The organism is Ruegeria sp. YTSA105, from assembly GCF_059610225.1.
In genome coordinates this window covers 1-449,460 of sequence record NZ_JBXWNE010000001.1, presented here as the reverse complement: position 1 = coordinate 449,460, position 449,460 = coordinate 1, and the positions used below count along the sequence as shown (strand labels likewise).

The 449,460-nt window shown below is 56.4% G+C and carries 443 protein-coding genes, 7 tRNA genes, 1 other RNA gene, 1 pseudogene and 1 riboswitch (1 of these 453 only partly in view); of the genes and pseudogenes, 217 read left to right on the top strand and 235 right to left on the bottom strand.

The window, feature by feature from the left end; translation table 11 throughout:
• From AC2FH2_RS02260 to AC2FH2_RS02245, 4 genes are all read left to right on the top strand, one after another.
• Positions 1 to 1,805, top strand: partial view of an AMP-dependent synthetase/ligase gene (locus tag AC2FH2_RS02260; protein WP_271947081.1) — the 3' portion only. It extends 82 nt beyond the left edge of the window; 1,805 of the gene's 1,887 nt are visible here — the last part of the coding sequence; the start codon falls outside the window, past its left edge; its stop codon occupies positions 1,803 to 1,805.
• 29 nt (positions 1,806 to 1,834) lie between these two features.
• Positions 1,835 to 2,995: an ABC transporter substrate-binding protein gene (locus AC2FH2_RS02255; RefSeq protein ID WP_496822723.1), complete on the top strand. Its 1,161-nt coding sequence runs from the start codon at positions 1,835 to 1,837 to the stop codon at positions 2,993 to 2,995.
• Between the two features lie 144 nt (positions 2,996 to 3,139).
• Complete coding sequence (locus AC2FH2_RS02250) at positions 3,140 to 3,805, top strand: YrbL family protein (protein WP_496712479.1); 666 nt, start codon at positions 3,140 to 3,142, stop codon at positions 3,803 to 3,805.
• A gap of 153 nt (positions 3,806 to 3,958) precedes the next feature.
• Positions 3,959 to 5,047, top strand: a complete 1,089-nt coding sequence (locus AC2FH2_RS02245) for an SGNH/GDSL hydrolase family protein (protein ID WP_496822722.1) — start codon at positions 3,959 to 3,961, stop codon at positions 5,045 to 5,047.
• Positions 5,048 to 5,149: 102 nt separating this feature from the next.
• Here the strand turns inward: AC2FH2_RS02245 and rpsI are convergent, their stop codons facing one another.
• The 4 genes from rpsI to AC2FH2_RS02225 form a co-directional block, all read right to left on the bottom strand.
• The gene (gene rpsI / locus AC2FH2_RS02240; protein ID WP_271947073.1) at positions 5,150 to 5,635 is read right to left on the bottom strand and encodes a 30S ribosomal protein S9; all 486 of its coding nucleotides are present in this window, start codon (positions 5,633 to 5,635) and stop codon (positions 5,150 to 5,152) included.
• A 5-nt stretch (positions 5,636 to 5,640) separates the two neighbouring features.
• Positions 5,641 to 6,099: a 50S ribosomal protein L13 gene (gene rplM / locus AC2FH2_RS02235; protein WP_113790645.1), complete on the bottom strand. Its 459-nt coding sequence runs from the start codon at positions 6,097 to 6,099 to the stop codon at positions 5,641 to 5,643.
• Positions 6,100 to 6,246: 147 nt separating this feature from the next.
• A complete protein-coding gene (locus AC2FH2_RS02230) occupies positions 6,247 to 6,777 on the bottom strand; it encodes a GNAT family N-acetyltransferase (protein WP_496822720.1) in 531 nt (176 codons plus the stop codon).
• A gap of 11 nt (positions 6,778 to 6,788) precedes the next feature.
• Complete coding sequence (locus AC2FH2_RS02225) at positions 6,789 to 8,192, bottom strand: aminotransferase-like domain-containing protein (RefSeq protein WP_496822718.1); 1,404 nt, start codon at positions 8,190 to 8,192, stop codon at positions 6,789 to 6,791.
• 99 nt (positions 8,193 to 8,291) lie between these two features.
• Between AC2FH2_RS02225 and AC2FH2_RS02220 the strand changes: the two genes are divergently transcribed.
• Positions 8,292 to 8,519, top strand: a complete 228-nt coding sequence (locus AC2FH2_RS02220) for a DUF1127 domain-containing protein (RefSeq protein ID WP_142633870.1) — start codon at positions 8,292 to 8,294, stop codon at positions 8,517 to 8,519.
• 59 nt (positions 8,520 to 8,578) lie between these two features.
• Here the strand turns inward: AC2FH2_RS02220 and AC2FH2_RS02215 are convergent, their stop codons facing one another.
• Positions 8,579 to 9,022, bottom strand: coding sequence for a PaaI family thioesterase (locus AC2FH2_RS02215; RefSeq protein WP_496822717.1), 444 nt, complete (start codon positions 9,020 to 9,022; stop codon positions 8,579 to 8,581).
• A gap of 58 nt (positions 9,023 to 9,080) precedes the next feature.
• Here AC2FH2_RS02215 and AC2FH2_RS02210 point away from each other — a divergent pair, with 58 nt between their 5' ends.
• The 4 genes from AC2FH2_RS02210 to gluQRS all read left to right on the top strand — a co-directional run bounded on the left by AC2FH2_RS02210 (position 9,081) and on the right by gluQRS (position 13,013).
• Positions 9,081 to 9,866 carry an enoyl-CoA hydratase gene (locus AC2FH2_RS02210; RefSeq protein ID WP_496822715.1) on the top strand — a complete coding sequence of 262 codons (786 nt, stop codon included), beginning with the start codon at positions 9,081 to 9,083 and terminating at the stop codon, positions 9,864 to 9,866.
• 261 nt (positions 9,867 to 10,127) lie between these two features.
• Positions 10,128 to 11,468: a methylenetetrahydrofolate--tRNA-(uracil(54)-C(5))-methyltransferase (FADH(2)-oxidizing) TrmFO gene (trmFO, locus tag AC2FH2_RS02205; protein WP_496822713.1), complete on the top strand. Its 1,341-nt coding sequence runs from the start codon at positions 10,128 to 10,130 to the stop codon at positions 11,466 to 11,468.
• Positions 11,469 to 11,505: 37 nt separating this feature from the next.
• The gene (locus AC2FH2_RS02200) at positions 11,506 to 12,120 is read left to right on the top strand and encodes a class I SAM-dependent DNA methyltransferase (protein WP_496822711.1); all 615 of its coding nucleotides are present in this window, start codon (positions 11,506 to 11,508) and stop codon (positions 12,118 to 12,120) included.
• Positions 12,117 to 13,013, top strand: coding sequence for a tRNA glutamyl-Q(34) synthetase GluQRS (gluQRS, locus tag AC2FH2_RS02195; RefSeq protein ID WP_496822709.1), 897 nt, complete (start codon positions 12,117 to 12,119; stop codon positions 13,011 to 13,013). Before AC2FH2_RS02200 ends, gluQRS begins: the two co-directional genes overlap by 4 nt.
• 4 nt (positions 13,014 to 13,017) lie before the next feature.
• Here gluQRS and hisI read toward each other — a convergent pair whose 3' ends face one another.
• Complete coding sequence (gene hisI / locus AC2FH2_RS02190; protein WP_496822707.1) at positions 13,018 to 13,407, bottom strand: phosphoribosyl-AMP cyclohydrolase; 390 nt, start codon at positions 13,405 to 13,407, stop codon at positions 13,018 to 13,020.
• Positions 13,408 to 13,455: 48 nt separating this feature from the next.
• On the opposite strand from hisI, the gene AC2FH2_RS02185 reads away from it, so the two are divergent.
• Positions 13,456 to 13,908, top strand: coding sequence for an iron-sulfur cluster assembly scaffold protein (locus tag AC2FH2_RS02185; protein WP_142633884.1), 453 nt, complete (start codon positions 13,456 to 13,458; stop codon positions 13,906 to 13,908).
• Between the two features lie 60 nt (positions 13,909 to 13,968).
• Positions 13,969 to 14,607: a MarC family protein gene (locus AC2FH2_RS02180; RefSeq protein WP_496822705.1), complete on the top strand. Its 639-nt coding sequence runs from the start codon at positions 13,969 to 13,971 to the stop codon at positions 14,605 to 14,607.
• A 186-nt stretch (positions 14,608 to 14,793) separates the two neighbouring features.
• On the opposite strand, the gene AC2FH2_RS02175 is transcribed toward AC2FH2_RS02180, so the two are convergent.
• The 5 genes from AC2FH2_RS02175 to sciP all read right to left on the bottom strand — a co-directional run bounded on the left by AC2FH2_RS02175 (position 14,794) and on the right by sciP (position 20,459).
• Positions 14,794 to 15,078: a hypothetical protein gene (locus AC2FH2_RS02175; protein WP_142633888.1), complete on the bottom strand. Its 285-nt coding sequence runs from the start codon at positions 15,076 to 15,078 to the stop codon at positions 14,794 to 14,796.
• Complete coding sequence (gene recG / locus AC2FH2_RS02170; RefSeq protein ID WP_496822703.1) at positions 15,030 to 17,120, bottom strand: ATP-dependent DNA helicase RecG; 2,091 nt, start codon at positions 17,118 to 17,120, stop codon at positions 15,030 to 15,032. The genes AC2FH2_RS02175 and recG overlap by 49 nt, the downstream gene beginning before the upstream one ends.
• The gene (gene ligA, locus AC2FH2_RS02165; protein WP_496822701.1) at positions 17,117 to 19,243 is read right to left on the bottom strand and encodes an NAD-dependent DNA ligase LigA; all 2,127 of its coding nucleotides are present in this window, start codon (positions 19,241 to 19,243) and stop codon (positions 17,117 to 17,119) included. Before ligA ends, recG begins: the two co-directional genes overlap by 4 nt.
• A gap of 123 nt (positions 19,244 to 19,366) precedes the next feature.
• A complete protein-coding gene (gene ctrA, locus AC2FH2_RS02160) occupies positions 19,367 to 20,083 on the bottom strand; it encodes a response regulator transcription factor CtrA (protein WP_496691262.1) in 717 nt (238 codons plus the stop codon).
• Positions 20,084 to 20,165: 82 nt separating this feature from the next.
• Positions 20,166 to 20,459 (bottom strand): CtrA inhibitor SciP, encoded by a 294-nt coding sequence (gene sciP, locus AC2FH2_RS02155; RefSeq protein ID WP_281994636.1) that lies wholly within the window; start codon positions 20,457 to 20,459, stop codon positions 20,166 to 20,168.
• 129 nt (positions 20,460 to 20,588) lie between these two features.
• Here sciP and mnmA point away from each other — a divergent pair, with 129 nt between their 5' ends.
• Positions 20,589 to 21,734 carry a tRNA 2-thiouridine(34) synthase MnmA gene (mnmA, locus tag AC2FH2_RS02150; RefSeq protein ID WP_496700989.1) on the top strand — a complete coding sequence of 382 codons (1,146 nt, stop codon included), beginning with the start codon at positions 20,589 to 20,591 and terminating at the stop codon, positions 21,732 to 21,734.
• Here the strand turns inward: mnmA and AC2FH2_RS02145 are convergent.
• The 17 genes from AC2FH2_RS02145 to AC2FH2_RS02065 form a co-directional block, all read right to left on the bottom strand.
• The gene (locus AC2FH2_RS02145) at positions 21,731 to 22,312 is read right to left on the bottom strand and encodes a cadmium resistance transporter (RefSeq protein WP_496822699.1); all 582 of its coding nucleotides are present in this window, start codon (positions 22,310 to 22,312) and stop codon (positions 21,731 to 21,733) included. The genes mnmA and AC2FH2_RS02145 overlap by 4 nt on opposite strands.
• Entirely contained in the window at positions 22,312 to 23,469 is a 1,158-nt protein-coding gene (gene lpxB / locus AC2FH2_RS02140) for a lipid-A-disaccharide synthase (protein ID WP_496822697.1), read from the bottom strand. Before lpxB ends, AC2FH2_RS02145 begins: the two co-directional genes overlap by 1 nt.
• Complete coding sequence (locus AC2FH2_RS02135) at positions 23,469 to 24,263, bottom strand: LpxI family protein (protein WP_496822695.1); 795 nt, start codon at positions 24,261 to 24,263, stop codon at positions 23,469 to 23,471. The genes lpxB and AC2FH2_RS02135 overlap by 1 nt, the downstream gene beginning before the upstream one ends.
• A gap of 4 nt (positions 24,264 to 24,267) precedes the next feature.
• Positions 24,268 to 25,053, bottom strand: coding sequence for an acyl-ACP--UDP-N-acetylglucosamine O-acyltransferase (gene lpxA / locus AC2FH2_RS02130; RefSeq protein WP_271947043.1), 786 nt, complete (start codon positions 25,051 to 25,053; stop codon positions 24,268 to 24,270).
• A complete protein-coding gene (gene fabZ, locus AC2FH2_RS02125) occupies positions 25,050 to 25,523 on the bottom strand; it encodes a 3-hydroxyacyl-ACP dehydratase FabZ (RefSeq protein ID WP_142633907.1) in 474 nt (157 codons plus the stop codon). Before fabZ ends, lpxA begins: the two co-directional genes overlap by 4 nt.
• A gap of 72 nt (positions 25,524 to 25,595) precedes the next feature.
• The gene (locus AC2FH2_RS02120) at positions 25,596 to 26,180 is read right to left on the bottom strand and encodes an OmpH family outer membrane protein (RefSeq protein WP_142633909.1); all 585 of its coding nucleotides are present in this window, start codon (positions 26,178 to 26,180) and stop codon (positions 25,596 to 25,598) included.
• A gap of 6 nt (positions 26,181 to 26,186) precedes the next feature.
• Complete coding sequence (gene bamA / locus AC2FH2_RS02115; protein ID WP_281972129.1) at positions 26,187 to 28,547, bottom strand: outer membrane protein assembly factor BamA; 2,361 nt, start codon at positions 28,545 to 28,547, stop codon at positions 26,187 to 26,189.
• Positions 28,548 to 28,675: 128 nt separating this feature from the next.
• The gene (locus AC2FH2_RS02110; protein WP_271947040.1) at positions 28,676 to 28,804 is read right to left on the bottom strand and encodes a hypothetical protein; all 129 of its coding nucleotides are present in this window, start codon (positions 28,802 to 28,804) and stop codon (positions 28,676 to 28,678) included.
• Between the two features lie 92 nt (positions 28,805 to 28,896).
• Positions 28,897 to 30,249, bottom strand: coding sequence for an RIP metalloprotease RseP (gene rseP / locus AC2FH2_RS02105; protein ID WP_496822693.1), 1,353 nt, complete (start codon positions 30,247 to 30,249; stop codon positions 28,897 to 28,899).
• Between the two features lies 1 nt (position 30,250).
• Positions 30,251 to 31,426, bottom strand: a complete 1,176-nt coding sequence (dxr, locus tag AC2FH2_RS02100; protein WP_496822691.1) for a 1-deoxy-D-xylulose-5-phosphate reductoisomerase — start codon at positions 31,424 to 31,426, stop codon at positions 30,251 to 30,253.
• Positions 31,426 to 32,208, bottom strand: a complete 783-nt coding sequence (locus AC2FH2_RS02095; RefSeq protein WP_142633917.1) for a phosphatidate cytidylyltransferase — start codon at positions 32,206 to 32,208, stop codon at positions 31,426 to 31,428. The genes dxr and AC2FH2_RS02095 overlap by 1 nt, the downstream gene beginning before the upstream one ends.
• On the bottom strand, positions 32,205 to 32,936 hold the full coding sequence (gene uppS / locus AC2FH2_RS02090) for an undecaprenyl pyrophosphate synthase (protein ID WP_271947031.1): 732 nt from the start codon (positions 32,934 to 32,936) through the stop codon (positions 32,205 to 32,207). Before uppS ends, AC2FH2_RS02095 begins: the two co-directional genes overlap by 4 nt.
• Before the next feature lie 9 nt (positions 32,937 to 32,945).
• Positions 32,946 to 33,509 (bottom strand): ribosome recycling factor, encoded by a 564-nt coding sequence (gene frr / locus AC2FH2_RS02085; protein WP_142633921.1) that lies wholly within the window; start codon positions 33,507 to 33,509, stop codon positions 32,946 to 32,948.
• A gap of 186 nt (positions 33,510 to 33,695) precedes the next feature.
• Positions 33,696 to 34,691, bottom strand: a complete 996-nt coding sequence (gene acuI, locus AC2FH2_RS02080; protein WP_496822689.1) for an acryloyl-CoA reductase — start codon at positions 34,689 to 34,691, stop codon at positions 33,696 to 33,698.
• 85 nt (positions 34,692 to 34,776) lie between these two features.
• Positions 34,777 to 35,880 (bottom strand): dimethylsulfoniopropionate demethylase, encoded by a 1,104-nt coding sequence (locus tag AC2FH2_RS02075; RefSeq protein WP_496822687.1) that lies wholly within the window; start codon positions 35,878 to 35,880, stop codon positions 34,777 to 34,779.
• 140 nt (positions 35,881 to 36,020) lie between these two features.
• Positions 36,021 to 36,725, bottom strand: a complete 705-nt coding sequence (locus AC2FH2_RS02070) for a DUF1326 domain-containing protein (protein ID WP_142633927.1) — start codon at positions 36,723 to 36,725, stop codon at positions 36,021 to 36,023.
• Between the two features lie 4 nt (positions 36,726 to 36,729).
• Positions 36,730 to 37,521: a DUF2182 domain-containing protein gene (locus AC2FH2_RS02065; RefSeq protein WP_496822685.1), complete on the bottom strand. Its 792-nt coding sequence runs from the start codon at positions 37,519 to 37,521 to the stop codon at positions 36,730 to 36,732.
• 87 nt (positions 37,522 to 37,608) lie between these two features.
• On the opposite strand from AC2FH2_RS02065, the gene AC2FH2_RS02060 reads away from it, so the two are divergent.
• The 7 genes from AC2FH2_RS02060 to AC2FH2_RS02030 all read left to right on the top strand — a co-directional run bounded on the left by AC2FH2_RS02060 (position 37,609) and on the right by AC2FH2_RS02030 (position 42,349).
• Positions 37,609 to 38,343 (top strand): FadR/GntR family transcriptional regulator, encoded by a 735-nt coding sequence (locus AC2FH2_RS02060; protein WP_142633929.1) that lies wholly within the window; start codon positions 37,609 to 37,611, stop codon positions 38,341 to 38,343.
• A gap of 7 nt (positions 38,344 to 38,350) precedes the next feature.
• Complete coding sequence (locus tag AC2FH2_RS02055) at positions 38,351 to 38,713, top strand: DUF4345 family protein (RefSeq protein WP_496785168.1); 363 nt, start codon at positions 38,351 to 38,353, stop codon at positions 38,711 to 38,713.
• 37 nt (positions 38,714 to 38,750) lie between these two features.
• Positions 38,751 to 39,096, top strand: a transfer-messenger RNA (tmRNA) gene (gene ssrA / locus AC2FH2_RS02050).
• A gap of 100 nt (positions 39,097 to 39,196) precedes the next feature.
• A complete protein-coding gene (locus AC2FH2_RS02045; protein ID WP_142633933.1) occupies positions 39,197 to 39,628 on the top strand; it encodes an ester cyclase in 432 nt (143 codons plus the stop codon).
• Positions 39,629 to 39,757: 129 nt separating this feature from the next.
• The gene (locus AC2FH2_RS02040) at positions 39,758 to 40,561 is read left to right on the top strand and encodes a chromate resistance protein ChrB domain-containing protein (RefSeq protein ID WP_496790602.1); all 804 of its coding nucleotides are present in this window, start codon (positions 39,758 to 39,760) and stop codon (positions 40,559 to 40,561) included.
• Positions 40,558 to 41,814, top strand: a complete 1,257-nt coding sequence (chrA, locus tag AC2FH2_RS02035; RefSeq protein ID WP_496691274.1) for a chromate efflux transporter — start codon at positions 40,558 to 40,560, stop codon at positions 41,812 to 41,814. The genes AC2FH2_RS02040 and chrA overlap by 4 nt, the downstream gene beginning before the upstream one ends.
• A 76-nt stretch (positions 41,815 to 41,890) precedes the next feature.
• The gene (locus AC2FH2_RS02030; RefSeq protein ID WP_281972137.1) at positions 41,891 to 42,349 is read left to right on the top strand and encodes an SspB family protein; all 459 of its coding nucleotides are present in this window, start codon (positions 41,891 to 41,893) and stop codon (positions 42,347 to 42,349) included.
• A gap of 34 nt (positions 42,350 to 42,383) precedes the next feature.
• Here the strand turns inward: AC2FH2_RS02030 and AC2FH2_RS02025 are convergent, their stop codons facing one another.
• Positions 42,384 to 42,947, bottom strand: coding sequence for a hypothetical protein (locus tag AC2FH2_RS02025; protein ID WP_281972138.1), 564 nt, complete (start codon positions 42,945 to 42,947; stop codon positions 42,384 to 42,386).
• A 206-nt stretch (positions 42,948 to 43,153) separates the two neighbouring features.
• Here AC2FH2_RS02025 and fumC point away from each other — a divergent pair, with 206 nt between their 5' ends.
• The 4 genes from fumC (at position 43,154) to AC2FH2_RS02005 (ending at position 45,607) form a co-directional block, all read left to right on the top strand.
• Complete coding sequence (gene fumC, locus AC2FH2_RS02020; RefSeq protein ID WP_142633942.1) at positions 43,154 to 44,548, top strand: class II fumarate hydratase; 1,395 nt, start codon at positions 43,154 to 43,156, stop codon at positions 44,546 to 44,548.
• Entirely contained in the window at positions 44,548 to 44,724 is a 177-nt protein-coding gene (locus AC2FH2_RS02015; RefSeq protein WP_496822683.1) for a DUF4169 family protein, read from the top strand. Before fumC ends, AC2FH2_RS02015 begins: the two co-directional genes overlap by 1 nt.
• Positions 44,721 to 44,936, top strand: a complete 216-nt coding sequence (locus AC2FH2_RS02010; protein WP_142633946.1) for a ribbon-helix-helix domain-containing protein — start codon at positions 44,721 to 44,723, stop codon at positions 44,934 to 44,936. Before AC2FH2_RS02015 ends, AC2FH2_RS02010 begins: the two co-directional genes overlap by 4 nt.
• A 68-nt stretch (positions 44,937 to 45,004) precedes the next feature.
• Positions 45,005 to 45,607: a DNA-3-methyladenine glycosylase I gene (locus AC2FH2_RS02005; protein WP_496822681.1), complete on the top strand. Its 603-nt coding sequence runs from the start codon at positions 45,005 to 45,007 to the stop codon at positions 45,605 to 45,607.
• A gap of 6 nt (positions 45,608 to 45,613) precedes the next feature.
• Here AC2FH2_RS02005 and AC2FH2_RS02000 read toward each other — a convergent pair whose 3' ends face one another.
• The 4 genes from AC2FH2_RS02000 to AC2FH2_RS01985 all read right to left on the bottom strand — a co-directional run bounded on the left by AC2FH2_RS02000 (position 45,614) and on the right by AC2FH2_RS01985 (position 49,944).
• Positions 45,614 to 46,495, bottom strand: a complete 882-nt coding sequence (locus AC2FH2_RS02000) for a fructose bisphosphate aldolase (RefSeq protein WP_281972141.1) — start codon at positions 46,493 to 46,495, stop codon at positions 45,614 to 45,616.
• 72 nt (positions 46,496 to 46,567) lie between these two features.
• Positions 46,568 to 47,917, bottom strand: a complete 1,350-nt coding sequence (locus AC2FH2_RS01995; RefSeq protein WP_496822679.1) for a cytochrome P450 — start codon at positions 47,915 to 47,917, stop codon at positions 46,568 to 46,570.
• Positions 47,914 to 49,128 (bottom strand): hypothetical protein, encoded by a 1,215-nt coding sequence (locus tag AC2FH2_RS01990; protein WP_496822678.1) that lies wholly within the window; start codon positions 49,126 to 49,128, stop codon positions 47,914 to 47,916. The genes AC2FH2_RS01995 and AC2FH2_RS01990 overlap by 4 nt, the downstream gene beginning before the upstream one ends.
• Before the next feature lie 63 nt (positions 49,129 to 49,191).
• The gene (locus tag AC2FH2_RS01985) at positions 49,192 to 49,944 is read right to left on the bottom strand and encodes a cytochrome c biogenesis CcdA family protein (RefSeq protein ID WP_281994656.1); all 753 of its coding nucleotides are present in this window, start codon (positions 49,942 to 49,944) and stop codon (positions 49,192 to 49,194) included.
• A 105-nt stretch (positions 49,945 to 50,049) separates the two neighbouring features.
• Here AC2FH2_RS01985 and AC2FH2_RS01980 point away from each other — a divergent pair, with 105 nt between their 5' ends.
• The gene (locus AC2FH2_RS01980) at positions 50,050 to 50,283 is read left to right on the top strand and encodes a sulfurtransferase TusA family protein (protein WP_271946987.1); all 234 of its coding nucleotides are present in this window, start codon (positions 50,050 to 50,052) and stop codon (positions 50,281 to 50,283) included.
• A gap of 45 nt (positions 50,284 to 50,328) precedes the next feature.
• Here the strand turns inward: AC2FH2_RS01980 and AC2FH2_RS01975 are convergent, their stop codons facing one another.
• From AC2FH2_RS01975 to purC, 7 genes are all read right to left on the bottom strand, one after another.
• A complete protein-coding gene (locus AC2FH2_RS01975; protein WP_496822675.1) occupies positions 50,329 to 52,974 on the bottom strand; it encodes an Rne/Rng family ribonuclease in 2,646 nt (881 codons plus the stop codon).
• A gap of 506 nt (positions 52,975 to 53,480) precedes the next feature.
• Complete coding sequence (locus AC2FH2_RS01970; RefSeq protein ID WP_142633961.1) at positions 53,481 to 54,815, bottom strand: sigma-54-dependent transcriptional regulator; 1,335 nt, start codon at positions 54,813 to 54,815, stop codon at positions 53,481 to 53,483.
• A 12-nt stretch (positions 54,816 to 54,827) separates the two neighbouring features.
• Positions 54,828 to 56,606 (bottom strand): sensor histidine kinase, encoded by a 1,779-nt coding sequence (locus tag AC2FH2_RS01965; protein ID WP_496803657.1) that lies wholly within the window; start codon positions 56,604 to 56,606, stop codon positions 54,828 to 54,830.
• A 36-nt stretch (positions 56,607 to 56,642) separates the two neighbouring features.
• Complete coding sequence (gene purQ, locus AC2FH2_RS01960; RefSeq protein ID WP_271946978.1) at positions 56,643 to 57,311, bottom strand: phosphoribosylformylglycinamidine synthase subunit PurQ; 669 nt, start codon at positions 57,309 to 57,311, stop codon at positions 56,643 to 56,645.
• A 22-nt stretch (positions 57,312 to 57,333) separates the two neighbouring features.
• Entirely contained in the window at positions 57,334 to 57,564 is a 231-nt protein-coding gene (gene purS, locus AC2FH2_RS01955) for a phosphoribosylformylglycinamidine synthase subunit PurS (protein ID WP_142633967.1), read from the bottom strand.
• Positions 57,565 to 57,659: 95 nt separating this feature from the next.
• Positions 57,660 to 58,319: a MarC family protein gene (locus AC2FH2_RS01950; RefSeq protein ID WP_281994658.1), complete on the bottom strand. Its 660-nt coding sequence runs from the start codon at positions 58,317 to 58,319 to the stop codon at positions 57,660 to 57,662.
• 129 nt (positions 58,320 to 58,448) lie between these two features.
• On the bottom strand, positions 58,449 to 59,204 hold the full coding sequence (purC, locus tag AC2FH2_RS01945; protein ID WP_271946969.1) for a phosphoribosylaminoimidazolesuccinocarboxamide synthase: 756 nt from the start codon (positions 59,202 to 59,204) through the stop codon (positions 58,449 to 58,451).
• A 186-nt stretch (positions 59,205 to 59,390) separates the two neighbouring features.
• On the opposite strand from purC, the gene AC2FH2_RS01940 reads away from it, so the two are divergent.
• Positions 59,391 to 59,708, top strand: coding sequence for a DUF1476 domain-containing protein (locus AC2FH2_RS01940; protein ID WP_142633973.1), 318 nt, complete (start codon positions 59,391 to 59,393; stop codon positions 59,706 to 59,708).
• Positions 59,709 to 59,826: 118 nt separating this feature from the next.
• Complete coding sequence (gene bmt / locus AC2FH2_RS01935) at positions 59,827 to 60,840, top strand: betaine--homocysteine S-methyltransferase (RefSeq protein WP_271946964.1); 1,014 nt, start codon at positions 59,827 to 59,829, stop codon at positions 60,838 to 60,840.
• Positions 60,841 to 60,845: 5 nt separating this feature from the next.
• Here bmt and AC2FH2_RS01930 read toward each other — a convergent pair whose 3' ends face one another.
• The 10 genes from AC2FH2_RS01930 to AC2FH2_RS01885 all read right to left on the bottom strand — a co-directional run bounded on the left by AC2FH2_RS01930 (position 60,846) and on the right by AC2FH2_RS01885 (position 72,262).
• A complete protein-coding gene (locus AC2FH2_RS01930) occupies positions 60,846 to 61,622 on the bottom strand; it encodes an enoyl-CoA hydratase-related protein (protein WP_142633977.1) in 777 nt (258 codons plus the stop codon).
• Positions 61,623 to 61,693: 71 nt separating this feature from the next.
• Positions 61,694 to 62,152: a cytochrome c-type biogenesis protein gene (locus AC2FH2_RS01925; RefSeq protein WP_142633979.1), complete on the bottom strand. Its 459-nt coding sequence runs from the start codon at positions 62,150 to 62,152 to the stop codon at positions 61,694 to 61,696.
• Positions 62,149 to 64,113 carry a heme lyase CcmF/NrfE family subunit gene (locus AC2FH2_RS01920; protein WP_496693202.1) on the bottom strand — a complete coding sequence of 655 codons (1,965 nt, stop codon included), beginning with the start codon at positions 64,111 to 64,113 and terminating at the stop codon, positions 62,149 to 62,151. Before AC2FH2_RS01920 ends, AC2FH2_RS01925 begins: the two co-directional genes overlap by 4 nt.
• A gap of 75 nt (positions 64,114 to 64,188) precedes the next feature.
• A complete protein-coding gene (locus AC2FH2_RS01915; RefSeq protein WP_142633983.1) occupies positions 64,189 to 64,767 on the bottom strand; it encodes a holin family protein in 579 nt (192 codons plus the stop codon).
• On the bottom strand, positions 64,758 to 65,369 hold the full coding sequence (locus tag AC2FH2_RS01910) for a holin-associated N-acetylmuramidase (RefSeq protein ID WP_142633985.1): 612 nt from the start codon (positions 65,367 to 65,369) through the stop codon (positions 64,758 to 64,760). Before AC2FH2_RS01910 ends, AC2FH2_RS01915 begins: the two co-directional genes overlap by 10 nt.
• A gap of 121 nt (positions 65,370 to 65,490) precedes the next feature.
• Positions 65,491 to 65,937, bottom strand: coding sequence for a cytochrome c maturation protein CcmE (gene ccmE / locus AC2FH2_RS01905; protein WP_142633987.1), 447 nt, complete (start codon positions 65,935 to 65,937; stop codon positions 65,491 to 65,493).
• A gap of 7 nt (positions 65,938 to 65,944) precedes the next feature.
• Positions 65,945 to 66,973, bottom strand: coding sequence for an N-acetyl-gamma-glutamyl-phosphate reductase (gene argC / locus AC2FH2_RS01900; protein WP_271946947.1), 1,029 nt, complete (start codon positions 66,971 to 66,973; stop codon positions 65,945 to 65,947).
• A 94-nt stretch (positions 66,974 to 67,067) separates the two neighbouring features.
• Positions 67,068 to 67,877, bottom strand: a complete 810-nt coding sequence (murI, locus tag AC2FH2_RS01895; protein WP_271946944.1) for a glutamate racemase — start codon at positions 67,875 to 67,877, stop codon at positions 67,068 to 67,070.
• A gap of 8 nt (positions 67,878 to 67,885) precedes the next feature.
• Positions 67,886 to 68,764, bottom strand: a complete 879-nt coding sequence (locus AC2FH2_RS01890) for a lysophospholipid acyltransferase family protein (protein WP_271946941.1) — start codon at positions 68,762 to 68,764, stop codon at positions 67,886 to 67,888.
• A 78-nt stretch (positions 68,765 to 68,842) separates the two neighbouring features.
• On the bottom strand, positions 68,843 to 72,262 hold the full coding sequence (locus AC2FH2_RS01885; RefSeq protein ID WP_496822673.1) for an indolepyruvate ferredoxin oxidoreductase family protein: 3,420 nt from the start codon (positions 72,260 to 72,262) through the stop codon (positions 68,843 to 68,845).
• A gap of 169 nt (positions 72,263 to 72,431) precedes the next feature.
• Here AC2FH2_RS01885 and AC2FH2_RS01880 point away from each other — a divergent pair, with 169 nt between their 5' ends.
• The 6 genes from AC2FH2_RS01880 (at position 72,432) to grxD (ending at position 79,507) form a co-directional block, all read left to right on the top strand.
• Positions 72,432 to 73,337 carry a LysR family transcriptional regulator gene (locus AC2FH2_RS01880; protein WP_142633997.1) on the top strand — a complete coding sequence of 302 codons (906 nt, stop codon included), beginning with the start codon at positions 72,432 to 72,434 and terminating at the stop codon, positions 73,335 to 73,337.
• A 277-nt stretch (positions 73,338 to 73,614) separates the two neighbouring features.
• The gene (locus tag AC2FH2_RS01875) at positions 73,615 to 75,864 is read left to right on the top strand and encodes a mechanosensitive ion channel family protein (protein WP_496712550.1); all 2,250 of its coding nucleotides are present in this window, start codon (positions 73,615 to 73,617) and stop codon (positions 75,862 to 75,864) included.
• Positions 75,865 to 76,098: 234 nt separating this feature from the next.
• Positions 76,099 to 78,258, top strand: coding sequence for a phosphoribosylformylglycinamidine synthase subunit PurL (gene purL, locus AC2FH2_RS01870; RefSeq protein WP_496700435.1), 2,160 nt, complete (start codon positions 76,099 to 76,101; stop codon positions 78,256 to 78,258).
• A 134-nt stretch (positions 78,259 to 78,392) separates the two neighbouring features.
• The gene (locus tag AC2FH2_RS01865) at positions 78,393 to 78,629 is read left to right on the top strand and encodes a BolA/IbaG family iron-sulfur metabolism protein (RefSeq protein WP_142634001.1); all 237 of its coding nucleotides are present in this window, start codon (positions 78,393 to 78,395) and stop codon (positions 78,627 to 78,629) included.
• Positions 78,630 to 78,867: 238 nt separating this feature from the next.
• Positions 78,868 to 79,143 carry a hypothetical protein gene (locus AC2FH2_RS01860; RefSeq protein WP_496822671.1) on the top strand — a complete coding sequence of 92 codons (276 nt, stop codon included), beginning with the start codon at positions 78,868 to 78,870 and terminating at the stop codon, positions 79,141 to 79,143.
• 1 nt (position 79,144) lies between these two features.
• Complete coding sequence (grxD, locus tag AC2FH2_RS01855; RefSeq protein WP_281972151.1) at positions 79,145 to 79,507, top strand: Grx4 family monothiol glutaredoxin; 363 nt, start codon at positions 79,145 to 79,147, stop codon at positions 79,505 to 79,507.
• Here the strand turns inward: grxD and AC2FH2_RS01850 are convergent, their stop codons facing one another.
• The 3 genes from AC2FH2_RS01850 to AC2FH2_RS01840 are packed head-to-tail and all read right to left on the bottom strand — an operon-like array spanning position 79,508 to position 80,999.
• Positions 79,508 to 79,825 carry an MliC family protein gene (locus tag AC2FH2_RS01850; RefSeq protein ID WP_271946931.1) on the bottom strand — a complete coding sequence of 106 codons (318 nt, stop codon included), beginning with the start codon at positions 79,823 to 79,825 and terminating at the stop codon, positions 79,508 to 79,510.
• Positions 79,826 to 79,857: 32 nt separating this feature from the next.
• On the bottom strand, positions 79,858 to 80,253 hold the full coding sequence (locus AC2FH2_RS01845) for a cell division protein ZapA (RefSeq protein WP_281994664.1): 396 nt from the start codon (positions 80,251 to 80,253) through the stop codon (positions 79,858 to 79,860).
• Entirely contained in the window at positions 80,253 to 80,999 is a 747-nt protein-coding gene (locus AC2FH2_RS01840; RefSeq protein WP_496822669.1) for a hypothetical protein, read from the bottom strand. The genes AC2FH2_RS01845 and AC2FH2_RS01840 overlap by 1 nt, the downstream gene beginning before the upstream one ends.
• A gap of 236 nt (positions 81,000 to 81,235) precedes the next feature.
• Between AC2FH2_RS01840 and tkt the strand changes: the two genes are divergently transcribed.
• Positions 81,236 to 83,260 (top strand): transketolase, encoded by a 2,025-nt coding sequence (gene tkt, locus AC2FH2_RS01835; protein ID WP_496822668.1) that lies wholly within the window; start codon positions 81,236 to 81,238, stop codon positions 83,258 to 83,260.
• Between the two features lie 58 nt (positions 83,261 to 83,318).
• On the opposite strand, the gene AC2FH2_RS01830 is transcribed toward tkt, so the two are convergent.
• Positions 83,319 to 84,281, bottom strand: a complete 963-nt coding sequence (locus AC2FH2_RS01830; RefSeq protein WP_142634015.1) for a DUF808 domain-containing protein — start codon at positions 84,279 to 84,281, stop codon at positions 83,319 to 83,321.
• Positions 84,282 to 84,465: 184 nt separating this feature from the next.
• Between AC2FH2_RS01830 and gap (AC2FH2_RS01825) the strand changes: the two genes are divergently transcribed.
• From gap (AC2FH2_RS01825) to gap (AC2FH2_RS01815), 3 genes are all read left to right on the top strand, one after another.
• The gene (gene gap / locus AC2FH2_RS01825; protein WP_142634017.1) at positions 84,466 to 85,467 is read left to right on the top strand and encodes a type I glyceraldehyde-3-phosphate dehydrogenase; all 1,002 of its coding nucleotides are present in this window, start codon (positions 84,466 to 84,468) and stop codon (positions 85,465 to 85,467) included.
• A gap of 71 nt (positions 85,468 to 85,538) precedes the next feature.
• Positions 85,539 to 85,682 (top strand): hypothetical protein, encoded by a 144-nt coding sequence (locus AC2FH2_RS01820; RefSeq protein WP_496693210.1) that lies wholly within the window; start codon positions 85,539 to 85,541, stop codon positions 85,680 to 85,682.
• 82 nt (positions 85,683 to 85,764) lie between these two features.
• Complete coding sequence (gap, locus tag AC2FH2_RS01815) at positions 85,765 to 86,769, top strand: type I glyceraldehyde-3-phosphate dehydrogenase (RefSeq protein ID WP_496822667.1); 1,005 nt, start codon at positions 85,765 to 85,767, stop codon at positions 86,767 to 86,769.
• On the opposite strand, the gene coaD is transcribed toward gap (AC2FH2_RS01815), so the two are convergent.
• From coaD to AC2FH2_RS01800, 3 genes are all read right to left on the bottom strand, one after another.
• Positions 86,761 to 87,252, bottom strand: coding sequence for a pantetheine-phosphate adenylyltransferase (gene coaD, locus AC2FH2_RS01810; protein ID WP_142634021.1), 492 nt, complete (start codon positions 87,250 to 87,252; stop codon positions 86,761 to 86,763). The two genes, gap (AC2FH2_RS01815) and coaD, sit on opposite strands and share 9 nt — an antisense overlap.
• An 85-nt stretch (positions 87,253 to 87,337) precedes the next feature.
• Positions 87,338 to 87,775, bottom strand: a complete 438-nt coding sequence (locus AC2FH2_RS01805; RefSeq protein ID WP_142634023.1) for a CBS domain-containing protein — start codon at positions 87,773 to 87,775, stop codon at positions 87,338 to 87,340.
• Between the two features lie 60 nt (positions 87,776 to 87,835).
• Positions 87,836 to 88,738: a LysR family transcriptional regulator gene (locus AC2FH2_RS01800; protein WP_281972156.1), complete on the bottom strand. Its 903-nt coding sequence runs from the start codon at positions 88,736 to 88,738 to the stop codon at positions 87,836 to 87,838.
• 101 nt (positions 88,739 to 88,839) lie between these two features.
• Between AC2FH2_RS01800 and AC2FH2_RS01795 the strand changes: the two genes are divergently transcribed.
• Positions 88,840 to 90,339 carry a CoA-acylating methylmalonate-semialdehyde dehydrogenase gene (locus AC2FH2_RS01795; protein WP_496712563.1) on the top strand — a complete coding sequence of 500 codons (1,500 nt, stop codon included), beginning with the start codon at positions 88,840 to 88,842 and terminating at the stop codon, positions 90,337 to 90,339.
• Positions 90,340 to 90,540: 201 nt separating this feature from the next.
• Complete coding sequence (locus AC2FH2_RS01790; RefSeq protein WP_271946907.1) at positions 90,541 to 91,128, top strand: L,D-transpeptidase; 588 nt, start codon at positions 90,541 to 90,543, stop codon at positions 91,126 to 91,128.
• 55 nt (positions 91,129 to 91,183) lie between these two features.
• Here the strand turns inward: AC2FH2_RS01790 and AC2FH2_RS01785 are convergent, their stop codons facing one another.
• Complete coding sequence (locus tag AC2FH2_RS01785; RefSeq protein ID WP_142634031.1) at positions 91,184 to 91,660, bottom strand: fasciclin domain-containing protein; 477 nt, start codon at positions 91,658 to 91,660, stop codon at positions 91,184 to 91,186.
• A gap of 77 nt (positions 91,661 to 91,737) precedes the next feature.
• Positions 91,738 to 92,583, bottom strand: a complete 846-nt coding sequence (locus tag AC2FH2_RS01780) for a class I SAM-dependent methyltransferase (protein WP_496822666.1) — start codon at positions 92,581 to 92,583, stop codon at positions 91,738 to 91,740.
• Between the two features lie 144 nt (positions 92,584 to 92,727).
• Between AC2FH2_RS01780 and AC2FH2_RS01775 the strand changes: the two genes are divergently transcribed.
• The 7 genes from AC2FH2_RS01775 to AC2FH2_RS01745 all read left to right on the top strand — a co-directional run bounded on the left by AC2FH2_RS01775 (position 92,728) and on the right by AC2FH2_RS01745 (position 98,323).
• Positions 92,728 to 93,843 carry a carboxylate-amine ligase gene (locus AC2FH2_RS01775; protein WP_142634035.1) on the top strand — a complete coding sequence of 372 codons (1,116 nt, stop codon included), beginning with the start codon at positions 92,728 to 92,730 and terminating at the stop codon, positions 93,841 to 93,843.
• 128 nt (positions 93,844 to 93,971) lie between these two features.
• On the top strand, positions 93,972 to 95,114 hold the full coding sequence (locus AC2FH2_RS01770) for an acyl-CoA dehydrogenase family protein (protein ID WP_142634037.1): 1,143 nt from the start codon (positions 93,972 to 93,974) through the stop codon (positions 95,112 to 95,114).
• A gap of 7 nt (positions 95,115 to 95,121) precedes the next feature.
• Positions 95,122 to 96,162, top strand: a complete 1,041-nt coding sequence (locus tag AC2FH2_RS01765) for an enoyl-CoA hydratase/isomerase family protein (RefSeq protein WP_142634039.1) — start codon at positions 95,122 to 95,124, stop codon at positions 96,160 to 96,162.
• A 3-nt stretch (positions 96,163 to 96,165) separates the two neighbouring features.
• A complete protein-coding gene (gene mmsB / locus AC2FH2_RS01760) occupies positions 96,166 to 97,038 on the top strand; it encodes a 3-hydroxyisobutyrate dehydrogenase (protein WP_142634041.1) in 873 nt (290 codons plus the stop codon).
• A gap of 94 nt (positions 97,039 to 97,132) precedes the next feature.
• A complete protein-coding gene (locus AC2FH2_RS01755) occupies positions 97,133 to 97,531 on the top strand; it encodes a hypothetical protein (protein ID WP_142634043.1) in 399 nt (132 codons plus the stop codon).
• Between the two features lie 141 nt (positions 97,532 to 97,672).
• Positions 97,673 to 97,825 carry a hypothetical protein gene (locus tag AC2FH2_RS01750; RefSeq protein ID WP_281972162.1) on the top strand — a complete coding sequence of 51 codons (153 nt, stop codon included), beginning with the start codon at positions 97,673 to 97,675 and terminating at the stop codon, positions 97,823 to 97,825.
• Positions 97,826 to 98,323, top strand: a complete 498-nt coding sequence (locus AC2FH2_RS01745) for a site-2 protease family protein (protein WP_496822665.1) — start codon at positions 97,826 to 97,828, stop codon at positions 98,321 to 98,323.
• Positions 98,324 to 98,346: 23 nt separating this feature from the next.
• On the opposite strand, the gene uvrA is transcribed toward AC2FH2_RS01745, so the two are convergent.
• The 3 genes from uvrA to AC2FH2_RS01730 all read right to left on the bottom strand — a co-directional run bounded on the left by uvrA (position 98,347) and on the right by AC2FH2_RS01730 (position 101,571).
• Positions 98,347 to 101,205, bottom strand: coding sequence for an excinuclease ABC subunit UvrA (uvrA, locus tag AC2FH2_RS01740; RefSeq protein WP_496822664.1), 2,859 nt, complete (start codon positions 101,203 to 101,205; stop codon positions 98,347 to 98,349).
• Between the two features lie 168 nt (positions 101,206 to 101,373).
• Positions 101,374 to 101,450: transfer RNA gene (locus AC2FH2_RS01735), tRNA-Asp, on the bottom strand.
• Positions 101,451 to 101,494: 44 nt separating this feature from the next.
• A tRNA-Asp gene (locus tag AC2FH2_RS01730) sits at positions 101,495 to 101,571 on the bottom strand.
• A 562-nt stretch (positions 101,572 to 102,133) separates the two neighbouring features.
• Between AC2FH2_RS01730 and AC2FH2_RS01725 the strand changes: the two genes are divergently transcribed.
• On the top strand, positions 102,134 to 103,960 hold the full coding sequence (locus AC2FH2_RS01725; RefSeq protein ID WP_496822663.1) for a M10 family metallopeptidase C-terminal domain-containing protein: 1,827 nt from the start codon (positions 102,134 to 102,136) through the stop codon (positions 103,958 to 103,960).
• Positions 103,961 to 104,102: 142 nt separating this feature from the next.
• Positions 104,103 to 104,177: transfer RNA gene (locus AC2FH2_RS01720), tRNA-Val, on the top strand.
• Between the two features lie 112 nt (positions 104,178 to 104,289).
• Here AC2FH2_RS01720 and lon read toward each other — a convergent pair.
• Entirely contained in the window at positions 104,290 to 106,698 is a 2,409-nt protein-coding gene (gene lon, locus AC2FH2_RS01715; RefSeq protein WP_142634051.1) for an endopeptidase La, read from the bottom strand.
• Between the two features lie 498 nt (positions 106,699 to 107,196).
• Between lon and AC2FH2_RS01710 the strand changes: the two genes are divergently transcribed.
• On the top strand, positions 107,197 to 108,219 hold the full coding sequence (locus AC2FH2_RS01710) for a sugar-transfer associated ATP-grasp domain-containing protein (protein WP_496822661.1): 1,023 nt from the start codon (positions 107,197 to 107,199) through the stop codon (positions 108,217 to 108,219).
• 49 nt (positions 108,220 to 108,268) lie between these two features.
• Here the strand turns inward: AC2FH2_RS01710 and tgt are convergent, their stop codons facing one another.
• Together tgt and AC2FH2_RS01700 are read right to left on the bottom strand one after the other, a co-directional pair.
• Positions 108,269 to 109,399, bottom strand: coding sequence for a tRNA guanosine(34) transglycosylase Tgt (tgt, locus tag AC2FH2_RS01705; RefSeq protein WP_142634055.1), 1,131 nt, complete (start codon positions 109,397 to 109,399; stop codon positions 108,269 to 108,271).
• Positions 109,400 to 109,462: 63 nt separating this feature from the next.
• Positions 109,463 to 110,374: a nucleoside hydrolase gene (locus AC2FH2_RS01700; protein WP_496822660.1), complete on the bottom strand. Its 912-nt coding sequence runs from the start codon at positions 110,372 to 110,374 to the stop codon at positions 109,463 to 109,465.
• A 173-nt stretch (positions 110,375 to 110,547) separates the two neighbouring features.
• Here AC2FH2_RS01700 and AC2FH2_RS01695 point away from each other — a divergent pair, with 173 nt between their 5' ends.
• From AC2FH2_RS01695 to AC2FH2_RS01685, 3 genes are all read left to right on the top strand, one after another.
• Complete coding sequence (locus tag AC2FH2_RS01695; RefSeq protein ID WP_142634059.1) at positions 110,548 to 111,438, top strand: SPFH domain-containing protein; 891 nt, start codon at positions 110,548 to 110,550, stop codon at positions 111,436 to 111,438.
• The gene (locus tag AC2FH2_RS01690) at positions 111,438 to 111,716 is read left to right on the top strand and encodes an NfeD family protein (RefSeq protein ID WP_142634061.1); all 279 of its coding nucleotides are present in this window, start codon (positions 111,438 to 111,440) and stop codon (positions 111,714 to 111,716) included. Before AC2FH2_RS01695 ends, AC2FH2_RS01690 begins: the two co-directional genes overlap by 1 nt.
• Positions 111,717 to 111,813: 97 nt before the next feature.
• Positions 111,814 to 112,176, top strand: a complete 363-nt coding sequence (locus AC2FH2_RS01685; protein ID WP_142634063.1) for an SUF system Fe-S cluster assembly protein — start codon at positions 111,814 to 111,816, stop codon at positions 112,174 to 112,176.
• A gap of 22 nt (positions 112,177 to 112,198) precedes the next feature.
• Here AC2FH2_RS01685 and AC2FH2_RS01680 read toward each other — a convergent pair whose 3' ends face one another.
• Complete coding sequence (locus tag AC2FH2_RS01680; RefSeq protein WP_142634065.1) at positions 112,199 to 112,528, bottom strand: hypothetical protein; 330 nt, start codon at positions 112,526 to 112,528, stop codon at positions 112,199 to 112,201.
• A 200-nt stretch (positions 112,529 to 112,728) separates the two neighbouring features.
• Here AC2FH2_RS01680 and AC2FH2_RS01675 point away from each other — a divergent pair, with 200 nt between their 5' ends.
• Positions 112,729 to 113,094, top strand: a complete 366-nt coding sequence (locus tag AC2FH2_RS01675) for a HesB/IscA family protein (RefSeq protein ID WP_496822658.1) — start codon at positions 112,729 to 112,731, stop codon at positions 113,092 to 113,094.
• On the opposite strand, the gene AC2FH2_RS01670 is transcribed toward AC2FH2_RS01675, so the two are convergent.
• Positions 113,091 to 114,014, bottom strand: coding sequence for an isopenicillin N synthase family dioxygenase (locus AC2FH2_RS01670; RefSeq protein WP_496822657.1), 924 nt, complete (start codon positions 114,012 to 114,014; stop codon positions 113,091 to 113,093). The genes AC2FH2_RS01675 and AC2FH2_RS01670 overlap by 4 nt on opposite strands.
• 116 nt (positions 114,015 to 114,130) lie before the next feature.
• Between AC2FH2_RS01670 and tpiA the strand changes: the two genes are divergently transcribed.
• Positions 114,131 to 114,880, top strand: coding sequence for a triose-phosphate isomerase (tpiA, locus tag AC2FH2_RS01665; protein ID WP_496822655.1), 750 nt, complete (start codon positions 114,131 to 114,133; stop codon positions 114,878 to 114,880).
• On the opposite strand, the gene AC2FH2_RS01660 is transcribed toward tpiA, so the two are convergent.
• The 6 genes from AC2FH2_RS01660 to AC2FH2_RS01635 all read right to left on the bottom strand — a co-directional run bounded on the left by AC2FH2_RS01660 (position 114,881) and on the right by AC2FH2_RS01635 (position 121,840).
• Positions 114,881 to 115,192 (bottom strand): DMT family transporter, encoded by a 312-nt coding sequence (locus AC2FH2_RS01660; protein ID WP_142634071.1) that lies wholly within the window; start codon positions 115,190 to 115,192, stop codon positions 114,881 to 114,883.
• 157 nt (positions 115,193 to 115,349) lie between these two features.
• Positions 115,350 to 116,726 (bottom strand): TRAP transporter large permease, encoded by a 1,377-nt coding sequence (locus tag AC2FH2_RS01655; protein ID WP_282021297.1) that lies wholly within the window; start codon positions 116,724 to 116,726, stop codon positions 115,350 to 115,352.
• Positions 116,726 to 117,403, bottom strand: coding sequence for a TRAP transporter small permease (locus tag AC2FH2_RS01650; RefSeq protein ID WP_142634075.1), 678 nt, complete (start codon positions 117,401 to 117,403; stop codon positions 116,726 to 116,728). The genes AC2FH2_RS01655 and AC2FH2_RS01650 overlap by 1 nt, the downstream gene beginning before the upstream one ends.
• A gap of 113 nt (positions 117,404 to 117,516) precedes the next feature.
• The gene (locus AC2FH2_RS01645; protein WP_142634078.1) at positions 117,517 to 118,518 is read right to left on the bottom strand and encodes a DctP family TRAP transporter solute-binding subunit; all 1,002 of its coding nucleotides are present in this window, start codon (positions 118,516 to 118,518) and stop codon (positions 117,517 to 117,519) included.
• A gap of 362 nt (positions 118,519 to 118,880) precedes the next feature.
• A complete protein-coding gene (locus AC2FH2_RS01640; RefSeq protein WP_271946867.1) occupies positions 118,881 to 120,110 on the bottom strand; it encodes a sigma-54-dependent transcriptional regulator in 1,230 nt (409 codons plus the stop codon).
• Positions 120,107 to 121,840, bottom strand: coding sequence for a sensor histidine kinase (locus AC2FH2_RS01635; protein ID WP_496822653.1), 1,734 nt, complete (start codon positions 121,838 to 121,840; stop codon positions 120,107 to 120,109). The genes AC2FH2_RS01640 and AC2FH2_RS01635 overlap by 4 nt, the downstream gene beginning before the upstream one ends.
• A 47-nt stretch (positions 121,841 to 121,887) precedes the next feature.
• Here AC2FH2_RS01635 and AC2FH2_RS01630 point away from each other — a divergent pair, with 47 nt between their 5' ends.
• A complete protein-coding gene (locus AC2FH2_RS01630; RefSeq protein WP_496822652.1) occupies positions 121,888 to 123,069 on the top strand; it encodes a cytochrome P450 in 1,182 nt (393 codons plus the stop codon).
• A gap of 3 nt (positions 123,070 to 123,072) precedes the next feature.
• On the opposite strand, the gene AC2FH2_RS01625 is transcribed toward AC2FH2_RS01630, so the two are convergent.
• Positions 123,073 to 123,552, bottom strand: a complete 480-nt coding sequence (locus tag AC2FH2_RS01625) for an Lrp/AsnC family transcriptional regulator (protein WP_142634084.1) — start codon at positions 123,550 to 123,552, stop codon at positions 123,073 to 123,075.
• 142 nt (positions 123,553 to 123,694) lie between these two features.
• Here AC2FH2_RS01625 and cobA point away from each other — a divergent pair, with 142 nt between their 5' ends.
• The 7 genes from cobA to infC all read left to right on the top strand — a co-directional run bounded on the left by cobA (position 123,695) and on the right by infC (position 129,318).
• The gene (cobA, locus tag AC2FH2_RS01620; RefSeq protein WP_496822650.1) at positions 123,695 to 124,471 is read left to right on the top strand and encodes a uroporphyrinogen-III C-methyltransferase; all 777 of its coding nucleotides are present in this window, start codon (positions 123,695 to 123,697) and stop codon (positions 124,469 to 124,471) included.
• Positions 124,471 to 124,785 carry a DUF2849 domain-containing protein gene (locus tag AC2FH2_RS01615; RefSeq protein WP_142634089.1) on the top strand — a complete coding sequence of 105 codons (315 nt, stop codon included), beginning with the start codon at positions 124,471 to 124,473 and terminating at the stop codon, positions 124,783 to 124,785. The genes cobA and AC2FH2_RS01615 overlap by 1 nt, the downstream gene beginning before the upstream one ends.
• A 65-nt stretch (positions 124,786 to 124,850) precedes the next feature.
• Positions 124,851 to 126,515, top strand: a complete 1,665-nt coding sequence (locus AC2FH2_RS01610) for a nitrite/sulfite reductase (protein WP_496822648.1) — start codon at positions 124,851 to 124,853, stop codon at positions 126,513 to 126,515.
• Positions 126,505 to 127,266 (top strand): phosphoadenylyl-sulfate reductase, encoded by a 762-nt coding sequence (locus tag AC2FH2_RS01605; protein ID WP_496822646.1) that lies wholly within the window; start codon positions 126,505 to 126,507, stop codon positions 127,264 to 127,266. The genes AC2FH2_RS01610 and AC2FH2_RS01605 overlap by 11 nt, the downstream gene beginning before the upstream one ends.
• Positions 127,263 to 127,670: a DUF934 domain-containing protein gene (locus tag AC2FH2_RS01600; RefSeq protein WP_142634095.1), complete on the top strand. Its 408-nt coding sequence runs from the start codon at positions 127,263 to 127,265 to the stop codon at positions 127,668 to 127,670. The genes AC2FH2_RS01605 and AC2FH2_RS01600 overlap by 4 nt, the downstream gene beginning before the upstream one ends.
• A 109-nt stretch (positions 127,671 to 127,779) precedes the next feature.
• Complete coding sequence (locus AC2FH2_RS01595) at positions 127,780 to 128,613, top strand: ferredoxin--NADP reductase (protein ID WP_496688215.1); 834 nt, start codon at positions 127,780 to 127,782, stop codon at positions 128,611 to 128,613.
• A 123-nt stretch (positions 128,614 to 128,736) separates the two neighbouring features.
• Positions 128,737 to 129,318, top strand: a complete 582-nt coding sequence (infC, locus tag AC2FH2_RS01590; protein WP_246097134.1) for a translation initiation factor IF-3 — start codon at positions 128,737 to 128,739, stop codon at positions 129,316 to 129,318.
• A 48-nt stretch (positions 129,319 to 129,366) separates the two neighbouring features.
• Here infC and AC2FH2_RS01585 read toward each other — a convergent pair whose 3' ends face one another.
• The 3 genes from AC2FH2_RS01585 to AC2FH2_RS01575 form a co-directional block, all read right to left on the bottom strand.
• Positions 129,367 to 129,756 carry a hypothetical protein gene (locus tag AC2FH2_RS01585; RefSeq protein ID WP_496822644.1) on the bottom strand — a complete coding sequence of 130 codons (390 nt, stop codon included), beginning with the start codon at positions 129,754 to 129,756 and terminating at the stop codon, positions 129,367 to 129,369.
• A 73-nt stretch (positions 129,757 to 129,829) separates the two neighbouring features.
• A complete protein-coding gene (locus tag AC2FH2_RS01580) occupies positions 129,830 to 131,146 on the bottom strand; it encodes an aspartate aminotransferase family protein (RefSeq protein WP_496822643.1) in 1,317 nt (438 codons plus the stop codon).
• Positions 131,143 to 131,910, bottom strand: a complete 768-nt coding sequence (locus AC2FH2_RS01575) for a beta-keto acid cleavage family enzyme (protein WP_496749018.1) — start codon at positions 131,908 to 131,910, stop codon at positions 131,143 to 131,145. Before AC2FH2_RS01575 ends, AC2FH2_RS01580 begins: the two co-directional genes overlap by 4 nt.
• Before the next feature lie 83 nt (positions 131,911 to 131,993).
• Here AC2FH2_RS01575 and AC2FH2_RS01570 point away from each other — a divergent pair, with 83 nt between their 5' ends.
• Complete coding sequence (locus AC2FH2_RS01570) at positions 131,994 to 132,893, top strand: MurR/RpiR family transcriptional regulator (protein ID WP_496793489.1); 900 nt, start codon at positions 131,994 to 131,996, stop codon at positions 132,891 to 132,893.
• Between the two features lie 52 nt (positions 132,894 to 132,945).
• Here the strand turns inward: AC2FH2_RS01570 and AC2FH2_RS01565 are convergent, their stop codons facing one another.
• From AC2FH2_RS01565 to AC2FH2_RS01545, 5 genes are all read right to left on the bottom strand, one after another.
• Positions 132,946 to 133,737, bottom strand: coding sequence for an FAD binding domain-containing protein (locus AC2FH2_RS01565; protein WP_142634105.1), 792 nt, complete (start codon positions 133,735 to 133,737; stop codon positions 132,946 to 132,948).
• A 94-nt stretch (positions 133,738 to 133,831) separates the two neighbouring features.
• On the bottom strand, positions 133,832 to 136,192 hold the full coding sequence (locus AC2FH2_RS01560; protein ID WP_496822640.1) for a xanthine dehydrogenase family protein molybdopterin-binding subunit: 2,361 nt from the start codon (positions 136,190 to 136,192) through the stop codon (positions 133,832 to 133,834).
• 54 nt (positions 136,193 to 136,246) lie between these two features.
• Positions 136,247 to 136,732 carry a (2Fe-2S)-binding protein gene (locus AC2FH2_RS01555; RefSeq protein ID WP_142634109.1) on the bottom strand — a complete coding sequence of 162 codons (486 nt, stop codon included), beginning with the start codon at positions 136,730 to 136,732 and terminating at the stop codon, positions 136,247 to 136,249.
• Between the two features lie 147 nt (positions 136,733 to 136,879).
• A complete protein-coding gene (locus AC2FH2_RS01550) occupies positions 136,880 to 137,881 on the bottom strand; it encodes a molybdopterin-binding protein (protein WP_496822638.1) in 1,002 nt (333 codons plus the stop codon).
• Entirely contained in the window at positions 137,878 to 138,846 is a 969-nt protein-coding gene (locus AC2FH2_RS01545; RefSeq protein WP_496822636.1) for an XdhC family protein, read from the bottom strand. Before AC2FH2_RS01545 ends, AC2FH2_RS01550 begins: the two co-directional genes overlap by 4 nt.
• 225 nt (positions 138,847 to 139,071) lie before the next feature.
• Here AC2FH2_RS01545 and AC2FH2_RS01540 point away from each other — a divergent pair, with 225 nt between their 5' ends.
• Positions 139,072 to 139,572, top strand: coding sequence for a hypothetical protein (locus tag AC2FH2_RS01540; protein ID WP_246097135.1), 501 nt, complete (start codon positions 139,072 to 139,074; stop codon positions 139,570 to 139,572).
• Positions 139,573 to 139,575: 3 nt separating this feature from the next.
• Here the strand turns inward: AC2FH2_RS01540 and AC2FH2_RS01535 are convergent, their stop codons facing one another.
• Entirely contained in the window at positions 139,576 to 140,832 is a 1,257-nt protein-coding gene (locus tag AC2FH2_RS01535; RefSeq protein WP_496822635.1) for a vWA domain-containing protein, read from the bottom strand.
• Positions 140,832 to 141,740: an AAA family ATPase gene (locus AC2FH2_RS01530; protein ID WP_496822633.1), complete on the bottom strand. Its 909-nt coding sequence runs from the start codon at positions 141,738 to 141,740 to the stop codon at positions 140,832 to 140,834. The genes AC2FH2_RS01535 and AC2FH2_RS01530 overlap by 1 nt, the downstream gene beginning before the upstream one ends.
• A gap of 161 nt (positions 141,741 to 141,901) precedes the next feature.
• Here AC2FH2_RS01530 and pyrC point away from each other — a divergent pair, with 161 nt between their 5' ends.
• On the top strand, positions 141,902 to 142,939 hold the full coding sequence (gene pyrC / locus AC2FH2_RS01525) for a dihydroorotase (RefSeq protein ID WP_496822631.1): 1,038 nt from the start codon (positions 141,902 to 141,904) through the stop codon (positions 142,937 to 142,939).
• Here the strand turns inward: pyrC and AC2FH2_RS01520 are convergent.
• Both AC2FH2_RS01520 and AC2FH2_RS01515 read right to left on the bottom strand, forming a co-directional pair.
• Positions 142,936 to 144,231, bottom strand: a complete 1,296-nt coding sequence (locus AC2FH2_RS01520) for an MmgE/PrpD family protein (RefSeq protein ID WP_496822630.1) — start codon at positions 144,229 to 144,231, stop codon at positions 142,936 to 142,938. The genes pyrC and AC2FH2_RS01520 overlap by 4 nt on opposite strands.
• Before the next feature lie 38 nt (positions 144,232 to 144,269).
• Positions 144,270 to 144,716 (bottom strand): type II toxin-antitoxin system RatA family toxin, encoded by a 447-nt coding sequence (locus AC2FH2_RS01515; RefSeq protein WP_142634123.1) that lies wholly within the window; start codon positions 144,714 to 144,716, stop codon positions 144,270 to 144,272.
• A gap of 72 nt (positions 144,717 to 144,788) precedes the next feature.
• Between AC2FH2_RS01515 and hpt the strand changes: the two genes are divergently transcribed.
• Both hpt and AC2FH2_RS01505 read left to right on the top strand, forming a co-directional pair.
• Complete coding sequence (hpt, locus tag AC2FH2_RS01510; RefSeq protein WP_142634125.1) at positions 144,789 to 145,331, top strand: hypoxanthine phosphoribosyltransferase; 543 nt, start codon at positions 144,789 to 144,791, stop codon at positions 145,329 to 145,331.
• Positions 145,332 to 145,462: 131 nt separating this feature from the next.
• The gene (locus AC2FH2_RS01505) at positions 145,463 to 145,822 is read left to right on the top strand and encodes a hypothetical protein (RefSeq protein WP_281994695.1); all 360 of its coding nucleotides are present in this window, start codon (positions 145,463 to 145,465) and stop codon (positions 145,820 to 145,822) included.
• A 4-nt stretch (positions 145,823 to 145,826) separates the two neighbouring features.
• On the opposite strand, the gene AC2FH2_RS01500 is transcribed toward AC2FH2_RS01505, so the two are convergent.
• Together AC2FH2_RS01500 and lipA are read right to left on the bottom strand one after the other, a co-directional pair.
• A complete protein-coding gene (locus AC2FH2_RS01500; RefSeq protein WP_496822628.1) occupies positions 145,827 to 146,969 on the bottom strand; it encodes an amidohydrolase in 1,143 nt (380 codons plus the stop codon).
• A complete protein-coding gene (gene lipA, locus AC2FH2_RS01495) occupies positions 146,966 to 147,916 on the bottom strand; it encodes a lipoyl synthase (protein ID WP_142634131.1) in 951 nt (316 codons plus the stop codon). The genes AC2FH2_RS01500 and lipA overlap by 4 nt, the downstream gene beginning before the upstream one ends.
• Before the next feature lie 265 nt (positions 147,917 to 148,181).
• Between lipA and AC2FH2_RS01490 the strand changes: the two genes are divergently transcribed.
• Positions 148,182 to 148,730, top strand: coding sequence for a peroxiredoxin (locus AC2FH2_RS01490; protein ID WP_496687851.1), 549 nt, complete (start codon positions 148,182 to 148,184; stop codon positions 148,728 to 148,730).
• A gap of 46 nt (positions 148,731 to 148,776) precedes the next feature.
• Here AC2FH2_RS01490 and AC2FH2_RS01485 read toward each other — a convergent pair whose 3' ends face one another.
• The gene (locus AC2FH2_RS01485; RefSeq protein ID WP_142634135.1) at positions 148,777 to 149,697 is read right to left on the bottom strand and encodes a hydrogen peroxide-inducible genes activator; all 921 of its coding nucleotides are present in this window, start codon (positions 149,695 to 149,697) and stop codon (positions 148,777 to 148,779) included.
• 52 nt (positions 149,698 to 149,749) lie between these two features.
• Positions 149,750 to 150,856, bottom strand: a complete 1,107-nt coding sequence (locus AC2FH2_RS01480; RefSeq protein ID WP_496822626.1) for a DUF6456 domain-containing protein — start codon at positions 150,854 to 150,856, stop codon at positions 149,750 to 149,752.
• A gap of 241 nt (positions 150,857 to 151,097) precedes the next feature.
• On the opposite strand from AC2FH2_RS01480, the gene AC2FH2_RS01475 reads away from it, so the two are divergent.
• Positions 151,098 to 151,406, top strand: coding sequence for a DUF6477 family protein (locus AC2FH2_RS01475; protein ID WP_496822624.1), 309 nt, complete (start codon positions 151,098 to 151,100; stop codon positions 151,404 to 151,406).
• On the opposite strand, the gene AC2FH2_RS01470 is transcribed toward AC2FH2_RS01475, so the two are convergent.
• Positions 151,399 to 152,943 (bottom strand): trimethylamine methyltransferase family protein, encoded by a 1,545-nt coding sequence (locus tag AC2FH2_RS01470; RefSeq protein WP_142634141.1) that lies wholly within the window; start codon positions 152,941 to 152,943, stop codon positions 151,399 to 151,401. The genes AC2FH2_RS01475 and AC2FH2_RS01470 overlap by 8 nt on opposite strands.
• A 276-nt stretch (positions 152,944 to 153,219) precedes the next feature.
• On the opposite strand from AC2FH2_RS01470, the gene guaA reads away from it, so the two are divergent.
• The 8 genes from guaA to AC2FH2_RS01430 all read left to right on the top strand — a co-directional run bounded on the left by guaA (position 153,220) and on the right by AC2FH2_RS01430 (position 161,668).
• Positions 153,220 to 154,779: a glutamine-hydrolyzing GMP synthase gene (gene guaA / locus AC2FH2_RS01465; RefSeq protein ID WP_496822623.1), complete on the top strand. Its 1,560-nt coding sequence runs from the start codon at positions 153,220 to 153,222 to the stop codon at positions 154,777 to 154,779.
• Positions 154,780 to 154,875: 96 nt separating this feature from the next.
• Positions 154,876 to 155,775 (top strand): DMT family transporter, encoded by a 900-nt coding sequence (locus AC2FH2_RS01460; RefSeq protein WP_142634145.1) that lies wholly within the window; start codon positions 154,876 to 154,878, stop codon positions 155,773 to 155,775.
• Between the two features lie 125 nt (positions 155,776 to 155,900).
• Positions 155,901 to 157,025, top strand: a complete 1,125-nt coding sequence (locus AC2FH2_RS01455) for an OmpP1/FadL family transporter (protein ID WP_142634147.1) — start codon at positions 155,901 to 155,903, stop codon at positions 157,023 to 157,025.
• Between the two features lie 232 nt (positions 157,026 to 157,257).
• Positions 157,258 to 158,130 carry an ATPase gene (locus tag AC2FH2_RS01450; RefSeq protein ID WP_496712603.1) on the top strand — a complete coding sequence of 291 codons (873 nt, stop codon included), beginning with the start codon at positions 157,258 to 157,260 and terminating at the stop codon, positions 158,128 to 158,130.
• A gap of 39 nt (positions 158,131 to 158,169) precedes the next feature.
• Positions 158,170 to 159,087: a homoserine O-acetyltransferase MetA gene (metA, locus tag AC2FH2_RS01445; RefSeq protein WP_496677757.1), complete on the top strand. Its 918-nt coding sequence runs from the start codon at positions 158,170 to 158,172 to the stop codon at positions 159,085 to 159,087.
• Positions 159,071 to 160,030: an alpha/beta fold hydrolase gene (locus AC2FH2_RS01440; protein WP_496822762.1), complete on the top strand. Its 960-nt coding sequence runs from the start codon at positions 159,071 to 159,073 to the stop codon at positions 160,028 to 160,030. The genes metA and AC2FH2_RS01440 overlap by 17 nt, the downstream gene beginning before the upstream one ends.
• 49 nt (positions 160,031 to 160,079) lie before the next feature.
• Positions 160,080 to 160,949 (top strand): polyphosphate kinase 2, encoded by an 870-nt coding sequence (gene ppk2 / locus AC2FH2_RS01435; protein WP_496749036.1) that lies wholly within the window; start codon positions 160,080 to 160,082, stop codon positions 160,947 to 160,949.
• A gap of 104 nt (positions 160,950 to 161,053) precedes the next feature.
• Positions 161,054 to 161,668, top strand: coding sequence for a TetR/AcrR family transcriptional regulator (locus tag AC2FH2_RS01430; protein ID WP_142634158.1), 615 nt, complete (start codon positions 161,054 to 161,056; stop codon positions 161,666 to 161,668).
• 5 nt (positions 161,669 to 161,673) lie between these two features.
• Here AC2FH2_RS01430 and AC2FH2_RS01425 read toward each other — a convergent pair whose 3' ends face one another.
• From AC2FH2_RS01425 to AC2FH2_RS01415, 3 genes are all read right to left on the bottom strand, one after another.
• Entirely contained in the window at positions 161,674 to 162,732 is a 1,059-nt protein-coding gene (locus AC2FH2_RS01425) for an adenylate/guanylate cyclase domain-containing protein (RefSeq protein ID WP_271946800.1), read from the bottom strand.
• Positions 162,729 to 163,130: a group I truncated hemoglobin gene (locus tag AC2FH2_RS01420; protein ID WP_345741800.1), complete on the bottom strand. Its 402-nt coding sequence runs from the start codon at positions 163,128 to 163,130 to the stop codon at positions 162,729 to 162,731. Before AC2FH2_RS01420 ends, AC2FH2_RS01425 begins: the two co-directional genes overlap by 4 nt.
• Positions 163,131 to 163,224: 94 nt before the next feature.
• Positions 163,225 to 164,067 carry a glycosyltransferase family 25 protein gene (locus AC2FH2_RS01415; RefSeq protein ID WP_281972190.1) on the bottom strand — a complete coding sequence of 281 codons (843 nt, stop codon included), beginning with the start codon at positions 164,065 to 164,067 and terminating at the stop codon, positions 163,225 to 163,227.
• Between the two features lie 132 nt (positions 164,068 to 164,199).
• Here AC2FH2_RS01415 and speB point away from each other — a divergent pair, with 132 nt between their 5' ends.
• Positions 164,200 to 165,174, top strand: a complete 975-nt coding sequence (gene speB, locus AC2FH2_RS01410; RefSeq protein WP_281994703.1) for an agmatinase — start codon at positions 164,200 to 164,202, stop codon at positions 165,172 to 165,174.
• Between the two features lie 21 nt (positions 165,175 to 165,195).
• Here the strand turns inward: speB and AC2FH2_RS01405 are convergent, their stop codons facing one another.
• The 6 genes from AC2FH2_RS01405 to AC2FH2_RS01380 all read right to left on the bottom strand — a co-directional run bounded on the left by AC2FH2_RS01405 (position 165,196) and on the right by AC2FH2_RS01380 (position 173,041).
• Complete coding sequence (locus tag AC2FH2_RS01405; RefSeq protein WP_496790623.1) at positions 165,196 to 166,416, bottom strand: aminopeptidase P family protein; 1,221 nt, start codon at positions 166,414 to 166,416, stop codon at positions 165,196 to 165,198.
• Positions 166,417 to 166,577: 161 nt separating this feature from the next.
• A complete protein-coding gene (locus AC2FH2_RS01400; RefSeq protein WP_281994705.1) occupies positions 166,578 to 167,789 on the bottom strand; it encodes an ABC transporter permease in 1,212 nt (403 codons plus the stop codon).
• 5 nt (positions 167,790 to 167,794) lie between these two features.
• Positions 167,795 to 169,069 carry an ABC transporter permease gene (locus tag AC2FH2_RS01395; RefSeq protein ID WP_271946783.1) on the bottom strand — a complete coding sequence of 425 codons (1,275 nt, stop codon included), beginning with the start codon at positions 169,067 to 169,069 and terminating at the stop codon, positions 167,795 to 167,797.
• A 70-nt stretch (positions 169,070 to 169,139) separates the two neighbouring features.
• Entirely contained in the window at positions 169,140 to 170,228 is a 1,089-nt protein-coding gene (locus AC2FH2_RS01390) for an extracellular solute-binding protein (protein ID WP_142634172.1), read from the bottom strand.
• A gap of 101 nt (positions 170,229 to 170,329) precedes the next feature.
• Positions 170,330 to 171,421: an ABC transporter ATP-binding protein gene (locus AC2FH2_RS01385; RefSeq protein WP_496822620.1), complete on the bottom strand. Its 1,092-nt coding sequence runs from the start codon at positions 171,419 to 171,421 to the stop codon at positions 170,330 to 170,332.
• 576 nt (positions 171,422 to 171,997) lie between these two features.
• On the bottom strand, positions 171,998 to 173,041 hold the full coding sequence (locus AC2FH2_RS01380; protein WP_281972193.1) for a pyridoxal-phosphate dependent enzyme: 1,044 nt from the start codon (positions 173,039 to 173,041) through the stop codon (positions 171,998 to 172,000).
• An 86-nt stretch (positions 173,042 to 173,127) separates the two neighbouring features.
• Between AC2FH2_RS01380 and AC2FH2_RS01375 the strand changes: the two genes are divergently transcribed.
• From AC2FH2_RS01375 to argE, 3 genes and pseudogenes are all read left to right on the top strand, one after another.
• Positions 173,128 to 173,328 carry an aminopeptidase P family N-terminal domain-containing protein gene (locus AC2FH2_RS01375; protein ID WP_496822619.1) on the top strand — a complete coding sequence of 67 codons (201 nt, stop codon included), beginning with the start codon at positions 173,128 to 173,130 and terminating at the stop codon, positions 173,326 to 173,328.
• Between the two features lie 70 nt (positions 173,329 to 173,398).
• Positions 173,399 to 173,644, top strand: a pseudogene (locus AC2FH2_RS01370) (ectoine hydrolase DoeA); the annotation flags it as partial.
• On the top strand, positions 173,641 to 174,798 hold the full coding sequence (gene argE, locus AC2FH2_RS01365; RefSeq protein WP_496822618.1) for an acetylornithine deacetylase: 1,158 nt from the start codon (positions 173,641 to 173,643) through the stop codon (positions 174,796 to 174,798). The pseudogene AC2FH2_RS01370 and the gene argE, both read left to right, overlap by 4 nt.
• On the opposite strand, the gene AC2FH2_RS01360 is transcribed toward argE, so the two are convergent.
• From AC2FH2_RS01360 to AC2FH2_RS01335, 6 genes are read right to left on the bottom strand one after another with little or no spacing between them, the layout of a single operon-like run.
• On the bottom strand, positions 174,795 to 175,661 hold the full coding sequence (locus AC2FH2_RS01360) for an urea carboxylase-associated family protein (protein ID WP_496822617.1): 867 nt from the start codon (positions 175,659 to 175,661) through the stop codon (positions 174,795 to 174,797). The genes argE and AC2FH2_RS01360 overlap by 4 nt on opposite strands.
• Before the next feature lie 32 nt (positions 175,662 to 175,693).
• A complete protein-coding gene (locus AC2FH2_RS01355) occupies positions 175,694 to 177,172 on the bottom strand; it encodes an aldehyde dehydrogenase (protein ID WP_496822616.1) in 1,479 nt (492 codons plus the stop codon).
• A gap of 8 nt (positions 177,173 to 177,180) precedes the next feature.
• Entirely contained in the window at positions 177,181 to 178,215 is a 1,035-nt protein-coding gene (locus tag AC2FH2_RS01350; protein WP_496822615.1) for an LLM class flavin-dependent oxidoreductase, read from the bottom strand.
• Positions 178,216 to 178,227: 12 nt separating this feature from the next.
• On the bottom strand, positions 178,228 to 179,136 hold the full coding sequence (locus AC2FH2_RS01345; RefSeq protein WP_496822614.1) for a flavin reductase family protein: 909 nt from the start codon (positions 179,134 to 179,136) through the stop codon (positions 178,228 to 178,230).
• On the bottom strand, positions 179,133 to 179,912 hold the full coding sequence (locus tag AC2FH2_RS01340; protein ID WP_271946763.1) for an alpha/beta fold hydrolase: 780 nt from the start codon (positions 179,910 to 179,912) through the stop codon (positions 179,133 to 179,135). Before AC2FH2_RS01340 ends, AC2FH2_RS01345 begins: the two co-directional genes overlap by 4 nt.
• Complete coding sequence (locus tag AC2FH2_RS01335) at positions 179,884 to 180,483, bottom strand: amino acid synthesis family protein (RefSeq protein ID WP_496822612.1); 600 nt, start codon at positions 180,481 to 180,483, stop codon at positions 179,884 to 179,886. The genes AC2FH2_RS01340 and AC2FH2_RS01335 overlap by 29 nt, the downstream gene beginning before the upstream one ends.
• A gap of 108 nt (positions 180,484 to 180,591) precedes the next feature.
• On the opposite strand from AC2FH2_RS01335, the gene AC2FH2_RS01330 reads away from it, so the two are divergent.
• The 5 genes from AC2FH2_RS01330 to AC2FH2_RS01310 all read left to right on the top strand — a co-directional run bounded on the left by AC2FH2_RS01330 (position 180,592) and on the right by AC2FH2_RS01310 (position 186,573).
• Positions 180,592 to 181,440 (top strand): LysR family transcriptional regulator, encoded by an 849-nt coding sequence (locus AC2FH2_RS01330; RefSeq protein WP_281972198.1) that lies wholly within the window; start codon positions 180,592 to 180,594, stop codon positions 181,438 to 181,440.
• A gap of 85 nt (positions 181,441 to 181,525) precedes the next feature.
• On the top strand, positions 181,526 to 182,776 hold the full coding sequence (locus tag AC2FH2_RS01325) for a sarcosine oxidase subunit beta family protein (protein ID WP_496822610.1): 1,251 nt from the start codon (positions 181,526 to 181,528) through the stop codon (positions 182,774 to 182,776).
• A 14-nt stretch (positions 182,777 to 182,790) separates the two neighbouring features.
• Positions 182,791 to 183,078, top strand: coding sequence for a sarcosine oxidase subunit delta (locus AC2FH2_RS01320; protein WP_271946753.1), 288 nt, complete (start codon positions 182,791 to 182,793; stop codon positions 183,076 to 183,078).
• The gene (locus tag AC2FH2_RS01315) at positions 183,075 to 186,020 is read left to right on the top strand and encodes a sarcosine oxidase subunit alpha family protein (protein WP_496822608.1); all 2,946 of its coding nucleotides are present in this window, start codon (positions 183,075 to 183,077) and stop codon (positions 186,018 to 186,020) included. The genes AC2FH2_RS01320 and AC2FH2_RS01315 overlap by 4 nt, the downstream gene beginning before the upstream one ends.
• Positions 186,013 to 186,573 carry a sarcosine oxidase subunit gamma gene (locus tag AC2FH2_RS01310; protein WP_496822606.1) on the top strand — a complete coding sequence of 187 codons (561 nt, stop codon included), beginning with the start codon at positions 186,013 to 186,015 and terminating at the stop codon, positions 186,571 to 186,573. Before AC2FH2_RS01315 ends, AC2FH2_RS01310 begins: the two co-directional genes overlap by 8 nt.
• 7 nt (positions 186,574 to 186,580) lie before the next feature.
• Here AC2FH2_RS01310 and AC2FH2_RS01305 read toward each other — a convergent pair whose 3' ends face one another.
• Both AC2FH2_RS01305 and AC2FH2_RS01300 read right to left on the bottom strand, forming a co-directional pair.
• Positions 186,581 to 187,585 carry a GlxA family transcriptional regulator gene (locus AC2FH2_RS01305; protein ID WP_496700184.1) on the bottom strand — a complete coding sequence of 335 codons (1,005 nt, stop codon included), beginning with the start codon at positions 187,583 to 187,585 and terminating at the stop codon, positions 186,581 to 186,583.
• A 43-nt stretch (positions 187,586 to 187,628) separates the two neighbouring features.
• A complete protein-coding gene (locus tag AC2FH2_RS01300; protein WP_142634203.1) occupies positions 187,629 to 187,877 on the bottom strand; it encodes a hypothetical protein in 249 nt (82 codons plus the stop codon).
• 211 nt (positions 187,878 to 188,088) lie between these two features.
• On the opposite strand from AC2FH2_RS01300, the gene AC2FH2_RS01295 reads away from it, so the two are divergent.
• A complete protein-coding gene (locus AC2FH2_RS01295; protein ID WP_496822604.1) occupies positions 188,089 to 188,967 on the top strand; it encodes a LysR family transcriptional regulator in 879 nt (292 codons plus the stop codon).
• 3 nt (positions 188,968 to 188,970) lie between these two features.
• Here AC2FH2_RS01295 and AC2FH2_RS01290 read toward each other — a convergent pair whose 3' ends face one another.
• From AC2FH2_RS01290 to pyrH, 14 genes are all read right to left on the bottom strand, one after another.
• Entirely contained in the window at positions 188,971 to 189,648 is a 678-nt protein-coding gene (locus AC2FH2_RS01290; protein WP_281972203.1) for a YrbL family protein, read from the bottom strand.
• Positions 189,649 to 189,688: 40 nt separating this feature from the next.
• A complete protein-coding gene (locus tag AC2FH2_RS01285; protein ID WP_496822603.1) occupies positions 189,689 to 191,098 on the bottom strand; it encodes a hypothetical protein in 1,410 nt (469 codons plus the stop codon).
• Positions 191,095 to 191,844, bottom strand: a complete 750-nt coding sequence (locus AC2FH2_RS01280; protein WP_142634211.1) for a methyltransferase domain-containing protein — start codon at positions 191,842 to 191,844, stop codon at positions 191,095 to 191,097. Before AC2FH2_RS01280 ends, AC2FH2_RS01285 begins: the two co-directional genes overlap by 4 nt.
• Before the next feature lie 9 nt (positions 191,845 to 191,853).
• A complete protein-coding gene (locus tag AC2FH2_RS01275) occupies positions 191,854 to 192,240 on the bottom strand; it encodes a GtrA family protein (RefSeq protein WP_496695215.1) in 387 nt (128 codons plus the stop codon).
• Positions 192,237 to 193,196 carry a glycosyltransferase family 2 protein gene (locus AC2FH2_RS01270; protein WP_496822601.1) on the bottom strand — a complete coding sequence of 320 codons (960 nt, stop codon included), beginning with the start codon at positions 193,194 to 193,196 and terminating at the stop codon, positions 192,237 to 192,239. Before AC2FH2_RS01270 ends, AC2FH2_RS01275 begins: the two co-directional genes overlap by 4 nt.
• A gap of 363 nt (positions 193,197 to 193,559) precedes the next feature.
• Positions 193,560 to 193,649: transfer RNA gene (locus AC2FH2_RS01265), tRNA-Ser, on the bottom strand.
• Between the two features lie 88 nt (positions 193,650 to 193,737).
• A complete protein-coding gene (locus AC2FH2_RS01260; protein WP_282027444.1) occupies positions 193,738 to 196,164 on the bottom strand; it encodes a DUF3772 domain-containing protein in 2,427 nt (808 codons plus the stop codon).
• Complete coding sequence (locus AC2FH2_RS01255) at positions 196,164 to 197,198, bottom strand: cysteine synthase A (RefSeq protein ID WP_142634220.1); 1,035 nt, start codon at positions 197,196 to 197,198, stop codon at positions 196,164 to 196,166. Before AC2FH2_RS01255 ends, AC2FH2_RS01260 begins: the two co-directional genes overlap by 1 nt.
• 66 nt (positions 197,199 to 197,264) lie before the next feature.
• Positions 197,265 to 198,383, bottom strand: a complete 1,119-nt coding sequence (locus tag AC2FH2_RS01250) for an NUDIX domain-containing protein (protein ID WP_496822599.1) — start codon at positions 198,381 to 198,383, stop codon at positions 197,265 to 197,267.
• Between the two features lie 28 nt (positions 198,384 to 198,411).
• On the bottom strand, positions 198,412 to 198,852 hold the full coding sequence (locus tag AC2FH2_RS01245) for a TrgA family protein (RefSeq protein WP_142634225.1): 441 nt from the start codon (positions 198,850 to 198,852) through the stop codon (positions 198,412 to 198,414).
• 16 nt (positions 198,853 to 198,868) lie between these two features.
• Positions 198,869 to 200,077 carry a class I SAM-dependent methyltransferase gene (locus AC2FH2_RS01240; protein ID WP_496822597.1) on the bottom strand — a complete coding sequence of 403 codons (1,209 nt, stop codon included), beginning with the start codon at positions 200,075 to 200,077 and terminating at the stop codon, positions 198,869 to 198,871.
• A 69-nt stretch (positions 200,078 to 200,146) separates the two neighbouring features.
• The gene (locus AC2FH2_RS01235; RefSeq protein ID WP_496822595.1) at positions 200,147 to 201,571 is read right to left on the bottom strand and encodes a cryptochrome/photolyase family protein; all 1,425 of its coding nucleotides are present in this window, start codon (positions 201,569 to 201,571) and stop codon (positions 200,147 to 200,149) included.
• A 48-nt stretch (positions 201,572 to 201,619) separates the two neighbouring features.
• Positions 201,620 to 202,846: an aminotransferase class V-fold PLP-dependent enzyme gene (locus AC2FH2_RS01230; protein WP_496822593.1), complete on the bottom strand. Its 1,227-nt coding sequence runs from the start codon at positions 202,844 to 202,846 to the stop codon at positions 201,620 to 201,622.
• A gap of 250 nt (positions 202,847 to 203,096) precedes the next feature.
• On the bottom strand, positions 203,097 to 203,849 hold the full coding sequence (gene pyrH, locus AC2FH2_RS01225; RefSeq protein ID WP_142634233.1) for a UMP kinase: 753 nt from the start codon (positions 203,847 to 203,849) through the stop codon (positions 203,097 to 203,099).
• Between the two features lie 95 nt (positions 203,850 to 203,944).
• On the opposite strand from pyrH, the gene miaA reads away from it, so the two are divergent.
• From miaA to AC2FH2_RS01200, 5 genes are all read left to right on the top strand, one after another.
• Entirely contained in the window at positions 203,945 to 204,838 is an 894-nt protein-coding gene (gene miaA / locus AC2FH2_RS01220) for a tRNA (adenosine(37)-N6)-dimethylallyltransferase MiaA (protein WP_281994721.1), read from the top strand.
• A 320-nt stretch (positions 204,839 to 205,158) separates the two neighbouring features.
• Positions 205,159 to 206,829, top strand: a complete 1,671-nt coding sequence (locus AC2FH2_RS01215; protein WP_142634235.1) for an ABC transporter substrate-binding protein — start codon at positions 205,159 to 205,161, stop codon at positions 206,827 to 206,829.
• Between the two features lie 117 nt (positions 206,830 to 206,946).
• On the top strand, positions 206,947 to 207,993 hold the full coding sequence (locus AC2FH2_RS01210; protein WP_281972213.1) for an ABC transporter permease: 1,047 nt from the start codon (positions 206,947 to 206,949) through the stop codon (positions 207,991 to 207,993).
• A gap of 13 nt (positions 207,994 to 208,006) precedes the next feature.
• Positions 208,007 to 209,470, top strand: coding sequence for an ABC transporter permease (locus AC2FH2_RS01205; protein ID WP_496687735.1), 1,464 nt, complete (start codon positions 208,007 to 208,009; stop codon positions 209,468 to 209,470).
• A gap of 92 nt (positions 209,471 to 209,562) precedes the next feature.
• Entirely contained in the window at positions 209,563 to 211,650 is a 2,088-nt protein-coding gene (locus AC2FH2_RS01200; RefSeq protein ID WP_271946703.1) for a dipeptide ABC transporter ATP-binding protein, read from the top strand.
• Between the two features lie 141 nt (positions 211,651 to 211,791).
• Here the strand turns inward: AC2FH2_RS01200 and AC2FH2_RS01195 are convergent, their stop codons facing one another.
• Positions 211,792 to 212,370: a lytic transglycosylase domain-containing protein gene (locus AC2FH2_RS01195; protein ID WP_142634243.1), complete on the bottom strand. Its 579-nt coding sequence runs from the start codon at positions 212,368 to 212,370 to the stop codon at positions 211,792 to 211,794.
• A gap of 207 nt (positions 212,371 to 212,577) precedes the next feature.
• On the opposite strand from AC2FH2_RS01195, the gene ssb reads away from it, so the two are divergent.
• Positions 212,578 to 213,075: a single-stranded DNA-binding protein gene (ssb, locus tag AC2FH2_RS01190; protein WP_142634245.1), complete on the top strand. Its 498-nt coding sequence runs from the start codon at positions 212,578 to 212,580 to the stop codon at positions 213,073 to 213,075.
• Between the two features lie 18 nt (positions 213,076 to 213,093).
• Positions 213,094 to 214,164: a site-2 protease family protein gene (locus AC2FH2_RS01185; RefSeq protein WP_496700173.1), complete on the top strand. Its 1,071-nt coding sequence runs from the start codon at positions 213,094 to 213,096 to the stop codon at positions 214,162 to 214,164.
• Here AC2FH2_RS01185 and aroB read toward each other — a convergent pair whose 3' ends face one another.
• Together aroB and AC2FH2_RS01175 are read right to left on the bottom strand one after the other, a co-directional pair.
• A complete protein-coding gene (gene aroB / locus AC2FH2_RS01180; RefSeq protein ID WP_496822591.1) occupies positions 214,165 to 215,271 on the bottom strand; it encodes a 3-dehydroquinate synthase in 1,107 nt (368 codons plus the stop codon).
• Positions 215,272 to 215,859, bottom strand: a complete 588-nt coding sequence (locus AC2FH2_RS01175) for a shikimate kinase (protein ID WP_496822589.1) — start codon at positions 215,857 to 215,859, stop codon at positions 215,272 to 215,274. It lies immediately after the preceding gene.
• Between the two features lie 79 nt (positions 215,860 to 215,938).
• On the opposite strand from AC2FH2_RS01175, the gene AC2FH2_RS01170 reads away from it, so the two are divergent.
• From AC2FH2_RS01170 to AC2FH2_RS01125, 10 genes are all read left to right on the top strand, one after another.
• Positions 215,939 to 216,088, top strand: coding sequence for a hypothetical protein (locus AC2FH2_RS01170; protein WP_185956616.1), 150 nt, complete (start codon positions 215,939 to 215,941; stop codon positions 216,086 to 216,088).
• Entirely contained in the window at positions 216,078 to 217,601 is a 1,524-nt protein-coding gene (locus AC2FH2_RS01165; RefSeq protein WP_496822587.1) for a hypothetical protein, read from the top strand. Before AC2FH2_RS01170 ends, AC2FH2_RS01165 begins: the two co-directional genes overlap by 11 nt.
• Before the next feature lie 2 nt (positions 217,602 to 217,603).
• Entirely contained in the window at positions 217,604 to 218,557 is a 954-nt protein-coding gene (locus tag AC2FH2_RS01160; protein WP_281972218.1) for a site-specific tyrosine recombinase XerD, read from the top strand.
• Between the two features lie 63 nt (positions 218,558 to 218,620).
• A complete protein-coding gene (locus AC2FH2_RS01155) occupies positions 218,621 to 219,928 on the top strand; it encodes an HlyC/CorC family transporter (protein ID WP_142634257.1) in 1,308 nt (435 codons plus the stop codon).
• A 93-nt stretch (positions 219,929 to 220,021) separates the two neighbouring features.
• Positions 220,022 to 222,439: a GcvT family protein gene (locus AC2FH2_RS01150; protein WP_496822585.1), complete on the top strand. Its 2,418-nt coding sequence runs from the start codon at positions 220,022 to 220,024 to the stop codon at positions 222,437 to 222,439.
• A gap of 31 nt (positions 222,440 to 222,470) precedes the next feature.
• A complete protein-coding gene (locus AC2FH2_RS01145; protein WP_142634260.1) occupies positions 222,471 to 223,070 on the top strand; it encodes a nucleotidyltransferase family protein in 600 nt (199 codons plus the stop codon).
• Between the two features lie 753 nt (positions 223,071 to 223,823).
• Positions 223,824 to 225,260: a Do family serine endopeptidase gene (locus tag AC2FH2_RS01140; protein WP_496822583.1), complete on the top strand. Its 1,437-nt coding sequence runs from the start codon at positions 223,824 to 223,826 to the stop codon at positions 225,258 to 225,260.
• A gap of 183 nt (positions 225,261 to 225,443) precedes the next feature.
• Positions 225,444 to 226,124, top strand: coding sequence for a response regulator transcription factor (locus AC2FH2_RS01135; RefSeq protein WP_142634264.1), 681 nt, complete (start codon positions 225,444 to 225,446; stop codon positions 226,122 to 226,124).
• Positions 226,117 to 227,487 carry a sensor histidine kinase gene (locus AC2FH2_RS01130; RefSeq protein ID WP_282027448.1) on the top strand — a complete coding sequence of 457 codons (1,371 nt, stop codon included), beginning with the start codon at positions 226,117 to 226,119 and terminating at the stop codon, positions 227,485 to 227,487. Before AC2FH2_RS01135 ends, AC2FH2_RS01130 begins: the two co-directional genes overlap by 8 nt.
• A gap of 57 nt (positions 227,488 to 227,544) precedes the next feature.
• A complete protein-coding gene (locus AC2FH2_RS01125) occupies positions 227,545 to 227,892 on the top strand; it encodes a TfoX/Sxy family protein (protein WP_496687709.1) in 348 nt (115 codons plus the stop codon).
• 54 nt (positions 227,893 to 227,946) lie between these two features.
• Here AC2FH2_RS01125 and ndk read toward each other — a convergent pair whose 3' ends face one another.
• Both ndk and AC2FH2_RS01115 read right to left on the bottom strand, forming a co-directional pair.
• On the bottom strand, positions 227,947 to 228,369 hold the full coding sequence (gene ndk, locus AC2FH2_RS01120; protein ID WP_142634270.1) for a nucleoside-diphosphate kinase: 423 nt from the start codon (positions 228,367 to 228,369) through the stop codon (positions 227,947 to 227,949).
• Positions 228,370 to 228,485: 116 nt separating this feature from the next.
• Positions 228,486 to 229,688, bottom strand: a complete 1,203-nt coding sequence (locus tag AC2FH2_RS01115; RefSeq protein ID WP_271946668.1) for a multidrug effflux MFS transporter — start codon at positions 229,686 to 229,688, stop codon at positions 228,486 to 228,488.
• A gap of 106 nt (positions 229,689 to 229,794) precedes the next feature.
• Here AC2FH2_RS01115 and AC2FH2_RS01110 point away from each other — a divergent pair, with 106 nt between their 5' ends.
• From AC2FH2_RS01110 to AC2FH2_RS01080, 7 genes are all read left to right on the top strand, one after another.
• Entirely contained in the window at positions 229,795 to 231,648 is a 1,854-nt protein-coding gene (locus tag AC2FH2_RS01110) for an ABC-F family ATP-binding cassette domain-containing protein (RefSeq protein ID WP_142634272.1), read from the top strand.
• Entirely contained in the window at positions 231,645 to 232,265 is a 621-nt protein-coding gene (locus AC2FH2_RS01105) for a MarC family protein (protein ID WP_142634274.1), read from the top strand. The genes AC2FH2_RS01110 and AC2FH2_RS01105 overlap by 4 nt, the downstream gene beginning before the upstream one ends.
• 40 nt (positions 232,266 to 232,305) lie before the next feature.
• Positions 232,306 to 232,887, top strand: a complete 582-nt coding sequence (locus AC2FH2_RS01100) for a retropepsin-like aspartic protease family protein (RefSeq protein ID WP_142634277.1) — start codon at positions 232,306 to 232,308, stop codon at positions 232,885 to 232,887.
• Positions 232,888 to 232,935: 48 nt separating this feature from the next.
• Positions 232,936 to 233,562 (top strand): ImuA family protein, encoded by a 627-nt coding sequence (locus AC2FH2_RS01095; protein WP_142634279.1) that lies wholly within the window; start codon positions 232,936 to 232,938, stop codon positions 233,560 to 233,562.
• 61 nt (positions 233,563 to 233,623) lie between these two features.
• Positions 233,624 to 234,838, top strand: coding sequence for an MFS transporter (locus tag AC2FH2_RS01090; RefSeq protein ID WP_496822582.1), 1,215 nt, complete (start codon positions 233,624 to 233,626; stop codon positions 234,836 to 234,838).
• Positions 234,835 to 235,431: a YceI family protein gene (locus tag AC2FH2_RS01085; RefSeq protein WP_496822580.1), complete on the top strand. Its 597-nt coding sequence runs from the start codon at positions 234,835 to 234,837 to the stop codon at positions 235,429 to 235,431. Before AC2FH2_RS01090 ends, AC2FH2_RS01085 begins: the two co-directional genes overlap by 4 nt.
• Positions 235,432 to 235,501: 70 nt before the next feature.
• A complete protein-coding gene (locus AC2FH2_RS01080) occupies positions 235,502 to 236,725 on the top strand; it encodes an MFS transporter (protein ID WP_142634285.1) in 1,224 nt (407 codons plus the stop codon).
• A gap of 30 nt (positions 236,726 to 236,755) precedes the next feature.
• Here the strand turns inward: AC2FH2_RS01080 and AC2FH2_RS01075 are convergent, their stop codons facing one another.
• On the bottom strand, positions 236,756 to 238,426 hold the full coding sequence (locus tag AC2FH2_RS01075) for a flotillin family protein (RefSeq protein ID WP_496822578.1): 1,671 nt from the start codon (positions 238,424 to 238,426) through the stop codon (positions 236,756 to 236,758).
• Positions 238,427 to 238,460: 34 nt separating this feature from the next.
• Positions 238,461 to 239,216, bottom strand: coding sequence for an OB-fold-containig protein (locus AC2FH2_RS01070; protein WP_496693266.1), 756 nt, complete (start codon positions 239,214 to 239,216; stop codon positions 238,461 to 238,463).
• Between the two features lie 217 nt (positions 239,217 to 239,433).
• On the opposite strand from AC2FH2_RS01070, the gene metG reads away from it, so the two are divergent.
• The 3 genes from metG to AC2FH2_RS01055 all read left to right on the top strand — a co-directional run bounded on the left by metG (position 239,434) and on the right by AC2FH2_RS01055 (position 245,761).
• Positions 239,434 to 241,152 carry a methionine--tRNA ligase gene (metG, locus tag AC2FH2_RS01065; protein ID WP_281994733.1) on the top strand — a complete coding sequence of 573 codons (1,719 nt, stop codon included), beginning with the start codon at positions 239,434 to 239,436 and terminating at the stop codon, positions 241,150 to 241,152.
• Between the two features lie 289 nt (positions 241,153 to 241,441).
• Positions 241,442 to 242,620, top strand: coding sequence for an efflux RND transporter periplasmic adaptor subunit (locus AC2FH2_RS01060; RefSeq protein ID WP_281972227.1), 1,179 nt, complete (start codon positions 241,442 to 241,444; stop codon positions 242,618 to 242,620).
• A 3-nt stretch (positions 242,621 to 242,623) separates the two neighbouring features.
• Positions 242,624 to 245,761 carry an efflux RND transporter permease subunit gene (locus AC2FH2_RS01055; protein WP_496690692.1) on the top strand — a complete coding sequence of 1,046 codons (3,138 nt, stop codon included), beginning with the start codon at positions 242,624 to 242,626 and terminating at the stop codon, positions 245,759 to 245,761.
• Between the two features lie 37 nt (positions 245,762 to 245,798).
• On the opposite strand, the gene glpD is transcribed toward AC2FH2_RS01055, so the two are convergent.
• Positions 245,799 to 247,376 carry a glycerol-3-phosphate dehydrogenase gene (gene glpD / locus AC2FH2_RS01050; protein WP_271946636.1) on the bottom strand — a complete coding sequence of 526 codons (1,578 nt, stop codon included), beginning with the start codon at positions 247,374 to 247,376 and terminating at the stop codon, positions 245,799 to 245,801.
• A 203-nt stretch (positions 247,377 to 247,579) separates the two neighbouring features.
• On the opposite strand from glpD, the gene AC2FH2_RS01045 reads away from it, so the two are divergent.
• From AC2FH2_RS01045 to AC2FH2_RS01020, 6 genes are all read left to right on the top strand, one after another.
• Positions 247,580 to 248,362, top strand: coding sequence for a DeoR/GlpR family DNA-binding transcription regulator (locus tag AC2FH2_RS01045; protein WP_496822574.1), 783 nt, complete (start codon positions 247,580 to 247,582; stop codon positions 248,360 to 248,362).
• Positions 248,363 to 248,459: 97 nt separating this feature from the next.
• Positions 248,460 to 248,615 carry a DUF5993 family protein gene (locus AC2FH2_RS01040; protein WP_496822572.1) on the top strand — a complete coding sequence of 52 codons (156 nt, stop codon included), beginning with the start codon at positions 248,460 to 248,462 and terminating at the stop codon, positions 248,613 to 248,615.
• Positions 248,616 to 248,624: 9 nt separating this feature from the next.
• Positions 248,625 to 249,194 (top strand): disulfide bond formation protein B, encoded by a 570-nt coding sequence (locus tag AC2FH2_RS01035; RefSeq protein WP_142634301.1) that lies wholly within the window; start codon positions 248,625 to 248,627, stop codon positions 249,192 to 249,194.
• 34 nt (positions 249,195 to 249,228) lie between these two features.
• The gene (locus AC2FH2_RS01030; RefSeq protein ID WP_142634304.1) at positions 249,229 to 249,591 is read left to right on the top strand and encodes a DUF3302 domain-containing protein; all 363 of its coding nucleotides are present in this window, start codon (positions 249,229 to 249,231) and stop codon (positions 249,589 to 249,591) included.
• Positions 249,592 to 249,612: 21 nt separating this feature from the next.
• Entirely contained in the window at positions 249,613 to 250,758 is a 1,146-nt protein-coding gene (locus tag AC2FH2_RS01025; protein ID WP_281994737.1) for an HlyD family secretion protein, read from the top strand.
• Between the two features lie 11 nt (positions 250,759 to 250,769).
• Complete coding sequence (locus AC2FH2_RS01020) at positions 250,770 to 252,332, top strand: efflux transporter outer membrane subunit (RefSeq protein ID WP_271946619.1); 1,563 nt, start codon at positions 250,770 to 250,772, stop codon at positions 252,330 to 252,332.
• Between the two features lie 3 nt (positions 252,333 to 252,335).
• On the opposite strand, the gene mprF is transcribed toward AC2FH2_RS01020, so the two are convergent.
• Complete coding sequence (gene mprF / locus AC2FH2_RS01015; protein ID WP_496714421.1) at positions 252,336 to 254,945, bottom strand: bifunctional lysylphosphatidylglycerol flippase/synthetase MprF; 2,610 nt, start codon at positions 254,943 to 254,945, stop codon at positions 252,336 to 252,338.
• Between the two features lie 98 nt (positions 254,946 to 255,043).
• Positions 255,044 to 255,472: an Lrp/AsnC family transcriptional regulator gene (locus tag AC2FH2_RS01010; protein ID WP_142634311.1), complete on the bottom strand. Its 429-nt coding sequence runs from the start codon at positions 255,470 to 255,472 to the stop codon at positions 255,044 to 255,046.
• Positions 255,473 to 255,558: 86 nt separating this feature from the next.
• Here AC2FH2_RS01010 and rocF point away from each other — a divergent pair, with 86 nt between their 5' ends.
• The 3 genes from rocF to ocd are packed head-to-tail and all read left to right on the top strand — an operon-like array spanning position 255,559 to position 258,449.
• The gene (rocF, locus tag AC2FH2_RS01005) at positions 255,559 to 256,479 is read left to right on the top strand and encodes an arginase (RefSeq protein WP_496687679.1); all 921 of its coding nucleotides are present in this window, start codon (positions 255,559 to 255,561) and stop codon (positions 256,477 to 256,479) included.
• On the top strand, positions 256,479 to 257,399 hold the full coding sequence (gene ctlX, locus AC2FH2_RS01000; protein ID WP_271946611.1) for a citrulline utilization hydrolase CtlX: 921 nt from the start codon (positions 256,479 to 256,481) through the stop codon (positions 257,397 to 257,399). Before rocF ends, ctlX begins: the two co-directional genes overlap by 1 nt.
• Before the next feature lie 9 nt (positions 257,400 to 257,408).
• Positions 257,409 to 258,449, top strand: coding sequence for an ornithine cyclodeaminase (ocd, locus tag AC2FH2_RS00995; protein ID WP_496822569.1), 1,041 nt, complete (start codon positions 257,409 to 257,411; stop codon positions 258,447 to 258,449).
• Positions 258,450 to 258,516: 67 nt separating this feature from the next.
• Here ocd and AC2FH2_RS00990 read toward each other — a convergent pair whose 3' ends face one another.
• The 3 genes from AC2FH2_RS00990 to AC2FH2_RS00980 all read right to left on the bottom strand — a co-directional run bounded on the left by AC2FH2_RS00990 (position 258,517) and on the right by AC2FH2_RS00980 (position 261,635).
• Complete coding sequence (locus AC2FH2_RS00990; RefSeq protein WP_142634319.1) at positions 258,517 to 259,920, bottom strand: TRAP transporter large permease; 1,404 nt, start codon at positions 259,918 to 259,920, stop codon at positions 258,517 to 258,519.
• A gap of 3 nt (positions 259,921 to 259,923) precedes the next feature.
• Positions 259,924 to 260,553, bottom strand: coding sequence for a TRAP transporter small permease subunit (locus AC2FH2_RS00985; protein ID WP_142634321.1), 630 nt, complete (start codon positions 260,551 to 260,553; stop codon positions 259,924 to 259,926).
• Between the two features lie 65 nt (positions 260,554 to 260,618).
• Positions 260,619 to 261,635, bottom strand: a complete 1,017-nt coding sequence (locus tag AC2FH2_RS00980; RefSeq protein WP_496687677.1) for a C4-dicarboxylate TRAP transporter substrate-binding protein — start codon at positions 261,633 to 261,635, stop codon at positions 260,619 to 260,621.
• Positions 261,636 to 262,063: 428 nt separating this feature from the next.
• Between AC2FH2_RS00980 and acs the strand changes: the two genes are divergently transcribed.
• From acs to AC2FH2_RS00940, 8 genes are all read left to right on the top strand, one after another.
• Complete coding sequence (gene acs, locus AC2FH2_RS00975; protein ID WP_496822566.1) at positions 262,064 to 264,028, top strand: acetate--CoA ligase; 1,965 nt, start codon at positions 262,064 to 262,066, stop codon at positions 264,026 to 264,028.
• 7 nt (positions 264,029 to 264,035) lie between these two features.
• Complete coding sequence (locus AC2FH2_RS00970; protein ID WP_142634327.1) at positions 264,036 to 264,719, top strand: adenylate kinase; 684 nt, start codon at positions 264,036 to 264,038, stop codon at positions 264,717 to 264,719.
• Positions 264,720 to 264,903: 184 nt separating this feature from the next.
• Positions 264,904 to 265,188 (top strand): DUF4212 domain-containing protein, encoded by a 285-nt coding sequence (locus AC2FH2_RS00965; protein WP_142634329.1) that lies wholly within the window; start codon positions 264,904 to 264,906, stop codon positions 265,186 to 265,188.
• 6 nt (positions 265,189 to 265,194) lie between these two features.
• Positions 265,195 to 266,979 carry a sodium:solute symporter family protein gene (locus AC2FH2_RS00960; RefSeq protein ID WP_142634331.1) on the top strand — a complete coding sequence of 595 codons (1,785 nt, stop codon included), beginning with the start codon at positions 265,195 to 265,197 and terminating at the stop codon, positions 266,977 to 266,979.
• A gap of 111 nt (positions 266,980 to 267,090) precedes the next feature.
• Complete coding sequence (locus AC2FH2_RS00955; protein ID WP_496822565.1) at positions 267,091 to 268,914, top strand: DUF294 nucleotidyltransferase-like domain-containing protein; 1,824 nt, start codon at positions 267,091 to 267,093, stop codon at positions 268,912 to 268,914.
• Positions 268,915 to 268,940: 26 nt separating this feature from the next.
• Complete coding sequence (locus tag AC2FH2_RS00950) at positions 268,941 to 269,459, top strand: hypothetical protein (protein ID WP_142634335.1); 519 nt, start codon at positions 268,941 to 268,943, stop codon at positions 269,457 to 269,459.
• Position 269,460: 1 nt separating this feature from the next.
• On the top strand, positions 269,461 to 270,873 hold the full coding sequence (locus AC2FH2_RS00945) for a 3'-5' exonuclease (RefSeq protein ID WP_496822563.1): 1,413 nt from the start codon (positions 269,461 to 269,463) through the stop codon (positions 270,871 to 270,873).
• An 88-nt stretch (positions 270,874 to 270,961) separates the two neighbouring features.
• Entirely contained in the window at positions 270,962 to 271,462 is a 501-nt protein-coding gene (locus tag AC2FH2_RS00940) for a flavin reductase family protein (protein WP_496822562.1), read from the top strand.
• 3 nt (positions 271,463 to 271,465) lie between these two features.
• On the opposite strand, the gene AC2FH2_RS00935 is transcribed toward AC2FH2_RS00940, so the two are convergent.
• Genes AC2FH2_RS00935 through AC2FH2_RS00925 form a run of 3 tightly spaced genes read right to left on the bottom strand, consistent with a single transcriptional unit; the run spans position 271,466 to position 273,698 of the window.
• Positions 271,466 to 271,945, bottom strand: a complete 480-nt coding sequence (locus tag AC2FH2_RS00935; RefSeq protein WP_281994741.1) for a DUF6505 family protein — start codon at positions 271,943 to 271,945, stop codon at positions 271,466 to 271,468.
• Positions 271,945 to 272,640, bottom strand: coding sequence for a biotin/lipoate--protein ligase family protein (locus AC2FH2_RS00930; protein ID WP_496687669.1), 696 nt, complete (start codon positions 272,638 to 272,640; stop codon positions 271,945 to 271,947). Before AC2FH2_RS00930 ends, AC2FH2_RS00935 begins: the two co-directional genes overlap by 1 nt.
• Positions 272,637 to 273,698 (bottom strand): Mrp/NBP35 family ATP-binding protein, encoded by a 1,062-nt coding sequence (locus AC2FH2_RS00925; RefSeq protein ID WP_281972241.1) that lies wholly within the window; start codon positions 273,696 to 273,698, stop codon positions 272,637 to 272,639. The genes AC2FH2_RS00930 and AC2FH2_RS00925 overlap by 4 nt, the downstream gene beginning before the upstream one ends.
• Positions 273,699 to 273,808: 110 nt before the next feature.
• Here AC2FH2_RS00925 and AC2FH2_RS00920 point away from each other — a divergent pair, with 110 nt between their 5' ends.
• Positions 273,809 to 274,537: a c-type cytochrome gene (locus AC2FH2_RS00920; RefSeq protein WP_496728150.1), complete on the top strand. Its 729-nt coding sequence runs from the start codon at positions 273,809 to 273,811 to the stop codon at positions 274,535 to 274,537.
• On the opposite strand, the gene AC2FH2_RS00915 is transcribed toward AC2FH2_RS00920, so the two are convergent.
• A complete protein-coding gene (locus AC2FH2_RS00915) occupies positions 274,531 to 276,483 on the bottom strand; it encodes a 4Fe-4S binding protein (protein ID WP_496822561.1) in 1,953 nt (650 codons plus the stop codon). The genes AC2FH2_RS00920 and AC2FH2_RS00915 overlap by 7 nt on opposite strands.
• A 231-nt stretch (positions 276,484 to 276,714) precedes the next feature.
• Here AC2FH2_RS00915 and AC2FH2_RS00910 point away from each other — a divergent pair, with 231 nt between their 5' ends.
• From AC2FH2_RS00910 to AC2FH2_RS00865, 10 genes are all read left to right on the top strand, one after another.
• Positions 276,715 to 277,269, top strand: a complete 555-nt coding sequence (locus tag AC2FH2_RS00910; protein WP_142634353.1) for a DUF3305 domain-containing protein — start codon at positions 276,715 to 276,717, stop codon at positions 277,267 to 277,269.
• Complete coding sequence (locus AC2FH2_RS00905) at positions 277,266 to 277,847, top strand: DUF3306 domain-containing protein (RefSeq protein ID WP_281972243.1); 582 nt, start codon at positions 277,266 to 277,268, stop codon at positions 277,845 to 277,847. Before AC2FH2_RS00910 ends, AC2FH2_RS00905 begins: the two co-directional genes overlap by 4 nt.
• Positions 277,848 to 277,851: 4 nt before the next feature.
• Entirely contained in the window at positions 277,852 to 278,463 is a 612-nt protein-coding gene (locus AC2FH2_RS00900; RefSeq protein WP_281972244.1) for a TorD/DmsD family molecular chaperone, read from the top strand.
• 59 nt (positions 278,464 to 278,522) lie between these two features.
• A complete protein-coding gene (locus tag AC2FH2_RS00895; protein WP_142634359.1) occupies positions 278,523 to 278,711 on the top strand; it encodes a ubiquinol-cytochrome c reductase iron-sulfur subunit N-terminal domain-containing protein in 189 nt (62 codons plus the stop codon).
• Positions 278,712 to 278,818: 107 nt separating this feature from the next.
• Positions 278,819 to 281,713, top strand: a complete 2,895-nt coding sequence (locus AC2FH2_RS00890) for a formate dehydrogenase subunit alpha (RefSeq protein ID WP_496822558.1) — start codon at positions 278,819 to 278,821, stop codon at positions 281,711 to 281,713.
• Between the two features lie 11 nt (positions 281,714 to 281,724).
• Positions 281,725 to 282,318 (top strand): formate dehydrogenase FDH3 subunit beta, encoded by a 594-nt coding sequence (gene fdh3B / locus AC2FH2_RS00885; protein ID WP_085821701.1) that lies wholly within the window; start codon positions 281,725 to 281,727, stop codon positions 282,316 to 282,318.
• A 119-nt stretch (positions 282,319 to 282,437) separates the two neighbouring features.
• Positions 282,438 to 283,619: a formate dehydrogenase subunit gamma gene (locus AC2FH2_RS00880; RefSeq protein WP_281994745.1), complete on the top strand. Its 1,182-nt coding sequence runs from the start codon at positions 282,438 to 282,440 to the stop codon at positions 283,617 to 283,619.
• The gene (locus AC2FH2_RS00875; protein WP_496822557.1) at positions 283,620 to 284,882 is read left to right on the top strand and encodes a c-type cytochrome; all 1,263 of its coding nucleotides are present in this window, start codon (positions 283,620 to 283,622) and stop codon (positions 284,880 to 284,882) included.
• Between the two features lie 13 nt (positions 284,883 to 284,895).
• The gene (locus tag AC2FH2_RS00870) at positions 284,896 to 285,021 is read left to right on the top strand and encodes a hypothetical protein (protein WP_271946568.1); all 126 of its coding nucleotides are present in this window, start codon (positions 284,896 to 284,898) and stop codon (positions 285,019 to 285,021) included.
• The gene (locus AC2FH2_RS00865) at positions 285,022 to 285,894 is read left to right on the top strand and encodes a substrate-binding domain-containing protein (protein WP_496822556.1); all 873 of its coding nucleotides are present in this window, start codon (positions 285,022 to 285,024) and stop codon (positions 285,892 to 285,894) included.
• A gap of 2 nt (positions 285,895 to 285,896) precedes the next feature.
• Here the strand turns inward: AC2FH2_RS00865 and AC2FH2_RS00860 are convergent, their stop codons facing one another.
• The 9 genes from AC2FH2_RS00860 to AC2FH2_RS00820 form a co-directional block, all read right to left on the bottom strand.
• Entirely contained in the window at positions 285,897 to 286,712 is an 816-nt protein-coding gene (locus tag AC2FH2_RS00860) for an ABC transporter substrate-binding protein (protein ID WP_496700768.1), read from the bottom strand.
• An 18-nt stretch (positions 286,713 to 286,730) separates the two neighbouring features.
• Positions 286,731 to 287,465, bottom strand: coding sequence for an ATP-binding cassette domain-containing protein (locus AC2FH2_RS00855; RefSeq protein WP_142634372.1), 735 nt, complete (start codon positions 287,463 to 287,465; stop codon positions 286,731 to 286,733).
• Positions 287,458 to 288,171: an ABC transporter permease gene (locus AC2FH2_RS00850; protein ID WP_496713534.1), complete on the bottom strand. Its 714-nt coding sequence runs from the start codon at positions 288,169 to 288,171 to the stop codon at positions 287,458 to 287,460. Before AC2FH2_RS00850 ends, AC2FH2_RS00855 begins: the two co-directional genes overlap by 8 nt.
• A 153-nt stretch (positions 288,172 to 288,324) precedes the next feature.
• Positions 288,325 to 289,314 carry an ABC transporter substrate-binding protein gene (locus tag AC2FH2_RS00845; protein ID WP_496707862.1) on the bottom strand — a complete coding sequence of 330 codons (990 nt, stop codon included), beginning with the start codon at positions 289,312 to 289,314 and terminating at the stop codon, positions 288,325 to 288,327.
• A 60-nt stretch (positions 289,315 to 289,374) separates the two neighbouring features.
• Positions 289,375 to 290,220: an ABC transporter permease gene (locus tag AC2FH2_RS00840; RefSeq protein WP_496687640.1), complete on the bottom strand. Its 846-nt coding sequence runs from the start codon at positions 290,218 to 290,220 to the stop codon at positions 289,375 to 289,377.
• Positions 290,217 to 291,149: an ABC transporter permease gene (locus AC2FH2_RS00835; RefSeq protein ID WP_496687638.1), complete on the bottom strand. Its 933-nt coding sequence runs from the start codon at positions 291,147 to 291,149 to the stop codon at positions 290,217 to 290,219. The genes AC2FH2_RS00840 and AC2FH2_RS00835 overlap by 4 nt, the downstream gene beginning before the upstream one ends.
• Positions 291,142 to 291,936: an ABC transporter ATP-binding protein gene (locus AC2FH2_RS00830; RefSeq protein ID WP_281972254.1), complete on the bottom strand. Its 795-nt coding sequence runs from the start codon at positions 291,934 to 291,936 to the stop codon at positions 291,142 to 291,144. The genes AC2FH2_RS00835 and AC2FH2_RS00830 overlap by 8 nt, the downstream gene beginning before the upstream one ends.
• A gap of 54 nt (positions 291,937 to 291,990) precedes the next feature.
• Entirely contained in the window at positions 291,991 to 293,445 is a 1,455-nt protein-coding gene (gene hydA / locus AC2FH2_RS00825) for a dihydropyrimidinase (RefSeq protein WP_496687636.1), read from the bottom strand.
• Between the two features lie 92 nt (positions 293,446 to 293,537).
• Positions 293,538 to 294,788, bottom strand: a complete 1,251-nt coding sequence (locus AC2FH2_RS00820) for a Zn-dependent hydrolase (protein WP_496822552.1) — start codon at positions 294,786 to 294,788, stop codon at positions 293,538 to 293,540.
• A 169-nt stretch (positions 294,789 to 294,957) separates the two neighbouring features.
• Here AC2FH2_RS00820 and AC2FH2_RS00815 point away from each other — a divergent pair, with 169 nt between their 5' ends.
• Positions 294,958 to 295,566: a TetR family transcriptional regulator C-terminal domain-containing protein gene (locus AC2FH2_RS00815; RefSeq protein ID WP_142634388.1), complete on the top strand. Its 609-nt coding sequence runs from the start codon at positions 294,958 to 294,960 to the stop codon at positions 295,564 to 295,566.
• Positions 295,567 to 295,819: 253 nt separating this feature from the next.
• Here AC2FH2_RS00815 and preA read toward each other — a convergent pair whose 3' ends face one another.
• The 3 genes from preA to AC2FH2_RS00800 all read right to left on the bottom strand — a co-directional run bounded on the left by preA (position 295,820) and on the right by AC2FH2_RS00800 (position 299,294).
• Positions 295,820 to 297,124: an NAD-dependent dihydropyrimidine dehydrogenase subunit PreA gene (gene preA / locus AC2FH2_RS00810; protein WP_282021347.1), complete on the bottom strand. Its 1,305-nt coding sequence runs from the start codon at positions 297,122 to 297,124 to the stop codon at positions 295,820 to 295,822.
• Positions 297,125 to 297,169: 45 nt separating this feature from the next.
• On the bottom strand, positions 297,170 to 298,504 hold the full coding sequence (locus AC2FH2_RS00805; protein WP_281972258.1) for an NAD(P)-dependent oxidoreductase: 1,335 nt from the start codon (positions 298,502 to 298,504) through the stop codon (positions 297,170 to 297,172).
• A gap of 157 nt (positions 298,505 to 298,661) precedes the next feature.
• Entirely contained in the window at positions 298,662 to 299,294 is a 633-nt protein-coding gene (locus AC2FH2_RS00800; RefSeq protein WP_496687629.1) for a cupin domain-containing protein, read from the bottom strand.
• A gap of 171 nt (positions 299,295 to 299,465) precedes the next feature.
• Here AC2FH2_RS00800 and AC2FH2_RS00795 point away from each other — a divergent pair, with 171 nt between their 5' ends.
• From AC2FH2_RS00795 to AC2FH2_RS00785, 3 genes are all read left to right on the top strand, one after another.
• A complete protein-coding gene (locus tag AC2FH2_RS00795; RefSeq protein ID WP_496822551.1) occupies positions 299,466 to 300,461 on the top strand; it encodes a GT-B fold glycosyltransferase domain-containing protein in 996 nt (331 codons plus the stop codon).
• A 72-nt stretch (positions 300,462 to 300,533) separates the two neighbouring features.
• A complete protein-coding gene (locus tag AC2FH2_RS00790; protein WP_496822550.1) occupies positions 300,534 to 301,826 on the top strand; it encodes an O-acetylhomoserine aminocarboxypropyltransferase/cysteine synthase family protein in 1,293 nt (430 codons plus the stop codon).
• A gap of 3 nt (positions 301,827 to 301,829) precedes the next feature.
• Complete coding sequence (locus AC2FH2_RS00785) at positions 301,830 to 302,546, top strand: GNAT family N-acetyltransferase (protein ID WP_142634400.1); 717 nt, start codon at positions 301,830 to 301,832, stop codon at positions 302,544 to 302,546.
• On the opposite strand, the gene AC2FH2_RS00780 is transcribed toward AC2FH2_RS00785, so the two are convergent.
• Positions 302,543 to 303,238, bottom strand: coding sequence for an SIMPL domain-containing protein (locus AC2FH2_RS00780; protein WP_496822549.1), 696 nt, complete (start codon positions 303,236 to 303,238; stop codon positions 302,543 to 302,545). The genes AC2FH2_RS00785 and AC2FH2_RS00780 overlap by 4 nt on opposite strands.
• 164 nt (positions 303,239 to 303,402) lie before the next feature.
• Between AC2FH2_RS00780 and AC2FH2_RS00775 the strand changes: the two genes are divergently transcribed.
• Positions 303,403 to 305,280: a hypothetical protein gene (locus AC2FH2_RS00775; RefSeq protein WP_496822548.1), complete on the top strand. Its 1,878-nt coding sequence runs from the start codon at positions 303,403 to 303,405 to the stop codon at positions 305,278 to 305,280.
• A 43-nt stretch (positions 305,281 to 305,323) separates the two neighbouring features.
• Here the strand turns inward: AC2FH2_RS00775 and hppD are convergent, their stop codons facing one another.
• Positions 305,324 to 306,421 carry a 4-hydroxyphenylpyruvate dioxygenase gene (hppD, locus tag AC2FH2_RS00770; RefSeq protein ID WP_281994757.1) on the bottom strand — a complete coding sequence of 366 codons (1,098 nt, stop codon included), beginning with the start codon at positions 306,419 to 306,421 and terminating at the stop codon, positions 305,324 to 305,326.
• Between the two features lie 146 nt (positions 306,422 to 306,567).
• On the opposite strand from hppD, the gene AC2FH2_RS00765 reads away from it, so the two are divergent.
• Together AC2FH2_RS00765 and AC2FH2_RS00760 are read left to right on the top strand one after the other, a co-directional pair.
• Positions 306,568 to 307,023, top strand: a complete 456-nt coding sequence (locus AC2FH2_RS00765) for an Lrp/AsnC family transcriptional regulator (protein ID WP_142634408.1) — start codon at positions 306,568 to 306,570, stop codon at positions 307,021 to 307,023.
• Positions 307,024 to 307,042: 19 nt separating this feature from the next.
• On the top strand, positions 307,043 to 308,923 hold the full coding sequence (locus AC2FH2_RS00760; RefSeq protein WP_142634410.1) for a monovalent cation:proton antiporter-2 (CPA2) family protein: 1,881 nt from the start codon (positions 307,043 to 307,045) through the stop codon (positions 308,921 to 308,923).
• A 28-nt stretch (positions 308,924 to 308,951) separates the two neighbouring features.
• Here AC2FH2_RS00760 and cobT read toward each other — a convergent pair whose 3' ends face one another.
• Positions 308,952 to 309,965 (bottom strand): nicotinate-nucleotide--dimethylbenzimidazole phosphoribosyltransferase, encoded by a 1,014-nt coding sequence (cobT, locus tag AC2FH2_RS00755; protein WP_281972264.1) that lies wholly within the window; start codon positions 309,963 to 309,965, stop codon positions 308,952 to 308,954.
• Between the two features lie 79 nt (positions 309,966 to 310,044).
• On the opposite strand from cobT, the gene cobS reads away from it, so the two are divergent.
• Positions 310,045 to 310,809, top strand: coding sequence for an adenosylcobinamide-GDP ribazoletransferase (gene cobS, locus AC2FH2_RS00750; protein WP_281972265.1), 765 nt, complete (start codon positions 310,045 to 310,047; stop codon positions 310,807 to 310,809).
• 83 nt (positions 310,810 to 310,892) lie between these two features.
• Here cobS and AC2FH2_RS00745 read toward each other — a convergent pair whose 3' ends face one another.
• The 5 genes from AC2FH2_RS00745 to AC2FH2_RS00725 form a co-directional block, all read right to left on the bottom strand.
• Positions 310,893 to 311,411 carry a CarD family transcriptional regulator gene (locus AC2FH2_RS00745; protein WP_142634416.1) on the bottom strand — a complete coding sequence of 173 codons (519 nt, stop codon included), beginning with the start codon at positions 311,409 to 311,411 and terminating at the stop codon, positions 310,893 to 310,895.
• Between the two features lie 282 nt (positions 311,412 to 311,693).
• Positions 311,694 to 312,032: a ferredoxin FdxA gene (fdxA, locus tag AC2FH2_RS00740; protein ID WP_085821728.1), complete on the bottom strand. Its 339-nt coding sequence runs from the start codon at positions 312,030 to 312,032 to the stop codon at positions 311,694 to 311,696.
• Positions 312,033 to 312,098: 66 nt separating this feature from the next.
• Positions 312,099 to 312,464, bottom strand: a complete 366-nt coding sequence (locus AC2FH2_RS00735; RefSeq protein WP_271946509.1) for an RNA-binding S4 domain-containing protein — start codon at positions 312,462 to 312,464, stop codon at positions 312,099 to 312,101.
• A gap of 6 nt (positions 312,465 to 312,470) precedes the next feature.
• Positions 312,471 to 315,290 (bottom strand): helicase-related protein, encoded by a 2,820-nt coding sequence (locus AC2FH2_RS00730; RefSeq protein ID WP_496822547.1) that lies wholly within the window; start codon positions 315,288 to 315,290, stop codon positions 312,471 to 312,473.
• A gap of 22 nt (positions 315,291 to 315,312) precedes the next feature.
• Complete coding sequence (locus tag AC2FH2_RS00725; RefSeq protein WP_142634422.1) at positions 315,313 to 315,921, bottom strand: tetratricopeptide repeat protein; 609 nt, start codon at positions 315,919 to 315,921, stop codon at positions 315,313 to 315,315.
• A gap of 30 nt (positions 315,922 to 315,951) precedes the next feature.
• Between AC2FH2_RS00725 and AC2FH2_RS00720 the strand changes: the two genes are divergently transcribed.
• From AC2FH2_RS00720 to AC2FH2_RS00710, 3 genes are all read left to right on the top strand, one after another.
• Positions 315,952 to 316,242, top strand: a complete 291-nt coding sequence (locus AC2FH2_RS00720) for an SCP2 sterol-binding domain-containing protein (protein ID WP_142634424.1) — start codon at positions 315,952 to 315,954, stop codon at positions 316,240 to 316,242.
• Entirely contained in the window at positions 316,242 to 317,183 is a 942-nt protein-coding gene (locus AC2FH2_RS00715) for an alpha/beta fold hydrolase (protein ID WP_496822546.1), read from the top strand. Before AC2FH2_RS00720 ends, AC2FH2_RS00715 begins: the two co-directional genes overlap by 1 nt.
• 102 nt (positions 317,184 to 317,285) lie before the next feature.
• The gene (locus tag AC2FH2_RS00710; RefSeq protein ID WP_271946498.1) at positions 317,286 to 319,106 is read left to right on the top strand and encodes a M3 family oligoendopeptidase; all 1,821 of its coding nucleotides are present in this window, start codon (positions 317,286 to 317,288) and stop codon (positions 319,104 to 319,106) included.
• Positions 319,107 to 319,159: 53 nt separating this feature from the next.
• Here AC2FH2_RS00710 and AC2FH2_RS00705 read toward each other — a convergent pair whose 3' ends face one another.
• Positions 319,160 to 319,378: a GDCCVxC domain-containing (seleno)protein gene (locus AC2FH2_RS00705; RefSeq protein ID WP_271946496.1), complete on the bottom strand. Its 219-nt coding sequence runs from the start codon at positions 319,376 to 319,378 to the stop codon at positions 319,160 to 319,162.
• Positions 319,379 to 319,382: 4 nt separating this feature from the next.
• Entirely contained in the window at positions 319,383 to 319,706 is a 324-nt protein-coding gene (locus tag AC2FH2_RS00700) for a hypothetical protein (protein WP_271946493.1), read from the bottom strand.
• A gap of 89 nt (positions 319,707 to 319,795) precedes the next feature.
• On the opposite strand from AC2FH2_RS00700, the gene AC2FH2_RS00695 reads away from it, so the two are divergent.
• Positions 319,796 to 320,185 carry a MerR family transcriptional regulator gene (locus tag AC2FH2_RS00695; protein ID WP_271946491.1) on the top strand — a complete coding sequence of 130 codons (390 nt, stop codon included), beginning with the start codon at positions 319,796 to 319,798 and terminating at the stop codon, positions 320,183 to 320,185.
• Positions 320,186 to 320,218: 33 nt separating this feature from the next.
• Here AC2FH2_RS00695 and AC2FH2_RS00690 read toward each other — a convergent pair whose 3' ends face one another.
• The 4 genes from AC2FH2_RS00690 to AC2FH2_RS00675 form a co-directional block, all read right to left on the bottom strand.
• On the bottom strand, positions 320,219 to 320,488 hold the full coding sequence (locus tag AC2FH2_RS00690; RefSeq protein ID WP_271946490.1) for a DksA/TraR family C4-type zinc finger protein: 270 nt from the start codon (positions 320,486 to 320,488) through the stop codon (positions 320,219 to 320,221).
• Positions 320,489 to 320,547: 59 nt separating this feature from the next.
• Entirely contained in the window at positions 320,548 to 321,525 is a 978-nt protein-coding gene (locus AC2FH2_RS00685; protein WP_496713547.1) for a Gfo/Idh/MocA family protein, read from the bottom strand.
• A gap of 130 nt (positions 321,526 to 321,655) precedes the next feature.
• Positions 321,656 to 322,552, bottom strand: a complete 897-nt coding sequence (gene rpoH, locus AC2FH2_RS00680; RefSeq protein WP_142634432.1) for an RNA polymerase sigma factor RpoH — start codon at positions 322,550 to 322,552, stop codon at positions 321,656 to 321,658.
• Positions 322,553 to 322,697: 145 nt separating this feature from the next.
• Positions 322,698 to 323,732 carry an RluA family pseudouridine synthase gene (locus AC2FH2_RS00675; RefSeq protein WP_496822545.1) on the bottom strand — a complete coding sequence of 345 codons (1,035 nt, stop codon included), beginning with the start codon at positions 323,730 to 323,732 and terminating at the stop codon, positions 322,698 to 322,700.
• Here AC2FH2_RS00675 and AC2FH2_RS00670 point away from each other — a divergent pair.
• Positions 323,731 to 324,033 (top strand): DUF6476 family protein, encoded by a 303-nt coding sequence (locus AC2FH2_RS00670; protein WP_496687594.1) that lies wholly within the window; start codon positions 323,731 to 323,733, stop codon positions 324,031 to 324,033. The genes AC2FH2_RS00675 and AC2FH2_RS00670 overlap by 2 nt on opposite strands.
• 2 nt (positions 324,034 to 324,035) lie before the next feature.
• Here the strand turns inward: AC2FH2_RS00670 and AC2FH2_RS00665 are convergent, their stop codons facing one another.
• The 9 genes from AC2FH2_RS00665 to AC2FH2_RS00625 form a co-directional block, all read right to left on the bottom strand.
• Positions 324,036 to 324,998, bottom strand: coding sequence for a hypothetical protein (locus tag AC2FH2_RS00665; protein WP_496822544.1), 963 nt, complete (start codon positions 324,996 to 324,998; stop codon positions 324,036 to 324,038).
• Between the two features lie 47 nt (positions 324,999 to 325,045).
• Positions 325,046 to 326,044, bottom strand: coding sequence for a glycosyltransferase family 2 protein (locus tag AC2FH2_RS00660; protein ID WP_271946483.1), 999 nt, complete (start codon positions 326,042 to 326,044; stop codon positions 325,046 to 325,048).
• A gap of 106 nt (positions 326,045 to 326,150) precedes the next feature.
• Positions 326,151 to 328,169, bottom strand: coding sequence for a hypothetical protein (locus tag AC2FH2_RS00655; RefSeq protein WP_496822543.1), 2,019 nt, complete (start codon positions 328,167 to 328,169; stop codon positions 326,151 to 326,153).
• Entirely contained in the window at positions 328,166 to 329,101 is a 936-nt protein-coding gene (locus AC2FH2_RS00650) for a hypothetical protein (RefSeq protein ID WP_271946477.1), read from the bottom strand. Before AC2FH2_RS00650 ends, AC2FH2_RS00655 begins: the two co-directional genes overlap by 4 nt.
• 5 nt (positions 329,102 to 329,106) lie before the next feature.
• Positions 329,107 to 330,090, bottom strand: a complete 984-nt coding sequence (locus tag AC2FH2_RS00645) for a glycosyltransferase family 2 protein (RefSeq protein WP_271946474.1) — start codon at positions 330,088 to 330,090, stop codon at positions 329,107 to 329,109.
• A 266-nt stretch (positions 330,091 to 330,356) separates the two neighbouring features.
• Positions 330,357 to 331,139 carry a dimethylarginine dimethylaminohydrolase family protein gene (locus AC2FH2_RS00640; RefSeq protein WP_496822542.1) on the bottom strand — a complete coding sequence of 261 codons (783 nt, stop codon included), beginning with the start codon at positions 331,137 to 331,139 and terminating at the stop codon, positions 330,357 to 330,359.
• Positions 331,140 to 331,157: 18 nt separating this feature from the next.
• Positions 331,158 to 332,753, bottom strand: a complete 1,596-nt coding sequence (locus AC2FH2_RS00635; protein WP_496822541.1) for a 5-guanidino-2-oxopentanoate decarboxylase — start codon at positions 332,751 to 332,753, stop codon at positions 331,158 to 331,160.
• Complete coding sequence (locus AC2FH2_RS00630) at positions 332,750 to 333,937, bottom strand: pyridoxal phosphate-dependent aminotransferase (RefSeq protein WP_496822540.1); 1,188 nt, start codon at positions 333,935 to 333,937, stop codon at positions 332,750 to 332,752. The genes AC2FH2_RS00635 and AC2FH2_RS00630 overlap by 4 nt, the downstream gene beginning before the upstream one ends.
• Positions 333,934 to 334,584, bottom strand: coding sequence for a TetR/AcrR family transcriptional regulator (locus AC2FH2_RS00625; protein WP_142634456.1), 651 nt, complete (start codon positions 334,582 to 334,584; stop codon positions 333,934 to 333,936). Before AC2FH2_RS00625 ends, AC2FH2_RS00630 begins: the two co-directional genes overlap by 4 nt.
• Positions 334,585 to 334,680: 96 nt before the next feature.
• Here AC2FH2_RS00625 and AC2FH2_RS00620 point away from each other — a divergent pair, with 96 nt between their 5' ends.
• The 4 genes from AC2FH2_RS00620 to AC2FH2_RS00605 are packed head-to-tail and all read left to right on the top strand — an operon-like array spanning position 334,681 to position 337,793.
• Positions 334,681 to 335,457 (top strand): ABC transporter ATP-binding protein, encoded by a 777-nt coding sequence (locus AC2FH2_RS00620; protein WP_142634458.1) that lies wholly within the window; start codon positions 334,681 to 334,683, stop codon positions 335,455 to 335,457.
• 31 nt (positions 335,458 to 335,488) lie between these two features.
• Entirely contained in the window at positions 335,489 to 336,262 is a 774-nt protein-coding gene (locus AC2FH2_RS00615) for a transporter substrate-binding domain-containing protein (protein ID WP_271946456.1), read from the top strand.
• A 47-nt stretch (positions 336,263 to 336,309) separates the two neighbouring features.
• A complete protein-coding gene (locus AC2FH2_RS00610; protein ID WP_496822760.1) occupies positions 336,310 to 337,023 on the top strand; it encodes an ABC transporter permease in 714 nt (237 codons plus the stop codon).
• Positions 337,023 to 337,793 carry an ABC transporter permease gene (locus tag AC2FH2_RS00605; protein ID WP_425595839.1) on the top strand — a complete coding sequence of 257 codons (771 nt, stop codon included), beginning with the start codon at positions 337,023 to 337,025 and terminating at the stop codon, positions 337,791 to 337,793. Before AC2FH2_RS00610 ends, AC2FH2_RS00605 begins: the two co-directional genes overlap by 1 nt.
• A gap of 160 nt (positions 337,794 to 337,953) precedes the next feature.
• On the opposite strand, the gene AC2FH2_RS00600 is transcribed toward AC2FH2_RS00605, so the two are convergent.
• A tRNA-Leu gene (locus AC2FH2_RS00600) sits at positions 337,954 to 338,040 on the bottom strand.
• A 142-nt stretch (positions 338,041 to 338,182) separates the two neighbouring features.
• Between AC2FH2_RS00600 and AC2FH2_RS00595 the strand changes: the two genes are divergently transcribed.
• Both AC2FH2_RS00595 and lipB read left to right on the top strand, forming a co-directional pair.
• The gene (locus tag AC2FH2_RS00595) at positions 338,183 to 338,842 is read left to right on the top strand and encodes a DsbA family oxidoreductase (RefSeq protein ID WP_271946450.1); all 660 of its coding nucleotides are present in this window, start codon (positions 338,183 to 338,185) and stop codon (positions 338,840 to 338,842) included.
• Positions 338,843 to 338,880: 38 nt separating this feature from the next.
• Positions 338,881 to 339,540: a lipoyl(octanoyl) transferase LipB gene (lipB, locus tag AC2FH2_RS00590; RefSeq protein WP_496822539.1), complete on the top strand. Its 660-nt coding sequence runs from the start codon at positions 338,881 to 338,883 to the stop codon at positions 339,538 to 339,540.
• 292 nt (positions 339,541 to 339,832) lie between these two features.
• On the opposite strand, the gene AC2FH2_RS00585 is transcribed toward lipB, so the two are convergent.
• A complete protein-coding gene (locus AC2FH2_RS00585; RefSeq protein WP_271946444.1) occupies positions 339,833 to 340,759 on the bottom strand; it encodes a cation diffusion facilitator family transporter in 927 nt (308 codons plus the stop codon).
• Between the two features lie 81 nt (positions 340,760 to 340,840).
• Between AC2FH2_RS00585 and AC2FH2_RS00580 the strand changes: the two genes are divergently transcribed.
• Positions 340,841 to 341,254: a MerR family transcriptional regulator gene (locus AC2FH2_RS00580; RefSeq protein ID WP_281972282.1), complete on the top strand. Its 414-nt coding sequence runs from the start codon at positions 340,841 to 340,843 to the stop codon at positions 341,252 to 341,254.
• A 15-nt stretch (positions 341,255 to 341,269) separates the two neighbouring features.
• Here the strand turns inward: AC2FH2_RS00580 and AC2FH2_RS00575 are convergent, their stop codons facing one another.
• A complete protein-coding gene (locus AC2FH2_RS00575) occupies positions 341,270 to 341,689 on the bottom strand; it encodes an HIT family protein (protein WP_496822538.1) in 420 nt (139 codons plus the stop codon).
• Positions 341,690 to 341,770: 81 nt separating this feature from the next.
• Complete coding sequence (locus tag AC2FH2_RS00570) at positions 341,771 to 342,526, bottom strand: glutathione S-transferase family protein (protein ID WP_496822537.1); 756 nt, start codon at positions 342,524 to 342,526, stop codon at positions 341,771 to 341,773.
• Between the two features lie 188 nt (positions 342,527 to 342,714).
• Here AC2FH2_RS00570 and ctaD point away from each other — a divergent pair, with 188 nt between their 5' ends.
• From ctaD to AC2FH2_RS00555, 3 genes are all read left to right on the top strand, one after another.
• Positions 342,715 to 344,388, top strand: a complete 1,674-nt coding sequence (gene ctaD, locus AC2FH2_RS00565) for a cytochrome c oxidase subunit I (RefSeq protein ID WP_142634476.1) — start codon at positions 342,715 to 342,717, stop codon at positions 344,386 to 344,388.
• 139 nt (positions 344,389 to 344,527) lie between these two features.
• Entirely contained in the window at positions 344,528 to 345,127 is a 600-nt protein-coding gene (locus AC2FH2_RS00560) for a 2-hydroxychromene-2-carboxylate isomerase (RefSeq protein ID WP_142634478.1), read from the top strand.
• Positions 345,128 to 345,171: 44 nt separating this feature from the next.
• Positions 345,172 to 345,663 (top strand): DUF2244 domain-containing protein, encoded by a 492-nt coding sequence (locus AC2FH2_RS00555; protein WP_142634480.1) that lies wholly within the window; start codon positions 345,172 to 345,174, stop codon positions 345,661 to 345,663.
• 21 nt (positions 345,664 to 345,684) lie between these two features.
• Here the strand turns inward: AC2FH2_RS00555 and AC2FH2_RS00550 are convergent, their stop codons facing one another.
• A complete protein-coding gene (locus AC2FH2_RS00550; protein ID WP_142634482.1) occupies positions 345,685 to 346,164 on the bottom strand; it encodes a GatB/YqeY domain-containing protein in 480 nt (159 codons plus the stop codon).
• Positions 346,165 to 346,348: 184 nt separating this feature from the next.
• On the opposite strand from AC2FH2_RS00550, the gene carA reads away from it, so the two are divergent.
• Complete coding sequence (carA, locus tag AC2FH2_RS00545; RefSeq protein ID WP_496822536.1) at positions 346,349 to 347,515, top strand: glutamine-hydrolyzing carbamoyl-phosphate synthase small subunit; 1,167 nt, start codon at positions 346,349 to 346,351, stop codon at positions 347,513 to 347,515.
• A gap of 73 nt (positions 347,516 to 347,588) precedes the next feature.
• Entirely contained in the window at positions 347,589 to 349,460 is a 1,872-nt protein-coding gene (locus AC2FH2_RS00540; protein ID WP_496822535.1) for a glycosyltransferase, read from the top strand.
• Positions 349,461 to 349,463: 3 nt separating this feature from the next.
• Here the strand turns inward: AC2FH2_RS00540 and AC2FH2_RS00535 are convergent, their stop codons facing one another.
• Entirely contained in the window at positions 349,464 to 350,111 is a 648-nt protein-coding gene (locus AC2FH2_RS00535) for a GntR family transcriptional regulator (protein ID WP_142634488.1), read from the bottom strand.
• A 99-nt stretch (positions 350,112 to 350,210) separates the two neighbouring features.
• Here AC2FH2_RS00535 and AC2FH2_RS00530 point away from each other — a divergent pair, with 99 nt between their 5' ends.
• The 3 genes from AC2FH2_RS00530 (at position 350,211) to AC2FH2_RS00520 (ending at position 352,460) form a co-directional block, all read left to right on the top strand.
• On the top strand, positions 350,211 to 350,855 hold the full coding sequence (locus tag AC2FH2_RS00530) for a pyrimidine 5'-nucleotidase (protein WP_142634490.1): 645 nt from the start codon (positions 350,211 to 350,213) through the stop codon (positions 350,853 to 350,855).
• A gap of 85 nt (positions 350,856 to 350,940) precedes the next feature.
• The gene (locus AC2FH2_RS00525; RefSeq protein WP_271946430.1) at positions 350,941 to 351,189 is read left to right on the top strand and encodes a hypothetical protein; all 249 of its coding nucleotides are present in this window, start codon (positions 350,941 to 350,943) and stop codon (positions 351,187 to 351,189) included.
• Between the two features lie 74 nt (positions 351,190 to 351,263).
• Complete coding sequence (locus AC2FH2_RS00520; RefSeq protein ID WP_496822534.1) at positions 351,264 to 352,460, top strand: UbiH/UbiF family hydroxylase; 1,197 nt, start codon at positions 351,264 to 351,266, stop codon at positions 352,458 to 352,460.
• Positions 352,461 to 352,470: 10 nt separating this feature from the next.
• On the opposite strand, the gene AC2FH2_RS00515 is transcribed toward AC2FH2_RS00520, so the two are convergent.
• Positions 352,471 to 353,598 (bottom strand): aminotransferase class V-fold PLP-dependent enzyme, encoded by a 1,128-nt coding sequence (locus AC2FH2_RS00515; RefSeq protein ID WP_496822533.1) that lies wholly within the window; start codon positions 353,596 to 353,598, stop codon positions 352,471 to 352,473.
• 229 nt (positions 353,599 to 353,827) lie between these two features.
• Here AC2FH2_RS00515 and hutC point away from each other — a divergent pair, with 229 nt between their 5' ends.
• Positions 353,828 to 354,529, top strand: a complete 702-nt coding sequence (gene hutC / locus AC2FH2_RS00510) for a histidine utilization transcriptional repressor HutC (RefSeq protein WP_142634498.1) — start codon at positions 353,828 to 353,830, stop codon at positions 354,527 to 354,529.
• Positions 354,530 to 354,536: 7 nt separating this feature from the next.
• Here the strand turns inward: hutC and AC2FH2_RS00505 are convergent, their stop codons facing one another.
• A complete protein-coding gene (locus AC2FH2_RS00505) occupies positions 354,537 to 354,995 on the bottom strand; it encodes an Lrp/AsnC family transcriptional regulator (RefSeq protein WP_496822532.1) in 459 nt (152 codons plus the stop codon).
• The gene (locus AC2FH2_RS00500; RefSeq protein WP_271946422.1) at positions 354,992 to 355,447 is read right to left on the bottom strand and encodes an Lrp/AsnC family transcriptional regulator; all 456 of its coding nucleotides are present in this window, start codon (positions 355,445 to 355,447) and stop codon (positions 354,992 to 354,994) included. The genes AC2FH2_RS00505 and AC2FH2_RS00500 overlap by 4 nt, the downstream gene beginning before the upstream one ends.
• A 132-nt stretch (positions 355,448 to 355,579) precedes the next feature.
• Between AC2FH2_RS00500 and ilvC the strand changes: the two genes are divergently transcribed.
• Positions 355,580 to 356,602: a ketol-acid reductoisomerase gene (ilvC, locus tag AC2FH2_RS00495; protein ID WP_142634504.1), complete on the top strand. Its 1,023-nt coding sequence runs from the start codon at positions 355,580 to 355,582 to the stop codon at positions 356,600 to 356,602.
• Between the two features lie 40 nt (positions 356,603 to 356,642).
• Here ilvC and AC2FH2_RS00490 read toward each other — a convergent pair whose 3' ends face one another.
• Positions 356,643 to 356,987 (bottom strand): hypothetical protein, encoded by a 345-nt coding sequence (locus AC2FH2_RS00490; RefSeq protein ID WP_496693300.1) that lies wholly within the window; start codon positions 356,985 to 356,987, stop codon positions 356,643 to 356,645.
• A 77-nt stretch (positions 356,988 to 357,064) separates the two neighbouring features.
• Between AC2FH2_RS00490 and AC2FH2_RS00485 the strand changes: the two genes are divergently transcribed.
• Positions 357,065 to 357,973 carry a DMT family transporter gene (locus AC2FH2_RS00485; protein ID WP_496693301.1) on the top strand — a complete coding sequence of 303 codons (909 nt, stop codon included), beginning with the start codon at positions 357,065 to 357,067 and terminating at the stop codon, positions 357,971 to 357,973.
• On the opposite strand, the gene glmM is transcribed toward AC2FH2_RS00485, so the two are convergent.
• The 9 genes from glmM to AC2FH2_RS00440 all read right to left on the bottom strand — a co-directional run bounded on the left by glmM (position 357,970) and on the right by AC2FH2_RS00440 (position 370,245).
• Positions 357,970 to 359,313, bottom strand: coding sequence for a phosphoglucosamine mutase (gene glmM / locus AC2FH2_RS00480; RefSeq protein ID WP_142634511.1), 1,344 nt, complete (start codon positions 359,311 to 359,313; stop codon positions 357,970 to 357,972). The two genes, AC2FH2_RS00485 and glmM, sit on opposite strands and share 4 nt — an antisense overlap.
• A gap of 35 nt (positions 359,314 to 359,348) precedes the next feature.
• Positions 359,349 to 360,347, bottom strand: coding sequence for a dihydropteroate synthase (gene folP / locus AC2FH2_RS00475; RefSeq protein WP_496693302.1), 999 nt, complete (start codon positions 360,345 to 360,347; stop codon positions 359,349 to 359,351).
• On the bottom strand, positions 360,344 to 361,264 hold the full coding sequence (locus tag AC2FH2_RS00470; protein WP_496687550.1) for a dihydroneopterin aldolase: 921 nt from the start codon (positions 361,262 to 361,264) through the stop codon (positions 360,344 to 360,346). The genes folP and AC2FH2_RS00470 overlap by 4 nt, the downstream gene beginning before the upstream one ends.
• Positions 361,265 to 361,364: 100 nt before the next feature.
• Positions 361,365 to 362,693, bottom strand: coding sequence for a multicopper oxidase family protein (locus AC2FH2_RS00465; protein ID WP_496822531.1), 1,329 nt, complete (start codon positions 362,691 to 362,693; stop codon positions 361,365 to 361,367).
• 116 nt (positions 362,694 to 362,809) lie between these two features.
• The gene (locus AC2FH2_RS00460; protein ID WP_271946407.1) at positions 362,810 to 363,484 is read right to left on the bottom strand and encodes a cell wall hydrolase; all 675 of its coding nucleotides are present in this window, start codon (positions 363,482 to 363,484) and stop codon (positions 362,810 to 362,812) included.
• Between the two features lie 153 nt (positions 363,485 to 363,637).
• Positions 363,638 to 366,199, bottom strand: coding sequence for a putative PEP-binding protein (locus AC2FH2_RS00455; RefSeq protein ID WP_281972295.1), 2,562 nt, complete (start codon positions 366,197 to 366,199; stop codon positions 363,638 to 363,640).
• 36 nt (positions 366,200 to 366,235) lie between these two features.
• Positions 366,236 to 368,509 (bottom strand): glycine--tRNA ligase subunit beta, encoded by a 2,274-nt coding sequence (gene glyS / locus AC2FH2_RS00450; RefSeq protein ID WP_496822530.1) that lies wholly within the window; start codon positions 368,507 to 368,509, stop codon positions 366,236 to 366,238.
• 9 nt (positions 368,510 to 368,518) lie between these two features.
• Entirely contained in the window at positions 368,519 to 369,721 is a 1,203-nt protein-coding gene (gltS, locus tag AC2FH2_RS00445; RefSeq protein ID WP_496822529.1) for a sodium/glutamate symporter, read from the bottom strand.
• The gene (locus AC2FH2_RS00440; protein WP_271946400.1) at positions 369,718 to 370,245 is read right to left on the bottom strand and encodes a DUF6446 family protein; all 528 of its coding nucleotides are present in this window, start codon (positions 370,243 to 370,245) and stop codon (positions 369,718 to 369,720) included. Before AC2FH2_RS00440 ends, gltS begins: the two co-directional genes overlap by 4 nt.
• A gap of 92 nt (positions 370,246 to 370,337) precedes the next feature.
• On the opposite strand from AC2FH2_RS00440, the gene AC2FH2_RS00435 reads away from it, so the two are divergent.
• Positions 370,338 to 370,970 (top strand): MarC family protein, encoded by a 633-nt coding sequence (locus tag AC2FH2_RS00435; RefSeq protein WP_496822528.1) that lies wholly within the window; start codon positions 370,338 to 370,340, stop codon positions 370,968 to 370,970.
• Positions 370,971 to 370,978: 8 nt separating this feature from the next.
• On the opposite strand, the gene AC2FH2_RS00430 is transcribed toward AC2FH2_RS00435, so the two are convergent.
• Positions 370,979 to 371,908 carry a glycine--tRNA ligase subunit alpha gene (locus AC2FH2_RS00430; protein ID WP_142634529.1) on the bottom strand — a complete coding sequence of 310 codons (930 nt, stop codon included), beginning with the start codon at positions 371,906 to 371,908 and terminating at the stop codon, positions 370,979 to 370,981.
• Between the two features lie 204 nt (positions 371,909 to 372,112).
• On the opposite strand from AC2FH2_RS00430, the gene AC2FH2_RS00425 reads away from it, so the two are divergent.
• A complete protein-coding gene (locus AC2FH2_RS00425) occupies positions 372,113 to 373,849 on the top strand; it encodes a serine protease (RefSeq protein WP_496822527.1) in 1,737 nt (578 codons plus the stop codon).
• 45 nt (positions 373,850 to 373,894) lie between these two features.
• On the opposite strand, the gene AC2FH2_RS00420 is transcribed toward AC2FH2_RS00425, so the two are convergent.
• The 5 genes from AC2FH2_RS00420 to metZ form a co-directional block, all read right to left on the bottom strand.
• On the bottom strand, positions 373,895 to 375,478 hold the full coding sequence (locus AC2FH2_RS00420) for a thiamine pyrophosphate-binding protein (protein WP_496822526.1): 1,584 nt from the start codon (positions 375,476 to 375,478) through the stop codon (positions 373,895 to 373,897).
• Positions 375,478 to 376,926, bottom strand: a complete 1,449-nt coding sequence (locus AC2FH2_RS00415) for a TrkH family potassium uptake protein (protein ID WP_142634535.1) — start codon at positions 376,924 to 376,926, stop codon at positions 375,478 to 375,480. The genes AC2FH2_RS00420 and AC2FH2_RS00415 overlap by 1 nt, the downstream gene beginning before the upstream one ends.
• Positions 376,927 to 376,976: 50 nt before the next feature.
• On the bottom strand, positions 376,977 to 377,738 hold the full coding sequence (locus AC2FH2_RS00410; protein ID WP_496822525.1) for a hypothetical protein: 762 nt from the start codon (positions 377,736 to 377,738) through the stop codon (positions 376,977 to 376,979).
• 275 nt (positions 377,739 to 378,013) lie between these two features.
• Positions 378,014 to 379,117, bottom strand: coding sequence for a GTP cyclohydrolase FolE2 (folE2, locus tag AC2FH2_RS00405; protein WP_142634540.1), 1,104 nt, complete (start codon positions 379,115 to 379,117; stop codon positions 378,014 to 378,016).
• Between the two features lie 171 nt (positions 379,118 to 379,288).
• Positions 379,289 to 380,479 carry an O-succinylhomoserine sulfhydrylase gene (metZ, locus tag AC2FH2_RS00400; protein ID WP_496822524.1) on the bottom strand — a complete coding sequence of 397 codons (1,191 nt, stop codon included), beginning with the start codon at positions 380,477 to 380,479 and terminating at the stop codon, positions 379,289 to 379,291.
• 62 nt (positions 380,480 to 380,541) lie between these two features.
• Positions 380,542 to 380,619: riboswitch (SAM riboswitch) on the bottom strand.
• A 132-nt stretch (positions 380,620 to 380,751) separates the two neighbouring features.
• On the opposite strand from metZ, the gene AC2FH2_RS00395 reads away from it, so the two are divergent.
• From AC2FH2_RS00395 to AC2FH2_RS00375, 5 genes are all read left to right on the top strand, one after another.
• Entirely contained in the window at positions 380,752 to 381,441 is a 690-nt protein-coding gene (locus tag AC2FH2_RS00395; RefSeq protein ID WP_271946383.1) for a glutathione S-transferase N-terminal domain-containing protein, read from the top strand.
• A gap of 60 nt (positions 381,442 to 381,501) precedes the next feature.
• Positions 381,502 to 381,810: a hypothetical protein gene (locus tag AC2FH2_RS00390; protein WP_496713478.1), complete on the top strand. Its 309-nt coding sequence runs from the start codon at positions 381,502 to 381,504 to the stop codon at positions 381,808 to 381,810.
• A gap of 17 nt (positions 381,811 to 381,827) precedes the next feature.
• Positions 381,828 to 382,127: a GNAT family N-acetyltransferase gene (locus AC2FH2_RS00385; RefSeq protein ID WP_496713545.1), complete on the top strand. Its 300-nt coding sequence runs from the start codon at positions 381,828 to 381,830 to the stop codon at positions 382,125 to 382,127.
• A 136-nt stretch (positions 382,128 to 382,263) separates the two neighbouring features.
• Positions 382,264 to 382,587 carry a 2Fe-2S iron-sulfur cluster-binding protein gene (locus tag AC2FH2_RS00380; RefSeq protein ID WP_142634548.1) on the top strand — a complete coding sequence of 108 codons (324 nt, stop codon included), beginning with the start codon at positions 382,264 to 382,266 and terminating at the stop codon, positions 382,585 to 382,587.
• Positions 382,587 to 383,342, top strand: coding sequence for an FG-GAP repeat domain-containing protein (locus tag AC2FH2_RS00375; protein ID WP_496822523.1), 756 nt, complete (start codon positions 382,587 to 382,589; stop codon positions 383,340 to 383,342). The genes AC2FH2_RS00380 and AC2FH2_RS00375 overlap by 1 nt, the downstream gene beginning before the upstream one ends.
• Before the next feature lie 86 nt (positions 383,343 to 383,428).
• On the opposite strand, the gene purD is transcribed toward AC2FH2_RS00375, so the two are convergent.
• The gene (gene purD, locus AC2FH2_RS00370) at positions 383,429 to 384,691 is read right to left on the bottom strand and encodes a phosphoribosylamine--glycine ligase (protein WP_496687516.1); all 1,263 of its coding nucleotides are present in this window, start codon (positions 384,689 to 384,691) and stop codon (positions 383,429 to 383,431) included.
• Positions 384,692 to 384,766: 75 nt separating this feature from the next.
• Between purD and xseA the strand changes: the two genes are divergently transcribed.
• Positions 384,767 to 386,260 (top strand): exodeoxyribonuclease VII large subunit, encoded by a 1,494-nt coding sequence (xseA, locus tag AC2FH2_RS00365; RefSeq protein ID WP_496822522.1) that lies wholly within the window; start codon positions 384,767 to 384,769, stop codon positions 386,258 to 386,260.
• A 12-nt stretch (positions 386,261 to 386,272) separates the two neighbouring features.
• Here xseA and AC2FH2_RS00360 read toward each other — a convergent pair whose 3' ends face one another.
• Positions 386,273 to 386,668, bottom strand: a complete 396-nt coding sequence (locus AC2FH2_RS00360; RefSeq protein ID WP_496751363.1) for a hypothetical protein — start codon at positions 386,666 to 386,668, stop codon at positions 386,273 to 386,275.
• Positions 386,669 to 386,801: 133 nt separating this feature from the next.
• Between AC2FH2_RS00360 and AC2FH2_RS00355 the strand changes: the two genes are divergently transcribed.
• From AC2FH2_RS00355 to AC2FH2_RS00335, 5 genes are all read left to right on the top strand, one after another.
• A complete protein-coding gene (locus AC2FH2_RS00355) occupies positions 386,802 to 387,440 on the top strand; it encodes a lysoplasmalogenase family protein (protein WP_281972305.1) in 639 nt (212 codons plus the stop codon).
• A 58-nt stretch (positions 387,441 to 387,498) separates the two neighbouring features.
• Positions 387,499 to 388,611, top strand: a complete 1,113-nt coding sequence (gene ftsY / locus AC2FH2_RS00350) for a signal recognition particle-docking protein FtsY (protein ID WP_496822521.1) — start codon at positions 387,499 to 387,501, stop codon at positions 388,609 to 388,611.
• Between the two features lie 86 nt (positions 388,612 to 388,697).
• Complete coding sequence (locus AC2FH2_RS00345; protein WP_496790673.1) at positions 388,698 to 389,600, top strand: EamA family transporter; 903 nt, start codon at positions 388,698 to 388,700, stop codon at positions 389,598 to 389,600.
• A 17-nt stretch (positions 389,601 to 389,617) separates the two neighbouring features.
• Positions 389,618 to 390,223 carry an inner membrane-spanning protein YciB gene (locus tag AC2FH2_RS00340; protein ID WP_496822520.1) on the top strand — a complete coding sequence of 202 codons (606 nt, stop codon included), beginning with the start codon at positions 389,618 to 389,620 and terminating at the stop codon, positions 390,221 to 390,223.
• 142 nt (positions 390,224 to 390,365) lie between these two features.
• On the top strand, positions 390,366 to 391,034 hold the full coding sequence (locus AC2FH2_RS00335) for a Crp/Fnr family transcriptional regulator (protein WP_142634564.1): 669 nt from the start codon (positions 390,366 to 390,368) through the stop codon (positions 391,032 to 391,034).
• Positions 391,035 to 391,249: 215 nt separating this feature from the next.
• Here AC2FH2_RS00335 and AC2FH2_RS00330 read toward each other — a convergent pair whose 3' ends face one another.
• The 7 genes from AC2FH2_RS00330 to rpiA all read right to left on the bottom strand — a co-directional run bounded on the left by AC2FH2_RS00330 (position 391,250) and on the right by rpiA (position 397,932).
• Positions 391,250 to 392,740 (bottom strand): Do family serine endopeptidase, encoded by a 1,491-nt coding sequence (locus AC2FH2_RS00330; RefSeq protein WP_496822519.1) that lies wholly within the window; start codon positions 392,738 to 392,740, stop codon positions 391,250 to 391,252.
• Positions 392,741 to 392,870: 130 nt separating this feature from the next.
• Positions 392,871 to 393,065, bottom strand: coding sequence for a DUF2065 domain-containing protein (locus tag AC2FH2_RS00325; protein ID WP_142634568.1), 195 nt, complete (start codon positions 393,063 to 393,065; stop codon positions 392,871 to 392,873).
• The gene (gene hflC / locus AC2FH2_RS00320; protein WP_142634570.1) at positions 393,065 to 393,961 is read right to left on the bottom strand and encodes a protease modulator HflC; all 897 of its coding nucleotides are present in this window, start codon (positions 393,959 to 393,961) and stop codon (positions 393,065 to 393,067) included. Before hflC ends, AC2FH2_RS00325 begins: the two co-directional genes overlap by 1 nt.
• Positions 393,961 to 395,103 carry an FtsH protease activity modulator HflK gene (gene hflK / locus AC2FH2_RS00315; RefSeq protein ID WP_142634572.1) on the bottom strand — a complete coding sequence of 381 codons (1,143 nt, stop codon included), beginning with the start codon at positions 395,101 to 395,103 and terminating at the stop codon, positions 393,961 to 393,963. Before hflK ends, hflC begins: the two co-directional genes overlap by 1 nt.
• 72 nt (positions 395,104 to 395,175) lie before the next feature.
• Positions 395,176 to 396,534, bottom strand: a complete 1,359-nt coding sequence (gor, locus tag AC2FH2_RS00310; protein ID WP_496690776.1) for a glutathione-disulfide reductase — start codon at positions 396,532 to 396,534, stop codon at positions 395,176 to 395,178.
• Between the two features lie 45 nt (positions 396,535 to 396,579).
• Entirely contained in the window at positions 396,580 to 397,140 is a 561-nt protein-coding gene (locus AC2FH2_RS00305) for a hypothetical protein (protein ID WP_496822518.1), read from the bottom strand.
• A gap of 3 nt (positions 397,141 to 397,143) precedes the next feature.
• Positions 397,144 to 397,932 carry a ribose-5-phosphate isomerase RpiA gene (gene rpiA / locus AC2FH2_RS00300; RefSeq protein WP_271946345.1) on the bottom strand — a complete coding sequence of 263 codons (789 nt, stop codon included), beginning with the start codon at positions 397,930 to 397,932 and terminating at the stop codon, positions 397,144 to 397,146.
• A gap of 167 nt (positions 397,933 to 398,099) precedes the next feature.
• On the opposite strand from rpiA, the gene AC2FH2_RS00295 reads away from it, so the two are divergent.
• From AC2FH2_RS00295 to AC2FH2_RS00280, 4 genes are read left to right on the top strand one after another with little or no spacing between them, the layout of a single operon-like run.
• Entirely contained in the window at positions 398,100 to 398,801 is a 702-nt protein-coding gene (locus tag AC2FH2_RS00295; RefSeq protein ID WP_496822517.1) for a glutathione S-transferase family protein, read from the top strand.
• Between the two features lies 1 nt (position 398,802).
• Positions 398,803 to 400,176, top strand: a complete 1,374-nt coding sequence (locus AC2FH2_RS00290) for an L-serine ammonia-lyase (RefSeq protein WP_496822516.1) — start codon at positions 398,803 to 398,805, stop codon at positions 400,174 to 400,176.
• A 16-nt stretch (positions 400,177 to 400,192) separates the two neighbouring features.
• Complete coding sequence (locus tag AC2FH2_RS00285) at positions 400,193 to 400,612, top strand: GFA family protein (protein WP_496822515.1); 420 nt, start codon at positions 400,193 to 400,195, stop codon at positions 400,610 to 400,612.
• A gap of 42 nt (positions 400,613 to 400,654) precedes the next feature.
• Positions 400,655 to 401,569 (top strand): DMT family transporter, encoded by a 915-nt coding sequence (locus AC2FH2_RS00280; RefSeq protein ID WP_281972310.1) that lies wholly within the window; start codon positions 400,655 to 400,657, stop codon positions 401,567 to 401,569.
• Here AC2FH2_RS00280 and AC2FH2_RS00275 read toward each other — a convergent pair.
• Entirely contained in the window at positions 401,514 to 402,209 is a 696-nt protein-coding gene (locus AC2FH2_RS00275) for a thiamine diphosphokinase (protein WP_496822514.1), read from the bottom strand. The genes AC2FH2_RS00280 and AC2FH2_RS00275 overlap by 56 nt on opposite strands.
• Positions 402,210 to 402,343: 134 nt before the next feature.
• Here AC2FH2_RS00275 and AC2FH2_RS00270 point away from each other — a divergent pair, with 134 nt between their 5' ends.
• Complete coding sequence (locus tag AC2FH2_RS00270) at positions 402,344 to 403,939, top strand: hypothetical protein (RefSeq protein ID WP_281994807.1); 1,596 nt, start codon at positions 402,344 to 402,346, stop codon at positions 403,937 to 403,939.
• Between the two features lie 113 nt (positions 403,940 to 404,052).
• Here the strand turns inward: AC2FH2_RS00270 and AC2FH2_RS00265 are convergent, their stop codons facing one another.
• The 5 genes from AC2FH2_RS00265 to nthA all read right to left on the bottom strand — a co-directional run bounded on the left by AC2FH2_RS00265 (position 404,053) and on the right by nthA (position 407,426).
• Positions 404,053 to 404,295: a DUF2842 domain-containing protein gene (locus AC2FH2_RS00265; RefSeq protein ID WP_142634590.1), complete on the bottom strand. Its 243-nt coding sequence runs from the start codon at positions 404,293 to 404,295 to the stop codon at positions 404,053 to 404,055.
• On the bottom strand, positions 404,295 to 405,590 hold the full coding sequence (locus AC2FH2_RS00260; protein ID WP_142634592.1) for an adenylosuccinate synthase: 1,296 nt from the start codon (positions 405,588 to 405,590) through the stop codon (positions 404,295 to 404,297). The genes AC2FH2_RS00265 and AC2FH2_RS00260 overlap by 1 nt, the downstream gene beginning before the upstream one ends.
• Before the next feature lie 216 nt (positions 405,591 to 405,806).
• Positions 405,807 to 406,142, bottom strand: coding sequence for a nitrile hydratase accessory protein (locus AC2FH2_RS00255; protein WP_496822513.1), 336 nt, complete (start codon positions 406,140 to 406,142; stop codon positions 405,807 to 405,809).
• Positions 406,135 to 406,815, bottom strand: coding sequence for a nitrile hydratase subunit beta (gene nthB / locus AC2FH2_RS00250; RefSeq protein ID WP_496822512.1), 681 nt, complete (start codon positions 406,813 to 406,815; stop codon positions 406,135 to 406,137). The genes AC2FH2_RS00255 and nthB overlap by 8 nt, the downstream gene beginning before the upstream one ends.
• A complete protein-coding gene (gene nthA / locus AC2FH2_RS00245; RefSeq protein ID WP_496822511.1) occupies positions 406,812 to 407,426 on the bottom strand; it encodes a nitrile hydratase subunit alpha in 615 nt (204 codons plus the stop codon). Before nthA ends, nthB begins: the two co-directional genes overlap by 4 nt.
• 151 nt (positions 407,427 to 407,577) lie before the next feature.
• Between nthA and secG the strand changes: the two genes are divergently transcribed.
• The 10 genes from secG to AC2FH2_RS00195 all read left to right on the top strand — a co-directional run bounded on the left by secG (position 407,578) and on the right by AC2FH2_RS00195 (position 415,787).
• Positions 407,578 to 407,943, top strand: coding sequence for a preprotein translocase subunit SecG (gene secG / locus AC2FH2_RS00240; protein WP_142634600.1), 366 nt, complete (start codon positions 407,578 to 407,580; stop codon positions 407,941 to 407,943).
• Between the two features lie 161 nt (positions 407,944 to 408,104).
• Positions 408,105 to 409,748, top strand: coding sequence for a CTP synthase (gene pyrG / locus AC2FH2_RS00235; RefSeq protein WP_142634602.1), 1,644 nt, complete (start codon positions 408,105 to 408,107; stop codon positions 409,746 to 409,748).
• A 102-nt stretch (positions 409,749 to 409,850) separates the two neighbouring features.
• Positions 409,851 to 410,615 carry an isocitrate lyase/PEP mutase family protein gene (locus AC2FH2_RS00230; protein WP_496822510.1) on the top strand — a complete coding sequence of 255 codons (765 nt, stop codon included), beginning with the start codon at positions 409,851 to 409,853 and terminating at the stop codon, positions 410,613 to 410,615.
• Positions 410,616 to 410,718: 103 nt separating this feature from the next.
• Positions 410,719 to 411,168, top strand: a complete 450-nt coding sequence (locus tag AC2FH2_RS00225) for a tellurite resistance TerB family protein (RefSeq protein ID WP_142634606.1) — start codon at positions 410,719 to 410,721, stop codon at positions 411,166 to 411,168.
• A 20-nt stretch (positions 411,169 to 411,188) separates the two neighbouring features.
• Complete coding sequence (locus tag AC2FH2_RS00220) at positions 411,189 to 411,626, top strand: tellurite resistance TerB family protein (protein WP_142634608.1); 438 nt, start codon at positions 411,189 to 411,191, stop codon at positions 411,624 to 411,626.
• Between the two features lie 5 nt (positions 411,627 to 411,631).
• Positions 411,632 to 412,354, top strand: a complete 723-nt coding sequence (locus tag AC2FH2_RS00215) for a phosphate/phosphite/phosphonate ABC transporter substrate-binding protein (protein ID WP_496678203.1) — start codon at positions 411,632 to 411,634, stop codon at positions 412,352 to 412,354.
• Positions 412,355 to 412,500: 146 nt separating this feature from the next.
• A complete protein-coding gene (locus AC2FH2_RS00210) occupies positions 412,501 to 413,277 on the top strand; it encodes an ABC transporter ATP-binding protein (protein ID WP_271946306.1) in 777 nt (258 codons plus the stop codon).
• Between the two features lie 33 nt (positions 413,278 to 413,310).
• Entirely contained in the window at positions 413,311 to 414,024 is a 714-nt protein-coding gene (locus AC2FH2_RS00205; protein ID WP_271946303.1) for a transporter substrate-binding domain-containing protein, read from the top strand.
• A gap of 72 nt (positions 414,025 to 414,096) precedes the next feature.
• Complete coding sequence (locus AC2FH2_RS00200; RefSeq protein WP_142635158.1) at positions 414,097 to 414,984, top strand: ABC transporter permease; 888 nt, start codon at positions 414,097 to 414,099, stop codon at positions 414,982 to 414,984.
• Entirely contained in the window at positions 414,981 to 415,787 is an 807-nt protein-coding gene (locus tag AC2FH2_RS00195) for an ABC transporter permease (RefSeq protein ID WP_142634616.1), read from the top strand. The genes AC2FH2_RS00200 and AC2FH2_RS00195 overlap by 4 nt, the downstream gene beginning before the upstream one ends.
• Positions 415,788 to 415,936: 149 nt before the next feature.
• On the opposite strand, the gene AC2FH2_RS00190 is transcribed toward AC2FH2_RS00195, so the two are convergent.
• Both AC2FH2_RS00190 and AC2FH2_RS00185 read right to left on the bottom strand, forming a co-directional pair.
• A tRNA-His gene (locus tag AC2FH2_RS00190) sits at positions 415,937 to 416,013 on the bottom strand.
• Positions 416,014 to 416,060: 47 nt separating this feature from the next.
• Entirely contained in the window at positions 416,061 to 416,543 is a 483-nt protein-coding gene (locus tag AC2FH2_RS00185; RefSeq protein ID WP_142634618.1) for a GNAT family N-acetyltransferase, read from the bottom strand.
• 77 nt (positions 416,544 to 416,620) lie between these two features.
• On the opposite strand from AC2FH2_RS00185, the gene AC2FH2_RS00180 reads away from it, so the two are divergent.
• The gene (locus AC2FH2_RS00180) at positions 416,621 to 416,809 is read left to right on the top strand and encodes a DUF6324 family protein (RefSeq protein ID WP_142634620.1); all 189 of its coding nucleotides are present in this window, start codon (positions 416,621 to 416,623) and stop codon (positions 416,807 to 416,809) included.
• A 4-nt stretch (positions 416,810 to 416,813) separates the two neighbouring features.
• On the opposite strand, the gene AC2FH2_RS00175 is transcribed toward AC2FH2_RS00180, so the two are convergent.
• Positions 416,814 to 417,245 carry an MmcB family DNA repair protein gene (locus AC2FH2_RS00175; RefSeq protein ID WP_281972321.1) on the bottom strand — a complete coding sequence of 144 codons (432 nt, stop codon included), beginning with the start codon at positions 417,243 to 417,245 and terminating at the stop codon, positions 416,814 to 416,816.
• Between the two features lie 113 nt (positions 417,246 to 417,358).
• Between AC2FH2_RS00175 and AC2FH2_RS00170 the strand changes: the two genes are divergently transcribed.
• On the top strand, positions 417,359 to 417,679 hold the full coding sequence (locus tag AC2FH2_RS00170) for an ArsR/SmtB family transcription factor (RefSeq protein ID WP_271946295.1): 321 nt from the start codon (positions 417,359 to 417,361) through the stop codon (positions 417,677 to 417,679).
• The gene (locus tag AC2FH2_RS00165; protein WP_496713443.1) at positions 417,676 to 418,101 is read left to right on the top strand and encodes an SRPBCC family protein; all 426 of its coding nucleotides are present in this window, start codon (positions 417,676 to 417,678) and stop codon (positions 418,099 to 418,101) included. Before AC2FH2_RS00170 ends, AC2FH2_RS00165 begins: the two co-directional genes overlap by 4 nt.
• A gap of 275 nt (positions 418,102 to 418,376) precedes the next feature.
• Here the strand turns inward: AC2FH2_RS00165 and AC2FH2_RS00160 are convergent, their stop codons facing one another.
• Entirely contained in the window at positions 418,377 to 419,273 is an 897-nt protein-coding gene (locus AC2FH2_RS00160; RefSeq protein ID WP_496713441.1) for a LysR family transcriptional regulator, read from the bottom strand.
• Between the two features lie 90 nt (positions 419,274 to 419,363).
• Here AC2FH2_RS00160 and AC2FH2_RS00155 point away from each other — a divergent pair, with 90 nt between their 5' ends.
• A complete protein-coding gene (locus AC2FH2_RS00155; protein ID WP_496678226.1) occupies positions 419,364 to 420,191 on the top strand; it encodes a TauD/TfdA dioxygenase family protein in 828 nt (275 codons plus the stop codon).
• A 112-nt stretch (positions 420,192 to 420,303) separates the two neighbouring features.
• On the opposite strand, the gene AC2FH2_RS00150 is transcribed toward AC2FH2_RS00155, so the two are convergent.
• The 5 genes from AC2FH2_RS00150 to AC2FH2_RS00130 form a co-directional block, all read right to left on the bottom strand.
• Positions 420,304 to 420,609, bottom strand: a complete 306-nt coding sequence (locus AC2FH2_RS00150; protein WP_142634632.1) for a hypothetical protein — start codon at positions 420,607 to 420,609, stop codon at positions 420,304 to 420,306.
• 59 nt (positions 420,610 to 420,668) lie between these two features.
• Positions 420,669 to 421,151 carry a transcription antitermination factor NusB gene (gene nusB / locus AC2FH2_RS00145; RefSeq protein ID WP_142634634.1) on the bottom strand — a complete coding sequence of 161 codons (483 nt, stop codon included), beginning with the start codon at positions 421,149 to 421,151 and terminating at the stop codon, positions 420,669 to 420,671.
• Positions 421,148 to 421,699 carry a 6,7-dimethyl-8-ribityllumazine synthase gene (locus tag AC2FH2_RS00140; protein ID WP_496687468.1) on the bottom strand — a complete coding sequence of 184 codons (552 nt, stop codon included), beginning with the start codon at positions 421,697 to 421,699 and terminating at the stop codon, positions 421,148 to 421,150. The genes nusB and AC2FH2_RS00140 overlap by 4 nt, the downstream gene beginning before the upstream one ends.
• A gap of 2 nt (positions 421,700 to 421,701) precedes the next feature.
• The gene (gene ribB, locus AC2FH2_RS00135; RefSeq protein WP_496822509.1) at positions 421,702 to 422,823 is read right to left on the bottom strand and encodes a 3,4-dihydroxy-2-butanone-4-phosphate synthase; all 1,122 of its coding nucleotides are present in this window, start codon (positions 422,821 to 422,823) and stop codon (positions 421,702 to 421,704) included.
• A gap of 109 nt (positions 422,824 to 422,932) precedes the next feature.
• Positions 422,933 to 423,520 carry a riboflavin synthase gene (locus AC2FH2_RS00130; protein ID WP_142634640.1) on the bottom strand — a complete coding sequence of 196 codons (588 nt, stop codon included), beginning with the start codon at positions 423,518 to 423,520 and terminating at the stop codon, positions 422,933 to 422,935.
• A 138-nt stretch (positions 423,521 to 423,658) separates the two neighbouring features.
• Here AC2FH2_RS00130 and AC2FH2_RS00125 point away from each other — a divergent pair, with 138 nt between their 5' ends.
• The 3 genes from AC2FH2_RS00125 to AC2FH2_RS00115 all read left to right on the top strand — a co-directional run bounded on the left by AC2FH2_RS00125 (position 423,659) and on the right by AC2FH2_RS00115 (position 428,189).
• On the top strand, positions 423,659 to 424,957 hold the full coding sequence (locus tag AC2FH2_RS00125) for a capsule polysaccharide biogenesis protein (RefSeq protein ID WP_496822508.1): 1,299 nt from the start codon (positions 423,659 to 423,661) through the stop codon (positions 424,955 to 424,957).
• Positions 424,958 to 425,049: 92 nt separating this feature from the next.
• Complete coding sequence (locus AC2FH2_RS00120; protein WP_142634645.1) at positions 425,050 to 426,183, top strand: polysaccharide biosynthesis/export family protein; 1,134 nt, start codon at positions 425,050 to 425,052, stop codon at positions 426,181 to 426,183.
• Positions 426,183 to 428,189 (top strand): capsule polysaccharide biogenesis protein, encoded by a 2,007-nt coding sequence (locus AC2FH2_RS00115; RefSeq protein ID WP_496822507.1) that lies wholly within the window; start codon positions 426,183 to 426,185, stop codon positions 428,187 to 428,189. Before AC2FH2_RS00120 ends, AC2FH2_RS00115 begins: the two co-directional genes overlap by 1 nt.
• Here AC2FH2_RS00115 and ribD read toward each other — a convergent pair.
• From ribD to AC2FH2_RS00085, 6 genes are all read right to left on the bottom strand, one after another.
• Entirely contained in the window at positions 428,186 to 429,286 is a 1,101-nt protein-coding gene (ribD, locus tag AC2FH2_RS00110; protein WP_496822506.1) for a bifunctional diaminohydroxyphosphoribosylaminopyrimidine deaminase/5-amino-6-(5-phosphoribosylamino)uracil reductase RibD, read from the bottom strand. The two genes, AC2FH2_RS00115 and ribD, sit on opposite strands and share 4 nt — an antisense overlap.
• On the bottom strand, positions 429,283 to 429,753 hold the full coding sequence (nrdR, locus tag AC2FH2_RS00105; RefSeq protein WP_142634651.1) for a transcriptional regulator NrdR: 471 nt from the start codon (positions 429,751 to 429,753) through the stop codon (positions 429,283 to 429,285). Before nrdR ends, ribD begins: the two co-directional genes overlap by 4 nt.
• Before the next feature lie 120 nt (positions 429,754 to 429,873).
• Positions 429,874 to 430,287 carry a secondary thiamine-phosphate synthase enzyme YjbQ gene (locus AC2FH2_RS00100; protein ID WP_496822759.1) on the bottom strand — a complete coding sequence of 138 codons (414 nt, stop codon included), beginning with the start codon at positions 430,285 to 430,287 and terminating at the stop codon, positions 429,874 to 429,876.
• Positions 430,288 to 430,306: 19 nt separating this feature from the next.
• Complete coding sequence (locus AC2FH2_RS00095) at positions 430,307 to 430,705, bottom strand: hypothetical protein (RefSeq protein ID WP_142634653.1); 399 nt, start codon at positions 430,703 to 430,705, stop codon at positions 430,307 to 430,309.
• Positions 430,706 to 430,783: 78 nt separating this feature from the next.
• Complete coding sequence (locus tag AC2FH2_RS00090; protein WP_496822758.1) at positions 430,784 to 431,287, bottom strand: DUF4166 domain-containing protein; 504 nt, start codon at positions 431,285 to 431,287, stop codon at positions 430,784 to 430,786.
• Between the two features lie 41 nt (positions 431,288 to 431,328).
• Positions 431,329 to 431,793: a thiol-disulfide oxidoreductase DCC family protein gene (locus AC2FH2_RS00085; RefSeq protein WP_496700002.1), complete on the bottom strand. Its 465-nt coding sequence runs from the start codon at positions 431,791 to 431,793 to the stop codon at positions 431,329 to 431,331.
• Between the two features lie 305 nt (positions 431,794 to 432,098).
• Between AC2FH2_RS00085 and AC2FH2_RS00080 the strand changes: the two genes are divergently transcribed.
• Positions 432,099 to 433,076 (top strand): helix-turn-helix domain-containing protein, encoded by a 978-nt coding sequence (locus AC2FH2_RS00080; RefSeq protein WP_281994815.1) that lies wholly within the window; start codon positions 432,099 to 432,101, stop codon positions 433,074 to 433,076.
• 193 nt (positions 433,077 to 433,269) lie between these two features.
• Here the strand turns inward: AC2FH2_RS00080 and rpoD are convergent, their stop codons facing one another.
• From rpoD to AC2FH2_RS00060, 4 genes are all read right to left on the bottom strand, one after another.
• Complete coding sequence (gene rpoD, locus AC2FH2_RS00075) at positions 433,270 to 435,258, bottom strand: RNA polymerase sigma factor RpoD (RefSeq protein WP_271946269.1); 1,989 nt, start codon at positions 435,256 to 435,258, stop codon at positions 433,270 to 433,272.
• Positions 435,259 to 435,372: 114 nt separating this feature from the next.
• On the bottom strand, positions 435,373 to 437,322 hold the full coding sequence (gene dnaG / locus AC2FH2_RS00070) for a DNA primase (protein ID WP_496822505.1): 1,950 nt from the start codon (positions 437,320 to 437,322) through the stop codon (positions 435,373 to 435,375).
• An 80-nt stretch (positions 437,323 to 437,402) separates the two neighbouring features.
• A complete protein-coding gene (locus AC2FH2_RS00065) occupies positions 437,403 to 437,699 on the bottom strand; it encodes a hypothetical protein (RefSeq protein ID WP_142634663.1) in 297 nt (98 codons plus the stop codon).
• A 145-nt stretch (positions 437,700 to 437,844) separates the two neighbouring features.
• On the bottom strand, positions 437,845 to 439,275 hold the full coding sequence (locus AC2FH2_RS00060; RefSeq protein ID WP_271946263.1) for a Glu/Leu/Phe/Val family dehydrogenase: 1,431 nt from the start codon (positions 439,273 to 439,275) through the stop codon (positions 437,845 to 437,847).
• Between the two features lie 332 nt (positions 439,276 to 439,607).
• On the opposite strand from AC2FH2_RS00060, the gene AC2FH2_RS00055 reads away from it, so the two are divergent.
• From AC2FH2_RS00055 to AC2FH2_RS00045, 3 genes are read left to right on the top strand one after another with little or no spacing between them, the layout of a single operon-like run.
• Entirely contained in the window at positions 439,608 to 441,221 is a 1,614-nt protein-coding gene (locus tag AC2FH2_RS00055) for a TadE/TadG family type IV pilus assembly protein (protein ID WP_281994817.1), read from the top strand.
• Positions 441,218 to 441,751 carry a TadE/TadG family type IV pilus assembly protein gene (locus AC2FH2_RS00050; RefSeq protein ID WP_142634669.1) on the top strand — a complete coding sequence of 178 codons (534 nt, stop codon included), beginning with the start codon at positions 441,218 to 441,220 and terminating at the stop codon, positions 441,749 to 441,751. The genes AC2FH2_RS00055 and AC2FH2_RS00050 overlap by 4 nt, the downstream gene beginning before the upstream one ends.
• A 13-nt stretch (positions 441,752 to 441,764) precedes the next feature.
• Positions 441,765 to 442,436 (top strand): TadE/TadG family type IV pilus assembly protein, encoded by a 672-nt coding sequence (locus tag AC2FH2_RS00045; protein ID WP_496822504.1) that lies wholly within the window; start codon positions 441,765 to 441,767, stop codon positions 442,434 to 442,436.
• 67 nt (positions 442,437 to 442,503) lie between these two features.
• On the opposite strand, the gene AC2FH2_RS00040 is transcribed toward AC2FH2_RS00045, so the two are convergent.
• Positions 442,504 to 442,974, bottom strand: a complete 471-nt coding sequence (locus AC2FH2_RS00040; protein ID WP_281972336.1) for a hypothetical protein — start codon at positions 442,972 to 442,974, stop codon at positions 442,504 to 442,506.
• 159 nt (positions 442,975 to 443,133) lie between these two features.
• Here AC2FH2_RS00040 and AC2FH2_RS00035 point away from each other — a divergent pair, with 159 nt between their 5' ends.
• Complete coding sequence (locus AC2FH2_RS00035; RefSeq protein WP_281972337.1) at positions 443,134 to 444,045, top strand: pirin family protein; 912 nt, start codon at positions 443,134 to 443,136, stop codon at positions 444,043 to 444,045.
• Between the two features lie 7 nt (positions 444,046 to 444,052).
• Here AC2FH2_RS00035 and AC2FH2_RS00030 read toward each other — a convergent pair whose 3' ends face one another.
• Complete coding sequence (locus tag AC2FH2_RS00030) at positions 444,053 to 444,640, bottom strand: TetR/AcrR family transcriptional regulator (protein ID WP_281994819.1); 588 nt, start codon at positions 444,638 to 444,640, stop codon at positions 444,053 to 444,055.
• Between the two features lie 100 nt (positions 444,641 to 444,740).
• Between AC2FH2_RS00030 and AC2FH2_RS00025 the strand changes: the two genes are divergently transcribed.
• The 5 genes from AC2FH2_RS00025 (at position 444,741) to AC2FH2_RS00005 (ending at position 449,460) form a co-directional block, all read left to right on the top strand.
• Entirely contained in the window at positions 444,741 to 444,989 is a 249-nt protein-coding gene (locus AC2FH2_RS00025) for a hypothetical protein (RefSeq protein ID WP_142634680.1), read from the top strand.
• A gap of 124 nt (positions 444,990 to 445,113) precedes the next feature.
• Complete coding sequence (locus AC2FH2_RS00020) at positions 445,114 to 446,400, top strand: homoserine dehydrogenase (RefSeq protein WP_142634682.1); 1,287 nt, start codon at positions 445,114 to 445,116, stop codon at positions 446,398 to 446,400.
• Positions 446,401 to 446,469: 69 nt separating this feature from the next.
• Positions 446,470 to 447,453, top strand: coding sequence for a class II fructose-bisphosphatase (gene glpX / locus AC2FH2_RS00015; protein WP_496822503.1), 984 nt, complete (start codon positions 446,470 to 446,472; stop codon positions 447,451 to 447,453).
• A 91-nt stretch (positions 447,454 to 447,544) separates the two neighbouring features.
• Positions 447,545 to 449,287 carry a single-stranded-DNA-specific exonuclease RecJ gene (gene recJ / locus AC2FH2_RS00010; protein ID WP_282027477.1) on the top strand — a complete coding sequence of 581 codons (1,743 nt, stop codon included), beginning with the start codon at positions 447,545 to 447,547 and terminating at the stop codon, positions 449,285 to 449,287.
• A gap of 98 nt (positions 449,288 to 449,385) precedes the next feature.
• Positions 449,386 to 449,460: transfer RNA gene (locus AC2FH2_RS00005), tRNA-Glu, on the top strand.

The following is a 449,460-nucleotide window of genomic DNA, read 5'->3' as shown; positions in this document are numbered from 1 at the left end:
TAGATGAATGCACAACCATCGGGCAACTATTTCAAAAGCGTTGTGCCGATTTGGGCGCGCGTACGGCGCATCGTGAAAAGGATTTAGGTATCTGGAAATCCTATTCCTGGGCGGATTACTGGCAGCACGCGAAATGGATAGGCCTCGCCCTGCAAAAGCTCGGTTTGAAACGCGGTGAGGTCGTATCGATCCTGTCCGAGGACCGAAAAGAATGGGCTTGGTTCGATATGGGCATTCAGGGCGCCGGGGGGATCGCCTCGGGCATCTATACGACGGATTCGGCCGCGCAACTGAAATATCTGATCAATGACAGTGACAGCCGTTTTCTGGTGGTCGAAAATGAAGAACAGTTGGACAAGTTCCTTGAGGTCGAAGGTGATCTTTCCAATCTTTTGAAGGTTATCATCCTTGAGGATGAAGGTCTGCATGACCTGGACCATGACCGCTGCATGTTGATCGGCGATCTTTATGAGCTAGGTCAGCAAACCGAGCGTGAAGAGCCGAACCGCTTTGACGCCGAAATCGCGCTTGCATCCCCGCAGGATACCGCCCTTCTTGTCTATACGTCCGGCACGACCGGCATGCCAAAAGGCGCAATGCTGAGCCACGAGAACATCCTGGCCGCAATCGAAGCCGGCGCCCATTCCTTGCCCGCATTGGAAACAGATGAACAGCTGTGCTTTTTGCCGCTCTGCCACATCCTCGAGCGTGATGTTTCCATATATTTCCCGCTGGCAACGAAATCTGTCGTCAACTTTGCCGAAAGCCCCGAGACTGTTTTCGCAAATCTGCAAGAGGTTTCTCCTTCGACGTTTACGGCGGTCCCGCGTGTATGGGAAAAGATCTATTCTCAGGTTCAGATCATGGCCCAGGATGCAACCTCGACCGGGCGCGCGGCCTTTGGAATGGCGGTAAAGGCAGGTCTGGCACGTGCCGAATATATCCTGGCGGGCAAGCCGGTCCCGGCCAGTGTTGCCGCGCAGTACTGGCTTTGGGACCGTTTGGTTCTGCGTAACCTGCGCCGGATGCTGGGGTTGGACAATATGCGGCGCGGTGGAAGCGGCGCCGCTCCGATTTCGGCGGACTTGCTGAAATGGTACTGGGCCATTGGTGTACCTCTGGTCGAAGGTTTTGGTATGACCGAAACATCGGGCCTGGCGACATTGAATACACTTGGAAACAACAGGATCGGAACCATTGGAAAGGCTGTGCCGGTCAATGACGTCCGTATTTCCGAAGGCGGAGAGATTCAGCTTAAAGGGTTGAACATCTTTCAGGGTTACTGGCGAAACAACGCCAAAACAGCCGAGACTTTCACTGCCGATGGTTGGTTGCGTACTGGTGATATGGGCGAGATCGACCAAGACGGTTTCGTGACCATTACGGGTCGCCTCAAAGATCTTATCATCACGGCGGGCGGCAAAAATATAGCCCCGGCCGAGATTGAAAGCCGTCTCAAGTTCAGCCCCTTTATCTCGGACGCAGTTGTAATTGGCGATAAGCGCAAGTTCCTGACTGCACTAATCATGATTGATCAGGAAAACGTGGAGAAATTTGCGCAGGATCGAAAGGTTCCCTTCTCGAATTTCGCCTCTCTTTGTGCCTCCGCCGAGGTTCGGGACCAGATCAAAGACGAAGTTGGTGCCGCAAACAAGGATTTCGCACGGGTTGAGCAGATCAAGGATTTCCGCCTGATAGATGTTCTGCTGACGGCAGATGATGACGAACTGACGGCCACAATGAAGCTCAAGCGCAGCTTTGTGGAAAAGAAACACGAACATCTTATTGAAGACATGTACAATTAGACAAAACGTTATCCAAAGGGAGGATTATAATGAGGAATCTGATTAAACGGCTGTCCGCTGCCACAGTTTTGGCGGCTGTCGCGACACTCTCCAGCGCTCAGACACAGGGTGTTACGGATGATGAGATCGTAATTGGGTCGGTCAATGATCTGAGCGGTATCTTCGCCGCCGTTGGTGTCCCAGCCACCAAAGGCGCCAATGTGGTGTTCGACCGCGTAAACGCTGCAGGTGGTGTTCACGGTCGGACCATCCGTTTTGTGGTTGAGGATAATGGCTATCAGATGCCGCGCGCGATGCAGGGCTACAACAAGCTGCTGAACCGCGACAAGGTGTTCGCGATGTTGCAATCTCTGGGTACGCCGATGAACCTGGCCGGATTCAAACTGCTGGATCCCAAGGGCATTCCGAATGTCGCGCCTCTGACATCGTCGCAGAAAATGCTGCAAGACCCGGTGCGCAACAAATTCACGTCCTTTTCCACCTATTTCGATCAGGCGCGTGTCGGCGTGAACTATCTGGCCAGCGAATTCGGATCGCAAACAGTCTGCACCATGTATCTGCCCACCGATTTCGGCGAGGAGATTCTGGAAGGCAGCAAGGCGGGTGCCGAAGAGGCTGGGATCGGTTTTGGCACAGAAACCACCCACAAGCCCGATGAGACCGATTTCGTGGGCTCTCTGAGCAAGCTCAGAGATGAAGGCTGCGACATCGTCACCATGGCCCTTGGGGTTCGGCAGGCGATCACTGTGGTTGGCACCGCCAAAAAGATGGGTCTAACGGATATGAAATTCTTGGGAACATCAGCCAGCTTCCTGACCGTCGTTGCCCAGGTGCCGGGTGGCGTGACGGATGGTTTTTATGCCGCCGCCTCATGGCTGGACTTGTGGGCCCGCGCGGATCAACCGGCCCCTGCAGCCTTCATCGAAGAGTATAAGGCTGCAACAGGCGAAGACCCCGTTGGATTTGCGATGTTGGGCTATTCTGCGGCTGAAATGATGGTTAAGGCGCTGGACGCCGCCGGCCCCGATCTGACTCATGACAGTTTTATCGCTGCGATGGAGACACTCGACTACAACGACGAACTGGTTGGAAACCACATCTCGTTTTCGCCGGACGACCACCAAGGTGCCGATACGGTGTTTGTGAGCGTTGTTGAAAACGGTGCTTGGAAGCTGGTCCACGAAGAGTAACGACTGAAAAACAGAGTTTGATCAGCATTCAGGCGTTAGAAACCACGAGCCGTCCGTTCCAATACGGACGGCTTTTTCATTTTGTTTTGAGCTATCCACCTGCGGATAATTGGTTCCAATGCAAAACCGCTATAGTTAAGCCAAATGGAAAAAACTCGAATCGAAAATCTGTTGTCGTTGAAAGATCGTAAGATCATCGCGCAGGGTAATCGGCAATTTGTCTATCAACACCCTGATCTGCCGGACACTCTGCTGAAGATCCCGCAACCTCAGACGATAGATGACGAAGCTCATCTTGTGACGGATACCTGGTTTGATCGGATGTTTCGACGCTCGACGGCGTTCAAAGGATTTCTGCGCGAGTTTCACGAGTCGTTTGATCTTATGGTGCGTCACCAGAAATCCGCTGCCCCTATCCCCGTATGTGAGGTGCGAGGTGTGGTTCAGACGGACCTGGGTCTGGCGCTTATGTACGAGCGGATTTCCGAGCCTGACGGACAGCTATCGCCCAGCCTTATTGGCTTGGTCCAAAGCCGTCGCCTTAAGCCGCATCACTTGGATTCGTTGAACGCGCATTTTGATATTTTGGTCAAAGAGAACGTTTTGGTCAGTAACCAGAACCCCGGCAACATCGTCTATCAGACGCTGGCCGACAGCTCAGGACGATGGGTCTGGATAGACAGTTTCGGAAATAAGCAGGCGATCCCAGTTCGCAGGTGGTTCCCAAGCCTGAATAAACGAAAGATCGACCAGACTCGGCAGAAATTCCTTACTTTGGCTCAACAGGCTTTAGGACGTGAAACGGACTGACAAATCCGTGCTGGAGTGACTTTCTTTTCGTCTCACGCTTGACGTGTGCGGGCTGTTAATCTCAACATTCAGAAATGTGTTTTGTGCGTCCTCGTCATTACCACGAAAACGGGACCAATTCAGTAAATGGTATTCTAGGTAGTTAGATAAAAAATGCGGTCAAAAATTCTGAACTTTCTGATCATCGTGATGATCTCTGCAACGCTTCTTGCTGGTGTGGAGCTGGGCATCCGTTGGCTGTCACCACAAGGCGTTCTGACAACATATCTAGAGGGTGGTCCACTTGGATTGAAGGACCCGGTCGTCGGGCATACGAACAGGCCAAACACTGTCGTCGCCATCAATGCACCAGAGTTCACGGTCGAGTATAAAGTCGACGAAAACGGGTTTCGTGAAACGCGTTTTCCAGCCAATGCCGCAGACGATGGAAGCACCATCAAGATCCTGCTGCTGGGGGATTCATTTACCTTCGGCGCTTCAAACGAGCTGGGCGATATCTGGCCTGAACTTTTGGCCCAGAAATTCCTGGATGAAGGCATGTCTGTGCAGCTGATCAACGCAGGCGTGCCGGGATATAACACATCTCAACAGGCGCTGTATCTTGAGCGGTTAAGCGAAAAATATAACCCCGATATTGTGCTGGTGACCTTTCTTCCCAACGATATGTTTGCAAATGAGCCTATTCGGACCGTTGATGGCGTTGATGTCGCTTACAGCGATGTCAGCTCGGTTGTGGGGTCCGGGAATATCAAGAAATCCTCGCTGCACTCGGTCACGATGTTAAAGCGAATGCTGATGGCCAACGATCAGAGCTATACCCAACTGTACCTGATGACGCCGCGAAAGGCGTTTTTCACCACCCCGATGAGCGAGCTGTTTCAGGCCAAAGTCGAGACGACAAAGCAGGTGTTTACCCGCATGGCCACCTTCACACAGTCGCAGGGATCCGAGCTTGTGGTCGTGTCTGTCCCACAGTTGTTTCAGGTTCTCCAGGCAGCAAAAACATCTTCTGATCCCGAGGTTGATCCCGGCCTACCCGACCGCCTGATGGAGGGTGTGGTGGCCGAGCAAGGATTTCAGTGGCACGAAGCGTTGCCCTACCTCACCGAAGAATACAGCTCCACAGGTAAAGATCTGTATTTCAGATACGATGGTCATCTGAATGCCGACGGCAACAGGGTTCTGTCTGATTTCATGTTCCAGATTCTGGCCCCGCTGATCGAAACCAAAGCAGCTGGCTGAGTTCGAAAACAGATTCGGCAAACCAAATCCCAATCAACAAAAGAAAAACGGCCGCAACATTGTGCGGCCGTTTGAAACAGTCTTGAAGGTTCGTGCCAGCGATTAACGCTTGGAGAACTGGAACGAACGACGCGCTTTGCGCTTACCGTATTTCTTACGTTCCACAACGCGGCTGTCGCGGGTCAGGAAACCAGCGGCTTTCAGTGCGCCACGCAGCGACGGATCGTACAGTTGCAGCGCTTTCGAGACGCCGTGCTTGACCGCACCGGCCTGACCGGTCAGGCCACCGCCTTTGACGGTTGCAACAACGTCGAACTCACCTTCTACGCCGGCAACCTGAAACGGCTGGCGCAGGATCAGCTGCAGAACGGGGCGTGCAAAGTACACGTCCTGGTCTTTGCCGTTCACGGTGACCTTACCGGAACCCGGCTTGATCCAAACGCGGGCAACAGCGTCTTTACGCTTGCCGGTGGCATAGGCACGACCCAGTTCGTCGCGTACGGGTTCACGCACGATGACTTCTTCGGCCACAACTTCAACGCCTGCTACGGCGCTCAGCTCTTCGAGAGTATTGATCTGATCAGCCATGGTCATTAGCTCCGGGTGTTTTTCTTGTTCATGGATGCAACATCCAGAACTTCGGGCGCTTGCGCCTCATGGGGATGCTCGGCACCGGCATAAACACGCAGGTTGGTCATAACCTGACGCGATAGGCGGTTGCCCGGCAGCATGCGCTTGACCGCCTGGGTCACGACGCGCTCGGGGTATTTGCCCTCGAGGATCTGCTGCTTGGTGCGCGACTTGATGCCGCCCGGGTGGCCAGTGTGCCAGTAGAAGTTCTCTTCGCGCTTCTTGCCGGTCATCTGGATTTTGTCAGCGTTGATCACGATGACATTGTCGCCCATGTCCATGTTCGGGGTGAACGACGCTTTGTGCTTGCCACGCAGACGCATGGCGACGATCGAGGCAAGACGGCCCAGAACAACGCCCTCGGCGTCGATCAGGATCCATTTCTTGTCGATGTCTGCAGGTGTTGCAGAAAAGGTTTTCATGGCAGGATAGTCCTGTTTGATGTGAAAGACCGCCCCCATACGGAGCGGTCCGAATTCGATGGATGGGGTTTAAACCCACGCGAAAGGCGGGTCAATACACGCAAATCAGTTTTACCTTAGCAAAAACAATGTATTACAAAATAGGTATTATTTTACCCCATGTTTTTGCCAATCTTTTTCCGTCAATACCCAACGCATCCACTGCCCAGCCCCGGTACCAAGAACAAGTTGCCGGGTATCAACGTACCGCGCCCCAAGTTTCGCGGTCCCTTTTTGTGATCGCAAGTTGGTTGGGTCGATATGAAACCAGACCTCATCCAGTTCGCCGAACACCTGATTTACCATCAGCGATTTGATCGCCCGATTGCTGGCTCCGCCCCAGTGATCACGGGTGATAAAGCTGTATCCGATGCCGATGCCCCCGGGAACTTCGGGAGGCTCATAATAGCGAGAGCACCCGATGACCCGGCCTGTCGCCTCTTCGCGTACTGTCACTGACCCACCTGCGCTCAACAGAAAATCGAAATAAGGGGCGAAAACTTCTTTCTGATGGCGGGATTTGGCGGGATGCCCGGCCCAAATCAACGGATCGCTGGCTGCAAGGTGCAGGTCTTCGAAGTCACTTTCGAGCATAGGTGTGACGAAAAATCCCCTGCCCCGCATTTCCCGAATATCCATTAAGCGTCCCCTTACACCGAAATCTGTTCGGGTGGATTATCCAGCAGACGCCTGAGACGCTGCATTGCGTCCTCGAATTGATCCAACGATACATGCCCGTTCATGGCAATGCGCACCGCATTGGGCGCGCGCCCGTCACGCAAAGCAAACTCATCGGCAGACCGCAGTTGAATTCCCTCTCGCTCGGCTGCGCGGCTGAACGCAGCCGCTCGCCAACCGGAAGGCAAGTTCAGCCAGACAAAAGGTACATCTGAGGCCCAGTTCAGGTCGAACCCACCCAGGGCGTTTACGGCCACGCGCACATATTCCCCCATCCGGGTCCGGACATCTTTTGCGATTTGGCGCGTCCGCGGATCAGACAACATCAGCCGCGCCAGTTCGGCAAGCGGCTGAGCAAGGCCAAAATAGCCATATTCCGCTGAACGGCGCAGATCAACGCTGCGCTCGCGCGGCGCTATGGCAAACCCGACACGCAGTGCGGGCGTCAAAATCTTCGAGATCGACGACACATGCCATCCCCTTTCCGGCGCCAGGGCGCGATAGCTGGGCGCTCTTGCATCACCCATGCGGTAGCAGTCGTCCTCGATTATCTGGACGCCAAACCGCCGCGCGATTTCCACAACTTCTTTGCGGCGTTCCAGTGGTGTATGTGAGCCGGTCGGATTTTGAACCTCGGGTGAGACACATATGGCCTGCGCCGCCGACTGGCGAAGGACATGCTCCATAGCGTTGGGATCCACGCCCCATTTGTCCATCTTTACGCCAATGACCTCTGCACGCATCAACTCACCGGCGCGTCGGAACCCTGCGTATGACAGATCTTCGACCAGAACAATCGGCTTTGGTCCACGTAATATTGTCTGAAATACTAGGCAAAGACCGTTTTGTCCGCCGTGGGTCAGAACGATATCGTCCTGCGAAATTGGTCCCAATGGCAAATCGGAAAGCCAATCTACAACAGCCTGTCGCATAGGTTTATACGCATCGCGGGTTGGATAGTTCATAAACAGGCGTGGATCGGATTTTGCCACTTTCTTCATACATTCGCGGATCAGGGCCACCTGCCCCATATCGGCAAGCCTCGGGCTGAACAGGCTGACATTGGCTTCATATTTGTCATCTCTGAGATGAAGTTGCCGAGCCCAGACATCATCGAGCAGAGGCGCCTTGGGCGGGGCCACAAATGTACCACGTCCTACTTCGGCGCTGAGCAGACCTTCGTCTGTGAGTATCGTATAGGCGCGCGCAACGGTGCCCGGTGTGATTTGTAACCTATAGGCAAGTTCCCGCACCGGCGGCAGCTTTGTACCGACTTCCAAAAGATTGTTATCTATAGCTTTTCGAATTGTATCGGCGACCAGTGTATATTTTGGCCCTTTGGATTTAGGCAGTGACTCCGGCCAAATTGTATCCATTACAATTCTTCCTTTGATTGCAGCACAATTATGAATGTATCAAAGGTTCATACCGAACATATTACGTTTGTGTCAATACAATTTGAAAGGAACCCCAAGATGACACGCGCAATGCACAACCCCGCCCTGATAGCGCTTAACGACAGCCCCCGGCTGCCGCTGATTGCCGCACTGGCCGTGCGGTTTGCGGCGACGGTCACAAAATGGGAGCGGCAACGCCGCAGCCGAATTAACTTGTCCAATCTCGATGACAGGCTGCTGAAGGATGTGGGCCTGACTAATTATCAGGCCAGACGAGAGATCGAACGCCCTTTTTGGCAGGGCTAGGTAATCCCCAGTCCCTATATGGGACCTCTTCCTTGGCCGGGTTTATCCCGGCCATTTTTTCACCCAAAAGCTGCCGCAGCTGACCCCTCTGGTGGTAAAGAATAGGTCATCGTTGCGCGAGCGACGGGTTTGTCTGACCCTTCCGAAAATATTAGAACGTCACCTACGGCAAGGGTTTTTCCTAGCTTCAGCAAGGTGCAGTGCGCAATCAAATCTGCATTTCCATCCGGTTTGCGCATGAAGTCCATTGAACAACCGGTTGTCACGGCCAGAGACTGCTGGCCCCTGCGCGCCAGGATCAGTGCGTAAACGCTTACATCAGCTAATCCAAACATAGACGGTCCCGAGACGGTCCCACCGGGGCGCAAATGACGGTCGCCAACGGCAAGTCTCATGACGATGGACTCTTCGGTCAGATCCTGGACCGAATAATCCTGACTGACCTGGGGGAAGATTTGGCTCATATAATCCTCCAGTTCCTCCCGATTCATTGCCAATGACATACTTCCCCTCCTGGATTTGCCGACCTAGAGTTGGCCTCACATCAGATCGGAGGGCAAGATGGGAATTCTGGAACGAAATGACGCAGACGCCGTGGCTAGGCTTACAATGAATGCGCCAGACCGACTCAACGCCCTAAGTGACGAAATGCTGGCTGCGCTGCAGACTGAACTTGATACTCTGCGCGAAGACAGTTTCATCCGGGCGGTGATCCTTTCTGGTAAAGGCAAAGCTTTTTGTGCGGGTCATGATCTGAAACAGATGACAGCTGGGCGCCAATCTGAAGACGGCGGCAAAGCCTATTTCCAGGACCTATTCAATCGCTGTGCGAAAATGATGCTTTCGATTCAGTCGCTTCCGCAGCCGGTAATTGCCCAGGTGCACGGCATTGCTACGGCGGCCGGATGCCAGTTGGTTGCAACCTGCGATCTTGCTGTAGCTGCCGAAGGGACGCGGTTTGGCGTAAACGGTGTGAATATCGGGCTGTTCTGTTCGACTCCAATGGTTGCTCTTAGCCGAAACATTCCACGCAAACACGCCTTCGAGATGTTGACGACCGGAGATTTCATTCCGGCGTCACGAGCTGCTGAGCTGGGTCTTGTCAATCGCGTGGTGCCAGAAATGCTGTTGGAGCATGAGGCTGTTTCGCTGGCCGAGCAGCTTGCCTCAAAACTGGGATCTGCCGTGAAAGTCGGAAAACAGGCCTTCTACCGCCAGTTGGATATGCCATTGGATCAGGCCTATTCCTATACCGGCGAGGTAATGGCTCAGAATATGATGCATCGGGATACCGAAGAAGGAATATCTGCATTTATCGGAAAAAGAGATCCAAATTGGAGCCAATAAGGAATTTGTCATGCATATTTTTCCGCAATGTCGCCATTTTTGGACTTTTCAAATGGGCGTTACTGTGGCAATGCTGAGACGAGGCTAAGGCCTTGAACACTTTTTGGGTCGCCGTGGGCGGAAGGTCCCTCCGAGCTGGTTTCTCTCACTGGCGCAGACATTCCCGCATCGGCGACCCCAAAAATCCCTTGAAAACATGATTTCCCGTGCGCCATCGCTGCTGTGTTGCGTTGCGATCTTCTGTGCCCTATGTGGCAGCTTATGACACAGAAATTGCATATCGTGGGCGGCGGCATGGCCGGGTCCGAGGCTGCCTGGCAGGCGGCGGAAATGGGCGTCGAGGTCGTGATTCACGAAATGCGCCCAAAAGTCGGAACTTTTGCGCATCAGACCGGCAACTTGGCCGAGATGGTCTGCTCGAACTCATTCCGGTCGGATGATGACGAACAGAACGCCGTTGGACTGCTGCATTGGGAAATGCGCGAGGCCGAAGGGTTGATCTTGAAAACGGCAGATGCGCACCGACTGCCGGCCGGGGGCGCATTGGCTGTGGATCGCGGTCCGTTTGCGGAATCTGTGACGGCCAAGTTAAAGGCTCACCCCCTTGTCGAAATCACTGGCGAAGAAGTGACCGCCCTGCCCTCTGACGGCCAATGGATATTTGCCACCGGCCCTCTGACGTCTGCTGGATTGGGAGAAGCAATCCGCGCGGAAACCGGCGCCGAGTCGTTGGCGTTCTTTGATGCCATTGCACCAATCGTCTATGCAGACAGCATCGACATGAGCAAAGCTTGGATGCAATCTCGGTATGACAAGGGTGAGACCGAAGAAGAACGCACCGCTTACCTGAATTGTCCGATGGACCGAGAACAGTACGACGCCTTCATCGACGCCCTGCTGGCCGCGGACAAGACCGAGTTCCATGAAGGAGAGACCGCAGGCTATTTCGACGGTTGTCTTCCGATAGAGGTTATGTCCGAGCGCGGTCGTGAAACGTTGCGCCACGGACCGATGAAGCCGGTCGGCCTGACGAACCCGCATCAGCCCGAGGTAAAGCCTCACGCGGTGGTTCAACTGCGCCGGGATAACGCCCTGGGAACATTGTTCAATATCGTCGGTTTTCAGACCAAGATGAAATACGGAGCCCAAACCGATGTATTCCGCATGATTCCTGGGTTGGAGAATGCCAGTTTTGCGCGGCTGGGCGGTATTCATCGCAATACGTTCATCAATTCTCCGACATTGCTGGATTCCCAAATGCGGCTGAAATCAAAGCCCAATATCAGGTTCGCTGGTCAGATTACCGGTGTCGAAGGTTATGTGGAAAGCGCCGCGATGGGTCTTTTGGCCGGACGTCTGGCTGCTGCCGAGATGTTGGGCCGTACCGTTCCCGAAGTTCCGCAGGACAGTGCCATGGGCGCTTTGATCCACCACATCACTGGCGGTGCCGAGGCAAAGACATTCCAGCCAATGAACGTGAATTTCGGTCTGTTCCGTCCTGTCGATGGGTTAAAAGGCGGTCGGCGTGGCCGAAAAGACCGCTACAAGGCCTATACTGACCGGGCCAAGGAAGAATGGACCAAGTGGTTGGCGCATTGGTGACTGGACGGGTCCGGCCCCGACGTCCTAACATATCGGTATGAGCGATAAATTCCTAAAGGATGTCTATGGGCTGGATTCGCCTCAGGCGACCAAAGCACATTATCAAAAATGGGCCTCGTCTTATGATGATGAGGTTGGGTCAAACGGTTATGCGACCCCGGGACGTATCGCCCGGGCTCTCTGGTCGCAATTACCTGAAACGAAAACCCCAATTCTGGACTATGGCTGCGGTACCGGTCTGTCGGGTGTCGCACTGAACGCGGTAGGATTTGAGGTCATCGACGGAATAGACCCCACCCCCCAGATGTTAGAGGGCGCTCTTACAAAGGGGGTTTATCGCAACCTAACCAGTTTCGACATCACAGATCCCAACCCTCTGCAAGCTGGCGCATATAAAGTAATCACAGCGATCGGAGTCATCGGCGTCGGCGCCGCACCGCCAGAGACACTGGATATGCTCCTAAACGCATTGCCATCACACGGTCTTTTAGCTTTTTCTTATAATGATCATACGCTTGAAGATCACAGCTATACCGTTCGCCTAAGTGAGTGGCTGGATATGGGCGCAGCACGATTGCTGTTCCGGGAATATGGCCCGCACCTTCCGGGAATGGACATGAAGTCTGACGTTTATATTGTTGAAAAAGTGTGACTTTAGTAACCAGATTTGCACCATCACCTACAGGACCGCTGCATCTCGGCCACGCTTATTCGGCGATGTTGGCCCATGATTTTGCAAAGTCGAATAATGGGCTGTTTTTGCTGAGAATCGAGGACATCGACCGATCTCGCTCGCGCCCGGCATGGGAAACCCAGATTTACGATGATTTGCATTGGCTTGGCCTGTCTTGGCCTGAACCGGTGCTGTGCCAATCCACGCGAACCGCAATCTATGATGCCGCGCTAGACGATCTGTGGTCGCGGGGGCTGCTGTACCCGTGCAGCTGCAACCGAAAAGACATCGCCAACGCGGCCAGCGCTCCCCAGGAAGGAGCCCCACTTCTTGGTCCGGACGGGATTATCTATCCGGGGACGTGTCGCACACGTTGGAAACAACAGGGTTCATCGGGTAAACCACGCCCGCTTAGTATTCCGTTGCGATTGGATATGGCCGAAGCTTTGCAACAAACATCCAGCCTGTTTCAGATCGATAAAAACACTGCATGGTTTCAAGAGATTGGAGAAGGTCCAGGCGCTGAATCCGGCGGTGTCCGGTTCACACAGGCAGAGATGTTGGAAACGGTTGGGGATGTCGTTCTGTCGCGCCGGGATATGGGCACGTCGTATCACTTGTCGGTCGTTCTGGATGACGCTGCACAAAAAGTTACGCATGTGGTTCGCGGTCAGGATCTGTTCGAAGCCACACGTATCCACGTTCTGCTGCAGGCGTTGTTGAATTTGCCGACATCCATCTACCTGCATCATCGCCTGATACGCGATCAGGCCGGCAAACGGCTGGCTAAACGCGACGATGCGCGTGCCATTGCCAAGTTTCGCGACGAAGGGGCGACGCCCGAAGATATTCGGGCGATGGTCGGGCTTTGACCGATCAGGCCATGGGGGCCATGAGTTCGACCTCGTCCCCGTCTCTGACCGCTGTGTAAAAGCACGACCGACGGTTGGTGTGGCAGGCCGGACCGGTCTGGCGCACAAAGACAAGCAGGCAATCCCGGTCGCAATCCACGCGGAGATCAACCAATTCCTGCACATGGCCCGAGCTTTCGCCCTTGATCCAGATTGACTGGCGCGAGCGGGACCAATAGGTAACGCGTCTGGTTTCAAGCGTCTTTTCAATGGCGCTCTGGTTCATCCAGGCCATCATTAATACCTCGCCCGTATTTTCGTCCTGAGCGATGGCCGGAATCAGCCCGGCCTCGTTGAATTTCAAACTCGATGCATCGAACGCGACTGAGGAAGACATGACAAAAACCTTTTGCATCCCGGTGGATGGCCACTATGTATTGGGAACATTCAACGAGGGAAAGCCATGTCCGGCGAGAATGACCTGATAAAGCTATACTCTGGCCGAATTCTGGCCCTTGCTGCTGACATTCCACATCTAAGCCGGCTTGATGACGCTGACGCTACGGTGAAAAAACGCTCGCCCCTATGCGGGTCGACCATCACGGTTGATGTCAAAGTTCAGGATGGCAGAATTTCAGAGTTCGGTCAGGACGTGAAAGCCTGCGCTTTGGGACAGGCCTCCGCTTCGGTTGTTGGCGGGGCAATCGTCGGAACAACGCGTGCCCAGGTCGAAAAGGCGCGCGAGCAACTGTCCGCGATGCTGAAAAAGGATGGATCGGCACCCGAGGCCCCATTTGATGGGCTAGAGGTTTTGATGCCCGCACGGGAATATAAGAACCGCCATGCCTCGATCCTGCTGGTTCTTGATGCAACCGCAGAGGCGTTTGAACAGGCGGAACGTGCAAATTGCGCCTAAACATGGTTTTGACGGGCAAAACGTTATAGCCTTTCGGAATAAACGAAGGGAATTTCAGTTTTGAACGGTTTACTTGAGCATTTTGTCACGCTTTGGGTTGTTATTGATCCTATTGGAACAATCCCGGTCTTCATCGCTGTTACCGCAGGGCTTGGGGCCGCCGCACGCCGTAAGATGGCGCTTTTGGCCTCGCTTATAAGCGCCGGGATTCTATTGTTTTTCCTGGTCTTCGGGCAACTGCTGATCGAGGCACTGGATATCGGCCTGAACTCTTTTCAAGTCGCTGGCGGCATTATCCTTTTCCTGTTCGCGCTGACCATGATTTTTGGCGAGCCCAAACAGGAAGTCGAGCAGCGCGCTGCCGAGGACGACATCAAAGACGAACTCCACAAACACAACCCAGCGATCTTTCCTCTTGCCGTCCCCTCGCTTGCCTCACCAGGTGCGATGCTGGCCATCGTCATCTTGACCGATAACAACAGGTACAGTGTTGCTGATCAGGGGATCACGGCTTTGGTCATGCTGTCGGTTGTTGCGATTGCCTTTGTCCTGATGTTGCTGGCCGAGCCGATCATTCGGCTGATCGGCCATTCAGGCGCCGCCATCATCAGCCGTGTCATGGGGATGATCCTGGCATCGGTCGCAGTGAACTCGGTTCTGTCGGCGTTGTTGGAAATTATGAAAACCGGTCAGCTCTAAAAAAAACCGCCGCACCTTTCGGGCGGAAAGGGCGGCGGCAGGTAATGCGTTTCTCATGTGGGGTCCGGATATCCGCGCGGGGCCGAGGCATGGCCCTTCAAGGGTATTGGGACAGGCAGGTCACCCTTGATTGAAATGGGGATGACAAGCGCGGCGTGATCGGCATGAGATCGCAGGCAGAAAGACTTAATACGTTCCGGGAAGATGAAGTGCGACCATAAGTATGACCACCAGTGCAACCGCACCTGCTGCGTCCTGCAGCAGCGTCGACTGGGAACGATTTAGGGTGGTCTTGATCTGGGTCAGCATATGGGTTCCTCCGGTCAGGGTTTTAATCCTTTGTTGACCTTTTGTTCTCATATTTTGCTGTCTTGGTAAAGAACTTTTTGAGAACATTTGTGAACTAATGTTCCTGTTTTCGTCTAACCAACTGATATCAAACGGATTGCCTGATCCTGTTTCATCAGCCACAAAAGAACACGAGCCGCCTTGCCCCTTTGCGTTTCAAGTTTGGCGTCCACGCCCAGCAGAGCCCTTGCGTCAGACTGCGCAACTGCCATCAAACCGGCCTGCCTTTCCAAATCGGCGATACGGAACTTCGGCAGACCTGACTGCGCGGTACCGATCAGATCGCCCGCTCCGCGCATTTGCAGGTCTGTCTCAGAGATTTTGAACCCGTCTTCGGTTTCGCGCAGAACTTCCAGCCTTTTGCGCCCCCCTTCGCCGAGGGGCGGCTGATACATCAGCAGACATGTCGATTCTGCCTCGCCTCGCCCAACACGACCGCGAAGCTGATGCAGCTGCGCCAGGCCAAAAATCTCGGCCCTTTCGATAACCATGATCGAGGCATTTGGAACATTCACGCCAACCTCGATTACCGTGGTCGCCACCAGAACTTTGGTTTGCCCCTGCTGAAATGCCTTCATCGCTGCGTCTTTGTCGGCGGGCGGCATTTGGCCGTGAACCAGCCCCACTATCCCGTCCCCCAAAATGGCACGCAGCCTTTTGAACCGTTCCTCGGCAGCGGTCAGATCCGAGACTTCGGATTCATCGACAAGCGGGCAAACCCAGTAGCATTGGCGGCCCTCAGCAATAGCTTTTTGCAGATGCGAGACAACTTCTTGAATCCGTTCAGTGCTCACAACCGCTGTTTTGACAGGTTTTCGCCCCGGTGGCTTTTCATCAAGCACGGACACGTCCATGTCACCGTATTGAGTCAGGGCCAGACTGCGTGGGATCGGCGTTGCAGTCATGACCAGAACATCTGCTCCCTTGCCTTTTTCCGAAAGCTCCATGCGTTGACGGACCCCAAATCGGTGCTGTTCGTCGACGATTGCCAGCCGTAATTCCTGAAACGCGACATCGCTTTGAAATACGGCGTGAGTGCCCACCAGAATGTGAATATCCCCCCGTTGAAGCGCCAACAGCTTGGCACGCCGATCCGCCCCCTTGTCGCGACCGGTCAGGATTTCCAGAACCACGCCCGCCTCTTCGGCGAGGGGGCGCAACCCTTCCAGATGCTGCTGAGCGAGTATCTCGGTTGGGGCCATCATGACGCCCTGCCCGCCCGCCTCGACCGCGACCAGCAGTGCCATGAACGCAACCAGAGTCTTGCCGGACCCAACATCCCCCTGAAGCAATCTGTTCATGCGCGTATCGGAGGCCATATCCCCTGCGATCTCTTGAATTGCGCGCTGTTGGGCGTTGGTGGGCTTGTATGGCAGGTTCGACAACACACGGGATTGCAGCTTGCCCGTACCAGCGCTGGCGATCCCCTTGACCCTGCGCTCTCTTTGGCGGGCCAATGCCAAGGTCAGTTGATGCGCGAACAGCTCATCATAGGCCAAACGCTCATGCGCTGGAGAAAAAGACGCTACATCATCCGCACCCTGCGGATTATGCGCTGCTTGTACAGCGCTCAACCAGTCTGGCCAGTTCTCTTTTGCGACCTGCGCGGGATCAATCCATTCCGTCAATTCCGGCGCAAGTGTAACCGCGCTACGCGCGGCCTTGAAGGCAGTTTTCTGGGTCAGCCCCTGGGTCAAATGATAGACAGGCTCAAACTCAGGGATATCCTTTGCGTCCGCAGGCGGCAGCATGTGATCCGGGTGAACCATCTGAGCGATGCCGTCGAAAAGCTCGATCTTGCCAGAAATCACCATGCGCGCGCCCTGAGGGAGCACTTTTTGCAAGTAGTCGCCGCGGGCATGAAAGAACACCAACTGAAATTCAGTCTGGCTGTCTTCAACATGGACACGATAAGCACCGCCCTTGTTTCTAGGGGGGCGATGGATGCCAACGGTGACTTCTACGGTCAGCGTCGAGGGCAAATCGACGCCTTGAATGGTATCGCGCCTGCGCCGATCAATCACCGCATAAGGCAGCCCGAACAAGACGTCGCGCGGGGTCTCGACACCTGACTGCGCCAAGACCTGAGCCGTTTTCGGCCCCACGCCGTCAAGCGTTTCCAGCCGCGAAAACAGCGGGAACAGAGATTCGGGCCGACCACTCATTTGCCGTCGATCAGCTGCAACCAGCCATCTTCGTCGAGCGTCTCGATCCCAAGCTCAGCCGCCTTTTTCGCCTTTGATCCAGCGCCCGGTCCTGCAACCAAAAGATCGGTCTTTTTGCTCACTGACCCCGACACTTTAGCGCCCAGTGCCTCGGCACGTGCTTTGGCTTCGGCGCGGGTCATCTTTTCAAGCGTTCCCGTAAAAACCACTGTCTTTCCTGCAACAGGGCTGCCCGAGGTATCGGGCCGTTTCGCGTCTTGGACATCAAGCTGAGCCACAAGATCGTCGATGCTCTGCCGTTCGGCAGGTTGGGCGAAGGCTGAAACCAATGCGCGGGCCATAACCTCACCAACACCGTCAACGTTCAGCAGCTCATCCCATTCTGACCCGGTCTGACTATGCGCTATGGTAACCGCTTTTTCCAGCTCATCCCATGATCCGTAATGCGTTGCGATTAGGTTCGACGCTGCCTCGCCGACATGTCGAATGCCCAGTGCAAACAGCAACCGACCCAGTGGAATAACTCGTTTTTCATCAATCGCTTGCCACAGATTGGTGGCGCTCTGCGCCCCCCATCCCTTGCGATTAGCCAGCCTGTTCAGGTTTGCACTATCTCGTTGTTTCAGAGTAAAAATGTCAGCCGGGGTCCGAACTGGCAGATCGGGATCATCATAGAACATCTCAATCTGCTTTGCTCCAAACCCTTCGATATCAAACGCCTTGCGTGAGACGAAATGCTTCAATTTCTCAACGGCTTGCGCAGGGCAGATAACGCCGCCGGTACAGCGACGGACCGCGTCACCTTCCTCGCGGATCGCATCGCTGTGACATTCAGGGCATTTTTCCGGGAAGATAAACTTTTCGGCATCATCCGGGCGTTTCGAAATGTCGACATCGGCAACCTTCGGGATCACATCGCCGGCGCGATAAACCTGAACCCAGTCGCCGATCCGAATGTCTTTGCCTTCGCGTATCTCGCCGCCTTTTGCGTCTTTACCAGAAATGTAATCTTCGTTGTGCAACGTTGCGTTCGACACGACCACACCGCCGACAGTAACCGGGTGCAGCCTGGCCACCGGGCTCAGCGCGCCGGTGCGGCCAACCTGAATGTCGATCGCTTCAAGACGGGTCCAGGCAAGCTCGGCCGGAAATTTATGCGCAATTGCCCAACGTGGTGTGCTGGACCGGAACCCAAGCCGTGATTGCAGCGCAAGATCGTTTACCTTGTAGACCACACCATCAATGTCATATCCAAGCGTCGCGCGCTGCAGCTCGATGCTGCGATAGTGATCCAGAATCTGCATTGTATCCGCGCATAAACGGGTTAGCGGGTTGGTTGAAAATCCGAATTCCTTCAGGCGCTGTATGGCTTCGTATTGGGTGCTTGCCAGAGGCTCAGACAGCTCCCCCCAGGCATAAGCAAAAAACTTGAGGGGACGAGAACGGGTAATTGCGGAATCCAACTGACGAAGGGATCCTGCGGCAGCATTTCGCGGGTTGGCGAAGGATTTTTCGCCTTTCTTGGACTGGCTCTCATTTAGACGATCAAAGTCGTCGTGAGACATATAGACCTCGCCGCGAACCTCAAGGATGTCTGGTGCGCCGGTGATTACCTGTGGAATATCCGATATGGTTAGCGCATTTGCGGTAACATTTTCCCCGACTTCTCCGTCTCCCCGCGTGGCCGCCTGGACAAGCCTACCCCTCTCATACCGAAGCGAAAGGGAGAGACCGTCGATCTTGGGCTCAGCCGTATAGCTCAAACTCGTCTCGTCATCCAACCCTAGGTATTTTCGGACGGACCGATCGAAATCAGAGACGTCTTCGTCTTGAAAAGCGTTGCCCAAAGACAGCATGCGTACGGCATGTGAAATCTTGGAGAACCCATCGGCGGGGCGGGCACCAACGATATCCGATGGGCTGTCAGATCGCTTGAGTTGCGGAAATCGCGACTCGATTTCTGAGTTTCTGAGTTTCAGCGCATCATAGTCGGCATCAGAAATCTCGGGGGCGTCTTTCTGGTGATACAATGCGTTCGCATGATGTAAAAGCCCAGCCAGCCGCGCCAGTTCATTGCGTGCCTGATCTTCCGTCAGGTCTGATACAGAAATGGAATTGCTCATGCCCTCGCCCCGTCAACTGTTCTTGGAGTTCAGTGATAGGGCGAGGGCATGGCTAGGTCCAGACGTGCTGTTCAGTGAGCGAGGGTGTCGCCCCGGACCCTTGGCGACGTAAAACTTGCGCGCCTAGGCGCCAACCGCAATGCGAGGTTCGTCGACGCTGTTTTTCTGAGGATCTCGCAACACATATCCCCTGCCCCAGACGGTCTCGATATAATTTTCGCCGTCGGTGGCATTGCTAAGTTTTTTGCGCAATTTGCAGATAAAGACGTCAATGATTTTCAATTCGGGCTCATCCATTCCGCCATAGAGATGGTTAAGGAACATCTCTTTAGTCAGGGTTGTTCCCTTTCGAAGGCTCAGAAGTTCGAGCATTTGATATTCTTTGCCGGTCAGGTGAACGGCCTTGCCTTCCACTTCGACGGTTTTCGCATCCAGATTCACTGCAACGCGCCCGGTGTGGATTATGGATTGAGAATGCCCTTTTGAGCGGCGAATAATGGCGTGAATACGTGCAACCAATTCTTCTCTATGGAACGGTTTGGTCAGATAATCGTCAGCACCAAATCCGAAGCCTTTAATTTTACTTTCTGTATCGTCGGCCCCCGACAGGATCAGGATCGGCGTTTCCACCCGCGCAACCCGCAACTGGCGCAGCACTTCATGCCCGTTCATATCCGGAAGGTTGAGATCAAGGAGGATCAGGTCGTAATCGTAAAGTTTTGCCAGGTCGATCCCTTCTTCGCCTAAATCTGTCGCATATACGTTCAGATTGGCATGTGTCAGCATCAGTTCGATGCTTTTGGACGTGGTTGGATCATCCTCGACAAGAAGTATACGCATTTACTGCTCCAATTCAGCTCAATTTACCAATTAAAATCGAGCCTGCTCAAAAATGGTTAATCTGACGTTACCGTTGAATCATTTATTCACACTCTCCTTTAGGTTGTCGATATTTTTTTATCGTGGTGACCTTTAAAGCGTCGGTTCCGTGTTCTGCGACCGCAGAAACCCAGGAATTAAATTCTTCGTCGCTGAGGCCATATTGGTTTTTAGCTTCCGAAAGCGTAATCAATCCGTAAAGAACGCCACGGACTACAATCGCTTTACGGGATGCCACCCAGCGGGTTGTCTCTTTTGGCGGCAGATCAGCCCGGGATAAAACCGTTCCATCCGGCAGGGTTACCGACCTGGGCCCCTCTACTTTGTGCAAATACATCTTTCGGTCCTCTTCGTGCTGCGACAAAGCTGACACCATGCTACTTAATGTGTTGTGAAACCGCCCCTTGAGAGTATCTAGAATTTTCCTATATTCTGCCGGTCTTTCTTAACCCGTACTGGAACCGTCATGGCCCTCGACACCGAGACACCGCTGAACTCTCTTGGCTTTGCCAAGCCCCCGTCTGAAACGCGGGTGGTTGTTGCCATGTCCGGAGGCGTGGACAGCTCGGTCGTGGCCGCGCATTTGGCGGATCAGGGGTATGACGTCATCGGCGTCACCCTGCAGCTGTATGACCACGGTGCTGCGCTGGCCAAAAAGGGGGCCTGCTGTGCCGGTATCGACATTCACGATGCGCGCCGCGTGGCCGAGGAACGCGGGTTTCCGCATTACGTTCTGGATTATGAGAACATCTTCAAGGACGCCGTGATCGACGAATTCGCCGACAGCTATCTGGCCGGTGCGACGCCGGTTCCCTGCATTCGCTGTAACGAACGGGTGAAATTCAAGGACCTGCTGGAAACCGCCAAGGATCTTGAGGCTGATTGCATGGCCACCGGCCACTATATTCAGCGCAAGACAGGCCCCAACGGGCCGGAATTGCACAGCGCCGAGGATGCCAACCGCGATCAATCCTATTTCCTGTTCTCGACGACCCCGGAACAGCTGGATTTCCTGCGCTTTCCACTGGGCCACCTGCCCTCCAAGGACGCAACGCGCGAAATGGCTGCGCAATATGGGTTGGCTGTTGCCGACAAGCCCGACAGTCAGGACATCTGTTTCGTGCCCAACGGCAACTATGCCAGCGTAATCGAAAAGCTGCGCCCCGGCGCGGCGGAACCGGGTGAGATCGTTCATGCGGATGGTCGTGTGCTGGCCCAGCATAACGGGGTAATCCACTATACCATTGGTCAGCGCCGCGGGCTTGGTATCGGAGGCCTCAGCGATCCGCTTTACGTGGTGAAGCTGGATGTCGACAAGAAACAGGTTGTGGTTGGCCCCAAAGAAATGTTGGCCACCCGCACCATTCCGGTGCGTGAGATCAACTGGCTGGGCGATGAGCCGTTTACGTCACGCGATGAATGGCACGTCCTGGTCAAGGTTCGCTCGACCCGCCCCCCGCGTGAGGCCATCATCCGCCCGCTTTCGGACACCACGGCAGAGGTCGAGTTGCTGACCCCGGAAGAAGGTGTGTCGCCCGGTCAGGCCTGTGTTTTCTATGCGTCCGAAGGCAGCCGCATCTTTGGCGGCGGCTGGATTTGGCGCGGATACTAAACTGCGTCAGTCCACGAGTTGCTGAGAATATAAAGACCAGCGCAGATCATCACGTAAGGAACAAGCATCTCAAGCTTGCGCGCGATGCGACCACTGATGAGCGGAGATTTGGCGCCCAGCAGCGCCAGCGTGGCCAATCCTACCACGGCAAGCCCTGCGCCGAAGGCTCCGGCGATCCGAAAGCCTGGCGTTGAATCCGCCAATAACGGCGCCAGAACGGCCAAAGTGTCCATCGACAGGCTGGTAAACAGTAAGGTTGTCACCAAAATTGACGCTCCGGCTTCGAGATGCACCGGTGTATCGGCGCCCTGCCCGCGCCATTGGCGGATGGCGGCCAGACAGCCCAGTGTCAGCGGGATCATCCCCAGATACCCGGCCCAGCCCGGTATCACGCCCTCGATCCCCATGGCGAACAGCAAGGACGCCGAAATCACCAAGCCCTGTGCGAACAGAAAGCCAAAGACGGCCCGCTTGTCCCCTGACACCAAGATCAGCGCCACCAAGGCGGCAAGATTATCCAGATTGGTCAGTATCAATGCCAGAAAGGCCGAAAAACCAAAGAGGATGAACTCGGCCATCAGGACGGCATTCTGGCCAACACGGCCTTTGCAGCTCTGAAACCAGGGGCGTCGCCGCCACGGCCCAGGCGCTCCATTGTCAGATCCATCGCGTTGCGCTGCGCGTCAGGTTTCAGGGCGACCTCTCGTAGCGCTACGGCAATCTTGTCCGGCAGGCAGTCATCCAGCAGGCATTCCGGGATGGAACGCGTTTCCGAGACAAGATTGACCAATGTAACCGTGTCCAGATTGACCATACGTACTGCCAGTTTCTGGGTCAGCCAGCTGAGGCGGTAGGCAATCACCATGGGTGTTTCCTGGGCTGCAAGTTCAAGCGACACGGTACCCGATGCCGCCAGAGCAAGGTCCGCTGCGGCAAAGGCTGCGCGTTTCTGCTGAACCGCCTCTTCGGTCGGAACATTGCGCGGGTCGATCACGACGGGATTGCCTGGCCATGTCTGCAGGTGTTCGGTTACGGCCTCGACCATATGCGCAACCGCCGGAACAATAACCCGCGTACCCGGCCGGTCGGCTAGGAACTGCCCCAAGGCCTGACCGAATACAGGGGCCAGACGGTCAACCTCACCCTTGCGCGACCCCGGCAAGGCAAGAACCAGCGGAGCATCCCCAAGATCATAGGCGGCGCGAAACTCCTGGATATCGTGATCTGAGGCGATGGGTTCGCTTGCAACCGGATGGCCAACAAAATCGCATTCCATCCCGGCGCGTTCCATATAGGGCGGCTCAAACGGAAGCAACGCCAGCACATGGTCGATGACCCTGGCCATCTTATCCGCACGCCCCGGTCGCCAGGCCCAAACGCTGGGGGCCACATAGTGGACGGTTCGAATATCGCTTGCTGCTTTGACCAGCTTGGCAACGCGCAACGAGAAGTCCGGACTGTCGATGGTGATCAATACGTCAGGTTTGGTGTCCAGCACGGCCTGCGCTGTCTCAGATATCCGGCGCTTGAGGTGAAAGAATTTTGGCAATATCTCAATCAGGCCCATCACTGACAATTCGGACATCGGAAAGCGGCTGTTCAGACCCTGGGCCTGCATCAATGGTCCGCCTACCCCGTCGAATGTAACATCTGGGACAAGTGCACGTAGCCCTTCCATCAACGCGCCGCCCAATCGATCGCCCGAAGGTTCGCCGGCGACCAGAAACACCCGCATCAGTTGGTTCGCTCACGCACATAAAGGAACAAACCCAGGCGATCGCACTCAGCAATTACACGTTGTCGCTGCAATACAAGCACCCCGCCCTTTTCGATCACGATCCCGGACAAACCAGCTGCGACGGCGCTGGAAATGGTTTCAGGTCCAATAGCTGGCAGATCCGCGCGAAAGTCCTGATCGGGCTTTGGACCCTTGAAAAGCACCCCACCACCCGCATCAGGCCGTTGAGTCAGAGACTCGAGCATCCATGCGGTGCCAAAAATCCCTTCGATCGCCAAAGCCTGCCCTTTGGAAACTGCACAGGCCTGGCCGATATCAGCTGCCCCCATGGCACGCAGGATACCGGATGCCCGATCCGCATCTGCCCGATCCGCATCTGAGGGCTGTGCCTCTGTCAAACAACCAAGCGGAGGCAGCAGTTCAGGCGCAATCTCATGCGCGGCACGGACACTCAGGCCTGAGTTTTCGAATATCCCAATGACAGCCCGTAATGCGCCGTCATCGCCGGATTGAATCGCCTGCACCAAAATAGGCACCAACGGCATCGTCGCGGCATCAATGCGCGACGGGTCAACGGCGGGACGTTGAACCGCTCCGGCCATACAGATTTCAGTTACGCCACGGGTTTTGAGATCTGCGATGAATGATCCAAGCTGTTCAAGCGGGAAAACGATGTCGGCAGACAGAGTATCCGGGGCAAAGCCTTCCATCGCGCAGATCAAGGGCCGTTCAGCCAGACAGGAAACCAATTCGTCCGGCAACACACCTGTTCCCGCGATCAGTGCCAACATGATGTTACTTCCTCGGTGTCAGAAAGGACCGATCCGAATCGCCGGTTACGAAATTGACGATTTCGCGGACATATTCGCTTTCGGCATCTTCACCCAAGCGCTTGGCGCGGTCCATAAAAGTTCCGTCACCATCGGACAATTCGCGAAACGCTGCGCGTAAAGCTGAAATATCAGCTCGTGCGACACCGCGCCGTTTGAGGCCAACAAGATTCAGGCCGTCCAGCTCGCCGCGAGGCGCTTGAACAAGCCCATAGGGAATCACGTCGTTGGGCACCATCGTCAGCGCGCCGATAATCGCCCCGCGGCCCACACGAACCCATTGATGCAAACCCGAAATCCCGCCGACGATAACATCGTCTTCGATAATGCAATGTCCCGCGGCACCAGAATGGTTCACCATGATCACGCGATTGCCAATCTGAACGTCGTGAGCCACGTGAACACCAGCCATCAGCAAACAGTCATCGCCAATCCGGGTTACACCGCCACCGCCGTCTGTTCCAGAATTCACTGTTACATGTTCACGGATACGGTTTCGTTTGCCAATTTCCAGCCGCGTATCTTCACCGCCGAACTTAAGGTCTTGCGGGATTTCACCGATGACCGAAAAATTGAAGATTATGGTGTCTTCATCCACCTCGGTGTCACCAGTAACAACAACATGCGACTTCAGTTCTACCCGGTCTTTCAACCGCACCCTTGAACCAACAAAACAAAAAGGGCCGATGACACAGCCCTCTCCGATCTGAGCACCGTCTTCGATGATTGCGCTAGGGTGAATGCCACTCATGTTGTCTTTTCCATGTCCCAATCAACATAGGCTGAGAACTCAGCTTCGGCTGCGACCTCTCCATCAACCGTGGCCCTGCCAGAGAACTTGAAAATCTTGCCACCCTTCTTGCCGCGCACAGTTTCAACATGCATCTCGAGCACGTCACCGGGCACGACTTTGCGGCGGAACTTGCACTTGTCGATATTCATGAAATAGATCAACAAGTCGCTGTCGATGACATCCATCCCAACGCCAAGCATAACACCTGCGGTCTGCGCCATTGCTTCAACAATGGTCACACCAGGCATAATCGGTGTACCAGGAAAATGGCCCTGGAAATGCGGCTCGTTCATAGTGACGTTCTTGATGCCGACCGCTGACTGAAAGCCTGAAATCTCGACCACCTTGTCGACCAGCAGAAACGGATAGCGGTGCGGCAATATCCGTTGAATCAGCTGAATGTCGGCGCTTTTGGTGTCCGTGCTCATAGTTCTGATATCCTGTTCTGGATTTCTCTTTTCAATGTGGTTAGCAACACCGCGACCCGAGGGCAAGCAAACCTATTCGCCTGTACCTTCGTCAAGTGTTGTTCCATCACCAATGGCTGTATCAATTCGGGTGATGGCGGCATCTGTCACATCGGACAGATCCGAACTGAGAAACACGCTGGAGCGTTGAATAATGACAGAGGCGCCAGATTCGCGCAAAAGATCGATCAATACTGGGCGGGCGAGTTCAAAAAACATCTGTCGTGCATCTTCACTGCGACGCGCAAGGGCATCAAGCTTGGCGCGCTGCCCTTCTCGGTGGTTCTGAACCTTTCTGTCGAACGCCTCTGCGAGGGGACGAAATTCTTCAGCAGACAGAGAGGCGCGCTTTTCGGTGAGGTCCTTCTCCTCCGCGCTGAGCTCTGCAACGATCCGCTCGTTCTCGGCAGCCAGCAGAGCCCCTTCTGCTTCGATCTCACTGAGAATGCGACGTCCAAACGCCGAGTCAGAAAACAACCGTTCGCTGGAGATTGTTAGGACGCTGGCTTGTGTCACGCCAAGCTGCTGTCCGGTAACCGGTCCTGCCAGGGTTAAGGTCAGAAAAAGACACAGGGCCCGAATGGGGCCCTGCATATAGGTTCGAAGACTACCTCGCATCCGAGATCAGAACCTCGCCTGAATGGTCAGGTCGAAATTCTGTTCCTTGTCAAAGTCCTCTTTCTTGAGCGCTTGCGAAAAGTTAAAGCGCAGCGGTCCAAACGGTGTTTCCCATAGGACTGCAACACCCAGAACATGACGGATAGACCCATCCGCACCGACAATGTTGGCACCCGAAGTGTTTACATCGTCGATATTGTACAGGTTACCGAAATCATAGAACACGCCTCCGCGCAGGCCCAATTCTTCGGGCAGGCCCAGAGGAAAGTCCGATTCCAGACGCGCGACCCAATAGTAATTCCCGCCGATAGCGTCATCCTGACCATTTGACAGATCCCGTGGCCCCAAACCGGCTGGCTCGAACCCGCGGAATTTATTGGGGCCCAACACAAAGCGATCCAGCGTCCGGCTGAAATCGTTGCCGGTCCAGTGCATTGCACCCATTTCAAGCGATGCACGAAGAACGACTTCTTCACTCAGAACGCGTGTTTGGGCAATCCCGCGTGCGCTGGTTTTGTAGAACTTGTTGTCCCCACCCAGCCCAGCGGCATCCAGGCCAACCTCAAACAGAACACCGGCATTGGGGTTAAGCCCACCAAGGCGGCTGTCATATACATAGGACACACCCAGAGAACTTGTCGTGCGTTCACCCTGATCAATCTCAGAGGCGATGACCGCGCCGTTTGCCTCGTTGTCCTGCTGCTTCATCTCGCTGTTTTCCCAGGCATAGCGAACGCGCAACGAAGAAAGCTCTCCGATCGCATAGCTCAACTGAGGGTTAAAGAACACACGCTCGGTGTTATAGCTGGCAAAACTGGAGTCGGTCGACGCCAAACCCAGACCAAGATCAAAGCGAAGCTTGCGGCCCAAAAGATAGGGTTCGGTGAAATTCAGGGAGTACTCTTCTGAATCCTGTGCGGTCGAAATCGTAACCCCGACGGTCTGTCCACGGCCTAGGAAGTTTGACTCACTTAGGCCGATTGCAATGCCGAAACCGTCAGAGATCGAGTAGCTACCACCGAGGCTGAGCGAGCCTGTTGGCTGTTCTTCGACGTCGACATCCACGATCACTTGGCTGGGCGTCGAACCTTCGCGCGGTTCAACATCAGCGACGGCGAAATAGCCCAATGCCCGGATACGTTCAGCCGCCTGCCGGATTTCACGCGGGTTGAAAGGATCACCCTCGACGGTGTCGAATTGACGACGGATCACGCGGTCAAGCGTGGTGGTGTTGCCCTCGATGTCGATACGCTCGACAAAGATACGCGGTCCTTTGGTCAGAACGAATTCAACATCCAGCGTCAGATCACGTGCATTGCGCGTGACGCGCGGCTCAACCCGCAGAAAGTCCACCCCTTGCCGAATGCCCAAACGCTCTTGCCTGGCGATAGAGTTTTCGACCAGTGAAGGAGAATAGGTGACACCCGGCTTGACCTTGAGTGCGGCCTGATATTCGGCCGCATCCACACCGGGTATTTCGCTTACGGTGGTGATCTTGCCGAATGAGAATTTCTGACCTTCGGTTACATTCATCACCAGGAAAAACGCGTCGCGCTCACGTGTGAATTCAACATTGGCGCTGTTGACGCGGAAATCGACATAGCCACGCGACAAGTAGAAATCACGGATGACTTGTTTGTCGAACTCGATCCGGTCAGCGATAAAAGTATCGCCCCGCAGGAATGTACGCAGGAAATTGGCTTGCTTGGTTTCAAGCACACGGCGCAGACGCCGGTCGGAATAGGCCCGGTTGCCAACAAAGCTTACGCGCTCAACCTCGATCGTCGTACCTTCGGAGATTTCAAAAACGAGGTCTACCCGATTATCGCTGCGGCGGATGATTCTGGGGATGACGGTTGCTGCAACACGTCCTTGAGCCAAATAGATTTCGGCAATCATGTCTGCGTCAGCTTCAGCGACCTGAGGTGTAAAGACCCGGCGGGGCTGAGACGAAACGGCATTGAGCAACAGCTCATCCTTAAGCCTCTTGTTACCCTCGATGCTGATCTGGTTGATCGTAGGATATTCCTGAACTTTGATGACCAAAGTGCTGCCACGAGGGGTCAAATCGACTGTTTCAAAAACACCACTGTCAAGCAGCCGTTGGAAGGCATCGTTGAGTTGTCCAGCTGTCACCGTCTGCCCAGGTTCGATTCCCGAACGTGCAATGATTGTCGATGTCTCGATGCGCCTGTTCCCCTCAACTTCGAACGAGTTGATGGTGTAGCTTTGCGCCTGAGCAGCCTGCGGCAGTGACAGCAAACTAACTGTGGCAAATAAGAAAAAGAATGTTAGGGCCTGCCACAAAATCTTGTTTACCGGCTTTTGCCCCCCGCAGGATGTGCCTGCGCCTCGCCTGTCGGTCATATTTTTCTCTACCCAGAATTTTAAGACTTTAAAGCTGAGTAACGGGATTGTCTGGCCTTGTCAAAAGCCGAAAAACAGAAAGCGGCCCATTGGGCCGCTGTTCAGCAAATAAAAAGAAAGGAACAGAATCACATGGTGATCAGATAAGCGCATCCACCCATAGCCAACGCAGTCGCGCCGAAAAACAAGATCGAGTCCCAGTTCAGCGCAAGCAGGAAGCTAAAGCTGCGATATGATTTTTTGATAGCATTCGCCATGATCGCCTCTGACAGACAAAATTATGAAACGAACACATCCTATGAGGGAATTGGGGCGGAATTGCGACTAGATTGTGCAAGCTCCGCCCAAATCAACAGAACAGGTCATTTGAGACGGAAAACAGCATCAGAGCCAGAATGATTGACACTCCGATGCCCATCAAAATCCGCAGCGCTTTGTCGCTGGGTGGTTTCCCCGAGATGGCCTCATATGCGTAAAATACCAAGTGCCCTCCATCCAAAGCCGGAATCGGAAACAGGTTCAGCAAACCGACAGCAGTTGACAGAACGGCGATAAAGAAGATGAAGTTCTGCGCCCCCTGGCTGGCCATCGCACCCGAGGTTTCGGCGATTCCGATCGGGCCGGACATGTTGCAGGTGCTGATCGCTCCGGTCACCATGTGCCAGATACCTGAAAGAGACCCGTCAATGATACGCAATGTTTGTCGCACACCACCGCCGAGAGATGTCAGGAAGCCCGCCCTTTCGGTTGCAGGTTCTAGCATCATGCCGCCGACGATCCCGATCCTCCAATGCGTTACAAAACCACCATCAGACTGCGGCTCATCCGTGCGGCGTGGAGCCAGGGCAAACTCCAGTTCCGCTCCGTCACGCCAGACATTCAACAGCAGTGGCCGCCCATCAGAGCCTTCCACATGGTCCTTGAGCTGTTCAAAGGCATAAACCGGTTCGCCGTTAACCGCTGTTATGACATCCCCCTGTGCCAGGCTGATATCCATTGCTGCACTGCGCGGAACAACCTGTTGAATCAGGGGGGGGAACAGCCAAGGTGCGGAAACGTCTAATGTGTCACCGTCACGAAGAACTGTGTAATCAAGAACGGGGTCAACGGGCAAAGAGTCTACGAACTCGCTCCACGATCCTTCTTGTTCGAAATCTGGCAGGTCAATACCTGCAATCGCGAGGATTTCATCACCTTCACGCAGCTCTTGAATTGTCCCCGGCAGAGGATGCAGTGACCCAACGGTCAGAGGGTCTCTGGTTGCGCCTTGCGTAAAGAAAATTAGGGCAAAGACCAGTATCGACATTGCGAAATTAAAGATTGGCCCTGCCGCAACAGTTGCCGTCCTGGCCCAAAGTGGCGCGCCATGCATTGTGCGGCGCAGCTCCTCCGGGCTTTGCTCAGAAATTTCAGACATAGCCGCTTCGTCTTTGCCGGATGCGGCATTGGCGTCACCCAAAAACTTGACATACCCGCCGAATGGAAGCGCTGCGATCTGCCAGCGCGTTCCTCTTTTGTCGATACGGCTCCAGAGTACGGGACCGAAACCGATTGAGAACACTTCGGCGTAGATGCCGGACCAACGGCCAACGATGTAATGCCCGTATTCATGTACGGCTACGATGGCGGATAACGCGATCACAAAGGCGAATATGGTGTAAATCAAATTGCCGAACTGTGGGATCAGTGAGAGTACGTCCAATTTATTTTCCTGCTCGTTGCGCAACGACGTTATCGACCCATATACGTGCCAGATGGTCGGTTTGCAGCACGTTATCAAGGGTCATTGGGGCGTCAATATGGTTGTCTTGTGCATCGAAACGATCCAAGACGGCGGCCACGATGTCTGCCATATCAAGAAAACCAATGCGACCTGCAATGAAATGGTCGAGTGCACATTCTTTGGCTCCGTTGAAAACCGCTCCGGACAGCCCGCCCCGCTCCATGACGTCGCGCGCTAACCGCAAAGCCGGATATCGGTTTTCGTCTGGTTCCTGAAATCGCAACTGTCCCAGCTTTGCAAGGTTCAGCCTTTCGACCGGAAGGGTCTGACGTTTTGGCCAATTCAGGGCATATCCGATCGCGTGGCGCATATCTGGCGCGCCCATATGGGCCATAACCGCTCCATCGTTAAACCCGACCATCGCATGAACGATGGATTCCGGATGCACAATCACTTCGATCATATCCGGGGATATTCCGAAGAATTCGCGTGTTTCGATCACCTCGAGCGCCTTGTTAAACATCGAAGCGCTATCAATCGTGATCCGCTGCCCCATATTCCAGTTCGGGTGGCTCGATGCCTGCTCAACCGTGGCCGAGGCCAATTTGCTCAGTGGCCAATCCCGGAAGGCGCCGCCGCTGGCAGTGATGATGATACGCTCGACCGATGCCATATCTTCACCGACCAGAGCCTGAAAAACGGCAGAATGTTCGCTGTCCACCGGTAGCAATCGGGCATTGTGCTTTCGGGCAGTATCCAGAACCAAAGAACCCGCGCAGACAAGCGTTTCTTTATTCGCCAAAGCCAGCGTCGCGCCCTGTTCAAGCGCCGTCAGCCCTGGTTGCAACCCCGCAGCCCCAACGATGGCAGACATGACCCAGTCAGCCGGTCGCGCCGCAGCTTCGGCCAGAGCATTCGCCCCGGCGGCGACCTCGACATCAGAACCGGCCAAGGCCACTCGCAGGTCCTCAAGCCGGTCTGGATGGGCTGTAATCGCGATATCCGCCTTCAAACGTTTGGCGTCACGCGCAAGTTGTTCGATATTGGCTCCACCGGTCAGGGCGACAACATCATACGCTGATGGATTTCGGTCAATCAGATCTATCGTGTTTTGCCCGATAGAACCCGTCGCGCCAAAAACAGAGATTTTGCACATCACATGGCTCCGGGGGAAAAAATCAACCCCACAAGCAGAACGAACAGAGCGGCCCCCATCATCCCATCGAATCGATCAAGGAAGCCGCCATGGCCGGGAATCAGGTTCGAACTGTCCTTGACGCCGAATTTTCGTTTGGCCGCGCTTTCGACAATATCGCCGGCCTGGCTGGCCATTGACGCCAGAACCGAGATCACGATGAACCAAGTTCCGAAGCCGCCGTAAGCCGCAAAGGCTAAGCCAACAATGGCAGCCGCTACCCAGCCTCCTGCTGTTCCCGACCACGTCTTTTTCGGGCTGACTCGTGGCCAGAATTTTGGCCCACCCAATGCCTTTCCGACAAAATATCCGGCGACATCCGTAGCAACGACGACCGATATCAGCCAGACCATCCAGACAAACCCCATATTCGTCCGGATTGAGATAAAGCCCAGCCCCGCGGCCGCGATCCACAGCGCAAATAGGGTATAGATACCCCGGTACCGGCTGACCTGCCCTGCCCCGACCAGTGCCGGAGCAAGCAAGAAGGGAAGTTTATAGAGTGCCGGAAGATGGTAACTCAGCACCACCGCAAAACCGGTCAATATGGCAAGCTGGATCGCAACAGCTTTCCTGCCCGGGTCGATCATACGGACCAGTTCCCAGGTCATCAGCCCGCAAGCAATGGAAATGAAGGCTTCGAACCACAGACCGCCCAGCCAGACCTCGACAGCGCCAACGGCAACAAGGACTCCCGCCGACAATACGCGGGCAGTCAGGTCGGACCAGCGCCCGTCACTCATGCCGGTACAGCTCCGAACCGTCGGTCGCGGCTGCCATAGCTCCGGCACAGGCGCTCAAGCTCAGCCGCAGTGAAATCTGGCCAGAGCGTGTCGATGAATTCGTATTCCGAATAGGCGGATTGCCATAGCAGAAAATTGGAAATACGCGCCTCGCCGCTGGTTCGGATCACCAGATCAGGATCGGGAAGAACATGTGTGTCCAGATATTTCGGCAGCGTTTCTTCGTCTACATCATCAGGATGCAAGCGCCCGTCAGCGACATCCTGGGCCAAACGTTTGGTAGCCCGCGCGACTTCATCCCGACCGCCATAGTTCAACGCAATGGTAAGGTGAACCAGATCATTTCCCTCGGTCTCGGCCTCAAGCGTATCCATCAATTCGATCAGTTTGGCATCCAACCTGACCCTGTCACCGATGAAACGCACCCGAACACCCGAGTCTCGGAGCGTCCGGGTTTCCTTTATAATATAGCGCCGAAACAAGCTCATCAGACCGGCAACTTCGACCTGAGTGCGTTTCCAGTTCTCGGTCGAAAACGCAAAAACAGTCAGATATTTAATACCAAGCCTTGGGCAGGCCTCGACCACATCGCGCACACGTCTTGCCCCGGCGTGGTGGCCAAACAGGCGAGGTCGCCCGCGGGCCTGCGCCCAGCGACCATTGCCATCCATGATGATCGCGACATGCTGGGGCCCTCTTTCGGGCATGGTATGCGAGGAAGAGGGCATCACCCGGTCTCAGACCTGCATGATTTCTGCCTGCTTGGTCTCAAGCGCGGCATCTACTACCTTGATCATCTGGTCGGTTAGATCCTGCACTTCGCTTTCCCAGAACTTCTGGTCATCTTCGGACATACCGTCAGCCTTGGCCTTCTTGATCTGATCCATCCCGTCGCGGCGCACATTCCGGATCGAGACGCGTGCGTGTTCGGCATATTGCCCGGCGACTTTGCCCAACTCGCGACGGCGTTCTTCGTTCAGTTCCGGGATCGGTAGCATGATGATCGTTCCGTTGAGCTGAGGGTTGATGCCCAGCCCACTTTCACGGATCGCTTTTTCCACTTTGCCAACGAGCCCTTTATCCCAGACATTGACCGTTACCATACGCGGCTCGGGCACATTGACCGTTCCCACCTGGTTGATCGGCGTCATCGAACCATAGGCATCGACCATCACCGGCTCGAGCATCGAGGCCGAGGCGCGCCCGGTGCGCAGCGATGCAAATTCGGTTCTGAGGTTTGACATTGCGCCGTCCATGCGGCGTTTCAGGTCGTCTGTGTCCAGTTCGAAATCGTCAGACATTCTGCTCACTCCCCGTCTTCAGGTACTGTTTGCATGGCTCATAAGCCATTCAATTTGGGATGTATAGCAATGATGATCCGTATTTACGCCATTGACCAGAGGTGTTTGCCGGATTTTCCCGAACCTGCAGCCACAAAATTAACCGACCGCAAATCAATGCGGTCGGTCAGACATATTCATTCCGGATCAGGCGTTTACGTCTACGACAACACGACCTTTAACCTGACCTTGCAGGATATCCGCCCCTAATTGGGGCAGATCGCTCAGCTTTGCGGGGTGGATCATCGCCTCAAGCTTGTCCATCGGAAGGTCGGTTGCGATCCGCTGCCAAGCCCGCAGCCGATTTTCATAAGGCTGCATTACGCTGTCGATCCCCAAGAGGTTCACACCGCGTAAAAGGAACGGGATAACAGTTGCCGGAAGGCCCGCGCCGCCAGCCAACCCCACGGCCGAGACCGAGGCACCGTATTTCATCTGCCCCAGAACGCGTGCCAGCATTGCGCCGCCGACCGCGTCCACACAGCCAGACCATGCCTCGCTTTCCAGAGGGCGCTTAGTTGTCTCGTTCAGCTCATCGCGTGGCACAATGGTCGTGGCGCCCAAAGACTTCAGGTAATCGCTGGTTTCCGGTCGTCCGGTGACGGCTGCCACTTCGTATCCCAAATTGGCAAGAATCGCCGTCGCGACCGAGCCAACACCACCTGCTGCCCCTGTGACCAAAACCGGACCCTGCCCCGGTTTCAGCCCATGATCCTCAAGTGCCATAACCGCCAGCATCGCGGTGAACCCAGCGGTTCCGACGGCCATCGCCTGGCGGGCCTCCAACCCATCGGGCAGCGGAACCAACCAATCGGCACGGGCATTGGCTTTTTGTGAGTACCCACCCCAATGCGCCTCACCGACACGCCAACCGGTCAGGACCACTTTGTCACCCGGTTTATATCGCTCATCCGAAGACGACTCGACCGTCCCCGCATAGTCGATGCCAGGAACATGCGGATAGCTGCGTACCAGCCCCCCGCCTTTGGGCGACAGGCAAAGACCATCCTTATAATTTACCGTTGAATACTGAACCGCCACGGTAACCTCACCCTGCGGCAGATCCCCTTCCGAAAGCTGTTGAACCGAGGGGCTGGCCAGCCCGCTTTCCTCGTCTTTTTCCATCACCAGTGCGTTGAACATCAAAATGTCCTCCTGTTTTGGACGTCAGAGTACAGCCCCGACCCCGTGTAATATCCTGTTTCTCGACCCGATGCGGCGTTTTCGATCAGATCCAGAATTTTTCCCTTACAGTCGCCTCACGCATACCGTCGGGCGTTTCGACCTCTATCTTCGTGCCTTCGTCCCAATGGCTGAGCTTGAGCATCCCAATGGAAACATTGGTGTTGAAATCCGGAGACCAAGCGGCAGAAGTGATTTGACCGACCCGTTTCCCCTGAGCGTATACCGACCATGGAGCAACGCAGGCACCAACGCCCGGCCCAGCGATTTCAATCGGACGGATTTGCTGGATCGGCCCTTCTTTCGCGACCCGCAACAATGCGTCCCGGCCAATGCAGCCAATCGCCGTGTGTGTGTTACAGAACTTGCCCAGGCCACATTCATGTGGGGTGTTGTCGTCGGTCATATCGTTTCCGTAGGACAGCAACCCAGCCTCAATGCGTTCGATCAGGTTGGGACAACCTGCGCGTACGTTCAAATCCTCGCCCGCCGAAAACAGCGCATTCCACAGCGTCATTCCGATATCGCTGCCCTCGACATAAATCTCGAACCCGCCCTGCTTTGAATACCCTGACCTGGCGATGGCCAGATCGCGGCCCGCAAATTCGAACATGTCGAATTTGAAGAACCGGATATCTTTGACGCGCTCGCCGAATACGCGGGACATCAGCTCATCCGCCATCGGACCTTGTATGGCCAGGGGTGAGACGTCCGGCTCATCCACCAGAACATCCAATCGATAGCCGTTCGCTATCCCCTTGACCCACAACAACAAATCGCTGTCGGCGATGGAAATCCACCAGCGGTCCTCGGACAGTTTCACCGCAACCGGATCATTCAACATGCCACCGGTCTCATCAACGATAGGGACGTAATAGCATTGACCGGGCAACATGCCCCGCAAATCACGTGGCGTCAGCATTTGCATAAGGCGTGCCGCGTCGGGACCTCTGAGTTCGACCTGTCGCTCACACGAGACATCCCAGACCTGCACATGCTTTTTTAAGTGCCGGTAATCAGCCTCGACGCTGTCGAATACAGTTGGCAATAGCATCCGGTTATAAACCGTGAATGCCTTTACGCCTGCGGCTTCGACCCCTTCAGAAAAAGGTGTGCGCCGCAACCGGCGAGAGAAGGAAATATTGGCCACTTAAGCCTCCTCGGGCATAATGCCAGATCACAATTCGAAGCCTGCGGTCCCGTCAGAATCTGGTGCAACAGGCCGCGATGGCGTGTCTGGCGATTAAAAATTTGGATCACGTATTGCACGTAATCCTTTGTGATTTCGTATTATTTCGGCCCCTGCCAGTCGATTGGACAAATTTCTGCGGATTTTCCACCGAAATCCCAGACCCGACCGTAATCGCGGACCTTGGATTTGGTGCCGCGCGCCACGATAATGTCCGGTCCCATCCAGTATTTCGAGTTTGAGACCATCACCGGATGCTCAGGGTCTTTGCCCGCCAACATCTCGATTTCGCCCTGGATTTTCCGACCAATCATGATGCGGCGCTTGGTCCCGTCGCGTTCGATCTGAACCGGGGCACGTTCGGCCCCGATAATTTCGCTGACCAGCATGGTAAACAAGCCGGTCGTGCCCCCGGCCTGACCGCTGAATATCTGGAGCAACCCGTTATAGGCCTTACCGCTGGCCCGTTCGTCGACATAGGCGGCAACTTTCCACTGCCCCTCACCCATGCGACCCGGAATATCGACCAGAAGGCCAACATTGAGGCCCGACAGGTCCTCGCCCTCGAAATGGCCTTCATCGATGACAATCCCCATCCAGGCATGACAATGACCCTCGGTCGGAGGATGCGCGCCCAGCGATACGACACAGGGGCAGAACAGATCGCACGAGCAGTTAAGGATCAGCTCTCCCTTGATCGCCCAATTCGTCGGGCTCATCTCACGCCGCTTGGGGTTGGGCATGCGGCTGTCGATACGTTGGCTGATCGGCAGGCGATCTGCCTCTGGTTTTTTATTCTTAGCCAATAGCTTATCCTCCATAGATAAAGGGGTACACGAGCAAGGCACCGCCGCCCGCGATAAGAGCAAATCCCAGCGGTCGTGTAATCACGTGACCGATCTGGGGCAATTTTTCGAGAACCATGAAAAAGGTCGCCAGACCCATCCACAGCAGGCTCATGACGCCTCCCACAAAGCCGAGCGCCATAAAGCCCCAACAGCATCCAACGCAAAATGCGCCAAGTCCAAGCCCCATGCGAAATCCACCCGCGAACCCGGTTTTCCAGTGGCTAAGAAAGTAGGTCATCGGCGCATGGCAGACCCCATGGCACAGCTCTTTGGCGCGGGTGAACTGAAAGGCGCCGACGGCAATCATCAACCCGCCCGCAACAAACCCGGATTTCGCAACGCCCAGCATGTCTACAACACCACCAAACAGCAAAACCAACTGCACCCTGGTAATGAGCGCGGCAAACCCGACCCAGACCACGAAATAACCCACCAAGACACCAATCCAGCCGGACCGCGTCCCGTTTGCACTGCGGATCAGATCATCATAGCTGCGCAAAGTTGGGACAATGGTCGGCAACATCATTGCGGCCATCATGATGGCCCACATCCAAAACAGCGGGCCGAACTCTGCCATGGGCATGTACATGTCCATCCTGGGGTCCATGGCACGCATAGCCTGCCCCATCGCTCCGGGACGACCGATCCAGTCCAGATCCATGGCGCGGTTCATCACAAACATCATCCACCACGCCCACAGGATCAGAGCGTAGAATCCCAGCCAAAACCCATTACGTAGAACTGCGCGACTCACTTGTCCCTCCCGACTCAGTCCTTGCAATTCAAATGTCAGACTTTTAAATGTCAGACAAATGAAATTTTGCCTGCGGCCCTGCTCAAAATGAAAATCGACCCCAAGAAACCTGCTGATCTTTCGGTTCAGATCGCCCAATCAATCCGAGATGCGATCATATCGGGTCGGTTGATTGTAGATGAACGCCTGCCTTCTGAGGCGGAACTGTCCGACCAGTTTCAGGTGTCCCGACCAACCGTGCGCGAGGCCCTTAAACGCCTTGCGGCACAATCCCTGATCCGCACCCAACGTGGCGCGACCGGCGGCGCATTTGTCAACCGGCTGAGCTATCAGGATGCGTATTCCCAACAGATCACCACATCCACGTTGCTGCTGTCCATGAATGCGGTCAGTTTTGAAACGGCTTGCGAGGCTCGGTATTCGCTGGAACGCGCCTGCGCAACTTTGTCAGCCGAACGCAGGACGGCGGATCATCTGGCGACGATGCGTGCCGAGATATTTCGGCAGGCTCAACCCGGGCTGACAGACGAAGCCTTTTGCGCCTCGGATGTGACCTTTCACCGGGCATTGGTCGATGGGGCCGGCAATCCGGTGTTGTCCTATCAACTGGCCGGCGCCGTCGAGGCGATGCAGCCTTTGATGAACATGATCACGTTTACGGCGCGGTCCCGAGAAGAGATCATCGTATTGCACAACCAGATTGCCGATGCTTTGGATCGGCGGGACGCTGCTGCGGTAGATTCAGCACTGGTGGATCTCGAAGCTTATACCCGTAAGCTTGCCCTGGACGTCGCCAAACAGCGGCGCAAACCAACCGAATGAGGGTACAATGACGTCGATTTTGAATATTGCCGCGGCGGTTCTGACAATCGGTTTCGGCCTCTTTGGGTTTCTAGCACCCGCTTGGACCGCGGCCTCGCTGGACCTGGCGCCTACGAACAGCACCATGGGGTTAAGCGAAATGCGAGCTTCGGTCGGTGGACTTTTTGTTGTCACCGGAATTGCGGTCATTTGGCTGAACACTCCCATGGCCTATGCGATGTTGGGCGTTGTTTATGCCGGTGCAGCCTTGGGCCGGTTTGTTTCCGTCATTCTGGATCACCCCCCTTTGATCAAAGCGATGACATTTGGGGGAATCGAGCTGATATTGGCGCTGTGGCTGATCCTGGCAAACATTAACCGACCAAGCTAAGGCGTTATTATATAATCCGTCTTTTAGTTGAAGTATGGGGTTTGCTTTCCCCTTGTGGCTCACCTATATAAGGGATGTCCTTCGGGACTATGGACATAAACGCGCTCGTAATAAGCGGATCGGACCCGGGGGCGGTACCCGGCGGCTCCACCAACATCCTTCATTTGAGGATCGCGGGGCCGAAATAGGATCGACGAACGTCTAAAGGGGTTAGCTTTGTCTCGGCGGGGTGCCACCGTACCGGCCCAAACAGTACAATTGCAAATGACAATCGTGCTCCGGTTGCAGTTGCTGCGTAAGCAGTAGCAAGACCGAAACTTAAGCCCTTGCGCCTAGCAGCGTAAGGCGGGGTTCGCAGGTACCTGGCAACAGAAACCTGCATTTTCCCTTAAATGTCTGCTGTTTAACCCTGTCTGTGTTCACGTTCAGAGTTTGTTCACTCATTCGCGTCATGCTCGGCCCGTGAGGAAAAGGAGAGCTGGGATGTCACACGCAGATATACTCAGAGAATGGTATTCAGAGGTTTGGGAAAACGGAAATACCGATGCGATTGATCGGTATTTCGCGCCGGAAACGACAGCCGAAGGACTGATTCCGGAAATGCAGGTGGGGGCCGATGATTTTCGGGATCTGGTCATGGCGTTTCGCCACATTCTGGGCGATATCCATGTTGAGCTGCCCAAAATCATCGAAAATGGCGATTGGGTATCGGCGATATTGCAGGTCAGCACAACACGCGCCGATAACGGCGCACCACTGCAGGCCTCTGGCAGTATGATTGGCCGCATTAAAGAAGGTCGTATTGTCGAGGCGTATAACCAGTTTGACTTCATTTCCTTATTTGAACAGCTTGGTCAGTTTCCCAAGGACACCCTGCCCGTATGCATGACTGGTCAACGGCTGGACTGGGCCTAGGAAATGAGCTCGCAATCTTGACCCCGACTGGCTTGTCGCGGTAGCAAAGCCTATGGGGTAAGATTGCGAACGCCCCGTGAGGCGACAGCCCAAGTTTCGCATGTATCCGTCGATCACGGGAGACATGCCATGCCTGCGCCTAATGCTATAACATCGAAACAACTGTTACGTCTGATCGGAACGTCCCGGGCGCCTGTTCTAGTGGACATCTGCACTGACACCGATTTTGAACAGGACCCTTATCTGATACCGGGCTCGGTTCGTCATCCGGCGAAGGATCTGGATGGGCTGAAGGGGCTCATCGCTAACCGCCCCTGCATCATCATTTGCCAAAAGGGCAAAAAGCTGAGTCAGGCCGTTGTTTCCTGGCTGAGGAGTGAAGGCGTGGCCGCTGAGTATCTGGAAGGCGGCATGTATGCTTGGCGCGAGACGCCCGATGCACCGCGCATCCCATTTGCAGATATACCAGCGTCTCCTTCACTCTGGGTAACGCGCCATCGGCCTAAGATTGATCGCATCGCTTGCCCCTGGTTGATCCGCCGGTTCATCGACCCCAACGCACGTTTTCTGTTTGTTGCCCCATCCGAAGTGGCAAAGGTATCCGAAGTCTTTAACGCCACCCCGTTTGATGTTGAGGGCGTCCGCTGGAGCCATCGTGGGGATAACTGCACATTTGATGCTTTGGTAAAAGATTTCCAGCTTGCTACGCCCGCAATGAACAGGCTTGCGACAGTTGTCCGGGCCGCGGATACGAACAGGCATGATCTGGCGCCCGAAGCAGCCGGGCTTCTTGCGGTCTCGGTGGGGCTATCGCGCCTATATAAAGACGACCATCAGGCCATCGAGGCCGGGATGCATCTGTACGATGCCTTGTATCTCTGGGCCCGCGACGGGTTTGATGAGAAACATGATTGGCCGGCAGTCGAAAAATGACCACACCAACATTCCCTGAACTCATCCAAGTGTTCGGCCGCATTGGATTGCTGTCCTTCGGCGGCCCGGCAGCCCAGATATCATTGATGCATCAGGAACTCGTCGAAAGGCGTCCCTGGCTGGACGAAGAAACCTATCTTCGGGCTCTGTCGCTGTGCATGTTGCTGCCCGGCCCCGAGGCGATGCAGCTTGCAACCTATTCCGGCTGGCGTCTGCGCGGCGTCTCGGGCGGTATGATCGCAGGCAGCCTGTTTGTTCTGCCCGGTGCGATCATTATCTCAGCATTGGTGGCACTATACGCGGCCTATGGCGCGCTTCCTCTGGTGCAGGCCGCGTTTCTCGGCGTCAAAGCTACGGTGATCATCATCGTGCTACAGGCCCTGCGAAACCTGTCCCGCAAAGCGCTGTCGGACGTCTCACATCGTGCGATCTCGGGCCTCGCGTTTCTGGCAATCTTTCTGTTCGACCTCCCCTTCCCCGCGATCATCGCGGCGGCAGCCCTTTGGGGGTATCTGAGCTTCAACGGCGTCGCCGCCCGACCGGTCGACACCCCCACCCCGCGCCTAAGCGAAGTGCTGCGGAACGCGTCGATCTGGTTGGTTCTGTGGCTTGGCCCGTTGTGGCTGTTAAGTCTTTCTGGTCAGAAACTTCTCAGCGATCTTGGCTGGTTCTTTGCCCGCCTCGCAGTTGTGACATTTGGCGGGGCCTACGCTGTTCTAGCCTACATGACGCAGACCGTTGTGGATCAGTATAACTGGATATCCACAGATCAGATGATCGACGCGCTTGGTCTGGCGGAAACGACACCGGGGCCTTTGATTTTGGTAACACAATTTGTCGCTATGCTGACCGGTCAGATCTCGGGCGGATCGATGCTGGCCATCGCCGCAGGTATCGTTGCACTTTGGGCAACATTCGTTCCCTGCTTTCTGTGGATATTCCTCACAGCCCCCTATCTTGACCACATCGCTGCGCGGCCCCGGTTATCGGCGGCCCTGCAAGGTATTACCTCTGCTGTGGTTGGGGTGATTCTCAACCTATCCGTGTGGTTTGCCCTGAATGTGCTGTTTTCAGAACTGCCAAATAAAACCTTTGGACCAATCAGCCTGCCCTGGCCTGAATTGACCTCATTGGATGTGAAAGCTGCTGTGCTGACTGTCTTCGCCGGAGCGTTGATTTTTAAACTTAAATTCGGCATGGCGCTTACGCTAATGGTTATGCTAGCTGCTGGCACCGGCCTGTTTTTTCTCTGAACAGTCAGCGTGTAACCGGCCTTTCGTTTCCAAAGGAATCCCTTATGCTGAGGGAAGCCACTTTTGAGGATGACACATGTCGCAAGACATCGACTATGGGAACCTGATGCACACCGCCATGCGCGGGTTGATCAAGACGGTTCTGACCAGCGTTTCAGAAAATGGCCTGCCGGGTGCGCACCACTTTTTCATTACGTTTGATACCAGGTGTGACGGCGTGGAAATTGCCGACTGGCTGCATGATCGTTATCCGGAAGAGATGACTGTCGTGATGCAGCATTGGTTCGAAAATCTTGAGGTCGGCGAAAGCGGATTTGCCATCACGCTCAACTTTGGCGACGCGCCGGAACCTTTGTACATTCCCTATGCCTCGATCAAAACATTTGTCGACCCCTCTGTGGAATTTGGCCTGCGTTTTGAAAGCCCGGATGAAGAGGATGACTTTGATCCGATGGACGATGAGATAATCGAGGTCGAAGAAGAACCGCAACAGCATGACGCTGATGTCGTGTCGCTGGACAGCTTCAGAAAATAGTATATGCGCTGGAAAGCCTCGCGGTTCGCGGGGCTTACTCTTTCGTCAGGAACGTCTCTACGGAACGTGATTTGGTACCGTTGCGGAAACGGGAAAATGACAGGTTCAGACCGCCTTCTGCCAGCGTTCTGTCATATTGCTGCAGCTCATAGCCGCCATTTTCTGCTATGAACAACGAAAACACGGTCAAAGTTTGACCCTCAATCCGGCCCCAGACGAACGGTTCCCCCTGCATCGGGTCAAGCGGAACTTCATGGCCGAATACATTGCGCTTCATGGCCGCGGAAAAGATGTCCGATCTGTCCGAGGTCTGAAAATCAATCGAGAATGCCTGTTCCTTGACGCGGCCATTCAGTTTGTAAGTTGTCGTCTTCCAACTAACATTGAACCCGTTCTTCAATTCCTGGATTGACACACTCATATCACGAGGTGTTTCGGTCCCGTTTGCATCGACAACATTGGCAGACCCAACGTAGCTGCCAACAAAGGGCTCAATATCTGCCGCATGAAGCGGATTTACCGCCAAGGAGGCCCACAGAACGGTGGCAAAGGAATATATAATGAATTTCAGGCATGTGGTCGGGTGATTCAGACGCATTGCGGCCTCCGGCGTGCTCTGACTCTATAGTAGCTCACCCACCGGCGCGTACAATGGTGGTGATGGCGATTGCGACGAGAAAAATGACGCAGCTCTGCGCCTATACCTTTGTCAGGCATAAGTTTATGGTGCGCGCAACTGGCCGATTGCACCGCGACGCTGCTGACTGTAATTGGCATGCAATGGTATACATGACGGAGTGACCGATGTCTCAAACCCGCACCGAATCCGACAGCTTTGGCCCGTTGGAAGTTCCCGCAGACAAATATTGGGGTGCACAGACCCAGCGTTCGATTATGAACTTCCCGATCGGATGGGAAAAACAGCCTGTGGCCATCGTGCGGGCATTGGGTGTGATCAAAAAAGCCTGCGCCATGCAGAACAAGTCGACAGGGAAACTGGACGCGCGGATTGCGGATGCGGTGATTCAGGCCGCGGGTGAGGTTTTTGAAGGTAAGTTCGACGACAACTTTCCGCTGGTCGTCTGGCAAACAGGATCCGGCACCCAGTCGAACATGAACTCGAACGAGGTTATTGCGAACCGGGCTATCGAAATCCTGGGTGGTACAATCGGCACAAAAGACCCGGTTCATCCGAACGATCATTGCAACATGGGCCAGTCCTCGAACGACACGTTCCCGACGGCCATGCATATCGCCACAGGTATGAGCGTTCGGGACGTTCTGCTGCCGGGTCTGGAAAAGCTGGCCTCGGGGCTGGAGCAGAAGGCCGAAGAATTCAAAGACATCATCAAGATCGGCCGGACCCATACGCAGGATGCCACGCCGCTGACACTGGGTCAGGAATTTGGCGGCTACGCCCATCAAATTCGTCAAGGTATCGCACGGGTCAACGCCGCGATGCCGGGAATTTACGAGCTTGCCCAGGGCGGAACTGCTGTTGGTACTGGCCTGAACACTCAATCCGGGTGGAGCGAAGCGGTCGCTGCGAACATGGCAGATATCACCGGCCTGCCCTTTGTTACCGCTCCGAATAAGTTCGAGGCGCTGGCCGCCCATGATGCGATGGTTTTCCTATCGGGTGCTTTGGCGACCATTGCTGGCAGCTGCTATAAAATTGCAAATGATATCAGACTTTTGGGATCTGGACCGCGTTCCGGTCTGGGCGAATTGATCCTGCCTGAGAATGAGCCCGGATCGTCCATCATGCCAGGCAAGGTAAACCCAACACAAGCCGAAGCACTGACTCAGGTCGCAGCACATGTCATGGGCAACGATGCCGCCATAAAATTCGCCGGCAGCCAGGGGCATTTCGAACTGAACGTCTATAACCCTATGATGTCCTACAATCTTTTGCAGTCGATCCAGTTGCTTGGTGATGCTACAGACAGCTTTACCGAGCGGATGTTGCTAGGCATTCAGGCCAACGAACCACGCATCGAAAAGCTGATGAAGGAATCGCTGATGCTGGTCACCGCGCTGGCACCAACCATTGGGTACGACAACGCAACGACTGTTGCCAAGACCGCGCATAAAAACGGCACCACCCTCAAGGAAGAGGCCATCGCGCTTGGCTTTGTCGACGCCGAAACCTTTGACGCGGTTGTGCGCCCCGAACAAATGATTGGGCCCAAGGACTGATGGCAAAGCCGGTCAATCTGAACCGGTACAGAAAAGACAAGGCGCGGGCCGAGAAAAAGGCCCGCGCCAACCAGAACGCCGTGTCATTTGGGCGCAACAAAGCCGAGAAAGACGCAAGTAAAAAACATCTGGAAAAGTCGCGGCGCGACTTGGATGGGCACGAGATCGACAAATGAGTGGACGTCCCATCAAACGCTCATTGACGCTTAAAGGTCATCGAACCTCGGTATCTCTTGAGGACGAGTTTTGGAAATCCTTTCGTGCCATTGCAGCTGATAAAGATATGGCAATCAATGCTTTAGCTGCGGAAATTGATTTTAACCGTGACCCTGAGGTTGGATTGGCTTCGGCAATACGCGTTTATATTCTGAACTGGTATCGCGGCTGACTTTCCGTTCTTGATTTGGCCTCTGGAAAATGCCTATGCTCATACCAGAACAAAAAGGGAACTTAGTGATGAGCGAAACAGTTACCGGCCCAGACGGTCAACCGCGTTGTGCATGGTGTCAGTCTGCGCCAGAGTTTTTCGACTATCACGACAATGAATGGGGCTATCCGGTCAGCGACGATCAGCGTTTGTTTGAGAAGCTGTGCCTTGAAAGCTTTCAGTCCGGCCTCAGCTGGCGCACCATTCTTTCCAAACGCGAGAACTTTCGAAAAGTATTTAAACATTTTGATTACAACGCAATAGCGAAGTTTGATGAGGCAGATGTCACCCGTCTTTTGCTGGATGCAGGCATTGTCAGGCATCGCGGAAAGATCGAAGCAGTCATCAACAACGCCCGGCGTGCCCAGGAGCTGGTGGCAGCTGAGGGGTCGATTGCAGCTTATGTCTGGCGCTATGAGGCCAGTTCACCGCCAGCGCCGCAAACAGCCTCAACTTCGGCTGAATCTATTGCCATGTCCAAAGACCTTAAAAAGAGGGGATGGAAGTTTGTGGGCCCGACCACGGTTTTTGCATTCATGCAGGCCATGGGTCTTGTAAACGATCATGCGACCGAGTGTTCTATGCGGGAAAAAGCGGCGCAGATGCGCCGCGATTTCACTAAACCGAAATAGCGCAGCTTAGGCAGAGGCGCGAGAAATCTTATCGATATTGCTGCCGAGGGCCGTATTGAATTCGGCATCTGACTGCTTTTTCGACAGTCCTTCGGTCAGCGCACGAGAGAAAGACGCAATCATCTTGCTATTCTGCGCCAGCAGATCACAGGCTTGTTCGGTCGAATATCCGCCGGACAGGGCTACGACCCGCAAAACTCTGGGGTGGTCAGCCAGATCGTCATACAGATTAGCCTGGCTGGGGATGGTAAGCTTAAGCATGACATCCTGACCATCATCCAACTGATCTAGGTTCTGCAAGATTTCCGATTTTAGAATTGCTTCGGCTTCGGCTTTGGTGGTCGAGTTGATGTTCACCTCGGGCTCGACAATCGGAACTAACCCGGCGGCAACGACTTCACGCGCCACATCGAACTGCTGAGCTACAACGTTTGCGATGCCTTTGGCGTTGGCCTCATGGATCACGGAACGTTCCTTAGTGCCGAAAACGCCTTCGGCTTTAGCCAAAGTGTCGGCCAGACCGGGGATCGGTTTCATGACCTGAACGCCATCGGCCTCATCCTCGAGGCCCTTGTCGATCTTCAGAAACGGAACAATGCCTTTTACGTTCCAAAGAAAATCTGCGACTTTACGGCCATCAATCTCTTCGCCGAGCGTGCGTTCGAACAGGATCGCGCCGATGACTTTGTCGTTTGTGAAGCCATCCGCCAGAATGATACGCGCGCGCATCTTCTGGATTTCGCCGAACATCTCTGCGTCCGAGCCGTATTCTGACGCGTCTACCCCATAAAGCGCCAGCGCCTTGGGGGTCGAGCCGCCACTTTGGTCCAGTGCTGCAATAAAACCGGCACCGTTGGACATCTGCTCGCGCTGTTGTGTTTTGGACATATGACTTTCCCGTTCGAAATGATTCCGCGTTTTTCAACCGCATACAGCATGGAGCATGCCGATGGTAGTTTGTTAGCGCTCAACCAGGCGCAACCAAATTCCATCTTTGGATCTGACGGTCAGATGAGCCACCGGAACCGGCTCTGGCATGTCCGAGATTTCGAACCTGAACTTCCGCAGAAGTGACGACAGCAATAACGGACCTTCGACCATTGCAAAACCGGCACCGATGCAAATGCGCGACCCGGCCGAGAATGGGATGAAAGCCTCTCTGGGACAACTTTCCTCATTGCCCTTAGCCCAGCGGGACGGGTCGAACCCGTCGGGGTCTGCCCACAGACGTTCGTGCCGATGCAGGTGCCATGGGCTGATGACTATCTGCGAGCCTGGTTTAATCGCCCGGCCCCTGAAGTTTTCGCGGCATGTGGCCTCTCGCACCATCATCGGGACCGGAGGGTACAGGCGCAGCGTTTCGCGAAACACGTCGCGGCTGAGCTTCAACAGCGATACGGAGGTAAAATCGGATAGGTCCAGCCCTTGCGCCTCGGCCGCCAGCTTGTCCTGCCAATCCGGGTGGGTCGCCAAAAGGTACAACGCCCAAGCCAACGCAGAAGCGCTGGTCTCGTGGCCTGCCAGAAAGAAGATCGCCACCTGATCAACCATCTCCTGCGTGTCAAAACACTTGCCGGTCTTGGGATCAGCCGTTGTCATGATCTTTGTTGCCAGATCATGCGGCGCCTGCCCGGCCTCAATCATCCTCGCGCGTTGAGCGGTCATTTCGGTGATCAGCGTCCTGATTTCACGCGCGGTCTTGCGAGTTTTTCTGGAATGTAGCCGCGGCATCCATTTGGGCAGAGGCAGAAACGCCGCCAAATTCAACAGCGGTTGCTCTCTTTGATAGGTTCGGAATTTCTCAAAAACCTGAGACGCAACGCGGTCTTCAATCGGTACAGAAAAAAGCGTTCGAAAGATCACATCCGCGGCGACGTGACTGGTGACCTCTTCGCACTCGATGACAGAACCGGCCTGTCCGAGCAGACGCGCGACGCAGGCCTCTGCCGCCTGAACCATGGCCGGATAGGTATCTTTCAGGCGCCCGCCCTCAAACGCCGGGTCGATAACCCGGCGCTGGCGTTTCCAGTTTTCACCATTGGTCAGAAAGACCGAATTCCCCAGCAACGGCCGCAGACCCTCGCCAATACGGTCTGATTTCGGAAAATCATCGGGGCGTTTTTTCAGAACGGTTTCAACAAGTTCTGGTTGGTTCGTCAGATATGATCGAAAGAACGGCGTCTTAAACTCGGCCATCCATGCGCGGTACAATCGCTGCGGCTGTGCCGAGAGGATGTCCTTGCGAAACAACCTGAAATAGCGCCACAGCGAAACCCTGTCTGACCGTGATGTGGGCTTTGGCGGGGTCATGCTTGCACCGAAACATACTTGGATACAGATCGCACAATCCGGGATCCCGAAGGTTTGCGATCGGCGAACCGATGCCCAAGCGACAGAGGCCCGGCAGTCACGCGGAAATAATCGTACCTGTCCGGGTGATCAAAGGCGCAGAGATATTGGAAATGCAGTCTGAAAAACCGCCACCTCAGGGCGCGCCACCGTTCTGCTGACAGCGTTTGCGTAAACGCGGCAGATAACACCAAAGGCCAGCGCTGATCGGCATCCGCGACCCCGCTTACAGCGACAGGATCACACAGAGCGAATGCGCAGCCGTCCCCGGGTGCAGAAATGTCGACCCAAGCCAAGTCCTCGCGTTTCGAAAGAAACCTCAGGTCCGCGCGCAGATCGTATGCGTTGGGCAGGAACGAGACCATGGGAACCACCTGCCCCAATGTCAGAAAGGACAGCTCTGGCCCGTCTGTGCCCACCCGTCCGGATCGGATCAGATCGGCCAGAACCGTGACACCCAGATGAGCGCCGGAACTGTGGCCGACGATCAGAACCTCATCCGTCTCATCGGTAAGAGCTGCGGCAATCGCATTTGTGAACTCCGATAGGCGTCCGGCCAATTCAGGAGGCGTTTTTCCGCCTGAAGCCGCTGAATAGGCGTAATCGTGCATCAGGTAATAGACGAACAGCTTGTTGTCGATTTTCCGGAACCACAGCATCAGCACATAGGCAACACCAATAGACAGAACCAACGCCACCAAAGACAGGACCGGCGCAAGCAGAACTGTCAACCCGATGACCACAGCCATTGCGACCAAAAGCTGTGCGATCAGCATCACGATCGGATAAAGAGCGGCTATCACCGGTCCTTTGCGCAATCGCATCAGGCGCCATAACACTCCGGTCGAGATATAGATCCATGCCGTACGCAGCATCTGCAGATAGGTGGCCGCAATCGAGTTCGACATGCTGGAGCGTACGATGTCGGACCAGACCAGCACCTCGACATCTGTGTGAACTTCTGCCCCGTCCTGAACCGAATGGACGTGCCATCCATACAAGCCCTCTCCGGTTTTGGGCGAGACCGAGATTTCATACCCTGAAATAGCCGCCTGTCTTGCGCTTTCACTGCGGTAGAGCTCGCGATAGCGCCGTGGGGGGATCGGGTCATATCCGGGAATATAGAATACCCTACGCCGTTTAACCCGAGGTTGATTTGTCTGACTGCTCATGGTCTTACCTTCTGCGACGCAGGTTAGCGCAGCATTACAGCCAAAGTAAGTCAGATAAGAGGGTTACCCAAAGTTTGCCAGCGCCGGGAAGGCTTCCAACAGCCACCAACTGAACTCAGTGAACAGGCCGGTGATCAGCATGATACCAACAAACAGCAACAGGCCACCCATGATCCTCTCGATCAGTGCCATATGGGGCTTTATTCGGTTCATCACCGACATGGATCGGTTCAGGAACATCGCGGCGAGCAGGAAAGGTATGCCAAGACCCGCTGCATAGACGCCCAGCAACAATGTCCCACGTGCGACGGATGCCTCGGAGGCAGCCAACGACAGGATCGCACCCAGTTGCGGGCCGATACAGGGCGTCCAGCCAAAGGCGAAGGCCAGACCCAGAATATAGGCCCCAAAGACAGACCCGCCGCTGTCGCCGGCTTCGATCCGGGCCTCACGGTCAAGGAATGGGATGCGGAAGACGTTCAGGAAATGCAGGCCAAAAATGATGACCACCGCGCCTGAGATCTTGGCGAACAGCACTTGGTTCTGCAGCACGAACGCCCCAAACGCAGAGGCTGTGAAGCCAAGCAACAGAAACACCGTGGACAGCCCCATGACAAAGAACAGCGCCGAAAGTGTCGCTTTTCTGCGCGCGCGGACCTCATCCTGCATCTCGTTGATCGTGACGCCGCTCATATAGGCGAGATAGGGCGGCACAATCGGCAGCACGCAGGGCGATAAAAAGCTGATCAACCCACCGAGCAATGCGATGAACATGGCGGGCAACAGCCCTGCGTCAATGATATCAATTCCGAACATGTTTCAGCACATATGTCATGAAGTCGCCCGCGTCACGGGGCCATTCGGTCACATCCTCGTGGTTGCACGCTGGACACCGTCTGAAAGTGGAAATATCTCAGGTACATGTCAAACCAAACCGAGACACTGGACGCGTTGGGGCTGCTGTGCCCTCTGCCCGTCCTGAAGGCCCGTAAACGGCTCAAGTCAATGCCCGCGGGAGCGGTCTTGAAAGTGCTGGCGGATGATCCCGCTGCAGTCATTGATGTTCCACATTTCTGCATGGAAAGTGGACATCGCTTGCTGTCACAGGAAGAATCTGACGGGCATCAGGTCTACACCATCCAGAAGTCCGTTTGAGACCCGTCAAATAAAAAGGCGGGCTCTGAGGCCCGCCTTTTCAAGTTACTGGCCCAACGACCACCAACCGCGCCGTTTTGGCTTGGCAGGCTCCGATGGCGTTTCCGGTTCATCCGCAACCACTTCCAGCACAGGCTCTGTGACTTCTACTGTTGGTTCCTCAGTGGCTTCAACCGCAACAACCTCTTGAACAGGCTCTGCCGCTTCCGGCGTTTCTTCTGTCGGCACGGCAGTTTCCGAAACCGTTTCCTGTTTCGGTGCTGCTTCGGCTTCGACAGTTTCGATTTCTGCCGGAGCTTCCGTTTCAGCTTCGACCTTGGCCTCTGGTTCAGCTTCGACGACCTGTTCGGTTATCGTCTCGGCATCTTCGGCGTCCTTCTTCTTGCGACGCGGAGCCCGGCGGCGTTTAGGCTTGGCAGGCGCTTCTTCCTGCGTCTCTTCCACCGCTACTACGGCATCTGTTGCAGGTTCTTCCACAGCTTCCTCGGACGCTTCAGCTGTATCTTCATCAGCCTCTTGCCCGTTAGAATCCTGCCCCTCGGCACCACCATTGCCCTTCTTGCGACGACGCCGACGGCGCTTGCGCTTGGGTTTGGTTTCATCTTCAGCCTGCGGCGTTTCTTCTTCGACGGTCTCTTCTTCAGAGGCGTCGACCATTTCCATCAGCGTGGCATCAACCGATACAACCGGCGCACTGGCTTCGGGAACAATCCGGCTGGCGGTCTTGAACTTCTCCATCGAGAAATCAGGGCTTACCAGATGCACATCCCCTTCGATGCGAACCGACAGACCATAGCGCGCTTCAATCTGTGCGATATGCTCGCGCTTTTGGTTCATGAGGAAGTTGGCGATGCTGACCGGGCAGCGCACCAGCACCTCGCGTGAGCGACGGCGCGTGCCTTCTTCCTCGATCTGGCGCAGAATGCTCAGCGCCATGTTGTCATCCGAACGGATCAGGCCGGTGCCATGGCATGCCGGACAAGGCTGTGTCGTTGCCTCCAACATACCGGGACGCAGGCGCTGTCGGCTCATTTCCATCAAACCAAAACCAGATATACGACCAACCTGGATGCGCGCACGATCTGTTTTCAGCTTTTCTTTCAGGCGTTTTTCGACAGCGGCGTTGTTCTTCCGCTCGTCCATATCGATAAAGTCGATGACGATCAGACCGGCCAGATCACGCAGGCGCAACTGGCGAGCCACCTCTTCGGCGGCCTCAAGGTTGGTCTTCAGGGCCGTTTCCTCGATCGAACCTTCTTTGGTTGCCCGACCCGAGTTCACATCGACCGCGACAAGCGCTTCGGTTACGCCGATCACGATATAGCCACCCGATCTCAGCTGTACTGTCGGGTTGAACATCCCCGCCAGATAGCTTTCCACCTGATAGCGCGCGAACAATGGCAGCGCGTCTTCGTACCGCTGCACATTCTTGGCGTGCGACGGCATGATCATTTTCATGAAGTCCTTGGCGATGCGATATCCGCCTTCGCCTTCGACCAGAACCTCGTCGATGTCGCGATTATAGAGATCGCGGATCGACCGTTTGATCAGGTCGCCTTCTTCATAGATCTTCGCAGGCGCGATGGATTTCAACGTCAGCTCGCGGATCTGTTCCCACATACGTTGCAGATATTCGTAATCGCGCTTTATTTCGGATTTGGTGCGTTTCGCCCCGGCGGTCCGAATGATAAGACCCGCCCCTGTCGGGACGTCAATCTCAGCCGCAATTTCCTTAAGCTTTTTGCGATCAGGCGCGTTGGTAATCTTACGGCTGATGCCGCCGCCCCGCGCAGTGTTCGGCATCAAAACACAATATCGGCCAGCAAGTGACAAATAAGTGGTCAGAGCTGCACCTTTGTTGCCACGCTCTTCCTTGACGACCTGCACAAGCAGAACCTGGCGTACTTTGACGACTTCTTGAATCTTGTACCGGCGCGCGCGCGGTTTGCGCGGTGGACGGATGTCTTCGCTGTCATCTTCGTCGGCAACCGACTCAATGGTCTCGTCTTTTGCAGTGGCGTCCGTACGGGTGTTTTCTTCTTCGTCGTCGCCAGCCTCGTCAGGGGCGTCCTGATCAGCGCTAGCATCTGATTGGTCGACTTCTTCCGCAGGCGCGTCTTCAGTCTCTGCGGTTGCTTCTTCCGCCTCCGGTTCGTCCGTCGGCTCTTCTACCGGAGTTTCTGCCACATGATCGGCCGGAGATGTTCCTTCTTCTACAGAAGGATCATTGGCCTCATCGCTCTCATCCAGGTCAATCGTTTCCATGCCTGTGGGTTCGGACGAGACTTCGACCGATTCCACTGCATCATCCGATTTGATATCGGCAGCCTTGGCGCGCGAGCGCGAACGGCGTCTTTTGGGCTTGGTTTCCTCAGCCTCATCACGCGCACGCATTGCCTCGGCATAGGCGCGCTCTTCTTCCATCAGAGCTTCGCGATCAGCGACGGGAATCTGATAATAGTCGGGATGAATTTCCGAGAACGCCAGGAATCCGTGGCGATTTCCGCCATAGTCAACAAAAGCTGCCTGCAGCGAGGGTTCGACCCGTGTAACTTTTGCTAGATATATGTTGCCAGCAAGCTGACGTTTGTTTTCGGATTCAAAATCGAATTCCTCGACCTTGTTTCCGTCAACCACCACGACGCGGGTTTCTTCCGCGTGGGTGGCATCGATAAGCATTTTCTTAGCCATGTTTCCTTGGTGCACCGCGCCAAACGCGTTGTCCTAACCCGTCCAGGAGGATGGGTGCTTTTGGGGTGGTGTCTTGTCAGGGCGATTTCAGACGGCGCGCTGCAGGGTCTGGCACTGTGGCCCCCTGCCCGTACACTCAGTCGTTGCGCGCGCGTCATCGCGGTTCTTCTCCGACAGGCGCGAACGACCGCTGCCTGCCCATTTATTCCTTTCGCCCGCTTTTCTGCGGGCTCAGGCGTTCAATCACCCCGGTAAGGGGCACAATCGGTCTGCTTGGCCAGTGTGGGACGTGGTCTCCACCAGTGGCGTAGCAGCGAATCTCAAAGATCGGGACTTTTCGGCGTCAAATCCGCCCAGCCCGTCTGGTTACAATAAAAGCAGTCCTGTGGAAAAGACAATGGGCAAACTGCATTGAAGACCCCGACCACCGGTCGGGATCTCGTTATCCAGCTAAAAACATTACTTGGTATCACCCAAAGGGCCACAAAGGCATCGGCTCAAGCCCGTCACAGGTAATCGGAACGTTGCAGGCCATATTTGGCCATCTTCTCATTCAATGTCCGACGCGGCAGGCAAAGTTCATCCATAACCGAGGCAATCGACCCCTTATGTCGCCGCATGGTATTGTCGATCAGCATCCGCTCGAATGCCTCGACATATTCCTTGAGCGGCTTGCCTTCGGTCGTCATCACGGGCTGCATTTCTTCGTGATCAGACATCAACAGAGACGCGATCGTCCCCGATCCGCGACGGGATTGCAGCACGGCACGTTCCGCGATGTTTATCAGCTGCCGTACGTTTCCGGGCCACGGCGCTTGCAAAAGCTGAGCTGCCTCTTGCGCACTGACCTGAGGTGCATCGCAGCCGTATTCTTCAGCGAATTGCTCGCTCAGCCGTGTGAACAGGGTCAGAATGTCTTCACCGCGCTGACGCAGCGGCGGCATTGTGATCCGCAATGCTGCAAGCCTGTAGAACAGATCAGGGCGCAGAACGTCCTCGCTGGTTTTCCCAGCTTCCTGCAGGTTGGAAATTGCCACGATGCGGGTTTCGGCAGGTGTGCCCTGATCGTTCATGACACTCAGCAGTTTCGCCTGAAGCGTATCGCTGAGCGCCTCGACATCCTCCAGAACCAGAGTTCCACCCCGGGCTTCCTCAATCGCGGGCAACTGGCTGTCTTCTGGCATCATCGGGCCGAACAGACGCTTTCCCAAGGCCTCTTCTTCGAGAGCAGCACACGAAACCAGAACAAATTTTTTGCCTGCGCGACTGCCAACAGCGTGCAACGCATGTGCAACCAGGGTTTTCCCGGTGCCGGTTTCTCCGTCGATCAGAACATGACCGTCAGCCTGCCCCAGATCCAGAATATCCTCGCGCAGGCGCTCCATCACGGGGCTGGCACCGATGAGCTTGTTCATGATCTGAGTGCCACCAGACAGCTCGCGGCGCAGGGCCCGATTGTCCAGCGTCAACCGGCGGGCATTGCTGGCACGTTTGGCCAGTTCGGACATCCGATCCGGGTTAAACGGCTTTTCGAGGAAATCAAACGCACCCACGCGCATGGCCTCAACCGCCATTGGCACGTCACCGTGGCCGGTAATCATGATGACCGGCAAGGTGCTGTCCGCGCCCATCAGCTTTTTCAACAGCTGGATACCGTCCATACCAGGCATCTTGATGTCCGATATGACGATACCCGGATAATCCGGACCCAGAACTTTCAGTGCATCCTCGGCACTGGAAAAGGTTTCAGTGTCATATCCCGACAGTGCCAGCCATTGGCTGATCGACTGGCGCATGTCCTGTTCGTCATCAACAATGGCGATTTTCATGGCCTGTGCCATATTCATTCCTCGTTATTCAGCGGCCTCAAGGCCATCGCTTCCAAGTATCGGCAGTTGCATCTCAAACACCGCGCCACCGTGCTGGCTGTTGCGCGCGGTCAGCCGTCCCCCATGGTCGTTCACGATACCGGATGAGATGGCAAGCCCCAGACCGACTCCATCGCCGGGTTGTTTGGTCGTGTAGAACGGCTCAAACAGGTTTTCGATGTCTTCAATCCCATAGCCATTATCGCGTACAGTCAGCACCGCCTGGTCACCCGCGGCCAGTATGATTTCAACATCCGGTTCCGATACAGACTTGGTGGCGTCCAAGGCATTACGCAAGAGGTTCACCATAACCTGTTCGATCCGCATGCGGTCGCCCATGACTAGTACGGTTTCTTCCGGCAGTATCTGCGTAATCTTGACGTGCCTTTGACGCAGTTGCGGCTCCATCATGGAGAGGGACGAAGCGAGCGCTTCGCCAAGGTTAACTGGTGAAAACGCATCCGCACCCTTGCGGGCATAGGACTTGAGCTGGCGTGTTATTGCGCCCATCCGTTCAATCAGGCCGTCGATGCGGCCAAAGCTGGCCAGCGCCTCTTCGGGGCGGTTCCGTCGCAGCAGCAAACGCGCGCCGGCAAGATAGGTCTTCATTGCAGCCAAAGGTTGATTCAGCTCGTGGCTGACGGCCGCAGACATCTCGCCCAGGGCCGCGAGTTTCGAGCTTTGGGCCAGCGTCTGCTCGGCTACTTCCAGCGTCTTTTCAACCCGTTCCCTCTCAGCGATTTCCCGCTGTAGCCTTGCGTTCAATGCGCGAAGCTCTGCCGACTCGCGCTGGAACAAGGCCATTCTGAACGTGGCCCTACGGCTGAGCGCATAGAAGGCAAGCGCCAACAGAATCGCAAAACCCATGATTTCCAATGCAAGAACGCTGTTTACCTTCTCACGGATCGAGGCGTAGGTCGTGAACGAGGTCATGGTCCAGCCGCGGAATGGAATGCGTGTCTCCATGCGGATCACCGCCTCGCCCTGCAAATAGGCGTCGGGGGGCAGAGCCGTCCAATCGGTCGTGGCCCTGATAGCGCGCTGGATGGCACTTTGCGGCGGCTGCCGCAGCATGGCAGCCCCCTCTTCTACTCCGCGCCATTGCGGTTCAGTCGACAGAATAATGGTGCCCGTACTGTCAGCGACCAGAACAGCATCGGAGATCCCTGCCCAGGCGCGTTCGAATTTCTGCAGATCAACCTCGACAACGATGACACCAAGGATATCCGACGAGGCCTCCATCCGGCGCGAATAGATAAAGCTGTAACCACCGGATTCCTTTTCAATCACGGTGAAGATGGTCGAGTTTGACCGAATGGAATCTACAAAATACGGCGCGTTTCTGTGCGTCTCGCCCAACCGGCTGCGATCAGTTGCGGCAACAGATCGGCCATCCCGGTCTAAAAGCATCAAGGATGCGGCGCCTATCTCTTCGACAAAAGAAATAAGTCGCTGCGTGGACAGTGTAAAATCGCTGGATTGCAACGCCGAGATCAGCGTCGGATCCCGCGCTAGCAGCTGCGGCACAATCGCATTTCTGCGCAGCTCGCTCAGCAGGTTCCCGGAATACAGAGCAAGGCGCAGTTCGGCCCGGTTTCGCGTGGATTCAGTAAACCGATCCGTCAGCAGACTGTTGGTTATCCATATCGTCGCAACCGTTACCAACAAAAGCACCAGAACAGCCGCGCGCAAAGGCCAGCCAAGAGGCGCAGCGCGGAGCGGTTTGAACAGTGCAGACCAGGTAGAGCGTGTGTCGGAACTCATTCCCGAAAGTTACGCGGGCTAAGATGCAAGCTCAAGTCACGCAGGTGCGACGATGCCCGACAATGCGCGAAACAATGCCGTTCCATCGGTGCCACCATGCCCTTCGTCTGCCGCTCGTTCGGGATGCGGCATCATACCAAGAACACGGCGGTTTTCAGACAGAATGCCCGCAATGTCGCCAACCGAGCCGTTCGGATTCTCGGTATAGGTGAATGCGATCCGGTCGTGATCCCTGAGCGTGGACAATGTAGCCTCATCCGCGAAATAGTTTCCATCATGATGCGCAATCGGAATGCCGATCACATCGCCAGCGTTATAGCCTTGGGTAAAGGCGCTGTCGCTGGTTGCGACCTTCAGGCCTACGGTACGACAGATATATTTCAGGTTCGCATTGCGCAGCAGAGCGCCGGGCAGAATGCCCGTTTCGGTCAGGATCTGAAAACCGTTACAGATACCAACGGCGTATCCGCCACGCTCGGTGTGGTCGACCACGGCCTTGCAGATCGGGGATTGTGCGGCAATCGCTCCGCAACGCAGGTAGTCTCCATAAGAAAACCCGCCGGGGACACCAACAATGTCCACGCCCTTGGGCAGAGCAGCATCTTTATGCCAGACCATGTCTACCTGGAATCCGGCCTGTTCAAAGGCAACGGCAAGATCCCGATCACAGTTGGAACCGGGGAAAACGATGACAGCTGCGCGCATGGCTAGCCCTCCTGCAAGCGGTTCAGACCAGTTCGATCTCGTAGCGTTCGATGACCGTGTTAGCCAACAGTTTTTCGCACATCTCGGTGACGTCCGATTCCGTCGCACCCTCGGCGAGTTCAAGATCAATCACCTTGCCCTGACGGACGCCTTCGACCTGATCAAAACCCATGGCACCCAATGCGTGGCGCACCGCTTCACCCTGAGGGTCAAGTACCCCGGTTTTCAGCATCACATGCACACGTGCTTTCATTTACTGCAACTCCAGCTGAGGGCCGGTATTTGAGGCCCGTTCCGTTGTGCGCGGGGATAGCGCGACTGTCGGCGTTCGACAACCCTTGTCAGCACCTACTCGGAACCCTTTAGCGCGGGATAATGCGTATCTATTGCGTTGAAGGTCCCTGTCAGAACCATTTCAACCGCTACGGCAACCAAAATGATGGCCATAACACGGGTGATCACATTGATCATTGTCGGCCCAAAGAACCTGGAAATAGGGTCAGCGAATAACAATCCCAGCCCGACAATAGCGCAGGCAATCAAAACGGCCGCCCCCAAAGTTACTACCTCGGCGCCGTCGGGCAAACTATGCGCGAACACAATGGTTGTCGCGATAGTGCCGGGCCCAATCGTTAACGGGATAGCCAGGGGAACAACCGCAATGTTCTTCTTCTGCGCGCCATCTTTAACGGCTTTCTGATCGCTTTCTGACCGGTCAGACGCGTTCAGCATCGACATACCAACCCCAAGAATGATCAACCCACCAGCGATGCGAAAAGACGGAATGTCGATACCGAAAAGCGCCAGAATTTCTTCGCCGATCAGTACCGAAATCAGTGATACAATCACAACCGTGGCTGTCACAACCATTGCAACGCGTTTACGTTCTAGCGGGCTATACCCCTCGGTCATGCTGAGGAAAATCGGGATGCCGTATAGCGGGTTGAAAATCGCCAGCAGCGCAGCGAGGAACTTTAAAAATACTGCCTGATCAAATAGCTCGGCCATTTTTATTCACCCGATTACGCTTGTTCAACAAACAATGCCGGACAAGCTGCGGCCCTGTCAAATACCCGATCTCAAATAAAAACGCCGCCCAATATCGGCGGCGTTTTTGCGTTGTTCTTCGGCTTTCGATCAGTTGATCAGGGTCGGTTTGGACACATTGCTTTTCGGCAGAACGCCTAGGCGACGCGCAACTTCCGAGTAGGCGTCGGTCAGGCTGCCCAGGTCGCGGCGGAATACGTCCTTGTCTAGCTTCTGGCCGGTTTCGATATCCCAAAGACGGCAGCTGTCTGGGCTGATTTCATCCGCTATGATCAGGCGCTGGAAGTCACCTTCATAGACGCGACCGATTTCAATTTTGAAATCGACCAGACGAATGCCAACCGCCAGCATCACACCGCTCATGAAATCATTCACCCGCAATGCGAGGCTAAGAATGTCTTCCATGTCCTGCTGGCTGGCCCAGCCAAAGGCGGCGATATGTTCTTCGGTGACAAGAGGATCACCCAACGCGTCGTCCTTGTAGCAGTATTCCACTATCGGGCGCGGCAGCTGTGTCCCCTCGGCAATGCCAAGGCGTTTGGACATCGTGCCAGCCGCGAAATTGCGAACAATAACTTCAAGCGGTACGATTTCGCAGTTGCGGACCAACTGTTCGCGCATGTTCAGGCGACGGATGAAATGGGTCGGCACACCGATTTGATTCAACCCGTTCATGAAGTATTCGCTCAGGCGGTTGTTCAGCACACCTTTCCCGTCGATCACGTCCTTCTTTTCAGCGTTGAAGGCAGTGGCGTCATCCTTGAAATACTGCACGATTGTACCCGGTTCAGGGCCTTCATACAAAATCTTGGCCTTACCTTCGTAAATTTTCTTGCGACGCGCCATAAGCGACCTTTCCAGACTGTCGCGAGGGAAAAAGTTCCTTCGCCTTGGCGCTCTCTTAGTCCAACCCCCACCTTCCCGCAAGTTCCGAGGCCCGAGAGGCTTTGACGCAGCGCAAATACCTTGCGCCCGGATCGTCGTATCGTCATATCATTAAGGAAAGAACTACCAACCCAAGGGGTCCAACTGATGACTACGTTTGACGAGCGCGAAAACGCATTCGAAGCAAAATTCGCCCATGATGAAGAAATGCAGTTCAAAGCACAGGCGCGTTGCAACAAACTGCTTGGCCTTTGGGCGGCCGAAAAACTGGGCAAAACCGGTAATGAAGCCGATGAATATGCAAAATCCGTTGTGATTTCAGACCTGGAAGAAACTGGGCACGAGGATGTCGTGCGCAAAGTTTCCGGCGATCTCGGGGATCTGTCTTCGGATGACGATATCCGTGCAAAAATGGCCGAGTTTCTGGTCGAGGCCAAAGCACAGGTTCTCAACGAAACCAACTAAGGTCTCCCCGCAATATTCATGATCTTCATGAGATTTATGAATTTGATTTGACGCCCCGGTCATGAGACACGGGGCGTCTCGCATTTTTAGCGCGGCTCGCCAGTTTCGGAATATTCTTATGACAAATGCGCTCAGCAAACTTCTGGACTCCAACACGACTCTTTTGGCGGATGGAGCAACAGGTACAAACCTATTCAACATGGGCCTGCAGTCGGGCGACGCGCCCGAGCTTTGGAACGTCGATGCACCGGATAAAATCCGCGCGCTGTATCAGGGTTCGGTGGACGCAGGCAGCGACCTTTTCCTGACCAACACATTCGGCGGGACATCTGCGCGTCTCAAACTGCACGAGGCTCAGAACCGGGTCGCTGAACTGAACCGCGCAGGCGCAGAACTTGGCCGTGAGGTTGCTGACAAAGCCAACCGTCCGGTTATCGTCGCGGGATCGGTCGGACCAACCGGCGAGATCATGCAGCCTGTTGGCGCCCTGTCCCATGCCGATGCCGTGGAAATGTTCCACGAACAGGCGCAGGCATTGAAGGACGGTGGTGTCGATGTTCTTTGGGTCGAAACCATCAGCGCCCCAGAAGAGTTCAGGGCCGCGGCAGAAGCCTTTGCGCTGGTCGATATGCCTTGGTGTGGCACGATGAGCTTTGACACGGCTGGCCGCACCATGATGGGTGTCACATCCGCCGACTTTGCTCAGTTGGTTGAAACGCTCCCTAACCCGCCGGTTGCCTTTGGCGCAAATTGCGGGACTGGCGCGTCTGATATTCTGCGCACTGTCCTTGGATTTGTCGCACAAGGTACGGAACGACCGCTGATATCAAAAGGCAATGCCGGTATTCCGAAATATGTGGATGGACATATTCATTATGACGGCACGCCGGAACTGATGGGCCATTATGCGACCATGGCGCGAGAGGCTGGCGCAAGCATTATCGGCGGATGTTGCGGCACAATGCCCGAGCATCTGCGGCACATGAGAGCTGCGCTTGACGGTGCCCCGTCCGGTATACGCCCAACCCTTGATCAGATCACAGACGCGCTGGGCCCGTTCTCATCCGCAACTGACGGGACTGGCGAGTCCGCCCTTCCGGAACGGCGCGTGCGTAAACGCCGCCGCGCCTGACAACCTCAACGCCCTTCGAATTTCGGGGGGCGTTTTTGCATGAAGGCAACGACGCCTTCGGAAAAGTCTCGGCTGCGGCCACATTCACCTTGCAGATGCGCCTCTGCCTCGAGCTGTTGCGGCAGAGTGTTTTCATAGGTGCCGCGAATAGCCTTTTTGATGGCGCCAAACCCTGAGGTTGGACCTTTGGCCAGATACATGGCCCGCTTGCGCCAATGCGCTTCGAACTCCGCGTCGGGAACGGCTTCCCAGATCAGGCCCCAGTCGTCGGCCTGTCGAGCACTGATCTTATCGGCAAAAAGAGCAGCGCCCATGGCTTTGGCGAACCCCATCTGGCGCGGCATAAACCAGGTGCCTCCAGCGTCGGGCAACAGGCCGATACGGGCAAAAGCCTGCAGGAAATAAGCACTCTCCGTCGCGATCACGATATCCGCGCATAGCGCCAGATTGGCCCCTGCCCCCGCAGCAGCGCCATTTACTGCGGCGATTGTTGGAACCGGGCAATTATAGATTGCTTCAAGCATGGGCTCGTATTCGTCGCGCAGCGTGCGCTCAAGATCAATCTTCCCGGTGCTTGAGGCATCACCTAAATCCTGACCCGAGCAAAAAGCGTTTCCCTTACCGGTCAAAACAATCGCGCGGGCATGGGTGGCAGCGTGTTTCATCGCGTGCGTGACTTCGGCCCGCAACTGAGCGGTCATTGCGTTCAACTTCTCTGGGCGGTTCAGAGTTACCACTGCCAGATCATCCGCAATGTCCAACAGGATCGCTTCGTATTCCATCCACCCCTCCAAGGTTCGCTGCGCCTGCGACCCTGCCTCAATTTCCAATGAAGGAAAAGGTGAACCGAAGGTCAATCTTTGAGGATTTCGCGTAATCGTTCTTTCTCGGCGTCGCTAAGGAGGCCGTCACCTTCCCTTCGGTCCTGTTCCGCCGATCTTTTGCGTAAAAAGCTGAAACCAGTCGCCACAGCGATCAAAAGCATGATCGGACCGGCCAGCCACAAAAGGATGTTCGATCCTGACGTTGTTGGCCTTAGCAAAACATATTCGCCGTAGCGATCAACGATAAAGTCAATCGCCTGTCCATCTGTATCGCCGGCCACCAGGCGTTCGCGCAATAACAGGCGCAAGTCACGGGCCAATCCTGCATTGCTTTCGTCTATGCTTTCGTTGCGGCAAACCAGACAGCGCAAGCCGGAACTCAGATCCCGCGCCCTCTGTTCCAGGATCGGATCATCAAGCACCTCGTCAGGTTGGACAGCCATGCTTGGCGTTGCCAATAAAAGCAGTATCAGTAGAAACCGTTTCATTCCGCCGGAACCCCCTGCGTCGGCGTCTTGCGCGCGCCTGCCGCAACGCGAAAACGCCTGTCGCACAGGCTAAGAACGCCACCGAGCGCCATCAGTAGGCACCCGCCCCAAATCCAATTCGCTAAAGGCTTGATATAAGTCCGCACGACCCAGCCACCATTTGTCTGCTGATCTCCAATGACGACGTAAAGATCCCTGAGAAACCGATAGTCAATCGCAGCTTCAGTCGTTGGCATCCTTGAAACTGGGTAGTCGCGTTTTTCCGGATGCAGTGTTGCGATTGTTCGACCGGCCTGTTCGACCTTAACATCGGCTGTGGTTGAGAAATAGTTGGGCCCCTCGACATTCCGAACCTGTTCAAGTGTCAGGGTGAACTGGCCAACCTCGAAAGGCTGCCCCGTCTGCGCAACGCGGATATCCTCGACCTCCCATGCGGTCAGCCCGGCGATGGCAAAGATCGTAACCCCCAGTCCGGTATGGGCTGCAGCCTTGCCCCAATCGGCACCGGGCAGTCTGAACAGACGCTGCAGGTTGTTTTTTCTTCCAGTACGGCTCCAAAGGTCCACAATAGCGCCAAATGTGATCCAGGCCCCCAGAAACAGCCCCACGGGTCCCAATGCGCTGCGACCGGTCTGCATGACCCAAACGAGCAAGCCAAGCGCAACCGCCAGAAGAAATGCGAACCGCAACGAATGCGCCGCCTTGCCAAGCTTTCCACGTTTCCACGGAAGCATTGCACCAAGCGGTAATACAATCCCCAGCGCAACCATGAACGGTGTGAACGCCGCATTAAAGAACGGCGCGCCGACCGAGAGTTTGCGATCAAATGCCATCTCGGCCACCATCGGCCACAAGGTTCCGAAGAACACAACGAAACAGCTGACCGCCAATAGAATGTTGTTCAGCACCAGGGCGCTTTCGCGGCTGACCATACCAAACACGCCCTTGGCCTCCATCGCCTGCGCGCGTGCCGCATAAAGTGTCAACGCACCGCCAATGAAGACCACAAGAATGATCAGGATAAACACGCCGCGTTCAGGATCATTGGCAAAGGCATGTACGGAAGTCAAAAGCCCCGATCGCACAATGAACGTCCCGATCAGCGAAAAGCCAAAGGCGATGATTGCCAGAAGGATGGTCCAGCTCTTCAGCGCTTCACGCTTTTCTACCACGATAGCAGAATGCAACAGGGCTGCCGCCAATAGCCACGGCATGAAAGAAGCGTTTTCGACCGGATCCCAGAACCAGAACCCGCCCCAGCCCAGCTCGTAATAGGCCCACCAGGATCCAAGCGCGATCCCAATGGTCAGAAAAATCCATGCGGCCAGCGTCCAGGGACGCACCCACCTCCCCCAAGAGGCATCCACGCGCCCTTCGATCAGCGCGGCCACTGCAAAGCTGAATGCCATGCTCAGGCCGACATAGCCAAGATACAGAAACGGCGGGTGGAATGCCAAACCTGGATCTTGCAATAATGGGTTGAGATCGCGCCCATCGAACGGGGCGATAATCAGGCGGTCAAAGGGGTTCGAGGTGAGCAGGATAAAAGCGTAAAACGCCACCCCTACGGCCGCCTGAACCGCCAGCACGCGCGCTTTGAGCGTCGGAGGTAACCCTGCGCCAAAAAAAGCGGCCATGGCCCCGAAAACTGCGACGATCAGGACCCACAGTAACATTGACCCTTCGTGGTTGCCCCACGTGCCGCTGATTTTATACAGCATCGGTTTGGCGGAATGGCTGTTTTCAACCACTATCCGCAATGAGAAATCAGAGGTGGTAAAGGCCCAGACCAACGCCGCGAAAGAGAAGGCGACTAACAGAAACTGTGCAATAGCGGCGGTTTCTGCAAAGGACATCCAGCCAGTCCACCGTTTCGCCGCCCCTATCAGCGGAATGACCGTCTGAACGATGGCGACGAGAAAGGCGAGTATCAGCGCGAAGTGACCAAGTTCTGTAATCATGATCCCGCATATATTCCTGTTGAGGGACAATCACCAATCACTTTCGCCTCTGCCGGACGCACATAGTGTCGCGGGTCAGGCCGACCGACCCCGCCGCCAATCCTCGAGCGCAGGGTTGAAATCGGGTTTTAGGACCTCATCGGCCAAGCCTGCATCTGTCCCAGTATCAGCGACCCCAATCAAACGTTCCCGCATCTCTGCCAGTGTTTCGATGTTTTCCATAACTTTCGGAGTACGTGTCATCGTTGCCGAAATTTCTCGCTGCAGATCCTGCACTTTGGTCTGGTGTCTTGCGCCGAAATAGAACGAGACGACCACGCCCAACAACCACCACAAGGGCTCAGGCACCAGCGCAATCCCCTGCATCCGAGCGGCAAACCAAAGCGGATCGACCATAGCGGCGACAAACAGCCCCAATGTTCCCAAGGCCATGGCGGGGCGCGGCAGCCGGTTGAGCCCGTCCATAAAACGGTCAAATGCACCTTTTTGAACCCGCTCGAACTCAGTCCTATATTGTTCCAGTACTCCCTGTTGGCGCGTCAGGTCGCGTTTAGCGCCCTGCTCAGCATTTTCACGAAAGACTTCGGTTGTTTCACGCACGACATTCCGACCCTCGCCAAACAAGAACGCAAATATCCCCGAGATCAGCCCCATTCAGAAACCCTCCTTTGAAATTCTGCGTCGCTAAGATGATAGGTCGGTGACAGGAATTCCTCAGCGCGTCGTATCCAGCCACCTTTTGCCCCAGACCGGGACCGAGCATATTTGCGAGAGGCTGGACGCCGTTCCGCTATCCGGAAATAATAGTTTCTCCTGGCAACGCCATAGGCATCCCGCAGCGCGACAGGGTCCGGTTCAGTTGCAGCACTACAAGCCTGCGCCGTCTGCGGGCCTACAACGCCATCTACGACGACATGATACCCCATTTCACGCAGCAAATATTGCATAATTTTAACAGCTTGAACGCCTGAATTCACGTACATGTCGAAAACAGATGGCTGCAGAATGTTAGGCAGTAGGTGTAATCGCGGTTTTGAGAAATAGTGGCGGATAAAGATTTCAACGGCCTGCGACCGGCTCAGCCGCCTTACATCGGATACATCAACGTTCCCGTCCTGCGTCAGGTCCAGTTGCAATCTGCGCATGGTATGGATTGTTACGCCGAATTTTGTCGCTCCACCCGGATCGTCGGGGTCATCGACAAAACCACCTTCACGCGTAACTATCTGTTCCGCGATCTGCCGAACCGTCTGCATGTACTGTTCTCCAACTTGGGACAGACAGACGCTCGGACAATTCTGTTAATACAGCTAAAATAGAAAGGGCGCTGCATGTCGATCCACGCAACGCCCGAATTCCGATCTCAAAGCCTATGGCTCAGCTCTCGCCGGCCTCCTTGTAAATACCTTGTTCTTTCAACGCGTCCACAACCTCTTTTGGCATATAGGTCTCATCGTGTTTCGCAAGAATTTCTGAGGCTTCAAAGACTCCGTTTACGTAGCTTCCGGTACCAATCATACCCTGGTTTTCCGAGAACAAATCAGGCAAAACCCCAGTAAACGTGACCGGCACACTTTCGCCACCGTCCGTCACCACAAAACGCACGGTTTCCCCTTGCCCCCGCACGATCGAACCCTCTTCGACCAGACCACCGATCCGGAATACTTCAGTCGGTTTTGGCGGCTCTGCCATTACTTCACTGGGCGAGCGGAAGAAATTGATGCCGTCCTGCATAGCGTATCCGATCAACGCCGTAGACACTGCCAAAGCAACGATTGACAGAAGGATGATTTGAACGCGACGACGTTTCTTGAGCGTTTTCATTTGTTCCTCATGGGAAAAGTGGGGCCATCATCAGACCCGCAGTTTCAGCTTCACCTAACATCAGGTTAGCGTTCTGCAAGGCTTGGCCACTGCTACCTTTTGTCAGGTTATCCAGTGCTCCGATCACAATGGCGCGCCTCTCGATCCGGTCGCTGGCCACGCCGATATGGCAGAAATTTGAGCCGCGCACATGGTGGGTCGAGGGTGTTTCGCCAAATGGCAGCATCTGGATAAATGGTTCGCTTTCATAGGTTTTCACAAGCGCTTCATAAACGCTCGTGGGGTCACCTTTGACATATGTAGTCGCTAGGATACCCCGGTTTGCCGGAACTAGATGCGGAGTGAACTGAACTTGGACCGGGCGCCCTGCAAGGGCAGAAAATTCTTGATCGAATTCCCCCAAATGCCGATGAGTACCGCCAACAGCATATGCGTTATATCCTTCGCTAAGTTCGGCATGCAGCAGGTTTTCTTTCAGCGACCGCCCGGCACCAGACACCGCGCATTTGAGGTCCAGAATGATGTCATCCAGATCGATGACACCGGCCGAAATCAAGGGACGCAATACATATTGTCCGGTAGCGGCGTTGCAACCTGTTCCGGCAACCAAACGGGCCGTGCAAATTTGATCGCGATAAAACTCGGTCAGGCCGTAAACGGCCTCCTCCTGCTGCTCCAAAGCCGCATGAGGGTTGCCATACCATTTTTCATATTCCTCAGGGTCGCGTAGCCGGAAATCGGCGGACAGGTCGATGATTTTCAGGTCCTTCGGCAGATCGCGGATAACTTCCTGGCTGGTTTTATGTGGCAGCGCGCAAAAGCACAGGTCGATCCCTGAAAAGTCGATTTCTGAAATTTTGCAAAGAACCGGTAATTCCAGGTGCCGCAAATGTGGAAATACCTGCGCCATCGACTGTCCGGCTTTCCGTTCGGCAGAAAGTGCAGCGATTTCCATATTCGGATGCTCGGCGATCAACCGAACCAGTTCAGCGCCGGTATAACCCGAAGCGCCCAGAATTGCGATTTTGTGGGTCATCTTGGACCTCTTGAAACTCTATGCCACTGTTCATGCCCGCCACTGTGACGGTCATGGGATTACGGGTTCTTTCAGGCCGCGTCTTTGACCAAAGTCAGACAGCCTCGAAAGTTATTTGTCGTCGGAGGAACTGGGTGGCGCGATCACTGACAACACCTGGCTTACCAGTGGTCAGATAACCGCCCTTCGCCGCACCCTGCATGTTCGGATGCCGCTGCAAATAGTCTGCCAGACTTTCGGCAACCAGATCACCCTGGCTGAACACCTCAACGTCGGGTCCTAAGGCCTTCTGAAACGCCTCAGCCATCAAGGGATAGTGCGTACAGCCCAGAATTGCGGCCTGAGGCTCTGGCATCTTGCGTTTCAGGGCGTCCACATGGCTTCGAACCAGCGCTTCGGCCAGGATCATGTCGCCTTCCTCGATGGCATCAACGACCCCACCGCAGGCCTGCGCCTCAACATCTACGCCAATCGCACGAAAGGCCAACTCGCGTTGAAACGCGCGACTGGATACGGTGGCCGGGGTCGCAAACAAAGCGACGTGTTTGACCGCGACTTCACGCGGCGGGCTGTTGTCACCCCATTGCCGCTCAGTCAGCGCTTCGATCAATGGAACAAAAACGCCCAAGACGCGCTTGCCTTGAGGCACGCCCTCTTCCTGCATCCGCCGCAAAGCAGCAGCGCTGGCCGTATTGCAGGCCAGAATCACCAGATCACATCCCCGGTTCCAGAGGTCGTTCACCGCACCCCGGGTCAGCTCATAGATATTCTCTACATCACGCACCCCGTAAGGCGCATGTGCGCTGTCCGCGTAATACAGGAAATCAACGTCGGGAAGACGTTTCTGCGCGGCGTTCAGAACGGTCAGACCGCCCAAACCAGAATCAAAAATGCCTACTGCCATTTGCCCCTTTAGGCGCGATGCCGTTCCTCAAATTCATAGCCATAGTCATAAGACTTTAGTGGCTTTGGAGACAGCTCATACGTTGCTTTGCGCAAGAAATCCATCATCTTGCGCGTATCCTTGGCCAACGGGTCCAGAACGTCGCGGCCGATGGGCTCTCCGATCACCACCTGGACCGGGGTATCAACGCGTTTTTTGAATTCCTTGATTAGCAATCCCATGCGCAATGTATTGTGCAGATGGCTGGCGATCTGAAACAGGCGTGAGGTATGACCGTCAAAAAAGACCGGCACAACTGTCGCGTCTGATTTGGCAACCATCCGCGCTGTGAAGCCACGCCAGCCCGGGTCCATCGGGTACGAGAAAGGCTTTGCCCCTGTGCTGACGGTTCCGCCGGGAAATATGCCAATCGCACCGCCCTCGCCCAGATAGTTCAAAGCTTTCTTGCGGGTCTCGAGGTTCTGCTTCATCGCAGCTTTTGTATCGTCGAATGAAATCGGCAGAACGACCCGATTCAGATCCTCTGCCTTACGAAACACATGGTTGGCCAGAATGCGAAAATCCCCACGCGTACTGGACAACATGTGCCCCATCATCAACCCATCCAGAATTCCATATGGGTGATTGGCAATCAGAATCAGAGGGCCATCACGGGGAATATTAGACAATGACCCACCAACCACATCCAGAGACAAACCGTATCTCTCAACCATGACCGACCAGAAATCTCGCCCGTTGGCCACGTCTTTTTCGTACCCATCAGCACGCCTGATAAGGCGCAGGCGGCCTGTGGTGTTTTCCATAAGCTTGATGACCATCCGTCCGCTTTTGGTTTCGGCGGAATAGGCATAAGAAATGTCACGTGCAACATGGCGTCGCGAGGGCATGGAAATCTCCGGTTTTGTACCTGCATTTTAAATGCAAGTAACAATTTTGCCTAGCTGTCGTGACACGGTTGTGACGAATTACTCGGCGGCGGCCTGTAATTCAGGTCCTCCGTTCCGTATCGTGGTCAACAATTCCTCTCTGCGTTTGGCGGCGCTCGCCTCATTCGCCTTAAGGACGGGTCCAAAACCTTTGATATCCAAGGGCAACTTAGCGAGCGCAATTACGGCATCCTTTGTTTGGATGGAAATCAGCGGAGTGATCTCTTTGAGATCACGCTCATATTGCTTGATCAGCGCGCGCTCCATTCGACGTTCGACACTATAGCCAAAGATATCCAGCGGAGTACCTCGAAGAACTTTTAGCCGAGACATGAATTTCAGCGGCTTCAGCATCCATTCGCCGAAACTCCGTTTGCGGGGTCGGCCATCTGGTCCTTTGCCACCAAGCAGCGGCGGGGCAAGGTGGAAAGTCATTTTGAATTCGCCATCAAATTCGGCGGCGGCTTTCTCCCGACTGGACAGTAACAACCGGGCCACTTCGTATTCGTCCTTGTAAGACAACAGCTTATGATACCCTTTTGCGACTGCATCACGAATTTCTGCATCCTCAAACGAGTCAACGATTTTGCGGTAGCGTTTCGCCAAACGAGCGCTTTGATACTGGGTCAGATGATCGGTGCGGAACGCGATGACCTGCTCTGGTGATTTCGGGAGGTCGGAAAAACTTGGCCGTAGAATCTCATCGACTTTTTCCGGGTGTAAAACCGCCCAACGACCGATTTCAAAGGCTCTTTTGTTGCGCTCTACCGCCGTTCCGTTCAGATCAATGGCTGCAATCACCGCATCGAGGCTGACGGGTATCAGTCCGCGCTGCCATGCGGCCCCAAAAACCATCATGTTCGAATAGATTGAATCTCCCATCACTGCGCGCGCAAGCTCAGTGGCATCAAACAGGGAAACATCTTCTTTCAATCGTGCTTGCAGCGCCAGTTCCAGCCTCTCACCAGGAATCCTAAACTTAGTGTCGCGCGTGAAATCGCCGGTAACGGTTTCGTGGCTGTTGACCACCGCTCCGGTCTGACCCAAGCGTGTCAGGCCAAGTGTTTTGGCCCCGGCGGAAACAACCAAATCACCACCGATCAATGTGTCGGCTTCACCCGTTGCCACACGTATTGCACTGATATCATCTGGCCGGTTGGCTATACGGCAATGAATATGAACCGCACCGCCTTTCTGAGCCAAGCCTGCCATCTCCATCATTCCGGCGCCTTTGCCGTCAATCTGGGCCGCCTGTGCCAGAATCGCCCCGAGCGTGACAACTCCGGTCCCACCGATGCCGGTAATGACAACATTATGAGTGCCCATGATTTCAGGCAGCTCGGGCATCGGAAGATCGGGCAGATCAAGTTCGGTCGTCGCTTCTTTGCGAATCTTCGCGCCTTCCAGCGTTACAAAGGAGGGGCAGAACCCACTCAGACACGAAAAATCCTTGTTACAGCTCGATTGGTCAATCGCGCGCTTCCGGCCAAGTTCGGTTTCCTTGGGAACAATCGAAACACAGTTCGATTGGATGCCGCAGTCACCGCAGCCCTCACAGACATCCGTATTGATAAAGACCCTTTTGTCCGGGTCGGGAAAGGTTCCGCGTTTACGGCGACGGCGTTTCTCAGCGGCACAGGTCTGGACATAGACGATAACCGAGACGCCCTCATAGGTGCGGAATTTCTCTTGCACAGTCATCAGTTCGGCACGCTCAAAGCTCTCTACCCCTGCGGGTAAGGCTTTGAAGTTTACATCTTCTTTTTCGTCATAGACCAGCGCGACATGTGTGACGCCCATAGCCTTGACCTCGGCCGCGATCCTTTCGGCGGTCAGATCACCCTCATTGCCCTGCCCGCCCGTCATTGCGACTGCATCGTTGAACAGAATCTTGAAGGTGATGTTCGTACCCGCCGACAAAGCTGCCCGGATCGCCTGAACACCGGAATGGTTATAGGTGCCGTCTCCGAGGTTCTGGAACACATGATTGGTGGTCGAGAACGGCTCTTCCCCGATCCAGTTTGCCCCTTCGCCACCCATCTGAGTAAAGCCAAATGTGCTTCGATCCATCCACTGAACCATGTAATGGCATCCGATGCCTGCATAGGCCCGGCTTCCGTCTGGTACCTTGGTCGAACTGTTATGCGGGCATCCAGAACAGAAATACGGAAGGCGCGAGGCTATTTCCTCGGCATTGTCCGCCCGGCGCGCTTCGGTCAGCTTGGTCAAACCTGCGCGGACCCCGTCGGTATCGCGGCCTTCTTCAATCAGAATACCGCCCAGTTTTTCAGCGATCATGTTCGGATCAAGGGCACCGCGGGTGGGAAACAGCTCTTCCCGGTGCAGCGTCCCAGCACCGCCCTTGTACCAGCCATAGACTCGTCGACCACGGCGGTCGTCAAAGATCGCTTCTTTGACCTGAACCTCGATTAGCTTGCGTTTTTCTTCAACGATTACGATCAGGTCCAGACCCTCTGCCCAGTCGTGAAATCCGGCCATGTCCAGTGGGAACGTCTGTCCGACCTTATAGGTCGTGATGCCAAGGCGCTCGGCCTCGGCCTCATCAATATTCAACAAGGAAAGCGCGTGGGTAAGGTCCAGCCAGTTCTTGCCAGCGGCCACCAGACCTATCTTTGCGCCGGGTTTGCCCCAGACACGTTTGTCCATCCGGTTGGTCCGTGAAAACGTTTCAGCCGCAAAACGCTTGTAATCAATAATGCGCTCTTCCTGCAGATGAGGCGTATCGCCAAGCCGGATGTTCAGCCCTCCTTCGGGCATATCAAACTCGGGCACCACGACTTTCATGCGATCAGGGTTGCCATCAACGACCGAGGTCACCTCGATCGTGTCCTTCATGGTCTTGAGGCCGACCCAGACACCGGCGAACCGACTGAGCGCGAATCCGTAAACGCCGTAGTCGAGTATCTCCTGTACTCCGGCCGGGCTGACCACTGGCATGTACATATCAACCAGCGACCACTCGGACTGATGCAGCACGGTCGAGCTTTCGCCCGTGTGATCATCCCCCATGGCCATCAGAACGCCACCATGTGCCGCCGTCCCTGCCATATTGGCATGGCGCATCACGTCGCCTGACCGATCTACACCAGGTCCTTTTCCGTACCACAGACCAAAGACGCCATCGAACTTGCCGTCTCCCCTTAACCCGGCCTGCTGACTGCCCCAAAGCGCGGTTGCCGCAAGATCCTCGTTCAGACCGTATTGAAAAGTGACATCGCTTTCTGTCAGCTGTTTCTGCGCGCGCATCATCTGCTGGTCGACCGCTCCAAGAGGCGATCCGCGGTATCCCGTCACCAATCCCGCAGTGTTCAGACCCGATTTCGTGTCGCGCGCCTTTTGCATCAGCATAAGGCGCACAAGCGCCTGAGTGCCGTTCAATAGAACCGTGTTTTTGCTTAAGTCGAAACGGTCGTTCAAAGAAATTTGTGGCTTACTCATCAAACGCCTCCCCTCGTCAGATCAGTGTGCTTCATCTGCTTCCATATTAGGTCATAATAACTGACCTGCCTAGAGCTTATCCTCTGAAACGCAAGGATTTCGCCGTTTGAATGTGGAAGTTGTCACCTATTTCATATAGGCGTTCGGCAGGATAACGAAAGTTGCGGCGATGGATTGGGACAAGCTTAGGATATTTCACGCGGTTGCAGATGCGGGCAGCCTGACACATGCAGGCGATAAGCTGAACCTATCTCAATCGGCAGTCAGCAGACAAATTCGGGCATTGGAAGAGTCACTTGATTCGACGTTGTTCCATCGTCACGCCCGCGGTCTGATTCTGACCGAACAGGGTGAGCTGCTGTTCGACGCCACCTCGGCAATGTCCAAGCGACTGGACGCGGCAGCAGCGCGCATACGAGACAGCGAAGAAGAAGTCTTTGGTGTGCTGCGGGTCACAACCACATTTGGCTTTGGGACTCTATGGCTCGCTCCGAGGTTGCCAAAGCTGTATGAACAATACCCGGACCTAAATATCGACCTCATGCTTGAGGAACGCGTTCTTGACCTGCCAATGCGCGAGGCCGATGTCGCCATCCGTATGAAAGAGCCTAGCCAGGCTGATCTGGTGCGCAAGCGCCTGATGACAGTACAGATGCTGCTTTATGCTACCCCGGAATATCTAAAGGAAAGCGGTCAACCTGCCTCCCTCGAAGAAATCTCGAGCCATCGACTTATCTGTCAGACCCCCTCAGCCCCCCAAGTAGGGGCCAGTGCGGCAATGGTACGGCATCTGATGACCTATAACCCGGCGTCGTTGCTGACAGTGAACAACTATTTCGGTGTCTTGCAGGGCGTACTGCACAATCTGGGAATTGGCTTGCTGCCCGATTATGTCACGCATGATTTCCCGCATCTGCTGCCGGTACTTTCAGACATCGAAACGGCTGACGTTCCTGTTTATCTCGCCTACCCCGAAGAGTTACGCCATTCCAAACGCGTGGCAGCCTTCCGCGATTTTGTGCAGGACGAGATCATCGCGCAGCGTAAACACCTGAAGAAAATGGGGAAACTATAGCTATGCGTCAACGTCATAGCGGACATGACGGACTATCACACTGAAACGCCTTGATCGTTATCAAACTGATGCCTAAATGAGCACTCGAAGGCGGTGATGCTGTAACGCTCATCATCTTCATACCTCCCTGTTGGACTACGGCCGAGCTTAGTGCTCGGCCTTTTTTTTGGCCCTGACTTAATCGGTGACACCGAACAGCCGAAAATTGCTGGGAAATTTCCACCTCCGCGCCTATGATCCCGTAAAAGATCAAAAATTCGTGTTCGAGGGAAAATTCATGCACCATCCACTCCGCCTATTACTGGCGTTGATTTCCGCCATTCTTCTTGCGGTACCAGTACACGCACAAGACAGTGGGGCCGCGTCGTCTACGGTCACAATTCCAGAGGACCTGACGCCCGATCAGGTTGATGGCTTGGTGGCACGTATGTCCGACGATCAGGTTCGCGCCATTTTGCTGGAACGGCTCGATGCGGTTGCAGAAAAGCAGGCGGCAGCAAACGAAAACCATGAAGATCCGCTTACCGAAATCAGTGAAATCTGGGCCGAGATGGTTACCTCTTGGACGCAGGTTTTGACCACATTGCCAAATATCGTCGGCGCCCAGGTTGAGGCGTTCAGCAATTTCTCAGCGAAATTCGGATCTACCGGGGTGTTTGGCCTGTTTGGGTTGATCCTAGCAGTTCTGGTGGCCGGATACGCTGCTGAGAAATTGTTTGGGTTTCTCACCCGCAAATGGCACGAAGAGCCCGATGGGAATTCTGATGCCGATCTTTGGAGCGCGGTACGTTACTTGTTCCGCCGATTCTGCCGGGAAATCGCAGGACTTGTTGTGTTCTATGTTGTTATCCGGGCGATTGGACGGGGCTTGCTGACGACAGAACAGCTTACCTATGCCGCCCCATTCGTTTTCTACCTGATTTGGATTCCGCGTCTGGGCGCAGCCGCCTCACGCTTTGTGCTGGCGCCCAAAAAGCCACATTACCGGTTGGTCAACATAGACGATCATTGGGCCAAATATCTGCATCGCAACCTGATTGGCCTTCTTCTATTGATCGGCCTCACGCTCTTTATCGTACGGTTCAACTTGCTTAACGGTATCACCCCGGCCGATACGCGTATCGGTTTCTGGCTGAACGCTGGCATCCATATATACATTGGGATCATCGCTTGGACCGCGCGCGAAGGGTTGTCTCAGATGATGTTGGGCACGGATCCGGACCACACCAAATTCGATGAAAAGGTCGCTCATTACTATCCCTACTTCGCTATCGGCGTTTCGGTGGTGATATGGTTCCTGGTCGAATTCCTGATCGCACAGCGTGATCCCAGAACACTTGCCCTGCTTGGCAAAGGGCCACATTTCACGACGATGTTCTGGCTGCTGATCGCACCAGCGCTTGATACGCTGATCCGTGGCCTAGTGCGCCATCTTCAACCCCCAATGTTGGGCGACGGACCATTGGCCGAACGCGCCTATAAATCAGCCAAGCGCAGCTATATCCGGATTGGTCGCGTGCTGGCCGGCCTGTTTGTGGTCTTTATGATCGCGCGGGTCTGGCAGCTTGATCTTCGACATGTCGCCTCTGCCGGGATCGGAACCGACGTTGGCGGTACGGTAATCGAATTCCTGATGATCATCGCTGTCGGATACATCTTGAACGAGGTCGTCTCACTATGGATCAACCGTCGTCTTGCCAAGGAACAGACAACGGCAGAAGAGCTGGATGAAGAGGCCGGTGGCGAGGGTGGCGGCGCAGGCGGTTCACGTCTGGCGACGGTTCTTCCCTTGCTGCGGATCACGGCGCAAGTCACGATTGCGGTCATCTTCGGCCTGCTCGCATTGGGCGCGCTGGGCATCAACATCACCCCACTTCTGGCAGGTGCTGGTGTCCTTGGTCTTGCGATCGGTTTCGGCGCTCAGAAGCTGGTGGCAGATATCGTCGGCGGTGTCTTCTTCCTTATCGACGATGCGTTTCGCGTGGGTGAATATGTCGATGTCGGCGGCACCATGGGCACCGTCGAGAAAATCTCGATCCGTTCGATGCAGCTCCGCCATCACCGTGGGCCCGTTCACACGATCCCCTATGGCGAGATTCAAAAGCTGACCAATTTCAGCCGTGACTGGGTGATCATGAAGCTAAAGTTCACCGTGCCGTTTGACACTGATCCCAACAAGGTCAAGAAGATCTTCAAGAAGATCGGCGCCGAGATGATGGCGGACGAAACCCACAAAGAAGGCTTCTTGCAGCCCTTTAAATCGCAAGGTGTGTTCGACTTTGACGATGTTGGCATGATCATCCGCGGCAAGTTCATGGCCAAGCCGGGCAAGCAGTTCACGCTTCGCAAGGAAATCTTCAACCGGGTGAAGGCCGAGTTCAATGCCAATGGCATCGACTTTGCCCGCCGCGAAGTTCGCGTAGCAATTCCTGGTCTGGAAGAGGCCGAGAACCTTACCGAACAACAAAAAGCGGCTGTTGGGGCCGCTGCGGCGGACTCGATCAACAAGGGAGAAACCCCAGCTTAAAGACCAAATATAGATGCCACGCGGCTTTTGGGCCGTCTGGCAGGAAATACTATAGACGGAACCGGCCACTGGCGCGGTTCCGTTTCTTTTTCTGGGTACACAAAGCGCAGAAAAGCTCGAAATTGGCATATGCCGGTTACGTTATTCGACCCTGCGCTGACTTGGCCCTTCCCACAGACGCGCCCTTGCCCTACAAGGCCCGCAATCTCGGCCACCATGGATACAGGACAAACGATGCAAGAGCCCGCCATCACACCGGATCTGATTGCCGCGCACGGGTTGAAACCCGAAGAATACGAGATGATCCTGGAGATTATCGGGCGCGAGCCAACCTTTACCGAGTTGGGCATTTTCTCGGCCATGTGGAACGAGCATTGTTCCTACAAATCTTCTAAGAAATGGCTGCGCACCCTGCCCACCTCTGGACCCCAGGTGATCTGCGGACCGGGTGAAAATGCAGGTGTGGTCGATATCGGCGATGGTCAGGCCGTGGTCTTCAAGATGGAAAGCCACAACCATCCGTCTTACATCGAACCCTATCAAGGTGCGGCCACCGGTGTTGGAGGTATCCTGCGCGACGTTTTCACCATGGGTGCGCGCCCAATCGCCTCGATGAACGCGCTGTCTTTTGGTGAACCCGGCCACCACAAGACCCGTCAGCTGGTCAATGGCGTGGTCGAAGGTATCGGCGGCTATGGCAACTGTTTCGGCGTGCCTTGCGTTGGCGGCGAAGTGCGCTTTCACCCGGCCTATAATGGCAACTGCCTTGTGAATGCCTTCGCAGCCGGGCTGGCTGACAGTGACAAGATTTTCTACTCAGCCGCATCGGGCGTCGGCATGCCGGTTGTCTATCTTGGAGCCAAGACCGGACGCGACGGCGTGGGCGGAGCCACCATGGCCAGCGCCGAATTTGACGACACGATCGAGGAAAAGCGCCCCACCGTTCAGGTTGGCGACCCGTTCACCGAAAAACGCCTGATGGAAGCGACGCTGGAGCTGATGCAAACCGGCGCAGTGATCTCGATCCAAGATATGGGCGCGGCGGGCCTGACCTGTTCCGCAGTTGAGATGGGGGACAAAGGCGGTCTGGGCGTTCGGCTTGATCTGGAAAACGTCCCCCAGCGCGAAGAGAACATGACAGCCTATGAGATGATGCTGTCGGAATCCCAAGAACGCATGTTGATGGTTCTCAAACCCGAGCTTGAGGCCGAGGCTCGCGCCGTTTTCGATAAATGGGATCTGGATTTCGCCATCGTGGGTGAAACTGTCGCCGAAGATCGCTTTCTAATCATGCATAATGGTGAGGTCAAAGCCGATCTGGTTCTGTCCAAACTCTCCTCAACCGCGCCCGAATATGATCGCCCGTGGGAGCCTACACCGCAAGCAGAAGACCTAGCCGACGTGCCTCAGATCGACCCAATCGACGGACTGCGCGCCCTGCTCGCTTCGCCAAACTATGCGGGCAAGCAATGGGTTTACGAGCAGTATGACACCATGGTTATGGCTGATTCCGTGCGTACGCCTGGTCTGGGCGCCGGCATGGTTCGTGTACACGGCACCGACAAGGTTCTTGCTTTCACCAGTGACGTGACCCCACGCTATGTACGAGCCAACCCTGTAGAAGGCGGCAAGCAAGCTGTTGCCGAAGCCTACCGCAACCTGACCGCCGTCGGGGCATTGCCGCTGGCGACCACTGACAACCTGAATTTTGGCAACCCAGAAAAGCCCGAGATCATGGGCCAGTTCGTCGGCGCGATCCAAGGCATTGGTAAGGCCGTCGCAGCGTTGGATATGCCCATCGTGTCCGGCAACGTGTCGCTTTACAACGAAACCGACGGTCAAGCGATCCTGCCGACCCCGACAATCGGAGCGGTCGGCCTTCTGGCGCACACGGACGAGATCATAGGTAATGAGGTCCGCGACGGCCACGTGGCTCTGGTCATCGGCGATACGCAGGGGCATCTGGGCCAATCCGCCCTTCTGGCCGAAGTGTTCAACCGCGAAGATGGCGACGCGCCGCATGTCGATCTGGATGCCGAAAAGCGCAACGGAGAGTTCATCCGCGCAAACCGAGAGATGATCAAAGCCTGCACCGATCTTGGCGATGGTGGTCTGGCATTGGCGGCCTTCGAACTGGCCGAGGCAACCGGCGTCGGCATCACGCTTGACGACGCCTCGACCGAATTCCTGTTTGGCGAGGATCAGGCCCGTTATCTGGTCGCCTGCAACTTTGACCAGGCCGAAGCCCTGATGATTGCCGCAGGTCAGGCTGGCGTTCCACTGGTATCGGTCGGGCGGTTCACGGGCGACAGCGTCCGCATCGGCTCTTCTGAGGCCTTGCTTGATGAACTGACTGCCACTTTCCGCAACAGCTTCGCCGAAGCCGTCGCCTGATTTTGGGGCCTGCGCTTCTGAAAACCTGCACTTTGACAAGTGCAGGTTTTTGTCATTTCGGGGCGTTTATCTGACCCTTGCGCGCCCCGCCCCGGCGCACTACATCTTGGGAAAGACTTTCAGGAGAAACCTACATGCCGATGAGCGCCCACGAGATTGAGAACCTGCTGCGCGACGCGTTTCCCGATGCGGACATTCAGGTCGGCGGCAGCGACGGCGTACATATGTCGGCCATGGTTGTGGATGAGAGCTTTCGTGGCAAAAACCGGGTGCAACAGCAACGAGCAGTCTATGCAGCCCTCAAAGGTAAGATGGACGGCCCGGATGGCGACTTGCACGCGTTGGCGCTGACGACGAAAGTGCCTGAGTGAGCACGACTTTCTGGATTTACGGGATTTGCTCTTTGGTGACGCTGGTTGGGTGCATATTGGTTGTTCAATCAACTTCTTTACCCGGTACCAATAAGAAAGCTCGCGGAAGCGAACCCGGCCGAGGAGATCAACTAATAACTTATGGCGTGCATACGGGCGGCCCGGGCGGCGGATACACGGCTATGGCGAGGGTGACCCGATATCCGCAGCAATACGCAAAAGCCATGGCTCCAAAAAAATGAGTACATGGCTGGCTTGGATATCAGCAATCGCGGCTTTGATAGTTGCCGCCGCGCTGATCGAGGCCTATGTGAAGCGAAACAGAAAGCGTAAACTGGTCGACATGCGTCCAAACCCGAACAAAATCAGCAAGGTTGACGGCATCGAGAGATACGGGCTGAATCCGCTGGCCCTGGCGCAGGCCGAACACCGACGGCTGGAAAAGGAAGGATGGGTCGCCGCCCCATCACAGGATGAAACGACCGCCCCGGATGCGGATGACAAGGAAAAGTAACATGACCGACGTGAAAACCCAGATCGACGAGACCGTCAAAGCCAATGATGTGGTGCTATATATGAAAGGCACCAAGGAAATGCCGCAATGCGGATTCTCCTCGCGCGTGGCAGGCGTGTTGAACTACATGGGCGTAGAATTTGCTGACGTGAATGTACTGGCCGACGAAGGCTTGCGTCAGGGGATCAAGGACTATTCTGACTGGCCGACCGTTCCGCAACTCTATGTCAAAGGCGAGTTCGTAGGCGGATGCGACATCATCACCGAGATGACCCTGTCAGGTGAGCTGGACACCTTGTTTGATGACAACGGTGTCGGCTACAACAAGGAAGCCGCTGATAAAATCAGGGAAGCAAACGCCTGATCAGCGGCTGACGCAATTTCCCAATAAGACCTGCTCGCTGGCGGCATCTGCACCTGTCGCCAGAAAGCTCACCGTGGCGTCCCAGCCTTTGGAGCGCAGGATGTAAGTGCCAGTTGTTCCGTCGGATTCATAGCGAATACCAGAGCCGCTCTGAGCTTGGCGCAAAGTCACCAGCTTATTGTCGACCATCATGGCTGCCGCGCTGGATCCATCCTCGGCATTGAAATAGGCAACCTCAAGAGGCACGCCGTTATCACAAGTAAATGTGACGGGCAGAATATCGATCCCAGCCCAGGAAACCTGCGCTGACACAGACATGAAAGTTGCAATAGCAATAGTACGCATATTTATCATTTCGTTGACTTTTCTTCTATGAATGCCGCCATTGCCTCGGCCCGAGCAGCCAATTCTGCCAAGGTGTCGGTGACCGAAGGTGGAACCACGGCAACTTCAATTCTTTCCGGCTCGGGCTGTGGCATGCTGCGCAGGTTCCGAAGCTCGGCTTCGGCCTCCGCTAGCTTATTTTCCAGCGAGTTGATCTTGTCACCCGTGGCGGCGGCTTTGTCTGCCAACATCAATCCAGCCATCAAAAGCATCCGGGATTCAGGCATCCGACCGATCTGATCCGACAATACCTGCGCTTCATCATCCAGCAATTTAGCAGCAGCTTGCAGGAAAACCTCTTCGCCTTCCTGGCATGAAACCTCAAAGCCGCGCCCCCCGATTTGAATGGTCAATTCAGGCATTATTCCACCTCTCCTTCGGCCAGTTTCGCCTGAGACAGCAACGGTTCCAACCGGGCCAGCACGGCATGTGCTTCGGCCGCATCGGTGGCCTGCGCTGCGCGCGTTGCCTCAAGCTCGGCAGCTGTGGCACGATTCAACAGATCCGCATCGGTCATTCCGTCTTCTGCAGCTGCGCGCAGCTCTTCGACCGACATTCGTAGTTGTTCGTTGGCTTTGCGCATGCGCTGCAGATCATCATCCAGACGCGACATCGCCGAGCCATGGCTACTGCGTTCGGCGCGCAGCATTTCTAACTCAGCGCTGAGTTCCGCCACGCGTTCACTATCCGCCAATTCCGAACGAAGACGGGCATTTTCGGCTTTCAGTTCTTCGACAACATCCTGATCTTCCAATGCTGCCTTTGCGCTTGCCAACTCGGCCCGTGCGGCTTCGACCGAGGTAAGCTGTGCCCTGGCATCTTCGAGTTGCTCGCGCAGCGCTGCTCTTTCCTGACTATCAGACGGCGTATTGCGCAAGCCTTCGATTTCTAGGCGCATGGCATCGACTTCGGAATCGTGCCTTTCTTTTAATGATCTGAGACGCTCTTCAAGTTGAGCATTCGCAACCCTCTCATCATCCAGAGCTACACGCAGAGTGTCATCTTCTCCACTGTTGCCTGCGCCAACTTCCGCCATTGTCGCAATGCCGGATCCAATCCGATCCATCGCGGCCACAATACGGCGTTGTAGTTCTTCGATCTGGCTCATGCCCCTGCCACCTTTTTTATCAAGGTTCCTTTGTTTCGCGAGGTTATCCGAATCAACCTTGTTCGCGTCTTGGCCTAGTCTAACCCAATGGCATCGAAAATACCCACTGTTTGCTTTCAACGACTTGGGTCACATTCTTGATCCAGCAAAACCCTGCAGCACCCAGTTCTACTTGCACTTTGAGGGCTGAATGGTATTGAGCGGCCATCTGCCTGTAATCCAAAGGAACAACACCCGTGGACCTGACTGCGCTGCGCAATGCCAACCCCGAACACTGGGACAAAGCTGCGGCCATCCGCACATTGACCCTCGACGCCGTCGCCGCCGCCAATTCCGGCCATTCCGGTATGCCAATGGGCATGGCCGATGTCGCGACCGTACTGTTCGAAAAGCACCTGAAATTCGACGCCTCGGCCCCAAGCTGGCCCGACCGCGACCGGTTCATCCTGTCCGCCGGTCACGGCTCGATGCTGATCTATTCGCTGTTGTATCTCACTGGGAACGCTGACGTTACGCTGGAACAGATCAAGAATTTCCGTCAGCTGGGCGCAAAAACTGCAGGTCACCCCGAGAACTTCCTTGTCAACGGGATCGAAACAACAACCGGCCCGCTGGGTCAGGGGATCTCGAACGCCGTTGGTTTTGCCATGGCCGAGGAAATTCAGCGCGCTCATTACGGCAAGAAGATCGTAGATCACTATACCTATGTCATCGCGGGCGACGGCTGCCTTATGGAAGGCGTTAGCCAAGAGGCCATCACGCTGGCCGGCCGTCACGAGCTGGGTAAGCTGATCGTGTTCTGGGACAACAACAACATCACCATCGACGGCACGGTCGACATCGCTGACCGGACCGATCAGGTGAAACGTTTTGCCGCCTCGGGCTGGCAGGTCATCGAGATTGATGGTCATGATCCGCAGGCCATCGACGAGGCCATCACCAAGGCGAAATCGTCAAACAAGCCGACCATGATCGCCTGTGAAAGCCATATTGCTTTGGGTCACGCCGCGCAGGATACCTCGAAAGGCCACGGCGCCCTGACCGATCAGGAACAGCTGAAAGCGGCCAAAGAGGCCTATGCCGCCCCGCATGGCGCCTTCGAAATTCCGCCAAATGTCAAAACCGCCTGGGAAGCAATCGGTTCCCGCGGCGCGGCCGAGCGGTCTGCGTGGGAGGAGCGTTTCGGGCAAATCTCTGAACGCAAACAGGCCGAGTTCAACCGCTCTTATGCGTTCGAGGCACCCAAAAAACTGGCCGGTGCCATCCGCTCGTTCAAAAAGCAGATGTCGGAAGATCAGCCCAAGTTGGCCACCCGTGCCTCGTCCGAAAAAGTTCTGAACGTGGTCAATCCGATCATGCCGGAAACTATTGGCGGGTCTGCTGACTTGACCGGTTCGAACAACACGAAATCGGCCGATATGGGCGTGTTCCTGCCGGAAAACCGCAAGGGTCGGTACATCCATTACGGTATCCGCGAACACGGCATGGCCGCCGCGATGAACGGTATGGCGCTGCATGGCGGCATCCGTCCCTATGGCGGTACCTTCATGGCGTTCACCGACTATGCGCGGCCCTCGATGCGGCTTGCAGCGCTGATGAAGATACCCACGGTCTTTGTGATGACCCATGACTCGATCGGTCTGGGCGAAGACGGCCCGACCCACCAGCCGGTCGAGCATCTGGCAATCTCACGCGCGACACCGAATACCTATGTGTTCCGCCCGGCGGATGCCGTTGAAACAGCGGAATCCTGGGAACTGGCGCTGACCTTCAAGGACAGCCCTTCGGTCTTGTCTCTGACCCGCCAGGGCGTGCCGACCGTACGCAAGGATCACAAAACCAAAAACCTGACTGCACAAGGCGGCTATGTTCTAGCCGAAGCCGAAGGCAAGCGTCAGGCAATCCTGATCGCAACCGGTTCGGAAGTGTCGCTGGCGATGGAAGCCAAGGCGATGCTCGAGGCCGAGGGCATTGGCACGCGCGTCGTGTCGATGCCATGCATGGAACTGTTCGCCGAGCAGGATGAAGCGCATCGCAAGCGGGTTCTGCCCGGTGGAGCCGTCCGTGTCGGCATCGAGGCCGCCGTCCGCGCCGGAGGCTGGGACCGCTGGCTGCTGGGGGAACGCGGCCGTGACGCCAAGGCAGGCTTCATCGGCATGTCAGGCTTTGGCGCGTCTGCCCCCGCTGATGAACTGTACAAACATTTCGGCATCACTGCCGAGGCCACAGTTGCAAAGGTCAAGGAATTGCTGGAGCTGTAATTCCCAATTCCAAACATCAAGCGAAGGGCGGCCATGCGCCGCCCTTTTCGTTTTCTGACTAATGCGTTTCAGATTTCCGAGACAAAATCGGCGCGACCACTTTGGTTGCAATCGGGATCAGCACGAACCCCCAGGCCAGTCCGAAAATGCCATCCATCGTGGCTTTGGAAATCCACTCCACGGCACCTTCCCATTGCGCCGAAACCGCATGCCCGGCTGCATAGGCCATGTCATGGATCTGATGTCCCAACCAGCCAAAACCCAGAACCTCAAGCCCGTGAATGATGATCGAGCCGCCAACCCACAGCATCGCAGCTGTGCCGACAATCGACAGCACTTTCATGACAACCGGCATCGCCTTAACCAATCCACGCCCCAATCCGCGCCCGATCGGCGTTGGTGCGTTCCGCGCCAGGAAAAGGCCCACATCGTCCATCTTCACGATCAAGGCGACCGAGCCATAAACGGCCAGGGTCACACCTAGTCCAACAACGGCCAGCGTTGCCGCCTGCATCCAGATATTCGGTGCTTCGATGGCGGCAAGGGCGATTGTCATGATCTCGGCGGACAAGATGAAATCGGTTTTGATCGCCCCCTTGACCTTCTGCTCTTCCAGATGGCCCGGGTCTTTGACCTTCATATCTTCGTCTATAACGTGGCTGCCATGAGGGAAAAGCAGGTGAAATATCTTTTCTGCCCCTTCGAAGCACAAATAGGACCCGCCAAGCATCAACAAGGGCGTTATCAACCAGGGTGCAAAATTGGCCAGCAACAAGGCGACTGGCAACAGCAGGATAATCTTGTTGAAAATCGAGCCGCGCGCAATGCGCCAGATGATCGGCAATTCCCGCGCCGGGGCAAAGCCCTGCACATATTTCGGAGTAACTGCTGCATCGTCGATGATCACGCCCGCAGTCTTGGCCCCGGCCTTGCCGGCGGCAGCGACCACATCGTCCACCGACGCCGCAGCAACCTTCGCTATGCCAGCAACATCATCCAACAGTGCCAACAAACCACTCATGCGTGTTTCCTCTCATCTCACCTGTCGCCAGGGGACCCTACCCGATCCGACGGCTAGCGCAAGCGTTAGCGCAACCGGCGAAGGTTTGCGCTAACACGTTAAGAATATGTCACTTTTGCCCTTTTGAGAAAGCGTCTGTGCCGCTATATGCCCCGCAGAGCAAGCGCATTTTTGGAGACGTCAGATGACCATCAAGGTCGGCATCAATGGATTTGGCCGTATCGGCCGCTGCACCCTGTCGCATATTGCGGCATCGGCCCGCAACGACATCGAAGTGATTAAGGTCAACGCGACCGGCCCATTGGAAACCACCGCCCACCTGCTGAAATACGACAGCATCCACGGCCGCTTTCCCCGCGATGTTTCGATCGAAGGCAACACCATGGATTTGGGCCGCGGCCCAATGGAGGTGTTCTCGACTTACGATATGAACGAGCTTGATTGGGAAGGTTGTGACGTCGTTCTGGAATGCACCGGAAAATTCAACGATGGCCTGAAAGCCAAAACGCATCTGGAACGCGGTGCTCAGAAGGTTCTTTTGTCTGCGCCAGGTAAGAATGTTGATAAAACCATTGTCTATGGCGTGAACCACAACAGCCTGGTTACTGAAGATAGAATGGTTTCGAATGGCTCTTGCACCACGAACTGCCTTGCTCCGCTTGCCAAGGTGCTGGACGAAGGTATCGGGATCGAACACGGTATCATGACTACGATCCATGCCTATACCGGCGACCAGCCGACACTGGATCGCCGTCATAGTGACCTGTATCGCGCGCGCGCTGCGGCAATGTCCATGATCCCAACTTCAACAGGTGCAGCCAAAGCTCTGGGCGAAGTTCTGCCGAACCTGAAGGGTCGTTTGGACGGCTCGGCTATCCGTGTACCAACACCAAACGTTTCTGCTGTCGACCTGACTTTCCATGCGGCGCGTGACGTGACTGTCGAAGATGTTAATGCCATCGTTCGTGAAGCATCACGGGGATCAATGCAGCGCGTCGTGGGCTATGAGCCCGCGCCCCTGGTCTCGACCGATTTCAATCATACCGAAGAAAGCTCGATTTTCGCACCAGACCAGACACGGGTCGTTAACAACCGCATGGTTCGTGTTCTGGCTTGGTATGACAACGAATGGGCCTTCTCGGTCCGTATGGCAGACGTCGCCGTTGCCATGGGACGGCTTAACTAAAACGCCGTAGAAATGTTGTACCTTTACACCCGCTCAGTTTATCTGGGCGGGTGTTTTCATTCGGGGCCAACATGACCAATCAAATTGCTATCTGGCTTGGCCTTCTAATACTTGGCTGTCTGCTAGTCGATTACGCAATGTTCGGTTCTGAGAACCTGATCTTCCTGGGAAAGAAACTTTACACCTTCCTGGACTGGCTCGCCTTCTGGCGCTGACAGAGGTTTTTCTTGACTTTTTCCTTGATCTAGCTTTGTTAGCGCTAACTTTGCAATAACAGACACCCAGACGGAGCAGACCATGACACTCAAGTTGGCAATCAATGGATTTGGACGGATCGGGCGCGGTGTTTTGCGGGCCTTGATGGAATCTGGGCGGACCGACGTTCAGATCGTGGCCATAAACGATTTGGCCAAGCCCGAAATTAACGCGCATCTCTTTGAATTCGACAGTGTGCATGGACGTTATACAAAGCCCGTTTCCCTGACCGACGCCGGTTTGGATGTCGGTGCAGGCCCGATCCGCCTAACCAGCGAACGTGAGCCTGAGAAACTCGATTGGTCCGATATTGACGTTGTTCTCGAATGCACAGGCGTGTTCCGCACGCGCGAAGCCGCGGCGCGCCATTTTGACAACGGGGCCAAAAAAGTTTTGATTTCTGCTCCTGCCCGTGGGGATGGTGCGGTCAAAACCATCGTCTTCGGGGTAAATGACCATGAGCTGACCGTCGAGGATACGATCGTTTCGAACGCATCCTGCACGACCAACTGTTTGTCGCCCGTTGCTGCGGCGCTGGACGAGGGTTTGGGCATTGTCCACGGAAACATGACAACCGTTCATGCCTATACAGCCAGCCAACCAGTTCACGATACCGCCGGAAAAGACCCGTATCTGTCACGCGCGGCTGCGTTGTCGATGATTCCCACCACTACGGGGGCAGCCTCAGCCGTAGGTCTCGTATTGCCCCAGTTGGCAGGTAAATTGACTGGACAGGCAATCCGTGTTCCCACTCCGAACGTCTCGGTTGTGGATCTGGTGGCCGAAGTGTCGCGCCCAACAACCGAAGAAGAGGTCAACCAGTTGTTCATTGATGCCGCGGCCAATATTCCCAGTGTCCTGGCTGCGGAAAACCGCCCACTAGTGTCGATCGACTTCAATCACGACGCACACAGTTCGACCGTCTCTTTGGCTGAAACCAAGGTGACAGACGGCACGTTGGTCCGGGTGCTGGCCTGGTACGACAATGAATGGGGCTTTTCTAACCGGATGCTGGACACGGCGGCCGCGATGGGCGCGCTATCCTAGGCGCGCACGCAGCGCGTCATTTACGCGGGGCGTGACGAAATTCGACACGTCCCCGTTCAATCGCGCGATCTCTTTCACCAGTTTCGAAGCAATCGCCTGATGGCGGGCCTCAGCCATAAGGAACACCGTCTCGATCGAGTCGTCCAATGCGCGGTTCATACCGACCATCTGGAACTCATACTCGAAATCCGCAACAGCACGCAGGCCTCTGACAATGACCTGAGCACCTACGTCGCGGGCACAGTTGATAAGCAGGTTTTCAAAAGGATGGGCGACAATTTCAGTTCCGGTCTGTTCGGAAAGAAAGGAACATTCGGCTTCGATCATCTCGACCCGTTCTTCCAACGAAAATAACGGCCCCTTTTCCCGATTGATCGCCACCCCAATCACGAGCTTGTCAACCAGAGCAGCCGCGCGACGGATGATATCAATATGACCCAGGGTGATCGGATCAAATGTTCCGGGATACAATCCAACCCTCATTGCCGCCTCCTGCGCAACGAAATTTCTGCGCAAGCAAACATAACTTGGCTATGGGTGCAAGTAGTTGCGTCGCGTTTCTATGGGCTTAATGGCCCATGATCATGCCTTCCAATGCGTCTTTTTCCATTGCCAGTTCGGAAAGCTGTGCTTTGACAACGTCGCCTAGGGTAACAATGCCAACGAGGTTACCGTCCTCAACAACCGGCATATGGCGAAAGCGCCCTTCGGTCATCCGCGACATTATATCCTGGACAGTATCCTGTTGCGTCGCTGTCACCAGCTCGCGGGTCATATACGCGCTTACGGGTTTTGATAGGCATCCGCTGCCGCTTGCGGCCAGTTCGCGCACAATATCACGCTCTGATAAGATGCCTGATGCGGTCTTGCCGCCGTCTTCTGATACAACCACCGTTCCGATGCGCTTTTCCGCAAGGATTCCTGCAACCTCTGAAACTGTGCGCGAAGGAGCAACTGTCACCACGCCTCCGGTGGCTTTGGATTTCAGAATGGCCTGAACAAGCATTGACGTAACCTCCGAAATAACATCGTGTTTTCCAAAGCGTTGCCGGAATGAAATAGCCTGTCAAGGTGAAGCTTCAGCCTCAAGCCGCTCAACTTCATCGCGAATCCCTTGGGACAGGGCCTGCGCGAACCGATTCAGCCGCTCGTTTCGTTGGTCACCTTGATGTCGAACCAGATGAAAACTGCGTGTCAAACTCACTTGATCAACCAATATTTTCTTCAACTTCGGGTGAAATGGCAGTGTGAAATCATGCGCAATGCAGATCCCTGATCCCTGCGAAACCTGCCGCAGTTGGACAGAGACCGAATTCGAGGCCAGCGCGACACGGTCAACACCCAGATCGACCAGATAGTCCAGTTCGCGGTCGAATATCATATCAGGTATGTATCCGATCATACGATGCCCCCCTAACGTGCTGATGGAATGAACCGCAGGGTGATCGGCAAGGTATTCCTGCGTTGCGACAAGATGAAGTTTGTAATCGGTAATTTTCTGTACAAGCAGTTTTCCAGCGGTCGGTGCGCTGACGGTCACGGCCATATCGGCTTCACGGCGTGAAAGGTTGATGACGCGCGGCAAGGCCAGAATTTGTATGTCCAGATTGGGATTGGCGTCACAGATCTTGCCACACACCTGCGGCAACAAGTAGTTCGCACACCCGTCCGGTGCGCCGATCCGGATTTGCCCGCTCAACCTCTCAGATGGTTCTGCCATGGCGCCTGCTGCAGCTCGCATCGCCTCTTCGGCTTTTAGACCGTGGTCCATCAAACGCTCACCAGCTGAGGTCAGCACATATCCCTGCTGCGATTTGGTGAACAGCGGCGCATCCAGAGACGCTTCCAACCGCGCTACACGGCGTCCGACCGTAGCCGGGTCAATCCGAAGTAATCGTCCCGCCGCCGAAAGGCTTTCTTCGCGGGCTACGGCCAGAAAGACCCTCATATCATCCCAATTAGGTGTCACGCTTCACCTTTGCAATTTTGCAAAACACCTTTGGGACATTGCCTCTGTTCAAGCCATTTATGCAAGCCTATTCTGCGCGCAGACCTTCGGAGGAATTCGCAATGAACGAACTGTCCCATTTCATCAACGGTGAGAATGTCGCCGGCACGTCCGGCCGATATGATGACGTGTTCAACCCCGCTACCGGCGAGGTACAGTACAAATGCCCGATGGCAAGTGGTGCCGAGACCACAGCAGCCATTGCTAGCGCCGCAGCCGCACAACCGGCCTGGGGTGCAACGAACCCGCAAAAACGCGGGCGCGTGATGATGGCGATGGTTCACCTGATGAACCGCGACATGGACAAGCTGGCCGAAGCGCTGAGCCGCGAGCACGGCAAGACGATCCCTGACGCGAAAGGCGATCTGCAGCGCGGTCTAGAAGTGATCGAATACTGCATCGGTGCTCCGCAGATGTTGAAAGGCGAATTCACCGACAGTGCGGGCCCAGGCATCGACATGTATTCTATGCGCCAGCCTTTAGGGGTTGTGGCCTCGATCATGCCGTTCAACTTCCCAGCCATGATGCCTCTGTGGCATGTGGGCCCTGCCCTGGCCTGTGGCAACGCTGTTGTTCTGAAACCGTCCGAGCGCGATCCTTCAGTACCTTTGATGCTGGCGGAACTTTTCGTTGAGGCAGGTTTGCCCAAAGGTGTGTTCCAAGTGGTCAATGGCGACAAAGAGGCCGTGGACACCCTGTTGGACAGCGAGATCATTCAGGGCGTTTCCTTTGTGGGCTCGACCCCTATCGCGCAGTACATCTATTCGCGCGCCACGGCCAACGGCAAACGCGCGCAGTGTTTCGGCGGCGCCAAGAACCACATGATCGTCATGCCCGACGCCGATCTTGACCAGGCAGCAGATGCCCTGGTTGGCGCCGGTTTCGGCGCGGCTGGCGAACGCTGCATGGCCGTATCGGTTGCCGTCCCGGTCGGAGAGGATACCGCCGACGCGCTGATCGAAAAGCTTATTCCGCGTATCGAGAAACTGAAGGTCGGCCCCTATACTGCCGGCGATGATGTTGACATGGGACCGGTCGTGACCGGTGCTGCCAAAGAGCGCATTTTGGGACTGATCAGCTCGGGCGTTGAACAGGGTGCCAAACTGGTTGTCGATAATCGCGACTTTAGCCTGCAGGGCTATGAAGACGGCTTCTTCGTCGGCCCTCACCTGTTTGACCACGTGACGCCCGACATGGACATCTATAAGCAAGAGATCTTTGGTCCGGTTTTGTCGACCGTCCGCGCAGGATCGTACGAAGAAGCGATTGGCTTGGCTATGGACCACGAATACGGCAATGGCACGGCTATCTTCACCCGCGATGGAGATACCGCGCGTGACTTTGCCAGCCGGATCAATATCGGCATGGTCGGTATCAACGTTCCGATCCCGGTTCCGTTGGCCTATCACACCTTTGGCGGTTGGAAGAAATCCATGTTCGGTGACCTGAACCAGCATGGTGCGGATAGCTTCAAATTCTATACACGCACAAAAACGGTCACCGCGCGTTGGCCTTCAGGCATCAAAGAAGGCGGCGAGTTCAACTTCAAAGCCATGGACTGATCCAAACGAAAGCTGTGGATCCACAGAGCCCGGCCACCACAGGCCGGGCTTTTTCAATACACGGCCAAGTTTCGCTTGTGATGTTCGCTTCACAATAAATTCACTCAACACTCCCTAGGAAATCTGATCAGAAAAACATAAGTTACACGCAGTTTCGCGCGAGCAGTTCCTGAACCGGAGGCCAATTTGTCAGATCCACGCATGACCCGTCGCTCTGCATTGTTAGGTGCAGCGTCTCTGTTGATGACACCTGCACTGGTGCGCGCACAAAGCAGCGCCGATGCTTTCCCACTCGACGAAGAGGCGATCAGCACACAGCTAGCTGTGCGGCGGAATGTCTCCTCATTCTCGCACCAAAATTGGCAGGATCACTTCGATCAGTTAGGTGTCGGCTGCCTGCTGGCAGATATCACAAGCCGCGCTGTACACTATTGGGGGGCTGACGGGACGTACAAACTGTACCCCAGCTCAGTCCCTATGAGCGAAGAACTCACAAGGCGTGGTTATACCGAAGTAGTACGCAAGCGCGAAAACCCAAGCTGGACCCCGACCGCCTCAATGCGCGAGCGCGACCCGAACCTGCCCATCCGAATTGAAGGTGGCGAGTCCGGAAATCCGCTGGGTACGCGGGCGATGTATCTGGGCTGGCCAGCATATCTGGTGCACGGCACGCACGATACACGCAAGATTGGACGCCAAAGTTCTTCTGGATGTATTGGCCTTTATAATCAGCATGTTGAAGAGTTATATCCGCTGGTTCAGGTTGGCACCAAGGTCAGATTGGTCTGACAGAATGCCCCGGCCATAACGGCCGGGGTTTTTGCTTGATCACGGTGGTTGCCAATTATTCCGGCAGGATCACCGCATCGACGACGTGGATCACGCCATTGCTGGCCTCGATATCGGCCTGCACAACCTTGGCGCCATTCACTTTGACGCCGTTTTTACCATTCACACTCAGGCGATCACCCTGCACGGTCAGAACTTTGGTGCGCTTGCCAGCGATGTCCCCAGACATGACTTTGGCCGGAACCACATGGTAAGTCAGGATTGCGACCAGTTGGTCTTTGTTCTCGGGCAGTAGCAGCGTTTCCACCGTCCCTTCGGGCAGTGCGGCAAAGGCCTCATCCGTGGGGGCAAAAACCGTGAACGGACCGTCCCCTTTCAGCGTATCGACCAGACCCGCCGCTTGAACCGCTGCGACCAGTGTGGTGAATGATCCGGCAGATACGGCGGTATCCACGATATCGGCGGCCTTCGCTTGAACCGGCAAGGTAAGTGCGATTGCGGCGGCGGCGCTCAGGAAAGTACGGCGAAACATATTTGAGATCTCCTATCCAGTTTGTTATGGAAAGGGGTACGGGCGTTTCGCTGCGCCGGATCAATTTGGTCTCAGATTTATTTGACCTGAACCCAGATACTTTGCGCGCGCCCATCTTTCAAAAACGGCAGTGCCTCGACCGCATCCTGGCGATCCTGTTGCAAGAAGTATCCAGGCCAAAGCATTGAATATGCACTAGATTGCAACAATGCATGCAACATATATTGCTCGCCCCATCCCGGGCAGTCATAGAAGAACCGTTTGGGGTATTCGTAGGGTAGAAAAACATCGTGCACATGGATCACAACGCCTGGTTTTAAGGCCGGTATGATGCGACAGAACAGATGCGCGACATCATTGCTCATCCGGACAACATGGCTGGAATCGATGAACAGGATGTCACCCGCTTCAAGCTGTTCGAAGAGGGCTGGATCGACCTCTTCCAACCGTTTCTGTTCGAATTGATCGACTACATGCGCGATGTCCGCGCGCGGATAAGGATCAATCGCGGTGATTTGCGTCTGCAGCCCGCCATCCAATACAGCCTGCCGTGTCACGCGCGTTGAATTACCGCAGCCAACCTCAATCACCCGCTTGGGTTTGAAACGTCGGACCATAAGATACAACGCATCCGCATCTGGGCTGTCATAATACCCGTTGCCGATCCTATACCCGGTTTGATTGCGGGACGGATCTTTCAATGCAGCCAAAGCGGCGGCATGTTCACCATATTCGGCTACCAGCTGCGAGGTGTCGAAATCGGCCATTCCCGGTGACAACGAATAAGCCGAACGGGTCAGCCCGCCTGCCCTTTCGAACGCCTCCAGCCGGGAGCGCTCGTCCCGTTCCGTGACTTTGTCAATCAGCCTGACACCAAATCGGTCGAGAACGGCATTCAGCCGGGGGAATTTCCTGGGTTTCACACAATGGCTCCGGGGTTCTTCTGAACTTTAACCCGTTCCTTACCGTTGCTAGCCCGATGACCGCAAGGACTCTGCCGGTAAACACTTGGCAAAAAGCGTATTTCCGTATTCACTGTTTCGCATAAAGCTAGAAAGAGGGCCGCCATGCAGCAGGAATACACGCTGGGCATTGAGGAAGAGTATCTTCTGGTCGACCGCGACAGCCTTGAACTTGCCCAAGCACCCGCTGCCCTGATGGAAGCCTGCCAGGCCGATTTTCAGGGCCAGGTCAGCCCCGAGTTTCTGCAGTGCCAGATCGAGGTTGGCACCCGCCCCCATGCGACGATCCGCACGGCCCGAGAAGATTTGAAACGCCTGAGGGCGGGTGTGGCGGATCGGTCCGCCGAATACAATCTGGCCCCGATTGCTGTGTCCTGCCACCCCTTTGCGGACTGGAAGAAACAGCACCACACGCGCCGAGAGCGCTATGACGCCTTGCAGCATGCCCTGGGCGGTGTCGCGCGACGGATGCTGATCTGCGGGATGCACGTGCATGTCGGTGTTGAAGAACCGTCCTTGCGGGCCGACCTGATGCCGCAGCTTTCCTATTTCCTGCCGCATCTGTTGGCGCTGTCCACATCCTCGCCCTATTGGAACGGAGAGGATACCGGCCTGTCTTCCTATCGCCTGACCGTATTCGACAACCTGCCCCGCACCGGATTACCACCGGTTCTGGCCAGCTGGTCGGAATATGAACGTACGACAGGCATTCTGGTCGAACTTGGCGTGATCGAGGATACCTCGAAAATCTGGTGGGATTTGCGACCGTCTCATCGCTTTCCAACGCTCGAAACACGCATAATGGACGTGCAGCCTAGGTTGGAGCACACGTTGTCACTGGCTGCAATGGTACAGGCGCTGGTCCGAATGTTGTGCCGTCTGAAAGACCGCAACTTGCGTTGGCGGCAATATGACAGGTTCCTGATTGGTGAAAACCGGTGGCGGGCGCAGCGTTACGGTGTCGGCGAAGGCATGATTGATTTCGGGGATCGATCCATCAAGCCCATGCCGGAACTTATGGGTGAACTGATGGGTATGCTGGCCGAAGATGCCGAAGCACTGGGCACCATGACTGAACTTGCCCGGCTACAGCAAATCGCACAAAACGGCACATCTGCCACGCGGCAACGACGTGTTCACGCCGAAGCGACGGCCAAAGGTGCGGATGCAGGCAGGGCTGTGGTTCAGCATCTGATCGAAGAATTCCATCAGGATTTATGACCTGCCTCAAAGTATGATCTAATCGTTTTCGCAATATCCCTGTCAGGAATTGCTGGGCGTGCAAAATTTCTGTAAGAATCAGGAAATAAACACTCGTTCAATTCATCCGGCGACGTGGGAGGAAACCAATGGATTTTGCACCAACCGAAGAGCAAACTGCTATCTTCGATATGGCCTATGAGTTCGGGCAGGAGCATATCGCACCCTTCGCCCGGCAATGGGAGGCAGATGGCACTATTCCCAAAGACCTTTGGCCCCGTGTAGGGGAGCTTGGCTTTGGCGGTCTCTATGTGTCCGAAGATAGTGGCGGTTCCGGTCTTAGTAGGCTGGATGCGACGATGGTGTTCGAGGCCCTTTCGATGGCTTGCCCTTCAGTCGCGGCCTTCCTGACGATCCACAATATGTGCGCCAAGATGTTGGACACATTTGCCGCGGATGAGCTGAAATCGCGGATCATGCCGGATATTCTTAACCTGAACACAGTCCTCAGCTACTGCCTGACCGAACCCGGATCAGGCTCGGACGCAGCCGCGCTGAAAACTCGCGCCGAACGCACGAACGAAGGTTATACGCTGAACGGAACAAAAGCCTTCATCTCGGGCGGCGGATACTCAGATGCTTATGTCTGTATGGTGCGCACCGGACAGGATGGTCCCAAAGGGATTTCAACCCTGTATGTCGAAGATGGCACTCCAGGTCTTAGCTTTGGCGCGCTTGAACAAAAGATGGGCTGGAAAAGCCAACCAACGGCGCAGGTTCAGTTTGACGACTGCAAAGTTCCGGCGGGCAATCTGGTGGGTACAGAAGGTGACGGATTCAAATATGCGATGATGGGCCTGGATGGCGGTCGCTTGAATATTGCCTCATGTTCTTTGGGGGCGGCACAAGCAGGTCTGAACATGACGCTTCAGTATATGTCCGAGCGTCAGGCATTCGGGAAGTCGATTGATCAGTTTCAAGCGCTGCAGTTCAGGCTTGCGGATATGGAAATAGAATTGCAGGCGGCCCGGACGTTCTTGCGTCAGGCGGCCTGGAAACTGGACACGGGCGCACCGGACGCCACCAAGTTCTGTGCAATGGCCAAGAAATTCGTGACTGAAACCGGATCAAAAGTGGTCGACCAATGCCTGCAACTGCACGGCGGTTATGGGTATCTCGCCGATTACGGTATCGAAAAGCTTGTCCGCGACTTGCGCGTTCATCAAATTCTGGAAGGCACAAACGAGATCATGCGCGTCATTGTTTCTCGTCAGATGCTTGCCCAACGCTGAGACCCCGATGTCAGATATTGAAATTCACACTACCGGCCGCGCTGGACGCATCACTCTGACACGCCCCAAAGCTTTGAACGCGCTGAGTTATGACATGTGCATGGCGATAGATACGGCCATGCGCAACTGGCGCGAGGACGAGTCAGTTGACCTGATCATACTGGACGCCGTTGGCGATAAAGCATTTTGCGCCGGGGGAGATATCGCAGAGCTTTATGATACCGGGTGCAAAGGCGACTTTGCCTATGGGCAGACTTTCTGGCGCGATGAATACAGGCTGAATGCACTGATTTTCGAATACCCCAAGCCCGTGGTCAGTTTCCTACAAGGGTTTACTATGGGTGGCGGCGTCGGAATTGGGTGCCACGGAAGCCACCGCATAGTCGGTGAAACATCTCAGATTGCCCTGCCCGAGTGCTCTATCGGTTTGGTGCCGGATGTTGGTGGCTCTCTGATGCTCGCGCTGGCTCCGGGTCGACTGGGAGAATACTTGGGCACAACAGGTCACCGAATGGGCCCTGCGGACGCCATTTATGCGGGCTTTGCCGACCATTTTATCCCCATTGAAGAATGGCCCGGCCTGATCGAACTGCTCGAAGCTTCCGGGAACACAGACCTGTTGGTCGAGCATTCCCAGACGCCACCCACAGGTAACCTTGAAAAGGTTCAGGCGGAAATCGACGTGCTTTTCAATGGCGAGGGGTTGAACGACATCCTCAACGCGTTGCGCTTCTCCGAAACCCCGTTCTCTGACGCGGCGCAAAAGTTGATGGGCCGCAACTCTCCACTATCCGTGGCTTGTACCATTGAAATGATTCATCGACTTAAGGCGCTGGATCTGTCGATCCGAAAAGCCCTGGAGATGGAGTACCGCTTTACGGCGCGCGCCATGGAACACGGAGATTTTCTGGAAGGTATCCGCGCGCAGATCATAGACAAGGATCGCTCTCCAAATTGGCGTCACCATGGCAAACCTGTTCCCGCCGTGGATATTTCCGCAATGCTGCGGCCCCTGGGCAGCGTCGCCCTGACATTCGAGGAGGATTAAAGAATGAAAATCGGGTTTATCGGCCTTGGAAACATGGGCAATCCAATGGCAGTCAATCTTGCCAATGCCGGGCATGAAGTCGCTGGGTTTGATATGGCCGAGGTGTCGGTTTCCGGTGTTACTTTGACTGGGTCAGGGGCCGACGCTGCAAAAGACGCAGACATCGTCATCACCATGCTTCCGAATGGCCAGATACTTCGATCCGTCGCAAATGAGATCATTCCAGCGATGAATGAAGGGGCCGTCTGGGTCGATTGTTCGACAGTGGATGTCGACAGCGCTCGAGCTGTTGCCGATATGGCTTTGGCTGCGGGAGTTTTGACCGTCGACGCGCCCGTATCGGGCGGTATCGGAGGCGCCTCGGCTGGGACGCTGACATTCATGGCAGGTGGAAGCGCCGAGGCATTCGAAAAAGCCCGGCCCTTGTTCGACATCATGGGGCAAAAGGCAGTGCATTGCGGAGACGCGGGCGCGGGTCAGGCGGCCAAGATCTGCAACAACATGATTTTGGGCGTCACCATGATTGCAACCTGCGAGGCCTTCGCGCTGGCCGACAAATTGGGGCTGGACCGGCAGAAAATGTTCGACGTTGTCAGCACCTCCTCGGGCTATAGCTGGACGATGAACGCATACTGCCCTGCCCCAGGCATCGGCCCGCAAAGCCCGGCCGACAATGGTTATCAACCCGGCTTTGCCGCCGAACTGATGTTGAAAGACCTGCGCCTCAGTCAGCAGGCGGCGGAAAGCTCGGATGCCGACACCCCAATGGGGATGATGGCGACCGAACTGTATCAGCAATTCGTCGAAAGCGAAGATGGGCTGGGGCTGGACTTCTCGGCCATGCTTCCGCGATTTGAAAAGCGCGGTCGGAACTAGGATGCCCTTGGGCGGCTTCCTGCCCATAGGGTTGACCCCTTTCCTGCCGATGTCCATCTAATGGAGAGGTTCAGCATCGATTCTTGGGGCTACGATGACGCATAATTTGGTCAAAGCGCTTACTGTTCTTGCTCTGGTCGTGACCCCGGTGGCGGCCATGGCCGGTAACGGGAAGGGAAACGGCAAGAACAAGAATGACGATAAGGTCATCCGCATAGCGCCTCAGGGCGGTATTGTTGTAACTGGAAACGCCGGCCACTGCCCGCCGGGTCTGGCCAAGAAAAACGTACCCTGTGTCCCTCCGGGACAGGCCAAAAAGCTGTATAGAAATGGCGAGTTTATCAATGGCGACTATCGCTGGATTGATGATCCGTTTCGGTATGGCCTGAATAGGGGAAGCTATGTCCGCGCAGGCGACTACGTGTATCGTGTCGACCCGGATACACGCAAAGTTCTGAACCTGATCGGCGCGGTTGCAGACATCCTGAACTGACAATCGCGGCCTGAATTCAAGCGGGCGAAAACCAACCTCAGTCGATTTGAGAAAGTAAGCAGGCTCGGGCATTTTCCGGCCTGTTTTAGATTTTGACACGATCTAACATCATCATAAACCTCACTATTTCGAGGTTTTATTATGAATACTGAAAACGTGCTATTTGAGCTCCGCGGCCCATGGAACGTACCGATACATTTCAGCCAAAGCCTTATTTTTCTGGTTTTGATCGTTGTCGGAATTAACGCCGATCCGGTCAACCTGCCCTATGCGCTCGCCTTCGTGGCGATTTAGTTGATTTCGATTCTTCTGCACGAGTTGGGCCACGCATGGGGCTGTCTTGTGCAGGGCGTGCCCGTCAATCGAGTCGTCCTTTATGGGGGCGGCGGATTCTGCGAACATCGCCGGTCGACCTCGGCATATGAAGACGAATTGATTGTGGCTATGGGGTCGATTGTGAACCTGACCCTGTGGGCGGTCTGTTCATTGCTGGAACCGTTTTCCAACTCGCCTGAAATTGGCTGGGTTCTGATGGTGACGGCAGAGCTAAACCTGTGGCTGGCGCTGTTTAACATGCTGCCCCTGATGCCGCTTGATGGGGGGCGTCTGCTCTTCGCTTTGCTCACGCGCATTATGTCGGCGAACTCAGCCGCACGTGTTTCCGGGTTTATTGGGCTGGTTGGCGTTCTGCTGTGGATCCCGATGATGATCTTTGCCTATATCAGCTTCGGCTTCGTGTTTCTGTTCTTTCCGCCAATACTGCGCCACTGGCAGATGCTGCGATACGCCTGATACTGAAGTTGCCGCGGCGGAGGTTATTCCGCCGCGACCCGCTCGGGGTTCAGCAACTGTTTCAAATACCTGCCCGTATGGCTGCGTTCCACAGCAACAACATCTTCGGGCGTTCCCGTGGCGACAATCTCACCACCACCGTCACCGCCTTCGGGCCCGATATCAATGATGTGGTCGGCCGTTTTGACAACATCCAGATTGTGTTCGATCACAACAACCGTGTTACCCTGATCAACCAATTCATGCAGCACTTCCAACAGCTTGCGGACGTCTTCGAAATGAAGACCGGTCGTCGGCTCATCCAGAATGTAAAGCGTCCGACCAGTTGAGCGTTTGGAGAGTTCTTTTGACAGCTTCACCCGCTGCGCTTCACCGCCCGACAGTGTCGTCGCCTGTTGCCCGACCTTGATATACCCCAGACCGACCCGCGCCAGCGCGTCCATCTTATCGCGGATCGAGGGTACCGCCTTAAAGAAATCCTGTGCATCTTCCACTGTCATATCAAGGACATCCGCGATGGACTTGCCTTTGAATTTGATCTCAAGGGTTTCCCGATTGTACCGCGCGCCCTTGCAGGTTTCGCAGGTGACATAGACATCGGGCAGAAAGTGCATCTCGATCTTGATGACGCCGTCGCCCTGACAAGCCTCGCACCGACCGCCTTTGACGTTAAAGCTGAACCGGCCAGGCTTATACCCTCGCGCCTTGGACTCGGGCAGACCGGCGAACCAGTCACGGATCGGCGTGAACGCCCCGGTATACGTGGCCGGGTTCGAGCGTGGTGTACGCCCGATGGGCCGCTGGTCGATGTCGATCACCTTATCCAGATGCTCGAGCCCCTTGATCGTCTCGCATGGCGCAGGTGTCTGCCGCGCGCCATTCAGCCGCATCGAGGCTGTCTTGAACAGGGTTTCAATCGTCAGGGTCGATTTGCCACCGCCGGATACGCCGGTCACACAGACGAACTTGCCCAGAGGAAAATCAGCGGTCACTTTCTTCAGATTGTTCCCGGTGGCTTTGACCACAGTCACTTTCTTTTTGTTCCCCTTCCGCCGCTCGGACGGCACCGGGATTTCGCGGGTGCCTGACAGGTATTGGCCGGTGATCGAGGCTGCATCGGTCGCGATCTCGGACGGGGTACCATGGCTAACCACCTGCCCACCATGCACACCCGCACCCGGACCGATGTCAAAGACATAGTCGGCCTCGCGGATGGCTTCCTCGTCATGTTCTACGACGATGACCGTGTTCCCCTGATCCCTCAGGTTTTTGAGAGTACCCAGCAAGCGGTCATTGTCGCGCTGATGCAACCCGATCGAAGGTTCGTCCAGTACATACAACACCCCGGTCAGACCCGAACCGATCTGGCTGGCCAGACGGATACGCTGACTTTCCCCGCCCGAAAGCGTTCCACTTGAACGTGACAGCGTAAGGTATTCCAAACCAACGTTATTCAGGAACCCAAGCCGCTCACGAATCTCCTTGAGTATCACCCGCGCGATTTCATTTTTCTGAGCACTCAGATGGTTTGGTGCATCCTCAACCCACGCCAGCGCCTCGCGGATCGACATCTGCACAACCTGCCCGACATGCAATCCGGCGATCTTGACGGCCAGCGCCTCGGCCCGCAGTCGATAGCCTTCGCAACTGCCGCAGGACCGGTTGTTTTGATAGCGTTCGAATTCTTCGCGTATCCAGGCGCTGTCAGTCTCGCGATAGCGGCGCTCCATATTCGGGATAACGCCTTCGAAACTGCGGGTTACCTGATATACCCGGCCACCCTCGTCATAGCGGAACTGGATTTCTTCCTCACCCGACCCGCGCAGGAAAACCTGCTGCACCTTTTCGGGCAAATCTCTCCACGGCGTGTTTTTGTCGAACTCATAATGTCGCGCGATGGCTTCGATGGTCTGCAGAAAATACGGCGACTTACCCTTGCGCCACGGAGCCAACGCGCCGTCATACAGTTTCAATGTCTGATCCGGAACGACAAGGCGTTCATCAAAGAACAGCTCGACACCCAGCCCGTCGCAATCCTGACAGGCCCCAAAGGGTGCATTGAAGGAAAACAGGCGTGGTTCAATCTCGGGGATGGTGAAGCCACTGACAGGGCAGGCAAAATTCTCGCTGAACGTGATCCGTTCCGAGTCGCCTTCACGCGGTGCGGTTTCCAAAATCGCAATGCCATCGGCCAAATCAAGCGCCGTGCGCAAGCTGTCCGCCAACCGCGTTTCCATACCTTCGCGCACGACCAACCGGTCGACCACAACGTCGATGTCATGGCGGAATTTCTTGTCCAGTGTCGGCGGCTCGTCCAGCTCATGAAACGCGCCATCAACCTTGACGCGTTGAAACCCCTGCTTGCGCAGCTCCAGAAACTCTTTCTTATACTCGCCCTTTCGGTCCCGAACGATCGGGGCCAGGAGATACCCTCGCGTGCCCTCCTCCATCGTCATGATCCGGTCGACCATATCCTGCACCTGCTGGGCTTCGATCGGCTTGCCCGTGGCAGGGCTGAACGGTGTACCAGCGCGGGCAAACAGCAGGCGCAGATAGTCGTAAATCTCGGTCACGGTTCCCACGGTAGACCGTGGGTTCTTTGAGGTCGTCTTCTGTTCGATGGAAATAGCCGGAGATAGACCACTGATATGGTCCACATCTGGCTTTTCCATCATATCCAGAAATTGCCGGGCATAGGCCGACAGGCTTTCGACATACCGGCGCTGCCCTTCCGCATAGATCGTGTCAAAGGCAAGCGACGACTTGCCCGAGCCTGACAGACCAGTGATGACCACAAGCTGGTCACGCGGAATATCCACGTCAATGCCTTTGAGGTTATGTTCGCGCGCGCCGCGCACCTCGATATTCTTCAGCTCAGCCATGTTTGGCCCCCAACACATAAGTGTCCTAGAGATAAGCGAGCCACACTGAGTCTCCAACAGAAAAGTTAGAACAAAATGTGAACGAGAGAGATGTTGCCGCCACCTACTGACAACAAAACCAATAGAGTCACCCGGTAAACGGTATGATTTCTGAAAACTAGTGGAAAATGGCGCGGTTGACGGGGCTCGAACCCGCGACCCCCGGCGTGACAGGCCGGTACTCTAACCAGCTGAGCTACAACCGCGCATCTATTTCGTGGCCTTTACCCTGGACCAAGGATGGCAGCGATGGCGCGGTTGACGGGGCTCGAACCCGCGACCCCCGGCGTGACAGGCCGGTACTCTAACCAACTGAGCTACAACCGCCCGCTGCCCGTTCGTTGCTGAACGTTGGGGTGTATTATGGCCACGCCCGGACATCGTCAAGCGGCGAATTGAAGTTTTTTCTCAGAACGTAATTTTTGTTAGAGATGTTTTCTCGTCACACAACGAATGGCCAAATAGAAACCAGCCGATAATTCACGACCCGCTGCCTTTGACCAGACAAAAATATTCTGAAACCTTGAGCAGCACATCACCTGGCATGGGTCCGCTAGATCCAGATCTCAGGACAGCCCCCAAACTCTTCCCCAAGCTTATTCTGGCATAATCCCAAAGCGAACAGTCATATCAACTTGCTGGCAGAGAGTTACCCAAAGCTTACCGCGTTCTGCCTCATTTCAACCACAAATGGTCTGCAAGACGATTACAAACACCTCTGCCAAAAGAGACTTCATACGCTCGGTTGATCCTCGGGCCAAAACGTTGGAAATTTCTGATGCCAAAGGAAGAATTACCGATTCTAGAACCGGTCAATATATACGGCGCCAATTTTGTATTCCGGAAAAACCGGGAACAAACGGCGTGTTAGACAAGGAAGAAATTTAAGATGTCAGTTGCCAGCACAACTTCTCCGGGTGCAAATGTTACCGGCCATGTTTATGTAGACAGCCTGATTTGGGGCACGTCTTGGGACACCAGCGCCGGAGGCGTCAGTGCTCCGGGCACAATCACATACTCCTTCGATGATGGATCGTTAGGTCGCCGTGGCTTTGCCTCCTACATGAAGGAAGCAATCCGCAAAGCATTTGCAATTATCGAAACGATCATTCCGATCGAGTTCAACGAAGTCGGCTTTCTGACACCAGCAGGCGAGATTAATGACGTTAACATCACCTACGCTTTGCTGACCCAAAACGATCTTGGCGGACCCGGATCTCTTGGTGTCCATCAAGTTCCGGGTGACGACCCCCTGCTGCAGGATTCTGGCATCGACGCCCTGTTCGGCATCTTTGCCTATGATACGCCTCTGTTTAGCAAAGAGGCCTTACGCAAAGGCGGTGAAGGCTTCGCGACAATCATTCATGAGATTCTTCACGGCCTTGGTCTAGCCCACCCACATGATGAAGGCGGCAGCTCGACTATATTTCCGGGGGTTACGCAGCCCTTCGACGATTACGGGACAGATGGGCAGAACCAGGGTGTTTACACCATCATGTCCTACAACTCGGGCTATCCCGAAGTTGTTCCACTGAAGACATATAAGGCTGGCGGCACGGCCTCGCCCATGGCCCTTGATATAGCTGCGCTGCAGGCGATCTACGGAACGACGGACCACAACACCGACGACAACGTCTATAAAATCAAAGGCAAGAATGGCGCCGGAACATTCTGGACATCCATCTGGGATACAGATGGAATCGATACAATTTCGGCAAAGAGTGTTGATCGTAGCGTCAGGATCAACCTCAATGACGCGGATCTTGATGGCAGCGATGCAGGTGGCACTCCTTCCCATGCCAAAGGCGTAACCGGTGGATTTACGATCGCAAATGGGGTCGTCATTGAGAATGCGCAGGGCGGCAACAAGGGCGACATCATCGTCGGGAATGAAGTTGATAACCGGTTGGAAGGATTTGGCGGTAGCGATGTTATTTCTGCTGGCGAGGGTAATGACATTCTTCTTGGGGGTGGCGGCAATGACACCCTGACCGGAGGTCTTGGAAACGACGAACTGTACGGCCACAAGGGCACGGACAACTTTGTAGCCGAGGACAGCGACGGCGACGATATCATTGACGGCGGAGAGGGCCTGGATTGGTTGCGTTATATCGGCACAAGCGCCGTAACCGTTGATTTGTCTGACACCAATGCACAGGCAACCGGATACGGAACCGATACCATTACGGGTGTCGAAAACGTCGATGGGTCCGAGCAAAATGACGACATTACAGGTACGGACGGTCGAAACATCCTGCAGGGTAATGGAGGGTCTGACCGCCTGGACGGGGGCCTTGGCAAAGATACCCTGAATGGTGGCGGAGGCAGCGATACTTTGATCGGTGGTGCCGGAAGGGACACCATGACCGGCGGCGAAGGGGCCGATGAGTTTGTGTTCACGTCAACAACCGAAAGTTCGCGCAAAGCAAAATATGCCGACCGGATTACCGATTTCACTCAGGGTGAAGACAAGATCGACCTAAGTGCGATCGACGCAAGCACCGTAATTGACGGCGATGATTCATTTGTCTTCAACGGTACAACACCGGCCCAGACGTCGGACGAAGGCGAAATCTATTACGTCAAGAAAAACAACGCAGGCACCAAGAACGACTTCACACTTGTTCTTGTGGATACTGACGGCGACAAAAATCCTGAGATGGTTATCAAGATCTCTGGCTTGCACGATCTGACCCAGGACGATTTCATTCTTTGACATCAAAAAGTGAAAGGGCGGCCCCACAAGGCCGCCCGTTTATGGGCACCTCGACTGGGCATTTGCGGGGTAATCCCCGGGGCCCAAAAGGCGCAAAGACCTCTTGCGGCTTTGCTGAACTCCTTATAAGACCCCTGCTCACGGGTGATTAGCTCAGTGGTAGAGCGCTTCGTTCACATCGAAGATGTCAGGAGTTCAAATCTCTTATCACCCACCATTTCTCTACTCTGCGATCCGATATGCAAAGCCAGTAATTGGCTGACTATTTGGTCTGACCAAAGAAAAAGGGCGAGGTGCTAACCCCGCCCCTAATTGCCATATTCTGACCTTTAGTGCGCCCTGGCGGACGGGGACGTGTTCTCAGCCGTTTTGGCTGCAGCCGCGGCGGCCTCTTCTGCGGCTTCGTCCCATTCGACAGGTTCAGGATCCCGAACCAGAGCGTGTTTCAGAACTTCCGAAACATGCGTGACCGGGATGATTTTCAGCCCTTCCTTCACGTTGTCAGGAATTTCGGCCAGGTCTTTCTCATTCTCTTCAGGAATCAGAACAGTCTTGATCCCGCCGCGCAGAGCCGCCAGCAGCTTTTCCTTCAAACCACCGATGGGCATCGCATTGCCGCGCAGGGAAACCTCTCCTGTCATGGCAATATCCTTGTGCACCGGGATACCCGTCAGAACCGATACGATTGAGGTCACCATTGCCAAACCGGCCGAAGGACCATCCTTGGGCGTTGCCCCGTCCGGTACGTGGACGTGGATGTCCAGGTTGTCGAATTTGGGCGGCTTCACCCCGATCTTAGGTGAGATTGACCGCACATAAGATGAGGCTGCATCGATGGATTCCTTCATCACATCGCCCAGCTTACCCGTGGTCTTCATCCGCCCCTTACCGGGCAGTTTCAGCGCCTCGATATGCAGCAGATCGCCACCAACGGAGGTCCAGGCCAGACCGGTTACAACCCCAACCTGATCGTGCTGTTCAGCCAAACCATAGCGGAACTTGGGCACGCCCAAGAATTCATCCAGATTGTCCGGCGTCACCGTGACCGACTCCGCCTCTTTCTTGATGATCTTGGTCAGCGACTTCCGCGCCACCTTGGCGATTTCGCGTTCAAGGTTCCGCACGCCAGCTTCTCGGGTGTAGGTGCGGATAATCGATTGCAGCGCCTCATCGGATAGTTCGAACTCTTTGGCTTTCAGACCGTGGTTCTTGATCTGCTTACCGATCAGGTGCTGCTTGGCGATCTCGCTCTTTTCATCTTCGGTATAGCCCGCCAGAGGTATGATCTCCATCCGGTCGAGCAAAGGCCCGGGCATGTTATAGCTGTTGGAGGTGGTCAGGAACATCACGTTGGATAGGTCATATTCAACCTCAAGGTAGTGATCCATGAACGTGCTGTTCTGTTCCGGGTCCAACACTTCCAGCATGGCCGAGGCCGGATCGCCACGGAAATCCTGACCCATCTTGTCGATCTCGTCGAGCAGGATGAGCGGGTTTGTGGTCTTCGCCTTTTTCAGCGCCTGGATGATCTTACCAGGCATCGAACCGATATAGGTCCGACGGTGGCCACGGATCTCGGACTCGTCACGCACACCGCCCAGCGAGATGCGAATGAATTCGCGCCCCGTCGCACGTGCAACCGACTTACCAAGCGAGGTTTTACCCACACCCGGAGGGCCAACAAGGCACATAATCGGGCCCTTCAGCTTCTTCGACCGCTGCTGAACAGCCAGATATTCGACGATCCGTTCCTTGACCTTCTCAAGCCCATAGTGATCGTCATCCAGAATTTCCTGCGCGCGACCAAGATCTTTTTTAACGCGGGACTTGGTGCCCCAAGGCAGAGCCAAAATCCAGTCGAGGTAATTGCGCACGACTGTGGCCTCAGCCGACATCGGGCTCATATTGCGCAGCTTCTTCAGCTCACCTTCGGCCTTTTCACGCGCCTCTTTCGACAGCTTTGTTTCGGCGATTTTCTCTTCCAGCTCGGCCACTTCGTTCGAGCCGTCATCGCCATCGCCAAGTTCCTTCTGAATGGCCTTCATCTGCTCATTCAGATAATACTCACGCTGTGTCTTCTCCATCTGGGTTTTGACGCGGGTCTTGATCTTTTTCTCGACCTGCAGAACCGACATCTCGCCCTGCATCAGGCCATAGACCTTTTCAAGCCGTTCGCTGACCGACAGTGTTTCCAGCAGTTCCTGCTTTTGCTCGACCTCGATACCAAGATGCCCCGACACAAGGTCGGCCAGTTTGGCGGGCTCGGCGGTTTCACCAACAGCGGTCAAAGCCTCTTCGGGGATGTTCTTGCGGACTTTGGCATAGCGTTCGAACTCATCCGCGACGGTGCGAAGCAACGCTTGTGTAGTGGTCACATCACCCGGAATCTCGGTCAGATATTCTGCACGAGCCTCAAAAAACTCTTCGTTATCAAGGTATTCTGTAATCTGTACGCGCGCTTGCCCCTCGACCAGAACTTTCACGGTTCCATCTGGAAGCTTCAGCAGCTGCAGCACATTTGCCAGCACGCCCGAGCGATAGATTCCGTCGATTTCCGGATCGTCATCACCTGGATCAATCTGGCTAGACAGCAGAATTTGCTTATCGTCTTGCATCACTTCCTCAAGTGCGCGGACAGACCTTTCCCGACCCACGAACAAAGGCACGATCATGTGAGGAAAAACCACAATGTCGCGTAGCGGAAGTACTGGGTATGAGGAATTCAGGGGCTCTTGCATGCTCAATCCTTATCTTTGGCAAGACGGCACTGGTCCCTCATCTAGGCAACCCCCGGCCGTCTCCTGTCTGGAAGGTAAAGGTGGTGCGCCAAGCGTCCTATTTCAACCTTACCTGTAGTGGACCCAACAATGACCGGAAGGTTGCGCCTCCGCAAGACGATAACATGATCGGTCTCGTCAAATTCTCAATTTGACCCCGCTTGGTTTCTTCGGCGATTGCCTGCCTGGAAATTCAGAAACAAACAGCAAAAGTACAACACTATCTAACAGGCAGCTGCCCAAAGCCTGCCATCATTGCAAACAATATGATTGCATACCCCAACTTCTGATCGATTACTGTGAGTCGTAGAGATGACAAATCCAAAAAATACCAATGCTGCGGAATCCGACCATCAACGGTACTTATCTGCCCGCGACTCCGATCATGCGACTCTTTTAGCGCATGCCGCCAAAAGCTCTGGGCGATCTGTTATACAAGTCCAACGGAGCTTCAATCAAATGGCAAAGCCTCCCAGCCGTTTGAATATGGTCGAGTATGTGCGCAATGGCCTTCATCACGAAGACCGCTTTACCGACGCCGAACGCGCGGCATACATCTCCAATGATCTCCATTGGCCCATCGCCCACAAGTGTAACCATCATGGTTGGAACAGTGCCGCAGAAGACAAGATACTGGCTTCTACTTTGCTTGAAACAGCAGGTGTACCTGTCCCGGAAACCGTTGGCGTCATCGACCGTTCGAACCGACACTACCCCGGGGTTACGAAAATCAACACTCCTGAGGCGTTGCGCGATCTCGTTTGCAACCATCTGGAAGGTGGGCTTTTTGGAAAGATCGTCGAGGGGATGGTAAGCTTTGGGGCCTTTTTGATCGAGGATGCGGATCAATCCACTATCACTTGTGCAGGCCAACCGCCGATCACTTATGAGGCATTCCTAGACGAGTTCGTTGGGCAGAATTCATATGTCGTGCAACCTTTGCTCAAAAATCACTCTGCAATCCAAGACTACGCTTCAGCCCTTGCAACGGTGCGAATGGTTACGCTGGTAAGAGAAAACGACGTCTTTTGCCCAGTTGCCGTTATTAAAATTCCGCAGGGCCCCAATATTGCGGACGCCTTCTGGAGACCGGGGAACCTTGCTTGTTCGATCAATATCGAAACCGGTGTTATCGAAACCGTCGCGCGCCGCGCCAAGATGGAAACAGAATTCCTGGATGACCATCCTGACAACCCCGGTTTAATGGGCTTGAAACTGCCTTTTTGGGACGAATTGATCGAAATAAATGACCGTGCTGCAAGAACCTTTCAGCCAATTCGATATCAGTCGACCGACATCGCTATAGCCGAGTCTGGCCCGGTCGTTGTCGAGCTGAACTATGGCGGTGGCTTCGACCTGCCTCAATATGCAAGTGGCCGTGGGATGTTGACACCAGAAGTTCGTAGCTTTTTCGAAGGGTTTGGCTACGACCTTGATGCAAAACCACAAAAGAAGCGCTGGCTGTTCGGTAAACGCAGATAAAGCGCCCTCAATCTAGAGTCTTGTTAGGTTGACTGAAAAGGCGCTGAACCTAAATCTGTTCAATATCCCCTTGCGCGCGCTGCGCATGGAAGGTCGCCTGCCAGGCATCGAATGTACCAGCAGCAATGGCATCGCGCATACCCTGCATTATTTCCTGAAAATAGTGCAGATTATGCCAGGTCAGCAGCATGCCCGAGATCATCTCGTTCGAGCGGAACACATGGTGTAGATAGGCGCGAGAGTAGTTCGAACACGCCGGGCATGAGCAGGCCTCATCCAGCGGGCGCGGGTCATCTGCGTGGCGGGCATTCTTTATGTTGACCACGCCGTAACGAGTGAACACCTGTCCTGTGCGACCGGACCGTGAGGGTAAGACACAATCCATCATGTCGATCCCGCGGGCGACAGCTCCGACAATGTCGTCAGGCTTTCCAACGCCCATCAAATAGCGCGGTCTGTCGGCTGGCAGAAAGTCAGGAGCGTAGTCGAGGCAACCAAACATGGCCTCCTGACCTTCGCCCACGGCCAGACCGCCAACCGCGTAACCTTCGAATCCGATCGCTTTCAGCGCCTCGGCACTTTCTTCGCGTAGATCCTGTTCCAGCCCGCCTTGCATGATCCCAAACAACGCATGTCCAGGACGGTCGCCGAAAGCCTGTCGCGATCGATCGGCCCATCGCATCGACAGGCGCATTGATTCAGCAATTCGATCTCGATCTGCGGGTAGGGCTGGACATTCGTCAAAACACATCACGATGTCTGAACCCAGCAAGCGCTGTATCTCCATCGAGCGTTCCGGGGTCAGCTCGTGCTTGGACCCATCAACATGAGATTTGAAGGTCACGCCCTTTTCTGTCAGCTTGCGCAGACCAGCCAGGGACATGACCTGAAATCCACCAGAATCGGTCAGGATCGGGCGATCCCAGTTCATGAACTTGTGCAACCCACCCAAACGGTCAATGCGCTCGGCCGTAGGGCGCAGCATCAGGTGATAGGTGTTTCCCAACAGTATATCGGCACCGGTTGCACGAACACTTTCCGGCATCATCGCTTTGACCGTCGCAGCAGTCCCCACTGGCATGAACGCCGGGGTACGCACCTCGCCACGCGGCGTGTGGATCACTCCGGCGCGGGCCTTGCCGTCGGTGGCCTTCAGGTCAAATGAGAAACGGTCTGTCATTGGGCATCCTTGGGTCGCTAAACCGGGCAGGATTTGCCCGATCTGCTCAGCCATTGCAAGTTGTCAGGGTAAAGAGGCAACCTGCTGGGTAAACAGATCAACAACCCCTGCCCCGTCAACATCCCGACATACCAGCACAGCCGGTCGCGTTGAGACCGGACGCGTAGCGCCGGATTCCGTACCACCCACAATTACCTCAACCCCGGTTTCGACCATCTCGAACATCGTGCCATGGGTGCATGCGATCACAGCAGTCGAGTCATGCAGGCCGCAGCCCTCCAACCCGCCGATATCCTTGTAGAATTTTAGGTAAAATACCGAGATGTCACGCAGGAAAGCCCCCATATCGGGCGAGCGTTGGGCCAGACCGTCAAAATCCGCACTTTTGTACAGCGTTTTCAAGGTGACATCCAAACCAACCACAACGGTCGCCGGGGGTGCTGCAAACACTTCATTTGCGGCAAGGGCATCGTGATAGATGTTTGCTTCGGCATGTTCCGTGATGTTTCCTGGGCAGAAAACCGCCCCACCCATGATCACCAACTGTTTGATGTTCTGCGAAAACTCAGGGTCCAAACGCATCGCCGCAGCAATATTAGTCAAGGGGCCGATTGCACAAACCGTCAGCTCTCCCTTGTGGCGGCGCGCCATTTCCACCAGGAATTCCGTGGCATTCAAATCATGGTTCGCCCCGATTTCCGGGATATCGGTAATATCCCCAAAACCTTCGGGACCGTGAACATGTTCGGACGGTGCGTGGTGCCCTGTTCCCTGTGGGTAGGCCGCGCCTTGGGCCACGGGAATGTCCAACCCAAGTTTATCCACCAAAAACCGTGCATTGCGGCTGGATTGATGAACGTGGGTGTTGCCAAAAACGGTCGTGAGGCCGATCAAGTCAATCTCGGGGGCTGCAGCGGCATATGCAATGGCCATCGCATCGTCGATGCCGGGGTCTGTATCAATAATCAGTTTCATCCCAGCCCGATAGCGCAAACGCGAGGGGATGCAAAGCGGTCACAATAGCAAAAACTAACCAAAATCCATGGATCAGGGTTTTGAATCCAAGCACAATCCCTCCATACCAGAGTTGAAAATGGGCGATTCAACCCCCAAATGTATACTATCGTACACAATAAAAGAGGACAGATATGACCGAAGACCAAATCATTGGATTGCTTTCTTCGAACATAATTTACCTGCTCGCGGCGGCATTGATCGTCATCATCACGCTAAAAGGCATTAAAATCGTGCCGCAATCAGAAAAATATGTGGTCGAACGGTTCGGGCGCTTGCATTCGGTGCTTGGCCCTGGGATCAACTTTATCGTTCCTTTACTGGATGTTGCACGGCACAAGATATCCATTCTGGAACGCCAGCTTCCCAATGCAACGCAGGACGCAATCACCAAAGATAACGTTCTGGTCCAAATCGACACTTCGGTCTTTTACCGCATCCTAGAGCCGGAAAAGACAGTCTACCGCATCCGCGATGTAGATGGTGCTATCGCGACGACCGTTGCCGGAATCGTCCGGGCGGAAATCGGCAAGATGGACCTGGACGAAGTTCAGTCAAACCGTGCTCAACTGATCACTCAGATTCAAGGAAGCGTCGAAACCGCAGTGGATGACTGGGGGATCGAAGTGACGCGCGCCGAGATTTTGGACGTTAACCTCGATCAGGCGACCCGTGACGCGATGCTGCAACAGTTGAATGCTGAACGCGCGCGCCGCGCGCAGGTGACCGAGGCTGAGGGCAAGAAACGCTCTGTTGAGCTTCAGGCCGACGCCGAACTCTATGCGGCAGAACAAACGGCCAAAGCGCGCCGCATTCAAGCCGAAGCCGAAGCCTATGCAACCAGTGTTGTTGCCCAGGCGATTAAGGAAAACGGTATAGAAGCGGCTCAGTACCAGGTTGCATTGAAACAGGTTGAGGCATTGAACACGCTGGGCACCGGCAATGGCTCGCAGACTATCGTTGTACCTGCCAATGCGCTTGAAGCTTTCGGAAACGCCTTCAACATGCTGAAAGGACGTACATAATGGCTGATCCCTTTTGGTTAACATGGTGGCTATGGCTGGCTGGCGCGTTGGCTTTGGGCATCCTCGAAATAGTCCTACCTGGGTTTATCTTTCTGGGTTTCGCCATCGGGGCCGGGCTGACGGGTATTCTGCTGGCAATCCCTGGCATAGTACCGTCGCTGCCGATCCTGCTTATGATCTTTGCGACTTTGTCGCTGATTGCCTGGCTGATCCTGCGCCGCGTCTTTGCTCTGCCCCATGGCCAGGTGAAGAAGTTCAGACATGACATAAACGACTAAACTCTTATGGCACCCCTTAAGGGGGTGTCATTGTGCCTCTGGACGCTGCCCGAGGCTTTCCCTATATAATTCGTCAGGTAACAAACCCGAGGCACGAATGACTCACCCGAGCGAACAGTTTGAAGGCACACCTCTTATTGCCCCTTCAACGATTGAACACCCTCTTTATGAGCCGGTGGTCGACGCCTGCCGAACGGTTTATGACCCCGAAATCCCTGTAAACATCTATGATCTGGGTCTGATCTATACGATCGACATCACCCAGGAAAACGCGGTCAAGGTCATCATGACACTGACCGCGCCCGGCTGCCCGGTTGCCGGCGAAATGCCTGGGTGGATCGTCGAGGCAATCGAACCCGTGGCCGGCGTAAAAGAAGTCGACGTGGAACTGACCTGGGAGCCCCCCTGGGGCATGGAAATGATGTCAGACGAAGCGCGCCTGGAACTTGGATTTATGTAAGGCCAAGTGCGATGGCCTGCTGTTATTGAATTCCGCAGGTCGATTTGATTTCGTCCGACCTCTGGTTAAGCTTCTCTATGTAATCTCCTGATAACATAGTTAGTCTTTTCTTTTCGGTTCCAGTCACAAGGCCTAGAAGCGCCCCAGCAGGTGTAATGGCAATTACACTTTTGGCCTGCTCTTCCTCTGCATGTTTTCGTTCGGTTGCAATCGCGCGCAAATCACCTTCTGCCGTTGCACAGTTTACCGGATGTTGCTTTTCTTCTGCGATCGCCGTCTGAGCCAAAAACACAGACAGCATCAGAGAAGGAATTGTAAGAATATCTTTTTTTCTAAACCAAAGTCTTTTCATGCTATTCAGCCTCAAATATTTTCCAAAAGTGGATCATGGGTCAGGCTATGACGAGTGTAATTTGCAAAGCAAGCCTTGCTTACCGACTCAGGCAGATAATCTAACCCGACAGGAAAACTTAGGTAAGAAAACCTGCTATGTCTTGAGCCTGATGCCTCGGGGCACTACATTAGCAACAACGAACAACGACGGAGATCATGATGTTCGGCATCCCCGGCAAACAGGCCGTAACAATGACACCAAAGGCTGCAGAGCAGATTGCCCGCCTGATGACTTCGGGCGGTCATGCTGGTTTGCGTATTGGCGTCAAGAAAGGCGGCTGTGCCGGGATGGAATACACCATGGACTATGTCGACCAGCCTGACACCAATGATGAAGTGGTCGAGCAGGACGGCGCGCGGATCATGATCGCCCCGATGGCACAGATGTTCCTGTTTGGAACAGAGATCGACTATGAGGTCTCGTTACTTGAAGCTGGTTTCAAGTTCCGCAACCCGAATGTTGTAGATGCCTGCGGTTGCGGAGAATCCATCAAGTTCGACGAAAGCATTGCAACTCAGCCTTAAGACGCTGCCTGCAAGTGCACATAGGTCTCGTTGAACCGACGCGTCAAGTGCTCTCCTGCCTGGATGACATTCTCTGAATGTGGCGGGGCAACATTGGTGTCACAAGACGGGTTGAAGAACAAAGGAACCGACAGCCTTTCAGCAGATCCACCGATCACACGGTGCAGAGTTGCCTTGACCGCCCCTGCCGTCCAGAACTCCAGCATCTCCCCAAAATTGATAATGAATGTTCCGGGCTGCGCTTGGACCTGAGCCCAACTCTGGTCCGGCATCTGTACCTCTAACCCGGCTCGACCATCGGTGGCCAGCAGGGTCAGACAGCCATAATCAGTGTGCGCTCCGATACCGAAATCCTTTTCGCCTGCCCAGACTGGCCTTTGCGGGTAATAATTGCCGCGCAACAGGGCCATGGGCGTGTCGAAGGCAGTGTCAAAGCTGTTGGCATCCTTGCCCAATGCCACCGAAATGGCGCGCAACACCCGCATGGCAACCGAACAAGCGTCACCATAATAGGCCTCGATGATTGATCGAAACTCGGGCACAATCTCCGGCCATTGGTTCGGGGCATAAACCGAGAGGTTCTTGCCAAAGTACCTATTGGTCTCAGCTAGCTCGTATCCGCAATCGAACACCTCTTTGAAGTCAGGATTTGCAGCTGGATCTACCTGTTCCGAGCGCGAGGCGCCCCACCCACGGTTGGACCCGGTCACAGCCATATCAACACGCCGTTTCTCGGCCTCTGGCAGCCGGAAGAATGCGTGATATGCCGAGATGACCCGTTCCACCCGACAGGCGGAGATACCAGTATTGGACACGGTCAGAAACCCAACTTCACCGACGGCGCGGGTCAATTTGGCCAATTCCGCCGTGTCGCACCGATCCAGTTTTTCAAGATCAAGATGTTCGATCATATTGCTCATTCCTCATCGCGGCGGAAACTGCCGTTTTGCAACGGGCTCTGCAACCGGAATTGTCAGACCTGACTGGCAATGATATCCGGTCACCAGAAAACCGATTTATTTCAAGGGGACGCGATATGCGGCGCAAACTGGCGGCTGGAAACTGGAAGATGAATGGTAATGCTGCCGACTTGAGAGAGCTTCAGGCCCTTTCTCACATGCATGCTGCCCCGGCAGTTGATATTCTGATCTGCCCACCTGCCACCTTGATCCATCGGGCCAAAGAGAAGGTCCCGGGCGGAAACATCCAGATAGGCGGTCAGGATTGCCACGCGGCAAACTCGGGCGCGCATACAGGTGACATTAGCGCCCAGATGCTGGCCGACGCCGGAGCGTCAGCCGTCATTCTTGGCCATTCTGAACGCCGCGAAGACCATGGTGAACAGAATGAAGATGTTCGTGCTAAATCTATTGCCGCTATGTACGGTGGGCTAAAGGCGATCATCTGCGTCGGTGAAAGCCTGGAACAGCGCGAGGCCGCCAATACCCTGGATATAATCGGCGGTCAGATGTCTGGCTCGATCCCGGATCAGGCAACCGGTGAAAACCTGATTGTTGCCTACGAGCCGATCTGGGCCATCGGCACAGGGAAAGTGCCCACCCTGGATGAGATCGGACAGGTTCATGACTTTATCCGCGCGCGGCTGGAACGGCGCTTTGGCGAAGGCGTTGGGCGTTCGGTCCGGCTGCTTTATGGCGGCTCGGTAAAGCCATCAAACGCCGCCGAGATTTTCGCCGTATCGAACGTGGATGGCGCTCTGGTCGGCGGGGCGAGCCTGAAGGCTGACGATTTCTCGGGCATCGTTCAGGCTCTGGAACAAGCCTGATCAGGCCATTTTCATCGTCACCATCCCGGCTATGATCAAGACTGCCGCGCAGATGCGCGTGGCGGTCAGGGCTTCGCCCAGAAAAAGAATACCAAAGGTAAACGCGCCAACCGCTCCTATTCCCGTCCAGATGACATAGGCTGTTCCCAAAGGCAGCGTCCGCATGGCCAGTGCCAGCAATGTGAACGAACCAAGCATCGAAACCGCCATCAGGGCGGTCGGCCAGAACCGGGTGAACCCGGCAGATTGTTTCATCGCCACGGCCCAGACAATTTCAAGCAGGCCGGCAAACAACAGGATAATCCAGGGCATAGAAGAGACCTCTGATCAGTCCGGGTCGTCCCGGATACTGTCCCGTGATGGAGAGGTCGTCCTCTGCCCTTTTAGATAATCCCCTTGGCGCCCCGTTCAAGACGCAAAAACCGGGCAGAGATCCCCTGCCCGGTCTTATTCTCAGCGGCTGGACCCGCTAGTTTGTTATGATCTCCGGCCCCATGAAAGTGTTGGGCAGAAAGGTGGATATCCACGGGATATAGGTCACCATGATCAGGAAGACGAACAGGACCGCCAGGAATGGCAGGGCCGCCCGGACAACGCCCATCATCGGCATGCCCGCCACGCCCGAGGTCACGAACAGGTTCAAGCCGACCGGCGGGGTAATCATCCCGATCTCCATGTTCACAACCATGATGATGCCCAGGTGAATCGGGTCGATGCCTAGCTCGATTGCAATCGGGAACACCAGTGGTGCTACGATCACCAGCAGGCCCGAAGGCTCCATGAACTGGCCGCCGATTAGCAGGATCACATTGACCACGATCAGGAAAGTCACCGGCCCCAGACCTGCCGACAGCATGGCAGTTGCTATGTGCTGCGGAACCTGTTCATCGGTCAGTACATGTTTCAGGATCAAGGCGTTGGCGATAACGAACAGCAGGGTAACGGTCAGTTTCCCAGCTTCGAACAACGTCTGCTTGGTGTCGGGGTGAAAAATTGCCGTGATCAGCGCATAAGGCTTTCTGAGCAAAGAGATATTCTTTTCCTCACCCTCGGTGCTGAGGGGGCCCATGTCCTTGTAGACGAAGCTGGCAATCAAAAAGGCATAGACTGCGGCCACCGCAGCGGCCTCGGTCGGGGTAAAGATACCCCCATAGATGCCACCCAGAATGATCACGATCAGGAACAGACCCCAACCTGCTTCGCGTGCAGAGACTAAGATTTCGCCCCAGCCTTTCCATTCACCTTTGGGTAGGTTCTTGACCTTGGCCATCACATAGATGGTGATCATCAACATCAGCCCAGCCATCAGGCCGGGGATCACACCGGCGAGGAACATGCGGCCAACCGAAACTTCGACAGCAGCCGCATAGACCACCATCACGATCGACGGCGGGATCAAAATGCCCAGCGTCCCGGCGTTACAGATCACACCGGCGGCAAACTCCTTGGAATAACCAACCTGCCGCATCCCGGCGATCACAATCGAACCAATGGCCACCACCGTAGCCGGAGACGACCCCGACAGAGCCGCAAACAGCATACAGGCGAACACCCCCGCAATCGCCAGACCTCCGGGCAAGTGCCCCACGCAGGCAATCGAGAAACGGATGATGCGCCGGGCCACGCCGCCCGTGGTCATGAAGGACGAGGCGAGAATGAAGAAAGGGATCGCCAGCAGGGTAAAATGCCCTTCGAAAGCCTCAAACAAGGTACCTGCGACCGAGGCGAGCGAACTGTCGGAATAGATCAGCAGAAACAGGGTCGAACTGAGCCCCAGAGCCACCGCAATCGGTACACCGATCAACAGCAAACCTACGACCATCGAGAACAGAAGAATGACATCCATCAGTTGTGCTCTCCTTGCTGAGCGCGGACTTCTTCAATCTCGTCCTCGACTTCGTGACTGGCGACCATCCGATCGGCTTCTCCGCGCCAAATCTGTACCGCAACCTGCGCAAAGCGGATCACCAAAAGCAGCATCGACACGGGCAGAACCAGATACGGCACCACCTTGGGCAGTTTTTCATAGCCCTCGCCATAGTTGATCAGATCCTCAAGAAACCGCAGCGGGGCGACCATCGGAATGTCGTCGACCTCATAAAAGCTCTGACTGCGCGCATCGAAGTTGAACCCGGTAGGGAACCATCGCCCCGATGTGGGCGGCAGATCCGCGAACACGGCCCAATAGTCATATGCGCCTTTTAGCATCAGCAGAGAAAACACCAGACAGCAGGCTACTGCGATCAGAGCCAAAATCCGTCGAGGCGCCGGGCTGAGCATGTTCAGGATGGCGTCCACTCCCAGATGGGCGTGTTTCTTGACGGCATAAGACGCCCCAAGCAGCACCAACCAGCCGAAGGCGAATACCGTCAGCTCCAGTGCCCATAGGATATTGGAATTAAAGAAATACCTTGCGATCACATTGGCAAATGTCACAGCCGTCATCAGGCCCAGCAACGATGCGATCAAGGTTTCTTCGATATGGTCGACCAGCCCGCCTTGGCCGGATTGCGCACCAGACATCTATCTGTCCCCACATTTTTTTGAGATAAGTGCTGTTTGGGCGGGCCAAATCGGCCCACCCTGCCTGCGCGTCGAATACTCCCCAGTCCCCGGACGCGCGGCGTATACCAGGATCAGAACCCGGCGTTGATAGCCTGTGCGGCGTCGATCTTTTCTTGACCCACGTCACCGGCGAACTGTTCCCAAACAGGTTTCATGGCGTCGATCCAGGCCTGACGCTGTTCAGGGTTAAGTTCACGGATGATACCGCCCGCATTTGTGATCGAGACCTTGGCTTCCTCGTTCACCGAGAAGGATTCTTTGTTCCGCTGTTCTGTCACTTCGCCCAGAATGGTCAGGAACTGTTCGCGCACCGCAGGATCCAGGCTGTCCAGCCAGTCAACCGATGTCACGACCAGATAGTCGATGACACCGTGGTTGGTTTCAGTGATACCGTCCTGAACCTCAAAGAACTTCTTGCCGTAGATGTTGGACCAAGTGTTTTCCTGTCCGTCGACGACACCTTGCTGCAACGCGCCATAAACCTCTGAGAAAGCCATTTTCTGCGGGCTTCCGCCAATCGCCTCCATCTGCGCGACCAGCACGTCAGAGGATTGGACGCGGAATTTCAGGCCATTGGCATCCGACGGATCGACCAGCGGTTTGTTGGCCGACATCTGTTTCATGCCATTGTGCCAGAATGCCAGCCCCTGCAGGCCACGGCGCTGCATGCTGTCTTTCATCGCCTGACCGTCAGCCGAAGCCTGAAATGCGTCTACCGCGTCAATGTTCTTGAACATGAACGGCAGGTCGAACAGGCGGAATTGCTTGGTGAACTTCTCGAACTTGGACAATGACGGGGCCGCCAGTTGCACATCGCCCTGCAACATCGCCTCAAGGACTTTATCGTCGTTATAAAGCGTGGAGTTCGGGTAGACCTCCATGCACATCACGCCGTTCATCTCATCATTAACGCGCTGTTCCAGCAACGAGGCTGCAATACCCTTGGGATGTTTATCGGTATTGGTCACATGCGCGAATTTCACGACGATTTCGCCGTCTTCACAAGCGGCCATGCCTGCGGTTGCTGTTACGGTTAGAGCGACGGCCGTCGCTGCCGTTGTCAAAAATTTCATCAGTCGAGTTCTCCCAGATACTTCACTACGTCTCCGGACGCGCAGAAGCCGTCCCATGGCGGCGAGTGAACCGAATCGGGGTCAAGCCCTCAACTTATTGTGGGCTTGACTATCGGGTAGTATTTTTTCATTTATTTACTGAGTGTTACGCACTTCCTGTCTGGTATCCATTTGAGCCATTCGGGAACCCGTGCGAGAATCCGCACATATAAATGCCCCATTGTGTGGATTTCCGCACAAATAGCGATTCGCCGAACGCGAATCGTTTACCGGGATTTGGCTCTTCCCACGGTCCGCGTCAGCGGACTGCTACACCCAACAGCTTAACCGCATGACAATGCGGGAAAAGCTGGCAGGAGCTTTCACCTACGGTAGTCTTCCGGACGAATGTGATATCGCGCCAGTTTGTCGTAAAAGGTCTTGCGAGGCAGCTTTAGCGCCTTTGCGGCTTCTGATGCTTTGCCGTTATGCCGGCCAAGGGCAGCAATCAGCAGAGATCTTTCGACCCGTGCCATCTGCTCGCTCAACCCCAGTTCTGCGGCCTGCGAGACATCTTCGGGCATTCCCAGCACAAACCTCATTGCGGCTGACATCAGCGACCGTGCATTGCCCGGCCAGTCTCTGGTCATCAGCGATGCCAGATGGTCCGACGTGATTTCCGGTTCCTTTATCCCGGCCTGTTCGGCTGCCTGTGCTACATAGTGGCGGAAGATTACAGGTATATCCTCGGGGCGCTCGGCAAGCGACGGTATGCGAACGCGCATCACATCCAAACGATAGAACAAATCCGCAAGGAACCGTCCATCCGAAGACAATTCGGCCAGGTCAGTGGTCGTGCCCGCCAGAATTCGGGCGCCTACACCCTGTTCAACCATCTCCAGTGCTGCATATTGCGTGGCCTCGGGCATGGCCGAGATTTCGTCCAGAAAAAGGGAACCACCGGCTGCATCTTCGCAGACATGAACCAGATCGCTGGTCGACAAACCGGCGGATGGACGTTTGACAAATGGGCCCTGACTTTGCGGCGACATTAGGTGAACGACCTCGGCAACTTTGGACACGCCGCTGCCAGCCGGTCCGGTGACCAAAACTTCGGCCCCTGTCTGGGCTACTGTACGAACCCTTTCCCTCAGTTCTTCGGCCTTTGATGAGAGACCGAACAGCAGGCGTGCCGCTGGATCGCCGCGCTCAAGCTCGCTTTTCATCGCCCGTTGTTGCAGGACATGTTCTCGCGCCTCAGAGGCCTTGCCCAATACCTTTAACAGGTCAGCCGCAGCGCAGGGTTTTTCCAGAAAGTCGAACGCGCCCTGCCCCATGGCCTGCACTGCCATTGGTATGTCGCCTTCTCCAGTCAACAGGATGACAGGCAGATCAGCATCCATATCGCGGGTGTAGGTCAACAGGTGAAACCCGTCCCGACCAGGCATCCGGATATCCGATACGATCACACCGGCGAAATCGGCCCGGATATGATCCTTGGCCGCCACAAAGGACCCGGCTGTTACGGGTTCATAATCGGCAAGCTCCAGCGTCTGGGCCAGCGCCTCGCGCACTGCCGAGTCGTCATCGACCAAAAGCACTTTGCGGGTCATGCTGCCCCTACTTCGCTGAAATGTTCCAGTTCCACAGTGAATACCGCACCTGTCGGAGCGTTGGTGCCCCGAATGTTACCACCAAAACTCTGAACCAGACCATATGAGATCGACAGCCCCAGCCCCATACCCTCGGACGAACCGACGGCTTTGGTGGTGTAAAACGGCTCGAACAGCTTTTCCGAGTTTTCGATCCCCGGACCGGTGTCACTGACCGTGACCGTCAGGGTTTGGCCGCTGTTTATCGCGATCTTGATCATGCGTTGGTTTTGCTCACTCATCGCATCGGCGGCATTGTTAATCAGATTTACGAACACCTGTACCAATCTCACTTCGCCACCCCAAGCATAGATAGGGACATCTGGAGCCTGCCATTCCATACGAACGTTTTCCGAATTCAGCCGGGCCTCGGTCAATTCCAACGCCGTTTCTATTACCTGAACCAGATCAACTCTGCCCATGGGCTCGTTTTCATTGCGGGCAAAAGCCCTGAGGTTCTTGATAATTCGCGCCATTCGCGCGGCCAAATCGGAAATTCTGGTGAGGTTCTCGGCGGCTTTTGACTCGTCACCTCTGCTCAGAAAAGCCGTTCCGTTCTCGGCGAATTGGCGAATGGCCATCAGCGGCTGGTTCAACTCATGGCTGATGCCCGCCGACATCTGCCCGAGCGCACTCAACTTCCCGGCCTGTATAAGCTCTTCCTGCGCATGTTTCAGCGCGACCTCGGCCTCTTCCCGTTCATGAACCTCGCGCCGCAGGGCCGTGTTCGCGGCGGTAAGCGCATGGGTTCTGCGCGTCACGCGGCTTTCCAGCACCGCATTGGCCTCAGCAAGCGCGCGCCGGCGTTCGGTTGCCATGTACAAAAGCGCCCCGAAGGCCAGACAGATCGCAGCGACCGCCGCTGCTTGCAAATTCGCCAGACGGCGCGCCGGGGCCACATCCACCAGCACCTCTGCTGTCATGTCTATCACCGGTAGATCGAGCGTAAGGTGTAACGCACGCCGTGGCAGATACCGGCCCCAATTCAAGGTCCAAAGCTCGTGTCGTCCGATCAGATTCGACGAGAAATCAACCGCCTGCCCCTCGGGCGGCACCAGCCCCGGTTGACCTTCGGTCCGACGCCAGAACAACAGGTCGGATCGGTTCGAGATGAACACCACACCTTCCCCATCAATAAAGAAAATGGCCTCGGTACTGCCCCGCCAAGTCTGTTCGACATCTTGCACATCGGCTATAACCATCAATGCGCCTTCGACTATACCGGTGGGACCAAAGGCAGGGGCTGCATAGGAATAGGTTCGATCGCCGCTTGTGGACTCGACCCCGTGGGCACTGCCCATAGCACCCTGCATGGCGCGCCTGAATGCGGGATGGTCTGCCATCGTCAATTCAGGCACCGGGTGGGCGGCTGCAAGTACCCTGCCCAGACGGTCCAGATAGACAATGTTAACGGCGGCAGTTTTGTCTGCCACGTCCAGCAACACAGCCTGCGCGATGGCGCGATCACTCGGCGTGACAAGCGTTCGAACAGCCGGGTGGCTGGCCATCAAGACAGCCAGTTCCTGATAGACCTGCATTTGTGTGCTAAGGCGGTCGGCGGCCAATTCCAGATCGGCCTCAGCCTTATCGCTCAGCGGCGACAAAGCCTGACGAAAGCCGTATGACCACACTCCAACAGAGAGCAGCCCAACAGCAATCAGAAATGTCGAAATTAACCATACCCTTTGCATGACATTGGGTCTTGCATTCAACGCGCCTCATGGCAAGTGTGCCCGCCATGAAGACTTTGCATCAATCCCCTGTTGACCCGAATTTTGTCCAGAACCCTTATCCGTTTTATGATGCGGCCCGCGCGCATGGCGACCTTGTGTATTGGGCCGACTACCGGATGCACGCTGCTGTATCCCACCGGGCGGTTCAGGCCTTGCTGAAGGACCGTCGTTTCGGTCGCGAAGTACCGGCGGAAATGCAACGTCCAGGTCCTGCGCATCTAGCCCCCTGGTTGATGGTCGAATCTCATTCGTTGTTAGAAGCAGAGCCGCCGCGCCACACCCGGCTTCGACGCCTGGTCATGCGCGCCTTTACGTCACGTGCCATTGCGGCACTGGAACCATCAATTCGTGACCTCAGCCACAAGCTGATCGACGCCTTTCCCAAAGCGCCCTTCGATCTGCTAGGTACCTATTGCACGCACGTTCCGGTCGTCACGATCTGCCGCCTTCTAGGCGTTCCCGAAGAGATGTCTCCGGAGCTTTTGCGCTGGTCCCATGGCATGGTGGCGATGTATCAGGCCAGCCGCACACGCCAGACCGAGGATGCGGCGGCGGCCTCAGCAAAAGAGTTCACCGACTTTCTCTCGTCTTACGTCGAAAAGCGCCGGTCTGACCCTCAGGATGACCTGATTACCCGGTTGATCGCCGCTGAAGAAGATGGTGAAAAACTGTCGCGTGACGAGTTGGTTGCAACTTGCATTCTGTTGTTGAATGCTGGTCATGAGGCCACGGTTCATTCTCTGGGAAATGGGCTTAGGACCGTATTGCGACAAGGTGTAAAAGCCGATGCCTTTCAGCCTGAAACGATTGACGCCTCCGTCGAAGAAATCCTGCGCTTTGATCCCCCGCTGCATATGTTCACGCGCTATGCCTATGAAGAGATCGACCTGTTCGGGCACAGTTTTAAACGCGGTGACGAAGTCGCTTTGTTGCTTGGAGCCGCGAACCGTGATCCCCAAGTCTGGGCCGAACCTCATAAGTTCGATCCAACCCGCCCCATCCTGACCAACAGCAGCTTTGGCGCGGGTCTGCATTTCTGCGTCGGAGCACCGTTGGCCCGACTCGAAATGCGAGTAGCGCTGGCGGCACTGTTCGAACGCTGTCCCAACCTAGCGCTCAGCGCGGAACCGGAATATTCCAACAGCTACCATTTTCACGGGCTAAAGCGGTTGATGGTTCAGGTCTGACCGCTAGTTCTCGATCAGGGCATTCAGCGGCAGCATGGTCGTCGACTTGATCTCTTCCATCGACAGCAGAGCCGTCACATTGTGGACGCGCACCTCGGAAATCAGAGTCTGATAGAACACGTCATAGGCGCGCGCATTCTTCACCCGCACCTTGAGGATATAGTCGATATCCCCCGCCAGCCGGTGCGCCTCTTGCACTTCGGGGCGGTCCCGCAGGGCTTTGAGGAACTTTCGCTGCCAATCCGCCTCGTGTTCAGAGGTGCGGATCAGCACGAAGAACGTCGCTTCAAAACCAAGCGCCTCGGCATCCAATAATACCGTCTGCTGACCGATCACCCCGGCCCCTTTCAGCTTGCGGATGCGATTCCAGACAGGCGTCTTGGAACTGCCGACGCGGGCTGCTATTTCGTCCAGCGATTGGCTGGCGTCGCGCTGCAGCTCAACCAGAATTTTCCGATCCGTGTCATCAATCCGCACTGACATTCCAATTTCTTCCTCGTTTCGAAACTTTCGTATCGCCTGACCAACACAGCGAAACACTTGTTCTTATTTATGCGCACATATGGCGCAATACCGGGAATATTTCCTATATTGAGGGTCAAGTCAAACCAACCCGGACCGAAACATGCAAGTGACGCAAACATATCAGGACGCAGGCCATGTCGACTTTGTCGGCGCAGGCCCCGGTGATCCCGAATTGCTGACGCTCAAAGCTCTGCGCGCGTTCGAGTGCGCGGATGTGGTCCTGCATGACCGGCTGATCAGCGCCGAGGTGCTGACCCTAGCCGGGCAAACGGCCGTTCTGGTCGATGTTGGCAAAGCCGGGTTCGGCCCCTCGTGGAAACAGGAAGACATCGACGCGCTGCTGGTAGAGTACGCTCTGAAGGGTCTACGCGTTGTACGCCTGAAATCCGGTGACCCCACCGTATTTGGTCGTTTGGACGAAGAAATCGACGCCGTCGAAGCAGCTGGCATCTCGTGGCAGATTATCCCCGGCATCACCGCAGCCTCGGCCGCAGTTGCGGGCATCGGGCAAAGCCAGACGCGCCGCGGGCGCAATTCTTCGATCCGTTTCCTGACCGGGCACGACATGAAGGGGTTCGCCGATCACGATTGGAGCGCCCTGGCGCAGCCCGGTTCGGTGGCGGCGATCTATATGGGCAAAAAGTCTGCCCGGTTTATTCAGGGCCGCCTGATCATGCACGGCGCCGACCGAGCCACACCTGTGACGCTGATCGAAAACGCGTCGCGTCCCTATCAGCGCATATTGACCACGACGCTGGATCACATGTCCGCCGATCTGAGCGCCTCGGACATGGACGGCCCCACCCTTACTTTTTACGGCCTTGCCCCCCGCCAGGCAGCCAAGGCCCTGACTGAATTCAAAAAGGAGCACGCCTGATGGCCCGCGCTTTTACCCCCAAAGTGGTAACCGCCAACGATCTGTTGGAAGGTGACGTCATCTATCTGACCGAGGACGACCGCTGGTCACGTGAATTATCCGAGGCAGAGCTGATCACAGACGAAGCCCACGCACAGATCCGCCTTCTGGATGCCGAACGTCAGGCAGGCAAGATTGTCGGTGCCTATCTGGCGGATGCCATAGCTGGCGACGAAGGCCCAGAACCAACTCATTTTCGGGAAGACTTCCGCCGGACTGGTCCGTCCAACTATGCCCACGGCAAACAGGAAACTTCCCCGCAGCCCCGGGCCTGATCCCTGGCCCTCTCTCTCCCCTACATTGGCCCCAGGATCGGGGCTGCACTTAAGGACAGCTAATCATGTATCGCTACTCCGAGTTCGACACAGCATTTTTGGCAGAACGCAACAGACAGTTCCGCGCCCAGGTCGAGCGCCGCATTGACGGTTCGCTGACCGAGGATGAGTTCAAGCCGCTCCGCCTCATGAACGGCCTGTATCTGCAGCTGCACGCCTATATGCTGCGGGTCGCCATTCCTTACGGCACGCTGAACAGCGCGCAGATGCGCCAACTGGCCCTGCTGGCTGAAAAGTGGGACAAGGGCTATGGCCATTTTACCACCCGTCAGAACATCCAGTACAACTGGCCCAAGTTGCAGGACGTCCCGGATATGCTGGAGGCGCTGGCCGAGGTTGGCATGCACGCCATCCAGACCAGCGGCAACACCATCCGCAACGTGACCGCCGACCATTTCGCCGGTGCCGCCGCGGATGAGGTCGCCGACCCGCGCCCCTATGCCGAACTGCTGCGCCAATGGTCGACCGACCACCCGGAATTCCAGTTCATGCCGCGTAAATTCAAGATCGCCATCACCGGGTCCGAAAATGACCGCGCCGTTATCAAGGCGCATGACATCGGCCTGCAACTGGTCGAGCGTGACGGCGTACTGGGTGCTCGCGTCATCGTAGGCGGCGGTCTGGGCCGTACGCCCATGATAGGCAAGGAACTGTCTGACTTCGTCGCGTTTGACGACCTGCTGGCTTACCTAGAAGCCACTGTTTCGGTCTGGAATCAAATCGGCCGCCGCGACAACAAGTACAAGGCGCGCATCAAGATCACCGTGCATGAACACGGCATCGACGCCATCCGCGCCAAGGTGAACGAGCGTTTCCTGCAGGTCCGCCCGCAGTTCAAAGGCGCGGATATGAACCTGCTGGAAGAGATCAAGGGCCACTTTGCGGCGCCTAACTTCCGCGACGCCTCGGTTGCGTCGTTTGAAGGTGCGTACACCAATGATCCGGTCTTCCGCTCGTGGGTGGATACAAACATCGCGCCGCACAAGAATGCGGACCACGCGATTGTCACCATCTCGATCAAGAAACACGGCGCGACGCCGGGTGATGCAACGGCCGAGCAGATGCGCGTGATGGCCGATCTGGCCGAAGAGTTCGCCTATGACGAGCTGCGCATCAGCCATGAGCAGAACGTGATCCTGCCGCATGTCCACAAATCGGACCTGCCCGCGATCCACGCAAAGCTGAAGGAATACGAGCTGGCCACCGCCAATATCGGCCTGATCAGCGACATCATCGCCTGCCCCGGCATGGACTATTGCGCTCTGGCAACGGCGCGTTCGATCCCGGTTGCACAGGAAATCGCCACCCGGTTCGAAGACCTCAAACTGGAGCATGATATCGGCCACCTGAAGATCAAGATCTCGGGCTGCATCAACGCCTGTGGTCACCACCATGTCGGCCATATCGGCATTCTTGGTCTGGATCGTGCAGGCGTCGAAAACTACCAGATCACTCTGGGTGGTGACGGCACGGAAAACGCCGCAATCGGCGATCGTACGGGTCCAGGCTTTGCCTATGATGAGATCGTTCCGGCCGTTGAGCGCATCGTCGAAACCTATCTGGAGCAGCGTGAGGGTGCCGAAGAAACCTTCCTCGAGACCTATCGCCGTGTCGGAATGGCTCCGTTCAAGGCAGCCCTCTACCCCGAGGCGCGAGCGAATGCCGCTTGATCTGATCCAGACTGAACTGGGCCGGGATAGACGTGAACTGACCGAACGGGTCAGTGAGTTGAACGCCCGGTTCCGCCACCACAGTGCGCATGACGTGATGCACGGAGCAATGGAAGAGATCGATGATCTCGCTCTGGTCTCAAGTTTTGGTGCGGAATCGGTGGTGTTGCTGCATATGGCGGCCGTGGTCGACAAGATGATCCCGGTGCTGTTCATCGACACGCAGATGCTGTTCACCGAAACGCTGGAGTATCAGCAGGAGGTGAGCGAGCGGTTGGGGTTGCGAAACGTCAAGATCATCCGCGCGGATGACGAGGATGTTCAACGCGACGACCCCTATGGCGCGCTGCGTCTGCGGGACATGGATGCGTGCTGTAACCTGCGCAAGACCTTCCCGCTGCAACAGGCATTGTTGGGATATGATGGCTGGATCACCGGGCGCAAACGGTTTCAGGCAGGGTCCCGCGCCACGCTTGATTTCTTTGAGGTCGAGGACGGCACAGGCCGGATCAAGGTCAACCCGCTGGCCCATTGGGCGCCCGAAGATGTGCGCGCCTATATGGAAGAGAACAACTTGCCCAGGCACCCGCTGGTGGCCAAAGGATACCCTTCGATCGGCTGTGCGCCCTGTACTTCGCCGGTCAAACAGGGCGAAGACCCCCGCGCCGGACGCTGGCGCGATCAGAACAAGGAAGAATGCGGCATTCATTTTGTAGATGGCAAGATGATGCGCGCCGGAGAGAACACATGAACGTTATCGTAACCGATGAGGGGTTCGCCCCCGATGATTGGACTGATGGCTATGTCACGCTGGAAGACGCGGCCAATGATGTGGTCGCGCTGGATGTCAGCTCGGACACGGATCCCGATGAGCTTGCCGAACGGCTGGGCTGTGCCAAGATGGTGCGCATCGATTTCCCGTCCTTTGCGGATGGGCGCGGCTTTACCATCGCGCGGACCCTGCGCCTGAAAGGCTATACCGGTCGCTTGCGCGCCAAAGGCCATGTCTTGGCCGACCAGTATGCCATGGCGCGGCGCAGCGGCTTTGATGAGGTCGAGATTGAAGACACTCTGGCCGATCGCCAGCCCGAAGATCAGTGGGTGGCTCGCGCCAACTGGCAGGACAACAACTATCAGGCCCGCCTGCGCGGCTAAAACCGCCTTTCGCAGCCTCAAATAGGAACGTAGGGGCAAGAGCCCCCTTTTCCTGACTTGGATCAAAGATTAAACGGAGATGTCGGTTTACTCCACCGGCAGTGAAACGATGACAGAGATGAAACCCGTGACCGAAGCAACCGCCGTGAAGGCCCCCGTTCTGCCGGACGCCCAGACTGTGACAGACGTCAAGCATTGGACTGACAGCCTGTTCTCATTCAAAGTGTCGCGCCCCGCTTCCTTGCGGTTCCGCTCGGGCGAGTTTGTGATGATCGGCCTGCTGGGCGACAACGGCAAACCCCTGCTGCGCGCCTATTCCATCGCCTCGCCGTCCTGGGATGAAGAGCTTGAGTTCTATTCGATCAAGGTACAGGACGGCCCGCTGACTTCGAAACTTCAGCACATCAAACCAGGCGATCAGATCATCCTGCGGCCCAAGCCGGTTGGCACGCTGGTCCATGACGCCCTGCTGCCTGGTAAGCGCCTGTGGTTCTTTGCCACCGGCACCGGCTTTGCACCCTTCGCCTCTCTGCTGCGCGAACCACAGACCTATGAGGATTATGATGAGGTCATAATCACCCATACCTGCCGCGAAGTGGCCGAACTGGAATATGGTCGCCAACTGATTGAAGACATCCGTAAGGACGAAATGCTGGCTGAGCTGATGGGCGAAGGTTTTGCGGACAAGATTCGTTACTACCCGACCACCACACGCGAACAGAGCCCCAAAATGGGCCGCATTACCGAGCTGTTGAAAGACGGCACAGTATTTGCCGATCTGGGGATTGAGGGCGGCATCCAGCCGGATACGGACCGCGCGATGGTTTGCGGATCATTGGCTTTCAATCTGGATATCAAAAAAATCCTCGAGGATTTCGGACTGCGCGAAGGCGCAAATTCCGACCCCAAGGAATTCGTCATTGAAAAGGCCTTTGTTGGCTAATCCGGTTTGCCGGTCTGATATGCGACATCAGATCGGCAAAAACGCGGGAATATCATGGGAAATTCACGCTGGTGGTCACTTATGCCGCTTGAAACGTCCCGCAGCCCAGTCTAAATTCCGGGCTTGAAATTCTGCAATCATCAAAGGAATGAACCCATAGCTCGCAGACCTCACAACGCGCCGCCTCAGAGAGACACCGGCCCGCGCGTCAATGATAAGATCCGTGCCCCCGAAATTCGCCTTATCGGCGCCGAAGGTGAAAATGTCGGGGTGGTTCATCCCGCCAAAGCCATGCAACTCGCGGACGAAGCCGGCCTGGATCTGGTCGAGATTTCGCCGAATGCAAACCCTCCGGTTTGCAAAATCATGGACTTTGGTAAATTCAAATACGAAACGCAGAAACGCGAGGCCGAAGCGCGCAAAAAGCAAAAAGTCATTGAGGTGAAAGAGGTCAAGTTCCGGCCCAACACCGATACTCATGACTATGAAGTCAAAATGCGCAACGTGTTCAAATTCCTTGAAAACGGCGACAAGGTAAAAGTGACTCTGCGCTTCCGTGGTCGTGAGATGGCACACCAGAATCTGGGCCGTGAGCTGCTGGAACGTGTTGCCGTGGACACCAAGGAAATCGGTAAGGTCGAGAACATGCCCAAGATGGAAGGCCGTCAGATGATCATGATGATCGGCCCGCTGCCGCAGAAGTAAGCCCTGCGACAACTGCGTTATTCGAAACCCCCTCGGATTGAGGGGGTTTTATTTTGCGCTTCGGCTTTTGAACCAGACCCTTGCGTCATTCACATCAAATGCCAGTGAAAACAGGTCAATAACCAGTAGAAACACCAGAAATTTCGCATATCCAATCGCCAGTTCGGCTTCGCTTGCAAATACTGCAATCACGACGAAAACCATTGGCACCCAACATATTAGATGCGGAAATGCCATCGCTTTGCTCATCCCTCGTGTCGCCAGCATGATCGGAAGATTCAATGCCATCCCACCGATTGAGAGTGCTGCGATTAGAATACCATTTGGCTGATCCAGATACGCCAGAGGTGCCAGATTGGTCGGGATGAGCAGCACCACCAACCAGATCTGTACCCAAGCGGGCAAGTCCCGAAAACTCTTCCAGATGTCGACAATCATCATCGCTCCTTCAGGAATTGACCTTTTGTCGATACCCTATTGAGTAAAAAGAGAAAGTCAGATCAAAAGAGCGTCAGATCGCGGCTTTGAGTGCAACCCCCAGCTTATCAACCAATTCCTCAATCTGTGCGTCTTCGATAATGAAAGGCGGTGCCAACAGAATATGGTCGCCACTTCGACCATCGCGCGTGCCAGACATGGGGTAACAGATCAGACCAGCGTTCAATGCCGCCTTCTTGATCTTGCCCGCGAGACCAAGTGCGGGATCAAACGGTGTTTTTCCGGCCCGATCCGAGACCAGCTCGATACCGCGGAACAGCCCGCGGCCCCGAATATCGCCGACATTAGGGTGCTCGCTGAACGCAGTTTCCAGCGCAGATTGCAGTCTCTGTCCCATAAACTCGGCGCGCTGGGGCAGTTGTTGGCTCGTCAATTCCTTCAGCACCGCCAATGCCGCTGCAGTTGCCACCGGATGGCCGACATAGGTATGCCCGTGCTGGAAAAACCCTGACCCATTTTGGATTGCCTTATATATCCGGCTCGTACACAACATTGCGCCGATGGGTTGATAACCCGCCCCCAAACCCTTGGCGATGCACAGAATATCCGGGGCAATTCCATCGTGATCGCAGGCAAACAAATGCCCGGTGCGCCCCATTCCGCACATGACCTCATCCAGGATCAGCAAAACGCCATATTGATCACAGATTTCACGTATGCGCCTAAAATACCCTTCGACCGCCGGGACCGCCCCCAGCGTTGCCCCCACGACTGGCTCGGCCATAAACGCCATGACGGTTTCAGGGCCAAGACGCAAAATTTCGGCCTCCAACTCATCGGCCACCCGTTGACCATAGGCGTGGCTGCTCTCACCATCTTGCTTTTCGGCATATTCGTAGCAGGGCGCGATATGGGTCATTTCGATCAGCATCGGTGCGAATTGCGCACGGCGCCAGGCATTTCCCCCCGCTGACAAGGCCCCCAAAGTGTTTCCATGATAGCTTTGGCGGCGCGCGATGACGTGGCGGCGCTCGGGCTGACCGATCTCAAGAAAAAACTGCCGCGCCAGTTTGATGGCGGCCTCTGTTGCTTCGGACCCTCCGGATACGAAATAAACGCGATCCAAATCCCCGGGCGCATGATCAATCAGAAGGTCCGCAAGGGCTTCGGCAGGTTCGGACGTCATAAACCCGGTATGCGCAAAGGCGATCTTTTCAACCTGGCTTTGAACCGCCTCGATCACCGCCCGGTTTGAGTGGCCAAGACAGGACACAGCAGCATCACCGCAATCCAGATACCGCTTACCGTCAGCATCGATCAGATAGCAGCCTTCGCCGCCAACCGCGAGCGGCAGCTGAGATTTCGTATGGCGTGGGAAAACGTGGCTCATGATCTATCCTCTTTCAATCTGGCAACAAGGGCCGCGACTGAGGCGGCGTTATTTTCCCAAGTGTCTCCGTTCCGATCTGCGATGCTGTTTTCAAATCCGACCCGGACATCACCGCCCAAGGACGCCGCATGTACCAGACAGTCATGCTCTTGTTTTCCAAAGGCACAGATCATCCAGGGCGAATCCCCGTCCGGAAACGCATCCAGATCCGAGGGCTTTGATTCCTGATCAGTCCGATAGCGCCCCAGAACAAGCAAACGGTCGGATTGCTGTTCGCGCACAACACCACGCTTTTGCCACCGTGTTAATAGGGCCGCATCTTCAGCGTCGTAAAGAATATGCTGAACCCGCGTCCCCTGATCCGCGCAAAGACCATAGATCCGGTCAGCCAGATCGTTATCGCGCGCGATTTCGCGGACCGAGATCGACGCCCAAGCCGGTCTAACCTTCCTCAGACATTCGAACTGGCTGCTTACATCAAAAATCCCTGCCGCCTCGGTTGTGATCTGGATGTCCAGGGCCGGAACCCGCCGCCGAAGTTCAGCAAGTGTTTCCAGATACTGTCCCGCATCCAAAGAGTGACGGCCTTCTGTGTCCCGAATGTGCAGATGAAGACCGGCCGCACCGGCCTCATGGCATGCTCTGGCCGCTTCAAGAATTTGCACGGTTGTGACAGGCAGGGCTGGGTGATCTGCCGCACCTCGGCGCGCACCATTGGGCGCCGCCAGAATGTAGGGTTCGGATTTCGACCGATGCTGTGACATTCCCTGCCCCCGATTACCTGTTGCCGCATCTATGCAAGCGGCCTATGTTTTACACCTCCTTCTTTCATAACATATGTTTTTTCATGATAGAGACCCAACGCCAGCTGACAGATCACCTGAGGAAAAACATCGACCAGATGCCGCCCAGACTTCAGGCGGCAGCCAAATACATCATAGATCACCCCGCGGATTTTGGCCTCGACCCGATACGGGTAACTGCCGAGAAGATCGGTGTCAGTGCAAATGTCCTTGTCAGGCTTGCCCAGTATATGGGCTATGGTGGGTTTCAGGCCTTCCGCTCTCCGTTCCGTCAAAATCTGGCGACGGATAACGAAGAATTCCTTGGCCCTGCCTGGCAAACCCACATGCACGCTGAAGGAGCCCATGGTCAACTTCAAGCCAAGCTTGCCCGCAACGAACAGAATGTCGTTGTCAGGTCGCTGCGATTGATGAGGCCCGACACAGCGCATCTGGCCATTGAACATATACTCGGGTCCCGCCGATGCTTCGTAACAGCCACTCGTGCTAGTTACGCGCTGGCCTATTATTTCTCCTATAACGGGCGCATGGCGCACCCGGGCATTCAGTTGATCCCCCGCCACATTGGCTCGGCCACTGATGATCTGCTGGACGCGGATGACAAGGATTGCCTGCTGGCAATCACCGTAAGCCCCTATTCGGCCGAAACGATAAAATCCGTGAGGTACGCCCGGGAAAAAGGACTTCGGGTCATCCTGATATCGGATAGCGAAGTAATTGCGCCGGGCGTTGAACCGGATGTCGCCTTTACCGTCAGCACAAGGTCACAACATCACACCTCGAGCTTTACCGGTGTCATGGCTGTGTTGGAATGTCTCATCGGCCATTTATTTGACGCCGGTGGCAAAACAGCAGCGCACCGCGTTGAGGCCTATCAAAAGGCGCGCGAAGATACCGGGGCCTATTGGCAGCCAAACAAACTTCCGAAAATACGCCGAAAATAGAAAAAGCCCCGAGGGACACACCCCGGGGCTTTGCGACTAAAAGCCGGTTTACTTACATGCAGGCCAGCACAGCCCGCTTGGTCATCACACTGACCAGATGCGCGCGATACGCTTTGCTGCCATGAAGATCGCCGATCATGTTGGCCGGGTTGATGTTCAGCCCCATCAACGCGTCCGGTCGGAATTCAGTATTCAGCGCCTGTTCTGCTTCGGACCAGCGGAACACCCCATCCTCGCTGGCGCCCGTGACCGCCACACGCACACCGTCGGCGAACCGGGCCAGATAGACACCCACCAACGCAAAGCGCGAGGCTGGCTGCAAGAACTTCTGATAGCTCGCGGCCTGTGGCACCGGAAAGCGGATGGATGTGATGATCTCACCCTCATCCAGTGCGGTCGAGAACATGCCATCAAAAAACGCATCTGCTGCAATCTGACGGGCGTTGGTCACGATCGTGGCCCCGGATCCGAGCACACCCGCCGGGTAACAGGCCGCCGGATCGTTATTCGCAACCGAGCCGCCAATCGTGCCGCGGTTGCGCACCGCCGGATCACCGATCTGACCGGCCAATGCGGCCAGCGCCGGGTATGATCCCGCTGCCTCTTGAGCAACAACTGCATGCGGCGTTGCGCCACCAATAGAAACCGACCCGTCATCCCCAACACAGACGCCCTGCATTTCGGGAATTCCGCTGAGCGAGACGAGTGCCGATGGCGCCGCCAATCGTTGTTTCAGCGTCGGGATCAGGGTTTGCCCACCACCCAACGCCTGCGCATCCTCAGCCCCTAAAGCGGCAACCGCGTCGGCTATGGTCGAGGGTTTCTCAAATTCGAAATTGTACATTTCGTCTTCCTTTCCGAAAGGCGCTGATCTGCCCTTCATCTGGCTATAAACATCTCGGGGAGCGCGAGGGGTTGACCCCTCGCACCCCAACCTCTCACCCGTGCATCGCGGTCCAGACACGCGATGGACTCACCGGCATATCGATATGATCGATGGCTTTGCCGCCTGAATTCAACGCATCCAGCACCGCGTTGACCACCGCAGGTGGTGAACCGATTGCCCCGGCCTCACCACAGCCCTTCACACCCAACGGGTTATGCGTACATGGCGTCTGGCTCGAGTGATCCACCGCATAGAACGGCACATCATCGGCACGCGGCATGGCGTAATCCATAAAGGACGCGCTCAGCAGCTGACCGTTTTCGTCATAGGCACAGTTTTCAAGCAATGCCTGACCGATGCCCTGACCGATGCCGCCATGCACCTGACCATCCACGATCATCGGGTTGACGATATTGCCAAAGTCATCAGCGGCGGTGAAGGCTTCGATGGTGACCCGACCGGTTTCGGGGTCAACCTCGACCTCACAGGCATAGGCGCCAGCCGGGAAGGTAAAGTTGGCCGGGTCATAAAAGGCGGTCTCCTCCAGCCCGGGCTCGACCTCCAGCGGAAAGTTATGCGGCACATAGGCCGTCAGGGTGACATCACCCCAGGCCACCGACTTGTCGGTCCCTGCCACGCTGAACTGACCGTCCTTCAGCTCGATATCAGCCTCGGACGCCTCCAACAGATGCGCCGCGATCTTCTTGGCCTTGTCGATCACTTTCTCAGTTGCCTTTACCATCGCCGATCCACAGACCGCCAAAGACCGCGAGCCATAGGTGCCCATGCCAAACGGAATCTTCGACGTGTCGCCATGCACGATCTCGATCATCGACTCGTCGATACCGATCATGTCCGCCACAACCTGCGGGAAGGCCGTTTCATGCCCCTGCCCGTGGCTATGGGCACCTACCATGACGCTGATCGAACCGGTGGCATTCACCCGCACAGTCGCCGCATCATACAGACCCGCACGGGCCCCCAGCATACCAACGATGTTCGAGGGCGCGATGCCGCAAGCCTCGATATAGCAGTTGACGCCCAGACCCCGCAGCTTGCCCTTGGCCTCGCTTTCAGCGCGACGCGCGGCAAAGCCTGCCAGATCAGCAGCGGACTCAAGCTTGTCCATCGTCCCATTATAATCGCCTGTGTCATAGGTCAGCGCCACCGGTGTGTCATAGGGGAACTGGGTGATGAAGTTCTGCCGGCGCAGGGCGATCGGATCGACACCCAGTTCACGCGCTGCCTTGTCCACGACCCGCTCCAACTGGAACGTCGCCTCCGGACGGCCCGCGCCGCGATAGGCATCCACCGGGACCGTGTTGGTGAACATCGCCTTGACGTTAACCTGAATGAGCGGCGTCTTGTAGTTGCCCGCCATCAGCGTCCCGTGCAGCCATGTCGGTACCGAGCTGGAGAAGGTCGACAGATAAGCGCCCATATTTGCATAGGTGTTGGTGCGCAGACCGATAAAGTTATTGTCCGCATCCAGCGCCAGTTCGATCTGTCCGACATGGTCGCGCCCATGCGCGTCAGACATGAACGCCTCGGACCGGCTCGAGGTCCATTTGACCGGGCGGTTACAAGCCTTGGCGGCGAAGGTGCAGAACGCCTCTTCGGCATAGTGAAAGATCTTGGTGCCAAAGCCGCCACCCACATCCGGCGCGACCACGCGCACCTTGTGTTCGGGCAGACCCAGAACAAAGGCACACATCAACAGGCGGATCACATGCGGGTTCTGCGACGTGGTATAAAGCGTGTATTCTTCGGTGCCGCGGCTGTACTCGCCCACCGCCACACGCGGCTCCATCGGATTGGCAACCAGACGGTTGTTCACCAGATCCAGCGTGGTGACATGGGCCGCATTGGCAAAGACCTCATTGACCTTGGCATCATCGGTTTCGCCCAACTGCCAATCATAGCAGATGTTGTTCTTCAGATCGTCATGGACCAGCGTCGCGCCCTCTTGCGCGGCGGCCTTCATGTCGATCACGGCGGGCAGCTCCTCGATATCAAGCTCGATCGCCTCAGCCGCGTCGCGGGCCTGTTCCAGGCTATCGGCGACCACAGCAGCAATCGGATCGCCCACATGGCGCACTTTACCCTGTGCCAAAATGGGATGCGGAGGTTCCTGCATCGGTGCGCCGTGCTTGTCGGTCACTTCCCAGCCACAGGGCATGCCGCCCACGCCTTCGAAATCCTTGCCGGTAAACACTTTGACCACGCCCGACATGGCCTCGGCAGACGAGGTGTCGATACTGTTGATCCGGCCATGCGCGATGTCGGACCGCAGAAAATGCACATAGGCCTGGCCATGCACGTTGATATCGTCGGTGTAATTGCCTGCTCCGGTTAAAAAGCGCACGTCCTCGCGCCGTTTGGAACTGGCTCCGATGCCACTGTCTTTGGGCATTGCTTGTTCTCCTCCCTGAAAAAGAATTTTCGTCGAAAATTCTTTACGTCGGTATTACTCGGCAGCGATGCCGCTTACGTCCTGGCCCGATGCGGCCATGATCGCTTTGACAATGTTGTGATAGCCTGTGCAGCGGCACAGGTTGCCTTCCAGATACTTTCGAATCTCGGCTTCGCTCGGGCGCGGGTTCTCTTTGAGCAAGGCGGCGGCGCTCATCACCATGCCCGGCGTACAAAACCCGCATTGCAACCCGTGATGATCCTGAAACGCCTGCTGAATCACGTTCAAAGACCCATCCTCAGCGGCCTGGCCCTCAATCGTGGCGACCTCAGACCCGTCTGCTTCCAGCGCAAGCATGTTGCACGACTTCACCGCCGCGCCATTCACATGAACAACACACGCCCCACATTGCGCCGTGTCACATCCAACATGCGTTCCGGTCAGCGACAGATGATCACGTAAAAATCCAGACAACAACGTCCGACCCTCAACCTCTCCGCTAACAGACCTCCCGTTCACGGTCATGGTGACCTGTGTCATAAGTTCCTCCCATGTCATATTTTTCTCTGTCGAGTTAAACACGGGACTTATTGTTTGAGAACAAAAATTTCGCAGGGCGCCGTTTAGGACAGATCACAATGCCGAACAAAGCGGCCTGATCTGGGCCTTAAATTGATGTCAAACGCCTTACCGCTTGATAGATGCGCGTGGCTGTGGCCGGGTCGGGATTTCCTTGAGCAATCCACCGACCCCCATGCCTGCAATATGCGCCGCTGTCGTTTCAATCCCGCAAGCCACGCGCGACAAAACCCAATCCGCACCGTTCAGTGCGGGAGAACGCGCACACCCCGGCAAACCGATTACAGGTCTGGCGTCAAGTAGACCGGAGAACAACAGGTTGCCCGGATCTACCGGCATTCCAAACCGATCCACCTGACCGCCTGCAACACGAACAGCCTGCGGCGCGACATCATGTGCATCCGAAGTTGCTGAGCCCGTCAAGATCAGGACAATATCCCCTTTGACGTCCGTCAATGCAGCAGACAGCGCCTGAATCTCATGTGGCACCACCCGAATGTCATCCAAACCCATACCCAGGGCTTCGACTCGCCCTCGGATTGCGGCAATACCCTTGTCGTTCGAAACACCTCCGGGGATGTCTGTGACGATCAGGCCGGCACTGCGAAACACCGGGCCAGACAGGCGCACCGCCCCTTGTGCCAGCGCCGAGGCACGCGCCACATCTTCGCCGGGGACGGCATAAGAAATGACTTTGATCGTCGCCACCATCCCGCCTGATCCCATCTGTTGATATTGGGGTACTGTGGCCACGGTAATCATCGGGTTAACCAAGTTGAACGCTTCCAGCGCCTGTACGTCCAGAACAGCGACTCCGGGGCCTCTCGCCAAGAGGTTAACGCGCCCTGTGAACGGCTCGGTGACGCGCAATCCCACGGTTGTCGGGTCCGGGGCCAAAGCCTCTGCCAACATCCGGGCAGCGTCGTTTTCGTGACAATCACCGGATTCCAGTTGCGCAACAGTGACCGAGGTCAGCCCGGCGGCGGCCATTTCATCCAGATGAGTTTGCGTGAGCAAGAGGCCCTTACGCAGCTTTGTGTCTTGGGCTTTTACTGAATGCGCCAGAATTGCACCGGCGGCCTCGCGCAGAGGAACCGAGCCAAACTTCATGCTTTGCCCCGCAACACCGCAGTCATTTCGGCCAATATTGAAATCGCAATTTCCGCGGGATCGGCGGCGCCGATATCCAAGCCTACGGGACCGTGAATCTGTGAAATCTGCCTTTCAGTAAATCCGGCTTCTTTCATCCGGGTGACGCGTTTCGCATGCGTTCGATTAGACCCCAGCGCACCAATATAGAACACCCCGGCTCTCAGGGCGGCCTCTAACGCGGGATCATCCAGTTTTGGATCATGGGTCAGCAAGACAACAGCCGTTCGCGCATCCATTCCAAGCTTTGCAACGGCCTCATCCGGCCAATCCGTCAGCACGGTTTCCTCAGGGAATCTTGCGGCGGTTGCAAACGCATCTCGCGGATCCACAATCGCAGGGTCGTACCCCGCAATTCGCGCCATCGGGACCAGGGCCTGAGCAATATGAACGGCCCCGACCACTATCAACCGCAAGGGCGGATTGTGGACCGAAACAAATGTCTTCGCATCCTCTTCGAAACCGGACCGGTCCATGCGCATGCGTTCGGGATAACGATCGCGCTGCAACGCACGATGGCCGGATTCGATATTCACTTCATAAGCCACAGGCTCGCGCTGCGCGCGTGCAGCGACCAGATCGCGCAATATGCTTTCAGGAAGGACCGATCCAATAGGTTCGACCAGTACCCGAATTGTTCCGCCACAGGCCAGCCCGACCGCAAAAGCATCTTCGTCACTGACCCCGAATTCAAGTAGGCGCGCTTCACCCTCTTCGATCGCTTCCAACGCCTCGACGACAACCGCACCTTCGACACAACCACCCGATACCGACCCCTCAAAGCGGCCATCACCTGCTATCACAAGCTGAGCGCCAACACGTCTGGGGGCACTGCCCCAGGTCTGAACAACCGTAGCCAGCGCAACTGGCTTTCCCGTTTCATACCAATCCAGAGCAGTCTCGGGGCTGTTGTCGAATCTGTCCATATCGCCCTCCTGGCGTTTCCCGCACCAACATAGGCAGGTTTGGCAGGATGAAAAGTAAACCATCAGGCTAACTCATGGGCCTTGAAAGAAATTCCAAATGCTATGCAAAGCCCCGCGGGTTTCAGCCGAACATCCCAAGCATTGATTGCCAGCCCTCCCGATTCTGACCTAAACGCGGATCATGCGCAGCTGTGACGCAGATAATTTTCAAAAGGAGACAGAGACTTGAAACACATTATTACACTCGGATCGGTATTGGGAATGCTAGCGGCGACAGTGGCCAGCGCAGATACCTTCCTGCGCTATGGCGAAGTGGACGGATGGAAAATCTTCATCGATGAAGACAAGAAATCCTGCCTGATCGAAGCTGTTGATGACGCGGAAAACGTGGTTCAAATGGGTCTGACCGAAGACCGCGGCGTGGGATATGTTGGCGTATTCACCAAAGCTGAAACCAACATCAAGCGTGGCGAAACCGAGGCTGTGGCGATCCTGCTGGGCGAAAACCTGTATCTTGGAGAAGCCACCGGCATGAAGGGCAACATCACCAAAGGCTATTCGGGTGGCTATGTGCTGTCGGATGACCCCAAGTTTGCCGAAGACCTTGCCAAACAGAAAGTTATGGTTGTGTTCCCCGAAAAGGAATTTGCCTTCACCGTTGATCTGACCGGTACGTACAAAGCGATGGAAATGGCGCGTAAGTGCAACGAAGAACAGCTTGGTTGAGACCTACTTCGAAAGCGCGGCCATCAACCGCGCTTTCTCACCCATGTCATCCGGTTTTGAGATGACTTTGGCCAGATCTTCCAGCGACGCAATGGAATGACCGGCCCGAAAGCTGTCAACATGGGGAAGCATCGCCGCCACCCCCTGTGCTTTTGGCGCAAAGCCATCCCATCGCAACAAAGGGTTCAGCCAGATCAAACGGCGGGCTGACAGATGCAGGCGCTGGATTTCTTTTCCAAGCACCTCGGGTTCGCCCCGATCCAGACCATCCGTAATCAACAACACCACCGCACCCTGCCCCAGAACCCGACGCGACCAGTCACGGTTAAAAGCGTGCAGGCATTCCCCGATCCGCGTGCCACCCTCCCAATCTTGCGCCTCGGCCCCCGCCGCCGACAGGGCAGCATCCACATCGCGTTGGCGCAGGTGCCGAGTGATATTCGTCAACCTCGTGCCGAAGGTAAACGCATGAACCTTGGCCCACCCCGCGCCCTTGACGTTTGAAACCGCATGCAGGAAATGCAGGATGATACGAGAGTACTGGCTCATGGATCCTGAGATATCGCAGAGAACGACAAGGTTCGGCCACCGTTGTTTCGGCTTCAAATACGCGATGTCCCGCAGTTCACCACCCTGCCGCATGGATGCGCGCAGCGTGCGGGCGCGGTCGATCCGATGCCCAAAGTGGCTGGCTTGGCCTCGGCGCGACTCGATTGGTTTTACCGGCAATTTGAGCTGTGCCAGAATGCGCTTGGCCAAGGCAATTTCTTCGGTGCTCATTTGCTCAAAGTCTAGATTGCGCAACCGTTCTTCCGAGGACGCGGTCCGCGACGCATCTATCTCCAGCTCAGTTTCTTCCTCGATGTCAGAGCTTTCAGGCAAGTCCCGTTCGACGCCGTCCAGCAGAGCCTCGGCCGCGCGTTTCTCTGCAGCTTCGGCCTTACGCTCTTCCTGAACGCCGCGGATCGCGGGCAGCATCATGGACATCATGTGTTCCATGTAACGTGGGTCGCGCCAATACATGCGGAAAATCTGCGCAAATACTGCCCGATGCTCGGGTCGGGTCACGAAACAAGCGTGCAACGTCCAGTAAAAATCCCGCTTCTCCGAGAAACCCGCAGCATGAACCGCCCGGATCGCATCCACGACCCGCCCGGTGCCAATCGGCAGCCCTGCCTTGCGCAAAGCCCGCGCGAAATGAGTGATATTCTGCGCCAGTTTTGGGTTGTCGGGGATGTCGAGAGGGAGCTGTTCAGCCATCAGGCAGGTTCCAGCGACGCCTTGGCTTCATCCAAAATACGTTTCGCCTCGGACCCTTGCAGTTGCTGGATATCGTCCTGATATTTCAGGATCGCCCCCAGCGTGTCGCCGATCACTTCGGGGCTAAGGTTGATGACGTCCAGCGCCAGCAGGCATTTGGCCCAGTCGATGGTCTCGGCCACGCCTGGTTTCTTGAACAGATCCTCTGTGCGCAGGTGTTGGACAAAGGCGACGACCTCTCGGCTAAGCGCCTCTGCGACCTCGGGTGCGCGGGCGTTCAGAATTTCAATTTCACGGTCAAAATCCGGGTAATCGACCCAATGGTACAGGCAACGGCGTTTCAGGGCGTCATGCACTTCTCGCGTTCGGTTCGATGTAACGATAACAATCGGTGGCTCCGGCGCTTTGACAGTGCCCAATTCGGGAATGGTGACCTGAAAATCGCTGAGCGCTTCCAGCAGGAAGGCCTCGAACGGTTCATCCGTGCGGTCAAGTTCGTCAATCAACAGGACGGGAGCCCCGTTTTCATCCGGGCGCATGGCCTGCAGCAACGGACGCTCGATCAGGTAGTCGTCAGAAAACAATTCGGTCTGCAACGAACCCCGGTCAGCGCCGCCCGAGGCTTCGGCAGTTCGGATCGCCACCATTTGCGCCGGGAAATTCCATTCGTAAACCGCCGAGGATGCGTCCAACCCTTCATAACACTGCAGGCGGATCAGGCGACGGTTCAGACCAGCGGCCAGCGCTTTGGCAATCTCGGTTTTCCCGACACCTGCCTCACCCTCAAGAAATAGCGGGCGGCCCAGTTTAAGCGACAAAAACACCACTGTCGCCAAAGCCCGGCCGCAAACGTACCCTTGCGAGCCTAGCATCTGCTGCACGGCATCAATGGAATCTTGCTGCGTCATGGAACCCTCTTTCTTTCGTTGCTTAACAGGTCATGCAAGCGCGGGGGCGTCAAGGCCCCGGCCCCGCCACCCAGACGCCATCGCCGCAAATAGGTGAAGTTTTTGCACCAGATCCTCACGGTTTGGTTGGTCTTTGGCCGAGGCTGTGCTAGCGGATGCGCATGACTGATACCCTCACCATTCGCCGCCCCGATGACTGGCATCTGCATTTGCGCGATGGCGCCATGTTGCAGGCCGTTCTGCCCGAAACCGCACGCCATTTTGCCCGTGCGATCATAATGCCGAACCTCGTTCCGCCAGTTGTGCGCGGCGATCAGGCCGCCGCATATCGCGACCGCATTTTGGCCGTCCTACCCGAAGGCATGCCGTTCGAGCCGCTGATGACCTTGTACCTGACCGAAGACACCGACGCCGAGGATGTCGCCGCAGCCCATGCAAGTGGGCTGATCAAGGCCGTAAAGCTGTATCCCGCAGGCGCAACCACCAATTCCGCCTCGGGCGTGCGTGATTTCGACAAGGTCCGCCCGGTGCTTGAGAGAATGGCTGAGATCGGTCTGCCGATGTGTGTCCATGGTGAAGTCACCGATGCCGAGGTCGACATTTTCGACCGCGAAGAGGTTTTCATCGATACGATACTTGATCCACTGCGCCAGGCGACTCCTGGTTTGCGGGTGGTGATGGAACACATCACGACGGCTCAGGGTGCAAACTATGCGCAATCCGGTGGAGATGATCTGGCCGCAACAATCACGGCCCATCACCTGATCATCAACCGCAATCACATCCTGGTGGGCGGGATCAAACCGCATTACTACTGCCTGCCCGTGGCCAAGCGCGAGACCCATCGCCAGGCTTTGATGAGCGCCGCAACTTCTGGGATGTCTTGCTACTTCCTTGGCACCGACAGCGCGCCACACACAGATGCAAACAAGGAAATGGCCTGTGGCTGTGCGGGATGCTTCACCGCTACAAACACAATGTCCCTTGTGGCCGAGATGTTTGACAAAGCCAGTGCGCTGGACAAGCTGGAAGGGTTCACATCATTGAACGGACCTGCGTTTTATGGCCTGCCAGTTAATAAAGAAACCATCACCCTTACCAAGGGTGACCCCGTTGAATATCCCGACAAGATCGAAACTGACGACGGCCCGGTAACAGTATTCGAACCCGGGTTCCCCTTGCACTGGCGCGTCGTCTAACGCGCCAGCATTTTCGCCAGATCACGGGTGCGGCCACCGGTACGCAGCATCGACCAGATCGCGTCTGCGTCCTCGGCACCGATCAGCTTGGCCGCCTTGCTTCTGACTCGGTCTTCCCGGTCGGCCAATGTCATAGGGCCAAGCAAATCGTGGCTGGCCTGTTTTCGTGCCCCATCGCGGCGCAGCAAAGACAGATCCGCTTGAGTTTCAGACAGCGTCTCATCGGCTTCGACTGAAATCCGGTCCCGCAGCGATTGCAGGCGCCTATCCGCACATACCTTATCCGAAAAACTGTCTGGCAAGGCTGTGTCATATCCCAGCGCTTGCATAGCAATTACCGTCCGGTAGGAAAACTTGGCCCCCAACCCGGTGGTCGGAGAGGTTTGATTACACACTGTCATCCAACGTGGGTGGGTCTTGATCCTGATCTCGGCTACTTCGGGCTCTGCAATATCCAGGTCACGTGCGGCCTCTAATGCGGCGTGCAACCCATGACAGCAGGCATGAAACTTATGGCTTACATCTTTGAACAGCCACGTTTCTCCTATTCCATCGAGAGCAGCGGCCTGTTCGAACTGACCCATATGGGTTGCACCAAAACCATAGGGCCCCTCAAGCGCATCCGAGTTGGGATCAAACCCCTTGGACACCAACAGCGCAGCCTCAACCCCTGCAGCGGCAGCTAGCCCGGCATTATAGGGCTTCCCCATCGTGCCGAAATGAGCTTTCAGCCCTGCGGCGCGGGTGGCAGCCAGACCAAGAACCCGGCGCATCTTTTCCGTATCGAACCGCAGCACCCGACCAGCGGCGACCGCCGCACCAAAGGCACCTGACGTCGCGGTCTGATGGAACCCACCTTGGTAATGCGCGCGCCCCAGCCAAAGCCCTACGCGGATCGAAACCTCCATCCCGACAAGAGCGGCCTCAAGGACATCGACAAGAATCCGGTCGTCCCAATCACAAAGAGCAAAGGCCGCAGGCATAACCGCGACCGAAGGGTGCCCGATATGCGCAAAATGCGTGTCATCATAATCCAAAGCGTGGGAAATGGTTCCGTTAACCAAACCTGCTGCCCTGACGGGAGCCAGCCCCCCGCCAAACAGATGGGCCTGCGGGTTGCCTCCTTCATCCAGAACCAGTGCGCGCACAGTCTGAGATACGGGTTCGCTAACACCGACGCGGCCAACAGCTACCCAATCCAGCGCAGACAGAGAGGTTACGAGACGGGCCTCTGACGAAGTCGCAACAGCCCCCGAGGCAAAATCGGCCAATGCAGTGGTAAAATCAGTCATGAGGCGCAGTTTAGCAAGCGCCGGTTTCGGGTAAAGACTTAGCTGTACAATTCCTCTGCCCGGCCCTCGAACGCCCTCACGATCCTGTGCATCGCCTCATTGAAGACCACTCCGATGATACCCTGAAGAATGGCGTTCTTGAATTCAAAATCAACATGGAACGAAACGTTGCACCCGCCTTCTGCCGCGTCCTCGAAATGCCAGTCCGACTTCATGTATTTGAAGGGCCCATCCAGATATTCCGTGTCGATCCGGCGTTGTTCGGCAAACAGGGTAACCCGGCTGCCAAAGCGTTCACGGAACACTTTGAACGAAATGATCAGGTCCGCTTCCATCACCTGTGCCTCTCCTGCTGCATATGAGCGTCGGATACGTGCAGCCGCACACCAGGGCAAAAACTCGGGATACTTTGCTACATCGGCAACCAGATCGTACATCTGTTGCGCAGTGTAAGGCAGGTGTCGCGTTTCCGAATGTATAGGCATGGCGTCCGGTTTTTGCAGGTGACAATGGCGCGTCATGTCGTATGTTGCGCGCCAAAGATCAAGGGGGCAGCGATGAGCCAGCGCGGATATGTGATTGATGAGATGATCTCGGCAAAGGCCATTGCCGCCAGGATCGAAGAACTTTGCCGCGAAATCACTGCCGAATTCGACGGGACCGACAAGCTGGTCGTTGTCGGCCTGCTGCGTGGCAGCTTTGTCTTTATCGCCGATCTGGTGCGCGAATTGGACTTGCCCATCGAAGTGGATTTCCTTGAGGCGTCATCCTACGGGGATGCGATGGAAAGCAGCCGGGAAGTCCGCATTCTAAAAGACCTGCGCGGCGCTATTGAGGGTCGCGACGTTCTTGTGGTCGAGGATATCGTCGACACCGGGCACACGCTGAACCACGTTACTCATCTGCTGCAAAGCCGCGATCCTGGAAAACTTCGCTCGATCGCACTACTGGACAAGCCCAGCCGGCGCGAAGTCGATTTCCGTTCGGACTGGATCGGGTTTGAAATTCCTGATGAGTTTGTTGTGGGTTACGGGATCGACTACGCACAGCGCAATCGCAACTTGCCATTTATTGGTAAGGTTCGTTTTATCGAAGACTGAGAAGGGTAAAAATAGACCCAGATTCCAATAGTCAAAGTTGCTGCGCACATTTGCATTCACTTAATTGAATACCAGTGGACAACGCCCTCAACAACAGATTACCCTCCGATCATCTTGGGAGGATTCTGCTTATGAAAGTAATGTCTATTGGGCTTCTGGCGACTTGCGCAGTCGCCGCAACGGTTGGTCTTGCGGACGCAAAAGACAACAAGGGCAAAGGGAAAGGCCCAGACAAGTCGAAAATCGAAAAGTCGATAAAGACCAATAATGGCGTTGGTGTACCGCCCGGACAGATCAAGCGTTATACGCGAGGTCAGAAACTCCCTAACGATCTGAATTTTGATTATCTTGATGAACTGGACGGCTGGAAGTTGAAGCCCCTACCCGCCGGTCAGCGATATATCCGCGTGGATGACGAAATCCTGTCGATATCAGATGACACTAAGACAGTCATTGATGCCGTTGGAATAGTCAGCGATCTCGTAAACTGAAGTTTCAGCCATTAAGTGATCGAATTGCGGCAACAAATACGTCTACTCCTACCGGGATAAGTGCGTCTGGAAAATCATAGTCAGGGTTATGCAATTGCGGATGATCCTGCCCCGACCCCAGCCAGAACATGGCCGTTTTTGCGCCTTTCCCAAATTGCCCGAAATCTTCTGAGAATTTTTGCGGCGTCTCTGTTGAATGGAACGGTACTCCACGCTCGGCGCAGGCCATTGCGATGATGCTCACCGCGTCGCTGTGATTGACGCAGGCCTCGAAGACATCGTCATAGGTGATCTCAACCTCCAGACTGTCGGCGGATGCGGCGCGGCGCGCCAGTGCCTCGGCCTCGGTCATCAGCGTCCGCATCCGGGCATCTGAAACGGTGCGCAAGGTCACCCAGATCTCGGCCTTTCCCGGAGCCACGCCGAAAGTCGGCTCTCCCAAACGGGCATGCGTCACAGTTGTCAGCGCAAAATCGGCATCCAACGCGCCGCCTGCGCCTAAAATCGCCAGCTTCGAAACCAGTTCGGACATCGCCTCAGCCGGGGAAATCCCATCCTGAGGCGCAGCCGCATGGGACGTCTTGCCGGTCAGGATGATTTTCATCCCGCGCGAGGCGCAGTTAGCCGAACTCTGACACAACTCGACAGCGCCAAGTTCCAACCCCGGCAGGTTGTGCAGAGATAACACGTAGTCCGGCGCGATCTTCGCGAATTGAGGGTCCGCGCGAAAGGCGATGGCGCCCTGCCCGGTTTCTTCAGCCGGTTGAAAGATCAAAACCACCCGACCCTTTTGGGGTCGGTGACGCGCCAGGTCTTCCGCAACGCCAAGCACCATCGCCATGTGCCCATCATGGCCACACAGATGCCCTTTGCCCGGAACCTTCGACACATATAGGTGCGTACCAAGTTCTTGAATCGGCAGCCCATCCAATTCGCACCGGATACCAACGGTTGGCCCAGCCTGCCCACTGTCAAAAACCGCGGCAACGCCATGCCCTCCCAGTCCGGTAAGCACATGGTCCGCACCGAACCCCCGCAAAAGATCTGTTATGCGGGCAGCGGTCTCACGCTCGTGTCCGGATAGTTCGGGATATTGATGCAGGTCGTGGCGCAGGCGTGTCAGCCGCGCATGCGCTTCGGGTGTCACCCCTGTTCCAGCTTTTTCCGGCGTGCCTCACGCAGCCGGGCAAAATCGTCTCCGGCGTGATAAGACGACCGGGTCAAAGGTGTGGCCGATACCATCAGGAACCCTTTGCCATAGGCTGCCTTTTCATAGGATGCGAATTCTTCCGGCGTTACGAACCGATCGACTCCGTGGTGTTTGGGCGTGGGCTGCAGATACTGACCGATGGTCAGGAAATCAATTTCAGCGGCGCGCATATCATCCATGACCTGCCGGACCTGCTGACCATCCTCACCCAAACCGACCATGATCCCGGATTTGGTAAAGACCGACGGGTCCAGCTCTTTCACGCGCTGCAATAGACGCAAAGAGTGGAAATACCGCGCGCCCGGTCGCACTTCGGGATAGAGGCCAGGCACCGTTTCAAGATTATGGTTAAAGACGTCTGGCTTTGCCTCAACGACAACTTCTAGAACGGACGGATCGCATTTCAGAAAGTCGGGCGTCAGAATTTCGATCGTCGTACCCGGAGACCGGTGACGCACGGCGCGAATGGTCTGCGCAAAGTGCTCTGCCCCGCCATCTGCAAGGTCATCGCGGTCGACAGAGGTGATGACCACATGGTTCAACCCCAGCTTTTCAACTGCATGAGCAACGCGACCAGGTTCAAACGCATCCAGCGAATCCGGGCGACCGGTGGCGATGTTGCAAAAGGTACAGCCGCGGGTACAAATCTCGCCCATGATCATCATGGTCGCGTGGCCCTGGCTCCAACATTCACCGACATTGGGGCATCCGGCTTCTTCGCAGACCGTAACCAGATTGTTGTCACGCATGATCTTGCGCGTGTCGGCATAACCCTGACCACCGGGTGCTTTGACGCGAATCCAACTGGGCTTTTTCGGCTGCGAATTGTCGGGCCGATGAGCCTTTTCTGGGTGTCTTTGTTCGGGAATGTTCAGATCGCGCACGGCCTGTCTTTCTGACTTTGGGTCAATTCGGTTTACCCATAACATAAACTGACCTCTGCTATTACACCACCCATGCATAGCCGCTATGCATCAGGGTGAAAAACTTTGACGTCTCAGGGCCAAAATTCTAAATAATTTCCTATCATTAACTGCAACTTACGCGTTGTCAGGTAAATTCTGACGCACCTGGAACATCCGCCATTGAAGCGGATTTGGAATCCTTTTAAGTCCACGAAAACCGTACGTGATTCACAGGAGTTCGATCATGAAGTCTGGCACCAAACTGCCCGAAGTGACCTTTCACACCCGCGTCCGAGACGCTTCTGTCGAAGGACCAAACCCCTTCCGTTGGGAAGACAAGACCACGGCGGACTATTTCGCAGGAAAGCGCGTGATTCTGTTCTCACTGCCTGGCGCATTCACCCCGACATGTTCGACCTATCAGTTGCCCGGTTTTGAAAACGGCCACGCAGATTTCAAAGCCGCAGGTGTGGACGAGATCTATTGCATGTCCGTGAATGACAGCTTTGTCATGAACAAATGGGCACAGGATCAAGGCCTGAAAAACGTCAAGGTCATCCCTGATGGCTCAGGCGAATTCACACGTAAAATGGGCATGTTGGTCGACAAAGATAATCTAGGCTTTGGCATGCGGTCCTGGCGCTATGCGGCCATCATCAATGACGGCATCGTAGAAGCCTGGTTTGAAGAGCCCGGACTGATGGATAACTGCCCCGAGGACCCCTATGGCGTTTCTTCACCGGAAAACCTGATGAAACATCTAAACGAAGTCAAAGAGCCGGAACTGGCCTGAGTTCGTCCTCAACAGAAAAGCCCGCTTCAGGCGGGCTTTTTTGTGACTAGCGCGTTTGCGTGACAATGCTCTCGCCGACGGTGCGAATGGTATCCGCCAGGCTTTCGAACCAATCTTCCTGCGAGGTAGAAGATCGACGAACTAGCCCCACTGTCCTTGCCGGCTGCGGCGAGGCAAATCGCATCAACTCAAGACCCGGTACCGCGTCGGATTCGGAACGGGCGGCAAGCTCTGGCATGAGCGTCAATCCAAACCCTTCGGCAACCAAACGGGATAATGTCGCCAAAGACGAGGCACCCATGTTAATCAGACCGCTGCTGCGGTCCTGACCACAAACCTCCAGGGCCTGATCCGTCAGGCAGTGCCCATCATCCAGTAGCATAAGCTGTGCATTTTGAAGGTCCAAAGGGCGCAAACGCTCTGTATCGCTGGAAAAATTGCGCAACCGTGCCGAACTTCCGGCCAATAAGAACCGATCCTCGAACAAGGGAAATTCGAACAATTCGCTTCCCCCGGAGGGCAGCGCGACCACACCTGCGTCGATCTCACCAGCGCGCAGCATCGTCAACAGGCGCTCTGTCCGCGCTTCGCGTATCTGCACTCTCAAAGAAACATCGGCCGCCCTTAACCCCGCCAGAACACCTGGCAGAACATAGGGCGCAATCGTCGGGATTATTCCGATCGACAAAGACCGATGCCCGCTTGAGTGATCCTTGGCAAATTGGTCGAGCCTGTCCGAGGCACCAAGTATCTGACGCGCATATTCGAGCACATCCCGCCCCAAAGGGGTAAGCAATATGTCACGGGCCTTACGCTCGAACAGGGCACCACCGAGGGTCTCTTCTAACGCCTTGATCTGAACCGATAATGCCGGTTGCGAAACGTTACACATCTGCGCCGCCCGCCCAAAGTTGCGCTGCTGCGCAACGGCGTTAAAGTATAGGAGCTGTCGAAGGGTAAAGTTCATAACCCCTAGCTATCACTCCGCCCTGAAACCGCAACCAAAACCGATCAAAGCGTTATCCGATCATACGGCTTCGCTCTTCCTGATCCTGGTAGTGACGTTTCAGGCGCTGTAATGCGATACGCAAAACGATTTTGCCGGACCGCGCTGACCATCCCATTCGCTTTTCCGCCAATTCCAACCCCTCCAGATAGCAACAGCAGCGCAAAGCCACGTCGCTCAACCCCGGTCCAAGGTCAGACAATGCACGCTCTACGCGGTCGCGCGCTTCTGAAGAACCCCGGTTGCCAGTGTCGTCGCTTCCAAAACTTCCGCGCCCACCGGCAGTCAGGAAATGGTCCCAGTTCTGTGCAACCTGAGGTCCGATCTGAGCCAGTTCAAAATCCTCGCGCAGGCGCTCTCCTGCCCCGACAAGTGCTTCATCTAAAAACGGCTTTCCATCCCGATCCCGACGCCTTGCCAGGGCGATCAGCGGGCTTTCTGCGGCGCTATAGCGCATTCTTCTGGGACGTTCTGGATGGGCGCGGTTTGTCGTCGCGTGAGAGGGCGCCCCATGAAACGAAGCAGGCGCTTCTGCCATTCCATGTTCGTTGCGAGACCTTGCCTGGTTCTCGAAATCGGCCATTAATTGGCTCAGTGCCGTGCGGCCCGCGCTGGTAATCCGGTAGCGCGATATCCGGCCTGGGTTGTCGCAGGAAATCCAATCCTTCAACGCCAATGCCTGTGCAATCCTGCAATCAACCACTGCAGTCCTGGTCGCAGCGGCGTCGCCGGTATCGCGCACCACCACTGCTTTGTTCATTTCTTCAGCGACAGCCAGGACCGAACCGGTCTCACACAGTCTGCGCAGTACCCTTAGGGCCTCGTGGTTGAATTCCTCTTCTTTTTCGACGTGTGAATCATGACTGAAAGCTGAAACCGTGCGATCAGAAGCATCATTGACCGAAAAATGTTCTTCGGCCAACGACTGCAAAGCCGCATCCACCAATGGATCGTCACGACGCATCTCAATTCGGCGGATTTGTCTAAGAATGGTCGAAGCATGGCACCCCGCAGATCGCGCAATATCGCGGATCGACTGGCCGGTTTCTGTGTGGGCCAGGTATCGCTGTGCCCCCTCAGGTACCCAAGCCGGAATGGTGAAAGCCATGTTGTTTTCCATAGTTCTGTGCCCTCATCGACGAAACAATCTGTTCTCTATCGCCCCCGGTGACTTTGTTAACCAATTCTAACTAGAGTCGCTTTCGTTACTCGTTCGTTAACTGCCGGAGGTGATGACCAGATTTCATTCAAATTCATAAACACTCATGAAGCGAGAGTTCGGGGAGAACCCGATTAAGGCAACACCCGCTTAGGTTGTGTAACAAATTGGGCAACATCAATCAGACAAGTGGAGCCCAATGATGCAGGACCTGATGACCATGATTTCCGCCCTCCGCCGCCCCCGCCTATTGGCGCGGGCAGCCAAACACGGCGCACAGGACTATGATCGGGACCGCCACCTGCAACGCATACTTGGGTACGGATCGCTACCTGGGTCGGGTGCGGCGCTGATGCGTTTGATGGATATTGAGCGAGAAGTTAACGCGCAGAGGCTGGCAGAAGATGAAGGCTATTCGCTGGTCCGTCATTTGGACCTTCTGATCGCGCTATTGGGTGAGGCGCAGCTGTACAAGGCCAGCCGCGCCTCACAGTTTTCAGTTATCAGCTGAAAGCGTCCGGCATAGAGGCCTTTTTCTTTTCAACATATTCGGTCAAAGCGCTGTGAATTCCCGGGTCGAGTTCCGGTTGCTTGTAGTTGGCAATCAAATGCTCGACCCGTGATGAGGCCAGCTGCCGCGTATCGCGCGCGCCCTCGTCTTCCCAGGTTTCGTAAGGTTTGTAGTCCAGCAGGTCGGACTTCCAGAACGCCTCTTTGAAGTTTGCCTGCGTATGAGCACAACCCAGATAGTGGCCACCCGGGCCGACCTCGCGGATTGCGTCCATGGCCTGGGCGTTTTCGTCATAGGCCACACCCTTGGCCAGACCGTGCAGAACGCCAAGTTGATCTGCGTCCATGACGAACTTTTCAAAGTCCGCAACCAGGCCGCCTTCAAGCCAGCCGCAGGAATGCAGCATGAAGTTCACGCCCGCCATCAGCCCCATGTTCAGCGAGTTCGCGGTCTCATAAGCGGCCTGCGCATCGGGCAGTTTCGAGCCACAGAACGACCCGGCTGAGCGGAACGGCAGACCCAGACGCCGCGCCAGCTGTCCCGCGCCATAGGTAACCATTGACGCCTCGGGTGTGCCAAAGGTTGGCGCGCCTGAGTTCATGTCGATCGACGAAACGAAAGCACCAAAGATAGCAGGCGCTCCCGGGCGGATGATCTGACTGTACGCGACACCGGCCAAAACTTCGGCCAGAACCTGTGTCAATGTCCCCGCTATCGAAACCGGCGCCATCGCACCACCGACGATGAACGGCGAGATGATGCAGGCCTGATTATTCCTGGCGTAGACTTCCAGCGACCCCATCATCACATCGTCGAAGGTCATCGGCGAGTTGATGTTGGTCAGCGAAGTCATGACCGTGTTTTCCTGAACAAACTCTTTGCCGAACAGGATCTCACACATTTCCACCGAATCCTGAGCGCGGCTGGGATCGGTGACCGAGCCCATGAATGGCTTGTCCGATAAGGTCATATGCGCCATCAGCATGTCCAGGTGACGCTTGTTCACCGGAACGTCTGTGGGTTCGCACACAGTACCGCCCGAGTGGTGTAGCCACTTTGACATGTAAGCCAGTTTCACGAACTTGTTGAAATCGTCCATGGTCGCATAGCGACGGCCACCTTGCGCATCACGCACGAACGGAGGGCCATAGACCGGCGCCAGAACCAGATTGCGACCGCCGATGACCACGGACTTTTCCGGGTTTCTTGCGTGCTGCGTGAACTCGCTTGGCGCAGTTTTGATCAACTCGCGCGCAAGGCCGCGTGGGATGCGCACCCGTTCGCCATCCACATCGGCGCCCGCGTCTTTCCAACGTTCCAGCGCCGCAGGGTTGTCGACAAAATTGACGCCGACTTCGGCCAGAAGCGTTTCCGCATTTGTTTCGATGATCTGCAACGCTTCTTCGTTGAGAACCTCGAAATTCGGAATATTGCGTTCGATGTACTTTGCGGTCTCGATACGAACCGCTGTACGTTCGGCCCGGCGGGCAGCGCCACCGCCACCTCTCGCCCTGCGCCGGGTGTTTGCCTCTGTCATGAGAAAATCCCGTATCAGTTGTTGAATTTACATGTGTGTTACAGGAACCCGCCGCAATGGCAGTCGTGGATAACGGCGCTATAGGGGAAAAAGCGACAAAATGTCGGGGACAACCGCCACAAATGACCCAGCACATGTTTTTAAAGTCGCGCGGGTCTTCGTCATTCGTTTCGGGACCGTCCACCAGACTAGCGGGCCCTAACCGCGACCAACTGGCGTGTCTATACCACTTGAAATCCCTTGCGCTTATCATCTTCGCAACCTAGTAGCAGACCCATGACCCAAGACACCCATGACCGCCTTCTGATCATCGACTTCGGCAGCCAGGTAACGCAACTGATTGCGCGCCGCCTGCGTGAGCTGAATGTCTATTGTGAAATCCATCCTTATCAGAATGTTACGACGGACTTTGTTCGGAAAATGGCCCCAAAGGCCGTTATTTTCTCGGGCGGTCCCGATAGCGTGACACGAGAAGGGTCTCCGCGGGTCCCGCAGGAAATCTTTGACATTGGCGTTCCTATCCTTGGTATCTGCTATGGGCAGCAAGTGATGATGCACCAGTTGGGCGGCAAGGTTGAAAGCGGCCATGGCACCGCAGAGTTCGGCCGCGCCTTTGTGACCCCCAAAGGCCAACTGGATATTCTCGATGGCTGGTTCACCGACGGCGATGAACAGGTCTGGATGAGTCACGGCGACCATGTCAGTGCAATCGCGCCGGGGTTTCAGGTTTATGGCACCTCGCCCAACGCACCGTTTGCGATCACCGCAGACACGTCCCGCCATTTTTATGCAGTTCAGTTCCATCCCGAGGTGCACCACACACCAAAGGGCGCCAAGCTTTATGAGAATTTTGTAAAGCTCGCCGGGTTCAGCGGCGATTGGACCATGGGTGCCTATCGCGAGCAGATGATCGCGACAATCCGCGAACAAGTGGGCGATAAACAAGTGATCTGCGGTCTGTCCGGAGGTGTCGATAGTTCGGTCGCGGCGATCCTGATCCACGAGGCGATTGGCGACCAGCTGACCTGTGTGTTCGTTGATCACGGCCTGTTGCGCAAGAACGAGGCTGACGAAGTCGTCGGCATGTTCCGCGACAACTATAATATTCGGCTTATCCACGCGGATGAAAGCGATCTGTTCCTAGGTGAGCTTGAGGGGCAAAGCGACCCGGAAACCAAGCGCAAGATAATTGGCAAGCTGTTCATCGACGTGTTCCAGAAACATGCCGACACGATCGACGGGGCCGAATTCCTGGCCCAAGGTACCCTCTACCCTGATGTGATCGAATCCGTTTCGTTCTCGGGCGGGCCTTCGGTCACGATCAAAAGTCACCACAATGTTGGTGGTCTGCCAGAGAAAATGGGTCTGAAACTGGTCGAACCGTTGCGCGAACTGTTCAAGGACGAGGTCCGCGCATTGGGGCGCGAGCTGGGTCTGCCCCAAAGCTTTATCGGCCGCCACCCCTTCCCCGGCCCTGGTCTGGCAATCCGTTGCCCCGGAGAAATCACCCGCGAAAAACTAGATATCCTGCGCGAAGCCGATGCGATCTATATCGACCAGATTCGCAAACATGGGCTTTATGATGATATCTGGCAGGCCTTCGTGGCGATCCTGCCGGTTCGGACCGTCGGTGTCATGGGCGATGGCCGCACGTACGACTATGCCTGCGCCCTGCGGGCAGTTACCTCAGTCGACGGAATGACCGCCGACTATTACCCGTTCAGTCATGAATTCCTGGGCGAAACCGCCACCCGGATCATCAATGAGGTCAAAGGCATCAACCGATGCACCTATGACATCACGTCGAAGCCTCCGGGCACAATCGAGTGGGAATGAAAACAAGCCGGGCCAGCGCCCGGCTTTTTTGTTTCTGCGACACAAATATTTAGTTACCAATCAACATCGTAGAACTCCTAGTGCGCGGGCAACTCAATGGAAAGCAGCAAACCCCAAATCGGCAAAGCCGCGCTGTGGATGATCGGGGCGATCGCATCCTTTACGTCTATGGCCGTGGCCGGACGTGAGCTGAGCGTCACCCATGACACCTTTGAGATCATGTTTTATCGCAGCCTGGTCGGCATGTGCGTGGTCAGCCTTGTCCTGACGGTTACGGGAAAGTGGCATCAGGTATCGACCGAACGGATTGGCCTCCACGGGGTACGAAATACCCTGCATTTCACCGGTCAGAATCTCTGGTTCTACGCTGTTTCCGTGGCACCACTGGCACAGGTCTTTGCACTTGAGTTTACGCAACCGATCTGGGTGATCCTGCTGTCCCCGATGCTGCTGGCCGAACGGTTGACAGTCGTGCGGGTCCTTTCAGCACTTATCGGTTTTGCTGGTATCCTTATAGTCGCACGACCGGGGGCTGTTCCGTTAAGCGCAGGAATTGTCGCCGCCGCGATGTCGGCGGTGTTCTTCGCTTTGACTACAATTTCCACAAAAAAACTCACGCGTTCTGCAAGCATCGGGTGCATCATGTTCTGGCTTACCGTTATACAGGCTGGTCTTGGGCTGGCAGCCTCTGCGATCGACGGAGAACTTGCGTTACCAACGATGGCAACCGCGCCTTGGCTTTTGCTTGTAGGGCTTGCAGGCCTATTAGCGCATTTCTGCATTACGAATGCACTCTCAATCGCACCGGCTACGGTTGTGATCCCATTCGATTTTGCGCGCCTTCCTACAATCGCGATTGTCGGTATGCTTTTCTATCATGAGGCTCTCGATCAGTGGACGCTCGTGGGGGCTGCTGTCATTTTTGTGGGTATCTTCCTTAACGTTCAGTCGGAAAACCGTAACAGTTTAGCAACAGATTCTCGCAACACTCACTAAGGGTAACGTTCAGTCACCCGTTGACCAGCTATTGTAGAGAGAGTGAAATCCACCAGTAAGAATAACTCGGTTGTGCGCAGACACCACAAATTCGCGCAACTTAGCGACATAATTGGGAGGAATGGATGAAGAAGACGCTTCTGCAGGCGTGTGCTTTGTGCGTGGGCGCAACAAGCATTCAAGCCGGTGGTCTGGACCGTAGTGGACAAGGAATCAATATCATTTTCGAAGAGGGATCCGTGGTCCAACTTCGTCTTGGATATGCGTCACCCGACGTAAGCGGTGAACAAAATGGCGTAGAATCAGGTGATGTGTCGAATGCTTTCTTCTCACCGGGCCTGGCTTACAAACGTTCATTTACTGACAAACTGGACTTTGCGCTGATCTATGATGAACCATTCGGTGCGGATATTGGGTACTCCGCCGACTATCCCCTGTCGCAGAATCCAACTGCAGCGTTTGGAGGACGCAGCGGGATTCTGAGGGCCAGCGCTGATGTCGACTCCCTCACCGCATTGTTGCGCTACAAGCTTGACGGTGGCTTCAGCGCCATTGGCGGTATTCGCGCGCAACGTGCTAGCGCAAAAGTCGTTGTACCGGCAGCAGCCGGATACGAATTTGATGCGGATGCCGATACTGACTTTGGTTATCTCGTCGGGGTTGCCTGGGAAAAACCTGAAATCGCAGCTCGGGTTTCGCTGGTCTACAACTCCAAGATCACTCACGATCTGTCGTCGACCGAGTCGTTCAACGTAGTGCCGCCCGTCCCCGCCGGGTTGCAAACGATCGATGACACGACCAGGGTCGAGACACCGCAATCCATCAACCTGGATTTCCAGACCGGGGTTGCCCCAAAAACGCTGGTGTTCGGATCGATCCGCTGGGTTGACTGGCCTCAGACAGTAGTGGCACCTGCCGCCTATGTCGGGATCGTTGGGGACAACCTCGTCGACTTTGACGACGACACATTCACCTATACTCTTGGAATGGGATATCAGTTCTCAGAGGCTTTTTCTGGTGCGATATCTACATCTTACGAAAAGTCGAATGGTACCGAAGTATCAAACTTGGGGCCGACTGACGGTTTCTGGAGCATTGGCGTAGGCGGTACTTACACCGTGGAAAATGCTCAGATCTCGGGCGGTGTCCGTTATACGGACATTGGCGATGCGACAACCACCACGGGTGGTGAATTCAGCGGCAACTCTGCCTGGAGCGTCGGCCTTCAGTTGACCTACTCTCTGAACTGATCAGCGGCAAAACTGTTCACAAGGCTCCGCCCTCCGGCGGAGCCTTTTTTGCATAGATCCGCATGATCACGAATTGAGATGATGCGGTCCTGCGTGGCAAGGAACAGATATCTACTCCCATTCTGGCATAACGAAACCTGTGCCCAAGACTGTTGGTTCTAAACAACCGCGCACGCGCGATTGACGCCGCCTCCCACCCGTTTTAGCAAGGTCGGAAAAGGGATAGTGGACAATGATCTACAACTCGGCAAAAGACTGGCGGGAAGCCGCGCGCAAAAAGGTGCTGTTTTTTGGCATGTCAGGCCTGGGAAAGACCTATGTGTCCAACGTTCTGCGCGATTCCGGGGACTGGTTCCACTATTCGGTCGATTACCGGATCGGCACGCGATACATGGGCGAGTATATCATCGACAACGCCAAAGCCGAGGCCATGAAGGTCCCTTTCCTGCGTGACCTGCTGTTGTCTGATTCCATTTACATCGGATCAAATATCTCGTTCGAGAACTTGACCCCTGTCGCCGCCTATCTGGGAAAACCGGGCAACCCGGCACAGGGCGGCATGGAGCTGACAGAGTATAAACGCCGTCAGGAACAATTCCGTTTGGCAGAAATTCACGCTCTGCTGGATACCGAGTATTTCGTGGATCGGGCGCAGAGATTGTACCAATACCCGCATTTCATTTGCGATACTGGCGGTTCGATATGCGAATGGGTTGACCCCAATGATCCGCGGGATCAGGTCCTGACTGAGCTGTCGCGTCAAACGCTGATGATTTGGATCAAAGGTGACGACGACCACACGTCCGAGCTGATCAGGCGCTTTGACCGTGCGCCCAAGCCCATGTCTTATCAGCCCGAATTCCTGACACGTGTCTGGGACGAATATCTGACCCAACAAGGCTGTTCCGCCGAACAGGTCGATCCCAACGCATTCATTCGCTGGACCTATGCCAAAGCTCTTGCGCACCGGCAACCGAGATACAGGGCAATGGCCGACAACTGGGGTCTGACGATCGCTGCCAGCGACATGCACAGTATTCGCGACGACGGTGATTTCGATGAGTTGATCGAACGTGCACTTGAGACCCGGCCAAAGCGCGATTAACTACGGCACTTACACTCTTAAACCAAAGGCTTGCATCCGATGCCGATCAAGATTCCCTCTGACCTGCCCGCATATGACGTTCTCACCAATGAGGGCGTCATGGTCATGTCCGAGGATCAGGCAATGCGTCAGGATATTCGCCCCCTTCGGATCGGGTTGCTGAATCTGATGCCCAAGAAGATTCAGACCGAAAACCAGTTCGCTCGCCTCATCGGTGCAACCCCTCTGCAGATCGACCTGTCGCTGATCCGTATGACCGAACATCGGACCAAGAACACCGCAGCCGAGCATATGGCCGAGTTCTACCGCCCGTTTCAGGAGGTAAGGGACCAAAAATTTGACGGCCTGATCATCACCGGCGCCCCTATCGAACATCTTGAATTCGAGGATGTCACCTATTGGGAAGAGATCAGCGAAGTATTTGACTGGACCCAGACAAATGTCCATTCGACCTTTGGCGTGTGCTGGGGCGGAATGGCGATGATCAACCATTTCCATGGGGTGCGTAAGCATATGTTGGACGCCAAGGCTTTCGGATGTTTCCGGCACCGCAATCTGGCCCCCTCCTCACCGTTTCTGCGCGGGTTTTCCGATGATTGCGTCATCCCGGTCAGCCGGTGGACCGAGATGAAGCAGGCCGAAATCGACAACGCTACGGGCCTGACCACCTTGCTGGGTAGTGATGAGGCAGGCCCCTGCTTAGTCGAAGATAAGGACCATCGTGCGATTTATATCTTCAACCACTTTGAATATGACAGTGATACGCTCAAGCAGGAATATGATCGCGATATCGACAACGGCACACCGATAAACGTGCCGATGAACTACTATCCAGACGACGACCCCTCGCGCCGGCCTCAGAACAGATGGCGCAGCCATGCGCACCTGCTCTATGGCAACTGGATTAACGAAATCTATCAGACAACACCGTTCGATATGGATCAAATTGGTTCTTAAAACCATCATAGCTCTTGCCCTGCTGATTGCTGGCCTGGCCACCGCAACAACTTGGCGCGTGTCACGGAACGAAGCTGTTGCCGAGGCCAGTTTCCCACCCGAGGGTCAGCTGATCGACGTCGATGGAGTCAGCGTTCATGCCGAAGTCATGGGGCACGGGCCCGATGTCGTGCTGATCCACGGGTCCAGTGGCAACACTCGGGACATGACTTTTGCCCTCGCACCAATTCTGGCAGAAGATTTCCGTGTCATTGTTTTTGACCGGCCCGGACTGGGGTATTCCGACAGCTTCAATCCGGACGGAGAAACCCTTGAAGAACAAGCCGAAATCCTACGCCGTGCAGCTGTCAAGCTGGGCGCGGACAAACCCATTGTTGCAGGGCAAAGCTATGGCGGGTCGGTGTCGCTGGCCTGGGCGGTTACACAGCCCGAACACATCTCGGCGCTGGTGTTGATTGCCCCCGCCGCGATCCCTTGGGAAACGCCGCTGGATGGTTTCAACCGAATGGCCGCGACCAAGCCCGGAAACGCGCTTGTGCTGCCGTTGATCAACGCCTTTGTCCCCGATTGGTATGTCGAGCAGGCCCTAGACGGTGTCTTTTCCCCCCAAACTGCACCCGAAGGTTATGCCGAACATTTCGGCCCCGGGCTGACCATGCGCCCGGCTTCGATGCATGCCAACGCAATGCAACGCGCCAATCTGTTGGACGAAGTTCGTGCGCTGCAGCCGCGCTATAAGGATATTTCGGTCCCGACCGAGGTTGTGCATGGCACCGCCGACACAACGGTCGGGTTGGAATGGCATGCGGAACCCCTGATCGACCAAATCCCCGGCGCTGAACTGATCGAATTGCCGGGAATTGGCCATATGCCACAGATCGTGGCCGCACCCGAAGTAGCGGCCGCAATCATCCGGGCTGCTCAGCGGGCGGGTTTGCGTTAATTCCGAGGCTAATCCATAGTAAGATATGGATTTTATCGCGAGGTGACTCATGACACGAACTGGCAAAGGCACCATCGAGGAATATTACAAAAAACGTGCACCAGAAGAAGTCCGGAACGAGATCAAAGAGGCCGATAAGGATGACATTCTGAACCCTACATACCCCTATGACGAACGCATGAAGCGTAAGGCGTATGAGAAACAAATGCAGTCCCTGCAAATCGAGCTTGTGAAAATGCAGCTTTGGGTGAAGGAAACCGGCCAGCGTGTCGCTGTTATCTTCGAAGGCCGCGATGCCGCTGGAAAAGGCGGGACAATCAAGCGGTTCCGTGAGAACCTGAACCCGCGTGGGGCCCGGAATGTTGCGCTCAGCAAGCCATCGGATCAAGAGCGCAGCCAATGGTATTTTCAGCGCTATATCCCACATCTGCCCGCAGCCGGAGAAATCGTGTTCTTTGACCGCAGCTGGTATAACCGCGGCGTGGTGGAAAATGTGTTTGGGTTCTGCAACACAGAACAGCGTGAACGCTTCTTCCGACAGGTTCTGCCGTTAGAGACCGGCCTGTGTGACGATGGTATCCGCTTGTTCAAGTTCTGGTTGAACGTCGGACGGGCCGAGCAGTTGAACCGGTTTCTTGCGCGCGAAACGGACCCATTGAAACACTGGAAACTAAGCCCAATCGATATCGCTGGTTTGGACAAATGGGATGAATACTCTGCTTCGATTTCCGAAACCCTTACACGCAGTCACAGCGAAGCCTGCCCCTGGACCATAGTTCGTTCCGACGACAAGAAACGGGCAAGGCTGGCAGCAATCCAAACCGTGCTTCATGCGCTGGACTATGATGAAAAGGACAAAAATGCGATTGGCGATATCGACACCAAGATATGTGGCGGGCCAGATATCTGGGATGCCTGATCTTTCTTGCCGGCCAATATCATCACAAAGATTGGACGAATACGTGCTACCGGTTTATGTCTTAGTTCTTCGAGAATTGAACAAAAAAGGCGTCTGAATCAGGGATGACAAAACGCGGGTATCACCACGGCAACCTGAAACAGGCTCTGATCGACGCAGCTCTGTCCCTGATCGAGGAAAAGGGTCCGACCGGGTTCACCCTGTCAGAGGCTGCAAAAGCGGCAGGCGTCACGCCTGCAGCTGTTTATCGCCACTATCACGGGCGCGAGGACCTGATCGCCGAGGCGGCGCGTCAGGGGTTCGAGATGTTCGCCGATCTAATTCAATTCGCTTATGACAAAGGCCAGCCTTCGGCGCTGGCTGCATTCGAAGCAACCGGGCGCGCCTATCTGGCCTTTGCGCGCAAGAATCCTGGCCACTATATCGCGATGTTCGAAAGTGGGATTTCTGTCAACCGCACCCCAGAACTTGCCCTAGCTGCAAACCGGGCCAGAGATGTTCTGGAGAAAGCTGCAGCCGATCTCTCGCAACATATTCCGCCGGAAAAACGTCCGCCAGCTTCAATGTTCAGCGCACATATCTGGGCGCTGAGTCACGGTGTAGTCGAATTGTTTGCCCGTAACACCGGCGCCACCGCACCCTTCCCGCCCGAAGATCTTTTGGAAACGGGGATCGGTATATATCTACGGGGACTAGGGCTGGTGCCTCCGGACGAATAAGGCCGTCAGAACACCGGTTTCCGTTGCGGAATGCTGAGACCGGATGTGACATTAATCAGATCCATCTCACCCATGCCCTTGATGTCCACACGCCCGATATCAGAGACCTGAAACTCGTCAATCAGGGCGTATTTCATTTCTTCAGGCGCAACAATGTTCATTGGGTTTGCAAAGACTTGCAGCCGGGAAGCGATGTTCACGGCGGGTCCGAATACATCATAGACATATTTCTGAATACCAACCACAGATCCCACCGCTGGCCCCATACCCAGCCCCACACGTGCCTGCCACTTGTGCGGATGGCTTTCATTTCTCCGCTCAAGATAGCGAAGGAACCTGACCGCACAATGGGCAGCAGCAGTCGCATGATCTGGCGTAGCATCCGGCATGCCTGACACCGCAAGATAAGCATCGCCAATAGTCTTGATCCGCTCACATCCGAACTGTTCGACAATCCGGTCAAAGGCAGTAAAGATGTCATTCAACTCGCTTAGGGTAACCGTCGGGTCCGTCTTGGCGGCAAAATCCGTGAACCCCACAAAGTCCAGCATCACAACTGACACCTGATCGTAAAGCTGCGGCGTGACCACACCGAATGTCTTGAATTCTTCATAAACAGCGCGCGGCATCAGGTTCAGCAACAGCCTTTCAACCCGCTCTTTCTCACGCTCCAACTCGCGCGTGTTGCGTTCGACCATGGTCGAGTAGCTGTCAATCATGCTTTCAAGTTCGCGGATTTTGGTGATGTTCTGAAACTCGATGACCAGAACCTGTTCCGAAAGACCGTTTGCCAGAGAAACTGCCGTTGCGAAAACCAATGTCCTGCGTTTCGGCTTGATCTGCAATTCGACCGAGTATCTGAGCCCCGATTGCTTTACGTCTTCAAGTTCACGCGCATCAAGGTCAGGAAAAATATCCAACAATGTCTGTCCATTAGCCGGAGGGCCAAACCATTCCTGAAAAGGGCCGTTGCAGAATACGAATGTAAGATCTGACGCCCGAACCACTGCGACACCAACACCGATCGCGCGCAGCAGTTGTTCATTGATCGCAAGAATACTCATGCCGCATCGCGCGTAACAATAATTGCGCGTTTGGATTCGATCGCTCCCAAGGCAATCTTTACGTGCCGATCTTCCATTCCATGTAACGCCAGCGCTTCACCAAACAGATCTGCCATTTCGTCAAAATCTGCGTGCGAGATGTTCAGATTTCTGTGAACCGCTTCAATTCGATCATCGCTAAATGATGTCGGACCACCGATCAGAGACGATACGAACTTGGTCTGGTGATCAATCAGCCTTGGCATGTCGATATCTTCGAAATGGTCACCGATCTGATCAGACTCCAGTGCCATTTCGTAAAAAGTCATTACGATCCGACTGATCGTTTTGAAACCGCCATAATGCTCATAGATTGTCTGACCCACACCAACCCCAAACCGGAAAAACACCAACAACACTGGAAGTTTATATCAAATTGACAGTTTTGTTAACGCTTATCGAGAATTACTATTTTTGCTTGGTTGGAAAGACGTGATCAGCTCATGATCTAAACTAAACCCTCAGGTCTTCGGCACAGGGGATAAATCCGACATACCCCCCGCTTTCAAGCAATCGGGCTTCGCCTCTCTGGCGCCAATACAACTTGCGTTTCGCGGCCTGCAATTCGCGACGAATGCGAAACCACAGGGGTCCCTTATCCAGACCGCTATTGGTCTTTCTGTTTTGTGAACGTTCACTGACTTTCACGGAATCTTCAGCCTGATCTTGCTGTTTCGACCAGATCATTTGAACGCCGACTGCTGGAAAACACTGATACATTTGCCAATCCGGGCGGGGGATAGATACGAAATCATCCAGGTGATCCGAGTATTTCTCGGACCACATCAGCAATTTACGGCAGGCCGCCTGCGACAGGATATATGCGGCCGCGCTGGGTGCCATTTCCAGCATCGGGCGAACCGGTACGCCGGAAATCTGTAGTTCTGGCCCAAACCGCAGCACCCGGGGGGAATAGTCCAGCTTTAGGAAGTCGAACCCTGACCCTGCTTCGAGCAATCTGGCAATCACACCGCCAGCTTGGGTCGACATTTCGACATCGTCTTCAAAGATCGCAACAGCCTTCAGGTCTTGCTGAACGGCACGCTTCCAAACGGCGCGATGGCTTTCGAAACAAGCGACTTCACTTTGTTTCAGACCCCAGCGGCTGCCGGAACCGGCAACATAGCCGTGACCATCCAGTGCGCCTTCTTGTTGCGCGTCGGTCGCACTGAAACGCGCGGCCCCGATCAGCCCGGTATGGGCGAACTGCGCCTCCATAAAGTTGCGCCGCTCGGGTACCCGATCCAGATTGATATAGTAGACACCCGTTCCCGGTGGCAGTTCATGATGGCCCACGGCTGTTCCTTTATAATGGCTGCACCAGATACACTTCGCACAATCGGATAATCAAGCCCACAGCCCCCACCTATCGCAGCTTTGAATTCCTGTCTAAGCTGCCGTTGAACAGCAAGAAACGGGAAACTCGCCATGTCATCACATGGGTATAGCGGTGGGCGGCTTAATCTGCCTTTCGTCGGCATTTCGACCTTCGGCAAAGCGCCGTATGTCGAGGATTGGGACAATATCGACGCGGATGTCGCAGTCATGGGGGCGCCTTTCGACTTTGGCACTCAATGGAGGTCCGGCGCGCGCTTTGGGCCCCGTGCTGTACGCGAGGCCTCAACCCTGTTCAGCTTTGGCCATGCCGGGGCCTATGACCATGAGGATGACGCCACTTATCTGGATGGATCGGTGCGGATGGTCGATATTGGGGATGCCGATATTATCCACACCAAGACAGATGAGAGCCACGCCAATATTCAATACGGCGTCGAACGTATTCTGTCCGCAGGCGCCCTGCCCGTCACCATCGGCGGCGATCATTCGGTGAATATCCCCTGCATCAACGCCTTTGCCTCAGATTGCGCGCAGAACGGTCCGATCCATGTGGTCCAGATCGACGCGCATCTGGATTTCGTTGACGAGCGTCATGGCGTCACTGCTGGCCACGGCAATCCGATGCGGCGGGCGATTGAAAAGCCGTACGTCTCGGGCATGACCCAGCTAGGCATTCGAAACGTGTCATCAACCGCCAAGGAAGGGTATGAGGATGCCCGCGCTCGCGGCTCGGACATCTTGTCCGTACGACAGGTGCGCAAACTGGGCACCGAGGGCGTGGTTGAACGCATCCCCGAGGGCGCGCGGTATTACGTTACGATTGATATCGACGCGTTTTGCCCCTCAATCGCACCTGGTACGGGTACGCCCAGCCATGGCGGTTTTTTGTATTACGATGTGCTGGAAATTCTTCAGGGGCTGGCGAAACGCGGTGACGTGGTCGGGATCGACCTTGTTGAAGTCGCCCCAAGTTACGACCCAACCGAAAGCACGCAGATTCTGGCGGCACAGGTGCTGCTGAACTTTATCGGCTTCATCTTTCACGAACGGGGCAAGAAGGGCTGATCGCCCTTCCTGCCCATGTGATCAGGCGCTGATCGTGTTGTGTTCTGGCCCATAGGGGAAGCCGGTGATGTTCTCGGCACCGGCCTCTTCGACCACTAGAATGTCATGCTCACGATAGCCACCGGCACCGGGCTGTCCTTCAGGAATCCACAGCATCGGCTCGATGGACACGACCATGCCGGGTTCCAAAACCGTGTCGATATCCTCGCGCAGTTCAAGACCCGCTTCACGACCGTAGTAATGGCTGAGTATGCCGAAGGAATGGCCATAGCCAAAGGACCGGTATTGCAGCAGGCCTTCGTCGGCGAAGAAACGGTTGATCTCAGCCGTGATCCCCGAGCAGGTCGCGCCCGGTTTGATCAGGCTCAACCCCAACTCATGTGCGGCGACGTTTGCCTTCCAGATGCGCAGGCTATCGGCGTCGGGTTCGCCCAGAAACAAGGTGCGTTCCAGCGCAGTGTAATAGCCCGAGATCATCGGGAATGTGTTCAGCGACAGGATATCGCCCTTTTCCAGCGCCCGCTTGGTGACCGGGTTATGTGCGCCATCAGTGTTCAGGCCGGATTGAAACCAGACCCAGGTGTCGCGGTACTCGGCCTCTGGATAGGCACGAGCAATCTCGGCCTCCATCGCGTCACGGCCTGCCATGGCGATATCGATCTCGGTCGCGCCTTCGCGGATCGCCGCGTGAATGGCTGCGCCGCCCACATCTGCAGTGTGTGCGCCGCCTTTGATCAGCGCGATCTCTTCAGCTGACTTGACCATACGTGCGGCCATCGTGTCAGGTGCAATATCCACCAATTCCGGCCCGCCCAGCATATCCAGCGCGGTGTCGCGCATTGCCAGGGTCATGTGATCGCCTTCGATCCCGACCCGACCGGCTGATCCAATCAGATCAGCCACCGCGCGCCAGTAATTGTTCCGCTTCCAGTCGGTATAGATCACGTTGTCTTCAACCGAGCGACGCCAAGGCTGGCCGGCGTCGATATTGGCCGACACGGTGGTGCATTTGTCCTGAGTGACAACGCAACCGTAGGGACGCCCGAACGAGCAATACAAGAAGCCTGAGTAATAGGCGATGTTTTGCATGGAAGTCAGCAGAACTGCTGGAATATCGCGGGCGGCCATCGTGGCGCGCAAGCTGGCCAGACGGCGTGCATATTCTGCCTTACTAAAGGGCAAAGGCGCCTTGTCACCGTTGTGGCAGGTAAAGAATTCGGGGCGATTGTTTAGATCATTCATCTTGGTCTCTCCTCGATGCCGGACAGGCAAAGCCCGGCCACAAGTCCCGGCGTTCAGGACAAGCGGCCTCGGGAACCGAGAGCCATGCACCCGCCTAGATGTCACGACGCCATCGTGACCGGGGTGCATGGTGAAATCGCTAAATCACCTTGTGAGTCGCGTCAAGCAGGACTGAGTCCCCGCATGCGTTCAGACCGCCTCCGCAGCAGTTCTACCGTGGTCAACAGCGCAATCGAGATCACCACAAGGATGGTCGCTACTGCCAGAATGGTCGGGCTGATCTGTTCGCGCAGGCCGGTGAACATCTGCCATGGAAGTGTCTTCTGGCTGGCAGAGCCAACGAACAGCACAACAACCACCTCATCGAACGAGGTAATAAAGGCGAAGAGGCCGCCCGAGATCACGCCCGGCAGGATCAGGGGCATCTGAATCTTGAAAAACGTCCGCACCGGGCCCGCGCCCATATTCGCCGCCGCCCGCGTCAGAGAGCGATCAAAGCCCACCAGCGTCGCAGTCACGGTGATGATGACGAAGGGGATGCCCAGAACGGCGTGGGCAAGGACAACTTTCACATAGCCCACGAAGTTCTTGTTCATGCCCAGCGTGCCTTCCATGAAGCGACCGATATCGCTGTAGAAGAAGAACATGCCGGTGGCCGAGATGATCAACGGCACGATCATCGGCGAGATCAGGACGCCCATGATGACGCGGCGGCCGGGTACGTGGCTCTGGCTGAGGCCGATGGCCGCCAACGTGCCCAGCGAGACCGAGATGATCGTCGCAATCGGCGCGATGATCAGCGAGTTCTTGAAGCTGCGCTGCCATTCATTGTTGGTGAAGAAATCGCGGTAATGCTTCAGCGAATACCCTTCGGGGTCCAGACTCAGCATCTCAGGGGTGAAGGTAAAGAAGTCCTGCGCGTTGAACGACAGCGGCAGAACCACAAGGATCGGGGTGATCAGGAACACGAAGATCGCACCGCAGATAACCCGGAACAGATAGTGATAGAATACCTGTTTTGGCGTCAGATAGCTGAGCAGTTTACGGCGATACCGGCCTTCATAGAGCCAATAGATAAAGAAGATAAAAAACCAACCGCCCAACAGGCCCAGAATGCCACCCATCGGACCTGACAACAGGAAACCGATGATGCCGAAACCCAGGATATTGATCCAGCGCGCCAGTTTTTCGTTCTTCAGAACGTTGATGTAGACCCAGGCCAGCGCGGCGATCAGAGCTGCGCCACCCAGAATGCCCAAAAGGATCGAGCCGTTGCCCGCGCCGACAAAGACGCCGGCGAAGGCACCCGCCAAGGCGACACTGGGCAGAACCATGGAGAGCGGTTTGCGGGATATCGGTGTAAGTGCAGCCATGTCGATTATCCCAACTTCACATTATCAATGCCCACGATCTTGTCGTAGACCCAGTAGAGCAGCATGACGACACCCAGCAGGATTGTACCCAAGGCCGCAGCCAGCCCCCAGTTCAGCGAGGACGAGATGTGATAGGCAATCCGGTTCGAGATGAAGACACCTTTTGTGCCGCCAACGATTTCAGGCGTGATGTAGTAACCGATCGACAGAATGAACACGAGGATCGAGCCCGCTCCGATACCCGGAATGGATTGTGGGAAGTAGATACGCCAGAAGGTCGTCCAGTTGGTCGCGCCCATGGATTTCGCCGCGCGCGTGTAAGTCACCGGGATCGTCTGCATCACTGAATACATCGGCAGGATCATGAACGGCAGCAGGATATGCGTCATCGCAATGATCGTGCCGATCTGGTTATTGATAATCACCAGTCGTGCATCATCGGCCACAAGTCCAAGCCAGACCAATGTTTCATTAATCACGCCCTGCTGTTGCAACATCACTTTCCACGCCGAGGTCCGCACCAGAAGTGAGGTCCAGAAAGGCAAGAGAACGAGGATCATCAGCAGGTTCGACACCCGCATCGGCAGGGTCGCCAGCAGGTAGCTAACCGGATAGGCCAACAAGATGCAGGACACCGTAATCACCAGCGACATGAACAATGTGCGGCCAAACAGCTTGATCAGAATCTGCTTGTCTTCAGGCTGCGACTGCGCGCCTTCGGGCGTGCGGCGCATATCGACCGCGTTCAGGAAATAACCATTGGTAACCGTTGGCGAATGGGTCTTGATCACTGCCCATGTCTTAGGATCGCCCCAGCCCTCGTGAATCTCTATGATCTGTTCCTTGAACGGTCCATCGGTTTCAGGGTCAAGCTTGCCCATTTTCCGGCCAGAGCGGCGGAACAAAGAAGACATGCCAGTCTCTTCGTAGTTCAGACGCGAGCCAAGGCGGGTGTGGGTTTTGCTATCAACGGCAACGACCATGTCGCGAACAAATGCGTCGTATACTGCTTCGTCCGGAAGCTCACCGCTTTGGGCGTCCCAGCTTTGCAGGGCTTCCACAGTAAGCGGGAGGGTCTCTGAAACCATGCTGTTTTCAACCGAGCGGAACAGCATTGAAGCAATCGGCACGATAAAGGAAAACATGACAAATAGCAGAAGCGGAGCGACGAGCATCAATGCTCGTAATTTCTGCCGCCGCAGTGAACGTGCCAGCGATTGCTTGAGCGGCGTTCCGTCCGCTGCCAGCATCGGCCCCGCATTTTGGCTTGCGTCTGTCATTTGTGCCCCTTGACTCTGCTTGGGTCTGGGGGCGGCGCACCGCCCCCGACTGTTTCATGAAATCAAACGATTATTTCGCAAGCCAAGCCTGGAATTTCGCTTCGATGTCATCGCGGTAATCCGCCCAGAACTCGTAGTTATACAGGAACGTGTTCTTGGCGTTTTCCGGATCGGTCGGCATGTGCGGCGCCATGTCGATGCCAAGCTCGGCATGCTGACCAACCAGCGGAGCCGAAGAGGCACGGGCCGGACCGTACGAGATGTACTTAGCCTGATCCGCCAGACGCTGCGTGTCCGTTGCGAACATGATGTAGTCCAGCGCACGCTGCTGACGCTCTTCGCTCAGACCGGCGGGGATGATCCAGCCGTCCAGGTCAAAGATCTGCGCGTCCCACAGCATGGCAACGGGCTGCTTCTGCTCTTCGATCACGCTGAACAGACGGCCGTTATAGGTCGAGCCCATGATGATCTCGCCATCGGCCAGAAGCTGCGGCGTGTCGGCACCCGCGGACCACCAGACGACGTTGTCCTTGATGGTTCCCAGTTTCGCCAACGCCTGATCCTGACCTTCTGGGGTCGCCAGAACGTCATAAACGTCATCTTTGGCGACGCCATCACAGATCAGCGCCCATTCCATGTTGTTAATGGCGCGCTTTTCCAGTGAACGCTTGCCCGGATAGGCTTCCAGATCAAATACGGCGCAGACATCAGTCGGAGGTGTGTCACCTACCAGGTCTGTACGATAGCCGAATGTAGTCGAATACACGATCTGCGGGATAAAGCACTCGCTGACCAGCAGGTCACCGAAATCATCGGCAGCCGAAGTGCCGTCGGGCGCCGGGGCCAGCATGGTGTCGGGGTCGATCTCCATCGCCAGACCTTCGTCACACAAACGAATTGCGTCCGCAGCAACAACATCCACTACGTCCCAGGTGATGTTGCCCGCTTCGTTCATCGCGCGCAGCTTGGCAACCGCTTCGGCCGAGCTGTCATCGTTAAGGATAGTGATGCCGCTCTTTTCAGAATAGGGCTCGTGATACGCCTTCAGCTGTGACTTGGAATAGGCGCCGCCCCACGAGACAATCGTCATCTCCTCGGCCATGGCGCCTCCGGCCACGGCAACAATGGCGCTTGCCATCAAAGTGGTTTTAACTTTCATTGTTAACTCCCTGTTATACCCGTAAATTTCTGAACAGACCGGATCACGGGGCAACCCGGCCGCCATTTACCCCCCAGCGATCCACCAGGGGACGTTCTTCATCAGGCGTCAAGTGCCCGGCAATCATGGGCCAACCAACCGATTTCAACTTCCTGGCCGGGCGACAACCGAACCGCATCGGGAGCGTTTCGGGTCTTAATGATAAAGTCTTCATTGCCCGCCACAGATAGGCGAAACCGGAAGACATCACCCATATAGATGAATTCTTTGACAGTCGCCTTTAGCGTATGCGCATCGGCATGCAGGCGATCTTTGTTGAATTCGACCCGCTCGGGACGGATTGAAACCTTGGTCCGTTCACCGGCTGCAGTGACATTGACCGGTTTGGCGTCAATTTCTGATCCATCATCCAGTGCAACCACGCACGAGTCGCCGTCGATTGACTTAACAACGCCTTCCAAGGTGTTGTTTTCACCAATGAACTGGGCAACAAAGCTATTTTCGGGCTCTTCATAGAGCAGATCCGGCGGCGCAAGCTGCTGGATGCGTCCGTCGTCGAACACGGCCACGCGATCCGACATCGTCAGCGCCTCTGTCTGGTCGTGGGTCACGTAAACTGTCGTAATCCCCAGCTCATGCGCCAGACGGGTAATCTCGAACTGCATATGTTCGCGCAATTGCTTGTCCAGCGCGCCCAGCGGTTCGTCCATCAAAACTAGCTCAGGCTCGAACACCAAAGCACGGGCCAAGGCGATCCGCTGCTGCTGACCGCCGGACAGTTGCGCCGGACGGCGGCTGCCAAAGGCGCCCATCTGGACCATATCCAGCGCACGCTTCACTTTTTCTTCCCGATCGCTTTTGCCAATGTTGCGCACTTCAAGCGGGAACGAAAGGTTTTCAGCCACAGTCATATGCGGGAACAATGCATAGTTTTGGAACACCATGCCAATCCCGCGCTTATGTGGTGGAATGTTGTTGATCGGGCGTCCGTCCAACATGATTTCGCCATGAGTAGCGGTTTCAAATCCGGCCAACATCATTAGGCAAGTTGTCTTGCCTGACCCCGAGGGGCCGAGCATAGTTAGAAACTCACCTTTTGGCATCGAGAGATTAAGGTCTTTTACGACGAGTATCTCGCCGTCATAAGATTTTTGAACACGCTGAAATTCGACGAACGCTGCGTCATTTGACATTACCAACTTGGCTCCCCTGTGCGGTCTTTGCTTGCCCGGTTCATCCGGATCTCAAAGACCAGTCCACCCTATTTAAGGACATGGGGGACCAACCACGCAACCATAAATGTGACAGCTAGGCGACAAAGAATCCTGTAATTCACTTCAGCTCAACTGATATTTCGATATCTCGTCCGCAACGCAAGGCCTTGAATGGCGTAATTAACTTGCTTCATTCGCCTCTATTTAACTTCCCAATCAACAACATAAATCTAATTATTTAAATGAGTTATAATTGCTATTTAAACCGCCGCATCTCCCAGCCCAGACCTCGACATCGATACTGAGTTGCTGAGAGATTCGCATGTCGAAATTCCTTGACCGATTGGAAAACGCCAAAATTATCTGGTGCAATCCAATCTAGAAACCGCGCTTTGGGGGGCTATTAATCTCATTTTGATAGGGCAGAGGTACGGATTTGCGAACCCCGCGTTTTCAGGCGCAATCGGATTCTGCCTTTGGGGGCAGTTGCACCCTCTTAACTTGCCGCTTCCTGCGCTTATTCCAGGGCAGGATTCAGATGCTTCTTGGCCTTCTTCAATCCGGTACTTCGGATAAAATGCACAGAACTTGGGCATCGCTTCCAATGTTCAGGGCCTCGCAGACATCTGCATTCATCGCTGCTGCGACGCCGGCCCCGCCCGAAGCAGTTGTCGCCAACCCAGCCTCTGCCATGGCCGGTAAATACCGCACCACGTCGTCATCCGAGAGCGTCAGAAAACAGTCTGCATCCCGCGCCAGACCATTCAGCGCGATCAGCGAGGGTTCTTTACAGTCCAGCCGCCCCATGATGCTGTCAGGCCCATCCGCAAAGACGCAGGTACCTGCTTCGATACTGGCTTGCAACGCAGGGGCCGCTTCGGGTTCCACGACAATGATTTTGGGTCCATCACCCCAGGCATGGCGCGCATAAGCTGCAACCGACCCAGCCAGCCCACCTACCCCGGCCTGCAAAATGATATGCGTGGGCGCATTTGGGCATTGGCGCACCGCTTCTGCAGCCATCTGCAGATATCCCTCCATCAGGGTGTGCGGCAGCTCGTAATACCCGTCCCACGAACTGTCAGATAGCAATGTCCAACCGTTATCCTGCGCCGCTTTGCCAGCAGCCTCCATACTGGCGGCATAATCCGTACCTTGACGAACGACCCTGGCTTTTTGCGCACGAAGGCGTTCCGCGAAACTTTCAGGTACGGTTTCGGCGATATAGACCACTGCATCAGCCCCAAATATCCGTGCACCTGCTGCTACACTCATCCCGTGGTTACCCGCGCTAGCGGTGACATAGGTTTTCCCGCGTAAAGTAGACTCATCCGGTGTCTGCGCCAGATCAGCAGCGTGACGGGCGATGACATAGGCAGCCCCCAAAGCCTTGAATGACCCGAGGTTCATGCGCCCACGCTCATCTTTGACCCATAGATCGGCGACATTGGCCAAATCCTTGGCTTCAACCAGATTGGTTTCCGCTGCTGCAGGGCAAACTGTTAACAAATCAGCTACGCGAGCCGCGTTTATCGAAGGAAATGGAGCATTAGGAATCAATTTTTCCTTGCCGCGGTGTGGGTTTGAACTGAGTTTCAACAGTATTTCCTTCCTGAGTTGTCCATTGACGTGATCGGATTCGTAAAGTTCTGTCAACACGTCTCTAATCACGACACGAGGATCCGATGAGCCAAGTGAATCCGGCATTCATGCGGGGGGAATTTGACCGTCGGCTGTCCAAAACACGAAAAGCCATGACCGAGGTCGGGCTGGACGCGCTGTTCTTCGAAGATCCTTCGAACATGACGTGGCTAACCGGATACGAGGGGTGGTCGTTCTACGTCCATCAAGGCGTTTTGGTCTTTCATGACGCAGACCCGATCTAGTGGGGACGCAATCAGGATACTAATGGGGAACGACGTACAGTGTGGATGCCTGATTGTCAGATACGTCCACATTAAAAGCCGCGCGTGCTGCGGCTATCCAGTAGGTCTGAGCTATCTCCCGGACTGGGGTGAGCGCACTGTATCTCTGCGTCCCGAGGATGAGACAATCCTGGAACCTGGCAAGACGTTTCACTTTATGCCTGGCCTCTGGTTGAATGACTGGGGGCTAGAGATCACCGTGTCGATCCTGATCACCGATACCGGTCCTGCCGAATGTTTCTGTAACCGCCCAAGAAAGCCGTTTGTAAAGCCATGACCCTGCAAAGAACCCAAGATATCCTCGCCGATCTGATCGCGTTTGAAACGGTATCTGTAGACAGCAATCTTCAGATCATCAGCTATCTAAGGCACAGGTTGCAGGCCTTGGGTGCACGCTGCATCGAAACCCGAAATGATACTGGCACCAAGGCCAATGTATTTGCTTCCTTAGGCCCAGACATTCCCGGCGGCATCTTGTTATCCGGCCACACGGATGTGGTTCCCGTCGCGGATCAGAACTGGACATCAGACCCGTTTTTGATGACCGAGAAAGATGGCAGACTTTACGGACGTGGCACCTGTGACATGAAGGGCTTCATCGCCGCCGCACTTGCACTTGCCGAAACGCTGGATGCCAGAAAACTGACCCAACCGCTGCACTTTGCCTTCACCTATGATGAAGAAACCGGATGTTTGGGCGCGCAGAACATGGTGAACGATCTTTCCGAACGAGGAATAGTGCCGGATATCGCAATAATCGGAGAGCCCACCGAAATGTGCCTGATCGAAGGGCATAAGGGGTGCTATGAATACACGACACGATTTGTCGGGCTCGAAGGACACAGCTCGGCCCCGGATGATGGGGTTAATGCGGCGGAATACGCGGCACGCTATGTAGGAAAACTTCTGGAACTGCGCCAGATATTGAAATCCCGCGCGCCAACAAACAGCCCCTTCGAGCCACCCTGGACCACTATAAACGTGGGGTTCTTCAATAGCGGCATCGCCCATAACGTCATTGCCAGCAAAGCCGATGTCGGTTGGGAAATGCGCCCGGTTCAGGCCAGCGATGCGGATTTCGTCAAGCAAACCCTGTCTGACTATGTGACCCACAGCCTGCTGCCCGAAATGCAGGCCGTCCATAGTGAAGCCAGCATCACGCAGGATATCACGGCCGAGGTTGCAGGCCTTGAGCCAATGGAAGAAAACGCCGCCCGCAAACTGGTTGCCCAGCTGACCGGGGCGAACGGAACAGGTGTTGTGTCATTCGCCACTGAAGCTGGCCTGTTTCAGCAGCTTGGCACCCATGCAATTGTCTGCGGTCCCGGCTCGATCACACAGGCCCATAAAGCGGATGAGTACGTCGAGATCGAACAGCTCGACCTATGCTGTCGGATGCTGGACCGGCTTGGGCAACGCCTGACCTCTTAACCTGCCCCATGGGTGCGATCATAAGCAGATCGCTTGGGCTGAATATGCGCGTTTCGGATGTCTTCACCGGGGTCATAGACTTCCATAACCAATGGATAACAGGCGGCTGCGTCCGAGGAATGCTCGGACGAGCAATCGCCCCCGGGACAAGCTGAAAGGCCGACGATCAGGTCTATCTCGGCGTAGAATTCCAGGTAATCACCCGGACGCACCGGGCTTGCCTTCATGAAGTATTGGCCTGTGTCCTGCGTAAATCCGGTGCACATGAAGACGTTCAACACGTCGTGGACGTGCATTTCGGCCTCATGCAGCGGCAGGTCACAATGGCTGGCCAATGCCCGTGTCAGGTTGGAATGGCAGCAATAATGGTAGTCATCGCCAGACAGCAATCGCCCGGTATAGGGGTCACAGCGAGTCCCGATCACGTCATGCACGGATCCGCCGTATGAATCGAACCCATACCAATCCAGAGTATCCGTGACGATGGTCGCCATGGGTCGCATATTTGGAAAACTTGACCACATCCGATCCCCGGTCGACAGATGCGTGCCATGCAGCGCGCGGGTTTTGCCGGAATAGAACCGTTCGGTCAGGTCATGCTTGTTCCACATGTTCAGATCACCGACCTGCGCGCCATCGACCGACACCACCCGAATAAAGGCCCCCGCGGGCACTTCAATACAGGCCGCATCACGCGGGGCTGCTATGACTTCTGCGGTTTTCACCGCGCGCTGCCTCAGGTCAGTCAACGCAGCCAGATCAGGTTGCGGTATCGTTTCGGGCGGATAGCAAATGACCGGAGGGATCTCCTTCCGGTCATTTGCGTCTGCCGGAGGTTCAAAATTCGGATGTTTCAACTTCATGACCGCGCTCCGATATCTGTCTGACAACAGACCTAGCGCATCACAAACGGGTTCGCCATCGGCTCTTGCGAGGTGCTGATCCAGGTGGTCTTGGTCCGGGTGTAATCCAGGATCGCCTCAACCCCGGCTTCACGACCATACCCTGATTGATTGAACCCGCCAAACGGCGCGATAGGAGAGATCGCGCGATAGGTATTAACCCAACAAATCCCGGACTTGATCCGCTTGGACACCCGATGCGCCCGCGCCAGGTTCTGCGTAAACACACCTGAACCCAGCCCAAAGACTGTGCTGTTGGCTAACGCGATGGCCTCTTCTTCGGTATCGAATGGCAGCAGAGACATGACCGGGCCAAACATCTCAACTTTCAACGTCTCGGTCTCGGGCGATATGCACTCGACCAGGGTTGGGTTCATGTAATTGCCGGGCCGATCCGCAGGTTGCCCGCCGAAATGGACCACGGCCCCCTGCTCCGCTGACTTGGCCAGGGTCTCTTCGATCTTGTTCACTTGCGCCATGGTACATAGCGGTCCGACATGGGTACCGGCCTCCAGCGGGTCACCCAGAACGATTGCACCCGCCTTTTCTTTGATGCGGCCGATCAGATCTTGCAGAACGGATCGCTGCACAAGTCCGCGCGTGCCCGCAACGCAACTTTGCCCCGACGCGCCAAAGTTTCCGGCGATCAGGCCATTTGCGGCCCCATCCAGATCCGCGTCTTCAAAAACAAGTATCGGCGATTTGCCACCAAGCTCCAGCGAGGTGACGGCGAAGTTTTCGGCGGAATTCCTGACCACATGGCGCGCTGTCTCGGGGCCACCGGTAAAGGCGATGCGATCCAGATCGGGATGGCGGGTTAGTGGAATTGCACAGTTTTCCGCATCCCCGGTGATGACCGAGACAACGCCCGCGGGGAATCCGGCCTGTTCAATCAAACGCGCGAACTCCAGCATCGGGGCCGGCGCAATTTCGGATGCCTTCAGCACGACGGTACACCCAGCCGCAAGCGCCGGGCCCAACTTAGTCGCTGTCAGGAACATTTGTGCATTCCAGGGCACAATAGCCGCGACAACACCAATGGGTTCGCGCGTGGTAAACACATGCATATCCTGCTTGTCGATGGGCAGAACCGTCCCTTCAACCTTATCCGCAAGCCCTGCGAAATAGCGGTAATAATCCGCGACATACCCAGTTTGCGCCGAGGTTTCTGCCAGCAGTTTACCGCTGTCTGTTGTCTCAAATTCCCCAAGCCGTGCAGCGTTTTCGGCAACCAGGTCAGCCAGCCGATAAAGAAGCTTGCCGCGCGCGGTGGCCGTCATGTCGCGCCATTGCGGATCATCAAGCGCACGTTTGGCGGCGGCGACTGCCCTGTCGACATCCTCAGGTGCCGCACAGGAAAACGTAGCCCACCCCTGCCCAGTTGCGGGATTTGCAGATGTCATGACCTGAGACGTCGCCCCCTCAGACCAGGCGCCATCAATGAAAAGCTGAAAATGCGGTAGATTTCCCATAGTGTTCCTCACTGAAAGGCTGGCATGACATCGTCGATGAACCGCGCCAGAGAGGCACGTTTTCGCTCGTTCGTCATCCCGCTGTCGACCCAGAACGAAAACTCATCATAGCCCAAATCTTCATAACGTTTGATCCGGTCGATAACCTGCTGCGCTGTACCAACCGTCAGGTCGCGCGCCAGCTTATCACTTGTGTACATCTGGTTGGCATCCATCTCGTCCGGGGTGATCCGTTGGATCAACCCTTGCTCGACCGGGCGTTTGTTCATGAACCAGGCACCGAAATAGTTGTAATACCGGCGCAATTCCTGAACGCCTTGCGCAACATCGTCTGTGTCCTTGCCAACATATGTATGATGCAACAGCATGATTTTGGGGCGCGGTCCGGTATGGCTGTCGCAGGCTGCATTGAAGCGGTCCATCAGCGTTTCAATCTCTTCCATGCCCTGCCACAGGGGGGTGACCTGGATGTTAAACCCGTTGTGGACACCGAATTCATGACTATTGGGGTCCCGCGCCGCGATCCAGATCGGCGGACCGTCTTTCTGAAACGGTTTCGGCGCAGATGTGGTTGCCGGGAAGGAATAAAACTCACCCTCATGCGCACAATCGCCCTGCCAGATCTGCGGAAGCAAAGGGGTTGTTTCCCGCATCCGTTGGCCCGCTTCCCAGGCATCCATCCCCGGCATCAGGCGCTCATACTCATAAGAATATGCGCCGCGTGCGATCCCCAGTTCGATCCGGCCTTTGGTAATCTGATCTGCCGCGGCGGCCTCTCCGGCCAATTTGATCGGATGCCAGAACGGGGCGACTACCGTACCCGTCCCCAGCCGTACATTCCGGGTGTGATGGGCCAGATCGACTAGCGAGATAAAGGGGTTGGGCGCGATGGTGAACTCCATCCCGTGATGCTCACCCGTCCAGACGGCGCGCATCCCGCCCTCGTCCGCCATTTTCACAAGGCTGACGAATTCGTCATACAGAACGTCATGCGGCTGATCTGGCGACAAACGTTCCATATGGGCAAACAGGGAAAATTCCATTGACCTGCTCCTTTATCGTAAGCTGTGAATGTCGCCTTGCGAGGCGTCACCAAGGTAGAGAGAGAAATCCCCCTCTTTGGCTTCCATCGCATAGCGGGTCATCATGTGGCGGACACCGCCGGACACGTATTTCAGGTTCGGAAGGTCATCCGTTCTGATCCATTCGGCGCCCTCAAGCGGCGTTGGTCGGGAACAGCTGGCCAGAAAATAGGTGTAATGCTGCTTTGTTTCCGCATCGTCGAATGAGGAATAGACCTGTTCGACCTCGACCTTCAGTCCACGTTCTGACAAGCCCTGGGTCAATCGGTTTCGCTGCCCACCCCGCTCGACCCCGGAGATTTGAACGGGACGATAGGCACCATTGCTCTGCTCCAGCAAAACATTGTCATCTTTGCGGATGATCGCGCCGCATATCGTCGGTACCATGGCGTCGATTTCACGTTCGAGCCCCAGGCTGAAATACGACCCTCCGACATATCCAAGACCCTGCCCGACCGAGTGCGAGAACTCTGCCACCTCACCGATCAATAAGGTATGATCACCGGCGGGAAGGACCTGATGGGTCTTGCAGCAAAACTGCGCCAGCGCCCCGTCGATTAGGGGTAGATCAAAAAGGCCATTGCTGTGCGCGACCTTTGCAAACCGGTCCCCGTTATACCCAGCGAAAGTGTTCGATATCTCTTGCTGTCCATCTGCAAGCACATTCACCGCAAACCGGGTGCAGTTGGCGAAAATTTCGTGGCTGGACAGAAACTTCCCCGGACACACCAGCAGCAATGGCGGGTCAAGTGACACAGACGAAAACGAGTTTGCGGTGAACCCGACCGGCGCACCGTGCTCGTCCCGTGCCGTCACCACTGTCACCCCGGTCATAAAGCTGCCAAAGGCGTCACGCAAAGCTCGGGGGTCCATACTTGTCATGGCTGGCACCCCCCCACAAATTCCAACAGCTGTGCGTTTACTTCGGCGGGATGAGTCATCGGCAACATATGTGCGGCACCTGCGATGATTGACGCTTGTCCCGAGGGAACCAAACGCGCCATGTCCCGAGACATTTCAGGCGTCGAATTCGGCTCATCCGCGCCGGTCATGAACAAGGCGGGACAAGCGATACGGGCCAGTTCATCATCGGAAGGACCGTCCGTTTCGGCAAAAGCGGTATACGCGGATTTGTAGGCCGCCGGATCAACCTCAGTTAGCCAGCGCCTGCAGGCCTGTCGCTCGGCGGACGAGGCTTCGCCAAACCAACGTTGCAACGTGACCGTGGGATCATTTGGCCCCGATACCTCCAAGGCCGAGGCACGTGCGACGACGGCCTTGTGCGCGGCAACCGGACGCCGATGGATCGCATTCAATGCCGCAACGCCAAGAACGCTATCTGGCACATCCGCCGCCAGTCGGAGCGCTATCAGGGCGCCCATTGAATGTCCGATCAAGACAGCGGGCTCTGTCAGCACGGACGCCGTGCGGTGCACGTAGGCCTCCAAGCCAGTCGGATGATCAAAGCTCGACTGACCATGTCCTGGCATATCCGGGCACAAGACACGATACCCCGCGGCGACCAGGGCGTCGATCTGCGCGCCCCACGCCTCGGCCCGCAGGCCAACCCCGTGCAGCAGAATAACCAGCGGCCCTTGGCCCTGATCAATCACCGCCAGGGTGCTGAGTTCAGACCGAGGCCGGGTTGTCCACGTCATGGCCCAAATCCTTGAGGTCCTGATAACGGTCGCCGATCCGATGATGAGGACGGCCCGAGGTTGCGCCACCCAGCACGACCACAATTTCATCCGCGCGCGGTGCGTCGGGGATTGCAAACTGCAGCGTCAGATAATGCGATCTACGCCCGGCATCATTCTTGTCCATCATGGGCACCATGATCGGAGTGTTCGCCGGACCGCGGGTATTGGTGAAGGACAGATAGGACTTGGCCCCAACCGCTTGACGATAGTAATTCCCGAAATGCAGCGTGTGGATCAGGCCCGAGGCATGTTCGACCTCGCCATCCAGCCCAACAACCGCCGCTTTGCCATAGGCTTCGATCATCTCGCCGCCACCTGCAAGCGTGACCATCCGGTCAGTCAACATTTGCCCCAGCACAGGCCCATAGGCCAGAATTTCCGGTCTCAGATCCTCGACATACCGGCCAGCCCAGGGGTTCGACACAACCACCGCAACGGCAAACATGCGCCACGGGCGTTCCGCTGCCCGAAACCCTTCAACCAGAACCTCTTCGTCGAAAGTCACTATTTTTCTGATATTTGGCTGCACTGCCCTCTCCCCAAATCTGCTTGAGGAAATATCACCGTTAGAAACATCTTTTGACAAACGAAAGAACTTGAGCCTTAGGTGTTAACAATACTAATAGGTCAGTTACCGATGGCAAAAACACTCCCTCCTCTAACATGGTTTCGGTCGTTCGAAGCGGCCGCGCGGCGGCTCAGTTCGACCGCGGCGGCAGATGAGATCGGGTTGACGCAATCTGCAGTCAGCCAACAAATCAAAGCCTTGGAAACCCGGCTGGGCGTTGTCCTGTTCCACCGCCATGCGCGCGGCCTGTCTTTGACCGATGAAGGGCGGAAGCTGCTGCCACAGGTCGAGGCAGCCTTGGATATGTTGCACTCCGCAGCCTCACCCTATTTGGCCGAAGAAAAAGCTCGCCATATCACGGTGGCAGCCTCTATCAGCATCATCGAATGGGTCATCTCGCCGGCATTACCCGAATTTCAGGCCCAGCACCCGGAAACCTCACTCCGATTTGTCAGCACGATCTGGCCTGACGAATACGCAGCATCGCGCGCCGATATTGAGGTACGCTTTGGTTCAGAAAAACAAGTCGGGAAAAATGCGAAACCGTTGAATCCCAATCGCCTTGTCCCGGTGGTGTCGCCGAATCTAAGCGGCAATTGGCTTGAACTGCCCCTGATCGAATCCGTTGGCACATCGGACAGTTGGGCGTCATGGGGTGAAATCACCGGCCAGAAACTGCGCAAGCCATCATATTTTGTGGATTCCTATGGCCTCGCCCTGCAACTTGCCGTTTCAGGCAGCGGTGTTGCGCTGGTGAATTCTATCATCGCAGAGCAAGCCCTGAAATCGGGCAAAGTCCGCCTTGCCAGCAAAGATTCCGCACCCGCCTGTGAGGGCTATTTTTTATCCGTCCTTCGCAACTCAGCCGAGGTATCGGATTTCACCGATTGGTTTTCCGGCCTTATTTCTTGTGCCTGAGGGTCTGATTCAGACACACCCATGTCGCATATGGGGATATCGCTGCGCTCGAAAATAATGAAGTTTGGAAGAAAAGGTCCGATTCATGAGATATTCCGGCTTTCGAGTTATCAAAGAGGCGCTAACCGGCCACAAAGGGTGGAAACCGGTCTGGCGTGAACCTGAACCTAAGGCCCATTACGACATCATCGTAATCGGTGGCGGCGGGCATGGTCTGGCAACCGCGCATTACCTTTCCAAAATCTACGGCCAACGAAATGTTGCCGTAATCGAGAAAGGCTGGATCGGTGGCGGAAATGTGGGCCGGAACACCACGATCATTCGCTCGAACTACCTGCTGGATGGGAATGAGCCGTTCTATGAGTTCTCGCTGAAGCTGTGGGAAGGGCTCGAGCAGGACTTGAACTATAACGCAATGGTCAGTCAGCGCGGTATCGTCAATCTGTTCCATACAGACGGTCAGCGTGACGCCTATACGCGACGTGGCAATGCGATGATCCTGAACGGGGCCGATGCCGAATTGCTGGACGCAGATCAGGTGCGGCGCGAACACCCTTATCTGAATTTCGACGACGCTCGCTTTCCGATCAAGGGCGGCCTTGTTCAACGGCGTGGAGGCACCGTGCGCCATGATGCGGTGGCCTGGGGCTATGCCCGGTCAGCCGACCTGCATGGCGTCGATATTATCCAGAACTGTGAAGTTACCGGGCTGCGGATCGAAGATGGCAAATGTCTTGGGGTCGAAACAACCAAAGGCTTTATCGGCGCGACCAAGGTTGGGTGCGCAGTTGCGGGCAGTTCGGGGCGCGTTATGGGGATGGCCGGACTGCGCCTGCCTATCGAAAGCCACGTTCTGCAAGCCTTTGTATCTGAGGGGCTAAAGCCTGTCCTGCCCAGTGTCATCACCTATGGCGCGGGGCATTTTTATGTCAGTCAGTCCGACAAGGGCGGGCTGGTGTTCGGTGGCGATCTTGACGGCTATAACACCTATGCCCAACGCGGCAACTTGCCCGTGGTCGAGGATGTTTGCGAAGGTGGCATGGCATTGATGCCGATGATCGGACGCGCCAGGTTGCTGCGGATGTGGGGCGGCGTGATGGATATGTCGATGGATGGCTCACCGATCATTGACCAAACGCCGGTCGAGGGCCTCTATTTCAACGGGGGCTGGTGCTATGGCGGGTTCAAGGCCACTCCGGCTTCGGGCTATTGCTTTGCGCATCTGCTTGCAAAAGACGAACCGCACCCTGTCGCAACGGCCTATCGGTTGGACCGGTTCCGCACCGGCCGGATGATCGACGAAAAAGGCGCGGGCAATCAGCCCAACCTGCATTAAAGGGGACACCAGACATGATAATCAACCACCCCCTTCTTGGGCCTCGTGATGCATCAGAATTCACCTATCTGGGTGACGCCGCGCTGATTGATCGCCCCGATTGGCAGGCGGAAAATGCCGTCGAGGCCTTTCACGACTATGCCTATCTGCGCGACAACCCGGCAGGCGAACACCGAGAGCTTTGGTACCACGAAACAGGTGACCGATCCTGGCTGGTCGTCACGCGCAACACGCTCACCCACGAGATTTCAAAGGTGGAACTGGCCCGCGATGTGGCCCGCGAACGGGGGCGCTCCAAATGACGCAGGTGAACCGGCTGAACGGCGGACAGATTGACCGCAACACCACGCTGAACTTCCGCTTTGACGGGCGCAGCTATACTGCGCATCCCGGCGACACGCTGGCCTCGGCCCTGTTGGCCAATGATGTGCGTCTGATCGGGCGGTCTTTCAAATACCACCGCCCGCGCGGGCTTCTGACCGCCGGATCCGAAGAGCCCAACGGCCTGGTCGAACTACGCTCGGGTGCCCGCAAAGAGCCCAATACCCGCGCAACAACCATCGAGATGTTCGAGGGGCTTGAGGCGCGATCACAGAACCGCTGGCCCAGCCTGAAATTCGACGCGCTGGCCGTGAATGACATGTTTTCCAACTTCCTGTCTGCGGGTTTCTACTACAAGACTTTCATGTGGCCTGCAGCCTTCTGGGAAAAGCTGTACGAGCCTACAATCCGTCGCGCAGCCGGGCTTGGATCGCTTTCGATGCAAGAGGACCCGGACGAATACGACAAGGGCTTTCGCCATTGCGATCTGCTGATCATCGGTGCCGGACCAGCCGGGCTTATGGCCGCTTTGACCGCTGGTCGTGCGGGCTCGGACGTCATTCTGGCGGATGAGGATTTCGCCCTGGGCGGTCGCCTGAACAGCGAAACACTCACCATAGACGATGCTGCGGCGTCTGACTGGGCGGCGCAGGCTGTGGCCGAGCTGTCCGCGCTTCCCAATGTGCGCCTGATGCCGCGCACCACGGTGATCGGCGCGTTTGACCACGGAATTTATGGCGCGGTCGAGCGTACGGGCGATCATCTGCCCAGCCTGCCCGCAGGCAAACCCCGGCAAATCCTCTGGCGTATCTATACCCAAAAGGCGCTGCTGTGCGCAGGCGCGACCGAGCGGCCAATCGCATTCGAGAACAATGATCGCCCCGGCATCATGACAGCCAGCGCCCTGCGGACCTATGCCAACCGGTTTGGAGCAGCGGCATCGCAGCGCGTCGCCGTCTTTACCAACAATGATGACGGTCACCGCACCGCAGCTGATCTGCACGCCAAAGGTGTTAAAATCACCGCAGTGATCGATGTACGCAAGGACGCACCTATCAGCCACGATTACGAAGTTCTGCAAGGCGCGCAGGTCACAAATACCAAAGGCCGCCTGGGGCTGAGCTTTGTCGAAGTCGCCCTGCCCGATGGCTCAACCCGGACATTGGAATGCGGTGCCTTGGGCGTCTCGGGCGGTTGGAACCCCAACGTCCACATGACCTGCCACCAGCGCGGCCGCCCCGCATGGGATGAGACGCTGGCCGCCTTTGTTCCCGGCGCGGACCTGCCGGTAGGCATGTCCGTTGCCGGCGCGGCAAACGGCGATATGTCTACCCACGGTGCGTTGCGCTCTGGCGCCGAGGCCGCAATCGTCGCTTTGGACCTGACCAACGCCAAACCCGATCTGCCCGAGGCCGAGGACGCACCCATCGCGCAGACCCCATTCTGGTACGTTCAGGGCTGCAAACGCGCATGGCTGGACCAGCAGAACGATGTGACGGTCAAGGATGTCCGTCTCAGCTATCAGGAGGGCTTCCGTTCGGTCGAGCATCTGAAACGCTATACCACGCTGGGCATGGCCACGGACCAAGGCAAGACCTCGAATATCGGCGGGCTGGCGATTATGGCCGAGCTGGCCGGTAAGTCGATCCCCGAGACCGGTACCACCATCTTCCGCCCGCCCTATACCCCCGTCCCGATTGCTACTTTCGCAGGCCGGATGAAGGGCAAAGAGTTCCACCCTACCCGCCTGACGCCCTCACATCACTGGGCCGAAGAACGCGGCGCGGTGTTTGTCGAGGTTGGCAACTGGCTGCGCGCGCAGTGGTTCCCCCTGCCCGGCGAGACCCATTGGCGCGAGAGCGTGGACCGTGAAGTGCGTCAGACGCGTGCCTCGGTCGGGGTGTGCGACTGCACGACATTGGGCAAAATCGACGTGCAGGGTACCGATGCGGCAGCGTTCCTGAACCGGGTCTATGCCAATGGTTTCGCCAAGCTTGCGGTCGGCAAAACCCGCTATGGCCTGATGCTGCGCGAAGATGGCATGGCGATGGATGATGGCACAGCGGCAAGGCTGGCCGAGGATCATTTCGTCGTCACTACCACGACCGCAAATGCCGTAGTCGTCTATCGCCACATGGAATTCGTGCGCCAGTGCCTGTGCCCGGACATGGATGTGCAGCTGATATCCACCACAGAAGGATGGGCGCAATATGCAGTTGCCGGGCCCAATTCCCGTAAGCTGCTGCGAAAAATCATCGACCCGGAATTCGACATCTCGAATGAGGCCTTTCCCTTTATGGCCTGTGGAACCATCACCGTGTGCGGCGGCCTTCGGGCGCGGCTGTTCCGGATTTCCTTTTCAGGCGAGCTGGCATTCGAAATCGCGGTTCCCTCTCGCTATGGCGACGCATTGATGCGCAGGCTGATGGCCGAGGGCGAAGAGTTCGACGTTGTCCCATATGGCACCGAAGCACTGGGCGTCATGCGGGTCGAAAAAGGCCATGCTGCAGGCAGCGAGTTGAACGGCACCACAACCGCCCTGAACCTGGGAATGGGCCGCATGGTGTCCAAAAAGAAGGACAGCATCGGATCAACCCTGTCGGAACGCGAGGCACTGAACCAACCGGATGCACTGATGCTGGTGGGGATCAAACCGTTGGAGCCTGAAAACAAGGTAACCGCCGGTGGCCACCTGATGAAGAACGATGGCCCGGTCGATGCGGCCCATGATCAGGGCTATGTCACCTCAGCCGTCTACTCACCCATTCTGAACAGTAGCATTGGGCTGGGATTGTTGAAAAACGGCGGCGACAGGCTGGGCGAAAAAATGCGCCTTGTCTCTCCGCTGACGGACCTGACGGTCGAGGTGGAAATTGTCTCGGCCCATTTCGTTGACCCGGAAGGAGAACGTCTGCGTGGATAATCTGGTTGCGATAACCGCCCTCGGCGCGGCTGACCCTCGGGTAGACACGGTTGGGCCTGTCACCTGTTCCGAGATACCGGACGTGGCGTTGGCATCAGTCGCGGCGCGGCTCGGTCAGGAAACAGCGGCCAAAGCCGCATTGAAGAAACTAATTGGCGCTGAGGCACCAAAGGTCCAGAGGTTTGAAGGAACCGCAATCACCGCCTTTTGGGCGGGGCCAGAGCAATGGATGGTTGAAGCACCGCATGACACGCACGAGGACCTTGCTACGCAAGTAAAATCTGCCATTGGGTCTGCGGCCTCTGTCACTGAACAGACCGATGCCTGGGTGCGTTTCGACTTGGCTGGTGCGAACATTCAAGCAGTGCTGGAGCTTTTGTGCCAGTTGGATCTGCGCATATTGACTAAGGGAACGGCGGCGCGCAGCTCGATCCACCATATTGGCTGTTTCGTGCTGTGTCGTAGTTCGGATCACTACAGCCTGTACGGTCCGCGCTCATCCGCCAAATCTCTGCACCATGCGATCCTGACGGCGATGCGATCGGCGCTTTAGTCAGCGCCTAGACCGAGGGCAAAGGGGCGTTATCCTCAACCCGGAAACGGTTGATGCGGCGCCTGTCCTCGCTGGGGCTCAGGCCAAAAGCCGACCGGTAATGCGTCACCAAGGGCGCGACAGATCCATAGCCGACAGCGGCCGCGATCTGGGAAATGGGGTCTTTGGTATAAACCACCATCTGCCGCGCCGCCTTCATCCGCATTGCGCGGTAATAATGGCTGGGGCTGTGTCCGGTTGCCTGTTTGAATGCCCGCTCGATCTGACGGGGCGTGACGCCCATTTGTTTCGCAACTTCGGCAATCGAGATCGCTTGACCTATATTGGCGGCAAACATTTCAACGCTGCGTGAAACAAGCGGTGGAAGGCGGTCTCCCGTTCTCGGCGCTGTCGCATTGGGCACCTGCTGACGCACTGCCGCACCGCGCATCATCGGATGTTGAAACCAGCACGCAACCTCATGCGCAATGTCACCGCCCAAGCGATCGTGAACCAAATGCAGTGCCAGGTCGAACCCTGCCGCTGCACCGGCGGCGGTATAGCGCGTCACGGTGCGCACGATCACTTCGCTCCGGGCGTCCATATCGGGAAACTCGGCCTCAAATGCCGCCTCATAGCACCAGTGGACCGAGACCGGCTGACCTGCCATTGCACCGGATCGCACAAGGGGGAATACGCCACCGCTGATCCCGCCCAGAACTGTTCCGTGCCTCCCAAGACCACGCAGCAAGGCATTGCCGCTAACAGCGTTGCCAAAGACCGAAGACGGGCTGCTAAGCAGGAATAAAATGTCGATATTCCTGCAATCCGCCAACGCGCGATCTGCTTCGAACCCAACCCCTGCGCTTGACTGAACCTTTTGGCCACGTTCAGAAACCAGCGACCATCTAAACGCTTGATGACCTGCGATTTCATTGGCCGCCCGCAGGGGTTCAATCACCGATGTCAAACAAGCCATCGGAAATCCATCAAACAGCAGAAAGCCGATATCGATTCTGTCCTGATCCGTCATAGATCCGTCCTAACAAGTTCCTGGCGGCAACCCTACACCAAGTTTAGGCCCAACGGATCAGTCCAATAATGGCAGAGGTCGCATAGAACGCCTGCAACAGCAAAAACGTCCAGCGCCGATCAATCAATGCCCATGCGGCAAACAGCGCCGAGGACACCAACAGTAGGGAGAATCCAAGAATCTCAGCGCCAATATTCGAAGCAATCAGCAAGGCATAAGCCATAGCCAGAACCGATCCGGTGATCTCAAACAGTGTTGTCAGGCGGCGGTTAGCTGTTCTGTCTTCCGTCATCAGTTACACTTTCCTTTGCCGAAAGAAGAAGACAGCGTCAGCAGACCAGATTTGCATGCCGACTGATGTTCGAAGTCTGTGATATCCTCCGGGTACAGATTGTTCATTTCGAAGCTCCGCGTACATTGTGTTCGCGATACCTAATCTGACATTTGCCTTTGCCGCAAATGAATGATTATCATTCAATGATCAAAATCTGTCATGGGAAATCATGAACGAACGTTTGGAAATAGACGCCTTGCGCGCGCTGCTCGCAATCGCAGCCTATGGTGGTGTGACCCGTGCGGCCCGACATCTGGCGCTTTCGCAATCGGCAGTCAGCCATAAGATCGGCCGTTTAGAGCGCGCACTGAATTGCAAACTGCTGACTCGCCGCAAAGGTGCCCCCCTGTTCACCGAAGACGGGCTGCGTCTTTGTGAATACGCCCGTCGAATTACCACTCTGCATGACGAAGCGGTGGCCTCACTTGGTAACAGGCCGCTCACCGGCCACTTGCGGCTTGGCATGACCGAGGATGCGACAACCAGCGGGATCGCCCAAATTCTTGGACGTTTCACGCGGCTGTACCCCGATGTTCGCGTACGAACCCGCACTGGTCAAAGCCTGAATGTTCAGGATTGGTTGAAGGCCGGTGAATTAGACTTGGCGGTGATTCAGATATTTCGCAACGACGTGCAGCCCGAAGATCTGATCCTGTTTCAGGATTCCCTTCATTGGGTCAAATCACCCGACTATCGTCTGAATCTGTCAGAACCGGTTCCGTTTCTGTCCTTTGACACACAGTGTTTCTACCGAAGGTGGGGAATGGAAGACAGTCAGCAGCAGGACCACCGTTTTGACAATATCCTGGAATGTCCAAGTGCAGCAGGAATCCAGTCGGCTGTTCGATCTGGGCTGGGCATAGCGCTATTGAACGGGATGCACATTACACCTGACATGGAAGTCATCAACGATGTCTTTCCTACCCCTCCAGAGCTTGCCTATGTCGCACGGGTTCAGATGAACAACCGCAACGCCGTGACAAAAGCCCTGATTGCGGAGATAGCAAAAGAAGTCGAACGCGCGTTTCCCCTGCGCGTAGCAGTTTAGTGGTCAGGTCTTCATTAAACCAAAGCCACTCGACATCCTCTGTCGCCGGCGGTCGATTGACTTGCGAAACGCTGTTTCGCTGACCAGTGACAGCGGAAAAAGAACCCTCTCGCCAACGCCGTCAATCACGGTCAGCTTGCCGCTTCTTTCCTGCGCACGAACGATGTTTTCGAACCCCATGTCACCCACAATGATCCGGCCGCTTTCGAGATCGTCAAACAGTTCCATCAATTCAGCATGAAGACGTTCACGTCCGGCGTGATCCTTGGCCAGCGCGACGCGTTCCGAATGCAGGGTTGGCGCAAGATCTCCGTCCGGGCCGGTCAGTTTTTCCACCACTATCGCCGGGCCCGCTGATGTTGGCGCATATCCCATGAATTGCGCCAACCTTTCGATCTCAGGGCATCCACGGTTGAGCGCCGCCAGATATTCGTTTGCTTCGCGGTTCCATTGGCGCAGATTGCCATAGCGCCATTCGGCATAACGCGGCAGAAAATGGCTACGCACAGGTTCGTCCACCCGCACTTTCAGCAGCGCCCCTTCGACCTCGGGGTGCTGATAAATCAGGTAGTTGCGACTTTTTCGCAGGGGTTTGTGGTCGCTCAGGTCAATCATGTCCGGGTGTTCCAACAGGGGTTGGGGTCTGTGTCCTTGAATGCCGGACAGCCCAAGTGGGCGCATTCATAGAATTTTCTCAAACCTGTTACAACTCACCTTTTGATCAGGGCCCCAGATTGGGACGCGGCAAAAGGATAAAGGCCTGGTCACCAGTTGATGCGACAACAGGCGTCGAGACCCAGTCGCCTGGATCGAACGGAGGTGTAATCCCATCGCATCTATCGGGCTGCTTCCAGCACATGATGATCTCGGCCCCGGTCAGATAGTTTAACCGCAACCGCAGCCCCCGTTCGAATTGAACTCTGGCGTCTGCCGCGCCATTCACGCCAAGAAAATGCCCATATATATATACGGTTTCGACCTGTTCAGGCAGGCTTTGCGCCAATGCGCGCGTTGCTTTTTGCCAAGGCGGGATGAACATAAACGATGTTTTGCCAATGAGCATCAAATTGATCATCAACACGCACATCAACAAGACACGCGAAACACTTAACCATCTTTTTGAAGACTGCAGAAACTGAACCCCACACGTGGTGAGCACGACTCCAAACAAGATCCAAAGCCAGTTCAATGCCCGAACAGGGACCTGCACCCCCGACATAATCGCCTTGAGGATAAGCGGTGCCAGACCAGCAAGTGCAGCCATCAGGATCGCGACGGCAAACAGCCGTCTTCGGGTAAACAGGAACCCCCAGGCACCTGCAAATAGGGCCAAGAGCATCAACCCATAGCTGATTGTCCCTCCGCCCATTGTATAGATGATGGATCGGAGGAATACTTTGACCTTGGTAAGGTTCAGCATCAGGTCATCGACCGAATTGACTTCGTTCGGCCCACGCCATTCAGCAACCGGAATACCGAATATGCCATGGTAGAAGTAGTTCAGGGTGTAAACACACAGCAGCGCCAGAACCAGGCTGACAAAGAAAATGATCAACGTAACAGCGACGTTTGTATAGGTTTTTGGTGCCTTGTTTGACAGTAGGATCAGTGTCAGCAACAGGAACGGATAGGTCGTGTAGGCCATGAAGGATAAGGGCACTGCCAGAACCACCAGGGCCAGCGACACACGATGCGGAAGAAACAGAACTGCCAGGCTGTACAAGGTGATAACCCAGATCCCCGGCAGCAACGTGTTGAACCAGTATGAAATCAGGAATGCTGGAACCGAAAACGCAATGAATAGCGCAAGATAACCTTTGTACCAGATCGGGTCCGAACGCTCCATGATCGCGGCTGCTGCCGCAGCCGAGAACAAGCCCCAGGCTATGTTATAGAGATACATGCTTATTTGTGAGGGCCATAGAAATGGCCGGAACTGCCACCAGTAGTTCAACCAACGACCTTCATCCAAGGCCTTGTGGTAGGCAATCTCGGTCCAGCCCAGCAGTGCCGGGAAATCATCATGACGTACGAAAGGGTCGAAAAGCTGTGGCCAGTTGATCAGGAGCAACGCAGCGGTGCAAAGCAGGGACAGAAAAAGAAACTCCTGCCGAGGTGTTTTTTCGGTCATGATTTGTCGCCATATGACCTTGCAATAACAGAGGCCCGGACCTGCGCGATCGCGGTGACAGCCGACCGGGGCAAGGCACGCACAACCAGCTTGCGTAGGGTCCAGCCTAAACTGCCGACCTCTTTCAACGCGCCGGGCGCGACTTTGGTATCCAGCACGTCCTGAGACAGCCGGACTGCCCCTGATTGGTTCGCATAGAGGACAGAATTATACCGATACCAGGGTTCGATCGATTGATCCCCGAACATCTCAGGCCGCAAACAATCATAGGCCGTGTATCCCCGTTCAGCGAACAAACCCTGCCAAAAGGACAGGCGCTGTTCATTTATGTGAAACTCGCCGCCCTGCCCCGGAACGGCGGCTGAGAACAGGACCAGATCGCTATGTGTGGTCAGGCTCTGAACCAGGCTGGCCGACGCGTCATGCGGCAAGTGTTCACCGACCTCAAGCGACTGAGCCAAATCAAACTGGCGTCCAAGCTCGACCGGTTTGGACAGATCTGCACCGATAAACGCCTCAGCCGGTATCGCAAGCTTGTCACGATCCACATAGTCGCCATCGACACCGGCAATATCCTTGCAACCCGCGGCCTGCCACTCCGACAGCCACACACCCCGCCCGCAGCCAAAGTCCACGACACTGTCCGCAGAGATTTTTCCTAGAAGGCAAGCAATTAGCCTGTTTGCGGACCGCCGGGCGCCCTGGTCAATATAGTCAAAGAACTCGTTTGAATAGATATGCGACATTGCCAATCTCTAGGTTGAATTCTGCGGTTTATAGACCCACAGTCGTAGGAACGCGAAGTTGATCACAGGTAGAACAACTACAACGACAGCGGCCGAGACAACTTCGCTCAGGCCAAAACGAGGGCCGGCCAGTCCGGTAATCGCAGCTGAAACCAGCAGCCCAATTCCGACCATGCAAAGAAACCGCCCAAACTGTGCAGGAACCACCAGCGCCTGCCCGAAGGTCCAGACTGTTTGCCCAATATATTGGATCAGGATTGCGGACCCAAAAGCCAATGCATTGGCGATCCAGGGCGAATGAAACACGCCCAACAGGCCCAGATAAGCCAGCATGTAGTAACCAGCCACGCCTAAGCCCACGATGGCAAACCGGATTATGCGGCGCCGTTCGTTCATTTCTGCGCGGTCTTCTCTTCTACTATGGTGTCCGAAATCTCTGAGGTCTCTTGATCTACAAAATAGAGTGGTCGGTTTTTGGCCTCGATATACAGACGTCCGAGATATTCCCCCATGATTCCAAGCGTCAACAGCTGGATACCCGAGAAGAAACTGATCACCAGAACCGTCGACGCCCAACCCGCAACCGCGTTGTAAAGGATCAAGGACCAAAAAACGTAGACCGCCATCAGCGCGGCGATAATCAGTGTCAGAAAGGCCATTCGTGTGGCGATCTGCAGCGGTTTGATCGAAAAACTCGCCAGTGCATCAAGCGCAAAGCGGATCATCTTGGACATCGGGTATTTGGTCTCGCCCGCGATCCGTGGGTCGCGGATGTATTCGATCCCGATTTGACGGAAACCAACCCAAGCGAACATGCCCCGAACGAACCGCGCGCGTTCAGGCATACTCAGAACCGCATCCAGCGTCCGACGGCTGACAAGCCGGAAATCGCCCGTGTCATTTGGAATGGGTACGTCCGAAAGCCGGTTCAATATGCGGTAGAAACCATGAGCTGTTACTTTCTTAAACCAACTTTCGCCTTTTCGCTCACTCCGACGCCCATAAACCACATCATAACCCTGATCCATCATCGCCATCATGTCCGACAAAAGCTCCGGCGGGTCTTGCAGATCGGCATCCAACATGAATATCCGCTGCCCTTGGGCTGCATTCAGCCCCGCTGTCAGAGCGATCTGGTGACCGCGGTTTCCCGATAGCTTCAAACCGCGAATACGCGGATGAAACTCGCTTTGGGCACAGATTGCGCGCCATGTTTCGTCATTAGACCCATCATCCACCAGAATAATCTCGGATTCGGCGTTCCACTGTTCAGTCGCAGCGATCAGGCGCTCCACCAGTAAGGGGATCGACTCCTCTTCGTTCATGCATGGAATGACGACAGACAGTAACATCTAACCTCCGGGCGCGATTTTACGGCGCACCTATCGCAAAACGGACCAGCCAAGGAATAGCGTTCACTTGGCGTTGTAGATGTATTGATATCCCAACAGACGCATCAGCGAACAAGCCGAGCGCCGAGTTTTCACCTGTAGTTACCCAACCGACACAGGAATAGGCCCTACCCAACAGTTTGACTGCCTCGCATCCTGAAATTCCCTTGCCTGCAAGAAACAGTAATTCTGGGCCATCTAAATTGGATGAATTCGCTCAACATGGGTTATGTGAATCGCTTACCGAGCCTTTTTTGCTGGGGGGCTCCAAAACAATGTCTGAGATGTGAAACACCTAAGCGTCCAAGACAAGAGCTGGTGTTGTGGCGGAGAGACAGGGATTCGAACCCTGGAGACGGTCTCCCGCCTACACACTTTCCAGGCGTGCGCCTTCGACCACTCGGCCACCTCTCCGTGCGGGCGTTATTTGGACTATCGCCTGGGGATTTGCAAGGCCCGATTAGTGTAAAATTCTCTGGCTCGTTTCAGGCCCGAACTTGCCTCAGGGTTCGTCACCATCACCGTCGGAAAGATCAGCCTCGGTCAATTCGGCGGGCGAAGAGGCCGGGGGCGCTTTTGCCTCTGAAACAGGCTCAGATGGGGGCATTTGCGCGTTATCTGACGATTGAAGAGCCTCGGGGTTTCGCAGCCAGACATCACGCTGAGCAAACGGTATCTCGATCCCCTCCTCGACAAAGCGGCGATTGATCTCATGGTTCATGTCGGACTTCACCGAAAGAACCCAATTCACATCCCGCAAAATGGCGCGGATTTCAAAGTCCAGAGAATCCGCACCGAACCCCTGAAACACAACGTTGGGTGCCGGATTCGCCAATACCATCGGATGTGCGTTGGCGATTTCGCCCAGGATTGTCTCGACCACGCGGGTATCGGTACCATAGGCCACCCCGACCGGGACAATGACGCGTCCGATCGTATTTCCACGGGTATAGTTGGTGACAACACCGCTGATCAGGTCCGAGTTCGGGACAATGACATCTGTTCGATCGAAGGTCTCAATCCGGGTCGAGCGTACCGAGATGTCGCGCACATAACCCATCATCCCGTTTACGTCGATCCAATCGCCTTTTGAGATCGGGCGTTCGACCAAAAGAATAATGCCGGACACAAAGTTCGAGACAATGGTTTGCAGACCAAATCCGATCCCGACAGAGAGCGCCCCGGCCACGATGGCCAGGGACGACAGATCGAAACCCGCAACCATGATGGCGACCAAGGCTGCCAGGAAGATACCGACATACCCCGTCCCTGAAACAATCGCGTTTTGACCACCGGGATCAATGCTCGTCTTTGGCAGCAAAGAGGTCCGCAACCCACCCTGCAGGGCGCGTGTCAGTCCGTATCCGATCAGGAAAACCACCAGAAAAGTAAAGAAATTACTGGGCGAGACTGTCACGCCCCCAATGTCGAACCCCAAAAGAAGCCGCGACCATGCCTCTAACAAATCGGTCTCGCGTGCGCCCCAGATCAGCGCCAGAACCGGCAGGGCCAAAATGGCCATGGCAAAGCCAATCAGAACCGAAAACAATGTGTCCCGGGCTGCCTCGCCCTTGCGGGTTATCAATCCGTAAACCGAAGTCAGGAATCGTTGAAGGATGATCAGTGCGGCAATCAGGATCAACGATTTTACCGCTGGAAAAACAATGGCCTCAGCCGCGTTGTTATAACCGATGGCGGCCAGAACTGGGCTGACAACTCCCAACAGGAACAATGCTCGGCGCAAGAATTCGACCAGCTGGATGACCCCGGTTCCACGGGCATTGCCATCAGGTTCTGCCTGCACCTCGGCAAGCCGTATCTGCCGCGCACGCAACAGAACCAGAGCAGTTGCAAGAATAACTGGGAAGCCCACAACCGCGCGCGTCGCATCCGAAGTATTCTCGATCTGTTCGAAAAGGTTCCCAAGATCATGCAAAATGAGAAAAACGGCAAGCAGATCCAGGTAGATTCGAAGCTCGGTGATCCGCTTTGGCGAGAGCTTTCTGAAACCCCGCGCCTGCTGCATTACATAGACCTGACGACCAATCCAGTCGTAGTACAGAACAATGGCCGCCCAGAACGGTACGTTTTGTATCAGAAGGGTTCCCCGCAATCCCAATATCCCCGTCAGGACGACGGCTTTTACCAGCAACAAAACACCCAGCCATGGCAGAATTATCCGAAACAGCGATGTCAGGAATGTCCATACGCCAGTTCCCTGCCCCCCTATGGTACGCAGATAGTTCCCAGCAGCCTCGGACCAACGTTTTCCATAGCCCAGCAAAACAATGGCCACAAAGACCAGCAAAAGAATTCCAAGCCCCTGTTTGCGAAGCTGCTCATGCACCACGTCCGTTTGGTAGTTCTGCACAGCCTCGTTGAAAAGGCTTCGGCCCGCTTCAGTCAGGTCAACCCAGGCTGGCCGCCAATAGCTGGGGTTCAGTGGCGATGGGCCGCGCTCCAACAGCTCTTTTTTCTGCCTATTTCGCAGGATCTGGTCAATTTCTGCGATCAGTCCGTTGGCGCGACTGAAGGCCTCGTCGGAAATGATATGCGGCACCCGCAGCGCGTTCAGTTGGTTTTCAAGATGTGAACGCAGCGTAGCAATGTCTTCCGGTTCGGTTGCATCACCTTCCGGTCCGGGACCCAAAGCCTTGATCTGGCTTTCCAGGGTCTGGATACGTTCGGTATTTGCACCACGCGCGCTGTTGAAAACATCTCGATAGGTATGAATTTCCGATCGCAGATTTTCCAGCGAAGCGTTCGAGGCCCGATTGGCCTCGATCACATCTTCGGCCCGATCCGCCGTTTTCACCCAACCCTGATAGTAGTCACTTTGCCGATCCGAAAGCTGTGCCGTTGCAGGACCAGACAGAACTGCAAACAAAAGTGAAACAAGGGCCAGAAACAGGCGGACCTGCCGCAACATCATACGTCCTCGAAAACGCCCGGAATGCTACGCGGCGCCTCGGTCATCCAATCAGGAACAGGCAATTCTTTTTCGCGCAGGAATTCCGGGTTGAACAGCTTGGATTGATAGCGCGTGCCATAATCACACAGGATGGTAACAATGGTATGGCCCGGACCCAGATCCTTGGCCAGGCGCACGGCGCCAGCCATGTTGATGGCGGTCGATCCGCCCATGACCAGACCTTCGTCGCGCAGAAGGTCAAAGATATAGGGCAACGCTTCGTTATCCGTCATCTGATAGGCGAAATCCGGTTTGAACCCCTCAAGGTTCTTGGTGATCCGCACCTGCCCAATACCTTCCGCGATCGAGCTTCCCTCCATCGCGATCTCACCGGTTTTGTAATAGGAATACAACCCGGCCCCCATCGGATCGACCAATGCGATCTTGACGCCTTTGGGCTGCAGGGCCTCGGCCACACCGGCCAACGTGCCACCTGAACCAACCGCACTAACAAAGCCGTCGACCTTACCGCCGGTTTGCTCCCAGATCTCGGGGCCGGTGGTCTCGACATGGCTCTGACGGTTGGCGACGTTGTCGAACTGATTGGCCCAGATTGCGCCATTGGGTTCCGTCTGCGCCAGTTCTTCAGCTAGACGGCGAGAGTAATGTACAAAGTTGTTCGGGTTGCGGTACGGCGCTGCCGGGACCTGAACCAACTGTGCACCCGCAAGACGCAGCATGTCTTTCTTTTCTTCGGACTGGGTCTCCGGGATCACGATCACGGTCTTGAAGCCCATCGACGCCCCGACAAGCGCCAGACCGATACCGGTGTTTCCGGCGGTGCCTTCAACGATGGTGCCCCCAGGTTTCAGGTCGCCCCGTGCTATGGCATCGCGAATGATATAAAGAGCGGCACGGTCCTTGACCGATTGACCAGGATTCATGAACTCGGCCTTGCCAAGAATTTCACACCCGGTTTCCTCACTGATACGGCGCAGCCGGATCAACGGAGTTTTCCCTACTGCGTCGGCAAGGTCTTTCGCAATGCGCATGGCGCCCTCATTTCTTTACGTATCAACGAAGATTTACAGATGCTACGCAACAACCACAAGCCGCGATCACGCCCCACGCAGCCTGTCTCTGTTCCGAGCTAGCCAATGCGCCAGTGACAATAGCGGCAAATCCTTGAACCCATGCCCGTCGACTTGATCCATGAACTGAGCATAGGGAATGATTTTGGTGCGGATATCCTCACCTTCCGAGGCCAACCCGCCATCGTCTATCGTTTTCTCAAGATCGGCCAACCCTACGTAAAGATAGACGTATTCGGTGGACGATCCGCTGGACGAATAGGCCTCTCCGGCAAATTCAAGCGACTTGAGGTTGATCTGGGCTTCTTCCATCGCCTCACGCCGCGCAGCCTGTTGCGGCGTTTCACCGGGGTCAATCATGCCTGCAACGGGTTCCCACATCCACGGCTCGGGGTCTTCGATCAGGAAAACTGGCGTCCTAAATTGTTCAACCAAAAGCACCGCATCGCGCCCCGGATCATATGGCAGAACCACCACAGCACTGCCCTGCATCAAGCCGTTGCGGTTCAGAACCGACCCCATCGTGCCGTCATTCCTTCGGTGTTGAAGCTGAACCTCCTGCATGCCGAAATAGTCAATATAGGCATGGGTATGCTCGTGTACGATCACATCCTTCTTCGGATCACGCGCGTCACCGGTTCCGCGTTTGCGTGCACCCAGCTTGGCCCAGGCGCGGGTTCGGATCGACGGAAAACTGCGCGCGATCTTGACGGCATCGGCCTTGCCGTAATAGCCCATGACCTCTTGCGCGGCGGTTAGGGTCAGATCCCCCCACGCGTCTGCCCAGTCCTGCAAGGACCATAGCTCACCGGGCGACCACAGGTCAGGCTCGGGAAAGAACACGCTGACTTCGACAACAGAGCCATCGGGCAATTCAACGGGCTGCCGCTGCAGATCATAATCAAACCCCCCTTCATAGAAAATCAGTCGCCTGAAATCCTCGGGTTCGAGGCCCTGAACCAGAAGGCCATCCGCAACTCCCCCACGTTCTGGCTGGATCATCGGAAATGCCTCGTCGCGCACGCTGTAAATCGCGTGATCCTTCAGCTTGGCCTCTGACAAAGTCAGGCGTGACAGCGGACGGCCAAGCACCAGTTGCAGCAGTGGCAGATGCCGAAGCGTGCCATAGAAAAACAGATCGTTCACAAGGGTATCTCGCGTTGGTATTTGGGTGCTAGCGCCAGCGGCGGCTTGCTTCTTCCGTCGCCAAACCGGCGATAAGAGCGCCAATAGCCAAAGTCCACAGAATTTCCGGAGCTAACAACTGTTCGCCATATCCAACGCCAATCTTGAATATCGCCATAAGGGCCTCGAACGGGCCGTCATATCGGTGGCGCATGGCCAATCGGAACATCTCATAGGTGCCCTGAACGAAAAGACCCCAAAACACCAGCGAGGCAATGCCTGTCAGTCCGTTATTGACGGCAGCGGTCCACCCTTTGCCGGTTCGCTTACCCATGATTTTCCAACCACACGCGACCCCAAGGGCCATGTTGACGACAGTGAAGTAGCCATAGCTTTTGCCTTCTTCACCATTTGCTATGATCATGCTGGAAACCAGAAATGCCACCACCGCCAGACAAAGGGCTGCGACAAGACGTGAGGCGCTGGGCATTCTAAAGGTCCGTTTACTAAGTAGGTTTCGCTATGGTGATCTGTGTCACATCACAGTTGCCGGTGTCAAAGGCCGCGCCGCAAGCGGTCAAATAATAATTCCACATGCGGCGAAAACGCTCATCAAACCCCATTCCCGAAATCTCGTCCCATTTGTCATTGAACGTCTCGTACCAGCGGCGCAGTGTCAGATCATAGCTTTTGCCGAATTCTTTTGACTTCACCACGGTCAGACCCGCATTCGCCACCTGCTCCTGCAGAATTGTCGGAGCCGGAAGCATCCCACCCGGAAAGATATATTTCTGAATGAAATCAACACCATTCTTATACACATCCCAGCGATGATCGCCAACGGTAATGATTTGCAACGTTGCCTGTGCGCCAGGTTTTAAGCGATCACGGATGGTGTCGAAATAAACCGGCCAATATTTCTGACCAACCGCCTCGAACATCTCAATAGAGGCGATCCCGTCATATTGGCCCCGTTCGTCACGATAATCCTGCAGCTTCAGATCAACTAAATCCGTAAGCCCTTCTTTTTCAATGCGTTGACGGGCAAAGCTCAACTGTTCCTTGCTGATCGTCAAGCCTGTGACCCGCAGGCCACGCTCTTTTGCTGCATATTCGGCGAAACCACCCCATCCGCAGCCAATTTCCAGAATATGGTCACCGGGCTTGGCACCCATTTCATCAACCAGACTGGCGTATTTAGCGGTTTGTGCCTTTTCCAAGCTTTCCTGCCCGGTTTCGAACAATGCACTGGAATAGGTCATGGTATCATCCAGCCATAACCCATAGAATTCATTACCTAAATCGTAATGATAAGAGATATTCTTTTTAGCCTGTCGACGGTTGTTTCGATGCAACCAAAAGCGCAGGCGTTCATAGGCCTGTACCAGAAATTTCCCGGTGAAATCGTCGTACACGGTCTCGGTACCCAGATGCACTAGATCCATGAAGGCACGCAGATCTGGTGTACTCCAATCGCCTTCCAGATATCCGTCTGAAAACCCCAGCTCACCCTCCCGGATAAGTCGTGCAAATACGTCCGGATTGTGAATATCGACCCGTGCGACAGGCCCAGGGCGTTTGCCTTCGGTGCGAAATACACGACCGTCTGGCAAGGCAATATCAAGCTGCCCCTGCTCCATCTGGTTCAGCATATTCAGAACATGTGCAAAATATCTTGGCAGGTTTGTCTGCCCTTCGATTGTAGTTAGAACCATCCGCTCTCCCCTGTGCGGTTGTTGTAGAAGGCTAAAACGAGTTTGTGTTTCTGGCAAGTTTTCAGTTCTTTACCGGCTTTTTCGGCCCTCGTAGGCCGACAAGGCGCGCGCGCGCCCTTCTGCCAAACCCACAACAGGGTTTGGGTATGGCGCAGACGGATCAAGACCCCACTTGCAGGGAATGGCTTCAAAATAATCAAGTGCGCTCGAGGGCGGGTTTGACTGTCCTTCGGCCACCCATTTCCGCACATAGTCGCAATAGGGATCATATTTTTTTTGCTGCGCCTCGGGGTTAAAAATACGGAAAAACGGGGACGCATCTGGGCCGGACCCAGCAACCCATTGCCAACCCATCGCATTTGAGGCCGGATCCCAATCGGTCAGGCAATCGGAAAACCAGCCCATACCGATTTTCCAGTGCGCCATCAGATGTTTGGTCAAATAACTGGCGACAATCATCCGTGCGCGATTGTGCATGCGACCTGTGACGTACATCTGTCGCAACCCAGCATCGACCACGGGAATGCCTGTCCTTGCCTGCTTCCAAGCAATGATCTCGGGGCTAGAGGCGTTTTGGCCCCAAGGGAATTGATCCCATTCCGGTTTCCAGTTGTTGCTTAACAAATGAGGCGTATGGAACATCAAATGATAGGCAAATTCACGCCAAACCAACTGCCGCAAATAGGCTTCGGTACCGGACATGCCGAACATCTCTGCGCCCTGAAGGGCGTGCCAGACGCTACGCGGTCCAATCTCACCCAGCGATAGATATTCGGAAATGCCCGACGTTCCATCCTCGGCCAGCTGATCCCGGGCTTCGGGATACCCCGAAAGCCGTTCCAAGAACCGATGGAGCGTTTTGAACGCTGCGTCTTCCCCTGGCTGTACATAGCGGGCGCAAACTGATGCCCCGCGGTTCATTCCCGCGGCCATTCCCCACGACTCCAGAGTATCTGTATGCGGCCATTCCTTCGGCGGGGTCAGCGCGGCGGGTCGCGCATGTGGGAATGGAACCTCGCGTTTCTGTACCGATCGCCACATTGGTGTAAACACGCGAAAAGGCGTTCCGGTCTTGGTCTGGACGGTCCAGGGCTCAAAAAGCAGGTGCCCGGAAAACGATTTGGGCTGTACGCCCAGTTTGGTCAGAGCCGTCTTGATCCTTGTATCTCGGGCAATCGTGTCCGGATCGTAAGCCCGAGACCAATAGACCTCGGTGGATCCGGTTTCCTTGATCAGGTTTTGCAGAACCTCCAATGCATCCCCACGTCGCAAGATCAGACGGCTTCCCAACTGCGCCAACGCACGATCAAACACCTCAAGGCCCTTGCCGAGGCGCCATTTAGGAGCCGCACCCAACGCCTGCCCGAGATCGTCGAAAATATAGACCGGAATAACTGGCCGCCCCGTTGCCGAAGCAGCGCTGAGTGCAGGATGGTCCGACAGTCGCAAATCCTGTCGGAACCACATAATTATCGGCGGGCTCTTGGGTCCCATGACTGCTCCGTATTGTTTACCTTTCTACGCAGCAGTGTCGGAACTGGATCACAAAACTGCGTCCAACGCATTCAAAAGCTGATCAATTTCCCGTTTCGATGTGTAATGCGTAAAGCTGACTCGCAAAACACCTTCACCCAGATCCACACCCATGGCCTGCAAAGGACGCACGGCATAGAAATCGCCGCCACCGGCCATAACCCCATGCGAGGCAAGATTGGCAGCAACAGATTCAGCATTTCGGTTCAGCGCCAGCGCGACCGTTGGCGCACGCCGCGAGGCATCAGAGGTTCCGATCAGACGGACTGCATTGCGATCTTTAACCGCATCCAGAACCGGTTGTAGCAGGGCGATCTCGTGCCCGCGCATCAGGTCGTGGACAAACGCCCCCCGCGCTGCAGCACCAGTTCCGGGTCCGTCATGATGTTCGCATAATAGATCGACGTAATCCGCCATGCCCGCGCTGGCGGCGATCTGTGCGTGATCCGGCCCTGCAGGGGTAAAGCGTTGATAAAGAACATCGCCGTTGAAATAGTGCCCCTGATTGGGCAACAGCTCACCCAATGCCCGGCGGATCACCATGCACCCCTGATGAGGACCATAGGTTTTATACGCCGAAAACAGATAGATATCCGGTCCCAGATCACCGACATTCGGAAATCCATGCGGCGCGTAAGAGACACCGTCGACGCAGACAAACGCGCCAGCCGCATGTGCAATCGCAGTTATCTCGGTAACCGGATTGATTTCCCCGACCACGTTCGAACAATGCGAAAAACAGACCAGACGCACCTTTTCGTCCAGAATGTCCTCAAGATCCTGCGGGTTCAGAGACCCGGATTCGGGGTCTATCTGCCATTCGCGAACCTCTATGCCCTCATCAGCAAGACGGCGCCAAGGCCCCGAATTGGCCTCATGATCTTGATTTGTCACGACAATCGCATCACCCGGCTGCATCCACTGTCGGAATGCCTGCGCCAGAACATAGGTGTTCTGCGTGGTCGACGGGCCAAAGCTCAGTTCATCTGCATCCACACCCATGATCGCAGCCATCCGGGCGCGGGCCTCGTCCATTTCCTCTCCGGCCAGACGGCTGGCATCATAGGGGGCATAGGGCTGAACCTTGCGCTGGGTGTAATAGCGCGTCAAACGATCAAGCACCGGCTTGCAAGTATATGATCCACCAGCATTTTCGAAAAATGCCTGTCCCTGTAGGCTGGGTTCGGAAAAAGCTGGGAACTGCGACCGAACGAAATTGATATCCAGAGTGCTCATGGCACGTGCCTCCTTGATCATGCTTGCCTATCCAAGAGGTGCCCGAGCATGATTTCGGAACCCTCAGAAATCATGGCAGGTCTTCCAGCCCAGCCGACACGTTCAGGTGCCCGCAGAACCTGCGCCTTTGCCGCGCAAGTACGCCGACAAATTGCCCACAGCTTTTGCCATCGTCAAGAACACTGTGCCCTGAACCAAAGAAAAAGCCGGGCAATCATGCCCAGCCTTGAAAATGAGTACCGTTCGGGTGTCAGCCTTGAACTTTTGTGTAGGTTCCCTCACCGGCCAGGATACCGCGGAAACCGCCCGGCTCATCCAATCCGAATACGATCAGAGGCAGGTTATTGTCGCGCGCTAGCGCAATGGCCGATGCATCCATGACTTTCAGCCGCTTTGCCAACACGTCATCGTAGCTGACCGAGTCATAACGCACCGCATCCGAATGTTCTTTGGGGTCTTTGTCATAGACACCGTCCACGCCGTTCTTACCCATAAAGATCGCCTCGCAAGCCATCTCATTGGCGCGCAGTGTCGCTGCGGTATCTGTGGTGAAATACGGATTCCCTGTTCCAGCGGCAAAGATGCAGACCCGTTTCTTTTCCAGATGCCGCACAGCGCGGCGGCGGATGTAAGGCTCGCAAACCTCATCCATACGAATGGCCGAGATCACACGAGTAAACACGCCAACCTCCTCAAGCGCCGATTGCATGCCAAGCGCATTCATGACCGTAGCCAGCATACCCATGTAATCCGCCGTCGTCCGTTCCATCCCCTGAGCTGAACCGCTGAGACCGCGAAAGATGTTGCCACCACCGATGACCATACAAATCTCGACCCCTAGATCGTGAACTGACTTTACCTCTTGCGCGATGCGCTGAACGGTGGGCGGATGCAGGCCAAAACCCTGATCTCCCATCAGCGCCTCGCCCGAAATCTTCAGCATCACTCGGCTGTATTTCGCCTTGGTTGTATCGACAGTGTCGGTTGTGGGGGAAAGGGTCATGTTGCGCTCCGGGCTGGCACGGGTTTAATTCCGGCGCAAAATGAAGCAAAAGCTCCGCGGGTTCAATGCGGATCATAAGGAATGAGGCAACCTGAATGGCCAATGCCAAGATGACGCAGATTTGGGACCGCCTTCCCCCTATTCCTGACGACAAACCCGTCTTGATCGCTGGGCCCACCGCATCGGGGAAATCAGCATTGGCGCTGAAGATCGCCGAAACGTTCGGCGGCGTGATCGTCAATGCAGATGCAAGCCAGGTTTATGATTGCTGGCGCGTGATCTCGGCGCGTCCCTCCGCCGAGGAAGAAGCCCGCGCGCCGCATCTGCTTTATGGTCATGTGCCTTATGATCAGGACTATTCGACTGGCCACTGGTTGCGCGAGGTCAAGCCATTGCTGTCCGGCGGAAAGCGCCCCATCATTGTGGGCGGTACAGGTTTGTATTTTTCTGCCCTGACCGAAGGTATGGCCGATATCCCGGCGACTCCGACCAAAGTTCGGGCTGCCGCGGATCAACTGGACCTAGCTACACTGATTGATGGGGTCGATGCTAAAACCCTGGCCGGGATTGACACCCGGAATCGCGCCCGCGTTCAACGCGCGTGGGAAGTTCAGCAAGCCACCGGGCGCAGCTTGCGGGACTGGCAAGCCGACACCCCTCCTCCGGTCCTGAACCCGCAAGACGCCGTGCCCATTGTGTTTGATGTCGACAAAGAATGGCTATTGGATCGGATCAGGCGCCGGTTTGACCTGATGCTGGAAAGTGGTGCTTTGGAAGAAGTTGAGGCGATGCGAAACCGGTATGACGCCTCGCTGCCGTCTTTCAAGGCCATCGGCGTTCCCGAGTTGGTAGCCTATCTTGAAGGCCGTATCACACTGGATGACGCGCGCGAGCGTGCCACAATCTCGACCCGTCAATTTGCCAAACGTCAGCGCACGTGGTTTCGCGCACGCATGAGAAACTGGATTCGCGCTGATTTATCAAAGTGATACTTAAGGTCGTTACAAACACATTTTCAAGACAACAGCCGCAGGTTCGAAGTGATCGAATCTGATTGGCGGTCACTTATTTGAATTACCCGGAGCACAGATTAAGCATCCGCGATGACGGAAACTTCGGCCTCAAAATGTCGCTTTTGTGCAGTTGATGACGATTTCCGACATTGACCTCATGGGAAATCTGGTGCCGAATGACGCCATGGGGATGCTGCATATCCAAAAAAAAACACACGAACCTGCTGCCTGACACCAACCGGTCTGAGCGGTTCAGAGCTACTTCATCAAAATCGATGTCACAGGGAGAGACATTAATGAAACACCAAACCATTACCGGAGCGCCGATCCATCGTGCCGCGGAAATGCACGCACAAGAGTACCGCGACGGGCAACTAAGCCGCCGCGAGTTTTTGGCGCGCGTGACGGCATTGGGGGTTACCGTCCCCGCCGCCTATGGAATGATCGGCCTGGCGTCTCCGGCACAAGCACAAGAGCCACCGCGCGGTGGAACTATCCGCTATCAGATGGAAGTGCGCGCCCTGAAAGATCCACGTACTTATGACTGGACGCAAATTGCGACCTTCACGGCTGGATGGCTGGAATATCTGGTCGAATACAACAATGACGGTTCGTTCAAGCCGATGTTGCTGGAAAGCTGGGAATCCAACGATGACGCGACTGAGCACACGCTGAACGTTCGCAAAGGCGTCAAGTGGAACAACGGTGATGACTTCACCGCAGCGGATGTCGCCCGCAACATCGAAATGTGGTGTGACGCGGCAGTCGAGGGGAACTCGATGGCATCGCGCATGTCATCCCTGGTTGACGAGGCAACCCAGAAAGCGGGTGAAGGTGCAATCACTGTGGTCGATGATCACACGGTCAAGCTGACTTGCAACACGCCCGATATCACGATCATTCCTGGTATGGCCGACTACCCCGCAGCCATCGTACACAGCAGCCACGATCCCAACAATATGCTGGCCAACCCGATTGGCACTGGCTTCATGATCCCTGAAAGCCACGAAGTGGGCGTAAAGGGTGTACTGGTCCGCAATGAAGAGCACGACTGGTGGGGATATGCTGCGGGCAAAGGTGGCTATATCGATCGGATCGAATTCATCGACTACGGCACCGACCCTGCGGCCTTCCTGGCTGCTTATGAGGCCGAAGAGATCGACATGAACTGGGAGTCGGTCGGCGAATTCGTAGACATCTTTGACAGCATCGGCCTGACACGGTCCGAGATTCCATCGGGCTTTACAATCGTCATCCGCCCGAACCAGCTGGCCGAAGATGCCGACGGCAACAAGATCTACGCCGACAAACGTGTGCGGCAGGCCCTGGCCATGGCCGTCGACAACGCCGTCTGCCTGGAGCTGGGCATGTCGGGATACGGCATTCCTGCCGACAACTGCCATGTTGGCCCGATGCACCCGGAACATGATTCCGCTGTAACCCGCCTGCCCTTTGATCCCGCAGCGGCCAAAGCGCTGATGGACGAGGCCGGAATGGGTGACTTCGAGCATGAGGTTCAGTCCATCGACGACGACTGGCGCCGCAACACGACCGCGGCCGTGGTCGCTCAGTTGAACGATGCTGGCATCAAGGCACGTCATACGGTTCTTCCGGGTTCGACTTTCTGGAACGACTGGACGAAATACGCCTTCTCGTCGACCAACTGGAACCACCGCCCGCTGGGCACGCAGGTTCTGGCGCTGGCCTACAAATCGGGTGTAGCCTGGAATGAGGCTGGTTTCGCCAATGACGAGTTCGACGCGCTTCTGGCCGAGGCAAACTCGATCGCGGATGTCGACAAGCGTCGCGAAGTCATGGCCAAGCTGCAGGCGATCATGATCGAAGAAGGCGTGACCATCCAACCCTATTGGCGGACGGCGATGCGTCACCACCGCGATAATATGGTTGGGGTTGAAAAGCACATCGCCGACCTGCCACAAATCTATAAGTTCGGCGTTCTTTCCTAAGCCGACAGATACAAGCCGCGCCGATTGGGCGCGGCTTTTTCGTCCGTATCGTGGCGACCAAAAAACAGCGAAGTGTGGGGCTTTTGACACCTGCACTGGCCACCAACAGGGGCTAATATGGGACTATTCATTCTAAAGCGTGTCGGCATCATGCTCATCACAGCTTTGTGCCTGACATTCTTGGTCTTCTTCCTCACCAACCTGTATCCAAACCTCGAAAAGCTTGCGAAAACGCAGGGCAATTTTCGTATGTCCGACGAACAGGTTGAAAGCTATCTGCTGAAAAACGGGTATCTGCAGCCGACGCCGATCAAATACGGCGAGTGGTTGGGCGTGCTGCCATCCTATCGGCACACCAACGACGACGGCAGTGTGCAAGGAAGATGTATCCTGCCCGGCGAAACTGCAGAAAGCTCGCCAAGTTTCTGCGGCATCCTGCAGGGATACTGGGGATACTCGTCCGTTTTCAAAGAGGAAGTTTCGAAAGTTGTTGGCACTCGGCTGGCCCTGACCGGTCGGTTGATGCTTTGGGTTATGTTGCTGATGGTCCCCTCGGCGCTGATCCTTGGGGTTCTGGCGGGTATGAAAGAAGGATCGGCCACCGACCGGACCCTTTCAACATTCGCCATCACGACGACAGCGACCCCTGAATATGTCTCGGGCGTGATCTTTATCGCGATCTTCACTTCGTCCGCCGTTGGCCTGAAATGGTTCAAAGGCACCGCGACACAGGCGATGGAGAACCCGACCTTTGAGAACTTCTTTCTACCGGTACTAACTATTGCTCTCTACGGGATGGGCTATATCGCTCGTATGACCCGCGCCTCGATGACCGAGGTGATGACGGCGCAATATATCCGTACCGCGCGGCTCAAAGGTGTTTCCTTCCCGAATATCGTCATGAAGCACGCGCTGCGAAACGCGCTGATCGCACCGTTCACAGTCATCATGCTGCAGTTTCCCTGGCTGCTGAACGGCGTGGTGATCGTCGAGACCCTGTTTAACTATAAAGGGTTCGGCTGGGCGCTGGTTCAGGCAGCAGGCAATAACGACATCCAGCTGCTGCTGGCGATTTCGGTCGTGTCGGTCTTTGTGGTGCTGGTAACGCAGCTGATCTCGGATATCGGCTATGTCTACCTCAACCCACGCATCCGAATTTCGTAAGGAGGGACAGAACATGGAACCACTTACCTGGACCGGCTCTATCGCCATTCTGAACCCCTTGCTGATGATCGCACTGGGTGCACTAGGGGTATCAATCATCGTCTGGATCTTGGGCAGCATCGTGTTGCCCGAAACGCCGGTCGTCGTGAATATCGACGGCACAATCAATGCAGATACCGGCCTGCGCGGCCTGACGCAGATCGCGCTAAGATACAGCTTTTTCGCCTGCGTTGCGCTGTGTCTGGCATATGTGGTGCTTGGCATTTTGATGGGGACAAGCGCCGGGATTATCGGAGCGATCTCTCGGCAGTTTTTACCTGTCTGGATGTCGCTGATCATCCTGTTTGCAATGTCGATCGCCTTCAAGCGCAAGCTGGGCCTGTACGGTAAACTGTTTGACAGCCCCATCGGCATGATCGGTTTTGGCCTTGTGATGTTCTGGGTATTTACAGGCATTTTTGGTGCGCTGGACCTGATCGTCACGCATGATCCGCTGGCGCAAGTTTCAGGTATGAAGAACAAGTTGCCCGGAACTCCAATGCCCAGCACCGAGGACGGAACATATTCCTGGTATCTGCTGGGTGGGGACAATCTGGCCCGCGATGTGTTCAGCCGGATGGTCAAAGGGGCATGGATCGTGGTGCAGATCGCACCGATGGCAACCATATTTGCCTTCATGGTCGGGATTACTCTGGGCCTGCCTGCGGGGTTTTATGGCGGACGTCTGGACACGTTCCTGTCCTTCCTGGCAAACCTGATCCTGGCCTTCCCAGTAATCCTGCTGTTCTATCTGCTGGTCACGCCCGAGATCGTGGCAACCGGTGTGCCGAACTATATGGCAGCCGTGTTGTTCGTCTTTCCGATCCTGTTTCTTTGCGTCCTGCTGAATTCGCGGTTCTATACGCGGCCCAATTTCCGCACACCTCTGCTGATCGGAGTGTTGGGCATCGCGATGTGGCTCTATCTGTCTCTGATTTCAACAGACGGCTACATCATCGAAACCAACAGCTACAACATCTGGGGACTGCCCACCTATCTGGACCTGTTCAATATCCCCGGCGGCATTCTGGTCGTGTTCGTTTCGGTGGTTTTCGTAAACTCACCCACGGTATTCCGTATCGTGCGTGGCCTGGCGTTGGACATCAAAACCCGCGATTATGTTGCCGCAGCGCAAACCCGTGGTGAAGGTCCATGGTACATCATGCTTTGGGAAATCCTGCCCAATGCGCGCGGGCCGCTGATCGTCGATTTCTGTCTGCGCATTGGCTATACGACCATCCTTTTGGGAACCTTGGGATTCTTTGGCCTCGGGCTACCACCCGAAAGTCCCGATTGGGGGTCGACGATCAATGAAGGGCGCAAGCTCTTGTCGATCTATCTGCACCCTGCCCTGCCACCTGCGCTGGCGCTGTTGACACTGGTTCTTGGGTTGAACCTGTTGGCTGATGGCCTGCGCGAAGAAAGTCTGAAGGACTGATGTATGAGCGGCCGGGGGCCCTGCCCCCGGACCCCCGAGGTATTTTTGGCCAGATGAAGGGGATCCCCGGGATCTGGTGAGGAGCAACACAGATGACCAAACTTGCGTCCTATGAGGGCCCGATATTGGAGATCGACAAGCTGTCGATTTCGTTTTTCACGCGGTTGCGCGAGATCCCTGCAGTGATGGATTTTTCGGTCAGCGTGCAGCCTGGTGAAGCTGTGGGGCTGGTTGGGGAATCGGGGTGCGGGAAATCCACTGTTGCGTTGGGCGTGATGCAGGATCTGGGCAAGAACGGGCGTGTTGTTGGCGGATCCATCAAGTTCAAGGGTCGTGACCTATCCGAGATGACGGCCGAAGAACTGCGCGATATTCGCGGCAATGAAATAGCCATGATCTATCAGGAACCTATGGCCAGCCTGAACCCCGCGATGAAGATCGGTCGGCAGCTGATGGAAGTACCGATGATCCACGAGGGCGTCAGCAAGGACGAGGCCTATGCCCGTGCGCTGGAAGTGGTCACCGATGTACGCCTGCCCGACCCTGAACGGATGCTGAATTCTTTCCCCCACCAGCTGTCGGGAGGCCAGCAACAGCGCATCGTGATCGCGATGGCGCTGATGTCCAAGCCATCGTTGCTGATCCTGGACGAGCCCACCACCGCGCTTGACGTGACCGTCGAGGCCGCGGTGGTCGAGCTGGTCAAGGATCTGGGCAAGAAATACGGCACCTCTATGCTGTTCATCAGCCACAATCTGGGGCTGGTGCTGGAAACCTGCGACCGGCTGTGCGTGATGTATTCCGGCGAAGCGGTCGAGCGCGGCTCGATCAAGGATGTGTTCGACGAAATGCAGCACCCCTATACGCAGGCGCTCTTCCGGTCGATTCCACTGCCGGGTGCGGACAAGAACGCGCGCCCGCTGGTGGCCATTCCGGGCAATTTCCCCCTGCCCCATGAGCGCCCTTCGGGCTGCAACTTTGGCCCACGCTGCGACTATTTCGAGGAAGGTCGCTGTGACGCGCAGAACATTCTGATGGAGGCCGTGCCAGGCAATGACCGGCATCATACCCGCTGTCTGAAATTTCAGGAGATCGACTGGAACGCGCCCATCACCCTGGCCGAGCAAAAGGAAAAAGGTGAGATTGGCCGCGTTGTTCTGAAGATGGAAAATCTCAAGAAATACTATGAGGTTGCGGCAAATGCATTGTTTGGCGGCGGTGAAGCGAAGGTAGTCAAAGCAAACGAAACTCTGAGCTTTGAGGCGCATGAATCCGAGACACTTGCAATTGTGGGCGAATCCGGCTGCGGCAAATCCACCTTTGCCAAAGTTCTTATGGGGTTGGAGACGGCAACGGACGGGCAGATCCTGCTGGACAACCGCAATATCGAGGACGTGCCCATCGAAGAGCGCGACGCCAAGACGGTGGGCGAGGTTCAGATGGTGTTCCAGAATCCGTTCGACACGTTGAATCCTTCGATGACCGTGGGCCGTCAAATCATCCGCGCTCTGGAAATCTTTGGCGTCGGTAAGTCCGAGGCCGAGCGCAAGAAGCGGATGCTCGAACTGTTGGACTTGGTGAAACTGCCCCGCGCCTTTGCCGAGCGGATGCCGCGACAGCTGTCGGGTGGTCAGAAACAGCGTGTCGGCATCGCCCGGGCCTTTGCCGGGGATGCGCGGATCGTGGTGGCGGATGAACCGGTCTCGGCGCTGGATGTATCGGTGCAGGCGGCGGTAACCGACCTGCTGATGGAGATCCAACGCGAGCACAAAACCACACTGCTGTTCATCAGTCACGACCTGTCGATCGTGCGCTATCTCAGCGACCGGGTGATGGTGATGTATCTGGGCCATGTGGTCGAGCTGGGCACCACTGATCAGGTGTTTGCGCCGCCCTATCACCCCTATACAGAAGCCCTGCTGAGCGCGGTCCCCATCGCCGATACATCGGTCGAGAAGCAGCACATCGTCTTGGAAGGCGACATCCCATCAGCGATGAACCCGCCTCCTGGCTGTCCGTTTCAGACCCGCTGTCGCTGGAAATCCGAAGTCCCCAACGGTCTTTGCGAAAGAGATGTCCCACCCGTGAAAACCCTGGCAGACGGTCATCAGGTCAAATGCCATCTGGCAGACGACATCCTGGCACGTATGGAACCCGTCATAAAAATCGCCGCTGAGTAATGGGATTGGGTACGCAACAAGGGCGTCGGTAAGGTGGTTCCGGCGCCCTAATTAAGCGACACGACCTCGAGCAGCCTGTCACTGAACGCGCTGATTTGGCCAAGCCGCATCACCTGTTGATCCGGCAATTCATCGGGCGGCCTAACCGCCCCAAATCACCTTCACGTAATTCTGGGTTTCCTTGTAGGGTGGTACGCCACCGTGTTTTTCAACAGCCTGAGGTCCGGCATTATAGGCGGCCAGCGCAAGCCGCCAGGATTTGAACTTGCGGTATTGCCAGGACAAATACCGGGCCCCACCTTCAAGATTCTGTTTCGGGTCGCGCGGGTTCACGCCCAATAATTGCGCGGTCCCGGGCATCAACTGGGCCAGACCCAACGCGCCTTTATGTGACACGGCATGCGGATTCCATCCACTTTCCTGCTGAACAAGGCGCAGGAACAGCTCTTCGGGAACATCGTGTTTACGAGCCGCTTGCCGCGCCATCGTAAGGTACTCACCCCGATAGTTGCCGGAATATCGCTTACTGAATTGTGGTTGAGGCGTCTTAGGTTTCAACCGATCTGAATCGCGGTACTGGGTGGCCGCACGGCCGTCCAAATATTTGGATTGCTTCAGAAAAATGTCCTTACGGCTTTTGGTAGACAGCGTATCCGCCGCAGCGAGTCCACAGGTCAACGCAAAGCATAGAACCGATAAAAAACAAAATCTGAAACGCATTAATGCCTGTCCCGCACTGTCACGAACCCGAGTGAGTATATGTATTTCAGCCAATAATGAAAGCATGGTAAATTTTCTATGTGCAAACTCCCGACCAGTTCATTTCTCATGATCCATGTTCCAACCATGGTTCAGGGCGTATAGGGTCTCAGAAATACACAGCGCCAGATTCGGGCGCACTCAAGTCAGTTAAGAACGGGGAAATACATGGCGGGTTCTGTCAACAAGGTCATTCTGGTGGGAAATCTGGGGCGCGATCCCGAGGTACGGTCGTTCCAGAACGGTGGCAAGGTCTGCAATCTGCGCATCGCCACTTCCGAGACCTGGAAAGACCGTAACACCGGCGAACGCCGCGAGCGGACAGAATGGCACTCGGTCGCGATTTTTTCAGAACCATTGGCCCGCATTGCCGAGCAATATCTGCGCAAGGGCAGCAAAGTTTATATCGAAGGTCAGCTGGAAACCCGCAAGTGGCAGGATCAGTCCGGTCAGGACCGCTATAGCACTGAGGTGGTTTTGCGCCCCTATCGCGGCGAGCTGACTTTGCTGGATGCGCGTGGGGAAGGCGGCGGCGGTGGCGGTGGTCAATCCGGCGGTTACGGTGGCGGCCAGGCAGGTGGTGGTTATGGTGACCCCTATGGCGGACAATCCAGCGCCCCGGCACCCGCATCTGGTGGAATAGACGACGACGAGATTCCGTTCTAGGCACACCGGAGACACATCATGACATGGTCCTTCTCGCTCGGCCGACTATTGGGGTCGGAACTGAAGGTCCATGTCACTTTTTTCCTCTTGTTGGCATGGGTTGGATTCGCTGCCTATTCTACCGGAGGGATGCAGGCCGCGATCGGGAACCTGATTTTCGTGCTTGCCCTTTTTGCATGTGTGGTCGCGCATGAGTTTGGTCATGCGCTGATGGCGCGGCGCTATGGCATAAAAACTCCGGACATTACTTTATTGCCGATCGGCGGTCTTGCCCGATTGGAACGGATGCCAGAGAACCCCATGCAAGAGGTATCGGTGGCTTTGGCCGGTCCTGCGGTAAACGTCGTCATCTGGATCACCCTCGTCTTTTTGGGCGCAGGAATGCCATTTGAAACACTCGCCAATATTGATTCACCCGAGACCGGGCTTTTGAACCGCCTCGCCTATGTGAACCTTCTTCTGGCTGCCTTTAATCTCATCCCCGCATTCCCGATGGATGGTGGACGCGTTTTTCGCGCACTGCTCTGCCTGAGGATGGATCGGGTCAAGGCCACGCGCATTGCCGCATTTGCCGGTCAGATAGTGGCGGTAGGATTGGGGTTTCTGGGGCTAAGCACAGGCAATCCGTTGTTGGTTCTGATCGCGGTTTTTGTATTCGTTGCCGCCAATGCAGAAAGCCAGGACGTCGCAATGCGATCAGTGGCGCGTCAGGTTCTGGCCCGCGACGCCATGATCACCGAGTTTCACGCCCTATCGCCAACCGACACGCTTGCGACCGCCGCTCAAGCAGTTATTCACACCACTCAGCATGAATTTCCATTGTTGGATGCAACAGGGAAACTGCAGGGCTTTGTCACGCGCGACCGGCTGTTTGCTGCCCTCGCCAAAGATATTCCCCGGTCAGAATTGGCCAGTTCAATCATGGTTGAGGATATCCCGACAGTGACCCTGAGCAGCGGGTTGGAAGCGGTTCTGAAACAGTTCCACGGGGGTGCCCCCGCAGTTGCCGTCTGCACGCGGTCAGATCAAATGGTCGGCTATATTACCCGTGAAAATATTGGCGAGTTAATGATCATTCGCGGGCGTTGATCAACCCAGCGCGTCCTTGAGGACACTCAAAACCGCATCCCGCGGAACATCCGACGTGACAAATGCCTGCCCGATGCCTCGGGCCAGAATGAAACGCAGCTGGCCATCGATAACCTTCTTGTCCTGCGCCATCAGCTCGACCAGCGCTTCGGCGTCGGGCAAATCCCCGTGGATATCGGAAATGTCGGTTTTCATGCCCATCGCACGCAGATGTGCCCGAACCCGGCTTGGGTCCTCTTGCGAACATAAACCAAGTCGCGCCGACAGTTCGAATGCCAGTGCGCATCCAATCGCAACGCCTTCTCCATGCAGCAAACGGTCGGAATAGCCGGTCGCAGCCTCAAGCGCGTGACAGAATGTATGCCCGAGGTTCAGCAAGGCGCGATCCCCCTGCTCGGTCTCATCCCGTGCGACGATGTCGGCTTTCATCTGAACCGAACGGGTGACGGCCCGCACCCGCGCGGACATGCTCCCGCCCGAGACATCGGGGCCGTTGCCTTCGAGCCAGTCAAAGAATGCCGCATCCCCCAACAGCCCGTATTTTACGACCTCACCATAGCCGGACAGGAAATCCCGGTCGGTCATTGTGTCCAGAACCGAAGTATCCGCCAGCACCAGCGAGGGCTGATGGAACGCGCCGATCAGGTTCTTGCCCTGCGGTGCGTTGATCCCGGTTTTGCCGCCGACCGAACTGTCGACCTGCGCAAGCAGCGAAGTTGGTATCTGAACAAACCGTACGCCCCGGCGCAAAACGGCCGCGGCAAATCCGGCGAGATCACCTATAACCCCACCTCCGAACGCAACCACCACGTCACGCCGCTCGATTTTCTCGGCCAACAGCCATTCGACCGCACGCTCAAAATGCGGCCAGCTTTTGGTCGCTTCGCCCGCGGGCAGCGCCAATGCGGACATTTCGATCCCTGCGCTTGCCAACCCATCCCGCAACGCGTCAAGATGCAGGCTCGCCACGTTTTCATCGGTTAGAACCGCTACTTTGGGTCGCGGCAGCAAAGGCGCTATGCGCTGACCGGCCTGCGTAAGCAGATCGGGGCCGATCTCGACATCATAGGACCGATCCCCAAGCTCAACATGTACGGTTTGGTGCATCTAATTCCGTTCCAAAACATCAGGTCGCGTCATCAGAGCTTTGACGACACGCTCTACCATATCTTCAATCGAGACATCCCCGTCGGACGAAACCGCCAGATCGGCGCGTTCATAGATCGGAACACGCTGATCGTACAATGCACGAAGGGTCGCAAACGGGTTTTCGGTGCGCAAAAGCGGGCGCGTATCCTTGTGACGAACGCGGTTCCACAACACACCCAAATCGGCGCGCAACCAAACGGACACCCCGCGTTGAGTGATCATGTCGCGGTTTTGTTCGGTCATAAAGGCACCGCCGCCGGTAGAAAGGATACCTTTTTCCTCGACCAAAAGCCGCCCGATGACCTGGCTTTCCTTGCTGCGAAAAAAGGCTTCGCCATCACGCTCGAATATCTCGGGGATGGTCATGTTGGCCGCTGATTCGATTTCGGAATCGCTATCGAGGAAAGGAACCCGTAACCGAGCGGCCAAAGCGCGGCCTACGGCGGTCTTTCCGGCCCCCATCATACCTACAAGCACCACTGTTTTGTGCAGTGTATAGTCCGAAACGGCAGATGCCGCATGGGTGTTATGCTTAATTTCGCTCATTTCATCGTGAATGACGTGATCTTAGGAAAAATGCCAGTTATAACTTGGTCAAAAGAGAAAATTGAGGCAGCGTTTGACCATGGGCCGTCTGATCAAGTTCCTGATATATCTGATTTGCCTGTGTTTCATCGGGCTGGTGGGATATGTCTACCTGGGTGAGTTTTTTGGTGCAGATTTCTCTGCGCCGCAAAGCGAGGTCAGGGAGCCGGTAATACTGAATGTCGAATAAAGTGGCGGTGGTTGCGCTGTTTCTTGCAGGAACAGCGCAGGCGCAGCAGGAACCCCTTTCTGTTATTGAATGGCTGGCCAATCCTCCGGAAAACCTTCCGGGGACGGTTTTGCTTGAGCCACCCGTGGCGCAGCCCGGCGGTCAGCCCGACGTTCTTGTGACCCCGCTTCAGGCATTGTCACAACCCCTGGGCCTGGTTGCTTCGACTGTCACAGGATTGCCTGTCGACATGTGGCAGAACAGCGATCCCCAACGCCTGTCCGAACTGATCGAAAGCGTCCCGGTCAAGTACAACCCTGCAATGCAGCGTTTGCTATTCACGTTGCTTTTAACCGAAGCTCGGGCACCGACGTCCAGTAAAGGGGAAGAGATTTTGCTTTTGGCGCGGCTCGACCGCCTCATGCATCTTGGCGCTGCGGACCCCACGCAATCATTGGTACAGCTGGCAGGCCCGACGAACAGTCTTGACCGATTTCAACGCTGGTTCGACGCCACCCTTCTGACCGGGGATGAAGATCGCAGTTGCACGGCGCTGATTGCTCAGCCGCATTTGTCACGGGACTATGCCGCTCAGATTTTCTGCAAGGCCCGGCGTGGGGATTGGGACTCGGCCGCTCTCACGCTTGAGGCAGCCCATGCCCTACAGGTTCTGGCACCACAAGAGCTGGAGGTTCTGGACAGGTTTCTAAGCCCTGAACTGTACGAAGACGCCGAGTATCTGCCGCAGCCGGACGACCCCTCGCCCCTGATGTTCCGCTTGTTCGAAGCTATTGGCGAACGTTTGCCCTCGGCTGCTTTGCCCCGCGTCTTCGCAAATGCGGATCTGCGGGATGTTGCGGGCTGGAAGGCTCAGGTCGAAGCCGCAGAACGGTTGACCCGCGTTGGAGCGCTAACGCCAAATCAACTGCTGGGGCTCTATACAGAACGGTCTCCGGCTGCGTCTGGAGCCGTATGGGACCGGGTATCGTCGATACAGCGGTTCGAAAAAGCACTGGATTCTGGCAATTCGACAAAGATCGCCAAAGCTCTGCCGGTGGTTTGGAACCAGATGCGCAATATCGGCCTGGAAGTGCCATTCGCTGAACTTTTCGCCGGGCGCCTCTCTCAGGTCAAACTACAGAAACCCGCGGCCGAGGATCTGCGGTGGCGCATTCTGTTGCTGTCAGATCTATATGAAACAGCGGCGTTGTCGGCTCCGGACAATTCTGAAGAAAGTCAGTTTCTGGCTGCGCTGGCTCAGGGTGATCCGGGGCGCGCGCCCTCCCCTTCGCCGCTGGCGGATGCCATCGCAGAGGGGTTTGCATGGGCGGCGCCGGTGCCAACCGATATCAGCAACATGCTGGACGAAGGCCGCCTCGGTGAGGCGCTTCTGGAGACGATGGTCCTGTTTGCCCATGGGTCGCGGGGAAATCTGGTCGACCTGACAGCTGCCATGGCAACCCTGCGCCGGGTCGGTCTAGAAGATACCGCGCGCCGCGCCGCGCTGAACCTGCTGATCCTGCAGGGCAAGTGATCATGACGTCTCCGGGCTCTGACGAAATCTGGATTTCGACCTTTCTGGAAGCACAGGCCGCCGAGTTAGGCGCTGCCCAAAATACGCTTGTTGCCTATGGCCGCGATCTCAAGGATTTTGCGGCCTGGCTGCGGCGCCGGAAAATTGGGTTTGCCGAGGCCGACGCCAAGCAGGTTGAGGATTACCTGATCAGTTGCGACGCACAGGGATTGGCTCAATCCACCCGCGCGCGCCGTTTGTCTGCTATAAAACAGATTTATCGGTTTGCATTCGAGGAAGGTTGGCGTTCGACAAACCCCGCGATCAAGATCAAAGGCCCAGGACGGCCAAAGCGGCTGCCGAAAACTCTGGATGTATCCGAGGTGGACCAGTTACTGGCTGCTGCGCGCGAAAGCGGGCGAAACAACATCGAAAAGCTGCGCAATACCTGTCTGATGGAAATCCTGTATGCCACCGGGATGCGTGTCACTGAACTGGTATCGTTGCCGGTGTCATCGGCGCGCGGCGATCCAAGGATGCTCTTGGTATTGGGAAAAGGTGGCAAAGAGCGGATGGTTCCACTGTCCCCACCGGCTCGACAGGCGCTTTCGGCATGGTTGGCGGCTCGGGATGAGACTGACGAAAAGCGTGTTTCAAAGGGTGGGCAGAGTTCCCGATTTCTTTTTCCCTCACGTGGCAAGGCCGGGCATCTGACTCGGCATATGTTCTATCATCTGATCAAGGAACTGGCGGTTCACGGTGGGGTCTCGCCCGAAAAGGTTACACCGCACACCTTGCGTCACGCTTTTGCGACACATCTTCTTGCCAACGGTGCCGATTTGCGATCGATTCAAACATTGCTTGGTCACGCGGATGTGGCGACCACAGAAATCTATACTCATGTCCTGGAAGAACGGCTGGCTGAACTGGTGTTGCAGCATCACCCATTAGCTAAAGATCCAGTTGAAAAGGGCTAACTCCTTGATCCAGTCAAGCCGCGCCCCCATAACAGACGCAGAAACACAAGCAGCTAAGGACCGATGGAACCCTCAACTTCTCTGATCGACGGCACATTCTGGCTTACGTCCGGTGCCATATTGCTATTGCTCTTCTTATCGGGGTTTTTCTCGGGTTCTGAAACGGCTCTGACGGCCTCGTCACGCGGCAAGCTGCGGGCGCAGGCGGACAAAGGGTCGCGCGGGGCGCAGAAGGCGCTGGACATCACCGACGACAACGAACGGCTGATCGGATCGGTTTTGCTGGGCAACAACCTGGTCAACATTCTTGCGGCCTCGTTGGCCACAGCGATGTTCACGCGCCTCTTTGGCGAAAGCGGCGTAGCATTGGCAACCCTGGTCATGACCTTGCTGGTTCTGATCTTTGCTGAAGTTTTGCCCAAGACCTATGCCATAACCAATTCGGAAAAAGCGGCATCCGCCGTTGCTCCGATCATCAGCGTGGTTGTCACCCTATTCTCACCGGTCGTTTCGGCCGTACGCCTATTGGTACGGGGAGTTTTACGCCTGTTCGGTGTACAGATCGACCCGGACAGCAACATTCTGGCCGTGCGCGACGAAATCGTTGGGGCCCTGCATCTGGGCCATTCCGAAGGCGTGGTCGAGAAGGAAGACCGTGACCGTATTCTGGGCGCCTTGGATCTGGGTGAACGTGCGGTTGAAGAGATCATGCTCCATCGTTCGAATATCGAGATGGTTGATGCGGATGACGCTCCCGAGGCGATCCTGAAACAATGCCTTGAAAGCCCCCATACACGCCTGCCTGTCTTTAGGGACGAACCAGAAAACATCGTTGGGGTTGTTCACGCCAAAGACCTGTTCCGCGCTATGTATGCCCATGCAGGAAGCAGCGAACGTGAAAACAACCGATTGAAAGAGTTCGATGTCTCAAAGGTAGCGAACGCCCCTTATTTTGTGCCTGAAACGACCACTCTGGACGATCAGATGCGGGAATTCCTGCGGATGCATAGCCATTTTGCGCTGGTGGTCGACGAATATGGCTCACTCAGGGGTCTGATCACGCTTGAAGATATCCTCGAAGAAATCGTCGGCGAGATTGCTGATGAGTTTGATATTGATGAGGACGTCCCGGTAACGCGAACCGAAGACGGCCAGTACCTTGTTGAAGGCGCCATGACGATCCGCGATGTAAACCGCGCGATGGAATGGTCTTTGCCCGACGAAGAGGCCAATACCGTGGCCGGTCTGGTCATCCACGAAGCGCAGATGATCCCGATCACGGGTCAGGTATTCTCGTTTCACGGTTTCAGATTCGAAGTCGTCGCGCGCGAAGGCAACAGGATCACAGAGCTGAAGATCCGTCCCCTCTGATCCTCTCGCCGCGACAGCCTATGTCGTGAACGGAACAGTATCCCTGGTTCTGCGATTGCAGGCTTTGACTATATCGCAAGGGGAGACTGTGACGTGAAGACAACAACTCAGGTAGCTGTAATCGGTGGCGGCGTTGTCGGGTGTTCGGTTCTTTATCACCTGACCAAGCTGGGCTGGTCGGATGTGATGCTTCTGGAGCGGTCCGAATTGACCAGTGGCTCGACCTGGCACGCGGCGGGTGGTTTCCACACGTTGAACGGCGACACCAATATGGCCGCACTGCAAGGCTATACGATCCGGCTGTATAAAGAGCTGGAAGAGATCACCGGCATGTCCTGTGGCCTGCACCACGTTGGCGGCATAACGTTGGCCGACGACCGCGACCGGTTTGACATGCTCCTGGCCGAACGTGCCAAGCACCGCTTTATGGGGTTAGAGACCGAAATCGTAGGCCCTGAAGAGATAAGGAAAATCGCACCAATCACCAATACCGACGGCATCATCGGCGCGCTCTATGATCCGCTGGACGGGCATCTTGATCCGTCCGGAACCACCCATGCCTATGCCAAAGCGGCGCGGATGGGCGGCGCAACAATCGAAACCCATTGCATGGTGCACGAAACAAATCAGCGCGCCGATGGCACCTGGGATGTGGTCACCAACAAGGGCACGATTCATGCTGAACATGTGGTCAACGCTGGTGGGCTCTGGGCGCGCGAGGTTGGCGCCATGGCCGGTGTCTATTTCCCGCTGCATCCGATGGAACATCAGTACCTGGTCACCGACTCGATCCCCCAGATCGAGGCAATTATCGACGCAGGTGGCGAACATCCCCATGTCATGGATCCCGCCGGCGAAAGCTATCTGCGGCAAGAGGGACGCGGTCTGTGCATCGGCTTTTATGAACAAACCTGCAGGCCCTGGGCTGTCGACGGCACCTCGTGGGATTTCGGTCACGAGCTTCTTCCCGATGATTTCGATAAGATCACCGATAGTATTGAATTCGCCTATCGCCGCTTTCCTGTTCTGGCCGAGGCTGGTGTGAAATCGGTGATCCACGGGCCGTTTACCTTTGCACCGGACGGCAATCCTCTGGTCGGGCCGGTTCCGGGGTTGCGCAACTATTGGTCGGCCTGCGGCGTGATGGCCGGGTTCAGCCAGGGCGGCGGCGTTGGTCTGACACTGGCACAATGGATGATTGAGGGCGAGCCAGAGCGCGACGTCTTTGCGATGGACGTGGCGCGGTTCGGGGATTGGATCAGCCCGGGCTATACCCGTCCAAAGGTCATCGAGAACTATCAGAAGCGGTTCAGCGTCTCTTATCCGAACGAGGAATTGCCGGCAGCCCGCCCAGCCCGCACAACGCCGATGTATGATATCTTTACCGATCTTGGTGCTGTGTGGGGTCAGCAATACGGGCTTGAGGTGCCCAATTACTTCGCCCAGGGAGATGAACCAGGCTATGAAACGCCCTCGTTCCGCCGATCCAACGCATTCGATGCCACCGGGCGCGAGGTTCGGGCCGTGCGATCTGGTGTTGGCATCAACGAAGTGCACAATTTTGGTAAATACCGCATTGTTGGACCTGCTGCCCGCGATTGGCTGGATCGGATCATGGCGGGCCGTATCCCGAAACCGGGCCGCGTGTCGCTAACCCCGATGCTATCACCAAAGGGCAAGCTGATCGGTGATTTTACCGTTTCCTGTCTTGATGAGACCGAGTTCCGCCTGACCGCCTCCTACGGCTCTCAGGCGTTTCACATGCGCTGGTTCCTGCAAAATGCGCAGAATGGCGTGACTGTCGAAAACATCAGCGATCGGCAGAACGGGTTCCAGATCGCCGGTCCAAAAGCCACGCAGGTTCTGGCGGCCTGCACCCGTGATGACCTGAGCGGATTTCGGTTCCTCGATCTGCGCCGCATGACCGTTGGGATGACCGACTGCATCGTCCAGCGCGTCAGCTATACCGGCGATTTGGGGTACGAGATCTACTGCGATCCCATGGCACAAAGGCAGTTGTGGTGGACCGTATGGCAGGCCGGGCAAGAACGCGGCATCGTTCCATTTGGCATGCGCGCGATGATGAGCCTGCGTCTGGACAAGTTCTTTGGATCCTGGATGCGAGAATTCTCGCCTGATTACACAGCCGCGGAAACCGGTCTGGATCGGTTCATTTCATTCTCTAAGAACGCCGATTTCATTGGCCGCGCAGCTGCCGAGGCTGAACGCGCCTCTGGCCCTGCCCGTCGACTGGTTGCGTTCGAGGTTGATGCCGAGGACGCTGATGTCAACGCGTATGAGCCGGTTTGGCTGGGCGGAAAGGTCGCCGGGTTTTGCACTTCGGGTGGCTATTCACACTATGCAGGCAAGTCCATTGCCATGGGGTTTCTGCCAACAGACCGCGCTGCGGACGGGCTGGAAGTAGAAATCGAAATACTTGGCCAGTTGTGCAAGGCACGCGTGATCTCAGAACCGTTATTCGACGCCGATGGCGCGCGTATGAGGGGATGACACTGCTTTCATACGTCTGCATTGTCGGCGCATGACGCAAATACCCATCATCCTTCTGGCCGCCGGACAATCCCGGCGTATGCGAGGCGCAGATAAGCTGCTGCAAGAAATTGATGGCTGCCCGCTGCTGCTCCGTTCCGCCCAGACGGCACGGGCTGCATCGTCGGTTATTGTTGCCCTGCCGTCCAAGCCTCATCCCAGGTACGACGTGTTGCAGGGGCTGGACCTGCATCTGGTCGAAATCGCAGATGCGGAAGAAGGTATGAATGCCAGCTTACGAGGGGCCCTGTCTGCTGTTGGGCAAGAGGCCGAAGCCGTCATGGTTCTGCTAGCTGACCTGCCTGAAATCACTCTGGATGACCTTCAGACGCTGATCAAGGCAACTAAGGCGTATCCGGATAAGCTGATCTGGCGCGGGTCGACCGCGTCAGGACAGCCTGGCCACCCTGTGATCTTCAGCCGTCTCCTGTTCGATCAGATCAGCCGCCTGACCGGAGACGAAGGCGCACAATCTGTGGTTCGGGACCATCCGGACAAGGTCCATCTATGTGTGCTCCCCGGCCAACATGCCGTGCTGGATCTGGACACGCCCGAAGCATGGGATATCTGGACCAAAAATCGCAACAGTTAAAACGAGTACGGCCCGGTCAATGAAGACCGGGCCGGTTACCCAATTAAGGACTACCACTTTTCACTGATCCTGAAAGCGCGTCCAGAACACACTAGGCATTCCGAATATTCCGCAACCGAACCTAAACAAGACCCCCTCGTTAACATGCCGCTCAGCGCTTCCAGAGACTGTGACAAGCCGTTGGCACCCCCTAGTGCCGCCGACTTCCCTTCGCTTGGGCAAGACCATCGTCACCTATCAGATGCTCTCAAACAACGTAAAATTGGCCTAAACTTGCATTTTCTGATGTATCAGTTTGGTTTTTACGCAACATTTCTCTCAATGTGTTTCTACTATAGGTTGTTCGTCCGAGAAAATCCAAATGCAAGTACACTCCATTTATCACAGACCATATATATAACATGTTCATAATATGATATGTTTCCGGCAAATTCAGCCTATGACATCAAATCTACTCACAACCAATGGCTGTGTCATAAATCCATCAAATTCTGAGCGCTCGCTTTGTTTATCAAACAGATTTAATTCAACCAAAATGATCATTTGACTGCCGAACAGGCAACAATCCACCGATTCTCACCTTATGATTCGGAAGAATTCCGCGAATCTTTGCCACCCGACGCCGGGATAGAGCCTCTCGTTTGTGGCAAAATTAAGATTTATTAACCAACCAATCAGGAAAGTCACAGACTGATGCAGCATCTCTTGATCCAAGGCGCGGCCAGTGTCGCGTGCTTCAATCAGGAGACCAAAATGAGCATCCGTAAATCCTCTCTTCTTATGCCACGCACATCAAACTGGCTAGGCGTCTCAGCGCTGAGTTCGGCATTGTTGGCGACGACTGCCCTGCCCTCGAAAGCTGACGAAGCGCTGGCTGATTTAGTTGAGAGCGTGTCACCTTCTGTCGTGACCATCATCGCGGAACAAAACGCCGCCAAGGGCCCGGAAAATGGACAGCAGTTTGATTTCGAAGGCCAACCATTCGGTGAATTCTTCAAACGCTTTGGCGTGCCTGAAGGGTTCGATGCCCCCCGTCGTGGTCCTTCTCAGGGTTTGGGGTCAGGTTTTGTGCTGGATGAAGCCGGGTACATCATTACGAACCATCACGTGGTCGACGATGCCGCGACCGTGACCGTGCGCCTGAATGATGACCGAACTTTTGAGGCTGAGGTGATCGGTACCGACCCGTTGACCGATATCGCGGTTCTCAAGATCGACGCGGGCGAGCCACTTCAGGCCGTAGAGCTTGGCAATAGCGATGTGATCCGTGTGGGCGAGGATGTTGTCGCCATCGGGAACCCGTTTGGCCTCAGCTCGACCGTGACGACCGGGATTGTATCGGCCAAGGACCGCAATATTTCGCAGGGACCTTATGCCGAGTTCATCCAGACGGATGCGGCCATCAACAAAGGCAATTCCGGTGGCCCGCTGTTCAACATGGATGGTGAGGTTATCGGCGTGAACTCGGCCATCTATTCCCCGAGCGGTGGGTCGGTCGGGTTGGGTTTTGCCGTCACGTCGAACATTGTGGACCATATTGCCGCGGATCTGCGCGATGATGGCCAGGTCAGCCGCGGTTGGCTGGGTGTGTCAATCCAGAATGTCAGCCCTCAGATCGCTGCGGCGATGGGAATTGATGCCTCAAACGGCGCATTGGTTTCGGACGTTGTAGCCAACAGCCCTGCCGAAGGCATCCTGGAACAGGGCGACGTCATCCTGACCTTTAACGGCGAACCCGTCGAGTCCAGCAGCGACCTGCCGATCCTTGTCGGAACTACCAAGGTTGGAACAGAAAGCACGCTTACAGTTTTACGCAATGGCAGTGAGCAAGACATAAAGTTGACGATCGGACAGCATCAGTCCGCATCGGCCGAAATGGACAAGTCAGTGGATGAAGGCATTTCGGGCACCGCCCTGGGCGTCACCGTTGCACCACTAACAGAAACCAACCGTGCGGAACTGGGCGTGGCCGAGAATATTGACGGTGTGATCGTCACGGACCTGAAACCGGACAGCCCTGCAGCGAAAGCCGGTCTTCAGCGTGGCGACGTGATCGTGAAGCTGGGCAACCAGGATACGGCCACACCTGGCGCGCTGAAAGAAGCGCTGGACAGCGAAAAAACCGATCCCGCGCTTGTCCTGATCAACCGTGGCGGCAACCAGATCTTTGTTGCGGTGGAAATCGCCTGATCGAACACCTGCGCGCGCCACGTGATGGGGAGATCTGGCGGGCGCCTCTCTGGCATGATTGAATTGTCCGCAATCTGCCGGAGCAGCCGGGTGCGCAACGACGCACCCGGCATCTAAACCGGTCAAATCTTGTACTTTGTTTGAAAAATTGTGTTTAAGTTCCGGTAGAAAGGATTTCAGATCATGAGCCGACGCCTGTTGATCGTTGAAGATGATGAAGACACCCGGGAATTCATAGCAAAAGGGTTCAGCGAGGAAGGATATGTCGTCGAACAGGCCGCGGATGGGCGCGAAGGGCTGTATCACGCCACAGATGGTGGCTTTGACGCCATCGTTCTGGACCGAATGCTGCCCGGTCTAGACGGCCTGTCACTGATCAAATCCATGCGCGCCGCGGGTCTGAAAACTCCGGTTCTGATGTTAACCGCAATGAGCGCGGTCGATGAGAGAGTCAAAGGCCTGAGGGCCGGTGCAGATGATTATCTGGTCAAACCGTTCTCTTTTCAGGAACTGCATGCGCGGATCGAAGCTCTGTTAAGACGCCCGCAGGAATCTGAGGAAAACCCAACCCTGACCTGCCGCGATCTGGATATGGATTTGCTGACCCGCAAAGTCACCCGCAACGGGCGAGAGATTACCCTGACACCGCGTGAATTTCAGATTTTGGAATTCTTCCTGAGACGCAAGAACCGCGTAGTGTCACGCACCATGTTGCTGGAAGGTGTCTGGGATTATCATTTCGACCCGAACACCAATGTGGTTGACGTCCATATCTCGAAACTGCGCCGCCAATTGGATGAAGGCGGAGAGATCCCGTTGATTGAAACAGTCCGGGGCGCAGGTTACATGATATCTGATGGATAACCTACGGCTTTCGTTCAATAATTCCAGAACGCGTTTGGTTCTGGCCAGCATGGTTCTGAGCACATTGTTGACAGCCACCGTGCTGGCCCTTGTCTATGTCACCGCAAATCGCAGTATCGAAAGCGAAACCCGCTCGGTGGTTTCCGCGGAATTGACCGGTCTGGCCGATGAATACGAAAGGCGCGGGCTCATCGGTTTGCTGACAGCCATCGAACGCCGTATTCCCACCGCCTCTGAACGGGATGCCCTCTACTTGTTGACCGACCGCAACGGGACGAAATTGGCTGGCAACCTGAGACAATGGCCCGATGACATCACTGCCGGAAGTGGTTGGGTCCAACTAGAGCTGCGACGCTCGGACAGCGAACAGCTGGTGCCAATCTCGGCTGCATCCATTCGTCTGCCGGGCGGAGAACGCCTGCTTGTCGGGCGGGATGCGCTGGCACGACAGCAGTTTGACCGTGTTCTTTTACGCTCGGTCGGCTTCGCGCTGGCAATCGCGCTGGCGCTGAGCGTCCTGACAGGCTGGCTGTTTACCAGGCTCGTCTTTTCGCGCTTGTCTGACATCGCCTCGACCGCAGAAAACATCGTTTCAGGCGACCTGTCGCGCAGGATGCCCTTGCGCGGGACCGGAGATGAATTCGATCAAGTTTCAGGTACGCTCAATACGATGCTGGACCGGATCGAGGAATTGGTCAGCAATCTAAGGACAACCTCGAATTCGATCGCGCATGATCTACGCTCTCCTTTGTCGCGGTTGAAACAGCGGGTCGAATCCCTGTCAGATAGCCGCAAATCCGAACAGGATCGCGAAATCGACATCGCGCGCGCGACGACCGAGGTTGATCATGTCCTGCGGGTTCTAGGCCAACTGACTGAGATTTCGCGTGCCGAAGCAGGTGTCGGGCGAGAGCAGTTCGAAGATGTCGACCTTAATCAACTCGTGGCGGACGTGGTCGAGCTCTATGATCCGGTTGCCACGGATCAGGGCGTAACACTTGAAGTTACAGGGTCAACTGCCCCCCTTCCCGGCCACCGCCCCCTTTTGTCTCAGGCACTGTCCAACCTGTTGGAAAATGCTCTGCGATACGCGCCTGATGGTTCGACCATCACGATCAATATTGCGGATGACGGCCGGTACGCTAACCTCAGCGTGCGGGATCGCGGCCCGGGGGTTCCTCAGGACGATCTGGCCCGCCTGCAGATGCCCTTTGTGACGCTTGACCCCGCAAGAACCGAGCGCAATGCAGGTCTTGGGCTGGCTTTGGTTGCCGCGATTTCACATATGCACAAAGGCATGTTCGACGCCCGCAACTGTGACCCGGGGCTTGAGGCCACAATCCGTCTGTCACGCAAACCCTGACCCCCAAGGCAAAAGGATCGGGTGACAGTAATTCTGACACCGGTTAAAACGTCGATTATGTCTGACCCGATCTCAACTATCCGTAATCTCGGCCCGGCCTATGAACAGGCTTGCGCGCGTGCCGGTATCCACTCGGCCCAGCAACTGCGCGAGATAGGCCCCGACGCGGCCTATGCAAAACTCTTGCAGGCAGGATCGCGCCCTCATTTCATCGGCTATTATGTTTTGGTGATGGGGCTGCAAGGCCGCCCCTGGAACGATTGCAAAGGCGAAGAGAAAAAAGCCCTGCGGCAAAGGTTCGACGCAATCAAAGCCAGCAACAGCACTGCGCCGCAAACGAAGATGATCGCCGACTTGGATGCGATCGGCGTCCGGATATCTTCGGACGATTTGAAACCCGCATAGAAAAAGCCGCCCCCGACCCCGGGAGCGGCTTTATAGGCTTGATCTTAAAACAGATTAGCCGACCAGTTCGATGCCCGAGAAGAAATAGGCGATCTCAACCGCTGCGGTTTCCGGTGCGTCTGAACCGTGGACCGAGTTCTCGCCAACCGATTCAGCGAACTCGGCGCGGATGGTGCCGGGGGCCGCATCTGCGGGGTTGGTAGCGCCCATGACTTCGCGGTTCTTGGCAATGGCGCCTTCGCCTTCCAGAACCTGTACAATAACCGGCTCGGACGACATGAATTCGCACAGTTCGTCATAGAACGGGCGCTCGGCATGGACGTCATAGAACTTGCCAGCTTGTGCTTTGGTCATGTGAATGCGCTTTTGCGCTACGATGCGCAGACCGGCCTCTTCAAACTTGGCGTTGATCTTGCCAGTCAGGTTGCGGCGGGTTGCATCGGGTTTGATGATCGAGAATGTGCGTTCCAGTGCCATGTCGGCCTCTCCTTAAAATAGGGCGCGGGGCCCGCGCCGAAATCCATCGCGGGCCGCGTATCATGGTCTGTAGCTTATGAAAAGTGTTATGATGCCCTGCTCCGGCGCTTTGCCGGTCACAATGTGCTGGGCAACGGGTCCAGACTGTCGATCCGACGAACATAGAGCACGGCCAGAAGGCCGATAAAGCTGCACCCGCACATCATGCCAAGCACAAGAAAAGGTCCGTTTTCAGGGCTGACAAAGGCGCCGGTGATCGTGGTCAGAACCGCCCCCAGCGCAACAATCATTGCACCTGACAGGCCCGCCGCGCTGCCTGCCAGTTTGGGACGAACCGACATCACGCCCGACGATGCATTGGCGTTGGTCAGTCCATTGCCGAAACCGACACAGATGGCCGAGCCGAAAAAGACCCAAACCGTACCAAGCCCGACCCAAAACAGAAGCAGCCCGCAAAGCGGCCCTGCCGTGGCCACATTCCGCCCTATCAGGATCATCGTTGTTAACTGCGTCCGCGCCGCCAATCGGCCAGTGACAAAATTCCCGACCATGAACCCGCCGGTGATAATGCCGATCCCAAGACCCAGCATCGCGGGGCTCAGATCAAACCAAGCAGCTGCAACCAACGGTGCACCGGTGATAAAACTGAAAAAACCGCCGATCGAAAATGCCGCGCATAGGGCATAACCCCAAAACCTGCGGGCGCGGAACAGATGCGGATATTCCTTCAGCTGCGCCGCGAATGTTGGGGCGCGGTTTATATTGGTCTCTCCCATATCAAACCACAGCAAAGCCAGCAGACCGGTGCCAAGTAAGGAATACAGAACAAACCCCGAGCGCCAGCCAAACAGCATGTCCAACGCGCCGCCCAACATCGGTCCCAGCATTGGCGCCAATGCCATAGCCATTGCGACATAGCCCAGCTTGCTGGCCGCCTCGTTGGGGGGATAGCGGTCGCGGATTGAGGCGCTGGACAGCACAGACCCGGCGACGACCACAGCCTGAATGAGGCGAAAACCCAGAAACACCCAGATTGACCCAGCCAGCACGCAGCCGATGGATGCGACCACGAAGATCGACATGCAGATCAACAGGACCGGTCTGCGCCCATATCGATCCGACAGAGGACCCATGATCAGTTGCAGCACAGCAGAAACCGCCAGATATCCCGCAACCGCCAGATTCATAAGGCCGTAATCCACCTGAAAGTCCACGCTCATATGCGCCAGCGATGGCAGGAACATATTCAGCGTCAGCACCGACAACGCCGTGGCAAAGACCAGCGTGACCAACGACGGAGGTGTTCGGGCTGTATGCATGATGGAACCTTGTGAAAACTTCAGGCAAAACAGCGCTAACACATTGAATGCCGGTTGAACATGCAAGCTGCTGGCGGCGGCATAACGGCTCTGCTAAGAGCAGCATATGTTACGGATTCAAGACATCACCTATGCCGTTGAAGGCCGCCCTTTGTTCGAGGGCGCAAGCGCAACCATCCCCGATGGCCACAAGGTTGGGCTAGTGGGGCGCAATGGCACCGGCAAGACCACCCTGTTTCGCTTGATCAGGGGGGAACTGGCGCTGGAATCGGGCAGTATCGCTGTCCCGAAACGGGCGCGTATTGGTGGCGTGGCGCAAGAGGTGCCCTCGTCCGATGCCTCACTGATCAATACCGTTCTGGCCGCCGATACCGAGCGCAGCGCGTTGATGACTGAAGCCGATAGTGCCACGGACCCCGGACGCATCGCAGATATTCAGACCCGGCTGGCCGATATAGACGCCTGGTCGGCCGAAGCGCGCGCAGCCTCGATCCTCAAGGGGTTGGGGTTCGATGACGAGGATCAACTGAAACCCTGTTCGGACTTTTCCGGCGGCTGGCGCATGCGCGTCGCGCTAGCAGCGGTACTGTTCTCGCAGCCTGATCTGTTGCTGCTGGACGAACCGACCAACTATCTGGATCTGGAAGGCGCTCTGTGGCTGGAAAGCTATCTGGCGAAATATCCGCACACGGTGATCATCATCAGCCATGACCGCGGGTTGCTGAACCGCGCTGTGGGGTCGATCCTGCATCTGGAAGATCGCAAGCTGACCTATTACGCGGTGCCTTACGATAAATTCGCGGAACGCCGCGCCGAACGTCTGGCACAGGCGGAATCGGAAAACACCAAGGCCAAGGCGCGCATCGCGCATCTGCAAAGCTTCGTGGATCGCTTTCGCTATAAGGCGTCCAAAGCAGTTCAGGCCCAGTCGCGCCTGAAGATGATCGAACGAATTCAGTTGGTCTCGACCCCGCAAGAGGCTGCTCTGCGCGCTTTTTCCTTCCCAGAACCCGAAGAACTGTCGCCCCCGATCATTCAGATCGAAGGCGGTGTGACGGGATACGGCGAGACCGAGGTGCTGCGCAGACTGAACCTGCGCATTGATCAGGATGACCGTATCGCGCTGCTGGGCAAGAACGGTCAGGGCAAATCGACCCTGTCCAAGCTGCTGTCTGATCGTCTGCCGTTGATGGCTGGCAAGATGAGCCGCAGCACCAAGCTGCGCATCGGCTATTTTGCACAGCATCAGGTGGATGAGCTGCATGTGGACGAGACGCCCTTGGATCATCTGCGCCGATTGCGCCCGAATGAAGCTCCGGGCAAGTGGCGCTCGCGTTTGGCCGGGTTCGGATTGAATGCCGATCAGGCAGAAACCAAGGTCGGGCGGCTGTCCGGCGGACAAAAGGCGCGCCTGTCGCTGCTGCTTGCCACCATCGACGCCCCGCATATGCTGATTCTGGACGAACCGACCAACCATCTGGACATCGAAAGCCGCGAGGCGCTGGTTGAGGCATTGACCGCCTATTCCGGAGCCGTAGTGCTGGTCAGTCATGACATGCACCTGCTTTCGCTGGTGGCGGACCACCTCTGGCTGGTCTCGGACGGATCCGTCAAACAGTTTGACGGGGATCTGGAATCCTATCGGTCCCTACTGCTGGGCCGCGACAAACCTGTTAAGGAAAAGCCGCTGACGGCCAAGCCCAAACGCCCATCGCGCGAGGCGGTTCTGAACCTGCGCGCCGATCTGCGCAAATGCGAGGAACGGATCGAGAAATTGACGGATATGCACGAAAAACTCTCGGCCAAACTGGCTGACCCCAGTTTGTATGAAGACGACAAGATCAACGACCTGGCGACCTGGAACCGGAAATTTTCCGAGGTGGTCGAGGCAATGCAAAAAGCCGAGGCGCTTTGGGTGGTTGCAGCAGAGCGGTTGGAACAGGCAGAGACCGCAGCATGATGGATACAGCCTTTCTCATAACCTCGTTTACAACATTGCTTGTGGTCATTGATCCGCCAGCACAAACGCCGATCTTTGTGGCCCTGACACAAGGCATGGATCGGCATGCGCGTTATACAATAGCGGTGCGCGCCTGTCTGACGGCGGCTGGGATTCTGGCCATGTTCGCCGCATTCGGCGAGGCGGTTCTGGGCTTTATTGGCATCTCGATGGAGGCGTTCCGCGTTGCGGGCGGCGTTCTGTTGTTCCTCACAGCGCTGGACATGCTGTTCGAACGGCGCACCAAGCGGCGCGAAAACAGCGCCGAAGAAGAAGAGCATCCTGATCCTTCGGTATTTCCGTTGGGTATTCCCCTGATTGCAGGACCCGGCGCGATTGCCACAATGATCCTGCTGGCCGGGCAGCATCCGGGCATAGAGGGTCTGGCCGTGGTGATCGGCATGATGCTGATCGTAGTGGCGATGGTGTTCGTCACCTACCTGTCTTCAGGCGCGGTGGCACGAATTCTGGGCAAGACCGGGCTGAATGTGCTGACCCGCCTGTTGGGCATGCTGCTGGCGGCCTTGTCAGTTCAGTTTATCTTGGATGGGCTAAAAGCCTTTGGATTTGCGTCATAAATCCCCATATTGGATTCGAGTGACGCAGTAAGGTAGCGGTATGGACGGCGACAGCATTGCAAATCTGGCCTATCTTGGATTGCTGGGCGCAGCGGTCGTGGCCTGGTTTATCTCTCAGAACCGGCAAAGCCTGAACAAAACGTTGCAACAGGCTCTGGCCTGGGTGTTTATTTTTATCGGCATCATTGCCGCCTATGGACTATGGGGCGATATCCGCAGCACTGTGGGCCCTGCTCCGCAGATGACCGTGACCGGCGAAAGCATCGAGGTGCCGCGCGCCTATGACGGGCACTACTATCTACCGGTTCTGGTCAACGGAGAGCCCATCACCTTTTTGGTCGATACCGGCGCCAGCCAGATTGTGTTGAACGAGGCGGATGCCAGACGCATCGGTGTTGACCCCGATCAGCTGAACTATTTCGGGCGGGCCCTGACGGCCAATGGCGAGGTGCGCACCGCCCCGATACGGCTGGACAGCCTTGAACTGGGGCCCATCACGGATCGCAATGTCTCGGCCTGGGTGAATGAAGGGGCGCTGGATCAGTCCTTGCTGGGCATGGATTACCTGCACCGGTTCTCGAATATACAATTCGCGGATGGGCGTCTGATCCTGTCGCGCTGATACCCTCTCGATATTGAGAACATAATAAGAACATGCTAGAGTAATAGCATGTCCACACACCTTCTTGGCCGCAAACCCGCACGACAAATGGCAGGGCTGAATCTCCATCCGCAGATCACCCTGCAACTGGCCCGCGTGCACGAGGCCTGCGGCCCCGCCCGGCGCAGCTTTGCCATGTGGTTGGCCGGTCAGGCACAGGGGCCGGTTCTGTGGATTTCCCCCGCGTGGGAGGCCAGCCAGTTGCACCCCGGTGGGATGATGGCCTTTGCCGATCCGGCCCGGTTCCTGTTTGCCCGCCCCAACCATGCCGAGGATCTGCTGTGGTGCATGGAAGAAGCGTTGCGCAGCGGGGCAACCCCACTGGTGATCTGCGATCTGCCCGAGGCGCCCGGCCTGACGCCGGTCCGACGGATGCATCTGGCCGCGGAACAAGGCGGCACGATGGGGCCAGCCCCGCTGGGCCTGTTACTGACCCCTGGCGATGGCGGCGCACAGGGGGTTGAAACCCGCTGGCACATGGCTGCGGATCATCACGCCGGGGTTCCCTGCTGGACCCTGACCCGCCGTCGCGCCCGCGCCCTGCCCCCGGTCAGCTGGCAGGCCACCCAGACCAAGACGCATGCCGGGCTGAACCTGACGCGGATCAAGGCCCAAGATGTGTATTGGGGGGAATAAGTTACGCGGCTCACGGCACTTGTGACTAGCCAAGTGCTACATCCAACCCTAGCGTTCCGGTATGAGCCATCCAATCCATGACAGTCGCTATTCTTGGCTTCGCCTTCTGATCACCCTCGCAATCGCTACGGTGGCGAATGTGGGCATGTGGGCGGTAATCGTCGTGATGCCCGCGATCGAGGCGCAATTCAGCGCCGGTCGGGCCGAAGCCTCATTTCCCTATGTCTTGTCGATGATCGGGTTTGCACTGGGGAACATGTGGCTGGGGCAACTGGTTGATCGGTTGGGCGTGACCAAGGCACTGATCGGTGCCGCCCTTCTGAGCGCGGTCAGCTATCTGTTGGCAACATGGGCGCCGAATATGCTGCTCTTGTCACTGGCTCATCTGCTGTTGGGGTTGGGCACGGCTGTTGGTTTTGGCCCTCTGATCGCAGATATCTCACACTGGTTCATGAAACGCCGCGGGATTGCGGTGGCGTTGGTTGCCAGCGGAAACTACCTGTCCGGGGCGATCTGGCCAACGCTTCTGTCAGGCATCCTTGCACGTGAGGGATGGCAGCAGGTCTATCTGACGCTGGCGGTCATAACGCTGCTCGTTGTCATACCCCTGTCTCTGCTGCTGCGCCAGCAAGTCCCGATCGAGGCCCATCAGACCGCCGCCGCCAATGCGCAGATCAACGCGCGCAGCGTGGGAATATCGCCGCGCAGCTTGCAATACGTTCTTGGTCTGGCCGGAATCGGCTGTTGCGTGGCCATGTCGATGCCGCAGGTCCATATCGTGTCCTACTGCGTCGGGCTCGGATATGGCCCGGCGGTCGGGGCCGAGATGCTCTCGCTGATGTTGCTGGGCGGCGTGGTCAGCCGAGTGATCTCGGGGTTGGTCGCCGACAAGCTAGGCGGGTTGATGACATTGCTGGTCGGCTCTTTCCTGCAATGTATCGCCCTATTTCTGTTCCTGCCCTATGACGGGATGGCCTCACTTTACATTATCAGCCTCATGTTCGGTCTGGCGCAGGGCGGCATTGTCCCCAGCTATGCGCTGGTCGTACGTGAATATATGCCCCCGCAAGAGGCCGGAGCACGCGTTGGCTTTGTCATGATGATGACCATCATGGGCATGGCACTGGGCGGATGGATGTCCGGGTGGATATACGACTTAACCGGAAATTATCAACTGGCCTTTATCAATGGCATCCTCTGGAACGGGCTGAACATCGCTATCCTGCTGATGTTGCTAAGGCGATCGCGGCCCCGCAGGCAGGAGGTCATGATATGACCCAACTGACAAGGCGCGCTGTACTGTCCGGGTTGACCGCCCTGCCATTTGCGCGCCCGGCTCTGGCCGGGTTGCGTCCCTATGAACTGGTCCGCAATGGCACTTCCGTAGATTTTACGTTCGAGCTGTCCGGCATCACACAGTCCGGAACCATGCCGATACGATCTGCAGATATCCGAATTGACATGACCGACCTGGCCAACAGCCGGGTGGATGTCTCGCTAAACGTCGCCAAGGCGCGCACCAACCTGCCCTTCGCCCGCAAACCGATGCTCAGCGCTGGGGTTCTGGACGCCACAGGATTTCCCACAATTCATTTCACCTCGACCGATATTCAGCTTGGCAACGGTGGACGTATCTCGAACGGGGCCGAGATCACAGGAGATCTGACCTTGCGTGGCGTAACGCGACCAATCACATTGCGCGCCAATATTTTTCGCCCGCCCGGCAGCGCCCGAGACAACTTGAATAACCTCTCCATCCAACTCATCGGTTCACTGAACCGTCACGAATTTGGCGCCTCGGGTTATTCCGACCTCGTAAAGGAAACTGTTGGCCTTGATATCCGGGCCAAGATCAAAAAGACTGGATAGATCAAAAACGACGCCACAAAGTCGATAAGCCGCGCGCACCGCGCTGGAAATATCGCAATCTGAGCCCATCATGCGCACGATCATTTCCTTTGCCGCCCTATTTCTTTCCGTCATTCTGCTTCAACTGTCCACCGGTGGCGTTGGCCCGCTGGATGCGATTTCCGGCCTGACCCTGAATTTCACCACCGGGCAAATTGGTCTGTTGGGCTCGGCCCATTTCGTTGGCTTCTTTGTGGGATGCTGGTGGGCCCCGCGCCTGATGGGAAGCGTCGGCCATTCGCGGGCATTTGCCGTTTGCACAGCTTTGGGCGCAATGGGGTTGCTGGGGCACACCCTGACGGACAACGCTTATATCTGGGCGGCCCTTCGGATCGCGTCAGGCGCCTGTGTCGCCGGGTGCTACACAGTGATCGAGGCCTGGCTGAACGCAAAGGTCACGAATGAGACGCGCGGGCGCGCCATGGGCACCTATCGCATCGTTGATATGGGTGCGTCCCTCTGCGCCCAGCTGATCATCGCAGTTCTGCCACCAGCATCATATGTCTCGTATAACTTGCTGGCGATCCTGTGCTGCGCTGCCCTGTTGCCACTGACCCTGACCCGCGCCAGCCAGCCCGAAACGCCCGACGCCCCGCGGCTGCGCCCGAAACTGGCCTGGAACAGCTCTCCTCTGGCGGTGGCCGGGGTGGTGGTTGCCGCTTTAAGCTCGGCGTCCTTTCGGATGGTCGGCCCTGTTTACGGGCAAGAGGTCGGGCTTGGCGTCGATCAGATCGCGTTTTTCCTGGCGTCTTTCGTGCTGGGCGGCGCGTTGGCGCAATATCCGATGGGATGGCTGGCCGATAAATACGACAGGCGCTGGGTACTGATCTGGCTTTCGGTAGCCGCCGTCCTAAGCTGCGGTGTGACCATGGCCGCCAGCAACACCGGGACCGTCGGCGTCATGCTGGCCGCGTGTTTGTTCGGCTTTACGACCTTCCCGATTTTCTCGGTTTCATCCGCGCACGCCAATGACTTTGCCACAACCGAACAACGGGTCGAGCTCTCTGCCGCGCTGATGTTCTGGTATGCGCTGGGTGCGATTGCCTCGCCTTACGTGTCATCCACTTTGATCCAATCCTTTGGACCCGGCGCGCTTTTTGCCTTTGTAGCGCTTGGCCACGTCTTCCTGATTATCTTTGGACTGGCGCGGATGCGCTCACGTCCGACCCCCGAAGAGCGCACCAACTATGTCTATTCGCCACGAACTTCTTTTACTATCGGGCGCCTGTTGAAACGGTCGCGCGAGAAGCAGTAAAAAGGGCCGGGAAATTCCCGGCCCATTCTTTTAGTGTTCGGTTCGTGGTTTCTGATCAACCACTTCTGCCTCATCGGCTGGTTTAACAGTGGGCTCTAGCGCGCCGTTGACGATGCCCCCGACCCCGTTTTCCATCGACAGGCCCAGCTCTTCGCCCAGCTTCTTCAACGCGGGCATCTGAACGGCCATGCCCATGATCGAATCCAGCGCCTGGTTCACCACCGGCTTGTCGCCATTGGCGCCTCCGCCACCACCGGCGGCACCGATCCCGCCAACCTGATGGATCTTGATCGAGTCGATCTTCTCCGCGGGCTTGACCATTTCCGCAATGATCGTCGGCATCGCCTCAATCCGGGCCAGATCAACCTTCAGACGGATCTGATCAACGGACAGGGCATTGTCAGCCTCGACAATCGCGCGCTTACCTTCCGCTTCGGCCAGCATGTCGTTCTTCTTGGCCTCGGCGCGGATGTTCAGCGCATCCGCTTCGGCTTGCGCCTCTTCGCGGCGCGCCTCAGCACGGTCAGCGGCGGCCTCTTTCTCGGCCTGGGCGGCCAGACGGATGGCTGTGGCCTGACGTTCCGCCTCACGCGTCGCTTCGATCAGAACGATCTGCTTCTGACGCTCGGCCTCGGCCACCTGACGGGCGGTTGCCACCGCTTCGGTCGCTTTGGTCGCCTCGGCGCGGGCCAGATCGGCAGACGCACGGGCGCGGCTTTCCTCTTCGGATTTCTGCGCGATGATGATCTGACGCTCTTGCTCGGCAACCTCCAGCTCGCGCTCTTTCGAGATCTCGGCCTCACGGATTTTACGCTCGCGTTCAATGTCAGCCGCTCGAATTGCTTCCTCGCGCGCAATCCGGGCACGCTCGGTTTCACGTACAGAATCCTCGGTCCGCGCGGCGATCTCGGCCTCTTGCGCCACGCGCAGGGTTTCGATCTGTTGCGTCTGTTCGATGCGCGCCTGCTCTTCGTCCTTGTCGATCAACAGCTTCTGACGCTGAGCTTCCATCGCTGCACGGCGCACTTCCACCTCGGCATCCGCATCAATCTGCGCGCGCTCTTTTTTCGAGGTCGCAATCACCTCGGCCAGCTTGCGCATACCCACGGCGTTAAAGGCGTTGTTTTCATCAAGTGCTTCGAACGGGGTCTGGTCCAGCGCGGTCAGCGAGACCGATTCCAGCGACAGGCCGTTTTTCAAAAGGTCTTCGGAGACCGCATTCTGCACCTCTTGCACAAAGTCAGCGCGGTTTTCGTGCAGACCGTCCATGGTCATCTGCGCGGCCACGGCGCGCAGACCGTCGATCAATTTGCCTTCGATCATTTCCCGCAGCTGTTCGACGTCGAATGTACGGTCGCCCAGGGTTTGGGCCGCGCGTGCGATGCCCTCTTCGGTGGCCATGACCGAGACATAGAACTCGACCCCCACGTCAACACGCATCCGGTCTTTGGTGATCAAAGCGGCCTCGGCGCTGCGCTGCACCTCAAGACGCAGGGTCTTCATGTTGACGGGGCTGACCTCATGCAACAGCGGCACGACGATGACGCCACCATCCATGATGACTTTCTTACCACCAGCACCGGTTTTCACCAGGCTCACCTCGCGGGTTGCGCGGCGGTAGAGTCGGGCCAGTACAAGGCCGATGAACATAACGACCGCTAAAATGGTCACAACTGTGACGGCTAGGAATGTAAGTTCCATGCAAATTCCTCCGAGATTGGGGTTTGAAATTTAGTTAGTTTGACAAGCCGACCAGAACGAACCGGTCTTGCCGTCGGTCGCGCAGGACAAGCACTTCAGTGCCTTGTTCCAGCGTATCCTTGTCCTGCAGGGGCTCAGCGCGCAGGTAATGCGCATTGCCAAAGCGATCCATGACCCGCACTTCGGCCGGGCGGCCACGCGATGCTGTCCCTTGCGAGATGAAACCGCGACGGCGGGCCAACATCCGTTCGGACATAGCCTCGGTCTCGGTCTTCGGCAGCAGGCGGGCAAAGACCGCGCTAAAGCCACGCGCAAACCAGATGCCTAAGGCCCCAGCCGGGATCGCAGCCATCCATGAGGGCAGATCAAAGCCCATCACATCACGCAGGCCCAGCTGCAGGCCGATGCCAGACAGGCCGAAACCAGCCAGCAGAACCACCAGCCAGATCATGAACGGCACTTTGCCAAAGCCCAGCCAGCTTGCAGGACCGTCCGAGGTCACAACCGGCGTTTCCGCCGCAACCTCGGCCAGCTCGAACTCACCCAGATCGACATCCGCATCCAGATCAAGTTCGAAATCACCGATGTCCAATTCCGGAGCGTCAACCAGATCAAGGTCAACGTCGCCCTCGCCCGCCATCAGGCTTCCACCCAGCATCAGCGCCACCAGTTCAAGCCCCAAAAGGCCAAACAACAGAGCAATCGCGATGGTAAAGGGCACAAATGCACCCTCGAGTAGAAAGCTGAACATCAGTGGGCTGACTCCATTATTGTATACTATGGTATGCATTAAATATGGGGAGTCATGACAAAGTTTCAAGAGGTTGTGATTCTATATTTCAACCTATGGGTAATTGACACGATGCCTTTGGAGCAGTCGTGAAATCAGTTTTCAGGGGTTTTTTCCGTGCACGGGACCCGAAAGTTGCATCCGTGCAAAAGCCGGGCTTTTGCTGGGCTGTGACATAAGATAGACGGGCCTGCAGTTACATACGCGGAAACGGAACATGGCTCGGATTCTCATCACCTCGGCGATCCCCTACATCAACGGGATCAAGCACCTCGGCAATCTGATCGGCTCGCAACTGCCCGCCGACCTGTATGCGCGGTATCAGCGCGGCCGGGGGAATGAGGTCATGTTTCTCTGCGCCACCGACGAACACGGCACCCCCGCCGAGCTGGCCGCCGCCAAGGCAGGCAAGCCGGTCGCTGATTACTGTGCCGAGATGCATGGTGTGCAGGCCGATATCGCACAGCGCTTTGGCCTGAGCTTTGATCACTTTGGCCGCTCATCCAGCCCCCAGAACAAGGTGCTGACCCAGCATTTCGCAGGCAAATTGGATGACGCCGGGTTGATCCGCGAGGTGAGCGAGAAACAGGTCTATTCCCACGCCGATGGGCGCTTTCTTCCTGACCGCTATATTGAAGGCACCTGCCCCAACTGCGGGTACGACCGTGCGCGCGGTGATCAGTGCGAAAACTGTACCAAACAGCTGGACCCGACCGACCTGATCGAGCCGCGCTCGGCCATTTCCGGTTCGACCGACCTTGAGGTGCGCGAAACCAAGCACCTGTATTTGCGCCAGTCATCAATGAAGGATCAACTAAACGCCTGGATCGACTCCAAGACCGATTGGCCGATCCTGACCACCTCCATCGCCAAGAAATGGTTACATGACGGCGACGGCCTGCAAGACCGTGGCATTACCCGCGATCTGGACTGGGGCGTGCCGGTCAAGAAAGGCGATCAGGACTGGCCCGGCATGGAGGGCAAGGTCTTTTACGTCTGGTTCGACGCGCCGATCGAATACATCGCCTGCGCCAAGGAGTGGGCTGATGCGACCGGCAAGCCGGATGCCGAGTGGGAGCGCTGGTGGCGCACTGACAAAGGCGCCGATGACGTGCGCTATGTTCAATTCATGGGTAAGGACAACGTGCCTTTCCATACCCTGTCCTTCCCGGCGACCATTCTAGGTTCGGGTGAGCCGTGGAAGATGGTCGACCATCTGAAATCCTTCAACTACCTGAACTATGACGGCGGCCAGTTCTCGACCAGCCAAGGTCGCGGCGTGTTCATGGACCAGGCGCTGGACATCCTGCCTGCCGATTACTGGCGCTGGTGGCTGCTGAGCCATGCGCCCGAAAGCAGCGATAGCGAATTCACCTGGGAGAACTTCCAGCAATCGGTGAACAAGGATCTGGCCGATGTGTTGGGCAACTTCGTCAGCCGGATCACCAAGTTCTGCCGCTCAAAATTCGGCGAGGCGGTGCCCCAAGGCGGCACCTATGGCGACCGCGAGCAGGCCCTGATCGAAGAGCTGACCCGCCGCGTCCGCGCCTATGAAGGGTTCATGGAGGCAATGGAAGTTCGCAAATCCGCCCAGGAATTGCGCGCCATCTGGGTTGCCGGGAACGAGTATCTTCAATCCGCGGCACCCTGGTCGACCTTCAAGGAAGATCCCGAACAGGCCGCGGTACAGGTGCGTCTGGGTCTGAACTTGATCCGGCTCTATGCCGTGCTCAGTGCGCCGTTCATTCCCGAAACCACCGCCCGTATGCTGAGCGCGATGAACACGATGGATACCGCCTGGCCTGACGATGTTGCGGCGGCCCTGTCCGCCCTGCCCGCAGGCCACGACTTTGCCGTTCCCGATGTTCTGTTCGCCAAGATCACCGACGAACAGCGCGAAGACTGGCAGGACCGTTTTGCAGGTGTCCGCACCTAAGACACCCGACCGGGAAAAGAATACAGGGGGCTTAACGGCCCCCTTTTTTCATTTTGCGTTTGATCCAGATTGCCGGAAACGACCTTGCCAGATCAGGGAACTAGCCCTGGCCGATTTGCGTAAACCTGCCGCCCTACAGAAAAATATCCTTGGGTAAGCGATTGCCCTACGGGCTAACACGCTTGAGAAACCTAGCAAAACCAGCCATCCTCACGAAGAGTTTAGGCGACTCGGACCGCTGGCGGCGACCCGTGTTGTGTCCAGATTTTGTTTCAATGGGGCTTCTGCCATGATCCTTGCATCAACACTTTTCAGCTTTCGACCGAATGACCCCATAGCCAAATCCGTTTGGTATGCCGCAGCTTTGGCCCTGTGTGGGTTGGTGGTGCCAGCTGCCGCGCAGGATAAAAGTGACGCCCCACCGCCCAAAGTGTCCATCGCAGCGGCCTACACGCAAGAAATCACGGACGAGGCGACTTTCATCGGTCGAGCTGAGGCGCTGAACAAGGCCGATATTGTCGCCCGGGTCAGCGGTTTTCTGGACAGTCAGAATGTTGAAGACGGCGCGATGGTGAATGAAGGCGACCTTATGTTCACGATCGAGCCGGACCTGTATCAGGCGACACTAGATGCACGGAATGCCGATCTGGACCGTGCCGAAGCAAATCTTGAGCTCGCCAAAGTTGACCTGGCCCGGAAGGAAGAACTTTACAAACGCGATGCCACTCCGGAAAGCGAACGGGATATCGCCCGTGCCAACGAACTTGTAGCCATTGCCGAAGTCAAAGCCGCGAAAGCCGCGATCCAACAGGCCGAACTTGATCTGAGCTATACGAAGGTCCACGCACCGTTCACCGGCCGTATCGGGCGGGTCGCTATCAGCGTCGGGGACGTTGTCGGCCCGAACAACCCACCATTGGTGAATATCGTCAGCGAGGCACCAGTGTATGTGAATTTCTCGTTGAACGAGAAACAGTTTACCTCGGTTCTTGAACAATATGGCGAGAATGCATCGTCGCTGGCTGAAAGCCCCAAAAGCCCGAATGTGCATGTAACGCTGCCCAATGGATCGGATCTGGGCGAAACAGGTTCGATTGTTTTCGTTGACAACCGTATCGACCCGCTAACTGGAACGATTGCAATGCGGGCCGAATTCACAAATGCCGACCGGCTGATCCTCGATGGTCAGTTCCTGAGCGTTCATATCGAAGCGCTGGAACCGACCTTGCAGGTTCTGATCCCGCAGGCGGCCTTGTCACGTGATCAGCGCGGTGATTTCGTTCTGGTCGTTAACGATAAGCAAATGGTCGAACAGCGCTATATCACCACCGGCGACAATGTCGGAACTGCTGTGATCGTTCTGGACGGCCTGCGCGAAGGAGAAAGCGTGATCGTCGAGGGCCTTCAGCGCGTGCGCCCGGGTGTGGCAGTGGATGCTGTCACCGCATCCGAGCAGCCGGGAGAGTAACAGATGTTCTCATCCCTGTTCATCAGCCGGCCCAAGCTGGCCCTAGTTATTTCGCTTGTCCTGACGATCATGGGCGGGATCGGCTATATGGTTCTGCCGGTCGCCCAGTTTCCTGATATTACGCCACCGGTCGTCAGCGTTTCCGCCACCTATACCGGTGCCAATGCCGAAACGGTCGAGAACACCGTCGCCGCGCCGATCGAGGCGCAGGTCAACGGCGTGGATGACATGATCTACATGACGTCCACCTCTTCGGATAACGGCTCGTATTCGTTGAATATTACCTTCGAAGTCGGCACCGACCCCGACATTGCATCCGTTAACGTGCAGAACCGCGTTGCGCAGGCCATGTCTTCGCTTCCGTCAGAGGTGACTTCGTCGGGTGTCGTTACGCAGAAGGCATCGACCAATATGCTGATGCTGGTCACGCTGACCTCACCCAAAAGCACCTATGACAGTGTATTCTTGTCGAACTACGCTTCGATCAACCTGAAAGATGCGTTGGCACGGGTACAGGGTGTTGGTAAAGCCGATGTTCTGACTAACCTTGAATATGCAATGCGGATCTGGATGGATCCCGACAAGATGACCGCCCTGTCGATTTCACCGGGTGATGTCATAGACGCTATCCGAGAACAGAATATCGAAGTGTCTGCCGGTTCGATAGGCTCGCCTCCGGTCCCTGAGGGACAGACATTTCAATATACGATCAAGACCAAGGGCCGGCTGACCTCGGCCGCTGAATTTGGCAATATTGTCATCCGTACTGGTGATGCAGGGGCAATCGTACGCATAAGGGACATTGCCAGAACCGAACTTGGAGCGCAGTTCTACTCGGCTTCGGGCTATTTCCAGGCAGAACCCGCAACGGTTATCGGTATCTATCAAGCCCCCGGTGCCAATGCGTTGGCTGTTTCTGATCGTGTTCAGGCCGAATTGGACCGGCTGTCGCGTTCGTTCCCAACAGATGTTGAATATCAGGTACCCTTCAACACGACAGACTTCGTGGAACAATCTCTGAACGACGTGGTTTCCACCCTGATGCTGACGTTCGTTTTGGTGATTTCGGTCGTATTTGTCTTTTTGGGCAGTTGGCGTGCCACGATCATTCCGGCGGTTGCTATTCCTGTTTCGCTGATCGGGACGTTCGCGTTCCTGCTGGCGTTTGGGATGTCCCTGAACACAATTTCTTTGTTCGCGCTTGTACTGGCCATCGGGATCGTGGTCGATGATGCCATCGTGGTGGTTGAAAACGTTGAACGCATTATCGCCGACGAAGGGTTGTCCCCGCCTGAGGCGACACGGAAAGCAATGGGCCAAATCACCGGACCCGTCATAGCAACCACACTGGTTCTGCTGGCCGTTTTTGTGCCCGTAACCTTTATGCCTGGCATCTCGGGGCGACTGTATTCTCAGTTTGCAGTCACCATCTCGACTGCGGTCGTGATTTCTTCAATCAACGCTTTGACCTTGTCTCCGGCGCTTTGCGGATTGGTTCTGCGCGCACGCTCGGGTCCGCCCAAGGGTATTCTGGCCCTGTTTGAGCGTTTCATCGGAACGCTGCGCGACGGTTATGTCGTCATTGTGCGCAAACTGTTAATTCTGCCAGTCGCCGGACTGGGCGTCATCGTTGTTCTGGCAATGGGTACAGGGACGATCATGTCGAACACATCAAGCGGTTTTATTCCGCTTGAAGACAACGGCTATCTCTTTGTGGACATCCAGTTGCCAGATGCGGCAACGCTGGAACGCACCGAGACTATCGCAGGTCGGGTCGACGACCAGATCCGCGATATCTCGGGGGTCGCCAGTACGGTTCTGATCAACGGATTTTCGCTGCTGAACGGCACAACCACAAATGGAGCGACCGTTTTTGTGAACCTCGACAACTGGGACGAGCGGCAAGATCCCGACCTGTCTGCCGATGCCATTCTGGGCAAGGTTCTGGCGATTGCAAATGGCGAATCCGCAGCTTCGATCGTGGCCTTCAACCCGCCACCGATTCAGGGCCTCGGCATGTCAGCCGGTGTGGAAATGGAGGTTCAGCAAGTCGGGGGCGGTACGCCTCAGGATCTGGCCTCGGCCGTTGGGTCCTTCGTCTATGCTGCAAACCAGCGACCCGAGATTGGTCAGGCCTATACAACATTCCGGGCCAATGTTCCTCAGCTATTTGTCGATCTGGACCGTGAGAAAGCGAAAACCCTGGAAGTGTCTGTTGCTGAGATTTTCCAGACGATGCAAGCCCAGCTAGGATCGTACTATGTGAACGATTTCAACCTGTTCGGCCGCGTTTACCGCGTGATGATTCAGGCCGAGGGGAGCTATCGGAACAAGGTCGAAGATATTTCGAACCTGTATGTGCGCTCGACCAAGGGCGATATGGTTCCATTGGGTACGTTGATCGACGTGGAAAACGTGTTGGGGCCAGTCCTGTTAAAACGGCATAACCTGTTCCGTTCGGCAACTGTTACAGCTGTACCTGCGCCAGGGCTGTCCAGTGGCGACGCTATCACTGTGATGACAGAAGAATCCGCCAACGCCCTACCCTCGGGATACGCGTTTGAATGGACAGGTACCGCGCAACAGCAGCTTGCATCCGGCAGCCTTGTGATCATTATCCTCGGGCTTGCTGTCCTGTTCGCCTATTTGTTCCTGGTGGGGCAATACGAAAGCTGGTCGATGCCGGTGTCCATTCTTCTATCGGTTATTGTTGCCCTATTCGGGGCGGTTGCGGCGGTGGCCATCGTGGGTAGCGACATAAACCTGTACACGCAGATCGGGATGATCATGCTGGTGGGGCTTGCGTCGAAGAACGGTATCCTCATCGTTGAATTCGCAATGGAACAGCGTGCCAATGGCCTTTCGATCAAAGATGCTGCAGCCGAAGCTGCCCATCAACGTTTCCGCGCGGTGATGATGACTGCCCTCTCCTTCCTGTTGGGCGTTGTACCGTTGCTTGCCGCGAACGGCGCGGGAGCGGCTAGCCAGAAGGCCATCGGTGTCGCCGTCTTTGGCGGAATGCTGGCGGCAACTCTGGTTGGCGTTATCCTTGTGCCGGTACTTTACGCCCTGATGCAGGGGCTGAGGGAATGGCTCAAAGGGACAAAGAACGACCCCGACCCTTCGGAAGAAGCCGCATAAATCAAAAAAAGCCCCGCCAAAAACGCGGGGCTTTTCTTTAATGGGCCAGGCGCTTTTCGATCCAGCGCTGGATGGCAGCGATCTGATCGGCATCAAGTCTTAGGCCCAGCTTGTTTCTGCGCCAGATGGCATCTTCAGCGCAGCGCACATATTCCTTGGTGACCAGCCATTCCATTTCGCGTTCGGTCAGAGTCGCCCCGAACTCTTCCCCCAGATCCTCAGCGGTCTTTGCATCGGCCAGAATAGCGCGCGCCTCGGTTCCATAGGCGCGCACCAGCCGTTCCGCCCATGTGCGATTCAAAAAGGCATAGTCGAATTCCAGACCGGCAATTAGGTCTTGCACTGCGCTAACGGGGAAATCGCCACCCGGCAAAGAAACACCAGCGGTCCATGGACCGGGCAAATCCGGGAAGTACTCAGCGATTTTCTCAAGCGCACTTTCGGCCAATCTGCGATAGGTCGTAATCTTGCCGCCGAAAACATTCAAAACCGGAGCGCCGCCAAGCCCATTGACCTTCAGAGTATAGTCTCTGGTCGCGGCCGTTGCGCTGCTGGCCCCATCGTCATACAGAGGGCGCACACCGGAATAGGTCCAGACGATGTCTTCGCGGGTCACAGGCTGCTCAAAATATTTTGACGCAAACGCACACAGATATTCCTGTTCAGACTCGGTACAGACTGGAGGAACCGATGGGTCTGGGTGATCCTGATCAGTTGTTCCAATAAGGGTGAAATCTCTCTCATAGGGAATGGCAAAGATGATGCGCCCGTCTTCGCCCTGAAAGAAATAGCATTTGTCATGGTTGAATAACCTGTGGGTTACGATATGGCTGCCGCGGACCAACCGAACCCCCTCGCGCGAGTTCACGTGGATTTTTTCCTGGATGATATCGCCAACCCAGGGCCCACCGGCATTGATCAACATCTTTGCCAGGACGATACGGGTTTCGTCATTTTGGTTATCGCGGATCGTCACATGCCAAACATCATCCACCCGCTCGGCTGAAAGAACTTCGGTCCGAACCAGAATATCCGCGCCACGGGCCTCGGCATCACGGGCATTCAGAACAACCAGACGGGAATCTTCGATCCAGCAGTCGGAATACTCATACGCGGTCTCAAACCTATTTTGCAGCGGGACACCTTCAGGCGCGGAACGCAAATTCAGCGCAGAGGTCCCGGGTAGAATTTTCCGCCCTCCAAGGTGATCGTACATGAACAGGCCAAGACGGATCAGCCAGGCTGGACGACGACCACGCATCCAAGGCATCACTGTACTCAGCAGCCGTGAGGTCGGAGTGTCCGAGTCAAATCGCATCCCATCGTGGTAGGGAAGCACAAAGCGCATCGGCCAACTGATATGAGGCATTGCCCGCAGCAGCGTTTCCCGCTCAATCAGCGCCTCGCGGACCAACCTGAACTCAAAATATTCCAGATACCGTAGGCCGCCGTGGAACAGTTTGGTCGAGGCCGAGGACGTGGCCGATGCCAAGTCGTTCATCTCGGCCAATGTCACCGACAATCCCCGCCCGGCCGCATCACGCGCGATCCCGCAACCGTTAATACCGCCACCGATGATGAATAGGTCAGTAACCTGGCCAGTCTGCTGTGCCATTTGCAGGTCAGTCCTTTTGCTGAAAACGTGCGGCAATTAACCCGCTCGATACTCGGTTCGTCAATGTGGATTTTCGTTTTTTTTCGCGTAACGAACAAGAATAGCGATTTTTTGCTGTTGTCCAAACGATGTTTGATTTCTGCCGGTTGCAATATTGCGAAAAAAGGAACAAAAACGAAAGAACCCAATAACCGGAGCTTCCCTTGTCTCTTTCGTTCCGCCAGTCAGACATCATAGAAATCGCCAAGCAGAATGGTCGCGTCATGGTCGAGGATCTGGCGTTGCAGTTTGGTGTCACGGTCCAAACGATCCGGCGCGATCTTTCCGAGCTTGCGGAATTGGGCAAGCTGGACCGGGTTCATGGCGGCGCGGTCTTGCGATCCGGCGTTTCGAATATCGGTTACGAGGACCGGCGCGCCCTGAATGCTGAAATCAAGACCCGTATCGCACAGGTTTGCGCTGCCAACATACCGGATGGTGCATCGCTTTTTTTGAACATCGGTACATCGACCGAGGCTGTCGCGCATCAGTTGCTAAACCACAAAGATCTTATGGTGGTGACAAATAACATGAATGTCGCGCGTATCCTGGTGGAAAACACGAACTGCCAGATCGTCGTCGCCGGTGGTGTTCTGCGCCGGTCGGACGGTGGTCTGATCGGCAACCTGACCAATTCAACGATTGAACAATTCAAGTTCGATTATGCGGTAATCGGGTGTTCCGCACTGGACGCCGATGGTGATCTTCTGGATTTCGATTTCCAAGAAGTCCGTGTCAGCCAGACTATCATTGCACAGGCCAGACACAGCTTTCTGGTTGCCGATCATTCGAAATTTCAGCGCTCGGCCCCTGCCCGTATTGCCTCGATGTCCGAAGTTGACGTTTTCTTTACAGATCAACCTCTTCCAAGTGGGCTTGCACGTAAATGCAAGGAATGGGGAACGCGGGTCGTATACCGCGGCCGAACCACCGGAGATTCGCATTAAACGCGTAATTCCAAACGTGGTTCTTGTCATAGGCGACCGGCCCTGACAGTATCGCAACATATTGCAATCAGTGCACGGCAAGGGGGAGATCCGGGCCATGATCGCGCTTTTATTTGCGTTACTCGCAGCCACTATGGGGCTGAATTATTATAGAAAAACCAAAGCGGCCAATGTTGTGTTCTTCATCACCATAGCCCTAAGTGTTTATTGGCTGAAGTTTCATGCCACCAGCCAACTGACCATTCAGCTGTAGGAGGCCACAATGACACCCGAGCTTTCCCGCACCCTGAACGCGTTGGGAACCCTGGCGGTCAGCCTCGTTCTTGTGCTGGCCTTCGGATACCAGCTGGCGCTGAACGAACTGCCCTGCCCGCTTTGCTTATTGCAACGGGTCGGGTTCGTAGCGGTGGGCGTTGGTTTGGGCCTGAACCTGCTATACGGAGCCCGGCCGCAGCATTATGCGTTGATGTTGCTTGCGGCACTGTTTGGGATCAGCGTTTCCGTTCGCCAGATCTTGCTGCATATCGTACCGGGTACCGGCCACTATGGTTCGCCTGTTTTTGGGTATCACTACTACACATGGGCCGCGATCTGCTTTTTTCTGATCCTGCTGGGCACGGCAATCATGCTGCTTTTCGACCGTCAATATCAGGACACAACCGTCGATCAACCACGGTTCGGGGGCAATATGCTGGCCAAAACCGCGTTCTTTGTAATGCTAGGGCTGGCCGCGCTGAATGCGGGGGCGACCTTGTTGGAATGTGGCCCAGGTATCTGCGCTGACCCGCCGACAAGCTACAAATTGATTGACGAACTGGACACCAACAACTGAGGATGGATAAACCTTCCCTCATGGAGGCATCGGAATGGGACTACTGGGGCAGCCGCTAGGCTATTATGACTATCTGACATTTATCGCACTTATACTGCTGCTGGCCGCTGTAATGGCGCTGTTTCTGTTCATAATGGGACTGCCCGGCCGCATCGCAATCAAACGCAACCATCCCCATGCCGAGGCAGTCAAGATCATGGGCTGGATGGGGTTTCTGGCCGTCGTTCCCTGGATTCACGCCTTTATGTGGGCTTTCCACGATGCAGCCACTGTCGATATCCGCCGTATGCCTGATGATGAACGCGATGCGATACGGAAGGATATCAAACGGTTAGGCGGTGATCTGACCGAAGAATATCGCGATCCATTGGACCCGGACGAAACACAAAAAAGCTAAGGCTAAAGGAAGTCCCACAATATGTTTGTCGCTCTTGGCATTACGCTTTTCTACATCATTTTTGTCTGGCTGATCTTCTTCAAACTGCAATGGCTTAAGTTCAGTATCGCCTGGGGCATCGTTTCCTTCTGGGTGGGTGCTCATCTGTTATTGATCTTTATGGTTGCGCTGCGGTTCTTCCAGCCATTTTCGATCGACAGCCACGTGGTCCGCTCAACCATACAGATCGTGCCGCGTCTGACTGAACCAACCATCCTTTCCGAGGTTCTGGTCGAGCCGAATACAGAGGTGAAGAAAGGGGATCCGCTGTATCGGTTCGACGACACCGTCTTTGCGCTTGAATTCGAAGAGGCATCCGCACAGTTGGTTGCAGCCCAGCAGAACGCCAAAATTCTGGAACAGGATGTGATCGTCGCGGGTGAAGCCGTCGAGCGAGCAAACGCGCAACTGGCATATGCACTGACCCAGCAGGCACGGTATGAAAACCTTGTCCCTGCGGGTGGTGCCCGAGAGGATGAGCTGGATCGCTGGAACGAACAGGTCACTGAAGATCAGGCCAAGATAAAAGAGGCCGAAGCCAATCTGGAAAAGGCAAAGCTGGCGCTGGATTCGCAGATCGACGGGGTCAATACCGGAATCGTTCAAGCTCAGGCTCAGTTGGAAAAGGCCCGGTACTTTCTGGACAATACTACGATCTACGCGCCCGAAGATGGTATGATCGTTTCACAACAGGCACGCCCGGGTCTGGTTGTCGGTGACATCCGATTGGGCGCAATCGCCAGCTTTGTGACCAAGGAAAATCCCTATATTCTCGCCACTTACCGGCAGCAGAACCTGAAATTTGTGAAACCCGGGCAACAGGTTGAGGTCGCGCTGGACTTATATCCCGGAGAAATCCTGACCGGCAAAGTCGAGGCAATCTGGTGGGCAACCCGCCAGGGTCAATATCTGCCATCAGGCCGCCTGCCCGGATTTGAACTGCCAAAAATTCCTGGACATATTGCCGTGCAGATTTCGGTCGAAATTCCAGATGGCCACGTCTTTCCCGCCGGTGGACATGCCGCGGTGGCAATCTATACCGGCCAGGGCAAAAGCTTTGAGTTCCTGCGGCGCATCAATATCCGCCTCTATTCCTTCGCAAACTTCATCCGACCACTGGACATTTAAGGACACGCTGTATGACACGGGCCAGGCTAAACCGCAGTTTGATGGGCACAGCCCTGTGTGCCGCGCTGCTGGTGGGATGCGCACCTGTCGGTCCTGATTTTGTGCGACCGAACTCTCCGGTCGTGAAGGAATGGATCGAGGTAAACAACCCTTCAGTCGGTGCCAGCGGCCTCACCTCGCGTAGTGCCCCTGTGGCAAAATGGTGGGAGACCTTCAACGACGCCACTTTGAACCGGTTGATCGCCGAAGCCTATGCCCAGAACCTGGCGCTACAGGTGGCCGGTGCGCGCGTATTGCAGGCCCGCGCACAGCTTGGGATTGCCTTTGGTGAGCTTTACCCCCAATCGCAGGCCATCGGAGGTTCGATCGAGCGGCGCCAGATCAGCGACAATATCGGACCGATTTCCGATATCAATCGGATCATCCCTCTGGATACCGAATTCTCGACCTCGCAGGTTGGCTTCGACGCCCAATGGGAACTGGATGTGTGGGGGCAGCAACGCCGGGGTGTGCAGGCCGCACGATCCAATCTGGCACTTCAGGTCGCTAATTACGATGACGCTTTGGTCACGCTGACCGGCGATGTAGCAGCGTTATATGTAAGCTTCCGCGCGCTGCAAGAAACCCTGTTCGTGGCACGAGAGAATATCAAGCTGCAACAGGAATCGGTTGATCTGACGCAACTGCGTTTCAACAACGGCGTCACCACTGAACTGGATGTGCAAGAGGCCACCGCCCTGCTGAACAATACCATGGCGCTGGTGCCGGAGATTGAAAGCGATCTTCAGCAGACCAAGAATGCTTTGGCTGTTTTACTGGGAACAACACCCTCGCGCATGGCCGGGTTGCTGGGTAATTCCGGTCGTATCCCTTCGGCCCGATCCAACGTCGCCGTTGGAGTACCAGCGGAATTGCTGCGCCGACGCCCGGATGTACGCGCCGCAGAACTGGCCGCTGCCACACAGTCTGCGCAAGTTGGGATCGCGATTGCTGACCTGTATCCCCAGTTCATCCTGTCCGGTTCGATCGGCCTGCAGGCCTCGGGCAGTCAGGACCTGTTTTCATCCGCCAGCAATACTGGGCTAGCCAGTGCCGGAGTGGTCTGGAATGTGCTGAATTATGGGCGGATCAAGAATAATGTCCGCGCCCAGGACGCAGCTTATCAGGCCTTGATTGCGAACTATCAAAACACCGTTCTGACCGCCTATTCCGAGGTCGAAAGCGCCATGGTCGCCTATACGCAGTCACGCAAACAAGTGACATTCTACCAAAACAGCGTCACCGCATCGCGCAAAGCTGCCGAGATCGCGGTGAACCAATACCGGGATGGCATCGCCAGCTATTCCCGCGTTCTGAACACGCAAACCGCATTGCTGCGATCACAGGCCAACCTGATCGAAGCCCGCCAGCAGGTCTCGAGCAATCTGGTTGCAGTCTACAAAGGTTTAGGCGGTGGTTGGCAAATCCGGCAAAATCAGGAGTTCCTGCCGGAAACCGTGCTGGCCGAAATGGCCTATCGCACCGATTGGGGAGACCTGCTGCAACAGGCTCCGACCCAAGCCAGCCTGAACTGAGCGCTATTTCGTCAGACCGCGCAAGCCGCCCGAAATCAGAATGTTGACCTCGTAGAGAATACGCGGCGCGGCCAGTCCTCCGGGGCTGGCCAAATAGTTCGGGCTCCATTCCGGTTCGAATTTCTGCTTGAACGAGCGCAGCCCCTCGAAGTGATAAAACTGTTCGCCATGTTCATAGACAAAGCCGCCAATGCGGTTCCACAGTGATGCCAGTTGCCGGTTTTCGATCCCGGAAAACGGTGCCGCCCCCAGCGAGAACCAGTGGAACCCCTGCTCGGCCCCCCATGACATCATCTCGGCAAAAAGCGCGTCCATAACAAAACTTGGGCTATCTGGTTCATACCGCATCAGATCCAGCGACAGTTCTGATTTTTGCCCGCCCTGAAACAGGTTAGCAAACGCGACGATCTCACCTGTTTCGCCATTCCGCAGCACCGCGTGGTCGAAATAGGACAGATAGGTTTCATCAAATCCGCCAAGCGCAAAACCTTTCTCGGCCCCAGCCTTTTGCGCCAGCCAGTCATCCGAAATCTTGCGCAACTCGGGCAGGATCAGGGTTAGTTCCTGTTTTGGAATAATCTCAAAAACATACCCTTCGCGTTCGGCCCGGTTCTTGGCCTGACGGAACCGCTTGCGGGATTTTCCGTCCAGCGAAAAATCTTTCAGCGGCACCCGCGCTACTTCGCCAATTTTCAGGATCGACAGGCCAAGGTCTAGAAAGGTCGGCAGGTATTTGGTGGAAACGCTGTAGAAGGCACAAAGTTTACCCTCACGGTCCGCCATCTCGCGCAGCTGCCATATCAGCTGTTTACCGGCGGTTTCATCCCCTACTGGCTCACCTTTGGTGACCAGTGCGTTGCCGGTATCGGCATAAGCCAGAAAAGCGGTTTCATCCGGCGCGATCAGGAACTGCTTGTCCCCGGTCAGGGAAATCTGGGATTCTGTGTCTTCGCTTTCCATCACCAGACGTTCGACTACTTCGGGGATTTCTGTGCGGGCTGGAACAGGAATCTCGCGCCCGAACAGAGAGCTAACGGCAACCACCCCAAGGATGACCGCAACCACAAGGCTGGATCGTAGGAACCGCGAGGCGTCGCCGTTCCAGGCAAACTCCCACCACAGGGCATTTTGATATTCGACATGGGAATAAGCAAACAGACCCACCCAAAAGATCACCGCAAGCAATGCAAGAACGCTGACCAGCCAAGGTATGTTCAACCTGAAGATCGAAGCGCCGCTAACCCGATAGAAAGCATCCCGGAACATGGCCAGCAGAACGATGCTACCCACCATGCTGAGCGCTTCGTGCGTATCCAGCCCTTTGGTCAGCGAAGCGACAAAACCGGCCAGCATCAACAGCATGGCCACAACCCAAGCCCGGTAAAGCTTGCGAAACAGCCCCCGTGACACAAGGATCAGCAAGACCCCTACCGCACTTCCGGCCAAGTGGGACGCTTCGACAAAGGACAGGGGTAGGAAATCCCGCAGCACACCCAGGTTACCGCTGCTTGCAGGCAACGCGCCGGAGACCAGAAGTATCACACCGGCCACTGCGGCCACGCCTGCGGCCACCATGGGCACGATCGGACGGATCACTCGATAAACCCAAGTGGCTGCACCAGTAATATGTCGCCGGTGGCTCAGCGCTGATGCCACAGCGATTGAAAGCGTGGCGATGAGGAAGGGAAGAAACGTATAGACCAGGCGGTACAGCAGCAGCGCGGCAATGACATCCGACCGGCCTGACGCGCCAAGTCCCGCGATCATAGTCGCCTCGAAGGCGCCAATTCCACCCGGCGCATGGCTGAGGATACCGACCGCAATCGCGCCAATAAAGATGGTGAAGAAATAGGGGTAGCCGATCCCAAGGTCTGTCGGCAGCAGCACATACAGAACCATCGACGCACCAAACACATCGCCCAAGGCCGCCAGCGTCAGCAACCCGGCCAGTTTGCCGCCGGGAAGGTTAAATCCAACCCCGCCATAGGCCAGCCTGCGCCCGCCTTTCGACAGCCAGATGAACAGCGTTGCCAGAGCGATCAAAAGGCCCAATCCTATGACCGTCTCGACCGTATCGCTGATTGGCAAAACCTTCGATATCCCGTCGGGATGAAAGGTCAGCAAAGCCCCTAACAGCAAGGTCATGCCGGACCAGAAAGCGATCCACGAGGTCGCAATAACCCCAGCGACACGCCCCAGATCCAGCCCCAAAGATGCGTAGATCCGATACCGGATCGCCGTGCCCGTGATGTAGGAAAACCCAAGGCAATTTGACACCGCATAACCACAGGCCCCGGCCATGCCCGCAACCGGCAAAGGGACCTCACCGTCGGCAACGCTCTGGACTGCAAAGACGTCGTATAAAGACAGGGAAACAAAGCTAAAAGCGGTCCAGCACAAGGCGATGAACAACAGCGTCCAAGAGGTGTTCGCCACATCCGTCTGAACGGATGACCATTTCACATGCGCAGACAGTTCATGCAGCACGGTCAGGGCGACCAGCATGACGATTACGGGAATGGCGGTTCTGACCAGGGGTCGTTCCAGAAAACCGGATACTCTTTCGGCAAGTCTGATGGCCCAGAGTTCTTTGCCTGTATCCTGATCAGTCATGTGATTTCCCTGTTTCAGGTTTGCAGCTGCCTTTGCGCGGGTGGCGAACGCATCGCAACTTTTACACATATTCCTTGCTGCTCAAAGCACTACAGCAATCAGACGCGGCCTTTCCGAGTAGAAAGAAGCAAGTTGGTTTCGGATCGCGTAATCCCTTCGATCCTGCGGATGCGAAACAGGATTTCATCCAGTTCGGCCAGGGTCTCGGTCCCAATCTCGGCAATCAAGTCCCAACCGCCATTTGTCGAATGGACAGCCCGCACCTGTGGCATGGCGGCAATTTGGGCCATGGTGCGCTCGGTGCCGCGCCCTTCGATTTCCAGCATCATCAACCCTCTGACCGGGCTTTGCGCCACATCCTGCCGTGTCAGAACCGTAAAACCTACAATCTCACCGGATTGCTTCAAACGTTGCAGACGGCTGCGCACTGTTGTGCGTGTGACTCCCAGTGTTTCAGCCAGTTCCGAGAGTGAAGCACGGGCATCCCGATGCAGAGCGCTGAGAAGCTTGCCATCCAAATCGTCCATTCAATACTTCCGTTATGTCACTTGCGGTTCCATTTTGAGCATTTTGATCCCTATCCGCAAGCCACATTGCCGGAGTAGTATTCCATATGGATACAAACAACGTAATTCTGGTTGGCGCCCCGATGGATTCGGGCAAGCGTCGACAGGGCTGCCGGATGGGCCCCGATGCCTATCGGGTTGCGGGGCTTCAATCAGCTCTTTCCGATCTCGGTCTTCACCTACGGGATCTCGGCGATGTCACACCTGACATTCCGGATATGTCCGAACATTCGCATCTCTTCGCCCTGCCCGAGTGTGTCGGCTGGACCAAAGCTCTCAGCCGTGTCGCGCAGGATGTCGCCCCACAAGGCCTGCCAATTTTCATGGGCGGCGATCATGCACTTTCGATGGGCACGGTTTTGGGCATGGCACAGCACGCCGAGCGGATCGAACGCCCACTGTTCGTTCTCTGGCTGGACGCGCATAGCGATTTCCACACACCCGAGAGCACCGATAGCGGCAACCTGCACGGGACACCCGTAGCCTATTTCACCGGACAGCCCGGATTTGACGACTTTCCACCGGTTTCATCACCAGTTCCGACCGACCGGGTCGGCATGATCGGTCTGCGCTCGGTCGACCCAGCCGAACGGGCTCGGCTGGAACAGGATCGCGCAATGCTGGCCGATATGCGAAGCATCGACGAAAACGGCATCAAAGCACCGCTGATGGCCTTTCTGGAGCGGGTCCGGGCAGCGGATGGCATCCTTCATGTTTCGCTGGATGTGGATTTCCTTGATCCGTCCATTGCTCCTGCAGTTGGCACAACAGTTCCAGGTGGCGCGACCGAACGCGAGGCTCATCTAGTGATGGAACTGCTGCACGAAAGCGGTCTTGTCTGCTCGCTGGATCTGGTAGAATTGAACCCGTTTCTGGACGAACGCGGCCGCACTGCAAAATTGATGGTGGATCTGGCCGCCTCATTGCTGGGCCGCCGCATCTTTGACCGCCCCACCCGGAGCTTCTGATGCAATCTCTACAAGCCCCACCAGCCGTTGTGATGATCCGGCCCCATGCGTTTGCTTCGAACCCCGAGACACGCGACGACAATGCGTTCCAGACCTTGGCCAACCGCTCGGCAGCGGCCACGTCTGTCCAAGCACGCGATGAACATGATCAGGCGGTGGCGCTGCTGCGCGATGCGGGTATTAAGGTACATGTCTTCGACGATTTCGGAGACCTCGACACACCAGACAGCGTATTTCCGAACAACTGGTTCTCGACCCATCCCGGCGGACATGTGGCAATCTATCCGATGTTTGTGCCGTCGCGCAGGCGCGAACGTCGCGCCGACGTCATAGAAATGTTGAAACAGGAGTATCGTGTTCAGGACGTGATCGATTATTCCGGGCTTGAACAGGACAGACTGGCGCTGGAAGGCACCGGAGCGATGGTTCTGGACCACATTGGCCGCGTGGCCTACACGGTCAAATCCAACCGCGCCGACCCCGTTCTGTTGGAGCGTTTCTGCACCCATTTCAACTATGAGCCCATCGCATTCGAGGCGCATGATGCCGCAGGACGTGATGTCTATCACACGAATGTTCTGATGGGCATCGGCTCCAAATACGCGCTGATCTGTCTTGATATGATCGCGGACCCCGAACGCCGCGCGACAGTGAAAGCCAGGCTGGAAGAATCCGGTCGCACGGTCATCGACCTGACCCATGATCAGATCGCTGAATTTGCTGGCAACGCCATCGAACTGAGCGGCCTGAATGGTCCCGTGCTGGCGCTGTCCAGCCGGGCACTTGCCGCCCTGACCCCGGAACAAATCGCTACAATCGAAGCCAGCGCGACACCTCTGCCGCTTTCGATTCCCACCATTGAAACTGCCGGTGGATCCGTGCGCTGCATGATTGCGGGCATCCACCTGTCCCGCCGATAGGAGCCCCTAATGCAACCATCTGAAAAGGCCCTGGTGCCGTTTGTGTCTGTCGACAATATGATGAGACTGGTCCACCACATCGGCGTCGAACGTGTGATCACCGATATTGCGGCGCAAATCGAAGCTGATTTCAAACGGTGGGAAAGCTTTGACAAAACACCCCGCATCCCTGCCCACTCGCCGCATGGGGTGATTGAACTGATGCCAACCTCAGACGGTGAGGCCTATGGGTTTAAATACGTCAACGGCCACCCCAAGAACACCTCCGAAGGCCTACAGACCGTTACCGCATTTGGATTGCTGGCAGACGTCTACACAGGCTATCCGACCCTGCTGACCGAAATGACCATGCTGACTGCATTGCGCACCGCAGCAACCTCTGCCCTGGTCGGCAGTTATCTTGCGCCTAAATCGGCCTCGACGATGGCAATGATCGGGAATGGCGCGCAATCCGAATTTCAGTGCCTCGCCTTCAAGGCCATGTGCGGGATTGATACTGTTCGCTTGTACGATACCGACGCGGCAGCCACCGAAAAATGTGCGGCCAACTTGGCGGGCTCTGGCCTCTCGGTCGTGAAATGCAAATCCCCTGAGGACGCCATCGAAGGCGCGCATATCATCACGACCTGCACGGCGGACAAGAAAAATGCCACGATCCTGACCGATAACTTGGTCGGCCCAGGCGTCCACATCAACGCGATCGGCGGCGACTGTCCCGGCAAAACCGAACTGCACAGGGATATCCTGCTACGCTCTGAAATATTCGTCGAATACCCGGAGCAAACACGTATTGAGGGCGAGATTCAGGCCCTGGAAGACGATCATCCCGTCACCGAGTTGTGGCAGGTCATGACGGGACAGGCCGAGGGTCGCAAAGATGATCGTCAGATCACGTTGTTTGACAGCGTAGGTTTCGCGATCGAGGATTTTTCAGCCCTGCGCTACATCCAGTCCGCAGTCCGGGGCACAGATTACTACGAACCCCTGGACATGCTGGCAGACCCTGACGACCCGCGCGATCTGTACGGAATGCTGATGCGCGCGAAATAGAGATACCCTGCCCCCACGCGCCAGCCGGGGGCAGGTATCACCAAAGATTGACTTCGTCAGATGCCAATTACCCGGCCAGCGAAGGCAGGTACAGAACGATGCCCGGAAAGGCGACCAGCAGCGCAATCGTCACGGCGTCGGCGATGAAAAACGGCGTCACGCCCTTGAACACGTCCTGAACGCTCAGATCAGGGCGGACGCCGGCAACGACAAAGCAATTCAAACCGATCGGTGGCGTGATCAGGCAGAACTCGGCCATTTTCACCACCAAAATACCAAACCAGATGGCGCACATCGGACCGGACATCCCAAACGTACTTTCCGCAGCGGTGACGGCCTCGCCCCCGTTCAGCGCCATAACTGCCGGATAGACAACCGGCAGAGTCAGCAATAGCATCCCGATGGCATCCATGAACATGCCGAGCACCGCATAGGCCAGCAGGATGCAGATCAGGATCAGCATGGGTGACATTGTCAGCGACGTGATCCAGTCGGAAAACGCGCTTGGCAAATCGGCGAAACCCAGGAACCTGACATAGATCAGCACGCCCCAGATGATCGAAAAGATCATCGCGGTCAGTTTGGCGGTCTCAAGCAGTGCGGATTTCAACTCTGCCCATCTCATGCCGTGGAACAGCGCGAAGCAGAACACGATAAAGGCACCGATTGCCCCGCCTTCGGTTGGCGTGCCCCAGGCTTTTTCACCAAACGGGTTATAGACGAAGCAGATGATGATCAGGATCACCGCAACAATCGGTAGGGCACCAGGCAGCGCGGCAAAACGCTGTTTCCAAGTAAAGCCAGTGACCGGCGGGCCGACATTTTTGAACACAACGGCGATGCCGACGATCAGCAGACCATAGATAACCGCCGAAAACGCTCCCGGTATGAACCCGGCGAGCAGCAGTTTGCCCACATCCTGTTCCACGATGATCGCATAAATCACAAGGATCGCCGAGGGCGGGATCAGTGAGGCCAAAGTGCCACCTGCAGCAACTACGCCCGCCGCAAATTGTTTGTTGTACCCGACCTTCAGCATTTCCGGGATCGCGATCCGGGCAAATACCGCAGATGTCGCGACCGATGCCCCCGAGACTGCAGCAAACCCAGCGGTGGCGAACACGGTTGCGACCGCAAGCCCACCCGGAACCCAGGCCACCCAGCGCTTGGCCGCCTCGAACAGCGCGCGCGTGAGGCCTGCGTAATAGGCAAGGTAACCGATCAGGATAAAGGTCGGGATCAGGCTGAGCGTATGGGCTGCAACCTTGGAATGCGGCACTTGCCCTGCGGTTTTTACCGCAACGGTCAGCGCCTTGCCAAATCGGTCAGGATCATATCCGAATTTGGCCCAGAATATCCAAACCAGACCGATCAGCCCCGCCAAAGCCGCGGCAAAAGCCACACGCATTCCGGTGATAACCAGAACCAGCAGACCACCGGTGACCCAGAGGCCAATCTCAATCGAGTCCATATGCTAGTCCTGCCCTTCGAATTGTTCGGCTTCAGCGGCAGCCTGCGCAGCAGCGTCCTGTATCATCGGCACCGCAACTGGGTTTTGTAGGCCCAGCACAAAGGCCCGTCCATAACCCCAGATTTGCAGCACAAGCCGCAAGCAAAGTACCGAAAACGCAATAGGTGCCAGTAACTTGGCAGGCCAGAGCGGGATGCCAATGTCGATCGAGCTGTCCCGGCTCCACAGAGGTGCGCCAAAGTCGAATGATCTGTCGAAATGGGACCAGCTGCCCCAGACCAATGCCAACATGAGCACCAGGATGAGAACGACCGAAATCAACTCGAACAGCCACAAAGCCCGTCCGTGTAGCCGCGAAATGACAATATCCATCCGGATATGGCCCCCATCGCGTTGTACGTAAGAGATACCTAGAAACGCAATCAAAGGCATGGCTTGCTCGATCCAATCGACATAGCCCGGCAATGGCGCGTTATAGGCGTTGCGCCCACTCACCGAGACAACTGCCAGCACCATTAACCCGAACACGGCAATTCCGCTGATCAGTGCAAGCGTACGCTCGGCCCTTAACAGCAGCTGGTCCAGCCTGCTCAGACGGCTATCATCCGCAAGCACCGTCGCCTGTCCTGCCATTCCGCTGGCCCTCTCTGTATTGGAATCAGTGTCCGGGTACCGCGCAGGGTACCCGGAACGCGTGATCAGTTCCCGCCACGCTGTTGTTTCAGCGTCAGTTGAACAAGATCATATAGATCCTGCGCAGGCAGACCCTGCGCGGACATGTCAGCGATCCACTGCTCGCGGATCGGATCAGCAGCCTTGGTGCGGAATTCCTCCAGCACGGCTTCGTCGATCTGAACTTTCTGCACGCCTTTTTCGGTCAACACACCATCCCACTGCTCCAGCAGACCGCCGTAATTGGTGAGATAATGGGCAATGGCCTCGTCGACAGAACTGTTAAGCGCTTCACGATGTTCCGCAGGCAGCGCTTCGTAGGCGTCGATATTGACCACAACCGGACAGTTTACAGTGCCGGGGTTCAGGTTGGCCGTCCACCAGTCGGCTTCGTTGATAGTGCCGAAAGACAAATGTGCGTGCTGAGCAAAGGCCACTGTATCAACAACACCGGATTCCATCGCATTAAACGCCTCGGTCGCGGGCACCGATGTTGGAACACCGCCAACGGCCTCAAACGCCTGGCCCAGCCCGCCAGTCGCACGTACACGCATGCCGTCAAAATCTGCAAGCGTTGAGCGCGGATCACCGGTTCCAACGATATTATACTGGGGCATTGGCGACGTCATGATGATCCGGGCATTCCACTGAGCCATCTCATCCTTAACGGCGGGATGATCATATACAGCGTGGCTGACGGCCACCTCTTCTTCCAAATTGTTCACACCCAGGAACGGCAGTTCAAGTACAGTGATCGCCCGATTTTTGTCGCGGTGATAGCCTGCGCAGAACTGCGCCATCTCGAATGCACCGATCTCAATCCCGTCCAGATTCTCTTTCGGCTTTGACAGCCCGCCATAGCTGACATTGATCGTGAATTCGCCACCGGTTTTTTCGCTGACCAGTTCAGCCAGTTTCTCGACATGTTCGGTAAAGGCCCGGCGTTTGCCCCAGACCGAAGCATTCCATTCTGTTGCTGCAGCTTCGGTAACGAATGCAACAGTCAGGGCGGCGACGGCGGCACCGCTCAACATTTTAGTCATAGTGATTTCTCCCATTGATGCGCCCCCTTTTTTGGGTCGCTTGAGCGTAAAGCTAGCGCCAACATCGATATGTGCCAACCCCTGCCAGACCACCCACCAAAATCTGCAAACCGCCCGCCAGCGCTAACAATCATAAGGTGAATATGAAATGTGTAAATTTCACGGGCAAGCACTTTGAAAACAGTTGAAAAGTGATTAACATCTATATTGCTGTTTTAAATATGCTTTTTTGACATCTTACGATTTCCTTTACAATTCCTTCAAAGGGATTGAAATTTATTAACAAATAAACCCTGCTATTTCTGTAATTTATTTCTTTGTTTTCTGATCTCCGTATTATCCTGCATCGGGAGGAAACAGGTCGACATTGCCTGTTCAGCGGGCAAGATTGTCCCAGTGAATTTAAGTCCAGAGGGAGGAACCTCAGAATGACAACCGCTGCTCAGGCAGATGCCAAAGTTTATCCGCCATCCGCAGAAATTTCAGCGCGTGCGCATGTCGATGCCAAGAAATACGGCGAAATGTACACGGCTTCTATAAACGACCCCGTTGCATTCTGGGGCGAACAGGGCAAACGCGTTGACTGGATCAAACCCTATACCCAAGTGAAAGACGTCAGCTATGATTTGGGCTCGGTCGGGATCAACTGGTATGCGGATGGCACTCTGAACGTTTCAGCCAACTGCCTGGATCGTCATCTGAATACACGCGGCGATCAGACTGCGATCATCTGGGAACCTGATGACCCGAATGAACCCGCCCAACACATCACCTATGCCGAACTGCACCGCCGCACCTGCCGGATGGCGAATATCCTGGTTTCCATGGGCGTGCGCAAAGGCGACCGTGTAGTCATTTATCTTCCGATGATCCCCGAGGCTGCATATGCCATGCTGGCGTGCGCACGTATCGGCGCAATCCACTCGATTGTTTTTGCAGGGTTTTCCCCTGATGCCCTGGCTGCACGCGTCAACGGATGCGACGCCAAGGTTCTGATTACAGCTGATGAAGCCCCTCGCGGCGGCCGTAAGACACCGTTGAAGTCAAACGCCGACGCGGCCCTGCTGCACTGCAAGGACACGGTGAAATGCTTGGTTGTCAAGCGTACCAACGGCCAGACCACATGGATCGACGGGCGCGACTACGACTATAACGAGATGGCGCTCGAGGCGGATGACTATTGCGCGCCTGCGGAAATGGACGCCGAAGACCCTCTGTTCATTCTGTATACCTCCGGTTCGACCGGTCAGCCGAAGGGTGTCGTGCACACGACCGGCGGATATCTGGTCTATGCGGCAATGACGCATGAGATCACCTTCGATTACCATGAAGGCGACGTCTATTGGTGTACCGCCGATGTCGGTTGGGTGACCGGCCACAGCTATATCGTCTATGGCCCGCTGGCCAATGGCGCGACCACGCTGATGTTCGAAGGTGTTCCGACCTATCCGGATGCATCCCGCTTTTGGCAGGTCTGTGAAAAGCACAAGGTCAATCAATTCTACACGGCCCCTACCGCTTTGCGCGCCCTGATGGGGCAAGGCAATGAATGGGTCGAGAAATGCGATCTGAGAGATCTGCGCACGCTGGGCACTGTGGGTGAGCCGATCAACCCGGAAGCGTGGAACTGGTACAATGACGTTGTTGGCGGAGGACGCTGCCCGATTGTCGACACTTGGTGGCAAACCGAAACCGGTGGTCACCTGATGACTCCCCTGCCCGGCGCCCACGCAATGAAGCCCGGCTCGGCTATGAAGCCTTTCTTTGGTATTCAGCCCGTTGTTCTTGACCCGCAGTCGGGGGTCGAGATCGAAGGCAACGGAGTCGAAGGCGTGTTGTGCATCAAGGACAGCTGGCCCGGCCAGATGCGTACGGTCTGGGGCGATCATGAACGGTTCGAGAAGACTTATTTCTCGGACTACAAAGGCTACTACTTCACCGGTGACGGCTGCCGCCGGGACGAGGATGGCGATTACTGGATCACCGGACGTGTGGACGATGTGATCAACGTCTCGGGGCACCGCATGGGTACGGCCGAGGTCGAAAGCGCTCTGGTGGCACATGCTGCCGTGGCCGAGGCCGCGGTTGTGGGCTATCCCCATGATATCAAGGGGCAAGGCATCTATTGCTATGTCACCTTGATGAATGATCGCGAACCCTCGGACGAGCTTGTGAAAGAGCTGCGCACCTGGGTTCGGACCGAGATCGGACCGATTGCCAGCCCGGATGTGATCCAATGGGCTCCTGGCCTGCCAAAAACCCGCTCGGGCAAGATCATGCGCCGTATCCTGCGTAAGATCGCCGAGAATGATTTTGGATCGCTCGGTGACACATCGACCTTGGCTGATCCGTCCGTGGTCGACAACTTGATCGAAAACCGCGCAAGCAAGTGAGGATGTGATGGACGCTGCCACGATCACTACACCCACCGTACTGATCCTTCTCGGCCCCCCGGGCGCCGGGAAGGGTACACAGGCCCGTATGCTCGAAGACAAGTTCGGGCTTGTCCAACTCAGCACGGGTGACCTGTTACGGGCGGCAGTTGCCGCGGGAACCGAAGCCGGAAAAGCCGCCAAAGCTGTCATGGAGGCGGGTGATCTGGTCAGTGACGATATCGTAATTGCAATCCTGCGGGATCGTCTGGCCGAACCGGACTGCGCCAAGGGCGTCATTCTGGACGGCTTCCCCCGCACCACGGTTCAGGCACAGGCGCTGGACGCGCTGCTGTCAGAGACCGGTCAGCAGATCAACGCAGCCATCAGTCTTGAGGTTGAAGACGCTGAAATGGTGATCCGTATTTCCGGCCGTTACACATGTGCCGGATGTGGCGAAGGGTTCCATGATCGGTTCAAAACGCCCGCAGTCGAAGGCAAATGCGACAAATGCGGCAAGACCGAGTTCAAGCGCCGCGCAGATGACAATGCTGAAACCGTCGCCTCACGGCTGGCTGCCTATCACGCGCAGACCGCGCCGCTGATCACTTATTACCAAGACCATGGCGTTCTGAAAGGTCTGAACGCAATGGGCAATATCGAAGACATCGCCGGCAATCTGGAACGGATCGTCAGCGACACAATGAACTAGGGGAATATGGCCCGCCCTCAATAAGGGCCGAATTCCTAAAGGAAAGCTTCAAAGGACCCGCTCTGGCGGACCAGAGAAGTCTTGCCTGATGCCACCTGGCATCAAGCATATCGAAAAGTGGCCCCGCGCGCTGGAGGGTTAGGACAACGGGCCGCTCAAAGAGGAAGCGAAGGAGGAACCCGCGATGGCGGATCAATCAACACACTCCGCGCAGACTGCCGAAGCCGATAAGGGCTATTGGCAGGCCAACCTGCGTCTTATCTACATCAGCCTGGTGATCTGGGCGCTGGTGTCGTTTGGATTCGGCATTTTGCTGCGTCCACTTCTGTCCGGCATTTCCGTCGGCGGAACCGATCTCGGCTTTTGGTTCGCGCAACAGGGATCCATCTTGGTCTTTCTGCTGCTGATCTTCAACTACGCCTGGCGGATGAACAAGCTAGACGCTGAATACGGCGTTGAGGAGGAGTAAGGCCCTATGGACCAGTTTACCATCAACCTGCTGTTTGTGGGCGCGTCCTTTGCGCTTTACATAGGCATCGCGATCTGGGCCCGTGCTGGGTCCACATCAGAATTCTACGCCGCCGGTCGCGGCGTTCACCCGGTCACCAACGGTATGGCGACAGCGGCAGACTGGATGTCTGCGGCCTCGTTCATCTCGATGGCGGGCCTCATCGCCTTTACCGGCTATGACAACTCGTCCTTCCTGATGGGTTGGACCGGTGGTTATGTGCTGCTGGCGCTGCTTCTTGCCCCTTACCTGCGTAAGTTCGGCAAGTTCACCGTGTCAGAGTTCATCGGCGACCGCTTTTACAGCCAGACCGCGCGTATCGTGGCGGTGATCTGTCTGATCGTAGCGTCTGTGACCTACGTGATCGGCCAGATGACCGGCGTTGGCGTAGCTTTTGGCCGCTTCCTTGAAGTGTCAAACACCACCGGGTTGTTAATTGGTGCAGCCGTTGTTTTTGCCTACGCGGTGTTTGGGGGGATGAAGGGCGTGACCTACACACAGGTCGCTCAGTACTGCGTGCTGATCACCGCCTACACAATCCCAGCCATCTTTATTTCCCTGCAACTGACTGGCAATCCGGTTCCGGCTCTGGGTCTGTTTGGTGATACCGCCAGCGGTGAACCGCTGCTGACCAAGCTGGATGCGATCGTGACCGAGTTGGGCTTTAACGAATACACCGCCCACCACTCGGACACGCTGAACATGGTGCTGTTCACGCTGTCGCTGATGATCGGTACGGCCGGTCTGCCGCACGTAATCATGCGTTTCTTCACCGTGCCGAAAGTGGCTGATGCCCGCTGGTCTGCCGGTTGGGCGCTGGTGTTCATCGCACTGCTTTACCTGACCGCCCCTGCGGTTGGCGCAATGGCCCGTCTAAACATCAGTGACATGATGTGGCCAAATGGCGGCATCGAAGGTGGCGCCGTATCCGTCGAAGATATCGACAACGACGCCCGTTATGACTGGATGGCTACATGGAAGAAAACCGGCCTGCTGGACTGGGAAGACAAGAACGGCGACGGCAAGATCCAGTACTATAACGACAAGAATGCCGACATGCAGGCGCTTGCGGAAGAGAAGGGCTGGGTCGGAAACGAGCTGACCAAGTTCAACCGTGACATCCTGGTTCTGGCCAACCCCGAAATTGCCAACCTGCCGGGTTGGGTGATCGGTCTGGTCGCTGCCGGTGGTCTTGCGGCTGCTCTGTCGACCGCTGCGGGCCTGTTGCTGGCGATCTCGTCCGCTGTGTCACACGACCTGATCAAAGGCGCGATCAACCCGCAGATTTCGGAAAAATCCGAGCTTCTGTCGGCGCGGATCGCAATGGGCGTGGCCATTGTTGTGGCGACATATCTGGGCCTGAACCCTCCAGGTTTTGCAGCGCAGACCGTTGCCCTGGCGTTTGGTCTGGCAGCTGCCTCGATCTTCCCGGCGCTGATGATGGGGATCTTCTCGACCCGCATCAACAACACCGGTGCGGTTGCTGGTATGCTGGCTGGTCTGACTGTGACCCTGGTCTACATCTTCCTGCACAAGGGCTGGTTGTTCATTCCGGATACCAACTCGTTCACGGATGCTGATCCTCTGTTGGGTACGATCAAGTCGACTTCGTTCGGTGCGATCGGTGCATTGGTCAACTTCACTGTCGCCTATGTGGTGGCTGGCATGACCAAAGAAACCCCGCAAGAGATCAAGGATCTGGTCGAAAGCGTCCGCATTCCCCGTGGCGCGGGTGCCGCTCAGGATCACTGAGTAGAGATGCGGCCCCTGAGCACCTTGCCAAAGGCCGTGTCTTTCGACTGACTACTCCCGCCCGGCATTCCACCGGGCGGGATTTTTCGAATAGAAACCGAGGAGTATCCGATGCCCCTGCCCCAAGCCGAGATCACGCGGTTTCTGAAATCCGTTCACCCTTATGACGCCCTGCCCGCCGATGATCTGGCAACGCTGTCTGATCAGATCGAAGTTTGGGAGGTCGAAGAAGGATCCCCGGTGTATCAACTGGGCGCGCCCCTGCCCGGCGTATTCGTGATTTACGAAGGACAGGTTGAAATCACTGACAGGAACGGCGCGATTGTCTCTCATCTGGGGCTGCGCAATTCTTTCGGGGAACGCGGTTTACTGAAAGACGGTAAAGCCGCGACCAAAGCGCAGGCGCACGCAAACTCGGTTTTTCTGGTGATCCCGCCCAACCTGATCCGAGACCTCATTGACGAACATGAAATCGTCGCCAAATTCTTTGATCGGACCCGCACGGAACGCTCCAGCCCCCAAAGCCTTGCAACCAGCGCTATCGACGTTCTGATGGCACATAACCCCGCAACCTGCCCCCCTATTACCACCGTTCGCGAAGCGGCGCAGATGATGAGGGACAGACATATTTCCTCTCTCTGCATCACCGAGGGGGACATTCTTTTGGGGATCGCCACCTTACGAGATATCTCGGGCAAATACGTTGCCGATGGGATGTCTGTGGATACCCCTGTATCGGCAATAATGACGGCAAACCCGGTGACGCTGTCGCCGTCGGATATCGGATCGGATGTTCTTCACATCATGATGGAGCGCGGCATCGGCCATATTCCGGTATCCGAAGCTGGGCGTCTGGTCGGAATTGTCACCCAGACAGACCTGACCCACTATCAGGCGGTCAATTCCGCCGAGTTGGTGCGCCGGATAGCAAATGCGCAAACCGCGCAGCAGATGGCAGAAGTGACCGAAGAGATTCCCCAGCTTCTGGTCCAGCTTGTCGCTGCCGGAAATCGCCACGAGATCGTTACGCGCCTGATTACCGATATCGCCGACACAGCCACCAGACGTTTGCTGGCAATGGCGGAAAAACAGCTTGGACCACCACCTGTGCCTTACCTATGGCTGGCCTGCGGATCGCAGGGACGACAGGAACAAACCGGGGTGTCGGATCAGGACAACTGCTTGATGCTGGATGACAAAGTAACCGATGACGACATGTCATATTTCCAGACACTGGCAAAAATCGTGTCGGACGGGCTGGATAAATGTGGGTACTTTTATTGCCCGGGCGACATGATGGCGACAAATCCACGCTGGTGCCAACCGGTAAGTGTCTGGCGTGATTATTTTCGCGGGTGGATCGCCAAACCAAACCCCGAGGCGCAGATGCTGGCCTCGGTCATGTTCGACCTGCGCCCCATTGGCGGCGCATTTCACCTGTTCGATGACCTGCAGGCCGAAACGCTGGCCGCGGCCCAAGCGAATTCAATCTTTGTGGCACATATGATCTCGAACTCGTTAAAGCACACGCCGCCGCTAGGCCTGTTACGCGGGTTTGCCACGGTACGCTCGGGTGAGCATCGCAACACGCTGGATCTAAAGCATAATGGCGTTGTGCCTGTGGTTGACCTGGCCCGGATATACAGCCTTCAGGGGCAACTGTCCCAGGCCAATACACGTGCCCGCCTGAAAGCAGCTGGGGCGGCAGGCGTCCTCAGCCCCTCAGGTACCCGCGACCTGCTGGACGCTTACGATCTGATCGCCGAAACGCGGCTGGACCATCAGGCCCGTCTGGTGAAAGGCAACAAGAATCCGGACAATTTTCTGCCCCCATCCGATCTTTCGGACTTTGAGCGAAGTCATCTGCGAGATGCCTTTGTCGTGGTAAAAACAATGCAATCGGCGGTCGGCCACGGTAAAGGAATGCTGGGCTAAACCCTCAGGAACCTTGGAGAGTATTCATGTTCTTAGAACTGATCGGCACGATATTTGCAGGCGTCGCCTTAGCCGGCATCGTGATGGTGATCAACAAACTGACAGGTGGACGCCTGCCTCGTTGGTCCGCACCAGTCGCGGCGGGCATTGGCATGATCGGGATGACGATCAACAGCGAGTATTCATGGTTTGACCGCACGCGCGATACGCTTCCAGATGGTCTGATCATCATTCAAGAGGTCGAAAGCCGCGCTTTGTACCGTCCCTGGACCTATGCGATGCCCTTTGTTGATCGTTTTGCCGCAATCGACACCCTATCTGTGCGCACCAATGACCAAGTGCCTGAACAACGCCTCGTTGAACTGTATTTCTTTGGCCGCTGGGCACCGGTTTCAAAATTGCCGGTCGCTGTGGATTGCGACAAGAACCAACGCGCCAATCTGGCGGATGGGGCAGAGTTTGGTGACAACGGCCAGTTGCTGAACGCCGATTGGGTAACAGGCTCTACCAACGATCCGATCATCGAGGCCACTTGCGGAGTGTAACATGCTGACCCGATTAAGTCTGCGCCTGCGGATTTTCCTGTTCTTCTGCCTACTGGCGGTCGGCGGGGTTGCCGTCAGCTCGGTTGCGCTTTGGGTCAGCTACAGGCGGGCGGCGGATCCGGCCCTTTTTGACGCGTTTATCTTTGCAGAGATCGTCATCGGGTTCGGTCTGCTGGCCCTGATCGCCGCTGTCTGGCTATTGTTCGACGATAATGTCGCCAAGCCGATCGAAAGGCTTTCCGCTGAACTGCGCGCACGAGCGCATGCCGGTGTCAGCCGCGACCTCGATCTGCAAGCCGCGCGGTATCTTGGCGACTTGGCCCCTGCGGCTGCCGGTCTGGCCAACCAACTGTCCGACAAGACCATGGGCGTGGCAGAGGCTGTCGCTGCTGAAACCGAGCATCTGGCTGTGGAACAGCAAAGGCTTAGGGCGCTTTTGACTGAAATTCCTGTAGCCATATTGCTGGCTAGCCCCTCTCACAGGCTCGTTTTGTATGACGGACAGGCGGCCGAGGTTCTGGCACAGATTTCGCATCCACGCCTGAATGCGCCACTGTTCGATTACTTCCAGCCAGACGCGCTGCAGAAAGCCTATGCCAAACTGGCCAAGACCGGGATGGAGGCATCCTGTTCGCTGACCAGCATTGATGGGGCGCAGACCTATTCAGCCCGCATGAAACCGCTGGGGGAAACTTCCGGCTATATGCTAATCCTAGATGACAGCGCCGCCAATATAGCGCCTGAGGCTGCCAGACCTCTGGTCTATGACTTTGGTTTGCTGAACACATCCACCGACCAATCATTCGAGACATTGCCTCTGCGCGAGCTTTGTTTTGTTGTCTTCGACACCGAAACCACAGGCCTGCTGCCGCACAAAGACGAGATCGTCCAGATCGGCGCAGTCCGTGTGGTAAATGGACGGATGGTCGAAGGCGAAAGGCTGGATATGCTGGTGAACCCGGTCATGCCGATTCCTGCCGCCTCGACCAAGGTTCACAAGATCACGGATCGAATGGTCGAAGGCGCGCCGGAAATCGCTGAAGCCGGGCGTATCTTTCACGAATTCGCGCGAAATGCCGTAATCGTGGCGCATAATGCACCTTTTGATTTGGCGTTTCTGCGACGCCACGCCGACCGTATGAAAGTTGAGTGGACGCATCCCGTACTGGATACGGTCCTGCTATCAGCCGTCCTGTTCGGCGCCAGCGACACTCACACTTTGGACGCGCTGTGCGAACGGCTGGACATTACAATTCCGCATGAGCTGCGCCATACGGCATTGGGTGATGCAGTTGCCACCGCCGAGGCGCTGGTTCGGATGCTTCCGATGCTGCAAGCGCGCGGGATGAATACGTTTGGCGAGGTCATCGAAGCAACCCGCCGGCACGGTCGTCTGCTTGAGGACCTGAACTGAGGGCGAAATATGCACCTCAGGCGCAGCTTTTCATGGACAATCCCGGCTTGCCATGGCACCTGAGGCGCGGCCACAGAATGAGCGTGAGATGACGGACCGCACCTTCACCCCAACCCCGGACAACAGCACCGCGTTTCGCGAGGCATTGGGGTGTTTTGGAACCGGCGTCACCGTTGTCACCACCGAAACAGCGCTGGGGCCCCGCGCAATCACGGTCAATTCGTTTTCCTCGGTCTCGCTGACGCCTCCGCTGGTGCTGTGGTGCCTGGCGAAGGATTCAAACCGGTTCGACGCTTTCAAAGACTGCGATCACTATTCGATCCATGTGATGGCTGAGGAACAGCAGGAACAGGCCCTAAAATTCGCGCGCGAGGGTGCGGATTTTTCACATGCCAACTGGGCCGCAGATCACCGTGGTCGCCCTCGTCTGGCGGATTGTCTGGCGCGGTTCGACTGCCAGCTTCATGCCCGGCACGAGGCAGGGGATCATCTGATCATCGTGGGTGAAGTCGAACAGGCCATGTACCGCACCGGCAATGGCCTGATCTTCAAACGCGGTCAATTCGGCGGCTTTGCTGATCTGCTATAAGCCCTATTCGTCCAGCGATCCGTGGACCGCCAGCGCCTCAAGCTGGGTTTCCTGCGGTGTGATGATGCGAAACGCCTCAAGCACCCCGGTTTCAGACAGCTCACGGGCGACGGTCAGCAGAGTATTGGCGGCGTGTTCATCACATAGCTCTGCCATATGCGCGATCTCTTCCTGCGCAACACCCAGGGCGGCCTCGACCGATGGGGCCCCGTAGAATTGCACGAAATGTTCCGCCAAATTCCGGGCAATCTGGTCGATCTCGGCCTGTTCAACCTGCGTCACCGCTACAAAGGTCACCCGGCCGAATGTCTCAACCCCCAACCAACCATTCGCAAAGGCCTGGCGGGCTTTACCCTCCAAATCGCCTTCGCCCCAATTCGAAAACTCGAACCCGCCTGAAATGCACCACTCACCCGTTCGCGCCGGAGAATGAAACACATTCGTGTCGCTTTCATCGAAATGGATCGCACGGGCCAGTTTCATCATCCGTTCTCCAGTAAGTCAGTCAGCGGGTGCAGGCGGGTGTCCGCACCATTGCGGATAAGCATGCCAAACCGTTCATCAGTGCCCAAAAAGACCCCGATCTCGCCAAAGGGTTCGCCAACACCACGCAGCAGGCCCAACCATTCGCTGTGCAACGGCGCGTTGCCGTCTTCTTGCCAACGGTTGAGCCATGTCAGCATATGGCGCGACCAGCTTTCAATCAGTTGGACAGGCTGGACCTCGGCACACCCTTCATCGTAGAGCGCTGTGATATCCGGGGCCTGGCCTGGCGCGGTGCTGGTCTGTAGCAAGGCCAGCTCCCAGCCGACAATCAACCAGTCAGGCTCAATCTGAGGGTCTGAAGTCGACGCAGCAACCTGAAACTTGCCGCAGGTCGCACCATTCACACAGATAGGGCCGCCCCAGTCCAGATGAACGGCAACCTCGGGCGGGGCTAGAGCGCCCAGCGCATTCTGAAACCCAACTCCGCAAAGCGGCAACATCACCATGGCATCCTGCAATGGAACCTCAGGTGCAAATACAATGGCAACGCGCAAACGGTTGGCCTGAATGTTGTAGACCACCGTTCCGGCATCACAGCCCAGCGCTGCCATCGCCTGGGCGCGTTCGAACGGGTCTTCCCCGCCCTGAACGCCATGTCCAGTCAGCAACGGAGGAAAGACCGGCTGGGTCATGCATTGCCCTTGGTGATCATGTCGCGGGCAATCTTGCGGAAAGCTTCGGCCTGTGCGCTGTCCGGCTTGCTGACAACGATGGGCGCGCCCCCATCCGCCGCAACCCGGATATCCAAATGCAGCGGAATCTCACCAAGCAGCGGAATGCCCAGCGCCTCGGCCTCAGCGGCGACGCCGCCATGTCCGAACACATGTTCCTCATGCCCGCAGTTGGAACAGATATGGGTCGACATGTTCTCGATCATCCCAATAATCGGCGTCTTGAGCTGATTGAACATATCGATCCCTTTGCGCGCGTCGATCAGGGCCACGTCCTGCGGGGTCGACACCACGATGGCCCCGTCCACCTTGAACTTCTGGCTGAGCGTCAGTTGCACATCGCCGGTGCCCGGCGGTAGGTCGACAATCAATACATCCAATGCTCCCCACTGAACCTGCCCCATCATCTGCTGAAGCGCGCCCATCAGCATCGGACCACGCCAGACGACCGCCTGCCCTTCGTTGGTCATCAGTCCCATCGACATCATCGTGACGCCATGATTGCGCAGGGGCAGGATCGTTTTGCCATCCGGGCTGGCCGGGCGGCCAGAGACACCCAGCATCCGAGGCTGTGATGGGCCATAGACATCAGCATCCAACAACCCGACACGCCGCCCTTCTGCAGCCAAAGCACAAGCCAGATTTGCGGATACGGTGGATTTACCGACTCCGCCCTTACCGGATGCAACGGCGATGATCCGATCGACACCCGGAACGGCCTGCGGACCTGTCTGAGATGGTTTCGGCTTGGGCTTCAGTTCAGGCGGGGCCTTTTCGGAATGCGCGGTCATCATGGCGGAAACCTTGTCGACCCCCTCCACCAACTGCGCAGCATGCTCGGCGGCGGCGCGCACCGGCTCCATCCGCTCTGCCTGTTTCGGATCAATCTCAAGCACAAAGCGCACTGTATCGCCATCGACATTCAACGCGCGGACAACTCCGGCGCTGACGATATCCTGGCCTGAAACCGGATCGGTGATTTTCTTCAGGTTCGCCAGAACCGCGTCACGAACACTCATGCCATTACCCTTTTGGTTTGCCCGGTCGTTGGGATACGTTTCATTGCATGTGTCTCCGTCTTTTTTTCGTTCATTTGACGCATTCGGGCGCAGGCCGATAAGCTGCCTTTATGCGGGTTACCTTCTTTTGCCTGAGCTTGCTGCTCTCTGCTACCCCCTCTTGGTCGCAAGAGGCGCTGGGGCTTGCCGCCCCGGATGAGGTTACAGACTCTGGTCTGTTGCAACATATTCTTCCGCGTTTTTCTCTCAAGACCGGGATACGCGTCGTTGCGGACGATACCGGCGCTATGTCTCTGGGTGGATCACCGCCAGGCGATCCGGTTTTCGCGCGTCACGGGGTCACTTACCACCTGCGCATACTGGACGACACAAAGCAGCTTCGGTTTCGGGACTGGCTGCTGTCTGACATCGGCAAGCGCACCGTTGAGAGTTTCGCGCCCGAAAGCGGCCCGCCCTATTCCGCCAGCTTAACGGTCGAGGCCGCGACCGAGACCGACAAGATCGACGGCGACGCTGTCCTGGGTGCGGAGCTGTCGATGACCCATTGCGGGCGCTGCCATGTGATCGGACCGCAGAACCAGATGAACGGGCTTGGCTCCACCCCCTCTTTCGCCGTGCTGCGGGCTATGCCGGACTGGTCCGAACGGTTCGAGGCCTTCTTTGCCCTGAACCCTCATCCCGCTTTCACACAGATTGAGGACGTAACCCCGCCCTTTGACCCTCTGCGTCCTTCGCCAATCCACCCGGTCGAGATGACGCTGGAGGAGTTAGAGGCGATTCTGGCCTTTGTCTCGGCCATCGAGGCAGCAGATCTGGGCGCGCCGCTACAGCTTCAATGATCCTTTCTTTTCGAGAAATAGTCCTCGGTCGTGACGACTTTGGGTTTCGGGTTTGACTGAAACGGGTTGTCCTTGTGCTGGAACTGCGCGTTCACACGACAGTTGTCACACATCTGGATCATGCGCGCCTGTTCGGATGTCGCAAACATCGGATGCGTACCAGACAGCTTTTCCATGATACGTTCGACGGTCGATTTGACACCAAAGAGGGCACCGCATTCCACACATGCAAAAGGGTCTTCTTCGTTCAACACGTCCTGAGACAGGGCCGCATCACTTAAATCCAGTTGCGGTACCAGAGTTATCGCATTCTCGGGGCAGATTGTTCGGCATAGGCCACATTGCAGACAGGCATCCTGTTGGAAGTTCAGCTGCGGCATATCCGGGTTGTCGGCCAAAGCGCCTGACGGACAAAGGGACACGCAGCTGAGGCACAATGTACAGGCGTCCGTATCCACCGCGATGGCCCCATAGGGTGCATTCTCGGGCAAGGGCAACGGGGCTGCGGCCTGCGGGTTCAGCGCCTGTGCGGCCAGTCGCGTAATCTGCCTGCGATTTCCCAGCGGCAGAACCGGGTCGGCCAAGGGGGGCGGCACGTCCTGCGCATATAGCAGGTCGGACAGCGCATCGGGATCAGCCTCATCGATCTGTGCCAACCCTGCAGTCCCAGCGATAGCCTGCGCCAGCGCCAGTTCGCGGTCCAAGGCATCCCTTTCGGTTGTTGGGGCCAGCAGCACATCAACCCGCGCAAACCCATGTGCCAGCGCGGCCAGCATCTCGGCATGGCCAAAGCCCGAGATCACGTTCAGTTCTAGCGGGATCACATCCGCTGGAATCCCGCGTCCGAAACGGGCGGACAGGCGGATCATTTCGGCCCCATGCGCGTCATGCACCAACAGCCGGGGTGCTTGCCCGCCTGCACGCCGGTAGGTGCGCGACAGAATGTGCATCCGTGACAGCAGCGCAGAAACGGGCGGATCCTCGTAAGTTATCGCGGTAGATGGGCAAACCGCCGCGCATTCTCCGCACCCTGCGCAAACCATAGGGTCGATGGCTACATGTTCGCCCGCAGGGGTGATCGCCCCCGTAGGGCAGATATCCAGGCAATTCGTACACCCGACCTGTTCGGCACGGGAATGCGCACAGAGGGATTCTTCCAACCGGACATAGAGAGGCTTTTCAAATGTCCCGACCAGTTGCATGGCCTCAAACGCCAGCCGTTCGACAGCGACCGCATCTTTGGGATCAGCTCGCAAATACCCTTCGCGCTTGGCTGGGGCCTGAACCAGAGGCATGCCGCCCGTCAGATCAACAACCATATCGCATGAGGAGTTCGCCCCGTCGCGTGGTTCGGTCCAGCCAAAAGCCCCGCGTCCTCCGGGTTCAAGCTGCTGCAACGCATCCAGCTTTATCGAAAACCCGCCCAGCGCACCGGTCACCAAACGAACGCGCCCGCGTATCACATCAAAGCGGCGCGACATGGGCTCTGTGTCATCAGTGGTCAAAACTGTCACGGCCAATATGTCCGAGAGGCGTTCAGCCAACTCAAAACTTACTGCGCCGGGCCCGACTATGAAACACGTCCCTTCGCTGACCACATCGACACTGGGTGTGATCGGCTGAGGCAACACCGCCTCAGCAGCCAGCGCGGCCATTTTGGGGGCAGCATCCTGCCCTTGTTCAGACCACCCGGCACGATCGCGAAGATCGACAAACCCTGGCACTTCGACACCTAACTCATCGGCCAGTGCCAGAAAAACATCCTGCTCTTGTGTACAGGCTATTACGACTTTGCCCTCTTGCAGCGGCTGTGCGACGCTTTCCAGTTCTTTCGTACATAATGCGGTGTGAATTCTGGAGCAGGCGACATCGCAAGCTGACGATAGTTTCTCAGCGTCAATGGTTTGCGTTCCCGCACAGTCACATAGCAGCAATCTCGTACCCATAACCTCCCCCCGGATGTCCTCCCCAGTCCAAGGTCAGCTTAGAACCTCTGAAGAAAGTAGCAATGCCCGTGGGGGCCGGATCGCCGGAACAAAGCCCGATAAGAGCCGCGAGGACCGTAAACAATCGGTGAAGGGTGCATATTCGACCACCCAAGGACTTGGCAGGAAGCTACTTTGTGTACCATAGTAGACCCTGAGGAAGGCAGGGGAGAGCTTTCCAGGGAGGACTTAGTGGCCAAGGCCGCCAGCCAGATTGAAATGCCAATCGGCGTCGTCGTGCGCAAAACACCCGGGGTTACACGCTGGGCGCAATGGAACTGGCGCGCCGTCGCCGTGCTGCCCGGCGCTGGACCGGCCGATTGGCTGGAGATGCGGCGCGAGGGTGAAGCGGTCGAATACCATGCAGCCACCCTGCCCCTGACCCTGTGGTCAGATGAGGCCGAAGCCTACATGGTCAACCTGTCGGACGGGCAACCCTCGATCTATCTGGTCCTGCGCGATGCGCTGGATGGAACACAGCCGATGGACGCGGTGCTGGTGACCGCCTCACCCTTCGAAGGACAGGACTACGCCGATACCGGCGAAGAGCTTGTCGAGAAAATCCCAATGACTGATGGGCTGATCGCTTGGGTACGTGATTTCGCACTGGAGCATCATCGCAACGAAGTCTTCGTCAAGCGCCGCCGTGATAAGAAACGCACCGATCTGGTTGAGGACGGCAAAGGGGATGTACGCATCCGGCAGGACTCGGATGTTTTCCGCGCCCCGCGGAGGATTGTGCAATGACAGAAACCCGCGATTTCTGGTCGCGCCGTAAAGCCGCCGTTCAGGCTGAGGCCAAAGCAGAGGTTGTAGCAGCACAAGAACAGGCTTTCGCTGAACAGCGGGGCGAGCTGGAAGAAAAGACTGACGCTGAAATTCTGGCAGAATTCAATTTGCCCGATCCTGATCTGTTGCAAGTTGGTGACGACATCTCGGGCTTTATGGCCAAGGCAGTGCCTGACCGGTTGCGCCGCCGCGCCCTTCGGCAGCTCTGGCGCCTAAACCCGGTTCTGGCCAATGTCGATGGGCTGGTGGATTACGGCGAAGATTATACAGATGCCGCCTGCGTGATCGAAAATATCCAGACCGCCTATCAGGTCGGCAAAGGGATGCTTGCCCATATCGAAGCTCTGGCCACTCAGGCCGAGGAGGAAGACGCAGACCCGATCCCTGAGGTTGAAGAAACCACGCAAGAGCCTGAGTTGCCCGAGGTAGCCGAGATGCAATCGTCAGAGCCTGTAATGATTTCTGAAATCGACGACCCGGAAGAGGCAGAGCTTACGCCTGCCCCACGCCGCATGAAGTTTGAATACGAAGGATAACCGTATGAACGCAAGCAACGCGCAAAACCTGGACGTCTCAGCCGAGGATCGTCTGCGCGCGGATTTCTATAACTTCCTTGGGCTGCTGCTTGCGGCGCCTCCGGATCAGATGCTGCTGTCTCAGGTTACTGGTCTGACCGGCGATGAAACCGATCTGGGTCAGGCTATCAAGGCCATGTCGCGGGTCGCCAAGGTGACCAAACCCGCGGCTGCCGAACGCGAATTCAATGCCCTGTTCATCGGGCTAGGACGCGGAGAACTGCTGCCCTATGCCAGTTTCTACCTGACTGGTTTCCTGAACGAAAAACCGCTGGCGCAACTGCGCAACGACATGGCGGTTCGTCAGATCACACGGGCGCAGAACGTGTTTGAACCCGAAGACAATATCGCCTCGTTGATGGAGATGATGGCGGGCATGATCGTCGGACGCTTTGGTTCACCCGCCTCGCTGGAAGATCAAAAAGCGTTCTGGAACAAGCATATCGGTCCCTGGGCCGCACATTTCTATTCAGATTTGGAAGCCGCGGAAAACTCGGTTTTCTATGCCTCGGTCGGCACCGCCGGTCGGGTTTTCATGGAAATCGAGCGTGAAGCCTTTCGAATGACGGCGGGATGATCCCGCCATTCGCCAGCGCCCCAATAGGCGCTAGATCGCAATTGGGAAAGGAGGATCCCATGAGCAAAACCAAGGAAGAAGGCGCCACGCGCCGTGACTTCTTGAAACTGGCCGGAACCGCAGCGCCCGCTGCAGTCGCCGCCGCCAGCCTGAGCGGACAAGCCGAGGCAGCCGAGCTGCCAACGGATGAGACCCGCATGCAGGACACCGCGCATACGCGCGCATATCTGGACAGCGCCCGGTTCTGAACCCCGGACGATGTCACCACCCGACTGACGGTTGCGATTGGCCCTGACGTCGGCACCAACAGGACCAAGCCAGCCATGGAAAACATGGCCAGCAAGGGAGGAAAGAAATGCTTAGGAAAAAGACCAACGGGGTTGCGAGACGCTCCCAGCGGACAAGTATCCTGTCCCAGGTCGGCGAGAAAACCGTCGATCGCCGCGCATTCCTGCGCGGATCGGGCCTGACGATCGGCGGGTTGGCCGCGATCAGCGCCACGGGTGGAACCGTGACGCCAGCCAGTGCCCAGTCAGCGGCCAATCAAGCCGTCGAAAACATCAAATCCATATGCACGCATTGCTCGGTCGGCTGTACCGTCGTCGCCGAGGTGCAGAACGGCGTCTGGATCGGGCAAGAACCCGGCTGGGACAGCCCTTTCAACCTGGGTGCGCACTGCGCCAAGGGGGCCTCGGTCCGTGAGCACGCCCATGGTGAACGCCGCCTGAAATATCCGATGAAAAAGGAAGGCGGCGAGTGGAAGCGCATCAGCTGGGAAGAGGCGATCAACGAGATCGGCGACGGCATGATGAACATCCGCGAAGAATCCGGACCGGACAGTGTGTACTGGCTTGGTTCCGCGAAACATAACAACGAACAGGCCTATCTGTTCCGCAAGTTCGCCGCCTATTGGGGCACGAACAACGTGGACCATCAGGCCCGTATCTGCCACTCGACCACTGTTGCTGGTGTTGCGAATACATGGGGCTACGGCGCCATGACCAACAGCTATAACGACATCCACAACTCCAAGGCTATCTTCATCATCGGTGGCAACCCGGCCGAGGCACACCCTGTCTCTCTGCTGCATGTTCTGCGCGCAAAAGAACAGAACAACGCGCCGCTGATCGTCTGCGACCCGCGCTTTACGCGCACCGCAGCGCATGCGGATGAGTATGTCCGGTTCCGCCCCGGCTCTGACGTGGCTCTGATCTGGGGTATCCTCTGGCACATCTTCGACAACGGCTGGGAGGACAAGGAGTTCATCCGCACCCGTGTCTGGGGCATGGATCAGATCCGTGAAGAGGTCGCCAACTGGAACCCGGAAGAAACTGAGCGTGTGACCGGCGTACCCGGATCACAGCTTAAGCGCGTGGCGCGCACCATGGCCAACAACCGTCCTGGCACGGTGATCTGGTGCATGGGCGGCACCCAGCACACCAATGGCAACAACAACACACGCGCCTATTGCGTGCTGCAGCTGGCTTTGGGCAACATGGGAACGTCGGGCGGTGGCACCAACATCTTCCGCGGCCACGACAACGTGCAGGGTGCGACGGACCTTGGTGTTCTGTCCCACACCCTACCCGGCTATTATGGCCTGTCCGCAGGGGCATGGGGCCATTGGGCGCGCGTTTGGGGTGAAGACCCTGAATGGCTGTCCGGCCAGTTCGCCTCGATCAAGGACAAGGAGGGCAAGGATAAATCGCTGCAGAACGAGCGCGGCATCCCGGTCTCTCGTTGGATCGACGGTGTTCTGGAAGACCCCGCCAACATGGATCAGGACAACAATGTCCGCGCCATGGTTTTGTGGGGGCACGCTCCGAACTCGCAAACCCGCGGGCCGGAAATGAAGACGGCGATGGAAAAGCTGGACATGCTAGTCGTGATCGACCCGTATCCCACCGTTTCCGCCGTTCTGCATGATCGGACCGATGGCGTTTACCTGTTGCCCGCCTGTACGCAGTTCGAAACCCGTGGCTCGGTCACGGCCTCGAACCGCTCGTTGCAGTGGCGCGACAAGGTGGTCGAACCACTGTTCGAAAGCCTACCGGACGAGGTCATCATGGCCAAGTTCGCCAACAAATTCGGCTGGGCAGATCGGTTCTTCCGCAATATCGAGATGGAGGATGCCGAAACCCCGAATGTTGAAAGCATCACGCGTGAGTTCAACTCGGGCCTCTGGACCATCGGCTATACCGGCCAGTCGCCAGAGCGTTTGAAAAGCCACATGGCCAATCAGCACACGTTCGACAGAACCACGCTGCAAGCTATAGGTGGACCAAACGACGGCGAATACTACGGTCTGCCCTGGCCGTGCTGGGGAACGCCAGAGATGGGTCATACGGGGACACCAAACCTCTATGACATGTCCAAACCGGTGGCCGAAGGTGGCCTGACCTTCCGCGCGCGCTTTGGCGTGGAACGTGATGGCGACAACCTGCTGGCGGAAGGGGTCTATAGCGTTGGGTCGGAAATTCAGGACGGATATCCCGAATTCACGATGCAGATGCTAATGGATCTTGGTTGGGACGGCGATCTGACGGCCGAAGAACGTGCGGCCATCGACGCCGTTGCGGGGCCAAAGACCAACTGGAAAACCGACCTGTCAGGCGGCATCCAGAGGGTTGCGATTGCACATGGCTGTGCGCCCTTTGGCAACGCCAAGGCCCGCACCGTGGTCTGGACTTTTCCGGACCCGATCCCGTTGCATCGCGAGCCGCTTTATACCAACCGGCGTGATCTGGTAGAGGATTATCCGACCTATGAGGATCGTCAGTCCTATCGCCTGCCAACCCTGTATGCTTCGATCCAGAAGAACGACTTTTCAAAGGATTACCCGATAATCCTGACGTCTGGTCGTCTGGTCGAATATGAGGGCGGAGGTGAGGAATCCCGGTCGAACCCGTGGCTGGCCGAACTGCAACAGGACATGTTCGTCGAGATCAACCCCCGTGATGCCAACAACCTGGGCATTCGCGACGGGGCTCAGGTCTGGGTCGAAGGGCCTGAGGGTGGTAAGGTCAAGGTGATGGCGATGCTGACCAACAGGGTTGGTGCCGGCGTGGCCTTTATGCCATTCCACTTTGGCGGCCATTTCCAGGGTCAGGATCTGCGGGACAAATACCCCTCAGGCGCTGATCCCTATGTGCTGGGAGAAAGTTCGAACACCGCCCAGACCTATGGCTATGATTCAGTAACCCAGATGCAGGAGACCAAAGCGACTCTCTGCAAGATCTCAGCAGCGTAAGGAGGACGACAATGGCTAGAGCAAAGTTTCTCTGCGACGCTGAACGCTGCATCGAATGCAACGCCTGCGTAACCGCGTGTAAGAACGAGCACGAGGTGCCTTGGGGCATCAACCGCCGCAGAGTGGTGACGATCAATGACGGCGACCCGGGCGAACGCTCGATCTCGGTTGCCTGTATGCATTGCTCGGATGCGCCCTGTATGGCGGTGTGCCCGGTTGACTGCTTCTATCAGAACGAAGAAGGGGTCGTCCTGCACTCCAAGGACCTGTGCATTGGCTGCGGCTATTGCTTCTATGCGTGCCCGTTCGGCGCGCCGCAATACCCACAGGCAGGCAACTTCGGATCACGCGGCAAGATGGACAAATGTACCTTCTGCGCCGGTGGCCCCGAGGAAACGCACTCGACCGCAGAGTTCGCCAAATACGGTCGCAACCGGATCGCAGAAGGCAAACTGCCCATCTGCGCCGAGATGTGTTCCACCAAGGCCCTGCTTGCCGGTGACGGCGACGTGGTATCGGCCATCTATCGCGAACGCGTCGTGGCGCGCGGTTTTGGGTCTGGCGCCTGGGGTTGGGGCACGGCCTACGACCAAAAAGACGGCTGATCCATAGCTGAACTTTCCCCGGCGCGTACCGCGTGCCGGGGAGCAATAAGATTTTTCGACGAAAAATCTCTGCCCGCCCGCAATCGGGCCTACGCCAATGACCGCGTCACGAGGTTCATATGATTTTCCTGCGACTTCTGTTCTGTCTCATTGTTTTGACTGTTCCTGCTTTTGCGCAGGATGCTCCGGATCGCAATTCAACGGGTGGCGCGACCACGCTCGAGGATATCTTGGCCCGGCAGCGTGGCGAGACGGTCGATAACGGTTATCGCTCAGGTAACACCGGTCAAGGCAACGCCGAAGGTCTGATGGGCCAGTTGGGCACACGTGGCGTGGCGTCTGACAGCGACGTCTATCGCGCTTTGCGCTATGGCTCGGCGGATGTGACCGTTTCGTCGAACGGTCCTGCGGCCAGCGTCTTGATACAGGACGGAGGCATGTGGTGGTTGAATTTCCGAACAGGCCCGTTGCGCGATTACGGCACGTATATTCTGGCCGGGATGCTTGGCATCCTGCTGCTGTTCTTCTTGGTCCGGGGTAAAATCCGCATTGATGGTGAAAAGACGGGACGCACGGTTACGCGTTTCTCAGGCTTTGAGCGGTTCGGACATTGGCTGTTCGCGGGCTCTTTCCTTATCCTTGGCCTGACCGGTTTGCTGACCCTTTATGGTCGAGACTTTCTGATCCCAATCTTCGGGAAAGAAGGCTTTGCAGCCATAGCGCAGGGCTGCAAATGGCTGCATAACAACCTCGCCTGGGCCTTCATGCTGGGTTTGATCATGGTCACTGTGAACTGGATCGCCCACAACATCCCCAACCGCACCGACCTGAAATGGCTGGCCGCCGGCGGCGGGTTGTTCACGAAAGGCAGCCATCCTCCGGCCAAAAAATTCAACGCGGGTCAAAAGATCATCTTCTGGGCCTGTATCCTGCTGGGCGTATCGATCAGCCTGTCTGGCCTGTCTCTGCTGTTCCCGTTTGAGATGCCGCTGTTTGCTAAGACCTTCTCAATCGCAAATGCCACCAGCATCCCGCAGATGTTGGGTCTGAACCTTCCGGTGCAGATGTCACCACAAGAAGAGATGCAATATGCTCAGGTTTGGCACGTGATGGTCGCCTATGTCTTCATCGCCATCATCATCGCGCATATCTACCTGGGCTCGGTGGGGATGGAGGGCGCTTTCGACGCGATGGGCACCGGCGAGGTCGAGGAACAATGGGCGCGTGAGCACCACTCGCTTTGGCTCGAAGAGGTACAGGAAAAAGAGGCCAATAAGGCAGTGGCCTCGCCTGCGGAATAGATGCGCAGTCTAATCCTTGCACTGGTGTTGACCCCCCTGCCCGCTTTGGCCGAGTTCTTCACGCTGAAAGGTCATGGCGGTCCGATCATGGGGATTGCCTCCGCGCCGGACGGCCGGATTGCGACGGCCAGCTTCGACAACTCCGTCGGCCTGTGGTCAGACCGCACGCCGCAATGGCTTGAAGGGCACGAGGCTGCCGTGAATAGCGTCGCCTTTGGCGACACAGCGATCTATTCCGCTGGTGACGACTTTACCCTGCGCCGGTGGCCGGATGGCCAAATCCTCGGGCGGCACAAGGGCAAGATCGTCGATATTGCTGTTTCAAACTCCTACATCGCCACTGCCAGTTGGGACGGCACGATAGGGGTTTGGCCGCTTGACGGGTCAGAGCCAAGGATATTGGGGCCCACAGGCAGCGGTGTGAATGCTGTTGTGTTCACACCAAACGGAGATGCGGTGTATACCGGCGGGGTTGATGGGGCGATTCGTCTTTGGGATGTCGCAACCGGTCAGGAAAAACTGCGACTGGTTGATAACGGGTTCGGCATCAACGAACTGGTCCTGAATCCCCATGAAAACTGGATTGCCTATGGGGCCGTCGATGGCGTCACGCGCATTCGTGATCTGACTACAGGCGACGAGCATGATTTCACCCTGGACCGCCGTCCAATCCTTGCGCTGGCTCTCAGCCCGGACCGCAGCTTGCTGGCGGTGGGGGACGGAGAGGGTCATATCATGTTGGTCGATACCATCGACTGGCGCATCGCACAGGATTTCCGGGCCACATTGCGCGGCCCGGTCTGGGCGCTGGCCTTCTCAACCGATGGTAAAAACATCTATGCAGGTGGTATAGATGAGGCGATGTATAGCTGGCCGGTATCTGACCTTGGCGACCAACAACAGATGGCCGCGACTGAACCTAGTTTTCTGAAGAACCCTGACCAGATGGACAATGGCGAGCGCCAATTCGTGCGCAAATGCTCGATCTGCCACAGCCTGACGGCGGACGGGCACAGACGTGCTGGACCTACGCTCTCTGGTGTATTTGGTCGCCGGGCGGGCAGCTTACCGGAATATTTCTACTCGGACACGCTGCAAGACTCTGATATCATTTGGAATGGCGAGACGATAAATGCCCTTTTCGACCAAGGACCAGACCATTACATTCCGGGATCGAAGATGCCCATGCAACGGATTACACAAGCGGATGACCGCAAAGATTTGATCGCCTTTCTGCGCCGCGTCACGGCACCGGAAAACTGAACCGGAGGTAAATATGAAAGCCTTTCTAGCCGCTGTTGCCACGATGGCTGTAATTGCCGTCGCTGCGCCATTTGCCTTAGGCCAATTCGGATTCAGCGCGGCGAATGCCAGCGCGGGTTCGGCCGTGCGCCTCGACTGAATGTCAGAATACCTGACCACCAAAGAACTGGCCGACCTGCTGCGCATTGGCGAGCGTAAAGCCTATGACCTTGCTTCATCCGGCGAGGTCCCCTGTGTCCGGGCCATGGGCAAACTCTTGTTTCCAAGGGCCGAAGTCATTGCCTGGCTGAACGCATCGCGCAGCGGACCGCAGGTCACAGAACCGTCGCTGCCGCCGATCGTGGCGGGCAGTCATGATCCGCTGTTGGATTGGGCTCTGCGGGAAAGCGGGTCGGGCCTGGCAACTTATTATGACGGCTCATTTGACGGCTTGAATCGCCTGAAAGAACGATCAGCGCAGGCTGCGGCGCTGCATATCCACGAGACAGACGGATTTAACACGCAATCTCTCCAGGACCATCTGGGAGAGGCACCCGTCATTCTGTTCGAACTAGCAAAACGCCAGCGTGGGCTACTGATGGCCCCCGGTGTGACTGGGATATCGGACTTTTCTGACCTCAGGGGCCGTCGCATTCTTCTTCGTCAAGACAGTGCCGCCAGTCAACGGTTGTTCGACACGCAACTGCAGGCGCACGGCCTGAACCGAGACGATCTGGATACCCTGCCGACCTGCGCACGTACCGAAGAAGAGCTGGCCATAGCCCTGCATGACAGCAAAGCCGATGCCGGATTCGGCCTGGGTGCGCTTGCGGGGCTGTACAATCTGGGCTTTGCCCCGACCCATACCGAACGCCTGGACCTTGCCATCTGGAGGCGTGCCTATTTCGATGGCCCGATGCTTCGGTTGCTCGGCTTTGTGCAATCCGACCGCTTTGCCACCCGGGCAGAAGAATTCGGCGGGTATGACTTGTCGGATCTGGGAACCATCCATCACAATGGAGCCAGCGGCTGACCCTATTGGGCGTTGGGAAAGAACAGCTGCTGGCCGTCCAGCGTGTAAGATGCGATGGCCGCCTGCCCTTCGGGCCCGGTCAACCAGTCAATAAAGCGCTGCCCCGAGGCCGCCCGCACTTTGGGATGCTTGTCAGGGTTCACAAGAATAATCCCATATTGATTGAACAGGCGCGGATCGCCCTCAACCATGACCTCTAGGTTTCCCTTGTTGCCAAAGCTCTGCCAAGTCGCGCGATCCGTCAGCGCATAAGCACCCATCCCACTAGCCACGTTCAGTGTCGCCCCCATCCCGGATCCAGTTTCCCGGTACCAAGTGCCCGAAGCGTCGGTCGGGTCGATACCGGACGAGGCCCAATGGCCCAATTCTGCCTTATGCGTCCCACTGTCATCCCCGCGCGAGGCGAAGGGCGCCTTCGCCTTAGCCACGGCGGTCAGCGCCGCGATAATGTCAGTCCCACCTTTCACTTTGGCGGGATCGGATTTTGGCCCTACAAGGACAAAATCATTGTACATCACGTCCGACCGCTCAACACCCCAACCATCTGCCACAAACTTCTCTTCGGCAGGTTTGGCGTGAACCAGCAAGACGTCCCCGTCACCGTTGATCGCATTGCGGATCGCCTGCCCTGTACCAACAGCCACCACGCGGACATCAATCCCGCTTTCGGCTTCAAAGCCTGGCAGGATATGGTCGAACAAGCCCGAATTCTGAGTCGACGTGGTTGATTGGACTACAATAAATGGGGTTTCGGTCAATGCGGCTGTAGTGTTCAGGCCAAGCGCTATTACTGCAGCCCCGACGAATTTGCGGATCATTTGAACTCCATATTCAGATTAGGTTACCAGACCACCGGCAACAAACCGGCGCGCGGCGTCACTTGTCGGGGCATCCAGAACTTGTTTGGCAGCACCGTGTTCGACCACGTGCCCGGCCTGCATCATGACGATATCCGCTGCCAGACGGCGTGCCTGACCGATATCGTGGGATACCATGACAATGCGTACCCCACGGTTCGAAGCGCGCAAGATCATCCGTTCGATCATCTGCGTAGCACCAGGATCAAGCGAACTGGTTGGTTCGTCCAGGAACAAAGTCTCCGGGTCCAGCGCCAGCGCGCGCAGGATGGCCAGCCGTTGTGCCTCGCCCCCGGACAGCGATCTGGCGGACTGGCGCGCCTTACCCTCTAGCCCACCTTCGGCCAGCAATTCGTCGATCCGGGATTTGCGAATTGCACGGGACATGCCCTGACGCTTTAGCACAAAATCAAGATTGGCTGACACGGACCGGCGCAACAGAACCGGTCTTTGAAACACCATCGCCTGTCGTGATTTGTGATACGCATTCAGGGCAATCCCGTCCTGCTGAACCCTGCCGCTATCCGGGACGATAAGCCCGTGCAAACAGCGCAAAAGCAGGCTCTTGCCCGCTCCGTTCGGCCCAAGGATCAAAGTTGGTCCCAGCCCCATCAGGGATAACTCTGGCACTTGAAGCAGTGTCTTTCCCTTGCGGGAAATCTGTAAACTGTGAACAGAAAGACATTTCACCATCTCGGGCACCAGATCACGCATGGCGCAACCCTTCCTTCTCGGCCCGCAGGCTAAGCGTGCTGACCATGGCGTTTACTGCGATGGCTATGGCAATCAGGATCGCCCCAAGCGCAAGCGCCAAGGCCAAATTACCCTTGGACGTTTCAAGGGCGATTGTCGTCGTCATCACCCGCGTGACGTGATTGATATTGCCGCCAACGATAATAACCGCTCCAACTTCGGCAATCGCACGGCCAAACCCCGCCAGCAATGCCGTAACAAGAGACAGCCGCGCATCCCACAATAGCACCGGAATCGATGCCATCCGCGACAGGCCGAGTGAGCGGAGTTGCTCGGAATATTCCTCGGCCAGCATTTCGACCACTTGACGTGTCAGTGCGGCAACGATCGGGGTCACCAGAACGACCTGAGCAATAATCATCGCCGTCGGTGTGTAGAGCAATTCAAGGACCCCCAACGGGCCGGAACGCGACAGCATCAGATAGACCAGCAAACCTACCACAACCGGGGGCAAGCCCATCAAGGCATTCATCAAGACGATCAGAATCCGCCGCCCTGGAAAACGCGCAACGGCCAAAGCCGCGCCCATGGGCATCCCGATAACGGCAGAAATCAGAACGGCAAAAACAGAGACTTTCAGGGACAACAGAACAATCGCCCACAGCTCCGCATCCCAATGAAGGATTAAAGCAAGCGCCGACCTGAATTCTGTTGTAAAATCCTGCATTATCTACCTGATATCTCCCATGTTGAACAGTTTGCTATAATTTACAGGTAATTACTATGACAAACGCCATACAAGTTCAGTCACATTTTCGACGCTTCCAACAAAAAACGCGGCCCCATTTGGGACCGCGCCATATTCCATCGTGAACCTGACTCAGTTCAGTGCTGCATCCGAAATCTGATGCGTCCAGGCACCTTCGGGTTGTTTTGTGATAACGGGATCAGAACCACCGGCAAGCAGCGTCCCTACAGTGCGCTCAAAATCCGCCGGATCAAGCGATCCGTTTGAGCCCGCAGTCAGCTTGGCAATCTCACCCATCATACGTTTCTGATGCGCTTCGGTCTGGGCGCCAGTCTCGTCATTTTCAAGCACGATATCGGCCGCTTCATCTGGGTTCTCCTCGGCATATTTCCACCCCTTCATCGACGCCCGCACGAAACGTTCCATCTTGTCGACAAATGCCGCGTCGTTCAGGTTCTCTTCAAGAACGTACAGGCCGTCTTCCAGCGTCGCGACGCCCTGATCTTCGTATTTGAATGTGACCAGTTCGTCGGGGCTGACGCCGGAATCTATGACCTGCCAGTATTCGTTATAGGTCATGGTGCTGATGCAATCAGCCTGACGCTGCAGCAGCGGGTCGACATTAAAGCCCTGCTTCAGAACCTCGACGCCATTTTCGCTCTTGCCACCGGTATCAATGCCCAGCTGGCTCATCCAGCTCATGAAGGGGAATTCGTTGCCAAAGAACCAGACGCCCAGTGTCCGGTTCTTAAGGTCTTCTGGTGCGGAAATACCGGCATCTTTCCAGCAGGTCAGCATCATACCCGAGCTTTTGAAAGGCTGGGCAATATTCACCAGCGGCAGGCCCTTTTCGCGCGCGGCCAACGCAGCTGGCATCCACTCGACCGTCACGTCAGCGCCCCCACCGGCAATGACCTGTGTCGGCGCTATGTCCGGGCCGCCTGGCAGAATTGTGACATCAAGACCTTCTTCTTCGTAGAACCCTTTGTCTTTGGCCACGTAATAACCTGCGAACTGAGCTTGCGTGACCCATTTCAACTGCAATGTCACCTCATCCGCCGACCAGGCTGCACTGGCGGCCAGGCTAAAGGCGGCAACCGCCCCGCTGAGTATCTTTTTCATCTTCACATCTCCTAGTTTCAGTTGGCGCCCCATTTTTCATTTTTGGGGTCTGTTGAATTCTTATCCGCGTTGCGACGGGTGCCAGAAGGTCACCGCCTTTTCGATCATGGCCACCAGACCATAAAATGATGTCCCGGCCAAAGCCGCCACTACGATCTCGGCCCAGACCATATCCAGTGAGAGCTGCCCCACGCTGGTTGATATCCGAAACCCCATGCCAAGCGTCGGTGAGCCAAAGAACTCGGCCACGATAGCGCCGATCAATGCAAGGGTGGTGGATATCTTGAGACCATTGAAAACAAATGGCATCGCGGCAGGCAAGCGCAGCTTCAGAAAGCTCTGCCAATACGTGGCGGCATAAGTCTCCATCAGGTCGCGCTGCATTGCTGTCGCCTCGCGCAGCCCGGCGACGGTGTTCACCAGCATTGGGAAAAAGACCATCACGACAACCACCGCCGCTTTGGAGTGCCAGTCGAACCCGAACCACATGACCAGAATCGGCGCGGTGCCAACAATCGGAAGAGCGGCCACGAAGTTGCCCACGGGCAAAAGCCCAAGGCGCAGAAAATCCCACCGGTCCACTGCAATCGCCATCAGGAAGGCGGCTCCACAGCCGATGATGTAACCGCTCAGCGCGCCCTTGATGATGGTTTGCACGAAATCCATCCAAAGCGTTGGCAAACTGTCCCAGAACCGAATCCAGATAACCGATGGAGCGGGCAGAATGACCAAAGACACCTCAAGGCCGCGCACTAAAAGCTCCCAGATGACGATGATAGTCAGACCAAAGATCAGCGGAGCCAGAAACCGGACCATCCGCGTATCAGCATAAGGCCCGCTGGCCAAGCGGCTGTTCAACCACCATCCCAACAGCCACACACCGAGTGCGCCCAGAATTGGTATCATTGCGCAATCCCCATCCGTTTCAGGACCGACTTTTCAATCAGCCCCAGAAGCCCCACAAGACAGGCCGCCAGAATCGCCGCCGCAAACAGGGCCGACCAGATTTGCACGGTTTGACCATAATAGCTGCCTGCCAGCAGGCGCGCGCCCAGTCCCGCAACTGCCCCGGTGGGCAATTCCCCCACGATGGCCCCTACCAATGAAGCCGCAATGCCTATCTTCAGCGATGTGAACAGATACGGCATCGAGGCCGGCAAACGCAGTTTCCAGAACCCCTGCGCGTGGCTCGCGCTATAGGTACGCAGCAAATCCAGTTGCATCGCATCCGGGCTGCGCAAACCTTTGACCATGCCCACCACGACAGGAAAAAAGCTGAGATAGGCCGATATGACCGCCTTGGGGATAATCCCCTGCACGCCAACGGAATATAGGACCACAATGATCATCGGGGCCAGAGCGATGATCGGGATGGTTTGGCTGACTATCGCCCAGGGCATGACCGACAGGTCCATGACCCGGCTATGTACGATCCCAACAGCCAGCAGAATTCCCAGACCGGTGCCAATGGCAAAACCCAGTATCGTCGCACTCAGCGTCACCCAGCCGTGATAAACCAGCGAGCGCTTTGAGGTGATTTTCTTCTCAACCGTTGTCTTCCATATCTCAACGGCCACCTGATGCGGAGCGGGCAACCGCGGACGATCCTGTTCCCACGTGGCTGGAATGGCAAAGCTATTGTCCAGAACCAGGCTGAATTCGGACAGATCGCGACGATCTTTTGCCGAGGGTGGCTGAACAGTTGCGCCGGCCCGTTCCTGTTCGGTCAGAACGCCTTTGATATTCATCGGAATACAAGCGGCGTACCAAAAGGCTACTATGACGGCCAGTACCGTCAATACAGCCCAGAATGCCTTGAACCCGCTACTATTCATCCGAATGCCCCGCGCGCAACCCTTCTCGCACCCTATGGGCAACTTCGATGAATTCCGGCGTGTCGCGAATATCGAGCGGCCGCTCTTTCGGCAACGGACTGTCGATCACGTCAGTGATCCGTCCGGGCCGAGGGCTCATCACAACGATCTTGGTGCTCAGATAGACGGCCTCAGGGATGGAATGGGTGACAAACCCAATGGTCTTTTCAGTCCGCGCCCAAAGTGCCAGAAGCTGCTCGTTCAGGTGATCGCGGACAATCTCATCCAACGCGCCAAAAGGTTCGTCCATAAGCAGGATATCCGCATCAAAGGCCAGCGCCCGTGCAATGCTGGCCCGTTGCTGCATTCCACCCGATAACTGCCAGGGAAACTTTCCACCAAACCCTTCAAGATCAACAAGTTCCAAAACCTTGTTTACGCGTTCTTCCTGCTCGGCAGCTGTAAACCCCATGATTTCAAGCGGGAGCTTGATGTTCTTGGAAATGGTGCGCCAAGGGTACAGACCCGCGGCCTGAAATACATAGCCATAGGCCCGATTCCGCCGCGCCTCATCCGGGGTCATACCGTTGACGGTCAATGTCCCGCCGGTCGGAGTTTCCAACGCAGCGATGCACCGCAAAAAGGTGGTCTTACCACAGCCGGAGGGTCCGATGAAGCTGACGAATTCTCCCTTTTCGATGGTCAGGTTCACATCCTTCAGAGCGTGGACCGGCCCGTCATTGGTCTGAAAGGTCAGATCCAGTTGCCGCGCCTCGATTACAGGCGGTGCAGCGGTTTCAATATTCATTCCATCCCCTTGAACTTAAACCGTAATAAGACGTGATATCTGCCACATATTCTGTCATACACCGGTTGCTGGAATACCCGTGCGTACCACCGGTCGCGGCGCTGTCAGCTCTTTCCAAGTACTCAGCGCCTTGTTGACGGTTGTATTGGCCTCGCGTTCAACAAATTGGCCATGGCCTTCCTGAGTCCTGATCTCTCCGTCATGCACTGCAACCTGCCCACGGGTCAGAGTAAAGCGCGGCAAGCCTTTGACCTCTTTGCCCTCAAACACGTTGTAGTCGATCGAAGATTGCTGCGATTTCGCGCTGATCGTCTTGCCTTTCTCAGGATCCCACACCACCAAATCGGCATCGGCACCTACAAGAATTGCGCCTTTTCTTGGGTAACAATTCAATATCTTAGCGATGTTTGTTGAAGTGACTGCCACAAATTCATTTGGCGTCAGCCGACCAGTGTTCACCCCATGAGTCCACAGCATCGGCATCCGGTCTTCCAACCCTCCGGTACCGTTCGGGATCTTGGTGAAATCCCCCACGCCAAAGCGTTTCTGATCCGTCGTAAAGGCGCAATGGTCGGTGGCCACGACACTCAACGAACCAGATTGTAATCCGTTCCACAGGCTATCCTGATGCTGCTTGTTTCGGAACGGAGGGCTCATGACCCGCCGCGCCGCGTGGTCCCAATCCTGGTTGAAATACTCGCTCTCATCCAAAGTCAGATGCTGGATCAAAGGTTCCCCCCACACCCGCTTGCCCTGCATCTTTGCACGCCGAATGGCCTCATGCGCCTCTTCGCACGATGTGTGCACCACATACAGCGGCACTCCGGCCATATCCGCGATCATGATTGCGCGGTTGGTCGCTTCGCCCTCAACCTGCGGCGGACGGGAATAGGCATGTGCCTCGGGGCCTGTATTGCCTTCGGCCAACAGCTTTGCGCTGAGTTCGGCAACAACATCGCCATTCTCGGCATGCACCATGGCCGTTCCACCCAGCTCGGCAAGACGCTTGAACGAAGCATACATTTCATCGTCATTGACCATCAACGCGCCCTTATAGGCCATGAAATGCTTGAACGTGTTGATGCCGCGTGTCTCGATCACCGTCTTGAGGTCATCAAACACCTGCTCGCCCCACCAGGTCACCGCCATGTGGAAAGAATAGTCGCAATTTGCACGTGTCGACTTGTTATCCCAGCGCTTGAGCGCATCCAACAGGCTTTCACCTGGGTTGGGCAGAGCGAAATCAACCACCATCGTGGTTCCTCCAGCCAATGCCGCCCGGGTTCCGCTCTCGAAATCATCGCTGGAATAGGTGCCCATGAACGGCATTTCCAAATGCGTATGCGGGTCGATCCCGCCAGGCATCACATAGCAGCCTGTCGCATCCAGTTCCGTATCACCTTTTAGGTCCGGCCCAATCTCGGTGATCACCCCATGCTCGACCCTCACATCCGCCTGGTAAGACAAATCCGCGGTTACGACGGTCCCGTTCTTGATAACAGTGCTCATATCAATCTCCCTGATGCGGTCTGCGCCGCTTGCTTCATCTGGCTATAAAAACCTCGGGGGAGTCGCCCAACGGGCGACGGGGGCAGAGCCCCCTATTCCACAATCCCAGCCGTCTCTACGACCGCATGAAACAGAACATCCGCCCCGGCGGCAGCCCAATCCTTGCTGATTTCTTCGGCTTCGTTATGGCTTAGCCCATCCACACAAGGGCACATCACCATCGCTGTTGGTGCAACCCGGTTGATCCAGCAGGCATCATGACCGGCGCCCGAAATGATATCTGTATGAGAATAACCCAACCGTTCAGCCGCATCGCGCACGGCTGCCACGCAGCCTTCATCAAATTGCACCGGATCAAATCCGCCGACCTTCTCGAATTCGATCTGTAGGCCCATCTCATCCACGATATCTTCGGCCGCTACGCGCAGACGATTTTCCATATCGGTGATCACGTCCAGATCGGGCGAACGGAGATCGACAGTAAACACAACTTTCCCCGGGATCACGTTACGCGAATTCGGAAACACATCAATATGCCCCGCCGCACCCACCGCGTGGGGCGCATGGGACCAAGCAATCTCGTCAACCTTTTCAAGGATACGCGCCATCGCCAATCCGGCATTCTTGCGCATCGGCATCGGCGTAGACCCGGTATGGGCGTCCTTTCCGGTAACTGTAATCTGGGTCCAGCTGAGACCCTGACCATGGGTGACAACGCCGATATCCTTCCCCTCGGCCTCAAGAATGGGGCCCTGTTCGATATGCAGCTCAAAAAAGGCGTGCATCTTTCGGGCACCAACCTCTTCGTCACCGCGCCAGCCAATGCGGCTCAGCTCATCTCCGAACTTCTTACCATCGACATCCTCACGGTCATAAGCCCAATCCTGCGTATGCATCCCGGCAAAAACCCCCGAGGACAGCATCGCAGGTGCATAGCGCGTGCCTTCTTCATTCGTCCAGTTGGTCGCGACGATTGGATGTTTGGTCTTGATCCCCAAATCATTGAGCGTGCGGATGATTTCCAACCCGCCCAATACACCCAGAACACCGTCATATTTGCCGCCTGTCGGCTGCGTATCCAGATGTGAACCCACATAGACCGGCAATGCCTCGGGGTCCGTGCCCTCTCGATGCGCAAACATATTGCCCATTTGGTCCAGCCCCATGGTGCACCCGGCCTCTTCGCACCATTTCTGAAACAGCGCGCGGCCTGCCGCATCTTCATCCGTCAGGGTCTGACGATTATTGCCCCCCGCAACACCCGGGCCAATCTTGGCCATCTCCATCAGGCTGTCCCACAACCTGTCGCCATTGATCCTGAGGTTCTGCGCCGGAGCTGCCATCCTAGTCTTCCCTGTTGCTTGCGATTTGCTCGCTTTTGGTGTCTTGATTTGACCATCTGGTCAAACTCACGCTATCACGGGTTCGACATCAGTCAAGAAATAGCAGAGCTCGGTGGGAATTTTTGGCATATTCCGCACTTGCGAGCCCAAAAATCAGACAGGCAAAGACATGTCCAAAGACCGCGCACCAACACGAATTCAGAAAAAAAACCGCGCTGCAATTCTAGAAGCCGCTTTGAACGTGTTTTCTGCCTACGGTTTCCGCGGTGCCACCGTCGACCAGATTGCTGCCGAGGCCGGGTTGAGCAAGCCGAATCTTCTATATTATTTCCCCTCAAAAGAAGCGATTCACACGGCCCTTCTATCTGGCCTTCTCGAGATTTGGCTGGCCCCTCTCCATGATCTCGACGCCGACGGGGACCCATTGGAAGAGATACGCGCTTATATCCATCGCAAACTGCAAATGAGCCGGGAACTTCCGCGCGAAAGCCGTCTGTTTGCCAATGAACTGGTCCAGGGTGCGCCACGCATACACGATGCATTGTCCAATGATCTCAAAACTTTGATGGATGAGAAGACCGCAATCCTTACGGCCTGGATGGAGCAGGGTAAAATCGCGCGCCTCCATCCCTACCACCTTATTTTCTCCATCTGGGCTTTGACACAGCATTATGCGGATTTCGATGTCCAAGTTCGGGCCATTCTTGGCGACGAAGACCCGTATGAAGGTGCTGAACCGTTCATCGACACGCTCTACCGCAAATTGCTGGCGCCTTAGGTTTTCGTTAGCCGGAACCCGCTCACCCTCAGCCTAGGATGACGCTACTCTTTTCTTCCCTGTCCACACACAGGTGCCGTGGTAAGGCTTTCGTTGGGTGGGTAGAGCGAGAAGTGGGACATAAGGCGTTCCAAGACGAAGTGAGGAGGCGCGGATATCATCTGATCCGCACCGCCACCCAATAGTTCGCAAACTGCCACAACGCCCCCTCATCGACATCCTGCTCTAAGAAAATTCGACGAGTTTTCTTGGACTACTCGGCGGCTTTCGCCATTGGATTGTTGGGATGGGTTGTCCAGTTGCCATATTCGGGCTGCACTTCTTGTCCCGTGCGCGGGTCGATTTCGCCAGCGGCCATCGGCACCATCGAAATACATCCTTCAACCGGGCACACATCCACGCACAGGTTACAGGCCACACATTCGTCATCCATAACCTCGAACACGCGCTCTTCGGACATTGAAATGGCCTGGTGGCTGGTGTCTTCGCAGGCGGCATAGCATCGGCCACACTTGATGCACTGATCCTGATCAATCTTGGCCTTGGCGACATAATTCAGGTTCAGATATTGCCAGTCGGTCACGTTTGGAACCGCAAGACCGACAATTTCCGAGACGTCCTGATACCCTTTTTCATCCATCCATTTCGACAGACCCGCCGTCAGTTCGTCAATGATCTTGAACCCATAGGTCATCGCTGCCGTGCAGACCTGAACATTGCCGCAACCCAATGCCATAAACTCTGCAGCATCGCGCCAGGTAGTCACACCGCCAATACCCGAGATCGGCATTCCGTTCGTTGCCTGTCCACGCGAAATCTCGGACACCATCGACAGGGCAATCGGTTTCACCGCGGGGCCACAATAGCCGCCGTGGCTGCCTTTGCCGTCAATCGAGGGTTCAGGGCTGAAGCTATCCAGATTGACACTGGTAATCGAATTAATCGTGTTGATCAGCGATACCGCATCCGCACCACCATTCTTTGCGGCCTCGGCGGGCTTGCGGATATCAGTGATATTCGGCGTCAGTTTCACGATGACCGGACGGTCATAGTATTTCTTGCACCAGCGCGTCACCATCTCGATATATTCCGGCACCTGCCCTACGGCCGCCCCCATCCCGCGCTCGCTCATCCCGTGTGGACAGCCAAAGTTCAGTTCGATCCCGTCGGCACCGGTTTCGGCAACACGCGGCAGGATAGCCTTCCAGGCCTCTTCCTCGCACGGCACCATGATCGAGGCGATCAGGGCGCGATCTGGATAATCAGCCTTAACCCGCGCCATTTCTTCAAGGTTTACCTCTAATGGGCGGTCTGTAATCAGCTCGATGTTGTTCAGACCCAACAACCGACGGTCTGCGCCGTAGATCGCCCCATAGCGGGGGCCATTAACATTGACGACCGGTGGACCTTCGGACCCGAGTGTTTTCCACACCACACCGCCCCATCCGGCCTCAAAGGCACGGCGGACGTTATATTCCTTGTCCGTCGGCGGCGCAGATGCCAGCCAATATGGGTTGGGGCTTTCAATTCCCAGAAAGTTCGATTTCAAATCAGCCATTTATCCGGCCTCCCTGATGCTTGCAGGCATCTTGATCATTGAGTTTCACGCAATCAGACTTGCGTGGATATCCATCGCGGCATCGCGCCCCTCGGCCACTGCGGTCACGGTTAGGTCATCCCCGCCTGCGGCGCAGTCGCCTCCGGCCCAGACCGCTTGTACCGATGTGCGCCCGGCGCCCGTGACGGCGATCTTGTTCCCGTCCAACGTCAGCCCTTCGGGCGCTCCTTCCAGCGTCTGACCTATTGCCTTCAGCACCTGATCGGCAGGCAGGCGGGTTTTCTCGCCGGTGCCCTTCAACTGACCGTCATGGCTGGCAGTATACTCCAATTCGATCTCGGCGGCTGCCCCGTTGCCGTGTACGGCTATGGGCTGAACATTGGTCATGATCCTGACGCCGTGCGATGCGGCCAGATCCTGCTCATAGCGGCTGGCACCCATCGCCTCGCGTCCGCGCCGGTAGGCGATGGTGACGTTTTCCGCGCCCAGCAATTTCGACTTTACAGCTGCGTCAACCGCGGTCATGCCGCCTCCGATGACGACGACATTCCGCCCAACGGGCAGCTCAGCCAGATCGGCCGCCTGACGCACATCCGAGATAAAGTCGACCGCGTCGCGCACGCCGGTCAGATCCTCGCCGCCCGCTCGCAATGCATTCACACCTGTCAGACCGATGGACAGGAAAACCGCATCATAGTTGTCAACAAGGCCATCCAGCGACAGGCCCTCGCCCAGCACCGATCCGGTCTCGATGGTGATGCCGCCGATCATCAGCAACCAATCGATCTCAGCCTGAGCGAAATCATTGGTCGATTTATAGGCGGCAATTCCATATTCATTCAGACCGCCGGGTTTTGGGCGGCTTTCGTGAATGACCACATCATGCCCCAGCATCGCCAGCCGATGCGCACAGGCTAGCCCTGCGGGCCCTGCCCCGATCACGGCCACCGTTTTGCCGGTGAATGCGGCGCGCTGGAACGGATGGTCGCCCGATGCCATAACGCTGTCAGTAGCAAACCGCTGCAAACGCCCGATCTCGACTGGCGATCCTTCGGCGGTTTCGCGTACGCAGACTTCCTCGCACAGCGTTTCGGTCGGACAAACACGGGCGCACATGCCACCCAAGATATTCTGGCCAAGGATGGTTTCACCCGCAGCTTCAGGCTGACCGGCCTGAATCTGGCGCATGAACAATGGAATATCAATGTCTGTCGGACAGGCCGTCACACACGGCGCATCATAGCAGAAATAGCACCGATCCGCGGCCACTGCGGCCTCATGCGGGGCAAGTGGTGGATGCAGATCCGTGAAATTCGAGGTCAGCTCATCGCTGGAAAGCCTCCCGGAGACTATGCCGGGGACCATCTGGCCCTGTGCCATCGCTCTACTCCCTGTAGATATGTTGTTATGGCCTCAGCTTGGCACAATCTGATTTTTTATCAAATGGTAAATTTTGCCAAATGGTCAAAAAATGAATAACCAGGCCGAAACACCCGGTTTTTTACTGTACATTGCTGGTTTTTTGGGCCGGAACCGCTCAGATCATCTGTGACAGGTGCCCCGATTTGATCCAAATTCGCGCGCCCTCTGCTCCTGCCAAAGCAGTGGAACGCGCACCTGGCGGTAATCTCAACCAGTCCCAGACCGAAAATTCTTCGTCGGATTCCTGCACCGAACCTGCGATGACAAACAACTCCAACCCATCGACTGCATCCAGATCCAGCTTTTCGCCAGGTGACAGATTCAATACGCGAACATCTTCGCGTGAGTCCTTGAAAAGCTGAAGATTCGAATCCACGGTAATCGACCGACGAATTTCGGTCCTGTCCTCAGGGTCAAACTGGTGCAGTTTGACTAGTATCGTCGCGCCTTCGTTTGACGAAGGCGTATGGGAAGATGTCGGAGGATTGCGCACATAACTACCTGCAGGAAAATCACCGGTCTCGTCCTGAAACACACCGTCCAGCACCAAATACTCCTCTCCTCCATCATGCGTATGGGCGGCAAAGGCGCTTCCTGGGGCAAAGCGGACAATCGTGGTGGCGCGGGCGACCTCTTCCCCGATCCGGTCCAACATCTTGCGCTCGACCCCTGCGGCAGGTGACGCAATCCAGTCATTCCGGTCGAAATGCACAGCAACACGTTTTGTGAAATCTGCGTTAACTCTCATGCGGCTTCTCCTGTTGGGTCTGGTCTCTAGATGGTTGCGCAAGTCCTGAATTCAAAATTCAGATGCATGATCTATGATCACATCTGGTTTTGTGCCACGTCTCTACCTAGTGTACGCCCAACCAAAATTCGAGCAGTGCTGGCCCAACGCCACGAACCCGAGAGACGCCCGATGCAGACCGCCAACAATAAATTCAATATCGTGGTCATCGGCCAAAACAATCGGCTGCAATACGAGGCACTGCTGTTTGCAGCCTCGTTACGACACAGCTGTCCCGATTTCGCTGGCCGCCTGTTTGTAGCCGTTCCTCAACCGGGGGCCCGATGGTCACAGGATCCCAGCATTCAGGATGAGGATGTCCTGAAAGCGCTACACCAGCTTGGGGCCGAAATTCTACCGTTTGAAAACCGGGCTTTCGGTGGAAGCTATCCCTATGGAAACAAGATCGAAGCACTGTTGGCCTTGCCCGAGGGGGAACCGTTTGTCTTTTTCGACAGCGATACGCTTGTCACCGGAGACCTGAATAGTGTGCCCTTCGATTTTGACCGCCCCGGTGCCTCGCTGAAAGTTGAGGGGACATGGCCGCGCCCGACCCTGTATGGTCCGGGGTATGACGGTATCTGGCGCGCCCTGTATGAGCGGTTCGAACTGGATTTCGACAGCTCCTTGGACAAGGCCCAACCAGCCGAATACTGGCGGCGCTACCTGTATTTCAATGCGGGTTATTTCTTTTACAGATGCCCACGCCAGTTCGGCGAACGGTTCCTGGAATATGCCTGCACCATCCGGGATGAGGATATCCCGGAACTCGCGGGCCAAACACTGGACCCATGGCTGGATCAGGTCGCATTGCCGCTGGTTATCCATGCCCTTGGCGGCGGCCGCGACGCACTGCCCACTGGCCTGCTGGACGGGTCGGTCACGTGCCACTACCGTCTGTTTCCTCTGCTGTATGCACGCGAAAGCGACAATGTGATCGAGGTTCTGGAAACTGTGGTTGCGCCCAACAAGTTCAAGAAAGTGCTCAAGGGCTATGACCCAATAAAGAAACTGGTGCTCCAGCGCAAAGGGCACAAAATACGCGAGATGTTCGATCGCGAAAACCTGCCTCAGCGCGAGCAGGTCATTCGCAACAAGATCAAAAGCAAAGGTCTATGGATGCGCTGACAGCAATGTTGTGCGCACGCGCCCAATCGCCTAGAGATTCTGCAACACATAGTCCAACAGGAGATTTCCACCATGTCTGACGGCCCCACCTACGGTTTCGACACGCTTCAAATTCACGCAGGCGCGCGCCCTGATCCGGCAACAGGTGCCCGTCAGACGCCGATTTATCAAACAACGGCATATGTGTTTCGCGATGCAGACCACGCGGCGGCTCTGTTCAACCTGCAGGAAGTCGGCTTTATCTATTCCCGCCTGACCAATCCCACCGTGGCGGTTCTGCAGGAACGCGTGGCAACGCTTGAGGGTGGCGTTGGAGCAGTTTGCTGCTCGTCCGGTCATGCCGCCCAAATCATGGCACTGTTTCCGCTGATGGGACCTGGCTGCAACGTGGTGGCCTCGACCCGGCTGTATGGCGGCACGATCACTCAGTTTAGCCAGACGATCAAACGGTTCGGCTGGTCTGCCAAGTTTGTGGATACTGACAATCTGGACGCTGTGAAGGACGCGATCGACGAAAATACACGAGCGGTGTTCTGCGAATCCATCGCCAACCCTGGCGGCTATGTCACCGATATACGCGCACTGGCGGATGTGACAGATGGCGCCGGCATTCCGCTGATCGTCGACAACACCTCGGCCACACCCTATCTGTGCCGCCCGATTGAGCACGGCGCGACGCTGGTTGTGCATTCAACCACCAAATACCTGACCGGCAACGGCACTGTCACCGGCGGCTGTATCGTGGATTCGGGCAAGTTCGACTGGTCCGCGAATGACAAATTTTCCTCGCTCAGCCAGCCGGAACCGGCCTATCACGGGCTGAAATTCCACGAGACATTCGGTCCGCTGGCTTTCACATTCCACGGCATCGCAATCGGCCTGCGTGATCTGGGCATGACGATGAACCCACAGGCGGCGCATTACACGCTGATGGGGATCGAGACTCTGTCTCTGCGAATGGAGCGTCATGTAGAGAACGCGCAAAAGATCGCAGCCTGGCTAGAGGCCGATGACCGCGTGGAATATGTGACCTATGCGGGCTTGCCCTCGTCGCCCTATCACGACCGGGTCAAGACGCATTACCCCAAAGGGGCCGGTGCGCTATTCACTTTTGCGGTCAAGGGCGGCTATGACGCCTGTGTCAAACTGGTGAACGCGCTGGAGATCTTCAGCCATGTGGCCAACCTGGGCGACGCGCGGTCGTTGATCATTCATTCGGCCTCGACCACCCACCGTCAGCTGACCCCGGAACAGCAAGAGGCCGCAGGCGCCGGTCCCAGCGTTGTTCGGGTGTCCATCGGCATCGAAGACGCCAACGATCTGATTGCCGATCTGGATCAGGCGCTGGCCAAGGCAACGGCCTGACAAATGGCTGGGCACGATACCAACGATCTAGGCCAGCCCATCGGCCGGCCGGTTTCGGGCAATTTTCCGCGCCCGACGCCGCCTTATACACCGATGGAAGGTCAATACTGCTCGGTCGTGCCCCTTGATGTGAACAGGCATGCGCCCGGTCTGTACCGGGCGTTTGCCAATGACACTGATGGGCGGAACTGGACTTATCTGCCCTATGGCCCATTCGACAGCGAAGAAGATTTCGCCGCCTGGACCCGCGCGTCCTGTATGGATGCCGATCCCATGTTCCACACAGTGCTAGACGGTGATGGCACCCCGATTGGCATGGCCTCGTTCCTGCGGATTGAACCTGCGGCCGGTGTGGTCGAGGTTGGGCACATCCATTTCTCACCGCTGCTGCAGCGCAGTCCGAAATCCACCGAGGCGATGTACCTGATGATGCGCCGCGTGTTCGACGAGCTGGGGTATCGCCGGTACGAATGGAAATGCGACGCGCTGAATGCCCCGTCCTGCAGCGCGGCCCAAAGGCTGGGCTTTACCTTCGAAGGCGTCTTTCGGCAGGCCACCCATTACAAAGGGCGCAACCGCGATACGGCCTGGTACTCGATCCTCGATACAGAATGGCCGCGCATCCGCTCTGCTTTCGAGGGCTGGCTTTCACCAGAAAATTTTGATCAGTCGGGCCAGCAGCGGCAATCCCTGATGGCCCGAACCAGCGACACATCCTAGTCGGAAATCAGAAATTCCATCGACACGTTGACCGAGACCGAAATCTCGCCCCCGGAAACCGGAACGCCGCCCTCAGCCGCCATGTTCATTGCACGCATTTGAGGCATGGGATTGAACCCTCCGGCCTGTTCGCGGATCATCTGAACCGGGCCCAGCGTGACTTCGGCCGCCTGTGCCAGTTGGTTGGCCTTTGCCCTTGCCTCACCCACTGCCTTGGCCCGCGCCTGTGCCTCAAGCGGTGCAGGGTCCTGAATTCCGAAACTCAGCCCGCCGAAATTGTTGGCCCCGTCGACAATGACCGCATCCATGATGGTACCCAGCTGCGACAGATCGCGAACACGCACCACGACGCTGTTGGATGCGACAAAGCCGGAAATCTCTGGCCGCTCTCCGCTAGAACTGTTCCGCCCAGACCATACCGGCGACAAAGACAGATCACGTGTCTGCACATCACGGGTTTCGATCCCCATCTCATCCAGTCGAGTCAGAATTTTGGTCACCGCGTCCGAAGTCGCCTGCATCGCATTTGATGCCTGTGCATCTTCGTTTGTTACACCCAGGGTAATGGTGGCCATATCCGGGGCCGCATGCACCATGCCTACCGCATCAACAATGATGCGACGTTCTTCCGCAGTTGCCATCCCTACCGACGTCATGGCCAGCACAGCGGCCAGAAAAGCGATTTTCTTCAATATCTTCCCTCCAATTATCCTGATTTCAACATGGGGCTGCACCGGGTCACGGGGCAAGAGGAGACGCAGGCTTTTTCTTTCCCTCGGCGAGATCCTGCTTTAATGTCGGTCTGCGGACGAGGCATCGTTTGCATTGCAACTGACAATTATGGTTCCTCCGGATTATGAAACCCGCTTTTGCGCTGTCCATTTCTACAACCGGAATTTCTTTGCACCACAATTCCGATGGCGACTGGTTCGCCATAGGTGAGGTGTCGTTGGATGCCTCCAACTTGGAAGAGCAGTTGAAAGCGCTTCGGGACAAGGGGTTTGCGCTTGAAAATGACCTGAGCTGCAAGGTCATCATCCCAAGGGATCAGGTCAAATTCATCAAAGTCGATACCGCCGGATCATCCTTCGAAGACACCGAACAGGCTGTGCAAAACGCTGTATCCGATGCCACCCCTTATGACCTGACAGAGCTGGTATATGTCACGGCACATGACGGGGCGACCACATGCGTCGCCGTCGTTCCACGCGATACACTGGAGGAAGCTCGGGGGTTTGTGCTGGGATACGGATTCGTTCCGGTCGCGTTCAGCGCTGCATATGAAACAGATGATTTTCCGACCGAACCGTTTTTCCCGCTTGGGGACGCGCCTGCGACCACAAACGCGCCCAAAGTGATCCCCACAGACCCCGCGCAGGATAGTCCGGTTGTTCACGCGATCGCCGATTCTACCGCTCCGACCAGCTTTTGGCCTGTCCAAAAAGTGGCCGCACCTAACTGGGCCTCTCTGCCATCAGTGCGAATTGCAGCGGCGGTAGCTTTGATGTTGGTGGCCGGTGGCATATGGAGCCTTTTCGGAGAAGACAGCCCTGCCCCTGCCGATTCAGAACTGGCCCTGCTTGACGAAACAATATCCCAACCCGAACCGAGTTCTGGACCTGTCGAGCCTGCAGAGACACCCGCAGCACAGGCCGAAGTCACAGTGCCTGAGACCGCAGAGCCAGAAATGGCACCGACCTCTGAATCAGAGTCCGAGCTGTCTGCAACCGACCAGGCCATTCTTGAGGCGCTGAACGTTGCGCCCGCGTTGGTAGACGAAATCGAGCTTGAGCCTGAACCTCAGTTAGTTCCGACACAGCCGGAGATCGAAATCACGTCACCGGGCCTTTTGATAGCGCCAGCGCAGGATCCGCAAATTGAGCTGTATCTGGCCTCCAAAGACGACTCGAATCTGTCGCGTGATGCAATCGCATTGCCGCCAGTACACACATACGACACCGACCTACCATTTGATTTCGAACCACTTTCAACCGCTGCCGGGGCAAGGTTCAGCCTTGACGAGCGCGGGCTGGTAATACCAACCAAAGAAGGCGTCTTGAACCCGGACGGAGTGGTTGTCTATTTGGGAACACCTTCGAAAACTCCCCCTCCATCGGCTTTGGTCCGGCTGGAAAAGGCACCTGTTGAGGAAGTGGTCGACAACAGGCTGGCGACATTGCGACCAAAACCAAGGCCCGAGAACCTGACCGAAAATTTTGAACGGCAACGGCTTCAAGGGCGTACATTGAAGGAATTGTCCGGAATTCGCCCGAAACCGCGCCCGGAATCCCTGTTGCGTGCTCCGCCGCCCCCGGAATCGACTGAGCCCCTTGCAGAAATGAGGGTGCCGCGCCCCAAACTCCGACCGGCCGGGCTGACCCGGCAGGCCAGTGCAGGTACTGCGACTTTGGGTTCGACAGCTGGAATTGAACAGCTCAACAATGAGGTCGGAACGTTCCAGCCCAAAACCACAGCGCCCAAAATCCCATCCTCGGCTTCGGTTGCACGGCAGGCCACAATCGACAATGCAATCAACCTGCGGAAACTGAACCTGATCGGGGTTTACGGCAGCCCATCCAATCGCCGCGCATTGGTTCGGCTGCCCAGCGGCAGGTACAAAAAGCTTAAGATCGGGGACAGGCTTGACGGCGGCAATGTCATTGCTATCAGCGACAATGAATTGCGCTATCAGAAACGCGGGCGAAACGTGGTTCTCAAGATGCCACGTGGTTAAGAGGCGGCCTGCGCGGGTGACCACGCAGGATTACCTTCTTGCATCAAGCTGCTGAAATTTCTCCACTTTCAATCTGCTCTCGCTCGATGGATTCGAACAGCGCCTTAAAGTTACCCTCGCCAAACCCATCGTCGCCTTTGCGCTGAATGAACTCGAAGAAAATCGGTCCGATGACCGTTTTCGAGAAGATTTGCAGCAGAATCCGGGTCTCACCACCGTCCAGAACGCCCTCTCCATCAATCAGAATGCCGTGCTTCATCATCCGGTCCAACGGCTCTTCATGATCGACCACGCGGGTTTTGGACAACTCATAATAGGCTTCGTTCGGGCCGGGCATGAACTTCAGCCCCTTTTCGGCAATCGCATCGGTCGAGGCATAGATATCCTCGCTGCCCACAGCGATATGCTGGATGCCCTCGCCCTTGTATTTCTTCAGGTAGGAAACGATCTGCCCGGTTTCACCGCGATCTTCGTTGATCGGAATGCGGATACGCCCGCATGGAGACGTCAGCGCGCGACTAAAAAGACCGGTGAATTTGCCCTGAATGTCAAAAAAACGGATTTCACGGAAGTTGAACAAATCACCATAGAACTTGAACCACTTGTCCATATTGCCCTTGTAAACATTGTGGGTCAGGTGATCGAGATAATAGAACCCATCCCCCCGGGGCTTGGACTGTTCTGTCCATGTGAATTCCTGATTATAGGGCGATGTTTCGTAATATTGATCAATGAAATAGATCAACGATCCGCCAATCCCCTTGATTGCAGGCACATTCAGTGTCTTGTCTGCCGCGTCATAAGGTTCAGCCCCTTTCGCTACAGCGTGCTCATAGGCTTTCTGCGCATCCACGACGCGCCATCCCATCGCCGGAGCACAAGGGCCATGCTCGCCCACGAACCGGGCAGAATAGCTGTCGGGATCTGCATTCAGGATGTAAGTCACATCACCCTGTTGCCACAACTCAATCGCAGGCTTGTCCTTGTGGTGACCTACCAGCGCGAATCCCATCTTTGCGAACAGATCGCGCAGCTCTTGCGGCTCGGGATGTGCGAACTCGACAAACTCGAACCCATCGGTTCCGGCGGGGTTTTCATCCGATATGATTGATTTCGGGGCGTTGTGAGGGAAAGGACCCATGGCGCGTCTCCGTTAATACAGGAATTTATTTGCTGATTTCAAAATACGTCTTAATCGGCACTTTTTTCGCGCATAGTTTTCCAATAACTTAAAGGGGCGCGCGTAAATTGCGCATAAGATTGGCCAATCACGGAGTTTTTCCGCACATGCTTGATTCCACTGATACGCGCCTGCTGTCAGCGCTGCAGAAAAACGCCCACCTAACAGCACACCAACTTGGGGAGATGTTGAACCTGTCGCCCAGTCAGGCTGGTCGCCGGCGCCAACGGCTGGAGGCTGAAGGGTATATCACCAGCTATGTCGCTCGCCTCGATCCTCTAAAGTTAGGGTTGCAGGTGCAGGGTTTTGTTCAGGTTCATCTGAGTACGCACGGCCCCGAGCAATCTGAAGGCTTTGCCCGTATGGTCGAAACACGCGCCGAAATCACCAGCGCATGGACAATGACAGGTGAGGCCGATTATTTACTACATGTCTATTGCGACGATCTATCCGCGCTTAATCGCTTGCTTCATCAGGTAATCCTTCCACATCCTGCAGTGGCTCGGATACAAAGCCAAATCGTTATGGATCAGCTCAAACGCGACGCCCCCCTGCCCACCTGAGCGCATTGAAAGGACGATCATGGACAACTTCCTTTACCAGGCGACGATCTATCTGGCTGCGGCTGTGATCGCCGTGCCGCTTTCGGCGCGTCTGGGACTGGGCTCTGTACTGGGATATCTGGCCGCGGGCCTTGTCATAGGGCCGTTGTTCGGATTGGTGGGTGCGGAAACGGAAAACCTGCAGCATGTGGCTGAATTCGGCGTAGTCATGATGCTGTTCTTGATCGGACTTGAACTGGAACCGCGCGCTCTTTGGGATATGCGGGACAGGCTTTTGGGGCTTGGCGGCCTCCAGGTGCTTTTATCGACCGCAGTGATCGCCAGCGTCGCCATGTATGCAAATCATCCATGGTCCGTAGCCCTGGCAGTGGGGTTGACGCTTTCCCTGTCATCAACTGCGATTGTTTTGCAGACCCTGTCGGAAAAGGGCTTGATGAAAACGAATGGAGGACGGGCGACCTTTTCAGTACTGCTGACTCAGGACATCGCGGTCATACCAATCCTGGCACTGCTTCCACTGCTGGCTCTGCCTGCCATTCCCCAGATTGCAAATGACGGATCTATCAACCGCATATCCACGGGGCACCACGGCGCGGCGCATCATAGCTTGTCATTGGTCGAGGGGTTGCCAGGGTGGGCGGTAACGCTTGTCACCATTGCCGCGATCGGTTTCGTCATTCTCGCCGGAGTGTACCTGACCAGGCCCTTGTTCCGCTTTATTCATGCGACCCGGCTCCGCGAGATGTATACGGCGCTGGCGTTGATGATTGTGGTTGGCATTTCCTTCCTGATGACGCTGGTTGGCCTGTCACCCGCTCTGGGCGCGTTTCTTGCAGGTGTGGTGCTGGCCAGTTCCGAGTTCCGGCATGAAATGGAGAGCGACCTAGAGCCGTTCAAAGGCCTTTTCCTTGGTCTGTTTTTCATCACCGTTGGCGCGGGCATCGATGTCGCCTATTTCTTTGACGACCCCTTCGACCTGATCGGACTGGCCCTGTTGGTAATCTTGGTCAAAGGGATCATTCTGTTCCTGGTTGGCCGCGCCTTTAAACTGCGCGGACGCGATCACTGGCTGTTTACACTGGGGCTGGCGCAAGCAGGTGAGTTCGGCTTTGTCCTGCTGGCGTTTTCGACCCAGCAGAATGTGATTCCAGGGGATCTGTCACAAAAACTTTTGATGATCATTGCGCTGACCATGCTGATCACGCCGCTTTTGTTCATCATTTATGATCTTCTCTCGCGCCGGATGGGGGATGGCACACCGGCACCCGAACCGGATGAGATCGACGAGAAAGGCCCGGTCATCATCGCCGGGATCGGGCGATTTGGCCAGATCGTCAATCGTCTGGTGCAGGCAAGCGGGTTCAAAACCATCGTTCTTGACCATAACATCGAAACCATCCAGCTGATGCGTCGCTTTGGCGTAAAAGGGTTCCTGGGGGATCCGACCCGTCCGGAATTGTTGCGCGCGGCCGGCCTTGAAAAAGCATCTGTTCTGGTGGCTGCGATGGATGATCGCAAGAAGGTGACGCGTCTTGTCGGCTATGCGCGCCGCCAGCGCCCAGACCTACACATCGTCGCGCGGGCACGGGATCGGACCCATGTGTACGAGCTGTATCAAGCCGGCGCGAACGACATTGTGCGCGAGACATTCGATGGCTCATTGCGGGCCGGGCGATATGTGCTCGAGAATGTGGGTCTCAGCGAATACGAGGCAGCGCAGGCCGAACAGACTTTCTACCACCATGATCGCATGTCGGTTCGTGAACTGGCAGAGCTCTGGATTCCCGGGCTGCCCACCGCCGAGAACAAAAAATACATCGAGCGTGCGCAGCAGCTGGAAAAAGACCTTGAGACCGAACTGCTGGAATTGGCGGAAGAAAACGACAAAAAATCGGCCTGACCTTCAACTGACGGTCAGGCCGCGCGGATCAACTGTCCGAGACGCCAGCTTCGGCAAAGGTCGCCATGCCGGAATGACAGGCAACAGCGCTTTTGAGGATATTGATCGCCAGCGCCCCGCCAGAGCCCTCACCCAGTCGCAGCCCCAGCTTCAGCAAAGGCTCTTTACCGAGCTTGGCCAACACAGCGCCATGCGCACCTTCCGCGCTCTGGTGCCCGGCGATCGTGTGATCTAGCGCGCTCTCTGAAAGGTCAGACAGACACGCGGCGGCCGCTGAGCAAATAAAGCCATCCAGAATAACCGGAATGTGCAGCGCGCGTGCGGCGGCAATGGCTCCGGCCATAGCGGCGATCTCGCGTCCGCCCAGACGGCGCAGAATCTCTAGCCCATCGCCCGAACCGCCATGTAGCGTAACACCTTCGGCCACCACACGGGTTTTGTTTGCTAATCCCGCATCATCGACACCTGTTCCGCGACCAGTCCAATCGCCCGCCTGACCTCCGAACAAGGCGCAAGCAATCGCCGCTGCGGGGGTTGTGTTGCCGATACCCATTTCACCAACAACAAGAAGATCGGCGTCTGGTCTGACCGCAGTCCACCCGGTGCGCAGCGCCTGCAACAGGTCGTCCTCTGACATAGCTGGACCTGATGTGAAATCCGCGGTCGGTCGTTCAAGCTCCAGCGCGTGGACATCCATCGTTGCCCCAGCCGCCTTGGCCAGCTGGTTGATGGCCGCCCCGCCATGTTCAAAGTTCAACACCATCTGCACGGTCACTTCCGGCGGAAAGGCCGAAACACCCTGTGCTGTGACACCGTGGTTTCCGGCAAACACGATAACCTGCGGCGAGGTGATCTGCGGGCGGGCATCCCCGCGCCAGCCTGCATACCAGATTGCCAGGTCTTCCAACCGACCAAGCGCGCCCGGAGGTTTGGTCAGCTGCCCATTACGGTCAGTCGCCCCTTGCGCAGCGGCATCATCGGGCCCGGAGGCTTGCCGGACAGCTTCGCGGAAAGAATTCAGATTGTTAATTTCGGGCAGCATCCAAAGCCTCGTTGCATCAGAGTGGTCCTGCGTGTTTAACCGAAGCGATCAAACCGACAAGACCCTGAAAGGCGCAGGAGTGCTAAAAAACGACACCAAGCTCATTTCTGCCTGGGATATTCCGCTGGCTTTGGTCCTGTTGACGCGTTTGCCCGTGCCGCGGCTGCCTGACAGAGTGTTCTCGCGTCAGGCCAGCGCCGTTTGGGCCTTTCCATTGGCGGGGCTTGTTGTCGGCATGTTGGCCGGTGCCGTGGGATGGATGGCGACGGCTATGGGGCTGCCGTCCATAGCGTGTGCCATACTTGTCGTTCTTGTCCTGACCATCACCACCGGCGCGATGCACGAGGATGGGCTTGCAGATACCGCTGACGGGCTGTGGGGCGGTTTCACGCCTGAACGGCGGCTAGAGATTATGAAGGACAGCCACATCGGCACCTATGGCGTCCTTGCCCTGATTTCTTCGCAACTGCTGCGCGTGTCGTTGATTGCTGCGATCCTTTCGAATGCGGGTTTTGCCACCATATTGGCCGCATGCATCGTTTCGCGGGCTATGATGCCTGTTGTTATGTCCGTCCTTCCAAATGCCCGCCAATCGGGCCTTAGCCATTCAGTGGGCGCACCCGGATCGACCGCGGTGATACTCGGCGGGGCCATGGCGCTGCTGCTCACTCTGCCAATGATCGGGTTGCAGGTGGTTTTCCCTGCGCTGATTGCCGCTTTGTCTGCGGTGGCAATGGCGATGCTAGCCAAGGCCAAGATCGAGGGTCAGACCGGTGACATACTGGGCGCCACTCAACAACTGGCCGAGATAGGGTTTCTTATGGCCGTAGCTACGCAGGTTTAGTGGCCCCGATTTCAATAGGTGACTGCAATATAAAAAGGCCACCTCCTTGCGGGGATGGCCTTAAAACTTTGATTTTAGCAGGTTCAGGCCGCCGCTGCCGCGCGCGAGGTCAGAACCTCATCCACCTGCCTGGCCGCAGACACTTCGCCTGCGCCGGATACTGCCGCGACTTCGCGGGTCAGACGCTCAAGCGCGGCTTCATAAAGCTGACGTTCGGAATAGCTCTGTTCGCGCTGATCATCGGTGCGGTGCAGATCGCGGACAACTTCGGCAATCGAGATCAGATCACCCGAGTTGATCTTTTGTTCATATTCCTGTGCCCGGCGGGACCACATGGCACGCTTGACCTTGGCCTTGCCCTTAAGCGTTTTCATCGCCTGGCTGATGACATCCGGCGAGCTGAGCGACCGCAGACCAGACTCGGTCGCTTTGTTGGTCGGCACGCGCAGGGTCATTTTGTCTTTCTCAAAGGAAATGACGAACAGCTCGAGCGAGTATCCCGCAACTTCCTGTTCTTCGATCGAAATGATCTGACCGACACCATGGGCCGGGTAAACAACATAGTCGTTGGGGCGAAACTCAAGCTTCTTCGACTTAGACATACAGGTTCTTCCTTGGTTACGAGAGCGCGGGACAGACAACAAAACGACCCACCCCGTGCCAGTACGGCCCGGTCAGGTTGCTGTGTTTTCAACTAATCAGAACTCCAAAGCGAGCATACTTACGGAGTCATCCCCATCTCAATCAACGTTCAATTTCCGAGTATATCACAAAATTGAGACACTCGAAAGGCTGCCCCTTTCCACTTGAAAGAAAGGTGTTAAGAAACAGATAGATAAGGCGCCATCCCACTGCTGAACTGACAAGTTCAGAGCGCGAATCGCTTAGCCGCCTTCGCCGGGGGCCTCAGAGAAGTATTTCTCCATCTTACCCTCTTCGCCATCACGCTCTTCTGCATCAGGCAGCGGGTCTTTCTTGGTCACGATCACCGGCCACTGCTCAGAGAACTTACGATTAAACTCGACCCATTGATCCATGCCCGGCTCAGTATCCGGACGGATCGCATCAGCGGGACATTCCGGTTCGCAAACACCGCAGTCGATGCATTCATCGGGATGGATGACCAGTGTATTCTCACCTTCGTAGAAACAATCCACCGGACACACTTCGACACAGTCGGTGTATTTGCAGGCGATGCAGTTTTCAGTGACAACATAGGTCATGGTGAATTTCCCGTTTGCGGTTTGGGCGTCTAGCTAAATCAGTATGGCGTCAGCTTCAAGATATGTTCAGCTATCTTGATTGCGAGAAAGATCAAGTAGACGCCGATCCTTCTTGGTGGGACGACCTTTTCCCTCAAACCCTGGATTTCGCGGCTGCGTGTCCTGCTTTTCGGTCAAATCGGTATACAGTGTCTGCGCCTCGGTTGCCGGTCCGCGCCGATCACCCAGTTTTTCGATACGCACAACGCGCACAATCCGCCCCTGAGGGAAGGTCAGAACATCACCGGGGGCCACAGGCTGCGCCGGTTTCAGGATCCGGTTTCCGTTGACGCGGACATGGCCGCCACTGACCTGTTTGGCGGACAGGCTGCGGGTCTTGAAGAACCGAGCCTGCCACAGCCATTTATCGATCCGAAGCCGGGCCTCGGTCATAAGGCGTTAATTGCCTTCCTTCAAACCCATAAGCGCGGCCGCGAACGGGTTATCGGGATCAATGGGCTTTTCCTTTTTCGGCGGACGAGACGAGAAGGTCTTGGCACCCTGCGGCTTGCCACCTTTCTTGCCCTGCGGCTTGCCCCGGCCATCCTGAGGCTTACCGCGCGGCTTACCTTTGCCCTGCCCCTGCCGCTGTTCACGGCGTGGGCCTTGGTTGGCCTGACGCTGACGGCCCCAGGTGAAAGTATAGAAAACCTCAACCTCGGGTTCATCTGTTGCTGCTGTCGGCACGGTGGCCTCGGCTGCTGCCTCGGTGCTTTCGGTGGCCTCGGCTGACGCCTCGGTGGGTGCGGCGACCTCTTCGGGGGTTCCCTCTGGTGCGGGTACTTCCTCGGAGGCAGCTGCTTCCGTGGCCTCTGCGGCAGGTAGCTCTGCCGGTGCGGGCTTAACCTTTTCACGCTCGGCGCGTTCGGCCTTGTAGCCCAGCCCCTGCATCAGGTCAGCGAATTGTTCCAGCGTCATACCGGTGATCGACAGCATGTCAGGCTTGGCCTCGAACCCACCACGGCTGTCTTCAGCGCGCAGCATGTCGGCCAGACGTTCCAGCATGTCGATCCGGATCGAGCGTTCGCCCGCATCGCGATAACCACACATAGTGTCATAACCGTCAGGTGCGCCTTTGGCGATGGGCACAGTAACAAGACCCGGAGGCGGCGCGTCGGGAAATTCCTGCAGGCCATTTGCCAATGCCCACAGAACAAGACGCAGACGCGTTGGGGCCGGTTTCAGCAGCAGCGGCATGAAAATGGTGAACTGACCAAAGCGGATACCGTGTTTGCGCAGCGCGCCACGGGCGTCCTGATCCAGATCCTTGACGTCTTGCGCGACACCTGCGCGCGGCAATACGCCTAGCGCCTCAACCATGCGGAAGGCAAAACCCCTGGCCAGCCCATTGAGTTCTTCATCGCGCGACAGGTTCAGCAGCGGCTCGAACAGTGCGGCCACTTTGCGGTCGATGAAATGCTGCAGGCGACGCTGAACTTTCTGTTCAACATCGGGGCCCGCGGCCTCGTCCACAAAAACCTCGACCAGCGGCTTGAGAGGCTCTGCCCCGGCAACCAGCTTGCCAACGGCATATTCACCCCACATCAGGCCACCCTGATCGGTAAAATCAATTTCGGTATCGGGTGCATTATAGAAGCGATCGGCACGCAGATGGAATTGCGGCGCGAGGGCTTGCAAGGACGCCGATTTCAAGGCTTTCGCCTCGGCTCCTTGCGCGCTTTTGTCCGGACTGAACCGGAACCCTTCCAGACGACCGACGAATTCACCTTCGACGGTCACTTCACCCTTGTCATTTACTTCGGCCAAAAGGGCCTCCTTCTGTTTGAGCCGGCGCAACAAAACGGATGTGCGCCGGTCCACAAATCTCTGAGTCAAACGGTCATGCAGAGCGTCTGACAGCCTGTCTTCTACAATGCGCGTCTCATCACGCCAATGGGATTCGTCACGCACCCAACCATTTCGTTGCGCAACGTAAGTCCAGGTGCGAATATATGCCAACCTTTTTGACAGTGCATCTATATCGCCATCCGTTCGGTCGATCCGGCGGATTTGCCGCGCCATAAAGTCATCCGGGATCGAACCACCTTCATGCAGGTGGCCAAAAATCACTTCGATCTGGCTGGCATGTTCGGCATGGCTGATGCCGCGAAAATCGGGGATTCGGCAAACATCCCACAACAAACGAACGGATTGCGGATCACTGGCACGGGCCGCAATTTCGGCAACTTGCGTCAAGGATTTAAGCACATTCAGATCATCTGCCGGACGGGCTTTGATCAGGTGTTCGCTATCCGGGCTAATCTCGAGCGTGTGGATCAGAGCGTCAATCGAACCAAACTGCAAGGCGGCATTCCGCCAATTCAGTTTTTTCATCGGCGCAAAGCGGCTGTCCATAATGGCCTGCGCGACACCATCGTCCAGAGGCGGCGCCTCGCCGGTCACGCCGAAGGTTCCATCGGACATACCGCGCCCAGCGCGGCCAGCAATTTGGGCAAGCTCATTCGGGGCCAGGGGCCGCATGCGCCGGCCATCGAATTTGGTCAGGGACGAGAACGCAACATGGTTCACATCCAGGTTCAACCCCATCCCGATGGCATCGGTGGCAACCAAATAGTCGACCTCACCATTCTGATAGAGCTCAACCTGCGCATTCCGTGTACGCGGACTGAGCGCCCCCATGACCACAGCCGCCCCACCCTTTTGACGGCGTAGCAGCTCGGCGATGGCATAGACGTTGTCGACCGAAAACCCGACGATGGCGCTGCGTGGTGGCATGCGGCTGATTTTCTTGGAGCCGGCATAGACCAGTTGCGACATCCGCTCCCGCCGGACGAATTGTGCTTCGGGCACAAGTGCCGCGATGGGACCGCGCATAGTATCGGATCCCAGAAACAGGGTTTCATTGGTGCCGCGCGCGCGCAGCAACCTGTCGGTGAAGACGTGGCCGCGTTCCGGGTCGGCGCAGAGTTGGATTTCGTCGATAGCCACAAAATCGGCACCCATGCCTTCGGGCATCGCCTCGACCGTACAGACCCAATATTTCGCACGCGGCGGTACGATACGTTCTTCCCCGGTGATCAGCGCCACCACCGACGGTCCGCGAATGGCGACGATTTTGTCGTATACCTCGCGCGCAAGCAGGCGTAGCGGCAGGCCGATCACCCCCGTGCGGTACCCCAGCATACGTTCGATTGCGTAATGGGTTTTGCCTGTATTGGTCGGACCAAGTACGGCCACGATTCGGGATGACCCGCTCACCTTTGCCCCCTGCCCCCGGTTCTCAGAGGGCCGAGCCCTCGACCTGGGCTTTCAGTCGATTCACTGCATTGGTTACTTCTTCGTAATGGGGATGTATAGCCAAGGCATGGGAATAGGCCGCAAATGCCTTTTCGGGCTGACCCAGAATCTCAAATATCAATCCAAGCCCGTAGATGGCCTCATAGTTGTTCGGGTTCAGCGTCAGGGCATGTTCCAGATCTGCGGCAGCCATCCCGAACCTTTCGATCCCAAAAAACGCAGAGGCCCGCGCGTGCCAGCCTTCGGCGAAATCAGGCGCGTGGTCTGTCAGGGCCGTCAAATGCTCGATCGCGGCATAGGTGTCACCATCATCCAGTGCTTCGCGCCCACGCTCCAGCAGCAGGTCGGCGGAGGCCGAACCCGATTGCGACCAGAGCGCCCGTAACTGGCGGTCGATTCCAGTCGCTTGGTCCGGTGTGGCCTGTGCAAGGTTCTGCAACAACTCGGCCTCGTCGCGGGAATCCTCCTGCTGCGCAAGGCAAGTGGAGGAAAACATGACTAGGACAAAAAGTGCCGCAACGGTACCTTTGAGATTGTTGATTGCATTGCTCATAACAAGTGTCAGTGTAGCGTTGCGACCGAGGATGTCCATTCACGGCGTACTAACAAAATGAGGAAGATCATGAGCGATTCATTGGAAAAAGCCGCAGCAGTGCTGAATGAGAAACTGTCGGGCGGCGATTTCGACGCATCGGCTAAATTTGCCATCGCGGATTTGGGCGCGATCGTAGTTGATGCAAGCGGCGCGCGCATCAGCGATGAAGAAACGGACGTGACTTTGAACGCTGATGCGGACACGTTCGAGCAAATTCTCAATGGTGATCTGGACCCGACAAGCGCCTTCATGGCCGGAAAACTGAGCATCGACGGCGACATGGGCGCGGCAATGAAACTCGCCTCGGCCCTGGCCTGATGGAATATGCGTCGGCCCCTTTGTTCGAAGACGTGGCTGGCGGCCCCGCTGGCGGTGTTGCACATTGGTTGAACACCGCCGACGGTACCCGAATTCGCGTGGCGCATTGGCGCCCCGAAGGTACAGCGAACGGGACTGTCATGCTGTTTCCCGGTCGCACAGAATACATCGAAAAATACGGTGATGCGGCGAGTGAATTCGTCAAGCGTGGCTTTGCCGTGTTGGTGATCGACTGGCGGGGTCAGGGATTGGCAGACCGGTTGCTTGACGATCCGCGGGTTGGCCATGTCGATAAATTCACTGACTATCAGCAAGACGTAGATGTGTCGCTAGAGCTGGCCACAAAGCTTGATCTGCCCAGGCCCTGGCATGTTATTGGCCACTCTATGGGCGGTGCCATTGGATTGCGGGCAGTTTTGGAAAACGATTGTTTTTCTACCTGTGTTTTTACCGGTCCGATGTGGGGGATTTTCTTTACGCCCCTTATGAAACCCATCAGCCGGTTGACCGCAAATTGGGCCCCACGACTGGGGTTTGGCGAAAAGACGCCCCCGACCACATCACTGGACAGCTATGTTCTGACACAGCCTTTCGAAGGCAATAGCCTGACGCGCGATCCTGCCATGTACAAAATGATGCAGGATCATCTGGCCAAGTATCCTGAACTGTCTCTTGGTGCACCGTCGACGATCTGGCTGCGCGAGGCATTAGATGAATGCGACTGGTTGATGGTGCAGACTGCCCCAGCCATTCCATGCCTGACATATCTTGGCTCCCACGAGCAGATTGTGGACCGCAAGGCCATCCGCGCACGCATGGCAAACTGGCCCAACAGCACGTTGATCGAAATTCCAGACGGTGAACACGAAGTCCTGATGGAACCGCCAGAGGTGCGCGACCCTGCATTTGACCAAATCGCCGCGCATTTCAAAGCTGCATAGACGGATCACCCCCTGGAACCGGCGCTTTCCCTTTGACTGTCCGCTTGTGATCCTCGCCGGTCGCGCCTAGATGTTTGCCAAAGCAGATTTTCGAGGTGATCCATGCGCGACCTTCCTTTTCCAGTACGTGACGCAAACGCGGTCGGCGGGGCCGATAATCTTGGCAACCTGCCGGAATGGGATCTGACGGATCTCTATGCTTCGGAAGACGCGGCCGAGCTTGCGCGTGACCTGGACTGGTTGGAAACCGAATGCGCCGCCTTTGCCGCAGATTACGAAGGCAATTTGGCGGATCTTGATGCCCTGGGCTTGCTGACCTGCGTGTTGCGGAACGAAAAGATCAACTCGATCGCCGGGCGTATCATGTCCTTTGCCGGACTGCGCTATTATCAGCTGACGACCGACGCCGAGCGCGCCAAGTTCCTCTCGGACATGCAGGAAAAGATCACTGTCTTTACCACGCCGCTGGTGTTCTTCACGCTGGAAATCAATCGCCTCGACGACGACGCGCTAAAAGCGCATTTCGACGCCAACACCGATCTGGCCCGTTACGAGCCCGTATTCCGCCGCATCCGCGCGATGAAACCCTATCAGCTATCTGACGAGCTTGAAAAATTCCTGCACGATCTGGGTGTTGTTGGCGATGCCTGGGAACGCCTTTTCGACGAGACCATCGCAGGCTTGACCTTTGATGTTGACGGAGAAGAGTTGAACATCGAAGGCACACTCAACCTACTGACCGAGCAGGACCGCAGCAAACGCGAAGCGGCTTCTCGCGAATTGGCCCGCGTGTTTCAGGACAACGTCAAGACCTTCGCGCGCGTTCACAACACGCAGGCCAAGGAAAAGGAAATCGTCGACCGCTGGCGCAATATGCCGACCGCGCAAACTGGTCGTCACCTGTCGAATGACGTCGAGCCCGAAGTCGTCGAGGCCCTGCGCGAGGCGGTCGTGGCCGCCTACCCCAAGCTGAGCCACCGCTATTACGAGCTGAAACGCAAATGGCTAGGTCTGGATGTGATGCAGGTCTGGGACCGCAACGCGCCCCTGCCGATGGAAGACACGCAGATTGTCGGCTGGGATGACGCCGAGAAAACCGTGATGGATGCCTATGAGGCCTTTGATCCCCGTATGGGTGAAATCGCCGCGCCGTTCTTCTCGAAGGGTTGGATTGATGCGGCGGTGAAGCCGGGCAAGGCGCCAGGCGCATTTGCGCATCCCACTGTTACCGACGTGCATCCTTACGTGATGCTGAACTATCTGGGCAAGCCGCGCGACGTGATGACCCTGGCGCATGAGCTGGGCCACGGCGTCCATCAGGTGCTGGCCGCCGATCAGGGCGAGATGCTGTCATCCACCCCGCTGACGCTTGCCGAAACCGCTTCGGTTTTTGGTGAAATGCTGACCTTCCGCAAAATGCTGGACAAGGCCGAAACCCCTGAGCAGCGCAAGATTCTGCTGGCTGGCAAGGTCGAGGACATGATCAACACGGTCGTGCGCCAAATCGCGTTCTATGACTTCGAATGCAAATTGCACGCCGCACGCCGCGAGGGCGAGTTGACCCCGGACGACATCAACGCCCTGTGGATGAGCGTTCAGGCCGAAAGCCTCGGCCCCGCATTTGAATTCATGGAAGGGTATGAGACGTTCTGGGCCTATATCCCACATTTCGTGCACTCGCCCTTCTACGTCTACGCCTATGCCTTTGGCGACGGCCTCGTGAACGCGCTCTATTCCGTCTACGAAAGCGGCGCCGACGGGTTCGAGGACAAGTATTTCGACATGCTGCGCGCCGGTGGATCAAAACACCACAAAGAGCTGCTGGCCCCGTTCGGTCTGGACGCCAGCGATCCCAAGTTCTGGGACAAAGGCCTGTCGATGATCTCGGGCTTTATTGATGAATTGGAAGCGATGGAGGGCTGAAGTCGCCTGAAGCGGAGACGGTGATGTCTGCTTTGCGGACAAAGCGGACTTTGTCATCCGCAACAACTATCGCCATTCTGGATCGGGGGGCAAGGCACCGTGGCATAGGAGCAGTAGACACAACAGTCCCCTTCCAATGGCTTCAAGACCGCTGCGCAAGACTTGCATTCATAGAACCACTGGCAAGCATCCGTCGGCATTATTTCGCTTTCGCTGTGACCGCATTTCGGGCACGTCAGGGTGCTTTCAAGCACTACAGTTTGCTCTGTCATTGTTTCACATCTGCATTATCAGGTAATCGTTGATACGGGCCTCGTTATAGACGACGACCCAAGCTGACGCGGTGATTGCGGTAGTCCCCGAAAGCCACCATTTCAACTTTGTTAGGGAACCGCGCTGATAAGATACAAGCCACGATATAGCGACAAGCGCCGTCGATATCGCCAATACGTAGTAGCTTGCCGCCGCGATCTTTCCGAAAATGGCTAGCCAACTGCCCCCCAGTCCCAGCAACATCATTGTCATGGGCAATACACAGCAAGTCGCGACGCCAAGTGCTGTCAGTGATCCCAGATAACTAACGCTAAGGTACTTCTGCATCTCATTCCCTTGATTAGTTGGAGTTGTCAAAGTGACTGCTTCTCGTATAACTTCTGTAGTCGCTACAGGATCAAGACGGGAAAACTCACATGTTTGCGATTGGGGAAGCATCCCGGCAAAGCGGTGTCGGCATTGAAACGATCCGCTACTATGAACGCGAAGGGATCGTGCCCAAACCAGAACGAGCACCTAATAACCGGCGGATGTACTCCGCGCACGATGTTGGAAGGCTTCGTTTCCTGAAAAAATGCCGTAATTTGGGCTTTCCACTAGCCGATACAAAGACGCTTCTAAGCCTGTCCGAAGGCGACGGAGAAGATTGCCGATCCGTAAAAGAACTGGCTGAGCTTCATATCTTCAATGTGCGTGAAAAGATAAACGAGCTGAAGCGATTGGAAGCAGCGCTGAACGAACTCACAGCCAACTGCGACAGCGGGAATGTCTCTTGCCCCATGCTCTCAAAACTGCGTACCGACTAGTGAAACTTTGGGCTCAAAGCAAACATAATAAACTCACCTCAACTGACTGTCCTTCGACCCGCGCCGGTTGATACCGCCGCGCATTTTGTGCGCCCCGTCACGTTCTTGCTGGCACTCGAGGCACAGTTTCACGCCCGGCAGTGCTGTGCGGCGGTTTTCTGGGATTGGTTCTTCGCATTCGGCACAATGGGTCAGGCTTTCGCCTACGGGCCGTTTCTGGGCCTGCATTCGGGCCAACTCATCCGAAATGGATGCCTCGATCTGTTCGCTTACTGCGCCGTCGCGCGCCCAGCCACCTGCCATCGGGATGCCTCCTGTTAAGGTGTTAGCCGATTTTGCGGCGATTCAAGAAGCGTGGCAAGTCATGGCAGCGCCACTGCATTCTCCAGCACACGGTCAATCACTTCCTGCGTGCCGCGTGAAAACTCAAGCGGGCACGGATATTCGGCACCCTCACGGACCGACCGACAAAAAGCTTCGACCTGCAGCTTATAGTGATCGTCCGCGGGGAAACGTGTGACCTGTATTTCCAGGCCGGGGCGGTGCAATTCGACACGCGCCTCTCCGAACACACGCGGATTGAACGGCGCAGTCAGCCGGATCATGCCGCGGTCGCCATGAAACACCATCTCTTGATGCGGATGCATTCGGATCGAGACATAGCTGGAATAGGTGAAATCCGGGAACTGAGCGCGAATCTCGGTAAAAGCGTCGACCCCATCCTCCCACCGGATGGCGGATTCGACCTGAACCGGCTCCTGCCCGGTGACAAAGCGCGCGCTGCCAATCACATAGACGCCAATATCACGCAGCCCACCTCCGCCGGTCTCAGCCCGGTTGCGAATGTTTGCCGTATCCGCCCGGCTGTCAAAGCTGAACGCACCCGTCACATGGGCCAAATTCCCGATCGCCTTGTCGGCGATCAGCTTGCGTACAAACTTCCATTGAGGGTGTTGGACGATCATATATGCCTCGGCCGCCAACAATCCGGTCTCATCCCGTTTGTTGATCAATGGGGCAAATTCGGACACGGTCATAGCCATCGGCTTTTCACACAGCACATGTTTACCGGCGTCCAGTGCCTTAAGGCTCCATTCGACATGCAAATGGTTGGGCAGCGGGATGTAAACGGCCTCAATCTGTGGGTCGTTCAGCAACGCATCATAACTGTCATAAACCGTCAAATCCGGGCAAAAGGCCTGAAACGGTTCGGCTTTGGCGGGATCGGACGTCGCAAGGCCTGCCAGACGCGCGCCCTCAGCTGCGTGGATTGAAGGGGCCATATATTGCCGCGCGAATTTCGCCGCTCCCAATACGCCCCAATTCACCGGATTCTGCATCATGGACACCCCCTATGGCTTTGATCCGGTCTGTTGTAATCGCCCTCAGTCCGAGTGTCATTAGCGCTAACACAAATAGAAAACCCGGCGCGACCAATGTCGCACCGGGCCCGTTCAAATAACGAAGAGGTCAGGCTGTGGCCAGCATCCCTTTTTCGCGGGCAAGCTCACGCATCTTCTTCTGAAGTTTCTCAAAAGCGCGGACTTCAATCTGGCGAATGCGTTCGCGACTGACATTATACTGCGTACTCAGCTCTTCCAGTGTGACGGCCTGATCCATCAGGCGGCGTTGGGTCAGAATGTCTTTTTCCCGGTCATTCAAAACTTCAAGAGCAGCCGCCAACAGCTCGCGGCGGGCGTCGAGCTCATCGCGGGCCTCATAATCGCCCGCCTGATCGGCATCCTCGTCCTCAAGCCAGTCCTGCCATTGCATGGTGCCTTCGCCCTCGGACCCGACGGTCGCATTCAGAGAGGCGTCGCCACCGGACATCCGGCGGTTCATGCTGATCACTTCTGCTTCGGTCACACCAAGGTCATTTGCGATCCGGGCCACGTTTTCCGGACGTAGGTCGCCCTCTTCAAGCGCACCGATGCGTGCCTTTGCTTTGCGCAAGTTGAAAAACAGCTTTTTCTGCGCCGAGGTTGTACCCAGTTTGACCAAAGACCATGACCGCAGAATGTATTCCTGAATCGAGGCGCGAATCCACCACATGGCATAGGTCGCCAGCCGGAATCCTTTTTCCGGGTCAAACCGTTTCACGGCCTGCATAAGACCGACATTGGCCTCGGAGATCACTTCGGCCTGTGGCAGCCCATAACCGCGATAACCCATAGCGATCTTGGCCGCCAACCGTAGGTGGGAAGTCACCATTTTATGTGCAGCTTCAGTATCTTGCTTCTCAACCCAGCTTTTGGCCAGCATGTATTCTTCTTCTGGCTCCAGCAGGGGAAACTTCCGAATTTCCTGCATATAGCGGTTCAGCCCGCCTTCCGGCGTCGGCGCGGGGAGATTTGCGTAATTGGCCATGTTTCTTGTCCCTCCGACAAATGTTTAAGTCGTTAACATGGATATGGGAGGTCGTCCCGATCCGTTCAAGAGGTACCGTTAACAGTTTGAAATTAACGTTTGATAAAGGAAACCTAAGAAAACGTTATTCACGTAACTTTGCTTATTATGTCAGCGGTGTGCGCAGCTGTTCAATCAGATTTTCCATATCATCCGGCAACACAGCCTCGAAGCGAAGGTTTTCACCCGATATCGGGTGCTCAAAACCCAAAACCGCAGCATGAAGCGCCTGACGAGGAAAGTCTCGTACGGCCTCTGCGGCAGCCGCGCTAAAGGCTCTGGCTGCGAGTTTCCGCTTGCCCCCATAAACCGGATCACCGACCAGACCATGACCGGCATGGGTCATGTGAACCCGAATCTGATGTGTGCGGCCTGTTTCCAGCCAGCATTCGATCAGAGCCAGCCCCTGCGGCGCCCCAAACGTTTCGACCAGACGGGCGCGCGTGACAGCGTGGCGCCCACCGTGAAACAGCACAGCCTGTCGTTGCCGGTCTGTCTTGTGACGGGCCAGCTGAGTGGTGATCCGCATGATATTTCCGGGCTCAAAGCTGACACCTTTGACGCCGCGCAACCGGGGATCATTGGCATCCGGGACACCGTAACAGATGGCGCGATAATAGCGTTCTACACTATGCGCCTCGAACTGCGCGGCAAGCCCGTGATGGGCCGCGTCGGATTTGGCCACCACCAGCAACCCGCTGGTTTCCTTGTCGATACGATGCACGATGCCGGGGCGCTTTACGCCGCCTACGCCAGACAGGTCATCACCGCAGTGATGCAGCAACGCATTGACCAATGTCCCGTTCGGAGAGCCGGGCGCAGGATGCACGACCATACCCGCAGGTTTATTGACCACGATCAGGTCGGTATCCTCGAATACGACCTCCAGCGGGATGTCTTCCGGGCCGATATGGCTGTCTTCGGCCTCGGCCACAGTGATCGCCACCACTGCGCCTTCGACCACCTTGGCCTTGGGGTCGCGGGCGGCGGTTCCGTTGATCATCACGGCCCCCTCTTCGATTAACTTCCCCAATCGGGTCCGCGACAGGCTTTCCCCCGCTGGCACATCCCGGGAAAGCGCCTTATCAAGGCGGGGCGGCGGATCGGCCGCGATTTGAAACTCAATCTGGCGAGTGCCCATGACTGTCCCTTCCGAACCCCAAGAACCGCAGGAAACGCCGCAGCTTCGCCTGCTGCGGAGAATGGTCATGCTGCTGACCGCGGTGATGATTGGCGGGGTTCTAGTGACATTCGCACTGATTGTCATCCGGCTATCGGACCGGACCCCTACCCTGCCCGATCAGGTTGAGTTGCCCGTTGGCGCAAAAGCGCAGGCGGTCACCATTGGAAACAACTGGTTTGCAGTTGTGACTGATGACAATCGCATCCTGATCTTTGACAAAACCACTGGCCGGCAGCGCCAGGAAATTACCGTCGAATAAGGTCAACCCTCTAGCGCCATGCGAAACACGATCTCGGATGCCTGGCGCAGCGCCTGATATTCCGCGGCTGTGTCCCGGCGAAACGACTGATCATGCATGCTCAACCTGACAGGGGCAAAAAGCTGCGTCCGGTCGGGAAAGAACTCTTGATGAAAACTCACATCTTCATTTGCCACAAACGCGTCCAGCCAGGCGCGTTCATCCGGTTCAAGCACATCATTCTTACGCATCATCACGGGATCATCGACAGCCCGACGTCGCAACTGGCGACTTTTCTTGCGTCCCATGGCCCTTGTGACCACACCAAACGCCTCACACGCGGCCCTTGAATGCGAAGGATTGGACGATGTTTCGGTCTTGCTGCCCAAGGGCAGTTGGACGCCGATGCGATCCAGAAAATCATCGACAATGTTGCCATTGGCCATTTCAGAGCGCTCATACAGCATAGGCACCAACGAGACGCCCGGAAAAGCTGACCTTATCCGAGCCGCAGCGCTGGCAAAGCTGAAACGCTCAGGATGCGCACGTATCTCGTCCAGCTGGGTACGAATATATTCAGAGCCGCCCCCGGCAAGCCTGCCGTTCTTTGCCCTTTGTTTATAGTCGGCTTCGAAAAAGTCAGAATATCTACGGCAGTAGAAAGCAATCCTCATCTCACGCGCGGGGATCTCAGCGAAAATCTCGGCCAGTTTGTGCAGATCGACTGAGTACAACATCTCAGACGATACCAAGCATGCCTTATCCTCATGCTCAGCATATTCCCTTGCCATCGCTTCGCGCAGGGCGGTGACCGGCTGATCGGTTTGGTTCATGTGGAAGGCAATCAGGTTATGACTGCTGGCCAGACGCCCATGCCCCTCGGTTCGCCTGCGGCCCGTTTCCATATAGTGTAATCCGGCCCCAGCCATCACTTGACCGTTTTTGCGAACAAACCCCTGTAACGCGGTCGACCCAGTCTTGGGCATTCCTATGTGTAGCCAAAGCATGAAACGTTCCTATTCGCCAAGCGACCTCAGGTCTCGGCCTTGGCTGAGAACCCGGCGGTCATCTGACGCATGAGGTCTTGCATCTCGGGTTGTTCGCGCAACTGGGCAACCTGTTGGCGATGCAGATCGCAGGTCATATGGTGCAGGCGTGCCGTCTCAGCGTCTGAGAGCATTTCGTAATACAAAGCCCGTTTCCGATCGAGGATTGTGTCAATCGAGGTCTCAGTTTCGGCGTTTTGGTTCATCATGTTCCAATATTCCATCCCAAGGCTTTCCCCCAGATGATGGGCCCGACCACGCATTTTCTTGACCAGATAGCTTTCGCAGGATTTCAGAGCATAGTGATTGATCTGAACATGCTCGTACCCAACGGAGTCCCGCGCCGATCGCCAACTGGCAGTAAAATACCTTTCGGGCATCGGTTGACCGGATCCGTTGTACCAATGGCATTCTTCCATCGTTTCAACGGTCGGCCTTTTCGGTCGATGGACACCGAGCGCATCCCACAGGCCGCGTTGGAACATGGTCTTAAAGCCCCAAGCTTGCGGCGGTCGAAAAATACGCTCAGGTGCAGCTTGGCGAAACTGATCCGACAGGAAACGGTCCTCGTACCGAACAATGCCGGCGTTTCCGAATAGACGCCAAGTCATTGAAATCGTTTTTGCATCCGGCATGGCACCTGTCAGCGCACGCAATGTATGGTCGCCGGTTCTGACGTTAATATGTTCATCCGCGTCGATAACGATCACCCAATCCTGTGGACGGGCTACTTCCATTTTCAGAAAGGCGTTATAGGCGCGTTTTTGCGGGCTGGTCTGACGTCTCGAGTTGTTGTCGACATGTGTGACAATGCCAAGGTCATGCAATCGCTGCAGCAAGGCATCTGTACCATCGGTACAGTCATTGGTCATGACCACAATCTGGTCCACACCAATGGCACGATTATGGGCGATCCATTCAAGAACGAATGGTCCTTCGTTCTTCATAGGGGTAACGCTGATATATCGAGGATCCTGTTCGGCCATACCTGACTGCCCTGCTTGTTTTCATTGCCCCGGTGGTATCGGAGATTTGTTTAAGATTTTGACCGCAAACTACCGGTATTCAAGCTGGTCACCAAGAGAAATCCGTCTATTTTCCACCTGCACGTTTCAGCTGATTGGAATATCGTTTAAGGGTTGGGCACAGCGCGTGGGCCTTGGAAAGATGAACGCGCGCATTCTGCTTTTCACCTCGTTGCAGATATATCCTGCCGGCCTCGCCTTGAATCGCCGCTGTATTGTCATCCAGTTCCGCAGCCTGAATAATTTGGTTTTGCCCCTGTTCTTCTGCCCCGTTCCTTTCAAGGTATTGCCCCATCGCAAAGACCAGAAATGTGTTGCCCGGATCACAGGCCAACGCATCTGCCATGGCCAGCCTTCCGTTTACAAAATCTCCATCTTTCTCATACAGTTCGGCCAGTCGCTTTAAGTATAACGGGTTATCCGGAAGGCGCTTGGCTACTTTCCGCGCAATATCCAAAGACTGCGCCAAAGATGTATTTCCCAAATGCAAACGCAGCAAAGATTGCACCCCTTCAAAGCGCGGGTCTTCGCGGGAAATACGAACGTCCTCGGGCAACTGAGTTGAGCTTTCTAGCCCGTCAGCCAAAGTCTGCAAACGGGATCGGTTGGAGGTTAGACGGCGCGCCCTTTGATCTACGGACAGACTAGCCCAATCCAATAGGATCAGGTCGAAATTACAGGGCGGACGACCCAGTACCTTCCTCTGCGCAACGTGCGCATTGTAGTTGAACCAAGGCCTCCGAATAGCCTTCTGCATCACCCAATCCATTGGCGGCATTGCGCGCTGCGCAATCTGTTCACGATACAAAAGCCGAGAGCCAAATATGATGACATCCGGGCGCATTGGTTTTGTCCAAAACGCCCTGCTGAACACCTGCGCAGCCTTCCAGCGTTTCTTCTGCCCTCCAAATATCGCGGCTTGAAGTGCAGTTACCACAGCAAAATCTTCAGGCCAGATATGCGGGTTTTCGAAGGCTGCTTCAGTCATCTCTAACGCTTCGGCCCAACGATTCAGATAAAAGTAATTCAACGCCTGAAGAAGTGGAAGGAATGCATTATCCGAACCTGCATCCATCAACGGCTGCACCAGTTCCAATGCCTCTTCGGCCCGATCTCCCGCGCCCAAACCATGAAGATAAAACGAAGCCTTGGCATAGATATGAGCGGCTTCTGAGAGATTCAGAAATTCTTCTGGACCGCGGTGCAGGCGTGCGATCACTTGTTCGTTGGCGCGTTTGACTTCATCTTCGTTCAAAACATCGCGAAAAACTTTTCCCTGCTGCCCTGAAATTCGCGCCGCTGCCATGGAAAAGGCGGAAACGTACGGCGCTATCAACTGATCCGCGCGCGACATGGTATAGAGCTCCAGAAAGTCTCGTTGTGCGCGGGTCAGACTGGAAAGATCCGCGATATCTGACATTTGCATAAGGTGCGGAAACTGCACTTGGAATCGGGCCACAAGCTCGGGCTGATCTGAAAACATGATCGCGGCACACCCTGCGTTTTTTTCAAGATGTGCCGCATACAGTTCTTCCGGTTCGATCTTTGCCGGCCAGGTCGTATGCTTCCACGGCAGACCATTCAGGATGTCGCCACGGCGAATGTGATAGGCCGACACCCCCTTGCCACTTAGTTTGGCATCTGCCTTTTCCATAATGTTCCGGATTTCATCCGTGAACCCGATCTTATGGATGAACTCTCGGTACCGGGGACGGATCTGCTCGACATCTTCCCATTGAAAGGCCAGAACCTCAAAGCCTTCCTCGACGACAACAGAGCGGCCGGAATTCAGATGGGATATCAGCCGATCCGGTGTCGCATCGCCCTGAAACGACCATATCGGCAGGGAGTTCTCGCCTAGAGCATCAAAGGATTCGGTGCTCAGGAAATGCTCATCCATCCACTCTTGTGAGAACAATTCTTGCGGCTGGTCCAGCTCTGGCGCATCCGCACCTTTGGGAAACCAGTTGACCCGATAGCTGGTGTCAAAATCCTCGGCCAACCGGATGCAGGTCAGCATCATCAGCAACCGGGCACCCATCCGGTCTTTGCGCTGGCCGATAAAGACCCCCTTTTCGGGCTTCATGAGGCTGCTTCGGCCAAGGCTGCGCGCCGCAGCCGTCGGAACCTCTGCCTTGCTTGCGCAACAAGCTGTGGGTGACGTTCGCCGCCAATCGCCTCGATCCCACGCATATACAAAGGCAGTCGCCGCCGCGCCCGCATCATCCGGTAATAGGCCTGGGGTTCCAGTGTGCCGTCCATCGCCTCGAGCATAACCGGCTTCAGTATATCCAATTTGCGCAGCATCGGGGCCGCGAAATGGTTTGAAAACCATGTCTTCAGCAGCACGACATTATCGCCTTTCAATCGCGTCACCTGCTGGCGATCAAGATCAAAAAAGGGATCATAGAAAACGTAGGCTTTCCCCACATTTTCTACGGTTTGCGCGGCATCGCTAAAGGGAAGATCCCAGTCTTGCACCTGCCCGAACCGATACCGGGTCTCCCACGGGACCAGCCGTTCATCCAGCGTTGTCTGCGGATTGAAAGCGATGACATTGGCGCCGGGAACAAGGGCCGAGAATGTCAGCGCTCCAAATCCGCCCATCGAAGCGCCCGCAAACACAACCTGATCAAACTGTGCAAAAAAACCCTGATCCGCTTGGGTCTGAAAATACGAGATGATCTCGGGATCGCGGTACCAAGCTTTGGTCCGCGCAAATATCCCCATATGGGACCAGCCTTCGTCACGGAAGAACTTCCAGCCCCAGGGTTCGCGGGAAAAAGACAGGTCGTTGGCATTGGCAATGTTGTCAAAGCTGACCACAAGCCGGGACGCAGACCTTTGGTGAAACAAAACCGAGTGTCTGTTCAGCTTTTGCAGAAACCCGGTCCCGTCCCCACCTGGATACAGCTCGACAAACCAAGGGGGCGCAGGGTCTGTCAGAATCCGTTCATACCCCGTCTTACGATCGGGGTGATCAGGCTTGAGCTGCTCTTTTGAAAGGTCTTCTGCCATGGTGATCAGACCAGATTTTCCGCAAGCCAGAGGCGGAAATCCACCCAGTCAGGCCGCAACTTGATCTCTGATATCTTGGTGCGATGCCAGTCACATGCCTGCGCGTGCAGGCGGCCGAGTTCTTCATCGGCTTTCAGTTCGGCCAGCAGTGGGGCCGCGCGATGTGCTGCTGGCAGTATCGAGTGATCTGTTTCTTTGTTGGCATTCATGTCCTGCCAATAGGCTTGCCCTTGGTCTACGCGGATATGATTGGTCCGGCCCCGATCCCTTTTGACCAGAAACCCATCCAAAGACCGGACGGAATAGTGATGAATCCGCCCCAGCGAATGATCAAATTTCCTCCATGCGCGCCACCCGACCTTCTCGGACGGAAACAGCCTGCCACCTGCATCGGACCAAGCGATTTCGCTTTCTTTCCCTTCTTCGACCCCTTTCGGGCGATGCGGGCCGAACCGCGTAAATTTTCCGTTGTTACGAAACAGGGTTTTCAGACCATAGGCCCGGCCGGAATGATACGGGAATTCCTGATCCCCCATCGAAAAGGACTCGGTCACAGGTTTGTCTTCAAAGCTGATATTCCCCGAACTACCAAACAATTTCCACGCGAATGAGATCGCATCCACCGGCTTTCCGGCCCGCTGTTCGGTTTCTGCGATCAGCGCCGCAAAGCTGTTGTCACCGCAGCGGATGTTCCAGAATTCATCAACATCCAGACACATCAGCCAGTCGGCCTCTTTCACTTTGGGCTGACGCCGCGCGCGCCGTAGCATCTGATGCTGCGGGTTTCCCCCTTCTTTGACCTCGTTCGGGACATGTGTGGCAAGACCCAATTCCTGCAGCCTGCGGGCAATGGCATCCGTGCCGTCTTCACAGCTATTGGTGAAGATCGCAAAGTGATCGACTCCCAGTGTTTTGTGGAATGCTACCCATTCCAGCATATAGGGGCCTTCGTTCTTCATCGTCGTGAATACGGTGAGCGCCTGAGACATGTATTTCCTGCCATAACTTCTTTGCTCAAGTCATACACAACCCGGCAAGCACGAGCGAGATGGGATTTGGGTGCAAAAGAAATACTGCGCGAAACTGGTGCAAAGCTACACCCACTGGATAGGGATCATACTATTTCGAATGAATATCCAAGCGGTTGAAGCGGCTAACCTTAATCACGCCAAAATGCGCCCACTCTTTCTTTGGTTGCAGCAGGACGCATTTGGCTGGTTCAAGGTTAGTCGGTTCTGAATCGTCGTGAATCAGGTCAGAATCTCAGCGACAGACATGACATTCCGCCATCCAGTTTGGCGCATTCCACATTGTCGATTTCGACCACATCATAGCCGTTCTGGCGCAACATCTCGGTGGTACGCGGGAAGCCGGCCGGAGCCAGGACAAATTGGTTGAACCGGATCGAGTTTGCAGCGGCTTCTTCGCCTTCTGCCACATGCAGAACCCGATATCCTTCGAAGCACCCGGATGCGTCCAGCCGTTTCGTGGACAGGATGGTTTCCCCATCCAGCAACGAACAATCCGTTTTGAAGTGCAACACGCCCGGTGGTGTAAAAACCTCGCGTACGGTGTGGCCCCAGTCGGAAACGATTTCGGTCAGCTCTGCGACACCGGCCGCATCGGTCCGATCTGACCGGCCAACCAGAATTTCGCGACCCGTTACCAGAATGTCCCCGCCTTCAATATGGCCGGGCCCAGCGATCTGCCGAACCTCGTCATAAACGCCGCGGATTGTCAGCTCCATCTCGGCCACCTCACCCATGCGGCTGGGTGCACCGGGGCGCATCATCACCGCACCCTGAGGAAGACACAGTGTGGTATCTTCGACAAAGACGGCATCCGGATACGACTCAAGGGGAGCCAGTTCGATAACCTCTGCTTCGGTTTTCTTGAGGGTTTCAACATAATGCGCATGAGATGCAAGCATTCGGTCTAGGTCCGGCGTACCGATATCTTCTGCACGCAGACCATCGGTGATGGACGCTGCTGGGCGACGGGTGATCGCGCGCGAGAACTCATAGGTCGGGTCAGTCATTTTCGGTCTCACTTTTCATCAAGAGTGTGATTGGTTGGGCGCGCGGATTTCAACAAGCCGCGGGCCATCTTGGGATTGTGCAGACGACAAAGCTTGGGCCACGTCCAACGGGTCAGGGCCTGTGCGCCAGAACGGCATGCCGCAAGATCGGGCGACGTTTTCAAAATCCGGCGGGGTCGGATCACATCCCAGCACGGTCACGCCGACCGCCTGCATTGATGTTGCGATTTCCTGATAACCGTGATTGTTCCAGATCACGAAGGTGATCGGCAGTTTTTCATCAACGGCGCACATCAGTTCAGGAAGGCTGAACTGCGCCCCGCCGTCGCCTGCGATACAAATGACCGGAGCGTCAGGGTCCGCCAATGCAGCGCCGATCGCGGCGGGTATGCCATATCCAAGCGCTCCGAACCCGGTCGCGGCGTTGAACCACCCGCCGGGCCGATCATGATCGTAGTACAGGTTTCCTGCATAGATCGGATAAGCAGAATCGCCCACCATGATCGCGTTAGGGACTGCATCGCGCATGGCGTTCAGCACATCCAGTAACGCCTGCATTTCCGGCCCGATTTCTTCGACCGCGTTCTGCCGCGAAGTAGCCGCGCGCGCGGCACCGTTTGCCGACTTGGGCGATGCGGCAAACCGATCCACAAGCTCGGCCGCTGCCATCGCCGCATCACCAACAATGGCGATGTCCGCCGCGTGGCGCTTCAGCTGATCGGGGCATAGGTCCACACGGATCAGGGATGGCATTTCAACCATCGTGCCGGTGGCGTACATATCGTAGTCCGTCTGGCCCAGCTCAGTCCCCAAAGCCAAAACCACGTCGGCCTGTTCGATCAAAGCACGCACTGAATTCAGGCTTGGGCTTGCTGGCACGCTCAACGGGTGATCGTACATCAACCCGCGCGCATTCACGGTTTGAACAACCGGCGCATCCAGCGCTTCGGCAAGCTGCCGGATCGACCTGCCCGCGCTGCGCGCACCGCCGCCGACCAGAATGACCGGTGCTTTTGCCGACCCCAGTAGCTTGGCAGCACGGTCAAGAAGCGTCGGATCAAGAGACTTATCGACGGGACCTTTCGCAGCATCGGTCGGACCAGCAAACTCGTCCCCCGCAACGTCTAGCGGGATTTCGATATGTGTTGGCCCTGGGCGACCGGATTGAAACAGGGCGAAGGCGCGGTCCAACGCGGCGGCTAGTTCAACTGACTTTTCAACTCGGTCCGATGACAGAGCGACTGTGCGCGCCATCGCTCGTTGATCCGGTAACTCATGCAAGTGACCAAGCCCTTTGCCAAGACTGGACAACGTGTTGACCCCCGACACCACCAGCATCGGAACGCTGTCTGCCCGAGCCTGCCCCATCGCCGTGAGTGTATTAGTCAGACCGGGGCCGGTAATCACAAAGGCAACGCCGGGCTTGCCGGATACTCTGGCATAGCCATCAGCCATGAACCCTGCCCCCTGCTCGTGTCGTGGGGTGACATGGCGAATGCCCGATGCGGCCAGCCCGCGGTACAGTTCGACCGTATGCACGCCGGGGATGCCAAACACGGTATCCACATCGCGCCTGACCAGTTGATCAACCAGCGCCTCACCAATGCTTGTCATGCGTTTTCCAGTTGCAGTTGGGTCGCGTGGGCAACGATCCGGTCACAAGCTTCGGTAAAGATCGCGTCGTCCACCGTCAGCGCGATACGGACCCAGTCATCAACCGTGTCACCGAAAGACGGCCCCGGCATCACCGCGACTTTGCCATGTTCGAGCAGATGAAAGGCGTACTCGTTTCCATTCATCCCTGTGGCCGAGACATCAATCATCGCAAACATACCTGCCTGTGGAAGATGCACACGCAGATGTGTCTCGTTCGGCAGCCTGTCGTTCAGCATCCGGGCGCGGCGGGCGTACCGTTGCGCCATGCCTTCAGCCACGGTTGAACCGTTGCGAATAGCCGTCTCGGTCATGTCGGCGATGAAGGGCTGATTTCCAAACAGCATGGTTTCCGACAGCGACAAAAGGCGCGCGGTAAATTCCTCGGGACCAATGCACCAACCGCTGCGGAATCCGGGGGCGGCATGGGATTTTGATATCGACGAGACGACGATTACCCGATCCGCCAACTCGGACCGCGACAGGGGTGAGGTAAACACAGATCCGTCAAAGATCAGTTCTTCATAAACCTCATCAGAAATGATCCATAGATCATGCTCGATAGCCAGCTTGCCGATTGCGTCTATGTCTTCGCGTGTCAGGATCGACCCGGTAGGATTATGCGGTGTGGTTAACAAAAGCGCAGTGGTCTTCGCGGTAATCCTGTCCGCGATATCATCCGCAGAAATACGAAAACCGTTTTCCGGCCGCAATGGAACCGGCACAATATCCGCACCGCTTGCGCGTACCACACCTTGATAGGTTGCATACATCGGATCGCCCACCAGCACCTCACAACCCGCCTCGGCCACGCCCATCAGGACGGTAAATAGCGAGGTCTGGGTGCCTGGAAAACACAGCACTTGATTATCCGTGATCGTGCGCCCGGATCTGGCCGAATAACGATCGGCCAGTGCAGAGCGCAGTCCAGCCTCACCACGCCCATTGGAGTAGGTGGTACGCCCGGCGCGCAAAGCGTCCACAGCGCTTTCCACCAGTTCGGTGGGCGTTGGCACATCCGGCTCGCCAATGGTCAATTCGATGATATCCTGCCCCTGCTCGACAAGTTCCTTGGCCTTGAGATAAACTTCCCATTTGGCGCCACCCAGGCCGGCAAGGCGTTCGGTAATCGCTGTTTTCTTCATGTCTGCCTCTGCTCAAGATCCGTCAATTCAACACCGATAATTGCCCCAACCGAAGCCAGCCCAATCTTGGGCAGCTCATCCGGCTCAAAGGCGTATGGCAGGGCGCCGCCTTCCATCCACAAGCCGTCGACCACGGCGTTGCATGCGATAGCCAACCTGCGCAGTTCCGCCGGGCTGGCTGGTATGCCTACCTCGTTCAGCGCATCTGCAATGAGTGATTCCAAGCGGTCACGAAAATCCCGATATGTCTGTTCGTGGATCGCTTGCATTTTGTCGTCCGCCAGAACTTTGTTCAAAAAGCCAGCCCATAGGGACACTGACCCCGGATCGACCACCGGATGGGTCAACCCGGTCGTTACAAACGTCGCCAGCCGCAATCTAGCTGTGCTATAATCTCCGTCTGCAGGGGCCGACGTCATATCCGTCAGTCGCCGCATATGAAAGTCATAAGCTGCTGTAATTAAATCTTCTTTCGAAGAAAAATAGTGCCGGATCAGACCCTGAGTTACACTGGCCCGCTCGGCAATCGCCCGAACGGTCGCACCTTGCAAACCTTGCTCGGCGATCAAAGACAGCGTGGCCTGGATCAACGCCTCTTTGCGCTGCTCCGCGGGTTCTCGCTTGAATTTTGTTGCGTGATCCGACATCTATCTTTCCAGAAATTATAATTATACAGTTGCATAATTGTAGGGATTTGCTAAAGCTGCAAGTAAAAAAACGGTTGAGAGGGATGAAACTGCAAAATGAACGCTGACCCAGAAACCACGCCGGATGAAGCCATTCGGGTCACTGACTTGCACAAGTCTTTTGGCTCGCTCGAAGTTCTCAAGGGCGTTTCACTTACTGCCCATCAGGGTGATGTCGTCGCCATCATCGGAGGCAGTGGTTCGGGGAAATCAACGTTCCTTCGCTGTATCAATTTCCTTGAAACGCCCAGTTCCGGAGAAATCGTCGTAAACGGCGAGCCGATTGAGATGCGCCCGGATGGCACGCCTAAGGACCGGCGTCAGCTGGAACGCATCCGCACCCGACTGGCAATGGTGTTTCAGGCCTTCAACCTTTGGACCCACCGCACGTTGCTGGAAAATGTCATCGAGGTGCCCGTTCACGTGCTGAAAGTACCGCGGGACGAGGCGATCAAGCGCGCGCACCAGCTGCTGGAGCGCGTTGGGCTTGGCGACAAGGCGGATACCTTCCCTTCCTTTCTGTCAGGCGGTCAGCAACAGCGCGCTGCGATTGCGCGTGCTCTTGCCGTTGATCCCAGCGTAATGTTGTTTGACGAGCCAACCAGCGCGTTAGATCCAGAACTTGTTGGTGAAGTACTGACCGTAATTCGCGATCTGGCGGCCGAGGGCCGAACCATGTTGCTGGTCACGCATGAGATGAAGTTTGCGCGCGAGGTTGCGACCCATGTTGTGTATCTTTTCGAAGGAAAGATCGAGGAACAGGGGCCACCCGACGAACTTTTCGACAATCCGAAATCCGCAAGGCTGCAACAATTCCTAAAATCAGTCGGCTGAACAAACAAAATATCAAACAGGGAGAATATCAATGAAAAACAAAAAGCTAATCGTGGCCGCTTTGGCTGCTGCTGTGCTTTCGGCTGGAACGGCTGGCGCAGATGAAGTCAAGATCGGGATCGCAGCCGAGCCTTATCCGCCTTTCGCATCGCTGGATGCCTCTGGCGAATGGGTCGGTTGGGAGATCGAGGTTATTGATGCGGTCTGTGCCGCCGCCGAGCTTGAGTGTGTGATCACTCCGGTTGCGTGGGACGGGATCATCCCATCACTGACCGGTCAGCAGATTGATGCCCTGATGGCGTCGATGTCGATCACCGAAGAGCGCATGAAAACGATCGATTTCAGCGACCCTTACTACAACACTCCGGCCGTTATCGTCGCCGACAAGTCGATGGACATTGAACCGACACCAGAATCTCTGGCCGGTAAGATCATCGGCATTCAGGCCTCTACGATCCACCAGGCCTATGCCAACGAGCATTTCAAGGATGCCGCAGAAATCCGGGTGTATCAGACTCAGGACGAAGCCAACCAGGATCTGTTCGCCGGCCGTATCGACGCGACCCAGGCCGACAGCATCGCCATGGCAGATTTTGTCTCTTCTGACACTGGTGCCTGCTGTGAAATCAAAGGCGCGGTCGAAAATGACGTCTCGATCCTGGGTCGCGGCGTCGGCGCGGGTGTCCGCAAGGGCGATGACGCGCTGCGTGAAAAGCTGAATGCAGGTATCGCGGCAATTCTTGCCGACGGCACGCATGACGAAATCACCTCGCGCTATTTCACAGCCAGCATCTACAGCGAGTAAGATCCGTCGTGGAAGCTATCCTCGAAAGCCTGGGTTTGGCCCAAAGCATGGAGTTGCTTGCCCTTAGTCCTCCGGGATGGGGCGGCAACCTTCTGCGTGGCCTCGCTAACTCGTTGCAGATCGCTTTTGGAGCGTTCGGGTTCGGGTTGGTCATCGGGCTTTTCGGGGCCTATGGAAAACTATATGGCGGGCCGGTCACACGTGACCTGCTCGGCATATATACGACTGTAATGCGCGCCGTGCCTGAACTGGTGCTGATCCTGATCCTGTATTACGTCGGGACCGACCTGATCAATCAGGCCGCGCAGGCAATGGGATATGGCCGGGTCGAAATCAGCGGCGTTGTCGCCGGTATATGGGTTTTGGGCATTGTTCAGGGCGCCTATGCGACCGAGGTCCTCAGGGGGGCGATTCAAGCGGTTCCTACTGGTCAGATCGAAGCCGCCCGTGCCTATGGCATGCCCTCTCTTTTGCTGATGCGACGGGTGACGATACCGGCGATGATGTCTTTTGCCACGCCTGGATTGGCCAATCTGTGGCTCATTGCAACCAAAGATACGGCCCTGCTGGCCATTGTCGGCTTTAGCGAATTGACGCTGGAGACCCGTCAGGCTGCGGCCAGCACCCGCGCCTATTTCACCTTCTTCCTTGCTGCAGGTGCCTTGTACTTGATCGTCACGCTTTGTTCCGGTGTCTTGTTCGCGCGTATCGAGAAATGGGCCCGTCGTGGGCAGCCTTCGCTGAAGGGAGGAAGCCGATAATGGACTGGCGAGCACTCATGCAGCCGCATCGGATCGTGCTGATGGCACTTTTTGCTGCTTTCGTTATCTGGTGCGCCGTCTCACTGCGCTGGGATTGGATTCCAACCTATGCCCCGCTGGCGCTTGAAGGTCTGTGGAGGACCATTTGGCTGTTGGCCGTCACCTGTGTGCTTGGGTTCTTGCTCGCCGTTCCACTGGGTCTCGCTCAGGCGATTGGTCCCTGGTACCTTTCGGCACCGGCAAAAGTGTTCTGCACCGTCATTCGCGGCACCCCAATTCTTCTGCAAATCTGGCTGTTGTACTATGGGCTTGGATCGCTTTTCCCTCAGATTCCATGGATACGCGGCAGCGAGCTGTGGCCCTATCTGCGACAGGCTTGGCCCTATGCGGTTCTGGCCCTGACCCTGTCTTACGCGGGCTACGAGGGCGAAATCATGCGCGGTGCCTTTGCCAGCGTTAAGAAGGGTCAACTCGAAGCGGCGCAATCCTTTGGCATGCCTCGGTTTACCATGTTCCGCAGGATCTGGCTGCCTCAGGCCATTCGCAGCGTGCTGCCGACACTAGGCGGTGAGACGATCCTACAGCTGAAAGCAACCCCGCTGGTGGCGACGATAACAGTGGTTGAGATCTACGCTGTGTCGTCCAGAATTCGGGCGGACACCTTTGTTGTCTATGAGCCATTGTTGCTGTTGGCGCTGATCTATCTGATCATTGCAGGCATCATCACGCTGATATTCCGGCGAATTGAATTGCAGGTCCCTGCCCGGTAAGTCGACGCCGAATAGTTCCACAACCTGAATTCTAAGATCGGACAGTTATCCAGCTACCTGTCCTTGTCAGCTGTCTACTTGTGGGCGGCTTTCGCATCGTTGATTGAAGGCGCCCAGAGCGTCGCGAATTTCGGCCTAAAAAGAATGAAATCCAATCACTTGGTGCGGTCGAGAAGACTCGAACTTCCACGGGTGTTACCCCACAGCGACCTCAACGCTGCGCGTCTACCAATTCCGCCACGACCGCACTGTTAGTGACTTGGTAGTGGGGCGTATAGACCTTGATGATCAAGATGTGAAGAGGCAAAAATCACGTTGGTTTGAATTCCCATTCGGCGCTCTTATCTTTAACAGGTTGTCGTCCAAATGACCCCGTCAGGAGCCCCGCCATGACCTCGCCCGACCCTCGCCCCATCGTTCAGATCGACATAGTCTCGGATGTGGTTTGCCCCTGGTGCATTGTTGGATTCCGGCAGTTGGATCTGGCGCTCAAACAGCAAAATATTCTGGCAAAGCTGCGCTGGCATCCGTTCGAATTGAACCCAAACATGGCGCCCGAGGGTCAGAACCTGCGTGAGCACATTGCCGAGAAATACGGCTCCTCGACGGAACAAAGCCAAGCGATGCGAGATCGATTGACACAAATCGGGGCTGACTTGGGCTTTACCTTCGCCTTTGATGAAAAAAGTCGCATCGTAAACACATTTGCTGCACATCAGCTTCTTGACTGGGCCGAGGCTCAGGGTCGCCAGCATCCACTGAAACTGGCCTTGTTCGAGGCTTATTTCACCAAGCAAAAGGACGTTTCGAATATTGAAGTTCTGCTCGAGGCCGCGGAATCTGCCGGTCTGGATCGGAATGCTGCGCGCAGGGTGCTTGAATCAGGTGCTCATGCCGCGCCGGTTCGAGAGAAGCAGCAATACTGGACCGGTCGTGGTATTTCCGGCGTTCCCGCAATGGTGTTTGGCGGAAAGTATCTGCTGACTGGGGCGCAGGGGGCGGACAGCTATACACAGGTCCTGCAGCGCTGTTTGACCGAAGCAGCCTAGGTCTTTCCATCCATGCATCCAGCCGCTAAGGAGCCGACATGGAATGGAAGATTACTGACGGATTGACCGACTATGATGAGGCCATCGCCTTTATGGAGGCGCGCGTGGCGGATATCGCGGCGGGTGAGGCGGATGAGTGTATCTGGCTACTTGAGCACCCTGCCCTGTACACAGCGGGCACTTCAGCCAAGGTCGAAGACCTGAAAGACCCGGACAGATTTCCAGTCTATACGTCAAAACGCGGTGGTGAATACACCTATCATGGTCCGGGGCAGCGCGTTGCTTATGTCATGCTGGACCTGAACAAACGCGGCAGGGATGTGCGCAAGTTTGTAAAGCAGCTTGAGAATTGGGTGATCGCAGCTTTGGCCGAGTTCAACGTGACCGGGCAAATCCGCGACGGCCGTGTTGGTGTCTGGGTGCAACGGGATGACAAGCCGCTGACGCCAGCAGGCGAAAAAGCCGAGGACAAAGTCGCGGCGATCGGCCTGCGATTGCGTAAATGGGTCAGCTTTCACGGCATCTCGATCAATGTCGAACCGGATTTGAGCCATTTCTCTGGGATCGTACCCTGCGGCATCTCGAACCATGGCGTGACTTCTCTGGTCGATCTGGGTCTTCCGGTCGCGATGGATGATGTGGACAACGCGCTTAGAAAAACCTTCGCTGAGGTTTTTGGACCCGCGGGGGCGAATTAACTCGGATCACGAATCGAAAAACAGCCCGGCACCGACTACAATCCAGCCGTCAGATCCGCTCTGCTTCATAATTTGGAAACAATTCCCGATTGGTCCGTCTGGTTTCCGACGGAATCTAGTTAAATTTCACAAATATGAATACTTGGGTCCCATTAACGCCTAGTATGAATTTACCGTTCTAGAGTGAGTGGTGTGTTAAGCCGGTGATCGCAGGTATACCCTGGGAAAACAGGTATGTGTTTTGGTTACGAGTCTGCCGTTCCGACCCCAAATCGGAACGGCAATTTCTTTTTTAGTGCTCGTGTTTGTCATGTCCAAACCGGGCCGGATGGCCACAAACCTCTTCCCCACTTTCAATTTCAAGCGTTGCATGGCCAATCCCGAACTGATCCTGCAGCGCATTCTTGATGGTTGTGGAAAGCCACCTGGCATCTTCGTCTGCGTGGCTGGTCGCAACTACATGTGCAGTCAGGGCAGGTTCATGCTCCTGCATACTCCACAGATGAACGTGATGGACCGAAACAACGCCCTCGGTGGCCTCGATCATCGAAGCGACCTCTTCTGGGTCAAGGTCGGATGGTGCACCCAACATCAAGACGTGAATGGTTTCGCCAATTTCAGACTTCACATGCCAAAGGATGTAGACCGAGATCATGATGGTCACGGCCGGGTCCACCCATGTCCAGTTGAACAGGATAACTAGGGTTCCGGCGACGATCACAGCCAAGGAGCCCAAGGCATCTGCCACGTTATGCAGAAAGGCCGCCCGGATATTCATGCTGTCCTTTGCCATCGAATAGGTCAGGACAGCTGTGATCAGATCGACGATCAGGGCCAGCGCTGCGATCCAGACGACGATCCAGCCATTCACCGGTTCGGGCTCTATAAACCGCATGACACCTTCGTACATCAGGTAAACGGCCAGAACGACAAGAGTGGTGTAGTTAACAAGAGCGGCCACAACCTCTGCCCGGCCATAACCAAAGCTCATCCTTGGATCTGCCGGGCGTCGCGCAATCTTACGAGCGAAAAACGCGATGATCAGCGCGATGGCATCTGAAAAATTGTGCAAGGCATCTGCGATCAAGGCCAGTGAGCCAGACAAAATGCCCCCCACTATTTGTGCAAGCGTCAATACCATATTGACGCCGATCGCTCCGACCACCCTCCGGTCACCGGCATTCGGATCAATGTGAGAGTGGGTGTGGTTATGTGACATGGCAGATCAGATCTTTGTTTTGAACTGCCATCTTATGTAATTCCTCTAGTCACTAGAGGTTCAAGAGGCAAAAAGCACAAAATGTACTCAATCGGAGATTTGTCGCGGCAAACCGGGGTCAAGGTGCCCACGATCCGTTTCTATGAGGAAAAAGGCTTGTTGGCCAAACCGTATCGGACGGCGGGCAATCAGCGCAGATATGACGAGACTGCTCTGAAACGCCTCCAATTTATCCGCCACTCGCGTGATCTGGGCCTGCCTTTGCCGGATGTCGAGGCGTTGCTTTCTTTGGAAGGGGCGCAGGGGGCGGATCTGGACCATGTTCATGAAATCGCGGATCGTCAGCTGACTGAACTGCGCAACCGGATAACATTGCTGCGCAGCCTTGAGGCCGAACTGGAACGCATCACAGCCGCCTGTGACGGCACCCACGACCATGTATGTGAAGTGCTGAACGCGTTTGGCGACCATAGCAAATGCCTTGGATCGCACTGATCCTGTAGCGGGTGATCAGGCCAGCGCGTCTTTGATTTTACCGGCGTTTTTAGCGATCAGGTCAAAATCACCCATATTGCCCGGCGGTCGCATCGAAACGCCTTCGTGCCGCGGCAGAACGTGGAAATGCAGATGAAACACTTCTTGCCCACCTGCAGCCTCGTTGAACTGTTGGATGGTGACACCATCCGCACCAAACGCCGCTTTCACCGCCTGCGCCATCTTCTGAACCGTTGAGATCACAGAAGCAAGCTGTTCTGGGCTGGCATCCAGCACGTTGCGACAAGGCGTTTTCGGGATCACCAGCAGATGCCCGTCCGTGCGCGGCATGATGTCCATGAAGGCCAGTGTGTCGTCGTCTTCAAAGACCCGGTTTGCAGGGATTTCACCACGCAGGATCTTGGCGAAAATGTTATCGGGATCATAGGCAGACATACTCGGCCTCCGTTTGGACGTTTTTCATGAGGTGTTTGTGCGGTGCCGCACCTTGGCGGTCAAGACGCAATGCACATGCGATCAGAGCGACAAAGGTGTTTCCAGAAAATCGCGGTATACCCTGTCCCGATGCAACAGCAAACCTGCCGAAAGAGTATCCCGTACAGGATCGGATATATGCTCGAAAACCCTTCGGGTACTCAGCCGCATAGCACACAACTCTTCCGGCAACGGTGCGAACAAAGCCATGAAGGCAGCGCAATAGATATCTGCTGCAGTGAGCGTGTTGCCAAACAGAAAATCACCACTTTCTGCGAGCTTGCTACTGACGCGTTTCAATATTCCATCAGCGCGACCGGCAGCCATTTCACCTGCTTCTGTATCATAACCGTATTTCTTGCCAAGATAGTCGGCAATCTTGGGATGGAACCCACCTTCTTGGCCTCGCATACCAGCATGGATTTGCTGAAGCCGCCTTTGCCAGCCCAATCCATTTGGGGCCGCAAGTAAGTCAATGAAGGCGAGAATGTCGGGCGCCATTGATGCTGGCAACAAATCTGGTTCAGGCGCGATTCGTTGTGCCAAGGCGACAATATCGGCCGTTTCGGAAAGCGGTGCCTCATCTTTCCAGAACACAACCGGTGCGCTGTCCGTTTGCGCCCAGATGGTCTGCGCCCGGTCCTGATGGTCCAGATAAACTGGCAGCCAAGGCAGACGTTTTACGTGAAAAATACTCTTTGCGGCTTCGCTCCAAGGGCTTGGCACACCTCCGACAACGATCATGCGTAGCCCGGTGGCCGCCTGAGCCTTTTCGGTCGCCACGTAGTTCAGAACCATCCGGTCTCCTCCATTTGCCGAAAGTTGTGCTCTTTTTCGAAGCCCTGCAACCGGCACCCGCGACAATTAATCTTGATCCAGATCAAACTCGACCATTGAAGGTCGCCCCCACGCAATCTAAAACCAGCAGGAATCCCGCGCGTTGGAGAGGTCCGACAGCGCGGTGTAGTTGCAACAGGAGGCACCTAATGGCAGACGCAGCCATTCATGGTCACGACCATGAAGACCAGCGCGGGTTCTTTACCCGCTGGTTCATGTCGACCAACCACAAGGACATCGGGATTCTGTACCTGATCGTCTCGGCCCTGGCCGGTCTAATCTCGGTTCTGATGACTGTTATCATGCGGATCGAACTGATGGAGCCCGGGGTACAGCACATGTGCATGGAAGGGTTCCGCTTGTTCGGCAGCGGTGCCGAGCTCTGCACTCCGAACGGGCATTTGTGGAACGTGATGATCACCTATCACGGTGTTCTGATGATGTTCTTCGTGGTCATCCCTGCCCTATTCGGCGGATTTGGCAACTATTTCATGCCGTTGCAGATTGGCGCGCCGGACATGGCGTTCCCGCGGATGAACAACTTGTCCTTCTGGCTCTATGTCGCCGGTACTTCGCTGGGCGTGGCCTCGCTGCTGAGCCCCGGTGGTAATGACCAGCTTGGTTCGGGCGTCGGCTGGGTTCTATACCCGCCGCTGTCGACGAGCGAGGGCGGCATGTCCATGGACCTTGCAATCTTTGCCGTGCACGTATCGGGCGCCTCCTCGATCCTCGGCGCGATCAACATGATCACCACCTTCCTGAACATGCGTGCCCCGGGCATGACCCTGTTCAAGGTGCCGCTGTTCAGTTGGTCGATCTTCATCACCTCGTGGCTGATTCTTCTGTCGCTGCCGGTTTTGGCAGGTGCGATCACCATGTTGCTAATGGACCGCAACTTTGGTTTCACCTTCTTTGATCCGGCCGGTGGTGGTGATCCAATCCTGTATCAGCACATCCTGTGGTTCTTTGGCCACCCAGAAGTGTACATCGTGATCCTACCTGGATTTGGCCTTATCAGCCACATCATCGCGACCTTCTCGCGCAAGCCAGTCTTCGGTTACCTGCCGATGGTTTGGGCACTTATTGCGATCGGTGTACTGGGCTTTGTCGTGTGGGCACACCACATGTACACAGTTGGCATGTCGGTCCAGCAGCAAGCCTACTTCATGCTGGCAACGATGGTCATCGCGGTTCCTACCGGCGTTAAGGTCTTCTCGTGGATCGCAACCATGTGGGGCGGCTCGATCGAGTTCAAGACACCGATGCTGTTTGCTTTCGGTTTCCTGTTCCTGTTCACCGTTGGCGGTGTGACCGGTGTGGTTCTGTCGCAGGCTGGTATCGACCGCGCCTATCACGACACATATTATGTGGTTGCACACTTCCACTATGTGATGTCGCTGGGCGCTGTGTTTGCGATCTTTGCCGGAATCTACTTCTACTTCTCCAAGATGACAGGCCGTCAGTATTCAGAGTTCTGGGGCAAGGTTCACTTCTGGCTGTTCTTCATCGGCGCCAACCTGACCTTCTTCCCGCAGCACTTCCTGGGCCGTCAGGGCATGCCACGTCGCTACATCGATTATCCCGAAGCGTTCGCGCAGTGGAACTATGTCTCGTCGATTGGTGCCTTTGTATCCTTCGCCTCGTTCCTGCTGTTCTTTGGTATCGTGTTCTACGCCTTGTTCCGTGGCGCACGTGAGACCCGGAACAACCCGTGGAACGAATATGCGGATACGCTGGAATGGACCCTGCCCTCGCCGCCGCCCGAACACACGTTCGAGCAGCTGCCCAAGCAGGAAGACTGGGACAAGGGCCACGCGCACTGATCCCTCTGAACCAACAGAAAGCCCCGCCAACTTGGCGGGGTTTTTCATTTCTAAGTGGCGTGCCACAGGAAATTCGCCAGATCGGTCAAAATAGGGTACTCTGGTAACGGCAAAACAATCGGCAACCCCGAGGGTTCATATGCCCGATCTTGATTTCTGGTACTCTATCGGAAGCACTTACAGCTTTCTGACGATCATGCGCCTGGACGATTGGTGTTCTGAACACGATGCGTCCGTCACATGGCGGCCGTTCAATGTACGCACAGTGATGTCGCAGCAGAAGAACATCCCCTTTGCAGGGAAACCCGTCAAATCCGCCTATATGTGGCGCGACATTGAGCGTCGGGCGGCCAAGTACCATATGCACGCCCAGCTTCCTGCGCCCTACCCCATTTCTGACCTTGCCTTGGCAAATCAAGTAGCGCTGTTGGGAATGGAAGAAGGCTGGGGCAAGAACTTTACGCAAATTCTATATCGGATCTGGTTCGAAGAAGGTGTAGAGGCCGGCAGCGAAACCGCCCTGTCCGAAGCGCTACATCGCAGTCAGCAGGATCCCCGACTGATCCTGTCCCGCGCGCGCAGCCCCGACATTGTCGCCGCACTTGAGGCGGAAACACTACGCGCAATCAAGCTGGGCATTTTTGGCGCCCCAAGCCTGGTTGTGGGGAACGAAGTCTTTTGGGGGGATGATCGGCTGGACGATGCCCTATCGTGGGCCCGCGTCGGGCACGTCATCTGAATTTTCAGCGTCGACTCGGACGCGCTTTGGGCTATCTTCCGGCCATGCCCTACAGATGGAATCAAACCACCACATCAGAACTTGAGCTGCGCTTGTGGCCGCATAACTCGCTGCCGCGTCATTGGGCAGTTCGGGTTGTGTTTAGTGTCTTTTTGTTCGGGTTGATCCCGCTTTTGGCCGTGCTCGGCTCGGCCTTGCTTTGGGGGTTGCTGCCCTTCCTGCTGCTAACAGTTATTGGCCTTTGGCTGGCTCTCCGGTCAAACTATCGGGCCCGTAGCATATTCGAAGTCCTGACGCTGACCGGAACACAGGCGCATCTGATACATCATGACCCGCGACGGGGGCAGCAGGAATGGGCCTGTAATCGCTATTGGGCCCGCCCCGAGATCCATCAGAGCGGCGGCCCGGTTCCGAACTACGTCACCCTCAAGGGTGAAGGTCGCGAAGTCGAAATCGGCGCATTCCTGTCCGAGGAAGAGCGGATTGCGCTTTACGATGACCTCAAAGAAAAACTGCGCGAACCAGTCGCGCAGTAAGCTCTCAGCATGTCACGGCAGTCAGCCGCTGGCAGCCGCACAAAGCTGATCTTTGACCATGGGCCCAACTTTCCCAAAATCCATCTGGCCAGTATAGCGTGTCTTGAGCTCGCCCATGACCTTGCCCATATCCCGGATCGACCCGGCACCAGTGGCCGTAATCGCTGATTGGATGGCTTTCGTCACCTCATCGTCGTCCAGTTGCTCGGGCAGGAATTCTTCTATGACTTCTATCTCGCGCAGTTCACGCTCCGCCAGATCGAGGCGTCCACCCTCTTCGTAAGCACGCGCACTTTCCTTACGCTGCTTGGACATTTTCCCTAGAATTTCAAGAACTTCGGCATCACCGCAACCCTTGGCTTCCTCGTTGACCGCAGCACGAGACGCGATATCCCGGTCCTTGATTGCTGCATTGATCAGACGTAGGGTCGACAGACGCTCGGCGTTCTTGTCTTTCATTGCTTGCTTCAGGGCGGAATTCACCCGTGATCGCATATCCATTTAGTTTGTCCATCCCCATGACAAAAGGAACCCCGACCATATCGAAACAAAAAGCGTGATACAACCGGGGGCCTCAACATCTAAGTCATTGATATTGCTCAATAGCCCAAAAATTGAACACACTTGACCCAAGCGCATAACCCCCTTAGGTATGCGCCGATTTACCCTGCAGGAGAGTCGCGCTATGGCCCAGAACGCCCCGTCTAAGCCCACCGCATGTCTGGCTTTGGCCGATGGAACACTGTTCTACGGGGTCGGTTTCGGCGCCACAGGCCAGACCGTGGCCGAGCTGTGTTTCAACACCGCAATGACCGGCTATCAAGAGATCATGACCGATCCTTCTTATGCCGGACAGATCGTGACCTTCACTTTCCCTCATATTGGAAATGTTGGTGTGAACCCCGAGGATGACGAAACCGGTGATCCTGTCGCGGCAGGAATGGTCGTCAAATGGGACCCAACCGAACCGTCCAGCTGGCGGTCTGCTGAAGAGCTGAAATCATGGCTTGCCCAGCGTGGGCGTATTGCCATTGGCGGTGTCGATACCCGCCGGTTAACCCGCGCAATTCGCCAGCAAGGCGCACCTCATGTGGCATTGGCCCATGATCCTGAGGGCAATTTCGACATCCAAGCTCTGGTTTCGGCTGCGCGTGGCTTTGCCGGGCTTGAAGGTATGGATTTGGCGAAGGAAGTGACTTGTGCGCAAAGCTATCGCTGGGATGAGATGCGTTGGGCCTGGCCAGATGGCTATAAACGGCAAGAGGCCCCAGTACATAAGGTTGTGGCACTGGATTTCGGGGCAAAGCGCAATATCCTGAGATGCCTTGCCTCGACCGGGTGCGATGTCACTGTGCTGCCCGCAACGGCCACCGCGGCTGAGGTTCTGGCCCATAATCCCGACGGCGTATTCCTGTCCAATGGCCCCGGTGATCCAGCGGCTACGGGTGAATACGCAGTACCGATGATCAAAGAGGTATTGGACACCACCGACCTACCCGTATTCGGGATTTGCCTTGGTCATCAGATGCTTGCGCTGGCCCTTGGCGGTCAGACTGTCAAGATGAATCACGGCCACCACGGGGCGAACCACCCGGTAAAAGATCTCGAGACTGGGAAGGTGGAAATAACGTCTATGAACCATGGGTTTGCGGTAGACGCTCAAACCCTTCCCGACGGTGTCGTTGAGACTCATCGTTCGTTGTTTGATGGTTCAAACTGCGGAATTCGCATGACGGATCGACCGGTCTATTCGGTACAGTACCACCCAGAGGCATCTCCAGGCCCACAAGACAGCTTCTACCTGTTCGAGCGGTTCTCGCATGCGATGGCCGCCCGGAAGGCACAGGCATAATCATACAGCCTTAACGGCCTGTTAACCTTAATCGCTCCACCCTGACGCAGATTACAACGTCTGGGTTGATTGAATGGTTGAACTGAACCTGCAGCATTTCGCATCGGCCGCGCCGATTTCTGCAACGGTGCGCAAGCCTTTGGGGGCTTGCCTGATCGACCGCGGGCTGCTTTCGAACCATCAGTTGCAAAAAGCCCTGCACCTGCAATCCAGACAAAATGTTGCACTGGGCGAAATCCTGGTCGGCGAAGGCTGGGTAGATCGGTCCGAGGTTCTGACGGCGCTGTCTGAACAAACAGGATTGCAGATCGCGGACCTGGATCTGCATCCACCAAATCCGGACCTTTGCAAAACCCGCCCCGCCAGCTTTTGGCTGGATCACAACATCATTCCCTGGATGCGCATCGGTCCCATTCTCCTGGTCGCTACCGCCAATCCCGATCAGTTCGACGCAGTTCGCAAGCAGTTGGCAAAGGAAAAGCAAACGATCATACCCGTGCTTGCCGATGCGGACCGGATCGACGACGCGATCGCCAGCATTTTCTCGGAAAGCCTTGCTGAAAAGGCTGAAACCCGTGTGGCAATAGCTCAGAGTTGCCGGTCCTGGACTCGGCACTCGCGTATTGGGCCGATTGCCATAGTGCTTGGCCTCGCCACACTGTTCCTGGCGCAACCCATTCCGGGGCTGCTGGCTCTGGTCGTATTGGCCGTTACGTCGCTTGTATTATTCCTGACATTGCGACTGGCGGGATTGCTCTCGTTTCTATGTTACAAAGGAAAACGCCACAGTCAGACCGCCACCACGCTTCCTCTTCGACTGCCTCGCGTTTCCATCATGGTCCCTTTGTACAAAGAGCGAGAGATTGCTGGCGCTCTGATCCGTCGATTGCAACGTCTGACATATCCCAAAGCTCTTTTGGACGTCATTCTGGTTTTGGAAGAAACGGATATGGTAACCCGTGCAACCCTGGCCAAAATCGAGCTGCCCTGTTGGATCCGCACGATCGAAGTACCGGCATTAAGCGGGCTGACGACAAAACCGCGCGCGATGAACTATGCGCTGGATTTCTGTCGTGGTGATATTCTGGGCGTTTGGGATGCCGAGGACGCCCCTCTTCCCGATCAAATCGAACGCGTCGTCGGACATTTCACCCAAGCCAGTGAAGACGTCGTCTGCTTGCAAGGCGTTCTGGACTATTACAACCCGCGCACCAACTGGCGGTCTCGCTGCTTTACCATCGAGTATAACAGTTGGTTTCGGGTCATCCTGCCTGGCATTGCCCGGTTGGGACTGGTGGTTCCACTTGGTGGTACAACCTTTTTCTTTCGTCGCGAAAAGCTGTTGGAACTGGGCGGTTGGGATGCCCATAATGTGACCGAAGACGCAGATCTGGGCGTCCGCCTCAGCCGCGCGGGTTATCGGACCGAGATGGTTGATACCGCCACTTTCGAAGAAGCAAACTTTCGGGCCTGGCCTTGGGTCAAACAGCGTTCACGATGGCTCAAGGGCTTTATGGTCACATATCTTGTCCACATGCGCGCGCCGATCCATCTGCTGAAAGAGCTGGGTGTGCTGCGCTTCCTTGGGCTTCAGGCGTTTTTTCTGGGCACCGTCGGACAATTCCTGCTGGCCCCGGTTTTGTGGCTGTTCTGGCTTACCACATTCGGATTGGCCAGCCCGCTGGATCCCGTCATTCCGGGCAAGGTCATGACCATACTGATAGCTCTGTTCGTATTTGCAGAGATCACGAATGTGACCATCGGGATACTGGCTGTCTCTGCCCGTGAAAGACGGTTTCTGATGCCGTGGGTGCCGACAATGCCGTTGTATTTCCCCTTGGGTGTGCTGGCAGCTTACAAAGCCCTTTGGGAATTGGCTATCAACCCGTTCTTCTGGGACAAAACCCAACACGGTCAAGCCAGTGAAGAAGCCTTCGACATGTGACCGTCAGCTTTCGCGACGAACCGCATCCTGCTTGAGACGCGTCATGAAAGCGACCGAGATATGCTCTTTCAACGCACGTTCCGCGGCTTGCTCGTCACGGGCGGCTATCGCCTCGACGATGCCTTTGTGTTCACTTTGCGCGATCTCACCGCGCCCGGAAACCGCAAGCGATGTCGTTGCCATCAAGGCCATTGTGCGGTGCACAAGGTTCAGCTGTTGCACCAAATAGCGGTTGTGCGAGGCCAGATGGATCTGTTCGTGAAACCGCCGGTTCGCCCGAGACAGGGCGTTTGGATTGTCCACCAGCGCATCATCTTCGGCAACCATTTCCTGCAGCACCTTGATCTCTTCCTCGGTCGCGTGCTTGGCGGCCAAACTTGCAGCGAGACCTTCAAGTTCACGGCGAACGACATATAGCTCTGCCATCTGATTGTGGTCCAATGAGGCCACAATCAGCGAACGCCCGTCGCGTTCAAGCAAGGATTGGGTCTCTAACCGCTGCAATGCCTCGCGGATCGGCGTGCGCGAAACACCGAACCTTTCGGCCAGCTCGCTTTCGACCAGCCTGTCACCGGGCTTGTAGATGCCCACATCAATCGCTTCGAGAATAAGGCTGTAGGCGTCGCTGTTGGACTGCTTGGATTGGGGCATCTTTAGTTTTTCTCCTCGTTCGGACATGTCTATCCGTCTGCAGTGCGCACAATCAAGTACTGCATTGAAAACCTGCGCTGCGCGGCTTAAACGGCAGGCATGGTCAAACCTGCCTTCAGCCATGTCTCCCAATGGGTGTTCGATCTGGACAACACCCTGTACCCGCCGCATATGCGCCTGTTCGATCAGATCGAGGTGCTGATGACGGATTATGTGGTCCAGGCCATCGGCGTCGACCGGGCCGAGGCCGACCGGCTGCGATCCCATTACTGGCGCGAATATGGCACCACGCTGGCCGGGCTGATGGCCGAACATGATCTGGATCCCGACCCTTACCTGCATGCCGTGCATCAGGTGGATATGAGCCATATGGACCCGGACGTGGATCTGGCGGCACATATTCGTGCTCTGCCCGGTCGCCGCATTGTCTATACCAATGGCAGCGCGCCCTATGCCGAACGCGTCCTTGCGGCGCGTGGCCTCAGCGGTTTGTTCGATGCCATCTATGGGGTTGAGCATGCGGGATACCGTCCTAAACCCGAGAAGGCAGCATTCCAGGCCATCTTTGCGCAAGACGGAATCAAGGCAGAAAAAGCGGCCATGTTCGAAGACGATCCGCGCAATCTGGCGGCCCCGCATGAGATGGGGATGCGCACGGTTCATGTCGCGCCCGAACCGCACATGGCCGATCACATCCACCACCATACAGACGACCTGACCGCCTTTCTGGCCCGCCTGCGATAGGCTGTCACACTGCGACGATCTGCACGTACTGCGACCCGGGCGCCGCCCCTATATCCCAACTGCGACGAACAGAACGGAGACCCAGATGTCCGCAATCGAAATGCCCCCGCGCTCACCCATCTGGCAGCGCCTGCTATTTGCTGTTCCTCTGTTTGGCTGGATGGCGCGCGATGCGGCCGATGCAGATGGGGACGACTGGTATTACACCGCTGCCGCCATCTTCAGCATGTGGGGCTGTTCAGTGATGCTGTTTGGCTTGCCGGGCTTGTATATCCCCGCCGTCGTGATGGTGCCCGTGATATTCCTGATCCTCATCCTGATCTCGCGCGGCTGACCTGCGAGACAGGATGTCACTTGGCGCGGGAAGTCGAACCGCTCTAGGGTCGGCTCAGAACCAAAGAGGGCGCCATGAACGACCAGTGTGACATCCTGATTTCCGGCGGCGGAATTGCCGGTTTGACCGCAGCGGCGGCCCTTGGCGCGGCTGGATTCAATGTGGTCTGTGTTGATCCTACCCCACCTGTGACCCAGCGGGACGTGGACGGATCGGATTTACGGACCACCGCGTTTTTGCAACCAGCCCACGGTCTTTTGGAACAATGCGGGCTGTGGGAAAAACTCGACGCGCATGCCGCCCCTCTTCAGATCATGCGGATTGTGGATGCAGGCGGCGATGTGCCCGAGCCGCGCGTGGTGCGCGACTTCAATGCCGCGGATATCTCGGACCAGCCCTTTGGTTGGAACCTGCCAAACTGGCTCTTGCGGCGCGAAATGGTGGCCCGTCTCGCTGAACTGCCCAATGTCGATTTTCGCCCCGGAACGGGCACAGTCAGCTTGTTCACCCGTACAGCCGAAGCCCGCGTTGGCCTGAGCGACGGGACGCGCATCCGCTGCAAACTGGTGATCGCCGCAGATGGTCGCAACTCGCCCATGCGAGAGGCCGCCGGGATCAACGTGCACACCACGCGCTATGGGCAAAAGGCGTTGGCCTTCGCGGTTACACACTCGATCCCGCATCAGAACGTCTCGACCGAGATTCACAGGTCCGGCGGCCCGTTCACGCTGGTTCCCCTGCCCGACTGGCAGGGTCAGCCCTCGTCCGCGATTGTGTGGATGGAGCGTGGCCCGCGCGCGGTCGAATTGCTGAACACCGAACCGGAAAGTTTTGAAGCGCTGATGACCGAACGGTCCTGCGGGTTGTTCGGTCCGTTGAAACTGGCTTCACGCCGAACAATCTGGCCGATCATCAGCCAATCGGCAGAGCGCCTTTCGGGCGAACGCGTGGCCCTGATGGCCGAAGCCGCCCATGTCGTGCCCCCCATCGGTGCGCAGGGGCTGAACATGTCCTTGGGTGATCTGCGATGCCTGCTGGATTTGGCACAGGCCCGTCCTGAGGGCCTGGGTGACGCGCAGATGTTGGATGCCTATCACAAAGCGCGTCATACCGAGATCGAGGCCCGGGTCAAGGGTATCGACTTGCTGAACCGCGCCTCGATGATCGAAGCGCGGCCTTTACGGGACATACGTGCAATGGGGTTGAACGCGCTGTATTCGCTGCCGACCGTGCGCAAGACGCTGATGCAGATGGGTCTCGGCGTCCGTTAAAGCCCGATGGTCACAAAACTTGGTCCAGCACGCGCTTTAGACGCGCGATTGTGCCGTCAACATCGTACAGCTTGTCCAGACCGAACAGGCCCAGACGGAAGGTGCTGAACCCGTCTGGCTCATCACATTGCAAGGGTACACCAGCAGCGATCTGCATGCCCAAGGCGGCGAATTTGCTGCCGTTCTGGATATTGGGGTCCGAGGTATAACTGACCACCACACCCGGCGCACCAAACCCATCGGCGGCGACAGAAACAATGCCCTTCTCCTTCAGCATTGCCCGTACACTGTCCCCCAATGCCCACTGGGCGTCACGCAGTTTGTCAAAGCCATAGTCTCGAGTCTCAGCCATCGTGTCGCGGAAGGCTTTCAGCGCATCTGTTGGCATCGTGGCGTGATAGGCGTGACCGCCATTTTCATAGGCTTGCATGATCTGACGCCATTTCTTCAGGTCGACGGCAAAACTGTCCGAAGTCGTCTCCTCCAGCCTTGCCTCAGCCTTTTCGGACAGCATGACAAGACCCGCGCAAGGCGATGCGCTCCACCCTTTCTGAGGGGCCGAGATCAGGACATCCACACCCGTCGCCTTCATGTCCACCCATGCGCAGCCCGAAGCGATGCAATCCAGAACCATCAGCGCCCCAACCTCGTGGGCTGCGGCTGCCATCGCCGAAATATAGTCGTCGGGCAGAATGACCCCGGCCGCCGTTTCGGCATGCGGCGCAAAGACAACATCCGGGCGCCCATCGCGGATCGTTTCGATGACTTCCTCGATCGGAGCAGGCGCAAATGGGGACGTTGCCGAGTTGCCGGTCTGGCGCGCCTTCAGAACTGTTGCCGACGCCGTCAACCCACCGGACTCGATGATCTGGCTCCACCGATAGGAAAACCAGCCATTCCTGACCACCAAAACATTGGCATTGCGGGCAAACTGGCGCGCGACTGCTTCCATTGCATAGGTACCACCGCCCGGGATAACGGCCACACCGTCAGCGTTGTAAACGCCTTTCAGCATCTCAGAGATGTCGCGCATCACATGCTGAAACTGAACCGACATGTGATTAAGCGAGCGATCGGTGAAGACGACCGAAAACTCCTCTAACCCATTGGGGTCAATTTTGTCCAAAAGCGGGGGCATTGGTATTCCTTTCAAATTCCACGAAACGAGCGGGTGTTCGCAACTTCGCTCACTGCCTCTCAGTTATTACTGAAAATTGACCCAACGGAACCCGGTTTCCTAAGAAAATTTTAACGCCTCAAAGGCCCTATCGACAACTAATGACGCCAAACAGTGTCAGCAACCCTTTACACCCCTACGTGTTTCTGACCAGATACATACACTTTGGAGAAGAAAGGTATTTTCACTCGTGACTGCGCATAAGCGGATCAGTTTTCAGTTTGTACGTGACGAAGTAAAACGACGAATAGAAACCAGAGTTTGGCCACAGGGGTCGGTGCTGCCGACAGAAACCCAGTTGGCAGAAGAATTTAATTGTGCCCGTGCCACGGTAAATCGTGCTTTGCGGGAACTGGCAGATCAGGGCTTCGTTGAAAGAAAACGTAAAAGCGGAACGCGGGTCAAAAAAGAACCCAGCAAACACGCAAAACTGGAGTTTTCCCTGACCCGACTGGATGTCGAGGGGCAGAACTCCACCTATCGTTATGCGCTGGTCGAGCGTAATATCGTCTCCAGCCCCGGATGGCTTGCCTCTCAGTTAAGCGTCTCGCAAGAAGCGCGTGTTTTGCATATTGTCTGCATGCACTATGCAGACAACCGGCCGTTTCAACTGGAAGAGCGCTGGATCAATATCGATGCAGTTCCAGAAGTGGAACATGCTGACCTCGACACCAAAGGCCCGCATGAGTGGCTGTTGCACGCCGCCCCCTTCACCGATGCTGAAGTCGCCTTTTGCGCGATTTCGGCAGATGGACGGCTGGCTGAATTCATGGGGACAACCTCGGGGACGTCCATGATCCAATTAGAGCGCACGACATGGAAAGACGGGCAGCCAATTACCTTTGCGCGCATGACACATCATCCCGGATATTACATCCGTACCAGGTACTAAAACGGGCCTAGCCGATAGGCCCGGGTAGCCTCTCTTCGCTCAGCAATACATTGGCTTCGACATCTCCGGCCCCGGGCAAAGTCATTATCCGGCGGCGCAGAACACGTTCAAAGTCCGAGAGATCCCGTGCCACGACGCGCAAACGGTAATCATAGAGGCCCAACACATGTTCAACGGTTTGAACCTCGGGGATCGCACTGACGGCACGTTCGAAATCTTCAAGGCTGACCTGACCTTTCCGCGCTAACTTGACCCCCAGAAAAACTGTCACCCCAAACCCCAACGCTTCTGCATTCAAACGCAGGCGGCGCCCCTTTATGATCCCCGTCGTTTCAAGCCTCCGGATACGGCGCCACATCGCGGGCTGAGACAGGCCAAATCTACGCCCCAAGGCACCCGCGCTTTGCGTTGCATCCTGGATCAGAGCGCGCAGAATTTTGCGGTCGAGCTCATCCAATTCGGTCATAGCGGCAGCACCTCATCGCTTTTGACCCGCGCGATATGCATCAATGCCTCGATATCTGCGATATGCGGCAAAGTCAGGATACGGTCACGATACAGCTGCTGGTAATGTGCCATATCCTTGGCAAGCACAGATAAGCGCACATCCACGCGACCCAAAAAGGTCTGAATCTCGATCACCTCGGGAACCTCGCGCGCGACACCCATGAACTCGTCGAATGCACGCGGTTGGGTCTTATCCAGCGTCACCCGCAATGAAACCTCGACTGCATATCCCAATGCGGCCCAGTCAATGATCGCCTCTTGGGCTTGAATAATCCCGGCCTCTTGCATTTTTTCGATACGTCGCCAGCAGACACTTGTGCTGATGCGACAAAGCTCGGCCAACTCAGCGGTTGTCAGCGTCGGGTCGGCCTGGAAATGACGCAGAAGCCTGCGGTCAACATCATCAAGCATGATTTTTTCATTTTTATTATACTTCAAGAATAGATACTCGAGTTATTCTTGATAATTCAAGGATAACAGTATCGCTATCCTTGGAAAATCGCCTTAAAACCCACAGCAATCGAAACAGAAAGGACCAGCATCATGCGCGTCTATTACGATCGCGATTGCGACATCAACCTGATCAAAGACAAAAAAGTGGCCATCCTGGGTTATGGCAGCCAGGGTCATGCACACGCGCTGAACCTGCGCGACTCGGGCGCGAAGAATCTGGTCGTTGCCCTGCGCGAAGGCTCGCCTTCGGCTAGGAAAGCCGAAGCCGAAGGCCTGGCGGTCATGGGCATTGCAGAAGCGGCAGCCTGGTGTGATGTCATCATGTTCACCATGCCCGATGAATTGCAGGCCGAAACTTACAAGAAATACGTGCATGACAACATCAAGCCGGGTGCTGCGATTGCGTTCGCCCACGGCCTGAATGTTCACTTTGGCCTGATCGAACCGAAAGCAGGCGTAGACGTCATCATGATGGCCCCCAAAGGCCCCGGCCACACCGTCCGTGGTGAATACACCAAAGGTGGCGGCGTTCCCTGCCTTGTGGCTGTTGACACTGACGCAACCGGCAAAGCGCTGGAAATCGGTCTGTCCTATTGCTCGGCCATCGGTGGCGGCCGTTCGGGCATCATCGAGACCAACTTCCGCGAAGAATGCGAAACCGACCTATTCGGTGAACAGGCGGTTCTGTGTGGCGGTATCGTCGAGCTGATCCGCTGCGGCTTTGAAACTCTGGTCGAGGCAGGTTATGCACCCGAAATGGCCTATTTCGAGTGTCTGCACGAAACCAAGCTGATCGTGGACCTGATCTATGAAGGCGGAATCGCCAACATGGATTACTCGATCTCGAACACTGCTGAATACGGTCAGTACGTCACTGGTCCGCGCATCCTGCCTTATGAGCAGACCAAGAAGGCAATGAAAGAGACCCTGTCGGACATCCAGAGCGGCAAATTCGTACGCGACTTCATGCTGGAAAATGCTGTGGGTCAACCCACCATCAAAGCCTCGCGCCGTTCCAATGACGAGCACCAGATCGAAGTGGTCGGCAAAAAGCTGCGGGACATGATGCCCTGGATTTCGGCCGGTAAACTGGTCGATCAGGAAAAGAACTGATCCTATCGTGACGCCGCCCCCCCGGGGCGGCGTCATTCATTTAATGGGCGTCAAAAATTTCTATCGACGGCCCGCCAACAATATCCACATGGGTATACATCGGGTTCGAATGCTGCTCGAACCGCACCGGCTTGTCGACAACCACCGAGGGCCATTTCCCGGGCTTCTGACAGAGGAAGATGTTGAGCAGCAAATGGCTGGGATTGATCCCCTGCGGATTGGCGATAACCAACATGGGCTCGACCCCTGGATTACCAACCGTGACAATGCCCGTCACAATCAACCTACCGGGCCCCGGAGGCATCTTGTTGTTCCAAGCATACCAATCTCGTGAAGCCACATCGTCTCCGGGCTGGCAAACAGCATTCACTTCTTTGTAGTCCATAATTTGTCTCCAAATTCTTTTTCCAATACCCCTACAATACCACACTCGCAGCTAATTGTGACGAAGCAGGCAATACCATGAGCGAACCCTCTGAAATCACCAACAAAAACTGGCTTATGGTCGCTGTACTTGGCTTCATCTGGGGCGGCACATTTATGGTCGTGGCCATCGCGCTCGAAGGGTACGGGCCCGTCACAGTAGCAACAGCGCGCACGACTCTGGGCGCGCTGACCCTTATACTGCTGATGGGGGCGACGGGTCGCAAATTGCCAACAACCACGCGGGGCCTTTGGCCCTCAATCATCGTGATCGGCATTCTGTCGACGGCCCTACCTTTTTTGCTGCTCAGCTGGGGCCAGCAATATGTTCCGTCCGCCTTTGCGGGCCTGTCGATGGCGGCCATCCCGTTGATGGTGTTGCCACTGGCACATTTCTTTTCGGATGAGCCCCTCAACGCGCGGCGTTTTGTTGGCGTATCACTTGGATTTGCAGGCGCGCTGGTGCTGATTGGCCCTGGCCTCGCACAGCTTGGTAAAGGTGCGGAACCACTGGCACAGCTGGCCTGTATTGGTGCCGCACTGTGCTATTCCTGCGCTTCTATATTCACGCGCAGATGCCCTCCGGTCGATCCGGTTGTTCTGGCTGCGCTCACTTTGCTGGTCGGCGCGGCGATCTTGTTGCCCATCATGCTGGTAACCGAAGGGGTGCCAAATTGGCATGGCGCACGGCCTAGCCTCGCCATAATCGCATTGGGCCTTGTTCCAACCGCCTTTGCCACGTTGCTGCGCGTCTCGATTATTCGCAGCGCCGGGTCTGTTTTTCTGACGCTGGTCAACTACCAAGTTCCGATATGGTCGATGGTGTTTGGCGCGTGGGTTCTGTCCGAGGCATTGCCGATACGGTTTTACGTTGCTCTAGCGATGATCCTGACCGGGCTAGCGATCAGCCAGTGGTTCAGCCTGCGCAGAATGCTGGCCGGTCGCTAGCCTGCAACCGCCGCGACCTCAGCAACGATACTGTCAACGACTTTGGCCAACAGCTGATCATCTTCACACTCCGCCATGACGCGGATCAGAGGTTCAGTGCCGGATTTACGGATCAGTAATCGGCCTTTTCCTTTCAGACGCTCTTCGGCATCCGAGATTGCGGCTTTCACACCAACTGTTTCCAGCGGGGCCTGCCCCTCGCCATAGCGCACGTTCTTCAACAGTTGCGGTACTGTTTCGAACTGAACCGACAGTTCGGATGCGTTGCGCCCGGAATGTACCATTTCAGCCAGGAAATGCAGGCCCGCCATGAGGCCATCGCCTGTGGTGGCATAATCGCTCATGACGATGTGGCCAGATTGTTCACCACCCAGGTTGAAATCTCCTTCACGCATCCGCTCGACTACATAGCGGTCGCCTACGGCCGTTCGTTCAAGCCTGAGCCCCTGCGAACCGAGATGGCGTTCGAGACCAAGGTTGGACATGACTGTCGCGACCAAAGCGCCGCCGCGCAAGCGGTCGGCCTTGGCCCAAGAGGTCGCTAACAACGCCATCAACTGATCGCCGTCGGCCACGTGTCCGTGCTCATCCACGATCACAACCCGATCGGCATCACCATCCAGGCAGATCCCCACATCGGCCCCGTGCGCCACCACCGTTTCAGCTGCTAGCTGAGGTTTGGTCGAACCGCAATTCAGGTTGATATTCTTACCGTTAGGAGAGGTGCCTACAGGAATGACCTCGGCCCCAAGTTCCCACAAAACTTCGGGCGCAGTACGGTGCGCGGCGCCATTGGCGCAATCCACCACCACTTTCAAACCGTCCAGCCTAAGATCGCGGGATAGCGAAGATTTCACCCGCTCGCCATAGCGAAACCGCGCATCGTCTACCCGGCGGGCCCGACCGATATTTTGGGCCTGCGCAGGCTTAACCCCTTCTTCGATCAGCCGTTCGATTTCAATTTCCGCCTGATCCGACAGTTTGAAGCCATCAGGCCCGAAAAACTTGATCCCGTTGTCTTCGGCGGGGTTGTGACTGGCCGAGATCATCACGCCCAGATCGGCGCGCATTGACCGCGTCATCAGGCCGACAGCCGGCGTTGGAACTGGTCCCAGCAGCAAAACATTCATCCCGGTCGAGGTTAGCCCCGCCGTCAGCGCGTTTTCCAGCATATACCCAGACAGGCGCGTATCCTTGCCAATAACAACACGGTGCACGCCGGATTGGTCACGTCGGAAGTACCGCCCAACCGCGGCCCCTATGCGCAGGGCCATCTCAGCCGTGATCGGATGCGTATTGGCGGTGCCACGCACCCCATCGGTTCCGAACAGCTTGCGCATTGGTATCTCTCCGTAAATTCTTGCTTGCGACCGGATTACCGGACGGCGGCCCATAGACGCAAGGCCTGAGCGGTTTCAGCGACGTCATGAACACGCAGGATCTGCACACCCTGTGCCAATCCGGCCAGCCCCACGGCGATGGATCCCGGCGCACGCGCGTCTTTGCGGGGCTCTTTGCCTATCTGCCCGATAAACCCCTTTCGGGATACGCCCAGCAGGATCGGACACCCCAAACAGTGAAACAGGCTGAGATTCTGCAGAAGGATAAGATTGTGCTTTTCGGTTTTGCCAAATCCTATGCCCGGGTCGATAATGATCTGGTCCCGGCTCATGCCGAGGTCTTCAAGAAAACCAACCTGCCCATGTAGGAAGTCATAAACATCCAGCAAAACACTGTCGTAAGTCGGGTCGTCCTGCATCGAACCGGGATCGCCCTGCATGTGCATCACGCAGACAGGGGCCCCAACCTGGGCACAGAACGGCGCAAGGTCCGGGTCGAAGGTAAAGCCCGAGACGTCATTGATCAGCCCTGCCCCGGCTTTCCAGGCGGCTTTGGCGACGGCGGCTTTGCGGGTGTCTATGGAAATCAGCGCATCGGTGGCCGATCTGATCGCTTTGATCAGCGGTTCGGTACGGGCGATTTCCTCGTCTTCAGGAACAAAACTTGCGCCGGGGCGTGTCGACTCGCCTCCGATATCAAGAATACTGGCGTCCTGCGCGACCATGTCCCGCGCCGCAGCCTGTGCCGCCTCGACCGAGTTATGCACCCCGCCATCCGAGAAACTGTCCGGCGTGGCATTGAGGATGCCCATGATCTGGGGCCGATCCATCGCAACGCCAGAAATAGCGGCCCGTGGACGTGTCAGCCGATCCAGCACATCGCCGGGAACCTGCGCAGCCGGGATGATGCACGCGGCTTCAGTCCGGCTGAGGCGTTCGACATGGGTGAACCACAGCGTCTGACCGGCTAAGGTCACCGCCCCTTCAGGGCGCGCCTCACCATGCTGAACCAAGGGTCGGTAGTAAGCAGTCACAGATTCGCCTGATCCACCGGCACAGCGCGCAGCGGAGTCTGGGGTGAGTCCGGCAAGGCGCCTCCGAATACCATCAGCTCGCTCGCTTCGAATGTCGCGGCAAACCACGCCGCCAGAGCGACCGCATCCGAGGGCGCAGCCGACGGGCCGTCCACTGCATCAAGCACGATCTTGGACGGCGCCCAGACGCAAATCTGCCCGTTCTTCATGGCCCAATCCAACTCGGTCCGGGTGGAAACGACAACGCAGCGCAGGTCGCGCGCGGCCAGTACCCAGGCGTTCTGTTCAATGGCCAGCAGGTCGATCCGGCGCTGAGTCATCGCGTGACCGGTTTGCGAAACGGCCATATCCGCCGCCCCGACGCAGAGGATCAGGGGGCGTTTCCGGTTTTCCAACTGGTCAATCCAGCCGGTCAGATTGTCCGACGCGATTGCTTCGTTTGACAGGAAGGCCAAACGCGGGTGCGGACGCTCTTCCTCGACCAGCTCGTGGTGAGTTGCATCTTTACCGCGCACGATCTCAACGCCCAAAGCGCCGGGGCCACGATCCAGCTTTTCTATTCTGACAAAGGCTCTTACAGCCTGAGGTTCAAGCAGAATTCTCTCGGCAATCCGGTCCGCCAGAGTTTCCAGCAGGTTCAACCGCTCGGCCGACAGCTCAAAGCCGATGGCCTCGGTCACACGATCATAGGACAGGATGCGATCAACATCATCGTCAATAGGATCGGTCAGCGGGCGCACCTCGACAACGATATTAAAGCAAATGCGTTGCGTCGTTCCACGCTCGGCCTGAAAGGCGCCGATCTCGACCTCGACAATATGGTCACGCAGAGAGATGCGATCCAGAGGTCCCCGCGTGGCAGTCGCCTCGGACCGCTCGGACGGGTGCGCAAAGGCAAGACGGATTTCAGAACTCATGCGATTGACCCTTTGGGCTTGGTGGACGTATCGGCCCTAATTACACATTGCAGGCCCTATAACATCGCAGCAAACGCCATTCCAGTCTTCGAATGCGGCGTCAGCTGACGCGAAACCAGCTCATCATTCCGGATGCGGAATGACCCAGCATATGGCAGTGTAACAACCAGTCGCCTGGATTGTCAGCAATCAGCGCGATTTTACGGGTCTGACCCCGCCCTATCAGTATCGTGTCGCGCCAGGGGCCCAGCGTGCCGTCATCCAGGATGATGCGGAAATGGTGCCCATGCAGGTGCATAGCGTGGGGAAACGCCGTTTCATTGACAAACTCAATCTGATGAGCACTTCCCAATCGTGCATCCAGAAACGGCTCATCCGGTCGATCAGAATAGCCATTCAATGCCCAAAACCTCCCGAGTTGGGCCAATTCACGGCCTGATAGTTCGGTCTCGCCCATATTGGCGGAATCCAGCCAGCGCATGGCCCCGCCTTGCAGCGTCATGCGATGGATCGGTGCGTCGTCCAGCCGAACCTTAGGCATCTCATTTGCTGGCAAAGGGCGGATTCCAGTCCTGTTTGCCGCCGCCTGACCGGCCACCGCAAGCCGAACCAGACCGAAGCTGTCACCGCGTTCTTGACTTACAAGCCCGGCAATCTGACCCTCATCACTTTGCACATCCACGATCAGATCCATCCGCTGAGCAGGTGCAAGCGGGACGTTCCCGGAAACCGGCAAAGGGTCAACCAGAGGCATTCCATCCAAAGCGACGATCCAACCTGTCAGACCAACCAGCCCCAGATCGAATATCCTGGCATTTGCCGCATTGATCAGCCGCAGCCTCAGGCGCGCGCCGCGCGCCACTGCATATTCTGGATCAAACTGGCCATTAACTGTGACGAGATTGCCCAAACGCCCGGCGTGGCTGAGGTCGTGCTGGTTATCAAAATCTTCTACGATCTGCCCGGTTTCCGGGGTCAATCGCCAGTCGTCCAGGACAAGGGTCAAATCCTGATCCACATCAGGCAGATTATCTTCTTCGACAATCAATGGGCCGTAGAGGCCACGCGCAACCTGCTCCATGGATCGGTTATGGGCATGATACCAATATGTTCCCGCATCCGGGACCACAAAGTCATAGGTAAAACTGTGGCCAGGCTGAACAGCGTCCTGCGTCAGACCCGGGACTCCGTCCATTGCATTGACAATCCGAATGCCATGCCAGTGGATCGTAGCGGGTTGGGGTAAATCGTTTACCAATCTGCGCCGGACGCTTTGCCCTTTGCGCAGGCGAATTTCTGAACCGGGCACATTTCCACCAAAGGACCAAACCGAGGTCTCGGGGTACCCGTCAGGGGCCAGCTGTCGGGAGACGATCTGGGCAACCAAATCATCTATTGCGGCATGCACTGCCTTGGGCAACAGCAACATTGCTGTACCGGATTGCAAAATCTGTCTGCGTGATAACACCAATACGGGCCTCCTGGACCCGCAATCTAAACCGATTTTCGTCCCGCGCCAGTAGGGTTCCAGCGCGGGTGCGTCAATCAGTTACTCGCCGTCTGATAGTTGTGACGGTAGAAAATATGGACACCGATACGCGCGGTTTCCTTGTAGACCTTGGCCCAAGACGGGCGCACTGCGGTCGTGTGATAATGCGTAGCCCCTTCGGTGAGCTTTTTGGCAGCCCCGTCGATGGCTGTACGCGCGACTTTCGCTACACGCTCATAGGCCTTCTTTTCACGGATCACTTCCTCTTGACCGTCACAGGTATAGGTGAACTGGCACTGGTATTTCTTACCTGTGCCCTGATTGATCACACCACACAGCGTGTCGGGAAAGCGGCTGCTGGCAACACGGTTGAGGATAACCTCCGCCACAGCAAACTGTCCGCGCACGCCTTCGCCGCGCGCTTCAAAGTACAACGCCTCGGCCAGGCACTTGAATTGTTCGCCTCCGGTGGCGGTGGGTTGCTCGTCCAACCAGCTCTTGGAGTAGGACACTTCTTTCGGCTCAGGCTCCTGTCGGGGCTTGAACAAATTCAGATAATCGCGAAAATTCTGACCGGGCAGTTCGCTACGGGCGACCAGCTCACGTTTCGCAGTATCGGTTGCTTCCCTCTCAGCGAAGGACACACTAGGCAGCATGGTTGTCGCCATAACGGCAACAGCCAGAATATATCTTAGCATCAGATAACCTCGCACAGGCACATTCTGCGCCATACCCTCCCCCGGCGGGCGCGATGAGGCTCATACCGAATTGAATCGGAAACGTCCAGATCAGAAGAAGATGCAAGTGGAAAATCGCCGTAACGTCAAAATAAGTTGACGACGGCTACCTTCTTTTCACACTAATCCTTGGGTCGGCAGTTACTGTCAACCCCCAAGTCTGGACGAAATCGCCAGTTGAGCGGCAGCCAGCCGAGCGACAGGTACCCGGAAGGGTGAACATGACACATAGTCGAACCCCAAATCCCGACAAATTGCGATTGATTCGGGGTTTCCGCCATGTTCGCCACAGACCGACAGGGTCACGTCCGGCTGAACCCGGCGTCCGCGTTCAGACCCCAGCTTCAGCAATTCCCCTACACCATCGGGATCTAGCACGTGGAACGGATCCTCGGCGAAAACACCCTGACGCACATAAGCAGACATGAAACGACCAGCGTCATCACGAGACAATCCATAGGTCATTTGGGTCAAATCATTGGTGCCGAAGCTAAGGAACGCAGTTTGTGGAGCGATTTCGTCCGCCCGCAGGCAGGCACGCGGCGTTTCCACCATGACCCCCAGCCGATATTCGAACTCTTGCCCTCGTTCAGCGGCTACCGACGCCGCAACCGTGTCTATCCGAGATTTGACAAGCTCAACCTCGCGCTTGGCCGAAACCAGCGGTATCATCACCTCGGGGACCACCAGAGCGCCCTCTTTGCTGGCCTCAAGCGTCGCCTCAAAGATTGCCCGGGCCTGCATATCATAGATTTCCGGCACCGTGATGCCCAGCCTGACGCCGCGCAATCCCAACATCGGATTATATTCGGTCATCTCGGCGACACGGCGTTCCACATCCGAAACCGGCAGATCAAGTGCCTCTGCCAATTCACGCTGGCCACTGCGAGTCGTGGGCAGGAACTCATGCAACGGCGGGTCGAACAGGCGGATACAGACCGGTTGACCTTCCATAATTCGAAAGAGTTGCACGAAATCTGCGCGTTGCATCGGAAGCAGACGTTCCAGAACCGCCGCACGACCGGAAGAGGTTTGAGCAAAGATCATTTCGCGCATCACGATCAGGCGGCCGGGATCAAAGAACATATGTTCCGTCCGGCACAGGCCGATCCCTTGTGCCGAAAAGTTCCGAGCGGTCTGCGCATCCGCAGGCGTATCGGCATTGGCGCGGATCTCAATATCACGTTCGGCGTCTGCCCAGCTCATAAGCGTCTGAAAACAATCGTCTAGCGCCGCCTCAAGCATCGCGGGTTGCCCCGCCAGAACCTGCCCCGAAGTTCCGTCTATCGTCAGCTTGTCGCCCGTTTTGAAAACGCGGCCATCCTGGGCTGTCAACATCTTCTCTTTGGTCTGAAACCGCATTTCAGAGGCGCCAACGATGCAAGGCAGGCCCAAGCCGCGACCGATCACGGCCGCATGGCTGGTCATCCCACCCTTTTCGGTCAGAACAGCCACTGCGGCGTGCATTCCCCGGACATCTTCCGGGGACGTCTCTCGGCGCACCAGAATACAGGGCTCGCCCCGCGCGGCACTGGCCTGCGCCTCGGCCGCAGTAAACACAAGCTTTCCGGTTGCCGCCCCTGGACTGGCTGCAATGCCTGTGGTCAGCACATCACGGCGCGCGTCGGGGTGAACCTGCCGGTGCAGCAACTCGTTCAGAGAATGCGGATCGACCCGCATCACCGCCTCTTGCTGAGGAATGATGCCATCCTCGGCCAACCGAACGGCAATCCGCATGGCAGCACGGGCACTGCGCTGCACGCGCACACCGTCCAGAATGTGAACGTGCCCATTTTCGATGACGAATTCGACCTGCATTTCCTCACGCAGCTTTTCGCGCATGATTGCAGCATGTGCCTTGAGTTCCGCGAATGCCTTGGGCGCAACTTCCTCAAGCGACTTACCACGCGGATCCTTTTCCAGATACAGCGCAGCGACCCCCTCGCCCAACGCATCGCGACCCTGGCTTTGGCTGAGGTAACGACCGGTTATCTGCTGCAGCCCTGTTGTCGGATCAATCAGTTGCAGAACGCCGGACCCGCATTCGCCCTGCCCCACACCCGGGACCATCTCCTGAATGACCAGGCCCAGACCTGCATCCGCTGGCGCACCTTTTGCCTGGCGTAACAGCCGGGCTGAGGTTCCATCCCAGGCCCGCGCCATCGATCGCAGAACCGCAACCAGCTGCTCACCACGATCCTGTGGGAAAGGCTCGTCGGTTTCATCCTCATAGGCCCGCAACGACTGGCGCAGACCTTCCAGCCCATCGGCCTCGATGTCGTCAAACACATCCGCATCCAGACGCGCCACATGAATGGCATAGCTTTGAACAAAGCGCAGCGACAGTGCAGCCGCGGCCTCGTTCCCCATCTCGTCTGACAGGTCCACATAGCGCGCATCATTCATACCGATGTTGAGGATTGCCCCCGGCCCGCCCCAATCGGGATCCTCGGAGCTTGGGCGAACACACAGCAACGCCGCCTCGTCGAACTGTTCGAGAATGGCCGCAATGTCGGGCACCTGCCCGCCGGCGATCCGCTGCACTGCATCAAAGGACAATGCAACCGTTCGTGGTACGGGAAAATCCAGCCGAACCAGGCGCTGCAGGCATTTCGCGCGCCCGCCATGAGTATTCGCCGCTACGGGCGCTTCGGCTGTGATCAGAGTGGTATGCGGGTTATTCTGCACTGCGGCACCTTTTGGTTTCACCGCAGCATAGGCCCCTGCGCCCGTGGCGCAAGAGCGTTAACCTTCGATTCGGGCCAGATCGGCCACGCTGGAACAGACCTTCCTGATCTGGCTGAGCAGGTTCAGACGGTTGCGGCGCAGGATGTCATTGTCGGTATTGACCTGCACATCCTCAAAGAACGCATCCACCGGCCCGCGCAGCGCGGCCATGGCCGTCATCGCGGCCGGGAAATCCTCGGACGCCAGCGCTGTGTCGATCTGTGCCTGAGCCTGATCCAATGCTGCAAACAGCGCTTTCTCGCTTTCTGTTTCGGCAAACTTCACATCCGCCCCATAGGAGTACTCGACCCCATCCTTTTCCTCGGCCTGAGTCAGGATGTTGTTGGCCCGCTTGAACCCCTGCACGAGGTTTTCACCATCTTCGGTCGCAATCACCGCGTTCAGCGCGCGGGCACGTTTGACCAGCAGGTTGAGGTCGTCATTGCCGTCCATCGCTATACAGGCGTCGATGATGTCGTGACGGATGCCCTCGTCGCGGAGGAAGACCTTGAGGCGATCGTGGAAGAAGGAGAGGAGGTTGTCAGTATCGTCCCAGACTTTAGGCAACCCAAGAGCCTCAACGGTGGCTTGCAACGGGTTAATCTTTTCGATGGCTTTCTTAATCATACCAGAAGCGGTCGAAGGGTTGCGGCGTTCCTTATCAACCGCTTTAGCTAACGAAAGTGGGTTCAAATTTAGTTCGTCTGCAATCTCAAGCACTCGTTGCTCGTGCTCCTGCCCTTCAGCCCAATTTTTTTGGCGAGCACGTTCGAGCAAAGTTGAGGTGATTAATTCACCTAATTTCAGTGTCACCTCACTATCCAAAACCAACCGAATAACCCCCAACGCCGCACGACGCAGGGCAAAGGGGTCTTTCGACCCGGTCGGCTTCTCATCAATCGCCCAGAACCCGGTCAGCGTGTCCAGCTTATCGGCCAGCGCCACGGTCACCGACAGCGGTGCGGTTGGTACGTCATCCGACGGGCCCAGTGGCGAATAATGCTCTTGCGCCACGGCGGCCACTGCGGCGTCTTCGCCTGCGGCCTCAATATAATACCGACCCATAAGCCCCTGAAGTTCGGGGAATTCATAGACCATTTCCGAGCTCAAGTCGGCTTTGGCCAGACGCGCGGCTTTCTCGGCCACTGCCGGTTCGGCACCTGCGATCGGTGCCAACTCGCGCGCCAGCGCGGCAATACGATTGATCCGTTCCGCCTGCGTGCCCAGCTTGTTGTGGAAGGTCACATTCTCCAACGCGCGGGTCCATTGGGCGATGTCCGATTTGGCGATGCGCAGGTCGTTCTCCCAAAAGAACTTGGCATCCGCCAGACGGGCCGACAGCACCTTTTGGTTCCCCGCCAGAATGGTCGCCCCATTATCGGCGGTCTCGCGGTTGGCGACGGTGATGAAGCGTTCGATCCGGCCTGTCCTTGGGTTCTTTACGGAAAAGAACTTCTGGTGTTCCTTCATCGAGGTCTGCAGCACCTCAGGCGGCAGTTCCAGGAATTCCTCGTCGATCTGCCCCATCAGCACCACGGGCCATTCGACCAGACCGGCAACTTCGGCCAGCAGACCCTTGTCGTCGACCACTTCCAGACCGGCGGCAAAGGCCATGTTCTGCGCGTCGTTCCAGATGTGTTCGGCGCGTTCCTCGGGTGACAGCACAACAAAGGCGCGTTTCAGCTTGGCGGCGTAATCCTCGAAGGACGAGACAGAAAACCGGTTCGGGGCCATGAAACGGTGGCCCTCGGTCGTGTCGCCGGATTTGATCCCTTCAACCTCGAGCGGTACGACCTGCGCGCCTGCCTCATCGCTGAGGATGCACAGGATCGAATGCAGCGGACGTACCCAGCGCATCGACCCACTTCCCCAGCGCATCGACTTGGGCCAGGGGAAATTACGGATGGTCGCCTCAAGCACTTCGGCTACGATATCAGTCGCCGGTCGCCCGGGCTTTTCGATCATCGCGAAATACACCGCGCCTTTGGGCGTTTCGCGCTCTTCCAACTGGTCACGGGTTACACCGGCGCCGCGCAGGAAGCCTTCAATGGCCTGATCCGGCGCGCCCACTTTCGGACCCTTGCGTTCTTCGCGGATGGACGGGCTTTCGGCTAGCAAGCCTTCGACCGCCAGCGTCAGGCGGCGGGGCGTGGTCAGAGAGGCGGCCCCGGCATAGGTCAGACCGGCCTCGACCAGACCATCGGTGATCCGCTTTTTCAGGTCTTCACCGGCACGGGTTTGCATGCGTGCAGGGATTTCCTCGGAAAACAGTTCGATCAGCAGGTCGGGCATAGTCAGTCCTTAGAAATTGACGATCGTCTGGATGACGATGGCATTGGCGATATCCACAAAGAATGCGGATACAAGGGGCAGTACGATAAAGGCAATAGGGGACGGGCCATATTGCTTGGTTACGGCGGTCATATTGGCGATGGCGGTGGGGGTCGCGCCCAGCGCAAACCCACCGAAGCCTGCGGCCAGAACCGCGGCGCGATATCCCGACCCCATCACCGGAAACAACACGTAGATAACGAAGATGACCGTAAAGGCGGTTTGTGCCGCCAGTACGACCAAAATGGTCACACCAAGCTCCGCAATCGTCCACAACTGCAGGCTCATCAGCGACATGGCCAGAAAGGTACCCAACGCAAGCTCTGAAACCAGCCCAAGCGCGGATGTGCGGCTGACGGGAACTGCATTTGGCCGCAACCAACTGCGCAGGTTGCCGATCAAAATGGCAATGATCAGACAAGGTACAAACAGGGGAAGTTTCAGGCCGGCCTCTGCGATCAGAACATTCACACCGTAGCCAACGATAATGGCAAGATGGAGGTACAGCATGACCCGCATCAGACCAAGCGGCGTAATATCGGGATAACGCTGTTCTTCGGTTGCGACACCAACTGTCAGTTCTTCGTTGGGGCGGTCGGGGGTCAGATTATAGCGTTCGACAAGATACTTGGCCACGGGACCACCAACCACCGCGGCCAACACCAGGCCCAATGTCGCCACTGCGACCCCCAACTCGGTCGCGCCTTCCAACCCAGTTACGGCACCAACGTCCGGCGCCCACGCGATGGCGGTTCCATGCCCGCCGATCAGTGCAGCTGATCCGAATAACACTCCGGACTGGGCAGGAAAGCCAAATGCAACCGCCCCGACCGCACCAATGCCGTTTTGCATGATGATGGTGATCAGTGTCAGAACCAACAGCAAGAACAGAGGTTTGCCGCCGGTAAGCAGATCCAGGAACCGGGCATTCAGGCCGATTGCCGCAAAAAACAGCACCAGCATGTAATCCCGCGTGGCCATCTCAAAATCGAATGAGATGCCTGTGGCCAGGTATAATCCCAACATCACCAGCGCTGCGACCAACCCGCCGCTGACCGGTTCGGGTATGTTGAAGCGCTGAAGCAGTTTCACCTGCGTGTTCAACTCCGCCCCCAAAAGATAGACAGCCAGACCCAACGTGGCGGCGATCATATCCGGGATGAGATAAGTCATTGCCCCGTTTCCGGTTGCTGCGGGCATTCCTCTCCGACGACCGTGCCGTCATAGGCCTTTTCCCCGCAGTTGTTCAGCGCGTGCCAAACATAGCCTTTTCCATCCTGGGTTACAGCGACGATCCGGTCCACGCCAAAGTGTATATTCTTAGCCCCGATAAAGGCCTGCGCCTGACCGGTCTGCAACGCGTTGGCAATCATTATGGCATCGTAGCACTCAAACCATCCGGGCGCCGTCAACGGTTCGGGGTCATTGGCGGTCTGATAACCAGCCAGATCTGCTGGCGTCAGGTCAGTTTCAAAGCAGGCGCGGTATCGAATCGGAGAGCTGTCCGCATCAATCGCCTGAAAGTCCGTATAGGCGATGGTCTCGGGCTCATCTGCGCCGATTGCTAGCAAACGGACATCCTGTCCCGGCTTTGAGACCACTTCATAATAAAAGCCGTAAACTTGCAGATAGTACATGGCCCCACCAGCCAGAACAGCCGACCCAAGAAGGAGAATAGCAAGTAGTTTTCCGGTCATCGTTCGAGCATCCTATTCACGTGGCCTCTTTCATTGAGGTCGAAAATGGGCCAGTTTCCAACCTGATACAGGCTGACATTAGGGTAATGAAAATGGACACGACTCTCGCCGCAGGTTTTTTCGGCGCGCTTTTTGCGATCATGAACCCGATCACCAACTTGCCCGTTTTTCTGAGCGTGACTGATGGTCTGACCCCCGCAGATCAACGCAAGGTTGCGGTGAAAACCGTCACCTACTGTCTGATCCTGGGCGGTGCTTTTGCAGCCATTGGCAGCAAGACATTGGGACTGTTCGGCATCAGCGTCAATGATCTGCGCGTTGCGGGCGGTCTTATTGTCCTGATGATCGGCCTGAACATGCTGAGCGGCACCGAGAGCACGGCGCATCACGGAACCGAAGGCGAAAAGAAATCTTATCCCGAGGCCGACACCGTCGCCTTTTACCCGTTGGCCTTTCCTATCCTCGTTGGGCCTGGCACAATCACGACGTTGATCCTCTATGCACATCAAATGTCCAAACCTATGGACGTCATACTCTATGCGGGCGTTTTTCTGGCAGTGCTGTTTTTGCTGTTCGTCACATTCTGGAACGCCGCGGCGCTGTCCAAGCGGCTTTCGGACAACGCTCGGGTGATCATGAGCCGCTTTATGGGTATGATCCTGTCTGCCATCGCAATCAGCATGATCGCGGACGGACTTAAAGTTCTGCTTCCCGGTTTGGCGTAACTGCCGCATCAGACCTCGTACCCGGCGGCTTCGGTCTGGACGAAGGCGTCGGCGCATTGCTTGGCCAAGGCGCGCACGCGTCCGATATAGGCCTGCCGTTCCGTCACCGAGATCACGCCACGCGCATCCAGCAGGTTAAAGATGTGCGACGCCTTGATGCACTGATCATAGGCCGGATGCGCCATGATGATGCGTTTGCCGGTCTTGGGATCGTCATGATCCTGCGCCAGAATGGTGGCACATTCAGCCTCGGCCTCTTTGAAATGGTCGAGCAGCACGTCGGTATTGGCCACGTCAAAGTTCCAGCGGGCATATTCTTCTTCGGTCTGTTTGAATATGTCACCATAGGTCAGCGGGCTGGGTGACTGCGGATCGTTGAAGGGCATGTCCATCACGTGATCAACACCCAGCACATACATCGCCAGCCGCTCCAACCCATAGGTCAATTCACCTGAAACCGGCGCGCAGTCATGGCCTCCGACCTGTTGAAAATAGGTGAACTGGCTGACTTCCATGCCGTCGCACCAGACCTCCCAGCCCAGGCCCCAGGCGCCCAGGGTTGGGCTTTCCCAGTCATCCTCGACAAACCGGATGTCATGCAGGTCCATGTCGATGCCGATTGCCTCAAGGCTGCCCAGATACAACGCCTGCAGGTCCGGCGGGCTAGGCTTGATCAACACCTGATACTGATAATAGTGCTGCAAGCGATTGGGGTTCTCGCCATAGCGCCCATCTGTTGGGCGGCGCGAGGGCTGTACATAAGCTGCGGCCCAGGACTTGGACCCCAACGCGCGCAAAGTAGTCGCGGGGTGGAATGTCCCTGCCCCCACTTCCATGTCATAGGGCTGCAGAATGGCGCAGCCTTTTGACGCCCAATAGGTCTGAAGGCGCAGGATGATCTCCTGAAAAGAGCGAGGTGCGTTGGACTTAACGGTCATCACATTCCCTTTGGACGCCATTGCGCCCTGTTCCGGTGGGTTTTGCCCTTCCTATGCAAGGGGCCAAGGGGCGTCAACGGGACAGTGTGCCCGGGAAGCCACTGAGCGGCCGAACTGGAAATTCCCCGTATTCCAGGCATGGTGTTTCAACCCGCATATCGCGTACTCTTCATCGCAGAAAAACACCGCGGACACAGGCACACAATGAGACGCATATTAACGGTAATTTCAGTTCTTTTCCTTTTCGGCGTGCGGGCATCATTTGCTCAGCAAGACGGAGGTGTTTGGGTCCAGGTCGAGGCGCAGCCTTCGCTGCGTGAAGCCCAGGAACGCGCACAAGCCTATTCTGGCGCGTTGCCAGACGTGAATGGATTTCGCCTGAATTCGGGCTGGTATGCCATTGTGATCGGCCCGTATCTGCGCGGCGATGCCGAGCAAGTTCTGCGGGTGTACCGCGCAGAGGGGCAAATTCCAGCCGACAGCTTTATCGCCTTCTCGAACACACTGGGGCAGCAGTTCTGGCCGGTCAGTGCGAATACTCAGGACCAGGCTGTTGTGACAGCGCCGGTCGCACCTGAACCGGAACAGCCAGTGGCCGAGGCAACCCCGCAAATTGCCGATGAAACCAGATCACAGGCGCTGCAAAGCGAACGATTGCTGAGCGCGCAGGAGCGTATGGGCCTTCAAACCGCACTTCAGGCAGCCGGTTTCTACAACTCGACGATTGACGGTGCCTTTGGACAGGGAACGCGTCGCTCGATGGGCGACTGGCAAAGTTTCAACGGATACGAGGCGACCGGGGTTTTGACGACGGCACAGCGCAAGGCCTTGATGGATGACTATAACGCGCCATTAATCAGCGCCGGAATGCAGCGCTACACAGACCCACAGGCAGGTATTGAGATGGCCATGCCGCTGGGTATTGTTGCATTCGACCGTTACGAGGCCCCCTTCGTGCATTTCAACGGCTCGACCGACCTGAATGCTCAGGCCCTGCTGATCAGTCAGGATGGCACCAAAGCAACCCTGCGGGCCCTTTTTGAAGTCATGCAGTCGCTGGAAATCGTTCCGCTTGAAGGCCCTCGCCAGCTGCGCGGTGACAGCTTTACCCTGGAAGGTCGCGGCAATGACATTGTATCCTATACCGAGGCCAAGCTGAAAGATGGTCAGATCAAAGGTTTTACTCTGGTCTGGCCCGAAGGGGACGAGGCGCGCCGTACCCGCGTTCTTGCCGCCATGAAAGCGGGCTTTAGCACCACTGATGCGGTTCTTGACGCCGCCGCCGGATCGGACGCTGCGCAAAGCATTGATCTTGTATCCGGCCTGCAGGTTCGCAAACCGCGCCTGTCACGCTCGGGGTTCTTTGCGGATGCCAAAGGCACCGTCCTGACCGTGACCGAGGCGGCAGATAGCTGCTCGCGGATCACGCTGGACGGCGCGCACGAGCTTGAGGTCGCCTCGACCGATCCCAATATCGGCATCGCCGTTCTGCGGCCAAGCCGCGACCTTTCCCCGATCAGCGTGGCCGAGTTCAGCAGCACCAAGCCGCGGATTCAGTCCGAGGTTGCGGTCTCCGGATTCTCGTATCAGGGCGTTTTGGGCGGTCCGACGCTGTCATATGGGCAGATCGCCGACCTGCGCGGCCTGAACGGTGAGGATGGCGTGAAGCGTCTGGCGCTGGCCACCCAACCCGGCGATGCAGGAGGCCCCGTGTTTGACGGCAACGGTCAGGTGGTCGGGATGCTTTTGCCGACGCCGACGAATGGGCGGACCCTGCCCGCCTCGGTCAGCCTGTCTGCCAATACAGAGAGCCTGAACAAGGCGCTGAGCAAGGCTGGGCTGGCAGGTCAATCCAGCGCCACCGCCGCCACGCAGGTCTCACCCAATGAGCTTAGCCGCCGGGCAAATGGGATGACTGTTCTGGTACAATGCTGGGATTGAGTTCGTAAAATCGCGCATTAACGCCGCCCATCCGGGCGGCGTTTTTTATTCTGCGCGCCATATGTCCGGAGTGATCCGGATCAATGTCGGCCCCTTAGCGGAAAACGCTTTTCGCACCGCAGACTGCATGTCTTCCAGTGTTGAGGGCGCAGCAGACAAGGCGCCGAATGCCTCGGCCAGTTTGCAAAAGTCAGGGTTTCGCGCAACGACAGCATTCGGCGCGATCTGACTGCCCACCATGCTGTCTTCGATCTCTTTCAGCTTGCCATTGTCCCAAAGAATGATCGGCAGGGGCAAACCCAGCTCTACCGCCACGCCCAATTCCATCATCGTGTAGTGAAAGCCATAATCCCCAGCAATCACAGCAGTCGGCCTGCCCGGCCGCGCGATAGCGCCACCTATTCCAGCCGGCAACGCATAGCCCAGCGTGCCAAAGCCGTTCGGGTGGTGCCAATGATAGGGGAAAGGCATTTCCCACACCCCCTTGGCAACATAGGCGAACTGGGTCATGTCCGAATACACCATCACATCCGCTGGCATTGCCTTACGCAAGGCATCCAACACCGGGACAATACCGGGCCGTTCCGCATCAATCTCGGCGCGCCATTTACTGCGGGCTTCGGAGACCTCATCCGAGGACCAGCCATTTGCCGGTTTGACATGGTCAATAGACGCCCACATCGCGTGGGCAAAGCTTCCGCCATCCGCCTGCAACTTGACAGAGGCCCGATGATGGTCCGACAGGACCTGAGGGTCCAGATCAATGCGGATCATATTGGCCGTATGCCCCAGCGCATCGCGCCACAGATCGACCTCACCCAGCTCGGCTCCGACGACCACCACAAGATCGGCGGAGGCGATGATCCGGGCGCTTTCGGGACGAGACAAGGCAGCGCCAAAATCCAACGCATAATCCAACCCCACCATTCCACGCCCCGCATAGGTGGTGAAACAGGCCGCTCCGATCTGTGTCAGAATCTGCCGCCACAAGTTTGATCTTGCACCACCTCCCAGAACGAACAGCGGCCTGCGCGCGATGTTCAACATCGACAAGACTGGCGCGACGTCCGGCGGCAGAGCCTTTGTCCGCAAACCCGGCTGGTTCGGGAATGGGGCCGGGTCAGCCTGTGCCTTAAGCTGCGAAATCGGCATCTGTATGTGCTTGGGTCTGGGGCGGCTCAGCGCGAACTCTTCGAAAGCACGTTCAACCAGGCCATAGGCGGCCGAAGCTGTACTTGCCTGCAACGACCAATCCGCGACCGTTTCTCCGGCGGCACGTTGATCCTTCATCTGATGAAGCTGTCCCTGCAGCGCCTGATCATCATCAAGGCAGGAGGACAGCACCAGCATTGGCACCGAATCCGAATACCCCTGCCCCATGGGTGTCATGATGTTGCACAGCCCAGGCCCAGTGATCACATAGGCCACGCCAGGATTGCCGCTTGCGCGCGCATATCCGTCCGCCATGAAACCGGCCCCCTGCTCGTGCCGCGCAAGAACTTGGGTGATGCCGGCTTCTTCGATCCCGCGATACATCTCTTGATTATGGACGCCGGGGATACCAAAAATCACATCAACACCCCGATCCCGGAGCATGTGCGAGATTTGAGCGCCAAGTGGTCTTTTCATTAACTTCTCCAGAAATGGACTGTGAACAGCGCATAGACCGCGAGCAGTTCAAGCCGACCGACCAGCATCCCCGCAGATAGTAACCATTTGGCTGTATCGCTGAGCCCGCTGAAATTACCCGCTGGTCCGATCTGATCCCCAAGGCCCGGACCAACATTGGCCAACGCGGTTGCTGCACCCGAGACAGAGGTAATGAAATCCAGCCCGGTCAGCGCCAGCGCCCATGCCAGGAAACCCAAAGACAATACGAAGAACATGAAAAAGCTCATGACCGAAGTCAGGACATCCGTTCCGATGGGACGCCCATCATAGAGAGGCATGAACACCCCATGCGGTGAACGGATACGCCGGATTTGAGTTTTGATGGATGCAAACAGCAGTTGATAGCGGAAAATCTTGATCGAACAGGCAGTTGATCCCGCACACCCTCCTATCAGGCCAATCAGGAAGAACACCATGATCGGAAAACTGCCCCAACCCATGTAATCGACGCTGGCATAACCGGTACCTGAAATGATCGACGTGATGTTGAACAGCGATTCCCGCACCGCCTGTTCCCAGTGATGCGGAAAGACAGAGGTCAAAAACACCGCCATGACGGCTACAAGAATCAGGATCGTGGCCAAAAACGCCCGAATCTGACTGTCGCGGAACAGGGAGCCGGTGCTGCCATTGGCAAACTGAACATAACGCACAAATGGCAGGGCAGCGAGGATCATGAAAATCGACGCCGCATATTCCGCCGGACCCGAGAAGGTACCGAACGATGCATCATAGTTTGAAAACCCACCGGTCGAGATTGTTGTCATAGAATGAACCACGGCGTCAAAAAAGCTCATGCCAAGACCGGTGTAAACAAGCGCGCAGACCACGGTCAGGAACACGTAGATCAGGGAAATCTGGCCTGCGATTTCTTGCGCCCGCGGCAGGATCTTACCCATGGTTTCGAAACCTTCCGAACGGAAGATCTGCATTCCTCCGACCCGAAGCTCGGGCAGAAAAACCATTGCAACAACGATGATCCCGATACCGCCCAGCCATTGCAGCACACCGCGCCACAAAAGCAACCCCTGCGGCAGACCGTCGAGCCCGGAAATCACGGTCGAGCCCGTGGTCGTAAGGCCAGACATGGCCTCGAAATAGGCATCGACAAAGCGCAACTCGGTTTCCCCGAACAGGAAAGGAATTGCCCCAAATAAAGGCAAAGCCACCCAAACGCCGGTCGTGAGCAGAAAGGTCTGACGGATCGTCAACCCTTCGCCAACGCCATTTGAGCAGCTCATAGAAAGGACAGCGCCGGTCAGAATGGTAATAACGCTGCTTTCAAGGAAAACATGCCATTCGCCGCGACCCTCGATAAGGTCCGCAAGCATGGGCAACATCATGGTCGCCCCAAGAATGGCGACCAACAGGCCAATCACATATCCTACCGGGCGCATGTCCGTCATGAGGCGCAGCGTTGGCGCGCCTGCACGACTGTGTCAAGCAGATGTCCCGATTACTTTTCGGTTTTGCCGCTCGAGACGGGCATCACGGGCGGTTTCGAAGGCGCGCGTGACCGGCGTGCAGCTGCCGCCTGTCCCGCCTGAGCCTTCGGCGCGGCCGGATTTGCGGGTGCAGGTTTGACGGTTGCAACCCGATCTGCCTTCACCTTGGACGCTACGGGTTTAACAGCTGCGGTTTTTGCAACAGCAGCGTCGATCGCAGCGGCGGGAGCAGCTGATTTTACCACTGCAGGCCTAACTGCAGCAGGTTTAGCGGCTTCTACTTTGGGCATTTCAGATTTGGCAGTTACGGTTTTGGTAACAGCAGGCTTTGCCGTAGCGGCTTTGGGGGCAGCGGGTCTAGCTGCGACCTTTGGGGCTGCGCCTTTTGCCACTGCAGGTTTTGCCGCGGACTTGGTCTGTGCCTTTTTCGCACCCCCCGACGCTCTGGCTTTTGTCACAGGTTTCGCCAGGGCGGGCTTGGGCGATTCGGCCTTTGCCTTGACTTCTGCCTTTTTCTGGACGGCCACTTTGACCTTTGCCGCAGGTTGCGGATCAGCATTGACCACAGGCATCGCCTGAGATTTGAACTCAGGTGCCTTCACGTCAGCAACAGTCTTTTCGGAGGCGACACGCAGGGCCTGAACCTGGGCGAAGGGCAGTTCAATCGCAGAGTTGGTCAGAATTTGCATGATTTTCAAATGGTTGGTCATTGCCTCACCGGCAAATCGAATTGCTGCTGCCTGAAATTCAAATGGCTGGGTAAACGGGTTCATGAGGTTGTTCTCCTGTGAAAGTGATGCAACCCGCGAATGAGTAAAGAACCCTGCCCGCCCTGACAAAACGGGCGGATTACGTTGCCTTGCAGTCCTTGGCGTCGCACGTGCCGGCTTCCTGATTGAGTGAAATGATCACCAGAACAGTGACCACGAGATGGCTGCATTCAAGGATAGTTTACAGCAAGAACTTCGCGCTTGCAGCATTTATCGCTGCAATGCGGCGAAATTTCACCACGCCGGCACTTAATCAAGGCTTTACAAAGGTTTAACGCCTATCCGACATGAAACAATGTCGTAAACAGCCTCGGATCCAGGCTGGAGGACACAAAGGTCGGGCCCTCAGTCAGAACAGAAACGGCATCATGGCTGTGCAGGCTTTCTTGATGGCTGGCGATCACTCGGAAATCGCCGATATGATGGTCTGCCAAAAGTTCGGCACAAAACAGGCGTGCTGCGTCTTCGACAAAAATCGGGTTTGCGGCGTTCAGCTCGGCAAAGGCCTGCTCATCTTCACGTTTGACCATGACCTGCGTCTCGGTCGGCACCGCCCTGCGACACAGCGCAATCAGATCTTCGAACCAGAGGCAATCGGCATCGCAATCGACCGCAACCGATATCCGCGCAACCGAGCGCTGCGAATGCGGCGTCGCCAGTTGCCCTCGTGTAGACCGCGCATGCTCGCTGAGCTCCAGAGAACATGGGCACGTCGAGGAATACACATAATCCAGATGCATGATCTTTTGACGCACGCCATTCTGTTCGACCAGTTCCAGCGCGATATCGTAATATTGATAGCCTTCCAGACCCGAACGCAGGCTTTGAGTCCTGTCCGGGTAAGAGAACCGCATCTGGATACGTGCGTCAAAGCTGTCCAGATCGGTCATATAGTCGTTCAGCGCAGCCTCGATCACCTCAAAGCTGAACGTGCGCTCAGCATGTTTGTAGAACGAACGCATGATACGGGACATGTTGATGCCCTTCTTTTCCGCATCAAGGCTGACAGTGCCAGTCACTGAGGTCTCCAGCGTCAGGTCGTCGCCCTGCTTGCGGTGAAACCGGATCGGCAGGCGGAAATTCGATATGCCAACATGTTGAATCTGTTGCTTTGCCCCACGGATCAGGCTGGAAGGTCCATTCTGAAGGTCAGGCAACGAGGCGCGGTAGGCCTCATCCACAGCAAACCCCTCGGGGTAATGCCGCGACAGGGATGGGTAGTTGACCGGCAGGAGCCCCGGCACAAGGCGCGCGACAGCAGGATCAAGCTGACCGATTTCAGCCTCGGTCGCGTTCTCGGCCCATTTCCGCAGGGTTTTCAACGCTGCCGCGGCCTCATCATTGTTGGGGGCGTCATCAATGTCACGGGGATACACGTTCATCGATCAGGGCTCCTCGGGTTGGTCGCCGGACTATATATATGTTCGACGCGATTTCCAGTCTAATGGTATACGCGCCGAAACACAGCCCGGATCTAAACTTCGTGATGGGCGCACCATGCGCACAAGCCACAAACCGTTTTCGAACCATGCCTAACAGTCCAGCTGACGCCCCTATTGCTGAGAAACGTCCAATGCGCGCTTGATATCGGCAAGAAGATCATCGGCGTCTTCCAGACCAACCGAGAACCGGATGAGGCCCGGAGCAATGCCCAGCTCAACTTTTTGGTCGTCACTCAATCTTTGATGTGTGGTGGTTGCCGGGTGGGTCGCAATCGACTTGGCATCGCCCAGATTGTTCGAAATCACCGGAATCGTCAGGGTGTTAAGGAAGGAAAATGCCGCCTCTTTTCCGCCCTTGATATCTAACGACAGCACTGTCCCGCCTTTGCCGCCAAGCTGCGTTTGCATCAGATCATTCTGCGCATGAGACTTCAGACCGGGGTAAAGCGTCCGCTCCAACGCCGGATGGCCCTCTAGCGCCTCGGCAATCCTCTGGGCGGTTTCGGCCTGTGCGTTGACCCGCAAGGCCATGGTCTCAAGCCCTTTCAACATGATCCACGCGTTGAAGGGGCTAAGCGCGCCTCCGGTGTGTTTCATATAGGGCTCGACCGTACCACGGATGAACTCTTTGGTGCCGATGATGACACCACCCAGGGCGCGGCCCTGCCCGTCAATATGCTTGGTCGCCGAGTAGACAACCACGTCAGCCCCCTGAGCGATCGCGCGCGAGAAAACTGGGGTCGAGAACACATTGTCCACGATGACCGTTGCACCAACCGCATGGGCCAGAAGGGAAACGGCTGAGATGTCGATGACCTCAAGCGTCGGGTTGGACATGGATTCGAAGAAAACCGCTTTGGTGTCCGGGCGGATCGCAGCCTCCCATGCGTCAAGATCGGTACCGTCCACAAAGGTCACTTCAACCCCGAACCGGGTCAGCACGTTTTCCAGAATATACAGGCACGACCCGAACAGAGCCTTGGCAGAAACAACGTGGTCACCGGCTTGCAACATCGAAGTCAGTGCCGCATTCACCGCAGCCATTCCAGAGGCGGTGGCAAAAGCGTCTTCGCCCCCTTCCAGAGCCGCGATACGCTGTTCAAACATCGAAACTGTCGGGTTGCCATACCGAGCGTAAATGAACTCATCAGGGCCGGTTTCGATGAACCGCGCCTCGGCCTGCTCGGCCGTATCATAGACAAATCCCTGGGTCAGAAAGATCGCCTCGCTCACTTCGTTGTATTGGCTGCGGCGGGTGCCGCCATGGACGGCTTGTGTGCGCTTGTTCCAGCTCTCGCTCATGTCATTCCTTTCAGCCCCGCTTGGGAGGCAAACAAAAAACCCCAGACGCGGCCAAGCGAAAGGGGTCTTTCATCCTGACCTTTTAGCGGTGTTGTTTAACGTGGCCCGCAATCCGGTAACAAATCGCCACTTGATGAGGATGCATTTACGCCCCGTCCCAGATCACGTCAAGACCGGCTGCACCAAGGTCACGCTTTCGTAACACACCTGCGCGCCCTCTTGCCGAACGCGCTGAAACACCTCCATGATCGCGTCCAGTTTGAGGAGATGACATGATCGATCTATATTTCTGGCCCACGCCCAACGGCTGGAAAGTGTCCATCGCTTTGGAAGAGATGGAGCTGCCCTATAAAACCCACCTGATCAACATCGGCCAAGGCGACCAGTTCGACCCCGAGTTCCTTAAGATCGCCCCCAACAACCGGATGCCCGCGATCGTCGATCCGAACGGACCCGGAGGGACGCCGGTATCTGTATTCGAAAGCGGCGCGATCCTGATGTATCTCGCCCGAAAAACCGGACGCTTCTATGGTGAAACTGAACGTGACCGGATCGCTGTCGAAGAATGGCTGATGTGGCAGATGGGCGGCATCGGCCCGATGGCGGGACAAGCACACCATTTCCTGAAATACGCACCTCAGCTGGACCCGCCGCAAGACCTGCCCTACCCCAAGGATCGCTACCGTGCCGAAGTCGGACGTCTTTACGGCGTTCTGGATCGCAGGCTGGCCGAGAACGAATATGTGGCCGGCAATTTCTATTCCATCGCCGACATGTCGATCTGGGGCTGGGCGAGCTTGTGGGAAGGGCAACAACAGGTGTTGGAAAACAAGCCTCACTTTACCCGCTGGTTGGAAACCGTAAGCTCTCGCCGCGGTGTGCAAGCGGGCCGCGCCTTGCATGCCGAGTTGCGCGGAGATCACCGTGACAGGCAATCGCAGGGCGTTTTGTTTAAACGATAAGCGAGGGTATTGTTTACACGGTATGTCGCATTTTCTGGATGCCAGAATCAGGAGTGAATTTTGACCGTCCTAGTACAACCGGCCTCCAAATCTGTTCCACCCGAGGCTCTCGCCGATCTTCTATGGAGCACAGATCCAAAACTAAACGGTTACATATTTGGAAAAATGGATGTCTTGCTTAAGATCATCGGAACAGAATGGCCCGCGCAACTAGGTTTGTATTCGTTCAAACATGCCTTCACGGCCATGCACCGTGGCAAAGTCGCCGGCCTCCTTATTGGGCATACAGAAGAAGAATATGCTGCGAATTTCGATTTTTCCGTCGATCATCAAGCTAATGCTCTTGGCGAAGATGAAGCCGTCATCTAAAATCTGCCTTGCATTGGATGGATCGGTTGTTTCCCGCCCCGCGTCAAAACTCTTACTACATTCTCGAATTCGCTGTGAACCCAGACATGCAGGGTACAGGCATTGCCAGCCAACTCTTTGCAATAGCAACGAAACGGGCTTTGGCGGGTGGGTGCAATCAAATATGCCTTGATGTAGCTGCCAACAATGAAGCCGTTAGTTTTTATGAACATATTGGATTTAGCGTCGAAATTGAATCGCGCGTGCCCGTTTTGGACGACGAGCATGGAATAGGAATGCACCTGCACATGGTTCTAGAGATCGGTCAAAGCGACTGACATCGGTGCAGGCTCGATTGCAATATTGTCGATAAGAATATTCAGCCGCGACCGTTCATGTCGCAATTCCCACTGGAAACAGGCAACGCCCTTCACTAAGGAAGAAATCGACAATCGAAAAAGGAAGACGCACGCAATGGCAAAGATCACCTATGTCGAGCATGGCGGTACCGAGCACACTGTCGAGGTCGCCAACGGACTAACCGTCATGGAAGGAGCCCGTGACAACAACATTCCCGGCATCGAAGCGGATTGCGGCGGCGCCTGTGCCTGTTCGACCTGCCATGTCTATATCCACCCCGACTGGGTTGAGAAAATTCCCGGCAAGGATGACATGGAAGAAGACATGCTGGACTTTGCCTATGAGCCCGACCCTGCCCGTTCGCGCCTGACCTGCCAGATCAAAGTCACAGACGAGATGGATGGCTTGATCGTTCAGATGCCGGAAAAACAGATCTGATGCCCTGCAAAGCGCCGCGCCTACCCTACCGAACTTGGCAGGGTCAGGCCCGCGGCGCAGCGCTGACGTTGTGCTTCTGGCTGACGGGCCATGTCCCGCTGGCACTGGCAGAGACCGTCCCAGCCGCTCGTTTCACCGAGCCGACAACACGTTACGCCCACGGAGTTCTGGGTGATAACATCGAATATGGCGCGTTGGAACTGACTACCCAAAGCGGAAATGTGACCATCCACCTTCCATCTGATCGCGTATTTGAAGATCTCGCTCCACGGCTTGTGGACGTGGATCAGGACGGGACCCCCGAGGTCATTGTCATTGAATCTCAGGGTCAAACGGGCGCTCAGTTGGCCATCTATGATGCCAGAGGCGATAAAATCGCCGCAACTCCGCATATCGGTACCCGCTTTCGATGGCTTGCTCCGGTCGGGGCGGCGGATCTGGATGGGGATGGCAATATCGAAATCGCCTATGTCGACCGCCCTCATCTGGCCAAGACATTGCGCATTTGGCGCTTTGTCGACGGCGAATTAATCCAGATTGCCGCTCTACCAGGGCTGACAAATCATCGGATCGGCGAAGGTTTCATCACAGGGGGTCTGCGCGACTGTGGCAATGGCCCGGAACTGGTTGTCGCGTCTGCGGACTGGCGCGAAATTGTCAGCATCCGCTTTGACAATGGCTGGGTGCAGCATCTGGTCGCCCCCTTTAGCCCGAAAGCAATGACCTCTGCGCTTAACTGCGTACCCTCGCCCTGACTGCAGCCCGCGTCAGAGGGCTGCCCGGCCCAAGCCCATTGACGCTGCATCTCTGATGCAGTGGCTGGGCGCGGGAGCCCTCGCGATTACAGCGCCCGCCATCCGATATCCCGGCGAAAGAACCCCTCTGGCCAGTTGATCCCGTCGATCAGCTCATAGGCGCGGTCACGCGCTTCCTGCAGGTTCTGGCCGCGTGCGGTGACATTCAATACCCGGCCACCACTAGAGACGATCTGACCGTCGGATTCTTTGGTTCCTGCGTGAAACACCATATTACCGCTATCTTCAGATACGTCATCCAGCCCTTTGATCACGCTGCCTTTTTGGTAGGCGCCCGGATAACCATTTGCGGCCATGACTACCGTCAAGGCGTGATCATCCGCCCAGTTTACACGCGCCTCGGCCAACCGGCCTTCTGCTGCGGCGTGCATCAGGTCCATCGCCTGCGCGCCCAGGCGCATCATCAGCACCTGACATTCCGGGTCGCCGAAACGCACGTTATATTCAACCAACCGTGGCTGGCCGTCTTTGATCATCAAACCAACATAAAGAACGCCCTGAAACGGCGTTCCGCGCCGCTTCATCTCTGCCATGGTGGGGCGCACAATCTCGTTCATCGCGCGCTCTTCGATTACAGCGCTTAACACAGGAGCCGGAGAATACGCGCCCATGCCGCCGGTGTTCAGACCGGTATCGCCCTCGCCTACCCGTTTATGGTCTTGCGCCGTGCCAATGGACAGGATGCTTTCCCCGTCGCACAGCACGAACAGAGATGCCTCTTCACCTTCCATGAACTCTTCGACCACAACTTCGGCACCGGCACCACCAAAGGCTCCGCCAAACATGTCATCGATCGCATCCAAGGCCGTCGCTTCGTCCATCGCAACGATCACACCCTTGCCCGCGGCCAAGCCATCAGCCTTGACGACGATAGGTGCGCCCTGCTTTTTGATATAGGCTTTGGCTGGCTCGGCCTCGATAAACCGGGCGTATCCTGCGGTTGGAGCATTGGCGGCGTCGCAGATCTCTTTAGTAAAGCTCTTGGACGCCTCGAGACGTGCAGCCGCGGCCGAGGGGCCAAAAACCAGGACACCAGCCTCGCGCAAACGATCCGCAACCCCCGCAGCCAATGGCGCCTCGGGGCCGACGATCACAAAGTCGATCGCGTTCTCATCCGCAAATCTGACCACCTCACCGCCATTTTCGATGTCCAGTGCCGCACATTCGGCGATCCGGGCAATCCCAGCATTGCCCGGAGCCACGATCAGGCGGTCACATTTCGGGTTTTGCATCACCGCCCAGGCCAGGCTGTGTTCGCGCCCACCACTGCCGAGAATGAGGATGTTCATGACTGCTCTCCGATCTGCTTGGCCTCGCCTTCCGCGCGTTCTAAGCTGGCCGGGCATTTGACACAAGGCGCTGAAATGTCCGACCTGCTTGACGACCCCATTCCCGGCCAAAATACCCCAGAATACACTGTTTCCGACATCTCGGGCGAGGTGAAGCGGACGCTGGAAGGCAGTTTCGGCCGAATCCGTGTTCGGGGTGAGGTCGGTCGCGTGTTCAAAGCCAGATCTGGTCATCTGTACTATGACATCAAGGACGACAAGAACGTACTGGCCTGCACCACTTGGAAAGGCCAGGTTGCTGCCCTATCCGTGGTTCCCGAGGAAGGTCTGGAAGTGGTCGTCACAGGCCGCCTGACCGCTTTTGGAGCGCAGTCCAAATACAATCTGAACGTGGATGAGGTTTCAGTGGCCGGACAGGGTGCCTTGATGGCCCTGCTTGAAAAGCGAAAGAAACAGTTGGAATCCGAGGGCCTGTTCGCACCCGAGCGTAAAAAGCCTCTGCCCTATCTTCCTCAGATCATCGGCGTGGTGACCTCACCCTCGGGCGCGGTGATCCGCGATATCCTGCACCGGTTGCGTGACAGGTTTCCGCGCAAAGTGCTGATCTGGCCTGTCGCGGTGCAAGGTTCGAATTGCGCGCCTGAGGTGGCGAACGCGATTACTGGTTTCAACCAACTGACCCCTGGCGGTGCGCTGCCACGACCGGACCTGATCATCGTCGCCCGTGGTGGCGGGTCAATCGAGGACCTCTGGGGGTTCAACGAAGAGGCCGTGGCCCGCGCAACGGCGGCGTCGGATATCCCGGTGATCTCGGCCGTTGGGCACGAGACCGACACGACCCTGATTGATTTTGTGTCGGACCGCCGGGCCCCAACCCCCACGGCCGCAGCCGAGCTTGCGGTGCCCGTCCGCATGGAACTTTTGGCCTGGACCGGAGAGCAGGGCGCCCGCCTGTCCCGTGCAGCCACGGACGCTGTGCAAAGACGGTCGCAACGGTTGCGGGATTTATCCCGCGCATTACCACGCCCGGATAGTTTGTTGAACAACCCGCGACAACGCCTTGATTTAATTGCGGACCGACTGACACCAGCACTTGAGCGCGGCGTACAAAACCGCCGCCTTCAAGTTGTGAAACTGTCCGCCCATCTGCGCCCGTCCACATTACGCTCACTGGTCGGAACCCGACAGGAAACACTGCGCAGCCTTTCGTCGCGCCTGTCTGTCCGGCCGATCCAGCGCGAAATCGACAGCCAACGGCAAAACATCAACCGCCTAGCCGAACGCTTGAGTACAGCGCAAGCCGCGCGTCTGGACCGGATGCGTCAATCCCTGGAAACCGCAGACCGGCTGCGGGAAACGCTCAGCTACAAGGCCACGCTGCAACGAGGATATGCGGTCGTACGCGCCGAAGGGCAAGTGCTGACAACCCGTAAACAGGCGGCAAAACACCAATCCTTTGACATTGAATTTGCAGATGGCGAATTGAAGACCGGCCCGTCTACCACGTCACCGTCAACTTCGAAAAAGCCGCCGAAAAAAGATGCGCCGGATCAGGGGTCGTTGTTCTGACCCCTGCACAGGCTAGACACCGACTTCGGGACCGTAACAGACCATCTCGGCGTCTGTGTCTTCGTTCTCATATAGTTCGGTCATCTCAGGATTTCCCTCGAACTGAGCGATCAGACCGCCGCCAGATTCGGTGAATACCCAACATTGCGGGTCATGCCGGTCTTCATAGACGAAACAGATCTGTCCTTCCTGCTCGTACCAGAGCCCTTCTTTGCAGTTCCCATCCAGAAAAGACCAAATCACGCGGCGATCCGGCAGATAACGCTCGACCCCATAGATCCTGCCTTCAAAGCCATAGAACAGGGTTTTTCCCAGCGTATAGCGGTCAAATTCGGCGCCGGATAGGGATGTGTCGGCACAAACCGCCGGGGCAGCCATCGAAAACAGAATCGCAATTCGTTTCAGCATGGGTTCATTCTGTCAGATGGCAGGCCGCTAGGCCAATTCCCTTTTCATTCCAACCGGGTGCCTTCACGTCACCGATTGAGTTTTGCGGTTATGCGCTGCGAAAGTGTTCAGTACATGCTGCGGAGATAACTCTATGACCAATGCCCTGTTTCTGATTGCGACAGCTTGCGCTCTGGCTTACCTGCCATTGACCTCGCGTGGCGCTGGCGCTGTTCGGTCAATCCTAAAGACCCTATCCGTCGCAGTTTTGGCGGTCATTGCCGCCCAAAGTGGCGCTCCATTTCTGTTGATCCTTGCGCTGGCATTCTGTGCGCTGGGGGACGCCCTTCTGTCCCGGGAAAGTGATGCCACCTTCATGGCCGGGATCGGTGCCTTTGCAACTGGTCATCTGGCCTATATCGGTCTGTTCCTGTCCCATCCGGCCAGCGACGCCGCGCTTATTCTGGAGAAGCCCGGATATTTCTGGTCTTTGATCCTCCTCGGTATTGTCGTTGTCACCCTATTACCGCCGCGTGCCGGAGACCTGAAATGGCCCGTTCTCGGGTATATTCCGATCATTCTGGGCATGGGTATCACGGTCCTGGCCCTGCCCGAGACAGGCGCGCTGCGTTGGGCTTTACCTGCGGCTTTGTCCTTTATCGCGTCCGACCTGATCCTGGCGACTGAGAAGTTTCTTTTGCCAGTGGACCATCCCAGCCGCCGTTTCACCTCCTATCTGGTTTGGGTATTGTATTGGGGGGCGCAAGCCGGTCTTCTGATCGCCTTCCTCTGACCCTTTGCAACTGCTGCAATTCCGCATTAGGTGAGAGGAACACCTGCGGAGACCAAAAATGGCGCTATTCTCAAAGCTCAAGGACAAGCTGTTCAAATCCTCATCCCGCCTTGAACAGGGGTTGGATGCCATCGTTGAAGATGGGGGCGAGGAAACAACTGCACCGGATCCAATCCCACCAGCGCCGCATTCCGAACCGGAACCCGAAGTCGCGCAACCGGACATGGCACCGGAACAGGCAGTTGCCAAACCGGTGGCCATTACAGCCGAGTCTGCTCCGTCCAAATCCATGCTCGGGCGGCTTTTCGGGCGCGCCGAGACCGAGACAACAGTTCGCCGCACGCTGGATGACGACATGCTGGAACAGCTTGAAGAGCTGTTGATTGCATCCGACATGGGTGTGGACACAGCGCTGCGCGTCACCGCCAATATGGCCGAGGGCCGTTATGGCCGCAAACTTTCGACACAAGAGATCAAGCAGCTTCTGGCGCAGGAAGTCGCCCGGGTTATGGAACCCGTTGCAAAGCCCATGCCGCTCTATTCCAAACGCCCACAGGTGGTACTGGTCGTTGGCGTCAACGGATCGGGCAAGACCACCACGATCGGCAAACTAGCCAGCCAGTTCAGGGCTGCCGGCAAGAACGTAGTGATCGCAGCTGGAGACACCTTCCGCGCAGCCGCCGTAGAACAGCTGCAGGTCTGGGGCGACCGCGCAGGCGTTCCGGTCCTGACAGCCCCCGAAGGCTCGGACCCCGCCTCCCTGGCCTTCGATGCGTTGACGCGCGCACAAGAGGATGGCGCCGATCTGCTGATGATCGACACCGCCGGTCGTCTGCAGAATCGTGCCGACCTGATGGAGGAATTAGCCAAGATCGTCCGGGTGATCCGCAAAGTCGACGAAACCGCACCGCACAATACCCTTTTGGTTCTGGACGCCACCACCGGTCAGAACGCACTCAGTCAGGTCGATACCTTTCAGAAACTGGCCGATGTCTCCGGCCTGGTGATGACCAAGCTGGACGGCACCGCAAAAGGCGGCGTGCTGGTGGCTCTGGCTGACAAGTTCGGCCTGCCCATTCACGCAATCGGCGTCGGAGAGCAGATCGACGATCTCGCCCCTTTCGATCCCGAAGAATTCGCAGCGGCCCTAACAGGCCTGGAAAAAGGCTAATCCCTACTTCATCTGGCTAAAAATATCTTCGGGGGTGTGGGGGGCAGACAGCCCCCCACCCTCTCCACCCGCGAAAGGTCGATGTCTTGAGCGACTGGCTCATCTCTCTGGAAGGCACGCCCAAGGGCCATGACCTTGCCCTCGGGCTCGCGCTGATGGCCGCCTTCTTGCACGCGGTGTTCGGAGCCTTGCAAAAAGGCCGTCACGACCCGTGGCTGTCCCGCGGGGCCATAGACGCCAGTTACTGTCTTCTGGCTGCACCTTTCGCGTTTTTTGTAGTGCCCTGGCCCGAACCCTATATGTGGCCAATCTTCGCCACCGTCTGGCTGATCCACATCGCTTACAAGATACTGCAGGCAATGGCCTATACCAAGGGCTCTTACACGGTGGTCTATCCCGTCGTGCGCGGCACCGGACCACTGTTCACCGTTTTCGGCGCCTATCTTTTGTTTGGCGAGACCTTCTCTGCCACGCAATGGTTTGGTGTCGCGGTCTTGCTGGCCGGGATATTCGGGCTTGCGGCCTATAATCTGCGGTTTCTTGAAACCAACCGCGAAACGCTTGGGATCGCCCTAGCCTTGGCCCTCGCAACCGGCCTGTTTGTGGCGTTATATACCACCTATGACGCCTATGGCATTCGTGCGACGGCCGATCCGTTCACCTTTCTGGCCTGGTTTTTCATGATCGACGGGGCCGCCATGCCGATCTATGCGTTCTTTCGCTGGCGCGTGATGGCCCATCGCCCGGCCTTGGGACCCTTGGCGCTGCGCGGCATCGCCGGCGGGATCATCGCCCCCCTATCTTTCGGGGCCATCATGCTGGCCACGCGGTTGGACAAGGTCGGCGAAGCCGCCGTTCTGCGGGAAACCTCCACCGTCTTTGCCGCCCTGATCGGCTGGCTGGTTCTGAAAGAAACCGTCGGCCCAAGGCGGATCGCGCTGATGGCATTGATTGCACTCGGCGCCGTAATAGTTGAAATGGGCGGGTAAGCAGCAGGACAAAAGACATGACAGGCAAGACCGACATAAATCCATTTCTGAAACAGGTGCTGGAACTGGGTCCTCCGCTGGCCTTTTTCTTCATCTACCTGCGCTTGCGCGATGACAGCTTTATGATCGGCGGCATCGAGTATTCCGGCTTTATCATTGCCACGATCATTTTTGTGCCGCTGATGCTGGGGGCAATGGGCATCTTGTGGTACCTGACCGGCAAGCTAAGTCGGATGCAGATATTTACAGCTTTCATGGTCATTTTCTTCGGCGGCCTGACCGCCTGGTTCAATGACGAGCGGTTCTTCAAGATGAAAACCACGCTTGTTTATGGCCTGTTTGCTCTGATCCTGGGGATCGGGCTGCTGCAAAAGAAATCCTATCTTGCCTATGTTCTGGACGAGATTCTGCCCATGAAACACGAAGGCTGGATGATCCTGACCCGTCGTCTGTGTGCGTGTTTTGCTGTTCTGGCCGTCGCAAATGAATTCGTGTGGCGCACGATGTCGACCGACCTGTGGGTCAAGATTGAGACCTTCGGATTCCCCATTGCCCTTATGGCGTTCCTCATGCTGCAGTTCAGCCTGTTGCAAAGCTATATGGATGATCCCGATCATCAATGACGGCTAAATCCTCAACCGCCCTTCGGATGACTTTTCCGTGAAGCGCGGGAGGCCATAAAACCTAACAAAATCCTTGGCTAAACGCTTGGGCTATGAAAAGTTGTGTCACCACTCACCTTTTCCCGCCGGAGCACCACACCAAATGACGGCTTTCCCAAATAGTGGCTTTCTATCCGAAGCTTCAGACCGGCTGAGATCAATGCTCTCGGCACAGGCGACAGAGATTTCTCTCGAACCTGGTGATATCCTTTTCGAACAAGGGGATGAAGGGGATGCCCTCTATGCCATTCTTGCCGGCACGCTAGAGGTGTCCTTCTTGGCGATGAGCGGTCGAAAACTCTCGTTGACATTGATGAAGCCTGGCGAGGTCTTTGGTGAAATCGGCTTGTTCGACAATGGCCCCCGCACCGCAACCGTGGCCGCGGCCGAGGCCTCTCGGGTGCTGCGTGTGCGTAGGTCCGATGTCATGAACCAGATCCGCCAACATCCTGACCTTGCGGTGGATATGATCCGACTGGCCGGTTTGCGCATGCGGTGGATGGGGTCGCAACTGAATGAACAGGTCTTTTTGCCGATGCCTATCCGGCTTGCGCGCAAACTGCTGCATCTGTCCAACCTTCAAGACGATCCAACCACTCGCATTACCCTGTCCCAAAGCGAGCTGGCCGAATTCGTTGGTGCCACGCGCGAAGCTGTCTCAAAGACAATTTCAACCTGGAAACGCGACAAGGTTGTCGAAGCTTCGCGGGGCGGCCTGATGATCCATGATTTTGAGGCGCTGCGGGAACTGGCGGATTCCGACCTCATTTGACCTGTTGTGACCTGCTTCACATACGACAGATCGCATTAAGATTACGTTAGGAACTGTTACCGTAGGAGGTCAGAGAATCATCCCCGATATCTGTCCACTGACCTCTCCCTGTACCAGAGCCATACGCCTTCCCCGGCGTGTGGCTCATCTTTTTTCAGCACAGAAAAAAGGCCAGAGCAGGTGCCCTGGCCTTTCTGTTTGTTCAACCTAAGAGATCACTCTTCAAGGCTCAGCGCGACAAAGCGTGGATCTCCACCGCGCCGCACCAAAAGCAGCAGTGACTTCCGCCCGGCCGTGCGGGCTTCTTCCATTCGGTCCTCGAGATCAGAAATCGCAGTGACCTTCTGCTGGCCAGCCTCGGTGATCAGATCACCGGCGCGCAAACCCTTGGCATAGGCTTCTGACGCCTCGTCCACTTTGGTCACAACCAGCCCCTCGGTATCCGGCTCCAGCCCCAGATCAGCACGCAGGGCTTCAGTCACGGGCGATATCGTCAGCCCCAGAATATCGGCATTTTCCTCAACCGGGGCTTCTTCTGCCTCACCCTCTTCGCTTTCGGCCCGCTCGGCATCTTCGCGGCGGCCCAGAGTCACGAGCACTGTCTGCGTGCTGCCATCCCGATGCACCACCACACGGACCGACTTGCCAACCGTTGTCTCACCAACCTGACGTACCAATCCACGGGTGTCTTCGACCTCAACACCATCAAAGCTGAGGATCACGTCACCGGCCAACAGGCCTGCCTCTTTGGCCGGGCCCTCGGGTACATCGCTGATAAGCGCGCCACCCGGCTTGTCCAGGCCCATCGCCTCGGCCATATCCTCGGTCACATCCTGAATGCGGACACCCAGCCAACCGCGGCGGGTCTCTCCGAACTCGCGCAGTTGGTCGACAACCTTGACCACCACATTCGAGGCCATCGAGAAGCCAATCCCGATCGAACCACCATTCGGCGACAGGATCGCCGTATTCACGCCGATCACCTCGCCATCCATATTGAACAGCGGCCCGCCCGAGTTCCCCCGGTTAATCGCAGCATCGGTCTGGATATAGTCGTCATAAGATCCGCTGAGCGCGCGGTTCCGCGCCGAGACGATCCCCGCCGAAACCGAAAACCCTTGCCCCAGGGGATTGCCCATCGCAATCACCCAGTCGCCAACGCGCGCAATGTCACTATCACCAAACTTGACGTATTTCAGCGGCCCGGTGGCTTCGACCTTCAAAAGCGCGATATCGGTTTTTTCATCCGTTCCGATCACTTTCGCAGGCAGTTCTTTCTTCGGTTGACCGTCGCCCGGGAAGAATTCGACCAGTATCTCATCAGCCTCGGCAATAACGTGGTTGTTGGTAACGATGAAACCATCCTCGGATATCACAAATCCCGAGCCCAGCGAATTGCTGCGGCGCGGGCGGTTGTCATCTTCCCCGTTACGATCTTGAAACTCGCGAAAGAAATCTTCGAACGGAGAGCCTTCGGGAACGATCCCCTGTGGGCCGGTCTGTCCCTCGATCAGTGTCGAAGTGGTGATGTTGACCACCGCTGGGCTGATCTTATCGGCCAGCGGAGCCAGGCTTTCGCCCCGCGCCTGGGCGGCCACTGACTGCGCCAATACAAGCAGCATCCCGGCAAAGGCCAGCCACATCAACCGCATGAAACCAACAACGTCGTCCCGCCGGACGGATATACTGCGCGCTTGTGACTGCACGTGGGAACTCCTTGTCGTCAACACTATCTGGATCGCCCGCAGGCGGCCCTTCTTGATATCCAATGTAGCTGGTTTGTCCTTGCCCGCAACTGAGGATCGCGGGGAAATCACCATGAAGTGTAGCCGTTGTTCAAAACCCGACCTGATATGCACCCCATAGCAACACGAGACCTCCCACCATACATAACAATCCTGCAAGCCGACGTGCCTGCTCTGGCATCGACCGCAACGCCTCTAGCATACGTTCAATAAGCGAAGGGGCCAGCGCATAGGCCAGCCCCTCGACAATCAACACCAGCCCAAAGGCCAGAAGGATCATACCCATTATTCAGACGCCTGCCCCGCCGATTGGCCCCGGCCGGTGGGTGATTTGAGATAGTTGAAGAACTCGGAATCCGGGCTCAATACCATCGAGCTGTTACCGCCCTGCAATGCATTCTGATAGGCGGTCAGCGAACGATAGAATTCAAAGAATTCCGGGTCCGCACCGTAAGCTTCGGCAAAGATCGCATTGCGTTCGGCGTCAGCCTCACCGCGAATGATCTCAGCCTCACGCCGCGCATCCGACACCAGTTCGACAACGGTCCTGTCGGCCTGGGCACGTACGCGCTGTGCCGCCTCATTACCACGGGCACGTTCGTCTGTAGCTTCCCGCTCCCGCTCGGCCTTCATCCGGTCAAACGTCGCTTCGAGGTTGGCCTGCGGCAGATCGGTCGCTTTCAGGCGCACGTCAATGACGGTCACACCCAGCGCACGTGCCTCGGCAATCGCACTATTGCGGATACGCAGCATCAGCGCAGCCCGGTCCGAGCTCAGGATGTCACGAGACGAAACTGAACCCAGAACTTCGCGGGTTTCAGCGCGCAAGATGCGGTCCAGACGATCCTCGGCAACCGGGATACCACCGACACCAACCGCCTGGCGGAACTGGTTCAGATCGGAAATCCGGTAGCGGGCGAAGGCATCGACGACCAGACGCCGATCATCCAACGGCGTCACTTCAAGCGGTTGAACGTCGATGGACAGGATACGGTCGTCATAACGGACAACTTCCTGAATAAGTGGAATTTTGAACGCCAGACCGGGATCTTCTTTCACCGCGACCACACGGCCGAATTGCAGAACCAGCGCACGCTCGCGTTCATCAACGATAAAGATCGAAGACAGCCCAGCGACGCCAAGGATCACCACAAGGATGAGGATAATGGGTGACTTACGCATCAGTTGCTCTCCCCGGATTGATTGCGGCGCAGTTCGTTCAGCGGCAGATACGGCACAATGCCCTGTCCCTGACCGGCCGAGTTTTCGTCCAGTATGATCTTGTCGACATCACCCAGAATCTGCTCCATCCGCTCCAGATACAAACGTTTGCGCGTTACATCCGGCGCTTTGGAGTATTCTTCCAGAACCGCGCTAAAGCGGCTGGCTTCACCTTGTGCGCTGTTGATCTGCTGGGCGCGATATCCTTCGGCCTCTTCCACAACTTGCGCGGCTTCACCACGTGCTTCGGCCAGTACCTTATTGGCATAGGCGTCGGCGACGTTCTGCAGACGGTCACGTTCTTGTGCGGCGGCCTGAACATCGCGGAAGGCCGCGATTACGTCCTGTGGCGGGTCGGCTTTGTCAAAGTTGACACGCACAATGTTCACGCCGGAATCATAGCTGTCCATCGTCGACTGAATCAATTCCTGCAAGCGATCAGCAATCACACCCCGATCTCGGTTCAGGATCGGTGCCAGCTCGCTTTGTGCAATGATCTCGCGCATGGCCGATTCCGACACGGCGCGGATCGTCTGGCGCGGGTCGCGCAAATTGAACAGATACTTGGCCGGGTCATTGATGTTCCAGACCACCTGATAGTCGATATCGACAACATTTTCGTCGCCGGTCAGCATCAAGCCATCATCGCTACCACGGGCTCCGCCCATGTCTTCGTTCTGCTCGCGGGTCACAGGAATGACCTCGGCAGTTACAAATGGCCAAGGCGCAAAGTTCAGACCGGGATTTCCAACGTTTGAAAATTCACCCAAAAACAGCTCTACTGACTGTTCTTCCGGCTTTACCGTATAAAAGCTGGCCGCCCCCCAAAGGACTGCACCCACCACCAACCCAATGGCAACGGTCCCTTTGGTAAAGATGGGACCACCACCGCCGCCACTGCCCGAACCATTGGTGCCACGACCACCGCCGCCGCCCATCAGGACGCGCAGCTGTTCCTGGCCTTTTTTCATCAGCTCGTCGATCTCGGGAATCTGCGGGCCTTCATTTTCGGGAGGCTTGCGCCCGTCCCCGTTGTCACCCCGATTTCCTCCGCCGCCAGAAGAGCCTCCGCCCCCCCAGGGGCCGCCGCTGTTGCCCGCCATTTTTATCTATTCCCTTGTGTTGAACCGTGTGATCACGGGTTCCCTTGTAACTTGTGTGCGCGCGGTTGCAAATCAAGCCGTACGCACAGGATGACGCATTGTTACCAGTTCTTCCGCCATGACCGGATGAACTGCAACGGTGCGGTCGAAATCTTCCTTGGTTGCACCCATTTTGACGGCAATGCCAGCCAGTTGAATCATCTCGCCGGCGCCCGGTGCCACAATGTGACAGCCCAGTACCTTACGCGTGGCCTGAGAGACGATCAGTTTCATCAAAACCCGCTGCGTGCCACCTGCGAATGCCTTTTGCATCGGCTTGAACGAGGTTGCATAGATCTCGACCGGCTCTTGGGCTGCAGCGTCTTCTTCACTCAACCCGACCGTGCCGAATTCCGGCTGCGTGAAAATCGCAGTTGGAATCAGGTCGTGATCCACAGGTGTCGGGTTGCCTTTGAATACGGTTTCGACAAAAGCCATCCCCTCGCGGATCGCAACCGGAGTCAGGTTTACCCGATCCGTCACGTCGCCAATCGCATAGATCGAGGGCACGCCGGTCTGGCTGTAATCATCCACGATGATCTCACCCTTGCGGCCGCGTTCAACACCGATCGCCTCAAGCCCCAGATTGTCGGCATTGGGCGCGCGACCAGTGGCATACATGACCACGTCAAACAGCTGTTCCGTGCCATTGGTGGCCTTTACGCGAATCTTGTCACCGTCTTTGGCCATCTCAAGCACATTGGTGCCCAGATGCAGATCAATCCCGTTCTGGCACATCTCTTCGCTGATCAGACCGCGCGCTTCTTCGTCAAAACCCCGAAGGATTTGCGCACCGCGGTAGAACTGGGTGGTTTTCACGCCCATGCCGTTCATGATTCCTGCAAACTCGCTGGCGATATAACCGCCACCAACGATCAGGATGCTTTCGGGCAGTTTTTCCAGATGGAAAATCTCGTTCGAGGTGATCGCCAGGTCCGAGCCCGGAAACTCGGGCACAACAGGGCGTCCGCCTGTGGCGACCAGAATATGCTTGGCCGTCATGCGGGTGCCATCGGCCAGCTCGACGGTATGTGCGTCCACCACATGTGCACGCTGATCAAAGCTTTCGACGCCGTTGTTTTTCAGGATGTTGCGATAGATGCCTTCCAGCCGGTCCAGCTCGGCATGGAGTTTGCCGCGAAAGAAATCCCAGTCAAATGCACCGGGTTTGACGTCCCAGCCATAGGCCTGCGCATCTTCGACCATGCCAGAGAATTCGCTGGCAAAAACCATCAGCTTTTTGGGGACACATCCGCGGATCACGCAGGTCCCGCCATAGCGATCCTCTTCCGCCAGTGCCACTTTGGCCCCGTTTTCGCCAGCTGCCACACGCGCCGCCCGGACCCCGCCCGAGCCGCCTCCGATGACGAAAAGATCATAGTCAAAGCTCATAGTAGGTCCCGTACCCTCTCTGATTGGGATGAATCTCCGCAACCTTCAAATATGGTTTACGTCAAGAGTTGCAATCTCTTGTTTGCGATCGGCAAGCTGCTCCTGCCATTGGCGGTCAATGTCCGGCCAGAAACGACGTAGCGATTTCACAAACGCCTCGAGATTGGACCGCCTCAGACCAGCAATTGGTAGAATACAGTTCCGAACCCGACCTTTGTCGTCATTGTAGCTGATGTACACTGCGTCTTTGGGGTTCAACTTTCCACCCGAAGGGAAATCGAAATAGCGGATATCCTTCCACGCAACATCGACCCATGCTGACTCTTGTTGAAAAATCCCGTGAACGACATATCCCAATCTGAAACCAATCGCTTTGTCGTCGAGCGTGATCAGTCTACGATCTGATCTCAGAACAAGAGATATGCTGATGATCGCGCCTATGAAAAAGATCATATAAGTCATCAGCACATAGTTCGGCCGTTCATACCGCAGCACGGTAGGAAGCAATAAGATAACAACGCCAAAGAAAAACCCGGCGAAAACCACTCTGTAAAACAGCCGCTTCTTCCAAGCTGTGGAACTTTCATAGAATTCTATCGCCGACACGCGCTAATCCGCCAAATCCGTGAACAGGTTGTCTTTGCCGCCATCGAACAACTCGTCCAGTTCCACCGTTCCCTCGTTGATGTCGCGCAGTTCGACCCGTCCATCTCCATAACCGATCACGACCTTGTCGCAAATGTCGATGAACAACCCGTTCTCGACCACGCCGGGTACCTGGTTCAGCACCAGCGCCATCTGCCTTGGGTTTCCGATCCGTTGCAAATGCAGGTCCAGCACGTGATTGCCTTCATCCGTGACAAACGGCGCTTCTCCGTTCATGCGAAGCGCCGAGCGGGTACCGAGAACATCCATGGTATCCAGCACCTCTTCGATCAGGGTGCGTGTGGTCTGCCAGCCAAAGGGGATCACCTCGACCGGCAATGGGAAGGCACCCAGAGTCTCGACCTCTTTGCCGGCATCGGCGATGACCACCATCTGGTCGCTGGCCGTGGCTACGATCTTTTCCTGCAGGTGCGCGCCGCCGCCGCCCTTGATCAGATTAAGCTCTCTGTCGAATTCGTCCGCACCGTCGATGGTGATGTCCAGCCATCCCGCCTGATCCAGGGAAACAACCTCAATGCCCAGTTCGCGGGCCAGTTGGGCCGTCCGGGTCGATGTCGGAACACCCTTGATCGCCAGACCTTCTTCTCTGACCCGTTCCCCCAGCCGACGCACCATCCATGCAGCGGTCGATCCGGTTCCCAGGCCGACTCGCATCCCATTCTGCACCATGTCAGCCGCACGGCGTGCTGCGACGTATTTTGCAGTGTCGATGGGCGACAGATCACCGGCCATTTCAGCATCCCCCTAATTTGCTGCGGAACTTATACGGAATGCCTACGACAACTGCGAGAGAGAATTGTCCGGATCGGTAGACCAACATGTCGCGAAACTACGCGTTTCCTATGGGAAACGTCGCAATCAGGTCTGTTGAAAACATACGTGAGGTATACATAGTTCGCATGAACACGCCTTACCGCCTGCACTATGCCCCGGACAATGCTTCGCTGGTCATCCGGCTGGCGCTGGAAGAGATGTGCCTGCCCTATGAAACCGTTCTGGTAGACCGCCGCCAAAGCGCACAGGACAGCCCGGAATATCGCACGCTGAACCCCAATGGGCTGATCCCGGTATTGGAAACACCACAGGGGCCGATCTTCGAAACCGCTGCTATCTTGTTGTGGCTGGCGGATACGCATGGCCGGCTGGCCCCTACCCCCATGGACAGCAACCGCGCCGCGTTTCTGAAGTGGCTGTTCTTTGCCTCCAATACGCTGCACGCTGATCTGCGTATTCTGTTTTATGCCGAAAAATATATAGACGCAGCGCAGGTCAATCCTTTGCGTGCCGGTATCCGCCCTCGTTTGCGCCAGCACTTGCGCCTGCTTGACGATGTTGCGAAAAGCACGCCTTCCTGGCTGAGCCCGGACATACCATCGGTCCTGAGTTATTATCTGGCCTGTCAGATGCGCTGGATGGCGCTCTATCCTGCGAAGGCTGATCGCAGCTGGTTTCAGATCGCTGACACGCCGCATCTGCAGCGAATGCTGATGCAGTTGGAGACGCGCCCCGCCACACGTGCCGCAATCGCGGCCGAGGGTTTAGGGGTTACACCCTTTACCTCACCAACCTATGCTAACCCACCGGAAGGCTTTGCTACCTGATATGTTTCTGTCTGTCTTCGATATGTTCAAAGTGGGCATTGGCCCGTCCTCGTCCCATACGATGGGACCAATGGTTGCTGCCGCGCGGTTTCTGGACATGATGCGCGCCTCTCCGTTCGAATTTTCAGGGCTGCGCGGGTCGTTGCACGGGTCGCTGGCCTTTACCGGTGTCGGCCACGCAACCGATCGCGCCACGATCCTGGGTCTGGCCGGATTTGTGCCCGACACATATGATCACGAACGGGCCGAGGCCGCACTGGCTGGCATAAGTGAGACCCACAGCGTAACCCCCGAAGGATTGCCCACGCTGCAGTTCGATCCCAAGGCCGATCTGGTTTTCGACTATGAAAACAATCTGCCGGGCCATGCTAACGGTATGGTCCTGATGGCCACGGACGCACAGGGCGACGTGATCCTGCGGCAGGTCTATTACTCGATCGGTGGCGGCTTTGTTCTGACTGAGGAAGAACTGGCCCAGGGCAAGGCAACAGATGAAGGTGCACCGGTGCCCTTTCCTTTCAAATCGGCGGTCGAGATGTTGGACATGGCCAAAACCAGCGGCAAAAGCATCGCCGAGATGAAGCGCGCCAACGAGATCGCGCGCGGCTGTGCAAACAGTTTTGCCAAAGGCACCGCGCGCCTCTGGCAGGTCATGAACGACTGTATCGAGCGCGGTCTGACCACCGACGGAATTCTGCCAGGCGGTTTGAACGTGCGCCGTCGCGCCAAAGGCATCTATGACGCGTTGATGGCCGAGCGTGGCATGAACCTGAACGCGCCCCACACGATCAACGACTGGATGAGCGTTTACGCCATGGCCGTAAACGAAGAAAACGCAGCTGGCGGTCAGGTGGTAACCGCCCCCACCAACGGTGCTGCCGGGGTTCTTCCAGCGGTAATGCGCTACTATCTGGACCATGTACCCGGTGCTTCAGAGAACCACGTCGAAGATTTCATGCTGACTGCAGCCGCTATTGGCGGGCTGGTCAAATACAACGCCTCAATCTCGGGCGCCGAGGCCGGGTGTCAGGCCGAAGTCGGCAGCGCCGCAGCCATGGCTGCAGCCGGGCTGTGCGCGGTTATGGGCGGTACCCCGGAACAGGTGGAAAATGCCGCCGAGATCGCTCTCGAGCATCATCTGGGCATGACCTGTGATCCTGTCGCCGGGCTGGTTCAAGTACCCTGTATCGAACGCAACGGGCTGGGTGCGATCAAGGCGGTATCAGCGGCCTCCTTGGCCCTGCGCGGAGATGGTCACCATTTCGTACCACTGGACGCCGTCATCGAAACCATGCGTCAGACAGGGCATGACATGCATGAAAAATACAAGGAAACGTCATTGGGCGGTTTGGCGGTGAACGTGCCGAATTGCTGAAACAAAGCGGGGAAGCATGATGGATGGCCATTGTCTTTGCGGTAAAGTTTCATTTCAGCTGGACCCGCCTGTTCTGTCCTGTGTGACCTGCCACTGCGACAGTTGCCGCAGACAATGCGCGGCCCCGATGACGGCCTATTTCGGGATCCGCGATGGACAGTTGAAATGGACGGGCCAGGCACCAAAGACATTCGCATCCTCACCCGGCGTAGAACGCAGCTTTTGTCCTGATTGCGGCTCGCCGATCTCATTCCGGTCTGCGTCCATGTCCGGCATAATGCACCTCTACGTGGCCCTTCTGAAGGACCCCAACCAGTTGCAGCCAACACTGCATGTCGCGCATGAGGAAAAGCTGGACTGGTTGCAAATGGATGACGGGCTACCGATCTGTATCGGCCCGGACTACACCAAGATGCAGCCTTTGCCTGAAACCTAGCTTTCGCTTTCCCCGGTTCAGCCAAAGCGCTAGCGTCGCTGCATGACACAGGATCGTCCCGTTTTTGGCATCGTGCTGATGCTTGGCTTTTGTGCGCTCGCACCGTTGGGGGACGCGGTCGCCAAATTGCTGGGCGAAACCATGCCACTTGGGATGCTGGTCTTTGTCCGGTTTACACTTCAGGCCCTGTTGCTGGTTCCGCTGGTCGCCTGGACCGGCAGGCCCTGGCAAATGCCGAGGCGCATTTTTCGTCTCGCTGTCATAAGAACTCTGCTGCACATCGTCGGTATCACCGCGATGTTTAGTGCCCTGCAATACTTGCCCCTGGCAGACGCTGTGGCCATCGCCTTTGTTATGCCGTTTATCATGTTGCTTCTTGGCAAACTGGTACTAAAGGAAGAAGTCGGCAAGCGGCGCCTGATTGCGTGCCTTGTGGGCTTTGGTGGTACATTGCTTGTCATTCAACCCAGCTTTGCCGAAGTCGGATATGCGGCTTTGCTTCCACTTGTCGTCGCGGTGGTGTTTGCCCTGTTCATGCTCGTGACCCGGCAAATTGCAAAAGCTACAGATCCCATTGCGCTGCAGGCCGTGTCGGGCGTCATAGCCTCTGTCATCCTACTGCCTGCACTGTTGGTGGGAACACCCGCCGGAATCTGGGAGCTGTCCCTGATTGCTCCGAATTTGGGCGATGTCTGGCTTTTGCTTGCAATCGGGCTTCTCGGTACGGTCGCACATCTGTTCATGACCTGGTCGCTGCGATATGCACCCTCTGCAACATTGGCCCCGATGCAGTATCTCGAAATCCCGGTCGCCACGGTGTTTGGCTGGCTGATCTTTCACGACCTGCCCGACGGTGTCGCCGCTTTGGGCATCTGCATCACCATCGCCGCCGGCCTCTATGTCATTCTGCGTGAGCGGGCCAGCGCCCGGACGGCCCCGACAGAAGCGCCTGCATGACCTGATCCAGCATCGCCCTGGGAAACATTACCAAAAGGCCCGGCCCATCCATACGCAATTCAACCGAGCCCAATGCGCGGTTGGACGTTCCGACAGCGCCGTTCGGCTCCATCACCAAACCGTCGATTGGCCATTCAAGGCCGCGGCTTTGCCCTGATACACGCTGTAATGGAAACAATGAGACGACATCTCGAGGCGCCATCGAAACCGAGATTTGGGGGGGTGCGTGAAAGATAATCTCACTTTCGCCAATCAGAATACAGGGCTGATCTTGCCTGCGAACCAAGACATTGAGTGCTGCTAACTGGTGATCCAGACGCCCCCCGAGAAAACCGACCCCAATCACCAACGGCGCCTCGACACTGCGCAGGGCCTTGTCGAAATCCGTGCTGTTTTGTTCACCAATTGGAAACAGTCGATCCAGCGGAATCTGATCTTTGTGATCCGAATCAAGCGAATCAAAATCACCGATAACAGCGTCTGGAATGCGCCCAATTTCCAACAAACTTGCCGCCCCACCATCCGCGGCGACGGCCAACTTTGTGCGAATCAACGCCAAATCCAAATCTTCAGGGCCAATTTGACCGCTTCCAACTAGCGTGATTGACTCTTTCGAACGTACAATTCGCGTCTTTTTCATGAGATTGATCATTTTTTCCGGGTTTTGACACATTGAGACCACAAAATGATAGGTTCATGGGCAAAGTTCTGAGCCAATAGCTCTGCCCACGACCGGGCTGATGGCTCGTGTAGTTTGTAGAGGACGTACGTCTGATGGTACAGAATAACAAGGTTTTGACAGTTTCCTACGGAACCTTCTCGTGCACTTTGGAAGGATTTGACGATTCTTTTGAAACGATGAAGTCGATTGCCGAATACTTCCGCGACCTTGCAGCGGATGACAGGTATTTTGGGTCCGAACCCCCGCAACCAGACGCCGAAATGCTGACCCGCATCGCTCAGCGAGATGCGACGCGTAAAGTCGAAGCCAGCCAGAACGAAAACGGATTGCTTCTGCGGGCGCAAGACCGTGCCGCTTCGCCGTCCCTTTCTACCGCGCCCATGGCCCCGCCCAGTACCCCGAGTGCTCCGGCCTATACCCCTGCCCCCTCACAGTCCGCGCCCATCGCAGAGGCCGAGCCGGTAGAGGGTCGACCCGAACCCGCCGCCGATAGTATCGCCGCAAAGCTGCAACGGATCCGGGCGGTGGTCTCTCATAGCGAAGAAAACTCGGTGATCTACGCCGAGGATGAAGATTCCCCCCTGATGAAATCCGAAACCGGCCCAACTGATGCCGTATCGGCTGCCTTTCAGGCCGGAACTCTGACCCCCACAGATCTGGCCGAATCCCCCGCGGCCGATGCTGAGGTTGAAGCGGCTCAGGAATTTGAGCCCGAACCTCAGATGGACATGCCCCCACCCGCCGCGGAAGAGGCAGAGATCGAAGGCCCGGCCCAAGAGACCCCCGCCGTGCCAGAAATTGATGTCACACCTACTGCCGACGACGTGACCACTGTCGAGGCAGAAGAGGTTTTGATTTCGGATCTGAGTGCCGAGACGGACGAAGCCGAGAGCGACGAAATCGACAATATCCTGACAGAAGACATTTCGGCGGACGCAGACGAATCTGAAGAGGTTGCCGGCTATTTGACCGAAGAAGACGAGGAAACTCTGCTTGATGAAATCGCCAGCGTCGAAGCCGTGTTGTCCGCCCGTGCATCCGAGCCTCTGCCAGAGGAACCGAACCTGGACGAGGACGTTTCTCGCCTGATGGAAAAGGCGGTCAAACAGATGGATGATCCCGCGACCGCCAATCAGCGCGAGACATATTCCCGTCTGCGCAATGCAGTGGCCGCAACCAATGCTGATCGCGCAGATGCGCTGAACCGTAATCAGGCTCAGCAGATCAGCCCGCGCCGCCCCGAAAGCAATGTTACAACTGCCCGTCCCAAGGCAGAGCCTGCCGCTCCCCTCAAGCTGGTTGCTGAACAGCGCATCGACAATAAAGACGAGGATGAAATGGGGCCGATTTCTCCGCGCCGTGTAAAATCCAAACCGCTGGGTCTTCCGATCGAGGAAAGCGGCTTTGCGCACTATGCGCAGGAACAGGGCGCACAATCTCTGCCGGACCTGCTGGAAGCTGCGGCATCTTATCTGTCGTTCATCGAAGGCCAGGAACAATTCTCGCGCCCGCAACTGATGAACAAGATCCGTTCTCTCAAGCAGGACGATTTTAATCGCGAGGAAAGCCTGCGCTCATTCGGGCAACTGCTGCGCGATGGCAAGATTGAGAAAGCCGGCGGAGGTCGGTTTGCGGCTTCGGACGAGATCGGGTTCCGCCCTGACGGAGATGAACGCGCCGCAGGCTGAATTCAAACCGAAAAGAAAGAAGGGCCGGAGACCAACTCCAGCCCTTTTTCATTGGGCGATCTTTTGTGGGCAGGCGTATGAACCCGCCGCAGGATGAGCCCGGAATAGGCCGCTTAGTCAGAGGATCCGTTTGGATCTTCTTTTCCGACACCTTTGAAGATGAATTTGAAAGGCAGAGCCCACAAAATGCCGAGCGCTACATATACCAGAAGTTCCAACCAAATTGGTGGCCGGTCCAACCAGTTTATCACCGTCACCACCGCAACGATATAAGCCGGCAGGCCAATCAGCAGCAGCACCATCGACCAACGACGACGCGCTTTATAGCTCAGGCCATTTTTCTGTTCGCCGGCCATCAGTCAGCAAACGGGTCTGTCACCAAAATGGTGTCGTCCCGCTCTGGGCTAGTGGACAGCAATGCAACCGGACATTCGATCAACTCTTCGACCCGACGCACATATTTGATGGCATTTGCAGGCAAGTCCGCCCAACTGCGCGCGCCTTCCGTTGATTCGCTCCAACCAGGCACCTCTTCGTAGATCGGAGTACATCGTGCCTGCTGATCGGCTGCAGTGGGAAGATAATCCAGACGCTTACCGTCAAGGTCATAGGCAACACAGATTTTCAGCGTCTCGAATCCGTCCAGTACGTCCAGCTTGGTTAGCGAAATACCGTTTACGCCACTAGTGGCACAGGTTTGGCGCACTAGACAGGCATCAAACCAGCCGCAACGCCGCTTGCGCCCGGTGGTCGTACCAAACTCGTGCCCACGCTCACCCAGACGCTGGCCATCCGCATCATCCAATTCGGTTGGAAACGGCCCCTCACCCACACGGGTCGTGTAAGCCTTTACGATGCCAAGGACAAAATCAATCGAGCCGGGCCCGATGCCGACGCCGGTCGCCGCCTGACCGGCGATCACGTTGGACGAGGTCACAAACGGATAGGTTCCAAAGTCGATGTCCAGAAGGGCACCCTGCGCGCCTTCAAACAGAATACGCTTACCAGCCTTGCGCTTTTCGTTCAGTACTTTCCAAACGGGTGCTGCGAAAGGCAGAATCTCGGACGCAATTTCCCTTAGCTGAGCAATCAGTGCATCGCGGTCCACGGGTTCGATCCCCAATCCCTTGCGCAGCGGGTCATGGTGCTGCAGCGCGCGATCTACGCGTGCCTCAAGGGTCGCCTCGTCTGCCAGGTCAGCAACCCGCACAGAACGCCGCCCAACCTTATCTTCATATGCGGGGCCAATTCCCCGACCCGTGGTCCCGATCTTGGTTCCTTTGCTTGCCGCCTCTTCGCGTGCGCGGTCCAGTTCACCGTGGATGGGCAGGATCAGCGGGGTGTTCTCTGCGATCATCAGCGTTTCGGGCGATATCTCGACCCCCTGCGCCTGGATCGTTGCGATCTCTTTCAGCAGGTGCCAGGGGTCAAGAACAACGCCATTGCCAATGACACTCAGCTTGCCGCCACGTACCACACCGGATGGCAGAGCGTGCAACTTATAGACGGCACCGTCGATTACCAACGTATGACCGGCATTATGCCCGCCTTGAAAACGCGCGATCACATCGGCCCGTTCACTGAGCCAATCGACGATCTTGCCTTTTCCTTCGTCACCCCACTGGGCGCCGACAACAACCACATTGGCCATATCTGGTCCTTTTGCGCTGAGATATCAAACCCGGCTCGTATAGCGATGTGTCAGCGACAGGGAAACCGATAATTCGCCGCAGATCATAACCACACTGTGCGTGGTGCCTCCGGCGGAGGTATTTTTAGTCAGATGAAGAGAGGATCCCTTGCTTCATCTGGCTCAAAATACCTCGGGGGAGTCGCGGCTTGCCGCGGCGGGGGCAGCGCCCCCTTTCTAGCCATTCGACAAATGAACGGGTTCACCATGTGGAGTCGTCAGATAGGCTTTCTCCCAATCCAACGAGACTGCAGCGACATCACTTGGGTTCGCGTCACCCATTTCGGCTAAAAAGGCCTCGAGTGTTTCCAGCCAGGCACGGAAATAGTCGTTGCCACCATTCAGCTCTTTGCTCAGACCATGGCTTTTTAGCATCTTCGAAAACCGATCGGCCCATTCCGACCATTCGAATCGTCCCGCTTCATTCAACGCGACCGTGACCGCAAAGACCTGTGCATGCCAGGGCTCTGCGAATGCCAGCTCGGGTAATGGCTGTGCGTTACACTCACTCATCGGGCACCAGATAGCTTTGCCACAGATCTAATATGACCTCGTCATTTCGGTTCTCGGGATCGGCCCAAAGCTCAGAGGCTGGGAATGCAACCGCATATAATGGTTCAGGTGCCTCTCCCAGACCATGAGCATTGGAATCCGGCAAAACATGCGTCCCATGCAGGCGTAATATCCGACCGCAAGCGCCAGAAGCGTAAAATGGCAACCTGGTATGACCACCGTTTTTCAGGCGGTTGGCAGCCGGTCGTACTGTACGCACCTTTTGGCCGGGATCAAACTGCACCGCGATATTCGAGGGTCGATCAGCCGGACCGCCTTTGGACAGTACGCCCTCAACCGCCCCGACTGTCAGCGCGCGGGAAGCCAAAGGATGTGAAGCATCCGTTCCTTGGCCCAAAAGGTCTTCCAAAGTCAGGACCCCCTGCTCTACCAACAGATCTGCAAGTGCTGACACCCATTTTTCGTAGTAAGAGAATCGTGCATAGTCTTTGGGCGACAGTCGTTCGCGTGCATGGCGCGAGATGTCGATATTCCATTGTCCCAGAAACCCGGCAGCCAATGTCAGTGCCAATGCGCGCCCGTGCCATTCTTCTGGGAAAATCACTGCATCTTGGGATTCGGGGATCACCGGACCGTCGCCGAACCGTCCTCCCATATCGTGAACGCGGGTCATGACGGCACCTTTGGCAGGCCGGTTCCGATCATACTGTCACGGGTCACAAGCGCGGTCAGGTCGTCTTCGGTCATCCCATCGGTGCCATCGGGGCGCATGGGTAGAACAAGATAGCGTATCTCGGCCGTTGAATCCCAAACCCGCACGGCTGTTTTATCCGCCAGAGAAACTCCGAACTCTGACAAAATTTTACGCGGCTCACGCACGGCCCGCGCACGATAGGCATCCGATTTATACCACCCCGGTGGAATCCCCAACAAAGGCCATGGGTAGCAACTGCACAGCGTGCAAACGACCATGTTGTGGAGATCAGGGGAATTTTCGACAACAACGATATGTTCACCTTGCCGACCGTAAAAACCAAGCTTTGTCACCTCGGGCGTTGCATCCTTAAGCAGTGCTGCCTTAAAGGCCGGATCAGTCCAGGCTTTGGCAACAACCCGGGCACCGTTCTGCGGGCCAATCTTGTTTTGGTAAGTGTCGATGATCTCATCCAAAGCGGCCGGGTCGATCAAACCCTTGCGGGTCAGAATCGTTTCCAGCGCCTTGACGCGAAGGGCGGGTTCAGGCGGCAATAAGGCGTGCGGATGGTCGGGATCGTCATGTGGCATGGGTCGCAGCCTGCTTTACCATCCCCTTGCCTGTCCAGTCTCTTTGCTGTGATCCCGAAGATCACTTGGCGTGATGGTAACTCGTGACTTGCCCCCGGAACCAAACTTGCATAAGTACCTCGCGATACACGCCACGCTGTACAGGACCACCATGGAAAACGTCGTTCTCATTATCCATCTTCTTCTGGCTTTGGGCCTGATCGCCGTCGTCCTGATGCAGCGGTCCGAAGGCGGCGGCCTTGGCATGGGTGGCGGCGGAGGCGGTGCCATGGCTGGCCGGTCGGCTGCAACAGCATTGGGCAAGGTGACCTGGATTTTAGCCGCGTGCTTTATCGTCACTTCGATCACGCTGACCATTCTGGCGGCACAAAAATCCTCTGGCAGCTCTGTGCTCGACCGGATTGGGACACAGGCACCGGCCGCGACCGAAGAAAGCACACCGGCAATTCCGTCGGCGGATGACCTGTTGCCTCCGGCACAGGGTGACAACGCGCCTTTGATCCCGCAGGCCAACTGACACACAAAACCTAGAAACCGAAAAGAGAACTGCAACAGCATCTTGCGGTTCTCTTGCGCTATTGGCGCGAATCCTTTATACGTGAAGTCCCGTGATGCAGCGGTTTTTCTTGAACCGCCGGGCAGCTGATATTGACGTCTCACGGGGAGCAGCCGAAAAACATGGCGCGTTTTATTTTCATCACTGGTGGTGTGGTTTCATCCTTGGGCAAAGGATTGGCTTCGGCGGCTTTGGGCGCGCTGTTGCAGGCCCGCGGATATTCGGTGCGTCTGCGCAAGCTGGACCCCTATCTGAATGTCGATCCGGGCACCATGTCGCCTTTTGAGCATGGCGAAGTGTTCGTTACAGATGACGGGGCAGAAACCGATCTGGACCTTGGCCATTACGAACGTTTTACCGGCGTAGCCGCGCGCAAAACCGACTCGGTCAGTTCCGGGCGGATTTATTCCAACGTGTTGGAAAAAGAACGCCGCGGCGATTACCTGGGCAAAACCATTCAGGTGATCCCGCACGTCACCAATGAGATCAAGGATTTCATCGCCATAGGCGAGGATGAGGTTGATTTCATGCTGTGCGAGATCGGCGGCACCGTGGGCGATATCGAAGGCCTGCCCTTCTTTGAGGCCATCCGCCAATTCAGCCAGGACAAACCACGCGGCCAATGCCTGTTCATGCACTTGACCCTGCTGCCCTACATCAAAGCCTCGGGCGAATTGAAAACCAAACCAACCCAGCACTCGGTGAAAGAGCTGCGTTCGATCGGTCTCGCCCCCGACATTCTGGTCTGCCGGTCCGAAGGCCCGATCCCGACCAAGGAACGTGAAAAGCTGGCTTTGTTCTGTAACGTCCGCCCCGATAGCGTGATTGCTGCGCAGGACCTCAGCACCATCTACGATGCTCCGCTCGCCTATCACCGCGAGGGACTGGATCAGGCGGTTCTGGATGCCTTCCAGATCAGCCCTGCCCCCAAGCCCGATCTGACCAAATGGGAAGACGTCAGTGATCGCATCCACAATGCCGAGGGCGAAGTGAAGGTCGCAATCGTCGGTAAGTACACCCAGTTGGAAGACGCCTATAAGTCGATAGCCGAGGCGCTGACCCATGGCGGGATGGCCAACCGTGTCCGCGTCAAGGTCGAATGGGTCGATGCCGAGGTATTCGATACCGAAGAGGCCGCCCCGCATCTGGAAGGCTTCCACGCGATCCTCGTGCCCGGCGGATTCGGTGAGCGCGGTACCGAAGGCAAAATCAAGGCTGCGCAATACGCCCGCGAACATAAGGTGCCCTACCTGGGCATCTGCCTGGGCATGCAGATGGCCGTAATTGAGGCCGCGCGAAATGCCGCTGGCATCAAAGAGGCCGGGTCCGAGGAATTCGACCATGAATCCGGTAAAAAGCGTTTCGAACCGGTGGTCTATCATCTGAAAGAATGGGTGCAGGGCAATCACAAGGTCGAACGCAAAGTCGGTGATGACAAGGGCGGCACCATGCGCCTGGGCGCCTATGACGCGGTTCTGGCCGAAGGGTCAAAAGTGGCCGAAGTCTATGGCGGCACCGCCATCGAGGAGCGCCACCGCCACCGATATGAAGTGGACATCAAATACCGCGACAAGCTGGAAAAAGCTGGTCTCAATTTCTCAGGCATGTCCCCCGACGGGCGGTTGCCAGAAATCGTCGAGTGGTCGGATCATCCGTGGTTCATTGGGGTCCAGTACCACCCCGAGCTGAAATCCAAGCCGTTCGACCCGCATCCTTTGTTCCGCGACTTTGTGCGCGCTGCCAAGGACACCTCGCGTCTGGTCTGACACCAGGCACGAAAGCAGATTGTATCGGTCAGCGCGAAAAGACTGTACGCGCTGACCCTTTGCACGGTTAACTGTCCGCAACTCAGAGATAGGAGACCGTCCATGACCGATCAGATCACCAAAGCACTGACATTCGCGGCTCTGCACAAAAAGGGCGAACCGGTTATCCTGTACAATATCTGGGATGCTGGCAGTGCCGGTGCCGTGCGCGACGCTGGCGCCCAAGCCATTGCCACTGGAAGCGCTCCTGTTGCGATGGCACAAGGGTTCAGCGACGGCCAAAACATCCCGATGCAGGCCGCGCTGGACAATGCTCGCCGGATTGTCGAATCCGTTGATCTTCCGGTTACTCTGGATTTCGAAGGTGCGTATGCGGCTGATGCTCAGGGTATCTCTGCCAATGTCAGGCTGGCCCTTGAATCCGGCGTTGTCGGCTTCAACTTCGAAGACCAGATCATCGGATCAAATGAGTTGTACGATATTGAAACTCAGGCCGCCCGTGTCAGCGCGATGCGTGAAGGTTGCGATGCGGCGGGCGTTCCTGCGTTTATCAACGCGCGGACCGACATTTTCCTGAAGGCGCAGCCCGAAACCCATGATGATGCGATGCTGGAAGAGGCAATGGTCCGAGCACAAGCCTATTCAGATGCAGGGGCCAGCGGATTCTTCGCCCCCGGCTTACGGGATCAGGCCATGATTGCCCGGTTGGTAGAGTCAATCGACCTGCCGCTAAATATCATAGCATTACCCGGCACACCGGACACCGCCACTTTGGCTGGGCTGGGAGTCGCGCGCATAAGCTATGGCCCTGTACCCTATCGGAAAATGCTGGCCTGGCTGCAAGACGAAGCGCGAAAGGTACTCTGACCCAGCGCGCTATCCGGCTCTAGCAGGCGGTCTTTTGATCATTCTGAGCCTTGCGCGATAGTCCGTGCTTGGCGGGTTATCAAATATGGAATAATCTCTGACCATGTTGAAAAAACTCTTTCAGGCTTTCCGCCCGCCACAACACGACAATCTGCCCGACCCAGACGCTGAACTTGCACTCGGGGCGCTTATGGTGCGCGTTGCACAAGCGGACAGGGATTATAAGCTGGAAGAGATCAGCCTGATCGACCGTATCCTCGCCCGACTTTATCAACATAATGCGATCGAAGCCGCAAAGGTCCGCGCCACGTGCGAGAAACTGCACGCAGCTGCACCGGAAACGGACACGTTCGGTAAGCTGATCCGGGAAACCACGGACCTGCACGAGCGCTTGGCCGCTTTGGATGCCCTCTGGGAGGTGGTTCTGGCCGACGGGAATACAGATGAGGGCGAGATGAAAATCGTCGAAGAAGCCCGCATCGCCATGGGTCTGAGCTTTAACGACAGCAAGACCGCCAGAAAGCGTGTGCAAAGACGCTTGGAAGAGGCGTAAGGCCTCTCTATACCTGTCTCATGTTTAGTGATTTTCTGTCTCGACTGACCCAGCCTCAACCCGCCCCTTTCACCGATGACGATGCTCGACTGGCCTTGACGGCCCTGCTGGTGCGCGTTGCCCGATCTGACAACGACTATGCCGACAGTGAAATGGCGCGGATCGACCGGATTTCGGTTGAACGCTATGACCTATCCCCATTCGAAGCCGCCGGCCTGCGCGCCCGCGCCGAAGATCTCGAGGCCGAAGCACCGGACACCGTACGGTTCACTCGCGCAATCAAAGAGGCCGTTGCCTATGACGACCGCCTGGCAGTCGTTCAGGCCTTGTGGTCGGTCGCTCTGGCGGATGGGCACCGCACGGGTGAAGAGGATTCCTTACTGCGACTGGTCGTCAGCCTGCTGGGCATCAGTGATGTCGACTCTGCAATGGCCCGTCAAAAGGCTGCCAAATCTTGATAGCCATGCTGGGCATGTACGACATGCCTGCGCTGCGCCCTGCGAATGATCGGTTTTGGGCATCGATTCGGGATTACCTTGGCTATGGCCCCGCAAACCTAAACCGAGACCGGGATGTCTGGGATGTCTGGTTGGACCCGGATCTGGTTTTTGCCCAGACCTGCGGCATGCCCTATCGCACCCGGCTGCATGGCAAGGTGCAGTTGGTTGGAACGCCGGACTACGCGTTGCCTGGCTGCCCACCTGGCCATTACCGGTCGGTTTTTGTAGCCCGCCGCCACGACCCCCGCGACCTTGATGAATTGGCCGATGGTGTTTTTGCCTATAATGAACCGCTGTCGCAATCCGGATGGGCCGCCCCAATGGTTCACCTTGAACGATACCACCGAACACCATCGTCGGTTCTGCAAGCCGGTGGTCATGCGCTGTCTGCTCAAGCCATTTCCGAGGGCCGTGCCGATTATGCCGCGCTGGATGCGCTGACATGGGAGATTCTGAAGGTCCATTCCGACCTTCCAGAAGCTCTGCGTGAGGTCGCCGAAACAACCCCAACCCCCGCGCTACCTTATATCACAGCGAAAGATCAGGATGCCGCTCAGATCGCACGCGCTGTTCGCAACGCGATTCAAACCATATCACCGCAAGATCGGAACCTTCTGCACCTGCATGACCTGATCTCTATTCCTGCCAAAGATTATCTGCGCGTCCCAAATCCGTCGAAATTGTAAACTGCGATGGATAATTCATGATCAAATTGACCAGAACGCTTCGTCAAATTGACGGAATCACCCGCTTACTCTGTCATTTGCGCATTGCATTGATCTGATTTTTAAGCCCTAGTACCGCACCAACACCAATAACACCTGGACCAACCGTGACAGATTCAACTCCCGTCATTGAGATCAAGAACCTACACAAGAGTTTCGGCAATCTGGAAGTGCTGAAGGGTGTGGATATCACTGCCAGACGGGGCGATGTCGTATCTTTGATTGGGTCCTCGGGGTCTGGGAAATCCACTTTATTGCGGTGCTGCAACCTGTTGGAAGACAGCCAGCAGGGCGAAATCCTTTTCAAGGGTGAACCTGTTCGTTGGTCCGGTAACAGCCACACGCGCCGGCCTGCTGATGCGAAACAGGTTCTGCGCATTCGCACAAACCTGTCGATGGTTTTCCAACAGTTCAACCTGTGGGCTCATTTGACCATCCTGCAGAACGTGATGGAAGCACCTGTAACGGTATTGGGCCGTGACAAAAAAGAAGTTGAAGACAGCGCACGCAGATACCTTGAAAAAGTTGGTATTGGCGACAAGTGCGACGCCTACCCCGCACAGTTGTCTGGTGGCCAGCAACAGCGTGCCGCGATCGCGCGGGGGCTGTGCATGGAGCCCGAGGCGCTTTTGTTTGACGAGCCCACGTCGGCGCTGGACCCCGAATTGGAACAAGAAGTGATCAAGGTGATCAAAGACCTGGCTGCAGAAGGCCGCACCATGATCATTGTGACCCACGACATGAAAATGGCCGCTGATATCTCTAGCCATGTCGTTTTCCTTCACCAGGGCCTCATCGAAGAAGAAGGCCTGCCTGAAGATCTCTTTACTACCCCTGAATCTCCACGGCTTCAGGGCTTTCTTTCCGCCACTCAGGCGGCATAACTTCAGATCAGAACCAAAACTGGGGAGTATCCAATGAAAAAACTGATCCTGACCACTGCGGCCCTTGCGCTGAGCGCAGGCATGGCTATGGCAGACACCATCCGGATGGGGACCGAGGGCGCCTATGCACCTTGGAACTTCGTCAATGACGCAGGTGAGATCGACGGCTTTGAGCGCGAGCTGGGCGACGAGCTGTGCAAACGCGCAGACCTGACCTGCGAGTGGGTCAAGAACGACTGGGATTCGATCATTCCGAACCTGGTCTCGGGCAACTACGATGTGATCATCGCTGGTATGTCGATCACCGACGAGCGTGACGAGGTCATCGACTTTACCCAGAACTACACACCACCGGATCCCTCCGCCTATGTAGCAATGTCGGATGACGCCGATGTTGCAGGTGGTGTGGTCGCCGCACAAACTGGCACCATTCAGGCTGGCTATATCGCCGAATCCGGCGCGACCCTGGTCGAGTTCGCCAGCCCCGAGGAAACCATCGCTGCCGTACGCAACGGTGAGGCCGATGCGGTTCTGGCCGACAAATCCTTCCTTGCTCCGATCGTCGACGAAGACGCAGATCTGCGCTTTGTGGCCGATGAGGTTCCGCTGGGTGGTGGCGTCGGCATTGGCGTCCGTGAATCCGACGGTGAGCTGAAAGAAAAGCTCAACGCAGCCATCCAATCCATGAAGGATGACGGCAGCCTGAACGAGCTGATCACCAAATGGGAAGTGTCTTCGACCTTCTAATTCTGATCCGGCGGCGTGCCCCAGTCTACGGGCGCGCCGCCCCAGCGCCTTTACCACCTGAAGAGGCCCGCCATTTTTTCGTTCTGCACTGACCCCGACACGCTGGGAACCTTCCGTTGGTTCTCGTGCTATCTGACCAATGGTGTGCATTGGTCCTTTTACCTGTCCTTCCTCAAGGTACTGGCTCTGCTTGCCGTGACGGCGCCCGTAGCGCTGGGTTTCGGGTTCGTCGGGGCCATGGCTGCCCGTTCGCACGTTCTGCCGGTCAGTTGGCTGGGTAAGGGTTATATCGCCATCGTGCGCGGCGTGCCGGATATCGCCTTTTTCATGTTCTTCGTGATTGCTTTGGATCAGGCATTCGAATGGACGCGGCATCAAATTCTCTGCCCGGACTGGACGGATTCGATCCGACAGGGCAACGACTTTATCGTCTGCCAATCTGCCAAACTGCCACTGGGCACCTCGCCGGAATGGGTGCACGAAACCTATGGGTTCTTTCTGGCTGTCATCACTTTCTCTATTGTTTTCGGTGCTTTCGCCGCCAATGTTCTGTTCGGCGGCATGCGGGCCGTACCCTATACACAGCTGGAAACCGCCGAAGCCTATGGGATGTCCCGTCGCCAGACATTCTGGAAAATCCTTGTGCCTCAGATGTGGGTTTATGCCCTGCCCGGTCTCAGCAATCTCTGGATGGTTCTGATCAAGGCCACGCCGTTGCTGTTCCTTCTGGGCATCGAAGATATCGTGTACTGGGCCCGCGAACTGGGCAGCACCAAGACTCCGAAGTTTACGCAATACCCACACGGTGACTGGCGCATGTGGTATTTCCTGTTCCTGCTGGTTTTCTACCTTGGCTTCACCCGTATGTCCGAGATCGGGCTTGAACGCCTGATGCGCCGGCTCTCGCACGGACAGGCCACCGCCGCCGGAGAATTGCTGCGCAAGGAGACCACCGCATGAGCTGCTTGCAGACCATTCAGGACTACGGCCTGCGATCTCTTGGATATGGCGAGCGTCTGCTGCCAAAATCCGACTTTACCTTATGTGAGCACTTTACCCTGATTGGGTCTGGTATGATCTGGAATATCTATTTCGGAGTCATGGCGCTTGCGACCGGGTTTTTCCTTGCCACAGCACTGGCGCTTGGCAAAGCTTCACCCAGTTTCTGGCTGCGCAAACCTTCGGAATGGTTCATTTTCATCTTTCGTGGTTCGCCGCTGTTCATTCAGTTTTTCTTTGCCTATTTCTTCTTCCTGTCGCTGAAGAAATCCTATCCGATGTTCGATTCTCTGACGTCGGCCTGGATTGGGGCGCTGATCGTTCTGTTTCTGAACACTGCCGCCTATTCAGCCGAAATTTTCTTTGGCGCGCTCCGATCCATTCCCAAGGGCGATACCGAGGCTGCAGATGCTTATGGCATGTCCGGCTGGTCTCGCTTCCGGCGGATCGTCTGGCCCACCATGCTGCGGCTTGCCTGGCCCGCCTACACGAATGAGGCGATCTTTCTGTTCCATGCCACCACGCTGGTGTTCTTCTCGGCCTTCCCCGCCTGGCAGCAACGAGGCGATGCGCTGTATTACGCAAGCTATTTCGCGGACAAGACGTTCAACCCCTTTGTCGCCTATCCAATCCTTGCCTTCTATTTCATCTTACTGACGCTTGTGATCGTTGGGGGGTTCGGCCTGGTGAACAAGCATCTGAACCGTCATTTACCTGCGGAACGAAAAACAAAAATGCGCTTTCGCCTGAATCTGGCACGCTAAGACCCAACCGGGGTTGCAGCCGCTGCAATCCCCGGAAAAGACAATTTCTCAAATAAAAGTCGGTACCGTTTTGAGTAAAGGCAGCCCTTCGATTTGCGCGACAGCCTAGGGGCGGAACTAGCTTGGGAATTTTCCGGCAATCGGGGAGATGGTACCGCCTCCCTGGCTTGAACAGGGGACCTCTGGATCCACAATCCAGCGCTCTAACCAACTGAGCTAAGGCGGCACTTGTGAAGGGCGATGTACCGAACGCGTTCACGGAATGCAAGAGGATTAAAGCTGAATTTTCCAGCTTTGTTCGACCAGATCAACCCCGAAGGAATGGACCGGTTTGCTATCCATCAACTGCCACCCAGTGGACCCATAAAGCGCACAGGCAGCCTTGTGGCTTTCATGCGTCCACAGCCTCATTTCAGTGTAACCGGCGCCGCGAGCAAAGCCCATGCAGCTCTCCAGCATCCGCTTTCCCAGACCCATCCCGCGCGCTTCGGGCAACAGTAAGAACAACCGCAGTTTTGCGGTCGTTTCACTCAGGGCAACGCAGAAAATACTGCCCAAAGGTTTGCCGTCACATTCCGCAATCCAGCCACGCTCGCGCTTGGCATCATGGTTAGTGATAAAATCATCGAGGATTTCTTTCACCAACACGACAAAAGAGTCGTCAAAACCCTCGTCTCGTGAATACAAAAAATCATGCACAGCCACCAACCACGGCGCGTCCAAAGCTTCAAAGGGTCTGATCTGAATAGAGTGCATCCCCTATTTGAACGCAAAGGTAACTTGATTCTCAAGCCTTTGCGCGCTAGCACGAACTCTCATCCCCGGAGGCACACATGAGCATCAATACCGAAAGTGACATTCAGGCGAATTTGCAGATCGGACCAACAGATCAGGGGATGGTGCGCCTATTCATCGAAGCAGAAAACCTTGAGATTCCAATGGATTTCGATCCAGAAGAAGCCGAAGAGATTGCCGACGAGCTCCGCGCCGCCGCGCATGCCGCACGGGCAGTAAAAAGCTGACCTATCAGATTCTGGGATCTCTCAGAGACTGCAAGCGACGGGCCGCGTCTGTGGCAAATTTCTGGATCATCTTCTTCCGCCGGGCCGGAGCTATCTTGTCCTCTGGTGCCATACGCACGATCTCGGCGTCATAAGCATCGGCAATGATCAACCCGGTCTCGGCAGGCAACAGCTCGGTCGGAAACTCCGTATCCACTGCCCAGAAGAATCGATCACACCACTCCAAATAGCCCTGCCATTTGGAATCCGACTGGAAATCAGCGCGGCTTGATTTACATTCGATCACCCAAAGCTCACCCTTAGGACCCAGCCCCATCACATCAACCCGCAGTCCGCGTATAGGCACGAATTCCTCAACGGATACAAAGCCATGCGCCGTCAGGTGACGGGCGACGCCACGTGCAAGTCTTTGTCCGGGTTGCAGGTCCAATGTCATATCCCAAATGTGAACAATTAGTGAACAAATGTAAAGTGAGCCCATACGGCTTGACATAGTACCATTTGGTATTGCTTTAATGTGAAACCAAATGGTATCTCTTTAGGTTGCATATGGAAAACCAAACTCAAAACGCGTTCCGCGCTCTGGCTGACCCTACCCGCAGGGACATTGTGCAGATGTTAGCACTGCAAGACATGACGATCGCTCAGTTGACTGATCGCTTCGACATGACCCGCGCGGCGGTCAAGAAACACCTGACCGTGCTGTCGGATGGCGGCCTGATTGCCGTCGAAGCCCGTGGCCGGGAACGCATAAACCGACTCGAACCAAAAGGTATGGCCCCTGTTCTGGATTGGCTCAGCTACTTTGATCAATTTTGGGACGAACGCCTTAACTCTCTTAAAGAAGCTGTTGAAAGGAAATCAAAATGACTGATGCCGTTCTAAGGAAATCCATCTTCCTGAGGGCCGAGCCCGAGACCGTCTGGGCCTATCTGACCGAACCCGACCGGTTGGCGGAATGGTTTCACAAACCCGAACGCCCCCTGGCACAAGGACAAAAACTGGAGATGTTCGGAACGACCAGTGGCGACCTTCTGATCTGGGGAGAAGTCCGCGAAGCGCGCCCGCCGTCATATCTGGAGTATTCGTTTACGGTTAAGCCAATGGGCGACGCAGTCAGCATCGTGAAATGGACGCTGGCACCAGTTGCGGGCGGTACACGCCTTGACCTGTTGCACGAAGGTCTGCCGCAAGGCGCCGATGCCTTTGGCCTGATCCTGGCGCTGGACAATGGCTGGGACGAGCATTTCGGCAAGATGCGCGTGGCCTTGCACGAAACTGTTGACGCCTGACCCCTTGTGCGAACCCGCCGGACGCCCTACTTAGGCCCGTGGCGGGTTCTGCCCTTCTTGTGACTGGTAGCATTCTGGTGGCCTTAAGCAATTCCGAGGGGGCTGGCTCTGTTCAGGTCCTGGCCTGATTACCTGGCGCCCACCTGTACATACAGGTCCTCGGGAATCAAACCGCACGGTTGACTGGTGGTCCCGCCACACTCGATCCAAACTCCGGCAGGAAATAGCCGGATTTACGAGCTCTGGGTTCTGACCTGCGGGCCAGATCGCGCTAATCATACCTGGAGCAGACAGGCATCAAGAAATGCTTTTACGGGTTCGGGTTGCCGAATGGCGCGGGGCTGCACAATCACAACATTAAAATACCCGATATCCTGTGCCAGCGGACGCGCGACGACCGCATCGCCTTCTATCGTGCGGCTCGCCTCTGGCGGAAAACCAACCAGCGTGAACCCGAGCCCTTTGCCAACATAGGCATGCACCAACTCTCGTGATTGCGAGGTCAGCGGCACTTCTGGATCAAGCCCAGCGGCCTGCAACAGGTCAAGATAGCTTGGACCCGGACCGGAACGCGACACTGCAATGTAGGGCATGCCTGTCAGCTGCTCAAGCTGTACGCTGTCGGCATGCACCAATGGGTGCGAGGCCGGAAGTAAAACCAGAGGCGCCAGTTCTTTAAGTACTTCAACGTGATGACGTCGGGGTTCAAACCCTTGATCAAACACCACAAGCGCGTCCAACTCGCCGGCATCCAGCGCAGCAACGAGGTTCGGGAAATCATCCTCAACAACCTCGATGCGGATACCGGGATGGCTTTGGCGAAAAGCCAGAACAGCTGGTAGAATGATCTTCTGCGCAATCGCATAATGCGTCCCGATAACAATAGAACCTGTTTTACCCTCAGCCATCACAGCGGCCCGATTGCCGAGCGCGCCTGCTTGCATCAGCAACGCGTCGGAATCCGTCAAAAAGGCTGCGCCAACGCGGGTCAACCTCATCCCGCGTGCAGGAAAGCGATCAAACAACGTCAAACCAGTGACATCTTCGAGTTTGTCGATTGCCGATGAAATAGCGGCGGCCGAAACATTCAGGTTCCTGGCTGCCTGCGCGATACCGCCACATCGCGCCGTCTCGGCGAAGAACGACAACTGGCGCAAAGTGAAACGTATCATCAATAAAATCTTCTTTTTACAAATTTTAAATCAGTTTTTTCGACCTTTAGCAATGCGCTACCCTGCGTTTGAAACTCAGGGAGAAAGCAGATGGACATCAGACCACTTACCGGCGGTGTGGGCGCAGAGATCATCGGCGCCGATATCCGAGACGGCAGCCAGTTCGACGCCATTCATACGGCCTTTGCTCAGCACTCTGTCATCGTACTCAGAGCGCAGGATGTCGGCCCGGATGAGCATCTGGCGTTTGCCCAACGCTTTGGCGCGATCAACATCAACCGCTTCTTCAGGCCGGTCGATGGGCATCCAGAAATCGCTATGGTGCTGAAGGAAAAGGATCAGAAAGAGGCCATCGGAGAGGGCTGGCATACCGATCATTCCTACGACCAAATCCCGGCGATGGGGTCTATCCTGCATGCTTTGGAAACCCCGCCCTTTGGAGGCGACACACTGTTCGTCTCGATGGGTGCAGCTTATGAGGCGCTGTCACCTACCATGCGGAGCTTTCTGGATGGGCTCTGGGCGGTTCATTCGTCTCGGCACGTTTTTGGAACAAGCTCACAGGACAGTGAAGCGGCGCAAAGTGGTCGGCTAAGCAATGCACAGGCAGCCACCCAAGACGCGCGACATCCTGTGATCATAAAACACCCCCTCAGCGGGCGGCGCGGTATTTATGTGAATCCAGTGTTCACAACCCAAATCGAAGGCCTGAGCGCCGATGAATCAGCAGCCATCCTTGCAATGCTATATGACCATTGCCAGCAACCCGAGTTCCAATGCCGCATTCGTTGGCAAACAGGCGACATGACCATCTGGGACAATCGGGCCACATGGCACAAAGCGGTCAATGACTATCATGGATTTCGACGATTGATGCACAGGGTTACCGTGGAGGGTGTCGCCTTGTCTGCCGAATGACCCGAACCCTGTCAGAGAAAAGACACAACGCAGTCAGACTAAAACTGACGCCCTGACCTACCAATTACGGCGGGCAAGCTCTGCGTCCACCTCAACCGGCGTGTCACGTGTCTTAACGCCCTGTACGTGCCTCTTGTTTGATCAGGGCAGGCTTTAGCCTGACAGAAACCGGCGTTCCACCGCGCGGACCGCCGGGTTTTTCTGCCATGCTCATAATGGCATAGGCAAACTGTACACCGGCAAAGACGATCCCGTTCATGAACCAGATCATCGCCAGAGCAACCAGGCCGATATCAGAACCAGTAATCAGATGACGCAGGTTGGCGACGTTCAGGGCCAGAAGCACCCCGACAAAAATTGCCGAGATGGCAAAGCCCCAGGCCACTTGCGTGATATACAAACGGATCAGTTTGGGCATGGCGGACCTCATTGCGCTGTAACATTCAGTTTAACGCATATTTGATCCGTGTAAACGCGTCAGAACGCCTCGGGCTTGGCCTCGTGCGCCATGTGATCCAGCACTGCGTTGACAAATTTGGTCTCTTTACCTTCGGGGAAGAAGGCCCGCGCCACATCGACGAATTCAGTGATGACCACCTTGGGCGGTGTGTCGTTCTGTGTCAGCTCTGCTCCGGCGGCCCGGAAGGCCGCGCGCAGGGTCGGGTCGATCCGGGCAATCGGCCATTTGGCAACCAAAGCGCGATCGGTCATCTGATCGATCGGCGCCTGATAATTGACCGCATCTTCTACCAGCTTGCGGAACAGGCGAATATCGCCGTCCAGCATTTCCTCGCCCTCATAGACGGCGCCAAAGCGGTGATCCAGAAACTCGGTCACAACCTGATCGGTTGTCTGACCCGATTGCTCCATCTGGAACAGCGCCTGCACGGCATAGAGCCGAGCGGCGGATTTCATCAGGCGTTTCTGGTTGGCCGGTTTTGGCGCGTCTGTCTTGGTCATGCTGTTGTGGGTCCGTTGCTGTCGCCCGCCACAAGGATGGACTCGGACGGCGGCTTGAACCCGACGCCCTTTTTGGAAGAGCCCCACTTACGGCTGAGCGCGATCAGATGCAAGGCCGCAGCGGCAGCCCCGCCCCCTTTATTCATTTTTTCCGGATTGGCGCGCACTTCGGCCTGATCGTCATTCTCGACTGTCAGGATACCGTTGCCGATGCACAGCCCCTGCAGACCCATCAGTTGGATGGCACGGCTGGAGTCGTTGCAGACGGTTTCGTAATGCGTGGTCTCTCCGCGAATGACACAGCCCAGCGCGACATAGCCGTCAAAATTGCACTGACGGTCCGCCATGGCGATAGCCGTCGGGATTTCCAAGGCGCCGGGCACTTCGACCACATCACAGGTGCCGCCTGCCCCTTCGATCTCGGCCTTTGCGCCAGCCACCAGATTGTCAGCGATGGCGCGATAGAACGGGGCCACAACGATCAACAGCTTGACGGGTTTGTCGAAACTCGGTGTCGGCAACACGCCGTGTTTGTCTTGTTCAGCCACAATCAGTCCTCCCTGAGGATTGAACGGGTCCCGACAATGGACAGGCCAAATGCGTCGAGCCCGAGATAAACGGTTTCCGGCGAGTCGGTCAGCAGCACAAGTTCCTGGATTCCCATCTTGGACAGTATCTGCGCCCCCAGACCGGTTTGTTTGATGGTGCGTGGGCCCTCATCTTCAGCCGCATAGAGCGAGTTGCGCGGTTGGCGGAACAGACAGACCACACCGCGCCCTTCATCCGCAATCTTTTCCATCGCGCGCGGCAGCTCACGTGAGGATTTCGGGCCAAGACCCAGAATGTCGGGCGCCTCGTGCAGCGCATGGGTCCGGGTCAAAACCGGCTCGGGCGTGGTGATGTCACCCTTGACCATCACGACATGTTCGATGCCATGGGTCTGATCGGTGAAAATCCGCATTTCCCAGTCGCCGCCATATTCGGATGTGACGGTTTCCCGAGATGTCTCAACCACCAGATTGTCATTGCGCGACCGGTAGGCGATCAAGTCGCTGATCGTGCCGATCTTCAACCCGTGTTCCTTGGCGAATTCGACCAGGTCAGGCAGCCGCGCCATGGTTCCGTCAAGGTTCATGATCTCGCAGATCACGCCCGAAGGGTTCAACCCGGCCAGGCGTGAGATATCAACGGCGGCCTCGGTATGGCCCGCGCGCACCAGCACCCCGCCCCGCTTGGCCCGCAAGGGGAAGACGTGACCCGGCGTGGCGATATGGACCATCGTGTTTTGCTCGTTGATCGCAGTCGCCACGGTCAGCGCCCGGTCACCAGCAGAAATGCCAGTCGACACTCCCTCGCGCGCTTCAATCGACACGGTGAACGCGGTCTCATGACGTGACGAGTTGTTCACCGCCATCATCGGCAGACCCAACGTGTCAATCCGTTCCGCCGTCATCGGCAGGCAGATCAGGCCACGACCATGGGTGGCCATGAAATTAATTGCCTCAGCATCAGCGAACTCGGCGGCAATCACCAGATCGCCCTCATTCTCGCGATCTTCGTGATCAACCAGGATATACATCCGGCCTTTGCGCGCCTCGTCGATGATCTCTTTGATCGGGCTGATTGCCGCGCGCAGCTGGGCCTCGACCGGTCCGGGAGTTTCAAAGCTCATGGGGCAGCCTTTCACATGCCAAGTTTGACCGGGTGGATAGACCACCGCGCGGTCAAAGACCAGACCGCATGCGGCACCGTTCCGGTCAGACGCGACGTTGAATTGTGGACTAGGACATTTCAGCGAGGCGCGCGACATAGCGAGCCAGCGTGTCGATCTCAAGATTGACCCGGTCGCCGATGCCGACATCCCCCCAGGTCGTCACCTCTTTTGTGTGCGGAATGAAGTTGATACCAAAATCGCACCCGTCCACATCGTTTACGGTCAAAGAAGTACCGTTCAGCGCAACTGATCCCTTGGGCGCAATGAAGCGGGCCAGATCTTTGGGTGCGCGCAAGGTTACCCGCGTGCTGTCGCCCTCGTCCAGAACGGCGACCACTTCTGCGACGCCATCAACATGACCAGACACGATATGACCGCCCAACTCATCTCCGACCTTCAGCGCGCGTTCCAGATTGACGCGTTTGCCGACGGTCCAGCGATCCAGGTTTGTTTTCGAAACGGTTTCCGCGCTGATTTGCACATCATACCAGTCTTCGCCCAGTGCGATGACTGTCAGGCAAACGCCGTCGCTGGCAATGGATGCACCAATATCAATCCCCGGGGTATTGTAGGCGGTTTTGATCCGCGCCCGCAGATCGCCTTGCTGCTCCAGTTCGGTGATGGTGCCGATATCTGTGACGATCCCCGTAAACATTGCGTTAACCCTCTGTTTCTAACCTGATGCCAGCGCTCACCGTCGAGGTAAGCGTAAGCGCGCCTACGGGCAAGCCCCAGGTTGCCGCAAATACGACAAACAGGCATAATTCCTCATCTAACGACAAGAGCAGCAGAAATGTTACCACTCAACGGCGCTGCGCAAAAACGCGTATTTCTTTTCCTGCAAGGACCGCACGGGCCGTTTTTTGGCGCGCTTGGTAAGATCCTGCGCGCAGCGGGTTCCGAGGTGTGGCGCGTGGGTTTCAACGCCGGGGATCAGGCTTTCTGGTCTGATAAGGCCAGCTTTATTCCCTATGCTGGCAAACCCGAGAACTGGCCGGCAAAATTTGTTGACCTGGTTGTCGGCCGCGAGGTGACAGACATTGTCCTGTATGGCGATACGCGTCCAATCCACGCCCAAGCCATCCGCATCGCCCGCGCCCACGGGATCACTGTTCATGTTTTCGAAGAAGGGTATCTGAGGCCCTGGTGGGTCACCTACGAACGCACAGGTACGAATGGCAATTCGCATCTGATGAATCTGGAAGTTACCCAGATGCAGCGAGCGCTGGAGCGTACTGATGCGCCGATGCCGCCCCCTCCGACGCATTGGGGTGATATGCGACAGCATATTTTCTATGGCGCGCTGTATCATTGGTTTGTTCTGTTCCTGAACGGCAAGTATCGCAATTTTCGAACCCACCGTGACCTACCGGTTTCGAAAGAGTTCAGGCTGTATTTCAAACGGCTGGCAATGATGCCCTTCCACAGAATCCGGCGGCGAGTGGCGACGGAGCGAGTCCGGCGGGGCGGGTTTCCCTATCACTTGGCATTGCTGCAACTGGGACATGACAGTTCGGTTCAGTCACACTCGGACTTTGACTGCATGTCCGAGTTTCTTGAGCAGGTACTGCACGGTTTTGCAAATGGCGCACCAACGCACCATCATCTGGTCATCAAAGAACACCCGCTGGAAAATCATCGGGAACCATTGCGCCAGGTGGCACGCAAACTGGCCAAAACACTGGGTATCGCTGATCGGGTCCATTATGTACCCGGGGGCAAACTGGCCACATTGCTCAACGAAGCGAGCTCGGCCGTGACGATCAATTCAACTGCGGGTCAGCAGGTATTGTGGCGCGGCATTCCTCTGCTCGCCTTTGGCAAATCGATCTATGACAAGCCCGAATTTGTTTCCAGCCAACCGATCACTGATTTCTTTTCCAATCCAGATATCCCCGATACCGAAGCCTATCAAAGCTATAGGCGTTTTCTGCTTGAAACCAGTCAGGTCCCCGGCGGGTTTTATTCACGCCGAGGGCGGCGACAGTTGCTTAGGCGCGCCGTGGATATGATGCTAAGGGCGAAAGATCCCTACCAATCCGTGCTGACCGACAAAGAGGCGCGGACGCCACAGTTGAGGATCGTTGAGTAAATCACCCCTCTTGATGCTGGCGATTGCAGTTGGAAACAAGTACGCTGCTGGAAACAAAAGACCAAAACCAAGACGTTCGAGGATATTCGGCAGTGCAGCGCTTTCCAATCCGATGGGGACGGGGTGTAACCCTTGTGGCCGCTCTTGGCCTGCTGGCCGCGTGCCAACTACCTAAAACCGGCCCAAACAAATCCGAAATCCTTGCCGGTTCGACTACGAAAGGTGGAAACGCCTATGTTGTTGAGGTCGACGACCGGGTGGCGCAGGTCACGTCGGCAGTGCCTCAATACGGGTTCTCGCAAACCTTCCGTAGCGCTCAGAACCTGACCGCCGACACGGTTCGTCCGGGTGATGTACTGGGCCTGACAATCTGGGAAAACGTGGATGACGGGCTGTTATCCGGAGAGACCGGTGCCTCAACATCCCTGGAAGAGGTACAGGTCGACAGCGAGGGCTTCATCTTTGTTCCCTATGCCGGGCGCCTGCGCGCAGCCGGAAACACGCCGGAACAGCTTCGCATGTTGATCACGGAAAAGCTCCAGGACCAGACCCCTGATCCTCAGGTCGAAGTGCGTCGTATCGCCGGGGACGGATCAACCGTTTCGCTGTCGGGCACCCTGTCTGCGCCCGGGATCTATCCGATCGAACGACCAACCCGCACACTGGCCGGAATGCTGACACGGGCTGGCGGCGTGATCGAAGGGTCCGATATCGCCCTGGTGACACTGATCCGAGGCAATCAAAAAGGGACGGTCTGGTACAATGACTTGTTCCGCAACCCGGAATTTGACGTTGCCCTGCGGGGTGGCGACCGCATTCTAGTCGAAGCCGACAACCGGTCCTATGTCGCCTTGGGGGCGACGGGCGGTCAGTCGCGCGTGGCATTCGACAGTCAGGATCTGTCCGCGCTGGAAGCGCTGGCACAGGTTGGTGGCTTACAGCCCCTGTCTTCGGACCCGACCGGCATTTTCGTTCTACGAAAGGAACGACAGGACATTGTCCGGTCAGTCATGGGAAAACCGGACCTGCAGGGAGAGCAGCGCATGATCTACGTGCTGAACCTGACAGCACCCAATGGCCTTTTCATCGCCCGTGACTTTGTCATCCGCGATGATGACACAATTTACGTCACCGAAGCACCTTACGCGCAATGGAGCAAATCCATCTCGTTGATCGCCGGTGGCCTGACCCCGCTTGCCAATGTCACGACACTGACAGGCGGATGATGCCCTCCGTTCCTCAAGGAACGCATGCCAAGGCCGAACGCAGTCGTCTTTTGGTCTATAATGGCGGATTTCTGACAGCCGCGCGCGTGCGGAGAATTCTGTCACTGGCCGGATATGATATCGGCATCGGCACGCCCAAGGGGTCGGATCTGGTGGGTATCTGGGGCAATAGCCCGACGGCACATCGTGGACTGCGTATAGCGACCAAATACAATACTCCGATCTTGCGCGTAGAGGATGCATTCCTGCGATCTCTGCACTCAGGACGCAATGGCGCTGCTCCGCTGGGTCTGCTGCTTGATCGCAGCGGTGTGCATTTTGATCCAACACAGCCTTCGGATCTGGAAACACTTCTTGCGACCGACCCGTTGGATAATACGGCCCTGCTGAACCGGGCACGTGGCGGGATGGCGCGGCTGCGCGAACTGCATCTGAGTAAGTATTCCGCCTATGATCCCGCGACCCCTGCGCCGGACCCAGGGTATGTCCTGGTTGTCGATCAAGCACGCGACGATGCTTCTGTAAGGGCAAGCGGCGGCGATGAGGCCCGGTTCCGCGAGATGCTGGTTATGGCGCAAGAGGAGAACCCCGGCGCGACCGTTCTGATCAAAACCCACCCCGACACGATCGCAGGGCACCGGCCCGGATATTACTCTGCCGATGATCTGACCGACCGCGTATCCTTTCAGCACAGCGCCATCAGCCCCTGGACCTTGTTAGAGGGCGCTGTGGGCGTCTACACCCTGTCCTCGCAACTTGGGTTCGAGGCCATATTGGCCGGTCACAAACCCCGCGTCTTCGGCCAACCGTTTTACGCCGGATGGGGTCTTACCCAAGACGAAGCCCATTTCCCAAGACGCCAACGGAACCTGACGCGCGCGCAACTCTTCGCCGCCACCATGGTTCTTTATCCCAAGTGGTACGATCCCTATCGGGATCAGCTGTGCGAATTCGAATCCGTGCTGGACACGCTTGAAGGTCTGACCCGCGCCTGGCGACAAGATCACAAGGGCTGGACGGCATCCGGGATGCGGCTTTGGAAACGCAGGCACCTGCAGCACATGTTTGGGCGCGAGAAAAAGGTAAAATTCACGCCTGACGTTCCCGAAAACCCAGATCGTCCCCACATGGTTTGGGCGCGGCACGGCCGTGATATGGAAAACGTCACACGGGTCGAGGATGGCTTCGTTCGGTCCCGTGGGTTGGGGGCCAGCCTTGTGCCGCCTCTGTCGCTGTCGCTGGATGACCTTGGGATCTATTACGACCCGACCAAACCCAGCAGGTTGGAAGAGATGATCGCCAAGCGGGAGACCCTGCGGCCGGATCAGGAATTGCGGGCCGAGCGGTTGGTGACACAGATTATCGCCGGAGCGGTCAGCAAATATAACACCGGCGGCCCGGTTCCGGACTTGCCAAAAGGTCACCGCATTCTGGTGCCCGGACAGGTCGAGGACGATGCCTCGATCCTGTTTGGAACCAGCACCGTTCGCACCAATACCGAACTTCTGCGCACCGCCCGCGAGATGAACCCGACCGCCGTTCTGATCTATAAACCGCATCCCGATGTCGAAGCTGGCCTGCGTGAAGGTGAGGCCGAAGCTGAGGGGCTAGCAGACCTGATCGTCAAGAACACCGATCCCGCCGCATTGTTGGGTGAGGTTCAGGAGGTCTGGACCATGACCTCTCTGCTAGGGTTCGAGGCGCTGATGCGCGGATTGCCGGTCACAACGCTCGGCGCACCCTTTTATGCTGGTTGGGGTTTGACGCAGGATTTGGGGTCCGTCCCCGCCCGTCGTGGTGCACGGCCCTCCCTGCTGGGATTGATCCATGCCGCACTGATCGATTACCCGAGGTATCTGGACCCTGTCACCGGCATGCCCTGCCCTCCGGAAGTGGTATTGGAAAGGCTGACAGATGGCTACCAGAGCCGATCTGGCCCCGGCCTTAGACTGCTCTCGAAACTACAGGGCGTTTTCGCAACACAGGCGCATCTCTGGCGCCGTTAGCGCAATGCCCGCGCCCAGCGATGCATCACGTCTTGACCGATGATGCGGGTCTCCAGCAGTTCAAACCGTGGGGCCTCATCCAGACGATCCATACCAAGCGCCCCGATGGCAGGCAATCCTTCGGCACCAATCGCAAGCCCGGCACTGAAGCCGATCAACTCATCAACCAGTTCATCCACCAAAAGCGACGCAGCCAGGGACGATCCGCCCTCGCAAAAGACGCGGGTCAAACCCTCCTGCCCCAACTGCAGCAACAGGTCAGCGGCATCAATGTGATGATCGCGTAACGCGCAGGGGATAAGCCTTGCGCCCAGTCCTTCCCACGCTTTTGCACGTTCGGCATCCGGTGACGGACCATGGCACAACCACACCGGAATTTTCGAGGCGGTGCGTGCCAGTTGACCCATCAACGGGATATCCAGATGGCGCGAAACGACAACGCGCACAGGCTGACGTTCAATCCCAAGATCCCTAACTGTCAGAGAGGGGTCGTCTACACGCGCCGTACCCGCCCCAACCATAACGGCATCATGCGTTGCCCGCATGGCATGAACAGCCCGCCGCGAGGTCTGACCCGTAATCCACTGACTATGGCCGCTTTCGGTCGCAATGCGCCCGTCAAAACTGCTGGCCAGTTTAAGCGTGACAAATGGCCGGCCCTGTTCGGTCTTTAGAAAGAAACCGGCGTGGTCGCGGGCCGCCTGATCCGCAAGAACACCGGTTGTCACGTCAATCCCAGCCTCGTGCAGCATGGCAAAGCCCTGCCCGGCAACACGCGGATCACTGTCTTCGATGGCTGAAACAACACGCGCCACACCGGCCTCAATCAAGGCCTGAGCGCAAGGCGGGGTCTGTCCGTAATGGGCGCATGGTTCAAGCGAGACATAAGCAGTCGCGCCACGCGCCTGCGATCCCGCCTGTCTTAACGCTTCGGTTTCTGCATGTGGCCGACCGCCGGGTTGCGTCCAACCACGCCCAACAATCCGCCCGTCCTGTACGAGTACGCAGCCAACGGATGGGTTGGGCCAGCACGTCCCCTGTCCGCGCCGCCCCAAGTCAAGGGCCAGCGCCATATATCGCTTATCTGTTTCGCTCACTCGTCCGTCGAAGGCTGCGGCGGGCGCAGTTCGTGGACAAACTCCTCGAAATCATCGGCCGCCTGGAAATTCTTATACACGCTTGCAAACCGAACATAGGCAACGGTGTCGATCCGCGCCAGAGCTTCCATAACAATTTCACCGATCTTGCTGGACGGAATGTCGGTATCGCCCATGCTTTCCAGCCGTCGCACAATACCCGAGATCATCTGATCAATGCGTTCCGGATCAATCGGGCGTTTCTGCATCGAGATACGGATCGAGCGTTCCAGCTTGTCGCGATCGAAATCTTCGCGCTTTCCATTGGTTTTGATCACAACCAGATCGCGCAACTGAACGCGTTCATAGGTGGTGAACCGTCCGCCGCAGGCCGGGCAGAAACGGCGCCTGCGGATCGCGACATGATCCTCTGCCGGGCGTGAATCTTTGACCTGAGTGTCGATATTTCCGCAAAACGGGCAGCGCATCCGCCGTCTCCTCGTCTCTTGTTCCGCCTCTTTTAGTAAGCGCTGTGGCCCACTTATCCACAACTATAGGGCAGCCTCTAGGATTTGGGTAGTCGGAAATTTTCACCGCTAAATAAAGGGTCACGCGAAATGCGCAGCGACGCGTCGGTTGTGTGATTGGGTCCGGTGTTCAAACAGATAAACACCCTGCCATGTCCCCAGCATGGGCACCCCTGCGGCGACAGGAATGCCCAAGGACACAGGCAGCAACGCAGCTTTGATATGTGCTGGCATATCGCCTGGCCCCTCATAGGTGTGCCTTAAATACGCCATCGACGGATCATCCGCCGGTGGCACTAGACGTTCGAAAAAGGCCTGCAAATCCGTCCGCACCTCGGGGTCCGCATTTTCCTGAATGGCCAGAGAACACGAGGTATGGCGCACAAACAGGGTCAACAATCCGTCGCGACCGCTTGGGGCAAGCCAGTCTCGTATACCCGAGGTGAACTCATACAGCCCCGACCCCTGCGTTGAAATGATAAACTCGGTCTGCAAAACGCGGGTCTTACCTTCTTCAGTCAAAAATTGGCTGCCGGAAACACAGGCCATTCGCGTTCTGGACGGACCTGCTCTGCCCCGGCTGGAAACCAATGGAAACAAAGCTTGTGCTCTGCTCGACATTTGCCGGAGGGGTCAACGAAAATTGGACCGCCGTGCGGCGACCGGTAGCTTCGCTTGGGCCATATCCACGCACAACATAGATATTCTGCTGCCACCCTGCCCCCAGGCTGCGACGAGCAAAATCTGCAGCAGCGCACCAATAGCCATCCACATCCCTGCGCGCGCGCGGGATCACCTCAAACACTTTGTCGTTTACTGCAACAGTCTGAAAACCGTTTGGTGCTGCTGTCACCGCCCCCGGTTCAAACAACGTGGCGGCGGCCAGAACCGCAGATGTGATCACTTTTTTCATAATGCTACTCTCTCATGTTTCTTGATAAATATTAAAGTAGATTGCAGGAGGCCATGGCAAAGCCACCTCACGTTCAATTCAGGCATTGTTCCTATTTACGTGAACCGGCATCAGCCAGCCCCGATATCGGATCAGTTGACCCAACATCGGCATTTCTGCCGAAACATCGAACCGAAACCGGCCTTGATCATCCTGCCATTCCACCGTCGCCGAACGCGGTAAAAGAAAGTTTGGGCATGGCATCCCCAATAGAGTGAGGCGCAGGATGTTCAAATGCAGCTTTTGACCTCGAACCTGTGGGCGCATCCAGATGGTCAGCCCTCCGATCCTCTCTTTCACGCACCGCCTGTCTGCGTCGTAGACCAGATGAGACAGCGTCTCATGCCCGCCAAAATCCCTGAACCATTCCCATTCCTGGCCAGTGAGTTTGGTTCGAATGCGGACCGTCTGAGTATCTGCAGCGGGGGGAAACCCACCCAACCACAATGACAAAGAGGTCAACCACCCGGTTCCTCTTTGGATGCTGCATAGTCCTGTAAACTCTGCCGTTTCACTGTGGAATTTTCGAACCGCATCCGGCACCTCAGAATTGGCTGGAAGGGCCTGCAGAAATGGGTCCGGCCTCACGCATACCCTCCGGGGAAGAACCGCGCTTTCAGGGATGAATCCGGAACCAAGCACGTTTCGAACCGCCCAAAGAATGCAAATCGGTGGCGCGCGATGAAATGATAAAGCGGATCCTTCAAAAACCGCGGAAGAAATCGACAGGCCGACAGAACAGGCCACAAAGCGGGTAAGCTGCGCATTGCAGCAGCAAAAGCATCCAAGCGCTGATGCACAACACCGTCAACGATCACAAGATTGGTTTCAAACTCGTCGGTGGGCAGGCCTAGTTGCCGGTAAAGGCTTTGTCCTATGGGGGACTGGGCAATTACAAACTTGAACCGCTTCTTTGTGTCGGCCCACAGCATGAACCTGAAAAATCGAGAACACAGCACGCATTCTCCATCAAAAACGATGAGGTTCTGCTCGGTTCCCACATCTGAGATCGCCCGGTCTTGCATTGGATACCAGATCAATTTCGCCACAACCGGACCGTGCCATTGAAGGGTAAAATCCGCAATGCGACACGTAGGTTTTCAGATGAAACGTGCCGGGGAGCCACCGATCGCTAGTCTGAGACGACCGGAGCTCTACCCTCATCCCCATAAGGTGCTGACCCGACAACACGGGGTAACTATGCCTTTGCGCTGCTATATCCTTGCTGAAAAGTGCCAGAAACTTGTGAAAACCTGCCAGATGGGTTTGCCTGCACTCCTGCAAACTGGGTTCAAATTTTTCGCGAAAGCATTAAGAATTGGATATGGAACTTGATATTGCCAGAATTCAACACTTGACCCGAACGGTAGATGAGCGTTCGGGCGGCCCAGAGTTGGCAGACCAGCTTTTGGAACGCAGCGGTCTAAGCCGAGCGGCAATCGCTCCCCCCACTACAGTCTACAGTGCGCAAACTGAGGCGATGTTCATCAGATATGCCTGCGACGCTATGCGCGACATAACTTTTGCCGCCTATGCGGGTTCAAAAGTCAGTTCGGCCTCTAGCATTACGGCCTATATCAGCAAGTACTCTCGTGACCTCCGACAGGTGTTTGAAAACACAACCCGCTTCTCTCGCATCATAGATCCCACAATCACCTTCAGTCTGCGCCATGCCGGGAATTTTGTGTCCTTCGAGGCGGACTGGGAAGACGCAAGTTTTGCCCGGTATCACAGACGCACAGAGTTTTTGATGTTTGGGACACTGGCGCGAATGCGGAACCTGACGCAGTCAGACTTCCACCCCATCGCAATTCGCTTTCAACACGAGGTTGGAGAGAAAAGAAATCTATTTCAAAAGCTTGCAGGATTTTCGGTAGAGTTTGGAGCAGAAAACCTAGAGATTGTTCTGTCGCCTTCATCTCTGGATCTTCCCGTGCCCACATATGACCCGATGCTTCGAGAGCATCTGATTGAGTACGGGGAACGCGTCTTGGCAGAGCGGGCTTCGCCTAAGCAAAAATTGCGGGCGCAGGTCGAGGGTCTGATTACACGTTCGATGCCGGGGAATTTTCCGCAAGCCGATGACATAGCCGCCAATCTCGGCATGAGCCCGCGAACATTTGCACGTCGGCTAAAGGATGAAGGGTCAAGCTATCGAGAGATCGCAGACGATCTGCGCTGTGATCTGGCCCAAACTTTCATCACCAACGGTATGCAGCTATCTGAAATTGCATTCTCACTTGGCTACGCAGACCAACCCGCCTTTTCCACCGCTTTCAAACGGTGGACGGGTCGCGCGCCCAGCGCTTTCCGCAGCCGCCTGGACCCGTGATCGTAACTTTGAGGTAGCCGGGGGTCGTCAGCCTTGCAGCCTCGCCCCGGCCCGTCCCATGAGTGGACATTGCGGATATAGGAAGACGCGCAGCGGGCTTCTTGTGAGTTCTCGCCAAATTGATGTTTCTACAAGCCACCGTGAACAGTGGTTTCAAACGAAAAAGGCGCCTCGGTCGAGGCGCCTTTCTGGGTTACTGATCCAGGAACGACCGCAACTTTCGCGACCTGCTGGGGTGTTTCAGTTTTCGCAGCGCCTTCGCCTCGATCTGACGGATACGTTCGCGCGTCACGCTGAACTGTTGGCCGACCTCTTCCAGAGTGTGGTCGGTGTTCATACCGATGCCAAACCGCATCCGCAGAACCCGTTCTTCCCGCGGGGTAAGTGAGGCCAGAACACGCGTGGTCGTTTCCTTGAGGTTTTCCTGAATAGCACTGTCCAGCGGCAGCACAGCATTCTTGTCCTCAATGAAATCGCCAAGCTGGCTGTCTTCTTCGTCGCCAATCGGCGTTTCCAGGCTGATCGGTTCCTTGGCGATCTTCATCACCTTGCGGACCTTCTCCAGCGGCATCTGCAGCTTTTCGGCCAGTTCTTCCGGCGTCGGCTCGCGGCCGATTTCATGCAGCATCTGACGACCGGTCCGAACCAACTTGTTGATCGTCTCGATCATATGGACCGGGATACGGATCGTGCGTGCCTGATCCGCGATGGACCGGGTGATCGCCTGACGGATCCACCAGGTGGCATAGGTCGAGAACTTATACCCGCGGCGGTATTCGAACTTGTCTACGGCCTTCATCAGGCCAATGTTACCTTCCTGAATAAGATCAAGGAATTGCAGACCACGGTTCGTGTATTTTTTGGCGATCGAGATCACCAGACGCAGGTTGGCTTCGACCATTTCTTTCTTGGCCTGGCGCGCCTCTTTCTCGCCTTTCTGGACCTGCTGTACGATGCGGCGGAATTCGCTGATGTCCAGGCCAACATATTGCCCGACCTGAGCCATATCGTTGCGCAGTTCCTCGACCTTGGAGGTCGAGCGTTCGATGAACATCTGCCAGCCTCGGCCCGGCTTTTCAGCCATCTCAGCCAGCCAGTTCGGGTCCAGTTCACGCCCACGATAGGCGTCAACAAATTCGCGACGGTTGATGCGGGCCTGATCCGCCAGCTTCACCATCGAGCTGTCCAGCGACATGATCCGACGATTGATGCCATAGAGCTGGTCGATCAAAGCATCGATCCGGTTGTTGTGCAGATGAAGGCCGTTCACCAGCTCGACAATCTCGGCGCGCAGCTTCTGATAGGTCGCTTCGTCCGTGTCGCTGAATGTGCCGTCTTCGTTCAGGGTTGCCGAAATCCGGCTGTCCTGCATTTCGCTCAGCATCGCAAAATCAGTCGAAATACGCTCGAGCGTAGTCAGAACCTGATCTTTCAGAGCAGCTTCCATAGCAGCCAGCGACATGTTCGCCTGCTCGTCTTCGTCATCGTCATCATCGGTCGCAATCGGGTTGCCATCGGCATCCAGCTCGGGGCCTTCTTCCTTGGCGGGCTTTGCGGCCTGCACGGTCGAAGTGTCGACGACCGGCTCTTCGACATCGCCGTCTTCGTCCATCTGATTGCCGAAAGTGGCCTCCAGATCAATGACGTCGCGCAGCAGAATGTCTTCGGACAGCAATTCATCATGCCAGATCGTAATCGCCTGGAAGGTCAGCGGGCTTTCACAAAGCCCCAGGATCATCGTATTGCGACCAGCCTCGATCCGCTTGGCGATAGCAATCTCGCCCTCACGGCTGAGCAGTTCGACCGAACCCATTTCGCGCAGATACATGCGCACCGGGTCATCGGTACGATCAAGCTTTTCGGTGGCGGCACCGGCCAGCGTGACCTCACGGTTGCTTTCCGTTGTGATCAGGTCGGTCGAGCCTTTATTCTCTTCCTCTTCCGCCTCTTCATCTTCGATGATGTTGATCCCCATCTCGGACAGCATCGACATAACGTCTTCGATCTGTTCCGAGCTGACCTGATCAGGCGGCAGGACCTGATTGAGCTGGTCGTAGGTGATGTAACCTTTCTCGCGGGCCTCGGCGATCATCTTCTTGACCTGAGTCTGGCTCATGTCCAGCGAGATTTCCTGTTCCTGCTCGTCGGATTTGCTGTCTTCGTTTGTATCCTTGGCGGCCATTCAATGCTCCTGCAGGGATGGGTGATTCGATTGAACCGAATCATTAGCGCGTTGAAGTGATTCGGCCACCCGTTTACCTGTTTTTCTTTTCCAGTGCCTTACGAAAACACCACATTACCGGCGTTTTCGCTCGAAATTGATACCTGACATGATTGCCTTAAACGCATCCTTCTCGTCACGGTTGATTCGCGCACCATTGTCAGCGATGTCGAAAACGGCCCTGTCTTCATTCTGGCTTCGGCTTGTTCTGTTGCGCTCTTCGGCAGCTTGCGCCAAGCGATAGGTCAACGCTTCATCGTCCAGATCAGACAGCTCCTCTGCGGCTTCGGCGATCTCTGCGTCCAGACCCCTGAGAGCTTTGATTTTGGCGAGTTCCTCGGCCAACGTCATTTCGGCCTTTTCAACGTCGCCCGGTTTATTCACGCAGGGGATCACTGCGACATGGCGAAGGGCCAGCAGGTTTTCAAGGGCGTGATGTCCCAAAGTTTCCGCAATATGTTGTTTGAGGTTCTCAGGATCATCTATCGCGTGCCGCAGAATGGCATCGCGCAGGCTAGCGTGATCTTGGTCACGGCACTCCATTTCTTCCAGTTGGTATTCAAACTGCACCACGACTTGGGGGTTCAATGCGGCGATGGCCAGAATGGCGGCTTCGCGCATCTGGATATCGGCATTGTCGGACGATGCCAGGAACGACGCCCGCGCACCCGGTGTGGCCGGTTGTGGCTGAGGTTTCCATTTCCCGCGCGGTTGCCAGGGGCGGTTTTGCTTCTGCCTTTGTGGGCGGAACAGTTTCCAACACAGATCCTTGATTTCTTGCTCGTAATGAGAGCGAATTGAACCATCTCGGATCAGCAGTGTCTTTTCTTGGAGTGTGCGTTCCAACGTAGCCTTGCGTTCAGGGCTGTCGAACACCTTGCCTTCGGTTTCGCGCTGCCACAGCAGCCTGACCATTGGCATGGCCTCTTCCAACACCGTCTGCACTGCCGTTGGACCTTCGGCCCGCAACAGATCATCGGGATCTTTGCCCTCGGGCATCAGCGCAAAGCGCAAGGACTTTCCTGCCTCAAGCAGCGGCAGGGCCAGATCGACCGCCCGCATCGCAGCACGCAAACCCGCCGTGTCGCCATCCAGCGCAATGATCGGCTCGTCCGAGATACGCCACAGCAGTTGCAACTGATGCTCGGTGATTGCGGTGCCCAATGGGGCCACCGATGCGCCAAAACCGGCCTCGGCAAGCGCGATCACATCCATATATCCTTCGGCCACGATCAATGGCTGTCCTTTGCCGGCAGCCTGCCGCGCGGGGCCTTGGTTATAGAGGCTGCGCCCCTTGTCGAACAGTTCGGTTTCGGGCGAGTTCAGATATTTCGCATTGTCATTGGGGTCCATCGCCCGGCCACCGAACGCAATGCAACGCCCGCGCGGATCCCGGATCGGATACATGATCCGGTTCCGAAACGTGTCATATGGCTTTTTACCTTTGTTCGAGGGTTTCGCCAGACCCGCACCAAGGATCAGATCTTCGGCCACGTTCTTGCCGCGTAGGTGATCCCAAAGCGCCTGCCAACCGTCGGGAGCAAAGCCGATTTCCCACCGATCCAGCGCCTGCTCTTTCAAGCCGCGCCGCGCCAGATAATCGCGCGCCTCCCCACCTGCTCCTGTTTTCAGCTGCAACCGGAAGAACTGCACCGCCTGTTCCATCACCTCGGCCAGTTGCGTGCGACGATCCTGTTTCTCTTGCGCCTTGGGGTCACGTTCTGGCATCGGCATTCCGGCCTCACGCGCGAGAATTTCGACCGCTTCGATGAACGAGACATTCTCGGTCTCTTTCACGAAGCTGATCGCATCCCCTTTGGCATGGCAGCCAAAGCAGTAATAGAAACCCTTTTGGTCATCGACGTGGAACGAAGCTGTCTTCTCGTGATGGAACGGGCACGGAGCCCACATGTCGCCCTTGCCCTGATTGGACTTGCGCGCGTCCCACATGACTTTGCGCCCGACGACCTGAGACAAGCTCAGCCGGGTGCGCAACTCATCCAGAAAACCGGGTGGTAATGACATGGGTTAAACCTGACAGAAACGGCAACGCGCGCCAAGGGGAAGGCGCGCGTTTGTCCGCAAAGAAATCGCAAGGTTTTGGATTACTGCTGCAGGCACAGCTCCATCCACGTGGCGCCGAGATCCTTTTTGCGCACATCGCGCATCTTCTGCTCATAGACCCAAGGGGTGATCAGCGGGATCGCGGCATTATAGTTCGCGGGCCAGGTCGGACCTGTATCGGCCACGGCTTGCGGCACGTCGCGCTCCTTCACGCGGTCAAGTCGCGCCTGCTGGATCGCCGCCACGACATCCGCCTGATGCTGGCAGCTTTGTTCTTTTGTTTCCTGAGCAGCCAGAGGTGTGGCCAGTAAAATAGCCGCAACGGCAATACGCAACATGGGGGTCTCCGGGATTCGTTCTCGTCGCTGAAGTCTACTGCCGGGCGAAGATGCGCGCCATCGTCGAATTGCATCTTGCGCAGCCCTGTTGCGCCTTGGTCCTGCGGGCGATGGATCAGATGCCAACCGCCCGCAGAGAGTATTGTCAAAGTCCCTTAGCGCGGTAGCTTTTCGAGACACGGTCAATGGCCACGATGTAGGCAGCGGTCCTCAGATCCTCGACATCGTCGCGACTGTGCCAGACTTCACGCATCGACTGGTAAGCAATCCGCATGGTGTCATCAAGCCCCGAACGAACCAGCTCAAGCTCATCCGCACCTTTCAGGTATTTCGCCTTGAAGTTCGGAGACATGGACCAGGCATCGCCCAGATAGCGGTCCAGCCGTTCCAGCTCACTGACGATCAACTCGTGCCGCGACTCTTCCTGGCGACGCTGCATGCGGCCAAACCGGATATGGCTTAGGTTCTTAACCCATTCGAAATACGAAACGGTCACACCGCCAGCATTTGCGTACATATCAGGAATGATCACGACGCCCCTATCGCGCAGAACTTCGTCTGCTCCAGCTGTCACTGGGCCGTTTGCAGCTTCGATGATCAACGGGGCCTTGATGCGATCGGCATTATCAAGGTTGATCACACCTTCCAGCGCCGCCGGGATCAGGATGTCGCACTCTTCTTCCAGCACGGCCCCTCCCTCGGCGGAATGGGTGGCGTCGGGATAATCGCTGACGCCGCCATGCTTGACAATCCATTGGCGAACCGACTCGACGTCGATCCCGTCGGGATTATACAGCGCTCCGTCCCATTCAATGATGCCCACGATACGAGAGCCGTCTTCCTCGCTCAGGAACTTGGCAGCGTGGTAGCCCACATTTCCCAGACCCTGAACAATAATGCGCTTGCCGTCCAACTTGCCCGACAGCCCTGCCTTTTGAATGTCCTCAGGATGGCGGAAAAACTCGCGCAGCGCATATTGAATGCCGCGGCCCGTGGCCTCGACCCGTCCGGCAATACCGCCAGCATTCAGCGGCTTGCCTGTCACACAGGCGCGCGCGTTGATGTCTGTTGTGTTCATTCGGGCGTATTGGTCGGCCATCCACGCCATTTCACGCTCACCCGTCCCCATATCCGGGGCTGGCACGTTCTGTGACGGGTTAATCAGGTCGCGCTTGGCCAACTCATAGGCGAACCGACGCGTGATCTGTTCAAGCTCATGCTCTTCGTATTGGCGCGGGTCTATACACAAGCCGCCCTTTGATCCGCCAAATGGCGTTTCGACCAGGGCGCATTTATAGGTCATCAGCGCCGCCAGCGCTTCGACTTCGTCCTGGTTCACCGCCAAAGCATAGCGAATGCCGCCTTTCACCGGCTCCATATGTTCGGAATGTACCGACCTATACCCGGTGAACGTGTGTATGTCACCGCGCAGCCGGACGCCGAAGCGTACAGTGTAGGTGGCGTTGCAGACCCTTATCTTTTCTTCAAGGCCCGGAGGCAGATCCATCAGGGACGCTGCCCTGTTAAACATAAGATCTACACTCTCTCGAAAGCTGGGTTCTTTTGTGGCCGTCATTTAAACCTCCGTGCCGGCGAACGACTTGCGTTCTGACGTTTTGTCGCACCCCTTTGCTAAACGATCAATGTTTAAGCAGAAATAAAATCTCAAGTTACGGGGAAATATTCGAACTCTGGCTGAGTCGCCAAACCCAGACATTATCCGCCGAATTGTTCACGCATCGAATACAGCCCCGCGCAACGGTCCGGAATTATCCCTCAATTTCCCTCAAACCAGCCAAAACTGGGCCCTTTTCGCCCAATTCCCGCCACGTTTCGCAGTTAATTTCCATACGTTAACTTTTCCTTAGCAGCTTTGGATGTCTGCTCAGCGAGGTCTGCAAGATGAAAATGCCCAAGTTTCTACGCGAAAGCAAAAGCGGCGCTAAATCCGCGCTAAGCGCGCGCCGGTTCGCAAAAAGCGAAGACGGTACATTCACAATCTTTGTATTGTTGGGTTTCCTGGTGATCATCGCCTCGACTGGGGCTGGCGTTGACCTAATGAATTTCGAACGCGACCGCGCCAATCTGCAATCGACATTGGACCGCGCCGTTCTTGCGGCCGCTGACCTTGATCAGAAAAAGCCCGCACGCGAAATTGTCGATGCCTATTTCGAGAAGGCCGGGCTGGGCGGCAAAATCACTTCTGTCGTGGTGGAAGAAGGCTTTGGATCACGTAAAGTATCAGCCACCGCCGAGGCGACCATTAAAACCCACTTTATGCATTTCTCTGGCGTCAACAGCTTGACCGCTAACGCGGCCAGCACGGCCGTCGAAAGCATTGGAGCTGTTGAAATTTCGCTGGTTCTCGACATCTCAGGCTCAATGAACAACTATTCGAGTTCTGGCGGGAAGAGCAAAATTGCGCTTCTGCAGGATGCGGCCACAGAATTTGTCACGCTGATGCTGGATTCAGATGATCCTAACCGCACGGGCATTTCGATCTCGATCGTGCCTTACGCAACTCAGGTCAACGCGGGTGAACCCATCCTGAGCAAATTCACCAACGTTACAGCAGAGCACAACTACTCCCATTGTGTGAACTTTATCCCTGAACAGTATAGCGACGCGGACCTAGAGCGTGATGACAGGCTGGAACGCACTGCACATTTTGACCCCTTCACCTATTCCGAAGGCTCGATCAGAACACCGGTTTGCCCGGTCCGCGATGGCAGTGCGATTACGCCTGTTACCGATAATCTGGAGGCATTGACCAAACAGATCAAGGCGTTGACTGCAACCGGGAACACCTCGATAGATGTCGGCATGAAATGGGGCGTGGCCTTCCTGGACCCAAGCGTTCGTGGCATTGTGAGCGACCTGGCTGACGACAACATCGTTCCAAATCACTTCCGGACCCGCCCGTCAGACTATAACTCGGACATCTTGAAAATTGTAATCGTAATGACCGACGGTCAGAACACGGACCAGTATATGCTGAACCCGTCCCTTCGGGAGGGCTTGTCGGATGTCTGGTACAATGCTGAGGCCTCCGAATACACAGTCTACCATTCGCAGGGTCAGCCTAACTTTTTCTGGCCACAGCAGAACACATGGGCGGACCATCCGTTCGGCAATCCTGATCCAGAGACACCAGCCAACGAAGAATTGGGTACGGCTGTTCGCCTGACCTATCCAGAACTCTTCAACCGTGTGTCTTTGGCCTGGAATGCAAGATATAACTATTACTGGCAGTCAAGTGCATGGGCCGAGTGGTACTCGAAAGCGTATGCCAAAGTTGAAACTTCGGCCAAGAACCAGCGCACCAAGCATATCTGTGACGCAGCCAAAGATGAGGGCGTCATTGTCTATGGCATCGCCTTCGAAGCACCCAGAGCCGGGTACAAAACCATCAAGGACTGTGCCAGCTCGGACAGCCATGTATACAATGTGAACGGTCTGGACCTGGAAGACGCATTTGCTTCTATCGCGTCGTCGATCAGAAAACTGCGGTTGACCCAATGATCGGAGCCCTTGTTTCAAAGCTGCGAAGCCTGAGACGCAGGGAAGATGGGGCGGTCACCGTCGAGTTTGTGATCATCTTCCCGGCATTCATGTTCTTCATCCTGAGTGCGATGGAATATTCGGTGGTCACCTTGCAGCAGGCGATGTTAGAGCGGGCTGTGGACCAGACAGTTCGCGACATTCGCCTCGGCACGGGCACCAACCCAACGCATGATCAGATAAAAAGCACGATCTGTGATCGCGTTGTAGTGATCAAACGCTGTACCACCAACTTGCAGCTGGAGATGCTGCAACAAAGCGCGTTTGTCGGGTTGAACCTACCGCCTGTCCCGGATTGCACTGACAATTCTGAAGAAGTGAACCCAGTTCGCGCTTTCGAAAATGGCCTTTCGAACGAGTTGATGATCCTTCGGGCCTGCGCAAAGGTCGATCCGATTTTCCCTACATCGGCGATGGGGCGTATTTTGTCGGATGAATCAGGCCAGATCGAACTTACCGCGACGACTGCCTTCGTACAGGAGCCTCTGTAAGCCTATGTTTTTCATGTCAAAGCTCCGGAATCTTCTGAAATCCAAGACGAAAGACGAGAGTGGGGTACTCACGGTTGAGGCTTTGCTTGTCTTTCCGATGCTGGTGTGGACGATCACAGGCGCCTTCACGTATTTCGACGGCTTCCGCCAAAGCGCATCTAACCTTAAAGCGGCATATACGGTTGGCGATTTGATCTCTCGCGAGACCGGCACGATCACGGACACATATATCACCTCATTGCATTCGCTGCTGGTGGCGATGGTCAACAACCGATCACAGATGAATCTGCGCGTGTCGCTGGTTGTGTTCGACGAAGAAGATGATCGTCATTACGTCAGATGGTCAACCGCGCGCGGGTACGACAGCATCTGGACCGACGACAATATTGACCGCATGCGTGATAACCTGCCGCCTATGCCCAACCAGGACACACTGATCATTGTTGAAACGGCGAATGCTTACATTCCGGTCTTTGACTCGATTTATGGGGTGGATTTCCTCAAAGGCGACCACGTCTTTGAAAATTTCGTCTTTACACGCCCACGCTTTACCAATGAGGTTGCGGCAAATGTGTCGGGCGTTGTTGAAATTGAGGAAAATCCCGACGGGTCTGGCGAGATCGGTGAAATCGAGGACCCTGGCACAGGGGATTCCGGTGCGAGTGCGGAAAGCGCAACGAATTAGGACAAGGTTGGCCTCTTAGTGCCTTCCACCCCGCCTTCGAATAACGAGGTGGCGCTGAAGGTCTGACCTAGCCGCGCTCTGCCACCATCACAGACAATATTTCTGACATGAATTTGGTTTCGGCGGCGGATGTCATGCCGCCGATGCCAACGCGGCGTCCCAGGCGCCACCACAGCCCCGGCGCCCATCTATTTGCACCTGATTGCCGGGTTGTTACCAGAAAGCCATTCGACGGCTTGAAGGCAAACGCGCCTCTTTCGACGGTTTCAATGTCTTCTATTGCGGCGATCGGCTGCCCTGCCCCGGTTCTCAGCTCGGTCTCAGTCAGCTCGATCCAATCCGAGGTTGCCTGCCACATGCGATAGGCCAGCCAAAAGGACGCCGCGCCTACCACAAACAGGAATGCCTGCCAGGATGGCTCCGGCGGCGCGGCAAGCGCGACGAAAACAACCAGAAAGCCCACGGTCGACAACATTCCGACACCCATCCACCGCCTGGGTGATGAGGCTTTGACCACGGCCAGAACTTCTTGTTGCATTTGCTGCTCTCCCACTTTGCAGTTGGGTTTAGCCACTTTCCCAGCCAAACAACAGAGGCGAACGCACCTGCTGAATTTCGCACAGGTTGCGTGTTTCAGCGCAAATTGACCCGCCATGGCAGTGCGGTACATCTTCCTCATAGCAACAGGAGCGCAGCAATGTCCCTCAGACCGACTTTGGAAACCCGAAAGGCCATACCGACGATGGAGGGGGCAGGCGTTAAACTGCACCGCGCTTTCGGCTTTCAGGACCCGTCGGAACTGGATCCTTTTTTGCTGTTCGACGACTTTCGCAATGAACGCCCGCAGGATTATCAGGCTGGATTTCCATGGCATCCGCATCGCGGGATCGAGACAATCACCTATGTCCTGTCCGGCTCGGTTGAGCATTCGGATTCACTTGGCAATAACGGAACACTTGGCGCGGGTGATGTGCAGTGGATGACGGCGGGGTCCGGAATCCTGCATCAGGAAATGCCCAAGGGGAGCCAAACCGGCCAAATGCACGGGTTTCAGCTGTGGGGCAATCTACCCGCGGCCCAAAAGATGACAACACCGCGATATCAGGACGTTCCGCGCAAAGAGATCCCTGAAATCATGGACGATGACGGAACCGTTGTCCGTGTGATCGTGGGGACGTTTTGGGGCAAGACAGGCCCAGTCGACGGCATCGCCGCCGACCCTCAGTATCTGGACATCCAAATTCCGGCAGGTGTGAAAAAGACCTTCCCCATAGACACCTACCGTCGCGCATTTGCATATGTATTCGAAGGCGCGGGCGCCTTTGCTGATGCCTCGCGGCCTGCGGGGGTCCTTTTGGAAAAAGAAGTTGGCGGCCAAGAGGTGAACATTCGTGACATGTCGGGGGACCGAACTCTGGTTCGGTTTGGGAGTGGTGACGAAGTGACCGTTCAGGCAGGTCCCGAAGGTGTCCGGTTCCTGCTGATTTCCGGCGCACCGATCAATGAGCCGGTCGCATGGCACGGCCCCATCGTCATGAACACCCGGACCGAGCTGGAACAGGCTTTTCGCGAATTGCGCAACGGGACGTTTATTCGGCCGGCACATTGACTGCCCCTTAAGCAGTCATCGCCTTTCGGACCATGTCCCAATAGACGGCTTCAACCTCGTCCAGCGAAAGCCGCCCACCGGCGCGATACCACGTCATAACGCCGTTCAGCATGGCGATGACCGCCAATGTCGCAATCTTCGTATCCGCGACCGCAAAGATACCCGCCCGCTGACCTTCGCGCAAAATGGCTTCAAGCCCGTCTTCATACTTGCGGCGCAGATCCTCTATTTCGGCGAAGTTTTCGGGCGTGAGGTTCCGAAGTTCCATATAGGCGATGAATACCTCGTCAGGGCGCTGCAGGTGGAACCGTATGTGAAATCCGACAAACCGACGCAAAGCAACCTGCGGATCGCCAGTTTGCTTTTGCTCGCCATAGGCGGACAACAAATCCTGCATATGGTCGCGCATCAAACGGAACAGAAGGCTCTGCTTATCCGGGGTGTAATTGTACAATGCCCCGGCCTGCACCCCAACCTCGCCCGCAATTTTCCGCATGGAAACAGCAGCATACCCATGGCGCGCGAAAAGCCGAAGCGCTGCCTGCCGGATACGCGGGCCGGTAATGTCCGAGTGTGAGCCTTGTGTACGTGCCATGTATCCACCATATCTGAACGGATGTTCAGATAGAAGCCCGCTTGAAACGACCGGACAAAAAGTGCATCACCGATGCCAGTTGCCACAATAAGGTTTCATCATGAAGCCCCTTCTTCTTCTGCCCCTAGTTTTGCTCTGCCTGGGATGCACCAATTTTCCCGAGCTGAAAGACCGCGAAGGGCCAAATGTGCAATCGGCCCCCTACCCCAAATTAACCCCACTGGCAGATGTTTTCGCTGTGCCTGTTGACCCGCTGTACGAAGCGGCAGAGGTCGAAAGTGAATTGACCGACCGCAGCAAGGCGTTGAAGAAAAAGGCAACGGCATTGCAAAACGCTCAGACCAATTAATCCTCAGGTTTTCTGCCGCCCGGCATGGGTGTCGCGGATTGCGCCTCGGCGCTGAACCCGCTAAGGCAGCGGGAACGGGGAAACACCCCAGTTTAGGATATTCGAGCGGAAAGGAACCCACAGGATGACACAGGCGCTGCGGCTTGGAATTGCGGGCTTGGGAACTGTTGGTGTGGGTGTCGTCAGGATCGTGCGCCGCCATGCCGACCTGCTGCAGGCACGAACGGGTCGTCCCATCCAGATCACAGCGGTTTCCGCGCGTGACGCTGGCAAGGATCGCGGTGTGAACCTGTCGGATTATGCCTGGGAAACTGACCCTGTCGCATTGGCACAGCGCGACGATATTGATGTTTTTGTTGAACTGATGGGCGGGGAAAACGGACCTGCCAAAGCCTCGGTCGAAGCGGCGCTAGCCAGTGGTAAGGATGTCGTCACCGCCAACAAGGCCCTGTTGGCCATTCACGGTCAGGAACTGGCCGAAATGGCCGAAGCCGCGGGCCGTGTGATCCGCTTCGAAGCGGCCGTGGCTGGCGGCATTCCAGTGATCAAATCCCTGACCGAAGGACTTGCGGGCAACGAAATCACCCGCGTCATGGGGGTGATGAATGGCACCTGCAACTATATCCTGACCCGGATGCAATCGCAGCGGCAGGGATATAACGCCCTGTTCGACGAATGCGCGCAGCTGGGTTACCTTGAAGCCGATCCAAATCTGGATGTGGGCGGGATAGACGCCGCGCATAAACTGGCGCTGCTTGCCTCAATCGCATTCGGCACCAAACCGAATTTCGACGGGATCGAGATCGAAGGCATTCAGCAGATCAGTCTGGATGACATCGACCAGGCCCATGACATGGGATACCGGATCAAACTGTTGGGCGTGGCTCAGCGCACGGCACGGGGGCTTGAACAGCGGATGCAGCCGTGTCTGGTGCCCAGTGACTCGCCCCTGGGCCAGCTTGAAGGCGGCACCAATATGGTGGTGATCGAAGGCGACGCGGTCGAGCAGGTTGTTCTGCGTGGCCCCGGAGCTGGCGAGGGTCCAACGGCCAGCGCGGTGATGGGCGATGTCTGCGATCTGGCACGTGGGCTTCAGATTCCGACTTTCGGCCGCCCTGCCAGTTCGTTGCAGGACGCAGTGCCAGCGCTGACTGGTCGCCCTGCCCCCTATTATTTGCGTCTAGGTCTGCTGGACAAACCCGGCGCCTTGGCCAAAGTTGCGGCCATCCTGGGCGATGCCGGGGTCTCGATTGATCGCATGCGCCAATACGCCCATGCGGAAAGCACCGCGCCGGTTCTGATAGTTACCCACAAAACCACCCGTGCCACGCTGGATGTCGCCTTGCTGGGCCTGCACGAGACCGATGTTGTTTCGGGCACACCGGTTGCTTTGCGGATTGAAGAGGTTTGACCCTTGCGGCCTGCACGATACGCAGGCTATGCCGGACAAGACGCCGATACTGACCTGAGGATAGTGAAAATGAGTGCTGCCAAGATTGATTTCAATGACCGCCTGTTGTCTCTGGGCCTGGCGCGGGTTGCGGAACAGGCTGCGCTTGCTTCGGCTTCGCTGGTTGGACGGGGTGATGAAAAGGCCGCTGACCAGGCCGCTGTGAATGCCATGCGCGAACAGCTGAACCTTCTGGATATCGCCGGTGTCGTTGTCATCGGTGAAGGCGAGCGCGACGAGGCACCGATGCTGTATATTGGTGAGGAGGTCGGGTCCGGCAATGGTCCCGGCGTCGACATCGCGTTGGACCCGCTGGAAGGCACCACGCTGACCGCCAAGGACATGCCCAACGCGTTAACTGTGATAGCAATGGGCCCGCGCGGATCAATGCTGCATGCACCGGACGTTTATATGGACAAACTGGCCGTTGGCCCGGGTTTCCCTGAAGGCGTTGTCAGCCTGGACATGAGCCCGCGCGAACGTGTGGAAGCACTGGCCAAGGCCAAGGATTGCGAGCCTGCCGACCTTACCGTCTGCATTCTGGAACGCCCTCGGCATGAGGCTATGATTGCCGAAGTTCGCGAAACCGGTGCATCTATCCGCCTGATCACCGATGGTGATGTTGCTGGCGTCATGCACTGCGCCGAAAGCGAAGTCACCGGGATCGACATGTATATGGGCCAAGGCGGCGCCCCCGAGGGCGTTCTGGCCGCTGCAGCGCTGAAATGTATGGGCGGGCAGATCTTTGGCCGCCTGCTGTTCCGCAATGATGACGAACGCGGCCGCGCAGCCAAAGCGGGCATCACCGATCTGGACCGCATCTATTCGCGCGATGAGATGGTAACCGCCGATGTGATCTTTGCCGCAACCGGCGTCACCGGCGGCTCGTTGCTGCCGCGTATCAAGCGCGAGCCGGGTTGGGTTGAAACCACCACTCTGCTGATGCGGTCGAAAACCGGGTCGGTTCGGCGTATGTCCTACCGCACGCCGACGTGGTCGCATAGCGACGGCTAAGTTCTTGCGCCTGACCATCGTGCAGGGCTATCCATAGAAATGATAAGGCCGGGTCCGCGAGGGTCCGGCCTTGGCACATCAGGGGCAGGACATGAGCTTTCTTGGGGTTGAACATTCACTGTCTGCACGTCGCTGGGTCGGCCCCTCGGCGGATGTAGAGCGCGCGACCGAGATGCTGGTACAACAAGCCGGATTGCCTCGGGCCGTCTGTCAGGTTCTGGCCCGGCGCGGTGTTCCAGCAATGGAAGCTCCGGGATTTCTAGAACCCAAGCTGAAAGAGCTGTTGCCCGATCCGCGCGCGATGAAAGACATGGAAACCGCTGCAACCCGTTTTCTGACTGCGGTCCGTCTAAAGCAGCGTATTGCGATCTTTGCCGATTATGACGTCGACGGAGGCAGTTCGGCTGCTCTGCTACTCACGTGGTTGCGTCAGATGGGCCTGCAGGCGACGCTCTATGTGCCTGACCGGATTGATGAGGGCTATGGCCCCAACGTCCCGGCGATGCAGGAACTAGCCGCCGCGCATGATCTGATTATCTGCGTCGATTGCGGAACCCTCAGCCATGAACCCATCGCCGCCGCAAAGGGGGCCGATGTCATCGTCCTGGACCACCACCTTGGTGGTGAAACTTTGCCCGATTGCGTGGCCGTGGTGAACCCGAACAGACAGGACGAAAGCGGCGATCTTGGCTATTTTTGTGCCGCCGCCGTTGTGTTCCTGATGCTGGTCGAGGCCGGACGGCAACTGCGCGAAGCGGGTGCAAAAGGGCCTGACCTGATTGCAATGCTAGATCTTGTGGCGCTGGCCACGGTGGCGGACGTGGCCCCGTTGATCGGTGCAAACCGCGCGCTTGTGCGTCAGGGGCTGAAGGTCATGGCGCAACGACAAAGACCGGGGTTGGTGGCGCTGTCGGATGTGGCGCGGATGGATTCAGCGCCCAACAGCTATCATCTGGGGTTCATGCTGGGCCCGCGCGTCAATGCGGGTGGCCGGATCGGTCAGGCCGATCTGGGTGCCCGGCTGCTCAGCACCGATTCAACCCATGAAGCAGAGGCTCTGTCCCAACGGCTGGATGAGTTGAACACCGAGCGGCGCGATATTGAAAATGCGGTTCGGGCAGCCGCCATGGAACAGGCCGAAGAACGGGGCCTTGATGCGCCCTTGGTCTGGGCGGCCGGGGAAGGCTGGCATCCGGGCGTTGTCGGCATCGTCGCGTCGCGCCTCAAAGAAACCGCCAACCGCCCGGCCATCGTCATCGGTCTGGACGGGGATGAGGGCAAAGGATCGGGCCGATCAGTGACCGGTGTCGATCTGGGTGCCTCGATTCAGCGGCTGGCGGCGGAAGGTCTGCTGGTCAAGGGCGGCGGCCACAAGATGGCGGCTGGCCTGACGGTCATGCGTGATCAGCTGGAACCGGCGATGGAACGGCTCAGCGAATTGCTGGCAAAACAAGGGGCAGGTCAAACCGGCCCTGCTGACCTGAAACTGGAAGGCACACTTATGCCCGGCGCGGCCACTGTCGATCTGATTGAACAGATTGAAAAAGCAGGGCCTTTCGGCGCCAGTGCTCCGGCTCCGCGGTATGCCTTTCCGGACTTACAAGTGCGCTTTGCCAAGCGGGTCGGCGACTCCCATCTGAAGCTGTCGCTGTCGGACGGGGTGGGTGCCGGGTTGGATGCCATTGCGTTTGGCGCCTTTGACGGACCAATGGGGGAACGGCTGACCAATCACGGCGGCGCGCGCTTTCATTTCGCCGGACGACTTGAGGTGAACACATGGGGTGGACGGCAAACCGTACAACTCAGATTGGAAGATGCCGCCGAGGCGATCTAAGGCCGCATTCGCCACCGCCAAAAAACTTTCACAACCCTGCGTTTTTCGGCTTGCGGGGGTCAGAGTGAAACCGTAAAAGGCCCCCCACAAGCTAGCGTGGCCCGTTCGTCTATCGGTTAGGACGCCAGGTTTTCAACCTGGAAAGAGGGGTTCGATTCCCCTACGGGCTACCA

What these genes read in the sequence shown, in the direction of transcription:
- AC2FH2_RS01305 (WP_496700184.1), bottom strand. Translation starts at nt 187,585, where the DNA reads ATGACGGATCAGGACAGAATCGATATCGGCTTTCTGCTGTTTGATGGA.
- AC2FH2_RS02145 (WP_496822699.1), bottom strand. Translation starts at nt 22,312, where the DNA reads ATGGCCGAGTTCATCCTCTTTGGTTTTTCGGCCTTTCTGGCATTGATA.
- fabZ (WP_142633907.1), bottom strand. Translation starts at nt 25,523, where the DNA reads ATGAGCACGGACACCAAAAGCGCCGACATTCAGCTGATTCAACGGATA.
- AC2FH2_RS00875 (WP_496822557.1), top strand. Translation starts at nt 283,620, where the DNA reads ATGCGCAGTCTAATCCTTGCACTGGTGTTGACCCCCCTGCCCGCTTTG.
- murI (WP_271946944.1), bottom strand. Translation starts at nt 67,877, where the DNA reads ATGGCAGTAGGCATTTTTGATTCTGGTTTGGGCGGTCTGACCGTTCTG.
- recG (WP_496822703.1), bottom strand. Translation starts at nt 17,120, where the DNA reads ATGAGTGGTCGGCCCGAATCTCTGTTCCCGCTGTTTTCGCGGCTGGAA.
- AC2FH2_RS00520 (WP_496822534.1), top strand. Translation starts at nt 351,264, where the DNA reads ATGAACGACCAGTGTGACATCCTGATTTCCGGCGGCGGAATTGCCGGT.
- AC2FH2_RS00605 (WP_425595839.1), top strand. Translation starts at nt 337,023, where the DNA reads ATGGACTGGCGAGCACTCATGCAGCCGCATCGGATCGTGCTGATGGCA.
- AC2FH2_RS00640 (WP_496822542.1), bottom strand. Translation starts at nt 331,139, where the DNA reads ATGACTGACCCGACCTATGAGTTCTCGCGCGCGATCACCCGTCGCCCA.
- tgt (WP_142634055.1), bottom strand. Translation starts at nt 109,399, where the DNA reads ATGACAGACCGTTTCTCATTTGACCTGAAGGCCACCGACGGCAAGGCC.
- bmt (WP_271946964.1), top strand. Translation starts at nt 59,827, where the DNA reads ATGACAAATGCGCTCAGCAAACTTCTGGACTCCAACACGACTCTTTTG.
- AC2FH2_RS02220 (WP_142633870.1), top strand. Translation starts at nt 8,292, where the DNA reads ATGACACGCGCAATGCACAACCCCGCCCTGATAGCGCTTAACGACAGC.
- fdh3B (WP_085821701.1), top strand. Translation starts at nt 281,725, where the DNA reads ATGGCTAGAGCAAAGTTTCTCTGCGACGCTGAACGCTGCATCGAATGC.
- folE2 (WP_142634540.1), bottom strand. Translation starts at nt 379,117, where the DNA reads ATGAACGTGTATCCCCGTGACATTGATGACGCCCCCAACAATGATGAG.
- nthA (WP_496822511.1), bottom strand. Translation starts at nt 407,426, where the DNA reads ATGCCACATGACGATCCCGACCATCCGCACGCCTTATTGCCGCCTGAA.
- purL (WP_496700435.1), top strand. Translation starts at nt 76,099, where the DNA reads ATGCAAGAGCCCGCCATCACACCGGATCTGATTGCCGCGCACGGGTTG.
- AC2FH2_RS01230 (WP_496822593.1), bottom strand. Translation starts at nt 202,846, where the DNA reads ATGAGCACTCTGGATATCAATTTCGTTCGGTCGCAGTTCCCAGCTTTT.
- gap (WP_142634017.1), top strand. Translation starts at nt 84,466, where the DNA reads ATGACCATCAAGGTCGGCATCAATGGATTTGGCCGTATCGGCCGCTGC.
- AC2FH2_RS01995 (WP_496822679.1), bottom strand. Translation starts at nt 47,917, where the DNA reads ATGACCCCGCCAAAGCCCACATCACGGTCAGACAGGGTTTCGCTGTGG.
- AC2FH2_RS01460 (WP_142634145.1), top strand. Translation starts at nt 154,876, where the DNA reads ATGGAAAGCAGCAAACCCCAAATCGGCAAAGCCGCGCTGTGGATGATC.
- AC2FH2_RS01085 (WP_496822580.1), top strand. Translation starts at nt 234,835, where the DNA reads ATGACCCAACTGACAAGGCGCGCTGTACTGTCCGGGTTGACCGCCCTG.
- AC2FH2_RS00125 (WP_496822508.1), top strand. Translation starts at nt 423,659, where the DNA reads ATGTTACCACTCAACGGCGCTGCGCAAAAACGCGTATTTCTTTTCCTG.
- AC2FH2_RS00505 (WP_496822532.1), bottom strand. Translation starts at nt 354,995, where the DNA reads ATGACCGAATTGGATGAGCTCGACCGCAAAATTCTGCGCGCTCTGATC.
- AC2FH2_RS00940 (WP_496822562.1), top strand. Translation starts at nt 270,962, where the DNA reads ATGACGGACCGCACCTTCACCCCAACCCCGGACAACAGCACCGCGTTT.
- AC2FH2_RS00890 (WP_496822558.1), top strand. Translation starts at nt 278,819, where the DNA reads ATGCTTAGGAAAAAGACCAACGGGGTTGCGAGACGCTCCCAGCGGACA.
- AC2FH2_RS01405 (WP_496790623.1), bottom strand. Translation starts at nt 166,416, where the DNA reads ATGAATGATCTAAACAATCGCCCCGAATTCTTTACCTGCCACAACGGT.
- AC2FH2_RS00830 (WP_281972254.1), bottom strand. Translation starts at nt 291,936, where the DNA reads ATGAATATTGAAACCGCTGCACCGCCTGTAATCGAGGCGCGGCAACTG.
- AC2FH2_RS00225 (WP_142634606.1), top strand. Translation starts at nt 410,719, where the DNA reads ATGTTGAAAAAACTCTTTCAGGCTTTCCGCCCGCCACAACACGACAAT.
- AC2FH2_RS01485 (WP_142634135.1), bottom strand. Translation starts at nt 149,697, where the DNA reads ATGAACTTTACCCTTCGACAGCTCCTATACTTTAACGCCGTTGCGCAG.
- carA (WP_496822536.1), top strand. Translation starts at nt 346,349, where the DNA reads ATGGCCCAGAACGCCCCGTCTAAGCCCACCGCATGTCTGGCTTTGGCC.
- uppS (WP_271947031.1), bottom strand. Translation starts at nt 32,936, where the DNA reads ATGCCCTCTTCCTCGCATACCATGCCCGAAAGAGGGCCCCAGCATGTC.
- cobA (WP_496822650.1), top strand. Translation starts at nt 123,695, where the DNA reads ATGCAAGTGACGCAAACATATCAGGACGCAGGCCATGTCGACTTTGTC.
- AC2FH2_RS00160 (WP_496713441.1), bottom strand. Translation starts at nt 419,273, where the DNA reads ATGATACGTTTCACTTTGCGCCAGTTGTCGTTCTTCGCCGAGACGGCG.
- AC2FH2_RS00155 (WP_496678226.1), top strand. Translation starts at nt 419,364, where the DNA reads ATGGACATCAGACCACTTACCGGCGGTGTGGGCGCAGAGATCATCGGC.
- AC2FH2_RS01865 (WP_142634001.1), top strand. Translation starts at nt 78,393, where the DNA reads ATGCCGATGAGCGCCCACGAGATTGAGAACCTGCTGCGCGACGCGTTT.
- AC2FH2_RS01575 (WP_496749018.1), bottom strand. Translation starts at nt 131,910, where the DNA reads ATGTCACAGCATCGGTCGAAATCCGAACCCTACATTCTGGCGGCGCCC.
- AC2FH2_RS01235 (WP_496822595.1), bottom strand. Translation starts at nt 201,571, where the DNA reads ATGGGACCCAAGAGCCCGCCGATAATTATGTGGTTCCGACAGGATTTG.
- AC2FH2_RS00355 (WP_281972305.1), top strand. Translation starts at nt 386,802, where the DNA reads ATGACCAATGCCCTGTTTCTGATTGCGACAGCTTGCGCTCTGGCTTAC.
- AC2FH2_RS01395 (WP_271946783.1), bottom strand. Translation starts at nt 169,069, where the DNA reads ATGACAGACGCAAGCCAAAATGCGGGGCCGATGCTGGCAGCGGACGGA.
- AC2FH2_RS00610 (WP_496822760.1), top strand. Translation starts at nt 336,310, where the DNA reads ATGGAGTTGCTTGCCCTTAGTCCTCCGGGATGGGGCGGCAACCTTCTG.
- ctlX (WP_271946611.1), top strand. Translation starts at nt 256,479, where the DNA reads ATGCAATCTCTACAAGCCCCACCAGCCGTTGTGATGATCCGGCCCCAT.
- lon (WP_142634051.1), bottom strand. Translation starts at nt 106,698, where the DNA reads ATGCAAGAGCCCCTGAATTCCTCATACCCAGTACTTCCGCTACGCGAC.
- AC2FH2_RS01280 (WP_142634211.1), bottom strand. Translation starts at nt 191,844, where the DNA reads ATGTCGCATATCTATTCAAACGAGTTCTTTGACTATATTGACCAGGGC.
- AC2FH2_RS01450 (WP_496712603.1), top strand. Translation starts at nt 157,258, where the DNA reads ATGATCTACAACTCGGCAAAAGACTGGCGGGAAGCCGCGCGCAAAAAG.
- AC2FH2_RS00670 (WP_496687594.1), top strand. Translation starts at nt 323,731, where the DNA reads ATGACTGTCCCTTCCGAACCCCAAGAACCGCAGGAAACGCCGCAGCTT.
- dnaG (WP_496822505.1), bottom strand. Translation starts at nt 437,322, where the DNA reads ATGTCATTACCACCCGGTTTTCTGGATGAGTTGCGCACCCGGCTGAGC.
- xseA (WP_496822522.1), top strand. Translation starts at nt 384,767, where the DNA reads ATGTCCGACCTGCTTGACGACCCCATTCCCGGCCAAAATACCCCAGAA.
- AC2FH2_RS00685 (WP_496713547.1), bottom strand. Translation starts at nt 321,525, where the DNA reads ATGCAGAATCCGGTGAATTGGGGCGTATTGGGAGCGGCGAAATTCGCG.
- AC2FH2_RS01080 (WP_142634285.1), top strand. Translation starts at nt 235,502, where the DNA reads ATGCGCACGATCATTTCCTTTGCCGCCCTATTTCTTTCCGTCATTCTG.
- AC2FH2_RS01040 (WP_496822572.1), top strand. Translation starts at nt 248,460, where the DNA reads ATGATCGCGCTTTTATTTGCGTTACTCGCAGCCACTATGGGGCTGAAT.
- AC2FH2_RS00775 (WP_496822548.1), top strand. Translation starts at nt 303,403, where the DNA reads ATGAAACCCGCTTTTGCGCTGTCCATTTCTACAACCGGAATTTCTTTG.
- lpxA (WP_271947043.1), bottom strand. Translation starts at nt 25,053, where the DNA reads ATGAGTGGCATTCACCCTAGCGCAATCATCGAAGACGGTGCTCAGATC.
- AC2FH2_RS00460 (WP_271946407.1), bottom strand. Translation starts at nt 363,484, where the DNA reads ATGGCGCAGAATGTGCCTGTGCGAGGTTATCTGATGCTAAGATATATT.
- AC2FH2_RS02215 (WP_496822717.1), bottom strand. Translation starts at nt 9,022, where the DNA reads ATGTCATTGGCAATGAATCGGGAGGAACTGGAGGATTATATGAGCCAA.
- AC2FH2_RS01820 (WP_496693210.1), top strand. Translation starts at nt 85,539, where the DNA reads ATGACCAATCAAATTGCTATCTGGCTTGGCCTTCTAATACTTGGCTGT.
- AC2FH2_RS01910 (WP_142633985.1), bottom strand. Translation starts at nt 65,369, where the DNA reads ATGCAGACGGTTCGGCAGATCGCGGAACAGATAGTTACGCGTGAAGGT.
- AC2FH2_RS00525 (WP_271946430.1), top strand. Translation starts at nt 350,941, where the DNA reads ATGTCCGCAATCGAAATGCCCCCGCGCTCACCCATCTGGCAGCGCCTG.
- AC2FH2_RS01140 (WP_496822583.1), top strand. Translation starts at nt 223,824, where the DNA reads ATGAGCATCCGTAAATCCTCTCTTCTTATGCCACGCACATCAAACTGG.
- AC2FH2_RS01185 (WP_496700173.1), top strand. Translation starts at nt 213,094, where the DNA reads ATGACATGGTCCTTCTCGCTCGGCCGACTATTGGGGTCGGAACTGAAG.
- AC2FH2_RS01285 (WP_496822603.1), bottom strand. Translation starts at nt 191,098, where the DNA reads ATGACCGAAAAAACACCTCGGCAGGAGTTTCTTTTTCTGTCCCTGCTT.
- AC2FH2_RS00960 (WP_142634331.1), top strand. Translation starts at nt 265,195, where the DNA reads ATGGACCAGTTTACCATCAACCTGCTGTTTGTGGGCGCGTCCTTTGCG.
- AC2FH2_RS00845 (WP_496707862.1), bottom strand. Translation starts at nt 289,314, where the DNA reads ATGAAAAAGATACTCAGCGGGGCGGTTGCCGCCTTTAGCCTGGCCGCC.
- AC2FH2_RS00560 (WP_142634478.1), top strand. Translation starts at nt 344,528, where the DNA reads ATGCCCGATCTTGATTTCTGGTACTCTATCGGAAGCACTTACAGCTTT.
- AC2FH2_RS01095 (WP_142634279.1), top strand. Translation starts at nt 232,936, where the DNA reads ATGTCCACACACCTTCTTGGCCGCAAACCCGCACGACAAATGGCAGGG.
- AC2FH2_RS01155 (WP_142634257.1), top strand. Translation starts at nt 218,621, where the DNA reads ATGGAACCCTCAACTTCTCTGATCGACGGCACATTCTGGCTTACGTCC.
- AC2FH2_RS00425 (WP_496822527.1), top strand. Translation starts at nt 372,113, where the DNA reads ATGAGACGCATATTAACGGTAATTTCAGTTCTTTTCCTTTTCGGCGTG.
- AC2FH2_RS00900 (WP_281972244.1), top strand. Translation starts at nt 277,852, where the DNA reads ATGAACGCAAGCAACGCGCAAAACCTGGACGTCTCAGCCGAGGATCGT.
- ctaD (WP_142634476.1), top strand. Translation starts at nt 342,715, where the DNA reads ATGGCAGACGCAGCCATTCATGGTCACGACCATGAAGACCAGCGCGGG.
- AC2FH2_RS00230 (WP_496822510.1), top strand. Translation starts at nt 409,851, where the DNA reads ATGACCGATCAGATCACCAAAGCACTGACATTCGCGGCTCTGCACAAA.
- chrA (WP_496691274.1), top strand. Translation starts at nt 40,558, where the DNA reads ATGACCACACCAACATTCCCTGAACTCATCCAAGTGTTCGGCCGCATT.
- AC2FH2_RS01545 (WP_496822636.1), bottom strand. Translation starts at nt 138,846, where the DNA reads ATGGACAGATTCGACAACAGCCCCGAGACTGCTCTGGATTGGTATGAA.
- ilvC (WP_142634504.1), top strand. Translation starts at nt 355,580, where the DNA reads ATGCGCGTCTATTACGATCGCGATTGCGACATCAACCTGATCAAAGAC.
- AC2FH2_RS02025 (WP_281972138.1), bottom strand. Translation starts at nt 42,947, where the DNA reads ATGCGTCTGAATCACCCGACCACATGCCTGAAATTCATTATATATTCC.
- AC2FH2_RS00335 (WP_142634564.1), top strand. Translation starts at nt 390,366, where the DNA reads ATGACGGCTTTCCCAAATAGTGGCTTTCTATCCGAAGCTTCAGACCGG.
- AC2FH2_RS00515 (WP_496822533.1), bottom strand. Translation starts at nt 353,598, where the DNA reads ATGCCCCCGCTTTTGGACAAAATTGACCCCAATGGGTTAGAGGAGTTT.
- rplM (WP_113790645.1), bottom strand. Translation starts at nt 6,099, where the DNA reads ATGAAAACCTTTTCTGCAACACCTGCAGACATCGACAAGAAATGGATC.
- AC2FH2_RS01840 (WP_496822669.1), bottom strand. Translation starts at nt 80,999, where the DNA reads ATGAGCCAGATCGAAGAACTACAACGCCGTATTGTGGCCGCGATGGAT.
- gltS (WP_496822529.1), bottom strand. Translation starts at nt 369,721, where the DNA reads ATGACTTATCTCATCCCGGATATGATCGCCGCCACGTTGGGTCTGGCT.
- AC2FH2_RS00175 (WP_281972321.1), bottom strand. Translation starts at nt 417,245, where the DNA reads ATGACATTGGACCTGCAACCCGGACAAAGACTTGCACGTGGCGTCGCC.
- AC2FH2_RS01885 (WP_496822673.1), bottom strand. Translation starts at nt 72,262, where the DNA reads ATGAGTAAGCCACAAATTTCTTTGAACGACCGTTTCGACTTAAGCAAA.
- AC2FH2_RS01625 (WP_142634084.1), bottom strand. Translation starts at nt 123,552, where the DNA reads ATGTCAGTGCGGATTGATGACACGGATCGGAAAATTCTGGTTGAGCTG.
- AC2FH2_RS00620 (WP_142634458.1), top strand. Translation starts at nt 334,681, where the DNA reads ATGAACGCTGACCCAGAAACCACGCCGGATGAAGCCATTCGGGTCACT.
- hflK (WP_142634572.1), bottom strand. Translation starts at nt 395,103, where the DNA reads ATGGCGGGCAACAGCGGCGGCCCCTGGGGGGGCGGAGGCTCTTCTGGC.
- AC2FH2_RS01090 (WP_496822582.1), top strand. Translation starts at nt 233,624, where the DNA reads ATGAGCCATCCAATCCATGACAGTCGCTATTCTTGGCTTCGCCTTCTG.
- AC2FH2_RS01605 (WP_496822646.1), top strand. Translation starts at nt 126,505, where the DNA reads ATGCCGCTTGATCTGATCCAGACTGAACTGGGCCGGGATAGACGTGAA.
- AC2FH2_RS00220 (WP_142634608.1), top strand. Translation starts at nt 411,189, where the DNA reads ATGTTTAGTGATTTTCTGTCTCGACTGACCCAGCCTCAACCCGCCCCT.
- mnmA (WP_496700989.1), top strand. Translation starts at nt 20,589, where the DNA reads ATGGCCCTCGACACCGAGACACCGCTGAACTCTCTTGGCTTTGCCAAG.
- sciP (WP_281994636.1), bottom strand. Translation starts at nt 20,459, where the DNA reads ATGTATTTGCACAAAGTAGAGGGGCCCAGGTCGGTAACCCTGCCGGAT.
- AC2FH2_RS01290 (WP_281972203.1), bottom strand. Translation starts at nt 189,648, where the DNA reads ATGCGCCCACTTGGGCTGTCCGGCATTCAAGGACACAGACCCCAACCC.
- AC2FH2_RS02000 (WP_281972141.1), bottom strand. Translation starts at nt 46,495, where the DNA reads ATGTCCAAAACACAACAGCGCGAGCAGATGTCCAACGGTGCCGGTTTT.
- AC2FH2_RS00275 (WP_496822514.1), bottom strand. Translation starts at nt 402,209, where the DNA reads ATGAAAAAGACGCGAATTGTACGTTCGAAAGAGTCAATCACGCTAGTT.
- AC2FH2_RS00835 (WP_496687638.1), bottom strand. Translation starts at nt 291,149, where the DNA reads ATGAATAGTAGCGGGTTCAAGGCATTCTGGGCTGTATTGACGGTACTG.
- AC2FH2_RS02030 (WP_281972137.1), top strand. Translation starts at nt 41,891, where the DNA reads ATGTCGCAAGACATCGACTATGGGAACCTGATGCACACCGCCATGCGC.
- AC2FH2_RS01975 (WP_496822675.1), bottom strand. Translation starts at nt 52,974, where the DNA reads ATGGCTAAGAAAATGCTTATCGATGCCACCCACGCGGAAGAAACCCGC.
- AC2FH2_RS00035 (WP_281972337.1), top strand. Translation starts at nt 443,134, where the DNA reads ATGTCCCTCAGACCGACTTTGGAAACCCGAAAGGCCATACCGACGATG.
- AC2FH2_RS01240 (WP_496822597.1), bottom strand. Translation starts at nt 200,077, where the DNA reads ATGGTTCTAACTACAATCGAAGGGCAGACAAACCTGCCAAGATATTTT.
- AC2FH2_RS01355 (WP_496822616.1), bottom strand. Translation starts at nt 177,172, where the DNA reads ATGGGAAATCTACCGCATTTTCAGCTTTTCATTGATGGCGCCTGGTCT.
- AC2FH2_RS01765 (WP_142634039.1), top strand. Translation starts at nt 95,122, where the DNA reads ATGTCAGATATTGAAATTCACACTACCGGCCGCGCTGGACGCATCACT.
- AC2FH2_RS00055 (WP_281994817.1), top strand. Translation starts at nt 439,608, where the DNA reads ATGCCCAAGTTTCTACGCGAAAGCAAAAGCGGCGCTAAATCCGCGCTA.
- AC2FH2_RS01505 (WP_281994695.1), top strand. Translation starts at nt 145,463, where the DNA reads ATGAAAGTAATGTCTATTGGGCTTCTGGCGACTTGCGCAGTCGCCGCA.
- AC2FH2_RS01295 (WP_496822604.1), top strand. Translation starts at nt 188,089, where the DNA reads ATGAACGAACGTTTGGAAATAGACGCCTTGCGCGCGCTGCTCGCAATC.
- AC2FH2_RS00635 (WP_496822541.1), bottom strand. Translation starts at nt 332,753, where the DNA reads ATGACAAGCATTGGTGAGGCGCTGGTTGATCAACTGGTCAGGCGCGAT.
- AC2FH2_RS01950 (WP_281994658.1), bottom strand. Translation starts at nt 58,319, where the DNA reads ATGGCCGAGCTATTTGATCAGGCAGTATTTTTAAAGTTCCTCGCTGCG.
- AC2FH2_RS00585 (WP_271946444.1), bottom strand. Translation starts at nt 340,759, where the DNA reads ATGTCACATAACCACACCCACTCTCACATTGATCCGAATGCCGGTGAC.
- ssb (WP_142634245.1), top strand. Translation starts at nt 212,578, where the DNA reads ATGGCGGGTTCTGTCAACAAGGTCATTCTGGTGGGAAATCTGGGGCGC.
- AC2FH2_RS01700 (WP_496822660.1), bottom strand. Translation starts at nt 110,374, where the DNA reads ATGAAACTGATTATTGATACAGACCCCGGCATCGACGATGCGATGGCC.
- acs (WP_496822566.1), top strand. Translation starts at nt 262,064, where the DNA reads ATGACAACCGCTGCTCAGGCAGATGCCAAAGTTTATCCGCCATCCGCA.
- AC2FH2_RS00490 (WP_496693300.1), bottom strand. Translation starts at nt 356,987, where the DNA reads ATGGACTACAAAGAAGTGAATGCTGTTTGCCAGCCCGGAGACGATGTG.
- AC2FH2_RS01010 (WP_142634311.1), bottom strand. Translation starts at nt 255,472, where the DNA reads ATGGACGATTTGGATGGCAAGCTTCTCAGCGCTCTGCATCGGGATGCC.
- AC2FH2_RS00700 (WP_271946493.1), bottom strand. Translation starts at nt 319,706, where the DNA reads ATGCAGAAGTACCTTAGCGTTAGTTATCTGGGATCACTGACAGCACTT.
- AC2FH2_RS02015 (WP_496822683.1), top strand. Translation starts at nt 44,548, where the DNA reads ATGGCAAAGCCGGTCAATCTGAACCGGTACAGAAAAGACAAGGCGCGG.
- AC2FH2_RS01425 (WP_271946800.1), bottom strand. Translation starts at nt 162,732, where the DNA reads ATGAGTATTCTTGCGATCAATGAACAACTGCTGCGCGCGATCGGTGTT.
- AC2FH2_RS01275 (WP_496695215.1), bottom strand. Translation starts at nt 192,240, where the DNA reads ATGAACGAACGGCGCCGCATAATCCGGTTTGCCATCGTGGGCTTAGGC.
- AC2FH2_RS00375 (WP_496822523.1), top strand. Translation starts at nt 382,587, where the DNA reads ATGCCCTGCAAAGCGCCGCGCCTACCCTACCGAACTTGGCAGGGTCAG.
- AC2FH2_RS00215 (WP_496678203.1), top strand. Translation starts at nt 411,632, where the DNA reads ATGCTGGGCATGTACGACATGCCTGCGCTGCGCCCTGCGAATGATCGG.
- AC2FH2_RS00880 (WP_281994745.1), top strand. Translation starts at nt 282,438, where the DNA reads ATGATTTTCCTGCGACTTCTGTTCTGTCTCATTGTTTTGACTGTTCCT.
- rpsI (WP_271947073.1), bottom strand. Translation starts at nt 5,635, where the DNA reads ATGGCTGATCAGATCAATACTCTCGAAGAGCTGAGCGCCGTAGCAGGC.
- AC2FH2_RS00865 (WP_496822556.1), top strand. Translation starts at nt 285,022, where the DNA reads ATGTCAGAATACCTGACCACCAAAGAACTGGCCGACCTGCTGCGCATT.
- AC2FH2_RS01685 (WP_142634063.1), top strand. Translation starts at nt 111,814, where the DNA reads ATGACTCACCCGAGCGAACAGTTTGAAGGCACACCTCTTATTGCCCCT.
- AC2FH2_RS00795 (WP_496822551.1), top strand. Translation starts at nt 299,466, where the DNA reads ATGCAGACCGCCAACAATAAATTCAATATCGTGGTCATCGGCCAAAAC.
- tpiA (WP_496822655.1), top strand. Translation starts at nt 114,131, where the DNA reads ATGCGGCGCAAACTGGCGGCTGGAAACTGGAAGATGAATGGTAATGCT.
- AC2FH2_RS00185 (WP_142634618.1), bottom strand. Translation starts at nt 416,543, where the DNA reads ATGCACTCTATTCAGATCAGACCCTTTGAAGCTTTGGACGCGCCGTGG.
- hpt (WP_142634125.1), top strand. Translation starts at nt 144,789, where the DNA reads ATGAGCCAGCGCGGATATGTGATTGATGAGATGATCTCGGCAAAGGCC.
- AC2FH2_RS01160 (WP_281972218.1), top strand. Translation starts at nt 217,604, where the DNA reads ATGACGTCTCCGGGCTCTGACGAAATCTGGATTTCGACCTTTCTGGAA.
- AC2FH2_RS01580 (WP_496822643.1), bottom strand. Translation starts at nt 131,146, where the DNA reads ATGAGCCACGTTTTCCCACGCCATACGAAATCTCAGCTGCCGCTCGCG.
- AC2FH2_RS00915 (WP_496822561.1), bottom strand. Translation starts at nt 276,483, where the DNA reads ATGGGTACGAGATTGCTGCTATGTGACTGTGCGGGAACGCAAACCATT.
- AC2FH2_RS00615 (WP_271946456.1), top strand. Translation starts at nt 335,489, where the DNA reads ATGAAAAACAAAAAGCTAATCGTGGCCGCTTTGGCTGCTGCTGTGCTT.
- AC2FH2_RS00800 (WP_496687629.1), bottom strand. Translation starts at nt 299,294, where the DNA reads ATGAGAGTTAACGCAGATTTCACAAAACGTGTTGCTGTGCATTTCGAC.
- AC2FH2_RS00265 (WP_142634590.1), bottom strand. Translation starts at nt 404,295, where the DNA reads ATGGCCGGCGAACAGAAAAATGGCCTGAGCTATAAAGCGCGTCGTCGT.
- AC2FH2_RS02230 (WP_496822720.1), bottom strand. Translation starts at nt 6,777, where the DNA reads ATGGATATTCGGGAAATGCGGGGCAGGGGATTTTTCGTCACACCTATG.
- AC2FH2_RS01340 (WP_271946763.1), bottom strand. Translation starts at nt 179,912, where the DNA reads ATGACGTGGACAACCCGGCCTCGGTCTGAACTCAGCACCCTGGCGGTG.
- AC2FH2_RS02110 (WP_271947040.1), bottom strand. Translation starts at nt 28,804, where the DNA reads ATGGCGAATGCTATCAAAAAATCATATCGCAGCTTTAGCTTCCTGCTT.
- AC2FH2_RS01175 (WP_496822589.1), bottom strand. Translation starts at nt 215,859, where the DNA reads ATGAGCGAAATTAAGCATAACACCCATGCGGCATCTGCCGTTTCGGAC.
- AC2FH2_RS01925 (WP_142633979.1), bottom strand. Translation starts at nt 62,152, where the DNA reads ATGAAACGGTTTCTACTGATACTGCTTTTATTGGCAACGCCAAGCATG.
- AC2FH2_RS02135 (WP_496822695.1), bottom strand. Translation starts at nt 24,263, where the DNA reads ATGTTGGCACTGATCGCGGGAACAGGTGTGTTGCCGGACGAATTGGTT.
- AC2FH2_RS01075 (WP_496822578.1), bottom strand. Translation starts at nt 238,426, where the DNA reads ATGGAACTTACATTCCTAGCCGTCACAGTTGTGACCATTTTAGCGGTC.
- AC2FH2_RS00290 (WP_496822516.1), top strand. Translation starts at nt 398,803, where the DNA reads ATGTTTCTGTCTGTCTTCGATATGTTCAAAGTGGGCATTGGCCCGTCC.
- AC2FH2_RS01915 (WP_142633983.1), bottom strand. Translation starts at nt 64,767, where the DNA reads ATGGGGCTGATCTCGGGGATATTTGCGTTCTTGTTTGGCGAGGGTCGG.
- AC2FH2_RS01985 (WP_281994656.1), bottom strand. Translation starts at nt 49,944, where the DNA reads ATGTTCGGAATTGATATCATTGACGCAGGGCTGTTGCCCGCCATGTTC.
- AC2FH2_RS00030 (WP_281994819.1), bottom strand. Translation starts at nt 444,640, where the DNA reads ATGGCACGTACACAAGGCTCACACTCGGACATTACCGGCCCGCGTATC.
- AC2FH2_RS00295 (WP_496822517.1), top strand. Translation starts at nt 398,100, where the DNA reads ATGAACACGCCTTACCGCCTGCACTATGCCCCGGACAATGCTTCGCTG.
- AC2FH2_RS02200 (WP_496822711.1), top strand. Translation starts at nt 11,506, where the DNA reads ATGAGCGATAAATTCCTAAAGGATGTCTATGGGCTGGATTCGCCTCAG.
- AC2FH2_RS01020 (WP_271946619.1), top strand. Translation starts at nt 250,770, where the DNA reads ATGACACGGGCCAGGCTAAACCGCAGTTTGATGGGCACAGCCCTGTGT.
- AC2FH2_RS02210 (WP_496822715.1), top strand. Translation starts at nt 9,081, where the DNA reads ATGGGAATTCTGGAACGAAATGACGCAGACGCCGTGGCTAGGCTTACA.
- cobT (WP_281972264.1), bottom strand. Translation starts at nt 309,965, where the DNA reads ATGCTGCCCGAAATTAACAATCTGAATTCTTTCCGCGAAGCTGTCCGG.
- AC2FH2_RS00570 (WP_496822537.1), bottom strand. Translation starts at nt 342,526, where the DNA reads ATGGTTCTGAACTACGTGGCGACCGAAAAGGCTCAGGCGGCCACCGGG.
- AC2FH2_RS01330 (WP_281972198.1), top strand. Translation starts at nt 180,592, where the DNA reads ATGGCAAAAACACTCCCTCCTCTAACATGGTTTCGGTCGTTCGAAGCG.
- AC2FH2_RS02120 (WP_142633909.1), bottom strand. Translation starts at nt 26,180, where the DNA reads ATGCGAGGTAGTCTTCGAACCTATATGCAGGGCCCCATTCGGGCCCTG.
- AC2FH2_RS00955 (WP_496822565.1), top strand. Translation starts at nt 267,091, where the DNA reads ATGCCCCTGCCCCAAGCCGAGATCACGCGGTTTCTGAAATCCGTTCAC.
- AC2FH2_RS01990 (WP_496822678.1), bottom strand. Translation starts at nt 49,128, where the DNA reads ATGAGCAGTCAGACAAATCAACCTCGGGTTAAACGGCGTAGGGTATTC.
- AC2FH2_RS00385 (WP_496713545.1), top strand. Translation starts at nt 381,828, where the DNA reads ATGGATCGGTTGTTTCCCGCCCCGCGTCAAAACTCTTACTACATTCTC.
- trmFO (WP_496822713.1), top strand. Translation starts at nt 10,128, where the DNA reads ATGACACAGAAATTGCATATCGTGGGCGGCGGCATGGCCGGGTCCGAG.
- AC2FH2_RS01600 (WP_142634095.1), top strand. Translation starts at nt 127,263, where the DNA reads ATGAACGTTATCGTAACCGATGAGGGGTTCGCCCCCGATGATTGGACT.
- AC2FH2_RS00395 (WP_271946383.1), top strand. Translation starts at nt 380,752, where the DNA reads ATGATCGATCTATATTTCTGGCCCACGCCCAACGGCTGGAAAGTGTCC.
- frr (WP_142633921.1), bottom strand. Translation starts at nt 33,509, where the DNA reads ATGTCTGACGATTTCGAACTGGACACAGACGACCTGAAACGCCGCATG.
- AC2FH2_RS00645 (WP_271946474.1), bottom strand. Translation starts at nt 330,090, where the DNA reads ATGTCTCAGGCGCTCACCGTATTCACGACGATGAAGAACGAAGGCCCC.
- AC2FH2_RS00540 (WP_496822535.1), top strand. Translation starts at nt 347,589, where the DNA reads ATGGTTGAACTGAACCTGCAGCATTTCGCATCGGCCGCGCCGATTTCT.
- AC2FH2_RS01530 (WP_496822633.1), bottom strand. Translation starts at nt 141,740, where the DNA reads ATGACGCAGCAAGATTCCATTGATGCCGTGCAGCAGATGCTAGGCTCG.
- mmsB (WP_142634041.1), top strand. Translation starts at nt 96,166, where the DNA reads ATGAAAATCGGGTTTATCGGCCTTGGAAACATGGGCAATCCAATGGCA.
- AC2FH2_RS01670 (WP_496822657.1), bottom strand. Translation starts at nt 114,014, where the DNA reads ATGAGCAATATGATCGAACATCTTGATCTTGAAAAACTGGATCGGTGC.
- AC2FH2_RS01110 (WP_142634272.1), top strand. Translation starts at nt 229,795, where the DNA reads ATGTTACGGATTCAAGACATCACCTATGCCGTTGAAGGCCGCCCTTTG.
- AC2FH2_RS00815 (WP_142634388.1), top strand. Translation starts at nt 294,958, where the DNA reads ATGTCCAAAGACCGCGCACCAACACGAATTCAGAAAAAAAACCGCGCT.
- AC2FH2_RS01805 (WP_142634023.1), bottom strand. Translation starts at nt 87,775, where the DNA reads ATGCTTGTTCAGGCCATTCTGAAATCCAAAGCCACCGGAGGCGTGGTG.
- AC2FH2_RS01640 (WP_271946867.1), bottom strand. Translation starts at nt 120,110, where the DNA reads ATGACCCGCAAAGTGCTTTTGGTCGATGACGACTCGGCAGTGCGCGAG.
- AC2FH2_RS01635 (WP_496822653.1), bottom strand. Translation starts at nt 121,840, where the DNA reads ATGCAAAGGGTATGGTTAATTTCGACATTTCTGATTGCTGTTGGGCTG.
- AC2FH2_RS01400 (WP_281994705.1), bottom strand. Translation starts at nt 167,789, where the DNA reads ATGGCTGCACTTACACCGATATCCCGCAAACCGCTCTCCATGGTTCTG.
- purD (WP_496687516.1), bottom strand. Translation starts at nt 384,691, where the DNA reads ATGAACATCCTCATTCTCGGCAGTGGTGGGCGCGAACACAGCCTGGCC.
- AC2FH2_RS01470 (WP_142634141.1), bottom strand. Translation starts at nt 152,943, where the DNA reads ATGACAGAGGCAAACACCCGGCGCAGGGCGAGAGGTGGCGGTGGCGCT.
- mprF (WP_496714421.1), bottom strand. Translation starts at nt 254,945, where the DNA reads ATGACTGATCAGGATACAGGCAAAGAACTCTGGGCCATCAGACTTGCC.
- AC2FH2_RS01565 (WP_142634105.1), bottom strand. Translation starts at nt 133,737, where the DNA reads ATGTACAATTTCGAATTTGAGAAACCCTCGACCATAGCCGACGCGGTT.
- AC2FH2_RS00870 (WP_271946568.1), top strand. Translation starts at nt 284,896, where the DNA reads ATGAAAGCCTTTCTAGCCGCTGTTGCCACGATGGCTGTAATTGCCGTC.
- AC2FH2_RS01130 (WP_282027448.1), top strand. Translation starts at nt 226,117, where the DNA reads ATGGATAACCTACGGCTTTCGTTCAATAATTCCAGAACGCGTTTGGTT.
- AC2FH2_RS00765 (WP_142634408.1), top strand. Translation starts at nt 306,568, where the DNA reads ATGCTTGATTCCACTGATACGCGCCTGCTGTCAGCGCTGCAGAAAAAC.
- AC2FH2_RS01660 (WP_142634071.1), bottom strand. Translation starts at nt 115,192, where the DNA reads ATGCCCTGGATTATCCTGTTGTTTGCCGGCCTGCTTGAAATTGTCTGG.
- AC2FH2_RS00985 (WP_142634321.1), bottom strand. Translation starts at nt 260,553, where the DNA reads ATGGCAGGACAGGCGACGGTGCTTGCGGATGATAGCCGTCTGAGCAGG.
- AC2FH2_RS00415 (WP_142634535.1), bottom strand. Translation starts at nt 376,926, where the DNA reads ATGACGGACATGCGCCCGGTAGGATATGTGATTGGCCTGTTGGTCGCC.
- AC2FH2_RS00925 (WP_281972241.1), bottom strand. Translation starts at nt 273,698, where the DNA reads ATGAGTGTTCGTGACGCGGTTCTGGCGAACCTGAAGAAAATCACCGAT.
- AC2FH2_RS00990 (WP_142634319.1), bottom strand. Translation starts at nt 259,920, where the DNA reads ATGGACTCGATTGAGATTGGCCTCTGGGTCACCGGTGGTCTGCTGGTT.
- gor (WP_496690776.1), bottom strand. Translation starts at nt 396,534, where the DNA reads ATGAGCTTTGACTATGATCTTTTCGTCATCGGAGGCGGCTCGGGCGGG.
- AC2FH2_RS00435 (WP_496822528.1), top strand. Translation starts at nt 370,338, where the DNA reads ATGGACACGACTCTCGCCGCAGGTTTTTTCGGCGCGCTTTTTGCGATC.
- AC2FH2_RS01115 (WP_271946668.1), bottom strand. Translation starts at nt 229,688, where the DNA reads ATGCATACAGCCCGAACACCTCCGTCGTTGGTCACGCTGGTCTTTGCC.
- AC2FH2_RS01475 (WP_496822624.1), top strand. Translation starts at nt 151,098, where the DNA reads ATGCAGGACCTGATGACCATGATTTCCGCCCTCCGCCGCCCCCGCCTA.
- AC2FH2_RS01260 (WP_282027444.1), bottom strand. Translation starts at nt 196,164, where the DNA reads ATGTTGCGGCAGGTCCGCCTGTTTCTGGCCCTTGTTTCACTTTTGTTT.
- AC2FH2_RS02185 (WP_142633884.1), top strand. Translation starts at nt 13,456, where the DNA reads ATGTCCGGCGAGAATGACCTGATAAAGCTATACTCTGGCCGAATTCTG.
- AC2FH2_RS00855 (WP_142634372.1), bottom strand. Translation starts at nt 287,465, where the DNA reads ATGCGTGATCTGGTGCCCGAGATGGTGAAATGTCTTTCTGTTCACAGT.
- AC2FH2_RS00060 (WP_271946263.1), bottom strand. Translation starts at nt 439,275, where the DNA reads ATGACGGCCACAAAAGAACCCAGCTTTCGAGAGAGTGTAGATCTTATG.
- hppD (WP_281994757.1), bottom strand. Translation starts at nt 306,421, where the DNA reads ATGGGTCCTTTCCCTCACAACGCCCCGAAATCAATCATATCGGATGAA.
- AC2FH2_RS00920 (WP_496728150.1), top strand. Translation starts at nt 273,809, where the DNA reads ATGCGGGTTACCTTCTTTTGCCTGAGCTTGCTGCTCTCTGCTACCCCC.
- AC2FH2_RS00050 (WP_142634669.1), top strand. Translation starts at nt 441,218, where the DNA reads ATGATCGGAGCCCTTGTTTCAAAGCTGCGAAGCCTGAGACGCAGGGAA.
- guaA (WP_496822623.1), top strand. Translation starts at nt 153,220, where the DNA reads ATGACCCAAGACACCCATGACCGCCTTCTGATCATCGACTTCGGCAGC.
- purS (WP_142633967.1), bottom strand. Translation starts at nt 57,564, where the DNA reads ATGAAAGCACGTGTGCATGTGATGCTGAAAACCGGGGTACTTGACCCT.
- AC2FH2_RS00500 (WP_271946422.1), bottom strand. Translation starts at nt 355,447, where the DNA reads ATGCTTGATGATGTTGACCGCAGGCTTCTGCGTCATTTCCAGGCCGAC.
- rpoH (WP_142634432.1), bottom strand. Translation starts at nt 322,552, where the DNA reads ATGGCCAATTACGCAAATCTCCCCGCGCCGACGCCGGAAGGCGGGCTG.
- AC2FH2_RS01360 (WP_496822617.1), bottom strand. Translation starts at nt 175,661, where the DNA reads ATGAAGTTGAAACATCCGAATTTTGAACCTCCGGCAGACGCAAATGAC.
- AC2FH2_RS01170 (WP_185956616.1), top strand. Translation starts at nt 215,939, where the DNA reads ATGGGCCGTCTGATCAAGTTCCTGATATATCTGATTTGCCTGTGTTTC.
- AC2FH2_RS01965 (WP_496803657.1), bottom strand. Translation starts at nt 56,606, where the DNA reads ATGAGTTCCGACACACGCTCTACCTGGTCTGCACTGTTCAAACCGCTC.
- AC2FH2_RS01135 (WP_142634264.1), top strand. Translation starts at nt 225,444, where the DNA reads ATGAGCCGACGCCTGTTGATCGTTGAAGATGATGAAGACACCCGGGAA.
- AC2FH2_RS00905 (WP_281972243.1), top strand. Translation starts at nt 277,266, where the DNA reads ATGACAGAAACCCGCGATTTCTGGTCGCGCCGTAAAGCCGCCGTTCAG.
- nrdR (WP_142634651.1), bottom strand. Translation starts at nt 429,753, where the DNA reads ATGCGCTGCCCGTTTTGCGGAAATATCGACACTCAGGTCAAAGATTCA.
- purQ (WP_271946978.1), bottom strand. Translation starts at nt 57,311, where the DNA reads ATGCGCGCAGCTGTCATCGTTTTCCCCGGTTCCAACTGTGATCGGGAT.
- miaA (WP_281994721.1), top strand. Translation starts at nt 203,945, where the DNA reads ATGGCCAATGCCAAGATGACGCAGATTTGGGACCGCCTTCCCCCTATT.
- purC (WP_271946969.1), bottom strand. Translation starts at nt 59,204, where the DNA reads ATGGCGCGTCGCAAGAAAATTTACGAAGGTAAGGCCAAGATTTTGTAT.
- AC2FH2_RS01030 (WP_142634304.1), top strand. Translation starts at nt 249,229, where the DNA reads ATGGGACTACTGGGGCAGCCGCTAGGCTATTATGACTATCTGACATTT.
- AC2FH2_RS00650 (WP_271946477.1), bottom strand. Translation starts at nt 329,101, where the DNA reads ATGGCAGAAGACCTTTCAAAAGAGCAGCTCAAGCCTGATCACCCCGAT.
- hisI (WP_496822707.1), bottom strand. Translation starts at nt 13,407, where the DNA reads ATGCAAAAGGTTTTTGTCATGTCTTCCTCAGTCGCGTTCGATGCATCG.
- AC2FH2_RS00950 (WP_142634335.1), top strand. Translation starts at nt 268,941, where the DNA reads ATGTTCTTAGAACTGATCGGCACGATATTTGCAGGCGTCGCCTTAGCC.
- AC2FH2_RS01845 (WP_281994664.1), bottom strand. Translation starts at nt 80,253, where the DNA reads ATGCCTGAATTGACCATTCAAATCGGGGGGCGCGGCTTTGAGGTTTCA.
- AC2FH2_RS01215 (WP_142634235.1), top strand. Translation starts at nt 205,159, where the DNA reads ATGAAACACCAAACCATTACCGGAGCGCCGATCCATCGTGCCGCGGAA.
- AC2FH2_RS01515 (WP_142634123.1), bottom strand. Translation starts at nt 144,716, where the DNA reads ATGCCTATACATTCGGAAACGCGACACCTGCCTTACACTGCGCAACAG.
- argC (WP_271946947.1), bottom strand. Translation starts at nt 66,973, where the DNA reads ATGACCCACAAAATCGCAATTCTGGGCGCTTCGGGTTATACCGGCGCT.
- AC2FH2_RS01345 (WP_496822614.1), bottom strand. Translation starts at nt 179,136, where the DNA reads ATGACAAGTATGGACCCCCGAGCTTTGCGTGACGCCTTTGGCAGCTTT.
- glyS (WP_496822530.1), bottom strand. Translation starts at nt 368,509, where the DNA reads ATGCCCGACCTGCTGATCGAACTGTTTTCCGAGGAAATCCCTGCACGC.
- AC2FH2_RS00025 (WP_142634680.1), top strand. Translation starts at nt 444,741, where the DNA reads ATGAAGCCCCTTCTTCTTCTGCCCCTAGTTTTGCTCTGCCTGGGATGC.
- AC2FH2_RS01680 (WP_142634065.1), bottom strand. Translation starts at nt 112,528, where the DNA reads ATGAAAAGACTTTGGTTTAGAAAAAAAGATATTCTTACAATTCCTTCT.
- AC2FH2_RS00895 (WP_142634359.1), top strand. Translation starts at nt 278,523, where the DNA reads ATGAGCAAAACCAAGGAAGAAGGCGCCACGCGCCGTGACTTCTTGAAA.
- AC2FH2_RS00360 (WP_496751363.1), bottom strand. Translation starts at nt 386,668, where the DNA reads ATGCTGAAACGAATTGCGATTCTGTTTTCGATGGCTGCCCCGGCGGTT.
- AC2FH2_RS01325 (WP_496822610.1), top strand. Translation starts at nt 181,526, where the DNA reads ATGAGATATTCCGGCTTTCGAGTTATCAAAGAGGCGCTAACCGGCCAC.
- AC2FH2_RS01695 (WP_142634059.1), top strand. Translation starts at nt 110,548, where the DNA reads ATGACCGAAGACCAAATCATTGGATTGCTTTCTTCGAACATAATTTAC.
- AC2FH2_RS01210 (WP_281972213.1), top strand. Translation starts at nt 206,947, where the DNA reads ATGGGACTATTCATTCTAAAGCGTGTCGGCATCATGCTCATCACAGCT.
- AC2FH2_RS01555 (WP_142634109.1), bottom strand. Translation starts at nt 136,732, where the DNA reads ATGACACAGGTCACCATGACCGTGAACGGGAGGTCTGTTAGCGGAGAG.
- AC2FH2_RS01055 (WP_496690692.1), top strand. Translation starts at nt 242,624, where the DNA reads ATGTTCTCATCCCTGTTCATCAGCCGGCCCAAGCTGGCCCTAGTTATT.
- AC2FH2_RS01615 (WP_142634089.1), top strand. Translation starts at nt 124,471, where the DNA reads ATGGCCCGCGCTTTTACCCCCAAAGTGGTAACCGCCAACGATCTGTTG.
- AC2FH2_RS01025 (WP_281994737.1), top strand. Translation starts at nt 249,613, where the DNA reads ATGTTTGTCGCTCTTGGCATTACGCTTTTCTACATCATTTTTGTCTGG.
- AC2FH2_RS01520 (WP_496822630.1), bottom strand. Translation starts at nt 144,231, where the DNA reads ATGACTGATTTTACCACTGCATTGGCCGATTTTGCCTCGGGGGCTGTT.
- AC2FH2_RS00695 (WP_271946491.1), top strand. Translation starts at nt 319,796, where the DNA reads ATGTTTGCGATTGGGGAAGCATCCCGGCAAAGCGGTGTCGGCATTGAA.
- AC2FH2_RS00530 (WP_142634490.1), top strand. Translation starts at nt 350,211, where the DNA reads ATGGTCAAACCTGCCTTCAGCCATGTCTCCCAATGGGTGTTCGATCTG.
- AC2FH2_RS01455 (WP_142634147.1), top strand. Translation starts at nt 155,901, where the DNA reads ATGAAGAAGACGCTTCTGCAGGCGTGTGCTTTGTGCGTGGGCGCAACA.
- ocd (WP_496822569.1), top strand. Translation starts at nt 257,409, where the DNA reads ATGCAACCATCTGAAAAGGCCCTGGTGCCGTTTGTGTCTGTCGACAAT.
- AC2FH2_RS02040 (WP_496790602.1), top strand. Translation starts at nt 39,758, where the DNA reads ATGCCTGCGCCTAATGCTATAACATCGAAACAACTGTTACGTCTGATC.
- AC2FH2_RS01755 (WP_142634043.1), top strand. Translation starts at nt 97,133, where the DNA reads ATGACGCATAATTTGGTCAAAGCGCTTACTGTTCTTGCTCTGGTCGTG.
- AC2FH2_RS01270 (WP_496822601.1), bottom strand. Translation starts at nt 193,196, where the DNA reads ATGTTACTGTCTGTCGTCATTCCATGCATGAACGAAGAGGAGTCGATC.
- AC2FH2_RS00945 (WP_496822563.1), top strand. Translation starts at nt 269,461, where the DNA reads ATGCTGACCCGATTAAGTCTGCGCCTGCGGATTTTCCTGTTCTTCTGC.
- AC2FH2_RS00280 (WP_281972310.1), top strand. Translation starts at nt 400,655, where the DNA reads ATGACACAGGATCGTCCCGTTTTTGGCATCGTGCTGATGCTTGGCTTT.
- AC2FH2_RS00115 (WP_496822507.1), top strand. Translation starts at nt 426,183, where the DNA reads ATGCCCTCCGTTCCTCAAGGAACGCATGCCAAGGCCGAACGCAGTCGT.
- nusB (WP_142634634.1), bottom strand. Translation starts at nt 421,151, where the DNA reads ATGACCAAGACAGACGCGCCAAAACCGGCCAACCAGAAACGCCTGATG.
- AC2FH2_RS00255 (WP_496822513.1), bottom strand. Translation starts at nt 406,142, where the DNA reads ATGAGTGAGTGTAACGCACAGCCATTACCCGAGCTGGCATTCGCAGAG.
- AC2FH2_RS00040 (WP_281972336.1), bottom strand. Translation starts at nt 442,974, where the DNA reads ATGCAACAAGAAGTTCTGGCCGTGGTCAAAGCCTCATCACCCAGGCGG.
- AC2FH2_RS01880 (WP_142633997.1), top strand. Translation starts at nt 72,432, where the DNA reads ATGGATTGGGACAAGCTTAGGATATTTCACGCGGTTGCAGATGCGGGC.
- AC2FH2_RS01675 (WP_496822658.1), top strand. Translation starts at nt 112,729, where the DNA reads ATGTTCGGCATCCCCGGCAAACAGGCCGTAACAATGACACCAAAGGCT.
- AC2FH2_RS00285 (WP_496822515.1), top strand. Translation starts at nt 400,193, where the DNA reads ATGATGGATGGCCATTGTCTTTGCGGTAAAGTTTCATTTCAGCTGGAC.
- AC2FH2_RS01750 (WP_281972162.1), top strand. Translation starts at nt 97,673, where the DNA reads ATGAATACTGAAAACGTGCTATTTGAGCTCCGCGGCCCATGGAACGTA.
- AC2FH2_RS01375 (WP_496822619.1), top strand. Translation starts at nt 173,128, where the DNA reads ATGAGCCAAGTGAATCCGGCATTCATGCGGGGGGAATTTGACCGTCGG.
- AC2FH2_RS00840 (WP_496687640.1), bottom strand. Translation starts at nt 290,220, where the DNA reads ATGATACCAATTCTGGGCGCACTCGGTGTGTGGCTGTTGGGATGGTGG.
- AC2FH2_RS00735 (WP_271946509.1), bottom strand. Translation starts at nt 312,464, where the DNA reads ATGACCGAGGCCCGGCTTCGGATCGATAAATGGCTGTGGCAGGCTCGG.
- AC2FH2_RS00575 (WP_496822538.1), bottom strand. Translation starts at nt 341,689, where the DNA reads ATGTCTGCCTATGATCCCGATAACATTTTCGCCAAGATCCTGCGTGGT.
- AC2FH2_RS00165 (WP_496713443.1), top strand. Translation starts at nt 417,676, where the DNA reads ATGACTGATGCCGTTCTAAGGAAATCCATCTTCCTGAGGGCCGAGCCC.
- AC2FH2_RS02225 (WP_496822718.1), bottom strand. Translation starts at nt 8,192, where the DNA reads ATGGATACAATTTGGCCGGAGTCACTGCCTAAATCCAAAGGGCCAAAA.
- AC2FH2_RS00860 (WP_496700768.1), bottom strand. Translation starts at nt 286,712, where the DNA reads ATGATCCGCAAATTCGTCGGGGCTGCAGTAATAGCGCTTGGCCTGAAC.
- dxr (WP_496822691.1), bottom strand. Translation starts at nt 31,426, where the DNA reads ATGTGCAAAATCTCTGTTTTTGGCGCGACGGGTTCTATCGGGCAAAAC.
- ctrA (WP_496691262.1), bottom strand. Translation starts at nt 20,083, where the DNA reads ATGCGTATACTTCTTGTCGAGGATGATCCAACCACGTCCAAAAGCATC.
- AC2FH2_RS02245 (WP_496822722.1), top strand. Translation starts at nt 3,959, where the DNA reads ATGCGGTCAAAAATTCTGAACTTTCTGATCATCGTGATGATCTCTGCA.
- AC2FH2_RS01790 (WP_271946907.1), top strand. Translation starts at nt 90,541, where the DNA reads ATGACCCGTCGCTCTGCATTGTTAGGTGCAGCGTCTCTGTTGATGACA.
- AC2FH2_RS02005 (WP_496822681.1), top strand. Translation starts at nt 45,005, where the DNA reads ATGAGCGAAACAGTTACCGGCCCAGACGGTCAACCGCGTTGTGCATGG.
- AC2FH2_RS01830 (WP_142634015.1), bottom strand. Translation starts at nt 84,281, where the DNA reads ATGAGTGGTTTGTTGGCACTGTTGGATGATGTTGCTGGCATAGCGAAG.
- AC2FH2_RS01480 (WP_496822626.1), bottom strand. Translation starts at nt 150,856, where the DNA reads ATGGAAAACAACATGGCTTTCACCATTCCGGCTTGGGTACCTGAGGGG.
- AC2FH2_RS01725 (WP_496822663.1), top strand. Translation starts at nt 102,134, where the DNA reads ATGTCAGTTGCCAGCACAACTTCTCCGGGTGCAAATGTTACCGGCCAT.
- AC2FH2_RS02255 (WP_496822723.1), top strand. Translation starts at nt 1,835, where the DNA reads ATGAGGAATCTGATTAAACGGCTGTCCGCTGCCACAGTTTTGGCGGCT.
- AC2FH2_RS01350 (WP_496822615.1), bottom strand. Translation starts at nt 178,215, where the DNA reads ATGGAATTTTCCCTGTTTGCCCATATGGAACGTTTGTCGCCAGATCAG.
- AC2FH2_RS00130 (WP_142634640.1), bottom strand. Translation starts at nt 423,520, where the DNA reads ATGTTTACGGGGATCGTCACAGATATCGGCACCATCACCGAACTGGAG.
- AC2FH2_RS00340 (WP_496822520.1), top strand. Translation starts at nt 389,618, where the DNA reads ATGACAGGCAAGACCGACATAAATCCATTTCTGAAACAGGTGCTGGAA.
- AC2FH2_RS00095 (WP_142634653.1), bottom strand. Translation starts at nt 430,705, where the DNA reads ATGAAAAAAGTGATCACATCTGCGGTTCTGGCCGCCGCCACGTTGTTT.
- AC2FH2_RS01610 (WP_496822648.1), top strand. Translation starts at nt 124,851, where the DNA reads ATGTATCGCTACTCCGAGTTCGACACAGCATTTTTGGCAGAACGCAAC.
- AC2FH2_RS00725 (WP_142634422.1), bottom strand. Translation starts at nt 315,921, where the DNA reads ATGGACATCCTCGGTCGCAACGCTACACTGACACTTGTTATGAGCAAT.
- pyrH (WP_142634233.1), bottom strand. Translation starts at nt 203,849, where the DNA reads ATGACCCTTTCCCCCACAACCGACACTGTCGATACAACCAAGGCGAAA.
- AC2FH2_RS01710 (WP_496822661.1), top strand. Translation starts at nt 107,197, where the DNA reads ATGGCAAAGCCTCCCAGCCGTTTGAATATGGTCGAGTATGTGCGCAAT.
- secG (WP_142634600.1), top strand. Translation starts at nt 407,578, where the DNA reads ATGGAAAACGTCGTTCTCATTATCCATCTTCTTCTGGCTTTGGGCCTG.
- AC2FH2_RS00970 (WP_142634327.1), top strand. Translation starts at nt 264,036, where the DNA reads ATGGACGCTGCCACGATCACTACACCCACCGTACTGATCCTTCTCGGC.
- AC2FH2_RS01560 (WP_496822640.1), bottom strand. Translation starts at nt 136,192, where the DNA reads ATGCCCAAAGACAGTGGCATCGGAGCCAGTTCCAAACGGCGCGAGGAC.
- AC2FH2_RS01970 (WP_142633961.1), bottom strand. Translation starts at nt 54,815, where the DNA reads ATGGCACAGGCCATGAAAATCGCCATTGTTGATGACGAACAGGACATG.
- AC2FH2_RS00465 (WP_496822531.1), bottom strand. Translation starts at nt 362,693, where the DNA reads ATGTTGCTGTTGCCCAAGGCAGTGCATGCCGCAATAGATGATTTGGTT.
- AC2FH2_RS01585 (WP_496822644.1), bottom strand. Translation starts at nt 129,756, where the DNA reads ATGATTGTCGACATCTGGAAGAGTTTTCGGGACTTGCCCGCTTGGGTA.
- AC2FH2_RS01595 (WP_496688215.1), top strand. Translation starts at nt 127,780, where the DNA reads ATGACAGAGATGAAACCCGTGACCGAAGCAACCGCCGTGAAGGCCCCC.
- acuI (WP_496822689.1), bottom strand. Translation starts at nt 34,691, where the DNA reads ATGTTCAACGCACTGGTGATGGAAAAAGACGAGGAAAGCGGGCTGGCC.
- AC2FH2_RS00325 (WP_142634568.1), bottom strand. Translation starts at nt 393,065, where the DNA reads ATGGGTATGATCCTTCTGGCCTTTGGGCTGGTGTTGATTGTCGAGGGG.
- lipB (WP_496822539.1), top strand. Translation starts at nt 338,881, where the DNA reads ATGGAATGGAAGATTACTGACGGATTGACCGACTATGATGAGGCCATC.
- AC2FH2_RS01060 (WP_281972227.1), top strand. Translation starts at nt 241,442, where the DNA reads ATGATCCTTGCATCAACACTTTTCAGCTTTCGACCGAATGACCCCATA.
- fumC (WP_142633942.1), top strand. Translation starts at nt 43,154, where the DNA reads ATGTCTCAAACCCGCACCGAATCCGACAGCTTTGGCCCGTTGGAAGTT.
- AC2FH2_RS01785 (WP_142634031.1), bottom strand. Translation starts at nt 91,660, where the DNA reads ATGTTTCGCCGTACTTTCCTGAGCGCCGCCGCCGCAATCGCACTTACC.
- AC2FH2_RS01795 (WP_496712563.1), top strand. Translation starts at nt 88,840, where the DNA reads ATGAACGAACTGTCCCATTTCATCAACGGTGAGAATGTCGCCGGCACG.
- AC2FH2_RS00260 (WP_142634592.1), bottom strand. Translation starts at nt 405,590, where the DNA reads ATGGCCAATGTGGTTGTTGTCGGCGCCCAGTGGGGTGACGAAGGAAAA.
- AC2FH2_RS00065 (WP_142634663.1), bottom strand. Translation starts at nt 437,699, where the DNA reads ATGTTGCGTATTGCCGTTGCGGCTATTTTACTGGCCACACCTCTGGCT.
- AC2FH2_RS00180 (WP_142634620.1), top strand. Translation starts at nt 416,621, where the DNA reads ATGAGCATCAATACCGAAAGTGACATTCAGGCGAATTTGCAGATCGGA.
- AC2FH2_RS01035 (WP_142634301.1), top strand. Translation starts at nt 248,625, where the DNA reads ATGACACCCGAGCTTTCCCGCACCCTGAACGCGTTGGGAACCCTGGCG.
- AC2FH2_RS01145 (WP_142634260.1), top strand. Translation starts at nt 222,471, where the DNA reads ATGACGCAAATACCCATCATCCTTCTGGCCGCCGGACAATCCCGGCGT.
- AC2FH2_RS00150 (WP_142634632.1), bottom strand. Translation starts at nt 420,609, where the DNA reads ATGCCCAAACTGATCCGTTTGTATATCACGCAAGTGGCCTGGGGCTTT.
- AC2FH2_RS01385 (WP_496822620.1), bottom strand. Translation starts at nt 171,421, where the DNA reads ATGTCAAATGACGCAGCGTTCGTCGAATTTCAGCGTGTTCAAAAATCT.
- AC2FH2_RS00440 (WP_271946400.1), bottom strand. Translation starts at nt 370,245, where the DNA reads ATGACCGGAAAACTACTTGCTATTCTCCTTCTTGGGTCGGCTGTTCTG.
- AC2FH2_RS00430 (WP_142634529.1), bottom strand. Translation starts at nt 371,908, where the DNA reads ATGACCGTTAAGTCCAACGCACCTCGCTCTTTTCAGGAGATCATCCTG.
- AC2FH2_RS00660 (WP_271946483.1), bottom strand. Translation starts at nt 326,044, where the DNA reads ATGGCCGAACAGGATCCTCGATATATCAGCGTTACCCCTATGAAGAAC.
- uvrA (WP_496822664.1), bottom strand. Translation starts at nt 101,205, where the DNA reads ATGGCTGAGCTGAAGAATATCGAGGTGCGCGGCGCGCGCGAACATAAC.
- AC2FH2_RS01630 (WP_496822652.1), top strand. Translation starts at nt 121,888, where the DNA reads ATGAAGACTTTGCATCAATCCCCTGTTGACCCGAATTTTGTCCAGAAC.
- ndk (WP_142634270.1), bottom strand. Translation starts at nt 228,369, where the DNA reads ATGGCACTGGAACGCACATTCTCGATCATCAAACCCGATGCAACCCGC.
- AC2FH2_RS01920 (WP_496693202.1), bottom strand. Translation starts at nt 64,113, where the DNA reads ATGATTACAGAACTTGGTCACTTCGCGCTGATACTCGCCTTTCTCGTC.
- AC2FH2_RS00655 (WP_496822543.1), bottom strand. Translation starts at nt 328,169, where the DNA reads ATGAAGCCCGAAAAGGGGGTCTTTATCGGCCAGCGCAAAGACCGGATG.
- AC2FH2_RS00930 (WP_496687669.1), bottom strand. Translation starts at nt 272,640, where the DNA reads ATGACCCAGCCGGTCTTTCCTCCGTTGCTGACTGGACATGGCGTTCAG.
- hydA (WP_496687636.1), bottom strand. Translation starts at nt 293,445, where the DNA reads ATGAGCACTGTTATCAAGAACGGGACCGTCGTAACCGCGGATTTGTCT.
- AC2FH2_RS01245 (WP_142634225.1), bottom strand. Translation starts at nt 198,852, where the DNA reads ATGCCCAGCGCCTCACGTCTTGTCGCAGCCCTTTGTCTGGCGGTGGTG.
- grxD (WP_281972151.1), top strand. Translation starts at nt 79,145, where the DNA reads ATGACCGACGTGAAAACCCAGATCGACGAGACCGTCAAAGCCAATGAT.
- AC2FH2_RS00380 (WP_142634548.1), top strand. Translation starts at nt 382,264, where the DNA reads ATGGCAAAGATCACCTATGTCGAGCATGGCGGTACCGAGCACACTGTC.
- AC2FH2_RS01570 (WP_496793489.1), top strand. Translation starts at nt 131,994, where the DNA reads ATGATAGAGACCCAACGCCAGCTGACAGATCACCTGAGGAAAAACATC.
- AC2FH2_RS02045 (WP_142633933.1), top strand. Translation starts at nt 39,197, where the DNA reads ATGTCACACGCAGATATACTCAGAGAATGGTATTCAGAGGTTTGGGAA.
- AC2FH2_RS00715 (WP_496822546.1), top strand. Translation starts at nt 316,242, where the DNA reads ATGGAATATGCGTCGGCCCCTTTGTTCGAAGACGTGGCTGGCGGCCCC.
- AC2FH2_RS00850 (WP_496713534.1), bottom strand. Translation starts at nt 288,171, where the DNA reads ATGCAGGATTTTACAACAGAATTCAGGTCGGCGCTTGCTTTAATCCTT.
- rpoD (WP_271946269.1), bottom strand. Translation starts at nt 435,258, where the DNA reads ATGGCCGCCAAGGATACAAACGAAGACAGCAAATCCGACGAGCAGGAA.
- AC2FH2_RS00745 (WP_142634416.1), bottom strand. Translation starts at nt 311,411, where the DNA reads ATGTCTAAGTCGAAGAAGCTTGAGTTTCGCCCCAACGACTATGTTGTT.
- AC2FH2_RS00580 (WP_281972282.1), top strand. Translation starts at nt 340,841, where the DNA reads ATGTACTCAATCGGAGATTTGTCGCGGCAAACCGGGGTCAAGGTGCCC.
- AC2FH2_RS00410 (WP_496822525.1), bottom strand. Translation starts at nt 377,738, where the DNA reads ATGAACCCGTTTACCCAGCCATTTGAATTTCAGGCAGCAGCAATTCGA.
- AC2FH2_RS01105 (WP_142634274.1), top strand. Translation starts at nt 231,645, where the DNA reads ATGATGGATACAGCCTTTCTCATAACCTCGTTTACAACATTGCTTGTG.
- AC2FH2_RS01655 (WP_282021297.1), bottom strand. Translation starts at nt 116,726, where the DNA reads ATGGATGTCATTCTTCTGTTCTCGATGGTCGTAGGTTTGCTGTTGATC.
- AC2FH2_RS00625 (WP_142634456.1), bottom strand. Translation starts at nt 334,584, where the DNA reads ATGTCGGATCACGCAACAAAATTCAAGCGAGAACCCGCGGAGCAGCGC.
- AC2FH2_RS01255 (WP_142634220.1), bottom strand. Translation starts at nt 197,198, where the DNA reads ATGCGCATTGCGAAAGACCTTGCCGACGCAGTAGGGAAAACTCCGTTG.
- AC2FH2_RS01300 (WP_142634203.1), bottom strand. Translation starts at nt 187,877, where the DNA reads ATGACGGAAGACAGAACAGCTAACCGCCGCCTGACAACACTGTTTGAG.
- AC2FH2_RS02055 (WP_496785168.1), top strand. Translation starts at nt 38,351, where the DNA reads ATGACGTCGATTTTGAATATTGCCGCGGCGGTTCTGACAATCGGTTTC.
- AC2FH2_RS00820 (WP_496822552.1), bottom strand. Translation starts at nt 294,788, where the DNA reads ATGGCAGCTCCGGCGCAGAACCTCAGGATCAATGGCGACAGGTTGTGG.
- AC2FH2_RS00760 (WP_142634410.1), top strand. Translation starts at nt 307,043, where the DNA reads ATGGACAACTTCCTTTACCAGGCGACGATCTATCTGGCTGCGGCTGTG.
- metZ (WP_496822524.1), bottom strand. Translation starts at nt 380,479, where the DNA reads ATGAGCGAGAGCTGGAACAAGCGCACACAAGCCGTCCATGGCGGCACC.
- speB (WP_281994703.1), top strand. Translation starts at nt 164,200, where the DNA reads ATGTCATCACATGGGTATAGCGGTGGGCGGCTTAATCTGCCTTTCGTC.
- AC2FH2_RS01315 (WP_496822608.1), top strand. Translation starts at nt 183,075, where the DNA reads ATGACGCAGGTGAACCGGCTGAACGGCGGACAGATTGACCGCAACACC.
- AC2FH2_RS00965 (WP_142634329.1), top strand. Translation starts at nt 264,904, where the DNA reads ATGGCGGATCAATCAACACACTCCGCGCAGACTGCCGAAGCCGATAAG.
- preA (WP_282021347.1), bottom strand. Translation starts at nt 297,124, where the DNA reads ATGGCTGATTTGAAATCGAACTTTCTGGGAATTGAAAGCCCCAACCCA.
- AC2FH2_RS02060 (WP_142633929.1), top strand. Translation starts at nt 37,609, where the DNA reads ATGAAAATCGACCCCAAGAAACCTGCTGATCTTTCGGTTCAGATCGCC.
- recJ (WP_282027477.1), top strand. Translation starts at nt 447,545, where the DNA reads ATGAGCTTTCTTGGGGTTGAACATTCACTGTCTGCACGTCGCTGGGTC.
- AC2FH2_RS01940 (WP_142633973.1), top strand. Translation starts at nt 59,391, where the DNA reads ATGACTACGTTTGACGAGCGCGAAAACGCATTCGAAGCAAAATTCGCC.
- AC2FH2_RS01125 (WP_496687709.1), top strand. Translation starts at nt 227,545, where the DNA reads ATGTCTGACCCGATCTCAACTATCCGTAATCTCGGCCCGGCCTATGAA.
- metG (WP_281994733.1), top strand. Translation starts at nt 239,434, where the DNA reads ATGGCTCGGATTCTCATCACCTCGGCGATCCCCTACATCAACGGGATC.
- AC2FH2_RS00170 (WP_271946295.1), top strand. Translation starts at nt 417,359, where the DNA reads ATGGAAAACCAAACTCAAAACGCGTTCCGCGCTCTGGCTGACCCTACC.
- AC2FH2_RS02250 (WP_496712479.1), top strand. Translation starts at nt 3,140, where the DNA reads ATGGAAAAAACTCGAATCGAAAATCTGTTGTCGTTGAAAGATCGTAAG.
- AC2FH2_RS00665 (WP_496822544.1), bottom strand. Translation starts at nt 324,998, where the DNA reads ATGCCCAAGACTGGGTCGACCGCGTTACAGGGGTTTGTTCGCAAAAAC.
- AC2FH2_RS01770 (WP_142634037.1), top strand. Translation starts at nt 93,972, where the DNA reads ATGGATTTTGCACCAACCGAAGAGCAAACTGCTATCTTCGATATGGCC.
- AC2FH2_RS01070 (WP_496693266.1), bottom strand. Translation starts at nt 239,216, where the DNA reads ATGCATACCATAGTATACAATAATGGAGTCAGCCCACTGATGTTCAGC.
- pyrC (WP_496822631.1), top strand. Translation starts at nt 141,902, where the DNA reads ATGACTGATACCCTCACCATTCGCCGCCCCGATGACTGGCATCTGCAT.
- AC2FH2_RS00595 (WP_271946450.1), top strand. Translation starts at nt 338,183, where the DNA reads ATGACCTCGCCCGACCCTCGCCCCATCGTTCAGATCGACATAGTCTCG.
- AC2FH2_RS01550 (WP_496822638.1), bottom strand. Translation starts at nt 137,881, where the DNA reads ATGAAGTTTGGCTCGGTTCCTCTGCGCGAGGCCGCCGGTGCAATTCTG.
- AC2FH2_RS01200 (WP_271946703.1), top strand. Translation starts at nt 209,563, where the DNA reads ATGACCAAACTTGCGTCCTATGAGGGCCCGATATTGGAGATCGACAAG.
- AC2FH2_RS00690 (WP_271946490.1), bottom strand. Translation starts at nt 320,488, where the DNA reads ATGGCAGGTGGCTGGGCGCGCGACGGCGCAGTAAGCGAACAGATCGAG.
- AC2FH2_RS01775 (WP_142634035.1), top strand. Translation starts at nt 92,728, where the DNA reads ATGCAGCAGGAATACACGCTGGGCATTGAGGAAGAGTATCTTCTGGTC.
- AC2FH2_RS00675 (WP_496822545.1), bottom strand. Translation starts at nt 323,732, where the DNA reads ATGGGCACTCGCCAGATTGAGTTTCAAATCGCGGCCGATCCGCCGCCC.
- AC2FH2_RS01650 (WP_142634075.1), bottom strand. Translation starts at nt 117,403, where the DNA reads ATGTCTGGTGCGCAATCCGGCCAAGGCGGGCTGGTCGACCATATCGAA.
- rpiA (WP_271946345.1), bottom strand. Translation starts at nt 397,932, where the DNA reads ATGGCCGGTGATCTGTCGCCCATCGACACTGCAAAATACGTCGCAGCA.
- AC2FH2_RS00710 (WP_271946498.1), top strand. Translation starts at nt 317,286, where the DNA reads ATGCGCGACCTTCCTTTTCCAGTACGTGACGCAAACGCGGTCGGCGGG.
- AC2FH2_RS00470 (WP_496687550.1), bottom strand. Translation starts at nt 361,264, where the DNA reads ATGAGTTCTGAAATCCGTCTTGCCTTTGCGCACCCGTCCGAGCGGTCC.
- ftsY (WP_496822521.1), top strand. Translation starts at nt 387,499, where the DNA reads ATGGCGCTATTCTCAAAGCTCAAGGACAAGCTGTTCAAATCCTCATCC.
- argE (WP_496822618.1), top strand. Translation starts at nt 173,641, where the DNA reads ATGACCCTGCAAAGAACCCAAGATATCCTCGCCGATCTGATCGCGTTT.
- aroB (WP_496822591.1), bottom strand. Translation starts at nt 215,271, where the DNA reads ATGCACCAAACCGTACATGTTGAGCTTGGGGATCGGTCCTATGATGTC.
- AC2FH2_RS01490 (WP_496687851.1), top strand. Translation starts at nt 148,182, where the DNA reads ATGAAGTCTGGCACCAAACTGCCCGAAGTGACCTTTCACACCCGCGTC.
- AC2FH2_RS01890 (WP_271946941.1), bottom strand. Translation starts at nt 68,764, where the DNA reads ATGCCCTCGCGACGCCATGTTGCACGTGACATTTCTTATGCCTATTCC.
- AC2FH2_RS01535 (WP_496822635.1), bottom strand. Translation starts at nt 140,832, where the DNA reads ATGGCTGAACAGCTCCCTCTCGACATCCCCGACAACCCAAAACTGGCG.
- AC2FH2_RS00420 (WP_496822526.1), bottom strand. Translation starts at nt 375,478, where the DNA reads ATGAAAAGACCACTTGGCGCTCAAATCTCGCACATGCTCCGGGATCGG.
- AC2FH2_RS01980 (WP_271946987.1), top strand. Translation starts at nt 50,050, where the DNA reads ATGTCAAACCAAACCGAGACACTGGACGCGTTGGGGCTGCTGTGCCCT.
- AC2FH2_RS00270 (WP_281994807.1), top strand. Translation starts at nt 402,344, where the DNA reads ATGGTACAGAATAACAAGGTTTTGACAGTTTCCTACGGAACCTTCTCG.
- AC2FH2_RS00805 (WP_281972258.1), bottom strand. Translation starts at nt 298,504, where the DNA reads ATGGCACAGGGCCAGATGGTCCCCGGCATAGTCTCCGGGAGGCTTTCC.
- AC2FH2_RS01860 (WP_496822671.1), top strand. Translation starts at nt 78,868, where the DNA reads ATGAGTACATGGCTGGCTTGGATATCAGCAATCGCGGCTTTGATAGTT.
- AC2FH2_RS00935 (WP_281994741.1), bottom strand. Translation starts at nt 271,945, where the DNA reads ATGAAACTGGCCCGTGCGATCCATTTCGATGAAAGCGACACGAATGTG.
- AC2FH2_RS00705 (WP_271946496.1), bottom strand. Translation starts at nt 319,378, where the DNA reads ATGACAGAGCAAACTGTAGTGCTTGAAAGCACCCTGACGTGCCCGAAA.
- AC2FH2_RS00630 (WP_496822540.1), bottom strand. Translation starts at nt 333,937, where the DNA reads ATGAAGAAAACAGCGATTACCGAACGCCTTGCCGGCCTGGGTGGCGCC.
- AC2FH2_RS00785 (WP_142634400.1), top strand. Translation starts at nt 301,830, where the DNA reads ATGGCTGGGCACGATACCAACGATCTAGGCCAGCCCATCGGCCGGCCG.
- AC2FH2_RS01320 (WP_271946753.1), top strand. Translation starts at nt 182,791, where the DNA reads ATGATAATCAACCACCCCCTTCTTGGGCCTCGTGATGCATCAGAATTC.
- fdxA (WP_085821728.1), bottom strand. Translation starts at nt 312,032, where the DNA reads ATGACCTATGTTGTCACTGAAAACTGCATCGCCTGCAAATACACCGAC.
- AC2FH2_RS01850 (WP_271946931.1), bottom strand. Translation starts at nt 79,825, where the DNA reads ATGTCTGTGTCAGCGCAGGTTTCCTGGGCTGGGATCGATATTCTGCCC.
- ccmE (WP_142633987.1), bottom strand. Translation starts at nt 65,937, where the DNA reads ATGAAAACGCTCAAGAAACGTCGTCGCGTTCAAATCATCCTTCTGTCA.
- AC2FH2_RS01390 (WP_142634172.1), bottom strand. Translation starts at nt 170,228, where the DNA reads ATGAAAGTTAAAACCACTTTGATGGCAAGCGCCATTGTTGCCGTGGCC.
- AC2FH2_RS01430 (WP_142634158.1), top strand. Translation starts at nt 161,054, where the DNA reads ATGACAAAACGCGGGTATCACCACGGCAACCTGAAACAGGCTCTGATC.
- ppk2 (WP_496749036.1), top strand. Translation starts at nt 160,080, where the DNA reads ATGACACGAACTGGCAAAGGCACCATCGAGGAATATTACAAAAAACGT.
- AC2FH2_RS00790 (WP_496822550.1), top strand. Translation starts at nt 300,534, where the DNA reads ATGTCTGACGGCCCCACCTACGGTTTCGACACGCTTCAAATTCACGCA.
- hflC (WP_142634570.1), bottom strand. Translation starts at nt 393,961, where the DNA reads ATGCGTAAGTCACCCATTATCCTCATCCTTGTGGTGATCCTTGGCGTC.
- coaD (WP_142634021.1), bottom strand. Translation starts at nt 87,252, where the DNA reads ATGAGGGTTGGATTGTATCCCGGAACATTTGATCCGATCACCCTGGGT.
- AC2FH2_RS01930 (WP_142633977.1), bottom strand. Translation starts at nt 61,622, where the DNA reads ATGGAATACGAAGCGATCCTGTTGGACATTGCGGATGATCTGGCAGTG.
- gap (WP_496822667.1), top strand. Translation starts at nt 85,765, where the DNA reads ATGACACTCAAGTTGGCAATCAATGGATTTGGACGGATCGGGCGCGGT.
- AC2FH2_RS01100 (WP_142634277.1), top strand. Translation starts at nt 232,306, where the DNA reads ATGGACGGCGACAGCATTGCAAATCTGGCCTATCTTGGATTGCTGGGC.
- lpxB (WP_496822697.1), bottom strand. Translation starts at nt 23,469, where the DNA reads ATGCGGGTGTTTCTGGTCGCCGGCGAACCTTCGGGCGATCGATTGGGC.
- AC2FH2_RS00980 (WP_496687677.1), bottom strand. Translation starts at nt 261,635, where the DNA reads ATGACTAAAATGTTGAGCGGTGCCGCCGTCGCCGCCCTGACTGTTGCA.
- rocF (WP_496687679.1), top strand. Translation starts at nt 255,559, where the DNA reads ATGGATACAAACAACGTAATTCTGGTTGGCGCCCCGATGGATTCGGGC.
- AC2FH2_RS01205 (WP_496687735.1), top strand. Translation starts at nt 208,007, where the DNA reads ATGGAACCACTTACCTGGACCGGCTCTATCGCCATTCTGAACCCCTTG.
- AC2FH2_RS01690 (WP_142634061.1), top strand. Translation starts at nt 111,438, where the DNA reads ATGGCTGATCCCTTTTGGTTAACATGGTGGCTATGGCTGGCTGGCGCG.
- nthB (WP_496822512.1), bottom strand. Translation starts at nt 406,815, where the DNA reads ATGACCCGCGTTCACGATATGGGAGGACGGTTCGGCGACGGTCCGGTG.
- AC2FH2_RS00720 (WP_142634424.1), top strand. Translation starts at nt 315,952, where the DNA reads ATGAGCGATTCATTGGAAAAAGCCGCAGCAGTGCTGAATGAGAAACTG.
- AC2FH2_RS01195 (WP_142634243.1), bottom strand. Translation starts at nt 212,370, where the DNA reads ATGCGTTTCAGATTTTGTTTTTTATCGGTTCTATGCTTTGCGTTGACC.
- AC2FH2_RS01645 (WP_142634078.1), bottom strand. Translation starts at nt 118,518, where the DNA reads ATGAAATTTTTGACAACGGCAGCGACGGCCGTCGCTCTAACCGTAACA.
- AC2FH2_RS01875 (WP_496712550.1), top strand. Translation starts at nt 73,615, where the DNA reads ATGCACCATCCACTCCGCCTATTACTGGCGTTGATTTCCGCCATTCTT.
- glmM (WP_142634511.1), bottom strand. Translation starts at nt 359,313, where the DNA reads ATGCGCAAGCTGTTCGGAACCGATGGGGTGCGTGGCACCGCCAATACG.
- AC2FH2_RS01165 (WP_496822587.1), top strand. Translation starts at nt 216,078, where the DNA reads ATGTCGAATAAAGTGGCGGTGGTTGCGCTGTTTCTTGCAGGAACAGCG.
- AC2FH2_RS00555 (WP_142634480.1), top strand. Translation starts at nt 345,172, where the DNA reads ATGCCCTACAGATGGAATCAAACCACCACATCAGAACTTGAGCTGCGC.
- ribB (WP_496822509.1), bottom strand. Translation starts at nt 422,823, where the DNA reads ATGAGCTTTGAAACTCCCGGACCGGTCGAGGCCCAGCTGCGCGCGGCA.
- AC2FH2_RS00205 (WP_271946303.1), top strand. Translation starts at nt 413,311, where the DNA reads ATGAAAAAACTGATCCTGACCACTGCGGCCCTTGCGCTGAGCGCAGGC.
- glpD (WP_271946636.1), bottom strand. Translation starts at nt 247,376, where the DNA reads ATGGCACAGCAGACTGGCCAGGTTACTGACCTATTCATCATCGGTGGC.
- glpX (WP_496822503.1), top strand. Translation starts at nt 446,470, where the DNA reads ATGAGTGCTGCCAAGATTGATTTCAATGACCGCCTGTTGTCTCTGGGC.
- AC2FH2_RS02010 (WP_142633946.1), top strand. Translation starts at nt 44,721, where the DNA reads ATGAGTGGACGTCCCATCAAACGCTCATTGACGCTTAAAGGTCATCGA.
- AC2FH2_RS00485 (WP_496693301.1), top strand. Translation starts at nt 357,065, where the DNA reads ATGAGCGAACCCTCTGAAATCACCAACAAAAACTGGCTTATGGTCGCT.
- AC2FH2_RS00045 (WP_496822504.1), top strand. Translation starts at nt 441,765, where the DNA reads ATGTCAAAGCTCCGGAATCTTCTGAAATCCAAGACGAAAGACGAGAGT.
- AC2FH2_RS02095 (WP_142633917.1), bottom strand. Translation starts at nt 32,208, where the DNA reads ATGAGTGACGGGCGCTGGTCCGACCTGACTGCCCGCGTATTGTCGGCG.
- AC2FH2_RS00020 (WP_142634682.1), top strand. Translation starts at nt 445,114, where the DNA reads ATGACACAGGCGCTGCGGCTTGGAATTGCGGGCTTGGGAACTGTTGGT.
- AC2FH2_RS00550 (WP_142634482.1), bottom strand. Translation starts at nt 346,164, where the DNA reads ATGGATATGCGATCACGGGTGAATTCCGCCCTGAAGCAAGCAATGAAA.
- AC2FH2_RS00195 (WP_142634616.1), top strand. Translation starts at nt 414,981, where the DNA reads ATGAGCTGCTTGCAGACCATTCAGGACTACGGCCTGCGATCTCTTGGA.
- bamA (WP_281972129.1), bottom strand. Translation starts at nt 28,547, where the DNA reads ATGACCGACAGGCGAGGCGCAGGCACATCCTGCGGGGGGCAAAAGCCG.
- AC2FH2_RS00535 (WP_142634488.1), bottom strand. Translation starts at nt 350,111, where the DNA reads ATGCCCCAATCCAAGCAGTCCAACAGCGACGCCTACAGCCTTATTCTC.
- pyrG (WP_142634602.1), top strand. Translation starts at nt 408,105, where the DNA reads ATGGCGCGTTTTATTTTCATCACTGGTGGTGTGGTTTCATCCTTGGGC.
- metA (WP_496677757.1), top strand. Translation starts at nt 158,170, where the DNA reads ATGCCGATCAAGATTCCCTCTGACCTGCCCGCATATGACGTTCTCACC.
- ligA (WP_496822701.1), bottom strand. Translation starts at nt 19,243, where the DNA reads ATGAGCAATTCCATTTCTGTATCAGACCTGACGGAAGATCAGGCACGC.